Source organism: Streptomyces sp. NBC_00483 (assembly GCF_036013745.1).
Taxonomy (GTDB): domain Bacteria; phylum Actinomycetota; class Actinomycetes; order Streptomycetales; family Streptomycetaceae; genus Streptomyces.
The window spans coordinates 9692180-10153552 of sequence record NZ_CP107880.1; the positions used below are offsets into that span (position 1 = coordinate 9692180).

At 71.4% G+C, this 461373-nt stretch carries 399 protein-coding genes and 3 pseudogenes (1 of these 402 running past the window's edge); 221 read left to right on the forward strand and 181 right to left on the reverse strand.

What is annotated here, in order from left to right; all coding sequences use genetic code 11:
* Window positions 1-95 precede the first annotated feature (95 nt).
* Together OHA73_RS43330 and OHA73_RS43335 are read left to right on the forward strand one after the other, a co-directional pair.
* Entirely contained in the window at window positions 96-1451 is a 1356-nt protein-coding gene (locus OHA73_RS43330) for an MFS transporter (protein WP_327658141.1), read from the forward strand.
* A 198-nt stretch (window positions 1452-1649) separates the two neighbouring features.
* Window positions 1650-5546 (forward strand): glycoside hydrolase family 2 TIM barrel-domain containing protein, encoded by a 3897-nt coding sequence (locus OHA73_RS43335; RefSeq protein ID WP_327658142.1) that lies wholly within the window; start codon window positions 1650-1652, stop codon window positions 5544-5546.
* Here OHA73_RS43335 and OHA73_RS43340 read toward each other — a convergent pair.
* From OHA73_RS43340 to OHA73_RS43395, 12 genes are all read right to left on the reverse strand, one after another.
* The gene (locus tag OHA73_RS43340) at window positions 5491-5970 is read right to left on the reverse strand and encodes a CU044_2847 family protein (protein WP_267073375.1); all 480 of its coding nucleotides are present in this window, start codon (window positions 5968-5970) and stop codon (window positions 5491-5493) included. The two genes, OHA73_RS43335 and OHA73_RS43340, sit on opposite strands and share 56 nt — an antisense overlap.
* A 30-nt stretch (window positions 5971-6000) precedes the next feature.
* Window positions 6001-7272, reverse strand: a complete 1272-nt coding sequence (locus tag OHA73_RS43345; protein ID WP_327658143.1) for an ABC transporter substrate-binding protein — start codon at window positions 7270-7272, stop codon at window positions 6001-6003.
* Window positions 7269-8189 carry a hypothetical protein gene (locus OHA73_RS43350; RefSeq protein WP_327658144.1) on the reverse strand — a complete coding sequence of 307 codons (921 nt, stop codon included), beginning with the start codon at window positions 8187-8189 and terminating at the stop codon, window positions 7269-7271. The genes OHA73_RS43345 and OHA73_RS43350 overlap by 4 nt, the downstream gene beginning before the upstream one ends.
* Window positions 8186-9661 (reverse strand): VWA domain-containing protein, encoded by a 1476-nt coding sequence (locus OHA73_RS43355; RefSeq protein WP_327658145.1) that lies wholly within the window; start codon window positions 9659-9661, stop codon window positions 8186-8188. Before OHA73_RS43355 ends, OHA73_RS43350 begins: the two co-directional genes overlap by 4 nt.
* A gap of 96 nt (window positions 9662-9757) precedes the next feature.
* Window positions 9758-11974, reverse strand: coding sequence for a tetratricopeptide repeat protein (locus OHA73_RS43360; RefSeq protein WP_327658146.1), 2217 nt, complete (start codon window positions 11972-11974; stop codon window positions 9758-9760).
* 24 nt (window positions 11975-11998) lie between these two features.
* Window positions 11999-13756, reverse strand: coding sequence for a trypsin-like serine peptidase (locus OHA73_RS43365; protein ID WP_327658147.1), 1758 nt, complete (start codon window positions 13754-13756; stop codon window positions 11999-12001).
* Between the two features lie 112 nt (window positions 13757-13868).
* Window positions 13869-14747 carry a formyltetrahydrofolate deformylase gene (purU, locus tag OHA73_RS43370; RefSeq protein WP_327658148.1) on the reverse strand — a complete coding sequence of 293 codons (879 nt, stop codon included), beginning with the start codon at window positions 14745-14747 and terminating at the stop codon, window positions 13869-13871.
* 13 nt (window positions 14748-14760) lie between these two features.
* Window positions 14761-15366 (reverse strand): sarcosine oxidase subunit gamma, encoded by a 606-nt coding sequence (locus OHA73_RS43375; RefSeq protein WP_327658149.1) that lies wholly within the window; start codon window positions 15364-15366, stop codon window positions 14761-14763.
* Window positions 15356-18220, reverse strand: a complete 2865-nt coding sequence (locus OHA73_RS43380) for a 2Fe-2S iron-sulfur cluster-binding protein (RefSeq protein ID WP_327658150.1) — start codon at window positions 18218-18220, stop codon at window positions 15356-15358. Before OHA73_RS43380 ends, OHA73_RS43375 begins: the two co-directional genes overlap by 11 nt.
* The gene (locus OHA73_RS43385; RefSeq protein WP_266724720.1) at window positions 18217-18525 is read right to left on the reverse strand and encodes a sarcosine oxidase subunit delta; all 309 of its coding nucleotides are present in this window, start codon (window positions 18523-18525) and stop codon (window positions 18217-18219) included. Before OHA73_RS43385 ends, OHA73_RS43380 begins: the two co-directional genes overlap by 4 nt.
* 35 nt (window positions 18526-18560) lie before the next feature.
* Window positions 18561-19787, reverse strand: a complete 1227-nt coding sequence (locus tag OHA73_RS43390) for a sarcosine oxidase subunit beta family protein (RefSeq protein WP_327658151.1) — start codon at window positions 19785-19787, stop codon at window positions 18561-18563.
* Window positions 19788-19940: 153 nt separating this feature from the next.
* The gene (locus tag OHA73_RS43395) at window positions 19941-20846 is read right to left on the reverse strand and encodes a LysR family transcriptional regulator (protein WP_267073366.1); all 906 of its coding nucleotides are present in this window, start codon (window positions 20844-20846) and stop codon (window positions 19941-19943) included.
* 161 nt (window positions 20847-21007) lie between these two features.
* Here OHA73_RS43395 and OHA73_RS43400 point away from each other — a divergent pair, with 161 nt between their 5' ends.
* Window positions 21008-23320 carry an FdhF/YdeP family oxidoreductase gene (locus tag OHA73_RS43400; protein WP_443063189.1) on the forward strand — a complete coding sequence of 771 codons (2313 nt, stop codon included), beginning with the start codon at window positions 21008-21010 and terminating at the stop codon, window positions 23318-23320.
* On the opposite strand, the gene OHA73_RS43405 is transcribed toward OHA73_RS43400, so the two are convergent.
* Complete coding sequence (locus OHA73_RS43405; RefSeq protein ID WP_266724728.1) at window positions 23308-24105, reverse strand: IclR family transcriptional regulator; 798 nt, start codon at window positions 24103-24105, stop codon at window positions 23308-23310. The two genes, OHA73_RS43400 and OHA73_RS43405, sit on opposite strands and share 13 nt — an antisense overlap.
* 432 nt (window positions 24106-24537) lie before the next feature.
* Between OHA73_RS43405 and OHA73_RS43410 the strand changes: the two genes are divergently transcribed.
* The 7 genes and pseudogenes from OHA73_RS43410 (at window position 24538) to OHA73_RS43440 (ending at window position 32201) form a co-directional block, all read left to right on the forward strand.
* Complete coding sequence (locus tag OHA73_RS43410; RefSeq protein WP_267073364.1) at window positions 24538-25623, forward strand: S-(hydroxymethyl)mycothiol dehydrogenase; 1086 nt, start codon at window positions 24538-24540, stop codon at window positions 25621-25623.
* A gap of 115 nt (window positions 25624-25738) precedes the next feature.
* On the forward strand, window positions 25739-26881 hold the full coding sequence (locus OHA73_RS43415) for an aromatic ring-hydroxylating oxygenase subunit alpha (RefSeq protein WP_327658153.1): 1143 nt from the start codon (window positions 25739-25741) through the stop codon (window positions 26879-26881).
* 28 nt (window positions 26882-26909) lie between these two features.
* Complete coding sequence (locus OHA73_RS43420) at window positions 26910-27230, forward strand: bifunctional 3-phenylpropionate/cinnamic acid dioxygenase ferredoxin subunit (RefSeq protein WP_267073362.1); 321 nt, start codon at window positions 26910-26912, stop codon at window positions 27228-27230.
* Window positions 27227-28420: an NAD(P)/FAD-dependent oxidoreductase gene (locus OHA73_RS43425; RefSeq protein ID WP_327658154.1), complete on the forward strand. Its 1194-nt coding sequence runs from the start codon at window positions 27227-27229 to the stop codon at window positions 28418-28420. Before OHA73_RS43420 ends, OHA73_RS43425 begins: the two co-directional genes overlap by 4 nt.
* 112 nt (window positions 28421-28532) lie before the next feature.
* On the forward strand, window positions 28533-29207 hold the full coding sequence (locus OHA73_RS43430) for a GntR family transcriptional regulator (protein WP_266724737.1): 675 nt from the start codon (window positions 28533-28535) through the stop codon (window positions 29205-29207).
* A gap of 212 nt (window positions 29208-29419) precedes the next feature.
* A pseudogene (locus tag OHA73_RS43435) lies at window positions 29420-29581 on the forward strand (S-(hydroxymethyl)mycothiol dehydrogenase); the annotation flags it as partial.
* A gap of 160 nt (window positions 29582-29741) precedes the next feature.
* Complete coding sequence (locus tag OHA73_RS43440) at window positions 29742-32201, forward strand: GcvT family protein (RefSeq protein ID WP_327658155.1); 2460 nt, start codon at window positions 29742-29744, stop codon at window positions 32199-32201.
* A 79-nt stretch (window positions 32202-32280) separates the two neighbouring features.
* Here OHA73_RS43440 and OHA73_RS43445 read toward each other — a convergent pair whose 3' ends face one another.
* Window positions 32281-33426, reverse strand: coding sequence for a serine hydrolase domain-containing protein (locus OHA73_RS43445; RefSeq protein ID WP_327658156.1), 1146 nt, complete (start codon window positions 33424-33426; stop codon window positions 32281-32283).
* A 226-nt stretch (window positions 33427-33652) separates the two neighbouring features.
* Here OHA73_RS43445 and OHA73_RS43450 point away from each other — a divergent pair, with 226 nt between their 5' ends.
* Both OHA73_RS43450 and OHA73_RS43455 read left to right on the forward strand, forming a co-directional pair.
* Window positions 33653-34351, forward strand: a complete 699-nt coding sequence (locus OHA73_RS43450) for a hypothetical protein (RefSeq protein WP_327658157.1) — start codon at window positions 33653-33655, stop codon at window positions 34349-34351.
* A 34-nt stretch (window positions 34352-34385) separates the two neighbouring features.
* A complete protein-coding gene (locus OHA73_RS43455) occupies window positions 34386-34613 on the forward strand; it encodes a hypothetical protein (RefSeq protein WP_327658158.1) in 228 nt (75 codons plus the stop codon).
* A gap of 69 nt (window positions 34614-34682) precedes the next feature.
* Here the strand turns inward: OHA73_RS43455 and OHA73_RS43460 are convergent, their stop codons facing one another.
* The 4 genes from OHA73_RS43460 to OHA73_RS43475 all read right to left on the reverse strand — a co-directional run bounded on the left by OHA73_RS43460 (window position 34683) and on the right by OHA73_RS43475 (window position 38597).
* The gene (locus OHA73_RS43460) at window positions 34683-35546 is read right to left on the reverse strand and encodes a dioxygenase family protein (RefSeq protein ID WP_327658159.1); all 864 of its coding nucleotides are present in this window, start codon (window positions 35544-35546) and stop codon (window positions 34683-34685) included.
* 3 nt (window positions 35547-35549) lie between these two features.
* The gene (locus OHA73_RS43465; protein ID WP_327658160.1) at window positions 35550-36446 is read right to left on the reverse strand and encodes a citryl-CoA lyase; all 897 of its coding nucleotides are present in this window, start codon (window positions 36444-36446) and stop codon (window positions 35550-35552) included.
* Window positions 36439-37635 carry a CaiB/BaiF CoA transferase family protein gene (locus OHA73_RS43470; RefSeq protein ID WP_327658161.1) on the reverse strand — a complete coding sequence of 399 codons (1197 nt, stop codon included), beginning with the start codon at window positions 37633-37635 and terminating at the stop codon, window positions 36439-36441. The genes OHA73_RS43465 and OHA73_RS43470 overlap by 8 nt, the downstream gene beginning before the upstream one ends.
* A gap of 74 nt (window positions 37636-37709) precedes the next feature.
* Window positions 37710-38597 carry an IclR family transcriptional regulator domain-containing protein gene (locus OHA73_RS43475; protein WP_327658162.1) on the reverse strand — a complete coding sequence of 296 codons (888 nt, stop codon included), beginning with the start codon at window positions 38595-38597 and terminating at the stop codon, window positions 37710-37712.
* Between the two features lie 289 nt (window positions 38598-38886).
* Between OHA73_RS43475 and OHA73_RS43480 the strand changes: the two genes are divergently transcribed.
* The 3 genes from OHA73_RS43480 to OHA73_RS43490 all read left to right on the forward strand — a co-directional run bounded on the left by OHA73_RS43480 (window position 38887) and on the right by OHA73_RS43490 (window position 42544).
* A complete protein-coding gene (locus OHA73_RS43480) occupies window positions 38887-40272 on the forward strand; it encodes an amidohydrolase family protein (RefSeq protein ID WP_327658163.1) in 1386 nt (461 codons plus the stop codon).
* Window positions 40273-40529: 257 nt separating this feature from the next.
* Window positions 40530-41801 carry an MFS transporter gene (locus tag OHA73_RS43485; protein WP_327658164.1) on the forward strand — a complete coding sequence of 424 codons (1272 nt, stop codon included), beginning with the start codon at window positions 40530-40532 and terminating at the stop codon, window positions 41799-41801.
* A 92-nt stretch (window positions 41802-41893) separates the two neighbouring features.
* Window positions 41894-42544: a class I SAM-dependent methyltransferase gene (locus tag OHA73_RS43490; protein WP_327658165.1), complete on the forward strand. Its 651-nt coding sequence runs from the start codon at window positions 41894-41896 to the stop codon at window positions 42542-42544.
* Here the strand turns inward: OHA73_RS43490 and OHA73_RS43495 are convergent.
* Window positions 42507-43292, reverse strand: coding sequence for a MerR family transcriptional regulator (locus OHA73_RS43495; protein WP_327658166.1), 786 nt, complete (start codon window positions 43290-43292; stop codon window positions 42507-42509). The two genes, OHA73_RS43490 and OHA73_RS43495, sit on opposite strands and share 38 nt — an antisense overlap.
* A 76-nt stretch (window positions 43293-43368) precedes the next feature.
* Between OHA73_RS43495 and OHA73_RS43500 the strand changes: the two genes are divergently transcribed.
* The gene (locus OHA73_RS43500) at window positions 43369-43809 is read left to right on the forward strand and encodes a DUF6194 family protein (RefSeq protein ID WP_266725771.1); all 441 of its coding nucleotides are present in this window, start codon (window positions 43369-43371) and stop codon (window positions 43807-43809) included.
* On the opposite strand, the gene OHA73_RS43505 is transcribed toward OHA73_RS43500, so the two are convergent.
* Together OHA73_RS43505 and OHA73_RS43510 are read right to left on the reverse strand one after the other, a co-directional pair.
* A complete protein-coding gene (locus OHA73_RS43505; protein ID WP_327658167.1) occupies window positions 43810-44175 on the reverse strand; it encodes an iron chaperone in 366 nt (121 codons plus the stop codon). It abuts the gene before it with no gap.
* Window positions 44176-44220: 45 nt separating this feature from the next.
* Window positions 44221-45063 (reverse strand): EamA family transporter, encoded by an 843-nt coding sequence (locus tag OHA73_RS43510; RefSeq protein WP_327658168.1) that lies wholly within the window; start codon window positions 45061-45063, stop codon window positions 44221-44223.
* A gap of 159 nt (window positions 45064-45222) precedes the next feature.
* Between OHA73_RS43510 and OHA73_RS43515 the strand changes: the two genes are divergently transcribed.
* Window positions 45223-46131, forward strand: coding sequence for a LysR substrate-binding domain-containing protein (locus OHA73_RS43515; RefSeq protein WP_327658169.1), 909 nt, complete (start codon window positions 45223-45225; stop codon window positions 46129-46131).
* On the opposite strand, the gene OHA73_RS43520 is transcribed toward OHA73_RS43515, so the two are convergent.
* The 5 genes from OHA73_RS43520 to OHA73_RS43540 all read right to left on the reverse strand — a co-directional run bounded on the left by OHA73_RS43520 (window position 46125) and on the right by OHA73_RS43540 (window position 51306).
* Window positions 46125-46730: a dihydrofolate reductase family protein gene (locus OHA73_RS43520; protein ID WP_266724765.1), complete on the reverse strand. Its 606-nt coding sequence runs from the start codon at window positions 46728-46730 to the stop codon at window positions 46125-46127. The genes OHA73_RS43515 and OHA73_RS43520 overlap by 7 nt on opposite strands.
* A gap of 87 nt (window positions 46731-46817) precedes the next feature.
* Complete coding sequence (locus OHA73_RS43525; RefSeq protein WP_327658170.1) at window positions 46818-47960, reverse strand: acyl-CoA dehydrogenase family protein; 1143 nt, start codon at window positions 47958-47960, stop codon at window positions 46818-46820.
* A 51-nt stretch (window positions 47961-48011) separates the two neighbouring features.
* The gene (locus OHA73_RS43530) at window positions 48012-48677 is read right to left on the reverse strand and encodes a TetR/AcrR family transcriptional regulator (RefSeq protein ID WP_327658171.1); all 666 of its coding nucleotides are present in this window, start codon (window positions 48675-48677) and stop codon (window positions 48012-48014) included.
* 6 nt (window positions 48678-48683) lie between these two features.
* Window positions 48684-50531, reverse strand: a complete 1848-nt coding sequence (locus tag OHA73_RS43535; protein ID WP_327658172.1) for an AMP-dependent synthetase/ligase — start codon at window positions 50529-50531, stop codon at window positions 48684-48686.
* A 139-nt stretch (window positions 50532-50670) separates the two neighbouring features.
* Window positions 50671-51306 carry a TetR/AcrR family transcriptional regulator gene (locus tag OHA73_RS43540; protein WP_327658173.1) on the reverse strand — a complete coding sequence of 212 codons (636 nt, stop codon included), beginning with the start codon at window positions 51304-51306 and terminating at the stop codon, window positions 50671-50673.
* A gap of 171 nt (window positions 51307-51477) precedes the next feature.
* Between OHA73_RS43540 and OHA73_RS43545 the strand changes: the two genes are divergently transcribed.
* The 4 genes from OHA73_RS43545 to OHA73_RS43560 all read left to right on the forward strand — a co-directional run bounded on the left by OHA73_RS43545 (window position 51478) and on the right by OHA73_RS43560 (window position 56828).
* Complete coding sequence (locus OHA73_RS43545; RefSeq protein ID WP_327658174.1) at window positions 51478-52713, forward strand: oxygenase MpaB family protein; 1236 nt, start codon at window positions 51478-51480, stop codon at window positions 52711-52713.
* Between the two features lie 16 nt (window positions 52714-52729).
* Entirely contained in the window at window positions 52730-53971 is a 1242-nt protein-coding gene (locus OHA73_RS43550) for an oxygenase MpaB family protein (RefSeq protein WP_327658175.1), read from the forward strand.
* Window positions 53972-53979: 8 nt separating this feature from the next.
* A complete protein-coding gene (locus tag OHA73_RS43555; RefSeq protein WP_327658176.1) occupies window positions 53980-56289 on the forward strand; it encodes a molybdopterin cofactor-binding domain-containing protein in 2310 nt (769 codons plus the stop codon).
* Window positions 56290-56351: 62 nt separating this feature from the next.
* Window positions 56352-56828 (forward strand): (2Fe-2S)-binding protein, encoded by a 477-nt coding sequence (locus tag OHA73_RS43560; protein ID WP_267073337.1) that lies wholly within the window; start codon window positions 56352-56354, stop codon window positions 56826-56828.
* A 21-nt stretch (window positions 56829-56849) separates the two neighbouring features.
* Here the strand turns inward: OHA73_RS43560 and OHA73_RS43565 are convergent, their stop codons facing one another.
* From OHA73_RS43565 to OHA73_RS43590, 6 genes are all read right to left on the reverse strand, one after another.
* On the reverse strand, window positions 56850-57815 hold the full coding sequence (locus OHA73_RS43565) for a sugar-binding transcriptional regulator (protein ID WP_327658177.1): 966 nt from the start codon (window positions 57813-57815) through the stop codon (window positions 56850-56852).
* Between the two features lie 136 nt (window positions 57816-57951).
* Window positions 57952-59445 carry an FGGY family carbohydrate kinase gene (locus OHA73_RS43570; RefSeq protein WP_327658640.1) on the reverse strand — a complete coding sequence of 498 codons (1494 nt, stop codon included), beginning with the start codon at window positions 59443-59445 and terminating at the stop codon, window positions 57952-57954.
* Between the two features lie 5 nt (window positions 59446-59450).
* A complete protein-coding gene (locus OHA73_RS43575; RefSeq protein ID WP_327658178.1) occupies window positions 59451-60404 on the reverse strand; it encodes a transketolase family protein in 954 nt (317 codons plus the stop codon).
* Window positions 60401-61309 carry a transketolase gene (locus OHA73_RS43580; protein ID WP_327658179.1) on the reverse strand — a complete coding sequence of 303 codons (909 nt, stop codon included), beginning with the start codon at window positions 61307-61309 and terminating at the stop codon, window positions 60401-60403. Before OHA73_RS43580 ends, OHA73_RS43575 begins: the two co-directional genes overlap by 4 nt.
* Entirely contained in the window at window positions 61306-62340 is a 1035-nt protein-coding gene (locus tag OHA73_RS43585; RefSeq protein ID WP_266724786.1) for a TIM barrel protein, read from the reverse strand. The genes OHA73_RS43580 and OHA73_RS43585 overlap by 4 nt, the downstream gene beginning before the upstream one ends.
* A 123-nt stretch (window positions 62341-62463) precedes the next feature.
* Window positions 62464-62823 carry a DUF3459 domain-containing protein gene (locus tag OHA73_RS43590; protein WP_323179758.1) on the reverse strand — a complete coding sequence of 120 codons (360 nt, stop codon included), beginning with the start codon at window positions 62821-62823 and terminating at the stop codon, window positions 62464-62466.
* On the opposite strand from OHA73_RS43590, the gene OHA73_RS43595 reads away from it, so the two are divergent.
* Window positions 62796-63161: a hypothetical protein gene (locus OHA73_RS43595; protein ID WP_323179748.1), complete on the forward strand. Its 366-nt coding sequence runs from the start codon at window positions 62796-62798 to the stop codon at window positions 63159-63161. The genes OHA73_RS43590 and OHA73_RS43595 overlap by 28 nt on opposite strands.
* Window positions 63162-63163: 2 nt before the next feature.
* Here the strand turns inward: OHA73_RS43595 and OHA73_RS43600 are convergent, their stop codons facing one another.
* A complete protein-coding gene (locus tag OHA73_RS43600; protein WP_266724787.1) occupies window positions 63164-63292 on the reverse strand; it encodes a hypothetical protein in 129 nt (42 codons plus the stop codon).
* 236 nt (window positions 63293-63528) lie between these two features.
* Between OHA73_RS43600 and OHA73_RS43605 the strand changes: the two genes are divergently transcribed.
* The 5 genes from OHA73_RS43605 (at window position 63529) to OHA73_RS43625 (ending at window position 68591) form a co-directional block, all read left to right on the forward strand.
* Complete coding sequence (locus tag OHA73_RS43605) at window positions 63529-64356, forward strand: ABC transporter ATP-binding protein (RefSeq protein WP_327658180.1); 828 nt, start codon at window positions 63529-63531, stop codon at window positions 64354-64356.
* Window positions 64357-64360: 4 nt separating this feature from the next.
* Window positions 64361-65698, forward strand: a complete 1338-nt coding sequence (locus OHA73_RS43610; RefSeq protein ID WP_327658181.1) for an ABC transporter permease — start codon at window positions 64361-64363, stop codon at window positions 65696-65698.
* Between the two features lie 67 nt (window positions 65699-65765).
* Window positions 65766-67061 carry a sensor histidine kinase gene (locus tag OHA73_RS43615; RefSeq protein WP_327658182.1) on the forward strand — a complete coding sequence of 432 codons (1296 nt, stop codon included), beginning with the start codon at window positions 65766-65768 and terminating at the stop codon, window positions 67059-67061.
* A gap of 31 nt (window positions 67062-67092) precedes the next feature.
* Complete coding sequence (locus OHA73_RS43620; protein ID WP_327658183.1) at window positions 67093-67743, forward strand: response regulator transcription factor; 651 nt, start codon at window positions 67093-67095, stop codon at window positions 67741-67743.
* Window positions 67740-68591 carry an alpha/beta fold hydrolase gene (locus OHA73_RS43625; RefSeq protein ID WP_443063190.1) on the forward strand — a complete coding sequence of 284 codons (852 nt, stop codon included), beginning with the start codon at window positions 67740-67742 and terminating at the stop codon, window positions 68589-68591. Before OHA73_RS43620 ends, OHA73_RS43625 begins: the two co-directional genes overlap by 4 nt.
* A gap of 66 nt (window positions 68592-68657) precedes the next feature.
* Here OHA73_RS43625 and OHA73_RS43630 read toward each other — a convergent pair whose 3' ends face one another.
* The 4 genes from OHA73_RS43630 to OHA73_RS43645 are packed head-to-tail and all read right to left on the reverse strand — an operon-like array spanning window position 68658 to window position 74165.
* Window positions 68658-71021, reverse strand: a complete 2364-nt coding sequence (locus OHA73_RS43630) for a glycoside hydrolase family 31 protein (RefSeq protein ID WP_327658185.1) — start codon at window positions 71019-71021, stop codon at window positions 68658-68660.
* Entirely contained in the window at window positions 71018-71926 is a 909-nt protein-coding gene (locus tag OHA73_RS43635) for a carbohydrate ABC transporter permease (RefSeq protein ID WP_327658186.1), read from the reverse strand. Before OHA73_RS43635 ends, OHA73_RS43630 begins: the two co-directional genes overlap by 4 nt.
* Entirely contained in the window at window positions 71923-72843 is a 921-nt protein-coding gene (locus tag OHA73_RS43640) for a carbohydrate ABC transporter permease (RefSeq protein WP_327658187.1), read from the reverse strand. Before OHA73_RS43640 ends, OHA73_RS43635 begins: the two co-directional genes overlap by 4 nt.
* Before the next feature lie 8 nt (window positions 72844-72851).
* Window positions 72852-74165, reverse strand: a complete 1314-nt coding sequence (locus tag OHA73_RS43645; protein ID WP_327658188.1) for an ABC transporter substrate-binding protein — start codon at window positions 74163-74165, stop codon at window positions 72852-72854.
* A 221-nt stretch (window positions 74166-74386) separates the two neighbouring features.
* Here OHA73_RS43645 and OHA73_RS43650 point away from each other — a divergent pair, with 221 nt between their 5' ends.
* The 3 genes from OHA73_RS43650 to OHA73_RS43660 all read left to right on the forward strand — a co-directional run bounded on the left by OHA73_RS43650 (window position 74387) and on the right by OHA73_RS43660 (window position 77938).
* On the forward strand, window positions 74387-75403 hold the full coding sequence (locus tag OHA73_RS43650; protein ID WP_327658189.1) for a LacI family DNA-binding transcriptional regulator: 1017 nt from the start codon (window positions 74387-74389) through the stop codon (window positions 75401-75403).
* A gap of 162 nt (window positions 75404-75565) precedes the next feature.
* Complete coding sequence (locus OHA73_RS43655; RefSeq protein WP_327658190.1) at window positions 75566-77389, forward strand: glycoside hydrolase family 2 protein; 1824 nt, start codon at window positions 75566-75568, stop codon at window positions 77387-77389.
* A 159-nt stretch (window positions 77390-77548) separates the two neighbouring features.
* Window positions 77549-77938 carry a VOC family protein gene (locus OHA73_RS43660; protein WP_267073322.1) on the forward strand — a complete coding sequence of 130 codons (390 nt, stop codon included), beginning with the start codon at window positions 77549-77551 and terminating at the stop codon, window positions 77936-77938.
* Here OHA73_RS43660 and OHA73_RS43665 read toward each other — a convergent pair.
* The 5 genes from OHA73_RS43665 to OHA73_RS43685 all read right to left on the reverse strand — a co-directional run bounded on the left by OHA73_RS43665 (window position 77926) and on the right by OHA73_RS43685 (window position 83982).
* Window positions 77926-79416, reverse strand: a complete 1491-nt coding sequence (locus OHA73_RS43665) for an amino acid permease (protein ID WP_327658191.1) — start codon at window positions 79414-79416, stop codon at window positions 77926-77928. The genes OHA73_RS43660 and OHA73_RS43665 overlap by 13 nt on opposite strands.
* 42 nt (window positions 79417-79458) lie before the next feature.
* A complete protein-coding gene (locus OHA73_RS43670) occupies window positions 79459-80604 on the reverse strand; it encodes an aminotransferase class V-fold PLP-dependent enzyme (protein WP_327658192.1) in 1146 nt (381 codons plus the stop codon).
* A gap of 109 nt (window positions 80605-80713) precedes the next feature.
* Complete coding sequence (locus tag OHA73_RS43675) at window positions 80714-81250, reverse strand: helix-turn-helix domain-containing protein (protein WP_327658193.1); 537 nt, start codon at window positions 81248-81250, stop codon at window positions 80714-80716.
* A 44-nt stretch (window positions 81251-81294) separates the two neighbouring features.
* Window positions 81295-82896 carry an AMP-binding protein gene (locus tag OHA73_RS43680; protein WP_327658194.1) on the reverse strand — a complete coding sequence of 534 codons (1602 nt, stop codon included), beginning with the start codon at window positions 82894-82896 and terminating at the stop codon, window positions 81295-81297.
* A gap of 114 nt (window positions 82897-83010) precedes the next feature.
* A complete protein-coding gene (locus tag OHA73_RS43685) occupies window positions 83011-83982 on the reverse strand; it encodes a helix-turn-helix domain-containing protein (RefSeq protein ID WP_327658195.1) in 972 nt (323 codons plus the stop codon).
* Between the two features lie 70 nt (window positions 83983-84052).
* Here OHA73_RS43685 and OHA73_RS43690 point away from each other — a divergent pair, with 70 nt between their 5' ends.
* Window positions 84053-85570, forward strand: a complete 1518-nt coding sequence (locus OHA73_RS43690; protein ID WP_327658196.1) for an alpha/beta fold hydrolase — start codon at window positions 84053-84055, stop codon at window positions 85568-85570.
* Between the two features lie 21 nt (window positions 85571-85591).
* Here the strand turns inward: OHA73_RS43690 and OHA73_RS43695 are convergent, their stop codons facing one another.
* Window positions 85592-86467, reverse strand: coding sequence for a LysR family transcriptional regulator (locus OHA73_RS43695; RefSeq protein WP_327658197.1), 876 nt, complete (start codon window positions 86465-86467; stop codon window positions 85592-85594).
* Window positions 86468-86535: 68 nt separating this feature from the next.
* On the opposite strand from OHA73_RS43695, the gene OHA73_RS43700 reads away from it, so the two are divergent.
* Window positions 86536-87414 (forward strand): EamA family transporter, encoded by an 879-nt coding sequence (locus OHA73_RS43700; RefSeq protein ID WP_327658198.1) that lies wholly within the window; start codon window positions 86536-86538, stop codon window positions 87412-87414.
* A gap of 15 nt (window positions 87415-87429) precedes the next feature.
* Here OHA73_RS43700 and OHA73_RS43705 read toward each other — a convergent pair whose 3' ends face one another.
* Complete coding sequence (locus tag OHA73_RS43705) at window positions 87430-88131, reverse strand: phosphotransferase family protein (protein WP_327658199.1); 702 nt, start codon at window positions 88129-88131, stop codon at window positions 87430-87432.
* A 59-nt stretch (window positions 88132-88190) separates the two neighbouring features.
* Window positions 88191-88565 (reverse strand): annotated as a pseudogene (locus tag OHA73_RS43710) (MmyB family transcriptional regulator); the annotation flags it as partial.
* On the opposite strand from OHA73_RS43710, the pseudogene OHA73_RS43715 reads away from it, so the two are divergent.
* The 3 genes and pseudogenes from OHA73_RS43715 to OHA73_RS43725 form a co-directional block, all read left to right on the forward strand.
* Window positions 88554-89126, forward strand: a pseudogene (locus OHA73_RS43715) (SDR family oxidoreductase); the annotation flags it as partial. The pseudogenes OHA73_RS43710 and OHA73_RS43715 sit on opposite strands and share 12 nt — an antisense overlap.
* 152 nt (window positions 89127-89278) lie before the next feature.
* Window positions 89279-90163 (forward strand): Sir2 family NAD-dependent protein deacetylase, encoded by an 885-nt coding sequence (locus OHA73_RS43720; RefSeq protein WP_267073306.1) that lies wholly within the window; start codon window positions 89279-89281, stop codon window positions 90161-90163.
* A gap of 92 nt (window positions 90164-90255) precedes the next feature.
* Window positions 90256-91134: an IclR family transcriptional regulator gene (locus tag OHA73_RS43725; RefSeq protein WP_267073305.1), complete on the forward strand. Its 879-nt coding sequence runs from the start codon at window positions 90256-90258 to the stop codon at window positions 91132-91134.
* A 42-nt stretch (window positions 91135-91176) separates the two neighbouring features.
* Here OHA73_RS43725 and OHA73_RS43730 read toward each other — a convergent pair whose 3' ends face one another.
* The 7 genes from OHA73_RS43730 to OHA73_RS43760 form a co-directional block, all read right to left on the reverse strand.
* Window positions 91177-92331 (reverse strand): LLM class flavin-dependent oxidoreductase, encoded by a 1155-nt coding sequence (locus OHA73_RS43730; RefSeq protein WP_267073304.1) that lies wholly within the window; start codon window positions 92329-92331, stop codon window positions 91177-91179.
* Window positions 92332-92751: 420 nt separating this feature from the next.
* A complete protein-coding gene (locus OHA73_RS43735; RefSeq protein ID WP_327658201.1) occupies window positions 92752-93582 on the reverse strand; it encodes a phosphotransferase enzyme family protein in 831 nt (276 codons plus the stop codon).
* A gap of 43 nt (window positions 93583-93625) precedes the next feature.
* Window positions 93626-94411 carry an SDR family NAD(P)-dependent oxidoreductase gene (locus OHA73_RS43740; protein WP_327658202.1) on the reverse strand — a complete coding sequence of 262 codons (786 nt, stop codon included), beginning with the start codon at window positions 94409-94411 and terminating at the stop codon, window positions 93626-93628.
* Between the two features lie 13 nt (window positions 94412-94424).
* Window positions 94425-94640 (reverse strand): hypothetical protein, encoded by a 216-nt coding sequence (locus OHA73_RS43745; RefSeq protein WP_327658203.1) that lies wholly within the window; start codon window positions 94638-94640, stop codon window positions 94425-94427.
* Between the two features lie 84 nt (window positions 94641-94724).
* Window positions 94725-96932, reverse strand: coding sequence for a hypothetical protein (locus OHA73_RS43750; RefSeq protein WP_327658204.1), 2208 nt, complete (start codon window positions 96930-96932; stop codon window positions 94725-94727).
* A 94-nt stretch (window positions 96933-97026) separates the two neighbouring features.
* Window positions 97027-97380 (reverse strand): hypothetical protein, encoded by a 354-nt coding sequence (locus OHA73_RS43755; protein WP_267073298.1) that lies wholly within the window; start codon window positions 97378-97380, stop codon window positions 97027-97029.
* A 3-nt stretch (window positions 97381-97383) separates the two neighbouring features.
* Complete coding sequence (locus tag OHA73_RS43760; RefSeq protein ID WP_327658205.1) at window positions 97384-98340, reverse strand: hypothetical protein; 957 nt, start codon at window positions 98338-98340, stop codon at window positions 97384-97386.
* Window positions 98341-98675: 335 nt separating this feature from the next.
* On the opposite strand from OHA73_RS43760, the gene OHA73_RS43765 reads away from it, so the two are divergent.
* The 3 genes from OHA73_RS43765 (at window position 98676) to mftR (ending at window position 100232) form a co-directional block, all read left to right on the forward strand.
* Window positions 98676-99035, forward strand: coding sequence for a hypothetical protein (locus tag OHA73_RS43765; RefSeq protein ID WP_327658206.1), 360 nt, complete (start codon window positions 98676-98678; stop codon window positions 99033-99035).
* Between the two features lie 177 nt (window positions 99036-99212).
* Complete coding sequence (locus tag OHA73_RS43770) at window positions 99213-99521, forward strand: hypothetical protein (RefSeq protein WP_266724855.1); 309 nt, start codon at window positions 99213-99215, stop codon at window positions 99519-99521.
* A gap of 87 nt (window positions 99522-99608) precedes the next feature.
* Entirely contained in the window at window positions 99609-100232 is a 624-nt protein-coding gene (gene mftR, locus OHA73_RS43775; RefSeq protein WP_327658207.1) for a mycofactocin system transcriptional regulator, read from the forward strand.
* 17 nt (window positions 100233-100249) lie between these two features.
* Here mftR and mftG read toward each other — a convergent pair whose 3' ends face one another.
* Window positions 100250-101794 (reverse strand): mycofactocin dehydrogenase MftG, encoded by a 1545-nt coding sequence (gene mftG / locus OHA73_RS43780; RefSeq protein ID WP_327658208.1) that lies wholly within the window; start codon window positions 101792-101794, stop codon window positions 100250-100252.
* Between the two features lie 142 nt (window positions 101795-101936).
* Here mftG and mftA point away from each other — a divergent pair, with 142 nt between their 5' ends.
* The 6 genes from mftA to mftF all read left to right on the forward strand — a co-directional run bounded on the left by mftA (window position 101937) and on the right by mftF (window position 107108).
* A complete protein-coding gene (gene mftA / locus OHA73_RS43785) occupies window positions 101937-102080 on the forward strand; it encodes a mycofactocin precursor MftA (RefSeq protein ID WP_327658209.1) in 144 nt (47 codons plus the stop codon).
* Entirely contained in the window at window positions 102065-102400 is a 336-nt protein-coding gene (gene mftB, locus OHA73_RS43790) for a mycofactocin biosynthesis chaperone MftB (protein WP_327658210.1), read from the forward strand. The genes mftA and mftB overlap by 16 nt, the downstream gene beginning before the upstream one ends.
* Complete coding sequence (gene mftC / locus OHA73_RS43795; protein WP_327658211.1) at window positions 102397-103605, forward strand: mycofactocin radical SAM maturase; 1209 nt, start codon at window positions 102397-102399, stop codon at window positions 103603-103605. The genes mftB and mftC overlap by 4 nt, the downstream gene beginning before the upstream one ends.
* 80 nt (window positions 103606-103685) lie before the next feature.
* Window positions 103686-104870, forward strand: a complete 1185-nt coding sequence (gene mftD / locus OHA73_RS43800) for a pre-mycofactocin synthase MftD (protein ID WP_327658212.1) — start codon at window positions 103686-103688, stop codon at window positions 104868-104870.
* On the forward strand, window positions 104863-105594 hold the full coding sequence (mftE, locus tag OHA73_RS43805) for a mycofactocin biosynthesis peptidyl-dipeptidase MftE (protein ID WP_327658213.1): 732 nt from the start codon (window positions 104863-104865) through the stop codon (window positions 105592-105594). Before mftD ends, mftE begins: the two co-directional genes overlap by 8 nt.
* Complete coding sequence (gene mftF, locus OHA73_RS43810) at window positions 105591-107108, forward strand: mycofactocin biosynthesis glycosyltransferase MftF (RefSeq protein ID WP_327658214.1); 1518 nt, start codon at window positions 105591-105593, stop codon at window positions 107106-107108. The genes mftE and mftF overlap by 4 nt, the downstream gene beginning before the upstream one ends.
* Here the strand turns inward: mftF and OHA73_RS43815 are convergent.
* The 3 genes from OHA73_RS43815 to OHA73_RS43825 all read right to left on the reverse strand — a co-directional run bounded on the left by OHA73_RS43815 (window position 106990) and on the right by OHA73_RS43825 (window position 109556).
* Window positions 106990-107976 carry a hypothetical protein gene (locus OHA73_RS43815; protein WP_327658215.1) on the reverse strand — a complete coding sequence of 329 codons (987 nt, stop codon included), beginning with the start codon at window positions 107974-107976 and terminating at the stop codon, window positions 106990-106992. The two genes, mftF and OHA73_RS43815, sit on opposite strands and share 119 nt — an antisense overlap.
* Before the next feature lie 100 nt (window positions 107977-108076).
* On the reverse strand, window positions 108077-108979 hold the full coding sequence (locus tag OHA73_RS43820) for an LLM class F420-dependent oxidoreductase (protein ID WP_327658216.1): 903 nt from the start codon (window positions 108977-108979) through the stop codon (window positions 108077-108079).
* Window positions 108980-109103: 124 nt separating this feature from the next.
* Window positions 109104-109556 carry a MarR family winged helix-turn-helix transcriptional regulator gene (locus OHA73_RS43825; RefSeq protein WP_266724876.1) on the reverse strand — a complete coding sequence of 151 codons (453 nt, stop codon included), beginning with the start codon at window positions 109554-109556 and terminating at the stop codon, window positions 109104-109106.
* A 192-nt stretch (window positions 109557-109748) separates the two neighbouring features.
* Between OHA73_RS43825 and OHA73_RS43830 the strand changes: the two genes are divergently transcribed.
* Together OHA73_RS43830 and OHA73_RS43835 are read left to right on the forward strand one after the other, a co-directional pair.
* Complete coding sequence (locus OHA73_RS43830; RefSeq protein ID WP_266724878.1) at window positions 109749-111206, forward strand: MFS transporter; 1458 nt, start codon at window positions 109749-109751, stop codon at window positions 111204-111206.
* A gap of 157 nt (window positions 111207-111363) precedes the next feature.
* On the forward strand, window positions 111364-111717 hold the full coding sequence (locus tag OHA73_RS43835; RefSeq protein WP_327658217.1) for an ANTAR domain-containing protein: 354 nt from the start codon (window positions 111364-111366) through the stop codon (window positions 111715-111717).
* A 182-nt stretch (window positions 111718-111899) separates the two neighbouring features.
* Here the strand turns inward: OHA73_RS43835 and OHA73_RS43840 are convergent, their stop codons facing one another.
* Entirely contained in the window at window positions 111900-112454 is a 555-nt protein-coding gene (locus OHA73_RS43840) for a TetR/AcrR family transcriptional regulator (RefSeq protein ID WP_327658218.1), read from the reverse strand.
* 53 nt (window positions 112455-112507) lie between these two features.
* Between OHA73_RS43840 and OHA73_RS43845 the strand changes: the two genes are divergently transcribed.
* The gene (locus OHA73_RS43845) at window positions 112508-113839 is read left to right on the forward strand and encodes a carboxypeptidase regulatory-like domain-containing protein (RefSeq protein WP_327658219.1); all 1332 of its coding nucleotides are present in this window, start codon (window positions 112508-112510) and stop codon (window positions 113837-113839) included.
* On the opposite strand, the gene OHA73_RS43850 is transcribed toward OHA73_RS43845, so the two are convergent.
* Together OHA73_RS43850 and OHA73_RS43855 are read right to left on the reverse strand one after the other, a co-directional pair.
* Window positions 113829-115055: an aminotransferase class V-fold PLP-dependent enzyme gene (locus OHA73_RS43850; RefSeq protein WP_327658220.1), complete on the reverse strand. Its 1227-nt coding sequence runs from the start codon at window positions 115053-115055 to the stop codon at window positions 113829-113831. The genes OHA73_RS43845 and OHA73_RS43850 overlap by 11 nt on opposite strands.
* Before the next feature lie 52 nt (window positions 115056-115107).
* Window positions 115108-116454 carry an MFS transporter gene (locus OHA73_RS43855; protein WP_327658221.1) on the reverse strand — a complete coding sequence of 449 codons (1347 nt, stop codon included), beginning with the start codon at window positions 116452-116454 and terminating at the stop codon, window positions 115108-115110.
* 129 nt (window positions 116455-116583) lie between these two features.
* Between OHA73_RS43855 and OHA73_RS43860 the strand changes: the two genes are divergently transcribed.
* Entirely contained in the window at window positions 116584-116943 is a 360-nt protein-coding gene (locus OHA73_RS43860; RefSeq protein ID WP_327658222.1) for an ArsR/SmtB family transcription factor, read from the forward strand.
* Between the two features lie 33 nt (window positions 116944-116976).
* Here OHA73_RS43860 and OHA73_RS43865 read toward each other — a convergent pair whose 3' ends face one another.
* Both OHA73_RS43865 and OHA73_RS43870 read right to left on the reverse strand, forming a co-directional pair.
* A complete protein-coding gene (locus tag OHA73_RS43865) occupies window positions 116977-117624 on the reverse strand; it encodes a class F sortase (protein ID WP_327658223.1) in 648 nt (215 codons plus the stop codon).
* Complete coding sequence (locus OHA73_RS43870) at window positions 117624-118748, reverse strand: D-alanyl-D-alanine carboxypeptidase family protein (protein ID WP_327658224.1); 1125 nt, start codon at window positions 118746-118748, stop codon at window positions 117624-117626. The genes OHA73_RS43865 and OHA73_RS43870 overlap by 1 nt, the downstream gene beginning before the upstream one ends.
* 224 nt (window positions 118749-118972) lie before the next feature.
* Here OHA73_RS43870 and OHA73_RS43875 point away from each other — a divergent pair, with 224 nt between their 5' ends.
* Both OHA73_RS43875 and OHA73_RS43880 read left to right on the forward strand, forming a co-directional pair.
* Window positions 118973-119422: a Crp/Fnr family transcriptional regulator gene (locus OHA73_RS43875; RefSeq protein ID WP_266724893.1), complete on the forward strand. Its 450-nt coding sequence runs from the start codon at window positions 118973-118975 to the stop codon at window positions 119420-119422.
* Between the two features lie 201 nt (window positions 119423-119623).
* Window positions 119624-120193, forward strand: a complete 570-nt coding sequence (locus OHA73_RS43880) for a hypothetical protein (protein WP_327658225.1) — start codon at window positions 119624-119626, stop codon at window positions 120191-120193.
* Window positions 120194-120226: 33 nt separating this feature from the next.
* Here the strand turns inward: OHA73_RS43880 and OHA73_RS43885 are convergent, their stop codons facing one another.
* Complete coding sequence (locus tag OHA73_RS43885) at window positions 120227-121189, reverse strand: electron transfer flavoprotein subunit alpha/FixB family protein (protein WP_327658226.1); 963 nt, start codon at window positions 121187-121189, stop codon at window positions 120227-120229.
* 46 nt (window positions 121190-121235) lie between these two features.
* Window positions 121236-122033, reverse strand: coding sequence for an electron transfer flavoprotein subunit beta/FixA family protein (locus tag OHA73_RS43890; protein WP_327658227.1), 798 nt, complete (start codon window positions 122031-122033; stop codon window positions 121236-121238).
* Window positions 122034-122160: 127 nt separating this feature from the next.
* Here OHA73_RS43890 and OHA73_RS43895 point away from each other — a divergent pair, with 127 nt between their 5' ends.
* Both OHA73_RS43895 and OHA73_RS43900 read left to right on the forward strand, forming a co-directional pair.
* Window positions 122161-122880, forward strand: a complete 720-nt coding sequence (locus OHA73_RS43895) for a TetR family transcriptional regulator (protein ID WP_327658228.1) — start codon at window positions 122161-122163, stop codon at window positions 122878-122880.
* A 133-nt stretch (window positions 122881-123013) separates the two neighbouring features.
* Window positions 123014-123427 carry a Zn-ribbon domain-containing OB-fold protein gene (locus OHA73_RS43900; RefSeq protein WP_443063191.1) on the forward strand — a complete coding sequence of 138 codons (414 nt, stop codon included), beginning with the start codon at window positions 123014-123016 and terminating at the stop codon, window positions 123425-123427.
* A gap of 63 nt (window positions 123428-123490) precedes the next feature.
* On the opposite strand, the gene OHA73_RS43905 is transcribed toward OHA73_RS43900, so the two are convergent.
* The 3 genes from OHA73_RS43905 to OHA73_RS43915 form a co-directional block, all read right to left on the reverse strand.
* Window positions 123491-123967, reverse strand: a complete 477-nt coding sequence (locus OHA73_RS43905; RefSeq protein ID WP_327658229.1) for a (2Fe-2S)-binding protein — start codon at window positions 123965-123967, stop codon at window positions 123491-123493.
* Window positions 123968-124013: 46 nt separating this feature from the next.
* The gene (locus OHA73_RS43910; protein ID WP_327658230.1) at window positions 124014-126359 is read right to left on the reverse strand and encodes a molybdopterin cofactor-binding domain-containing protein; all 2346 of its coding nucleotides are present in this window, start codon (window positions 126357-126359) and stop codon (window positions 124014-124016) included.
* A gap of 176 nt (window positions 126360-126535) precedes the next feature.
* Window positions 126536-126937: a nuclear transport factor 2 family protein gene (locus tag OHA73_RS43915; protein WP_327658231.1), complete on the reverse strand. Its 402-nt coding sequence runs from the start codon at window positions 126935-126937 to the stop codon at window positions 126536-126538.
* A gap of 91 nt (window positions 126938-127028) precedes the next feature.
* On the opposite strand from OHA73_RS43915, the gene OHA73_RS43920 reads away from it, so the two are divergent.
* A complete protein-coding gene (locus OHA73_RS43920; protein ID WP_267073278.1) occupies window positions 127029-127640 on the forward strand; it encodes a PadR family transcriptional regulator in 612 nt (203 codons plus the stop codon).
* Here the strand turns inward: OHA73_RS43920 and OHA73_RS43925 are convergent.
* Both OHA73_RS43925 and OHA73_RS43930 read right to left on the reverse strand, forming a co-directional pair.
* Complete coding sequence (locus tag OHA73_RS43925; RefSeq protein WP_266724909.1) at window positions 127589-128266, reverse strand: TetR/AcrR family transcriptional regulator; 678 nt, start codon at window positions 128264-128266, stop codon at window positions 127589-127591. The two genes, OHA73_RS43920 and OHA73_RS43925, sit on opposite strands and share 52 nt — an antisense overlap.
* A gap of 80 nt (window positions 128267-128346) precedes the next feature.
* Entirely contained in the window at window positions 128347-129288 is a 942-nt protein-coding gene (locus tag OHA73_RS43930) for an alpha/beta fold hydrolase (RefSeq protein WP_327658232.1), read from the reverse strand.
* Between the two features lie 160 nt (window positions 129289-129448).
* On the opposite strand from OHA73_RS43930, the gene OHA73_RS43935 reads away from it, so the two are divergent.
* The 10 genes from OHA73_RS43935 to OHA73_RS43980 all read left to right on the forward strand — a co-directional run bounded on the left by OHA73_RS43935 (window position 129449) and on the right by OHA73_RS43980 (window position 138313).
* Window positions 129449-130843 (forward strand): MFS transporter, encoded by a 1395-nt coding sequence (locus OHA73_RS43935; protein ID WP_327658233.1) that lies wholly within the window; start codon window positions 129449-129451, stop codon window positions 130841-130843.
* Window positions 130840-131643 (forward strand): enoyl-CoA hydratase-related protein, encoded by an 804-nt coding sequence (locus OHA73_RS43940; protein WP_327658234.1) that lies wholly within the window; start codon window positions 130840-130842, stop codon window positions 131641-131643. The genes OHA73_RS43935 and OHA73_RS43940 overlap by 4 nt, the downstream gene beginning before the upstream one ends.
* Before the next feature lie 142 nt (window positions 131644-131785).
* Window positions 131786-133291, forward strand: coding sequence for a long-chain-fatty-acid--CoA ligase (locus OHA73_RS43945; protein ID WP_327658235.1), 1506 nt, complete (start codon window positions 131786-131788; stop codon window positions 133289-133291).
* 112 nt (window positions 133292-133403) lie between these two features.
* Window positions 133404-134216 (forward strand): SDR family oxidoreductase, encoded by an 813-nt coding sequence (locus OHA73_RS43950; protein ID WP_327658236.1) that lies wholly within the window; start codon window positions 133404-133406, stop codon window positions 134214-134216.
* Window positions 134213-134842 carry an HAD family hydrolase gene (locus tag OHA73_RS43955; RefSeq protein WP_327658237.1) on the forward strand — a complete coding sequence of 210 codons (630 nt, stop codon included), beginning with the start codon at window positions 134213-134215 and terminating at the stop codon, window positions 134840-134842. Before OHA73_RS43950 ends, OHA73_RS43955 begins: the two co-directional genes overlap by 4 nt.
* A gap of 32 nt (window positions 134843-134874) precedes the next feature.
* Window positions 134875-136095, forward strand: coding sequence for an acyl-CoA dehydrogenase family protein (locus OHA73_RS43960; RefSeq protein ID WP_267073272.1), 1221 nt, complete (start codon window positions 134875-134877; stop codon window positions 136093-136095).
* Window positions 136092-136853 carry an SDR family oxidoreductase gene (locus tag OHA73_RS43965; RefSeq protein ID WP_266724922.1) on the forward strand — a complete coding sequence of 254 codons (762 nt, stop codon included), beginning with the start codon at window positions 136092-136094 and terminating at the stop codon, window positions 136851-136853. The genes OHA73_RS43960 and OHA73_RS43965 overlap by 4 nt, the downstream gene beginning before the upstream one ends.
* Window positions 136854-136928: 75 nt before the next feature.
* The gene (locus tag OHA73_RS43970) at window positions 136929-137258 is read left to right on the forward strand and encodes a luciferase domain-containing protein (RefSeq protein WP_327658642.1); all 330 of its coding nucleotides are present in this window, start codon (window positions 136929-136931) and stop codon (window positions 137256-137258) included.
* A gap of 27 nt (window positions 137259-137285) precedes the next feature.
* The gene (locus OHA73_RS43975; RefSeq protein WP_266724925.1) at window positions 137286-137864 is read left to right on the forward strand and encodes a dihydrofolate reductase family protein; all 579 of its coding nucleotides are present in this window, start codon (window positions 137286-137288) and stop codon (window positions 137862-137864) included.
* Window positions 137865-137935: 71 nt separating this feature from the next.
* Complete coding sequence (locus OHA73_RS43980) at window positions 137936-138313, forward strand: helix-turn-helix domain-containing protein (RefSeq protein WP_327658238.1); 378 nt, start codon at window positions 137936-137938, stop codon at window positions 138311-138313.
* 7 nt (window positions 138314-138320) lie between these two features.
* On the opposite strand, the gene OHA73_RS43985 is transcribed toward OHA73_RS43980, so the two are convergent.
* Window positions 138321-138710 (reverse strand): DUF488 domain-containing protein, encoded by a 390-nt coding sequence (locus OHA73_RS43985; protein WP_327658239.1) that lies wholly within the window; start codon window positions 138708-138710, stop codon window positions 138321-138323.
* 126 nt (window positions 138711-138836) lie between these two features.
* Between OHA73_RS43985 and OHA73_RS43990 the strand changes: the two genes are divergently transcribed.
* Window positions 138837-139463 carry an HdeD family acid-resistance protein gene (locus OHA73_RS43990; protein ID WP_266724930.1) on the forward strand — a complete coding sequence of 209 codons (627 nt, stop codon included), beginning with the start codon at window positions 138837-138839 and terminating at the stop codon, window positions 139461-139463.
* 86 nt (window positions 139464-139549) lie between these two features.
* Here OHA73_RS43990 and OHA73_RS43995 read toward each other — a convergent pair whose 3' ends face one another.
* From OHA73_RS43995 to OHA73_RS44010, 4 genes are all read right to left on the reverse strand, one after another.
* Window positions 139550-140614 (reverse strand): hypothetical protein, encoded by a 1065-nt coding sequence (locus tag OHA73_RS43995; protein ID WP_266724932.1) that lies wholly within the window; start codon window positions 140612-140614, stop codon window positions 139550-139552.
* Window positions 140615-140743: 129 nt separating this feature from the next.
* Window positions 140744-141241 (reverse strand): response regulator, encoded by a 498-nt coding sequence (locus tag OHA73_RS44000; RefSeq protein ID WP_327658240.1) that lies wholly within the window; start codon window positions 141239-141241, stop codon window positions 140744-140746.
* Between the two features lie 66 nt (window positions 141242-141307).
* The gene (locus tag OHA73_RS44005; RefSeq protein ID WP_266724936.1) at window positions 141308-141466 is read right to left on the reverse strand and encodes a hypothetical protein; all 159 of its coding nucleotides are present in this window, start codon (window positions 141464-141466) and stop codon (window positions 141308-141310) included.
* 111 nt (window positions 141467-141577) lie between these two features.
* Entirely contained in the window at window positions 141578-141979 is a 402-nt protein-coding gene (locus OHA73_RS44010) for a VOC family protein (RefSeq protein WP_266724938.1), read from the reverse strand.
* Window positions 141980-142113: 134 nt separating this feature from the next.
* Between OHA73_RS44010 and OHA73_RS44015 the strand changes: the two genes are divergently transcribed.
* Together OHA73_RS44015 and OHA73_RS44020 are read left to right on the forward strand one after the other, a co-directional pair.
* The gene (locus OHA73_RS44015; RefSeq protein ID WP_327658241.1) at window positions 142114-143913 is read left to right on the forward strand and encodes a thiamine pyrophosphate-requiring protein; all 1800 of its coding nucleotides are present in this window, start codon (window positions 142114-142116) and stop codon (window positions 143911-143913) included.
* A gap of 56 nt (window positions 143914-143969) precedes the next feature.
* The gene (locus OHA73_RS44020) at window positions 143970-144209 is read left to right on the forward strand and encodes a hypothetical protein (RefSeq protein ID WP_327658651.1); all 240 of its coding nucleotides are present in this window, start codon (window positions 143970-143972) and stop codon (window positions 144207-144209) included.
* A 12-nt stretch (window positions 144210-144221) separates the two neighbouring features.
* Here the strand turns inward: OHA73_RS44020 and OHA73_RS44025 are convergent, their stop codons facing one another.
* A complete protein-coding gene (locus OHA73_RS44025; protein ID WP_323179750.1) occupies window positions 144222-145157 on the reverse strand; it encodes a cation diffusion facilitator family transporter in 936 nt (311 codons plus the stop codon).
* 72 nt (window positions 145158-145229) lie between these two features.
* Between OHA73_RS44025 and OHA73_RS44030 the strand changes: the two genes are divergently transcribed.
* From OHA73_RS44030 to OHA73_RS44050, 5 genes are all read left to right on the forward strand, one after another.
* Window positions 145230-145400, forward strand: coding sequence for a hydrophobic protein (locus OHA73_RS44030; protein WP_266724941.1), 171 nt, complete (start codon window positions 145230-145232; stop codon window positions 145398-145400).
* A 181-nt stretch (window positions 145401-145581) separates the two neighbouring features.
* Complete coding sequence (locus OHA73_RS44035; protein ID WP_266724943.1) at window positions 145582-146574, forward strand: LLM class F420-dependent oxidoreductase; 993 nt, start codon at window positions 145582-145584, stop codon at window positions 146572-146574.
* 19 nt (window positions 146575-146593) lie between these two features.
* Window positions 146594-147721 carry an enolase C-terminal domain-like protein gene (locus OHA73_RS44040; protein ID WP_327658242.1) on the forward strand — a complete coding sequence of 376 codons (1128 nt, stop codon included), beginning with the start codon at window positions 146594-146596 and terminating at the stop codon, window positions 147719-147721.
* A 155-nt stretch (window positions 147722-147876) separates the two neighbouring features.
* Window positions 147877-148305 (forward strand): ferredoxin, encoded by a 429-nt coding sequence (locus OHA73_RS44045; RefSeq protein ID WP_267073262.1) that lies wholly within the window; start codon window positions 147877-147879, stop codon window positions 148303-148305.
* A 120-nt stretch (window positions 148306-148425) separates the two neighbouring features.
* Window positions 148426-149604 carry an acyl-CoA dehydrogenase family protein gene (locus tag OHA73_RS44050; protein ID WP_266724949.1) on the forward strand — a complete coding sequence of 393 codons (1179 nt, stop codon included), beginning with the start codon at window positions 148426-148428 and terminating at the stop codon, window positions 149602-149604.
* Here OHA73_RS44050 and OHA73_RS44055 read toward each other — a convergent pair.
* The gene (locus OHA73_RS44055) at window positions 149561-150589 is read right to left on the reverse strand and encodes an endonuclease/exonuclease/phosphatase family protein (RefSeq protein ID WP_327658243.1); all 1029 of its coding nucleotides are present in this window, start codon (window positions 150587-150589) and stop codon (window positions 149561-149563) included. The genes OHA73_RS44050 and OHA73_RS44055 overlap by 44 nt on opposite strands.
* 115 nt (window positions 150590-150704) lie before the next feature.
* On the opposite strand from OHA73_RS44055, the gene OHA73_RS44060 reads away from it, so the two are divergent.
* The 3 genes from OHA73_RS44060 to OHA73_RS44070 are packed head-to-tail and all read left to right on the forward strand — an operon-like array spanning window position 150705 to window position 155536.
* Entirely contained in the window at window positions 150705-151586 is an 882-nt protein-coding gene (locus OHA73_RS44060; RefSeq protein ID WP_327658244.1) for an oxygenase MpaB family protein, read from the forward strand.
* A gap of 26 nt (window positions 151587-151612) precedes the next feature.
* Window positions 151613-153925 carry a serine/threonine-protein kinase gene (locus OHA73_RS44065; protein ID WP_266724954.1) on the forward strand — a complete coding sequence of 771 codons (2313 nt, stop codon included), beginning with the start codon at window positions 151613-151615 and terminating at the stop codon, window positions 153923-153925.
* A 51-nt stretch (window positions 153926-153976) separates the two neighbouring features.
* Window positions 153977-155536, forward strand: coding sequence for a phytoene desaturase family protein (locus tag OHA73_RS44070; protein ID WP_327658245.1), 1560 nt, complete (start codon window positions 153977-153979; stop codon window positions 155534-155536).
* Between the two features lie 49 nt (window positions 155537-155585).
* Here the strand turns inward: OHA73_RS44070 and OHA73_RS44075 are convergent, their stop codons facing one another.
* Entirely contained in the window at window positions 155586-157400 is a 1815-nt protein-coding gene (locus tag OHA73_RS44075; protein WP_327658246.1) for a serine hydrolase, read from the reverse strand.
* 180 nt (window positions 157401-157580) lie between these two features.
* Here OHA73_RS44075 and OHA73_RS44080 point away from each other — a divergent pair, with 180 nt between their 5' ends.
* Window positions 157581-158681, forward strand: coding sequence for an NAD(P)H-dependent flavin oxidoreductase (locus OHA73_RS44080; RefSeq protein ID WP_266724960.1), 1101 nt, complete (start codon window positions 157581-157583; stop codon window positions 158679-158681).
* Window positions 158682-158690: 9 nt separating this feature from the next.
* Window positions 158691-160256, forward strand: coding sequence for an acyl-CoA synthetase (locus OHA73_RS44085; protein ID WP_327658247.1), 1566 nt, complete (start codon window positions 158691-158693; stop codon window positions 160254-160256).
* Window positions 160257-160284: 28 nt separating this feature from the next.
* On the opposite strand, the gene OHA73_RS44090 is transcribed toward OHA73_RS44085, so the two are convergent.
* Window positions 160285-162696, reverse strand: coding sequence for a penicillin acylase family protein (locus OHA73_RS44090; protein ID WP_327658248.1), 2412 nt, complete (start codon window positions 162694-162696; stop codon window positions 160285-160287).
* A 375-nt stretch (window positions 162697-163071) separates the two neighbouring features.
* On the opposite strand from OHA73_RS44090, the gene OHA73_RS44095 reads away from it, so the two are divergent.
* Window positions 163072-164619: an acyl-CoA synthetase gene (locus OHA73_RS44095; RefSeq protein WP_327658249.1), complete on the forward strand. Its 1548-nt coding sequence runs from the start codon at window positions 163072-163074 to the stop codon at window positions 164617-164619.
* 26 nt (window positions 164620-164645) lie between these two features.
* On the opposite strand, the gene paaK is transcribed toward OHA73_RS44095, so the two are convergent.
* The gene (paaK, locus tag OHA73_RS44100; RefSeq protein ID WP_266724968.1) at window positions 164646-165947 is read right to left on the reverse strand and encodes a phenylacetate--CoA ligase PaaK; all 1302 of its coding nucleotides are present in this window, start codon (window positions 165945-165947) and stop codon (window positions 164646-164648) included.
* A gap of 108 nt (window positions 165948-166055) precedes the next feature.
* The gene (locus OHA73_RS44105; RefSeq protein ID WP_267073254.1) at window positions 166056-166844 is read right to left on the reverse strand and encodes a GNAT family N-acetyltransferase; all 789 of its coding nucleotides are present in this window, start codon (window positions 166842-166844) and stop codon (window positions 166056-166058) included.
* Between the two features lie 84 nt (window positions 166845-166928).
* On the opposite strand from OHA73_RS44105, the gene OHA73_RS44110 reads away from it, so the two are divergent.
* Complete coding sequence (locus tag OHA73_RS44110; protein ID WP_267073253.1) at window positions 166929-167318, forward strand: VOC family protein; 390 nt, start codon at window positions 166929-166931, stop codon at window positions 167316-167318.
* A gap of 19 nt (window positions 167319-167337) precedes the next feature.
* Here OHA73_RS44110 and OHA73_RS44115 read toward each other — a convergent pair whose 3' ends face one another.
* Window positions 167338-168957: an acyl-CoA synthetase gene (locus OHA73_RS44115; protein WP_267073252.1), complete on the reverse strand. Its 1620-nt coding sequence runs from the start codon at window positions 168955-168957 to the stop codon at window positions 167338-167340.
* 199 nt (window positions 168958-169156) lie between these two features.
* On the opposite strand from OHA73_RS44115, the gene OHA73_RS44120 reads away from it, so the two are divergent.
* From OHA73_RS44120 to OHA73_RS44145, 6 genes are all read left to right on the forward strand, one after another.
* Window positions 169157-169957, forward strand: coding sequence for a crotonase/enoyl-CoA hydratase family protein (locus OHA73_RS44120; RefSeq protein ID WP_266724974.1), 801 nt, complete (start codon window positions 169157-169159; stop codon window positions 169955-169957).
* Between the two features lie 277 nt (window positions 169958-170234).
* A complete protein-coding gene (locus OHA73_RS44125) occupies window positions 170235-171197 on the forward strand; it encodes a Zn-ribbon domain-containing OB-fold protein (protein WP_327658250.1) in 963 nt (320 codons plus the stop codon).
* Window positions 171197-172258: a thiolase domain-containing protein gene (locus tag OHA73_RS44130; protein WP_327658251.1), complete on the forward strand. Its 1062-nt coding sequence runs from the start codon at window positions 171197-171199 to the stop codon at window positions 172256-172258. The genes OHA73_RS44125 and OHA73_RS44130 overlap by 1 nt, the downstream gene beginning before the upstream one ends.
* A gap of 8 nt (window positions 172259-172266) precedes the next feature.
* Entirely contained in the window at window positions 172267-173433 is a 1167-nt protein-coding gene (locus OHA73_RS44135; protein ID WP_327658643.1) for a thiolase domain-containing protein, read from the forward strand.
* A 95-nt stretch (window positions 173434-173528) separates the two neighbouring features.
* Entirely contained in the window at window positions 173529-173771 is a 243-nt protein-coding gene (locus tag OHA73_RS44140) for a DUF397 domain-containing protein (RefSeq protein WP_267073249.1), read from the forward strand.
* A 144-nt stretch (window positions 173772-173915) separates the two neighbouring features.
* Entirely contained in the window at window positions 173916-174824 is a 909-nt protein-coding gene (locus tag OHA73_RS44145) for a universal stress protein (RefSeq protein WP_266724981.1), read from the forward strand.
* 71 nt (window positions 174825-174895) lie between these two features.
* On the opposite strand, the gene OHA73_RS44150 is transcribed toward OHA73_RS44145, so the two are convergent.
* On the reverse strand, window positions 174896-175618 hold the full coding sequence (locus tag OHA73_RS44150) for a leucine-rich repeat domain-containing protein (RefSeq protein ID WP_327658252.1): 723 nt from the start codon (window positions 175616-175618) through the stop codon (window positions 174896-174898).
* Between the two features lie 159 nt (window positions 175619-175777).
* On the opposite strand from OHA73_RS44150, the gene OHA73_RS44155 reads away from it, so the two are divergent.
* Together OHA73_RS44155 and OHA73_RS44160 are read left to right on the forward strand one after the other, a co-directional pair.
* Window positions 175778-178660 carry an ATP-binding protein gene (locus OHA73_RS44155; RefSeq protein ID WP_327658253.1) on the forward strand — a complete coding sequence of 961 codons (2883 nt, stop codon included), beginning with the start codon at window positions 175778-175780 and terminating at the stop codon, window positions 178658-178660.
* A 133-nt stretch (window positions 178661-178793) separates the two neighbouring features.
* A complete protein-coding gene (locus OHA73_RS44160; RefSeq protein WP_266724986.1) occupies window positions 178794-179291 on the forward strand; it encodes a hypothetical protein in 498 nt (165 codons plus the stop codon).
* Window positions 179292-179318: 27 nt separating this feature from the next.
* Here the strand turns inward: OHA73_RS44160 and OHA73_RS44165 are convergent, their stop codons facing one another.
* Entirely contained in the window at window positions 179319-181292 is a 1974-nt protein-coding gene (locus tag OHA73_RS44165; RefSeq protein WP_443063192.1) for an N-acetylmuramoyl-L-alanine amidase, read from the reverse strand.
* Window positions 181293-181504: 212 nt separating this feature from the next.
* Window positions 181505-182659, reverse strand: coding sequence for an aminoglycoside phosphotransferase family protein (locus OHA73_RS44170; protein WP_267073245.1), 1155 nt, complete (start codon window positions 182657-182659; stop codon window positions 181505-181507).
* A gap of 233 nt (window positions 182660-182892) precedes the next feature.
* Here OHA73_RS44170 and OHA73_RS44175 point away from each other — a divergent pair, with 233 nt between their 5' ends.
* Window positions 182893-184392, forward strand: coding sequence for a DNA-binding protein NsdB (locus tag OHA73_RS44175; RefSeq protein WP_267073244.1), 1500 nt, complete (start codon window positions 182893-182895; stop codon window positions 184390-184392).
* Window positions 184393-184443: 51 nt separating this feature from the next.
* Here the strand turns inward: OHA73_RS44175 and OHA73_RS44180 are convergent, their stop codons facing one another.
* The 8 genes from OHA73_RS44180 to OHA73_RS44215 form a co-directional block, all read right to left on the reverse strand.
* The gene (locus tag OHA73_RS44180) at window positions 184444-185862 is read right to left on the reverse strand and encodes a PP2C family protein-serine/threonine phosphatase (RefSeq protein ID WP_327658254.1); all 1419 of its coding nucleotides are present in this window, start codon (window positions 185860-185862) and stop codon (window positions 184444-184446) included.
* A gap of 243 nt (window positions 185863-186105) precedes the next feature.
* Window positions 186106-187695 carry a glycoside hydrolase family 13 protein gene (locus tag OHA73_RS44185; protein WP_327658255.1) on the reverse strand — a complete coding sequence of 530 codons (1590 nt, stop codon included), beginning with the start codon at window positions 187693-187695 and terminating at the stop codon, window positions 186106-186108.
* A 47-nt stretch (window positions 187696-187742) separates the two neighbouring features.
* On the reverse strand, window positions 187743-188618 hold the full coding sequence (locus OHA73_RS44190) for a carbohydrate ABC transporter permease (protein WP_327658645.1): 876 nt from the start codon (window positions 188616-188618) through the stop codon (window positions 187743-187745).
* A gap of 28 nt (window positions 188619-188646) precedes the next feature.
* A complete protein-coding gene (locus OHA73_RS44195; protein WP_327658256.1) occupies window positions 188647-189600 on the reverse strand; it encodes a carbohydrate ABC transporter permease in 954 nt (317 codons plus the stop codon).
* A 59-nt stretch (window positions 189601-189659) separates the two neighbouring features.
* Window positions 189660-191051 (reverse strand): extracellular solute-binding protein, encoded by a 1392-nt coding sequence (locus OHA73_RS44200; protein ID WP_327658257.1) that lies wholly within the window; start codon window positions 191049-191051, stop codon window positions 189660-189662.
* Window positions 191052-191236: 185 nt separating this feature from the next.
* Window positions 191237-192238, reverse strand: coding sequence for a LacI family DNA-binding transcriptional regulator (locus OHA73_RS44205; protein ID WP_327658258.1), 1002 nt, complete (start codon window positions 192236-192238; stop codon window positions 191237-191239).
* 142 nt (window positions 192239-192380) lie between these two features.
* The gene (locus OHA73_RS44210) at window positions 192381-193271 is read right to left on the reverse strand and encodes a TIGR03619 family F420-dependent LLM class oxidoreductase (RefSeq protein ID WP_327658259.1); all 891 of its coding nucleotides are present in this window, start codon (window positions 193269-193271) and stop codon (window positions 192381-192383) included.
* A 100-nt stretch (window positions 193272-193371) separates the two neighbouring features.
* Window positions 193372-194229, reverse strand: a complete 858-nt coding sequence (locus tag OHA73_RS44215) for a universal stress protein (protein ID WP_266725004.1) — start codon at window positions 194227-194229, stop codon at window positions 193372-193374.
* Window positions 194230-194474: 245 nt separating this feature from the next.
* Between OHA73_RS44215 and OHA73_RS44220 the strand changes: the two genes are divergently transcribed.
* The 3 genes from OHA73_RS44220 to OHA73_RS44230 all read left to right on the forward strand — a co-directional run bounded on the left by OHA73_RS44220 (window position 194475) and on the right by OHA73_RS44230 (window position 196640).
* On the forward strand, window positions 194475-195062 hold the full coding sequence (locus OHA73_RS44220) for an Rv1733c family protein (protein WP_266725006.1): 588 nt from the start codon (window positions 194475-194477) through the stop codon (window positions 195060-195062).
* Between the two features lie 281 nt (window positions 195063-195343).
* On the forward strand, window positions 195344-195802 hold the full coding sequence (locus OHA73_RS44225; RefSeq protein ID WP_266725008.1) for a cyclic nucleotide-binding domain-containing protein: 459 nt from the start codon (window positions 195344-195346) through the stop codon (window positions 195800-195802).
* Window positions 195803-195929: 127 nt separating this feature from the next.
* Window positions 195930-196640: a response regulator gene (locus OHA73_RS44230; protein WP_266725010.1), complete on the forward strand. Its 711-nt coding sequence runs from the start codon at window positions 195930-195932 to the stop codon at window positions 196638-196640.
* Between the two features lie 29 nt (window positions 196641-196669).
* Here the strand turns inward: OHA73_RS44230 and OHA73_RS44235 are convergent, their stop codons facing one another.
* Entirely contained in the window at window positions 196670-198409 is a 1740-nt protein-coding gene (locus tag OHA73_RS44235; RefSeq protein ID WP_267073237.1) for a sensor histidine kinase, read from the reverse strand.
* A gap of 77 nt (window positions 198410-198486) precedes the next feature.
* Complete coding sequence (locus tag OHA73_RS44240) at window positions 198487-200838, reverse strand: helix-turn-helix transcriptional regulator (protein WP_327658260.1); 2352 nt, start codon at window positions 200836-200838, stop codon at window positions 198487-198489.
* A 284-nt stretch (window positions 200839-201122) separates the two neighbouring features.
* Here OHA73_RS44240 and OHA73_RS44245 point away from each other — a divergent pair, with 284 nt between their 5' ends.
* Together OHA73_RS44245 and OHA73_RS44250 are read left to right on the forward strand one after the other, a co-directional pair.
* Window positions 201123-201851: a PP2C family protein-serine/threonine phosphatase gene (locus OHA73_RS44245; protein ID WP_267073235.1), complete on the forward strand. Its 729-nt coding sequence runs from the start codon at window positions 201123-201125 to the stop codon at window positions 201849-201851.
* Window positions 201852-201964: 113 nt separating this feature from the next.
* A complete protein-coding gene (locus OHA73_RS44250) occupies window positions 201965-202228 on the forward strand; it encodes a DUF5133 domain-containing protein (RefSeq protein WP_266725787.1) in 264 nt (87 codons plus the stop codon).
* Between the two features lie 10 nt (window positions 202229-202238).
* Here the strand turns inward: OHA73_RS44250 and OHA73_RS44255 are convergent, their stop codons facing one another.
* Together OHA73_RS44255 and OHA73_RS44260 are read right to left on the reverse strand one after the other, a co-directional pair.
* A complete protein-coding gene (locus OHA73_RS44255) occupies window positions 202239-202460 on the reverse strand; it encodes a hypothetical protein (RefSeq protein WP_266725018.1) in 222 nt (73 codons plus the stop codon).
* 148 nt (window positions 202461-202608) lie between these two features.
* Entirely contained in the window at window positions 202609-203169 is a 561-nt protein-coding gene (locus OHA73_RS44260) for a DUF4232 domain-containing protein (RefSeq protein WP_327658261.1), read from the reverse strand.
* Window positions 203170-203339: 170 nt separating this feature from the next.
* Here OHA73_RS44260 and OHA73_RS44265 point away from each other — a divergent pair, with 170 nt between their 5' ends.
* Both OHA73_RS44265 and OHA73_RS44270 read left to right on the forward strand, forming a co-directional pair.
* A complete protein-coding gene (locus OHA73_RS44265; RefSeq protein WP_266725022.1) occupies window positions 203340-203987 on the forward strand; it encodes a TetR/AcrR family transcriptional regulator in 648 nt (215 codons plus the stop codon).
* A gap of 184 nt (window positions 203988-204171) precedes the next feature.
* The gene (locus OHA73_RS44270; RefSeq protein ID WP_327658262.1) at window positions 204172-205809 is read left to right on the forward strand and encodes an MDR family MFS transporter; all 1638 of its coding nucleotides are present in this window, start codon (window positions 204172-204174) and stop codon (window positions 205807-205809) included.
* Between the two features lie 87 nt (window positions 205810-205896).
* Here the strand turns inward: OHA73_RS44270 and OHA73_RS44275 are convergent, their stop codons facing one another.
* Entirely contained in the window at window positions 205897-206364 is a 468-nt protein-coding gene (locus OHA73_RS44275) for a pyridoxamine 5'-phosphate oxidase family protein (RefSeq protein ID WP_266725026.1), read from the reverse strand.
* 70 nt (window positions 206365-206434) lie between these two features.
* Between OHA73_RS44275 and OHA73_RS44280 the strand changes: the two genes are divergently transcribed.
* Window positions 206435-207367, forward strand: coding sequence for a sigma-70 family RNA polymerase sigma factor (locus tag OHA73_RS44280; RefSeq protein ID WP_327658263.1), 933 nt, complete (start codon window positions 206435-206437; stop codon window positions 207365-207367).
* Here OHA73_RS44280 and OHA73_RS44285 read toward each other — a convergent pair.
* Window positions 207343-207786 carry a GNAT family N-acetyltransferase gene (locus OHA73_RS44285; RefSeq protein WP_327658264.1) on the reverse strand — a complete coding sequence of 148 codons (444 nt, stop codon included), beginning with the start codon at window positions 207784-207786 and terminating at the stop codon, window positions 207343-207345. The genes OHA73_RS44280 and OHA73_RS44285 overlap by 25 nt on opposite strands.
* A 179-nt stretch (window positions 207787-207965) precedes the next feature.
* Between OHA73_RS44285 and OHA73_RS44290 the strand changes: the two genes are divergently transcribed.
* From OHA73_RS44290 to OHA73_RS44310, 5 genes are all read left to right on the forward strand, one after another.
* The gene (locus OHA73_RS44290; protein WP_327658265.1) at window positions 207966-208664 is read left to right on the forward strand and encodes a maleylpyruvate isomerase N-terminal domain-containing protein; all 699 of its coding nucleotides are present in this window, start codon (window positions 207966-207968) and stop codon (window positions 208662-208664) included.
* 185 nt (window positions 208665-208849) lie between these two features.
* Window positions 208850-210166: an ABC transporter substrate-binding protein gene (locus OHA73_RS44295; RefSeq protein WP_267073227.1), complete on the forward strand. Its 1317-nt coding sequence runs from the start codon at window positions 208850-208852 to the stop codon at window positions 210164-210166.
* A gap of 11 nt (window positions 210167-210177) precedes the next feature.
* Window positions 210178-211185, forward strand: a complete 1008-nt coding sequence (locus OHA73_RS44300) for a carbohydrate ABC transporter permease (RefSeq protein WP_327658266.1) — start codon at window positions 210178-210180, stop codon at window positions 211183-211185.
* Complete coding sequence (locus tag OHA73_RS44305) at window positions 211178-212059, forward strand: carbohydrate ABC transporter permease (protein WP_327658267.1); 882 nt, start codon at window positions 211178-211180, stop codon at window positions 212057-212059. Before OHA73_RS44300 ends, OHA73_RS44305 begins: the two co-directional genes overlap by 8 nt.
* A gap of 40 nt (window positions 212060-212099) precedes the next feature.
* On the forward strand, window positions 212100-213491 hold the full coding sequence (locus tag OHA73_RS44310) for a GH1 family beta-glucosidase (protein ID WP_327658268.1): 1392 nt from the start codon (window positions 212100-212102) through the stop codon (window positions 213489-213491).
* A 10-nt stretch (window positions 213492-213501) separates the two neighbouring features.
* Here the strand turns inward: OHA73_RS44310 and OHA73_RS44315 are convergent, their stop codons facing one another.
* Window positions 213502-214413 (reverse strand): LysR family transcriptional regulator, encoded by a 912-nt coding sequence (locus tag OHA73_RS44315; RefSeq protein ID WP_327658269.1) that lies wholly within the window; start codon window positions 214411-214413, stop codon window positions 213502-213504.
* 82 nt (window positions 214414-214495) lie between these two features.
* On the opposite strand from OHA73_RS44315, the gene OHA73_RS44320 reads away from it, so the two are divergent.
* Window positions 214496-215467: a DMT family transporter gene (locus OHA73_RS44320; protein ID WP_327658270.1), complete on the forward strand. Its 972-nt coding sequence runs from the start codon at window positions 214496-214498 to the stop codon at window positions 215465-215467.
* Here OHA73_RS44320 and OHA73_RS44325 read toward each other — a convergent pair.
* Complete coding sequence (locus tag OHA73_RS44325; RefSeq protein ID WP_266725789.1) at window positions 215424-215669, reverse strand: metal-sensitive transcriptional regulator; 246 nt, start codon at window positions 215667-215669, stop codon at window positions 215424-215426. The two genes, OHA73_RS44320 and OHA73_RS44325, sit on opposite strands and share 44 nt — an antisense overlap.
* Before the next feature lie 23 nt (window positions 215670-215692).
* Window positions 215693-216259: a rhodanese-like domain-containing protein gene (locus tag OHA73_RS44330; protein ID WP_327658271.1), complete on the reverse strand. Its 567-nt coding sequence runs from the start codon at window positions 216257-216259 to the stop codon at window positions 215693-215695.
* A 260-nt stretch (window positions 216260-216519) separates the two neighbouring features.
* On the opposite strand from OHA73_RS44330, the gene OHA73_RS44335 reads away from it, so the two are divergent.
* From OHA73_RS44335 to OHA73_RS44350, 4 genes are all read left to right on the forward strand, one after another.
* The gene (locus tag OHA73_RS44335) at window positions 216520-217461 is read left to right on the forward strand and encodes an SDR family oxidoreductase (protein ID WP_267073222.1); all 942 of its coding nucleotides are present in this window, start codon (window positions 216520-216522) and stop codon (window positions 217459-217461) included.
* A 226-nt stretch (window positions 217462-217687) separates the two neighbouring features.
* Entirely contained in the window at window positions 217688-218830 is a 1143-nt protein-coding gene (locus OHA73_RS44340; RefSeq protein WP_327658272.1) for a class I SAM-dependent methyltransferase, read from the forward strand.
* 97 nt (window positions 218831-218927) lie between these two features.
* Complete coding sequence (locus tag OHA73_RS44345) at window positions 218928-220283, forward strand: LCP family protein (protein ID WP_327658273.1); 1356 nt, start codon at window positions 218928-218930, stop codon at window positions 220281-220283.
* 75 nt (window positions 220284-220358) lie between these two features.
* Window positions 220359-222506, forward strand: a complete 2148-nt coding sequence (locus tag OHA73_RS44350) for a hypothetical protein (protein WP_327658274.1) — start codon at window positions 220359-220361, stop codon at window positions 222504-222506.
* A gap of 12 nt (window positions 222507-222518) precedes the next feature.
* Here OHA73_RS44350 and OHA73_RS44355 read toward each other — a convergent pair whose 3' ends face one another.
* Both OHA73_RS44355 and OHA73_RS44360 read right to left on the reverse strand, forming a co-directional pair.
* Window positions 222519-223346, reverse strand: coding sequence for an endo alpha-1,4 polygalactosaminidase (locus OHA73_RS44355; RefSeq protein ID WP_327658275.1), 828 nt, complete (start codon window positions 223344-223346; stop codon window positions 222519-222521).
* Between the two features lie 34 nt (window positions 223347-223380).
* On the reverse strand, window positions 223381-223875 hold the full coding sequence (locus tag OHA73_RS44360; RefSeq protein WP_327658276.1) for a GNAT family N-acetyltransferase: 495 nt from the start codon (window positions 223873-223875) through the stop codon (window positions 223381-223383).
* 325 nt (window positions 223876-224200) lie between these two features.
* Here OHA73_RS44360 and OHA73_RS44365 point away from each other — a divergent pair, with 325 nt between their 5' ends.
* Both OHA73_RS44365 and OHA73_RS44370 read left to right on the forward strand, forming a co-directional pair.
* The gene (locus OHA73_RS44365; protein ID WP_327658277.1) at window positions 224201-224596 is read left to right on the forward strand and encodes a nitroreductase/quinone reductase family protein; all 396 of its coding nucleotides are present in this window, start codon (window positions 224201-224203) and stop codon (window positions 224594-224596) included.
* Between the two features lie 6 nt (window positions 224597-224602).
* Window positions 224603-225295, forward strand: coding sequence for a ribonuclease H family protein (locus OHA73_RS44370; protein WP_266725060.1), 693 nt, complete (start codon window positions 224603-224605; stop codon window positions 225293-225295).
* Between the two features lie 74 nt (window positions 225296-225369).
* Here OHA73_RS44370 and OHA73_RS44375 read toward each other — a convergent pair whose 3' ends face one another.
* Window positions 225370-226230, reverse strand: coding sequence for a glycoside hydrolase family 16 protein (locus OHA73_RS44375; protein ID WP_267073216.1), 861 nt, complete (start codon window positions 226228-226230; stop codon window positions 225370-225372).
* A 229-nt stretch (window positions 226231-226459) separates the two neighbouring features.
* Here OHA73_RS44375 and OHA73_RS44380 point away from each other — a divergent pair, with 229 nt between their 5' ends.
* On the forward strand, window positions 226460-227416 hold the full coding sequence (locus tag OHA73_RS44380; protein WP_327658278.1) for a D-2-hydroxyacid dehydrogenase family protein: 957 nt from the start codon (window positions 226460-226462) through the stop codon (window positions 227414-227416).
* A 7-nt stretch (window positions 227417-227423) separates the two neighbouring features.
* Here OHA73_RS44380 and OHA73_RS44385 read toward each other — a convergent pair whose 3' ends face one another.
* Window positions 227424-227888 carry a cupin domain-containing protein gene (locus OHA73_RS44385; RefSeq protein WP_327658279.1) on the reverse strand — a complete coding sequence of 155 codons (465 nt, stop codon included), beginning with the start codon at window positions 227886-227888 and terminating at the stop codon, window positions 227424-227426.
* A 206-nt stretch (window positions 227889-228094) separates the two neighbouring features.
* On the opposite strand from OHA73_RS44385, the gene OHA73_RS44390 reads away from it, so the two are divergent.
* Entirely contained in the window at window positions 228095-228880 is a 786-nt protein-coding gene (locus tag OHA73_RS44390) for an SAM-dependent methyltransferase (protein ID WP_327658280.1), read from the forward strand.
* A 91-nt stretch (window positions 228881-228971) separates the two neighbouring features.
* On the opposite strand, the gene OHA73_RS44395 is transcribed toward OHA73_RS44390, so the two are convergent.
* Window positions 228972-229742, reverse strand: a complete 771-nt coding sequence (locus OHA73_RS44395) for an IclR family transcriptional regulator (protein WP_327658281.1) — start codon at window positions 229740-229742, stop codon at window positions 228972-228974.
* 81 nt (window positions 229743-229823) lie between these two features.
* On the opposite strand from OHA73_RS44395, the gene asnB reads away from it, so the two are divergent.
* A complete protein-coding gene (asnB, locus tag OHA73_RS44400; protein ID WP_327658282.1) occupies window positions 229824-231374 on the forward strand; it encodes an asparagine synthase (glutamine-hydrolyzing) in 1551 nt (516 codons plus the stop codon).
* 19 nt (window positions 231375-231393) lie between these two features.
* Here the strand turns inward: asnB and OHA73_RS44405 are convergent, their stop codons facing one another.
* Window positions 231394-232245: a fructosamine kinase family protein gene (locus OHA73_RS44405; protein WP_327658283.1), complete on the reverse strand. Its 852-nt coding sequence runs from the start codon at window positions 232243-232245 to the stop codon at window positions 231394-231396.
* 116 nt (window positions 232246-232361) lie between these two features.
* Here OHA73_RS44405 and OHA73_RS44410 point away from each other — a divergent pair, with 116 nt between their 5' ends.
* Window positions 232362-233081, forward strand: a complete 720-nt coding sequence (locus tag OHA73_RS44410; RefSeq protein ID WP_327658284.1) for a type 1 glutamine amidotransferase — start codon at window positions 232362-232364, stop codon at window positions 233079-233081.
* On the opposite strand, the gene OHA73_RS44415 is transcribed toward OHA73_RS44410, so the two are convergent.
* The gene (locus OHA73_RS44415; protein WP_327658285.1) at window positions 233041-234291 is read right to left on the reverse strand and encodes a benzoate/H(+) symporter BenE family transporter; all 1251 of its coding nucleotides are present in this window, start codon (window positions 234289-234291) and stop codon (window positions 233041-233043) included. The genes OHA73_RS44410 and OHA73_RS44415 overlap by 41 nt on opposite strands.
* Before the next feature lie 171 nt (window positions 234292-234462).
* On the opposite strand from OHA73_RS44415, the gene OHA73_RS44420 reads away from it, so the two are divergent.
* On the forward strand, window positions 234463-235002 hold the full coding sequence (locus OHA73_RS44420; protein WP_267073212.1) for a helix-turn-helix domain-containing protein: 540 nt from the start codon (window positions 234463-234465) through the stop codon (window positions 235000-235002).
* Between the two features lie 13 nt (window positions 235003-235015).
* Here the strand turns inward: OHA73_RS44420 and OHA73_RS44425 are convergent, their stop codons facing one another.
* From OHA73_RS44425 to OHA73_RS44445, 5 genes are all read right to left on the reverse strand, one after another.
* Window positions 235016-235837, reverse strand: coding sequence for a hypothetical protein (locus tag OHA73_RS44425; protein WP_327658286.1), 822 nt, complete (start codon window positions 235835-235837; stop codon window positions 235016-235018).
* 140 nt (window positions 235838-235977) lie between these two features.
* A complete protein-coding gene (locus OHA73_RS44430; RefSeq protein ID WP_327658287.1) occupies window positions 235978-237516 on the reverse strand; it encodes a PstS family phosphate ABC transporter substrate-binding protein in 1539 nt (512 codons plus the stop codon).
* A gap of 86 nt (window positions 237517-237602) precedes the next feature.
* The gene (locus OHA73_RS44435) at window positions 237603-238070 is read right to left on the reverse strand and encodes a DUF2269 family protein (RefSeq protein WP_327658288.1); all 468 of its coding nucleotides are present in this window, start codon (window positions 238068-238070) and stop codon (window positions 237603-237605) included.
* 2 nt (window positions 238071-238072) lie between these two features.
* Window positions 238073-238396: a hypothetical protein gene (locus OHA73_RS44440; RefSeq protein ID WP_267073208.1), complete on the reverse strand. Its 324-nt coding sequence runs from the start codon at window positions 238394-238396 to the stop codon at window positions 238073-238075.
* Window positions 238397-238454: 58 nt separating this feature from the next.
* Window positions 238455-239126 (reverse strand): DJ-1/PfpI family protein, encoded by a 672-nt coding sequence (locus tag OHA73_RS44445; RefSeq protein WP_327658289.1) that lies wholly within the window; start codon window positions 239124-239126, stop codon window positions 238455-238457.
* A gap of 209 nt (window positions 239127-239335) precedes the next feature.
* On the opposite strand from OHA73_RS44445, the gene OHA73_RS44450 reads away from it, so the two are divergent.
* The 3 genes from OHA73_RS44450 (at window position 239336) to OHA73_RS44460 (ending at window position 243406) form a co-directional block, all read left to right on the forward strand.
* Window positions 239336-240274, forward strand: a complete 939-nt coding sequence (locus OHA73_RS44450) for a GlxA family transcriptional regulator (RefSeq protein WP_327658290.1) — start codon at window positions 239336-239338, stop codon at window positions 240272-240274.
* A gap of 121 nt (window positions 240275-240395) precedes the next feature.
* Window positions 240396-242921, forward strand: a complete 2526-nt coding sequence (locus tag OHA73_RS44455) for an ATP-dependent Clp protease ATP-binding subunit (RefSeq protein WP_327658291.1) — start codon at window positions 240396-240398, stop codon at window positions 242919-242921.
* Window positions 242922-243007: 86 nt separating this feature from the next.
* On the forward strand, window positions 243008-243406 hold the full coding sequence (locus OHA73_RS44460; RefSeq protein ID WP_327658292.1) for a hypothetical protein: 399 nt from the start codon (window positions 243008-243010) through the stop codon (window positions 243404-243406).
* Window positions 243407-243462: 56 nt separating this feature from the next.
* Here OHA73_RS44460 and OHA73_RS44465 read toward each other — a convergent pair whose 3' ends face one another.
* The 3 genes from OHA73_RS44465 to OHA73_RS44475 form a co-directional block, all read right to left on the reverse strand.
* Window positions 243463-244083, reverse strand: coding sequence for a DUF6629 family protein (locus OHA73_RS44465; RefSeq protein ID WP_327658293.1), 621 nt, complete (start codon window positions 244081-244083; stop codon window positions 243463-243465).
* A gap of 103 nt (window positions 244084-244186) precedes the next feature.
* On the reverse strand, window positions 244187-245602 hold the full coding sequence (locus OHA73_RS44470; RefSeq protein WP_327658294.1) for an FAD-binding oxidoreductase: 1416 nt from the start codon (window positions 245600-245602) through the stop codon (window positions 244187-244189).
* A gap of 100 nt (window positions 245603-245702) precedes the next feature.
* Window positions 245703-248300: an ATP-binding protein gene (locus OHA73_RS44475; protein ID WP_327658295.1), complete on the reverse strand. Its 2598-nt coding sequence runs from the start codon at window positions 248298-248300 to the stop codon at window positions 245703-245705.
* A 211-nt stretch (window positions 248301-248511) separates the two neighbouring features.
* On the opposite strand from OHA73_RS44475, the gene OHA73_RS44480 reads away from it, so the two are divergent.
* The 4 genes from OHA73_RS44480 (at window position 248512) to OHA73_RS44495 (ending at window position 253870) form a co-directional block, all read left to right on the forward strand.
* A complete protein-coding gene (locus OHA73_RS44480; protein WP_266725101.1) occupies window positions 248512-248985 on the forward strand; it encodes a MarR family winged helix-turn-helix transcriptional regulator in 474 nt (157 codons plus the stop codon).
* Complete coding sequence (locus OHA73_RS44485; RefSeq protein WP_327658296.1) at window positions 248982-251717, forward strand: FUSC family protein; 2736 nt, start codon at window positions 248982-248984, stop codon at window positions 251715-251717. The genes OHA73_RS44480 and OHA73_RS44485 overlap by 4 nt, the downstream gene beginning before the upstream one ends.
* Window positions 251718-251840: 123 nt before the next feature.
* Window positions 251841-253535, forward strand: a complete 1695-nt coding sequence (gene ctaD / locus OHA73_RS44490; protein WP_266725105.1) for an aa3-type cytochrome oxidase subunit I — start codon at window positions 251841-251843, stop codon at window positions 253533-253535.
* A complete protein-coding gene (locus OHA73_RS44495) occupies window positions 253532-253870 on the forward strand; it encodes a hypothetical protein (RefSeq protein ID WP_266725107.1) in 339 nt (112 codons plus the stop codon). Before ctaD ends, OHA73_RS44495 begins: the two co-directional genes overlap by 4 nt.
* Before the next feature lie 48 nt (window positions 253871-253918).
* Here the strand turns inward: OHA73_RS44495 and OHA73_RS44500 are convergent, their stop codons facing one another.
* Window positions 253919-254689: an AraC family transcriptional regulator gene (locus tag OHA73_RS44500; RefSeq protein WP_327658297.1), complete on the reverse strand. Its 771-nt coding sequence runs from the start codon at window positions 254687-254689 to the stop codon at window positions 253919-253921.
* A 71-nt stretch (window positions 254690-254760) separates the two neighbouring features.
* On the opposite strand from OHA73_RS44500, the gene OHA73_RS44505 reads away from it, so the two are divergent.
* Window positions 254761-255981, forward strand: a complete 1221-nt coding sequence (locus OHA73_RS44505) for an MFS transporter (RefSeq protein ID WP_327658298.1) — start codon at window positions 254761-254763, stop codon at window positions 255979-255981.
* Here the strand turns inward: OHA73_RS44505 and OHA73_RS44510 are convergent.
* The gene (locus tag OHA73_RS44510; protein WP_267073197.1) at window positions 255956-256315 is read right to left on the reverse strand and encodes a Ser-Thr-rich GPI-anchored membrane family protein; all 360 of its coding nucleotides are present in this window, start codon (window positions 256313-256315) and stop codon (window positions 255956-255958) included. The two genes, OHA73_RS44505 and OHA73_RS44510, sit on opposite strands and share 26 nt — an antisense overlap.
* Window positions 256316-256627: 312 nt before the next feature.
* On the opposite strand from OHA73_RS44510, the gene OHA73_RS44515 reads away from it, so the two are divergent.
* Complete coding sequence (locus OHA73_RS44515) at window positions 256628-257122, forward strand: DUF5709 domain-containing protein (RefSeq protein ID WP_266725113.1); 495 nt, start codon at window positions 256628-256630, stop codon at window positions 257120-257122.
* Window positions 257123-257147: 25 nt separating this feature from the next.
* Here OHA73_RS44515 and OHA73_RS44520 read toward each other — a convergent pair whose 3' ends face one another.
* Window positions 257148-257318 (reverse strand): hypothetical protein, encoded by a 171-nt coding sequence (locus tag OHA73_RS44520; RefSeq protein ID WP_266725115.1) that lies wholly within the window; start codon window positions 257316-257318, stop codon window positions 257148-257150.
* 143 nt (window positions 257319-257461) lie between these two features.
* Between OHA73_RS44520 and OHA73_RS44525 the strand changes: the two genes are divergently transcribed.
* From OHA73_RS44525 to OHA73_RS44535, 3 genes are all read left to right on the forward strand, one after another.
* The gene (locus tag OHA73_RS44525; protein ID WP_266725117.1) at window positions 257462-257794 is read left to right on the forward strand and encodes a YkvA family protein; all 333 of its coding nucleotides are present in this window, start codon (window positions 257462-257464) and stop codon (window positions 257792-257794) included.
* An 87-nt stretch (window positions 257795-257881) separates the two neighbouring features.
* Window positions 257882-259393, forward strand: a complete 1512-nt coding sequence (locus tag OHA73_RS44530) for a pectinesterase family protein (protein WP_267073196.1) — start codon at window positions 257882-257884, stop codon at window positions 259391-259393.
* A 9-nt stretch (window positions 259394-259402) separates the two neighbouring features.
* Window positions 259403-260611, forward strand: a complete 1209-nt coding sequence (locus OHA73_RS44535; protein ID WP_267073194.1) for a hypothetical protein — start codon at window positions 259403-259405, stop codon at window positions 260609-260611.
* Between the two features lie 42 nt (window positions 260612-260653).
* On the opposite strand, the gene OHA73_RS44540 is transcribed toward OHA73_RS44535, so the two are convergent.
* Entirely contained in the window at window positions 260654-261871 is a 1218-nt protein-coding gene (locus OHA73_RS44540; RefSeq protein WP_266725122.1) for an FCD domain-containing protein, read from the reverse strand.
* Between the two features lie 200 nt (window positions 261872-262071).
* Here OHA73_RS44540 and OHA73_RS44545 point away from each other — a divergent pair, with 200 nt between their 5' ends.
* The 9 genes from OHA73_RS44545 to OHA73_RS44585 all read left to right on the forward strand — a co-directional run bounded on the left by OHA73_RS44545 (window position 262072) and on the right by OHA73_RS44585 (window position 276016).
* Entirely contained in the window at window positions 262072-263376 is a 1305-nt protein-coding gene (locus OHA73_RS44545; RefSeq protein WP_327658299.1) for an ABC transporter substrate-binding protein, read from the forward strand.
* A 41-nt stretch (window positions 263377-263417) separates the two neighbouring features.
* Entirely contained in the window at window positions 263418-264347 is a 930-nt protein-coding gene (locus tag OHA73_RS44550; protein ID WP_266725126.1) for a carbohydrate ABC transporter permease, read from the forward strand.
* The gene (locus OHA73_RS44555; RefSeq protein WP_267073192.1) at window positions 264344-265255 is read left to right on the forward strand and encodes a carbohydrate ABC transporter permease; all 912 of its coding nucleotides are present in this window, start codon (window positions 264344-264346) and stop codon (window positions 265253-265255) included. The genes OHA73_RS44550 and OHA73_RS44555 overlap by 4 nt, the downstream gene beginning before the upstream one ends.
* Window positions 265256-265257: 2 nt before the next feature.
* Window positions 265258-267201, forward strand: coding sequence for a hypothetical protein (locus OHA73_RS44560; RefSeq protein ID WP_267073191.1), 1944 nt, complete (start codon window positions 265258-265260; stop codon window positions 267199-267201).
* A 38-nt stretch (window positions 267202-267239) separates the two neighbouring features.
* Window positions 267240-268007 carry a ribonuclease activity regulator RraA gene (locus OHA73_RS44565; protein ID WP_323187349.1) on the forward strand — a complete coding sequence of 256 codons (768 nt, stop codon included), beginning with the start codon at window positions 267240-267242 and terminating at the stop codon, window positions 268005-268007.
* Between the two features lie 72 nt (window positions 268008-268079).
* Window positions 268080-269990, forward strand: a complete 1911-nt coding sequence (locus OHA73_RS44570; RefSeq protein WP_267073190.1) for a right-handed parallel beta-helix repeat-containing protein — start codon at window positions 268080-268082, stop codon at window positions 269988-269990.
* Between the two features lie 85 nt (window positions 269991-270075).
* Window positions 270076-271242, forward strand: a complete 1167-nt coding sequence (locus OHA73_RS44575; protein ID WP_327658300.1) for an extracellular solute-binding protein — start codon at window positions 270076-270078, stop codon at window positions 271240-271242.
* Window positions 271239-273650, forward strand: a complete 2412-nt coding sequence (locus OHA73_RS44580) for a glycoside hydrolase family 95 protein (protein WP_267073188.1) — start codon at window positions 271239-271241, stop codon at window positions 273648-273650. The genes OHA73_RS44575 and OHA73_RS44580 overlap by 4 nt, the downstream gene beginning before the upstream one ends.
* Before the next feature lie 68 nt (window positions 273651-273718).
* On the forward strand, window positions 273719-276016 hold the full coding sequence (locus OHA73_RS44585) for an Ig-like domain-containing protein (protein ID WP_267073187.1): 2298 nt from the start codon (window positions 273719-273721) through the stop codon (window positions 276014-276016).
* A gap of 8 nt (window positions 276017-276024) precedes the next feature.
* Here the strand turns inward: OHA73_RS44585 and OHA73_RS44590 are convergent, their stop codons facing one another.
* Both OHA73_RS44590 and OHA73_RS44595 read right to left on the reverse strand, forming a co-directional pair.
* On the reverse strand, window positions 276025-277920 hold the full coding sequence (locus OHA73_RS44590) for a glycoside hydrolase family 127 protein (protein ID WP_267073186.1): 1896 nt from the start codon (window positions 277918-277920) through the stop codon (window positions 276025-276027).
* Window positions 277921-277990: 70 nt separating this feature from the next.
* A complete protein-coding gene (locus tag OHA73_RS44595; protein WP_266725140.1) occupies window positions 277991-278743 on the reverse strand; it encodes a GntR family transcriptional regulator in 753 nt (250 codons plus the stop codon).
* Between the two features lie 177 nt (window positions 278744-278920).
* Here OHA73_RS44595 and OHA73_RS44600 point away from each other — a divergent pair, with 177 nt between their 5' ends.
* Genes OHA73_RS44600 through OHA73_RS44640 form a run of 9 tightly spaced genes read left to right on the forward strand, consistent with a single transcriptional unit; the run spans window position 278921 to window position 289648 of the window.
* Window positions 278921-279886 (forward strand): dihydrodipicolinate synthase family protein, encoded by a 966-nt coding sequence (locus OHA73_RS44600; protein ID WP_267073732.1) that lies wholly within the window; start codon window positions 278921-278923, stop codon window positions 279884-279886.
* Window positions 279876-281909: an ABC transporter substrate-binding protein gene (locus tag OHA73_RS44605; protein ID WP_267073184.1), complete on the forward strand. Its 2034-nt coding sequence runs from the start codon at window positions 279876-279878 to the stop codon at window positions 281907-281909. Before OHA73_RS44600 ends, OHA73_RS44605 begins: the two co-directional genes overlap by 11 nt.
* A 21-nt stretch (window positions 281910-281930) precedes the next feature.
* The gene (locus tag OHA73_RS44610) at window positions 281931-282932 is read left to right on the forward strand and encodes an ABC transporter permease (protein ID WP_266725143.1); all 1002 of its coding nucleotides are present in this window, start codon (window positions 281931-281933) and stop codon (window positions 282930-282932) included.
* A 7-nt stretch (window positions 282933-282939) separates the two neighbouring features.
* The gene (locus tag OHA73_RS44615) at window positions 282940-284079 is read left to right on the forward strand and encodes an ABC transporter permease (protein ID WP_267073183.1); all 1140 of its coding nucleotides are present in this window, start codon (window positions 282940-282942) and stop codon (window positions 284077-284079) included.
* Between the two features lie 22 nt (window positions 284080-284101).
* Window positions 284102-285142: an ABC transporter ATP-binding protein gene (locus tag OHA73_RS44620; RefSeq protein WP_266725147.1), complete on the forward strand. Its 1041-nt coding sequence runs from the start codon at window positions 284102-284104 to the stop codon at window positions 285140-285142.
* The gene (locus OHA73_RS44625; protein ID WP_267073182.1) at window positions 285139-286176 is read left to right on the forward strand and encodes an ABC transporter ATP-binding protein; all 1038 of its coding nucleotides are present in this window, start codon (window positions 285139-285141) and stop codon (window positions 286174-286176) included. Before OHA73_RS44620 ends, OHA73_RS44625 begins: the two co-directional genes overlap by 4 nt.
* The gene (locus OHA73_RS44630) at window positions 286173-287255 is read left to right on the forward strand and encodes a sialidase family protein (protein WP_267073181.1); all 1083 of its coding nucleotides are present in this window, start codon (window positions 286173-286175) and stop codon (window positions 287253-287255) included. The genes OHA73_RS44625 and OHA73_RS44630 overlap by 4 nt, the downstream gene beginning before the upstream one ends.
* A gap of 2 nt (window positions 287256-287257) precedes the next feature.
* Window positions 287258-288661, forward strand: coding sequence for a DUF5060 domain-containing protein (locus OHA73_RS44635; RefSeq protein ID WP_267073731.1), 1404 nt, complete (start codon window positions 287258-287260; stop codon window positions 288659-288661).
* Between the two features lie 12 nt (window positions 288662-288673).
* On the forward strand, window positions 288674-289648 hold the full coding sequence (locus OHA73_RS44640; RefSeq protein WP_267073180.1) for a DUF5605 domain-containing protein: 975 nt from the start codon (window positions 288674-288676) through the stop codon (window positions 289646-289648).
* A 6-nt stretch (window positions 289649-289654) separates the two neighbouring features.
* On the opposite strand, the gene OHA73_RS44645 is transcribed toward OHA73_RS44640, so the two are convergent.
* Window positions 289655-291154, reverse strand: a complete 1500-nt coding sequence (locus OHA73_RS44645; protein ID WP_266725155.1) for an ABC transporter substrate-binding protein — start codon at window positions 291152-291154, stop codon at window positions 289655-289657.
* Between the two features lie 115 nt (window positions 291155-291269).
* On the opposite strand from OHA73_RS44645, the gene OHA73_RS44650 reads away from it, so the two are divergent.
* Complete coding sequence (locus OHA73_RS44650; RefSeq protein ID WP_267073178.1) at window positions 291270-293276, forward strand: hypothetical protein; 2007 nt, start codon at window positions 291270-291272, stop codon at window positions 293274-293276.
* 83 nt (window positions 293277-293359) lie between these two features.
* On the opposite strand, the gene OHA73_RS44655 is transcribed toward OHA73_RS44650, so the two are convergent.
* The 4 genes from OHA73_RS44655 to OHA73_RS44670 are packed head-to-tail and all read right to left on the reverse strand — an operon-like array spanning window position 293360 to window position 299400.
* On the reverse strand, window positions 293360-294994 hold the full coding sequence (locus OHA73_RS44655; protein ID WP_267073177.1) for an acyltransferase: 1635 nt from the start codon (window positions 294992-294994) through the stop codon (window positions 293360-293362).
* Entirely contained in the window at window positions 294984-296294 is a 1311-nt protein-coding gene (locus tag OHA73_RS44660; protein ID WP_267073176.1) for a glycoside hydrolase family 28 protein, read from the reverse strand. Before OHA73_RS44660 ends, OHA73_RS44655 begins: the two co-directional genes overlap by 11 nt.
* Window positions 296294-297697, reverse strand: coding sequence for a glycoside hydrolase family 28 protein (locus tag OHA73_RS44665; RefSeq protein ID WP_267073175.1), 1404 nt, complete (start codon window positions 297695-297697; stop codon window positions 296294-296296). The genes OHA73_RS44660 and OHA73_RS44665 overlap by 1 nt, the downstream gene beginning before the upstream one ends.
* Window positions 297694-299400, reverse strand: a complete 1707-nt coding sequence (locus OHA73_RS44670) for a hypothetical protein (RefSeq protein ID WP_267073174.1) — start codon at window positions 299398-299400, stop codon at window positions 297694-297696. The genes OHA73_RS44665 and OHA73_RS44670 overlap by 4 nt, the downstream gene beginning before the upstream one ends.
* A 259-nt stretch (window positions 299401-299659) precedes the next feature.
* Between OHA73_RS44670 and OHA73_RS44675 the strand changes: the two genes are divergently transcribed.
* The 6 genes from OHA73_RS44675 to OHA73_RS44700 are packed head-to-tail and all read left to right on the forward strand — an operon-like array spanning window position 299660 to window position 311168.
* Window positions 299660-302251 (forward strand): alpha-L-rhamnosidase, encoded by a 2592-nt coding sequence (locus OHA73_RS44675; RefSeq protein ID WP_267073173.1) that lies wholly within the window; start codon window positions 299660-299662, stop codon window positions 302249-302251.
* Window positions 302241-305150: a glycoside hydrolase family 2 TIM barrel-domain containing protein gene (locus tag OHA73_RS44680; protein ID WP_267073172.1), complete on the forward strand. Its 2910-nt coding sequence runs from the start codon at window positions 302241-302243 to the stop codon at window positions 305148-305150. Before OHA73_RS44675 ends, OHA73_RS44680 begins: the two co-directional genes overlap by 11 nt.
* Window positions 305147-306661 (forward strand): alpha-L-fucosidase, encoded by a 1515-nt coding sequence (locus tag OHA73_RS44685; protein ID WP_267073171.1) that lies wholly within the window; start codon window positions 305147-305149, stop codon window positions 306659-306661. Before OHA73_RS44680 ends, OHA73_RS44685 begins: the two co-directional genes overlap by 4 nt.
* A 10-nt stretch (window positions 306662-306671) precedes the next feature.
* On the forward strand, window positions 306672-309404 hold the full coding sequence (locus tag OHA73_RS44690; protein WP_267073170.1) for a glycoside hydrolase family 78 protein: 2733 nt from the start codon (window positions 306672-306674) through the stop codon (window positions 309402-309404).
* Window positions 309376-310344 (forward strand): aldo/keto reductase, encoded by a 969-nt coding sequence (locus tag OHA73_RS44695; RefSeq protein ID WP_267073169.1) that lies wholly within the window; start codon window positions 309376-309378, stop codon window positions 310342-310344. The genes OHA73_RS44690 and OHA73_RS44695 overlap by 29 nt, the downstream gene beginning before the upstream one ends.
* A complete protein-coding gene (locus tag OHA73_RS44700; protein WP_267073168.1) occupies window positions 310341-311168 on the forward strand; it encodes an amidohydrolase family protein in 828 nt (275 codons plus the stop codon). Before OHA73_RS44695 ends, OHA73_RS44700 begins: the two co-directional genes overlap by 4 nt.
* A gap of 40 nt (window positions 311169-311208) precedes the next feature.
* On the opposite strand, the gene OHA73_RS44705 is transcribed toward OHA73_RS44700, so the two are convergent.
* Both OHA73_RS44705 and OHA73_RS44710 read right to left on the reverse strand, forming a co-directional pair.
* Window positions 311209-312567 (reverse strand): MFS transporter, encoded by a 1359-nt coding sequence (locus OHA73_RS44705; RefSeq protein ID WP_267073167.1) that lies wholly within the window; start codon window positions 312565-312567, stop codon window positions 311209-311211.
* A gap of 149 nt (window positions 312568-312716) precedes the next feature.
* A complete protein-coding gene (locus tag OHA73_RS44710; protein ID WP_266725181.1) occupies window positions 312717-313382 on the reverse strand; it encodes a TetR family transcriptional regulator in 666 nt (221 codons plus the stop codon).
* Window positions 313383-313507: 125 nt separating this feature from the next.
* Between OHA73_RS44710 and OHA73_RS44715 the strand changes: the two genes are divergently transcribed.
* From OHA73_RS44715 to OHA73_RS44725, 3 genes are all read left to right on the forward strand, one after another.
* Window positions 313508-314410, forward strand: a complete 903-nt coding sequence (locus OHA73_RS44715) for a shikimate dehydrogenase (protein WP_267073166.1) — start codon at window positions 313508-313510, stop codon at window positions 314408-314410.
* A 119-nt stretch (window positions 314411-314529) separates the two neighbouring features.
* Window positions 314530-316338, forward strand: coding sequence for a sugar phosphate isomerase/epimerase and 4-hydroxyphenylpyruvate domain-containing protein (locus OHA73_RS44720; RefSeq protein WP_327658301.1), 1809 nt, complete (start codon window positions 314530-314532; stop codon window positions 316336-316338).
* Window positions 316339-316393: 55 nt separating this feature from the next.
* Window positions 316394-317323, forward strand: coding sequence for an IS5 family transposase (locus OHA73_RS44725; protein ID WP_327658302.1), 930 nt, complete (start codon window positions 316394-316396; stop codon window positions 317321-317323).
* A gap of 23 nt (window positions 317324-317346) precedes the next feature.
* On the opposite strand, the gene OHA73_RS44730 is transcribed toward OHA73_RS44725, so the two are convergent.
* Window positions 317347-317925 (reverse strand): DinB family protein, encoded by a 579-nt coding sequence (locus OHA73_RS44730; RefSeq protein WP_266725189.1) that lies wholly within the window; start codon window positions 317923-317925, stop codon window positions 317347-317349.
* Between the two features lie 83 nt (window positions 317926-318008).
* On the opposite strand from OHA73_RS44730, the gene glsA reads away from it, so the two are divergent.
* Window positions 318009-319811 carry a glutaminase A gene (gene glsA / locus OHA73_RS44735; protein WP_266725191.1) on the forward strand — a complete coding sequence of 601 codons (1803 nt, stop codon included), beginning with the start codon at window positions 318009-318011 and terminating at the stop codon, window positions 319809-319811.
* Between the two features lie 67 nt (window positions 319812-319878).
* On the opposite strand, the gene OHA73_RS44740 is transcribed toward glsA, so the two are convergent.
* Window positions 319879-320598 carry a GntR family transcriptional regulator gene (locus OHA73_RS44740; protein ID WP_327658303.1) on the reverse strand — a complete coding sequence of 240 codons (720 nt, stop codon included), beginning with the start codon at window positions 320596-320598 and terminating at the stop codon, window positions 319879-319881.
* A gap of 168 nt (window positions 320599-320766) precedes the next feature.
* On the opposite strand from OHA73_RS44740, the gene OHA73_RS44745 reads away from it, so the two are divergent.
* From OHA73_RS44745 to OHA73_RS44770, 6 genes are all read left to right on the forward strand, one after another.
* Entirely contained in the window at window positions 320767-321798 is a 1032-nt protein-coding gene (locus OHA73_RS44745) for a BMP family ABC transporter substrate-binding protein (protein WP_327658304.1), read from the forward strand.
* Window positions 321795-323357, forward strand: coding sequence for an ABC transporter ATP-binding protein (locus OHA73_RS44750; protein ID WP_327658305.1), 1563 nt, complete (start codon window positions 321795-321797; stop codon window positions 323355-323357). Before OHA73_RS44745 ends, OHA73_RS44750 begins: the two co-directional genes overlap by 4 nt.
* A 173-nt stretch (window positions 323358-323530) precedes the next feature.
* Complete coding sequence (locus OHA73_RS44755; protein ID WP_327658306.1) at window positions 323531-324673, forward strand: ABC transporter permease; 1143 nt, start codon at window positions 323531-323533, stop codon at window positions 324671-324673.
* On the forward strand, window positions 324670-325596 hold the full coding sequence (locus tag OHA73_RS44760) for an ABC transporter permease (protein WP_327658307.1): 927 nt from the start codon (window positions 324670-324672) through the stop codon (window positions 325594-325596). The genes OHA73_RS44755 and OHA73_RS44760 overlap by 4 nt, the downstream gene beginning before the upstream one ends.
* A gap of 48 nt (window positions 325597-325644) precedes the next feature.
* On the forward strand, window positions 325645-326640 hold the full coding sequence (locus OHA73_RS44765) for an ornithine cyclodeaminase family protein (RefSeq protein ID WP_327658308.1): 996 nt from the start codon (window positions 325645-325647) through the stop codon (window positions 326638-326640).
* 39 nt (window positions 326641-326679) lie between these two features.
* Entirely contained in the window at window positions 326680-327897 is a 1218-nt protein-coding gene (locus OHA73_RS44770) for a 4-hydroxybenzoate 3-monooxygenase (protein WP_327658309.1), read from the forward strand.
* Window positions 327898-327962: 65 nt separating this feature from the next.
* On the opposite strand, the gene OHA73_RS44775 is transcribed toward OHA73_RS44770, so the two are convergent.
* Window positions 327963-328697 carry a dienelactone hydrolase family protein gene (locus OHA73_RS44775; protein ID WP_327658310.1) on the reverse strand — a complete coding sequence of 245 codons (735 nt, stop codon included), beginning with the start codon at window positions 328695-328697 and terminating at the stop codon, window positions 327963-327965.
* 112 nt (window positions 328698-328809) lie between these two features.
* Window positions 328810-329325, reverse strand: a complete 516-nt coding sequence (locus tag OHA73_RS44780; protein WP_327658311.1) for a hypothetical protein — start codon at window positions 329323-329325, stop codon at window positions 328810-328812.
* A gap of 190 nt (window positions 329326-329515) precedes the next feature.
* On the opposite strand from OHA73_RS44780, the gene OHA73_RS44785 reads away from it, so the two are divergent.
* The gene (locus tag OHA73_RS44785; RefSeq protein ID WP_327658312.1) at window positions 329516-330796 is read left to right on the forward strand and encodes a low temperature requirement protein A; all 1281 of its coding nucleotides are present in this window, start codon (window positions 329516-329518) and stop codon (window positions 330794-330796) included.
* Window positions 330797-330830: 34 nt separating this feature from the next.
* Here OHA73_RS44785 and OHA73_RS44790 read toward each other — a convergent pair whose 3' ends face one another.
* From OHA73_RS44790 to OHA73_RS44825, 8 genes are all read right to left on the reverse strand, one after another.
* The gene (locus tag OHA73_RS44790; protein ID WP_327658313.1) at window positions 330831-332408 is read right to left on the reverse strand and encodes a glycoside hydrolase family 13 protein; all 1578 of its coding nucleotides are present in this window, start codon (window positions 332406-332408) and stop codon (window positions 330831-330833) included.
* The gene (locus OHA73_RS44795) at window positions 332405-333625 is read right to left on the reverse strand and encodes a Gfo/Idh/MocA family protein (protein ID WP_327658314.1); all 1221 of its coding nucleotides are present in this window, start codon (window positions 333623-333625) and stop codon (window positions 332405-332407) included. The genes OHA73_RS44790 and OHA73_RS44795 overlap by 4 nt, the downstream gene beginning before the upstream one ends.
* Window positions 333622-334707: a glycoside hydrolase family 130 protein gene (locus OHA73_RS44800; RefSeq protein ID WP_267073153.1), complete on the reverse strand. Its 1086-nt coding sequence runs from the start codon at window positions 334705-334707 to the stop codon at window positions 333622-333624. The genes OHA73_RS44795 and OHA73_RS44800 overlap by 4 nt, the downstream gene beginning before the upstream one ends.
* An 8-nt stretch (window positions 334708-334715) precedes the next feature.
* Entirely contained in the window at window positions 334716-335570 is an 855-nt protein-coding gene (locus tag OHA73_RS44805; protein WP_267073152.1) for a carbohydrate ABC transporter permease, read from the reverse strand.
* A 1-nt stretch (window position 335571) separates the two neighbouring features.
* Window positions 335572-336507, reverse strand: coding sequence for a carbohydrate ABC transporter permease (locus OHA73_RS44810; RefSeq protein ID WP_267073151.1), 936 nt, complete (start codon window positions 336505-336507; stop codon window positions 335572-335574).
* Window positions 336504-337796: an ABC transporter substrate-binding protein gene (locus OHA73_RS44815; RefSeq protein WP_267073150.1), complete on the reverse strand. Its 1293-nt coding sequence runs from the start codon at window positions 337794-337796 to the stop codon at window positions 336504-336506. Before OHA73_RS44815 ends, OHA73_RS44810 begins: the two co-directional genes overlap by 4 nt.
* Window positions 337797-337908: 112 nt before the next feature.
* Window positions 337909-338931: a LacI family DNA-binding transcriptional regulator gene (locus OHA73_RS44820; protein ID WP_267073149.1), complete on the reverse strand. Its 1023-nt coding sequence runs from the start codon at window positions 338929-338931 to the stop codon at window positions 337909-337911.
* Between the two features lie 214 nt (window positions 338932-339145).
* Window positions 339146-340408 carry an MFS transporter gene (locus tag OHA73_RS44825; protein ID WP_267073148.1) on the reverse strand — a complete coding sequence of 421 codons (1263 nt, stop codon included), beginning with the start codon at window positions 340406-340408 and terminating at the stop codon, window positions 339146-339148.
* A gap of 134 nt (window positions 340409-340542) precedes the next feature.
* Here OHA73_RS44825 and OHA73_RS44830 point away from each other — a divergent pair, with 134 nt between their 5' ends.
* On the forward strand, window positions 340543-341436 hold the full coding sequence (locus tag OHA73_RS44830) for a LysR family transcriptional regulator (RefSeq protein WP_266725226.1): 894 nt from the start codon (window positions 340543-340545) through the stop codon (window positions 341434-341436).
* Window positions 341437-341790: 354 nt separating this feature from the next.
* Here OHA73_RS44830 and OHA73_RS44835 read toward each other — a convergent pair whose 3' ends face one another.
* The 3 genes from OHA73_RS44835 to OHA73_RS44845 are packed head-to-tail and all read right to left on the reverse strand — an operon-like array spanning window position 341791 to window position 345603.
* On the reverse strand, window positions 341791-343443 hold the full coding sequence (locus OHA73_RS44835; protein ID WP_267073147.1) for a thiamine pyrophosphate-binding protein: 1653 nt from the start codon (window positions 343441-343443) through the stop codon (window positions 341791-341793).
* Window positions 343444-343445: 2 nt separating this feature from the next.
* Entirely contained in the window at window positions 343446-344264 is an 819-nt protein-coding gene (locus OHA73_RS44840; RefSeq protein ID WP_267073146.1) for a cyclase family protein, read from the reverse strand.
* 49 nt (window positions 344265-344313) lie between these two features.
* Window positions 344314-345603, reverse strand: coding sequence for a glucarate dehydratase family protein (locus OHA73_RS44845; RefSeq protein ID WP_267073145.1), 1290 nt, complete (start codon window positions 345601-345603; stop codon window positions 344314-344316).
* Window positions 345604-345865: 262 nt separating this feature from the next.
* Between OHA73_RS44845 and OHA73_RS44850 the strand changes: the two genes are divergently transcribed.
* Window positions 345866-347248, forward strand: coding sequence for an MFS transporter (locus OHA73_RS44850; RefSeq protein WP_266725233.1), 1383 nt, complete (start codon window positions 345866-345868; stop codon window positions 347246-347248).
* A 54-nt stretch (window positions 347249-347302) separates the two neighbouring features.
* Here the strand turns inward: OHA73_RS44850 and OHA73_RS44855 are convergent, their stop codons facing one another.
* From OHA73_RS44855 to OHA73_RS44885, 7 genes are all read right to left on the reverse strand, one after another.
* Window positions 347303-347848 carry a DinB family protein gene (locus OHA73_RS44855; protein ID WP_267073144.1) on the reverse strand — a complete coding sequence of 182 codons (546 nt, stop codon included), beginning with the start codon at window positions 347846-347848 and terminating at the stop codon, window positions 347303-347305.
* Between the two features lie 163 nt (window positions 347849-348011).
* Window positions 348012-349574 carry a PucR family transcriptional regulator gene (locus OHA73_RS44860; RefSeq protein ID WP_267073143.1) on the reverse strand — a complete coding sequence of 521 codons (1563 nt, stop codon included), beginning with the start codon at window positions 349572-349574 and terminating at the stop codon, window positions 348012-348014.
* A complete protein-coding gene (locus OHA73_RS44865) occupies window positions 349571-350638 on the reverse strand; it encodes a DUF917 domain-containing protein (RefSeq protein WP_267073142.1) in 1068 nt (355 codons plus the stop codon). The genes OHA73_RS44860 and OHA73_RS44865 overlap by 4 nt, the downstream gene beginning before the upstream one ends.
* A gap of 186 nt (window positions 350639-350824) precedes the next feature.
* The gene (locus tag OHA73_RS44870) at window positions 350825-351928 is read right to left on the reverse strand and encodes a DUF917 domain-containing protein (protein ID WP_267073141.1); all 1104 of its coding nucleotides are present in this window, start codon (window positions 351926-351928) and stop codon (window positions 350825-350827) included.
* A 37-nt stretch (window positions 351929-351965) separates the two neighbouring features.
* Window positions 351966-353519, reverse strand: a complete 1554-nt coding sequence (locus OHA73_RS44875; RefSeq protein WP_266725243.1) for a hydantoinase/oxoprolinase family protein — start codon at window positions 353517-353519, stop codon at window positions 351966-351968.
* Between the two features lie 12 nt (window positions 353520-353531).
* On the reverse strand, window positions 353532-354944 hold the full coding sequence (locus OHA73_RS44880) for a purine-cytosine permease family protein (RefSeq protein WP_267073140.1): 1413 nt from the start codon (window positions 354942-354944) through the stop codon (window positions 353532-353534).
* A 114-nt stretch (window positions 354945-355058) separates the two neighbouring features.
* Window positions 355059-355589 (reverse strand): TIGR03086 family metal-binding protein, encoded by a 531-nt coding sequence (locus tag OHA73_RS44885; protein ID WP_267073139.1) that lies wholly within the window; start codon window positions 355587-355589, stop codon window positions 355059-355061.
* A gap of 104 nt (window positions 355590-355693) precedes the next feature.
* Here OHA73_RS44885 and OHA73_RS44890 point away from each other — a divergent pair, with 104 nt between their 5' ends.
* Complete coding sequence (locus tag OHA73_RS44890; RefSeq protein ID WP_267073138.1) at window positions 355694-356503, forward strand: SAM-dependent methyltransferase; 810 nt, start codon at window positions 355694-355696, stop codon at window positions 356501-356503.
* A 21-nt stretch (window positions 356504-356524) separates the two neighbouring features.
* Here the strand turns inward: OHA73_RS44890 and OHA73_RS44895 are convergent, their stop codons facing one another.
* Together OHA73_RS44895 and OHA73_RS44900 are read right to left on the reverse strand one after the other, a co-directional pair.
* Window positions 356525-356809 (reverse strand): cupin domain-containing protein, encoded by a 285-nt coding sequence (locus OHA73_RS44895; protein WP_267073137.1) that lies wholly within the window; start codon window positions 356807-356809, stop codon window positions 356525-356527.
* Between the two features lie 256 nt (window positions 356810-357065).
* Entirely contained in the window at window positions 357066-357503 is a 438-nt protein-coding gene (locus OHA73_RS44900) for a VOC family protein (RefSeq protein ID WP_266725249.1), read from the reverse strand.
* Window positions 357504-357684: 181 nt separating this feature from the next.
* Between OHA73_RS44900 and OHA73_RS44905 the strand changes: the two genes are divergently transcribed.
* Window positions 357685-360264 (forward strand): beta-L-arabinofuranosidase domain-containing protein, encoded by a 2580-nt coding sequence (locus OHA73_RS44905; RefSeq protein WP_267073136.1) that lies wholly within the window; start codon window positions 357685-357687, stop codon window positions 360262-360264.
* A 52-nt stretch (window positions 360265-360316) separates the two neighbouring features.
* Here OHA73_RS44905 and OHA73_RS44910 read toward each other — a convergent pair whose 3' ends face one another.
* The 4 genes from OHA73_RS44910 to xsc all read right to left on the reverse strand — a co-directional run bounded on the left by OHA73_RS44910 (window position 360317) and on the right by xsc (window position 365646).
* Window positions 360317-361777, reverse strand: coding sequence for a sodium:solute symporter family protein (locus OHA73_RS44910; protein ID WP_267073135.1), 1461 nt, complete (start codon window positions 361775-361777; stop codon window positions 360317-360319).
* Window positions 361774-362034: a DUF3311 domain-containing protein gene (locus OHA73_RS44915; protein ID WP_267073134.1), complete on the reverse strand. Its 261-nt coding sequence runs from the start codon at window positions 362032-362034 to the stop codon at window positions 361774-361776. The genes OHA73_RS44910 and OHA73_RS44915 overlap by 4 nt, the downstream gene beginning before the upstream one ends.
* Window positions 362031-363710, reverse strand: a complete 1680-nt coding sequence (locus tag OHA73_RS44920; RefSeq protein ID WP_267073132.1) for an amidohydrolase — start codon at window positions 363708-363710, stop codon at window positions 362031-362033. The genes OHA73_RS44915 and OHA73_RS44920 overlap by 4 nt, the downstream gene beginning before the upstream one ends.
* 109 nt (window positions 363711-363819) lie before the next feature.
* Entirely contained in the window at window positions 363820-365646 is a 1827-nt protein-coding gene (xsc, locus tag OHA73_RS44925) for a sulfoacetaldehyde acetyltransferase (RefSeq protein WP_267073131.1), read from the reverse strand.
* A gap of 269 nt (window positions 365647-365915) precedes the next feature.
* Between xsc and OHA73_RS44930 the strand changes: the two genes are divergently transcribed.
* Window positions 365916-366686 carry an IclR family transcriptional regulator gene (locus OHA73_RS44930; RefSeq protein ID WP_267073130.1) on the forward strand — a complete coding sequence of 257 codons (771 nt, stop codon included), beginning with the start codon at window positions 365916-365918 and terminating at the stop codon, window positions 366684-366686.
* A gap of 3 nt (window positions 366687-366689) precedes the next feature.
* Here the strand turns inward: OHA73_RS44930 and pdxR are convergent, their stop codons facing one another.
* On the reverse strand, window positions 366690-368162 hold the full coding sequence (gene pdxR, locus OHA73_RS44935) for a MocR-like pyridoxine biosynthesis transcription factor PdxR (RefSeq protein ID WP_327658315.1): 1473 nt from the start codon (window positions 368160-368162) through the stop codon (window positions 366690-366692).
* Between the two features lie 253 nt (window positions 368163-368415).
* Between pdxR and ald the strand changes: the two genes are divergently transcribed.
* The 3 genes from ald (at window position 368416) to OHA73_RS44950 (ending at window position 372549) form a co-directional block, all read left to right on the forward strand.
* Window positions 368416-369531 carry an alanine dehydrogenase gene (gene ald / locus OHA73_RS44940; RefSeq protein ID WP_327658316.1) on the forward strand — a complete coding sequence of 372 codons (1116 nt, stop codon included), beginning with the start codon at window positions 368416-368418 and terminating at the stop codon, window positions 369529-369531.
* A 19-nt stretch (window positions 369532-369550) separates the two neighbouring features.
* Complete coding sequence (locus OHA73_RS44945; protein ID WP_327658317.1) at window positions 369551-370951, forward strand: aspartate aminotransferase family protein; 1401 nt, start codon at window positions 369551-369553, stop codon at window positions 370949-370951.
* 152 nt (window positions 370952-371103) lie between these two features.
* Window positions 371104-372549 (forward strand): amino acid permease, encoded by a 1446-nt coding sequence (locus tag OHA73_RS44950; RefSeq protein WP_327658318.1) that lies wholly within the window; start codon window positions 371104-371106, stop codon window positions 372547-372549.
* Here the strand turns inward: OHA73_RS44950 and OHA73_RS44955 are convergent.
* Window positions 372530-373186: a GntR family transcriptional regulator gene (locus OHA73_RS44955; protein ID WP_327658319.1), complete on the reverse strand. Its 657-nt coding sequence runs from the start codon at window positions 373184-373186 to the stop codon at window positions 372530-372532. The genes OHA73_RS44950 and OHA73_RS44955 overlap by 20 nt on opposite strands.
* Window positions 373187-373496: 310 nt before the next feature.
* Between OHA73_RS44955 and argH the strand changes: the two genes are divergently transcribed.
* The 11 genes from argH (at window position 373497) to OHA73_RS45010 (ending at window position 386179) form a co-directional block, all read left to right on the forward strand.
* The gene (gene argH, locus OHA73_RS44960; RefSeq protein WP_327658320.1) at window positions 373497-374933 is read left to right on the forward strand and encodes an argininosuccinate lyase; all 1437 of its coding nucleotides are present in this window, start codon (window positions 373497-373499) and stop codon (window positions 374931-374933) included.
* 53 nt (window positions 374934-374986) lie between these two features.
* On the forward strand, window positions 374987-375901 hold the full coding sequence (locus tag OHA73_RS44965) for an amino acid ABC transporter permease (protein ID WP_327658321.1): 915 nt from the start codon (window positions 374987-374989) through the stop codon (window positions 375899-375901).
* A complete protein-coding gene (locus OHA73_RS44970; RefSeq protein ID WP_327658322.1) occupies window positions 375901-376683 on the forward strand; it encodes an amino acid ABC transporter ATP-binding protein in 783 nt (260 codons plus the stop codon). Before OHA73_RS44965 ends, OHA73_RS44970 begins: the two co-directional genes overlap by 1 nt.
* Window positions 376684-376706: 23 nt before the next feature.
* Window positions 376707-377579 carry an ABC transporter substrate-binding protein gene (locus tag OHA73_RS44975; protein WP_327658323.1) on the forward strand — a complete coding sequence of 291 codons (873 nt, stop codon included), beginning with the start codon at window positions 376707-376709 and terminating at the stop codon, window positions 377577-377579.
* 3 nt (window positions 377580-377582) lie between these two features.
* Window positions 377583-378455, forward strand: a complete 873-nt coding sequence (locus tag OHA73_RS44980) for a polysaccharide deacetylase family protein (RefSeq protein ID WP_327658324.1) — start codon at window positions 377583-377585, stop codon at window positions 378453-378455.
* Entirely contained in the window at window positions 378452-379348 is an 897-nt protein-coding gene (locus tag OHA73_RS44985) for a polysaccharide deacetylase family protein (RefSeq protein ID WP_327658325.1), read from the forward strand. Before OHA73_RS44980 ends, OHA73_RS44985 begins: the two co-directional genes overlap by 4 nt.
* Entirely contained in the window at window positions 379345-380700 is a 1356-nt protein-coding gene (locus tag OHA73_RS44990) for an MmgE/PrpD family protein (protein ID WP_327658326.1), read from the forward strand. Before OHA73_RS44985 ends, OHA73_RS44990 begins: the two co-directional genes overlap by 4 nt.
* 154 nt (window positions 380701-380854) lie before the next feature.
* Window positions 380855-382306: a CehA/McbA family metallohydrolase gene (locus OHA73_RS44995; RefSeq protein ID WP_327658327.1), complete on the forward strand. Its 1452-nt coding sequence runs from the start codon at window positions 380855-380857 to the stop codon at window positions 382304-382306.
* Window positions 382303-383307, forward strand: a complete 1005-nt coding sequence (locus tag OHA73_RS45000; protein ID WP_267073124.1) for an extracellular solute-binding protein — start codon at window positions 382303-382305, stop codon at window positions 383305-383307. The genes OHA73_RS44995 and OHA73_RS45000 overlap by 4 nt, the downstream gene beginning before the upstream one ends.
* A gap of 21 nt (window positions 383308-383328) precedes the next feature.
* Entirely contained in the window at window positions 383329-385020 is a 1692-nt protein-coding gene (locus tag OHA73_RS45005) for an ABC transporter permease (RefSeq protein ID WP_267073123.1), read from the forward strand.
* A 16-nt stretch (window positions 385021-385036) separates the two neighbouring features.
* Complete coding sequence (locus OHA73_RS45010) at window positions 385037-386179, forward strand: ABC transporter ATP-binding protein (RefSeq protein WP_267073122.1); 1143 nt, start codon at window positions 385037-385039, stop codon at window positions 386177-386179.
* Here the strand turns inward: OHA73_RS45010 and OHA73_RS45015 are convergent.
* The gene (locus OHA73_RS45015; protein WP_267073121.1) at window positions 386124-386813 is read right to left on the reverse strand and encodes a FadR/GntR family transcriptional regulator; all 690 of its coding nucleotides are present in this window, start codon (window positions 386811-386813) and stop codon (window positions 386124-386126) included. The genes OHA73_RS45010 and OHA73_RS45015 overlap by 56 nt on opposite strands.
* A gap of 189 nt (window positions 386814-387002) precedes the next feature.
* Between OHA73_RS45015 and OHA73_RS45020 the strand changes: the two genes are divergently transcribed.
* Together OHA73_RS45020 and OHA73_RS45025 are read left to right on the forward strand one after the other, a co-directional pair.
* Complete coding sequence (locus tag OHA73_RS45020; RefSeq protein ID WP_267073120.1) at window positions 387003-388169, forward strand: aminotransferase class V-fold PLP-dependent enzyme; 1167 nt, start codon at window positions 387003-387005, stop codon at window positions 388167-388169.
* Window positions 388170-388199: 30 nt separating this feature from the next.
* Window positions 388200-389705, forward strand: coding sequence for an APC family permease (locus OHA73_RS45025; protein ID WP_327658328.1), 1506 nt, complete (start codon window positions 388200-388202; stop codon window positions 389703-389705).
* Here OHA73_RS45025 and OHA73_RS45030 read toward each other — a convergent pair.
* Window positions 389603-389866: a hypothetical protein gene (locus OHA73_RS45030; RefSeq protein WP_327658329.1), complete on the reverse strand. Its 264-nt coding sequence runs from the start codon at window positions 389864-389866 to the stop codon at window positions 389603-389605. The genes OHA73_RS45025 and OHA73_RS45030 overlap by 103 nt on opposite strands.
* 168 nt (window positions 389867-390034) lie before the next feature.
* On the opposite strand from OHA73_RS45030, the gene OHA73_RS45035 reads away from it, so the two are divergent.
* The 8 genes from OHA73_RS45035 to OHA73_RS45070 are packed head-to-tail and all read left to right on the forward strand — an operon-like array spanning window position 390035 to window position 401365.
* Window positions 390035-391366 (forward strand): ABC transporter substrate-binding protein, encoded by a 1332-nt coding sequence (locus OHA73_RS45035; RefSeq protein WP_267073118.1) that lies wholly within the window; start codon window positions 390035-390037, stop codon window positions 391364-391366.
* On the forward strand, window positions 391363-392343 hold the full coding sequence (locus tag OHA73_RS45040) for a carbohydrate ABC transporter permease (protein ID WP_267073117.1): 981 nt from the start codon (window positions 391363-391365) through the stop codon (window positions 392341-392343). The genes OHA73_RS45035 and OHA73_RS45040 overlap by 4 nt, the downstream gene beginning before the upstream one ends.
* Before the next feature lie 29 nt (window positions 392344-392372).
* Window positions 392373-393185 (forward strand): carbohydrate ABC transporter permease, encoded by an 813-nt coding sequence (locus OHA73_RS45045; RefSeq protein ID WP_266725288.1) that lies wholly within the window; start codon window positions 392373-392375, stop codon window positions 393183-393185.
* 51 nt (window positions 393186-393236) lie between these two features.
* Window positions 393237-396407: a glycoside hydrolase family 38 C-terminal domain-containing protein gene (locus OHA73_RS45050; RefSeq protein ID WP_267073116.1), complete on the forward strand. Its 3171-nt coding sequence runs from the start codon at window positions 393237-393239 to the stop codon at window positions 396405-396407.
* 48 nt (window positions 396408-396455) lie between these two features.
* Entirely contained in the window at window positions 396456-398126 is a 1671-nt protein-coding gene (locus OHA73_RS45055) for a hypothetical protein (protein ID WP_327658330.1), read from the forward strand.
* A complete protein-coding gene (locus OHA73_RS45060) occupies window positions 398123-399061 on the forward strand; it encodes an ROK family protein (protein ID WP_327658331.1) in 939 nt (312 codons plus the stop codon). The genes OHA73_RS45055 and OHA73_RS45060 overlap by 4 nt, the downstream gene beginning before the upstream one ends.
* Window positions 399062-399090: 29 nt before the next feature.
* Window positions 399091-400131, forward strand: coding sequence for a LacI family DNA-binding transcriptional regulator (locus tag OHA73_RS45065; protein WP_327658332.1), 1041 nt, complete (start codon window positions 399091-399093; stop codon window positions 400129-400131).
* A 58-nt stretch (window positions 400132-400189) separates the two neighbouring features.
* Entirely contained in the window at window positions 400190-401365 is a 1176-nt protein-coding gene (locus OHA73_RS45070; protein WP_327658333.1) for a damage-control phosphatase ARMT1 family protein, read from the forward strand.
* Window positions 401366-401374: 9 nt separating this feature from the next.
* On the opposite strand, the gene OHA73_RS45075 is transcribed toward OHA73_RS45070, so the two are convergent.
* On the reverse strand, window positions 401375-402757 hold the full coding sequence (locus OHA73_RS45075; RefSeq protein ID WP_327658334.1) for a sugar porter family MFS transporter: 1383 nt from the start codon (window positions 402755-402757) through the stop codon (window positions 401375-401377).
* 136 nt (window positions 402758-402893) lie between these two features.
* Here OHA73_RS45075 and OHA73_RS45080 point away from each other — a divergent pair, with 136 nt between their 5' ends.
* From OHA73_RS45080 to OHA73_RS45090, 3 genes are all read left to right on the forward strand, one after another.
* Window positions 402894-404087 carry an ROK family transcriptional regulator gene (locus OHA73_RS45080; protein WP_327658335.1) on the forward strand — a complete coding sequence of 398 codons (1194 nt, stop codon included), beginning with the start codon at window positions 402894-402896 and terminating at the stop codon, window positions 404085-404087.
* A 63-nt stretch (window positions 404088-404150) separates the two neighbouring features.
* Window positions 404151-405626, forward strand: coding sequence for a sulfatase-like hydrolase/transferase (locus OHA73_RS45085; protein WP_327658646.1), 1476 nt, complete (start codon window positions 404151-404153; stop codon window positions 405624-405626).
* Complete coding sequence (locus OHA73_RS45090; RefSeq protein ID WP_327658336.1) at window positions 405626-406558, forward strand: formylglycine-generating enzyme family protein; 933 nt, start codon at window positions 405626-405628, stop codon at window positions 406556-406558. Before OHA73_RS45085 ends, OHA73_RS45090 begins: the two co-directional genes overlap by 1 nt.
* Here OHA73_RS45090 and OHA73_RS45095 read toward each other — a convergent pair.
* Both OHA73_RS45095 and OHA73_RS45100 read right to left on the reverse strand, forming a co-directional pair.
* Window positions 406546-407247, reverse strand: a complete 702-nt coding sequence (locus tag OHA73_RS45095) for a B3/B4 domain-containing protein (protein ID WP_327658337.1) — start codon at window positions 407245-407247, stop codon at window positions 406546-406548. The genes OHA73_RS45090 and OHA73_RS45095 overlap by 13 nt on opposite strands.
* Before the next feature lie 51 nt (window positions 407248-407298).
* Window positions 407299-408135 (reverse strand): DMT family transporter, encoded by an 837-nt coding sequence (locus OHA73_RS45100; protein ID WP_327658338.1) that lies wholly within the window; start codon window positions 408133-408135, stop codon window positions 407299-407301.
* A gap of 133 nt (window positions 408136-408268) precedes the next feature.
* Here OHA73_RS45100 and OHA73_RS45105 point away from each other — a divergent pair, with 133 nt between their 5' ends.
* The 4 genes from OHA73_RS45105 (at window position 408269) to OHA73_RS45120 (ending at window position 412670) form a co-directional block, all read left to right on the forward strand.
* Window positions 408269-408850 (forward strand): helix-turn-helix domain-containing protein, encoded by a 582-nt coding sequence (locus OHA73_RS45105; RefSeq protein ID WP_267073106.1) that lies wholly within the window; start codon window positions 408269-408271, stop codon window positions 408848-408850.
* A gap of 177 nt (window positions 408851-409027) precedes the next feature.
* Window positions 409028-410416, forward strand: a complete 1389-nt coding sequence (gene dctA / locus OHA73_RS45110) for a C4-dicarboxylate transporter DctA (protein ID WP_327658339.1) — start codon at window positions 409028-409030, stop codon at window positions 410414-410416.
* Between the two features lie 90 nt (window positions 410417-410506).
* Window positions 410507-411412, forward strand: a complete 906-nt coding sequence (locus tag OHA73_RS45115; RefSeq protein ID WP_327658340.1) for a LysR family transcriptional regulator — start codon at window positions 410507-410509, stop codon at window positions 411410-411412.
* Window positions 411413-411587: 175 nt separating this feature from the next.
* The gene (locus OHA73_RS45120; protein ID WP_327658341.1) at window positions 411588-412670 is read left to right on the forward strand and encodes a tartrate dehydrogenase; all 1083 of its coding nucleotides are present in this window, start codon (window positions 411588-411590) and stop codon (window positions 412668-412670) included.
* A 161-nt stretch (window positions 412671-412831) separates the two neighbouring features.
* Here OHA73_RS45120 and OHA73_RS45125 read toward each other — a convergent pair whose 3' ends face one another.
* Window positions 412832-413854 carry an endonuclease/exonuclease/phosphatase family protein gene (locus OHA73_RS45125; protein WP_327658647.1) on the reverse strand — a complete coding sequence of 341 codons (1023 nt, stop codon included), beginning with the start codon at window positions 413852-413854 and terminating at the stop codon, window positions 412832-412834.
* Between the two features lie 20 nt (window positions 413855-413874).
* On the reverse strand, window positions 413875-414537 hold the full coding sequence (locus OHA73_RS45130) for a M15 family metallopeptidase (RefSeq protein ID WP_327658342.1): 663 nt from the start codon (window positions 414535-414537) through the stop codon (window positions 413875-413877).
* An 87-nt stretch (window positions 414538-414624) separates the two neighbouring features.
* Here OHA73_RS45130 and OHA73_RS45135 point away from each other — a divergent pair, with 87 nt between their 5' ends.
* From OHA73_RS45135 to OHA73_RS45170, 8 genes are all read left to right on the forward strand, one after another.
* Entirely contained in the window at window positions 414625-415314 is a 690-nt protein-coding gene (locus tag OHA73_RS45135) for a response regulator transcription factor (protein ID WP_266725315.1), read from the forward strand.
* A 4-nt stretch (window positions 415315-415318) separates the two neighbouring features.
* On the forward strand, window positions 415319-416395 hold the full coding sequence (locus OHA73_RS45140; protein ID WP_266725798.1) for a sensor histidine kinase: 1077 nt from the start codon (window positions 415319-415321) through the stop codon (window positions 416393-416395).
* A gap of 59 nt (window positions 416396-416454) precedes the next feature.
* Complete coding sequence (locus OHA73_RS45145; protein ID WP_266725317.1) at window positions 416455-417963, forward strand: MFS transporter; 1509 nt, start codon at window positions 416455-416457, stop codon at window positions 417961-417963.
* Entirely contained in the window at window positions 417960-418517 is a 558-nt protein-coding gene (locus tag OHA73_RS45150) for a TetR/AcrR family transcriptional regulator (RefSeq protein WP_266725318.1), read from the forward strand. Before OHA73_RS45145 ends, OHA73_RS45150 begins: the two co-directional genes overlap by 4 nt.
* Window positions 418518-418634: 117 nt before the next feature.
* Window positions 418635-419351 (forward strand): MIP family channel protein, encoded by a 717-nt coding sequence (locus tag OHA73_RS45155; protein WP_266725319.1) that lies wholly within the window; start codon window positions 418635-418637, stop codon window positions 419349-419351.
* A gap of 95 nt (window positions 419352-419446) precedes the next feature.
* The gene (ligD, locus tag OHA73_RS45160) at window positions 419447-420451 is read left to right on the forward strand and encodes a non-homologous end-joining DNA ligase (RefSeq protein WP_327658343.1); all 1005 of its coding nucleotides are present in this window, start codon (window positions 419447-419449) and stop codon (window positions 420449-420451) included.
* Between the two features lie 103 nt (window positions 420452-420554).
* Window positions 420555-421226, forward strand: a complete 672-nt coding sequence (locus OHA73_RS45165; protein ID WP_327658344.1) for a GntR family transcriptional regulator — start codon at window positions 420555-420557, stop codon at window positions 421224-421226.
* A gap of 43 nt (window positions 421227-421269) precedes the next feature.
* Window positions 421270-422547 (forward strand): MFS transporter, encoded by a 1278-nt coding sequence (locus OHA73_RS45170; protein WP_327658345.1) that lies wholly within the window; start codon window positions 421270-421272, stop codon window positions 422545-422547.
* Here the strand turns inward: OHA73_RS45170 and OHA73_RS45175 are convergent.
* From OHA73_RS45175 to OHA73_RS45195, 5 genes are all read right to left on the reverse strand, one after another.
* Window positions 422525-423508 carry an Lrp/AsnC family transcriptional regulator gene (locus OHA73_RS45175; RefSeq protein WP_266725325.1) on the reverse strand — a complete coding sequence of 328 codons (984 nt, stop codon included), beginning with the start codon at window positions 423506-423508 and terminating at the stop codon, window positions 422525-422527. The genes OHA73_RS45170 and OHA73_RS45175 overlap by 23 nt on opposite strands.
* 116 nt (window positions 423509-423624) lie before the next feature.
* Window positions 423625-425967, reverse strand: coding sequence for a DHA2 family efflux MFS transporter permease subunit (locus OHA73_RS45180; protein WP_327658346.1), 2343 nt, complete (start codon window positions 425965-425967; stop codon window positions 423625-423627).
* 266 nt (window positions 425968-426233) lie between these two features.
* Window positions 426234-426932, reverse strand: coding sequence for a GntR family transcriptional regulator (locus OHA73_RS45185; RefSeq protein WP_266725329.1), 699 nt, complete (start codon window positions 426930-426932; stop codon window positions 426234-426236).
* Between the two features lie 36 nt (window positions 426933-426968).
* Entirely contained in the window at window positions 426969-427739 is a 771-nt protein-coding gene (locus tag OHA73_RS45190) for a maleate cis-trans isomerase family protein (protein WP_266725331.1), read from the reverse strand.
* A gap of 121 nt (window positions 427740-427860) precedes the next feature.
* Complete coding sequence (locus OHA73_RS45195; RefSeq protein WP_327658347.1) at window positions 427861-428763, reverse strand: maleate cis-trans isomerase family protein; 903 nt, start codon at window positions 428761-428763, stop codon at window positions 427861-427863.
* A 371-nt stretch (window positions 428764-429134) separates the two neighbouring features.
* Between OHA73_RS45195 and OHA73_RS45200 the strand changes: the two genes are divergently transcribed.
* Window positions 429135-430142 (forward strand): D-2-hydroxyacid dehydrogenase, encoded by a 1008-nt coding sequence (locus tag OHA73_RS45200; RefSeq protein ID WP_327658348.1) that lies wholly within the window; start codon window positions 429135-429137, stop codon window positions 430140-430142.
* A complete protein-coding gene (locus OHA73_RS45205; RefSeq protein WP_327658349.1) occupies window positions 430139-431611 on the forward strand; it encodes an amidase in 1473 nt (490 codons plus the stop codon). The genes OHA73_RS45200 and OHA73_RS45205 overlap by 4 nt, the downstream gene beginning before the upstream one ends.
* Window positions 431612-431645: 34 nt before the next feature.
* Here the strand turns inward: OHA73_RS45205 and OHA73_RS45210 are convergent, their stop codons facing one another.
* Complete coding sequence (locus OHA73_RS45210; RefSeq protein ID WP_327658350.1) at window positions 431646-432620, reverse strand: alpha/beta hydrolase family protein; 975 nt, start codon at window positions 432618-432620, stop codon at window positions 431646-431648.
* Between the two features lie 72 nt (window positions 432621-432692).
* On the opposite strand from OHA73_RS45210, the gene OHA73_RS45215 reads away from it, so the two are divergent.
* Both OHA73_RS45215 and OHA73_RS45220 read left to right on the forward strand, forming a co-directional pair.
* Window positions 432693-433070: a MerR family transcriptional regulator gene (locus OHA73_RS45215; protein ID WP_327658351.1), complete on the forward strand. Its 378-nt coding sequence runs from the start codon at window positions 432693-432695 to the stop codon at window positions 433068-433070.
* Window positions 433071-433079: 9 nt separating this feature from the next.
* Complete coding sequence (locus OHA73_RS45220; protein WP_327658352.1) at window positions 433080-433595, forward strand: putative immunity protein; 516 nt, start codon at window positions 433080-433082, stop codon at window positions 433593-433595.
* A gap of 7 nt (window positions 433596-433602) precedes the next feature.
* Here the strand turns inward: OHA73_RS45220 and OHA73_RS45225 are convergent, their stop codons facing one another.
* Window positions 433603-436776 (reverse strand): amidohydrolase family protein, encoded by a 3174-nt coding sequence (locus tag OHA73_RS45225; protein WP_327658353.1) that lies wholly within the window; start codon window positions 436774-436776, stop codon window positions 433603-433605.
* Window positions 436777-436984: 208 nt separating this feature from the next.
* Between OHA73_RS45225 and OHA73_RS45230 the strand changes: the two genes are divergently transcribed.
* The 6 genes from OHA73_RS45230 (at window position 436985) to OHA73_RS45255 (ending at window position 444250) form a co-directional block, all read left to right on the forward strand.
* On the forward strand, window positions 436985-437941 hold the full coding sequence (locus tag OHA73_RS45230; protein ID WP_327658354.1) for a LysR family transcriptional regulator: 957 nt from the start codon (window positions 436985-436987) through the stop codon (window positions 437939-437941).
* A gap of 168 nt (window positions 437942-438109) precedes the next feature.
* Complete coding sequence (locus OHA73_RS45235; RefSeq protein ID WP_327658355.1) at window positions 438110-439402, forward strand: FAD-dependent oxidoreductase; 1293 nt, start codon at window positions 438110-438112, stop codon at window positions 439400-439402.
* Window positions 439403-439414: 12 nt separating this feature from the next.
* Window positions 439415-441097, forward strand: coding sequence for a dihydroxy-acid dehydratase (gene ilvD / locus OHA73_RS45240; RefSeq protein WP_327658356.1), 1683 nt, complete (start codon window positions 439415-439417; stop codon window positions 441095-441097).
* Window positions 441094-442374 (forward strand): aconitase X catalytic domain-containing protein, encoded by a 1281-nt coding sequence (locus OHA73_RS45245; RefSeq protein WP_266725352.1) that lies wholly within the window; start codon window positions 441094-441096, stop codon window positions 442372-442374. The genes ilvD and OHA73_RS45245 overlap by 4 nt, the downstream gene beginning before the upstream one ends.
* Window positions 442371-442817: an aconitase X swivel domain-containing protein gene (locus OHA73_RS45250; RefSeq protein ID WP_267073090.1), complete on the forward strand. Its 447-nt coding sequence runs from the start codon at window positions 442371-442373 to the stop codon at window positions 442815-442817. Before OHA73_RS45245 ends, OHA73_RS45250 begins: the two co-directional genes overlap by 4 nt.
* The gene (locus OHA73_RS45255) at window positions 442814-444250 is read left to right on the forward strand and encodes an MFS transporter (protein WP_327658357.1); all 1437 of its coding nucleotides are present in this window, start codon (window positions 442814-442816) and stop codon (window positions 444248-444250) included. The genes OHA73_RS45250 and OHA73_RS45255 overlap by 4 nt, the downstream gene beginning before the upstream one ends.
* A gap of 69 nt (window positions 444251-444319) precedes the next feature.
* Here OHA73_RS45255 and OHA73_RS45260 read toward each other — a convergent pair whose 3' ends face one another.
* Both OHA73_RS45260 and OHA73_RS45265 read right to left on the reverse strand, forming a co-directional pair.
* Entirely contained in the window at window positions 444320-444841 is a 522-nt protein-coding gene (locus OHA73_RS45260) for a DUF3830 family protein (protein WP_266725357.1), read from the reverse strand.
* Between the two features lie 65 nt (window positions 444842-444906).
* A complete protein-coding gene (locus OHA73_RS45265) occupies window positions 444907-446391 on the reverse strand; it encodes an NAD-dependent succinate-semialdehyde dehydrogenase (RefSeq protein WP_403722490.1) in 1485 nt (494 codons plus the stop codon).
* A gap of 165 nt (window positions 446392-446556) precedes the next feature.
* Here OHA73_RS45265 and OHA73_RS45270 point away from each other — a divergent pair, with 165 nt between their 5' ends.
* Together OHA73_RS45270 and OHA73_RS45275 are read left to right on the forward strand one after the other, a co-directional pair.
* Window positions 446557-447825 carry an aspartate aminotransferase family protein gene (locus tag OHA73_RS45270; RefSeq protein ID WP_266725359.1) on the forward strand — a complete coding sequence of 423 codons (1269 nt, stop codon included), beginning with the start codon at window positions 446557-446559 and terminating at the stop codon, window positions 447823-447825.
* A gap of 338 nt (window positions 447826-448163) precedes the next feature.
* The gene (locus OHA73_RS45275) at window positions 448164-451109 is read left to right on the forward strand and encodes an FAD-binding and (Fe-S)-binding domain-containing protein (protein WP_327658358.1); all 2946 of its coding nucleotides are present in this window, start codon (window positions 448164-448166) and stop codon (window positions 451107-451109) included.
* A 42-nt stretch (window positions 451110-451151) separates the two neighbouring features.
* Here the strand turns inward: OHA73_RS45275 and OHA73_RS45280 are convergent, their stop codons facing one another.
* Window positions 451152-451361, reverse strand: coding sequence for a hypothetical protein (locus OHA73_RS45280; protein ID WP_327658359.1), 210 nt, complete (start codon window positions 451359-451361; stop codon window positions 451152-451154).
* Window positions 451362-451516: 155 nt separating this feature from the next.
* On the opposite strand from OHA73_RS45280, the gene OHA73_RS45285 reads away from it, so the two are divergent.
* Window positions 451517-452089 (forward strand): dihydrofolate reductase family protein, encoded by a 573-nt coding sequence (locus OHA73_RS45285; protein WP_327658360.1) that lies wholly within the window; start codon window positions 451517-451519, stop codon window positions 452087-452089.
* Between the two features lie 18 nt (window positions 452090-452107).
* Here the strand turns inward: OHA73_RS45285 and OHA73_RS45290 are convergent, their stop codons facing one another.
* The gene (locus OHA73_RS45290; RefSeq protein WP_327658361.1) at window positions 452108-452941 is read right to left on the reverse strand and encodes an oxidoreductase; all 834 of its coding nucleotides are present in this window, start codon (window positions 452939-452941) and stop codon (window positions 452108-452110) included.
* A gap of 103 nt (window positions 452942-453044) precedes the next feature.
* Here OHA73_RS45290 and OHA73_RS45295 point away from each other — a divergent pair, with 103 nt between their 5' ends.
* Window positions 453045-454016 (forward strand): LysR family transcriptional regulator, encoded by a 972-nt coding sequence (locus tag OHA73_RS45295; protein ID WP_327658362.1) that lies wholly within the window; start codon window positions 453045-453047, stop codon window positions 454014-454016.
* Here the strand turns inward: OHA73_RS45295 and OHA73_RS45300 are convergent.
* Window positions 453931-455424 (reverse strand): UbiD family decarboxylase, encoded by a 1494-nt coding sequence (locus OHA73_RS45300; RefSeq protein ID WP_327658363.1) that lies wholly within the window; start codon window positions 455422-455424, stop codon window positions 453931-453933. The two genes, OHA73_RS45295 and OHA73_RS45300, sit on opposite strands and share 86 nt — an antisense overlap.
* Window positions 455425-455560: 136 nt before the next feature.
* Here OHA73_RS45300 and OHA73_RS45305 point away from each other — a divergent pair, with 136 nt between their 5' ends.
* Window positions 455561-456040 carry a MarR family winged helix-turn-helix transcriptional regulator gene (locus OHA73_RS45305; RefSeq protein WP_327658364.1) on the forward strand — a complete coding sequence of 160 codons (480 nt, stop codon included), beginning with the start codon at window positions 455561-455563 and terminating at the stop codon, window positions 456038-456040.
* A gap of 12 nt (window positions 456041-456052) precedes the next feature.
* Here the strand turns inward: OHA73_RS45305 and OHA73_RS45310 are convergent, their stop codons facing one another.
* Window positions 456053-457192 carry an LCP family protein gene (locus OHA73_RS45310; protein ID WP_327658365.1) on the reverse strand — a complete coding sequence of 380 codons (1140 nt, stop codon included), beginning with the start codon at window positions 457190-457192 and terminating at the stop codon, window positions 456053-456055.
* 275 nt (window positions 457193-457467) lie between these two features.
* Between OHA73_RS45310 and OHA73_RS45315 the strand changes: the two genes are divergently transcribed.
* Entirely contained in the window at window positions 457468-458016 is a 549-nt protein-coding gene (locus OHA73_RS45315; RefSeq protein WP_327658366.1) for a putative immunity protein, read from the forward strand.
* 72 nt (window positions 458017-458088) lie between these two features.
* Here OHA73_RS45315 and OHA73_RS45320 read toward each other — a convergent pair whose 3' ends face one another.
* Complete coding sequence (locus OHA73_RS45320; RefSeq protein WP_266725375.1) at window positions 458089-458562, reverse strand: SRPBCC domain-containing protein; 474 nt, start codon at window positions 458560-458562, stop codon at window positions 458089-458091.
* Between the two features lie 94 nt (window positions 458563-458656).
* Here OHA73_RS45320 and OHA73_RS45325 point away from each other — a divergent pair, with 94 nt between their 5' ends.
* Window positions 458657-460315 (forward strand): isocitrate lyase/phosphoenolpyruvate mutase family protein, encoded by a 1659-nt coding sequence (locus OHA73_RS45325; RefSeq protein WP_267073078.1) that lies wholly within the window; start codon window positions 458657-458659, stop codon window positions 460313-460315.
* 61 nt (window positions 460316-460376) lie between these two features.
* Here OHA73_RS45325 and OHA73_RS45330 read toward each other — a convergent pair whose 3' ends face one another.
* Window positions 460377-461168 carry a thioesterase family protein gene (locus OHA73_RS45330; RefSeq protein WP_267073077.1) on the reverse strand — a complete coding sequence of 264 codons (792 nt, stop codon included), beginning with the start codon at window positions 461166-461168 and terminating at the stop codon, window positions 460377-460379.
* A 62-nt stretch (window positions 461169-461230) separates the two neighbouring features.
* On the reverse strand, window positions 461231-461373 hold the end of the coding sequence (locus OHA73_RS45335) for a TetR/AcrR family transcriptional regulator (protein ID WP_267073076.1). The gene runs 514 nt beyond the window's last position; only the last 143 of its 657 coding nucleotides appear in the window; its start codon lies off the right edge, out of view; the stop codon is at window positions 461231-461233.

Consider the following 461373-nt stretch of genomic DNA (forward strand, 5'->3'; position numbering starts at 1 on the left):
GCGATTCCTTGACATGGACGCGACCGAAGAGCACTCTCGCGAAGGTTTCGTTCCCGGGCACCGTGGCTCGACCGATGGCAGGGCAGGGAGTCGGCGTGAACACGCAAAGCGCAGGGTCAGAGGCGGGGCGGTACGACGTGCGCGGGCACCGCAATCGCGCCGTCGTCGCCAGTACCGTGGGTACCGCCATCGAGTGGTACGACTTTTTTCTGTATGGCACGGCTGCCGCGCTCGTCTTCCCGCATCTGTTCTTCCCGGGGCAGTCCGAGTACGCGGGCGTGCTCGCCTCCTTCGGTACGCAGTTCGTCGGGTTCGCCGCCCGGCCGCTCGGTGCCGCGATCTTCGGGCACTTCGGCGACCGGGTCGGCCGGAAGTCCACGCTCGTCATCACCCTGCTGCTGATGGGCGTGAGCACCGTTCTGATCGGCTGTCTGCCCACCTACTCGTCGATCGGGCTCGCCGCGCCGATCCTGCTCGTAGTACTTCGCGTCTTCCAGGGCATCGGGGTGGGCGGCGAGTGGGGTGGCTCGGTGCTGCTGTCCATGGAGTGGGGCTCGAAGAAACGCCGTGGGCTGATGGCCAGTTGGCCGCAGATGGGGGTGCCGCTCGGGCTGCTGATCTCCACCGGCATGGTCAAGTGGCTGAGCTCCGCCTCCGGCGACGGCTTCGAGAGCTGGGGGTGGCGGATTCCTTTCCTTGCGAGCGGCGTTCTCGTCGTCATCGGCCTCTACGTACGCCTCAAGGTCATGGAGAGTCCGGACTTCACCGCCGTCAAGCGTGAAGAGGCCGTCGTCCGGATGCCGTTGTGGGACGTGCTGCGGCACCAGTGGCGCGAGGTGATCGCCGCCGCGTTCGTCCGGCTCTCCGAGCAGGCGCCGTTCTATCTCTTCATCACCTTTGTTTTGACATACGGGACCTCTCATCTCGGTCTCGCCCGCGATGACTTGCTCAATGACACGCTCGTCGCCGCGGCCATCGGGCTGCTCACCATCCCCCTCTTCGGGCACCTCTCCGACCGCTACGGGCGCCGCCTGGTGTACGGCGTCGGGATTGTGTGCGTGGGTGCGTTCGCGTTCCCGTACTTCGCCCTGCTCAACACCAGGACGCCGGGGCTCGTGCTGCTCGCCATCGTGCTGTCCCTGGTCTTCCACGGCATGCAGTACGGGCCCCAGGCCGCGCTCATCGCCGAGGGCTTCGGCGCCAACGTCCGCTACAGCGGCGCCGGACTCGGCTATCAGCTGGCCTCGGTCATCGCCGGCGGCCCCGCCCCGCTGATCGCCGCCGCCATCCTGGAGGACACCGGGTCGAGCACCGGCATCAGCCTCTACATCGTGGGCTGTTGCGTGTTGTCCATGGGGGCGTTGTTTCTCATTCCGAAGCGGGGGGAGGGCGGGGTCGAGGCGGGTGAGAGGCGCGTGACCGTTCCTCCGAGTTCCACCAAATCCACCTGAGGGGGCTTCCCCGGGCACGGGATCAGGAGGCCGTACCGTCGTGGCGTCGGCGGTGCGGCCTCTCTTTCTGCTCAGAAATCAACAAAGTCCTACGGCGTCATTGTGTCGGTTGTGTTGTCTTCTTAGGGTGGTGCCGGCTCAACAGGCACTCCGCGCCCCACCAGTTGCACGTGTCCACACCCGCAGAAGGGCACAGCCATGCCGCAACCGCACCGCCCCCACACCGTGCCGCTCAGCCGTCGCCGCCTGCTCCAGGCGGGCGCCGTCGTCGCCGGCGCGCTCGCCCTGCCCGTGGGCCTCCCCGCGACGCGGGCCGGCGCGGCCGACGGTGACGAGTGGAACGGCCGCATCGACCAGTTCCGGCTCGGCACCGAGCCCCCGCACACCACACTCATGCCGTACGAGGGTGTGGCGCAGGCCCTCGCCGCCGACCGGACCCGCTCCCCGTACCGACAAAGCCTCGACGGGGACTGGAAGTTCGCGTACGTCGACCGGCCCTCGGAGCGTGACGAGGACTTCCACAGGACCGACCTCGACGACGGGGACTGGGACACCATCCCCGTGCCCGCGGTCTGGCAGTTGCACGGGCACGACCGCCCGATCTACACCAACATCACGTACCCGTGGTGGGGCGCCAACGGCCTCGGCGAGGACGCCCAGCCGCCCGCGTCGCCGACCCGCTACAACCCCGTCGGTCAGTACCGGCGCACCTTCACCGTGCCGAAGGGCTGGCGGGGCAGACGCGTCTTCCTGCACTTCGAGGGCGTCAAGTCGGCCCACTACGTGTGGGTGAACGGCAAGCTCGTCGGCTACCACGAGGACTCCTTCACCCCGGCCGAGTACGACATCACCCCGCACCTCACCGAAGGCACCAACCAGCTCGCCGTGGAGGTCTACCGCTTCTCCGACGGCGACTGGCTCGAGGACCAGGACATGATCCGGCTGAGCGGCATCTTCCGCTCGGTGTACCTGTACTCGACGCCAGGCGTGCACCTGCGTGACTTCAAGCTCGACACCCCGCTCGGCGACGGACACACCACCGCCGAGCTGTCGGTCACCGCCACCGTGCACGACTACGCCGGTGACCCGGGCGCGTACACCGTCGAGACCCAGCTCTACGATGCCGCGGGCCATGCCGTCTGGCCCCGTCCGCTCACCCAGAAGGCCACCGTCACCGGCTCCGACGACGACTCGGAAGTGACCGTGCGGGCCGCCAAGTCCGTTCCCTCGCCGCGCCTTTGGTCCGCCGAGAGCCCGTACCTCTACACCGCCGTGCTCCGCCTGCGCGACCCTGCGGGCAAGGTGACCGAGACGCTCTCGCACCGCGTCGGCCTGCGCGAGTTCGCCCTCAAGGACGGGCTGATGCGGATCAACGGAAAGCCGGTGTCGTTCCGCGGCACCAACCGGCACGAGATGCACCCCGACCGCGGCACCGCGCTCACCCGCGCCGACCTGGTCAAGGACATCGAAATCATCAAGCGGATGAACATCAACACCGTCCGCACCTCGCACTACCCCAACAACCCGATCTGGTACGAACTCGCCGACGAGTACGGCCTGTACCTCGTCGACGAGACCAACCTCGAGACCCACGGCGTCCGCGACGACTATCCCGCCAGCCGCCCCGACTGGACGAAGGCGTGCGTCGCCCGCGCCCAGAACATGGTCCACCGCGACAAGAATCACGCCTCCGTCGTCATCTGGTCGCTCGGCAACGAGGCGGGCGAAGGCTCCACCTTCACCGCCATGCACGACTGGATCCGCTCCTACGACACCACCCGCGTCATCCAGTACGAGGGCGACGACAGCCCCGGCGTGAGCGACATCCGCTCCGAGATGTACCCGTCGACGAGCCACGTCGAGTCGAAGGCCAAGGACACCGCCGACACCCGCCCGTACGTGATGATCGAGTACTGCCACGCGATGGGGAACTCGAACGGCAACTTCAAGGAGTACTGGGACCTCGTCCGCCGCTACGACGTGCTGCAGGGCGGCTGGATCTGGGACTTCGTCGACCAGTCGCTGAGCTGGCCGACACCGCCGCGGACGCTGCTGACCGAGACGGGACCCGTCGGCCTCAAGGGTGAACTCCTCAACCCCGCGGGCTCGTTCAACCGGGACAAGGGTCTGAGCGGCGCCACCGTCTTCGCCCGCGACGACCGCCTCGACCTGACCGGGTCACTCACCCTCGAAGCCTGGGTGACCCCGCATGTCACCGGCTACCACCAGCCGATCGTGGCGAAGGGCGACACCCAGTACGCGCTCAAGCAGAGCGACAAGAACCTGGAGTTCTACATCTACTCCGGCAGCCAGTGGATCACGGCCTCCTGGGCCACCCCCGCCGATGGCTGGACGGGCAGTGAGCACCACGTCGCCGGTGTCTTCGACGCGAGCGCGGGCACGCTCACGCTGTACGTCGACGGCGCGGCGAAGGCCACGAAGAAGACGACCGCCAAACCGAGCAGCAACACCGCGCCGCTCGCCCTCGGCGTGGACGTCGACAACATGGTCCGCGAGTTCAGCGGCACCATCCGCCGCGCCCGCGTGTACTCCCGCGCGCTGAAAGCCGCCGAACTCGCCGACGACGGACGCGGCCCGGACGGCGAAGGCGTGCGCTTCTGGTTCGACGCCAAAACGGTCGGCGTCACGGAGAAGCAGGCGCGCGACAAGACCTTCTTCGCGTACGGCGGCGACTGGGGCGACAACCCCAACGACGGCAACTTCGTCGCCGACGGCATCATCACCGCGGACCGTGGTCACACCGGCAAGGCCGCCGAGGTCAAGCGGATCTACCAGGCGATCCAGGTGGCACCGAAGGAGGGCGGCGGGGGAGCGGGGGACGTCACCCTCGCCAACGAGTTCCTCTTCACCAACCTCCGTGAATACGACGGCCGTTGGGAACTGGCCCGGGACGGCGAGGTGATCCAGCGCGGCAGCCTGAGCCGCACCCAGCTCGACGTCGCCCCGCTCGCCCGCAAGAACATCACCGTCCCGCTGAAGCTGCCGAGCAACCCCGCACCCGGCGCCGAGTTCTTCCTGCACCTGTCCTTCCGGCTGAAGGACGACACGGTGTGGGCCGACGCGGGCTTCGAGGTGGCGCGGGCGCAGCTCCCGATCGACGCGGGCAGCCCGAAGGTGACACTCGTACCGCTGAAGAGCGTGCCGACACTGCGCTACGAGGACGGGGACAAGGCCGTCTCCGTGACCGGGAAGGGCTTCAGCCTCACCCTCGACAAGGCGACCGGCGTCATCACCTCCTACGAAGCCGGCGGCGTCCGGCTCGTCGACGCGGGCCCCGTCCCGAACTTCTGGCGCGCCCCGACCGACAACGACCACGGCAACGGCCAGCACACCCGCAACCAGACCTGGCGGGACGCGGGCGCGCGCCGCAAGGTGACCGGGGTGAGCGCCCGCGACCTCGACGGCCGTGCCGTGCGCATCGAGGTCAAGGGCACCCTGCCGACCACCACCGAGTCCACCTACGCCACCACGTACACGGTCTTCGGCGACGGCGCCGTCAAGGTCGACAACGCCCTGCACCCCGGCGCCGCCAGCCTCCCGTACCTCCCCGAGGTCGGCTCGATCCTCCGGCTTCCCGCGGCCCTTGAACGGCTGCACTACTACGGCCGCGGCCCGGAGGAGAACCACTGGGACCGCAACGACGGTACGGACGTGGGGCGTTGGGACTCGACCGTGGCCGAGCAGTGGACCTCGTACATCCGCCCCCAGGAGAACGGCAACAAGACGGACGTGCGCTGGGCGGCTCTCACCGACGGGCGTGGCCGCGGCCTCCTCGTCGCCGCGGACCCGACCGCGGAGCACCCGCTGCTGGAACTCACCGCCTCGCACCTCACCCCGGAGGACCTGTCCGTCGGCACCCGCCACGACTACCAGCTCGACCCGCGCGACGAGGTCGTCCTGCGGGTCAACCACCGCCAGATGGGCGTCGGCGGCGACGACAGCTGGGGCGCCCAGACCCACGCCCCGTACAAACTGCTCGCCGACCGGGACTACGCGTACACGTACTGGCTGCGGCCGATCACGGACGTGAAGGAGGCGATGGCGCTGGCACGGAGGCCGGTGGCGGGGGAGTAGCGGCGGAGGGGTGGTCGGGGGACTCGGTGTCCTCCGGCCGCCTGTTCTCCGGCTGTCCGCCCTCCTGCTGACTGCCCTCCTGTTGACTGCCTTCCTGTTGACTGCCCTCCCGCTGCCCGCCGCTCCAGCGCAGCCGGACAGCGAGGTGCGTGCTCGCCTTGGCGCTGCTGATGATCGCGCCGAGCTGCGCGTCGAGGGTGACGCCGAACTCCACCTCGATCTCCTCCGGATGCAGGGCGCCGGCCCGGAACTCGGCGATCACCTCCGAGGCGGCGCGGGTGACCGGGGCGAGCGACGCGCGCAGGGTGCTCGTCGCGTTGGACACATGCGTGCCGAGGCCCACCTGTTGGACGCCGTTCCGGGCCGGTGGGGAGACGAGGACCGTGGTCTCGTCGGAGAGCTTGAACTGGACTGCTTCGGGCATGGGATTCCCCGTTCGGTTGGTCGGTGGCGGTCACGTCGGGATGGCGCAGATGCTCTGCCGCGGCACCCCGGTCCCGCCCAACTTCTCCTGGACCTGCTGCAGGTTGCCGAGCAGAGTGCCCGGGTCCTCGCTCCCGTCCGCGTAGTCGAGGACGGTGGAAAAGAACGCGGCAGCGACGTCGGGGCTCATCGCGTCGGCCGCGCTGAAGCACAAGGTGTGCTCCCGTGACCGCAGCATCCCGGCGATCCGCTGCCGCACCGGATGGGCGTAATCGGTCACCTTCCGGTGCGCGGAGAAGGCGGCGGAGCCGGCCGCGTTCACCCAGGCCTGCTGGGCCTTCGCGCCCGCCAGGTAGCTCACGAACCGGCGGGCGCCGGGGTTGTGCGCGCTGAACATCCCGACGAAGTCGCCCGACACCTCGATGGGCCGGCCGGCATCGGGCGCGGCGAACGTGAACCGGGAGTCCTTCTGGAGGGCCGGGGCGAGGCCCGAGCGGGCGCCGTGGGCCAGGCGGCACGTCGGCGAACTCTCGGCCAGCTCTCCGGTCGCCGCGACGAAGCCCCGTCGGCCCGCGCCCTTCAGTACCTTCCGGCCCACGGCCTCGGCCCAGTCCGACCAGGCCCGCCGCACCGGCTTGGACGTCCAGGGCAGCTCGCCGGAGACCCACTGTTCGTAGGTGTCCGCTCCCGCGCCCGAGAGCAGCAGGTCCGCTATCCAGTCGGCCCCCGGCCACCCGGACGTCGGACCCGATTCGAGGCCGAGGCACCAGGTGAGGTCGGTCTGCCCGGTGACGGAGCGCCATGTCGCGTCGTCGCCCGGTGCGCCCGATGCCTGCTCGTCGTACCAGACGAGGCTCTTGACGTCGACCTTGACCGGAACCGCGTAGGTGACGCCGTGCACCTGGGCCAGACCGCGGAACGGCTGCTGATAGTCCGCGATGTCGACCGTCTTGTCCAGGGACCGCAACCGGCCGCCGTTGGCCGTGGTCGTGTCCGCGTACCGGATCACGGCGGCCGCGCTCGGCAGCACCGCCAGGTCCGGCGGGACACCGGCCTGCACCGAGGCGTCGAGTTGCTGGGTGAGGTCCCGAGTGACCTGGACGTCGACGGGGATGCCGGTGGAGCGCTCGAAGTCCTTGACGAGGCCGTAGAAGGCCTGGAACTCGTGCGGCTGGGTCCACGGAACCATGATCGTCACGCCCTCGCGGGGGCCGGGACCGCCGCAGCCCGCCAGCGCGATGACGAGGCCCATGACCGCGAACAGGCAGGCCAGGCGCGGGTGTCGGAAGGTCGATGTCGTCATGAGTGGGGGAACCTGTACTCGGCGAGGCGTGGCCGGTAGGCGAAGTAGATCAGGACGCCGGCCCCGGTGAGGGCCAGCAGGGCGAGGGCCATGACGAGCGGAGCCCCGGCGGTCGGACGGGCCGCCAGGCGCTGCTCGTCCCAGCCGGTGAGGAGGGCGGCGAAGAGCGTGACGGCGGCGGTGACGGCGAGCGAGGCGGGCAGCAACGGGCCGATGTGGCGGTGGAAGTGCCGGAACAGGATCACCGTGGTGATCAGGGTGAGGGCCAGCATCACGAGCAGCGGGGCACAGGCGAGCATCCACAGCTGCACGGGGTCGAGCCACCCCTCGCCGCGTTGCCGGTCGAGGCCGGACGTCTGCAGCTGTTCCAGGTCGTCCAGGGAGGCGAGCACGCCACCGGTGCCGGGGATCGGTTTCCCGGTGTCGGGGTCGCGCATCGATGATGCGGTCAGGGTCCCCTGCGCGGCGTCCACCGCGTGTTCACCGCTGCGCGGGTAGTCGCGGACCGCCGCGGCCGCCATTTTCAGGCAGGTCGTCAACTGGCCCTGGACAAACTGGAATTGGGAGCGCCCCGCGGTGCCTGCCGCATTGCCCTCGGCCGCGGACGTCAGCAGCGTGTTGATGCGCGCGGTCGCGTTGGCGAACTCCGATCCTGTGCCGATGAGTTGCAGCTGCCCGGTGCGCGCGGCCGTGGCGAGCGCCTTGTCGGCGGACTGTGCGGCGGTGCGCGCCGACCGGATGTCGTGCACGGCCGCGTCGACGCGGCGGGCGGAGGTGATCTGCTGCGTTCCGTCGGTGGCCACCAGGATGTAGACGATCGCGACCGCGCACACCATGGCGAGCATGCCCACACGGATCCACCGCAGGACCACCACCGGGTGGAGCGTGCGCAGGACGGCGCGTGCCGCGGTCCTCAACCTGCCCCCTCGGGACCGATCCTGGCGCCGCACGGTTCGCAGAACTTCGCGTCGGGCGCGACGAGCGGTCCCTGACAGTTCGGGCAGACGCCGGTGTCGCGGCGGGGTCCGGTGTCGGCGTCGACGGGGTCGTCGGGCACGGGGCCGGTATGCGTCGCGTCCAGGCCGATCCGCTGAATCTGCCCGTTCGAGACACCGGTCCGCACGACGGGCTTCCCGTCGGGACCGTCCTGCGCCATGGCGTGAAGGAGGCGCAACCGGCGGGTGTCGCCGAGCTGTTCGGCGAGAGCGAGCGCCTGCCGCAACTTCGCGTCGGCGAGCGCGCTGTCCCCTCGCTCGTGCGCGTCGGCGCAGTCCTGCATCGCGAAGCGGAGTTCGCGTTCGGCCTCCACGCGGGTGAGGTTGGCGGAGACCGGGATCGCGAACGCCTTGTTCGACCGGCGTTTCACGACCAGAACGCGCTCGTCGGTGCACGTGGGCCGGTCGGCCTGCCCCGCCGCGGGTTCGGTCCGCAGAGTCATGGTGGCGGCCTGCACCCGATGGTTCAAGGGGAGGCTCTCGGGCTCGAAGTGCACGGACACGTGGTACTGGTGTGCCCCCGCGGCCCAGGCGCCGAGCGGGATGTGGATCTCGGCCCCGCGCTCCTGGCGCTGGTCCGTCAGGTCGACCTGGACGGGGCGGGTCTGGCGCACGAAACCCAGGTCGAACCGGTCGGTGAGGCTCAGGGCGAGGTACATCCTCGGTATGACCAGCTGCTGGGCATCCTGCATGAGACGGACGAAGTCCTCGGTGAGGTCGGGGATGTCGAGCACCGCGGCCGCGCTTCCGTGCAGGCCCTCGGTGACCGTGCGGATCGCGGTGCGGTGCCAGTGCTCGCCGAGGCCGCGGGCGTCGCAGGTGAATCGGTCGGCGCAGCCGCGCACCGCGTTCGCGAGCTGCTCCGGGGTCTCGTGCTCGTTCTTGCCGTCCGTGTAGAGGACGGCGTGGCAGACGGTGTCCGAGCCCGTCGACGTGTCGAAGAGGTCCCGGGTGAGGGTGAGCCAGCGGCCGATCCGCGTACCGCCCTGGGCGACTTGGGCGGCGACCTGGTGTTTCGCGTGCTGTCGCACGTGCTGGTCGACCGGTGCGAGGGGGCGACCGGGAGGCGGGTAGATCACCGTGGCTTCGTGGTCGCCCGCGACGATTCCGAGCAGGGTGCCGTCCCGCAGGGTGTCGATCGCGGCCGACACGGCCTTCTTGGCCTCGTCCAGCTTGCCGCTCGCGGCCATCGACTGGGAGCGGTCCATGATGAGGACCTCGGCGTGCCGCGGACCGTGCCCCGCCTTCTCGTCCCCCGGGCCGTCCCGGGCCTCGCCGGCGGGGCGGGCGCGTACGGTGAGCAGCGCGTCGGCGCGGGCCGCGTCGACGGCCAGGTCTTCCGGCGCGTCCACCTCCACCGTGAAGGTCAACCGGCCACGCGATGTATTCCCCATCGCTCTCCCCCCGACTGCATGGCACACAGCGTCCGTGCGGTGGGCCTCCCTGCCCCGGATGCCCGGCACGAACCAGCGTGAGCCTAGCGTCTGCCGTCACTGTCCGGAACTGCTGAGGCGCAGGGAGTTATCGCCCTGGGGTCCGGGCTCGATCGCTCGCGTGCGACGGCGCGGGCTCCACGGCCATCGGGGCGGCGGTCGGAGGTGATTGGCCAAGTCGACCAGGGTTCTGGCCTGTTGGTCGCCGATGGCGTGCCGCGCCAGGGTGCGTATCTCCCTGGACAGGGCCAACCGGGCGCCTTCACGGACGAATTGGGCGTGGGCCAGTTCCGCGCCGAGGCTCGCGTGGTCCGCTTCGTCCACGTCCAGGGCCGTGAACTGCTCGCGCAGTCGCGCACCGCTGTCGAGTCCCGCTTCGTAACGGGCGACGCCGAGCCGGAACTGTGCGATCCGGGCCTCCTGTTCGGAGGGAAGCTCATGCGTCAGTGTCTCGACGACCCGGGCGGCGGCTTCCGTCTCCCCGGTCCTGTGCAGGACGCGGGCCAGGCCGAAGCCGGCGGCGCCGAGCGCCGGAGCGGTGTCGAACGCGGTGGCGTAACGCGCCCTCGCCGAAGAAGGGTTGCGGGCGAGCTCGAAGCACAGGCCGAGTGCCAGGTGGGGGACGAGTTCGCCAGGGAGTGCGGCACGTACGTCCTTGAAGCGGGCGATCGCCTCCTTCACCTGATCGTGCGTCAGGGCGAGCAGTGCCGCGTACCAGGCTCGCATCCAGTGCCCAGCGGGGAGCGGTACGTTCTTCAGTGCCTGCGCGCACTCCTCGACCTCGCCCGCACCCAACATGCTTCTGCACAGCGCCAGTTGGTGTTGTACGTCCTCGGTGACCAGTCGGTCGTCGGGGTCCCGTACGGGCTTCGGCAGCGCAGCCGCGATCGCCGCCGCCCCCGGTGTCGAGAACGGTGGCGGCAGCGGCAGCAGCAGGGCGCGTAACTCGTGCGGTGTGGGCGGCGGGTCCGTCGGCTCGGGCCGCGCGGGCACCCTGTCGGTCCAATGGGGCAGTGGTACGGCGCCGGTCCAATGGGCGAGCGGCCGGGCCGCTCCGAGGCCCCCGTACAGCGTCGGGGCGACCGGTCCGAACAGTGCGGACGCCCGCTGGACGGGGCGGGGTGCCGAGGACGCCGCGGCGACCTGGCGCAGCACACCGCTGAGTTGCTCGCCGAACTGGCGGGCCGAGGTGAACCGCCGGTCGGGCCCGCCGTCGTGGGTGGCCCTCTGGAGCAGCAGCGTGAGCGCCTGCACGCCAGGGGCCGAAGGGGTGGCCAGATGGGCCCGGCACAGTTCCCGAAGTGACTCGCCCAACCCGTACAGATCGAATCCGGGGGTCGGGCCGATCGTGTACTCCGCGTCGTCCGGCCCGGGTGCGTACGTGGGCGTGTATTCGACGAACGGTGAGGTGTCGTCCGTGGTGCGCACGGCCCCGAAGTCGATGAGCCGCACCCGGTCACGGGCGAGGTCCGGGGCGTTCTTCTGGACGCGTGCCGTGGTCGTCTCCTGGAAGCGGATGATGTTCAGCGGCTTCACGTCGCAGTGCAGCAGCCCGCGGTGGTGCAGATAGTCGAGGGCCTGCAGGATGCGCAGGCCGTGCGCGAGCAGGTCCGCGAGCTCGTCCCCCGGACGTGCCGAGAGCGCGGAACCGGGAACGTACTCGAGGACGAGATAGCTGCGGCGGTGCTCGCCCTCGCCCTCCTCCTCGTGGCCGAGGATGCGGACGATGGCGTCGTGCCGGAGGTCGACCAGGACGTCGCGCTCCCACTTCGACTTGGACGTACGCAACTGCTTGACGACGACCTGGATCCCGAGCCTGCGGTCGTAGGCGAGGTAGGCGGCGCCGTAGGAGCCCTGTCCGAGCAGCTGCCTGACCTCGTAGCGGTCCGCGATCACGAGACCTTCGATCTGCGTGAAGTCGAAGCGCGTCCCGCAGTACGCGCAGAAGCCCGCGGTGAGCCCGGCCTGTCCGTCCCGGCCGCGTCCGACGGGCTTCCCGCAGCCGGGGTTCGCGCAGAACCGGTGCGACTCGTTGAGCGTCCCCGCGTCGGTCGGCCGCGTGGTCGTGGCCCCCCGGTGCAGCTGGGGGTCGTCGACCAGGGCGAGGCCGTACCACGGGTCGGGGCGCACCCGGCGCACACCGACGCGCGGTGGTGGCGCCACGGCGGGCGGGCCCATGCGCTCGCGCGGGAGCGGCTCCAGGGCGCACACCGTGCAGAACCCGTGCTCATTGATGGTGCCTTCACCGCATTCGGGACGGTTGCACTCCCTCATGGCCTCACCCCTCCTGACGTATCCCTACTGCGCCGCATCGCCCTCGATGCGCCGGTCGATCGCCGCGACGTACCGGGGAACGCGACGCCTGGCCGCCGCGAGATCGACGGGAACGCCGTGCAGGGCACGCGCGGCGGCCGCGTACAGCTCCACGAGCTCCAGGTCCCCCTCCTCCCGGTGCTCCTCGCCGATCAGCCGGGCGGCGCGACCCCGGTACAGATCGAGGGTGACGCCGAGCTCCGTGCGCTCGCTCTGCATCGTCCGCAACTCGTCGGTGTAGTGCGCCAGCGCCTCCTGGGCCGCCCGCGCGTGCCGCGCCACGGCGGCCAGTTCACCGCCAGGGTCGGCGGTGCCGGCCACCGCGAGCCGGACGGCCAGGCGCGGGGCCTGGGCCACCGGCAGGCGCGGCGGCTCCAGGAACCTGTTCGCGGGCGTCTGCTTCGCCCGCACCGCACGCTCCTCGACCCGGGCGAGCCGGTCGACGGCCTCAAGGGCCTTTTCCGGAGTCACCCTCTCCTCCGATCCGTCGCCGGACAGCGGGGTCGGATCGAGCGACGTGTCGTGCGGGAGGTCGCGCGGCGGTGGCTCCTCGAAGCCCAGGACGAGCCGCATCCCGCGGGCGCGGGCCCGCCGCGCCAGCGGAGCCAGCACGTCGGAGATCAACCGCTGGGGATCGGTGGCCTGGTCGACGCCGTCCACGATCACGCAGGCGGGCGGCCGCCGATGCGTCAGGACGTGCACCAACTCCGGGGCGGAATCCGTGTGGTGGGCGATCCCGAAACGCCGGACGAGATACTTGATCACCTCGTCCGTCGACCGGCCCCGTGCGTCGTACGCGGCGTCCACGGCGCCGAATCCGAGCGAGGTGTCGCCCGTGGTGCGGGAGCGAACGCCCCGGTCGTCGGCTGGCGGGGCCGCCGCGTCCGAGGTCCGGGCGAGACGCACCAACCACGACGAGCCGGGTCCTGTGGCCCGTCCCGTCACCAGGACGACGGCGCCCGACCAGGAGCCGCCGCTCAGCATCCCGGCCAGCTCCTTCGTCAGCGCGCGCTGCAGCGGATCCTCGAGCAGTGCGTCGCCCGTCCCGTTGCCGTTGTCGGGAGCGCCGAGCAGGGCGATGCCGGGCTCGCCGTCGCAGAACTCCCTGATCCGGTCCACGTAATACAAGATCGTCTCGGTGGGCAGTATCCAGGCCGCCCTGGCGTTCTCGTCCCGGTACTCGGCGACGACGATGCCGATCACCTTGTCCTCGAAGTCCCCGTCCAGGGCCATCACCCCGGCGCCCGAATACCCCGGAACGATCCACGGGCCGTCCGGGTCCAGCTTCTTGAGCTGACCCCACTCGCCCTCCGCGCCGCCCGACCCGGCCAGCTCCGCGTCGGCGCTGAGACCGTTCGGTACGTTCGCCGGGAATCCGTAGGCACGGACCCTGCCCCCGGAGATCGGCGCCCTCCACAGCGTGGTGCGCTGCCCGCACCCCGGCTCCTCGGCCAGTTCGAGGAGCGCGACGTCACCGCGCTGCGTGCCCTTGTACACCCAGGTGCCGTCGACGACTTGGGCGTCGAGCGTCCACTCCGGCACACAGGCCACGCTGCGTACGCGCACCCGCGCCGCGGGCCGGGGCGCCTCGCTCGTGTCGGATGTGCCGCCGGCGTACTTCACCACGTGCGCACACGTCAGCACGTACCGGTCGTCGAGCAGGACCCCCGCGCCGTGCCACTGCCCGTTCACGTCGTCGATCCGCACCCGCCACGGCTCGTCGTGGTGCTGATGCTGTGTCATCCCGTCCACGTTACCCACCGGACGGGTGGTGCAGGAGGCTTCGTCCGCAGTTCCTGCTTTCTGGTAATTCCCCTTCCCCCGTACTGACTTGAGTCCTGACGCGTGGTTGGTCTCAGTTGAAGACGACCGTCCGGTTTCCGTGCAGCAGGACGCGGTTCTGGCAGTGCCAGTTCACCGCGCGGGCCAGCGCGACCCGCTCGGCGTCCCGGCCGACGAGGACGAGTTCCCGGGCGCTCTGGCGGTGGTCCACGCGGATCACCTCCTGCTCGATGATGGGCCCCTCGTCCAGGTCCCCGGTGACGTAGTGGGCGGTCGCGCCGACGAGCTTGACGCCCCGCGCGTGGGCCTGGTGGTAGGGCTTGGCGCCGGCGAAGCTCGGCAGGAACGAGTGGTGGATGTTGATGGCCCGCCCCTCCAGCGCCTTGCACAGGTCGTCGGAGAGGATCTGCATGTACCGGGCGAGCACCACCAGGTCGATGGCGTGCTCGTCCACGAGCCGCAACAGCTGCTCCTCGGCCCCCGCCTTGGTGTCACGGGTGACCGGCACGTGCAGGAACTCCACGCCCGCCTGCTCCGCCTGTTCGCGCAGATCGGGATGGTTGGAGACGACGAGGGCGATGTCCCCGTCGAGGGTGCCGCTGCGCCACCGGTACAGCAGGTCGGCAAGGCAGTGGTCGAACTTCGACACCATGACGAGCACCCGGGGTGTGGCCGCCGCGTCGCGCAGCCGCCAGTCCATCGCGTACGTCTCGGCCGTGGCGGCGAAGCGCTCCTCCAGGTGGGCCGGTCCTGTCCCGGCGGGCGCGTTGAAACTCGTCCGCAGGAAGACGGTGTCGTTGTCGGTGTCGTCGAACTGCTGGTGCTCGGTGATGTCGCAGCCCTCGCCGACCAGGAACGCGGTGACGGCGTGCACGATGCCGGGGCGGGCCGGGCAGTTGAGGGTCAGGATGTACTGATCGCTGTCGGTGCGTGCGCTGCGTGTGGTGGTCACGGCAGGTGTCTCCTCAGCATTCGACGGCGTACTCGGTGCAGGCGTCGGCCAGCCACGCCGCGAGGTACCCGGCGAAGGACGACCGGACGAGCAGCCAGACCGCCCGCGGGCCCGCTTCGCGCACCACGAGCGTGACACCGGCCTGCGCGAGCAGCGTGGTGTGGCAGGCGCCCGCGTCGGCCTTGCCCGGCGCGAGATCCAGGGCGCAGCCCTGCGACAGGACCTCCGGCAGCAAGGGGCCCGCGAGGGCGAGGACGGTGCGCTGCGCGGAGGTGTCGGTGACGGTGGCGAACTCCTCGCCGATCGCCGACCGCAGCCCGGCTGTCAGCTCCTCGGCGCGACCTGCGGGTGCGACCAGGAGCCATTCGTCGGGGCCGAGCCAGAGCGCCTTGACCTCGGTGTCCAGTTGGGCGCGGCAGGCGTCGGGCAGCGTGTACCCGAGGTACCTCTCGATGATGGTGGCCGCCGCGCTGCCCGGTGTCACCCGGAGCGTCAGTTGGGTCAGGTACGGGAGTTCGCGGGCGGTCAGGCCGGAGGGGAGCCGCGGGGCCCAGTCGGCGAGCGGGCTGATGCGTGCGGGGGTGTGCGCGGGCGTGGGGGCGGGGGCGTCAGCCGTCACGGCGGGCTCCTTCCTTGTCGAAGAGGACGGGTTCGGCGACGGTCACCGGCACGGTGGCGCCGTCGAGCGGGACGTAGAGGGTCTCGCCGACGAGGGCGGCGCCGGAGCGCACGAGCGCCAGGGCGAAGGTGCGTTGCAGGGCGTCGCTGCGGTAGCTGGAGGTGACATGGCCGAGCATCGGGACCGGCGGTGCGGGGACCGCCTCGGTGGCGATGATCTGCGCGCCTTCCGGCAGCAGGGTGCGCTCGTCGGTGGGCAGCAGCGCGACCAGCCGCTTGCGGTCGGGGCGCTGGTTCTCGGGCCGGGCGAAGGAGCGCTTGCCGACGAAGTCCGGCTTCTTCTTGGAGATCACCCAGTTCATGCCGAGGTCCTGCGGGGTGACCGTGCCGTCGGTGTCCTGCCCGATGATCGGGTACGCCTTCTCGGCGCGCAGCACGTGCATGGTCTCGGTGCCGTACGGGGTGAGGCCCAGCGGCTGCCCGGCGTCGTACAGCGCCTGCCAGACCGTGGTGGCGTACCAGGCCGGCACATTGACCTCGTACGCGAGCTCGCCGGAGAAGCTGATGCGGCACAGTCGGGCGTCGACGCCCGCGATCACCGTGTCCCGCCAACTCATGAACGGGAACGCCTCGTTGGAGACGTCCAGGCCGTCGCCGACGACCGCGGCGAGCACCTCCCGGGAGCGCGGGCCCACGAGCGGGACCGTCGCCCAGTGCTCGGTCACGGACGTGAGGTGGACGCGCAGGTCGGGCCACTCCGTCTGGAGCCACTCCTCCATCCACTCAAGGACCTTGGCGGCGTTGCCCGTTGTGGTCGTGACGAGGAACTCGTTCTCCGAGACGCGGATGACCGTGCCGTCGTCGATGGTCATCCCGTCGACGCCGCACATGACCCCGTAGCGGATCCGGCCGGGCTTCAGTGTGGCCATCATGTTCGTGTAGAGCCGGTTGAGCAGCTCGCCCGCGTCCGGGCCCTGCACGCTGATCTTGCCGAGCGTCGAACCGTCCATCATGGCAACGCCGTTGCGCGCCGCGTGGCACTCGCGCTGCACCGCGTCGTCCATCGTCTCGCCGGGCAGCGGGTAGTAGCAGGGCCGCTTCCACTGGCCGACGTCCTCGAACAGCGCGCCGTGCCGCTCGTGCCAGGCGTGCAGCGCGGTCACCCGCACCGGGTCGAACAGCTCGCCCCGGTTGCGGCCCGCGAAGGCGGCGAACGCGATGGGCTGCACGGGCGGCCGGAAGCTGGTGGTGCCGAGATCCGCCACCTCCTCGCCGAGCGCCTCGGCGACGATGCCCGAGGTGAGGATCCCGGACGTACGCCCCTGGTCGTGGGCGGTGCCGATGGTGGTGTAGCGCTTCACGTGCTCGACGGAGCGGAGCCCGGCGCGGGTGGCCCGGAACACGTCGCTGGCGAGCGCGTCGCGTTGCAGATCGACGAACTGCGCCGTACCCTCCGCGCCGTCCTGCGGGCTGGGCACGCGCCACAACACCGCGCTGGCGGATGGCTGTTCCGTGGCCGCCGCCGGAACGCCGAACGGCGCGACCGCGACGCCGAGCGCCTCCAGCGCCGTGGCCGTCGCGGCGATGCCGCTGCCGAGACACTCCCCGAGCGTGCGCAGACCGTCCGCGGCGCCCGCCGTCCGTACGGTCGGGAGCGCCTCGGTGGGCACGAACGTGGCGAGCTCCGCGTCGTAGCGCAGCTTCCCGCGCGCCTGGCTGAACAGGGCCACGGCCGGGTTCCAGCCGCCGGAGACGAGCAGCACGTCGCAGTCGACGCCGTGCCGCCGGGCGTCGTCCGCCGAACGCTGGGCGATGTGCACACGGGAGAGACGCTCGCCGCCGCTGGTCCCGGTGACGACATGGTCGCGGTGCAGCGGGATGCCACGCTCGGCCAGCGCCCCGGCGAGCCGCGCGGGGACGGTCGGCCGCGGGTCGACCACGGCGGCGAACTCCACTCCCGCGTCGGCGAGTTCGAGCACCGCGTCGTACGCGGAGTCGTTCGTCGTGAAGACGGCGGCCCGGCGGCCGACGAGGACGCCGTACCGGCCCAGGTACGTACGGGCCGCGGAAGCGAACATGATGCCGGGGCGGTCGTTGTCGTCGAAGACGATCGGCCGCTCGGTGGCGCCGGTCGCGTGCACAACCTGCTCGGCACGGATGCGCCACACCCGCTGCCGGGACACGTGGCTCGGGGCGGCGGCGCCGAGGTGGTCGGTGCGCTTCTCCAGGGCGAGGACGAGGTTGTCGTCGTAGTGGCCGAAGGCGGTGGTGCGGGTCAGGACGGTCACGTTCCCGGACGCCGCGAGCCGCCGCGTCACCGAGTCCACCCACTCCTGCGCGGGCCGGCCGTCGACGGTCTCCCGCGTGCCGAGCAGGCTGCCTCCCAACTCCGGTGCGCTGTCGACGAGGACGACCCGGACCCCTGCGTCGGACGCGGCGAGCGCGGCCGCGAGACCGGCAGGGCCCGCGCCGACGATCAGCAGCTCGGCGTGCAGGTGCTGCGCGTCGTAGCGGGCGGGATCGGGTTCGCCGGCGAGCCGCCCCTGGCCGCCGAGGCCGCGCGCCACCAGACCGTCGTAGAGCTCGACCGTGGTGGCGGTGAGCATCGGCTCGGGGAACGGCGCCTCGATCTGCACGAGCGCGTTGGGCTCCTCGACACCGGCGGCCAGGATGCCGCGCGGGCGGCCGTACTTGATGCTCGTCGCCACCCGGTGCACGCCGTTCGCCAGCAGCGCGGAGGCGAGGGTGTCACCGGGGTGCCCCGTGTACGGCGTCCCGTCGAAGACGAAGTCCAGCGTGGTGGAGCGGTCGATGCGCCCGTACGCGGCGGAGGAGGTACGGAAGGGAGTGCTCATGCGGTCGCCTCCTGGCGCTCTCGCGTGCCGGTGCCGAGCGGGTTCGGGGGCCCCACGGGGTACACGGTCAGGAACTCGTAACTCACGGTGTCGCGCACGGCGTTGAACCAGCGGCGACAGCCCGCCGTGTGCGCCCACCGCTCGGCGAAGGGGCCCTTGGGGTTGTCGCGGAAGAAGACGTACTGGGCCCACTGCTCGTCGTCGAGCGCATGCGGGTCCGCGGGGTGCTCGACGTGCGCCTGGCCGCCGTAGTGGAACTCGGTCTCCTCGCGCGGCCCGCACCAGGGGCAGGGAATCAACTGCATCTCACGGTCTCCTCAGAAGGTCCCTAGGCGGGTGTTCAGTGCGCGACGGCGGCGGCGCCGTGCTCGTCGACGAGGGCGCCGGTCGTGAACCGGTCGAGGGTGAACGGCGCGTTGGTGTCATGGGGTTCACCGGTCGCGATGGTGTGCGCGTACGCCCAGCCGACACCCGGCGTCGCCTTGAAACCGCCGGTTCCCCAGCCGCAGTTGAGGTACAGGTCCTCGACCGGGGTGAGCCCGACGATGGGGGAGGCGTCCGGGGTGGTGTCGACGATGCCGCCCCAGGTACGCAGCATGTGGGCGCGCGCGAACACCGGGAACAGCTCCAGGGCGGCGGCCATCTGCCGCTCGATGATGTGGAAGGCGCCGCGCTGCCCGTACCCGTTGTAGCTGTCGATGCCCGCGCCCATGACGAGTTCGCCCTTGTGCGCCTGGGACACGTACACATGCACCGCGTTGGACATCACGACGGTCGGGTGCACGGGCTCCAACAGCTCCGACACCAGCGCCTGCAGTGGGTGGCTCTGCAACGGCAGCCGCAGGCCGACCATCTGCGCGAGGACGGAGGTGTGCCCGGCCGCCGCGAGCGCGACCTTCCCCGCGGCGATCCGCCCCCGGGTGGTCCGCACCCCGGTGACCCGGCCCCCGCTCACATCGATGCCGGTGACCTCGCAGTTCTGGATGAGGTCGATGCCGTAGGCGTCGCAGCGGCGGGCGAATCCCCACGCCACGTAGTCGTGCTTGGCGATGCCGGCGCGCGGCTGGTACGTGGCGCCGTGCACCGGATAGCGCACGTCCGGGCTGGTGTTGACGATCGGACACACCTTGGCGACCTCGTCCGGCTCCAGCCACTCGGCGTCGATGCCGTTGAGCTGGTTCGCGTACACCCGGCGCTTGCTGTCGCGGACGTCCTGGAGGTTGTGCGCGAGGTTGAGGACGCCGCGCTGGCTGAACAGGATCGGGTAGTCGAGGTCCTGCTCCAGCGTCTCCCACAGCTTGAGCGAGCTCTCGTAGATGCCCGAGCTCTCGTCCCACAGATAGTTGGAGCGGATGATGGTGGTGTTGCGGGCCATGTTGCCGCCGGCCAGCCACCCCTTCTCCAGGACGGCGATGTTCGTGATGCCGTGGTTCTTGGCGAGGTAGTACGCCGTCGCCAGGCCGTGTCCGCCGCCGCCCACGATCACGACGTCGTAGGACTTCTTCGGGTCGGCGTTGCGCCACAGGAAGTCGGGGTGGTCGGGGAGGTCGTGTGCGTCGGGGGTCATGAGGACTCCTTGAAAACCGACTGTTGACGCTCTGATATATCAGTGGCGGGTCGTCGTCACCGTAGCCAGCGCCTCAGGGGCGCGTCAATGGTGTCCGAAGGAGGAAAACAAGCCCGTAACCGCCGCGCCGAAGCGGCGAGTTGCGGCGGGAACTCAGCCCGGCAGCACGTCCAGAACGGTGTGCATCCGCGAGGCGCGGGCCAGGTCCGCGAGCGCCTGCTCCATCACCGACAGCGGATCGCGCGGCGGCAGCAGCAGGCCGATCCGCGCGCTGCGCCGCGGACCGTGCAGCGGCACGGCCTCCATCCCGGCGGGGATCCCGAAGACGTGCAGCCACGTGTGCGGGATGATGCTCGACCACTGGCCGGTGCGCACATGCGCGATCAGCGAGGCGATGGAGTCCGTCTCCACGCGCGGCGCCACCGACAGGGACAGCTCCGCGAACACGTCGTCCAGGACCCGGCGCCCCAGCATCCGCGGATGCAGCAGACACAGCGGCAGCGCGGCCGCCTGGGCCCAGCTGATCTCCTGCGCCGAGCGGTCCGGGTCCTCCTGGGTGAGCACGACATAGCGCTCCCGGTACAGCGGCACGAACGGCAGATCCAGGTTCCTGCTGTGGTACGAGACCGCGCCGTGCAGCTCGAAGGCGCGCAGCCGGCGCACGATGTCGTCACCCTGGAGGTCGGCCTGGACGTTCACCGTGGTGTGCGGGTTGGCCGCGCAGAACGGCTGCGTGAGCAGGGCGACCGCGCCGACCGCCGTGGGCACGGCGCCGAGCCGCAGCTCACCGCTCAGCCCTTCGCGCAGCGCCGCGAGCCCCGACTCCATGGCGTCCCGGTCCGCGAGCATCCGGCGGGCCCACAGCACGACCTGCTCGCCCTCCGCCGTCAGACCCTCGAAGCGTCGGCCGCGCCGCACCAGCGGCACCCCGAGTTCCGTCTCCAGCTTGCGGATGCCCTCGGACAGCGTCGGCTGCGACACGAAGCACTGCTCGGCGGCCTTGGCGAAGTGGCCGGTGCCGGTGAGCGCGACGAGGTATTCGAGCTGGCGCAGGAGCACCGTCCCACCCCCTTCCCGGCCGACTTCGGTGGTTTACGTCCGCCCGTGATCGTAGCTGCCTATCAACGATCGGACTTTCCGCTTTGACCGTGGGCCGAGCGCGGACGAATGCTGGGCGGCGGGGGCGTGCCGTCTCCCGGTGAGTCGGAAACGTAGAGGTGATGGGCGTGCGCGCGATCGAAGAGCCTGAAGAGGATCTTTCCCTGAGCAAGCCCAAGACCTGGGCCACCGGGGCGCCCGCCGTGGCCCACGCGCTCCAGTACGCGCTGAGCCAGACCTCGCCCAAGCGCACCGCCCTGACCCTGCTCAACATCAACCAGGACGGCGGCATCGACTGCCCCGGCTGTGCCTGGCCCGAGGGCGCACCGGACAAGCGGCACCGCAACGAGTACTGCGAGAACGGCGCCAAGCACATCGCCGACGAGGCCACCACCCGCCGCGTCACCCGCGAGTTCTTCGCCGAGCACCCGGTCAGCGAGCTGGCGAAGAGCTCCGACTACTGGCTCAACCAGCAGGGCCGGCTGACCGAGCCCATGGTCAAGTACCCGGACAGCGACCACTACGAGCCGATCGGCTGGGACGGCGCGCTCGGCCTGCTCGCCGACGAGCTCAATGACCTGGACAGCCCCGACGAGGCGCTGTTCTACACCTCGGGCCGGCTTGCCAACGAGCCCGCGTTCCTGCTCCAGCTGTTCGCGCGGGCCTTCGGCACCAACAACCTGCCCGACTGCTCCAACCTGTGCCACGAGTCCAGCGGCTCGGCCCTCAACGAGACGCTGGGCATCGGGAAGGGCAGCGTCAGCCTCGACGACCTGCACAACAGCGACCTGGTCTTCGTCGTCGGCCAGAACCCGGGCACCAACCATCCCCGGATGCTCACCGCTCTCGAGGAGACCAAGCGGCGCGGCGGGAAGATCGTCGCGGTCAACCCGCTGCCCGAGGCGGGGCTGCTGCGCTTCAAGCACCCGCAGAAGGCGCGGGGTGTCATCGGCCGGGGCACCGAGATCGCCGACCAGTTCCTGCAGATCCGGCCCGGCGGCGACCTCGCCCTGTTCCAGGCGCTGAACCTGCTGCTCCTGGAGACCGAGGACAAGGCACCCGGCACGGTCCTCGACCGCGAGTTCATCGACGCCCACACCTCGGGCTACGAAGTCTTCACCGACAACATCCGCGGACTCGACTGGGCGGAGGTCCTCAAGGCCACGGGACTCACGCGCGAGGAGATCGAAGAGGTCCACCAGCGGGTGCTCGGCGCCAAGAACGTCATCGTGTGCTGGGCCATGGGGCTGACCCAGCACAAGCACGGCGTCCCCACCATCCGCGAAGTCGTCAATTTCCTTCTGCTGCGCGGAAACATCGGCAGGCCTGGCGCCGGCGTCTGCCCGGTGCGCGGCCACAGCAATGTGCAGGGCGACCGCACCATGGGCGTGTGGGAGCGCATGCCGCAGTCGTTCCTCGACGCCCTGGAGAAGGAATTCGACTTCGCCCCGCCCACCCGGCACGGCGCCGACGCGGTCGACGCGATCCGGGCCATGCGCGACGGGCGGGCCCAGGTGTTCGTGGGGGTGGCGGGCAATTTCGTCCGCGCCACGCCCGACAGCGACGTGACCGAACGCGCCCTGCGCAATTGCCGGTTGACGGCCCACATCTCGACCAAACTGAATCGCTCGCACGCCGTGTGCGGCCGCACCGCGCTGATTCTTCCCACGCTGGGGCGCAGCGACCGCGACATTCAGTCGGGCGGTGAGCAGTTCATGACGGTCGAGGACTCGATGAGCGATGTGCACGCCACCCGCGGCCGGCTCGCGCCCGCCTCACCCGCGCTGCTCAGTGAGGTGTCCATCATCAGCAGGCTCGCCCGCAGGACCCTCGGCGAGCGGCACGGGATCACCTGGCAGGAATTCGAGAACGACTACGACACCGTTCGCGAGCACATCGCGAACGTGGTGCCGGGATTCGACGACTTCAACCGGCGCGTGCGGGAACCGGGCGGCTTCAACCTGCCCAACCCCGTCAACAAGCGCGTCTTCCAGACGGCGAGCGGCACCGCCGTCTTCACCGCGAACACCTTCACCGGGCTCACCGCACCGCCCGGCCACCTGATCCTGCAGACGCTGCGCTCGCACGACCAGTGGAACACCATCCCGTACGCGATGGACGACCGGTACCGCGGCGTCAAGGGCGCGCGGCGCGTCGTCCTGGCCAATGCGGAGGACCTCGCCGAACTCGGCATCGCGGAGGGGACTTTGGTCGACCTGATCAGCGTGTGGACCGATGGCAGCGAGCGTACGGCGCCCGCTTTCCGCGTCGTCGGCTACCCGACGCCCCGGGGCTCCGCTGCCGCCTACTACCCGGAGACCAACGTCCTCGTCCCGCTGGACAGTGTCGCCGAGAAGAGCAACACCCCCACGTCCAAGGCCGTGATCATCCGGATGGAACCGGTCGAGGGGGACGGCCCCGGTCAGTCGAGGTAGCCCATCTTGCGGCTGATGTCCTGCGCGCTGCGCAGCAGCGTGGGGGAGAGCTCGTGCATCCGCTCCTCGGAGAACCGGTAGGCGGGACCCGAGGCACTGATCGCGGCGATGACCTCGCCCTGGGCATTTCTGATGGGTGCGGCCATTCCGTGCAGCCCTAGCTCCAATTCCTCGAGCGTCACCGCATATCCGCGCTCAAGCGTCTGCGCGAGATCCCTCTCGAGCTTTCCCTTGGCGGTCAGGGTGTGCGGTGTCATCTTTTTCATATGGGACGCCGCGAGCATTTCCGCGCGCTCCCGCTCCGGTACATGAGCGAGCAATATTTTTCCACTGGATGTGGCATGCATCGGGGTGAGCTGGCCGACCCAATTGTGCGTGCTGACCGCCATCGGGCCGCGCACCTGGAGGACGTTCACCGCGTAATGTTCCTGCAGAATGGCGATGTTGACCGCCTCGCCGAATTCCTCCGCGAGCTGCTCGCAGAACGGGCGGGCCTGCTGCGTCACATCGAAATTGTCGGTGACCGAGCTGGCCAGGCGTACGATGCCGAAACCGATCCGGTACTTTCCCCGGTCGCCCGACTGCTCGACCAAGTCGCGCGCCTCCAGCGCGCCCAGCAGACGGAAGGCCGTCGACTTGTGCACGTCGATTTCCGCGGCGATCTCACTGACGCCTGCTTCCCCGCGCCGCGCGAGAATCTCCAGAACGCTCACGGCACGGTCGACGGACTGCACTCCTGTGCCCGGCGAGCCCGATGTCTCACTGTCTGCGTCATGCTTTCTCATGGCGCGACTATAGGCGCTGTCCGCGGGCGGGCGGCAGGGCGATGCGGAAGCGGATCTTCGGCCCCATCTTCACGCTCGTCTCCTATAAGTGGTGCCTCCTGAATTAGGGCATACAAAGCCCGTCTAGCCAGTGCGGCTACCCGGGACGGCGGAAGTCATGCGCCGCGCATGGCGCCTCGACGTCCGCGCTGCGCACCGGGGTCGACTCGCACGCGGCCGCGCCAACTGGCGCCCCGACGTGCGGATTTGAGGTGTCGCGCGACAGATCTCAGATGCCCCTTGACACACGCCGTCGACGGAGACGACAGTTTGGGCGTTGCGTAGAACGCGTCAAGGTTCTTCATGCGCAACAGAGTTCGGCTCTCCTGAACAGCTCCTCCACAGCCCCTACGGCTCATCTGCCTCCCTCGACAGACCCCAAGGAGCTCAACCGTGACTCACGAGGTACGCGCAGTGGTCGCCCGCAAGCAGGGCGCCCCCGTCTCCGTGGAAACGATCCTGGTCCCGGAGCCCGGGCCGGGGGAGGCGCTGGTGCAGGTGCGGGCCTGCGGCGTCTGCCACACCGATCTGCACTACCGGGAGGGCGGGATCGGCGACGAGTTCCCGTTCCTGCTCGGTCACGAGGCCGCAGGCGTCGTCGAGTCCGTCGGCGACGGGGTCACCGACGTGGCGCCCGGCGACTTCGTGATCCTCAACTGGCGTGCCGTGTGCGGCAGTTGCCGGGCCTGTCGACGCGGCCGGCCCTGGTACTGCTTCGCCACGCGCAATGCCACGCAGCCCATGACCCTCCTCGACGGCACGGCGCTCTCGCCGGCCCTCGGCATCGGCGCGTTCGCCGAGAAGACGCTCGTCGCCGCCGGGCAGTGCACCAAGGTCGACCGGGCCGCACCGGCCGCCGCGGCGGGCCTGCTCGGCTGCGGCGTCATGGCGGGCTTCGGGGCCGCGGTCAACACCGGAGGCGTCGGCAGGGGCGACTCGGTGGCCGTCATCGGCTGTGGGGGCGTCGGCATCGCGGCGATCGCCGGGGCGAAGGTCGCAGGGGCCGCCCGCATCATCGCCGTGGACATCGACGAGCGAAAGCTGGCGAAGGCCGAGCGGTTCGGCGCCACCGACACCGTCGACTCCTCCAGGACCGACCCCGTCGAGGCGGTGCGCTCCCTCACCGGCGGCTTCGGCGCGGACGTCGTCGTGGAGGCGGTGGGCCGCCCCGAGACCTACCAACAGGCCTTCTACGCACGCGACTTGGCGGGCACCGTGGTCCTTGTGGGCGTCCCTACCCCCGAGATGAAGCTGGAACTGCCGCTCGCCGACGTCTTCGGCCGCGGCGGCGCCCTCAAGTCCTCCTGGTACGGGGACTGCCTGCCCTCCCGCGACTTCCCCGCCCTCATCGACCTCTACCTCCAGGGCCGCTTCGACCTCGGCGCGTTCGTCAGCGAGGAGATCGGCCTCGACGAGGTGGAGTCCGCGTTCGACGCCATGCGCCGCGGAGACGTACTGCGCTCAGTGGTGACGCTGTGAGCGCGGGAGCCCTCTGAGCGCCGGGCCCTCTGGGCCCACACCACACACCACACACGACTCGCTTCGCTTCGGCACCTGCCGCATGTCCGTACGACATCTACCGAGGTGACATCTGATGAGCATCACGAGCCTGCCCCCGAGCCTGATCTCCACGCTTCCCGGCGACTACTACACCGACCCGCAGATCTTCGCGCAGGAGCAGGAGCACATCTTCGAGTCCATGTGGTTCTGTGTGAGCCGGGCCTCCGACCTCACCAAGCCGGGAAGCTTCCGCACCTACCAAGTGGGCCGGGAGAGCGTCCTCGTCTCACGCTCCCGCGACGGCTCCGTCCGCGCGTTCCTCAACATCTGCCGGCACCGCGGCGCCAAGCTGTGCACCGAGGAGTCCGGTGAGGTCAGGCGGAACTTCCAGTGCCCGTACCATGCCTGGACCTACGGCCTCGACGGCAAGCTGATCGCCGCACCCAACCTGACGTCGATGCCGGACATCGACCGCACCGCATACGGCCTGGTCACCGTGCACGTCAGGGAGTGGCTCGGATACGTGTGGGTGTGCCTGGCCGAGCAGCCGCCCTCCTTCGAGGACGAGGTGATCGGCGCGGTCAGCTCACGCCTCGGCGGCGCCGACGCCATCGAGAACTACGCGATCGAGGACCTCGACCTCGGCAAGCGCATCACGTACGACGTCCGGGCCAACTGGAAACTCATCATCGAGAACTTCATGGAGTGCTACCACTGCGCCACCATTCATCCCGAACTCACCGAGGTGCTCCCGGAGTTCAAGGACGGACTGGCGGCCCAGTACTTCGTCGGCCACGGCGCCGAGTTCGCCGACGAGGCCAGGGGCTTCACCGTCGACGGATCCGAGGGACTCGACCGCATCCCCTCGGTCGCCGACGAGCAGGACCGGCGCTACTACGCGATCACCGTCCGGCCCCAGGTGTTCATCAACCTGGTCCCGGACCACGTGATCATCCACCGGATGTACCCGATCTCCCACGACCGCACGATCGTCGAGTGCGACTGGCTCTATCTGCCGCACGTCGTGGACAGCGGCGGGGACAGTAAGGACATAGCGCGCTCCGTCGAACTGTTCCACCGCGTCAACCAGCAGGACTTCGACGCCTGCGAGCGCACCCAGCCCGCGATGAGCTCGCGCGCCTACGTCAAGGGCGGCGTCCTCGTCCCCAGCGAACACCACATCGGCGAGTTCCACGCCTGGCTCCAGGCCCGGCTCGGCACGCAGCGCGCCCATTGACCGTCCATTTGTTTCCTGGAGGTTCCCCATGATCCCGGTGTGCCGCATCGAAGATCTGCCCCCTGGTGAGTCCATCCGCGTGACCGAGGGAGTGCCGGCCCCCGTCGCCGTCTTCAACGCGGACGGCACGGTGTACGCCATCGACGACACCTGCACCCACCAGGACGCCTCGCTCGCCGACGGCTTCCTGGAGGGCTGCTTCGTCGAATGCCCCCTGCACGAGGCGTCGTTCGACCTGCGCGACGGCCGCCCGACCTGCCCGCCCGCGAAGACGCCCGTCCGCACCCACCACGTCACCGTCCAGGACGGTCAGGTCCTGCTTCACGTCACCGTTGGGGAGCCCGCATGAAGCACATCACTGTCGTCGGAGCCTCGCTCGCCGGCCTCGGCGCCGTCCGGTCGCTGCGCTCCGAGGGATACGACGGAGAGATCACCGTCGTAGGAGAGGAACAGCACCGCCCCTACGACCGCCCGCCGCTGTCCAAGGCCTACCTCAAGGGCGATGTCACGGCCGGCGCCCTCGAACTCGGTGACGCCGAGGAGTACGAACAGCTGGGCATCCACTGGGAGTTGGGCGAACGCGCCGTTCATCTGGACTGCTCCGCCACATCGGTCATCCTCGCCAACGGGCGCAGGATCGACACCGACGGCGTTGTGGTCGCCACCGGCTCGACCGCCCGCCGCCTCCCCGGTACGGACGGCCTCGCCGGTGTCCACACCCTGCGCACGCTGGATGACGCCCGGAGTCTGCGCGCCGAACTGTTGGGCGGGGCGCCCCGGATGGTGGTCATCGGCGCCGGGTTCATCGGGGCCGAAGTCGCCGCCACCGCCCACTACTTGGGCCTCGACGTCACTGTGGTCGAGGCGCTCGACACCCCGCTGGAACGCCAGTTGGGTGCCGAGATGGGCCGCGTCTGCGCCTCCCTCCATACCGACCACGGCGTACGCCTGCTGTGCGGCACCGGAGTGGCGGAACTGGAGAGCGGCGGCGGCCGGGTCACCGGGGTGCGGCTCACGGACGGGCGGCTGCTGCCCGCGGACATCGTGCTCGTCGGGGTGGGCGCCCGGCCGGTCGACGACTGGCTCGCCGACTCCGGTGTGTGGGTGGACAACGGCGTGGTGTGCGACGCGGGCGGTGCCTCCAGCGTCCCCAACGTCGTCGCCGTCGGGGATGTGGCCCGTCGCCCGCACCCCTTCACCGGTCGGCACGCCCGCATCGAGCACTGGTCGAACGCCGCGGAGTCGGCCGCCACCGCGGCCCGCACGCTGCTCACCGGCGAGTCCGCGACCCCGCGGGCCACCCCGCCGTCCTTCTGGTCCGACCAGTACGACGTCCGCATCCAGCTCGCGGGCTGCGTCGGTCCCGGCGCCGTGGTCGAACTCGTGGAGGGCTCCTACGAGAGCCGGTCCTTCGCGGCCCTCTATAAGGAGGACGGGGCGCCCACCGCGGTCCTCGCCATGAACCGCTCCAAGATCTTCAACCGCCTGCGCCGCACCCTGATCCCCGCCACGGTAAGGGTCGCGCCCGCCGTCGTCTGAACGGGCCCGCCACCATGCCTTCGCCTCTCCCGCCGCTCCGCACCCCTGATATATCAATGCAGGGATGCGGTACGGTGAGGTCTCATCGCGGACACGTCAGGGGAGGGGCGAGATGGCATCTGTGCCTGCCGCCGGGGGCCAGTCGCACGGCGCGACACTGGCCGACCAGGCGTACCAGGAGATCACGGACCGGCTCGTCACCCTGCAGATCCGTCCCGGCGAACCCGTCCACGACGCGCGTCTCGCCGCAGACCTCGGCCTCGGCCGCACCCCGGTACGCGAGGCCCTCAAGCGCCTGGAGATCGAGCGGCTCATCGTCGCCTTCCCCCGGCGCGGCACCTTCGCCACCGAAGTACAGATCGCGGACCTCGGCCACATCTCCGAAGTGCGCCAGGAGCTCGAACCCCTCGCCGCCGCGCGCGCCAGCAAGCGGGCCACCGCGGCGGACCGGGAGCGGCTGCGCGAGCTGCTCATCCGCGTGGAGGAGGAGTCGCAGGGAGCGCCGGAACACGGCGAGATCGGCCTGCTCCGCCTCGACATGGCGGTGCATCGCGCCGTCTACGCGGTCACGTACAACCCGTATCTCGAAGCCACGCTGGTCAACTACGACAACCTCGCCACCCGGATCTGGTGCCTGTTCATCGACCGCCTGGCCGGACTCGAGCAACACGTCCACGAACACGGGCAGTTGCTGCGAGCCGTCATCGACGGCGACGAGGCCAAGGCTTCGACCGTGGCCGCCGAGCACGTGGAGAACTTCGAGCGCGCGATCCGCTCGATCATCTGACGCTGTCGGCTGCCCCTCAACTCCGGGGAACGCGGGGCCCATTGACGCCCGCCACGCAGCGGTTCTAGTGTGCCGATCGCTGGTATATCAATCACGCTCAACTGTCGTGTCAATTCCACGTGAACGCGCGGCCGTTACCGCCGAAGCGGGCGGCCGACACTTCTCCCGAACGCCACAAGCCCCAACGACGGGCCGCTGCTCGGAGGATCCCCATGCCCCATCAGGTCAAGGCCGTCGTCGCCCGAGCCCCCGGCGCACCGGCGACCCTGGAGACCGTGACCGTGCCCGATCCGGGCCCCGATGTGACGGACGTCGCCGAGGGAGACTTCGTCATCCTCAACTGGCGGGCGGTGTGCGGCAGTTGTCTGGCCTGTCGATTCGTGAGCGAGACGATTGACCTCACCGATGTGCAGGGCGCCTTCGACCGGATGAGCCGCGGCGAGGTGCTGCGCTCGGTCGTCCGCCTCTGACGACACCACCCCCGCCGCCTCCCACAGCACCCTCGCGCACCCTTGAACTCCCGGAGGACCCACCATGAACTCGCAGTCTTCGCAGCCCAAGGTGGTCATCATCGGAGCCGGCATCGTCGGCTGCTCCCTCAGCGACGAACTCACCGCACTCGGCTGGACGGACGTCACCGTCCTCGAACAGGGCCCCCTCTTCGCGACCGGCGGTTCCAGCTCGCACGCCCCCGGCCTGGTCTTCCAGACCAGCCCCTCCAAGACCATGACCGAGTTCGCCCGCTACACCGTCGAGAAGGCGAGCGCCCTCGACCTCGACGGCGACTGGTGCTACCGGCAGGTCGGCGGCCTGGAGATCGCCACAACTCCGGAGCGCCTGGCGGAACTTGAGCGCCGCCACGGCTGGCTCACCTCCTGGGGCGTCGAGAGCCACCTCCTCGACCCGGACGAGTCCGCCAAACTCCACCCGCTGCTCGACCCCGGCGCCATCCTCGGCGGCTACCACATCCCCAGCGACGGCCTCGCCAAGGCGTTGCGGATCGGTGAGGCTCAGGCCCGCCGCGCCCTCGCCCGCGGTGCCACCTTCCTCGGCCACCACACCGTCACCGACATCGAGACATCCGGCGGAGCCGTCAATGCCGTCGTCACCGACCGAGGCACCTTCCCCGCGGACATCGTCGTCTCCTGCGCGGGGTTCTGGGGCCCACGCATCGGCCGCATGGTGGGCCAGGACGTGCCGCTCGTCCCCATGGGGCACCAGTACGCCACCACCACACCGGTCACCGAACTCAAGGGCCGCAACAGCCAGTTGGACGAGGCGAACCTGCCCATCCTGCGCAACCAGGACGCCGGCCTCTACTACCGCGAACTCGTCGACCGGATCGGTATCGGCTCCTACGCCCATCGCCCCATGCCCCTGTCGCCCGACGACGTCGCCCATCCCGCGGACAGCCCGGACCAGCCCTCGAAGCTGGCTTTCACGAAGGCCGACTTCGAGGGCGCCTGGGCCGACACCCGCAGGTTGCTGCCCGCGCTGAACGACGCGGACATCGCCGACGGCTTCAACGGCCTGTTCTCGTTCACCGTCGACGGCATGCCCCTGATCGGCGAGTCCCCGACGGTGTCCGGCTTCTGGCTGGCCGAAGCGGTGTGGGTGACCCACTCGGCGGGCGTCGCCAGGGCTGTCGCGAAGTGGATGGTCGAGGGCCGCCCCGGCATCGACGTCCACGGCTGCGACATCAACCGCTTCGAGGACCTGCAGCTCGCCCCCGACTATGTACACGAGCGCAGCTGCCAGAGCTTCTCCGAGGTCTACGACATCGTCCACCCGCTCCAGCCGCCGAACCGCCCCCGCCCGCTGCGCGTGAGCCCCTTCCACATACGCCAGCAGGAGCTCGGCGCCGTGTTCCTTGAGGGCGCGGGCTGGGAGCGCCCGCACTGGTACGAGGCCAACGCCGATCTCCCCGAGGTGTCCCATATCAGCGAGCGGAACGAGTGGGCCTCCCGCTTCTGGTCGCCCGTCGCGGGCGCCGAGGCACTGGCCACCCGCGAGCGGGTCGCGATGTACGACATGACCCCGCTCAAGCGCCTCGAGGTCACGGGCCCGGGCGCCCTGACGTTCCTGCAAGGCCTCTCAACGAACCAGCTGGACAAGGCAGTCGGCGCGGTGACGTACACCCTGCTCCTCGACGAGGCGGGCGGCGTACTGAGCGACCTCACCGTCGCCCGGCTCGCCGATGACCGCTTCCAGGTCGGCGCCAACAGCAACCTCGACCTCGCCTGGCTGCGCCGCCACCTGCCCGCCGACGGCACCGTGCAGGTCCGTGACATCACGGCCGGTACCTGCTGCATCGGGGTATGGGGCCCGCGCGCCCGCGACCTCGTGCAGCCCCTCACCGACGCCGACTTCTCGCACGAGAACTTCGGCTACTTCAAGGCGAAGCAGGCCTTCATCGGGGACGTCCCGGTGACCGCGATGCGCCTGTCCTACGTCGGTGAACTGGGCTGGGAGCTGTACACCACCGCCGATCTGGGCCTGCGCCTGTGGGACACGCTCTGGCGGGCCGGACAGGAGCACGGCGTGATCGCGGCGGGCCGCAGCGCCTTCAACTCCCTGCGCCTGGAGAAGGGTTACCGCGCCTGGGGCCACGACATGACCAGCGAGCACAACCCCTACGAGGCCGGCGTGGGCTTCGCCGTCCGCAAAAAGAAGGGCGACTACGTGGGCCGCGACGCGATCGTCGACGTCACCAAGGACACGGTGGACCGCCGCCTCACGGCCCTCCTGATCGAGGACGACCGCTCGGTGGTCATGGGCCACGAACCGGTCCACGTGAACGGCCACCCCTGCGGCTACGTCACCAGCGCCGCGTACGGCTACACCCTCGGCCGCCCGATCGCCTACGCCTGGCTCCCGGCCGAGCACGCGGAACCCGGAACACGGGTGGAGATCGGCTACTTCGGCGACCGAGTGGCGGCGACGACGGCGGCGGAGCCGCTGTTCGACCCGGAGATGACGCGAATCCGCCGGTGAGCCGGGTCGCGACGTCGGCGTAGCCGTCGGTGGCAGACGTGTGCGCCTGCCACCTGGTCGGCGACCGAGCGGCGCCGGATCACCCCAACAGGTCCCCGATCGTCCGAGCCACCTCGACCGCCCGCGGATCCGCGCCGCCCGGCCACGGGCCCCGAGCGATCGTGTAGCCGAAGGCCACACCCGTGTCCGGGTCGACGCAGCCCAGCGAGCCGCACGCGCCGTCGTGGCCGATGCTGCGCGGGCCGCCCCACGCCAGCTGCTTGCTCGGCTTCTGGAAGATGATGGCGTGTGCGCGGTCGTGCTGGTCGAGTACCTCGTCGTAGCCGCGTACCTGCTGTTGGCCGACCGTGGCGACGGTGTCGGGGCTCAGCAGCGGCGCGGATCCCTCGACACCCGTGACCGCGGCCGCGAGCAGCGTGGCGATGCCGAGGGCGTCGGCCGTCGCCGAGCCCGCGGGGTGGCCGAAGCGCCAGGACTGCTCGTCGTTGGCGAGATGGACGGGCGCGCCGGGCCGGGGCCCGAAGGTCAGCCGCTGCATCGCGTGCGGCGGGCCCTGCGGCTTCGGGTGTTCGCCGAGCGGCGGGATCATCGGCAGAACGTCCACGCGCCGCTCCTCGAGCCCCTGCCCCTCGGGGAGACCGAGGTAGAACGCGGCACCGAGCGGGCGGCGGATCTCCTCCTCGTAGAAGTCGTGGAGCGTGCGCCCGGTGATCCGGAAGACCAGTTCGGCGGCCAAGTTGCCGATCGTCAGGCCGTGGTAGCCGAAGGCCGACCCCGGATGCCACAGCGGCCGTGTCGCGGCCAGTCGCTCGGCACCCTTGTGATGGTCGAGCAACTCGTCCCAGGCCAGCCCGGGTTGAGCCTCCGGCAGCCCGGCCTGGTGCGAGAGCAGCTGCCGTACGGTGACCCGATCCTTCCCGGCCTGTCCGAACTCGGGCCAGTACGAGGCCACCGTCGCGTCGAGGTCCAGCAGCCCGCGCTCGACCAGGAGCCCGACCGAGACACCGATGATGTTCTTCGACGTCGAGTACGGCACGATCAGCGAGTCACGTCCCAGATGCGGCCCGCCGTATGCGTCGAGCGCGAGCTGCCCGTCCACGTACGCCGCGACCTGGATCGAGAGGTCGGGATCGGCGGACAGCAGCCGGTCCAGCCGGTCGACGACTTCCTCGAGACCGGCATCGGCCCGTCCGGACAACGGCCCTTGCAGCTCCGACAGCTTCATCGCTCTCCCTCGATCCGCGCGTGCGCCCAACCGATCACCGGCGCTTGCACGTGTCAAGAGTCTGCGTGGGGTTCCACCGGAACCCTGCGAGGTTCGCCCGAATCACCATGTGTTCCCATATCCGGGCCGAGGGAGTGGGATGTCGCGCGGACCGCCGCGCGGGTCGGCGTAGCGAAGGGCGGGTGGCGGGGTGGCAGGCGCAGGGGACAGAGGCGCGCGGACAGTCATGTGGTTGCTGTGCGCGGTGCTGATGCTCGCCGTCGGGGCGGCGATGATCCCCGAGTTCCGCGCGGCGCAGGAACGGGAGCGGGAGTTCCGGGCGGCGCCGGTGTGCGCCTCGGCCCCGGTCGAGGTGTCGGACTGCCGGTGGAAGCAGAAGTTCACCGTACGCAGCGTGGACCTGCACCGCGGATCGAGGCACAAGTCGCCGGAGGCCGACCTGCTGCTGCCCTCCGGCAAGCCATGGCATGTGAACTTCCGGAACTACAACCCCGTCGCATCGGGCCTCGAACCGCGCGACAAGGTGGTCGGACTGATCTGGCGCGGCGACGTCGTCGACCTGCGCGACACCGAGGGTGAGCACCAGGAGACCACCGAGGGCCCGCTGGACTGGCCGACGGACCGCCTCGGCGGCGCCCTCGCGTTCCTGTCTTTCGGAGCGGCCGCCCTGGTCGGCGCGCTGTGGTCGGCGTTCGCCCGCGGCAACCGGCGCCACGAAGCGGCCGGGAGAATGGTGCGCCTGCACGGCATCCCCCTCGGCGTCACCGCCATCCTGATCCTGTGGCTGCAATCGGCCAACGACTGGCCCGCGCGGTCGCTTCCGATCATCTGGGGGATCGTCGCGGCGCTGATCCTCGCCAACATGGTGGGCTTCGTCGTGGCGGCGCTGCGCGGGCAGATCGGGCGCGCGAGCGGCGAAGCGTGACGGCGGCTCAGCCCACCAGTGCCCCGCTGAGCAGATGGCCGCGCCGATGGTCGTGACCGCCGTGCAGACCCACAAGATCGCCCTGCGCGCGCTCCTCACCGAACTGGCGGAGGACGCCGGCGTGCGCAACTCGGTCGCGGTGGGCGCCCAGTTGGCCGTGCTGTTCGACGGGGCGATGGCCCTCGCGACGTTCGCGGGGGACACGGACGCCGCGCTGCACGCACGCAAGGCGGCGCAGGCGGTGCTGGCCGCGGAACTGTGACGTGTGGCTACGAGATATTCGTAGTCACACGTCACAGTCCCGAGCGAGCGGCGGGTGCTGGATTGTGCGCTACTCCGGCTCCAATACGAAGGTGTACTCGGCCTGAAGGTACGGCTCCGTGAGCTTGCTGCCGTCGGGCGGCGGGGCGGAGGCTGGGTCGCGTTCAGCGAAGGGGACGATGAGGGGGTCCTTCGTGCCGAACACGACGTCGCTGTCCAGGTATTGGCTGCCCTCCCGGAACAGATGGGTGATCAGTTTGCGGTGGCCGGGGTGGTCGATGAGGAAGTGCACGTGGGCCGGGCGGAAGTGGCTGATCCGGGTCCTGTGGATGAGCTCGCCCACCGGGCCGTCCATGGGGATGGCGTAGCCGAGGGGCGCGACGGTGCGGATGCAGTACGTGCCGTCCTCGCGGGTGGTGTACTTCGCGCGCAGCCGGGCCTCGTCGACCTCGGGGACCTGGGACTCGTACGCGCCGTCGGTGTCGGCCTGCCATACGTCGAGGACGACGTGGGGGAGTGGCCTGCCCGCGGTGTCGGTGACCGTACCGGTGAGGAAGAGCGGGGTGCCGGGGAGGCCGTCCGACATGTCGTGGGCGTGGGGTACGTCGGGGGAGCCGTCGATGTGGAACGGGCCGAGGACCGTGGCGGGCGTGGCACGCTCGGAGAAGCGGTGGCCGAGCTCCACGGTGAGCATGCTCAGTCCCAACACGTCGGAGGCCAGCACGAGTTCCTGGCGTTTGTCGTCGCTGAGCCGGCCGGCCTCCGTGAGCCAGGTGATCGCGGCCGCCCACTCGTCCTCCGTCAGGTTCACCTCGCGGGCGTACGCGTGGAGGTGGCGGACGAGGGAGGTCAGCAGCTCGGCCAGGCGCGGGGAATCGGCGGTGGACCAGCGGCCGACGGCCAGTTGGGTGAGGTCGTGCTCGTCGATGGACACGGGCTACTCCTGCGGGGAGGCGGAGGGCAAGGGAGTTGGTGGGATCGGAGTGCTGTGCTGTTCCACTGAGGCGAAGATGTCCCGGGCGACCGGCGTGCGGATCTCCTCCGCCAGCTGCCCGATCAGGCCCGCGGTGCGGGCGAGCAGGGCGAAGCCGCGCAGGAGGGGGAGTGGGAGGCCCAGATCGGCGAGGGCGGCTCCGCACACCCCGGCGCCGTTGAGGGGGAGCGTGCGGCCGAGGACGCCCGGGTGGGTGCGGCCGATGGCCTCGAAGAGGGTGAGGTGCGGGCCGAAGAGGCCCTCCTCGCGGGCGATGTCCATGAGGCGCTGGGTGCGCGGGTCGCCCTCCTTGTGGAGGTGGTGGCCCAGGCCCGGGATCAACTCGTGTGCGGAGTGGGTGTGTTGGATCGTGCGGCGCGCCAACGAGTCCCAGGCTGTCTGGTCGTCGGGGGCCGGGTGCTCGGTGCCGAGTGAGGTCACCACTGCGGCGAGGTAATGGCCCGTGTCCTCGGTGACGCCGAGGAAGCGGGAGCCGCCGCCCAGCAGTCCGGCGGCGAGGGCGCCCTGGACCGAGTCCGGGGCGGAGAGGTACGTGAGGCGGGAGACGATCGCGGTCGGGGTGAAGCCGTGGTCGGCGAGCGCGGCCAGGACCGCCTCGAAGACGCGGGTCTCGCCGGGGCTCGGGCGGCGCTGCGTGGCCAGCCAGAACGCCAGCTCACCGAAGCCGACGGAGCCCATGATGTCCTCGGCCAGGTCCTGGCCGAGGAGCGTGATCCGCTTCGGGTCCGATGCGCCCAGGGCTGTGGGGTAGGAGGGGGGTGTGGTGGATGTGGGGTGGGTGGGCTGGTTGGGCTGCTTCGGTTGGTTGGGGTGTTTCGGGTGCTTCGGCTGGTCAGGCATGTGGGGGCTCCGTGGGGGTGGGCTTGGTCAGCCATGTGCGCAACTCCTCGCCGTGTTCGTCCAGTTCGGGCGGTGGGAGGCGGTACGTGGCAGGGGTCGCGGAGAAGCGGATCGGGTGGCGGGTCGTGGGCAGGGTGCGGTCGCCCTCGCCGACGGTGACGACCGGGTCGAGGCCGAACTCCTCGGCCATCGTGAAGCCGCCGTCGATCGTGTTGATCGGGCCGCTCGGGACTCCGGCCTTCACCAGCAGCGTGAACCATTCGTGCGCGCCGCGCGTGGCCAGGCGCTCGACCAGGATCGGGCGCAGTTCGTCGCGGTGGGACGTGCGATCGGCGTTGCGGGCGAAACGCGGGTCGTCGGCGGTATTCGGGATGCCCAACACGGAGCACAGCGTGCGGAATTGGCCGTCGTTGGCGGCGGCGACGATCAGGTCGTGGTCGGCCGTCGGCAGCGGTTCGTACGGGAAGACGCTGGGGTGGGCGTTGCCCATGCGGTAGGGGACCGTGCCCCCGGCGACGTACGCGGAGCTGTGGTTGACGAGGCCGGTGAGCGCCGAGGAAAGGAGGTTCACCTCGACGTGCTGGCCCTCGCCGGTGGCATCGCGGTGGCGCAGCGCCGCGAGGATACCGATGGCGGCGTGGTTGCCCGCCATGACGTCGAAGACGGAGATGCCGGCCCGGAAGGGCGGGCCCTCCGGGTCCCCGGTCAGGCTCATCAGGCCGGACATGGCCTGCACCATCAGGTCGTAGCCGGGGACGTCACGGCCCGCGCCGGTGCCGAATCCGGTGATGGACGTGTAGACGAGGCGGGGGTTCGCGGCGTGGATCGTCTCGAAGTCGAGGCCGTAGCGGTCCAGGCCGCCGGGGCGGAAGTTCTCTATCAACACGTCGGCGCGGTGGGCGAGTTCGGCCGCGAGCGCGGCATCGGACTCGTCCCGGAGGTCCAAGGAGAGGGAGCGCTTGCCGCGGTTGATGCCCAGGTAGTACGTCGAGACGCCGTCGTGGACCGGGGGCATCCACGTGCGGGTGTCGTCGCCGCGCGGGCCCTCGACCTTGATGACGTCGGCGCCGAGGTCCGCGAGCAGCATCGTCGCGTACGGGCCCGCGAGGATGCGGGAGAAGTCGGCGACGAGGATGCCGGACAGCGGTCCTTTGGTGGGCGGTTGATCGGGTGCGGTGCTTGGTGGCATGGAGTCGGCCTCTCCGTGTCCGAGGGCCGGACACTTGCCCGTGTGGGGGATGCGGGAGCTCGGCGGGTGTGGCGTCACGGAGTGGTGGGTGCGCTCTCGGGGCTCCGCCACGGGCCCCGCTGCTCAAGCGCCGCAGGGGCTTGAATTGGGCCAGTCGGCTTCTGTGCCAGCGTCACATGTGGGACCGACTCCATCCGCGCGAAGTCGAGGCTGATCTCTCCCGCCGCGTGCAGCAGGCGCGGCAGGTGGGCGTGCACCAGGACGTCGACCGGGGTCTCGGCCGCGTGCGCGTTGACGTTGAGGCTCGCGATCACGCGGCCCGTGCCGTCCCGCAGGGGCGCCGCCACCGAACGGATGCCGCGGGCCAGCTGCTCGTCCGTGAGGGCCCAGCCGCGGGCCCGTACGTCGCACAACTCCGCCTCCCACTCGGCGCGTTCGGGGCGCCAGAGCGGAGTGAGGCCCGAGCGGCTCGGCTCGGCGAGAACCCGTGCCGCCTCGTCCGGGGCGAGCGCGGCGAGCAGTACCTTGCCGAGGGAGGTCTGGAGCGCGGGGAAGCGGGTGCCGATCTGCACGGACAGCGTGACGATCTTCGGGCGGGCCACCCGGGCGACGTAGACGATGTCCGAACCGTCGAGCTGCGCGATCGAGCAGGACTCGTCGGTCTGCTCGACGAGGCGTTCCAGATGGGGGCGCGCCACGTCCCACAGGCCCATCGAGCGGACGTAGGCGACCCCGAGGTCGAGCACGCGCGGCGTGAGCGCGAAGCCGGCGGCGCACTGGCGGACGTAGCCGAGTTCGGTCAGCGTCAGCAGGATGCGGCGCGCGGTCGGGCGGGCGAGGCCCGTATCGGTCGCGACCTCGGCGAGCGACATCACCGGGCGGCCCGACCGGAACGCGGTGATCACGTCCAGACCGCGGGCCAACGCCTCGATGAAGTCCGGGCCGGTTCCTTCGCGTGGCATGGCGGCTCCTCCGTGCCATGGGCCAATCGATCCAACTCCCCACTGTTCCATGGGGATTGACAGCAGGGTGCGCCTTCATCAGCATCGGTGGCAATGGTCGACCGGCATACGGACGCTCGTCCGACAGGGGGCGATGCGGGTCCGGACCGATCCAGAGAGGTCCGGAGTGCCGGAGAGGAGACCGATGATGCATCGCTCAGCTCCCTCGGAACCACCGAACCCGCCGAACCCGCCGGAATCGTTCCCGCCCGGACGGCCCGTCGTCCTGCGCGGCGGCACCGTCCTGCCCATGGACCGCGCCCGTCGGGTCCTCCCCGGCACCGATGTGCTGGTCATCGGTGATCGCATCGCCGCCGTCGGGCCTCAACTCGCGGTAGCCGACGGCACGTTGGAGATCGACGCCACCGACGGCATCGTCATGCCCGGCATGATCGACACGCATCGGCACATGTGGCAGACCGCCATGCGCGGCTACGGCGCCGACTGGACGCTCACCCAGTATTTCGTCTGGTACTACCTCGAACACGGCACCGCCTTTCGCCCGCAGGACATCCACGCGGGCAACCTGCTCGCCGCCGTCGAGGCGCTCGACGCGGGCGTCACGACGGTCGTCGACTGGTCGCACGGGCTGCAGAGCACCGCGCACGCCGAGGCCGCCGTGGACGCGCTGCGCTCCGTTCCCGGCCGGTACGTCCTCGCCTACGGGAACATCCAGCAGGCGCCCGCCGAATGGGCCACGGCCCCGGACTTCCGGGCCTTCGCGCGTCGGCACATCGCCGATGCCGACGACATGCTCGGCTTCCAGCTCGCCTTTGACGTCACGGGCGACCCGGCCTTCCCCGAGAAGCCCGCCTTCGAGGCCGCCCGCGAACTCGGCGTACCCGTCACCACGCACGCAGGGGTGTGGGGCGCCACCAATGACGACGGCATCCGCCTCATGCACGAGCACGGCTTCATGACACCCGAGACGGTGTACGTGCACGCGGCGACGCTGTCACCGGACTCGTACCAGCGCATCGCGGCGACCGGCGGCTCGGTGTCCGTGTCCACGGAGAGCGAGCAGAGCGCGGGCCAGGGCTATCCGACGACCTGGGCGTTGCGCGCCCACGGCATCCCCGTGTCCCTGTCGATGGATACGAGCGTGTGGTGGAGCGGCGATCTGTTCTCCGCGATGCGTACGACGCTGGGCGCCGACCGGGCCCGCGAGCACTTGGAGGCGCACGCGCTGGGGGAGACCGTCACGCACTGCGCGCTGCGGGCGGAGCAGGTCGTGGAGTGGGCGACCGCGGGCGGCGCGCGGGCGCTCGGCCGTGACCGTGACCTCGGCAGCGTGGAGGAGGGCAAGAAGGCCGATCTCGTCCTCGTAAAGAACGACCACTCACCTGTTTCCTTCCCGCTTCTCAATCCCTACGGACACATCGCCTTCCAGGCTCAGCGCGGTGATGTGCACACCGTCCTTGTCGACGGGCGGGTCGTGAAGCACGAGCACCGCCTCGTCGACATCGACCTCGCCGCCGTGCGACGCGAGGCCGAGGGCACCGTCGAGCACCTGCGGTCGACGCTGGGCGAGGAGGCGTGGCGGGCCGGAATGAACCCCGACGTTCCCGAGGCGAAGATCCTCGACAACCCGTACACGTACACCGACTTCCGGTCCGGAACGACCCACGGCCGGTGAGGTCCCCGATCGGCCGGACGGAGGCCGCGTCGAGGGCATCGAGTGCGGTGTGAAAGACTTTCACCCTGCCGGTGCGAGCACGGTCCCCATGGAGACCGTCGACGCCACCATCTCTTCTTTCGTCCTCCGGATGCCACGACCGTTTTTCTCCCCGGTCGCGCCGTGTCCGGACGTCGGCATGAGCGGGTGGGGCAGGCCGCCCGCCCCGGCGCCTGCCCCAGTCCACCTCGCGCGACGGAACGACGGAACCAAGCCACATGACACAACTGGATGAGACGGCCGCGACCCCGAGCGCCGCAGGCCCGGTGGACAGTGCGGACGGCGGTGACAAGCCCAGCCGTTACGCGAAGAAGGCGGTGTTCGCCTCCTCCCTCGGCTACGCGATGGACGGCTTCGACCTGCTGATCCTGAGCTTCGCCCTCTCCGCCATCTCCGCCGACCTCGGCCTGGACAAGGCGCAGGGCGGCTCGCTCGCCACCATCACGCTCATCGGCGCCGTCGTCGGCGGACTCGGCTTCGGGATGCTCGCCGACCGGATCGGGCGGGTGAAGGTCCTCACCTACTCGGTGATCTTCTTCGCCGTCTTCACCGGCCTCTCGGCGCTGGCGACGTCGTACGGGGAGCTGTCCGCGTTCCGGTTCCTGGCCGGCGTCGGGATCGGCGGCGAGTTCGGCATCGGTATGACGCTCGCCGCCGAGGCGTGGCCGAGCAAGAAGCGGGCGCGCGCCACGTCGCTGGTCGCGCTCGGCTTCCAGGCCGGCGTGCTGGCCGCGGCGCTCATCTCGGCGCCGGTGCTCGCCGCATGGGGCTGGCAGGGACTGTTCCTGATCGGCGCGGTGCCCGCGGTGGTCGCCATCGCGCTGCGCTCCCGGCTGCACGAGCCCGAGCACTTCACGCGCAGCCGCAGCGAGGGCGCGCGCCTGTCGACGCTCGCCTCACTGAAGCTGCTGGTGAAGGACGGGCCCACGGCCCGCGCCAGCTTCGGCGTCCTCGTCCTGACCTCGGTCCAGAACTTCGGCTACTACGGCATCATGACGTGGCTGCCGACCTACCTGAGCGAACGGTTCGGCTACAGCCTCACCAAGTCCTCCGGCTGGACCGCCGTCACCGTCGTCGGCATGGCGCTCGGGATTCTTCTTTTCGGTGAACTCGCCGATCGGCTCGGCAGGCGCAGGACGTTCTGGTTCTTCCAGGTCGGCGCGGCCGTCTCCGTCCTCGCGTACAGCCAGCTCGTCTCGCCCTGGGCGCTGTTCGTCGGCGGCGCCGTGATGGGCCTCTTCGCCAACGGCATGACCGGCGGCTACGGCGCGCTGATGGCCGAGCTGTACCCGACGCAGGTGCGGGCCACCGCGCAGAACACCCTGTTCAACATCGGCCGTGCGGTGGGCGGTTTCGCGCCCGTCGTCGTGGCCCTGTGCGCGGACCGGTGGGGCTTCGCCGTCGCCATCGGCCTGCTGTCCGCGATCTACGTCGCCGACATCCTCGCCATGTTCGTCATCCCGGAGCGCAAGGGTTCGCGGCTCGCCTGAGGGCCCCTGACGGCACCCGCGCAGGGTGCTCGCCTTCGGCGCGGACGGGCCGCATGCTGGGACCGGACGTCCGCGCCGAAGGGGAGGCAGCCGTGACTGCTCGCGATCAGGATCTGCGTACCCAGAAGATCTGGGCCCGCGACGCGCCCCACTACGACGGCTGGATGCGCCGCATCGACCGACACCTGCTGCGCGGGGGACGCGCCCGGTTGTGCGAGCGGGCCCACGGCCGGGTTCTGGAGGTCGCCGTCGGTACCGGCCTCAACCTGCCGTACTATCCCAAGGGCACCGACCTGACCGGGATCGACCTCTCCCCGGACATGCTGGCCCGCGCCCGGGTACGCGCCGCGGACCTCGGTGTCGACGCCATCCTCAGCGAGGCGTCCGCGACCCGGCTCCCGTTCCCCGACGGCTCCTTCGACACGGTCGTCTGCGCGCTGGCCCTGTGCTGCATCCCCGACGACCGCTCGGCCGTCGCCGAGATGCACCGCGTTCTCGCGCCGGGCGGCACGCTCCTCCTGATCGACCATGTCATCAGCCACCGCTTCGCCGTCCGCACGCTCCAGCGGGCGATCGAACCCGTGATGATGAAGCTCGCCGACGACCACCAACTGCGCCGCCCGCTGCACCTCGTACGGGAGGCGGGATTCAAAGTCGTCGAGCGTGAGCGCTACAGCTTCGGCGTGATCGAACGGCTCGTCGCGGTCAAGCCGGAGCTGGAGCCGGATCCCGAGCCGGAGTGAGGGAGTCCAGGACGGCGGCGAGGTCCGCGCCCGCGCGCAGGAGTTCCACGGAGCGCGCGCCGATCCGGTCGAGGCGTTCCACGAGGATGTGCCGGACCCGCTCAGGACCGCCGCCCTCCTGGAGTGAGTGCAGCGAGTCGATGATGTCCCGCACCGCGGGGATGCCGTATCCGCTGCCGCGCAGCGCCGCGACGATCCTGGCCGCGCCGATCGCCGGGGCGTCGTAGCGGCGCGCCCGCAGCGAGGTCACGCGCTCGGGCGTGACGAGCCCCTCCCGCTCCCAGAAGCGCAGCGTCGAGGTGCGGACGCCGAGCGCGGCGGCGAGTTCGGTGATGGTCATGGTGTCGGCGCCCTCGGCCGCGCTGTGGTGGGCCGCTTCGGTTTCGACCGCGCCGTGGTGAGCCGCCTCGGACTCGATCGCCCACAGCGCCTGCTGGGCGCGCAGCACCTCGTCGCCTTCGCGCGCGAGGCCGACGTGCACGGCGTTGATCGAGGCAGCCGCCTCCGTGACCGTCCGCGTCCACAGGTCGGCCATCAGCTGCCGGGCGGCGACGGGCCCGACGGCCCCGGCGAGCCCCCGGTAGGCACGCAGCGCCTGTACGTGGACGGGCGCGTAGGCCCGATAGCCATTGCCCGACCGCACGGCCGCCGGGATGACCCCGAGCCGCTCCAGATCGCGCACCTGTTGCACGGAGTACGCCGACTCCCTGGCGACATCGACGGTCCTGAGCGCGCTCTCGTCGGGCATCGGTCCCCTCTCGCCTCCCCGCAACCCCACACAAGCACTTCAAGCCGATGCTTGAACCATGACCAGCAACACGAGTATGGAACAGATCATCACGACCGTGCGCGGCTTCGACGGCGCGCTCGTCCTCGCTCCCGAGCCCGGCGGTGATTTCCCCGAGATCGCGTGGGGCGACGCGTTCTTCTACTACGCGCCGGACGGCGAGGTCCCGCAGGCCGTCCAGCCGTACGGGACGATCGTCACCAAGAACTATCCGGGTGACGTGCTGTCGGCACTGGACGCACCCGGCCGCCTGCGCGTGAACATCCAGCTCGACCGGGCCACGTTCCAACAGCTCACTGGAGAGTCCCCGGTGGACCACGCGGCCGTCGACACCGTGCTGCCCCATCCCGTGTACGGCGCCCAGAACTGGATCTGCGTCGTCAATCCCGGTGAGGGGACGTACGACACGGTCCTGTGGCTGCTGCGCGCCGCGCACGACGCCGCACGGGCCCGCTTCGAGCGCCGTCGGCAGACGTGATCAGCAGACCGTGCCCGGCCGGGCCGCCGTCGCCCGCAGCAACTCCCGCACCAGCTCGAAGTCGACGGCGGCCGCCTTCCGGAACCGTAGGCACCCCTTGCCCATGTCCTGCCCCGCGAGCCGCTCGGTGAAGGCCTCACGCACATCGCTGCGCATCAGATAGAAGGAGATGTACTGCTTCTGGCCCGCGAACGCGATCTCGGCGACACCGTCCCGCTCGTAGGCGGGCATGCCGTACGCCATGACCTCCGCGAAGCCGGCCAGCTCGGCGCGGCACAGCCGCCGGAGTTCGCCGAGCGCGGCCCTGCGCTCGTCGGGCACCTCGTCGAGGTAGTCGTCCACGGTCCGGGCGGAGCTTTGCACCATGGCGGGATCGTACGTCGCCGCTCGCACTGCCGTCGGCGTGCTCGCTCACGCCTCACTCGGCGCCGGGGCAGGAGACAGGACGTCGGGTGCCGGCGTCGCCCGGCGGGCGCCCGCGCGGGTGGCGCCGACGCCGGCGGCGACCACGAAGGCGATACCGGCGGCGGGTGCCAGGCCGGGTGTCTGGCCGAGGACGAGGAGGCCGACCAGCATGGCGATGGCGGGTTCGAGGCTCATCAGGGTCCCGAAGGCCGACGTGGTCAGGCGTCGCAGGGCGAGGAATTCGAGGGCGAAGGGCAGTACGGGACTCAGGGCGGCCAGGGCGAGCATGATCCACAGAGTCGGCCAGGTGACGTGGGCCGTGACGGCGGGCGCGGCGACGATCATGCCGAGCACGCCGGCGACGGGCATGGAGACCGCGAGCCCCTTCAGGCCCGTGACCCGGTCGCCGACGCGCTGGGTCAGCAGGATGTAGGCGGCCCAGCAGGCCGCCGCTGCCAGTGCGTACACCGCACCGAGCGCGTCGAGGCCGCCGTGCCAGGGCTCGGTCAGCAGGACGACACCGATCGCGGCCGCCGCGGTCCATATCCTGCGGCCGTGACCGGGCCCGACCAGGGAGACGGCCAGCGGGCCCAGGAACTCCAGCGCGCTCGCCGTGCCCAGGGGCAGACGGGAGAGGGCCAGCATGAAGAAGACCATCATGCCCGCGGTCGCGGCGCCGAGCACCGTGCAGGCCAGTAGATCGGATCCAGTGAAGTCACGGCGACGGGGACGGACGAGGACGAGCAGCAGCACGCCGGCCCAGCCCAGGCGGAGCCCCGCCGTGCCCAGCGCGCTGAGCTGGCCGAAGAGCGGCACGGTCAGGGCGGAGCCGAGCTGGACGGTGGACATGGAGGCGACCGCCATCGCGAATCCGGCTTGCGCGCCACTCGGACGGGATCGGGGTGAGGGCTGGGGCGAACTCATGGGCGACAGTCAATGCCCCCTGCACCGTTCGCGTCCACGTGCCGATCCTGGACGTTCTGTTCGATGATCCTGGACAATGGGAAGATGGAGACACGGCGCCTGCGGCTACTGGTGGAACTGTCCCGGCTGGGTTCGATGCGCGCGGTCGCGGACACGGTGGGCACCACGACCTCGACGGTCTCGCAGCAACTCGCTGCCCTCGCACGGGAGATGGGCACCGATCTGATCGAGCCGGAGGGACGGCGGGTGCGGCTCACCCCGGCCGGTCGACGGCTGGCCGAGCACGCCGCGGTGATCCTCGCCGCCGTCGAGGCCGCGCGCCTCGACCTCGCTCCCGGAGCGGAGCCCAACGGGACGCTGCGGGTCGCCGGGTTCGCCACCGCCATCCGCGTCCACCTGCTGCCCCTCGTCACCGAGCTGGCGGACAGCCACCCCCGGCTGAACATCCTCGTCCGCGAGCACGAACCCGCCGAGGCCCTGGAGCTGCTCGCCGCGGACGAGACCGATCTCGCGCTCACCTACGACTACAACCTGGCCCCCGCCGACGCGGACCCCGCACTGCACACCACCGCCCTGTGGACCGCATCCTGGGGGCTTGGTGTCCCCGCCGACGCCGAGGTGCCCGAAGGGGCCGACACTCTCGACGTCTTCGCCCGGTTCCGCGCGCAGGACTGGATCGTCAACTCCCGCGGCACCTCCGACGCGACAGTCATCCACACCCTGGCCGCCATGGCAGGGTTCACGCCCCGCGTCACCCACCAGGCCGACAGCCTCGACCTGGTCCAGGGCATGATCACCGCCGGGCTCGGAGTGGGACTGCTCCCCATCGGCACCCCCACCGTCCCCGGGGTCCGGCTGCAGCCGCTCACCGGCCCCGAGGTGGTGCTGCGCGCCCACGTCGTCGCGCGGCACGGCCGCCTGGGCTGGCCGCCGCTCGCACTGGTCACCGACCTCCTCGCCCGGCGGACCGCGTCCCGGCCGACCGCTCAGTAACTGTCGTAGCTGGGCTCGCCGTTCGGCCGGTAGACGCCGACGACGGTGCCGCCCTTCGTCGTCGAGACGCTGACCGGCTCGAGCGCGGTGGGGATCGCCCCGTCGGCGAACAGCCGCTTGCCGGTGCCGATGATCACCGGGTGGATGGTCAGCCGGTACTCGTCGACGAGGTTGTTCCGCATCAGCGTCTGGGCGAGGTCGCCGCTGCCGACGACGTTGATGTCGCCGCCGTCGGACGACTGCAACGTGCGGACGGCGTCGACGACGTCGCCCTCCAGGAGCGTGGAGTTCCGCCACTCGACGGACTTCAGGGTCCGGGACGCCACGTACTTGCGCATGCTGTTCATGCGCTCGGTGAACGGGCTGCCGGGATCGGCGTTCGGCCAGTACGACGCGAAGAGGTCGTACGTCTTGCGGCCGAGCAGCATCCCCTCGGAGCGCTCGTACCAGCCGGCGATGGCCGCGCCGACCTCCTCGTCGTCCGTCGGCTTCTGCCAGCCGCCGTGCTGGAAGCCGTCCTCCACGTCCTCGTCCGAACCACCGGGCGCCTGCATGACGCCGTCCAGGGTCAGGAACGTGCAAACGATGATCTTGCTCATGGTGTGCTCCCTTCGTCGACAGGTAGACCGGGCAAGCGCCGGGAACTCATCGACGGGACCCTCCGGGAGCACACCGCGCGGCCCCGCCTACAACCCGTACGTCTTGCCGATGATGTCCCGCTGGATCTCGCTCGTCCCGCCGTACACCGTCGACACGACCGTCGCACGCAGCAGGGCCTCCATGCCGTACTCCGTGGCGTAGCCGTAGCCGCCCATCATCTGCATCCCCTCGAGAGTGATGTGCTTCGCCAGCTCCGTGCACTTGAGCTTCGCCATCGAGGCCTCGCGGGGGAACACCTTGCCCGGCTCAGCGTCGATCGTCGCGGCGACGTCGTCCAGGAGGAGCTGCGCGCACTCCAGTTCCGTCGCCATGTCCGCGATGCGGTGCTTGAGCGCCTGGAAGGAGCCGATGGGACGGCCGAACTGCTCGCGCTGGCGGACATACGCCAAGGTGTCGTCGAAGGCCCGGCGCGCCACCCCCAGCATCATCGCGGCGAGGATCATCCGCTCCAGGTTCAGACCCGCCATCAACTGCGTCCAGGCCTTCCCCGGCGTGCCGACCACCGCCGAGTCCGGGACGAAACAGTCGGTGAAGTAGAGGTCGTTGACCTCCTTGCCTCCCATCGTGTCGATGCCACGGATGGTCAGGCCCTCGGCGTCCGTCGGCACCATGAACTGAGTGAGGCCCTCGTGCTTCGCCGAACCCGGTTCCGTACGGGCGATGAGCAGGATGTGGTCGGCGAAGTGGGCGTTGGAGCACCACGTCTTCTGCCCGTTGACCAGATAGCCGCCCGCGGTGCGCTCCGCACGGCAGGTCAGCGCGCCCACGTCGGAACCGGCCCCCGGCTCCGACATCGAGACCGACTCGACCCGGCCGTTCACCACGCCTTCGAGGATGGTGCGCTTCTGCTCCTCCGTGCCGAACTTCTCGTACGCCGCCGCGGTGATGATCGTCGTGCCGAAACCGCTGATGGGGGCGCGGCCGTAGGAGGTCTCCTGGAGGAAGAGGGAGAGGTCCACCATGCCGAGGCCCGCGCCGCCGTACTCCTCGGGGACGGCGATGCCGAGCCAGCCGAGCTTCGCCATCTTCTCGTACAGCTGCTGATTGTGGTGTTCCACGCCGTTGGACGTCAGCTTGTCGCGCTGTTCCTTCGTGCCGCACTCGCGACCGCAGAAGTCCGTGATGGCCTTGACCAGATCGCCGCGCTCGTCGGACAGGACTCGGGGCATGGTGTGTCTCCTGAGGAAGAGGAAAGGTGTGTACGTGACGGGTGGGCACGGTCAGCTGTTGCTGTTGCTGTTGCTGTTGCTGTTGCTGTTGCTGTTGCGGACCGCGGGGAAGACCGTGTGCAGCAGGTGGAGCACCGAGCGGGTGAGAAGCACGTGCAGGTCGTCGCGGGTGAGCGTGCCGCGCTCCAGCCACTCGTGGGACGCGGACTTGAGCATGGCGCTGTGGGCGCGGATCATCGCCCGGAGCTTCTCCCGGCCCGCGTCCTCGGCGACGTCCGTCATCATGGCGGCCTCGAGGATCCGGTCGGTGGCGATCTCGTCGGCCTCCAGCATGATCCGGTCGACCTCCGGGTCGCCGAGTGACTCCATGCCGATGGCCGCGAGCCACATCTCCCGGTTCCGGTCGACGACTTCGAGCCAGCGGTCGACGCAGACGGCCAGGCGCTCCTCGGCCGTGGTCGGCGGCAGCCGCTGTGACACGGAGGCCGGGATGACCATCATCTGCCGCACCACTTCCAGGTACAGCTGCCGCTTGTCACCGAAATAGTGGTTGACCAGGGCCCGGGCCACGCCGGCGTCGGCCGCGATGTCCGAGATCGACACCGAGGCGTAGCCGGCGGAACCGAACCGCCGGCGGGCGACGGCGAGGATCTCGGCGCGGCGCACGTCCGGTTCCATCCGACGCCGCCTGGTGGCCTGGGTGGCCTTGCCTCCCATGGGCGGCTACTCCTTGTCCCTGTCCACTGGTTCGTCGGACTCGTACATCGACTCGATCGTCGCCGCGTGCAGGTCGTCGATGGCCTTGCGGCGCAGGCTCAGCTTGGGCGTCAGCTCGCCGGTCTCCGCCGTCCACGGCCCGGCGACGACCCGGTACCGCTTGACCTGTTCCACCCGCGAGAGCACCGCGTTGGCCTCCTCGACCGCGCCGTCGAGTGCCGTCAACACCTCGGGATGCACAGCGAGTTCGTCGAGCGCTGTTGTGGTGAGTCCATTGGCGCGCGCCCAGGACGGGGCCGCTTCCTCGTCGAGGACGAGCAGCGCCGTGAGATAGCGGCGCCGGTCGCCGATCGCGACGGCCTGGCCGATCAACGGGTGTGCGCGCAGCAGGGATTCGATCCTCGTCGGGGCGATGTTCTTGCCGCCGGCGGTGATGATGAGTTCCTTCTTGCGGTCCGTGACGGTGACGATGCCCCGGGAGTCGACGGTGCCGACGTCACCGGTCGGCAGCCAGCCGTCGGCGTCCGTGCCGGGCGCGATAGCACCGTCCGCTTGGAGGTACCCGGAGAAGACGACGGGGCCGCGGACGAACAGCTCACCGTCCTTGGCCTCCGTGACCTCGATACCGGGCCCGGGACGGCCGACCGAGCCGAGGGCGAACACGTCGGGCGTGCTGACCGTGGCCGCGCCCGTGGTCTCGCTCAGGCCCCACACCTCGTACACCGGCAGGCCCACGCTCGCGAGGAACTCCAGGACGGCGGTGGGTATCGGGGCGGCGCCGCTGAACGCCCGCAGGCAGTCGTCGAAGCCGATGGCGGCGCGCAGCGGCCGCAGTGCGAGTTCGTCCAACTGCTCTAGCTGCTCCGTCAGTTCGGTCGGGACACTCTTGCCCGCGGAGCGCAGTCGGAAGACTTCGAGTGCCGCCTTCTGGGCCTGCGCCAGGGCCGTCGCCTGCTGCTCGGGGAGCGCCGCGAGCTGGGCGCGCAGCCCGGTGGTGAGCTTCTCCCACACCCGCGGCACACCGAAGAAGCCGTGCGGGCGGACCTTCTGGAGCGCGGGCAGCAGCTGGTCGGGGGAGGGGCAGATGGTGACATGGCCGGCGCTGCAGATCGGCATGTAGATCCCGAGGACCCGCTCCGCGATGTGCGCCATCGGCAGGTACGCGACCGAGCGCGGATGCGGCGGCAGCGGCACCAACTGCTCCTGCATCACGGACTCGTGGATCACGTTGCGGTGCGAGAGCACCACGCCCTTGGGGTCGCCGGTGGTGCCCGAGGTGTAGACGAGGGCCAGCGGCTGGTCCGTGGTCACGGCGTCCGTGAGCGACTCGAAGGCCGCGTCGTCGGGCGGCAGGGCGTTGCGCACCGCCGCGTAGCTGACGAACCGCGGATCGTCGGCGGGAGCGGCCGACCAGTCGAGGACGACCACGGCGCGCAGCTGCGGCAGATCGTTCAGGACGGGCGCCCAGCGCCGCACCTGCTCCGCGCCCTCAAGCACAAGCACGGTGGCCGCGCTGTGCCGGGCGATGACACCGATCTGTTCGCCGCTCAGGGTGTCGTACGTGCTGCAGGGCAGCGCGCCGATGTGGGCGGCGGCCAGATCGGTGACCCAGTGCTCGGCGCGCTTGGACATCGCGATGAGCAGGCGATCGCCCCGGCCCAGGCCGAGTTGGGCGAGGCCACGGGTGAGCGCGGCGGCCTCGGCGCGCAGTTGGGACCAGGTAAGCGTGCCCGCGTCCGGCCCGATGCCGGTGGTGAGGGCGGGCCGGTCGCCGAATTCCTCGGCGTTGCGGCGCAATAGTTTGGTGATCGTCAGCCCGTCAACGGACTGACGGAGCGGCTCTGTTGGCGTCACGGCGGCTCCCGGAAACGTACGACGTGGAACGTGCGGGGTTGGGCTGGCTGTGCGTGAGCGGTGCCCACCGTGGACCGTTATTGGCGCCGTGTCAATAACTCGCGTCGTCGTCACCGGGGGTCACATTCGACGACAGGGACTATGCCGGCGGCCCCAGCATCGGCACCAGGAACTGCCGGGCCACCTCCCGCATCCGCTCGTCGTCGTCCAGGTCGATGACGTGGCTGGGCACGACCAGGAACGACGTGCAGACACGCACCATCATTTCGGCCACCACATCCACGTCCACCCCGTCGGCCACCTGTCCCGCCCGCTGTTCCTCGCGCAGCCGCGCGGCGACGAACTGCTGCACCACGTACTGGGTGCGGCCCCCGTCGGTGGTAATCGACGGCACCACGGAGTCCGGTTCGACCGCCATGAGGCCGCCGATGAGACGGTTGTGGCGGATGGCGCGCAGCGAGCTCACGAAGCCGAGGACGACCCGGTCGGCGACCGTGTCCGCGCCCCGGATCTCGGTCGCGAACTGCTCGAAGTAGCGCCGGAACTCTCGTCGTACGACGTGCTCGACCAGTGCTTCCTTGGTGTCGAACCGGCGGTAGACGGTGATCCGGGAGACACCCGCGATCCGTGCCACGTCGGCCATCGTGGAGCGCTTGATGCCCATGCGGCAGAACTGCTCGTAGGCGGCGTCGAGCAGTCGGACGGTCACGTCGTCCGTGTCGTCGGCCTCGACGGTGGATTCGCTGAAGGCCAGCTCGAGCACGTTCGGTTCCACAGGTGCCTCCCTGATTGCGTGAAGCCTCTGGCGTTCATGCCTCGTCTGTGCTCCCCTGTGGTACTGATACAGAGATGCTCAACGTGTTTCATCGTACCAAGGCAACTGCCGTTCAGGCAGGGCCTGTTGTCGGTCGAGCGAGTCACGGAACTCAAGGAGGAGTTCGGAGCAATGGATGGCTTGAGCAGGCGGAACATATTGCTCGCGGGCGGTGCCCTCGGGGCGCTCGGAGCGCTGGGTGCGGCGTCCCCCGCGAGTGCCCGGTCGCTGTGGACGTGGTCGCCCGGTGACTCGATCGCGGGGGCGGGCGCGGGTGTCGACCCCGAGTGGGTCTGGGACGACGAGGTGGACCGGCTCATCGCCTCGGTCATCGACCGCGGCGACGTGCCGAAGGTGAACGAGCAGCTGCGCACATGGACCCGCAACGACCAGGCCGCGCCGTCCGGACTCCCGCAGGACGTACGGGAGTTCATCGACAAGGCGCGCCAACTGCCCGACTGGGCCGACCGGGACCAACTGGAGACGGCGGCCAGGTTCAACGAGACGCGTGGCTTCTACCTCAATGTGCTCAACGGGATCGGCGGCGGCATGCTCAGCACCGCCATCCCCCGGGAGGCGCGCGCCGTGTACTACTCCAAGGGCGGCGCCGACATGGAGGACCGCGTCGCCAAGACGAGCACGCTCGGCTTCGCCGTCGGTGACCTCAACGCGTACCGCGCCGACGGCGACTGCATCGTGCAGGCCGTCAAGACCCGCATGGTGCACGCGGCGGTGCGTCATCTGCTGCCCAGGTCGCCGGGCTGGTCCCAGGTCGGCGGTGGCCAGAAGATCCCGATCAGTCAGGCCGACATCCTCGTCACGTGGCACAGCCTCGCCACGTACGCGATGGGCAAGCTGCTGGAGTGGAAGGTGCCGGTGAGTTCGGCCGAGTCCGGGGCCTATCTGCATCTGTGGCAGGTCACCGTGCACCTGCTCGGCGTCCAGGACCAGTACATCCCGAAGACGTGGGATGCCGCGAACGCCCAGTCGAAGCAGGTGCTCGACCCGATCCTCACCTCCACGAAGGAGGGCGTCGAGCTCACCGACATCCTGCTGGGACAGCTCGCGGAGCAGACCAGCCCCGGCGGGGTCGACCGGCCGCTGTGCAACGCGCTGGCCCGCTATCTCGTCGGTGACGGGGTCGCCGACATGGACCGCATCCCGCGGGAGCCGTTCTGGGAGAGGGCGATCGCGACGGTCTGGCCGAAGCTCGTCGCCTTCCGCGAGGGGCTCCTGCCGCTGCCGTTGGTGCCGCCGCTCGCCTGGACGGTCGACGAGGCGGCACGCCAGTACATCCTCGCCTTCCTCACCAAGGGCAAGGGCACCGTGATCGAGATCCCCGACACCAACCGGCCCAGCGGCCGTTGAGAAGGCGAGTCCAGCGATGAACGGAAGCGACGGACAGCACGGGCTCAGCAGGCGGAACATGCTCCTCGCGGGCGGGGCGTTAGGCACGTTCGGCGCCATCGGCTTCGCGTCACCGGCGAGCGCCCGGTCCCTGTGGACCTGGTCACCGACGTCCTCCGTCGCCGGTTCCGGCGCCGGCGTCGACCCCGAGTGGGTGTGGGACGAGCAGGCCGACCCGGTGATCGCGGGAGTCATCAACCGCGGCGAAGTGGCCAAGGTCAACGACCTCCTCGCGCAGTGGAAGCGCAACGACCAACCACTGCCCGACGGACTCCCCGCGGACCTACGGGAGTTCATGGAGGACGCCCGCAAGCTGCCCTCCTGGGCGGACACGGCCAAGCTCGACCGCGGCTCCAAGTTCAGCAGGACCAAGGGCATCTACGTCGGGGCACTGTACGGCCTCGGCAGCGGCCTGATGAGCACCGCCATACCCCGCGAGTCACGCGCCGTGTACTACTCCAAGGGCGGCGCGGACATGAAGGACCGCATCGCCAAGACCGCCAGACTCGGCTACGACATCGGGGACGTGAACGCCTACAAGCCCGAGGGCTCGATGGTCGTGACCGCGGTCAAGACGCGGATGGTGCACGCGGCGGTGCGGCATCTGCTGCCGCAGTCCCCGGCGTGGACGCAGGTCAGCGGCGGACAGAAGATCCCGATCAGTCAGGCCGACATCCTCGTCACGTGGCACAGCCTCGCCACCTTCGTCATGCGCAAGTTGAAGGACTGGGGTGTGCGGGTCGGCGCCGCCGACGCGGACGCGTATCTGCATGTGTGGCAGGTGAGCGCGGCCATGCTCGGCGTCCAGGAGGAGTACATCCCGAAGACGTGGGACGCCGCGAACTCGCAGTCGAAGCAGGTGCTCGACCCGATCCTCGCGCACACCAAGGAGGGCGAGGCGCTGGCCGATGTCCTCCTCGGCATCGTGGCCGAACTGGACCTGGGGCTGACCCGCCCCCTGATCAGCGCGTTCTCCCGGTATACGCTGGGCGACCGGGTCGGCGACATGATCGGCCTGTCCAAGGAACCGATCCTGGAACCGCTCGTCGCGGGTGCCTGGCCGCTGCTCGTGGCCTTCCGCGAGGGGCTCATCCCCCTGCCGGGGGTGCCGTCGGTCATGTGGACGTTGGAAGAGGCGATCAGACGGTTCGTGCTCCTGTTCCTGGCCGAGGGGCAGCCGATCGCCATCAATCTTCCGGACATGAACCGGCCGGAGTGAGAGGGAGCATGCGCAGACGACAGTTGCTCGGCTACGTACTGGCGGCACCTACGCTGGTGGCCGCGGCCGAACTCGCACCGGCAAAGGAAGCGGCGGCCATGGGGGCCGCGGCGAAGGATGTGGCGGCGAATGATGTGGCGGGAGCCGGCGGCCTGCCGTCCCTCGACATCACGGAAGTCGTCGACCTCAACGACGCCCTGTCCCTGGCGGCCGCGCCGACCTCCGCGCTCATCACGGTCCAGGTGAACAAGGACGGCACGGTGTCCTTCGCGCTGCCGCGCGCCGAAGTGGGCCAGGGCATCACGACATCCACGGCGATGTTGATCGCGGAGGAGATGGACGTGCCCCTCGACCGGGTGCACGTCACGCTCGCCGACGCCCGCCCCGAACTCCTCTTCAACCAGCTCACCGGCGCCTCCAACACGACGATCGCCACCTACACCCCGGTGCGGGTGGCGGCCGCCATCGCGCGCGGCCGGCTCCTCGACGCGGCCGCGCTCGAACTGGGCGCGCTCGTCGAGGAGTTGAAGGTGAAGGCGGGCGTCGTCCTCGGCCCGGCGGGCAAGAGCATCGGCATCGGGGAGCTGGCGGAGAAGGCCGCCGCGGCCACGACGCAGAAGGCCACGGCGCGCCTCAAGAACGCCGACGAGTTCACCGTCATCGGCACGCCCCAGGGTCGCGTCGACGCCCGCGCCGCGGTCACCGGCGCCAAGAAGTTCGCCATGGACCTCGCCGTGCCGGACGCGCTGCCCACCATGGTGTGCCGCGCTCCCACCATCAACGGCAAGGTCGGCTCGGTGGCCAACCTCGACGCGGTGCGGGCCATGCCCGGTGTCACCGACGCCGTGGTCGTCTCCACCGGCGTCGCCGTGCGCGCCCGCACCTTCGGCCAGTGCATCGACGCCGTACGCGCCCTGGACGTGTCGTGGCGGGGCGGCACGGCGGAGGGCAAGTCCGACGACACGGTCCTCGCCGAACTGAAGAAGGCCGAACCCTCCATGGGGCTCCCGTCGTTGAGCCGCACAGTGGAGGAGAGGTTCACCTTCCACTTCCGCGGGAACAGCGCGCTTGAGCCCAACTGTGCGATCGCCGACGTCCGTTCCGGCAAGGCGGAGATCTGGGGTGGCCTCAAGTCGCCCATCGTCGCGAAGCAGACCATCGCGGCCCGCCTCGGCCTGCCGGTCGGCGCCGTCACCGTCCATGTCACCGAGAGCGGCGGCTCCTTCGGCCGCAAGCTGTTCTTCGACGCGGCCCTCGAAGCCGCCGAGATCTCCCAGAAGTTGGGCAAGCCCGTCCGGCTCATGTGGCACCGCGCCGACGACGCACGCCAGGGCCGCGCCCACCCGATGGCCACCTCGCGGGTACGCGCCGCGTACTCGGGCGACAAGGTACTCAGCTTCAAGCAGCGGCACACCAGCGTCTCCACCGACCTCACCATGGGCTTCGGCGAGGCCCTCACCTCCGTGGCCGCGAAGCTGCCGGTCGTCGACCTCGCCTTCTCCGAGACGTTCTTCCAGCTGTCGCAGTCGATGCCGTACGAGTTCGGGGCCTACAGCCGGCTCCTCAACGAGACGGACAAGGGCTTCAACACCGGGAGCATGCGCAACGTCTACTCGCCCGACGTGACCTGCGCCCGTGAACTCATCGTCGACCGGCTCGCCGCGAAGATGGGCAAGGACCCGCTCGCGTTCCGCCGGGACTTTCTGCACGACGAGCGGGCCCGCGCGGTCCTCGACAAGGTCGCCGAGGTCGGACAGTGGGGGCGGAGCCTCCCGGACGGTGTGGCACAAGGTGTGGCCGTGCACACGGAGTACCACGCCGTCAACGCGGTCCTCGTGGAGATCGACTGCCGACCGGAGACGGTCGACCGGCCGATCCGCGACGGTGTCACGGGACCCCGTGTCACCAAGGCGGTGTGCGCGGTTGACGTGGGCCTCGCCGTGAACCCCCGCGGCCTGGAGGCCCAGATGATGGGCTGCCTCATGGACGGCATCGCGCAGACCCTGACGTCGAGCCTGCACCTGAAGGACGGCCACTTCCTCGAAGCGAGCTGGGACAACTACCTCTACACACGGCAGTGGAACACTCCGCCCGAACTCGACATCATCGTCATGCCGAACACGAGCGAAAAGCCGGGCGGCGCGGGGGAGTTGGGCGTCGCGGCATCCATGGCCGCCGTGGCGTGCGCGTACGCGAGGGCGACCGGCACGATGCCGACGACGTTCCCCATCAACCACGACACGCTCTCCTTCACCCCCAAGCCGACCGTCCCGCCGGTCCCGCAGTCGCCGACCGACGGTCGCGACCACGCCATCTGACCCACCGCCACCTGGCCCACCGCCATCCGACCCACCGACGAATCAGGGAGACTGGAACCCCCGTGCCCAAGCACACTTTTCGCGTCAACGGCGAGCAGGTTACGGTCGACGTAGAGGACGACGTACGCCTGCTGTGGGTGCTGCGCGACATCCTGGGCGTCACAGGCCCGAAGTACGGCTGCGGCATCAACGTCTGCAAGGCCTGCACCAGCCACCTCAACGGCAAGGCCGTCAACCCCTGCTCGATCCCCGTCAAGGAACTGGCATCCGACGACGAGGTGACGACCATCGAGGGTCTCGCCGACACCGTGGACACCGACCTGCACCCGATGCAGCAGGCCTGGCTCGACCAGGACGTCGCCCAGTGCGGCTACTGCCAGCCCGGCCAGATCATGGCCGCGGTGGCGGTGGTCCGCCGGGCGAAGGAGGAGGGCCGCGCGATCACCGACGCCGACCTGGACGGCATCCGGAACGTGTGCCGTTGCGGCACGTACTTCCGGATCCGGGAGGCGATCCGGGAGGGCGCGAAGGGGATGTGAGGGGCGAGAGCGGCGGCGTACTCACTGCGCGAGCAGTTCGCGCGCCGCCTCGACGTCGGTGATCAGGATGTTGATCCACTCGCCGCGCAGCGCCCCGCGGATGGCCGCCACCTTGTCCAGGCCGCCCGCGACACCGACCCGGCGCTCCACCGCGAGCAGTTGGTCCCGGTCGATGCCGAGGACGCGGTTGTTGAACGGGGCGTCGACCGGTTCGCCCGCGCTGTCGAAGTAGCGGGCGCAGACGTCGCCGACCGCGCCGAGCTTCTTGAGGGCCCGCTGGTCCTCGGGCGGGATCGCGTTGCCGGAGCGGCGCAGCAGCGGGGACGGTTCGAGGGTGCCGATGCCGAGGAGTGCCAGGGTGAGGCGCGACCAGGCCTTGATGGCCTCGGCCATGGCGGGTTCCCGCACCAGGAGGTCCCGCAGCTCGCTGCTGCCGACCAGGGCCGCGGACGGCATGAACACCGGCCTGGCGCCGGTGAGTTCGGCGAGCCGGCTGGTGAGGCGCGTGGCGTGCAGCTGTACTTCCGGGCTGCCGGTGCCACCGAGGAGCTGGACCACCTCCTGGGCCACGGACGGCGTCTTGGCGCGCATCACATTGACCGCCTCCAGGAGCGTGGCGCTCCAGGACGAGATGCCGATGACATCACCGCCGGTGAGGGTGGCGTCGAGGTACGTGGCCGTGGCCGAGGCGAGCGCGGGCAGCACCTCGGGGCCCGCACCCTCGACCTCCACCACGAGCGCGTCGCGCAGCCCGTACCGCTCGACCAGCGCGTCCTCCAGTTCCGCGTGCACACCCTCCGGGGACATCACGACCGTGCGCACCACGCCACGGTCCACCGCCTCCTTCAGGAGCCGCGAGACGCGGGGCTGCGACAGGTTGAGGCGGGCGGCGATCTCGGGCTGCCGCACGCCGCGTTCGTGATACAGCCGGGCCACCTTGACCAGTAGCCGGACATGGTCCGGGCTCGGCGTCGTCGCTCCCGCCACCGCGCGGCCTCCTTCTCGTTCCGTGTCCCGACCGGGGTCCGTCATGCTATCGCCGCAGATGGGCGGCGCGGGCCGCGTCCGTCGGCTCCTCTCCTGGGCGATGGGGTGTCCGGGTGCCATGGAGGGTCCTCTACTTTTACTTTCCGCGTGTCCCGAGGTCGCGGGCGGCTGCGAGGTGCCGGTGCCAGCGCGTGACGGCGTCGCGGCGTCGCGTGTCGTCCCAGGCGGGGGAGAAGACCGTCAGGTCGTCGTCCGCCCGTTGTTCGAGTGCCTCGGCCGTCCACAGGCCGAGGCCGAGGCCGGCGAGGTGTGCGGCTCCGACGGCGGACAGCTCGTGGTGCCGCGTGCGGGCCACCGCGACATCCGACAGGTCCGCCTGCAACTGCATGACGGTGTCGCTGCGGCTCAGTCCGCCGTCGGCGACCACGCGGCGCACGGGCGGCAGCGCGGCCAGGACATCGGCCACCTGATGGGCCACCGACCGCACGGCTGCGCGGGCGAGTTGGGCCCGGCCGGTGCCGAGGTCGAAGCCCGTGAGCAGGGGTACGGCCACCGGATCCCACCAGGGGGCGCCGAGGCCGCCGAAGGCCGGGACGAGCGTCACGCCGTCCGCGGCTTCGTCGGTGCTGCCCGCCAGCTCGATGAGCTGCTCCGCGGTGGTGCCGAGGAGGTCGGCCAGCCAGGTCAGGGTGCGGCCCGAGGAGCGGATGTTCGCCTCGTGCGCGTACGTCGGCTTCCCGGCGGCCCGCGTCGACCACGCGATGGTGGTGCACACGTCGCCCGCTTCGTCCGGTGTCCCGGCCACGGTCATGACCGAGGAGCCGGTGCCGTACGTGGCCTTGACGATGCCGGGCCGCCAGCCCGCGTGGGCGAACAGCGCGGCGTGCGAGTCGCCGAGGACGGCCAGGACGGGCGTCCCGTCGAGACCCGCCACCCCCTCGACCTCGCCGAACGGCCCGTCGGACGGGACGACGCGGCCGAGCGCCGCCCGCGGTATGTCGAAGAGCGCGAGCAGTTCCTCGTCCCAGTCGCCGGTGGTGAGGTCCAGCAGCTGGGTGCGCGAGGCGTTGCCGATCTCCGTGACCGGCCGCCCGGTGAGGTGGTGCAGCAGGAACGCGTCGACCGTGCCGAGCCGGAGCCGGCCCGCCTTGCTGAGCGAGCGCGCCGGATCGTGTGCGTCGAGGAGTGCGGCCATCTTCAGGGCGGAGAACATCGGATCGAGCGGGAGACCGGTGCGCCGCCGCACCTCCCCGCTCATGCCCGCCCGCTCGATGCGGGCCGCCCGTTCGATGCCGCGGCGGTCCTGCCAGCCGACCAGCGGGGCGGCGGGCAGCCTGGTGTCGGCGTCCCACAGCACGGCCGACTCGCGCTGGGTGCTGAGCGCGAGGCCGGCCACGGTGCCCGGCGCCACTTCCGTCATGCAGGTGGCGACCGCCGTACGGACACTGTCGAGGATCGCCGACGCGTCCTGCTCCACCAGGCCGGGGCCCGGATGGGTCTGGGTGAGGGGCACGCCCGCCCGGGCCACCACGGCTCCGGCCGCGTCGAGCAGCAGTGCCTTGGTGGAGCTCGTGCCTTGGTCGACGGCGAGTATGTGTCCGGCCCCGGCCCCGGCCCCGGCCCCGGCCATCGTGCTCACGCCCGACCCAGGGTCCGGCGCGCGGCGGCGGCGATGCCCTGCGCGGTCAGCCCGAAGTGCTCCAGCAGGAACGCGGTGCTGCCCGTCGGCGCGAACGCCGGCACGCCGAGCATACGGAAGGGGACGGGGCACTGCTCGGCGACGACGCGCGCCACCGCGGCGCCGAGACCACCGGACAGCAGTCCTTCCTCGGCGGTGACGATGCCACCGGTCTCCTGGGCCGCGGCCACCACGGCCTCGGTGTCCAACGGCTCAACGGACGCCATGTTGAGCACCCGAGCCGAAATCCCCTCATCGGCAAGGAGCTTGGCCGCCTCCATCGCGCGCGAGACCATCGTGCCCACCGCGATGACGGTGACGTCGGTTCCGTCCGTGAGGCACGTGGCCCGGCCGATGGTGAACGCCGTGTCGGACGGGGTGACGGCGGGCACCTTGAACCGCGGGATCCGCAGGTACGTGGGTGTGCCGGACGCGGCTGCCCAGCGCACGGCGGCGCGGGTCTCGGCGGGGTCGGCCGGAACGACGATGCCCAGGCCCGGCACCGCGCGCAGCCACGACAGATCCTCGATGGAGTGGTGCGTGGGGCCCAGCTCCCCGTAGGCCATGCCAGGACTCTGCCCGCACAGCACCACGTGCCGGTGGGTGTAGGCGATGTCGGCCTTGATCTGCTCCAGGGCGCGGCCGGTCAGGAAGGGCGCCGCGGCGGACACGAAGGGGATGAACCCGGCGTTGGCCAGGCCGGCCGCGACGCCGACCATGTCCTGCTCGGCGATGCCGACGTTGACGAGCCGGTCGGGGAACTCCTCGCGGAACGCCATGAGATTGCTGGAGCCGACCGAGTCGTTGCAGACGGCGACGATGCGCTCGTCGGCGCGGGCCAGGGCGGCGAGCTCGTCCGCGAAGTCCGCGCGGCAGTCGTACGTCGGCGCCTGCTCGGCCACGGCCGTCACCGGCCCAACTCCCGGAGCGCGAGCGCCACTTGTTCGTCGGTCGGCACCTTGTGGTGCCACTCGACGCGGTCCTCCATGAACGACACGCCCTTCCCCTTCACGGTGTTGGCGATCACCGCGACCGGGCGTCCCGTGGTGGACGGTGCGTATGCCTGCTTGATGGCCCGGTGGTCGTGGCCGTCGATCACGCGCACCTCCCAGCCGAAGCTCGCCCACTTCTCGTTCAGCGGCTCGAGGGTCTTGGTGTCCTCGGTGCGGGCGCCCTGCTGCAGCCGGTTGCGGTCGACGACGGCCGTCAGGTTGGACAGGCCGTAGTGGGCGGCGGTCATCGCGGCCTCCCAGTTGCTGCCCTCCTGCATCTCGCCGTCGCCCAGGACGACGAGCGTGCGCCAGTCCTCGCCACGGATCCGGGCGCCGAGCGCACAGCCGGTGGCGACCGGGAAACCGTGCCCCAGCGGGCCGGTGTTGGTCTCGACGCCCGGCACCTTGAGGCGTGCCGGATGGCCGTTGAGCGGTGACAGCGGCGCCATGAAGCCGGTCAGGCGTTCCCGCGGGAAGAAGCCGCAGGAGGCGAGCGTGGAGTACAGGGCGGCGGCGCAGTGCCCCTTGCTGAGGACGAACCGGTCCCGCAGCGGTGCGCCCGGATCGGCCGGTTCGACCCGCAGCGCCCCCCATAACGCGGTCACCAGCAGATCCGTCACCGACAGGTCGCCGCCCACGTGCCCCATGCCGGCGGCCTGAATGGTGGTGAGGATGTCGCGGCGTACAGCGGTGGAGATCTGGGCGAGTTCCGCGGCGGCCTCGTCCGGGGACGCGGCCCGCAGCCGCGCGTTGCGCCGCCGGTACGCGTCGGCCGCCGGCCCGTCGGCCCGCAGCGGCGCGGCGGCCTCCAGGGTGGCCGTCACTGCGCCTCGCTCTCCGCCAGCGCCCGGAACAGGGCGCGTTTCGCGACGCGTTGGGCGCCGAGCGCGTCCTGCGCGGCCTGGCGCGCGGCGAGTTCCTCCCGGTCCAGGTAGCCAAGCGCCCGGTGGAAGGCGCGCATCGTGCGGATCCCGGTGCGTGCCGCCTCGACGGGGTCCTCACGGAACGGGAACTGGTCCAGCTGCCACACGCCTTCCCAGCCCGCGTCGTGCAGCGCGTAGAAGAACTCGAACGTCTCCAGGAGGTGTACGGAGCCGACGACCATGTCGTCGTCCCAGCCCCGGAAGTTGTCGTTGACGTCGATGGCGAAGAGCTTGTCGCGGGCGATCGCCAGGCGCGCGGCCTCCGCCGGGGTCTCGCCCCCGTACAGCGAGTGCCCGAAGTCGAGCAGTACGCCGACATTGTCGACGCCCATGTCCTCGATGGCCAGCAGGGTCCGTGCGACGGAGGAGAACACCATGCGGTTGCGCGGCTCGCGCGGTTTGTACTCGATGGCGAAGTTCAAGTCGGGGTAGGCCCGGGCGAGTTCACGGATGGCGCCCACGGACTTGTCCCACAGGTCGGTGTAGTCGGCCTGGAACGGATAGTCGTAGCCGTCCTGTCCCGGCCACAACTTGACGTACTCCACGCCGAGTTCGCGCCCCACCTCGGCCGATTCGGCCACCAGCTCGATCGCCTGGCGGCGCACGGCGGGGTCCGGGTTGGTGAAGCCGCCCTTGGCGAACTTGCCGGTGTAGAACTCCGGGGTCACGGCGATGGCCCGCAGATTCTGCTCGGCGAGCGCGCCCTTGACCTCCTTCGTGCTGATGTCGCCGGGCGGGAAAGGCCAGTTGAGGTCGAGCACCGACAGGTCGCCGACGGCGCCGGCCAGCTTGATGGCGTCGAGAACGGTGCGGGGCTCGCCGTAGCCGTCCGTGGCGTAGCGGTCGACATAGGTGGCGAAGTGCCAGACGCCCGCGCCGTACACCGGATCGGACGCATCGTTGTGAATGTCTATGCGCTCACGATTGGACATGTAGCGGACCGTACGGAGGGGCGTGGAGCGGTGTCAAGGTATGTGTACTGGTGGGTCGTCGGCACCGTGCGCCGATGGCACCGGACGGGCGGCCGCCCGAGTGTGCGGCCGCCCACCGATCCGTCAGCCCTCGTCCCCGGTGGCCGACTCGCTGCCTCCCGTACGCAGCCACACCGCCGTGTCCGCCGGCAGCAGCCCGTCCTCCGTCAGCGGGCCGCTCGCCAACAGCACCTCGCCAGGCGGGAGATGGGCCGGCGGGCCGTCGACGTTCACCACGCACTCCCAGCCGCCGGAGCGGGTGAAGTGCAGCAGTTGCTCGGCCTCTGCCATCCCCGCCTCGCCCAGTACCTCGCTGCCGGGCGCCCCCGGTCGCAGCAGCTCGCGGCGCAGGCGCAGTGCCGCCCGGTAGAAGGCGAGCTGCGAGTCGGGGTCCCGGTCCTGGGCCGCGACCGACAGTGCGCCGAAGCCCTCCGGCTGCGGCAGCCAGGCCGGCGCGTCACCGAAACCGTACGACGGGCCAGGGCACCCTCGACGTCCTGCTCCCTACCGGCCAGGGCTCCGACGTCTACGCCGACATGGTGCGGAAGTCCGGCCGGGGCGCCCTGCTGTGCTACTACCGCATCGAGGACGGAACCCACGTCGACTCCCTCGTCGACACCTTCCCCGGCAAGCTCCGTCCGATCGTGCCGTGCCACCGTGCCGCCTTCGAGGCCATGGAGGAGTGGGTCGCCGGAAAGGGCCGGCCCCCGGCCGGTCACACCGTCCGGCGCCCGGCCGACGCGGACACCGAGACGCTGCTCACCAGTTGCCCGTTGGAGTAGCGTCAGCGCTTCAGGTCGCGCAGACACTTGCCGAACTTCTCCAGGCCGTCGATGTTGCGCGGTCCACCACCGGCCCGGCCCCGCTCGGCCTCGCCCTCATCGCGCCCGCCATCGCCACCTTCGGGACCCAACCGGTGCTGCTCACCTGTGCGTTGATCTGCTTCCTGGCCCCGGCGGCCGCCGCCCTCGCCCCCACGGCGCGACACTTCACGCGAGCGCCGGGCGCCCAGGTAAACCCCCGCCGCCAGGTGTAGGAAACTCCACCCCACCGACGGGCACTGCGCCCCATGTGCCCGCCCCCGTCGCTCCATAGCGTCGTCACCGGGGCACAAGCGGTGCCCCACGTGAAGACGTGGAGGTGCCGACGATGTTCGGACGTACGAGTCGTGCGCGAAGGAAGGCCCGGCCGGCACGCGGCCGGGAGGCACTGCGGCTCGACCGGGTGCGCAAGGTGTACGGGACGGACGAGGCCGCGGTGACCGCGCTGGACGGGGTGTCGCTGAGTCTGCCCACCGGGAGTTTCACCGCGGTCATGGGGCCCTCCGGCTCCGGCAAGTCGACGTTGCTGCAGTGCGCGGCCGGGCTCGATCGGCCGGACGGCGGGACCGTCACCGTCGACGGGGAAGAGCTGACCGGAGGCAACGAAGCGGCGCTCACCAAGTTCCGGCGCACCCGGATCGGGTTCGTGTTCCAGCAGTACAACCTCCTCGACACCCTCACCGTGGAGCAGAACACCAGCCTGCCGCTGCGACTCGCAGGGAGGCGTGTCGACCGGGCGCGGGTGCGCGAGACACTGCGGCAGGTGGGGCTCGCGGAGCGCCTCGGGCATCGGCCCGCCGAACTGTCCGGCGGGCAGCGCCAACGCGTCGCGATCGCCCGCGCGTTGGTCGCCGAACCCGCCGTGGTCTTCGCCGACGAGCCGACCGGCGCGCTCGACACCCGCAGCGCGCGGGAGGTCCTCACCCTGCTCCGGGAGGCGGCGCGGCTGCACGGCCGCACCGTCGTGATGGTCACGCACGACCCGGTGGCCGCCTCGTACGCCGACACGGTGCTGTTCCTCGCGGACGGACGGCTCGCCGGGCGCCTCGACGCGCCGAGCGTGGACGCCGTCGCCGAACGGCTCGCGCACCTCGGGGACCGTCCGACGGCGACCACCACGGCAAACGCCGCGACGCACACCGAGATGGAGGTGTGAGCGCATGTTCTCCCTGGCCCTGCGGTCCGTGCGGCACCGCCCCGGACGATTCGCCGCGACGCTGCTGTCCGCGTTCCTCGGCGCGGTGATCGTCATGTCCTTCGACTCGCTCTACGACACCGCCGCCCAGGCCGGTGTCGACGACACCAGCGCCACGACCCTGACCACGTCCGCGAGCGTGGTCGGCGGGTACGGCACGCTCCTGGTGTTCTTCGCGATCGCCTCCACACTGACCGTGAACGTACGCCAGCGCGCCGTGGAACTGTCCCTGCTCCGCAGCTGCGGCGCGACGCCCGCACAGATCAAGCGCATGGTCGTCGGCGAGGCGGCCGTGATCGGGGCCGTCGCGTCCCTGCTCGCCATCGGACCCGCCGTGCTCGGCGGGCGCGCGCTGGTGGGTGCCTTCCAGGACACCGGGCAGGTCGCGCACGCCGTCGACCCGGTGTTCGGGCCGGTCGCGGCGGGCAGCGGCGCCGCGGTGACGGTGCTGGCCGCGACCGGTGCCGCGTTCCTCGCGGTGCGCCGCGCCACCCGGCAACTGGCCGGCGAGCGACGGCCGCGCGGACGCCTGCGGACCGTCGGCGGGACCGCGGCGCTCGTGCTCGGCGTCTGCTCGGCGAGCGCCACCTTCGCGTTCGACGCGACCGATCCGGCGCTGATGGCGCTCCCTGCCTACGGCGCGATTCTGCTCTCCATCGGCTTCGCCGCGTTCGCCCCCGCGCTGCTGCGCGCCGCGCTCGCGGTGCTCACCTGGCCGCTCACCGCGCTGACCGGCGCGAGCGGGTACTTGACGGTCCACAACCTGCGACAGCGCGCCGGGGACCTCTCCGCCGTGCTGATGCCGCTGATCCTTTTCATCGGCGTCGCGACGGCGACGCTCTCCATGCAGGCCGTGGAGAACGACGCGGTCGCGTCCTCCGGCCTCGCGCGCAGCGTCGACGACAAGAACCTCGCGACGCTCAACCTGATCGTCGTCGGCATCATCGTCGTCTTCGCCTGCATCATGCTGATCAACAGCCTGTACGCGGCGACCGTCCACCGGCGCCACGAGTTCGGCGGCCAGCGGCTCGCGGGAGCGACCCCGGGCCAGGTCCTCACGATGGTCGGCGCGGAGAGCGCGGTCCTGACGGTCACCGGCGTGGTGGCGGGGACGATCGCGGCGCTCGCCGGGCTCGTGCCGTTCACCGCGGTGCGTGCCGACGGAGTGCTGCCCGGGCAGGGGCCGTGGATCTGGGCGGCCACGGTCGCCGTCGCCGTCGCGGCGACGTTCGGCACCGGACTCGCCACGACACGGCGGGTGTTGCGCGCCCCGGCGGTGGAGGCGGTGGCCGTTGCCGCCTGAGGCGCCGGAGCCGGCCCGGCATAATCGGAGCGGAACAGGCCTACGGGGCGGCGGACGGATCACCGACATGCACGTCACACGGATCGAACGGATCGAGCGGATCAAGGGGGCGGCGCTGGCCGGGGCTCGCGGCCTCGCGCTGTCCCTGCTGTCGCTCGCCGGATCCCTCGTCCTGTTCGTGACGTCCGTCGTCTCGATCGTCTGCATCGTCGTCGGCGTCGGCCTGTTCACCACCCCGCCGCTGCTGCGACTCGTCCGCTCCCACGCCGACGTACGGCGCACGCTGGCGGCGCGCTGGTGCGGCGTGACGATCCCGCGGGCCGCGTACCGGACCCGGCCGGGCGACCGGCTGCCCGGTCCGCTCGGGCAGCCGGACGCGTGTCTGCGGATGCTGCGCGACCCGGCGACCTGGCGAAACCTGCGCTGGCTCGTGGCCGACATGACTGCCGGTTTCGGTACCGCGCTGCTGCCCGCCGCGCTCGTCGCGTACCCGGTCGAGGGCTACGCGCTCGCGGCGGGACTCTGGCGCGTTTTCGACGGGGGAGTGTGGTGGTACGGCTTCATCCCGGTCAGCGGCCAGGCCACCGCACTGGCCGCCGCCGTACTCGCCACCCTCATCGCCGTCGTCGCCTATTACGCGGCAGAACCGATGCTCCGTGTCCACTTCACGCTCACCCGCCGGCTGCTCGCCCCGCACGGCGCCGAGCTGCGGCACCGTGTCGAGGAACTCGCCCGGACCCGGCACGACGCCGTCGACGCCTCCGCCGCCGAACTGCGCCGCATCGAACGCGACCTGCACGACGGCGCGCAGGCCCGGCTCGTCGCGATGGGCATGAACCTCGGCACCGTCGACGCACTCATGGAGAGCGACCCGGCGACCGCCCGAACGCTGCTCGCCCGGGCCCGCGCCGACTCCGTCCGGGCGCTGGAGGAACTGCGCGAGCTCGTCCGCGGCATCTACCCGCCCGTCCTCGCCGAACGCGGCCTCTCCGACGCCGTCCGCGCGCTGGCCCTGCGGATGCCCGTGCCCGTGGAGCCCCGGACCGAGCTGCCCGGCCGCCCCGAGGCCGCCGTCGAATCCGCCGCCTACTTCGCGACGAGCGAGGCGCTGACGAACGCCGCCAAGCACGCCGCCGCCACCCACGTCCGACTCCAACTCACCCACCAGTACGGCGTCCTGCGCATCGACGTCACCGACGACGGCCGCGGCGGCGCCGACCCCGAAGGCTCCGGCCTGCGCGGCGTCGCCCGCCGACTCGACGCCTTCGACGGCACCCTCACCGTGAACAGCCCCGACGGCGGACCCACCAGCATCACGATGGAGATCCCGTGCAGCCTGCTCCCGCCCGGTAGCGTGGCGTGAGCCGATTGCCGAGAGCCTCACGGGAGCCAGTGTGCGCGTAGTGATCGCCGAGGACCTCTTCCTGCTGCGCGACGGACTCGTACGCATGCTGGAGGCGTTCGGCTTCGAGGTGCTCGCCGCGGTGGACAACGGACCCGCCCTCGCCCGCGCGCTCGAGGAACCGAGCCTCGAGGTCGCCGTCGTCGACGTCCGGCTCCCGCCGACCCAGACCGACGAGGGCCTGCGGTGCGCCCTCGCCGCCCGCCGCGCCCGTCCCGGCCTGCCGATCCTGGTCCTCTCCCAGCACGTCGAGCAGTTGTACGCGCGTGAACTCCTGGCCGACGGCAAGGGCGGCATCGGCTATCTGCTCAAGGACCGTGTGTTCGACGCCGCGCAGTTCGTCGACGCCGTGCGCCGCGTCGCCGCGGGCGGCACCGCGATGGACCCCGAGGTCATCTCGCAGCTCCTGGCCCGCAGTTCCACCCGCGACCGCGCCGTGAACCGCCTCACGCCCCGGGAGACCGAGGTGCTCGAACTGATGGCCCAGGGCCGCTCCAACGCCGCCATCGCCGAGAAGCTCGTCGTCACGGAACGCGCGGTGTCCAAGCACACCGCCAACATCTTCCAGAGGCTGGAGCTCACCGTGTCGGACGACGACAACCGGCGGGTACTCGCGGTGCTGGCGTATCTGGACCGAGGATGAGCCGAGCGAGAGGAAGACCCGTGTCCCTGTCCGCCTTCGACCGTGCCTATGACGAACTCCTGGCCCGCTGGCCCGAGTTCACGAAGGAGCGCGACGTCGTCACGCCGTACGGGCGCACCCGGGTCCATGTGCACGGACCGGCGGACGGCAGACCGCTCGTGCTGTTGCCCGGCGGCTCGGCGACCGGTCTGGTCTGGTTCGCCAACGCACCGGCCCTGGGCAAGAGATATCGGATCTACGCGGTCGATCTGCTGGGCGACGCAGGGCGTACCGAACGCCGTGGCGTACCGCTGCGGAACGCCGACGACCTGATGGTCTGGATGGACGCGCTGCTTGACGGGCTCGGCCTCACTCGCACGCATCTGTGCGGCCACTCGTACGGCGCCTGGATAGCTGTCCGGTACGCGCTGCACGCGCCGGGGCGGATCGACAGGCTCGCCCTCGTCGACCCCACGCAGGTCTTCGCCGGATTCCGCCCCGGCTATCTGCTGCGCGCGCTGCCCACCCTCGTCCGCCCGAGCGAGGCCCGTGCCCGCGCCTTTCTGGCCTGGGAGACGCGGGACGCCCACCCGGACGAGGACTGGCAACGTCTCTACACGCTGGCCGGCATGGTTCCCGGTCGTAAGCTCATCGCCGGTGGCCGCCCGCGGGTCGCCGGCCTCCGGATGCCGGTGCTGACGCTGCTCGCGGAGCACAGCCGCGCCCACCACGCAGGCAAGGTCGCCGACACGGCCCGCCGGACGCTCCCGCAGGGTGAGGTGGCCGTGCTCCGCGGAGCCACGCACCACTCCCTGCCGCTCACCGCACCGGCGGAGTTGAACGCCCCGCTGATGGGATTCCTGGGGTGACGGGGCGACTCCGGATCAGTGGCGGTCCTTGATCAGCGACGGCTCCGGACCAGTGGCGACTCCGGATCACCGCTCCCGGGCCGTCAACTGTTCCATCACCGCGCTCAACAATTGCGCCGGAACCCGCAGTGCATGCAGCGCCGAGATCTTCGACGTCAGCGGGCCCGACGAGCTCACGATGCGCCACATCTCCAGCTTCGTGGGGTTGTCGAACTGGGCCGCGGCGAGGATGCCCTGAATGGTGTCCCGCGTGCGGTCCGGGTGGAGCGGCGAGCCGAGCTTCACCTCGACCGTCGTGGCGGAGGCAGTGGCCGCGGCCCCGACCGTGACGCTGAACCGGCCCGGCCCGCCGGTGACTTCGCAGGGGTTGCCGTCGACGAGGGCCGGGCCCGTGGGCAGATCCGCCAGGAACGTGACCGTCCAGGTGCGGGCGGCGGGAACGATGCCCTCGGGGCCGTCCGCCGGGCCGATGCGCAGGGTGCCGGAACCGGCGTCCCACTCCAGACGCGTGGTGACCGTGCGCAGGTTCGTGCCGTCGCCCTGGCCGTCGTCCTCGATCAGGGTGAACGTGCCGCTCTCCGAGGGCGCGACGAGCAGTTCCAGGTGTTCGGGGTTGCGAGTGGCGTCCAGGTCGTCGGGCCCGGCCAACGGCAGGATGCCACCGCCGCGCAGCAGGGCCGGCATCCCGTCGAGGCTGCGGTGCAGCTCGATGTGGCGGTCGCCGTCGTACACCGTGCCGGTGAAGATGTCGGTCCAGGTGCCGGGCGGCAGCCAGGCCGGTGTGGAGGACAGCAGCGTCACCTCGTCCCGGCGGGTGGTGACGGGCGCCACGATCAGCTCGCTGCCGAAGGTGAACTGGTTGGGCACGTCGTACGCCTCGGGGCGCTCCGGCTCGACGTGGTACATCGGGCGCACCAGCGGTGTGCCCGTCGCCGCGACGTGGTTCATGGTGTGCAGGTACGGCACGAGCCGGTGCCTGAACCGGAGCGCCTCGCCCATCGCCTGCCGGGGCTCGGACGGGAACTGCCACGGCTCCTTGCGGATGAACGGGTTGCTCGCCGAGTGCAGGCGCAGGATGGGGGAGAAGACACCCAACTGGAGCCAACGCGTCACCAGTTCGTCGTCGCGGACACCGCGCGTGTGCCCGCCGATGTCGTGACTCCACCAGCCGTAGCCGATGTTGGCCGAAGACGCGGTGAACTCGGGCTGGAAGGCAAGGGATTCCCAGGACACCACAGCGTCGCCGGAGAAGCCGACACCGTAGCGCTGGCTGCCGGGACCGGCGTAGCGGGAGAACGCCATCGGTCGGCGGCCCTCGCGCCCGGAGTCGAGGAAGTGGAAGTGGTTCAGGAGCCACAGCGGGTCCACGTCGGGGATCCGTGACGTGCTGCCCTGCTGCCAGTCGACCCACCAGAAGTCGACACCCTGGTCCTCCAGCGGGTGGTGCAGGAGACGGAAGTAGGCGTCGAGGAACGCGCGGTCGGTGAGGTCGAAGGGGATCGTCGCGTCGGAGGCGGGATCGACCCCGACCGCCCGAGCCACCTCCGGGTACGCGTCCTCGAACGGGCGGACCCCGTCGGCGGGGTGCAGGTTCAGTGTGGTCCGCAGGCCGCGGCGGTGCAGCTCGCCGAGGAAGGCCTCCGGGTCGGGGATGAGCTTCCGCTCCCACGAGTAGCCGGTCCAGCCGGTGCCGTACTTCGCGGGCACCGAGTCGACGCGGTGCCAGTCCATGTCGATGACGGCCACGGAGAACGGCAGCTTCTCCGCGTCGAAGCGGTCGAACAGTTCCAGGTACGAGTCGGTGGTGTACGCGTGGTAGCGGCTCCACCAGTTGCCCAGCGCCCAGCGCGGCAGCACGGGCGGGCGCCCCGACAGCGCGTACAGCGCCCGCACCGCCTCGCCGTAGTCGTGGCCGTACGCGAAGACGTACAGGTCGAGCCGGCCGGGCTCGCGCGATGCCACCCAGCCCTCGGCGTCGAAGAGGAACGACGTCGAGTCGTCGATGACGGAGATCCCGTCGCGGGCGGCGACACCGTCCTCCAGCGGGATACGCCCGTCCGCGTCGTCGAGGGTGCGGGCCGTGCCGCCCAGGTTGTCGGGGCGCCGCTCCCCGAAGCGCCAGCGGCCACCGGCCGGGGACGTGACGACCAGGCCGTTCGCGCTGAACTCCCGCCGGTCGTAGAGGAGATGGAGGCGGCTCGTGGACACCTCAAGGGCCTCGTCCCTCTCCCGGACCGTGAACTCGGGCGTGGGCCGGTCGCGGTGGAGCGCGAAGCTCGACGCGCGGTCCTCGAACCCGCCGTCCTCGGACCACTCCAGACGCAGCAGCCCCTCGGTGAGCACGGTGACACGCCAGTGGTCGCCGCGCAGGACCGACGCGTCCTGGGCACGGGGGTGGGCCGGGATCCTGCTGAGTGCTGTCGTTGTCATTGCTTGACGGCCCCTTGGGTCAGTCCGCTGATCACCCAGCGCTGGGAGAACAGGTAGACGAGTACGGTCGGTGCCATCGCCATGAGGTACGAGGCGAAGGCGACGTTGTAGTTGGTGTCGAACTTGTTCTGGAAGATGTTCTGGAGGACCGGCAGCGTCTGCAGCCCCGGATCGGATGTGATCAGCGAGGGCAGCATGAAGTCGTTCCACGAGGCGAGGAACGCGAAGATGCCGACCGTCGCGTTCATCGGCCCGAGCAGCGGCAGGATGATGCGCCGGAAGATCTGCCACGTCGTGGCCCCGTCCATGCGCGCGCTCTCCTCCAGCTCCATCGGGATCGAGCGCAGATACGCCGTGTACAGCAGCACGCTGAACGACAGTTGGAAGACGATGTGCAGCAGGATGACGCCCACCGGGCTGTCGATGTCGAGCAGCGCGGTGAGCTTGATCTGCGGCAGCGCCACCACCGGGAACGGCAGGAACATCGCGCCCAGCAGATAGAAGAACGACCAGCGGAAGATCCGCCGGTCCCAGTTGCGGGCGATGGCGTACGCGGCGAGCGAGCTGAGCGCCAGCGTGCCGAGGACCGAGGCCGCGGCCACCGCCACGGAGATCGAGAACGAGACGGGGAAGCGCGTGATGCGCCAGGCATCGGCGAAGTTGCCCAGGTCGATGGGCCACGGCAGCGCGAAGGCATCGCCGTCGGCCGCCTGCGAGGACGTCTTCAGGGACATCGCGACGGCGACGTACAGCGGTATCAGGACCGCGAGCGAGGCGACCACGAGCAGGAGGGTGGCCGGCCGGTTGGTGGCGTCCTTGCCGCGGTGGCGGGCGCGGGCGGTGGCCTGCCGCAGCGGTGGTGTGTGCCGTGTGGTGCGCTCGGACGGCGGGAGAGTGGTGGTCATGACAGCCGAAGCCCCCTTCCGCGGGTGGCCAGGAGTTGCAGCAGGGACACCGCGACCGTGAGCACGAAGAAGATCGTGGCGTTGGACATCTGGTAGGCGTAGTCGCCGTCCGTGTAGCCGGTGAAGATCTTCATGGCGACGCTGTGCGTCGCGGTGCCGGGCCCGCCGTCGGTGAGGCCCTTGATGACGTCGTAGGCGTTCAGATAGCCCTTGACGCCCAGGATCGTGTTGATGGTGACGTACCCGGACACCAGGGGCAGCGTGATGGACCGGAACCGGCGCCAGGCGGAGGCTCCGTCGATGGCGGCCGCCTCGTACAGCTCACCGGGGATCGCCAGGAGACCGGCGATGTAGATGAGCAGCGCCCCCGGCAATGTCTGCCACGCGGAGACGATCATGATGGCGACCCAGGCGAGGCTGGGATTGCCCAGGATGCTCTCCTCCAGCGGCCCGATCCCCAGCGAAGTGGCCATCGAAGGAAGGGTGTTGGCGAAGAGGTAGCTGAAGACGTACGCGGCGACGATCCCGGAGATCATCATCGGGATGACGAAGACGCCCCGCAGCGCCGTCAGGAACCGGACCCGGCTCGTCAGCCCGATCGCCAGCGCCAGCGCGACACTCTGCGCGAGGACCACGGTCACCAGGGCGAAGCCGAGGGTGAACTTGTACGACTCCCAGATGGCGGGGTCGGAGAAGAGCGCCACATAGTTCGTCAGGCCGGTGAACCGCCACTCGCCGAAGCCGACGTAGTCGGTGAAGCTGTAGAAGATGCCGACCAGGGCGGGTCCCAGGACAAGTCCCGTGAACAGTACGAGAGTCGGCAGCAGGAACCAGTAGTAGATGGGTTCGACCCGGCGCCGCCGTCGGGCGGACGGCGTGACGGACGCACCTCTTGGGAGGGGTGGAGGGACAGCCATGAGGTCTCCTACTTAGTGGAGGAGCGGATCGCCATCCGCCGCCAGTCGGCGTCGAGTTGCCGCAGCACCGCGTCGAAGTTCCCGGTCGCGATCGCGGTCTGGAGGTAGTTGCCCACGGGGATCGACGCCGGGATGAAGGTGCCCGCACCGAGGTAGAAGGCGGCCGAGTCGACGTAGGGCTGCAGCCCGGACAGCCGCGGATCCTTCGCGGCCGGCGCGTCCTTGGTGACTCCGTACGCGAGGTTGTCCCGGTTGTAGGCGTCGATGATCTCGGGCCGCATCAGGAAGTCGACCAACTCCTTCGCCTCGTCGGGGTGTTCGGCCCCGGTCGGTATCCACAGCGCGAGGTCGATGTTCACGCGCGCCTTGCGGTCGGCGGCCCGCTCCGTGACGGGCAGCGGGAAGGTGCCGATGTCCAGGTGCGGATCGACCGCGGCGATCTGCGTCAGCGCCCAGGGGCCCTGCAAATACATGGCCGCGCGGCCCTTGCCGAAGGCGAGGTTCCCGTCCGGGTACGAGCGGGTGGCGGCGTCCCGGTTGTAGAACTTCGCGACGGTACGGGCCCGGTCCATGGCTTCGGCGAAGTCCTTCTGGAACGAGACGGGCGAGGACGGGCCGATGTCCGTGCCCTGCTCCTGGAGCTTGTGGAAGAAGGACGCGGTGTCGACGAGCCCGCCGGCGCAGTAGTCGAACAGGCCCTGCCAGACCGTCCATTCCTCCTTGCTCGTCGCGTAGATCGGTGTGACTTTCGCGGCCCGCAACTCCTTGCACACGTCGACGAATTCGGACCACGTCGTCGGCACCGGAAGGCGGTACTTCGCGAAGATCTTCTTGTTGTAGATGACTCCGGCGGCGGCCAGCGAGTACGGCAGCACGCTGGTCCGCCCCGGATACGTCGCGTACTGCTTGGCGAGCTGGGCGACGCTGCCGGTGATGCGGCGGGCCGCGGGCCGGTCCGACACGTCGGAGAGCACGCCGCGCTCGATGTACCGGGCCAGCTCCAGGTTGTTGTTGAAGCAGCCCACATCGGCGGGCTGGGCGCGGACGAACTGCGGCGCGATGGCGTCCGTCGTGTCGTGCACCACGCGCACCCCGGGCCGGCTCCGCTCGAACTTCCCCAGGACTTTGTCGAAGTAGGCGAGAACCTCCCGCTTCTGCAGATAGAAGCGCATGGTGGTCCGCGACTGCCCGGCCGCGTCGCCGCCGCAGCCGGTGAGCCCGAGGGCGCCGAGCGCGGCTCCGGCCCCGGCCGCGGCGACGAAGCCGCGCCGGCTCGGACCGCGGGCACCCCGGATCGCGGCTCGCTCTGGTCCGATCGTCACCTCGTCGCCTCCTGAGAGTGGTGTCACACACCTGGGGACGTGCGGGCCCCGAGGCGTGTGAGTTGAGTTACGAGCAGAGCGCGGCGAACTTACAGCGCTGTAAATTTGGGTGTCAACAGGTAGTGTTCGGCGCGCAGTCGGCGGAGCGTCCCACCAGGCGCGGAACCCGCGTCAGTCCACTTCCACGCGGCGGACACCGCGTCGGCCCACCAGGAGGCGAAGTGCCCAACGTCCGCCTGAGCGATGTCGCCCAGCACGCCGGCGTCTCGACGAAGACGGTCTCGAACGTCGTCCACGGCTATGTGCACGTACGAGAGAGCACGCGCGCCAAGGTCCAGCGCGCCATCGACGAGCTGGGCTACCGGCCCAACCTGCGCGGCCGCAACCTCGCCACAGGCCGCACCGGAATGATCGCGCTCGCCTTCCCCGACCTGCGCATCCCGTACTTCGCCGAACTCGCCCACGTCCTGTCGCGGGCGGCGGGGGAGCGCGGATACCGGCTGCTGCTGGAGGAGTCGGGCGACGCCCCGGACGTCGAGCGCGCCATACTGTCCGCGCAGGAGGCGGGCGTCGTCGACGGTGTGCTCCTGCAGCCGTCCTGGCTGAACTCGACGGAGATCGCCCAGCACCGGAGAGGGGTCCCGGTCGTCCTCCTGGGCGAGAGTGCCGCGCCGCTCAGCCTCGACCACGTGCGGATCGACAACATCGGCGCGGCGGCGCAGGTCGTCGAGCATCTCGCCGCACTCGGGCGCCGCCGCATCGCCTACCTGTGCGCCGAGGAGTCGGCGCCGAGCGAGACATCGCGCCAGCGCCTCATCGGCTACCAACAGGGCCTGGAAGCCTGCGGACTTCCGGTCGACCCGTCCCTGATCGTCACCGGGCGGGTGGCCGACGCGCACTCCGCCGCACGGACCCTCGGCGCCGCGCTCGACGACGGGATGGCGCCGGACGCCGTCTTCTGCCGCGACGACCTGGTCGCGCTCGGCGCGCTGCGGGCTCTCGGGGAGCGGGGGCTGCGGGTGCCTGAGGACGTCGCCGTCACGGGCTGGGACGACAGCAGGCTCGCGTCGGCGGTGCGGCCGAGCCTGACCTGCGTACGGGCCGACGAGGCCGAACTGGCCCGGCGCGCGCTCGACTTGCTGATCGAGCGCATCGAGGGCTTCGACGGGCTCGGGCGGCACGAGTTCGTGGCGCACTCGCTGGTGGTCCGGGAGAGCGCGCCGGAGCCGACTGTCTGAACGGAGCGCGGGCCGAGGGCGGCCCGGCAGTTCTCCTGTTCTCATTTACAGCGATGTAAATCGATGCTGAGATGAGTGTCGAGAGCAGCCGGTTCGGCGGCGCGTGGACCGCGCCGCACGGTGCTCCTCGAACGCTGCCGTCACGACGACCCAGGAGAGTGCATGGCCCAGGACCTGCCCCGCCCGGAGTATCCGCGCCCCGGCTTCGTCCGGACGGACTGGCTCAACCTCAACGGCCCGTGGCAGTTCGCCCGGGACCCCGGCGACAGCGGCCTCGAACGAGGCCTGGCCGACGCCGAGTTGCCCGAGCGGATCACCGTCCCGTTCTGTCCGGAGTCGGAGCTGTCCGGCATCGGTGACACCGACTTCCACGCCGCCGTCTGGTATCGGCGCACCGTACGGGTGCCCGCCGAGTGGGCCGGGCGCAGGGCCGTGCTGCACTTCGGAGCCGTGGACCACGACGCGACGGTCTGGGTGAACGGACGGGAAGTGGCCCGGCACAGCGGCGGGTTCACCTCGTTCAGCGCCGACCTGGGCGACGCGGTGCGGCCCGGCGAGGACGCCACGATCGTGGTCCGGGCCAGGGACGAGTCCAAGGGCCCGCAGGCACGCGGCAAGCAGTCCGACCGCTACGCCAACTACAGCTGCCTCTACACCCGTACGACGGGCATCTGGCAGACGGTGTGGATGGAGCCGGTCGCCGACACCCACCTCGGCCGCCCTCGCATCACCCCCGACCTGGCCGCGGGCTGCTTCCACCTGGAACTGCCGCTGTCCGGGAGCCGCGCGGGCCACCGCGTCCGCGCCCGCCTCACCGACGCGCAGGGCACCGTGGCCGAGGCCTCGGTCGCCGCCCACCTCGACCTCGCGCCGCGCCTGGTGCTGGTCATCCCCGAGGACCGGCGCAGGAGTTGGTCGCCCGAGGACCCGCACCTGTACGAGATCCACCTCGACGTCGCGGACGCGTCCGGCGCGGTCGTCGACTCGGCGGTGTGCACGGCGGGCCTGCGCTCGGTCACCGTCGACGGCAAGCGGGTGCTTCTCAACGGCGAACCGGTCTTCCAACGCCTCGTCCTCGACCAGGGCTACTACCCCGACGGCCTGATGACGGCCCCCGACGACGCGGCGCTCGTCCGCGACATCGAACTCTCCCTCGCCGCCGGCTTCAACGGGGCCCGTCTGCACCAGAAGGTCTTCGAGGAGCGCTTCCTGCACCACGCCGACCGCCTCGGCTACCTGGTGTGGGGCGAGTTCGGCGACTGGGGCGCGAGCACGGGCCCCGTGAGCGAGGACAACCAGCAGCCCACCAGCGGCTTCGTGGCGCAGTGGCTGGAGGCCGTCGAGCGCGACTACAACCACCCGTCGATCATCGGCTGGTGCCCGCTCAACGAGACACGCCAGCGGCTCTCCGACCGCCGATCCGTCCTCGACGAGGTCACCCGCGCCATGTTCCTCGCCACCAAGGCCGCCGACACCACCCGCCCCGTCCTCGACGCCTCCGGCTACGCACACCGCGTACCGGAGACGGACATCTACGACTCCCACTGCTACGAGCAGAACCCGGAGGTCTTCGGGAAGCTGATGAGTGGCCTCGCCAAGGACGAGCCGTTCATCAACCCGCAGGACGAGGCGCCGGACGCCACCTGGTCCGTCCCGTACCGCGGACAGCCGTACTTCTGCAGTGAGTTCGGCGGCATCTGGTGGAACCCGGACGAGGCGGAGGCCGCGGGCGAGGACCGCGACGTCTCATGGGGCTACGGCCAACGCCCGGGCGACGAGGAGGAGTTCCAGCACCGCTTCGCCGGACTCACCGGCGTACTCCTGGACGACCCGGACATGTTCGGCTACTGCTACACGCAGCTCACCGACGTCTTCCAGGAGCAGAACGGCGTCTACCGTTTCGACCGCTCCGAGAAGCTGGACGTGGCGCGCGTGCGCGCGGCGCAGGTGCGGCCCGCCGCCATCGAGGGGGACGGGACGAACTGAGGTCGAAGGCGGGCCCCGTACGCACGGGTGCGCGGGGCCCGCGATGCTCACGGGTGGCTTCACCCGCCGCGCGACAGCGCCGGTGGCCTGGTCCGACGAAGCCGCCGCCTCGGCTGCCACCATGACCCAGGACGGACACACACGCCTGGAGGTCACCGCATGCCGGCAAAACCCATGCAGATCGCGGCCCTTGTCGTCGACGCCGAGGACCCCGAGCGGCTGGCCGCCTTCTGGTCCGAGCTGCTCGGGCGGCCGATCGAGACGCGTACGGGCCCGTACATCTGGCTGCGCCGGGAGGGCGGCCTGGTGTTCGGGTTCCAGCGGAATCCGCGGCCCACGCCCGGCAAGGACCGTATGCACGTCGACCTCACCTCGCCGGACCTCGCCGCCGAGCAGCAGCGGGTCGAGGCGCTCGGTGGGCGGCGGCTCGAGGAGTACGACGAGGGCGGGTTCCTGGTGATGGCGGACCCGGAGGGCAACGAGTTCTGCATCCTGCCCGAAGGGTCCGTGGACATGGACGACGACGGGCGCGCCCACTACCTGGAGTGATCCGGCTCGCTGGAGTGGTCGACCGGCTCGCGGGCGGCCGGGACCGTCCCCTCCGGCGCCGTACTGTCCGGCAGCGCCGCCGCCGTCTCGTACCGCCGGGCCCCGAACCGGTACACGACCACCAGCACCAAAAAGAACGGCAGGCCCGCCTTCCAGGAGTCGTCCAGGCCCTCGATGAACAGGGTGGAGACCAGGATCGCCGCGAGGGCGAGGGCCGCCGCGACGGTGGTGAAGGGGGCGCCGCGCAGCCGGGCCGGTGAGGCGGGCAGGCCGTGCCGGGTGCGGTGGCGGCGGAAGGCCAGGTGCGTGGCCAGGATGAGGATCCACACCACCAGCGCGCCGAACACCGAGATGCCGAAGAGCATGATGTACGCCGTGTCCTCGGAGTGCACCGAGAGGAGCGCGGCCGCGCCCAGGCCGATGCCGGATACGGCGAGCGCCCGGTGCGGGACGCCCCGCGTACCGACCCGCGCGAACAGTCGCGGCGCGTGCCGGTCCACCGCCAGGGAGTGGATCATGCGCGTTGCCAGGTACGTGTTGGCGTTGGCGCTGGAGAGGGCCGCGGTGAGGACGACGAAGTTCATGATGCCGGCCGCCGCCGGGATGCCCGCGACGTCGAAGAGCTGCACGAAGGGGCTCGCCGTGACGTCGCCGCCCTTCGCGGTGCGCGTCCACGGCACGACGGTGACGACGATCGCCATGGCCAGGACGTAGAACAGCGCGAGGCGGACGACCATCCGCCGGGCGGCACGGGGGATGTCCCGCACCGGGTTCTCGGACTCGGCCGCGGTCACCGCAATGATTTCGGTGCCGATATAGCTGAAGATCACGAAGACGAAGGCGGTGGCGAGGCCGCTCATACCGTGTGGCAGCAGTCCGCCGTGTCCGGAGAGGTTCGAGGTACCGACCGCCGGGTGGCCCGGCAGGCCGAGGAATACGTACGCGCAGCCCAGCAGCACGAACACACCGATCGCGGTGATCTTGATGGTGGAGAACCAGTACTCCAGGCGGCCGAACACCCCGACGCTCAGCGCGTTCGCCGCGAGGAGCAGCAGCGAGAACGCCACCACCGGGAGCCAGAGCGGGAGTTCGGGCCACCAGAAGCGCACGTAGATGCCGGCCGCGATCACCTCGCCACCGATCGCGATCACCTGGATCGTCCAGTACGTCCAGCGGATCACGAACCCCGCGAGCGGGCCCAGATAGTGCCGCGCGATGCTGCCGAAGGAACCGGCCGCCGGATGCACGGACGTCATCTCGGCGAGCGCCCAGCCGATCACCAGGGCGATCAGCGCGCAGACCACATAGGCGATCACCGTGGCCGGGCCCGCGGCCGAGATGGCGAGACTCGAACCGAGGAACAGGCCGGTGCCGATGGCGCCGCCGAGCCCCATCATGCTGAGCTGACGCCCGGTCAGGGACCGCTTCAGGCCGTGGTCTTGCGGTGGTACCGGGTCGGTGCGCGGGTCGTCGGGCATGTCACTCGCTCCGTGGTGGGTGCGGTGTTCCTGGACGTGCGCCTACTTGGCGCGTATCTCGCCGAGCGCGGCGATCAGCGCGTCGACGTCGGAGAGGGTGTTGTAGTAGTGGAACGAGACGCGGAGCAGGGTGCCGCGCGGACTGGTGACGATGCGGCGCTCGGCGAGCGCGCCGGCCAGCGCGTCCGGATCCGGGTCGGCGAACGCCACCTGTGGCCCGCGCAGTTCGGGGTCGGCGGGCGAGGCCAGTGTCTCGCCGGTCTCGGTGAGGCGCTGGTGGGCGTACGCGGTGAGTTCGCGGATGTGCGCCTCGACGTCCTTGCCGTCGAGCTCCGCCAGCGTGCGCAGGCCGGCCGCGGCGGCGTACGCGGAAGGGATCGACGGTGTGCCGGTCTCGAAGCGTCGCGCGGTGTCGGGGAAGTCGAGCGCACGGGGATCGAAACCGAAGGGATCGACCCGCCCGAACCACCCGGTGAGCTGCGGCGCCACCTCGTCCCGCACACCGCCCCGCACATACAGAAAGGCGATGCCGGGAACGCCCAGCAGATACTTCAGCGCGCCGCACACCAGGTAGTCGCAGTCCAACTCCCGTACGCCGACGGGGAGTACGCCGAGCCCCTGGTACGCGTCGATGAACACGCGCGCGCCCGCGGCCCGCGCCGCCCGGATGGTGTCGGTGACCGGCAGCCGGACGCCGTTGCGGTACGACACCAGGGGGATGGAGACGAGATGGGTGGAGTCGTCGATGGCGTCCGCGTACCCGGCGGCGGGGACGATCCCGTCCTCGTCCGGCACGTGCCGCACCTGCGCGCCCCGCCCGCCCTGCGCGAGCCACACATGCGCGATGGACGGAAACTCCATGTCCGTCGTGACCAGGCCCGGACGGTGTGACCAGTCCAGCGTCGAAGCCACCTGGTACGCCCCCTCGGAGGCGCAGCTCACCACCGCGATCTCGTCCGTGGTGGCACCGATGTGCGCGGCGAACGCGGCGCGCGCGGCGTCGACCTGCACCATCCACTCGCCCCACGGCGCGCCGTGACTGCGCATGGACCACTGGAAGTCCTGGAGCGCCGCCAGTACGTGCTCGGACGCCGCTCCCTGGCTGCAACTGGCCAGGTGGACCGTGTCCTTGAGGGAGGGGAACCGGGCGCGGAAGCGTTCGGGTGTGTCCAGGGTGTCGATCGGCACGGGGCGACTCGCATTCAATCCCGGTGAACTTGTTCAGTGCGGGTGATCGAATCAGCCCGGTGCGTGCCGCGTCAATGGGTCTGCGGGTACCGGTACTTGGGCACCGGGGTCATCGGCTCGGCGGTGTCACACTCACCAGAAACCGCGCGGTCTCCCCACCCTCGTTGACGTACCGGTGCGGGACACGGGAGTCGAACGTGCAGCTGTCGCCGGGACCCAACTCGTAGCGCCCGTCGCCCGCTTCGACGACCAGGCTGCCGCTCACCAGCAGCACGCACTCCTCGGACGGATGGCTGTAGCGGGCGTCGGAGGACGCCCCGCCCGGCTCCAGCGTGCCCTCCAGGACCTCGAGCCGCGCCGACCCGGCCGACACCCGCGTGTACTCGATCCCGCCCTGTGGCGACCGCACCTGAATCCGCCGCTCGCGGCGCACCAGCGCGACCTCCTCCGCCTCGTCCTGCCGGAACAGGTCGAAGAGCGGGAGCCCGAGAGCGGCGGAGAGCCGGCGCAGCGTTTCGAGGCTGGGGTCGGTGAGCCCGCGCTCGACCTGACTGACGAGCCCGGTCGACACCCCGGCCGCCGCCGCCAGCTCCCGCACGGTCATCTTGTGGGCCTTGCGCAGCTCGCGTATCCGATTGCCGATCACGGGGCGAGGCTAGACCACCGCGGCCCGTCCTCCGAGGGGGCCGGTCAATTGATGCGCCGCGCGGCACCCGCCCACGCCTTGTCCCGCAGTACGTACTTCTGGATCTTCCCGGTCGACGTCTTGGGCAGCTCGCCGAAGGTCACCGACTTCGGGGCCTTGAAGCGGGCGAGGCGGGTGCGGACGTGGTCGATGATCTCCGCTGCGGTCGCCGAGGCGCCGTCCCGGAGGGTGACGTACGCGGCCGGGACCTCGCCCCAGCGTTCGTCGGGGACCGCGATCACCGCCGCTTCAAGCACCGCGGAGTGGTCCATGATGGCCTGTTCGACCTCGACCGACGCGATGTTCTCGCCGCCCGAGACGATGACGTCCTTGGAGCGGTCCCGCAGCTCAACGTAGCCGTCGGCGTGCACGACACCGATGTCGCCGGTGCGGAACCAGCCGTCCGGGGCGGCGGCCGCCGTCGCCTCCGGGTCGTCCAAGTAGCCGAGCATGACGTTGTTGCCGCGCAGCGCTATCTGGCCGGTGGTCGTGCCGTCCGCCGGGACGTCGGTGCCGTCGTCGGCGATCACACGGGCCGTGCACGAGATCATGTTGCCCACGCCCTGGCGGGCCTTGAGACGGGCCTGCGCCGCGCCGTCCAGGGAGTCCCACTCGGGGCGCCAGTCGCACAGCATCGCGGGTCCGTACGTCTCCGTGAGCCCGTACAGATGCGTGACGTCGAAGCCCAACTCGCCCATCCGGCGCAGGATCGCGGGGGACGGCGGGGCGCCGCCCGTCGCCATGCGGATGGTGCGGTTCTTCGGCAGCGGGGCCGCCTCCTGGGCGTAGGCGATCATCGAGAGAACCGTGGGCGCGCCGTTGAGGTGTGTCACGCCCTCCTCGCGGATCAGCCGCCACACCTCGGTGGGATCGAGCTTCGGCAGGCACACGTGCGTGGCGGCCGCCGCGGTCACCGCCCAGGGGAAGCACCAGCCGTTGCAGTGGAACATCGGCAGCGTCCACAGGTGCACGGCGGAGGGCGTGAGTCCCGTGTGGCCGACCATTGCCACCGCTTGCAGGTACGCGCCTCTGTGGTGGTACATCACGCCCTTGGGGCGGCCCGTCGTACCCGATGTGTAGTTGACGGCGAGGAGGGAGCGCTCGTCAGTCGGGGTGCGGTGGAGCGGCTCGGCCCCGGCCAGCAGGGACTCGTACTCCGCGCCCGCCCTGATCCGGCGCGGCGGAGCGTCCAGGTGGGCCAGCGCGTCGTCGACCAGGACGTCGAACGACGGGTCGTGGATCAGCACGGACGCCTTCGAATGGCTGAGGATGTACGCCACTTCGGCCGCCGCGAGCCGCGTGTTCACCGCCACGAGCGGCACACCTGCCCACGGAACGCCGTAGTGCGCCTCCAGGAGCACGTGCGTGTTCGGCGCGAGCACCGCCACCGGGCGCCCGCCGGCCAGCGGCGCCAGGCCGCCCGCCAGGCGGGTGCACCGATCGTGCAACTCCGCGTAGGTCCACCGCCGTTCACCGTCGACGACACCGATCCTGTCGCCGTGCGCCGCGGCGGCACGGTCCAGATACGCGGTGGGGGTCAGCGGCTCGTACGACAGCGCGTCGAGAGACGGGGCGACGAGAGACGGGGCGGCGGCGGGATCCGGCATGGCGTCCTCCTTGACGGAGCATGGCGTCCTCCCCGGCGGGAGTCGGAGCTTGCCTACCCCGTCCGATGCCCGCCAAGCCGTGGGAACAGCGCACGCCGGGCCTCGCCCGCGAGGTCAGGCGTCGGCGAGCTGCGTGTCCAGCGCCGCGAGGAGCCAGTCGTGGGCCGTGCCCGGAGTCGGTTCCGGGTGGGCGCCGTCCGGGGTGGTCAGCTCCGCCACCAGGTCCCAGTAGCGGTCGAGGCGCGGATCGGAAGCGAGCTGCCGGGAGAGGCCGCGGCGGAAGGCCGACGTGTCGCGGGACCCGGTGACACTCGCGTACGTCGTGACGAAGCAGTCGAGCGCCTCGCCCGGCGCGGGGGCATCGCCCGCCCGCATCGGCTTGGCCGCCAGGTCGTAGGCCTCGGCCAACCCGGCGTACAGCACGGCGGATTCGCGCGCGCCCGCCGTGCGGTGCGCGGCGGGCTGGGTGGGCTCCATGTCCGGCGAGCACGGGCGTGACACCAGCGCGCACAGCCGGGCGAAGGCGAGTACCTGGCCCGGGGACGGTGCGTCGGGAGGCGCCGGAACGGTGGCCTCCAGAAAGGCCGTTCGCGAGGATGCCGGCATCCGTGGCGGCAGCCAGCCCCGCCAGAACCTGGCCAGTGGCGCAGTGCTCGGCGGTGTATCCAGGGAGCCGACGAGTTGCAGCCGGTCCGCCCGCTCCTGCGGCGGGCACTCCTGAACGAGGCGCAGCGCCGCCTCCTGCCAGCGCAACGCGCTGAGCCGGGAGCCGATCGTGCGCAGCTGCCCCGCGACCGCGTCCTCCAGTGCCCCGTCCGCCCCCGCCCGCTCGTCGACGATGCGCCGCACCTCTGGGACGGGCAGGCCCAGACCGCGCAGCGAGCGGATCGTCCGGAGCCGGTCCAGCGCGTCGGCGCCGTACCGGCGGTGCCCGCCCGCGCTGCGGGTGCGCTCCGGGAGCAGTCCGTTGTCGGAGTAGAAGCGGACGGTCTTGACGGTCGTGCCCGCGTGCTCGGCGAGCTCACCGATGCTCCACAGTCCGTCGGACGAGCCGGATTCCGCGGGCGAGTCGATCGACAGGTGCACTTGAACCTCCCTCAGGGGGAGTTCCTAACGTACCTGCCATCGCTGACAGCCACTGAGGGAGGACGCGGAGATGACGGAGTTCGTGGTGGTACCGGGCCTGTTCACGGGCCCGGACGCGTGGCGGGACACGGCCGGGAAACTGGCGGCAGAGGGCGCGAAGGTCCAGGTGGTGGATCTCGGTCCGGTCAGGGACCTGGAAGCGCACATCGCAAGGGTCGTGGCGGCCATCGACACCATCGCGGTCGGGGAGGGACAGGACGTCGTCCTCGTCGGGCACGACTACGGTGCGTACCCGGCGGTGGGGGCGGCGGACCGGCGGGCCCACCGCGTCGCGCGGATCGTGTACCTGGACACGGGGCCGGTGCAGGACGGCGCCGTGCCCCTCGCCGCGGTGCCCGACCAGGAGCTGCGTGAGGTTCTGGCAGAGGACGGGGACATCAAGGGGGAGCTGCCGGTTCCTCCCCGGGAGGAGTGGCGGCGCTGGGGGAGCACCGCCGGGGTGTCCGACGAGGCCCTGGACCGACTGACCGCACACGCCACGCCTCAACCGCTCGGCACCTTGCTGCAACCGCTGCGGCTGACCGCCGCGGGGAAGGGCCTCCCGACCACGGGAGTGCTCTGCGCGGAGAGCGGCGCGACCATCGACACCGTCCGCATGCTGCTCCGCTTCGGCGACCCGACGATCAAGGCGCTCGTCCGCCCGGACGTGACCTTCTTCGAACTGCCCACCGGGCACTGGCCGATGCTCTCCTGCCCGGACGAACTCGCCGACGTACTCCTGCGAGCGGCGGCCGACGAAGGCACGCGTCTTGAAGCCGCGGGCGAGGAGGAAGCGACGCAGCCCGGATACCTCCGGCCGTTCCTCCTGGACGTACCGGAGATCCCGCGCGAACGGCGCGGCGCCATCGACCTGTACGTCCCCGAAGGCGTCCACGTCCCCGAGGGCGCGGAAACCGGGGAGCCGCGCCCCGCGATCGTGTTCGTGCACGGCGGACCCGTGGCGGAGGACGCACGACCGACGCCGCGCGACTGGCCGACCCTGATCGGCTACGCCCGCTTCGCGGCGTCACAAGGCGCGATCGGCGTCACCCTCGACCACCGGCTGCATGCGGTCACCGCGTATCCGACGGCGGCCGAGGACGTGGCCGCCGCGGTGGCCGAGGTGCGCGCGGATCCGCGGGTCGACGCGGACCGGATCGCGCTGTGGTTCTTCTCCGGCGGCGGCCCTCTGACGGCGCCGTGGCTGGCCGAGGCCCCGCCGTGGCTGCGCTGCCTGGCGGCGAGCTATCCGATCATGGCGCCACTGCCCAACTGGGGCGTGAACGACCCCCGGTTCCGGCCCGCGGACGTGGTGGCGCACGGGGCGACGCCGCCCTTCGTCCTCATCCGGGTCGGCCGCGAGGCCCCGGCCGTTGCGACGACGGTGGCCGAGTTCGTCGGGGCGGCCGAGGCGGGCGGCGCCCCGGTCGAGGTGATCGACGTACCGGAGGCGCCGCACGCCTTCGAGGGCCTCGACCACAGTGACTCCGCGCGGGAGGCGGTGAGGGAGGCGATGGGCCGGGTGCTGGGACGGTTGGGACTGAAGTGAGACGCCCGGCCGCGTGGGCCCTCAGCCGCCGTACAACTCGCTGAGCAACGCGATGGCCGCGTGCGTACTGGGATGGGGATCCCGCTCGTTCCAGATCACCCGCACCGGCACCGGATCCGCGCCCGACACCGGGCGGAAGACGACACCCTCGCGCCGGTACTGGGCGACGGTGGCCTGCGGGGTGACGCCGACGCAGCGGCCGGTGGCGATGGCGGCGAGCCAGTCGTCGACGTCGGCCGTGTACTCGACGTCGCCGTGCGGGTCGCCGGGCCACAGGTCGGCGGTGGTCGTGCCGGTGCGCCGGTCCACGACGACGGTGCGCTCGCGGATGTCCGCGAGGGGGACGCGTCGGCGCCCGGCCCAGGGGTCGTCGGTGGCCATGACGACGTAGCGGGGTTCGTGGCCGACGACGGCGGATGCGTAGCGGCGGCGCAGATCGGTCCGGTGGCGTACGACGGCCAGATCGCCGGCCTCCTCGGCGAGTCCGCCGGTGGGGCTGTTGTGCCGCACCAGGAGCAACTCGACGTCCGGGTACCGCTGGTGCCAGCGGCGCTGGAACTCGGTGGTGTGCCGCCCGAACGCTCCCCAGGCATGCCCGATCCGCAGCCGCGTGTGGCCCGTGGTGGCCTCGCGCACGAGGTTCTCGGCCTCGGTGAGCAGCTGCCGGGCGCGGTGGACGACCCGGACGCCGGTGGTGGTGGGTGTGACGGCGCGGCTCGTGCGGTGCAGGAGGCGCACGCCGAGCACGGTCTCCAGCGCGTGCAGGGTGCGGGACACCGAGGCCTGGGAGACGCCGAGTTGGATCGCGGCGTCGGTGAAGCTGCCCGTGTCGACGATGGCGAGCAGGCAGCGCAGATGCCGCAGCTCGAGCCCGGCGAGGCCGCTTCCTTCATCCATACGCTCAGCGTATCCGAGCGCCACGCCATGCATTTTGCGTATGCCCCGCACGGGTCGAACCTCACACCATGGCGACCACACCCCACCCCTCCACTGCGGCTACCGAACCCTCACCCCACGCCGCTGGCGTCGCGCTGATGCTCGGCAGCGGCCTGTCGAACCAGGTCGGAGCGTCCCTGGGCGCGCTGGCCTTCCCCGTGCTCGGCCCCGCGGGAGTCGTGGCCGTACGTCAATGGGTCGCCGCCGTCGTGCTGTTGACGGCGGGCCGCCCACGCATACGGTGCTTCACCGCCGCCCAATGGCGCCTCGTCCTCGCCCTGGCCGCGGTCTTCGCCACGATGAACCTGACGCTGTACCTGGCCATCGACCGGATCGGCCTGGGCCTCGCGGTCACCCTCGAATTCCTCGGCCCGCTCACCGTCGCCCTCGCGGGAACGCGCCGCCGCCTCGACCTGCTCTGCGCACTGGCGGCGGCATCGGCAGTCGTCGTACTCACCCGCCCGCGGCCGAGCACGGACTACCTCGGCATCACGCTCGCTCTGGTCGCCGCGGTGTGCTGGGGCTGCTACATCCTGCTCAACCGGGCCGTCGGCCACCGCCTGCCCGGCCTCCAGGGCTCGGCCGCGGCGGCCGGCGTCTCCGGCCTGCTCTATCTGCCGATCGGCGTCACGGTCCTGTACCTGCACCCGCCGACCGTCACCGCACTCCTCTGCGCACTGGCGGCGGGCATCCTGTCCTCGGCGGTACCGTTCCTGTCCGACCTCCTGGCACTTCGCCGCGTCCCCGCCCGCTTCTTCGGCGTCTTCATGAGCGTCAACCCGGTCTTCGCGGCCCTCGTCGGCCTCCTCGTCCTCGACCAACACCTCGACCACCTCGCGTGGTTGGCGATCGCCGTCATCGTGGGGGCGAATGTGGTGGCAGTGGGGACTTCCACCACCCGTGCGTAGGTTCCTCGGTGGTCGTCAGGTGACAGGAGGAGGCCAAGTGCCGGACAGCTCCTCCCACCCGGCCGTCGCGGCAGCCCGCTCCCGCCACTGCCGCGCACCCCGGCCGCCCGCCTCCGCCCGTTCGCAGAACCGGCGCAGTTCCTCGCACCTGGCCAGCATGGCCGCCCGGCGCACCGGCCAGGGCGGTGCCTCGTTGCCGTAGGAGCGGAAGAAGTGGGAGAGCGCGTCGCGGTGCGCGGGGTGGTGCGTTCGGACGATCCACTCGCACCAGGCCAGGTCCTCCACCGGAGCCCCGAAGTGGGCGAACTCCCAGTCGACCACGGCCGTGACCTCGAAGGTGTCGGGGTCGAGGAGCAGGTTGTTGGGGCCGAAGTCGCCGTGTACGAAGACCTCGTCCGCTCTGCGTGCGCCCAAAGCGGGTACGGGTGGCGTGAGTTCGTGGATCCGGCGCAGCAGCTTCCCGCAGCTCGCCAGGACCTTCGCGGCGTGCCCGGCGTCCAGCAGTTCCTGGCCCGGCACACCGGCCAGGAATCCGAGCTTCAGGGTGGTCGCGGTCGCGCCGAGTACCGGTGGCACGGGCAACTGGTCCCGGAGGTGGGGGAGAAGTGTGCGTTCGCGACGCAGTCTCAGTTCGGCGTCGGGGCCGTCGTAGGTCTTCTCCACGGTCGTGTCGTTGGTGAGAGTGCGGTTGGTGTAGCCGTGCTTCAGCGGACGCATGTGCCGATCATCGGCCATGGCGTGGTGAGGGGTGAGTGGTTGGTTTGGCCGCCGCCGTCTCAGTGCAGCGCCTGCGCTCCTATGACGGACAGCAGCTTCAGCTTCTCGTGGCTCTCGCTGCCGGGGACGGCCGTGTAGACGAGGAGCAGATGCGACTGGCCGGGGTCGACGAGCGTCTGGCACGTCAGCTCCAGCGCGCCGACCTCGGGGTGGACGAAGTGCTTCACCTCGTGGGGGCGGATGCCGACCTCGTGGTCGTCCCACACCCGACAGAACTCCTCGCTCTGCGCGAGCAGCAGGTCGGCGTAGTGGGCCGCGCGGGAACCCGGCCCCCGGAGCGTCGCCACGCCCCGCAGGCCCGAGACGAACATGCGGGTGAGGAAGGCGTGGTCCTCGGGGGCGTAGAGCCGGCGCGTGGCGGGGTCGGTGAACCAGCCCTGGTCGCCCACCTGCTGCCGCTGCTGCGCGCCGGCCGCGCACGGGTGACGTCACAGGTCAGCGTCGCGGCCAACCAGGGCGCCATCAACTGGGACGACCTCAACTGGGAACGCTCCTACGACGGTATGAAGGCCTACAGCCAGTCGAAGATCGCGTTCGGTCTCTTCGGCCTCGAACTCGACCGGCGCAGCCGGGCCCATGGCTGGGGCATCACCAGCAACCTCTCCCACCCCGGCATCGCCCCGACGAACCTGCTCGCCGCGCGCCCCGAGGTCGGCCGCGCCAAGGACACCATGGGCGTACGCCTGATCCGGGCGCTGTCCGCCCGCGGCATCGTCGTCGGGACGGTCCACAGCGCGCAGCTCCCGGCCCTGTACGCCGCCACGTCCCCCGGCGCCGAACGCGGTCGGTTCTACGGGCCGCGCGGAATCGGGCACCTGGGCGGCCCGCCCGCGGAGCAGAAGCTCTACTCGCGCCTTGGCGGAACGGAGGAGGCGGAGCGCGTGTGGCAGGTCTCCGAAGAGCTCACGAAGGTGACCTTTCCCCACGGGGAGTAGACCCTGCCCTACGGGGAGTGGACCCTGCCCTACGGGGAGTGCCCCTTTGCTGCGGTGAGTAGGGGAGGCCTGCTCAAGTCCGGGGCCGCCGGCGCCGTGCGAGCCACGGGATTGGGCGGCGTGCCGGCGGGCGCGTACGTAAGCTGGCCCGCATGCGTACCCGACCGACTCTGACCTGGGAACCGTCCGGCGACCTGCCGCCCGCCACCACCGACCTGGCACCCGTCGTCGAGGCCGTGCGCGCGGGTGGGGTCGTCGTGCTGAGCGGGGCCGGGCTCTCCACCGAGTCGGGTATCCCGGACTACCGCGGGGAGCACGGTTCGCTGCGGCAGCACACCCCCATGACGTACCAGGAATTCACCGGCAGCGAGCAGGCCCGGCAGCGGTACTGGGCGCGCAGTCAGCTGGGCTGGCGGGCCATGATCCGGGCCCGGCCCAACGCCGGACACCTCGCCGTGGCCGAGCTGGCCGAGGCGGGCCTGGTCACCGGCGTGATCACGCAGAACGTCGACGGACTGCAGCAGGCCGCCGGCGCTCCCGACGTCATCGAACTGCACGGCAGCCTGAGCCGGGTGCTCTGCCTGCACTGCCGCGCCTTCACCACCCGCGCGGAAGTCGACCGGCGACTGCGCGAGGCCAATCCGGACTTCGAGGCCGAGGCCGAGCGGCACCGGTCCGCGCGGGTCAACCCGGACGGCGACGTGGACCTCCCCGACGAGGCCGTGCGCGACTTCCGGGTGGTGCCGTGCGCGGCCTGTGGCGTCGGGGTGCTCAAGCCGGACGTCGTCTTCTTCGGCGAGAACGTTCCGCCAGGGCGGGTCACCGCCTGCCGGGAGCTCGTCGCCGGGTCTACCTCGCTCCTCGTCCTGGGCTCCTCGCTGACCGTCATGTCCGGCCTCCGCTTCGTACGCCAGGCCGCGGACGCCGGAACACCGGTCCTGATCGTCAACAACCAGCCCACCCGCGGCGACCGCTGGGGTGTGCGGGTGGAGCTGCCGTTGGGGCAGGCGCTGCGGGACGTGGTGGCGGGGGTCTGAGCCACCCCGTGAAACATTCTTCGGCAGGACGAAATCCCTTACAGGTGAGGTACGTTGACGGCTGCCCGCACTGATCTCCGAAGGAGGACGTGATGGCGCGACCGGCACCCGCCGCCGCGAAGGCGCTGAAGATCATCGACCTGTTGGTGTCGCACCGCGGCGAACAGTTCACGATCTCCGACATCGCCCGGCGCACCGGGAGCAGCCTCGGCTCCGCCCACGCGGTCCTCGCCGTTCTGGAGGAGAGCGGCTATCTGACCCGGCATCCGGCCCGGCGGACCTACGGCCTTGGCCCCGCCCTGGTGAGCGCGGGAATGGCGGCACTTGAGCAGCATCCCGCGATCCGGGCCGCCACCGAGCGCATCGGACCGCTCGCCGCCGAGCTCGAAGCCGACGTGGTGGTGAGCGCGGGCACACCCACCGAGATCGTGTCGGTCGCCGTGGGCGGTACGGGTTCGCGGTACGGGCCCGGGTTCCGGGAGGGGGAGCGGGTGCCGCTCGTGCCGCCGCTCGGCCTCGTGTTCATGGCGTGGGCGCCTTCTCCCGAGGTGGAGTCGTGGCTGGCGCGCGCCCCGGAGGCGGTGGATCGCGACCGGGTCGAGCTCGCGCTCTCGGCGGTACGGGGCCGGGGGTACGCGCTCGGCCTCGCGCCGTCGGTGGCCGGTGCGTCGGTGCCCGGCGGGGCGCGGGCCGATCGGGGGCGGCAGCGGGACCGGGACCGGGACACCTGGACGTGGACGGCGTCGTTCGACAACGACTACGACCTGCCAGTGGTCGACCCCGAGCGGGAGTACGACCTCGGCATGGCGTCGGCTCCGGTCTTCGACGCCGACGGACGGGTGATCATCGCGATCACGGCCTCCGGTTTCTCGCCCGGTCTCGGCGGCACGGAGGTCGTCCGCGTCGCCGAAGCCGTCAAGGCGTGCGCCACCGTCGTCACCAAGCAGACGCGTGGCCGTTTCCCCGCCTGAACGCGGCGGCCGGCCACGTTCCCCGCCCGACGCGACAGGCGGTCACGCACTGCCGAAGAGGGCCTCGTAGTCGACCCGGTGGCCCCGCCGCTCCAGCTCCGGGATGACCCGGGTGCCAAGGAGTTCGAGGCTGCGCATCACCTTCTCGTGCGGCAGCGTGCCGAACTGCGTGTAGCACAACAGCTGGTCGACACCGGCCTGTTCGTACCTCAGGATCTTCTCCAGGCACTGCTCCGGCGTCCCTACGATGATCATGTCCTGCTCCGTGTACTTCGCGAGGTCGATGTCACCCCGCATGGTGGGTTGCAGCAGCGGGAACGCCTGCTCCTTCTCCTCCTCGGGCAGGTGCGCCAGCTCCCATTCGAGGGTGAACTCGGCGAGATTCTGGTACCACCACTTCACCGACTCCCACAGCCCGTAGCGTGCGGCCTCCTCGGGGTCGTCCGTGCAGTGCACCAGGGTGTAGGCGCCGACCCGGTCGTTGGTGGCCCGGGGCAGTGGCTCGACGCACTCGGCCTGGCCCGCGCGGTACACGGCGATCTGCTCGGCCATCTTCTCCACCGGCTGCATCAGCGCGAACGACAGCAGTCCGAGGCCCAACTTCCCTGCGTTGTGGGCGGACTGGGAGCTGGCGGCGGCGAGCCACGCCGGCGGATGCGGGTCCTGGAAGGGGCGCGGGGTGATGAAGCGTTCGGGGAAGTCGATCGTCTCGGACTTCCACTTCAGCTTCTCGTTCGTCCACGCGGCGATGACGAACTCGAAGGCCTCCCGCCACATGGCGCGGGAGCGGTCGTCGGCCGGGACGTTGAACGCGAGCTGCTCGTTGGGTGTCGAGCGGCCGGAGCCCCACTCCACCCGGCCGCCGCTGAGCACGTCGACGGTGGCGACCTTCTCGGCGACGCGCACCGGATGCTGGAACCCGGAGGGGAGCAGGACCACGCCGAAGCCGAGCCGGATGTTCTCGGTGGCCTGGGACAGCGCACCGAGGATGGTCTCGTTGGACGGGGACGCGGACCGGCCCTTGCGGAAGTGGTGCTCGACCACCCACGCGGTCTGGAAGCCGAGCCGGTCGGCGAACTTGATCTCTTCGATCGCCTCGGCGTACGTCTGCTGCTCGGCCCGCTTCTGCCCGAGCGGGAACGGCTCGGCCGAGGGGCCGATCTTCGGCTGGAACTCGTAGAGCAGATCGAGCTTCATCGAATCACTCCCGGTGCCACCTGCGGAGTTTCGCTATAACGAAACTGTCTTCGCGGACGCCACGAGTGTCAGACCGTACGCGCCAACTGTCAATAAGCGACGACCTGTTGGCTCCGAGAGGCCAGTGAGCGTGTCAGTCCAACGCCCGCTCCAATACGGTCCGTCGCTCACGGACCCACTCGTACGCCCCGCGCACCAGCCGGGCCAGCGCGACCAGGCTCTCGTCGGAGGAGACGGCCGCCGGCTGTCGTGGCTCCCACGCGGCGCCCCAGCATGCCCGCACCGCACCGCACGGGAAGGGGGCAGTCGTACGACCTGTCTACGGTGGGGGAGCGGGCGACGGTGGACGGTGCCCCGCGTGTGGTGGAGAGGGGTCGGGTCGCCGTGGACGGCACGCACGTCGCTGCTCCGCGCCCGTGATCAGCCGAGCGCCGCGCGGATCCGGCCGAGCCACTCCAGACCCATTGCGCGTCCGCCCGGATACTGGTCGTACCGATCCCAACGCCAGGTCGTGACGACAGCCAGAACAAGCAGCCGGCACGCCCGCAGCAACTCCTCATCCACACCCGGGTAGTGCACGGCGACATCCTCGGGCGCATGGGCGAGATCGAGCTCGACGGGCCCCCGGCAACAGGTCTCCAGGTCGATGAAGACCGGCCCGTGCAGGGTGGCGAGCACGTTGCCGGGATGCGGCTCCCCGTGCAGCAGCTGCTCGCCACCACCACACTCACCGATCGCCCGCACCGCGCTTCGCAACGCGTCGCGCAGCAACTCCCGGTCCGCGTCACCCAGCTCCGGCGTACGTTCCCGGTCCGCCAGCAGCCGCTCCGCGTGCGCGACGCGATCCGTGAAGTGCGGAGTCCCGGCATCGACCTTGCGCATGCCGGCATGCAGCCGCGCGAGCGCGTGGGCATAGTCGACGGGCGCCACGTCGCGCGGTGCCGCGGACTCGTAATAGGTCCACAACGTGACGACGAACCCGTCCCGCTCGTACGTACGCGGCTCCACCCGTGGGTCGAGCGCGGCAACAGGACACCCGGCTTCGGCAAGCTTCTGCGCCAGCTCGACCTCGAACTCCGCGATCTGATCGTCGACCGGCGCGACCCGGGCCAGCACGTCACACGGCAGCAGCCGCAGGGTGAGCTTGTTCGAGTCGTGCAGTACCGTCACGTCGTCGTCGACGTCCAGCGCCAGCGACAACGCGACGGCCCTGGCCGCGCCCACCGCGCGGGAGGCCTCAGAAGATCGCATGCGGAGAGTATGCGGTCGGTGCGTGGGGTGGCGCATCCGGGTTTCAGACCGTGTAGCCGCCGTCCACCGCCAGGTGCTGGCCCGTGATGAATCCGGCCCGGTCCGAGGCCAGGAAGGTCACCGCCTCCGCGATGTCCTGCGCGGTGCCAAAGCGGCGCAGGGGGATGTTGCGGCGGGTCACCTGGAGGGCGGCGTCGTCGAGTTCGCCGTTCTCGATGAGGCGGGCGGCGATGCCGTCCGTGAGCATGCCGGGGCCCACGCAGTTGAAGCGCACCCCGTAGCGGCCCTCCTCGGCCGCGAGGGCGCGGACCACCGCCTCGACCGCGCCCTTCGTGCCCGAGGACAGGCCGTCGCGGACGGGGTAGCGGTGGGTGGCCGCGGTGGTGACCGCGACGACGCTGCCGGCGGACGCGCGGAGGGCGTCGAGTGCCGGGTGGATCAGGTTGTAGAAGGCCAGGGTGTCGGCGTGGAGCTGGTGGCGGTACTGGGACGGTGGGACCTTGCTCAGGTGCACCATCGGGACGTGCGGGCCCGCCGCGTAGACGAGCGTGTGCAGCGCGCCGAACCGGTCCACCGCCGAGCGGATCGCCGAAGCGGCCTCGTCCTCGTCCGTCAGGTCCGCCCGGACGGACTCCACCTGGGCGCCCTCCGCGCGGAGTTCGGCGGTGAGGGCCTCGGCGGACGTCTCGTTCGAGCGGTACGTGAACAGCACCGCGCTGCCGCGCCGGGCCAGCATGCGCACGGTGGCCGCGCCGATGCCGCCGGTGCCGCCCGCGACGAGTGCGGCGCCCTTGCGGCCACCGAAGTCCTGGTTGTCGTCGTCCGTCAACTCGTCAACTCCCTCACAGGTGCAGCGACTTCGCGATGATCACCTTCATGACCTCGCTGGTACTCGCGTATATAGCCGTAACCGCCGAAGAGTTGAAGGGCCCGGACCACGCGCAGCCCGCTCCAGTCGTGGGGTCGAAGGATTCACCCGGCGCAAGTCGCCGTAGATCCTGCGACCGCAGCGGCCCGACGAGCGGATCCCCGGGCCCGTACAGCACGAGATCGAGCACGACGGGTTCCTTCTGTTCTGTCCCACAGCGGTGCGCGGGCCGCTCACGGGTGGACGACAACCGTGAGCGGCCCGCGCTGGTGGCTCAGGAAGGACCGAAGTCCGAGATCAGCTTGGCCTTGGTGGAGTCGGCCTGCGCGCGAACCGCCTCCACGACATGCGGGTTGAACGCCGAGGTGTCGAAGTGCCGCACCATGCGGTCGAGGATCGTGCCGGCCTCCTCCACATCGCCCTGGCGGGCATACGCGCGCGCCAGCCTGCGGGTCGCCAGGTTCAGGGTGAGGTTGTCTACGCCCTTGCCCTGCTGGGAGGCCTTCACGACCGGAGTGAGTTGCTCGATCGCGGACTTGGTGTCCGGAGCACGTACCGTGAGGCCGGTCTTGTCGGCCTTCAGGCTCTTGAACTCGTGCTCCGCGTTGAGTCCCTTCGCAAGCCGCGCGTACACCGCGAAGGGGTGGTTGGCGTGCCGCTCGATGACCTCTTGGAGCGCCTCGTTGCCGGTGCGCAGCGACGGTGAGTCGGAGCCGCGCAGCACGAGCAGTTTGCCCTGCTCCTCGCCCATCATCAGCTCGGCGAGCTCGGAGTCGGCGGCGGTGACCGGGTGGCGTACGACGAGGCGCAGCACCGGCGAGACGATTCGTGAGCCGTCGGAGGCCTGGTAGGAGGCGCGCAACTGGTAGGTGCCCGGCTGCTGGAAGTAGTGCCCGTCGCCGCCGTAGCCGATGTAGGCGCTGGAGTAGATCGCCGGGCGGTTGGTGTCCAGGCGCACGGTCTCGTCCTGGTCGACGCACCGCAGCCGCAGCGGTCGGTACAGGACGGTGCGGCCGGAGGGCGGCCGGATGGCGATGTTGACGAGCTCGTCGTCCGGGTGGAGGTGACCGTGGGTGGAGCGGCCGCGCAGGTCGGTCGTCTCCAACTTCAGCTCCACGACGACCGGTTCACCGAACGCGAAGCCACTCTTGGCGCCCCGCAGACCGAGACGGAGACCCGATTCGTCGGCGAGCGGCTCGTCGAAGAGTTCGGGCTCGATGTCGGCGGCACCGGTCGCGAACGCGTTGGCGCCCATGATGACGTTGCGGTAGTAGCCGTGCCGCAGATGGATCAGCTCGTTGTCGGTGAACTGGAACGGGAAGTCGCTCCAGTACGCGGCGGTCCCGGTCGGGCCGGACGAGGACTGGTAGTTCTGCGGATAGTTCATCCACGACAGATCGCCGAAGCCGCCCTTGGGGCCGAGCGGGGCCGGCGGCCGGGCCAGGTTCTTCTGCCAGGAGTGCAGCAGGTTGAAGGAGTGCCCGAGCTCGTGCACGTACGTACGGAGCTGGGCGCGCTGCGTCTCGGGGTCGGCGCCCTTGATCAGGTCGTAGAAGACCGCGCAGCCCTGCCGCTGGAAGGAGTCGGCGGCGTCGAACATGATGCCGCGCACGCCCGTCAGGCCCTCGTAGGCGCCGGCCACGAAGAGCCATGCCTTCCACTGTGGGACGTTCCGCCACTGGCTGAAGTTGGTCTGCATGGCGCCGTGCAGCTCGGAGTCGCTCCAGCCCGAGGGGCTGTCGGCGACGACATTCGCGGCGCCCGACACCAGGAGCTGGATACCGGCCTCGGCGTACGCCCCGGGAACGCTCAGCGAGCGGGCGGGACTGCCCGGTGGCCGCGGCAGCGAACCGGTGTTGTAGGCGAGGAACGGTATCTTGCCGGTCACCGAGTCCTGTTCCCACGTGAGGGCGCGGAAGTACGGGGAGATGTACGGGCAGAGGTAGCTCGCGCCTGCTTGGCCGGCCACCGTGAAGAACTGCACGGTGGCGGCGGCAGGCGGCTGCCCGACCAGGCGCCGCGGGATCGTGACCCGCACGACCGGGGCTCCGGCCTGCCAGGTGTAGCTGCCGAGCCCCTTGATCACGACCTGCGTCGCCGACCACGTGACGGTCGGACCGTGCACGGTGAACGACCCGAAGTACGCGGTCGTCCCACCGGTCGTGGTGAAGAAGTCGCCGCTGACCCTGCGCAGGACCTTGGACCCGCTGCGCGTGCTGTCGACGTCGACGCGCAGTTCGAGCTGGAAGCCGCCGCCGCTGCTGCGGTACCGGCCACTTGCCGGGCGGTACCGGGCGACGGCGGCCGTCGCGCCCTCCTGTGTTTCCGAGGTGTCGTGCTGTGCCGACGCCGGCAGTTCTTCGGAGCCGCTGGTCATGGTGGGTTCCGTGACGGCCTGTTCCGCGGCTTCTTCCTGCTCCTGGCCGCTCGATTCGAAGAAGTCGGCCGATCCGGTTGTCGGGTCCCCGCTCTGTGATGACATGACGTCAAGTCCTTCGTTCTGCCTGGGAAATGCTGGAAATGCAGTGGGGCCGGTGGGCGTGGTCCGGGTTGTGGTCCGGGCGCCGCGGCGCCGGTCAGCCGTTCAACTCCCGGCGCAGCAGCACCATGTCGTCCGGATGCACACGGGGGGCGGCGAGGTCGGCCAGCGAGCGTTCCACCGAGCGCCCCTCATCGTGGAGCTGCCGCTCCGTGCCGCCGCGGTCCCGGACGACGACCACACCACCGGACACCACGATCTCGGTGAACTCGGCCGCCGGGCCGCCGCCACTGATGCGAAACCCTCGGTAACCGAGGTCCTGAAGCGGCGCGGCCCCGGGAGGAGCCGGTGGCAGGGCGGCGATCCGGGCCACCAGGGCGTCCCCGGTGTCCGGCGCGAGGCCGAACACCGGATTGCGCCGCCCGCTGTAGAGATCGATCTCGACGTCCACCCGCTACCTGATCCTTTGGCGTTGCGAATTACAGCCGTAGAAGTAGCCGCAAAATACCGTGTACGGACCTCGGTTCGCGGTCTCCGGGTTGAATATGACGTTGTTGCTGTTGTCCGTGTTCCGGGCGGCCGTGCCGCCGGGCTTGTGGCCCCAGAACCCTTCCTTCTGCTTGCGGTACCAGTGGAAGTCGATTCCGGGTGCGATGACCAACGCGACCAAGTAGCGCGGCTTTTCGGTGTCCGGGAAGCAGTTGAACCGGTGGTGCATTCCGTCGCACAGGGACGCACGCGTCATTTCGGCAGTGCTGATGGCTTTGTACATGCTGCCGCAACCACGGCCCGGCTGGGCGAACGTATTGGTCCGCCAGTTGCTCGCGTAGTTGTAGCAATTGTTGTTGAGCCGGACGGTGGAGTCGTTGTTCCAGAATCCCGGGTTGAACGCTCCGAGCTCAATGGTGCAGGTGGCTGCCGGAGTGGTCTCTTCAGGACCGGGCTCCGCCTCCGTCGTCGTGGCCGCGTCCATGACGCTGAGCCGGGTGGCGGACGACAGCTGCGGGATCAGGTACTCGCGCAGGGTCGAGTCCAGCGGCTGTGCGGGTTCACGGGACGCGGCGGCCTGCCCGCGCTCCATCAACGTCACGAGCCGCTCGCCGATCTCGGCCGCACGGCCACCGCGTGCCTGCGGCCCGACGGGCAGGTACAGCCTCGGTTCGGCGCCGAAATCGCTTCCGATCTCGTCGTTGAGCGGTTCGATCGAGAATCCTCGTACTCCGAGCTCGCCCGTGGCGGGCGGGTCGCTGATGAACAGGTTCCTGATGCCGTCCACCTCGCGGAGCAGCGCCTGTACTTCGCTCTCGTCGGTGACGTCGGCCACCGGATTGGGTCGGCCAGAGAATATGTCGGCCGTGATGCGCAGCATGTTTCCGTCCCCCGTTTTTTCGCGACACTGGTTGCAGGGCAATGACACCTGTTTGTGTCGAGTTCCCGCCGGGCTCCCTGGCTCGGTGGGAAGCCGATCATCGTGCTGTTCGGGTGGGAATGACTAGGGGTATATCTCGCGTCGCAGCAAGCGTCAACGCCGACCAAAGGACTGCCGGGGTCATTCGGCCAACAGCTACGGCACTTGCAGCGGATCAATACGCCATGTTCCCTATCGCGACCGGATATCCGGAAGAAGAGCATTCCACTGGACCGGGTGGCGGGCCGCCGGCATGCGCCTGCGCACCCGCTGGACCGTGATCGGGGCCCGTCCGGTGCGGGTGGTATTTCGGGAACGCGCACAGTAGAACTGGGCCCATGTCCGATCAGTGGCCGTCTCATCACCCGGCACCGGTGCCCGGCCCGCCCAGCGGGTACGGGCCTCCCCAAGTCCCGCAGCTCGGCGTCGGTTACCGGCGGTGGGCCGGTGTCCTTCTCTGGCTGGCGATCGTCCTGGCGGGCCTCATGGTGGTGGCGTTCGTGGTCAGCCTCGTGTTCCTGACCAAGGCGGATGCGGACGGGGACAACGCTTCCTACGGCTATCTCGCCCTCTTCCTCTGGTTCGGGATCGCCGCCGCGATCCCGGTCCTGCTGGCCCTCGGCATCCCGGGTCTGGTCATGACGCGGCGTGTGCGAAGGCAGCGGCACCATCGCCCGCCGCAGCGACCAACTGGGTAGCGGCAGCGAACTCGTCGCCCGCGCGATCCACGTGCTGTGAGACCCGGGGACCGCACCCGGCCGGCTTGGCGTCGTAGCGTGGAACAGGCCCCGAAATCGCACCATGGAGGACACCATGGGGAGCAGGACCTGCCCGCCAGCGGTGGGTGACCGCAAGCACCCCACGGAGGATTCGACATGCTGCTCGCCGCAGAGAAGGGCGACATCACCACGATCATCGGGGGCATCGCCCCCGACTGGGGCCCGTTCGGCGCCCTGGGCAGCGAGGCGAAGACGATGATCCAGGTCGTCATGGCCGTCGCGATCCTGCTCTGCCTCGGCGTCGCGATCTGGGGCGCCGCGAAGCAGCGGATCGGTGCGACCGCGCTGCGCGACACGTTCAGCGCCGAACAAGGTAAAGGCCTGATCATCGCCGGGCTCACCGGAGTGTTCATCATCGGCTCGCTCGGCACCGTCTTCACCATCGTGTACGGCATGGCGGTCTGACGGCCGTCGGGGCAGTGGCGGTGGTTCAGTTGCACGCGTCCACGGCTTCCTCGCACGCGGGCCGGGACCCTATACGAAGGAGTGGATGTGGAGTCGCCGACGAGCAGCACGGTCGAACCGGTCGTCCGTGCGCCCAAGGGCGGCCGACCGCGTGCCACGACCCGGCCCGACCTCGAACGGATCGGCTTCGAACTCTTCGCCCGGCAGGGCTTCGACGCGACGACCGTCGATGACATCGCGGCCGCGGCGGGCATCGCGCGGCGGACCTTCTTCCGCTACTTCGCGTCGAAGAACGACCTGGTGTGGGGCGACTTCGAACAGCAACTCGTCGGGTTCCGCGATCTGTTGAACGCCACCGGTCCGAGTGTTCCGATCATGACGGCGCTGCGCGTGGCCGTCGTAGACTTCAACCGGTTCGACGCCACCGTCGTGCCCTGGCACCGGCAGCGCATGCAGCTGATCCTGACCGTGCCCACCCTCCAGGCCGACGCCACTCTGCGGTACAGGTCATGGCGCGCGATCGTGACGGACTTCGCGGCCCGGCGCCTCGGCCTCGCCGCGTCCGACGCGGTTCCTCGGCTCTTCGGTCACACGCTCCTGGCCGCGGCGGTCACGGCGTACGAGCACTGGCTCGCGGTGCCGGACGCGGAGTTGAGCGAGCTGCTCGACACGGCGATCCGGCGCCTCGAGGACGGGCTCGGCGGGGCTTGAGCCGCGTGGTCGGCGCCTCAGGGCAGCTCGCGCCGCATCGCGTCGGCGATCAGCTCACCGATCAGCACGGCGGTCGCGGCCGGGCCACGGTGCGGTGTGTCCGGCAGTATGGACGTGTCCGCGACCCGCAGCCCGCGTATCCCGTGCACACGCCCGTACTGGTCGACGGCGGGGCCCATCGGGACGGTTCCACAGGTGTGTTGGGCCGTGCCGAGGTGGTCGCGGATCCATGCATCTAGCGCGCGGTCTTCGCGGAGCGCTTCGTAGCCGGGAGCGAGCAGACCGCCGTCGGAGACCTCGGTGAAGGGCGTGGTGTCCAGGAGCTCGGCCGTGACGCGGACAGCCGCGCGCAGGCGGCGCAGGACTTCGCCGTCGCGCAGATAGTCGTAGTCGATGGCGGGCGGGACCTCCGGATCGGCGGAGAGCAGCCGGAGCCGGCCGGTGGGGCGCGGCGTCTGGACGGAGGCGAGGAACGAGTGCGGAGCACCAGGCACCCGGGCGGTCCCGCCGACGAGCCCGGCCATCGGGACCAGTGACTGGAGGATCTCGATGTCGCCCGGGCAACCCGGTGGCCCGCCGGGGGAGTTGAGGTGCAGACAGTCGCCGAGCCAGCCGGTGGCGGGCGGGCCGAGGTCGTCGCGCGGCTGCCAGTCCAGGAGCAGTTGCGGATGGTCGGAGAGGCGGGCGCCGACCGCGGGCGCGTCGCGGACGACGGGAACCCCGGCCCGTTCGAGATCAGCGCGCGGGCCGATCCCGGAGAGCAGAAGTAGGTGGGGCGTGACGAGCGCGCCCGCGCACAGCACCACGCAACCGGCGTCGAGTGTCTCCCGCGCCCCGTCGCGCTCGACCTCGACCCCCGTGGCGCGCCCGCGCTCGACCACCACCCGCCGTACCGAACAATCGCCCAGCACGGTGAGGTTGGGCCGGTCCTGCACCGGCGTCGGCAGGTAGGCGAGCCCGGTGTTCCAGCGCACGCCGTCGACGGAGTTCGACGGCACGGGCCCGAAGCCGGGCGGGCCCTGGTCGTTCTTGTCGGGCTCGGAGGCGAAACCCAGTCCCCGGGCGGCCTCGCGGAAGGCCACGGCGGCGGGGCGGGTCGGCTGTCCGCGCGTGACGGGTATCGGCCCACCGACCCCGTGCACCTCGCCGCGGCCGAAGTCGAGATCGTCCTCCAGGGCGCGCAGCAATGGCAGCACCCGTTCGTACGCCCAGGCGGGATTCCCGGCCCCGGCCCACCGGGTGAAGTCCTCGCGCCGGGCCCGGACGAAGTACCCGCCGTTGACCGTGGTGGAGCCGCCCAGCACCCGTCCGCGCGGCACCGACCACGGCCGCTGCGGAGTGAGCCGTACGGCATGGGAGCGGGTGGCGGGATGGTCGGGCCGGGCGCCCGGTACGAGGCGTGCGTCCAGCAAATCCGGATCGAATGCCGCAGGCACCGGACCGGCCTCCACCAGCAGCACGTTCCGGCCGACGTCCTCGCTCAGTCGCGCCGCCAGCACGGCACCCGCGCCGCCGGCACCGACGACCAGCACATCGGGGCGAGCGGACGCGATCGGACCCATGGGACCGGATCCAATCCCGCCGCGACGCCGGCGCGCAAGACCCTCGGCGGTACCCGCACCCTTTCTTTTGGCATCGCATGCCAATACTCTCGAACCCGTTCGCGCACACCCTCAACCACCCATCGGTATCAGGGAGTTCCGCATGAACGAGCAGCTCGAAGCCACCGCTGCCCCCGAGGCGCCCGCCGCCTCCACCGCCTCCGCCTCTTCGACCGACGAACCCCTCATCGAGGCCGACGACCTGGTCGAAGAGGTGTCGATCGACGGCATGTGCGGCGTGTACTGATCGTGCCCGCCGCCCCCGTCCCGGCCGCCTCCCCCGCCTCCTCCACGTTCGACCTGGACCGCGCCTGGGACGTGCACCCCCAGGTGTCGGTCAGGCCCGAACCCTTCGGCGCGCTGCTGTACCACTTCGGCACGCGCAAACTGTCCTTCCTCAAGGACCGGGGACTGCTCGCCGTCGTCCAGGCGCTGTCGACGTCCGCCACCGCACGCGCCGCCTGCGCGAGCGCCGGCGCCGGTGACGCGGACACGGCCCGGTACGCACGCGCCCTCGCCGTCCTGGCCCGCTCGTCGATGCTGGTCGAAAGGAGCCCGACACCGTGACCTCAACTCCCGTGGCCGCCAAGCCCGGTGAACGCCTGGTGGACCTGTTCGAGTACGGTCTCGACGCGCCGATCTGCCTCACCTGGGAACTCACCTACGCCTGCAATCTGTCCTGCACCCACTGCCTGTCCAGCTCCGGCCGCCGCGACCCTCGCGAGCTGTCCACCGCCGAGGCCAAGGCCGTCATCGACGAGCTGGAGGCCATGCAGGTCTTCTACGTCAACATCGGCGGCGGCGAGCCGACCGTGCGCCCCGACTTCTTCGAGCTGCTCGACTACGCCACCGCCCACCACGTCGGCGTCAAGTTCTCCACGAACGGCGTGCGCATCACGCCGGAGGTCGCCCGGCGCCTCGCCGCCAACGACTACATCGACGTACAGATCTCCCTCGACGGAGCCACGCCCGACGTCAACGACGCAGTGCGCGGGGCGAGTTCGTACGACACGGCCCTGCGCGCGATGCGCAATCTGTCCGACGCTGGCATGAAGAACTTCAAGCTCTCCGTCGTCTGCACCCGCCACAACATCCCGCAGATGGACGACTTCAAGGCGCTCGCCGACGAGTACGGCGCCCAACTCCGCCTCACCCGCCTTCGCCCCTCCGGGCGCGGCGCCGACGTGTGGGACGAGCTGCACCCGCTGCCCGCCCAGCAACGCCAGCTCTACGACTGGCTGGTGGCGCACGCCGGCGAGGTCCTCACCGGCGACTCGTTCTTCCACCTGTCCGCCTACGGAGAGGCGCTGTCGGGCCTGAACCTGTGCGGAGCGGGCCGCGTCGTCTGTCTCATCGACCCCGTAGGGGACGTGTACGCCTGCCCGTTCGCCATCCACGACGAGTTCCTCGCGGGGAGTGTGCGCGAGGCGGGCGGCTTCGCCGGTGTGTGGCGGGAGTCGGACCTCTTCCTCCGGCTGCGCGAGCCGCAGCAGGGCGGGGCCTGCGCGTCCTGCACGTTCTACGACACCTGCAAGGGCGGCTGCATGGCCGCGAAGTTCTTCACCGGCCTGCCGCTGGACGGCCCCGACCCGGAGTGCGTCCAGGGGTACGGGGAGCAACTCCTCGCGGAGCGCGCCCGGGACGGTGCCACGATCCCGAAGCCGTCCGGAGACCACTCCCACCGCACCGGCCCCGTCGTCGTGCCGCTCACACGGCGGCCGCCCGTGTCGGACTGCGACGAGAACCCAGTAGCAGGACTGAGAACCCAGTAGCAGGACTCAGAACCCTGTAGCAGTACTCAGCCCGGCCGCCACCTGACGACGCGGTCACCCGACGAGGAGCAATCCGCCCCATGGCAAGAAACCCATGGTTCGAAACGGTCGCCGAGGCCCAGCGGCGCGCCAAGAAGTACCTGCCGAGCAGTGTTTACGGCGCCCTGGTCGCCGGCTCGGAACGCGGCCGCACCATCGGTGACAACATCGGCGCGTTCGCCGAACTCGGCTTCGCCCCAAGGGTGGTGGGCCACCACGCCGAACGGAACCTGACGACCACCGTCCTCGGCGTCGAGTCCGCGTTCCCCGTGCTGATCTCGCCGACCGGTGTGCAGGCCGTCCACCCCGACGGCGAGGTGGCCGTGGCCTGCGCCGCCGCCAACCGAGGCGTGATCATGGGGCTCAGCTCGTTCGCGAGCCGGTCCGTGGAAGAGGTCGCCGAGGCCAACCCGAACACCTTCTACCAGATGTACTGGATGGGCAGCCGCGACTCCATGACGCAGCGCATGGAGCGCGCCAGGGCGGCCGGCGCCAAGGCGCTCATCGCCACCCTGGACTGGTCGTTCTCCAACGGCCGGGACTGGGGCAGCCCGCCGATCCCGGAGCGCATCGACCTGCGTACGGCCGTGAAGTTCGCCCCCGACGTGCTGCCGCACCCGCGCTGGCTCCTCGCGTTCGCCAGGTCCCGCCGCATCCCCGACCTGACCACCCCCAACCTCCGGGCCCCCGGCGGGCAGGCCCCGACCTTCTTCGGCGCCTACGGCGAGTGGATGCAGACCGCCCCGCCCACCTGGGACGACGTGGAGTGGATGCGCAAGGAGTGGGGCGGCCCGTTCCTGCTCAAGGGCGTCAGCAGGGTCGACGACGCCAAGCGGGCCGTCGACGCCGGAGTCACCGCCATCTCGGTCTCCAACCACGGCGGCAACAACCTCGACACCACACCCGCCACCATCCGCCTCCTGCCGTCCATCGCCGAGGCGGTCGGCGACGACATCGAGGTACTCCTCGACGGTGGCGTGCGGCGCGGCGGCGACGTCGCCAAGGCCCTCGCGCTCGGCGCCCGAGCCGTCCTCATCGGCCGCGCCTACCTGTGGGGCCTCGCCGCCAACGGGCAGGCGGGCGTGGAGAACGTCCTGGACATCCTGCGCGGCGGCCTCGACTCCGCGGTCCTCGGCCTCGGACACGCCTCCGTCGACGAACTGGGCCCGGACGACCTGGCCATCCCGGACGGCTTCACCCGCACCATCGGGGTCCCGCGTGCCTGAACCGGTGGAGCTGGCGCGCGCGACCTGGCCCACGGTGCCGGAGCGCGCACTGGTCCTGGTCCCCGTCGGCTCCACCGAACAGCACGGCCCGCACCTGCCGTTCCACACGGACAGCACGATCGCCGAAGCAGTGGCGCGCCGCGTGGCGCGCCAACTCCCGTACCAGGGTGTGGTCTTGGCGCCCACCTTCGCGTACGGCGCGAGCGGTGAACACGCCGGTTTTCCCGGCACTCTCTCCATCGGCCACGAGGCGCTGCACGCGGTCCTCGTCGAGACAGTGCGGTCCCTGTCCCTGTGGGCGGGCCGCGTCGTCCTCCTCAACGGCCACGGCGGCAACGTCACCACCCTCGACGCGGCCTGCGCCCAACTCCGTTACGAAGGCCACGACGTGGCCTGGCTCGGCTGCGCTCCGCCCGGCGGCGACGCCCACGCCGGCCGCACCGAGACCTCCGTCATGCTGCACCTCGCCCCGGGCGACGTACGGCTCTCGGAGGCGGCTCCCGGCGACACCCGCCCACTGACCGAACTCCTGCCCCACCTCATGACCCACGGGGTATGCGGCGTGTCCCCGAACGGCGTCCTGGGCGATCCGACCGGCGCCACCGCCGAGGAGGGGCGGGCGCTGGTCGAGGCGATGGTGTCTCACGCCGTCCGCCTCGTCACCGCGGGCCGCGCCGACCCACGAGGCCGGCTCGTGACCGCCGTACCGCAAGGAGCCGCATGAGCGGCATGCCCCTCCCGCACGGATACGTCATCGGGCTCGACCGGCACACCCGCGTCCTCGACGGAGGGCGCGCGCTGCTCGGCGGCCACCCGACACGGCTGCTGCGGCTGACACCACGCGCCCGTGCACTCCTGACCGGGCGCACCCTGCGTGTACGCGACCGGGCGGGCGCAGTCCTCGCTGACCGGCTGCTCGCCACCGGCCTCGCCCACCCGGTGGTCAGCGAACTACCACCGAGCGAGCCGAGCGACCCGAACGGCACGGTCACGTACGTCATCCCCATACGCGACCGCCCCGACCAGCTCGACCGCGCGCTCGCGAGTATCCGTGCCACCACGACCGACGCCCCGGTGACCGTCGTCGACGACGCCTCCCACGAACCGGCCCCCGTCGCCGCAGTAGCCGGGCGCCACCACGCGCGCGTGCTCCCGCTCGCCGACAACCTCGGTCCGGCCGGCGCCCGCAACGCGGGACTGCGCGAAGTCACCACGCCGTACGTGGTGTTCGTCGACTCGGACATCGTCCTCGCCAAAGACACAGTCGACGTCCTGCTGCGCCACTTCGCCGACCCGGCCGTCGTGCTCGCCGTGCCCCGGATCACCGCACTGCCGGGCCCCGGCGCGGAGCGCTGGCTGGGCCGCTACGAGAGCACCCGCTCCTCCCTCGATCTGGGCCGCCACCCGGCCGCCGTGCGCACCGGCACCCCCGTCTCCTGGGTCCCCAGCGCCTGCATGCTCGCCCGCACCGACGCGCTCACCAAGGCCGACGGCTTCGACGCCGGGATGCGCGTGGGGGAGGACGTCGACCTGTGCTGGCGGCTGGCAGCGGACGGCGGACGCATCCGCTACGAGCCCGCCGTGCAGGCCGCGCACGAACACCGGGTGGAACTCGCCGACTGGTTCCACCGCAAGGCCGTCTACGGCACCGGCGCGCACCCCTTGGCCCGCCGCCACCCGGACAACATCGCCCCGGCGATCCTCGCGCCGTGGAGCGCCGCCATGCTCGTCGCCCTGCTCGCGCAGCGCCGCTGGTCGCTGCCGGTGGCGGGCGGACTCGCGGCCGTCGCCACCGTCCGCAACGCCCAGAAGTTGAAGGGCATCGAACACCCCCTGTCGCACGCGGCCCGTCTCACGGCCCTCGGCTCGCTCGCGTCGCTCACCCAGGGCACGGCGCTGCTCACCCGCCACTGGTGGCCGCTGACCGTCGTGGGCTGCCTGGTCTCGCGCCGCCTGCGCCGGGCCACGGCCGTCGCGGCGGTCACGGACGTCGCCCTGGAAACCCTCGGACGCGGCCCCGAGCCCACCCGCCTCGACCCCGTCCGCTACGCCGTCGCGCGTCGCCTCGACGATGTCGCGTACGGCTCCGGGGTGTGGCTGTCGGCGCTCAAGGGCCGCTCTACGGCTGCGTTGCGCCCTCGGATCGTGCGGGCAGCCGCCCGTCCCCGCTCCCCGCTTCCTCCCGAGCGCGCATGTCCCCGTGGAGACGCGCGACTCCGGCGCACACCAGCGGCATGACCAGCGGCGGCAGCAGGAGCAGGGCCACCGCGGTGGGGAAGATGATCATCAGTACGCCGGTCATCCACACGTTGTCGTCGTTGAGCCACAGCATGCCGAGCCCGGCGTAGTGGTTCAGGGGACCGGCCGCGTACACGACCACTACGTAGGCGAGCACGGCCGCCGCACACGACAGCAGGCCCAGGCCGAACGTGCGCCGACGGGCGCGACGGGTCAGCACCCAGGAGCGGTACACCGCCGCGAACGGGTTGCGGCGCTCCAGCACCGTCTCGGCCGTGGCACCGGACAGCCGGAACCAGACCAGCGGGCCGAGGGACCAGATGACGATCGGCAGCACCCAACCCACCAGGGTGTACTGCCAGGACGCGGTCTCACCTATGGGCGTGGGTTCGACGCCGGGCACCTCGTGTGCGTCGACCAGGGTGAACAGGAACAGGCCCGCCCACACCACGACGGCCACGAAGATGCCGGTCAGGAAGTTGGCCACGACGGCAGCGAACAGGCGTGGACGCGTGCGCCGCCACAACTCGCCGACGGACAGCGGCCCGCCGTCGCGCCGGGCATGGGAACTGCCGACCGCGTACGCGCTGTGGAGCACGGAGACGACGACCAGCGCCAGCAGGAGGAACACCGGCGCCGCCACGGCGCCGACGGCCTGCATGGGGTCCAGGTTCTCGTCCGCGTACGCGTAGTAGGAGTCCTCGTTGGCTATATTGCGGTCCGCGTACTCCCGGACGTGTTCGAAGCCGTCCCACGCCGCCGCGAACGCGCCGGCGAGGATCGCGAACCCGAGTACGGCGGTGGCCAGTGACACCCAGAGGGTGAAGCGGTACAGCGTGCCCCGGTAGGGCCTGACGTCGTTTTCCATGGTCGGGCCCTACCTCCGTGCGGTACCGCGGTCGCGTGGTTCTGTGGATACGGGGATCAGGACGCCTCGTGGGACGTGTGAGGTTCCCGATGCCCGGACATCAACCCGCGTACGTCGTCCCGAACGCCTCCAGGAACTCCAGCGTCGCCGCTGCCGACCGGTTGGGGCATGAGACGGCCGTCCACGTCACCCCGGCCTTCTCCAGAGCGGCGAACAACTCCCGGTGCCGGTCCGCGTCCAGAGTCGGATCGGTGAGGGCGTCATCGCGGTACGAGTGCAGTACGTCGACGTCGGCACCGCGCCCGGCCGTGGCCGTGGCGTCGCGCACCTCCGCTATCGCGCCCGCCAGTTCGGGCAGTGGGCCCAGCGTCGGGGTGCGGGCGGTGGTGCTCAGTTCGGGGCCGCCGGACATCGGCATCCAGCCCTGCGCCCGCTCCGCGACCCGGCGCCGGGTCAGCCGTGAGTTGCCGCCGATCCACAGGGGTATGGGCCGCTGCGCAGGCCGGGGCAGGGCCTGCACGTCGCGGACATTGAAGTGCCGACCCGCGTAGCTGAACGGCTCGCCGCTCCAGTGCAGCGGCAGCACGTCGAGCACCTCGTCGAACAGCGTGTTGCGCTCCTCGAAGTCGACGCCCAGGGCGTGGAACTCGCCCTTCAGGTACCCGGCGCCGAGACCCAGGATCAGCCGCCCGCCGGAGAGCCGGTCGAGCGTGGCCGCCTGCTTGGCCAGCAGCAGTGGATTGCGGTACGGGGCGACGGCCAGATAAGTGAGGAGCCGCAGTCGGCTGGTGACCGCTGACGCGTGGGAGAGTGCCACAAAGGGGTCGAGCGTCTGGTGCCCGCCGTGGTTCAGCCACCGCGCGCCGGGGGCAGGGTGCTCGCTGAAGGAGAGCCCGGAGAAGCCGAACTGCTCGGCAGCGCGGGCCACTTCGGTCAGAGGGCCGGCGTCCAGCATGTCGGCATCCGGCCCGTGCGCCTCCGGGTAGTGAAACAGGAATCGCATGTCACGCATCCTCCGGTTCTGTGCGGAACTGCCGCCCGTACGGCCCCCGTTGGCGGGGCCTGTCCAGGGGCGTACCGATGCGCGCCGAAAAACGCAAGAGCCTTGGTGACTGTCCTGTGGTGGTTCAGGAGCGCGGCCAGGGCTGACCGCTGAGCCGTTCGATGCTGGTGTTGAAGCGCTGCAGGTAGTGGGCGAAGGTCTCCACGTCGTCGGCCGGCCAGTCCTCGAAGACCTTGTCCAGTTCCTGGATGTGGGTCGCGCGCTCGTGGTCGAGCCGCCGCTCGCCCTCTTCGGTGAGCCGGAACTTGCGTGCCATGCCGCCGTCGGGATCGGGGATCCGCTCCAGGAGGCCGGCTCGCATCGCGCTCGCCGTCTGCCGGTTGAGCGTGGATGCGTCGAGCAGCAGCGCCTCGCTGAGCTGCCCGATCGACATCGGGCCCTGGACCCGGATCCGGCTCAGCAGGATGTAGGCGCTGCGCTCCATGCGTTCGGCCTCGCGGCGCCGCTTCTCGCTGCCGAGTTGATGCCGGCCGAGCACCATGTGCTCGAACTCGACCAGGTGCGATGGCTTGTCCATGTACGTGCTTCCTCCCAGGTCGACCGTATCGCAGGGCGTCGCAGGACATGCGCGCCGTCCGGACTCCTTTCCCGCTTGTGTGCCGCGCCGTCAGGTATGTGTGTCATGCATGGAGTATGTGCGATGCATATCGTGTGTACGATGCACATCGTTGCACATGCTGAAGAGTTTGAAGAGATTGAGGAGTCCTTCATGGATGCGCCCCAGTCGGGCAGCCGGGCGGGCGCCGTCGTCGCCACCCTCGCGCTCGCCGGAACCGTCGCCGCGATCATGCAGACGCTGGTGACCCCGCTCATCGCCGAACTGCCCCGGATCCTGGACACGTCCGCCTCGAACGCGGCGTGGGTGATCACGGTCACCCTGCTCGTCTCGGGTGTGTGCGTGCCCGTTTCCGGCCGCCTCGGTGACCTGATCGGCAAGCGCCGCATGATGCTCGTCTGCGCCGTGCCGCTGTTCATCGGCTCGGTGGTGTGCGCCCTCTCGTCGTCCGTCGTGCCGATGATCGTCGGGCGCGGGCTGCAGGGGATGGGTATGGGCATGGTGCCGCTCGGTATCGCCCTGCTGCGGGATGTCGTGCCCACCGAGAAGCTCAGCGGTTCCATCGCCCTGGTCAGTGCCTCCATGGGAATCGGCGGCGCGATAGGCCTGCCGATCGCCGCCGCGGTCGCGCAGTACGCGAACTGGCGCGTGCTGTTCTGGGGTGCCGCCGGGCTCGCCGCGATCATCGGCGTCATGATCTTCCTGATCGTGCCGGACGTTCCGGCGGCCGCCAAGGGGCAGCGCTTCGACGCTCCCGGCGCGATCGGCCTGGCCATCGGTCTTGTCTCGCTGCTGCTCGCGATCTCCAAGGGCGCCGACTGGGGCTGGTCCTCGGGCGCCACGTTGGGGCTCTTCGGTGTCGCCGCCGTGGCGCTTCTCGTATGGGGCTTCTACGAGTTGCGCACGCGTGACCCGCTGGTCGACCTGCGGACCACCGCCCGCCCGCGCGTGCTGTTCACCAACGCCGCCTCCATCCTCATCGGCGTCGGCATGTACTCGTTCATGCTGATCGCGCCGCAGGTCCTGCAGTTCCCCGAGGCCACCGGGTACGGCCTGGGCCAGTCGATGCTGGCCGCCGGCCTGTGGATGGCGCCCGGCGGCGTCATGATGATGCTCATCTCGCCGCTCGGCGGAAAGCTGATCAACGCGCGCGGTCCGAAGACCGCGCTCATCAGCGGCGCACTCGTGATCGCCGTCGGATACGGGGTCGCGCTGCCGCTCATGGGGACGGCCTGGGGCATCATGGTCGCCGGAGTCGTGATCAACAGTGGTGTCGCCCTTGCCTACGGCGCGATGCCCGCGCTTATCATGGGCTCGGTGCCGCTCTCCGAGACGGCCGCGGCCAACGGCTTCAACACCCTGATGCGCTCGCTCGGTACGACCATCGGTTCTGCCGTGATCGGTGTGGTCCTCGCGCAGATGACCATGTCCATGGGCGGCTACACGCTCGCCTCCGAGGGCGGATTCCGTACCGGGTTGATGATCGGCTGTGGTGTCGCCCTGGTCTCCGCCGCTGTCGCGACGCTCATCCCGGCGCTGCGCAAGGAGGGTGCGGACCAGTCCGTCGCAGCGCAGCCGACCGAGGGCGACCAGGCCCCGGCCCGCACCTGAGGCCGTCCGCGAGTGAGGGGCGGCCCGCGCAGAGGGCCGTCCCGGCATCTGCCCCACGCATACGCGACGGGACGGTTGTCGTGCGAGGGGCCGGGCAGGAGTGGTACAAGGACACTCGAATTCCCTTGCCAGGCACGGCACTTGGAGGTGCACCGTGATGCTCCCGGCTCGCCGACGCGCAGCGGACGCTGCCTGCGAGAGGGCAGAGCGGTCCGCATCCGCCGAACTCGAGGAGCAGGTCGAGCAGTTGAAGGAGGCCGTGACCTCGCACGCCGTGATCGACCAGGCCATCGGGGTCGTGATCGCGGTGGGCGGGATCCGGCCCGCGGAGGCGTGGGACGTGCTGCGCGAGATCTCCATGCGTACCAACACGGGGCTCCGCCTGGTCGCCCGCCGGCTGATCGCCTGGCCGCGCACCCAGGAGCTCGACCCGGTGATCCGCGCCGAGCTGGAGCGGCAACTCGCTCAGCGCCGGGAGGCAGCGGATCCGGTGGCGACGGAACCGGGCTGAAAGCCCCGCTCCCCGGCCCGGGCCGACAGGCTCCTGCCGAGAAGCGGGTGCGGGCTCACTGCCGAACCCGCCACGGCCACGAATGACCGCTCTGCCCCTCGGAGTAACACGCAGGAACGCTCACTAACGCAAACGTGCCCGGAATCTTCACGCGGGCTGGACCGGTCGGTCACCGGGATCCGTCACGCGGGTGACAGGGCCGCCTCGATGAGGCGTCGGGCCGCCGCGTCCGTGCGGGCCGCATCACCCGTCACCAGCCGGTCCTGGCACAGCCCGCGCAGCCCGGACACGAGCAGCGTCGCGCGCTCGCTCGCCGCCGGCTCCGGGTGGCCGAGGCGGGCGTACGCGTCCGCGATCGGGTCGACCATGAAGGCGACGGTCTCGCGGGCGAGCTCGCCGTACTGCTCCGGATCGGTCGCGGCGAGGCTCAGCAGCTGGAGCAGTATCCGGATCGGACCGGCCTGCTCGCCCACCGTGATCGCCTGCCACAGGGCGCGGGCCGAGCCGCGCAGCGCGTCGACGTCCTCGACCGGGTCGAACAGCGCGTGGGCGTCGGGCCGGCTCGCGGCGAGGGCGCGCGCGATGAGGTGCTCGCGGCTGCCGAAGTAGTAGAGCAGCATCCGCTTCGTCGTGCCGATCTCCACGGCGAGCGGGGCGAGCGACAGGTGCGCGAGTCCGTGCCGCTGCACGTACTCCACCACCTGGCCGAGCAGTTCGGCGCGTTTCTCGGTGTTCACGGTTCGGGGCACCCGTTGAACGTACCGGAAGGTACATGTATCGTCCATTCATCATGGATTCCTGTTCCGATCGGTACAAGTACGAGCGGCCGCGGGCCGTCGCGATCAAGGCCTTCGCCGAGGCGGCCTGGTTCCCCGCCGTCCTCTTCCTCGGCATCCTCTGCTTCTTCGCCCCGGCCCTGCACGCCCCGAAGCCGCACCACGTCGAGGTGGTGGTGGCGGGTTCGGCGGACCGGGTCGAGGACGAGCTGCGCGCGCGATACCCCGACGGCTTCGACGTGACCCCCGTGGACACCGCCCGCGAGGCCCGCCAGGCGGTCCTCGACCGGGACGCCTACGCCGGATACGTCACCGGGGACCGCCCCGTCCTCTACGTCGCCAAGGGCAACGGCGCCTCCCTGGAACAGACGCTCACCGGCGCGTTCAGCGGGCTCAAGGGCGGCGCCCCCACGGTCCGCGACGTCGCGCCCACCGCGCAGAAGGATCTGCTCGGCTCGACGGTGCTGTACTTCGCCATCGCCTGGAACATCCCCGCGTACATCCTCGCCACGACCCTGCTGCGCGCCGTCGCCCTCGACCGGCGCCGCAAGCTCCTGGCCATCGCCGCCGTCGCCGCCGTGTTCAGCCTCGTCGGATACGGGGCGGGCGTCGGGCTCGGCTACTTCGACGCCCACCCGGCGGTCCTCGGCGTCGCCTTCCTCCTCAGCACGGCGGTCGCCACGGTCGCCTCCGGACTCGCGCCGTTCACCCGGCAGTTCCTGCCCGCGGTCGGCATGACGCTGTTCATCGTGATGTCGATCCCGACCAGCGGGGGAGCGGTGGCCGCCCCACTGCTGCCGGAGTTCTTCCAGGGCGTGCACGCCGTGATGCCGCTCGCCAACGCCGTCGACGCGCTGCGCGGAGTGCTGTACTTCGACGGGGCCGGGGTCTTGAAGCCGCTGCTCGTCCTGTGCGGCTGGATCGTGGCGGGCCTGGCCCTGCTCGCCCTCGACCATGCGCGGCACCGGCGCGCGGCAGGGGACGAGGTCGCCCCGGTCGACGATCCCGCAGCCGAGACCCCCGTGCCCACCGCGCTGCCCGCCCAGCGCCACCACTTCGGCGAACCGGTCCCCACGCTGACCGGCGTGGTCGTCGATGCCGCTCATGAGCCGCTGCGGGGCGCCGCCGTCGTCGTACTCGACGGCCGCGGACGTCAGCTGGTCTCCACGTTCACCGACGCCCGGGGCCGGTACGCGGTGGCGGACCTGCCCGAGGACCACCTCAGCCTGGTGGCGTCGGCCCCCGGCAGACACCCCGAGGCGCAGCGCATCCTCGTACGTCAAGGGGCCCCGGCCACCGCGGACTTCACGCTGCGGGCGCGGGAGGGCGCTCTGGTCAGCCGCTGAGGCTAACCGCTCCGGCTCCTCCGGCTCCTCCGGCTCCTCCGGCAACGATCTCGGTGAGAGTGCTCAGCACCACGTCGACCTCCTCGTCCGACAGCGGTACGAGTTCCAGGGCCAGCTCACCCTCGTCCTGGCGGTCCGTGTAGAGCCAGATCTGCGGGTCCCCGGCCTTGAGCGCGTCCGCGAGGGCCGGCGCGTCGGGCCCGGCCCGTGTCGCGTCGACCCGCAGCGCCGCGCGCGGGAACGGCAGGCCGGTCGGGTCGGGGACGGGGTGGGCGGTGAGGCCCGGCAGCGTGCCCGCGCGGGCGGCGAAGCGTGCGACCTTGTCCTCCTGGCGCCGCTGCCACGCGGACACGTCCAGCTCCTGCCGTGCCTCCAGCGCGGCGAGCGTGCCGACGATCGCCTCCTTGCTCGCCTTCATGGCCCGGCCGATTCCCTTGCCCTGCGCCCGCACCGCCCGGACGGCCGCGGCGCGGCCGAGCACCAGACCGGCGGTCGGGCCGCCCAGGTACTTCTGACCGCTGACGAGGACGAGATCGGCCCCGGTGTCCAGGAGTTCACCGATCCGGAAGTCCTGCGCGGCCCCGTCGATGATCGCGGGGACCCCGCGCCGGTGCGCCGCCGCGACGGCTTCGGCGAGAGGAATGCGCGCCCCGCGCGTGAGCCGCGACGACACCAGTACGAGACATGCGGTGCCGGGATGGGCGAGGTCCTTCTCCAACTCCTCCAGCGTGCAGGCGGAATCGGAACCAGACAGGACCGGTGTCCCGCCCGCGAGGCGGATGTCCTGAACCAGCGGATGCCCGTAGTCGACCGCGTGCCCCGCGGGCAGCACCACGCGTGCGGGCAGCCCGCCCGTGTCCGGCAGCGCGGCGATCCGCTCCGCCGATTCGCCCGTCATCGCGGCCGCGACCGACAGCGTGATCGCCGACGACGTGCAGTGCACGACTGTTCCGGCCTCCGCCCCCGTGGCGCGTGCGAGGGTGCGGTCGGCGAGATCGTGCAACTCGTCCATGACGAAGAAGCCGGACAGCGCGTCCGCGACCGCGCGCCCGACCCGCTCGTCACTGCGCGAGACACCGGCCGGGGTGAACGGCCCCCGGGCGTTGATCAACCGCGTCAGCCCGTAACGCTCGTGAAGCCCTTGCTGCTCACGAAGCTCTCGCTGTTCGTGAAGCCCCTGCTGTTCGTGAAGCCCCTGGTGTTCGTGAAGTCCCATGAGCAGCATGGTGCCTGGTCGATGCCGCGTGCCCGGCGACCGGCTCGGCGGCTCAGCGGGTCGCGTGCAGCGCGTCGCCGAACCGCCGATGGCTGTGCCGCCAACCGCCCGAGACCCGTACGGCGTCGTGCACATGCGGATGGTCCGCGGCGAGCCCCACGTGCTCGTGCTCCACCTCCGGGACCGAGCCGTCCACGCCCACAGGCCACAACCGCGCCGCCGCGACCCCCGCGCCCACCGCCACCACCGCGAGCCCGACCACGGCCGCACCGAGCCCGGCCCGCGCGCCCAACCACCCCGCCAGCGGATACGTGAGCAGCCAGCACGCATGCGACAGGGAGAACTGCGCGGCGAACGCCGCCGTACGTTCCCGCTCCGGCGCGGCCCGCCGGACCAGCCGGCCCGTCGGCGTGAGCACCATGGAGCACGCGCCACCGAACGCTGCCCAGGCGGCGAGCAGCGCGGGCACCCGCCAACTCCCGGAGTGCGCTGCCGTGATGACACCTACGGAGGCGAACACGCCACCCAGCGCCAGTGCCCCGCGCACCATCACCGCCCGCTCGCCGACCCGCTCCAGCAGCCGCGGCACCACGAGCGCCACCGCCATCGACCCGGCCCCGTACGCCCCGAGCGCCACCGGCACCGCGCCCGACGACAGACCCAGGAAGTCCCTTACGTAGACGACTGAGTTGACGGTCACCATCGCGCTTGCCGCCGCCACGGCCAGGTTCAGCGCCAGCAGCCCCCGCAGCTGGGGGAGCGCGAGGAAGAGGCGAGTGCCGGCCGTCGCCTTGGCGAACACGCCACTCGCGCGCGCAGGCGCGGGTGCGCGAGCGGGCAGCGCCGTCGAGACCACGAGCGCGGCCGAGACGAGGAAGCCCACGACCGTTCCCATGAACAGGCGGTGGTACGAGAGGACGGACAGCAGCGCCGCGGCGAGCGCCGGACTGAACAGGCTCTCCATGTCGTACGCGAGCCGGGCGAGCGACAACGCGCGCGTGTAGTCGTGTTCGTCGGGCAGCACGTCCGGGATCAGCGCCTGGAAGGTGGGCGTGAAGACGGCCGAGGCGGACTGCAGCACGAACACCAGGACGTAGACTTGCCACACCTGGTCCACGAACGGCAGCATCAGGGCCACGGCCGCCCGCAGCAGGTCGGAGCCCACCATCACCGCGCGCCGCGGCAGGCGCTCCGCGAACGCCCCCACCAGCGGGGCCACCAGCACGTACGCCGTCATCTTGATCGCCAGCGCGGTGCCGAGCACGGCGCCCGCGTCCGCCCCCGCGATGTCGTACGCCAGGAGCCCGAGGGCCACGGTGGCGAGACCGGTGCCGACGAGTGCGACGACCTGGGCGCCGAACAGACGGCGGTACGTGCGGTGGCGAAGAACCGTGAGCATGCGGGCCCCTCCCGAAGGCTGCGTCGACAGACCACTCGTCATGTGCGCACCTGCGCACATGACGAGTATGTTGCCGTTCGGTGTGCGGTTCGCACAAGGGCTTCATGGCCTGGCATCTAGGCTGGGGCCATGCCCGCAAGCGATCCGACCCCCACCGCGGCCGTCGCGCACCCGCGCGAGCCCGACGCCGCCCGACTCGCCGAGGCGACGCGGGTGTTCGCCCTGCTGTCGGACGCGACCCGGCTGCACGTGCTGTGGCTGCTCGCCCTGGAGGAGTCGGACGTGGGATCGCTCGCCGACCGCGTCGCGGCCTCGCGCACGGCCGTCAGCCAGCACCTGGCGAAGCTGCGCCTCGCGGGCCTCGTCGAAGCGCGCCGTGAAGGCCGGCACATGTACTACCGCCTCGCCGACGGGCACCTGCGGCGCCTGGTGACGGAGGCGCTGAGCCACGCGGACCACCGGGTGACCGGAGAGGCCCCGCACGACTAGCGGGTGCCACTAGTACGGCGCCGTGTCACTGCGTCACGTACGGTCGCGGACCGAGGTGAGCAGGCCGTAGAGGACGACGTTCCCCGCGTACCCGTTGTTCTTGCTGTACGTGCCGCCGCAGGTGATGACGCGGAGTTCGGGCAGGCCCGTGCCGCCGTAGACCCGGCGGGACGGGAAGTGCTTCTTGTCGACGACGTCGATGCCGTGGATCTCGAAGACGGCCGTCTTCCCGTCGGCGCGGTCGATCTCGATGTGCTCGCCCTTCTTGAGCGCGCCGAGCCCGTAGAAGACGGCGCGGCCCTCGGCGTTGTCGACGTGCCCGTCGATCACCGCCGTACCGCGCTCGCCGGGCGTGACCGCTCCCGGGAACCAGCCCGCCAGGTTCGCCTTGTCCGGCGGCGGCGCGTCCAACCATCCCTCCGGATCCCGGCCGACGCGCGTCAGCGGCGCGTTCACACCGATCTCGGGGATGCGGATGCGCTGCGGAGCCGCGGCGGGCAGCGGGTCGGCGGGCGGCGTGTCGGTGCCGAGCTTCGCGGCGCCCGGTTCGGGCTGCGGCGGCCCGTCGCCGGATATCCCGTGGTGCACGAGCAGGACTCCGGCGAGCAGCGTCGCCGCGAGGAAGGACCACGTGGGGCGGCGACGCTGCACAGCGGGCGCGGACTCGGCTATCGCCGGCATCAGCGGCCCCCGGCCGCGTGCCGTCGCCGGCGCAGCCGCCTGCCGATGAGCACGGGCAGGCACGCCAGGGCGAGCAACCCGGCCGCCGCGCCGAGGTGTCGGCCGAGCCCGCCCGAGGTGTCGTCGGGCTGCTCGGCCCCCGTGGCGGGCGCGGGCGCCGGGGCGGCGACGGCCAACTGCTGCGTTGCCGAGGGGCGCCGGGTCGCCGCCGCCTGCCGTGCGTGCAGGGGCGCCGCCTCCGCGCCCCAGTCGAGCAGCGCGCGGCTCTCCTCGTAGACCGCGTTGAAGTCGCCGTCCTGCGGGTTCATGACGGTCACCAGAACCGTGCGTCCCTGGTGGGTCGCGGCGGTGACCAGGGTGCAGCCGGCCTTGGTCGTGTAGCCGTTCTTGACGCCGATCAGGCCCGGATAGGGCTCCACCCCGTGCGAGCCCACGAGGAGCCGGTTGGTGTTCTCGATGCCGAACGCCTTCGGGCCGCCGGCCGCTGGGAAGCGTGCCGACTTCGTGGCCATGTAGCGCCGGAAGTCGTGGTTCTTGAGGCCTTCCTTGGCGATCAGCGCCAGATCGTGCGCGGAGGAGAACTGGCCGTGGGTGTCGTAGCCGTCGGGGGAGCGGACCTGGGTGTCGCGGGCGCCGATCCGGCGGGCGGTCGCCTGCATCTGCGCGACGGTGCGGGAGACGCCGCCGTTCATGTGGGCGAGCGTGTGCACGGCGTCGTTGCCGGAGCTGAGGAACACGCCGCGCCACAGGTCGGCGACCGTGTACCGGTTTCCTTCGTCGACCCCGACGAGGCTGCTGCCCTCGGAGACATCGGAGAGATCCCTGTACGTGGCCCGGTGCACCTCGTCCTGGCGCAGCTTCGGCAGCACGGTCAGGGCGAACAGGGTCTTGAGCGTGCTCGCGGGCGGCAGCCTGCGGTGCGGCGCCTTCGAGGCGAGGACGTCGCCGGTGCGCGCGTCCATGACCTCCCACGACAGCGCGGAGACGGACGGTGGCGCGGGCGGGTCCGGCACCGGCGGATCGGCACCGGCGGGTCCTGCCGTGCCCGCGGACACCGCCGCGCACACGCCACACGAAACAGCGGCCCTGCCGAAGGCAGGGCGAAAGCGGAGGAAAGACGCCATGCCGGAAACGTAGAACCGGGATCTCCCGCCCGCGCTCCACGTACGCCATACGGCCTCCGCACACGGGGGACGCCCGCTCGAGGTGCGCTTGATATCACCCGGAAATAGGCTGTTCGGGTGACGGCCGCTCCGATCGGGGCGCCCGTGATCCTCCCCGCCGAGCCGGGCGGGCCACGAACGTGACGTACGTACGCTGGAATGACACGACGGTGGAGGTGGCCGCCATGACGGCCCAGACACGACTCCTGAACCGGCTCTCGCACGCGGACCGGGACCGGTTGATGCCCCTGGCCAAAGAGGTCTCGTTCGCGCAGGACACCCGGATCTTCGAGGAGGGGGACCGGGCGGACCGGTTCTGGATCATCCGGACCGGGATGGTCACCCTCGACGTCCGCGTCTCCGACCGCGCCCTGCTGCCCATCGACCCGCTCGGCCCCGGTGATCTGCTGGGCTGGTCCTGGCTCTTCGAGCCGTACGCGTGGGACTTCGGCGCGGAGGCGTTCAGTCCGGTGCGGGCCTACGAGTTCGACGGCGCGTCCGTACGCACGCTGTGCGAGCAGGAACCGAGGCTCGGCGTGGCGGTGCTGCACGGGGTGGCCGAGGTGATGGCGCACCGGCTGGAGGCGGCGCGGGTCAAGCTGGTCGAGGCGCATCGGATGCACGGGCACATCTAGGCGTATCGAGACGTACGCAGACGTATCCGGTGCAGCCGGGTGCGTACGGGTGGGTCAGGTGCGTCCGGTGGGTTCGAATGAGGCGTCTGTGTCACCCGACTCGACGTCTCGACAGGCGGTGGGCGCGTCCACGCGGTGGGATCGGTCGCGGAGTACCCGCACATCCGTGGTCCGTCCGCCGGGCCCGCCGAGAGGATCCGCATGGGCCGCATCGCGTCCTGGCCGACCGCCGCCGTCGCCGCGGCCACATTCGCCTTCGGGGCCCTGATGTGCCCCGCGGCCTGGGCCGATGACAGCGATCCGGCGTGGGACACGGACACGTCATGGACCGAGAGCCCGCCGGTGGCCGACACGTCGGGAACGTTGGAGCTCGTGCCTGCCGACCCGGGGCCGGGAGCGAGCGTCACGGCGAGTACGAGCGCCTGCGGCGAGGACCTGACCGCGACGGGGGACGCCGACAGTCTCGGGGCCGGTGAGTTCCCCTTGCAGACGGCGACCCAGGAGGGCTCGGTCACGGGCCAGTTCAAGGTGCCGACGGGCGCCAGGTCCGGCACCTTCCCCATCACCGTCATTTGCGAGAGCGGCACCGAGGTGCGGCAGACGCTCACCGTGTCGGGGCGCGGCGGCGCCGAACTGGGCGGGGTCAAGGCCGGTGACGGCGGCTCGCTTGGCACGCTGAGCGTCGCGCAACTCGCCCTGGGCGGTGTCCTCATCACCGGCGCGCTGGTCGCGGCCGGGCACTACGCACGCCGCCGCGCCCAGGAGGCCTGAAGGTCCCGGGCGCGGCGGCGGTCTCGAACTTCCTTAACCCTTGCGGGTCTTGACGTCTTCGGTGAGGGCGGGGACGACGTCGAAGAGGTCGCCGACGACGCCGTAGTCGACGAGGTCGAAGATCGGGGCCTCGGCGTCCTTGTTGATCGCGATGATCGTCTTCGAGGTCTGCATGCCCGCGCGGTGCTGGATCGCGCCGGAGATGCCGGAGGCGATGTACAGCTGCGGCGAGACACTCTTGCCGGTCTGGCCGACCTGGTTGGAGTGCGGGTACCAGCCCGCGTCCACCGCGGCGCGCGAGGCACCGACGGCCGCGCCGAGGGAGTCGGCGAGCGCCTCGATGACCGAGAAGTTCTCGGCACCGTTGACACCACGGCCACCGGAGACCACGATCGCGGCCTCCGTCAGGTCCGGACGCCCGGTCGACTCACGCGCGGTGCGCGAGGTCACCTTCGTGCCCGTGGCCTGCTCCGAGAACGACACGGTCAGGGCCTCGACGGCGCCGGCGGCCGCGGCCGGCTCGACGGCGGCGGAGTTGGGCTTGACGGTGATGACCGGCGTGCCCTTCGAGATGGTCGACTTGGTGGTGTACGAGGCGGCGAACACCGACTGCGTGGCCACCGGACCGCCGTCGCCGGCCTCCAGGTCGACGGCGTCGGTGATGATGCCGGACCCGATACGCAGCGCCAGGCGCGCGGCGATCTCCTTGCCCTCCGCGGAGGACGGCACCAGCACCGCGGCCGGGGAGACCGTCTCGTAGGCGGCCTGCAGCGCGTCCACCTTCGGCACGACGAGGTAGTCGGCGTACTCGGCGGCCTCGTGGGTGAGGACCTTGACCGCGCCGTGCTCGGCGAGCGCGGCGGCGGTGTCGGCGGCACCGTTGCCGAGGGCGACGGCGACCGGGTCGCCGATGCGGCGGGCCAGCGTCAGCAGCTCCAGAGTGGGCTTGCGGACGGCACCGTCCACGTGGTCGACAAAGACCAGAACTTCAGCCATGACTGTTCTTCTCCAACTTCCGCTGTCTCAGGTGAACGTCTGGTGCTCAGATGAACTTCTGGCCCGCGAGGAACTCGGCGAGCTGCTTGCCGCCCTCGCCCTCGTCCTTGACGATCGTGCCCGCGGTGCGCGCCGGACGCTCATCGGCGGACGCGACCTTCGTCCAGGCACCCTCCAGGCCGACTTCCTCGGCCTCGATGTCCAGGTCGGACAGGTCCCACGCCTCGACCGGCTTCTTCTTCGCCGCCATGATCCCCTTGAACGACGGGTAACGCGCCTCACCGGACTGGTCCGTCACCGACACCACGGCCGGAAGGGACGCCTCCAGCTGCTCGGAGGCGGTGTCACCGTCACGGCGGCCCGACACCTTGCCGTCGGCCACGGCGACCTCGGACAGGAGCGTCACCTGCGGCACACCGAGACGCTCGGCGACCAGCGCCGGCACGATGCCCGCGGTGCCGTCCGTGGAGGCCATGCCGGAGACGACCAGGTCGTAGCCGGCCTTCTCGATCGCCTTCGCCAGCACCAGCGAGGTGCCGATCGCGTCCGTGCCGTGCAGGTCGTCGTCCTCGACGTGGATCGCCTTGTCCGCGCCCATCGACAGCGCCTTGCGCAGCGCGTCCTTGGCGTCCTCGGGACCCACGGTCAGGACGGTGATCTCCACGTCGTCGGCGTCGCCCTCGTAGTTTTCCGAGATCTGCAGCGCCTGCTCCACCGCGTACTCGTCGAGTTCCGACAGCAGACCGTCGACATCGTCACGATCCAAGGTCAGGTCATCGGCGAAACCCCGGTCGCCCGTGGCGTCCGGCACGTACTTCACGGTGACAACGATCCTCAAGCTCACGCCGACTCCTTCACAGCCCTGCAGTTCTCCTGCAAGCGTCCAACTACTCCCGTCAACGTATGGCACTCAGTTCCCTCTGTAAAGGTACCTAGTGCCAAGGGTGACCTTCCGGTGTTACGTTCCCGGCATGAGCGAGGCGCGCGAGGTCAACGGGTCACAGAAGAAGGCACCCATGCGGGAGGTGCTGGCCGAAGCGGCGTTCCAGCTGTTTCTGGAGCGCGGGTTCGAGCGGACGACCGTGGACGACATCGTGGCGCGGGCCGGTGTGGGGCGGCGGTCGTTCTTCCGCTACTTCCCGTCGAAGGAGGACGTGGTCTTCCCGGACCACGAGAGCTGCCTCGCCGACATGACGGCCTTCCTGGAGGCCGCGAGCGACGAGAGCGATGCCGTGGACGTGGTGTCCGACGCCGCGCGCCTGGTGCTGCGCGTCTACGCCACGAACCCCGAATTCTCCGTGCAGCGCTACAAGTTGACCCGCGAGGTGCCGGGCCTTCGGACGTACGAACTGTCCGTCGTGCGGCGCTACGAGCGCATGCTCGCCGGGTATCTGCGGCGGCGCTGGGCCGACGCGGAGGACGGCGCGCTGCGCGCGGAGGTGGTGGCGGCGTCCGTCGTTGCCGCGCACAACAACGGCCTTCGCTCCTGGCTGCGTTCGGGCGGCGAGGGCGACGCCGAGGTCGCGGTGGATCGCGCGCTGCTGCTCGTACGGCGGACTTGGGGGGAGGGTGGCGACGGTGCGGCCGCGCCCGAGCCCCCGCAGGAGGACGTCGTCGTGATGGTGGCGACGAAGGGGGCCCCGATGTGGCGGGTCATCCAGCGGGTGGAATCGGCGCTGCGGGACGAATGAAACGGAGCCCGAAGCAACTTGATGGTACTCAGTGTCTTTACCGGCTGGCACTGAGTGTCATACGCTGAGAGTGCGTCGAGGCACCGCCGCCCGGCGCGCGCCGGCGAGTGCGGGAGGCCGAAGGATGTCAGTGATGTCAGGGACGTTCACGAGTGGCATCGGTGTCATGGCGCCGAATGGTGTCGAGGGCACCTCGGAAGCGGAGTCCGGATTCCCTTATCAGCGCTGCCGTTGGTGCCGCACCCCGTCCTTCCGGCGGATGCTGTGTCCGGTCTGCGCGTCGAGCGAGCTGACGACCGAGCACAGTGCGGGGCCCGGCGTCGTGGTCCAGTCCCGCGTCGTCAACCGCGGCACCGGAGTCGCGCGCAACGAGGCGCTGGTCCGCTTCCCCGAGGACTTCATCGTGCCCTGCCGCATCGTGGGCACCGCACCGCACATGGTGTGGCTGGGCGCCACCGTGCGCCCCGTGGCCAACGCGGCCGCCGATTCCGGTGAGGTCTTCTTCGAGCTCGAGGACGACTTCCACGTCGACTACGACCTGCGCTGACATCCGACTACGGCCTGCGCCGACCGTCGAACACGACCTGCGCTGACCGCGAGTGCGCGGGCGTCACATGGCCCGCGCCCCCGACTTGATCGCCTCACGGATCCGGTTGTACGTGCCGCAGCGGCACACATTGCGGATCGCGTCGAGGTCCGCCTCGGTGATCTCACGGCCCTCGTCCCGCACTTTGCGTACCGTGGCGACGGCGGCCATGATCTGGCCCGGCTGGCAGTAGCCGCACTGTGCCACGTCGCGTTCCAGCCAGGCCTCCTGCATCGGGTGCAGCTCGCGGCCGACGGTGGCGGGCAGTCCCTCGATCGTCGTCACCTCGTCGTCCTCGCCGATCTGTGACACCGGCACCGAACACGGGTTGAACGCCTTGCCGTTGATGTGCGACGTACAGGCCTGGCAGACGCCGATTCCGCACCCGTACTTGGGTCCTGTGACGCCGAGCAGATCGCGCAGCACCCACAGCAGCCGCACGTCGTCCTCGGCCTCGACGGTGATCCGCTCGCCGTTCAGCGTGAAAGTGTGGCGCGGCATCGGGGTATCAGGTCTCCTCGGTAGTCGGGGGAAAGCGGGACCCTGCTCAGTACGCCCGATCGAGCCCGTCCGTCGGTGACTGCGGTGTCGACGGCTCGCGCGGCAGCGGCTCGAACGCGAGCTCCGCGTGGTCGATGGGGAAGCGCGTCGGCAGCGTGCCGGTCGCCCGCGCGTAGGCGCACGCGACGGCGGCGAAGGCGGGCGCAACCCCCAACTCCCCGGCGCCCGAAGGCTTTTCGCCGGTGTTCGGCATCACGATCACCCGGAGCTCGGGCGGGGTGTTCCACTGCCGCGTATAGAAGTAGTTGTCCCAACTGCCCTCCAGCGGAAGGCCGTCCTCGATGTGCAGGCTGGAGGTGAGTGCCATGGCGAGGCCGTCATTGAAGCAGCCCATCATCTGCGCGCCCAGGCCCCGCGGGTTGATCGCGAACCCGGCGTCCACCACGATCAGCGCCTTCGTGACCCGCGGTCCCGTCACCCCGTCCTTGACCTTGCGGCCGACGGTCTCCGGCCGGCAGTCGATCTCCGCGAGGATCGCGACGGCGCCCCGGTACTCGGTGTGCAGGGCGATCCCTTGCGCCACCCCGTCGGGCAGCGGCCGGCCCCACTCGCCCTCCTCGGCCGCCTTGTCGAGGACGGCGCGCAGCCGGTCGTCCTTGAGGAACGAGCGCCGGAACTCCACCGGGTCCCGGTCCATCTTCCGCGCCAGCTCGTCGACCATCAGCTCCCGCGCGCACGCCACGTTCGGCGAGTAGATGTTGCGCATGCTGCCGGTCGCGAACTTGAGTGGTACCTCGCTGAGCAGTTGCGTGGTGACACCGAAGTCGTACGGGGTGGTCTGCGTGAGCGTGAAGATGGTCTCGGCGAAGGTGAGGTTGCCGGCCACGGGCAGCTTCGCGGCCGTCGACGTGATCATCTCGCCGAGCCCGTGCCCGAAGTCGGTCTCCGAACTGGCGTGCCGCTGCTCGTAGCTGAGGACTTCCTTGCCGGTGTACGTGGCGCGCACGCGCGAGACGGACATCGGGTGGGCGCGGCCGTGTCGGAAGCTGTCGGTGCGCGACCAGGACAGCTTGACCGGCTTGCCGATCTTCTGCGAGATCTCCGCCGCCTCGGCCGCGACGTCGTGGAAGAGGTGCCGGCCGAACGAGCCGCCGCCCTCCACCACATGCACCGTCACGGCGTGCTGAGGCAGGCCGAGCCTCGTCGCGATGTCGCGCTGGGCGACGATCGGGACCTTCAGGCTCGACCAGATCTCGGCACGTCCTTCGCGCACGTCGGCGATGGCGTTGTCCGGTTCCAGCGGGCTGTTGCTGGCGAACGCGAAGGTGAACTCGGCGTCGAGTTTCTTCGTCAGGACCGGCGGCACGATCATCGGGGGAGTGGCCGCCTTGAGTTTCCGCTCCACCGAGTCGTCGGACTCGCCGTCGACGTCGCCCGGACCCCAGTCGACGTCCAACTCCCGTAGTGCGTCGATGCATTGGCCGAACGTCTCGCCGCGCACCGCGACGCCGTGCTTCAGCGTCGCCACGTCCGTGATGCCGGGCATCCGCCGCACGGCGTCCGCGTTGCGTACCGTCCGCACGGTCCCGCCGAGCGTCGGCGGCCTGCGCACCATGGCGGGCTTGGCGTCGGGAACCTCGTAGTCCATGCCGAACTTCTTGCGCCCGGTGACGGCCTCCAGCGCGTCGACGCGGTTCTGCGGGGTGCCGAGCACCTTGAACTCGGACCGCTCCTTCAACGGCGCCGCCGCCACCCGCAGCGACTGCCCGCTCGCCGCCGCCTTCGCGAGGGAGCCGTACGCGGCGCGCTTCGCCGAGGAACCGGAGCCGTACGAGACGACGCCTTCCTGGGCGGTCAGTTCCGAGGTCGCGACGCCCCACTGCCGCGCCGCCGTGGCGATCAGCTGCTGCCGGGCGAGGGCGGCCGCGGTGCGCACGGGTAGGTAGATGCTGCGCATCGAGTTGGAGCCGCCGGTGAGCTGGTTCATCAGCAACTCGGGGCGGGCGTCGGCCAGGGAGACCCGTACGGCGTCGAGCGGCAGGTCCAACTCCTCCGCGATCATCATCGCCACCGCGGTGGTCATGCCCTGCCCGACCTCGGCGCGCGGCACCGCGAACGAGGCGGTGCCGTCCTCGTGCACGCGTACGGTGATCAGGCCCGCCGTCGGGGCCGCCGCGAGATTCTGCATGTCACCGAGGTCGAAGAGCTCCTCGGGCTGCGGCGGCGAGGGCACCGCAGCCTCGGCCTCGGCGGGGTCCGCGGCGTCCAGGGCGAACCGGGCGCCCACGGCGAGCGTCGGCGCGGCCAGCAGATAGGCGAGCACTCTGCGGCGTCCCGGTGCGGCGGACGTCGACGGTTCGTCGTGCTGAGGTGAGCGACTCTGCTCGGCCATACGGCGGTCCTCCGGAACGCGGGCGGGTGCTGGGCCCTGTCGTTTGGATCAGGTTCTCGGGCGGGATCGGCCCGGCATCACCGCGGAGCCTGACACGCCGCCCGCGCGCCCGACATGGACACGGCACGTTCCTCGCCGCTGGTCCACAGGACCGTCACACTTGCCGCGCGTACGCCTCAGGAGCCGTCGGGCCGTGCCGCCTCCTCGGCGATCCGGTCGAACTGGGCGCCCATCGCCTCGGCCAGCGCCTGCGCGGCGGAGAGCGGGCGCACCATCACCATGAAGTCGTCGATCAGGCCGTCCTCGTCGAAGTGCAGGAAGTCGGCGCCGGTGATCTTCCGCTCGCCGACCCGCGCCTCGAAGACGAGCACGTGATCCCGCCCGTCGGGGTCGCCGATCTCCCGCACGTAGTGGAAGTCCTCGAAGACGCGGGTGACGCCGCGCAGGATCGCCGCGGTGATCGCCTTGCCCGGGTAGGGCTTGAACACGACCGGGCTGGTGAAGACCACGTCCTCGGCCAGCATGGCCTCGACCGCGTCGAGATCGTCCTTCTCCACGGCTGCACGGAAGGGATGCACGGGTGCCACCTCGGTTCCTCGCCCACTGGGTCATAGGCAACAAGTTGAATAGGTGCGGGTGACAGTAATCGCATCGCTGTATGGTGTCCACATGTCGCTCAAGTACGCCGTCCTGTCCGCCCTGCTGGAGGGCGAGGCCTCCGGGTACGACCTGGCGAAGATCTTCGACGTCTCGGTGTCGAACTTCTGGGCGGCGACGCCGCAGCAGCTCTACCGGGAGCTGGACCGGCTGACCGCCGACGGGCTGATCGACGCGCGGGTGGTGCCGCAGGAACGCAGGCCGAACAAGCGGATGTTCACGCTGTCCGGGGCCGGCCGCGCCGACCTGGCCGCGTTCACGCAGCGGCAGCCCAAGCCGCTCGCGCTGCGCGACGAACTCATGGTGAAGGTGCAGGCCGTCGACGTCGGCGAGCTCGATGCCGTCCGCGCGCACATCGAGGAGCGCATGGACTGGGCGCGCGGGAAGCTCGCCCGCTACGAGCGGGTGCGGCGGCATCTGCTCGGCGAGCTGGGCGAGGACGACTTCCTCGCCGACGGGGAGCGCGTCGGACCGTATCTGACGCTGCTGCGCGGCATCTCCTTCGAGGAGGAGAACCTGCGCTGGGGGCGGCGCGTCCTGGAGATCCTGGAGCGCCGCACCGCCCGCGCGGCTCAGGCCTCGGGCGCCCCGGGTTCCTTGAGGGAGTCGGGCTCCCTGAGCTGAAGCCCGTTCTCCCAGATCTTGTTGAGCGTCGTCACCAGCTTCTCGTACGGGATGCGCTGGCCGAGGACGAACACCATGTACGCCATGCGGCTCACCATGACGGACAGGGCGTGCGCCGTCACCAGCGGGTCGAGGGCCGGGTCGGCGGCGCCGGAGTCCTGCAGGGAGCGGATCAGCTTGGCGTTGCGGCGCGCGAACGCGTTGCCCCGCTCGATGCGCAGCTGCTTGAACGTCTCGTCGACCTGGGCGACCTGCTCGAAGAGCGCCATGAGGCGGGCGTTCTTCTTATAGGCGCGCAGGTACTCGCGATTCGACGCGTCGATCATCTCGCGCGGATCGGTGATGCCCGTGCGCTCGCGCAGATGCGGGTGGAGCATCTCCTCCTGCACCTGCGCGACGAGTGCCTGGAAGATCTCTTCCTTGCTGTTGAAGTACGTGTAGAACGAGCCGGACGCGACATGCGCGGCCTTGGAGATGTCCGTGATCCGGGCGTCGAGATACCCGTCGCGCTCGAACACCTCACGGGCGGCGACGACCAGCGCGTTGCGCGTGCGGACGCCTCGGGCGCTGCGTGGTGTGATGGGTTGCTTCTGTCCGCCGTCTGCGGCCGGGGCGTGGGCAGCCAACGCGGGTCCCTTCGTTCGTGTTTCCACTGGTGGACGAGCATCCGTCAGGGGTGTGCACCCACCGGTGGCTGCGGATCGTATCAGCAGGCAGCCGCGAGAAACTCCAGGAGAGCGGCGCTGACCGCGCCGGCCCGCTCCTGCTGGATCCAGTGCCCCGCCCCGTCGAGCACGACGCGCCCGCGCAGATCGGTCAGCACCTCTTCAAGACGGTCGGCGGGCATGAACTGGCCCACCGGGTCCGCGGATCCGGTGACGAACAGCGAGGGGCAGTCGATGGTGCGTCCGTCGAGGTGCTCCGTCAGCTCCCAGGTGTGGTCCATGTTCCGGTAGTAGTTGAGGCCGCCGGTGAACCCGGTGCGCTCGAACTCCGTTACGTAGTGGTCGAGTTCCTCCTCGCTCAGCCACGCAGGCGGTGGGAACTTCTCGTCCGGGCGCTCGGCCCACTCGGCCGACCAGATCTCTCGTGTCACCAGCGTCCTGCGCACGTTCTGCGCGAGGGCACGGTCGGCGACACCCGGCTCCTGGAACCACACGATGTAGAAGGCGTCACCGAGCCGTCGGTGCATGACGGGCACGGGCGCCACGGGGGAGCGCGGAGTCGCCGGCACACTCATCCCCACGACGCCCCGCACCCGCTCCGGGTGCGCCAGGGCCATCTGCCACACCACCATCGCACCCCAGTCGTGCCCCACGAACACCGCGTCGTCCGCGCCCACGGCGTCGAGCAGCCCGACGAGGTCAGCGCAGATGGTGAGTGTGTCGTACGCGTCGACATCCGCGGGACGCGAACTCCCGCCGAACCCGCGCATGTCCGGGGCGAGCACCCGGTACCCCGCCGCGCCGAGCGCGAGCACCTGGTGGCGCCACGAGAAGGCCAGTTCCGGGAAGCCGTGACAGAGCACCACCAGCGGCTTGTCCGTATCGGCCGGGCCGTGCTCGAAGACGCGCAGCGAGATCCCGTTCACATCGACCTGTCGCGCGCTCACGCCCTTCCACTCGGTCAGGGCTGTGGGGGCACTCATAGGGGCATCTCCTCGATCTCGGCACCGGGTGACAACTTGAACAGTGCCTGTTCAAGGGCGTGTTCAAGGTATTGAAGTTGACGTTGGGTTCAAATATACAGGGGGCGGCCGCAGGGCCGCAGCGGTCGTGACATGTTTGGACGACGGAGGAGCCCCGCACGTGAATCCGCCCACCGCACAGCCCAGAAAAGGCGCCGAGCAGGCAGCCGCCGAGACAGCTCCGGCGCGCGCCTCGGGCAAGCTACTTGCCGCGGGACTCATCGGCAGTTCCATCGAGTGGTACGACTTCTTCCTCTACGGGACGGCCGCCGCGCTGGTCTTCCCGCAGGTCTTCTTCCCCGACTCGTCGGCGCTGACCGGCACCCTGCTGTCGTTCAGCACCTTCTGGGCGGGCTTCGTCGCCCGGCCGATCGGCGGTGTCGTCGCGGGACACCTCGGCGACCGGCACGGCCGCAAGGCCATGGTCGTCCTCTCCATGGCGCTCATGGGCGCCTGTACCTTCCTGATCGGCTGCCTGCCGGGAGCCGGGGTCCTCGGCGGCGCCGCACCGCTGCTCCTGGTGCTGCTCCGCTTCGTGCAGGGCCTCGCCTGCGGCGCCCAGTGGGGCGGCATCGCGCTGCTGCTCACCGAGTCCGCGTCACCCAAACGCAAGGGGTACGCGGGCACCTTCGGGCAGATGGGCGTCTCGCTCGGTGTGTTCCTCGGCAATGGGGTCTTCCTGCTGGCCAGTACGGTCACCTCGGACGAGGCGTTCATGAGCTGGGGCTGGCGCATTCCCTTCCTGGTCAGCGCCGTGCTGCTGCCCGTCGTGATGTACGTGCAGAACAAGGTGGAGGACTCGCCGGAGTTCCGGCGGCTCTCCGAGGAGGCCGCAGCCAAGAGTTCCAAGGCGAAGGTGGCACGGGCGCCCGTCGTCGAGGTGCTCCGCACCAAGTGGCGCACCGTGCTGCTCGCGGCCGGACTCCTCGCCGGCACCAACTGCCTCTTCTACATCAGCATCGCGGGCGTCATCAGCTACGCCGCCGAGCACCTCGGCCTCGACAAGGACTCCATCCTCCTGGTCGCGATGCCGGTCACCGCGGTCGGCGCCCTGTTCGTGCTGTGGGCGGGATGGCTGTCCGACCGGGTCGGGCGGCGGCCCACAGTGCTCGTCGGGGCCGCCATCATCGTGCTGTGGGCGTTCCCCTACTTCTGGCTGGTCAACACCGCTTCGCTGCTGTGGCTCGGCGTCGCCGTGCTGATCGGCGGCTTCGGTCAGTCCCTGACGTACGGGCCGCTCGCCGCGTACATCGGTGAACTCTTCGAGCCGCGGGTGCGCTACTCCGGCGCCTCGCTCGCCTACCAGATCGCCGCCCTGACCATCAGCGGCGGCACCCCGCTCATCATGACCGCGATCATCGGCGGCACCGGCGGCACCACCTGGGTGTCCGTGTTCATCGCGGTGATGGGCCTGCTCACCTTCGGCTGCGCCTGGGTGCTGCGCGAGACCAACCCGCGCGAGGTGCGCGAGGACCCGACAGCGGTGCCGGGCGCCGCGGAAGGAGCGCGATCGTGACGACGAGCGAGAAGGACCTGGCGTACGCCGAGCGGCGCGGCGCCGTGACCGTGGTGACACTCAACCGCCCCGACCGGCTCAACGCCTGGACCAACGAGCTGGAGGACCGCTACTTCGCGCTCCTCGACGAGGCGGAGGCCGACCCCGAGGTGCGCGCGGTCGTCGTGACCGGGGCGGGCCGCGGGTTCTGCGCGGGCGCCGATATGGCCGAGCTGGAGCGGATCGGCTCCGCCGACGCGGCGAGCGAGGAACGACCGAAGAGGGAGCGGCCCCGCTGGTTCCCGCTGAGCCTGCGCAAGCCGCTGATCGGCGCGATCAACGGGGCGGCGGCGGGGCTCGGCCTCGTCGAGGCCCTGTACTGCGACATCCGGTTCAGTACACCGGACGCCAAGTTCACCACGTCGTTCGCGCGCCGCGGGCTGATCGCCGAGTACGGGATCGCGTGGCTGCTGCCCCGCATCGTCGGGCCGGCGCGCGCGGCGGACCTGCTGTTCTCGGGGCGGGTCGTGCGCGGCACGGAGGCGTACGAGATGGGGCTCGTCAACCGGGTCGTCGAGCGGGACGCGCTCCTCGACGAGGCGGTCGGCTACGCCACGGAGCTGGCGACCTGGTCGTCGCCGACGTCGATGAGTGTGATGAAGCAGCAGCTCAGCGAGGCGTTCGACACGGACTTCGAGGGGGCGGCGAAGCGGGCCGAGGCGCTCATGGAGGAGTCGTTCGGGCGGGCCGATGCGGCGGAGGGTGTGCGGAGTTATTTGGAGGGGCGGGAGCCGGCGTTCAGGCCACTGGGGCCGGTCTGAGTGCTGTTGCGGTCACCCCGGCGCGGGGTCGCGGGGCTCTGCCCCGGGCCCCGCGCCTCAATCGCCGGCGGGGCTTGATATGCCCGCTTGATGTGCCGACGATCCGGTCCCGAAGTTTTGAACTACATACGGAAGGTTCCGCATGCCCAACGCCTCCGCACCCGTCTGGGCCCACGCGGCCGTCGCCCCGGACCGGATCGCGTTGCGCGGTTCGACGGTGGCTACTTGGACGTACGGTCAACTGCGTGAACGTGCCGCTGCCGTAAGGGAGTTGCTGGACGCGCACCACGTCGGGCCCGGTGACCGGGTGCTGCTCGTCGCGCCGTCCGTGCCCGAGTTCGCCATGGCGTACTACGGGATCCTCGGCGCGGGCGCCATCGCGGTCACCGCCAACACCATGGCCACCGAGCGCGAGTTGACGTACATGGCGCGGGATGCGGACGTGCGGCTCGTCCTGGCGTGGACCGCGCTCGCCCCGGCTGCCCGGCGCACGGCCGATGAACTCGGGGTGCCGTTCCGGGAGATGGGCGAAGGGCTCGCAGGCATCGCGCATGCCTCCGCCACGCCCGAGCCGCACCCCGTCGACGTCCATGACACCGCCGCCCTCCTCTACACCTCCGGCACCACGGGCAAGCCCAAGGGGGCCCAGCTCACCCACGGCAATCTCGCATCGTGCGCCGCCATCTTCTGCGACATTCACGCCATCGGCGCCGACGACCGCGCCGTCACGGGGCTTCCGCTCTTCCATGTGTTCGGGCAGGCCTGCGTGATGGGGACGACGATGCGTGCGGGTGGCTCGCTCACCCTGCTCGAGCGGTTCGATGCCGGTTCGATGATGGCGCTCATCCGGCGGGACCGGCCCACCTTCATCGCGGGCGTGCCGACCATGTGGAACGCCCTGCTGCGGGCCACCGACGAGGCGGGAGCCGACTTCGCGGGCCTGCGTCTCGCCTCCTCCGGCGGGGCCTCCCTGCCCGTCGAGGTCATGCGGGCCTTCGAGAAGCGGTTCGGGTGCACCATCGTCGAGGGGTACGGCCTCACCGAGACCACGGGCGCCGCCACCTGCCATCTCGCGGGAGAACCGGCCAGGCCTGGGACCGTGGGGCGCGCGCTGCCGGGCTGCGCGGTCGCCGTCCGCGACGACGAGGGAGCCGAGCTGCCGCAGGGGGAGGTGGGCGAGGTGCACATCAAGGGGCCCGTCGTGATGAAGGGGTACTGGAACCGGCCCGACGCGACCGGGGAGGCCCTCGACGCCGACGGCTGGCTGCGCACCGGCGACCTCGGCTCCCTCGACGCCGAAGGCGATCTGCGCATCGTCGACCGCAAGAAGGACCTCGTCATCCGCGGCGGCTACAACGTGTACCCGCGCGAGGTCGAGGAGGTGCTGTACGAGCACCCCGACATCGTCGAGGCCGCCGTCATCGGCGTGCCCGACCCGCACTACGGCGAGGAGGTCGCGGCCGTCGTCGCCCTGCGCCCAGGCGCCGCGCTCGACATACAGACGTTGCGGGCCTGGGCCAAGGAGCGGCTGTCCGCCTACAAGGTTCCCCATCTGCTCGCCGTGGTCGACGAGTTGCCGAAGGGCGCCACCGGCAAAATTCTCAAGCGTGCCATTGACCCGGCTGTCATCACCGGGGGCCGGGTGTGACATCGCCGACCTCCTCGGCACTCCAGGAATCTCTAGAACTTGACGTCGGATTCAAGTACGGTGAGTGCCACGCACCGGGTGGGACGAAGGAAGCGAAGGAGCGGACAGCGGGATGTTGATCAACGACAAGGTCGCGATCGTGACGGGAGCCGCCGGAGGCATCGGTGCCGCCGTCGCCCAGCGCCTCCTGGAGGCCGGCGTCCGAGGTGTGCTGCTCACCGACCTCGACGCGGCCCGCCTGGACGAGACCGTGCGGCGGCTCGCCGAGAGCCATGGGGAGCGCGTCGCGGGCCGGGCGGGGGACGCCGGTGACACCGAGCACCTGCGCGGCCTCATCGCGGCGGCGGAGGAGGGCTTCGGACCCGTCGACCTGTACTTCGCCAATGCCGGGATCAGTGGCGCGGCGGGCCTCGAGGCGAGCGAGGACGAGTGGAGCCGCGCACTCGACATCAACGTGATGGCGCACGTGCGCGCCGCGAAGCTGCTCGTGCCGGGCTGGGTGGAGCGCGGCGAGGGCTACTTCTTCAGCACCGCGTCGGCGGCGGGCCTGCTCACGCAGATCGGCTCGGCGACGTACGCGGTCAGCAAGCACGCCGCGGTTGCCTTCTCCGAGTGGCTCTCGGTCACGTACGGGGACGAGGGGGTGCGCGTGAGCTGCCTGTGCCCGCAGGGCGTCGAGACCGAGCTGCTCATGGCGGGCACCCGCTCCTCCGACCCCACCGAGCAGGCCGCGGCCCGCGCCGTGCTGGACGCCGGGAACCTGCTCAAGCCGCTCGACGTGGCCGACGAGGTGGTGGCGGCCGTCGGTGACGAGCGCTTCCTCGTGCTGCCGCACCAGCAGGTGCTCGACTTCTACCGCCACAAGGGCAGCGATTACGACCGGTGGCTGCGCGGAATGCGCCGCTACCAGAAGTCCGTGCGATGACCGCACGCAGCGCCGTCCTCTTCGACTTCGGCGGCGTCCTCACCACGAGCCTCGCCGAGGGCTTCGAGGAGCTGGGGCGCGAACTCACCGGTGATCCCGGCCTGTTGCGCCGACTCCTGACGCAGGACAAGGAGAGCAGCGCGCTGCTCGTGGCGCACGAGAAGGGGCTCATCGGGCAGCGGGAGTTCGAGGACGGCCTCGCGGCGCGGCTGCGGACCCAGGGCGCCGTCATCGAGGGGCCCGGACTTGTGGACCGCATGATGGGCGGGTTGAAACCCGACGAGGAGATGGTCGCGCTCGTCGCGAAGGTGCGCGCGCACGGACTCCGCGTCGGCCTGCTCTCCAACTCCCTCGGCGACAACTGCTACGCGGGCTTCGACCTGCCCGCGCTGTTCGACGCCGTCACCATCTCCGGCGAGATCGGCGTCCGCAAACCCTCGCGGCGCGCCTACGCCATCGCCTGCGAACGCCTCGGCGTCGCACCCGAACAGACCGTCATGGTCGACGACCTGGAACAGAACATCACCGGCGCCGCACGCATCGGCATCGCAGGCATCGTGCACCGCGACGCCGCGACCACGAGCGCCGAGCTGGGCCGCCTGCTGGGGCCTTCGGGCCGCATGTGACACCGTAAGAAAAGACTTGGGAGGAACCACTCGTGTACGAACAGTCCGCCAGGGGCCAGGAGTACCAGGACAAGCTGCTCGCCTTCATGGACGAGCACATCTACCCCGCGGAGGCGGTCTACGCCGCGCAGATGGCCGAGTCCGGCGACCCGCACTTCCACCCGCCGGTCATCGAGGAGCTGAAGACCGAGGCGAAGAAGCGCGGCCTGTGGAACCTCTTCCACCCGCACCCCGAGTGGGGCCCCGGACTCACCAACCTCGAGTACGCGCCGCTCGCCGAGATCATGGGCCGCAGCGCGGGCCTGGCACCCGAGGCCACCAACTGCAACGCGCCGGACACCGGCAACATGGAGGTCCTCACCCTCTTCGGCACCGAGGAGCACAAGGAGAAGTGGCTCAAGCCGCTGCTCAACGGTGAGATCGCCTCCGCGTTCGCCATGACCGAGCCCGCGGTGGCCAGTTCGGACGCCAGCAACATCCAGATGCGGATGGAGCGCGACGGCGACGACTACGTGCTCAACGGCCGCAAGTGGTGGACGTCCAACGCCCTGCACCCCCACTGCAAGGTCCTCATCGTCATGGGCAAGACGGATCCCGACGGGCCCGCCTTCCGTCAGCAGTCGATGATGGTCGTGCCGATCGACACCCCCGGTGTCACCATCGTGCGCGGACTGCCCGTCTTCGGCTACCAGGACCGCGAGGGCCACGCCGAGGTCCTCTTCGAGAACGTACGCGTTCCGGCCACCGCCCTGCTCTCCGGTGAGGGCGACGGGTTCCTGATCAGCCAGGCCCGACTCGGCCCCGGCCGCATCCACCACTGCATGCGCTCCATCGGCATGGCCGAGCGCGCCCTCGACCTGATGATCGACCGCGCCCAGTCCCGGACGACCTTCGGCTCCCCGGTCGCCGACCGCGGCAACATCCAGGACTGGATCGCCGAGGCCCGCATCGAGATCGACATGGCGCGACTGCTCACGCTCAAGGCCGCGTACCTGATGGACACCGTCGGCAACAAGGAAGCGCGCACCGAGATCGCCGCGATCAAGGTCGCCGCGCCGAACGTCGCGCTCAAGGTCGTCGACCGCGCCATCCAGGTGCACGGCGGCGGCGGCGTCTCCGACGACTTCCCGCTCGCCAGCATGTACGCGCACCTGCGCACCCTGCGCCTGGCCGACGGCCCCGACGAGGTGCACAAGCGGACGATCGCCCGGCGCGAGCTGCGCCGTCGGCAGAAGGAACGGGGTGAGAAGTGACCTCTCCGGAGGCCTCTTTGCACGGACGGGTCGCGCTCGTCACCGGCGCGTCGCGAGGCATCGGCCTCGCGGCGGCCGGCGCCCTGCGCGACCGCGGCGCCCGCGTCGTGGTGACCTCGCGCGACGAGGAGCGTGCCAAGGACGCGGCCCGTCAACTCGGCGACAATGTCGAGGGGTTCGGGGCGCACGCCACCGACGAGGACGCCGCGCGCGCCTGTGTCGAGCACGTCGTGGAGACGTACGGCCGCCTCGACATCCTCGTCAACAACGCCGGTACGAACCCGGCGTACGGTCCGATCGTCGACCAGGACCACGCGCGCTTCGCCAAGACCATGGACGTCAATCTGTGGGCGCCGATCCTGTGGACGTCGCTCGCGGTGAAGGCGTGGATGGGCGAACACGGCGGCGCCGTCGTCAACACGGCCTCGATCGGGGGACTTTCGGTCGCCAAGGACGTCGGGATCTACCACGTCTCGAAGGCCGCCCTGATCCACCTCACCAAGCACCTCGCCCTCGAACTCGGCCCCAAGGTACGGGTGAACGCCATCGCCCCCGGCATCGTGCGCACCCGCCTCGCCGAGGCGCTCTGGCAGGACAACGAGGAGGCCGTCGCGGGCGCGACACCGCTCGGCCGGATCGGCGAACCCGAGGACATCGGCGAGGCCGTCGCCTTCCTCGCCGGTGAGGGCGCCCGCTGGATCACCGGCGAGACCCTCGTTGTCGACGGCGGCCAACTGGTCGGATCCGGCCCGCTGTAAAGGCGTGATGGATGGGGGTGGTCCTCCAGGTGAAGCGTGCGCGAGGATGGAGGCATGACCGCGGCCCAGCGCGCCATGACCGAGCTCGGGACATGGCCCACCCTGGTAAGTGGCCCGCCCCGGTGCTCGGTTGGGCACGCGTTTCGAGCGGCGGGCCACGACCTTGTGCACTTCCACGCCGACGACTGCGCCGATCTGTACCTGACGTCGCCGGTCGTGCAGCGACTGCTGCCCCAACTGCGACACAACAGTGCGATCAGGGTGCAACCGGGAGCCTCCTGGATTACCGTGCTTCTCGAATGCGACACGGATGTGCAGCTGTTGCTGAGCCTGGTGAGCGTCGCTCTGAAGGAACACGATGCGCACGCCTGCCCCTCACCTCCGTGTGACTGGGAGCGCGGTTAGCGGCTGACAGCGAGAGGCGAGCACTCGATGCGCAAAATCGTTTTCATGATGGGCGTGTCCCTCGACGGCTACATGGAGGGCCCCGACCGCGAGATCGGCTGGCACCGGGTCGACGAGGAACTGCACCAGCACATGAACGACGTGTGCCGCACCTTCGGCGGCATCCTCAGCGGACGCGTCACGCACGAGCTGATGGCCGAGTACTGGCCCACGGCGGACAAGGACCCCGAGGCCTCGCCGGCCACCGTCGACTTCGCGGGTGTCTGGCGCGAGGTGCCGAAGATCGTGTTCTCCCGGACGCTGAAGCCCGGGCCCGCGGAGTGGCACACCACCGTCATGCCGGAAGTGGTGCCCGAGGCGATCCGCGCCCTCAAGGAACAGCCCGGTGGCGACCTGGTCATCGACGGGGCGAACCTGGCGACGACGTTCCTGGAGCACGACCTGGTGGACGAGTTCCGGGTCTACGTCCATCCGGTCCTGGTCGGCGCGGGCACCCCGATGTTCCACCCCGGCAAGACCCTCACCGAGCGCCCGCTGCGCCTCGCGGAGACGCACACGTTCGGGAACGGTGTCGTCCTGCTGCGGCACGAGCGCGACCGGGACTGAGAGCCTCTGAGCGATATCGCCGTGGGCGAAGTGCCGGGCGAGGCCGTCACGGGCGCTCGTACGGTGGGCCGATGAGCATCCAGGAGAGCCGCCGCCCCCGTCCCGCTCCGGCCCAGGAATCCGCCCCGGCCCAGGAGCCGCTGTGGCGCCATGTCGTCGGCGGGGTGCTGCGGCGGCGCAGGCGGGCGCAGGGGCGGACGCTGCAGGACGTGGCGGACGTCGCCGGGATCTCGATGCCCTACCTGTCGGAGATCGAGCGTGGCCGCAAGGAGGCCTCGTCGGAGATGCTGGCAGCCGTGGCAGGTGCGCTCGGGCTCGGGCTCGTCGACGTACTCGTCCTCGCGCAGGGGGAGTTGGCGCAGGCGGTGCGGCCGGTCCGGCTGGTCTCCACGACCGGTGTGACCACATCAGGCCAGGGCTCGCGGGGCACCGTCTGCCTCGCCGCCTGAGCCGGGATCAGCCCTCTTCGAGGCCCTCTTCGAGGTGGCGCCGCAGCACAGGGACGTGGCTGTGCTCGATGTCCTTCACCGACGTCACGAGCGTCACCCGCCCGTGCCCGGCCAGCTCGCGCACGCGGTCCACGAGTTCGGCGCGCTCCGGTTCGGCGAGCTCCGCCGCGTAGCGCTCGGCGAACGTGTCGTACCGGTCCGCCTTGTCCTCGTGGTACCAGGAGCGCAGCTCCCTCGACGGCGCGATGCCCTTCAGCCACTTGTCGACATCGGCGCGCTCCTTCGAGATACCGCGCGGCCAGAGCCGGTCGACCAGCAGGCGGGTGCCGTCGGCCGGGGCGGGCGGGTCGTAGACCCGGCGGACGGCGAAGGGGCCGGAGCCATGATGCTCGGTCATGGACCCATTGTGCTGCTTTCCTCCGCTTTGCGTCATGGGTGCGTTGGTGCGACGGAGCGCGCCCGGTGTCAGCCGTTCGGCTCACGCGCGATGGCGGAGCCCGGCGTTCCGTAGCGACAGTCGAGCATGACCCAAGCACCGTACGACCCGCAGACTCCCCACCGGACGCCCGGCGGTGACGCCCCGCAGGGGCAGGGCCCGCTCGGCAGACTCGCCCAATCCGCCTGGCAGGCCGTGCTGCTCATGGGTGTCGCCTCGGTGATCCTCGGGGTGCTCGTCCTGGTCTGGCCGGGCGTCTCGCTGCGCGTGGCGGGTGTCCTGTTCGGCGTGTATCTGCTGGTGAGCGGCATCTTCCAGCTCGTCGCCGCGTTCGGTACGCACGCGACGGCCGGGATGCGCGTCATCGGCTTCATCAGCGGCGCCCTGTCGGTGCTGCTGGGCCTGTTCTGTTTCCGCGATGCGATGGAGTCGACGCTGCTGCTCGCTCTGTGGATCGGCATCGGCTGGCTGTTCCGCGGCATCACGCAGACCGTCGCCGCGGCCTCCGACCCCGCGATGCCCACCCGCGGCTGGCAGATCTTCCTCGGCGTCATCACCGCGCTCGCCGGTGTCGTCCTGATCGTGTCGCCGTTCGAGACGCTCGCCGTCCTCACGCTGGTCACCGGCATCTGGCTGCTCGTGGTCGGCGTCGTGGAGATCGGCACGTCGTTCGCGGTGCGCAAGCGGGCGAAGGACATCCCGGCCGGGGTGTGACCGGAACCGCAGCCACGTAACGCATACGGCGAGGGCCCCGCTGCTTCAGCGGGGCCCTCGCCGTATGTGGGGTGGGGGAGTGCGCCTCAGACGCCCACGGCCTCCTCCAGCTCCTCTTCCTGTTCCTGGTCGCGCGCGGCCTCCCGCTTGTGCTTGTGCGCGGGGGCCGGCTCGACGGCCGCCGGAGTGTGGCGTCGGCGCTCGGCGAGGCCCGCCACCGTGATCATGGCCGCGCCCACGAGCAGCCAGGCCACGAGCGTCCAGATGTTGCGGGCCAGATCGTGCTGGCCGAAGTAGAGGAGGCTGCGGGCGCCCTCGACGTACCCCGCGCCGTTCCAGAAGCTGTGCAGGCTCCCGAAGAAGCCGTTCTGCAGCTCGGGCCGGAAGATCCCGCCGGAGCTGGTGAAGTTCAGCATCACGAACAGCACCATCACGCCGAGCGTCGTCCACTTCTTCAGGAACGTGTGCAGTCCTACGCCGATCAGCAGGACGCCCGCGGAGTACAGCCACGTCATGCCCCACAGGCCCCACAGGTGGGTGTGCGCCAGGTGGAAGACGGGTCCCGCGAACGCCGCGCCGATCAGGCTGACCACGCCGGACGCGCCGACGACGAGCAGGGCACGGGTGCGCATCCGCAGCACGCCGCCCGCGCCGCCGATCACCGCGACCGAGGCGTACGAGCCGATACTGACCGCCACGAGCAGGAAGAACAGGCCCTGCCCCGTCGGGTCGTCGTCCACCGAGGGCACCACGTCGGTCACCTTCAGGGGCGCGCCCTGCTCGGCGGCGACCGGCGTGAAGATCTTCTGGACGACGGAGACGGTGGTGTCGGACCCGGCCGAGGCCACGACGAGTTCGGGCTTGTCGCCGAGTACGTAGGCGCCGTCGATGTCCCGGGTCTCGAGCTGGTCGACCGCGGTGGAACGGGAGGTGAGCGTGCGCACGTCGAGCGCGTCGCCCGCCTTGTCCTTCACTGTCTGCGCGAAGACCTTCGCTTCCGGGCCCGAGCCGACGACGGCGATCGGCAGATGGTGCGGCTCGGGCGAGGCGAAGGCGCCGAGATAGGCGAGGCCCATGCCGACGCACATCAGGAGCGGGGTGAGCAGATGCGTCAGAACGTGGCGCAGCGCAGGTTCGCGCGTGCCGCTCATGAGCAGGACCTCCACGGTCGAATCGGTTGGCTTTTACAACTCTGGGAGCAGTTGTACTCTACAACCATAGAGAGGGTCGGAAGTCCCTGAGCGGGTGTGACCATGGACACCCGGAAGTGAAGCGGCAGGTCAGGCGGGGCGTGACAGGGGACGGCTCGCGGCGGCGTGCGCCGGTGGCGCGGACTCTTTGGCGTCGCCGTTCTCATACGTCCGAAGGCGCTCGCGCAGCGCGTTCATGCGCAGGCTCGTCTCGTACAGATAGCGGACCTTCGTCCGCATCATCCACGGCTCGATCGGCTTCACCACGTAGTCGGCGACGCCGAGCTCGAAGGCCCTGGCGGCGAGCTTGGTGTCCTGGCCCGCGCCGGTGATCAGCATGATCGGTATGTCCTGCGTCTGTTCGAGGCGCGTCATGTAGTGCGCGACCTCGAAGCCGCCGACGTCGGGCATCAGCACGTCGAGCAGGACCAGGCCGATGCCGCCGCGCAGGACGGTCTTGAGTGCGTCGTCCCCGGTCTGGGCCCGGACGATCGGATAGCCGAGTGGAGCCAGCGCGCTCTCCATCGCGAAGAGGGTGTCGTCCCGGTCGTCGACGACGAGGATCCTCGGCCGTGCAGCGGTGGGCATCGCGGGGCGCCTCCCCTCGTCGGCACCGACAGCATATGCCCGAATCAACGGGAGGGAAGGGCTCGCTCAGTCCTCTCCGCGCACCAGATTCCAGTCCGTGTCACGGTCGTTGGCGTCACCAGAGGGCTCGCGTCCGTCGCGCCGCGCGGCCCTGCAGGTGCGGATCCTGCCCTTGACCTCGCGCTTGGTCTCTGCGGGGTACGGAGCGCGCTCCTTTGTGTTCATGATCGGATCCCTCTCCGACCGATATCCGATGGATTTCGGTCGAGTTCGGCTGTAGACGGTTCTGTAGACGCCACGCTCGGGGCTGCTCTGCGCGCCTTCTCGGCGGCCGGCTCAGTCGGTCTTCGGCGCCGGACGCGCGGCGCAGTGCGTCGCGAACGGATGCCCGGCCGGGTCGGAGTACAGGCGCATCTCGTTCGGGCCGCGCGCACCACGGGTCTCCAGCGGGCGGGCGCCCAGGCCGATGAGATGGCGCTCCACCTCGTCGAGGTTCTCCTGGTCCACCACGAAGTCGAGATGGGCCTGCTGCGAGTCGTCGGGGCGCGGCCAGCTGGGCGGGGCGGCGTTCAGATCGCGGCGGAAGGCCATGCGCATGCCCTGCTCGCCGACGATGTCGATGCGGTTGCTGCCGGGCAGTGTCTCGATCTCGCCGCCCAGCAACGTTTGGTAGAACTCGGCCAGTTCCTCGGGTTCCGCACAGTCCAGAACCAGCACTCCAGCCCGCACCAAACTCATGTCTCCTCCTCCGTCGCACCCCCGTGGCGCGTCGGTGCGCCGAGTACCCCGCGAGGGCGGTGCCAACCGGGTTTCCCCGGTGCCCGACTGGTCACCCGGCCTCCGGCAGTTTCCTCGAAGCGAAAGGTCCCGGCATGAGCACCAAGGTCGCCGATCACGTCCTCGACCGCCTGCGCGCCTGGGGTGTGGAACAGGTCTTCGGGTATCCGGGCGACGGCATCAACGGCCTGCTCGCCGCCTGGGGCAGGGCCGACAACCGGCCCGAGTTCGTGCAGGCGCGGCACGAGGAGATGGCCGCCTTCGAAGCGGTCGGCTACGCGAAGTTCAGCGGCCGCGTCGGCGTCTGCGTCGCCACGTCAGGACCCGGCGCGATCCACCTCCTGAACGGCCTGTACGACGCCAAGCTCGACCACGTACCGGTCGTCGCCATCGTCGGGCAGACCGCGCGCAGCGCCATGGGCGGCTCGTACCAGCAGGAGGTCGACCTGCACACGCTGTACAAGGACGTCGCCTCCGACTTCGTGGAGACCGTCAACGTCCCCGAGCAGCTGCCCAACGTCCTCGACCGGGCCGTCCGCACCGCATACGCGCGCCGCGCCCCCACCGCCGTGATCATCCCGGCGGACGTGCAGGAACTCGACCACACCCCGCCCCCGCACGCGTTCAAGATGGTGCCCTCCAGCCTCGACCGCAGCTCGTGGACCGCCGAGCCCGCGCAGGAAGCGGTGGAACGGGCCGCCGAGGTGCTCAACGCGGGCGACAAGGTGGCCATCCTCGTCGGCCAGGGCGCGGCCGGTGCGAAGGACGAGGTGTGCGAGGTCGCCGAACTCCTCGGCGCCGGAGTCGCCAAGGCCCTGCTCGGCAAGGACGTCCTCTCCGATGAACTCCCGTACGTGACCGGGGCGTCGGGCCTGCTCGGCACCCGCCCCTCCTACGAGCTGATGCGGGACTGCGACACCCTCCTCACCATCGGCTCCAGCTTCCCGTACGCGCAGTTCCTGCCCGAGTACGGCAAGGCGCGCGGCGTGCAGATCGACATCGACCCGCACATGATCGGCATGCGCTACCCGTACGAGGTGAACCTCGTCGGCGACGCCCGCGCGACGCTCAAGCGCCTGCTGCCGCTGCTGCGCCGCAACGAGGCCCGCGACTGGTTCGACGAGACCTGCGCCGGCGTCCGGCGCTGGCACGAAGCCATGGACCGTCGCGCCGGGTTGAGCGCCGACCCGATCAACCCGGAACACGTCGCCCGCGCCCTCGACCCGCTGCTCCCGGACAACGCGATCCTCACCTCGGACTCCGGCTCCGCCGCCAACTGGTACGCCCGCCACATCACCATGCGGGGCACGATGCGCGGCTCCCTGTCCGGCACCCTCGCCACGATGGGCTGCGGCGTCCCGTACGCGATCGGGGCCAAGTACGCCCATCCCGACCGGCCCGTCGTCGCGCTCGTCGGTGACGGTGCGATGCAGATGAACGGGCTCGCCGAACTCATCACCGCCGCCAAGTACCGGCACCGCTGGACCGATCAACGCCTCGTCGTCGGTGTGTTCAACAACCGGGACCTCAACCAGGTGACCTGGGAGCTGCGCGCCATGGGCGGCGCGCCGTCCTTCGAGCCCTCGCAGGAGCTCCCCGACGTCGACTACGCCGCGTTCGCCCGACAGTTGGGCCTTACCGGCATCCGCGTCGAGAAGCCCGCCGACGTCACCGAGGCCTGGAGCGCGGCGCTCGCCGCGGACGGGCCCGCCGTCGTCGATTTCCGCACCGACCCGTCCGTGCCGCCGATCCCGCCGCACGCGACGTGGGAGCAGATGGAGTCCACGGCCGAGGCGATCCTCAAGGGCGACCCGCAGAGCACGCACGTGGTCAAGCAGGGCTTCAAGGCGAAGATGCAGGAGTTCATGCCGGGCGTCGGCAAGCGCGGCCACTGACGTAGTTCGCGGTCCGACCTGAGACCGGTGGGGCCTTGCGGGCAGGGGGAGCGGCAGTGGACGCGCGGGACGCGCTGGGGGAGCGGGACGGCACGGCCGGGCAGGACGACGCGGCCGGTCCGAGCTGGCCCGCGACGGCCAAGCACCGTCTGGGATTCCGTGTATTCGGCGTGGCCGTCGGCGGGCCGTGCGCCGCAGAGAGCGATTCCGTCCTCGACGCGCTGTGCGACAACCTCCGCTCAGTGGAGGACTTCACCGACGTGCATGCGGCCGCCGACCTGTTCCGCGTGATCTGACCCGCGCCTCGCTCAGCGCTCATGTACCGGCTTCGGCGCGTCCACCACGTCCAGGAACACCTGATCGGCCTCGGGCCAGCGATCTCGCACCGCCCGCTTGACGCGCTCGAAGACCAGCTCCAGGCGCTCGCTCTCGATGCCGGGCGCGAGATCGACCCGCGCCGCGACCAGCGTCGAGTCCGTTCCCAGCTGCATCGTGTGCAGCGCCGCCACATTGTCGATCTCGGGCTGCTCGGCGAGGAGTTCGCGGATGCCGCGGTGCATCTCGGGGTCGCCGGCCTCGCCGATCAACTGGTCGCGGGCGCTCCTGCCGAGCCGGTACGCCACGTACACGAGCAGCACCCCGATGGAGAACGAGGCGGCCGCCTCCCACTCGATCCGCCCCGTCACCATGTGCAGCGTCATCCCACCCGCCGCGAGGAGCACGCCGATCACCGCCGTGCCGTCCTCGGCGAGGACCGTACGGAGCGCGGGGTCCGAGCCGATGCCCTCGCCCGGCTGGGTGCGCACCTGGTGCACGGCGCGGATCAGCGAGCTGCCCTCCGCGAGCAGTGCCACACCGAGGACCGCGAGCCCGGCGACGTACCCGCTGTGGGACTCCTCCTGACCGCCCGACGTCAGCGCTTCGAACCCCTGGAAGAACGAGAAGCAGCCGCCCATCACGAAGATGCCGACGGCGGCGATCAGCGACCAGAAGAACCGCTCCTTGCCGTACCCGAACGGATGCCTGTGGTCGGCGGGCCGGCGGCTGCGCCGCAGTGCGGCCAGCAGGAACACCTCGTTGAGGCTGTCGGCCACCGAGTGCGCCGCCTCCGAGAGCAGCGCGGGTGACGCGGCGAACAGACCGCCGACGGCCTTGGCCACGGCGATCAGCAGATTGGCGGCGAGCGCCACCAGAACGGTGATCCGGGTCCGCCGGTCGTCTTCCTTGGAATTCTTCGCGGTCACGTCAACTCGCAGAGGGTGAGTGGAGTACAGGGGGAATTCTCGGGAACTCGGCGCCCCGAGGAGGTATTTACCGTGATTCCTGTTCTGCTGGTTCTGTTGCTCGCACTGTTGCTTTTCGGCGCGGGATTCGCCGTGAAACTGCTGTGGTGGGTGGCCATTGCCGTGCTGGTGGTGTGGCTGCTCGGATTCGTGATGCGCAGTACGACGGCGGGTGGATCGAGGTCACGATGGTACCGGTGGTGAGTAACCGAACCAGGTATCGATAAACCCCGGGACGAAACCTTTGAAGTGCCGTCCGGGCCGGTGGGAATGATCCGCGAAATACCGGCCCGGACGGCACTTGTGTGGTGTCACGGCGGGTTTCCCTGCGGGGGCCTGGGTTACCCGGAAGGCCTGGCACAAACCACACCCCCGGGAGGGCGTCATGCCCGAGTACGGCTACTTTCTGGCATCGGAGGAATTCGGGCCGCGCGAGCTCGTCGAACAGGCCCGGATGGCGGAACAGGCGGGCTTCGACTGCCTGTGGATCTCCGACCACTACCACCCGTGGAACGACGCCCAGGGCCAGAGCCCCTTCGTGTGGAACGTGATCGGCGCCCTCGCGGAGGCCGTGTCGCTGCCCGTGGAGACCGCGGTCACCTGCCCCACTGTCCGTATCCACCCCGCCGTCCTCGCCCAGGCCGTCGCCACCAGCGCGGTGCAGTTGGAGGGCCGTTTCCGGTTCGGTGTCGGCACCGGGGAGGCGCTCAACGAGCACATCCTGGGCGGGCCCTGGCCCTCCGCGCACGTGCGCATGGAGATGCTCGAAGAGGCCATCTCGGTCATCCGAAGGCTCCTCGACGGCGGCGAGGTCACCCATCGTGGCGAGCACTACACCGTGGAGAACGCCCGCATCTACACGCTGCCCGAAGGCCCCGTGCCCATCGACATCTCCGGCTTCGGCCCGCAGGCCACCGCGCTCGCCGCCCGCGTAGGCGACGGCTACATCACCATGAGCCCCGACGAGGAGCTGGTCACCCAGTTCCGTAAGGGCGGAGGCGGTGCGAAGCCCGTCGCCGGTGGCCTCAAGGTCTGCTACGGGATCGACCGGGCGGAGGCCGTGCGCCGCGTGCACGGGCTGTGGGCGAACCAGCTACTGCCTGGCGAACTTGGCCAAGTGCTGCCCACGCCCCGCCACTTCGAGCAGGCGGAGAGCCTCGTCACCGAGCAGATGGTCGACGGCGCGCTGCCCTGCGGCCCCGACGTCGACGAGCACGTGGGCGCCCTCGACGCCTTCGCCCGGGCCGGCTTCGACCGTGTCTACGTCAACCAGATCGGCCCGGACCAGCAGGAGTTCTTCGACTTCTACCGGACGAAGGTGCTGCCGCAGCTCAAGAACGACACACCCATCGGTGCGACCAGCGGCTCGGCAGGGTGAGGCACGGCAGACGACGATGATGACCGACACCCCGAAGTCCCCGAGCACCTGCCTGCCCGTCGAACGCCTCGACGTCAGCGCCTACACGGTGCCCACCGACGCCCCCGAAGCCGATGCCACCCTCGCCTGGGACACCACGACGATCGTCTTCGTCGAGGCCAGGGCCGGCGGTCTCACCGGCATCGGCTGGACCTATGCGCCACCGGCCGCCGCCGATGTCGTCCGCGACCAACTCGCCGGGCTCGTCGAGGGACGCGACGCCTTCGACATCCCCGCCGCCCACGTGGCGCAGTGCCAGGGCGTCCGCAACGCGGGCAGGCCCGGCATCGCGTCCTGCGCGATCTCCGCCGTCGACCTCGCCCTGTGGGACCTCAAGGCCCGCCTCATGGACCTCCCGCTCGTCCGCCTCCTCGGCGCGGCACGGGACACCGTCCCCGTCTACGGCAGCGGCGGCTTCACCACGTACCACGACAGCCACCTGGCCGCCCAACTCAGCGGCTGGGTGCACGGCCAGCACATCCCCCAGGTCAAGATAAAGATCGGCGAGGCCTGCGGCCGGTCGGTGCCCCGCGACCTCCAAAGGGTCCGCAGTGCCCGCAAAGTCATCGGCGGGGACGCCGAGTTGTACGTCGACGCGGCCGGCGGCTACAACCGCAAGCAGGCGATCCGCGTCGGCGAGGCGCTCGTCCCCCACGGCGTCGGCTGGTTCGAGGAACCCGTCTCCTCCGACGACCTCACAGGACTCCGCCTCGTCCGCGACGCCCTCGTCTGCGACGTCACCGCCGGCGAATACGGCTACGACCTCCCGTACTTCGCCCGCATGATCGCCGCGGGCGCCGTCGACTGCCTCCAGGTCGACGTGACCCGCTGCGGAGGCATCACCGAATTCCTCCGCGCCGCCTCCCTCGCCCACGCCCACGGCCTGGAGATCTCGGCCCACTGCGCCCCGCACGCCCACGCGGACGTGGCGGCAGCGGTCCCGAACCTCCGCCACGTCGAGTGGTTCCACGACCACGTCCGGATCGAGTCGATGTTCTTCGCGGGCGTCCTGGACCCCTCGGGCGGAACGGTCCGCCCAGGCCAGAACGGCCCGGGCAACGGCCTGATCCTGCGAAGCGAGGAGGTGGAGGAGTACCGGGTCGCGTGAGCACTTCAAGCCCCAGGTGACCGGTTTGACGCTCCCCGATCCGGCTACCCGCCCCCAAGCCGTACGTCCCCTGGAAAGGAGCCGGGCCGGTGACCTCCCTGGCGAAGCATCCACACTCATACGCCGAGGACTCCCCGGGCGCCGACCGTGCCCTGATGACCGAACCACCCAAGGACGACCTCGTCCGCTTCCTCGAGGACCGCTTCGCCTGCGCGCAGTCGTGCACGGAGTGCGCCCGCGCCTGCGCCCTGCTGGTCAGCTCCACCGACCTGGGCCCCGCCGCCCCGCACGTGCACGGCCCCGTGCGCCCGGTCCCGGACGAGGGCCAGGAAAAGGCCGACGCACCGCACGGCCTGCGGCGCGCGCTGCTCCTCAGCGTCGAGGTGTGCGACGCGACCTGCCGACTGCTGTCGGAGGAGGCACACCAGGACGAGTACGGGATCCGGCTCCAGGTCGAGTGGTGCCGAGCAGTAGCCCTGGAGTGCGCGCACGTCTGCGACCGCACGCGCGACGCGGCCGACTGCGCCGAACAGTGCCGGGCCTGCGCGCGGGCATGCACGGACTTCCTCGCGACCCTCGGCTGACGTTCCATCAGTTCCCGCGGTCCACGGCATTCCCTATTTCTGGAACGCGTTCTACTGTGTGCGCCGTCAGGCTGGCGCAAGCCGGCTCCCGGACCACGCAGTCGAACGCCAGGAGGGGCCGTGCACCTCGAATACACGCCTGAGCAGCAGCAGTTGCGCACCGAGCTGCGTGCCTACTTCGCCGAGCTCGTACCCGAGAACGCGTACGCGCGCTACGAGGACCCGGCCGCGCAGAAGCGGTTCTACCGGGAGACGGTGCGCAGGCTCGGCAGTGACGGGTGGCTCGGCGTGGGCTGGCCGAAGGAGTACGGGGGCCGTGGCCTGTCCCCGATGGAACAGTTCATCTTCTTCGACGAGGCGGCGCAGGCGGGCGTGCCGCTGCCGCTGATGGCGCTGAACACCGTCGGTCCGACGATCATGCAGTTCGGGACCGACGAGCAGAAGGATTTCTTCCTGCCGAAGATCCTCTCCGGCGAGCTCGACTTCGCGATCGGCTACAGCGAGCCCGACGCGGGCACCGACCTCGCGGCGCTCAAGACCCGTGCGGTCAGGGACGGTGATGACTATGTCGTCAACGGCCAGAAGATCTGGACGACCAACGGGGACACGGCCGACTGGGTCTGGCTCGCCGTCCGCACCGACCCGGACGCGCCCTCGCACAAGGGCATCACCATGCTCCTCGTCCCGACGAGCGACCCCGGCTACTCCTGCACCGTCATCAACACCCTCGCCTCGCACGACACCACGGCCAGCTACTACGAGAACATCCGCGTCCCGGTCTCCCGCCGGGTGGGCGAGGAGAACAAGGGCTGGCGGCTGATCACCAACCAGCTCAACCACGAACGCGTCACGCTGGCCGCCCACGGCACCATGGCGATCCGCGCCCTGCACGACGTGCAGCGCTGGGCCATGGAGACGAAACTCGCCGACGGCCGCCGCGTCATCGACCTCGGCTGGGTCAGGAAGCGCCTCGCCCAGACCCACACCAAGCTCGACGCGATGAAGCTCCTCAACTGGCAGATGGTGAACGCCGTTCAGCAGGGCACCCTCCTCCCGCAGGACGCCTCCGCCGTCAAGGTCTACGGCTCCGAGGCCCGCAGGGACGCGTACGCCTGGCTGATGGAGGTGGTGGGCGCGGCGGGCGCGCTCAAGGAGGGCAGCGCGGGCACCGTCCTGCACGGGGAGCTGGAACGCGGCTACCGGTCGGCGGTCATCTTCACGTTCGGCGGCGGGAACAACGAGATCCAGCGGGAGATCATCTCGTGGATCGGTCTCGGGATGCCGAGGGTGCGGCGCTGACCGGATCGTCCAGGGCGATCCGGGCGAGAACGGGAAGGTGGTCACTGCCGGTCGCGGGCAGGGTGCGGATGGGGCCGACGTTCGCCGAGCGGGCCATGATCTGGTCGATCCGGGCGACGGGGAACGCGGCGGGGTAGCTGAAGGTGAACCCACGATCCGGTACGTCCAGTTGTGAGGTCAGCGGGGCGAGGCCGCGGTCGTCCACCGTTCCGTTGAAGTCGCCGACGACGAGGACCGTGTCGGTCTTCTCGGCGGCGACCTCCGCGCCGAGCCGGCGGGCGCTCTCGTCCCGCCACGCCGACTTCAGGCCACTGACGCCGAGCCGTACCGAGGGCAGATGGGCGACGTACACGGCGATGTCGCGCTGCGGGGCCTCGACGACCGCGCGCAGGCCGCGATTCCACGGCTCCGTGATCCCGGCGGGCTTGATGTCCGCGGCCCGGACGCCGGTGAGCGGGTACCTCGACCAGAGGCCGACGGTGCCGACCACCGCGTGGTGCGGATGGCTCGCGGCGAGACCGCGCTCGTACACCGCGCGGGCCTTGGGCAGCAGCTCTTCCAGGGCGATGAGGTCGGGGGACGGCCCGGACAGCTCGTGCGCCATGCCCTGCGGGTCGGTGTTCTCGTCACTGACGTTGTGCTGCACGACGACAAGGTCGTGCCCGTCGGACCGGGGCTCGGGCAGCAGTACGCCGCATTGGTGGGCCCAGACCGCCGTCGCCGGCAGCACAGCCAGCATCGCGAGCGGCGCTCGGCGCAGCAGCCCCAGGCCGAAGAGGACGACCAGGACCACCCAGGACCACGGCAGGAACGACTCCACCAGGCTCCCCAGCCGCCCCGGCGTGTTCGGAACCTGCCGGTGGAAGAGCAGCACGAGCGCGGTCACGACGGCGAACGCCGCGAGCACCCGGCCGCGACGCCACCGCGGGCGTCTGTCGCCCGCACCGTCCGTGGATGCCGCCGTCCCGTCGCCCCGCTCGCTCATGTCTCCCCGCCCGCTCGCCCGTTGCCCGTTCCCTGATCGTCAGGACGAGTCCGCCGTTGATCGGGTTCCGGTCCGTCCCATGTGCGTACGCTGCGAACAGGAGGTGCTGTGCGACATGAGCGAAGCGGACCCCGGGCTCTTCGGCCCCGACTCGGTGACCTGGCAGCTGCACGCCGACCCGATGATGTGGGTCGCGGGCGTGCGCGCCCTGTACTTCCAGGCGCTGCACCCGCGCGCCGTGCGCGGCGTCATGCAGAACTCCGACTTCCGGCGCGACGCCTGGGGACGGCTGATGCGGACCGCGGGCTTCGTCGGCACGACGACGTACGGGACGAGCGAGGCCGCCGAGAAGGCCGGCGCGCGCGTGCGGCGGATCCACAGCCACCTGGGGGTGACCGACCCGGACACGGGGGAGCGCTACGGCGTCGACGAACCCGAGTTGCTGCTGTGGGTGCACTGCGCCGAGATCGACTCCTATCTGCACGTCGCGCGCCGCTCCGGCTTCCGCCTCACCGAGGCGCAGGCCGACCGGTACGTAGCCGAGCACCGGACCAGCGCCCGGCTCGTCGGCCTCGCCCCGGAGAAGGTTCCGGGCAGCCAGGCGGAGTTGGCGGCGTACTTCGAGTCCGTACGCCCTGAGCTGGCCGCCGGGCCCGAGGCGCGCGACGTCGACGCCTTTCTGCAGCGGCCGCCCACCCACCTGTTGCTGATCCCCGCGCGCGAAGTCCTCTGGCGGCGCGTGGCCGGCCTCGCGTACGCCTCCCTGCCGCCGTACGCCCATGAGTTGTACGGCAGACAAGCCCCCGAACCGGGCGCCGTCACGCGCCGAATGCGCGCCACGGGCACCGCGCTGCGCCTGATTCCCGCCCGTGTGCGATGGCAACTGCCGCCGAAACACATCCTGCGGGCCATGGGGAGACTCGGTGTGGACGCCCGCCCTGCCCCGTACAAAGTCGACAGAGGGGAAGCCATACTGGACGGGCCGGGGAGGGCGTAGCGACGCGACGGGGGCGACGGCGGGAGATGCCAGGGGTGGGGGAGACGCGGGACGTCAGGCTGATCCACGGGCGGTATCAGCTGCTCGACCTGATCGGCAGAGGCGGCATGGGCGAGGTCTGGCGGGCGCGCGACGAGGCGCTCGGCCGGCACGTCGCCGTGAAGTGCCTCAAGCCGCTCGGACCCGAGCGCGACCAGAGCTTCACCCGCATCCTGCGGGAGCGCTTCCGCAGGGAGGCGCGGGTCGCCGCCGCGCTCCAGCACCGGGGCATCACGGTCGTGCACGACTTCGGCGAGTACGAGGGCATTCTCTATCTCGTCATGGAGCTGCTCGACGGGAAGAACTTGAGCCAGCTCCTCGACGACAATCGGCACCTCCCCCTGCCCGTGGGCGAGATCGTCGACATGGCCGAACAGGTCGCCTCCGCCCTCGCCTACACCCATGAACAGGGCGTCGTGCACCGCGATCTGAAGCCCGCGAACATCATGCGGCTCGGTGACGGCACCGCAAAGATCTGCGACTTCGGCATCGCCCGGCTCGGCCACGACATCGGGTTCACCGCACGCCTCACCGGCACCGGCGTCGCCATGGGGACCCCGCACTACATGTCGCCCGAACAGATCGGCGGCGACCAGGTCGACGAGCGCAGCGACCTGTACTCGCTGGGATGCGTGCTCTACGAAGTGGCCACGGGCGCCCCGCCGTTCGACCTCGAGGACGCGTGGTCCGTGCTCGTCGGGCACCGCGACACCGAACCAGCGGCGCCGCGCGGGCACCGGCCCGAGCTGCCCGGCTATCTCGACCGGATCATCCTGGACCTGCTCGCCAAGGACCCCGAGGAACGGCCGCGTGACGCCCGGGAGTTGGAGCGCCGGATCACGCAAGGCGCGCGGCCGGGACCCGGGACGTACGTGCCGACGGTGCGGGCGCCACAGATCGAGCCGCGCACGGACCCGCCCGTACGCGAACAGCCGCAACTGCCGCAACAGCCCGTACGGGAGCAGCCCGGGCAGCCCCGCGAGCCCCGGCTGCCCTCCTGGACCCGCGGCATGACCACAGGACACAAGGCCACCGCGGGCCCCGGCCCGCGCGTCACACCCCCGGACACCGCGGCCGGGCTCTCCGGAGAGTGGATCCCGCGCGACGGCGACCACACGCCCGCCGCGCCGGAGGTGGTCCAACGCCCCACTCCCGCCCCGGAACTGCTCGCCACCCTCGCCTCCCGGCACAACGCGGGGCTCAGCCTCGGCCGGCTCGAGCGCTGGGCCGAGGCGGGCGAGGTGCACCGCTCGGTCGCCGCCGAGCGGGAGCACGCCCTCGGGCCCGATCACCCCGACACCCTCGCCAGCCGCTACGAGGTCGCCTTCACCCTCAGCCGCACCGGGCGGGCCGCCGACGCGCTGCGCGAGTACCGGGGCGTCGTCGAGGGACGCGAGCGGGTGCTGGGACCCGAGCACCCCGACACGCTCGGGGCGCGCCAGGAAGTCGCGTACGTCCTGGGAAAGTTGGGGCGACACTTCGAGGCGCACCAGGTGTACAGCACCGTCCTCGGCGCCCGTGAGCGGGCCATGGGGCCCGAGCACCCGGACACGCTGCGCTGCCGCCACAACCTCGCCTTCAACCTCAGCAGGCTCGGCCGCCTCGAGGACTCGTACCGGATGGCGGAGGAGGTGGCGGACGCGCGTGGCCGCGTGCTCGGCGCCGACCACCCCGACACGCTCGTCACACGCTGCGAGGTCGGCTACGCGCTGGGGCAGTTGGGGCGGTGGAGCGAGGCCCTCGGGACGTATCAGGAGGTCGCCCGGGCCAGGGCGCGGGCCCTCGGCGACGACCACGCGGACACCCTCTCCGTCCGCTACGAAGTGGGCATCAGCCTCGGCCGGCTCGGCCGCAGCGCCGAGGCCCTGACGCTCTACCGCGACCTGATCGACGACCGTACGCGGGTCAGCGGGCCGCAGCACCCCGAGACGCTGCGCGCCCGGCACGGGCTCGGGGTGAACCTCGGGCGGCTGGCCCGCTGGGAGGAGGCCCTGTCGGAGGCCCGCGACGTGTGCGCGATCCGCGGGCGCGTGCTCGGCGCCGACCATCCGGACACGCTCGTCAGCCGCCGCGAGGTCGCCGTCGGCCTGGGCTGGCTCGGACGCTGGCAGGACGCCCTCGGGGAGTACCGCGCGGTGTCCACCGCTCGTGAGCGCGTCCTCGGCGAGGCCCACGCCAGCACCCTCGCCAGCCGCAACGACGAGGCCCACTGCCTGGAGCAGCTCGGCCGCACGGCGGACGCGGTCGCCCTGTACCGAAGGGTCGCGGTGCTGCGCCAAGAAGGTGCGCCGCGCGCGTGACCGTGGGCCCGCCCTCTGGTCCACCGCGCGCGGCCCGTGTTACCAAGGGCCATGCCCGCACATGATCTCCGCGCCCGCTACGACACGGTCGTCGTCGGCGGCGGCCACAACGGTCTGGTGGCCGCCGCCTATCTGGCCCGCGCAGGACAGTCCGTCGCCGTCGTCGAACGCCTCGGCACTACCGGCGGGGCCGCCGTCTCCACCCGCCCGTTCCCCGGCGTCGACGCCCGCCTCTCCCGCTACTCGTACCTCGTCAGCCTGCTGCCCAAGAAGATCGTGGCCGACCTGGGGCTGCGCTTCGCGACCGCGACCCGCGACGTCTCCTCGTACACCCCGACCGTCCGCGACGGGCGGCCGACGGGGCTGCTCGTCGGTGGCGGGGAGCAGCGGACGCGCGGCGCGTTCCGTGAACTCACGGGCAGCGACCAGGAGTACGAGGCGTGGAACCGCTTCTACGAGACGACCCGGCGCGTCGCAGAACGGGTCTTCCCGACGCTGACCGAGCCGCTGCCGTCAAGGGACGCGCTGCGCGAGCGGGTCGGCGACGAGGATGCCTGGCGGCTGCTGTTCGAGGACCCGATCGGCGTCGGCATCGAGGAGCACTTCACCGACGACCTGGTGCGCGGCGTCGTCCTCACCGACGCCCTGATCGGCACCTTCGCCGACGCCCACGACGCGTCCCTCGCCCAGAACCGCTGCTTCCTCTACCACGTGATCGGCAACGGCACGGGCGACTGGGACGTCCCCGTCGGCGGCATGGGCGCCCTCACGGACGCACTCGCCGCCGCGGCCCGCTCGGCCGGCGCCGACCTGGTCACCGGGCACGAGGTGACCCGGATCGAGACGGACGGCGCCGAGGCCGAGGTCACGTACAGGACGGCCGACTCCGAGGGCACCGTCGCCGCCCGCAACGTCCTCGTCAACGCCTCACCGCAGGACCTCGCCCGGCTCACCGGCAGCGCCCCACCGGCCCCTGCAGAGGGCGCCCAGCTCAAGGTCAACATGCTGCTGAAGCGGCTGCCGCGCCTCAAGGACACCTCCGTCGACCCGCGCGAGGCGTTCGCCGGAACCTTCCATGTCGCGGAGGGGTACGGCCAGTTGGCCACGGCGCACGCCGAGGCCGCCGCGGGCGCCCTGCCCGGCGCGCCGCCCTCCGAGATCTACTGCCACTCGCTGACCGACCCGACGATCCTCGCCCCGGACCTGGTCGAACGCGGCTACCAGACGCTCACCCTGTTCGGCCTGCACACCCCGGCCCGGCTCTTCGCCGCCGACAACGACACGGCCCGCGCGGACCTCCTGAAGGCCACGCTCGCCCAGCTCGACACCCACCTCGCCGAACCGGTCGAGGACTGTCTGGCCGAGGACGCGGACGGCCGGCCGTGCATCGAGGCGAAGACACCGCTCGACCTGGAGCGGGACCTGCGGCTGCCCGGCGGCAACATCTTCCACCGGGAGCTCTCGTTCCCGTACTCCTCGGAAGACACCGGCCGTTGGGGTGTGGAGACCGGCCACGCGAACGTCCTGCTGTGCGGCGCGGGCGCCGTGCGCGGCGGCGGGGTCAGCGGGATTCCGGGGCACAACGCCGCGATGGCGGTGCTCGGCCACTGACCCCGGCCGCACGCGCGTAGACGCTAGGGCCTGTCGTTTGGATCAGGACCTAGTCCTGAGACGCCGTCCATCCCTTCGCCTCGATGCGGGACGCGTCCGCCGGGCGCGCGTCGTCGAACGCCACCGCGTCCCCGTCGAGGACGCGGATGCCGTCGACGTACGCGCCACGGCCGACGTACAACTGGTCCGTCGCGTAGCGCCAACGGAGCCGGAGCGGCGCCGCGACGAAGGGGCCCAGGTCGGCGGTGAGACGGTGCCAGGTGCGGTCGGCGTAACCGTCGACCGCACCGGACGGGTGGGCGTCGGAGCGGCCCGAGGTGAACGGCAGCGGCTTCCAGTTCTTGCCGCCGTCCGTCGACGTCTCCAGGAACAGGAAGTCGGAGTGCGGCTCCGTGTCCCACCACAGCTCGCAGCCGAGCCGCGCCCTGTCCGAGGCGAGACGCAGATCCGGCAGTGTCAGCGTCGCCGACGTGGCGCTCGCCATGCCGGAGAACCAGGCGGTGCGGCCGTGCTGGGGACGGACGGCGACCGCGCGCGCCATGTTGTCGCCCGCGGCGACCCGGGGAGCGGAACCGGATCGCCAGCTGCGCACGGGGTGCACGGAGTTGCCGAGCACGATGAGGAACGAGTCGGTCGTCGGGTCGAGCACGAGCGAGGTGCCGGTGAACCCGGTGTGGCCCGCCGTGCGCGGCGTCGCCATCGCGCCCATGTACCAGTGCTGGTAGAGCTCGAAGCCGAGGCCGTGCTCGTCGCCGGGGAAGTCCGTGTTGAAGTTGGTGAACATCAGGTCCACGGACTTCTGGGACAGGATCCTGGCCTTGCCGTAGATCCCGCCGTTGAGCAGCGCCCGGCCGAGCACCGCCATGTCCCAGGCGCAGGAGAAGACGCCCGCGTGGCCCGCGACGCCGCCGAACGCGTACGCGTTCTCGTCGTGCACCTCGCCCCACACCAGGCCCCGGTCCAGGCCCGACCAGGGCGCGCGGGCGTCCTCGGTGGCCGCGACCTTGGGCTTCCAGGAGGCGGGCGGGTTGTAGCGGGTGCGGGTCATGCCGAGCGGCCCCGTGATCCGCTCGGGGAGCAGCACGTCCAAGGGCTTGCCGGTGAGCTTCTCGACGACGAGCTGCAGCGTGATGAGGTTGAGGTCCGAATACAGGTACGTCGTGCCCGCCGGGTTGAGCAGCGCCTCCTTCCACAGGAGGGCGAGCTGCGCATCGTGCTCGGACTCCTTGTAGAAGGCGATGTCGGGCCGGAACCCGGAGGTGTGGGTGAGTAGTTGGCGGATCGTGACGTCCTGTTTGCCGCCGCCGGTGAACTCGGGCAAGTACGTGACGACCTTCGCCTCGAGTTCCAGCGCGCCGCGCTCCAACTCCTGCACCGCGAGGATGGAGGTGAACAGCTTGGAGATCGAGGCGAGGTCGAAAACGGTGTCGTCGGCCATGTCGATCTGCTGGTCCGCGGGGAACTCGATCCCCGTGTCCGTCTTGTCGTCGTAGTGGGAGTAGCGCACCGCCTTGCCGATCGGCTGGTGCAGCGCGACCGTGCCGCCGCGGCCCGCGAGCAGCACCGCGCCCGCGTACCAGGGGTGCTTGGGGCCGCCGGGGAAGGTGCCGAGGAACTTCTCGGCGTCGGCGACGAGTTGGCGCAGATGGCCCGCGAGCAGACCCGCGCGCTCGGGCGAGCCGCGCCGCAGGGTCGGTCGGCCCGCCGAGGCCTCGGCGGCGGCCGCGGCGGGGCCCGCGGGGAACGGGGTGAGGGCCAGGGCGCCGCCCAGCGCGAGGCCGGCCGCGCCGAACTGGCGCCGGGTCGGGCCGGAGCCCGTGGCGCCTCTGTGTGGTCTGTCCGCTGCTTCGGGTGCTCCGCTCATGAACGAGGCCCTTCTGAAAAATACTTTCGGGATCTTCCGAGTCGGATGAAATTTCTCTGTCAGTGCTGCCTCGTGTCAACACCCTTGCGCCACCCGCGCGTCATGACCGGCCGGTGAAGAATCTGACGCCGCATCAGAAAACCCCTTCCGTCGTCCGCCGCGCTGCGGCATCCTGCGCGCATGCAGACGGAGCTGAGCAAGAAACTGGGGATCGAGCACGCCGTCTTCGGCTTCACGCCGTTCCCTGCGGTGGCCGCGGCCATCAGCAGGGCCGGAGGCTTCGGCGTGCTCGGTGCGGTCCGCTACGCGGCACCCGACGAACTCAAACGCGATCTCGACTGGCTCGACGAGCATGTGGACGGCCGGCCCTACGGCCTCGACGTCGTCATGCCCGCCAAGAAGGTCGAAGGCGTCACCGAGGCCGACATCGAGGCGATGATCCCGCCGGAGCACCGGCAGTTCGTCCAGGAGACCCTCGCCAAGTACGGCGTCCCGGAACTCGCCGAGGGCGAGGCGTCCGGCTGGCGCATCACGGGCTGGATGGAGCAGGTCGCCCGCAGCCAACTCGACGTCGCCTTCGACTACCCGATCAAACTCCTCGCCAACGCACTCGGATCGCCGCCCGCCGACGTCATCGCCCGCGCGCACGAGCACGACGTCCTCGTCGCCGCGCTCGCCGGCAGCGCTCGCCACGCCCGCAAGCACGCGGACGCGGGCATCGACGTCGTCGTCGCGCAGGGCTACGAGGCCGGCGGCCACACCGGTGAGATCGCCTCCATGGTGCTCACCCCGGAGGCCGTGGAGGCCGTCGACCCGCTGCCGGTCCTGGCGGCGGGCGGCATCGGCAGCGGACAGCAGGTCGCGGCCGCGCTCGCGCTCGGCGCGCAGGGGGTGTGGCTGGGCTCGGTGTGGCTGACGACGACGGAGGCCGACATGCACTCGCCCGCGGTCACCCGCAAGCTGCTCGCCGCGGGCTCCGGCGACACGGTGCGCTCGCGTGCGCTGACCGGGAAGCCCGCGCGCCAGCTGCGCACCGAGTGGACGGACGCGTGGGACGACCCTCAGGGCCCCGGCACCCTGCCGATGCCCCTCCAGGGCCTGCTCGTCGCCGAGGCCGTGTCCCGGATCCAGAAGTACGAGGTGGAGCCGCTGCTCGGCACGCCCGTGGGGCAGATCGTGGGGCGGATGAACGAGGAGCGCAGCGTCCAGGCGGTCTTCGACGACCTGACGCGCGGCTTCGAGAAGGCGATCGACCGCATCAACAAGATCGCAGGACGGTGAGTGACCAGCATGAGCACACCCCCCAACAGCACACCGGCCAACGGCTTCTGGGCGCAGGCCGCCGCCGATCCCGACCGCACGATCCTGATCGCCCCTGACGGTGAACCGTGGACGGCGGGACGCCTGCATGCCGCGTCCAACAAGATGGTCCACGGCCTGCGCGCGGCGGGCCTGGAGCGGGGCGACGCGTTCGCCGTCGTGCTCCCCAACAGCGTCGAATTCTTCATCGCGTACCTCGCCGCCTCACAGGCCGGCTTCTATCTCGTGCCGGTCAACCACCACCTCGTGGGGCCGGAGATCGCCTGGATCGTCTCCGACTCGGGCGCCAAGGTGCTGATCGCGCACGAGCGGTTCGCCGACGCGGCGAGGTCCGCCGCCGACGAGGCGGGCCTGCCCGACAGCCACCGGTACGCGGTCGGGGACGTCGCGAGCTTCCGCCCGTACGCCGAACTCCTCGACGGGCAGAGCGAGTCGGCGCCCGAGGAGCGCACGCTCGGCTGGGTCATGAACTACACGTCCGGGACGACGGGCCGCCCCCGCGGCATCCGCCGCCCGCTGTCCGGGAAACTCCCCGAGGAGTCGTACCTCGGCGGGTTCCTCGGCATCTTCGGCGTCAAGCCGTACGACGACAATGTCCACCTGGTCTGCTCGCCGCTCTACCACACGGCGGTCCTCCAGTTCGCGGGAGCGTCCCTGCACATCGGGCACACGCTCGTCCTGATGGACAAGTGGACGCCCGAGGAGATGCTCCGCCTCATCGACACCCACAAGTGCACGCACACGCACATGGTGCCGACCCAGTTCCACCGGCTGCTCGCGCTCCCGCAGGAGGTCAAGGACCGCTACGACGTCACGTCCATGCGGCACGCGATCCACGGCGCCGCGCCGTGCCCCGACCACGTCAAACGCGCCATGATCGACTGGTGGGGGATGTGCGTCGAGGAGTATTACGCGGCGAGTGAGGGCGGCGGTGCGTTCGCGACGGCCGAGGACTGGCTGAAGAAGCCGGGAACCGTCGGAAAGCCCTGGCCCATCAGCGAGTTGGCGATCTACGACGACGACGGCAACAAGCTGCCGGCCGGTGAACTCGGCACCGTCTACCTCAAGATGAACACCGGCGGATTCTCGTATCACAAGGACGAGGGCAAGACGAAGAAGAACCGCATCGGCGACTTCTTCACCGTCGGTGACCTCGGGGTGATCGACGAGGACGGCTATCTCTTCCTGCGGGACCGCAAGATCGACATGATCATCTCGGGCGGGGTCAACATCTACCCCGCCGAGATCGAGTCCGCGCTCCTGACACACCCCGCCGTCGCCGACGCGGCTGCCTTCGGCATCCCGCACGACGACTGGGGCGAGGAGGTCAAGGCGGTCGTCGAGGTCGCGGAGGGCCGAACCGCCGGTGACGCGCTCGCGGCCGAGATCCTCGCCCACTGCGAGACCCAACTCGCGGGCTACAAGCGGCCCAAGAGCGTCGACTTCATCGAGACGATGCCCCGCGACCCCAACGGCAAGCTCTACAAGCGTCGCCTGCGGGACCCGTACTGGGAGGGACGGACCAGGGCGGTCTGAGACCGCCCTGGTCCTGGGGGGGCGTCCGTCAGTCGCGCACCCGCACCACCTTCAGTGCGGGCGACCTGAGGATGTCCTTCTCGCAGAAGCGCTCCGTGACCCACTTCTTCTTTGAGAAGAGGTGGGTCTGGTCGCTGTAGTGCGGCGAGTTCGGGTTCGACGACTCGGAGTACGTGAGGAGGGTGCGCGCCACCGGGCAGCGCCCGCCGTCCCAGCCGACCGCCTGGATGTAGCTCGACCCGGTCGTGACGTCGGTGTAGCCGCCGCCCGCGGCGTTCCACACCGGCTCGACCTTGTTCCACACGCCGAGCGACTCCGTGCCGCCGTGCACCGGGATGCGCTCGCCGCCGCGTGTCACGAACTGGTGGTCGCCGAGCTTGGCGTCCAACGGGATGCTCGTGGCCTTGAGTTCGGCCACCGCGTCGGCGAGCGCCGTGGCGAAGCCGGGCGCCTGCGTGTTCAGTGTGTTCGGCGTACGCACCGGATCCGCCGCGGAGAACGGCACCTTCCACAGCTGGGCCGCGGGTACCGCCGCCGTCAGCTTCCGCCAGAACCGGTCGAAGAGCAGGGCGCCCCGGCTGTCGGTGTTCATGGTGCGGTCCCACGCGCCGATCACGTCACAGGCCTGAGAGACGTCAACCGGCTTGCCGTCGCTGCCCGTTGCCGAGCCGCCGGGCAGGGCCGCGCACGCCTTCGCGGTGTCGGCGGCCGTCAGATCGGCGGCGGGCACCCGGTCGGCGAACTGCTGCCGCTGCAGATCCGCGACCGTCAGACCGCCCTTGTCCGCCATCCCCGCGACGTCCTCGACGGCGCCGCGCGTACGCATCGAACGCTGCGTTCCGACGTTCCCGAAGACCCGCTCGTAGCCGGTGATCGGGTGGTCCGCATTGGCGAGCCAGGCGCTGTCGTTGGAGTTCTCCGCGTACGGGGCGTCCTTGAGGACCGGCATCTTCGACGGGCCGAAGATGCCCGGCTGCACGGCGTCCTTGTCCCTGCCCAGCCCACAGTCACTCTTCGAACCATCGAGGATGGCAACACCCGAGGCCGGATACGTCGACTTGCCGAGCGGCGTCGAACAGCGGCCCGCCAGCTCGTCGGTGATCCTCGGCAGCACCTGCGACTGCGTGAACAGTGAGTGGCCCGAGGAGTCCGCGGCGATCGTGTTCACCCACGGCAGGCCCTGTGTGCGGCGCAGCGACGTGAGGATGTCGGCGGTCGAGCGGGCCTTGCTGAAGCCGAGCGCGGTGTCGGAGGCGCGCAGGTTGACCGCGTTCGGGTCGTTCAGGGCGTAGGCCGTCGTCGCGGTCCAGGGGAGCGGGAGCTGGGCGCCGAGGTTCGTGACGACGGGGCCGTAGCGGGTCCACCACTGGGTGCGGGTCACGTCGTCGCCGCCCTTGACGGGTACGCTCACGGACCGCTTCGTCATCCTCTCCTTCTTGCCGTCGACCACGTACGTCGTCGGGTCTGAGGGGTCGAGGGTGAGCTGGTGGAGGTTGAGCGTGACGCCCGTCGCGACCGTGTGGCTCCACGCGATGTTCGCGTTGTGCCCGATGGAGATCCCGGTCGTGCCGAGCAACGAGCCGCCCATGACGTTGAGTTCGCCCGGGATCGTCTGCTGCGACTGCCAGAAGCGGCGGCCGCCCTGCCACGGGTAGTGCGGGTTGCCGAGCAGCAGGCCCCGCTTGTTCGCCGTCGTCGCGCCGCTGAACGCCACCGCGTTCGAGCCCATGTCGGAGTCGTCCTGCGCGAACAACTCGCGGGCGGCGCGGGCGGTATCGGCCTTGTCCGGCCCGGTCCGCGCGGCGCCGGAGGTCGGCGGCTGCGCGGCCGTGATGCCCTCGATCGCGCGCCCCTGCCCGCCGAGCACCGCGATCGCGAAGCCGCGCGTCGCCACGTCGAGCGAGGTCACCGGCTTCACCCAGTCCGCGCCCTTGCACGCCGGGTCGGTGATCCGGTTCTTCTTCAGCCACGCGTTGTACCCGGCGGCCCAGCCGCGCATCGCGTCCTTCGCGTCGCGGCTCGGTCCCGCGGGCGCGGGGACATCGAGCAGCTTCTCCACGGTGTGTGTCTCGCGAACACCTCGGAAATACTGGTCACTTGAGAGGTTCTTGGTCGCCGACGACAGCGAGCCGTCGGGCGCCGCGTCGGGCCCGAAGACGCGCGAACGCTCGCCGCGCAGCGTCACGAACCCGTCGGCGAGTGTGCACACCTGGTCGGCGGCCTGCGCCCACCCCGTGCCGAAACCGAGGTTCGCGTAGTCCTTGGCGGCGATGTGCGGGATCCCGTACTCGGTGTAGCGGATGGTGGCGGACAGGCCACCGCCGTGCGGATGTGTGTCACGGTCGGCCGCGGCGGACGACACCGAGGCGGTGCCGCTGAGCGCGGTCAACAGGGCGACCCCGAGGGCCGCGAGGCGTCTGTGTCCCGGACGAGTGCGCATCGTGCTCCCAACTGCAGTGCGGGCTGAGGTGGTTGAGCTGCGTGAGAGCGCTGAGCGTACCAACGGGTATGTCCGGTGCGGAGAGGTCGGCGGGAGCGGAGCCCGCACGGGAAGTTCGCCCTGAGCCGAGACCGGGCATGTCCGGTACCGGCAGGCTGGCCATGACCGGTACCGGCAGGCCGGCGATGAGGGCCGCTGACACCGAGGCGAGCAGGCACCCGGGGTCAGCGGCGAAGGGGATCAGCGGGCGAGGTGGAACCCGCTGCCTCACTCCTCCCTTCGCCCCGAACGGCCGGATCGGATGCACCGCCCCGGTCGTCGACCCGCGGCATCCGCCGCCTTGACCCCGCGCCCGTCACCACACAGGATCACGCCATGACGAGGTCACCTTTCCCCAAGCTCTCGGCTCCGCTCGAGCAGGGGAGGCCCCATTCCGAGGCCGCCAGCAGCACCGTCGACGGAGTCCTGCGCCGCAGCGCGCGCCGCACCCCGGAGCGCGTCGCCCTGCGCTACGGGCCGCGCTCATGGACGTACGGGGAGCTGGACGACGCCGTGTCCCGCGCGGCCGGGGTCCTGCGCGGCGAGGGCCTCGCGCCGGGCGACCGGGTCGGCGCCTACGGGCACAACTCGGACGCGTACCTGATCGGCTTTCTGGCCTGCGCCCGCGCCGGGCTCGTGCACGTCCCGGTCAACCAGAACCTGACCGGCGACGACCTCGCGTACATCGTGCGGCAGTCCGGCGCCTCGCTCGTCCTCGCCGACCCCGGCATCGCGGACCGGCTCCCCGGCGACGTACCGGTGCTGCCGCTGCGCGACGCGGACGAGGCACTGCTCACGCGGCTCGCGGCGAGCGCACCGTACGACGGAGAGTCTCCGGGCGCCGACGACCTGGCGCAGCTCCTCTACACGTCCGGGACCACCGCACTGCCCAAGGGCGCCCGGATGACGCACCGCGCGCTCGTCCACGAGTACGTGAGCGCCATCCACGCGCTCGACCTCAAGGAGACGGACCGGCCGGTGCACGCGCTGCCGCTGTACCACTCGGCGCAGATGCACGTGTTCCTGCTGCCGTACCTGGCGGTGGGCGCCACCAACACGATCCTCGACGCGCCGGCCGCCGACCCGGTCTTCGACCTCGTGGAGGCGGGGGACGCGGACAGCCTGTTCGCGCCGCCGACGGTGTGGATCGGACTCTCCCAGCACCCCGAGTTCGCCGCCCGCGACCTGACCGGGCTGCGCAAGGCGTACTACGGAGCCTCGATCATGCCGGTCCCGGTGCTCGAACGGCTGCGGGCCCGGCTGCCGGGACTCGCCTTCTACAACTGCTTCGGGCAGAGCGAGATCGGTCCGCTCGCCACCGTCCTCGGGCCCGACGAGCACGAGGGGCGGATGGACTCGTGCGGGCGTCCGGTGCTGTTCGTCGAGGCGAAGGTCGTCGACGACGAGGGCAAGGACGTGCCCGACGGCACGCCCGGCGAGGTCGTCTACCGCTCCCCGCAACTGTGCGACGGCTACTGGGACAAGCCGGAGGAGACCGAACAGGCCTTCCGGGACGGCTGGTTCAGGTCCGGAGACCTCGCGGTGCGCGACGGCGAGGGCTACTTCACCGTCGTCGACCGGGTGAAGGACGTCATCAACTCCGGCGGCGTGCTCGTCGCCTCACGCCAGGTCGAGGACGCCCTCTACACCCACCCGGCCGTCGCAGAGACCGCCGTCGTCGGACTGCCCGACGAACGCTGGATCGAGGCGGTCACGGCGGTCGTGGTGCGGTCCGCGGACGTCACGGAGGAGGACCTGATCGCCCACGCGCGCGAGCAGCTCGCCCACTTCAAGGCACCCAAGAGGATCGTCTTCGTGGACGAACTCCCACGGAACGCCTCCGGCAAGATCCTCAAGCGGGAGCTGCGGGACCGGTTCGCGTGACCTGACGGGGGAGTGGCGCAGGCCGCTCAGGACTTCCGCTCGTCCACGATCCGCCTGATCTTCCCCACCGACCGCTCGAGCGACTCCGGCTCCACGATCTCCACGGCCACCGACACCCCCACCCCGTCCTTCATCCCGGCCGCGATGGCGCGCGCCGCAGCCTCCCGCTCCTGAGACGTCGCGTCGGGCCGGGCCTCGGCGCGCACGGTGAGCGCGTCCATGCGGCCCTCGCGAGTGAGGCGGAGCTGGAAGTGCGGGGCGACGCCGGGTGTGCGCAGCACGATCTCCTCGACCTGCGTGGGAAACAGGTTCACGCCCCGCAGGATCACCATGTCGTCACTGCGCCCGGTGATCTTCTCCATGCGCCGGAACGCCGGCCGCGCCGTCCCCGGCAGCAGCCGCGTCAGGTCCCGCGTCCGGTACCGGACCACCGGCATCGCCTGCTTGGTCAGCGAGGTGAAGACCAGTTCGCCGTGCTCGCCCTCCGGCAGCACCTCACCCGTGATCGGGTCGACGATCTCCGGGTAGAACTGGTCCTCCCAGATGTGCAGCCCGTCCTTGGTCTCCACGGCTTCTTGAGCCACGCCAGGGCCCATGACCTCCGACAGACCGTAGATGTCGACCGCGTCGATCCCCGCCCGCTCCTCGATCTCGCGCCGCATCTCCTCGGTCCACGGCTCCGCGCCGAAGATCCCGATCTTCAGAGAGCTGGTGCGCGGATCGACGCCCTGGCGCTCGAACTCGTCGAGGAGCGTGAGCATGTACGAGGGCGTCACCATGATGATCTCGGGCTTCAGGTCCAGGATCAGCCGCACCTGGCGCGACGTCATGCCACCGGACGCCGGAATCACCGTGCACCCGAGCCGCTCCGCCCCGTAGTGCGCGCCGAGCCCGCCGGTGAACAGGCCGTATCCGTACGCCACATGGACCTTGTGCCCCGGCCTGCCGCCCGCCGCGCGGATCGCCCGCGCCACCATGTCCGACCACATCGACAGATCGGCCTCGGTGTACCCGACGACCGTGGGCAGCCCCGTCGTGCCGCTCGACGCGTGCAGCCGCCGCACCTCGCTCTGCTCCACGGCGAACATCCCGAAGGGATAGTTGTCCCGCAGGTCCGCCTTGGTCGTGAACGGGAAGCGCCCCAGGTCCGCCAACGTGCGGCAGTCCTCGGGCCGCACCCCCGCCTTGTCGAACGCCTCCCGGTAGAACGGCACCCGCTCGTACACCCGGTGCAGCGTCGAGCGCAGCCGCTCCAGCTGCAGCGCGCGCAGCTCGTCCGCGCCGAGCCGCTCGCCCTCGTCCCGCCAGTCCGTCGCCATCGACGCCATCGCACGCTCTCCCGAAACTCCCGACCGATCATTCGGTTGCCCTGCTGTCGATCAGTAATTCAAGGAGTGACCGCAGTCGTCAAGACATGCGACGCTCCGGTTCGGGTGTCAGCGGGTGGCCGGGGGCTCCCAGACGTACGGCGTGGTGGTCCCGAGCGCCACGAACCCCAGGCGCTCCAGGATCGGCCGGCTGTACGGCGTCGCGTCCACCTGGACGTACGCGAATCCGCGCTCGGCGGCGATGCGGACGCGGAACGCGACGAGCGAGCGGTAGATCCCGCGACCACGCCACTCGGGCACCGTGCCGCCGCCCCACAGGCTCGCGAAGGCCGTCCCCGGATGCAGCTCCATGCGGGCGGCGCTCACCGGCTCGTCGCCGTGCAGCGCCACGACCGCGGGGACCGTGTCCGGGTCCTGGGCCAGTTGGGTCCGAAGCTGGTGGCCGATGACCGAGCGGCCGGAGTCGAAGGCCTGCTCGTGCACCCGCTCCACCAGCTCGACCTGCTCCTCATCGGTGACCGGGAGCAGCCGGATCCCTTCGGGCGGCGCGGTGTCGACAGGCAGCGCGGCCGTCTCCGCGACGAGCAGCGTCTCCGGCTCCTCCGGTACGAACCCGGCGGCCTTGAGCCGGTCGGGAAGGTCGGAGGGGCGGTCGTGCGCGTACGTCTTCCACTCGAAACTCCGGCCCAACTCGCCGAAGAAGTCGACCTGTTCGGCGATCGCCGCGTCGGCGGAATCCTCGTCGAGGCTCGACCACAGCACCCCGTTCCACCCCGCCGCCGGGCCGACATGGCGCACGACGGCGCCGACGCGCTCGACCCGCGCCCCGGGCTCGTCGGGCCCCGCCTCGCGCCGCATCTGCTGATCGAACAGGTCTCTGACCGTTGCGTGATTCATGCGCGAACTTCAGCACCGGGGCGACGGCCGGGCAACCGAGATAAATCCGACCGTGCCATGGAACGCCCTTGCTATGGTGCGCCGATGACATCGATCAAGAAGGTCCAGATCACCTTCGACTGCGCGGAGCCCGTGCGGGTCGCCCGTTTCTGGTGCGAGGTACTCGGATACGTCATGCCGCCCGGGGCCGACGAGGACGAGGCGTGGTCCGCCTGCGCCGACCCCCAGGGCGAGGGGCCCCGCTTCTTCTTCCAGCGCGTTCCGGAGGGGAAGGTCGTCAAGAACCGGGTGCACGTCGACGTGCGGGCCGGGGCCGGCCTCGTCGGCGACGAGCGGCTCGCGGTGCTCGAAGCCGAGGCCGAGCGCCTGTACAAGCTCGGCGCGACGCACGTCCTGACGCAGCGCGCCGACGAGGAGAACGAGTCCTGCATCACGCTGCAGGACATCGAGGGCAACGAGTTCTGCCTCGACTGAGCCCCCTTGCGGAGGGGGCCTACGCGTTCCCCTCCGCCGCCACCGACCGCGCCCACCGGTAGTCCGCCTTGCCGCTCGGCGAGCGCTGGATGGTGTCCGTCACCACCAGCTGGCGGGGGATCTTGTAACCGGCGAGGTGGCTGCGGCAGTGCGTCTGGACGGTGTCCAGGGTCAGCGGGTCCGCCCCGGCCATGAGTTGGACGACGGCCGCCACATGGTTGCCCCACTTCTCGTCCGGCACGCCGGCCACCAGCGCGTCGTAGATGTCCGGGTGGGACTTGAGTGCCTGCTCGACCTCCTCCGGGTACACCTTCTCGCCGCCCGTGTTGATGCACTGCGAGCCGCGCCCGAGGACCGTGACGATGCCCTGCTCGTCGACCGTCGCCATGTCACCGAGCAGTACCCAGCGCTCGTCGCCCTTCTGGAAGAACGTCTCGGCGGTCTTCGCGGGGTCGTTGTAGTAGCCGAGCGGTACGTGCCCGCGCTGCGCGATCCGCCCCACCTCGCCGACCGCGACCGGCTCGTACGTGATCGGGTCCACCACCTGCGTACGGGAGTTGACCTGGACGTGGAAGCCGGCGCCCGCGCCCGATCCGGCCGTCGCCGTGCCGTTGAAGCCGGACTCGGACGAGCCGAAGTTGTTGAGCAGCATGGTGTTCGGCACCAGCTCCTGGAACTGGGCGCGCACCGTGTCCGACATGATCGCGCCCGAGGACGAGACACTGAACATCGACGAACAGTCCGTGCCCTTCAGCGGCCCCTTCAGCGCGTCGATGAGCGGGCGCAGCATCGCGTCGCCCACCAGGGACACGCTCGTCACCTTCTCCTTCTCGATGGTGCGCAGCACCTCCTCAGGGGCGAACTTGCGGTGGATGACGACGCGTTGACCGAAGTTGAAGCCGATGAAGGCCGTGAGGGTGGACGTGCCGTGCATCAGCGGGGGAGTGGGGAAGAAGGTGATGCCGTCGCCGCCCGCCGCCACGCGCTCGGCCAGCTCCTCGGGTCGTGACACCGGTTCGCCCGTGGGTGCCCCGCCGCCGAGGCCCGCGAAGAACAGGTCCTCCTGGCGCCACATCACACCCTTCGGCATGCCCGTGGTGCCGCCGGTGTAGATGATGAACTGGTCGTCGGGGGAGCGCGGCGCGAAGCCGCGTTCGGGGGAGGACTGCGCGGTCGCCTCCTCGAAGTCCACCGCCTTCAGCGGCGGCGCGTCCGCCTCGGGGGCGCCCACCCGCACCAGGTGGCGCAGCTTCTCGGCGCGCGGCAGCGCCGCCGCCACACGCGGTGTGAACTCCGTGTCGAAGACGAGGGCCACGAGATCCGCGTCCTGGTAGAGGTAGGCCAACTCCTCCTCCACGTACCGGTAGTTCACGTTCACCGGGACGGCCCGCGCCTTGACGCAGCCGAGCGCCGTCTGCAGGTACTCGATGCCGTTGTAGAGGTGCAGGCCCACGTGCTCGCCGGGGCGTATCCCGGCCGCGATCAGGTGGTGTGCGACCCGGTTGGCCGCCGCGTCCAGCTGGGCGTACGTGAGCCGGCGCTCCGCACCCGTACCGGGATGATCCACGTAGACGAGCGCCTCGCGGTCGGGGACCACGTCGACGACCGACTCGAACAGGTCGGCAAGGTTGTACTCCACCGCGCTCCTCCTGATCCAGATGATCCAGGGCCGGATGTCTCCCGGGCGCCTTCTGGCCGTCATCAGAACAGAACCGGGAGTAAGGGGGAAGGGGCCCCGCGCAAGAAAACTGACTGAGTGTCAGAAAACTCTTGAACTGGCACGTGCCCTACTGCAACCTGTTCCAGGTCCGAGGCTGCGGCTGACTGGAGGACCCCTCATGGGTGGGACCGAACATCTCGACGTCCGGCGCGAGGGCGCCACGCTCGTACTCACGCTCAACAGGCCGGAGGCCAAGAACGCGCTGTCCCTGCCGATGCTCGTCGGCCTCTACGACGGGTGGCTGGAGGCCGACGCGGACGACTCGATCCGCTCCATCGTGCTCACCGGGGCGGGCGGTGCGTTCTGCGCCGGCATGGACCTCAAGGCCCTCGCGGGCAAGGGGATGGAGGGCGAGCACTACCGGGACCGGCTCAAGGCCGACCCCGACCTGCACTGGAAGGCGATGCTGCGCCACCACCGGCCGCGCAAACCCGTCATCGCGGCCGTCGAGGGGCACTGCGTCGCGGGCGGCACCGAGATCCTCCAAGGCACGGACATCCGGGTGGCGGGGGAGTCGGCGACGTTCGGGCTCTTCGAGGTCAAGCGCGGCCTGTTCCCCATCGGTGGCTCGACGGTGCGGCTGCCGCGCCAGGTTCCCCGTACCCACGCCCTGGAGATGCTGCTGACCGGGCGGCCCTACCCGGCGCCGGAGGCCGCGGCGATCGGGCTCGTCGGGCGTGTGGTGCCCGACGGCACCGCGCTGGACGTGGCGCTGGAGATCGCCGAACAGATCAACGCGTGCGGCCCGTTGGCCGTCGAGGCGGTCAAGGCGTCCGTCTACGAAACCGCCGAGATGACCGAAACGGACGGTCTCGCCTCGGAGTTGAAGCGCGGCTGGCCCATCTTCGACACCGCCGACGCGAAGGAAGGCGCCCGCGCGTTCGCGGAGAAGCGGCCCGCCGAGTTCCGGCGCGAGTGAGGCCCCTAGGGCCCTTCTGGCGGATCTTGCCGGAGTCGCGTGCCCTGGCACGCACATCTGCGGCGTTGTCGTCGGTTGCCAACGCTCCGCGTTGTCGCCCTCCTCCGCCTTGCAGCTGCACGCTTCCCCAAGCTCTCGGCTTCGCTCGAGCAGGGGAGGCCCCATTACCCCGCTCACCGGCACCGAACATTCACGGCCGCCCGCATCCAGCCTGATCCGTCAGAAGGACCCTAGCCGTGCCATTCCGTCCCGTACGCCCATACGTCAAGGAGGCCTCATGACATCCACCGCCCAACCGGAGGTGCTGCGCGCGCCGTTGGTCGTGGAGTTCCCGTTCACCCGCTCCCTCGGCCCCGTCCAGTCCGCCTTCCTCAGCGGTCTGCGCGACCGCACCGTCCTCGGCGTGCGGACCGGCGACGGGAAGGTACTGGTGCCGCCGGTCGAGTACGACCCCGTGACCGCGGAGGAGATCCGCGACCTCGTCGAGGTCGGCGCCACCGGCACCGTCACCACCTGGGCCTGGAACCCCGAGCCGCGGCGCGGCCAGCCCCTCGACACCCCCTTCGCCTGGGTCCTCGTCACGCTGGACGGCGCCGACACCGCCCTGCTGCACGCCCTCGACGCCCCGGGTCCCGACGCCGTGCACTCCGGCATGCGTGTGCGCGTCCGCTGGGCCGAGGAACGCGAGGGCGCCATCACGGACATCGCGTGCTTCGAGCCGTACGAGGGTGACGACGCGCCCTCCCAACCGGTGCCGCACAGCGGCGAGTTCGAGGACGCCGTCACCGGCATCGTCGCCCCCGCCCGCCTCGACTACACCTACAGCCCGGGCGGCGCCCAGACCCGCTACATCAACGCCCTGGCCGAGCGCCGCACCGTCGGTGAACGCTGCCCCTCCTGCCGCAAGGTCTACATCCCGCCGCGCGGCGCCTGCCCCACCTGCGGCGTCGCCACCGAGGAAGCGGTCGAGGTCGGGCCCGCGGGCACCGTCACCACGTACTGCATCGTGAACATCAAGGCGAAGAACCTCGACATCGAAGTCCCGTACGTCTACGCCCACATCGCCCTCGACGGCGCCGACCTCGCCCTGCACGGCCGCATCGGGGGCATCCCGTACGACCAGGTGCGCATGGGCCTGCGCGTCGAGCCCGTGTGGACGGAGGGCGGGCGCTACCCGGACCACTACCGGCCCACCGGTGAACCCGACGCCGATTACGAGACGTACAAGGAGATGATCTGATGCGGCCGCCGATCCGGGACATCGCCGTCGTCGCCTTCGGGCAGACCGACCACACACGTACCTCCGACGAACAGTCGGAAGTCGAGATGCTGATGCCCGTCCTGCACCAGGTCCTCGACGCCACGGGCCTGAAGACCAGCGACATCGGGTTCACCTGCTCGGGATCGAGCGACTACCTCGCCGGGCGCGCCTTCTCGTTCACCATGGCGCTCGACGGCGTCGGCGCCTGGCCGCCGATCTCCGAGTCCCACGTCGAGATGGACGGCGCGTGGGCCCTGTACGAGGCGTGGACCAAGCTGCTGACCGGCGAGGCCGACACCGCGCTCGTCTACGCGTACGGGAAGTCCTCACCGGGCTCCGTACGTGACGTCCTGACGCGTCAGCTCGACCCGTACTACGTCGCCCCGCTGTGGCCCGACTCCGTCGCGCTCGCCGCCCTTCAGGCGCAGGCGCTGATCGACGGAGGACACACCGACGAGCCCGCGCTCGCCGGGGTCGCCGCCCGCAGCCGGGAGTCCGCCACGGGCAATCCGCACGCCCAACTGCGAGGGAGCGTGCCGCACGGCGATTACGTCGTAAATCCGCTGCGGACCGGGGACTGCCCGCCGATCGGGGACGGCGCCGCGGCCGTGATCCTCGCCGCGGGCGACCGCGCCAGGGAACTGTGCGAGCGCCCCGCCTGGATCCGCGGCATCGACCACCGCATCGAGGCACACAGCCTCGGGGTGCGCGACCTCACCGACTCGCCCTCCACGCGGCTCGCCGCCGAGAACGCCGGGGCCTTCGAACGGCCCGTGGACACCGCCGAGTTGCACGCCCCGTTCACCTCACAGGAAGTCGTCCTGCGCCGCGCCCTGAGCCTCGGCGACGACGTCGACATCAACCCGTCCGGCGGCCCGCTCGCCGCCAACCCGGTGATGGCCGCCGGGCTCATCCGCATCGGCGAGGCCGCCGCCCGCATCCACGGCGGGAACTCCCGGCGCGCCCTCGCCCACGCCACCTCCGGGCCCTGCCTCCAGCAGAACCTGGTCGCCGTACTCGAAGGGGAGGACCAGCGATGAGCAAGGCCGTGTCCAAGGAGCCGGTAGCGGTCGTCGGGATCGGGCAGACCAAGCACGTCGCCGCCCGCCGGGACGTGTCGATCGCCGGACTCGTCCGCGAAGCCGCCCAACGAGCCCTGGAAGACGCCGAGTTGACCTGGTCCGACATCGACGCCGTCGTCATCGGCAAGGCGCCCGACTTCTTCGAGGGCGTCATGATGCCGGAGCTGTACCTCGCGGACGCGCTCGGTGCCGTCGGCAAGCCGATGCTCCGCGTGCACACAGCGGGATCCGTGGGCGGGTCCACCGCGCTCGTCGCCGCGAACCTCGTCGCGGCCCGCGTCCACGGCACCGTACTCACCCTCGCCTTCGAAAAGCAGTCGGAATCCAACGCGATGTGGGGGCTCTCGCTGCCCATCCCGTTCCAGCAGCCGCTGCTCGCGGGAGCCGGCGGCTTCTTCGCTCCGCACGTGCGCGCCTACATGCGACGCACCGGGGCTCCCGACACCGTGGGCTCCGTCGTCGCCTACAAGGACCGCCGCAACGCGCTGAAGAACCCGTACGCCCACCTCCACGAGCACGACATCACCCTGGAGAAGGTCCAGGCCTCGCCGATGCTCTGGGACCCCATCCGCTACTCCGAGACCTGCCCCTCGTCCGACGGCGCCTGCGCGATGGTCCTCACCGACCGCGCGGGGGCGGCCCGCTCGTCGAAGCCGCCCGCCTGGATGCACGGCGGCGCCATGCGCAGCGAGCCGACCCTCCACGCGGGCAAGGACTTCGTCTCCCCGCAGGCCGGCAAGGACTGCGCCGCCGACGTGTACCGACAGGCCGGGATCGTCGACCCGCGCCGCGAGATCGACGCCGTCGAGATGTACGTGCCGTTCTCCTGGTACGAGCCGATGTGGCTGGAGAACCTCGGGTTCGCGGACGAGGGCGAGGGCTGGAAACTCACCGAAGCCGGTGTCACAGAGCTCGACGGGGACCTCCCCGTCAACATGTCGGGCGGCGTCCTGTCGACCAACCCCATCGGCGCCTCCGGGATGATCCGCTTCGCCGAAGCGGCGCTCCAGGTACGCGGACAGGCCGGAGAACACCAGGTCGACGGCGCGCGGAAGGTCCTCGGGCACGCCTACGGAGGCGGCTCCCAGTTCTTCTCCATGTGGCTCGTCGGCGCCGAACCACCCACCCGATGAACGCGCGTTGACCAACACCGCCCTTCGCGGCCTGTGCGCGGCACGGACCGATCGCTAGGCTGGCGCACGGACGACGAACCGGGAGGAGCACGGACGTGGCCGAAAGCACCATCGACCAGCACCCGCTCATGGGGTGGGAGAAGCCGGACCTGGACCTCAGCAAAGCGGATTGGCGGTCCAGCAGTGGGGGGCAGGGCGATGTCCAGATCGCCTTTGTCGAGGGCTTCATCGCGATGCGCAACGGCGGACACCCACAGAGCCCGTCCCTGATCTTCACGCCGGCCGAGTGGGGGGCGTTCGTGAGTGGTGCCCGAGAGGGCGAGTTCGACCTCACGTAGTCGCTTTCGCGGCTCTTTGCTCACGCGGTTCCGACACGGGACCAACGGCCCTGTCCTGTGGCCCCGGCATTTGCGAGCCTGGCCACAGGAACAGCCGGTCAATGAGGGCGCGGCGACGCGCCCGGTGTCGGAGGCGAAGAGATCATGGCAACACCGCACCACCTGCCCGTCCTCGCCGCGGTGGACGGTTCCGACGACAGCCGCCGCGCCCTGGAATGGGCGCTCGCCGAGGCGGTCCGACGCGGCGCCGAGCTGCGCGTCGTACATGTGCAGCAGTACGCGCCGTTCCTCCAGGCCGAGGTGCTCGTGGCGGACTTCGACGAGGAGCCCGAGAACGACACGGTGCTCGCGGAGCTGCGCAAGGACCTGGAGGGGCGCGAGGGGCTGCCGCCGCTCGAGTTCATCAGCCGGATCGGTCTGCCGGCCGTGGTGCTGTCCGAGATGAGCGCCGAGGCCCAGCTCCTTGTCGTCGGCTCGCGCGGGCGCGGCGGCTTCGCGGGCCTCGTGCTCGGCTCGAACAGCGTGTCGACGGCGCGTGACGCGACCTGCCCGGTCGTCGTGGTGCCGCCGCCGGGGCGCGAGGTGCACGGCGACGCGGAGGTGACGGCTGGGCCGCGCGTCGTGGTCGGGCTCAAGGCGGACGCGCCTGACCATGCGGCGCTGACCTTCGCGTTCGCGCACGCGGCCCGTACGGGCGCCCGGCTCCAGGTCGTCGTCGCGTATCCGTGGCCGGTCCTGGCCTGGACGGCGTACGGGGACTTCACCCCCACGGCCGTCGACCAGGAGGCGACCGAGCGCGACACGCTTCGAGTGGCCGATGAGACTCTCACGGAACTACGGGACTCTCACCCTAAAGTTGAGGTTGAGACTTTGGTGGTGCCGGGCGACGCGGCGGGTCATCTCGTCGAGAACTCGCGCGACGCGGAACTGGTCGTCGTCGGTCGCCACCGCCGCCGCCTCACCCGCCCCGCCCCGATGCTCGGATCGGTCACGCACGCGGCCCTGCTGCACGCGGCCGGCCCTGTCGCGGTGGTCCCGCCCGAGGACGACTGAGCTCTGACGGCCGCGGCCCGCTCGGCGCGGCACGACACAACCGCGCTCAGCGCAGTAGGACACATCCGCGCTCAGCGCAGTACGACACATCCGCGCCCGGTCAGCTCGTCGAGCAGGCCGGGCGCGAGCCGCACATCGTTCCAGCGCAGATCGAGCTTCTCCAGGCAGGGCAGCTCCGCGACCCACCCCGGCACCTCACGCAGCCAATTGCTGCGCAGATCGAGCCGGCGCAGCCGAGGAAGAGCGCGCAGCGCTTCGGGCACAACGGCGAACACGTTGTCCCGCAGCTCCACCTCCCGCAGCTCCGCCAGATCCCCTACGGACGCGGGAAGCACGGAGAGCCGATTGCCGCGCAGCCACAACTCCCGGAGTGCGGTGAGCCCGCCGATGCCGTCCGGCAGCGCATCGAGCCGGTTGTGCTGGGCGCGCAGCTCCACGAGACCGGTCATCGCGCCGAGCGTGGAGTGCAGCGCCGTCAGCCGGTTCTCGCCGACATTCAGATACGCGAGCCGGTCCAGGGCGCCGAGCGATTCCGGCAGTTCGGTGAGCCGGTTGTCGTGCAGATACAGGAAACGGCTCAGGCCGGTGAGGCCGCCGAGTTCCGCCGGGACCGAGGTGAGCAGGTTGTGCCCGAGGTCGAGGGTGTGCAGACGCGTCAGCGTGCCGATGCGTTCGGAAAGGTGTGCGAGCCGATTGTCGGCCAGCAGCAGCACCTCAAGGGCGGGATGCCGCCACACCTCCTCGGGTACGACGTCCAGGCCGCCCCGCCAGTGGTCGAGCACCGTCCCGCTCATGAACCCGCACCCTAACCGCACCGGAACCGCAAACCGCACCGGAACCGCACCGATTTTCGTACCGAGAATGCCGCATCACGCTCCGGCGGGGGCGCCCCGGCGTACGCTGAGGTGCCTGGAAACCGTGGTGCGCGACCGTGCCGCGGGTGGGGGTGCGCCATGGTGCGGAGCGCTGGCCGGGGCAGGCGGAAGCTGTTCGAGCGGGACAGTGAACTCGCCGTCGTGGACGCGGTGTTGAACGAGCTGACCGGACTCCCGCAGGGCGGCGGGGAGCCCCCGGACCGGCCGCACGGCGCGCTGCTCGCCGTCGCCGCGACCGCCGGACTCGGCAAGACCAGCCTCCTCGCCGAAGTGCGCCGCAAGGCCTCCGCCAAGGGCTGCACCGTCCTGTACGCACGCGGCGGCGACCAGGAGCAGGGCGTCGCCTTCCACGTCGCCCGCCAGCTCCTCCAGCCACGCCTCGCGGGCGCCTCAGCCGCCGATCTCCGTGCCACGCTGGGCAGTTGGTACACGATCGTGGGCCCCGCCCTCGGCCTCTGCGCCCCCACCGAAGGCGCGCCGCCCGACCCGCAGGGCCTGCGCGACGGCCTCGACTGGGTGCTCACCCACCTCGCCGTGCAGCAGGCCCCCATGGTCCTCGTCCTCGACGACGCCCACTGGGCCGACCCGGAGTCCCTGAGCTGGCTCGCCTCGTTCGCTCCACGCGCCGAGGAACTGCCGCTCCTGCTCGTCGTCGCCTACCGACCGGAAGAACTCCCGGACCACGCCGAGGCCCTGCGCGGACTGCCGGGCCGCTCGGGCCGGCGCGCCCTCGGACTCGAACCGCTCAGCGCCTCCGCCATCGCCGGACTCGTCCGCGAATCCCTCGGCGGCCACGCCGACGACGCGTTCTGCCGCGAATGCTGGGCCGTCACCGCCGGCAACCCCTTCGAAGCGGTCGAGCTGACCGCGAAGGTGCGCGACCGCGGCCTCGTCCCCACCGAGACCGGCGCCCACCTGCTGCGCGACCTCGCCGCCGCGGCCAAGGGCAGCGGCCTCGTCGCCCGCATCGAACGCCTCGGCACCTCCACCGTCCGCTACGCCTGGGCCTGCGCCGTGCTCGGCACCGAGATCGCGCCCGAACTCGCGGCGAACGTCGCCGGGTTGGGCCCGGAAGAGGCCGCCGACGCCACCGACCGGCTCAGGGCGGCGCGCGTACTCAAGGGCGTGGAGTCGCTCGAATTCGTCCACCCGCTGATCGCCACCGCCGTCTCCCGCGCCATCCCCGGCGGCATCCGCGTCGCCCTGCACGGACAGGCCGCCTGGACCGTCCTCGACGCGGGCCTCGGCCCCTGCGCCGCCGCCCGGCACCTCCTTGAGACCCACCCCGAAGGCGACACGTGGGTCGTGCGGCAGCTGCGCGCCGCAGCCGCCGAGACCGTCCGCGCGGGAGCCCCCGACGCCGCCCGCCGCTACCTCGCCCGCGCCCTGCGCGAACCCCCGGCCTTCGACGACCGCGCCGCCGTCCTCTACGAACTCGGCAGCGCCTCCCTGCTCACCGAGCCCGCCACCACCGTCAACCACCTGCGCGCCGCCCTCGAGGAGCCCATCACCGACCCGGCCCTGCGCCACGGCATCGTCTACCGCCTCTCCCAAGTCCTCGCCCACACCGACCGGCTGGCCGAGGCCTCCGAGACCCTCGCCCGCGAGATCCGCGTCACCGACGACCCGCGCGTACGCCTGCGCATGCAAGCCGAACAGTTCATGTGGGACGCCTTCCGCGCCGACGAACCCGACTCCCCGGCCCGCTCCCGACGCCTCGCCAAACTCGCCGACCGGCTCACCGGCCGCGACCTCACAGAGCGCTACCTCATCGGCCTGCGCACCTGGGACGCCACCCTGCGCGGTGAGCCCGTCGACACGGTGATCCAGCACGCCGAGCGGGCCCTGGCCGGCGGACTGCGCTGGGCCGCCGACGAGGACCGAGGCTTCGAGGTCCCCGTCCTCGTCGCCATGGCCTTCCTCTACGCCGACCGGCCTGGCTGCACCGAGGAACTCTTCGTCGAGGGCATCGCAGACTTCGAGCAGGCGGGCTGGCGCGGCGCCCACCTCTCCTTCGCATACACGCTCCTCGGCTACATCCGCTACCGGCGCGGGCGGCTCGCGGAGGCCGAGGACTTCGTGCGCGCGGGCCTGCGCCTCGCCCGACGCGTCGGGCCGGGCACCCCCGCCCACTGGTACGCCGTCGGCACCCTCGTCGAGGTGCTGCTCGCGCGCGGCCGGGCCCCCGAGGCCAAGGAGGTGGCGGACGAGCACGCCTTCGGCCCACCGTTCCCCGCCGCCGTCGTCTTCCCCGACGCACAGACCGTGTACGGAGAGCTCCTCCTCGCGCTCGGCCGCACCGAGGACGCCGTCGAGGAGCTCGCCGCGGCGGGCCGCCGCCTCGACCCGCGCGGCATGCGCAACCCCGCATGGTGCCCCTGGCAGCTGCACCTCGCCCGCGCCGAGGCGCCCGACGCGCCCGAGCGGGCCCGGGCGCTCGCCGAGGACGCCGTCGAGCGGGCCCGGCACTACGGGGCGCCGTCCGCCGTGGGCCAGGCCCTGCGCATCGTGGCCGAGGTCTCCACCGGTACCGAGCGCGCCAAGCTCCTGGAGGAGTCCGTCGCCCACCTGGAGCGCTCACCCGCGGGCTACGAGCTGGCCTGCTCCCTCGTCGCCCTCGGCGCGGAACAACGCCGCAAGGGCCGCTCCAAAGAGGCGGCGGACCACCTCTACCGGGGGCTCGACGCGGCGATCGGCTGCGGCGCCGACGGCCTGGCGCAGCACGCCAGGGACGAGCTGGCCGCGGCAGGACTGCGGCCGAGGCCCCTGCACGGCGCGGTCACGGACACGCTCACCGCGCGTGAGCGGGCGGCGGCGTCCGGCGCGGCGCGCGGCTCGTGCCCCTCGGAGATCGCGCGGGACCTCCACGTGGACGAGTCCACGGTCGTCCGCCTGCTGTCGTCCGTCTACCGCAAGCTGGGCACGGATGTGAAGGGGCTGGCGGCGGCACTGGGAGAGTAGGCCACTGCTGTGCCCGCCGTTCCGTACGGCGGAACCGGCGGGCACAGCCCTCGGCGCAGCGAAACGAGAACGGCCGCGTCAACCAGGACGACCCGAGCCCGATCCATGCGGAGCGTGGACGTACCATTGCGGCATGTCCTTCCTCCGCCGCCGCGCTGCGACCCCCGCGGGTCCCGACTTCGACGTCCTGGCCATGGATCCGGGCGACTGGCCGGGCAACCTGGGCGCCGGTCTGCTGCCCGCCCCCGACGGAACCTGCCAGGGTGTCTTCCTGCGCTACGACCTGTTCGGCGGCCGCGGCCCCGCGATGGTCATCGGCAATCTGCCCGAGGGCTCCCCGGCCCGAGAGGTGGACGACGGCGAGATCCCCTTCGAGGTGGCCCAGCTCCTCGTGGCCCTCGAGAACGACGAGGAAGTCACCGTCACCGACGTGGAGGACGTCCCGGTGATGCAGGGCGACAACCTCCTCGTGGTGCGCCGCCTGAAGCTCTCCGAGACGCGGATCTCCTGCGTCCAGTTCGACCGCAGTGACAACGTGCTCGTGACCATCGCGTCCTGGGACCGCCCGATCACGGACGACCTGTACGCGCTGCTCAAGCCGCTGCCGGCAGAGCTGTTCCAGCAGGGCTGAGCAGCACGACGGGTCAGTACCCGCGTCCTACGAGACCTTCGACGGCAGCACCTGCACATCCGCCGCCCGCACATACGCGACGCGGTGCCCGAACTGGATCTCGTAGTACACGTCCTTGCCCTTGACCACCTTGTGCGACGAGGTGTCGAACGTGGGGGAGTAGAAGTACTCGCCCCTGGTCGCCCCGCCCGTCGCGTAGCGCTGGCCCGACAGCAGCTTGTACGGCAACGGCGAGATCGCCTGCGGCGTGATGCCCGACGGGTAGGCCTCCTTCTCCGGGTAGGCCCGCCCGTACACCGGGACCTCGCTCGCGCCCGGCTTCGGCGTGACCACAAGTCCCTTGGCCGGTACGGCGGTCGGCTGCGCGGACGGGTTCTTGAACCAGGCCTTCTGGCCCAGGTACCAGATGGCCGTCCAGTGGCCCTCGCGGCCCGCGACCGCGTACTGCTGGCCCGCGGAGGCCCGCGACGCCATGTCGTTGACGTCGATCGTCGAGGGTTCGCCGCCCGGACGCAGCCCGATGTCCTTGATCAGCGGGGCGTCCTCGCTGGGCTCCGAGTAGAGACGCACGGCGCTCGAACCGTGCGGTGCGCAGGCCGCGCCCGCCTTCTCGCAGCCGGTGAACTCCGGCTGGTTCTCGTCGAATTCGGGGGCGACGGTCACCAGGCCGCCGTTCGGCCCCGCCGTCTGGTGGAACGGCTTGCCCATCAGGGCGAAGTAGTGCGACCAGTCCCAGTACGGGCCCGGGTCCGTGTGCATCGACTTGATGGTGGACGCCGTCGTGCCCGGCACCGTGTCATGACCCAGGATGTGCTGCCGGTCCAGCGGGATGCCGTACTTCTTCGACAGGTACTTCACCAGGCGCGACGAGGACCGGTACATCTCCTCCGTGTACCAGGAGTCCGGCTGCGCGAGGAAACCCTCGTGCTCCAGGCCGATCGACTTCGCGTTGACGTACCAGTTGCCCGCGTGCCAGCCGACGTCCTTGTTCTTGATGGACTGCACGATGTGCCCGTCCGTCGAGCGCAGCGAGTAGTGCCACGCCAGATACGTCTTGTCCTGGACCAGCTTGAGCGTCTGCTCCCACGTCGCCTCCGTGTCATGGATGACGATGTAGTCGATGCTCTGGTCCTTCGGACGGTCCGCGAGATCGTGGTTGCCGTAGTCGCCGTCGCCGAACTCCTCGTACGGCGCCGGAATCCACTCGCACGACACGGTCTTCGGGCACTCGGTCCCGCCCGCGTCCGCCTTGCGCAGGCCCATCTTCTCGATCTGCGCGGCCTGCGGTTCGGCGTCCGGCCGGGCGCGGAGGGTGACCTCCTGGCCGGCGTCCGTGGTGCGCCGCTCGCCGTCGCGGATCACCGCGAAGACATCGTTCGCGTATGTGCCGGCCGTCGCGGCGTCGTCCGCGCCGGAGAACGCCGCGACCGCCCCGTACCAGTCGGCGGGCCGGTCGCTGAGCGGCTTGCCGAGCTTCTTCTGGGCGGCCGCGAGGAGGGCGGCGCCACCCCGCACATTCGCCGCCGAGTCGTCGCGCAGCTGCTCCGCGGACAGGCCGGTGAGCTGCGCCGCACGCGGCAACGTCCTTAGCCGCGCCGGGAGTTGGGAGTTCTTCGGGACGGCATCCGAGGCCCTGAGCGGGGCCCGTGAGTCGTCGCCGCGCGGGTCGCCCGCCGCCTCGCTGTGCCGTGTCGCGTCCGCGAGCGCGGTGCGCGCGTCCGTCAGGTGCATGGGGCCGTAGCCGCCGGTGACGCTCGGCGCCCCGTCGTGCGCGTCCCACCGCGACTGCAGATACGACACACCGAGGAGCACGCTCTGCGGCACCTGGTACTCGGCCGCCGCCGAAGCGAACGCGTCCTGCAGCCGGGCCGACGGGGCCTCGGCCGAAACGCCGGGCGGCGCCGCGCCGAGCAACGGCAGCAGCAGCGCCGCCACTCCGAGGGTGCCACCCGCCACCCGCACACCCGCACGGGAACGTCTTTCGCTCAAGAATCGGGACAAGGATGCCTCCTGGGAACGCCGGGTTCGGGATGCTGCGCGGTGCCTGCGGGGCCGATGATGGCTCAGTGCTATCGGCCCGCCGACGATCCGTCAATCATGCGGTGCACAGCGGAGTTTCCCCCGGATTTCCGGCCCATGCCCATGGCTGCGGACATACGAAGATCCGCGGTGCGCCCTGTTCCTTCCGGGCGCACCGCGGATCTTCGTCCCCGTCAGCGAGTGCCGACTGCCGCTCGCACCGCCTTGCGGGCCATATTGCAGTCGTCGTGCAGGCGGCGCAGCAACAGCCGCTGCTCCTCACCGGACGGCGCAGCACCGGCGTGGGCCTGAACCGACGGTGCCGCCGGGGTCTGCTCGTGCAGGGAACGCTGCACGGCCGTCTCGTACGTACGGATCTCCCGTGTCAGTACGAGCATCAGGTTGACCAGGAACGCGTCGCGCGCCACGGGCCCGCCGGACTGCGCGAGCTGACTGATCTGACGCCGCGCCACCGGAGCGTCGCCGAGCACGGACCAGAGCGTCGCCAGGTCGTAGCCCGGCAGGTACCAGCCCGCGTGCTCCCAGTCCACGAGCACCGGGCCGGTGGGCGCCAGCAGCACGTTCGACAACAGGGCGTCGCCGTGGCAGAACTGGCCCATGCCGCCGCGGCCCGCGGTGTGTGCGATCCCGTGCAGCAGCTTCTGCAGGTCACCCATGTCCCGGTCCGTGAGCAGGCCCAGGTTATGGAAGCGGTTGATCCGCGCCGCGTAGTCCAGCGGTGCGTCGAAGGTGCCCGCCGGCGGCCGCCACTGGTTGACCCGGCAGATCGCGCCGAGCGCGGCACGCACATCCGCCCGGGGCGGTGCCTCGACCGGGTGGCGCTGCAGGGCCGCCACCCGACCGGGCATCCGCTCGATCACCAGCGTGCCGTTGTCGGGGTCCGCGGCGATGAGCCGGGGCACCCGCACCGGGGGCCGGTGTCGGACGAACGAGCGGTATGCGGCTATCTCGTGCCGGATCCGCGCCGCGTAGGCGGGAGCAGGGTCGAGTAGACACTTCGCGACGGCGGTGCTGCGCCCTGTCGTACCGACGAGGAGCACGGAGCGCGAGGAACGGCGCAACACCTGCACCGGATGGAACTCCGGGCAGATCCGGTGCACCGACGCGATCGCCGTGCGCAGCTGGGCGCCCTGAGGGCCGGACAAGTCGAGTCTCCCGCTGAGCGGTTGCGTGCCGAGCCCCGGGGCGCGACGCGGCCGGGCGATGCCGTTCAGCGTCGGAGCCGCGGGCCGCGCGGGGTCGAGGTACGGGCCGCTTCCGCCGACCGCCGGACGGGCGGGGCGCAGCGGCCGGGGCGGGGCGGACACGGAGGACGATGCTGCGTACATGGGCGAAACAGATCCCTTCGTGTGCCAGTGAGTGCCTGCGCCGTCCCGGCCCGGCCGATTCGGTACACCCTGGGGAATGCCCTGTGGCGACCGGGTCGGGGTGGCGCACTCCTACCTGACACCAGGCGCCCAAGAGCACAACAGCTGGCGCACCCTGGCGAACCCTGGCGAATAGTCGCCCTGCAACTGACAGAGGGCTACTGTCAATTTCAGCCGAGAACCTGGGGGCTTACGTGAACGGACAACCCAACACCCGTCTGAACGACCTGTTCGGCCTGGCCGGCTGGTCCAAGGGCGAGCTCGCGAGGATGGTCAACCGGCAGGCGGCGGCCATGGGCCACGCACAGCTGGCGACCGACACCTCGCGGGTGCGGCGGTGGATCGACACGGGAGAGATCCCGCGCGATCCGGTGCCGAGGGTGCTGGCGGCGCTGTTCACCGAGCGACTCGGCCGTGTCGTGACCATCGAGGACCTCGGTCTCGTCCGACACGGGCGCGTAGGGAAACGGCAAGGCGGCGGCTTGGAAGAACAAGGCCCCGACGGAGTGCCGTGGGCGCCCGAGCGGACAGCGGCGGTCCTCACCGAATTCACGGGAATGGACCTCATGCTCAACCGACGCGGCTTGGTGGGCGCGGGTGCCGCGCTCGCCGCAGGCTCCGCACTCAGCAGCGCCATGCACGACTGGCTGCACACCGACCCGGCCCTCGTGGCCGATGCCCCCAGGGCCAACGATCCGCTGTCCCCTCCGGCAGGCGCCGACGCTGCCGGGTCCGACCGCTACGAAGCGGCCCCCATCGGGTCCCAGGAGATCGAGGAACTCGAGCGCTCGGTCGAGGTGTTCCGCGCCTGGGACGCCTCGCGTGGCGGCGGGTTGCAGCGCAAGGCGGTCGTGGGCCAGCTCAACGAAGTCGGCGGAATGCTCTCCTACCGCCACCCCGACCATCTGCAGCGGCGCCTGTGGGGCGTCGCCGCCAATCTCGCCGTCCTCGCGGGCTGGATGTCCCACGACGTCGGCCTGGAACCCACGGCCCAGAAGTACTTCGTCATCGCCGCGCACGCCGCGCGCGAGGGCGGGGACCGGCCGCGGGCCGGCGAGGCCCTGTCGCGGGCCGCCCGCCAGAAGATCCACCTCGGGGCGCCCGGCGAGGCGCTCGACCTGATGAAGCTCGCCAAGTCCGGCTCCGGTGACCAGGTGTTGCCGCGCACGAAGGCGATGCTCTACACCATCGAGGCCTGGGCACAGGCGTCCATGGGCAAGGGCCAGGCGATGCGCCGCACCCTCGGTCAGGCGGAGGAGCTCTTCGTCTCCGACAAGGGTGATGTGCCGCCGCCGAGTTGGATGCAGATGTTCGACGAGGCGGACCTGCACGGTATGCAGGCCCTCGCGTACCGCACCCTCGCCGAGCACGATCCGTCCGCCGCCGTCATCGCGCAGCAGCATGCCCACGAGGCCCTGGCGCTGCGTGGCGGAGGCCGGGACCGCTCGAACATCTTCGACCACCTGTCGATGGCCTCGGCCTGCTTCATCGCCGACGACCCCGAACAGGCGGACAGGTACGCGCGGTTGGCGCTCAACTCGATGGGCTCCAACTCCTCGCACCGCACCTGGGACCGGCTGCGCGAGATGTACCGGCTCACCGGAACCTACGCGGACTACCCGAAGATCGACGACCTTCGTCAGGAGATCAAGCTGGCGCTGCCGAGGTCGACGGGCAAGCGGATCCAGGCGTAACCCCGCCGGGCATCGCCGGAGACACCGGCTAGAAGAGCAATGCGTACGCCGTCAGGAACCGATCCTGGCGACGAGAACACAGGCGTCGTCCTCGCGCTCGCCCTGACCGAACTCCTCCCGGAGCACGTGCACGCAGTCCTGTGCGTCACGGGCCGCGGTCAGCGGCTCCGCCAGCGCGAGCAGCCGGCCCACGGACGCGGTCGAGCCACGCTGTGGCACGAGTCCGTCCGTGTGCAGGAGCAGCAGGTCTCCGGCGCGCAGCGGCTCTTCGGCCTGCTCGTAGCCGGCGCCGGACGTGGTGCCGAGGAGGACGCCTTCGGGTGGTGTGAGCGCACGCCCCGTCCCGTCGCGGAACAGCAGGGGGGCAGGGTGTCCCGCCTGTGCCCACGTCAGTGCCCGGGTCGTGGGGTCGTAGCGGCAGCACAGGGCGCTGCCGAGCGCGGGCTGCACGGACGAGTCGAGGAGGTGGTTGAGGGAGCCGAGCAGCTCGCCGGGCGGGGTGTCGCACATCGCCATGCCGCGGACCGCGCCGAGCAGCATCGCCATGCCTGAGGTGGCGGCGACGCCGTGCCCGGTGAGATCGCCGACGGTCAGCAGGGTGCGGCCGCCCGGCAGTTCGAGCGCGTCGTACCAGTCGCCGCCGACGAGGTTGCCGACGGAGGAGGGGAAGTAGTGGGCGGCCAGATCGAGGCCGCCGGGACCGCTGCGCGGGAGCCGCAGGGAGCCACGCCACGGCGGTAGCACGGCTTCCTGCAGCTCAACCGCGAGCCGGTGCTCGGTCTGCGCGATGTGCCGCTGGCGCTGGAGCGAGTCACGGGTCTCGCTCACCGCTCGTTGGCTGCGGCGCAGTTCACTGACGTCGCGTACGACCGCCCACATCGAGGCGGTCGCGCCGTCGGCGTCGAGCACGGGCTCGCCCATCATGTGCACCGTGCGCACGGATCCGTCCGGGCGTACGACGCGGAACTCCCCGTCCATCGGCTTGCCGTCGATCAGGCAGTCGGTGACCATCGCGGTCAGTCTCGGCTGGTCGTCGGCGTGCACGAGGGCGGGCAGTTCGTCGAGCGTGAGCGCGGGGGCGGCGGGGTCCCTGCCGAGGATCTGGTAGAGCTCGCCCGACCAGGTCGCCTCGTCGGTCAGCAGGTTCCACTCGGCGCTGCCCACCCGGCTCAGCAGGGAGCCGGGCGGCGGCGTCGCGGTGACCCGCTGGGCCGGCAGGCCCGCCTGGGGGGCGGGGCCCTCCCGCAGCTGTGCCAAGTGCCGGTCGAGGTCGCTGAGTTGGTGCACCGCCAGCTCGTACAGGGCGCGCTGCCAGCGGGACTCGGGATCGGCCTCGTCCGTCATCACCGACTCGCGGCGCACCGCGTCGACGTCGCCGAGCAGGCGGCGCGTCTGCGAGATCAGCGCGTCGACGGCGCCACGCTCCGGCGGTTGGCCGGCGGGGCGGTCCGCGAAGGTATGGGGCGGCATGAGGAAACTCCGATGCGGGGCACGAGTGGCCGGGGCTGACGGAAGGACCGCTAAAGACTCTGGCACAGGCCGCGTTGCCCCGTAAGGGATTTGGCCATACACGATGCGGTGGTGCTTATGGCATATGCCCTTGTCCTTCTGGTGGACTCTTTCGTGGGTCGCCTTCGAACGCGCGGCCGGGGATGGCGTATGCCGCGTTCATACGTGCGGTGATGCGTGCCCCACCGATCGGCGTAGCCAAACCTACGTACGCAGCCAGGCCGCCGTATCGCCCGGCAGTCGCCCGTCGCCGTCCAGCGCGTCGCTGGTCAGCAACACCTCTTGGTGGGCCGGAAGCAGGGCGGGCTCCGTGCCGAGGTTCACGACGCACACGAGGCCGAGTCCGCGCGCGAACGCGAGCACCCCTTCGGGCGCGCCGAGCCACGTCAACTCGTCGCCACGAAAACCCGGTTGGCATGCCCGCAGGCGCAGTGCGCTCCGGTACAGGGAGAGCATCGAGCGCGGATCGTCCTCCTGGCTCTCGGCGGCGTACGTCCCCCAGTCGGGCGGCTGCGGCAGCCATGCCTCGCGGGAGTCCGGGTCCCCGAAGCCGTACGTCGCTCCGTGCTCGGTCCACGGCAGCGGCACGCGGCAGCCGTCACGGCCGGGGTCGACGCCGTCCGACCGGGCGTGCATCGGATCCTGGATGTGCGCCCGGTCCACCTCCACCTCCGGCAGGCCCAACTCCTCGCCCTGGTACAGGTATACGGAGCCGGGCAGGGCGAGCGAGAGGAGTGCCGCCGCGCGCGCCCGGCGCAGACCGAGGCCGAGGTCGGCCGGGGTGCCGAACCGTTTGGTGGCGAAGTCGAAGCGGGTGTCGGCGCGGCCGTAGCGGGTGACCGTGCGGGTCACGTCGTGGTTGCACAGCACCCAGGTCGCGGGCGCGCCCACCGGGGCGTGGAAGGCGAGCGTGGCGTCGATGGACGCGCGGAGTTCGGCGGCGTCCCAGGGGCGGGCGAGGAAGTCGAAGTTGAAGGCGGTGTGCAGCTCGTCGGGGCGCAGATAGCGGGCGAAGCGCTCGGGGTCCGGGACCCACAACTCACCGATGAGGACGCCGTCGTAGGAGTCGGCGACGGCGCGCCAGGAGCGGTAGACGGCGTGGAGTTCGTCCCGGTCGACGTAGCCGCTCGTGTCGTCGCCGCTCGCGTCGGCGAGCGCCGGGTCCTTGGCGAGGAGGGCCGCGGAGTCCACGCGCACGCCCGCCGCGCCCCGCTCGAACCAGAAGCGCAGCACGTCCTCGTGCTCCTGACGTACCGCCGGGTGCGCCCAGTTGAGGTCCGGCTGCTCCGGCGTGAACAGGTGCAGGTACCACTCGCCGTCCGGCACCCGGGTCCAGGTGGCACCCGCGAACTGGGAGGGCCAGTTGTTCGGCGGCAGCTCGCCGTGTGCGCCGCGCCCCGGCCTGAAGTGGAACAGCTCGCGCTCCGGGCTGCCGGGTCCTGCGGCCAACGCGGCTCGGAACCAGGGGTGTTGGTCGGAGACATGGTTCGGCACGATGTCCACGATCACGCGGATTCCGAGATCCCGCGCCTCCGCGATCAGCTTCTCGGCCTCCGCGAGGGTGCCGAACGCCGGGTCGATCGCCCGGTAGTCCGCCACGTCGTAGCCGCCGTCCGCGAGCGGGGAGCGGTACCAGGGCGTGAACCAGATGGCGTCCACGCCGAGCCCGGCCAGATACGGCAGGCGGGAGCGGACGCCGGCGAGGTCGCCGGTGCCGTCCCCGTCGCCGTCGGCGAAGCTGCGGACGTACACCTGGTAAATGGCAGCACTGCGCCACCAGTCGTCGACCACCACGAAGGGTCCTTTCGGGCAAGGGTGTTGGATGTGCGGAGCGGAGCGGGTCAGCCCTTGAGGCCGCCGGCGGTCAGACCGCTCATGATGTTCCGCTGGAAGAGCAGGAAGAGGATCAGCGTCGGCACGGACGCGATGGTGAGCGCGGCGATCAGCTGGTTCTGCGGGACGCCGTTGGACAGCGAGTAGATGCCGACGTTCAGTGTCTGCTTCGCCGGGTCGGGGAGCGTCAGCATCGGCCAGAGGAAGTCCTTCCACACGCCGACCACCGCGAAGATGGAGACGACGCCGAGGATCGGCCGGGAGATCGGCAGCACCACCGAGCGCAGGGTGCGCAGCGCCGAGGCGCCGTCGATGGACGCCGCGTCGAGCAGCTCCCGCGGGATCGAGTCGAAGAACCGCTTGAGCAGGAAGATGTTGAAGGCGTTGGTGACGGACGGCAGCCAGATCGCCCACGGGCTGTTCAGCAGATTGCGCTCGAAGATCGGCACGTCGAGGACCGTCAGATACTGCGGGACGACGAGCACGGTCGCCGGGATCATCAGCGTCGCCAGCATCATGCCGAGGATGACGTTGCCGAACAGCGGGCGGAGCTTGGAGAGCGAGTACGCGGCGGCCACATCGAGGACGAGCTGGAAGGCGAGCGCGCCGAACGCGTAGTAGAGCGTGTTGAACAGCAGCTTGGCCAGGTCCATCACGTTCCAGGCGTCCTGGTAGTTCTTCGGGTGCACGCTGTCGGGCACCAGGGTCGGCGGGGACTGGACGATCTCCGCCGTGGTCTTGAGGCCGCCGGTCACCATCCAGTACAGCGGGCCGAGGAAGACCAGCGTGAACAGGGTCATGGTGACGCCGAAGACCGTCCAGTAGAGGATCTTCCCGCGCCGTCGGCCGAGCTGGGCGGGGGAGATCAGGGTGCGGGCGCGCATCGTGTCGGTTGCCATGGGTGTCGTCTCCTCAGTCGTCCGATGCGCGGCTCAGCCGTACGTACACAGCGGAGAACGCCGCGAGCAGGACGAGCAGGACGAGGCCCAGGGCCGCCGCGCCGCCGTAGTTGTTGAAGTTGAAGGCGTACTGGTAGATCAGATAGACGACCGTGGTCGTGGAGCCCTCCGGGCCCGCGCCGTTCGTCAGCAGGAACGGCTCGGTGAAGACCTGCATCGTCGCGATGATCTGCATCAGGAACATCAGCGAGAGGATCAGCCGTGTCTGCGGGATCGTCACGTGCCAGATCTTGCGCCACAGGCCCGCGCCGTCCAGCTCCGCGGCCTCGTACAGCTCGCCAGGGACGCCCTGGAGCGACGCCAGATAGATGAGCGTCGCGCCACCCATGTTCATCCACGTCGCCGCGATGACCACGGACAGCATCGCGGTGTCGGTGGACTGCAGCCACTGTTGCTCCGGTATCCCGAAGACTCCGAGGATCCGGTTGAACAGGCCGTAGCCGGGGTCGTAGAAGTACTTGAAGAGGAGCACGGAGGCGACCGGCGGCAGCATCACCGGGAGGTAGACCAGCATCCTCAAGTAGCCCTGGCCGTGCCGGAATTCATTGAGCAGGACCGCGATGAGGAACGGCACTGCGAAGCCCAGGAGCAGGGCCAGGGCGGTGAACAGGAGCGTGTTGCGCCAGGCCTGCCAGAAGGCCGGGTCGTTGAAGACGTACGTGAGATTGGACCAGCCGGCCCAGGTGGTGCGGCCGTCCTTCGTCTTCTGGAAGGCCAGCAGGAACTCCCTGACCATCGGATACCAGGAGAAGAAGGAGAAGCAGAGCACCGCGCCGATCAGGAAGCCGTGGGCGGAGAGATGGCGCTTCACCGTGCGCGTCAACGAGCCGTCGCGCGGGGTGAGTTGGTGCTTTCGTGCGGGCGGTGCGGACTGCCGTGGCTTCGCTGGCAGCGTCGGGGCCGACATGGGCACTCCTCGGATCAAGGACCAGGTACCGGTGGGACGTCCTGCGTGCGGTGGGCGTCCTACTGGTTGGCCAGTACCTGGTTGACCTGCTGCTCGGCACTGGACAGGAGCTTGTCGACATCGGCGTTCTTGTTGGTGAGGACGCCCGACATGACGTTGTCGAGGACCTTGTAGACCTCCTGCGCCTTCGGCGGCTCCGCCTTGCCGCGCACCGGGTTCGCCATGAACGGCTCGAAGTTGCGTACGGGCATGGTGGCGTTGTCCGTCCGTGACTGGAGGTCGTCGGTCTTCACGGTGCCGGTGAAGAAGTTGGGCTGCGGTAGACCGACCGGGAGCTTGTCCTCCTTGGTCCTGGGCCAGTCGAACTGGCCCTTGGCGGGGGTGAGCGTCTTGAAGTTCAGCCAGGCGATCGCGGCCTTGATCTTGTCGGGCGAGGAGCCCTTCTTGATCATGTAGTCGTTGCCGCCGAAGAGCGTGGCCTTGCCGCCGGGGATCGGGCCCATCCCGAAGTTGGCGTAGTCGGCGCCCAGTTGCTGCACCATGTACGTCACGTCGTCGGGCGCGGCGAGGAACATGCCGAGCTTGTCCGACGCGATCTGCTTCTGCAGGTCGCCCCACTTCAACAGCTGCGTCTTGCCCATGCTGTTGTCCTTCCAGCGCATGTCGTGCAGCTGCTTGGCGACCTGCTTGCCGGTGGCGTCGTTGAACGCGGCCTTCTTGCCGTCGGGGGTGACGACATCGCCGCCGAGCCCGTACATCGTCGCCGTGAAGTGCCAGCCGCCGGTGTTCTCCGCGCTGTACTCGCCGTACCCGGAGATCCCGTTGCCGAGCCCGGCGATCTTCTTCGCGGCCGTGCGCACCTCGGCCCAGGTCGTCGGCGGCTTGTCCGGGTCGAGGCCCGCCTGCTTGAACAGCTTGCGGTTGATGAGCAGGCCCATCGTGTAGTTGCTGGTGGGCAGGCCGTAGAGCTTGCTGTCCTTCTTCAGCGCGGCGAGCACGTTCGGATCGATCGAGTCGAGCGCGGGGACGGTCTTCTTGGTGACGTACGGGGTGATGTCCTCGGCGCAGTTGTTGTCGAGCACCTGCTGGAGATCGGTGAAGTACGTGTAGAAGACGTCCGGTTGGGACTTCGCCTTGAGCGCGGCGGTGAACCGGGCCGGCTCCTCGCACTGGCCCGCGGTCGACTTCCCGTCGATCGTGACATTCGGATACTTCTTGTTGAACGCCTTGACGTCCTCGTTCCACTGCCGCCGCTCGGCCGCCTTCGCCTTCGGCGGCATGCAGTCGATGGTCAGCGAGACCTTGGTCTTCGGGTCGAGCGGGGCGCTGATGTCGGCCTTCGAGCCGGCGCCCGTCCCGCCGCCGTCGTCGTCGGAGCTGCTGGTGCCGCAGGCCGCGAGCGAGGCCAGTGCGAACGCGGTGACGACGACCTTCACGGAAGTGCTTCTCATCGGTGGGTCCCCTCAGGGCCTGAGCCTGTGCAGGCAGGAACGTGGAGGCCCGCGGCGCCGAGGTGGGTGAGACCGGGGCGCCGGAGCGAGCCACACTCAAGCACCGCCGACCGATGGGCGCAAGATGTCGCGCGTATTCCGCAAAAAATGAACAGGCGGGTTTGTGGGGGAAGTTGGGGCGCGCCTTACGACACGGGAGCCGGCGGCGCCGTCGAACCGCGCACCACCAGTTCGGGCTCGAACAGCAGCTCACCGGGCGGCACCGAGCCGCCCTGGATCTGTGCGACGAGCAACTCGACGGCGGCCCGGCCCATCGACTCGATCGGCTGGCGCACCGTGGTGAGCGGAGGCTCGGTGCAGTTCATGAACGCCGAGTCGTCGTAGCCGACCACCGAGACGTCGCGTGGTACGGAGAGCCCCGCCCGGCGGGCGGCCCGCACCGCGCCGAGCGCCAGGGGGTCGCTGGCGCAGATGATGCCCGTGATGCCTCGGGAGATGAGCCGGGTCGCCGCGGCGTGCCCACCCTCCAGGGAGAACATGGCCCGCTCGACCGCCGCACCCGGGAGCTTCCCCTCCATGGCGCGGGCCGCGGCGAGTTTGCGCTGCGAAGGCATGTGGTCGTCGGGGCCCAGTACCAGGCCGATGCGCTCGTGGCCGAGCGAGGACAGATGCCGCCACGCCTGCTCCACGGCGACCGCGTCGTCGCACGCCACGCACGGGAAACCGAGCCGCTCGATGGCGGCGTTGACGAGCACCACCGGCACCTGGCGCTCGGCCAGCCGCTGGTAGTGGCCGTGCTCGGCATCTCCTTGCGCGAACAGGCCACCCGCGAACACCACGCCGGAGACCTGCTGTTGGAGCAGCAGCTCCACGTAGTCCGCCTCCGAGACGCCCCCCTTGGTCTGCGTGCACAGCACCGGAGTGAGGCCCTGCTGGGCGAGCGCGCCACCGATCACTTCCGCGAACGCGGGGAAGATCGGGTTCTGCAGTTCGGGGAGGACCAGGCCGACCAGGCGTGCCCGTTCGCCGCGCAGTTGGGTCGGCCGCTCGTAGCCGAGGACGTCGAGTGCGGTGAGCACCGACTGGCGTGTCGCCTCCGACACTCCGGGCTTGTTGTTGAGCACCCGGCTGACCGTGGCCTCGCTGACCCCGACCTTCTTCGCCACTTGAGCAAGTCTGCGCGTCATGGAGCGCAAGATTAGCGCAAGAACTTGCGTCTCGTTTGCGTGATGGGGACATTCGCCGAGGCCACGGTTGCCCAGGAGGTGCGGACGCCCAGGGGTCACGGTTGCCCAGGGAGCGCGGACGCCCCCTGGCCGCGAACAGGCCTCAGCCGAGCACCTTCTCCTTCACCAGCTGGAGGATCCGGCGGTCCTCGTCCGGACCGAGCCAGGCCTCCGGCGATCCCGGGTAGGTGTCGAACAGGATGTGCGTCGCCCCGAACTCCTCGAGCGTCGCCACGTCCTGCTTGATCTGCTCGATGCTGCCGTGACCGAGCGGGCGGTCCTCCGTGTCCGGCACGTCGCCGATCATCAGCTGGATGCGCGGCGCGAACTCCGGGACGGGCCGGCCCGCCTTCTCCGCCTCCTCGGCCAGACGCGGCAGCTGTGCACGCAGCTTGGCGACCGTCGGCATGAACGGGTGCCAGGCCTCACCGAGCCTGCCGGCCCTGCGCAGCGCCGCCGGTGAGTCGCCGCCGACCCACACCGGAAGCCCCGGGGCGGACGAGGGCGCGGGCCCGGTCCTCACACCTTCGAACTCCACGTACTTGCCCTTGAAGGTGAACGGATCCTGCGTCCACGAGCCGCGGATCGCCGCGAGGTACTCGTCGGTGATGGCGCCGCGCTCCTCGAACGGGACGCCGAGCACGCGGTACTCCTCCGCGGACCAGCCGACGCCCGCGCCGAGGATGAAGCCGCCGTCGTTCAACTGGTCGACGTTGGCGGCGAGGCGCGCCGTGTGCAGCGGGTGCCGGTAGGGGATGACGGTGATCGTCGTGCCGAGCGTGAGACCGGGCACGCGGCCGGCGAGGTGCGCGGCCAGGGTGAACTGGTCGTAGAACGGGGCCGGATACACCGAGTGCACATCCGGGGTGACCACGATGTGGTCGGAGATCATCGCGAAGGTGAAGCCGAGGTCCCGGGCATCCGTGGCCTGGCGTACCAGGTGCTCGGGGGTCATGCCGTCGCCGAAGTTGAGAAGATTTACGCCATATCGCATACGGCGAGTCTCGACGATCTTGAGGCCTCGCGTCGAATCGCCTTCGGGGATCCCGCGATTTCGGCCCCGGCACGGCGGTGTGCGGGCGGGGCCCGCGCGTTCAGCCGTGCGGAACGATCGCGACCGGGCTGGTCACATGGTGCACCACCGAGTGCGCGGTGCAGCCCAGACGGGACGCGTCGGTCTGCCGGCCCACCACCGTGAGGCTCGCCCCCGTGGCGGCCTTGAGGAGATGGTGGCCCGCCTGCCCGTACAGGAGCCGCTCCTCGACCGGCACCTCAGGATATTTCGTGCGCCAGGTCCGCACCGCCTCCATGAGGGACCGGCGCAGCCGCTCCTCCTGGCGCGCGGCGTCGCCCGGCCTCGCCCCGCCCGGCCGGTCGCCGCGCATCGGCGGCAGCGTCCAGGCGTGCAGCGCCTGCAGCGGGGCGCGGCGCAGGGCCGCGGCCTCGAAGGCGTACGAGAGGAGTTCGTCGGCGGGCGCCGTCACATCGAGCCCCACGACCACGGGACGGAAGTCGGGGCCCTCCCACTCGTCCTCCGGCAGCCCGCCGGCCCGCACCAGGACCACCGGACGCGTGGCGCGCGCCGTGACCGCGAGGGCGACCGAGCCGACGAGGAACCCCGAGTAGCCCGTGAAACCCCGCGAGCCGAGCACCAGGGTCTCCGACTCCGCGGCCGCCTCCAGCAGAGCGGCCACCGGCTGCTCGGGCCGGCGCCGGGCGATGATCTCGAGGGCGGGGTGGGCGTACGAGAGCCGGAGCGCGACCACGTCGAGCACGCCGCGGTCGGGCAGATCGACGTCCGGGAGCCGGGGAGCGGGCCGCTCCGTGCCCGCCGCCTGCACGAGCCGCAGCGGAAGGCGGCGGCGCAGTGCCTCGCGGGCCGCCCAGTCCGCGGCGTGCACGCTCTCGCGTGAAGCGTCCGTCCCGACGCTCAGTACGCGGCTACTGGTCATGACGGGAACCTCTCCGTGGCGGTGACGCGGACGGTGTGCCTCCGGTGCGGGTTCCACACCTGGCGTTGATCACTCGTGTGGAGCACGGACGGATCGGCTCCTCACGGGCTGTGGTGTCCGGGACCTTGTCACCGGTCCGACCTGCGCAGGGAGAGGCGAACCGGCCCTCGACGAGGGGCCGTTCGGCCCCTGTGCCGGGCGGCCCGGGAGCGCGAGCGTGGCTTTACGCTGGCAGGGAGGTGACGATGACGACCTGCAAGAAGTTCAGGCAAGCCAAGGGGAACCCCCTGCGGCGCAGGTCGGACGCGGTCGAGGGGTGGGCGGCGCTGTTGCTCGGACTGCTCGCTCTCCTGATGGCGCCCGCCGCCGGTGCCGTGGCCGGCTGGGCGACCCATGCCGACGCCGCCGGGGAGGCCCGCGTCCAGGTGACTCAGCGGCACATGGTGCGGGCCAAACTGGTCGAGGACGCCCCGGACGACGTGCCGTCCCAGAGCGGCGTACAGAACACGGTCACGTACCCGGTCAAGGTCCGCTGGACCGATGACGTACGAGGCAGCGTCGTGGCGAAGGCGCCCGTCCCCGCCGGGCTCGAACGGGGCGACCGCACCGCCGTCTGGCTCGACAGGGGCGGCCGGGTCACCACCGAGCCCTGGGGCACCGAGGCCATCTGGGCCCGCACACTCACCGCCGCCTTCCTGGTCACCATCATCACCGCCACCCTCGCCCTCCTCGCCCGCTTCTTCCTGCGCCGCGCCCTCGATCACCGCAGGATCGCGGCATGGGAGCGGGACTGGAGCCGCGTGGGGCCCGAGTGGAGCCGGCGGCACGCGTAGGGCCGGGCCGCTACTGCGCCGGACGGGAGGTCGACGGCGACACGGAGCGCCTGCTCAGGGGCCCGAAAGGGCCCACTGGCAGAGCCGACAGGGCCCGGCGACGGAGCCGTTCGGCCCCTGCCCCCGCGGGCGGGGAGCGGGCATCGTCGTGGTATCGCAAGGACGCCGTCCGGAAGACGCGATGACGCCGCCGAAGCCCTGCTCCGCCGACAGCCGGGCCCCGGCGGCGTCCCCGAAGGAAGCGCTCCGGTCGTCGCCCGAGCCCCGGAAGGAGTCCGCCCATGACCACCACGGCACCACGGATGAGTCAGACCCTGCCCGAGGAGTACCGCGGCCGGCTGATGCGTTTCGCCCGTGACATGAGCTTCCCGGAAGGCGCCCGGCTCTTCGCCGAGGGCTCCCGCGCCGACCGCTTCTGGATCCTGCGCACCGGCACCGTCGCCCTCGACATGCGGGTGCCGGGCCGGCACGCCCCCGTCGTCGAATACCTCGGCCACGGCGAACTCATCGGCTGGTCATGGCTGTTCCCGCCGTATGTGTGGCAGCTCGGCGCGCGGGCCGAAACCCGGGTCAGGGCCCACGAGTTCGACGCCGTCACGGTCCGCCTCCTGTGCGCCTCCGACCCCGGCCTCGGCTCCTTCGTGGCCCAGTGGGTGGGCGGAGTGCTCGCCCACCGGCTCAGCGTCACCCGCACCCGACTCCTCGACCTGTACGCCCCTTACGGATCGGGGGCCGCATAGCACGACGACGGGCCGCCAGGGCCAGGTGAACGGTACCGTTCGGCCCTGGCGGATCAGTCCGTCCGGCCCCAGGATCTAGACGGGTTCGCATCCAGACGTGCGGGAACACCACATCCGAGGGGGCCGTATGCCACAATCACGTACTTTCTCAGCGGATCGGCCCATTCGCATCCTGCTGCTCGACGATCACGAAGTGGTGCGGCGCGGCCTGCGTGACCTCCTCGGAGCGGAACCCGACATGACCGTCGTCGGCGAGGCCGCCACCGCCGCTCAGGCGCTCGCGCGTGGACCCGCGCTCCGTCCCGACGTGGCCGTGCTCGACGTGCGCCTCCCGGACGGCGACGGCATCACGATCTGCCGCGAACTGCGTGTGCTCATCCCGGATGTGAGCTGTCTGATGCTCACCTCGTTCGACGACGACGACGCGTTGCTCGACGCCATCATGGCCGGCGCGGGCGGCTACGTACTGAAGCAGATCAAGGGCTCCGACCTGGTCTCCGCGGTACGCACCGTCGCCGCGGGCGAGTCCATGCTCGACCCGGCGACGACGGCCCGCCTGATGCGCAGCCTGCGCGGCCCGGAGCAGGGCAGGTCGGGCGCGACGGACGCCGCGGGAGCGCCGGTGGCCGAGGGCGTCGAGCTGACCGACCGTGAGCGGGACATTCTCGCGCTGGTGGGGGAGGGGCTCACCAACCGGCAGATCGGGCGGCGGCTCTTCCTGTCGGAGAAGACGGTGAAGAACAACATCTCCCGGCTGCTCGCCAAGTTGGGCGTGGAGCGCAGGATCCAGGCCGCCGTGATCGCTACGAGGCTGCCGCAGGACAGGCACCGACCGTGACAGTCAACGGTTCACGGACAGCCAACGGCTCACGCGTCCTGCGGCGGTGAGGCCAGCGGCACCGTCCACTCCAGGAGGGTGCCGCCGCTGTCCCGTGCCGTGGCCGTCAGCGCTCCGCCGCGCCGCCCCGCGCGGGCCGCGAGATTGGCGAGCCCGCTGCGATGACTGTCGGGCTCCGTGGCGATCCCCACGCCGTTGTCCTCCACGGTCAGCGTCAGCGCACCGCCGCGTACGACGAGCGCGACATCGGCGGAGGAGGCGCGCGCGTGCCGGGCCACGTTCGTGAGCGCCTCGCCGAGCACGGCGAGCGCGTCGTCGGCGAGGGGCCCCGGCACATCCGCGTCGATCAGGCCCTCCATGCGCAACGACGGGGTGAAGCCCAGGACTTGGGCCGCGTCCTCCACCGCCCGTACGACCCGCACCCGCAGGCCGGATCCGGTCGGCGGGGCGTCGCGCTCGCGCAGGCCGAAGATCGTGGAGCGGATGATCTTGATGGTGGTGTCGAGGTCGTCCACGGCCCGCAGCAGACGCTCCGACGCCTCCGGGTGCTGCACGAACCGCTGCGCGCTCTGCAGCGTCATACCGGTCGCGAACAGCCGCTGGATCGCCAGGTCGTGGAGGTCGCGGGCGATCCGGTCGCGGTCCTCCAGAAGGCTCATCTGCTCCGCGTCCCGCCGCCGGTCCGCGAGCTCCAGGGCGAGGGCCGCCTGGCCCGCGAAGCCGCCCAGCGGTATCAACTCGGCCGCGGAGAACGGCGGGTGATCGGCGCGGCGGGCCAGCATGAGCACGCCGCGCACGCCCTCCGACGTGCCGATCGGCACCGCCACGGCGGGCCCGAGGCCGTCCCAACGGTCCGGCTGGTAGGTGATCCGCGGGTCCTTGCGGATGTCGTCCGACGTGACCAACTTGCCCGCGGCGAGCGCCGCTCCGGCGAAGGTGCCCTCGCGCGGCAGGGTCACGTCGCTGTGCGCACGGGAGCGTTCGCCGAGCGCCAGTGTCTCGTGCAGCAGATGATCGCCGGGGACGAGGAGGGCCACCACCCCGAGGTCAGCGGCGGTGATCTCCCGCGCCCGGTCCACCATGAGACGCAGCACCTCGGCCTCGTCGGCGCCCGACAGCAGACTCCCGGTGAAGTCGGCGCTCAACTGAAGCCAGCGCTCCCGGAGCCGAACCTCCTCGAACAGGCGGGCGTTCTCGATCGCCACGCCCGCGGCGGCACTCAGCGTCTGCAGCACCGCCACGTCCTCGTCGTCGAAGTCGCCGCCGCCACGCTTCTGCGTCAGATACAGGTTCCCGAACACGTCGTCGCGGACCCGGATCGGCGTGCCCACGAACGTGTGCATCGGCGGATGGCGCGGCGGGAAGCCCGCGGAGGCGGGGTGCCCGGCGAGCTCGGACAGGCGCAGCGGCTCCGGATGCCGGATCAGCTCGCCCAACAGACCGTGCCCCGACGGCAGGTCACCGATCTCCGCGCGCAGGTCGTCGCTGATCCCGACCGGCAGGAACTGCGACAGCTTGCGCCGGTCCTCGCCGATCACCCCGAGCGCCCCGTACTCGGCGTCCACCAGCACCACGGCCGCCTCCACGATGCGCCGCAGCACCTGGGAGAGATCCAGCTCCTGGCCCACCGACAGGACCGCCTCGAGCAGTCCCTGCAGGCGGTCGCGGGTACGCCGGACCGTGCCGATGCGTACCTGGAGTTCTTCGAGCAGTTCGTCGAGCCGCAACCTCGGCAGCGGGCCCGGCCCCCGTGCACCGTCCTCGGCCATCCGGCCTCCGTGGACCTCGGTGAGGTGTCGTTCCGTACTCAAGGTAGCGGCTGTTCGCGCCCTGACGACCTGCTTCGTCACACCTCGGACGGTGGAACGGCGGAGTCCGCGGACGATGCGGCGTGCAGAGCGGCGATCTGGGAACGGGAGGTGAAGCCGAGCTTGGTGAGGATGTGCTCCACATGGGAGTCGATCGTCCGCTTCGACACCACGAGCTTCGCCGCGATCTCCTTGTTGGTGCAGCCGTCGCCGACCAGGGCGGCCACCTGACGCTCGCGGGGCGTGAGCCCGTCGGTGGGGCCCGAGCGCTGCGGGGGGACGTCGGGGGACGGCGCCGACGCGTCGTCGAGCGCCAGGTCCACCACGGCGTCGAGCGGGAGCGCCGCGCCCTCCTCGAACGAGTGGTGGTAGCCGTCGGCACCGAGCACCTTGCGGGCCGGGTCCGCGGCCCGCGTGTGCAGTTCGTGCAGCACGGGGAGCCCGAACCTGGCCTCCTTCGCGGCCCGGCGCCACAGCGCGTCGGCCGCGCCCTGCAGTGCCGCGACCCGCTCGAAGCGCCGCAGCTGCGCCGCGTGCCAGGCCAGGCCCTCCAGGAAGTGGGCGAGCCCCATCAGGTCGTCCAGCGCCGCCTTGCTGCGGATGCCCTCGCGGGTGCACTCCACGGACGCCTCGTGCTCGCCCTTCAGCCACAGGCCCACGCTCTTGACCCACAGGGCCCAGCTGCGCGCCCACTGCTCGCCCGGATGCGCGGCGCCGCGCGCGAGCGAGTCGTCGCACCAGGCGATGCCCTTGTCGTGGTCGCCGGTGAGGATCAGCATGAACCCGGCGTAGAAGCCCAGCATGAGCAGGCCGGTGTCGTCGCCGAGCGCCGTCATCCGGGCCCGGACCTCGTCGAAGTCGTCGGCGCAGCCCTCCATCCGGCCGAGGAAGTACCGACGGTGCGCCTGGAAGGAGAACGTCCACGTGGCGCCGACCTGGTCGCCGATCCGCGCGGCGATCTGCTCGGCCTCCTTCAACAGCGCCTCGTTCTTGCCCCGTTCCCCCTGGATGTCCATGTACCAGCTGATCAGCCACAGCGCCTTGACGCGCTGCGGTGACTCGTCGCGGCAGCCGTCCAGGGTGCGGCGCAGCCAGTAACGGCCCTCGGTGAGCAGTCCGGTCGCGTGCCAGTAGCCCCACAGCGCCGTCGCCATCTCCAGTCCGTCGCAGTGCAGTCGGGGCGTCGCGACGCAGTACTCAAGGGCGATCCGGACGTTGGCCTGGTCCCGCACGAGCGCCCGCAGCAGGGGGATCTGCGCGTCCCCCGTCCACTCCTGGTCGAAGGCGCGCGCCGCGTCGAGGAAGTACTCCAGGTGGCGGCGCCGGGCCCGATCCTCGCCGCCGAGCGCGGCGAGCTGCTCCAGGCCGTACTCGCGGATGGTGTCGAGCATCCGGTACCGCGTGCCCTCGGGGGTCTCGACCCGCACCACGACCGACTTCTCGACGAGGCCGATGAGCGAGGTCAGCACGTCCTCGACCGGCAGGACCTCGTCGTCGGCGCACACCACCTCGGCCGCCTGGAGGCTCAACTCGCCCGCGAACACGGACAGTCGGGCCCACAGCAGCCGCTCCGCCGCGGTCGACAGGTCGTGGCTCCAGCCGATCGCCGTACGCAGCGTCTGATGGCGCGGCACCGACGTGCGGCGACCGCCGGTGAGCAGCCGGAACCGGTCGTCGAGCCGGGCCAGCATCTCGTCGAGCGACAGCACGCGCAGCCGGGAGACCGCGAGTTCGATGGCGAGTGGGATCCCGTCGAGCCGGCGGCACAGCGCCAGTACGTCCGCCCGGTTGTCCTCGCTCACCGTGAACCCCTGCACCGCCGCGGACGCCCGGTCGGCGAACAGCGCCAGCGCGTCGCACTCCCGCCCCGCGCCGTCCGCGGGCTCCGGCATGCTCAGCGGGCCGATCGCGAGGACGTGCTCCCCGGGCACGTCGAGCGGCTGCCGGCTGGTGGCGACGATCCTCAACCGGGGTGCGGAGCGCAGCAGTTCGTCGCAGAGCACCGCGCACGCGTCGACCAGGTGCTCGCAGGTGTCGAGCAGCAACAGCAGCTCGCGCCCCTCCAGATGGTCGGCGATCACCTCGATGGCGGGCCGCGCCGCCTGCTCCGGCAGGTCGAGCGCCGCCGCGACCGCGTTCGCGAGCAGCGCCGGGTCGTGCAGCGCGGAGAGCTCCACGAGCCGCACCCCGTCGGCATACGTCTCCCGCGACTCGCGTGCCGCGCGCACCGCGGTCCGGGTCTTGCCGACACCGCCCGGCCCGGTCAGCGTGACGAGCCTGGCCCGCGTCAGCACGTCCGCGACCTGGCCCAGCTCCCGGCGCCGCCCGACGAAACTGGTGGTCTCGGCGGGCAGGTCTCCCGGCGTACGCCGGGTGGGACTGGGGTTCATGAGGGGCTCACCTCGTGCGGTGCGGAGGGCGGCGACTGCCGCCGCCAGGCTAGGCGGAACGGGGCGCGAACGAACCCCCTTCACCGCACGACCACTCGAACGGGAAAGGGAACATGGGTAGTTGGCACGTCCCCCGCGATTTCCGCACGCACTTCGGGGAAACCGTCACACGGAGCGCCCGGCTGACTACACTTCCCGGAACGCCACGGCTGTCCCGCCGATCGAGCCGCGCCCCACCGGCACCACCGGAGCCGAGACGTCCGGCCCCCTCTCGAAAGGCCCTCATGACCACCCGTCCGTCATCGACCACCTCCCTGCCCGAGACGTTCGGCACGCTCGGCGTCAGCGCCCGGCGGCTGGCGGCCGGCGCGGGGCCGGACGGCGGCGAGGGCGGTGATCTGCACGGCGTCGTGGACACGCCGTACGGGACCCGGCTGCTCATCGGGGACGTGATGGGCAAGGGGACCGAGCTGTCCCGCACCGCCGACGCGGTCCTGCGGACCTGGCGCCGGCTCGCGTGCGTGCAGCGGACGTTGGAGGTGCTCGCGGTGCGGCTGCACTCGCTGGTCGCGCACTCCGAGGACCCCGACAGATTCGTCACCGCCACGCTGGTGACGGTCGCCCCCGACGGCTCCGCCGAAGTGGTCTGCTGCGGGCATCCGCCGCCCCTGCTGATCCGTGACGGGTCCGCGGTACCGGCCGCCGTGCCCACCCCGGCGCCGCCGCTCGGGCTGCTCGACCTCGCGCACGGCTGGTGCGGCGCCGAGCAGATATCCGCGGCCGCCTGGGACCGGATGCTGCTGCACACCGACGGCGCCACCGAGGCCCGCGACGCGGACAGCGAGTTCTACCCCCTCGCCGAGCGCGCCACCGAGCTGAGCGCACTGCCGCTCGCCCCGTTCACCGCCGCGCTCTCGGCCGACCTGCTGCACCACGCCGGAGGCCGCCTCCAGGACGACGCCACGCTGCTGGCACTGGAGCCGTTGAACTCCGCGCCGCCCGCCCCGCGCTGATGCACACAGGGGCGTGCTGAAATCCCGTCCCCTGGATGTGTTTTCGTCTCCTGTGACAGGGGAGTCGGAGGGCGGACCGTGTGACAGCAGACGACGAAAGGGAGTGGCGGAACATGCTCCTCGCCCATCCCGCCCTGTTGACCGACCTCATCCGCGAGTACGAGATGCTCAGCGCGCTCGACGCCGACGACGGGGGACCTGCCGCGCAGCGCCGGCTCGACGACATCGGATACAGCCTGTGCATGGCCACCGGCACGAGCGACGTGGACGCGGCACTCGTCGCCGCCCGACACCGGCTGCCCGGGGCGCGCGTGCACGACGACTCGGCACTCACCGCGCGTCGACGCAGGACACCACGGGTGCCGCGCCACCGGTGAGAGTGGGGCGTCAGTTCGCCTCGGCGCGGTCGGCGGTGCCGATCGTCACGCCCGAGGTCGGCTGCCCCGCCTTGCTGTCCGCCTTCGTGGTGTCGGCGCCGCCACACGCCGTGATCACACCGATGGCAACGGCGACCGCGGCGACACTGCCGCCGAGCGTGAGTCGGGAGCGCGTCGAACGCCGCCTGTGCCGCGAAGTGCGGGGACCACTCGGGTAGGGGAGATGCGCCATCGTGGTGCCTCGGTCTCTTGCGGACTCGTGCGGACTCGATACGGGGGAGTAACCCAAGGCTAGGCGCGGCGCACGGGGCAGCGGGCGAGGACCAAGGTCCCCGGTGCGGGGGCATTGGTCCCGACCCGACCGGGGGTTCGACGGGGCGTCAGACCGCCAGCGTGCCGCGGCCCGTGGTCTCCTCCTCCAGCACCTGCTGGGCCCCCGAGGCGGAGGACTGCCACAGCGTCGTCACGGGCTCCCACACCCGTACGCCGGTCGGTGAACCGAGGGTCAGCGCCTGGAAGCTGCGGCCCTGAAGGTCGGGGATCGCGGCGACCGTCACGTACATGACGGCGGGTGCCTCGTCCTTGGCGTCCTCCGGGTCGGAGACCGACAGGACCGCCGCGTACGCCGTGTCGTGCGCGGCCAGCGCCCGCCCGGCGTGCGGCACCGTCGGCAGCGGCAGCGCCGCCCCGTCCAGCTCTCCGTACGTGACCGTCGGTACGCGGTCGACGAGGCAGGCCTTCGAGGAATCGTTGCGCACGCTCAGCTTCAGGATGTCGGCGTTGTCGTCCGAGGGCTCGGCCCGCACGGTCACATCGTTCTCGCCGCAGCGCGCGAGTGCGGCGGAGTCGGCCGCTCCCGCGGTGGGCACGGTGAGTGCCGTCAGGGCGAGGGCGGCGGTGACGGCCGCCGTGGCATGACGTGTGACGTGACGAGCGCGCATCGGAAGTCCCCAGTCCGTGGTTGGTCCGTCGTGGTCGTTTCGTGCCGCCAAAGGAATGAAAAGCGGCGAATGCAGGCATACGACCCTAACGCGAATGTGTGACGCGGGGCACGTCGCGAGGCGGGGGTGCAGTGCGCGCAAGGTTTGCACAGTGTGCAAGAATCACGCCCGTGACCGTCTCCGACCAGCAACCGAGCGCCCCCGCCGAGGGACTGCGCGCTCGCAGGCGTCGCCAGACGCGCAGCGAGCTGCACGCGGCCACGGTCCGGCTGGCCCGGGAGCACGGCTTCGCGCAGGTCACGGTCGAGATGATCAGCAAGGAGGCCGGCGTCTCACCGCGGACCTTCTTCAACTACTTCCCCAGCAAGGAAGCCGCCCTCTTCGCTCTGCCCGGCACCGTGCCGCCCGCTCTCGCGGACCGGTTCGCCGCGGGGGAGGGGAGCGGGACCGACGCCGTGCTGCGCGACCTCGGCGACATTCTCGCCGACCACCTCCAGGAAGCGGCTCCCGAGCCGCAGGAACTGGAGGACTCGCTGCGCATCGCGGAGGGCGTGCCCTCGGTCCTGGCCACGTTCCTCGCCCAGTGCGAGGCGGTCGAACGGGACCTCGCCGGACTCATCGCCCGGCGCACCGGCACATCCGCGGAGGGGGAGACGGCCGAACTGCTCGCGGGCGTCGCCATGGCGACCGTACGCAGCGGGATCAAGCGGTGGCACCAGTCGGGCACGCACGCCGACGAAGGCTCAGGGCCCGCCGAGCGCGTACGCGAATCCTTCGATGCGCTGCGCTCGCTGATGGGGCCGGCCGCCGTGAAGTAGGCGCGCCACCCGTGTGACCACCTCCCCCTCGCGGTCACCCACGGATCTCCCCTCTCCCCGCTTCCCCCGAACCGCTTCTCCCCGAATCGGCACCACCGAAGTACCCCGTACGCGGCAACCGCTCTCCCGCCGCCGGGTCAGCCCTGTTCCACTCCACTCGCACACCACATCGGAGAACACCGTAATGACGCACGCCCCCGCTTCCGAGGGCATCGACTCCGGCAGCCCCGACCCGGCGGCCGACGGGATCGAAGAGAGCACGGTCAAGCCGCACAACTTCGGCCTGATCTTCGCCGCGCTGATGCTGACCATGCTGCTCGGCGCGCTCGACCAGACCATCGTCTCGACCGCCCTGCCGACCATCGTCGGCGAGCTCAACGGCATCGAGCACATGGCCTGGATCACCACCGCGTACATCCTCGCCGCCACCATCGGCATGCCGGTCTACGGCAAGCTCGGCGACCTCATGGGCCGCAAGAACATCTTTCTCGCGGGCATAGCCCTGTTCCTGGTGGGCTCGGTGGTCTGTGGACTCGCCCAGAACATGGGCACGTTGATCGCCGGTCGCGCCCTCCAGGGCCTCGGCGGCGGTGGCCTCATGATCACCTCGCAGGCGATCATCGCCGACCTGGTGCCGCCGCGTGAGCGCGCCAAGTACATGGCCCCGATGGGCGCCGTGTTCGGTCTGTCCTCCGTCGTCGGGCCGCTGCTCGGCGGCTGGTTCACCGATGAGCACTCCTGGCGCTGGGCGTTCTGGATCAACCTGCCGCTCGGCGTTCTCGCGTTCTTCGTCGCCGCCGTCGCGATCAAGCTGCCGCGCAAGGCCGTCAAGGTCACGCTCGACTACCTCGGCACGGCGCTGATGGCCGCGGCCGTCACCTGCACGGTGCTCTTCGCGAGCTGGGGCGGCACGCAGTACGAGTGGTCCGACCCGCTGGTCATCGGCCTCGGCATCGGAGCGGTCGTCGCCTGGGTGCTGTTCTTCTTCGCGGAGAAGCGTGCCGAGGAGCCGGTCATTCCGCTGCACCTGTTCCGCAGCCCGATCTTCAACGTCGCCACTCTGCTCGGCATGATCGTCATCGGTCTCGGCATGTTCGCGATCGTCGGCTACATGCCCACCTACCTGCAGATGGTGTACGGCAAGTCGGCCACCGAGTCCGGACTGCTGCTGATCCCCATGGTCGTCGGCATCATGGGCACCGCCCTGCCGTCCGGCGCGATCATGTCCAAGACCGGCAAGTACAAGGTCTATCCGATCGCCGGTACCGCGATCATCATGCTCACCGCGTACCTGATGTCGACGCTCGACGTGTCCGACCCGGTCTGGCTGGTGTGCGTGTACGTCGGTCTCGCGGGCGCGGGCGTCGGCCTGATGATGCAGACCCTCGTACTGGCCGTGCAGAACGACTTCCCGGGCTCGGAGGTCGGCACCGCCACCTCCGCGAACAACTTCTTCCGGGAGATCGGCGCGACCCTCGGTACCGCCGTGGTCGGCGCCGTGTTCGCCAGCCGCCTCACCGACCAGCTGGCCTCGCGCATCCCTGCCGAGGCGGCGGCCAAGGTCGGCGACAGCGACTCGCTGACCCCGGCGCTGGTCCGCGCCCTGCCGGCCGACCTGCGCGACACGGTCGTCAACTCGTACCAGGAAGCGCTCGTCCCGATCTTCCTGTACCTGCTGCCCGTCTTCGCGGTCGGCCTGGTCCTCGCCTTCGTCCTGAAGGAGAAGCCGCTCGCCGACAACGCCGACTGGCACGCGGAGAACGCGGGACCGGCCGGCGAGGCGGGACCCACGCTGGAGAAGGAGCCCGAGCCGGTCGCCTGACCCCTGCTCAGTAGGCAAAGAGCTGTTCAACAGGCAAAGGCTGTGCCCCCGTCGCGCTTGCGGAAGCGCGACGGGGGCACAGTCGCGTCAGTCCTCGTCCAGCCACACCCCGTCCCGCATCAGGTCACGACCCGCCAGCTCGTTCGCCTCGCGCCAGGCCTGGATGCGCACGGGCCGGATGCGGAAGTACACGTACGGGCCGTCGGCCGCACGCGGATCGAACCCGGCGCTCGCGGCGAACGTGTCCGCGAATTCGTCGGTGACCTCGTCGGCGGAGAGTGCCTCGCAGCGCCCCGTGATGTGCACGACGTCCCGCGTCGGCCCGATGCCGAGGTGCACCCGCCCGCTCGCCACGAGGTTGCGCGCCACCGGATTGGTGGCCCGCGTCGACACGTACAGACACTCGTCCCGCCACAGGAACGACAGCGGCATCATGTACGGCGCGCCGCCCTCGGGCCCGGCCGTCGCGACCCACGCGTCGACCTCCCGTTCCAGGCGGTCGAGGGTGTCCTGCTTGCGCTGCTTCGCCGAACGGGCGGGCGCGGCCTGTGACATGCGATTCTCCTTTACGGCCAATATGGGGTGGCGCACTGCCATGACACGACATCACGAAGGAATGTGACAGATGGCCGATGCCGAAGTCCTGGCCGCCCGTTTCGAGGAGCACCGCCCGCGGCTGCGCGCTGTCGCCCACCGGATGCTCGGTTCGTCCGCGGAGGCCGACGACGTGGTGCAGGAGGCGTGGCTCCGGCTCAGTCGCACGGACGATGCCGACACCATCGACAACCTCGCCGCCTGGCTGACCACGGTCGTCTCCCGTATCTGCCTCAACGCGCTGCGCGCCCGCGCCACCCGCCGCGAGGACCCGCTCGAGGTCCAGGAGCACGAGAGGGGCGAAGGCCCCGTGGACCCGGCGGACGAGGCGGTCACGTCCGACTCCCTGGGCCTCGCGCTCATGGTCGTCCTCGACCGACTGGCCCCCGCGGAGCGCCTGGCCTTCGTGCTGCACGACCTGTTCACCGTGCCGTTCGACGAGATCGCGCCCATCGTCGAGCGCACCCCCGCCGCCACCCGCCAGCTGGCCAGCCGCGCGCGGCGCCGGGTGCGCGAGGCCGACCCGCGCGCCACGGAGGCGGCGGACCGCGAGCGTCGCCGCGAGGTCGTCGAGGCCTTCCTGGCGGCGACGCAGGGCGGTGACTTCGAGGCGCTGCTCACCGTGCTCGACCCGGAGGTCGTGGTCCGCTCGGACGCCGCGGCGATCGCCATGGGCTCGGAGCCGGAGGTGATCGGCGCGCGTGCGGTGGCCTCCCTGTACGCGGGCCGTGCCAAGGCTGCCCGGCTCGCCCTGGTCGACGGCACGGCCGGCGTCGTGTGGACGCACGCGGGCACCCTCAAGGTGGCCTTCGCCGTCGAGGTCGACCTCACGACGGACCCGCCCCGCATCACCGGCATCGAACTCGTGGCGGACGAGAAGAGGTTGGCGTCGATGGACGTGGTGCCCCTGCGCCGCCGCAGGCGCCCGGCCTCCGGCGGTCAGTCCCCGGACGGCGCCGAATAGCACCTGACGTCCACCAACTCGCCCGGCCCCCACTCCTGTTGGCCCTGCGCGAGGAACCGCCACCCGAGCCGTTCGTACAGCGCGATCGCGGCGGAGTCGGTGGTGACGACGTCGAGCACGGCCAGGGAGCCGTGCCGACGGGCCTCGCGCGCGGCCCGGCCCAGGAGCGCCGCGCCCAGCCGGTGGCCGCGCGCGGACGGCGCCACGAACAGCCGCCCCACCACGGCGACCGAAGTGCCCGCCGGGACGAGGGTGGGTGCCACGTCGCCCGAGGCGGGCCGGGCCAGCAGGACGTGCCCGACGACGCGCTCGTCGTGGCATCCGACCCACGCGCCCACGACATCGCCGTCACTCAGCCAACCCGCGGGATCCCTCGGCCAATTGGTCGGATAACCGTCCGCGTGATGCACGGCGCGCATCGCTTCTACGCAAGCGTCCAGATCACTGCTCTGCCGCGCCCTGACGCACGTATCCCCACTCACACCCGTCTCGCCGCTCACACCCACACGCCCGTCTCGCCACTGGTCCCGTCGAGGGCATCGAACCACACATGCCGAATGCGCTTGTCCCGCGTCCCCGGCCCGAATAGCGTGCCGCCGTGGATCACTTCTCGCGTTCGGCGGACCTCTCCTCGCGTTCGACGGAACTCTTCTCGCGCTCATGGGCCGCGTTGCGCGCCGCGGTCGCCGACCTCCCCGAGCCGGCCTTCGAGCAGCCCTCCGGCTGCACCGGCTGGCTGGTGCGGGACCTGGTGTGTCACCTGGTCATCGACGCGCAGGACGTGCTGATCACCCTCGCCACCCCCGCGTCGACGGAGCCGACCGTCGACGCCGTGACGTACTGGCACGTGGGCGACGAGCCGCCGACCGGTGAGGACCCGCTCGACGCGCTGACCGTCCGCCTCGCCGCCGCCTATCAGGACCCGGCGCTGCTCACGTTCCACCTCGACGACGTCGGAGCGGCTGCGGGGCGTGCCGCCGGGCTCGCCGACCCGGACGCGCGCGTGAGCACGCAGGAGCAGGTCCTCACGGTGGGCGACTACCTCACCGCGTACGTCCTGGAGTGGACGCTGCACCACCTCGACCTGATCGCCCATCTCCCGGACGTGCCGGGGCCGCCGGCCGAGGGTCTGGCACGGGCGCGGGCGCTCCTGGAGGGGACCGCCGGCACCGCGTTCCCGGAGCCGTGGCGCGACATGGACGTGCTGCTCGTCGGAACGGGGCGCCGACCTGCGACGGAGCGGGAGAAGAAGGAACTCGGCGCGCTGGCGGGGAAGTTGCCCCTCGTGATCGGCTGACCGGCCGGCGCGGCACGCCACCGGGTCCGAGTCTTGAACTCGCTGGGACCATTCCGGCCCGGACCTTGTCGAAGTCCTTGACGCCTCAGCCCCTCGACGCTTAACTCACGTCCTAAATTAAGTCCTGACAGCGTTCAGTTCCTGAACGCGTAGGGCCACCCTCCGGACAAGGGACGCCTGGAGCCATGAGCAGAATCCGCGCCGCCTGTGCCTGTGCCGTCACCCTCTCGCTCGCCCTCGCGGCCACCGCCTGCGGCGGCGGTTCGCCGACCAGCGGTGGATCCGACGACTCCCCGAAGACCCTCACGTACTGGGCCTCGAACCAGGGGGCCAGCATCGAGGTCGACAAGAAGGTCCTCCAGCCGGAACTCGACAAGTTCGAGAAGCAGTCCGGCATCAAGGTGAAGCTGGAGGTCGTTCCCTGGTCCAGCCTCCTCGACCGGATCCTCACCGCGACCACCTCGGGCCAGGGCCCGGACGTCCTCAACATCGGCAACACCTGGAGCGCCTCGCTGCAGGCGAGCGGCGCGCTGCTGCCCTGGGACGCCAAGAACTTCGACAAGATCGGCGGGAAGGACCGGTTCGTCGCCTCCGCGCTGGGCTCCGCGGGGGTGCAGGGCAAGGACCCGGCCGCGGTGCCGCTGTACTCCATGGCGTACGCGCTGTACTACAACAAGCAGATGTTCAAGGACGCGGGAATAGCGAAGCCCCCGGCGACCTGGGACGAGGTCGTAGCCGCCGGCAAGAAGATCTCCAAGGGCGGCAAGTGGGGCATCGGAGCCGAGGGTTCGAACCTGTCCAACAACATCCACCAGGTCTTCGTCCTCGCCAAGCAGCACGGCGCCGACTGGTTCACCGCGGACGGCAAGCCCGACTTCACCTCGGCCGGCGCGGTCGCGGGCGTGAAGCAGTACGTCGACCTGATGGCCAAGGACAAGATCGTCGCGCCGGGCAACGCCGAGTACGCGCAGAACCAGTCCCTGAGCGACTTCTCCAAGGACAAGACGGCGATGGTGCTGTGGCAGACCGCCTCCGCGACCTTCAAGACGCAGGGCATGAAGGAGGACGAGTGGGGCGTGGTGCCCGCGCCCGTGCAGTCCGGCGCGCCGGGCCAGGGCCGCAGCACCAACTCCATGGTCGCCGGCATCAACATGGCCGTCTTCAAGGACACCGACAACCTCGGCGGCGCCACCAAGTTCGTGAAGTTCATGACCAGTGACCCCGAGCAGAAGATCCTCAACAAGGCGTACGGGTCCATCCCGCCGGTCAAGTCTGCGCAGAACGACGCCGCGTTCAACGTCCCGGCCGTCGCGACGCTCAAGGAGACCATCTCCACGAGCGCGGCGCCGCTGCCCCAGGTCGCCGACGAGTCGCAGTTCGAGACCGCCGTCGGTACGGCCGTGAAGGAACTCTTCGCGGACGCCGCCGCGGGCCGGCCCGTCACCACCGCCACCGTCAAGGCCAAGCTCGCCAAGGCGCAGCAGCAGATGCCGACCAAGTGAGCGGAACCCCGATGACGACCACACCCACCACGACGGTCGAACGGTCGGCCGAGCCGGCCGTCGGCCCCAAGTCCCCCAAGGCGGCGGGCGGTCGGGCCCGCCGCCCCGGACGGATCCGCCGGTTCGGCCTGCCCTACCTCCTGCTCCTGCCCGCCCTGGTGCTTGAACTCCTCGTCCACCTGGTGCCCATGGCCATGGGCATCCTGATGAGCTTCAAGCAGCTCACCCGGCTCTTCCTGCGCGACTGGACCACCGCCCCCTGGAGCGGCCTCGACAACTTCAAGGTCGCCGTCGACTTCGACGGCGCCATCGGCGAGGCGCTCCTCAAGTCCTTCGTCACCACCTGCCTGTTCACCGTGTCCTCGGTCGCCCTGTGCTGGGTGATCGGCACGGCGGCGGCGGTCTTCATGCAGGAGTCCTTCAAGGGGCGCGGCCTGCTGCGCGCCCTGTTCCTCGTCCCGTACGCGCTGCCCGTGTACGCCGCCGTCATCACCTGGGTGTTCCTGTTCCAGCACGACAACGGCCTGGTGAACCACGTGCTGCACGACCAGCTCGGCATCACCGACAAACCGTCGTTCTGGCTGATCGGGGACAACAGCTTCATCGCGCTGCTCACCGTCTCCGTGTGGAAGGGCTGGCCGTTCGCCTTCCTCATCGTGATGGCGGGACTGCAGAACATCTCGAAAGACCTGTACGAGGCCGCGGCCCTCGACGGCGCGGGCATGTGGCAGCAGCTGCGCCGCATCACGCTGCCGTCGCTGCGGCCCGTCAACCAGGTCCTCGTCCTCGTCCTGTTCCTCTGGACGTTCAACGACTTCAACACCCCGTACGTGATGTTCGGCAAGGCGGCGCCCGGGGCCGCGGACCTGATCTCGGTCCACATCTATCAAGCGTCCTTCGTGACATGGGACTTCGGCACAGGGTCCGCGATGTCCGTCCTGTTGCTGCTGTTCCTGCTCGTCGTGACGGGCGTGTACCTGGTGCTCACGTCCAGGGGGAGGAAGACCGCCGATGTCTGACACACAGCTGGCGCCTGCGCGGTTCAGGTCGCCGTCGGCGCCGCCGCGCTCCTTCCTCTGGTCCCGCCGGATCTTCCTCACCCTGCTCGCCGGCTTCGTCCTGCTGCCCGTCTACGTGATGGTGTCCAGCTCGCTCAAGCCGCTCCAGGACGTCCAGGGCGCGTTCCGCTGGATCCCCAGCAGCCTGACGATCCGCCCCTACATCGACATCTGGTCGACTGTCCCGCTGGCCCGCTACTTCATGAACTCGCTGGTCGTGGCGGGTGTGGCGACAGTCTGCTCGGTGGTCGTCGCGGTCTTCGCCGCGTACGCGGTCAGCCGCTACCGCTTCCGCGGCAAGCGCGTCTTCACGGTGACGGTGCTGTCGACGCAGATGCTCCCCGGCATCCTCTTCCTGCTGCCGCTGTTCCTGATCTACGTCAACATCGGCAACGCCACCGGCATCGCCCTGTTCGGCTCGCGCGGCGGGCTGATCCTCACGTACATGACGTTCACGCTGCCGTTCTCGATCTGGATGCTCATCGGGTACTTCGAGTCGGTGCCGCGCGATCTCGACGAGGCGGCTCTCGTCGACGGATGCGGGCCGATCGGGGCCCTCTTCCGGATCATCGTTCCGGCGGCGATCCCCGGCATCGTGGCCGTCGCCGTCTACGCGTTCATGACCGCGTGGGGCGAGGTCCTCTTCGCCTCCGTCATGACCAACGACACCACCCGCACGCTCTCCGTCGGCCTCGGCGCCTACGCCAACCTCAACGACGTGTACTGGAACCAGATCATGGCCGCCTCGCTCGTCGTGAGCGTGCCCGTCGTGGCCGGCTTCCTGCTGCTCCAGCGCTACCTCGTGACCGGCCTGACCGCCGGAGCCGTCAAGTGACCGCCGGAGCCGTCAAGTGACCGCTCCCGGTCAAGTGACCATGACTGAAGGGAACTTCGTGTCCGACCCCCACTCCGCTCTCGATGTCTCCGCCTTCCCGCACGACTTTCTGTGGGGCACGGCCACATCGGCGTACCAGATCGAAGGAGCCGTCGCCGAGGACGGCCGCGCGCCTTCCATCTGGGACACCTTCGCGCACACCCCGGGGAAGATCGACGGCGGCGACGACGGTGACATCGCCTGCGACCACTACCACCGGTGGCGCGAGGACATCGGTCTGATGCGGCAACTGGGCACCAACGCCTACCGGTTGTCCGTCGCCTGGCCGCGCGTCGTCCCCGGCGGCGACGGGCCGGTGAACGCCAAGGGCCTCGCCTTCTACGACGAGTTGATCGACGCTCTGCTCGCCGAGGGCGTCACCCCGTCGGTCACGCTCTACCACTGGGACCTGCCGCAGGCGCTCCAGGACCGTGGCGGCTGGCCGGTGCGGGAGATCGCCGAGCACTTCGCCGCGTACGCCGCCGTGGTCGCGGAGCGCCTCGGGGACCGGGTGAAGCACTGGACGCCGCTGAACGAACCGCTGTGTTCGGCGTGGATCGGCCACCTGGAAGGCCGGATGGCACCAGGACTCACCGACCTGACCGCCGCCGTCCGCGCCTCCTACCACCTGCTCCTCGGCCACGGCCTCGCCACACAGGCGATCCGTGCCGCCGTGCCGGACGCCGAGGTCGGCATCGTCAACAACCTCGCCCACGTCGAACCCGCCACCGACCGCCCCGAGGACCTCGCCGCCGCCCACCGCATGGACGGCCACGCCAACCGCTGGTGGCTCGACCCGGTGCACGGCCGCGGCTTCCCGGCGGACATGCTGGAGGTGTACGGAGTCCAACTCCCGGAGAAGGCGGGGGACATGGCCGCCATCGCCTCGCCCCTCGACTGGCTCGGCCTGAACTACTACTTCTCCTCGGCCATCGCCGACGACCCCTCGGGCCCGGCCCCGTTCGCCGACGCCGTGCCCCGCCCCGGCCTCCCGCGCACCGGCATGGACTGGGAGATCGACGCCCACGGCATCGAGGCCCTGCTGCTCCGCCTCACCCACGACTACGGCGCCCGCAAGCTGTACGTCACTGAGAACGGCTCCGCGTACCCCGACGTCGTACGTCCCGACGGCACCGTCGACGACCCCGAGCGCGAGGCGTACCTGGTGCGGCACCTCGCGGCCTGCGCCCGCGCGATCGGCCAAGGCGTCCCGCTCGCCGGGTACTTCGCCTGGTCACTGCTCGACAACTTCGAGTGGGCGTACGGCTACGACAAGAGGTTCGGCCTCGTCCACGTCGACTACGCGACGCAGAAACGCACCATCAAGGGCAGCGGGCACCGGTACGCGGACCTCGTGCGCCGCCACGGCGCGCTGGCGCGGCGGGCCGCCTGAGGTCACCGGTTCAGCGAGGTCGACCGGAAGCGGCCTCGCTGAGCCGGTCCAGCACATACGCGACATCGGGGTGCCCGGCCGTGCCCGCCCGATATACGGCCCGCACGGTGCGCCGCACGGGGGAGTGCAGCGGGTGCAGGGACACCCCGTCCAGGTCGGCGGGCAGGGCGAGTTGGGGCACGAGGGTCACGCCCGCGTCCCGTGCCACCAGGGCCGTCAGGACCCCGAAGTCGCTCGCCCGCGCCACCGCGCGCGGCACGAAACCGGCGGCCCCGCAGGCCCGTTGGGTCATCTCGTGGCAGGCGGTGTCGGCGCCGGGCACCAGCCACGCCTCCTGCGCGAACGCGGCGAGGTCCGCCTTGTCGCCCGGCGCGAGACCGTGCCGGGCCGCCGTATCGGGATGCAGCGCCAACTCCACCGGTTCGTCGAAGAGATGACGCTGCTCGCAGCCCGGCGGCAGCGGCCGGGGCAGCAGGCTGTACGCGTGCGTGACCGCGACGTCGACGGTCCGCTGCCGCAGCGCCTCGTCGGCGGAGTCCGGCTCGTGCTCGACGAGGTGCAGCCGCGGCGCGTCCGCACCGGGCTCCGGCCACACCAGAGGGAGCAGCACCCGCGCCGCCGACGGGAACGCGGCGACGCGCACCGCGCCCGGCCGTCCCTGCCGCAGCGCCGCCACATCGGCCTGGGCCGCGGCCAGGTCGGCGAGTACCACCTGGGCGTGCTCCACGAGGAGCCGCCCCGCGCCGGTGAGCCGCAGCGCCCGGCCGTGCTTCTCCAGGAGCGTCAGCCCCGTCTCCTTCTCCAGCGCCGCCAGCTGCTGCGAGACCGCGGGCCCCGTCAGATGCAGGGCCTCGGCGGTCGCCGCCACCGTGCCGTGCGTGGCGAATTCCGCCAGCAGCCGCAGCCTTCGCACCTCCAACACCAAAGCTCACCTTCTCGATAGAGGAAGAAAGAGTAACTGGACCTTTCTTATTCTACGGAGCAGGGTCGGGAGGGTGAAGTCCGTGACGTTCGACAAGACCTCCCTCGCCCTCGCGGCCACCGTGCTGCTGTGGGCCTCCGCGTTCCCGGCCATCCGCGTCGCCCTCGACGGGTACGGGCCCGCCGCGCTCTCCTTCGTGCGGCTCGCCTCCGCGTCGCTCGCGCTGCTCGCCGTGGCGCCGTTCCTGGGCGTACGAAGGCCGCGCCGGGCCGATCTGCCGCGCATCCTCGTGGTCGGGGCCTGCGGCATGAGCGCGTACCAACTCCTGCTGAACTGGGGCGAGACGAGGGTGCCGGCCGGAACCGCGAGCCTGATCGTCGCGTCGGTGCCCGCCATCAGCGCGCTGCTCGCCGTCGCGTTCCTCGGGGAGCGGCCGTCCTGGCGCACGATCGCGGGATCCGGCACGGCGCTCGCCGGCTGCGCGCTGATCGCCCTTGCGGGCGGGGAGGCCGGCTATACGAGCGCCGCCTGGGCCGTCATGGGCGCGGCCGTCGTACAGGCCGTCTACCACTTCGCCATCAAGCCGCTGCTGCGGCACTGCACCGGTCTCGAGGTCGCCTGCTATGCCATGTGGGCGGGCACGGCGCTGCTGCTCCCGCTGGCGCCGGGTGCGCTCGATGAGCTGGTGCGGGCCCCGGCCGATGCCACCCTCGCCGCGCTCTATCTGGGACTGCTGCCGTCCGCCGCCGGGTTCGTGGTGTGGGGCTACGCGGTGGCCCGGCTGACCGTGACGGCTGCGACCGCCGCGCTGTACCTGGTGCCGGGCGTGGCCCTCGCGGTCGCGTACCTGTGGCTGGGGGAGGCGCCGGCGTCGGTGGAGGCGGTCGGCGGGGTCGTGACGCTCGCGGGCGTCGTGCTGCTGGGGCGCGCCGGACCCAAGGGGCGCGCCGCACGGAAGAGGCGCGGCGCGCCGGGGGAGCCGCAGCAGCGTGTCGAGCCCGAGGGGACCGTCACGCCAGCGACAGGAACAGCTTCTCCAGCTCCTCCTCGCTGAGCGGCGGCTGCTCGCCGTCCGCCGCGTTCATGCAGTCCCGCATGCCGGAGGCGATGATTTTGAAGCCGGCGCGGTCCAACGCGCGGGAAACGGCGGCCAGTTGGGTGACCACGTCCTTGCAGTCGCGGCCCGCCTCGATCATCGCGATGACGCCGGCCAGCTGCCCCTGGGCGCGGCGCAGTCGCTTCAGGACGGCGTCCATCGCCTCCGGATTGCCTGTGCCGCTCACGAGCGCAGGGCCGCGCGGGCGGTGTCGAGAGCGCCCGGCGCGGGCTGGTTGAACGGAAGCTTGCCGAGCACCGCCGCCATGCCGCACGTGTTGCTGACGCCGGAGTAGACGAGGCCGGAGGCGACGCCCGCGGCGAGCAGCCGGCCCTTCGGGGCGCGGCGGCCGAGCGCGAGGCCGAGCAGCACCAGGGAACCGGCGGCGAACCGGACCTGGCGGTCCATCGCCCAGACGGCGCGCTCGGGGCGGGCCGCGGTGTCGACCGGCAGCCCCTCGGCGGACCACGCCTGCGTGCCGCCGTCGAGCCCGACGGCGTCGACGCCCGCCTCGGCGAGCTTCGCGCAGGCCGTGGCGGAGCGGTGCCCGGCCGCGCACACGACGACGAGCCGGCGGCGCTTGGCCGCGTCCCGCAGGTCGGGCAGCAGCTCGTCGATGAGCTCAGCGGGCACATTGAGGGCGCCGGGTACGTGCCCCGACGCGTACTCGGCGGGCGGGCGCACATCGAGGACGAGGGTGTCGTCTGCGGCGCTGCCGTGCAGCTCGGCGGGGGCGAGGGTGGTGCTCATGTCTCTCTCCTGTCTCACTGGTATACCCCCGAGGGTATCAACGGGTGCCCTCGTGGATACGCCGCGGGTACGCGGCCTGATCGGCCGGGCAAAGTCCCACCGAAAGCAGGACAAGGGTTGTCGGGATTCCGGGACATGCTCGTAAGAGCGAGCCACACGGCACCAACGCGAGACATCTGGCAACAACGCGAGCCGCACGGCAGCAATGCGTGCCACACGGCACCAACGCGAGACACCTGGCAACAACGGGAGACGACCTCATGCCTGACAACGCCCACCCGGCGACGGACGAACAACCCCTGCGCGGCAAGGTCGCCCTGGTCGCGGGCGCCACCCGAGGCGCGGGCCGCGGCATCGCCGTGGAGCTCGGCGCGGCCGGCGCCACGGTCTACGTCACCGGCCGCACCACCCGCGCCCACCGCTCCGAGTACGACCGCGCCGAGACCATCGAGGACACCGCGGACCTCGTCACGGAGGCAGGCGGCCACGGCATCGCCGTCCCCACCGACCACCTCGAGAAGGACCAGGTGCGCGCCCTCGTCGAGCGCATCGACCGCGAACAGAGCCGCCTCGACATCCTCGTCAACGACATCTGGGGCGGCGAGAACCTCTTCGAATGGGACACCCCCGTCTGGGAGCACGACCTCGACAACGGGCTCAGGCTGCACCGCCTCGCCGTCGAGACACACGCCGTCACCAGCCACTACGCGCTGCCGCTCCTGCTGCGTAACCCCGGTGGCCTGGTCGTCGAGGTCACCGACGGCACGGCCGAGTACAACAGCACGAACTACCGCGTGTCGTTCTTCTACGACCTGGCCAAGAACTCCGTCCTGCGCATGGCGTTCGCCCTCGGCCACGAACTCGGCTCGCGCGGCGCCACCGCCGTCGCCCTCACGCCCGGCTGGATGCGCTCGGAGATCATGCTGGGGCACTACGACGTCACGGAGGAGAACTGGCAGGACGCGGTGCGGGTCCAGCCGCACTTCGCCATCTCCGAGACACCCCGCTACACCGGCCGCGCCGTCGCCGCGCTCGCCGCGGACCCGGACGTCGCCCGGTTCAACGGCACATCCCAGTCCAGCGGCGGCCTCGCCAAGGTCTACGGCTTCACCGACCTGGACGGCAGCAGGCCCGACTCCTGGCGCTACCTCGTCGAGGTCCAGGACGCGGGCAAGCCGGCCGACGTCACGGGGTACCGCTGACAACTGAAGGCTTCTGATCTGCCCGTACGGTCTGCGAGAATCAGCGTCATGACATCCGGCATCGTCCCAGGTCTCGTCCTCGGCGACCCGCTCCCGCGCACCGCGACGCGGGAGCCGAGCCGCCCCTGACCCATGTGCTCGCCCGGTGACCGTCACCGGGCCGCCTCCCGCTCCTCGCCGAAGTGCGCTTCGTGCCCCGCACGTTCCACTACGAGGAGTTCCCACGGTGACCGTCCTGTCCTGGACCGAACCCGATACCGACACCACCCGCACCGCGCCCTGGCGCGCGCTCGGCGGCGGACGGCCGCCCCGGCGCGTCGTCGTCGCCGACGACCGGACCAGCGCGCGGGAGGCCTACCGCCACGCCTGCGAAGGCACCGCGCTGCTGTGGCGCGGCGACCACCATGGCGCCCGGCAACTGCTGAGCGCCCTCGGCCGCCGCGTCGACCGGGCGCTGCCGCCCGCCGACGGCTTCCACGAGCACCGCAGGAACCGCGCCCACCGCGCCCGCATCCTCGGCATGCTCCTGGTCGTCCTCGACGCCGACTACGGGCTCGACCTGCGCCGCGCCCCCGACGTGCGCCGCGCGTGCACCGAGGCTTATGGGCCCGCCCCCGGAACCCCCGGCGTCGTACCGCTGCGCGAGCTGCTGGGCGTGCTCGGCGCGCACGAGTGGCGCCGCACCGGTGTGCCCGTGGCCGCGCTCGACGGCGCCCGCATCCACCCGCACTACGGAGTGTTCGCCCCGGTCAGGGGCGAGTACGTCGACCTCGTCCGGGATACGGAGCTGCCCCGCGGCGCGGTCGGCGGCGTCGCCTTCGACCTCGGCACCGGCACGGGCGTGCTCGCCGCCGTCCTCGCCCGGCGCGGCGTCGGCCGGGTCGTCGCCACGGACGCGGGCCCGCGCGCCCTCGCCTGCGCCCGCGACAACGTCGACCGGCTCGGGCTCGCGGACCGGATCGAGGTGAGCGACGCGGGGCTCTGGCCGGCGGGCGGGCGCGCCGCGCTCGTCGTCTGCAACCCGCCGTGGCTGCCCGCACGCCCCACCTCACCCCTCGAAGAAGGCGTGTACGACCCCGACTCGCGCATGCTGCACGGCTTCCTCGGCGGACTCGCGGGCCGCCTCGAACCCGGCGGCGAAGGCTGGCTGATCCTCTCCGACCTGGCCGAACTCCTCGGGCTCCGCGACCGCGACCTGCTCACGGACGCATTCGCCGCCGCGGGCCTGCGCGTCGCCGACCGGCTCGACATCCGGCCGTGCCACCCGCGCTCCCGCGACCGCACCGATCCGCTGCACGCCGCACGCGCGGCGGAGACGACGTCGTTGTGGCGATTGGTTCCGATGGGGGAGGCCCCCATGCGTACATGACGGTGAATCAGGCGCGGCAGGGTGGGACGAGAGGGGCAATTCGGGGTAAAGGGGTCAGGTCGCATCCGCCCCGACATCCGCTCGACGGAGGTACTCCATGGCCCCTCAGCACCGTCTTCGCCGCCGCCACGCGGTGGCCGCGGCCGCCCTGCTGATCACTACGCTCGCGGGCGCGGCGCCCGCGGGGGCCGGAGCGGCGGAGGGCAGATCCGCCCCCGCCGCCGGCCACGGGTCCGGTCAGGGCGTGGGGAAGGGGAGGGGCACCAACCTGCTCGTCGCGGGGCTCGACCGCCGCAGCGGGATGTCCCGCGAGGAGATCCAGCGGCTGCACGTCGGCGGCCAGGAGTGCGGCTGCACCGACGTGCTGATGGTCGTGCACATCGCCGCCGACGGCCGTCGGCTCAGCGTCGTCTCCCTGCCCCGGGACTCCTTCGTCCGCTTCGCCAAGCACGACCACCCCGCGCACAGCGGAAAGATCAACGGGGCGTACGCCCACGGGGGCCGGGACCTGACCGTGCGCACGGTCGAGCGCGCCACCGGCCTGCGCATCGACCACTACATGGAGGCCGACTTCCGCGGGTTCGTGGCGGCGGTCGACGGCCTGGGCGGCGCCGAGGTGTGCAGCGACAGGCCGCTGCGGGACGAGAACTCGGGGCTCGACCTCGCCGCGGGAACCCACGACATCGACGGCACGCACGCCCTGCGCTACGTCCGCGCCCGGCACCTCAACCCGCCCGGCGACCTCGGACGGGTCCGCCGCCAACAGAAGCTGCTGCTCGGCATGTTGGCACGGCTCTCCGACGCGAAGGTCTTCAAGGACCCGATGGCGACCGCCCGTACGGCCCGCGCGCTGATGTCACATGTACGCACCGACGGTCACACGGACATCCGTACGCTGACGTCCCTGGCGTGGAAGCTGCGCGACCTCACGCCGCGGCAGACGGAGTTCGCCACCGTGCCCATCTCGAACTTCGACTACCGGGACCCCACGTGGGGCTCGTCGCTGCTGTGGGACGACAAGCGGGCGAAGCGGATGTTCGGTGCACTGCGCGCGGACCGGCCGTTGGCGACCACGCGGAAGTCCGGCGGTCCTGTCCCGGTCGGCATGCCGCCCCAGGAGACCAAGGTGACGGTCGACGACCCGCGCATCGCCGACGGACTGCGCGAGAGCGGCTTCGACGTGACCGAGGTGCCCGCGCCGAGCAGCCGTCCGAGCGGACCCACCGTCGTCACGTACGACCCCGAACGCGCCCGCTTCGCGCCCTCCCTGGCGGCCGCGCTCCCCGGTGCGAAGCTGCGGTCCGTGGCCGGATTCGGACCCGCCTTCCGCGTCGTCGTCGGCGGTGGCGATCGTGGTGTGACGCAAGTGACGTACGACCGCAGCATGGTGGAAGGGGCACCGGTTACCGGAGACCGGCTGCGCTGCGGGCACCCTTCGGGCAAAAAGGGCTGAAAACCGACCACTGCGGGGCCACTTGGGGTTCCGTGACGGGAGCGCGACGCTCTGTGTTGCGGTTACGGTTCTGCTGTGGTGATCAACGCGCAAGGCAACAACGAGGCACATTCCACCGAGCCGGGCACGGCGCTGCTCCTCGCGACCGCGCCCGTCGGCAAGGCGGGCCTCATCGACGCGGTCTCCGTGCTGCCCACGCTCGCGGCGGTGCCGCCGAGCGTGCTCACCGGCACGGCGGCGGCGTCCGTCGTCGAACTCGCGGACCCGCTCGACCCGCAGGCCGTCCTCACCCGCCTGCGGACGGTGGCCGCGCAGCCCGGACCGCTCCATTTGTTCATCGCGGGCCAGCTCCACCTCGACCACCGTCAGCGCCTGTTGCACCTGGCCCTCGCCCGCACCACCCCGTCGACGCTGCGTTACACGGCGCTGCCCTGGCACTGGCTCACCGGTGAACTCACCCTGCGCCGCCCGCACACCACGACCGTCGTGCTCGACCTCGTCGCCGACGCGGAGGCGTGGAAGCACGTCGGTGTGGGCGGTCTCGGCCTCGGCCACGGCACCAGCGTCTTCGGCCGGGTGCTGCCGCCCCCGCCCCGCCGCACCACCCTCACCCCCACGTACCTCCGCGCCTGCGCGGACATCTGGCGCACAGGAGCCCGCCCCACTCCACCCGACCTCCACGAAACGGCGGCGTCCCACGCGGGCCCGAAGGACGCGCTCTTCGTGGCGCTGGGGTCGGGTTACGTGCCGAAGGGGACGCCCGGCGGCGGGCACGCGCGGGAGACCACGCCTGTGGCGGGCAACGGCCGCGCGCCCGATACCGGGGTGCCGAGTGAGCCCGCTCCCTCGGTGCGGCCCACTGCGCCGGAGGCCGCAGGAACACCTGCCGCCACGGCACCGCCGTCGACATCGGTTCCGGCCCCGCCTTCGACTCCGGCCACTGGTCGGCCCGCGGCTGCTCCGCTTCCGCCTGCCGGTCCTGCTGCGGGTCCGGCCTCTGGTTCCGTACCCGGACAGGGCTCGTCGGCGGCGCCGGCAGGGGACTCGGTGACGGCCCCGGATTCGGCTCCGGTTCCGGTTCCGGTTCCGGAGTCGGTCCAGGACCGGCCCTCGAACTCGGGCGCGGGTGCGCCACCAGTTGTCGCTCCGGGCACCGGCCCCGCGCCGGCACCACCGTCGCCTCCGATATCGGTCGCACAACCGGCCCCCGGACCGGAGCCGGTCCAGGTCCCGGCTTCGGATTCAGGTTCGACCCCTGCGGCAGTGCCGGCTCCGAGCCCGGTCCCGACACCCGCTTCGGGTGCGGCACCTGCTCCGGACCGGGCATGGACTTCAGGGCCGGCCCCAGCCTCGACTTCGGCTCCGGCCTCGGCTCCGGCGGCTGCCGTAGCAGCTGCCTCGGGTTCGCTACCGAACTCGGCCACCGCCCGAACTTCGGCACCCGCCGATGCCTCGGCTCCGGGCTCCGTTCCCGGGGCGGACACGGTTTCGGCTCCGGCCGCGAGTCACGCCCAGGCCCCCGCCCACACTTCGGCACCCGCTCCCGCACCGGCCGTGCGGCTCGCCAAGGCGCCGGCGCCTAGCCAGGTCACCCCGCCCCCGGTTGCCGCTCCTGTCAGCGCACGGCCCTTGCCCGTGGCCGTACCGCCGAGCCCCGCGGCTGCGCCGGCGCCGGCAGCGTCCGCGCCCGTACCGCCCAGCCCGGCGGCCACGCCCGCCCTCGCACCGGCAGCGCCCGCCATCCCGCCGATGCCCGCCACCGCGCCCGCGGCCCCCGTCCAGCCCGCCGACCCCGACCCGCACGCCCTGTTGCTCGCCGCCGTGCAGGCGGGGCGGCATGGGGAGGCCGCGTCCATTGCTGCCGCGTGGGAGGGGGAGGCGTTGCGGGTGCATGGGATGCGGTCCTCGCAGGTCGTGCACTGGATGGAGGTGCGCGCCGACCTCGCGCGGCTGGCCGACGAACCGGGGCGCAGCTGCGAGCTGTGGATCGCCGTGGCGCACGCCCGGATCGCGCGTGGCGAGGCGTCCTCCGACGAGGACGTGGAGGCGGCCGTCGACCGCGCCCACCACCAGTGGGAACAGGTCCGCGACCCGGACCGGGCCCGCGGACACGCCGCCGGCCTGACCGCCCTGCGGGAACAGGTGCCGGGCCGGCGCCCCGGCGCCCTCGACGCGATCAAGCGCCGCCTCGACGCGCTGAGCGACCCGACCAGGAAGGCCTGACCCCGCCGCCGCTCAACAGGCCCGCCGCACATACCCCTTCGTGCCCGCGGGCCGCACGTCCATGTCGCGCAGCACGATCGAGAGCCGGTCGCCCCACGCGCGGCACGCCCGCTTGAAGTCGGCCTTGCGGTACTCCACGGCGAAGACCCGGTCGTCGTACGCCGTCGCGTACCCCCGGCACTCGTCGTAGGCCTGGCACTCCTCCGTCACCGCGAAGTCGAACCCGATGTCGCGGCGCTTCGGCAGGAGTTCCGCGGTGTTCTTCTGCCCCACCGCGAGCCCGGACCCGTGCGCCCGGTCCGCGATGAGCTTGGCGAACGCGACCGCGTCGGAGGCGCCGAGCAGTCCGTCGGAGCGTTCGTAGGAGTCGAGGTTGTCCGGTTCGACGGCCTGGAACCCGTCGTCGGCGCAGCCCCGGATCCAGCCGCCCACGATGTTCGCAAGACGCGCCCGCTTCGTCTTCGTGGAGATGTCGAACAGCGGCTCGTGCCAGTCCTCGTCGATCACCAACTTCCCGTCGCCGTCCCGCAGCAGCAGGTCGTCGTGGTGGGCCCGCCACCACTTCACGGCGTCGGGCTGGGCCTGGAAGGCGTTGACGTAGCAGACGTTGTAGAGCCCACGGGCGGGGGCGTCCCCGCGGTCCCGCGACACGGCCCGCACCCCCGCGGGCGGCTTGTACGCGCCGCCGATCTGGTAGTCGAACTGCGCGTCCGGCGTCGGTTGTTGGACACGCGGGGAGCGGTCCCCGGACTCCGGTGACGAGCAGGCCGACAACGCGAACGAGGCAGTCAGGGCGAGGCACAAAGCCGACAGACGTCGGGAAGCCGGGCGGAAGATCATTCTCGCAGCCTAGAACGAGAAACCCGGCCACCCTTCACAACGGGCGCCGGAAGCACACCCGATGCTGCCCGGGACCGTCGTAGTCCTCGCGCACCGCGACCCCGCCCACCTCCCGGTCACCCGGCTCCACCACGAACCCCAGCTTCCGGTGGAAGGCGATGGACCCGGTGTTCCCAGGCGAGGTGATCGCCCGCACGTCCTTGCGGCCGGCCCGCTCCGCCCGCCGGAAGAACTCCTCGTACAGCCCCCGCCCGACACCCGAGCCGCGCAGCGCCGGGTCGACCCCCACGAAGTGGATGTACGCGGAGGTGTCGTCATCGGCGGCGTACAGGCCCACCAGGAACGCCCGCACACCCGAAGCGTCCTGCGCCACCAGGCTGGTGCCCGCGAAGAACTGGAGGAACAGGCGGGGGAGCAGCAGCGACAACTCGCGCGCCTCCTGCGGCGTGCGCGAGTCGCCCCACCACTCCTGGACACGTCGGACGAGCGCGGGATGGTCGTCCTCGTGGGCCGCGCGCAGGTCGGGCATCAACGATTCCTTCGTCAGGGTTCGCGGTGGGCGGGTCGAACGGTCACCGAGCGGTACCGGTCGTGACTCACTTCACGCCGCCTCCCGGCACCGCCGGGAACAACCCTGCCGCCCGGTCCGTTGACTCAGATGTGGACACGGATGGAACAGTGTCCCCGGGCCCAACCTATCGCCCGCAGGGAAGATCGTTCGGCTGAAGCCCTGCGGAGCCCTCCGCCGAGAGGCGACCGCCATCCGTGTCCCGCCTCAAGCCGCCCCGGCCGTGGTCCCCCGTCACGGCCGGGGCTTCCTCATGCGCCGCCGGCCGCCGGTCTACAGTTCGCCCATGACGCGCTTCCATGAGACCAAGCACCGGCTCGTCACCACCTTCCAGCGCCACATCGCCAACCCCGTGACCCGGCGCCTGCCGACCCAGGTCCTCCTGGAGACGACCGGCCGCACGTCGGGGCTCGCGCGCCGTACGCCGGTCGGAGGGCGGCGCGTCGGCGGGGCCTTCTGGCTGGTCTCGGAGTTCGGGTTCAAGTCCCAGTACGTGCGCAACATCCAGGCCGACCCCTGCGTCCGCGTCCGCCTGCGGTCCCACTGGCACAGTGGGACCGCGCACCTGCTGCCCGACGACGACGCCCGCGCCCGCCTGGGGGCCCTGCCGCGCCTCAACAGCGCCGCCGTCCGCGGCCTCGGCGTCGACCTCTTGACCGTACGTGTCGATCTCCATGACTGACCTGGCATGATCGGGGGCATGGCAGAACGTGTGATCGCCGCGTGTGACGGCGCGTCCAAAGGAAATCCCGGACCCGCGGCTTGGGCCTGGGTCGTCGCCGACGGTGACGAGAAGCCCGTGCAGTGGGAGGCCGGCGCGCTCGGCACCGCGACGAACAACGTCGCCGAACTCACCGCCCTGGAGCGGCTGTTGAGTACGGTCGCCGCGGATGTGCCGCTCGAGGTGCGGATGGATTCGCAGTACGCGATGAAGGCGGTCACCACGTGGCTGCCCGGCTGGAAGCGCAAGGGATGGAAGACGGCGGCCGGCAAGCCCGTCGCCAACCAGGAGCTGGTGCAGCGGATCGACGCGCTGCTCGACGGCCGCGAGGTCGAGTTCAAGTACGTGCCCGCGCACCAGGTCGACGGCGACCCGCTGAACGATTTCGCGGACCGCGCCGCCAGTCAGGCAGCCGTCGCCCAGGAGGACGCGGGCAGCGCGCTCGGCTCTCCCGAGCCGCCGCCGTCCAGCCCGTCCTCCGCGAAGCCTCCGCGCGCGAAGGCGGCGTCCGCCAAGCGCACCTCCTCCGGCTCCTCCTCGCGCACCCTCAAGGCGAAGTTCCCCGGCCGCTGCCGCTGCGGCCGCTCGTACGCCGCGGGGGAGGACATCGCCAAGAACCCCGACGGCTGGGGTCACCCGGAGTGCCGCACGTCTGCCTGACCGAAGACGACATGGAGGGGCCCGGCGCGCAACACGGCGCCGGGCCCCTCTCCGTTCCCTACGTACTCACTTACTCACGTGCTCACCCGCACGTAATCCACCACCAGCTGCTGCGGGAACTGCGTACTGGAGTCCGGGTCGCCCGGCCAGTACCCGCCCACGGCGAGGTTGAGGATCAGGAAGAATGGTTTCTCGAAGACCCACTGGTTGCCGCCGACGTCGGCGGGCGTCCGGGTCTGGTAGACCGTTCCGTCCACCGACCAGGTGATCTTGTTGGGCGTCCAGTCCACCGCGAACGTGTGGAAGGCGTCCGCGAAGGCCTGGCCGTTCGGCAGCGAGTACCCCGCGCCGATTCCGCCCGAGCCGGAGTAGCCGGGGCCGTGGATCGTGCCGTGCACCGTCGACGGCTCGAAGCCGACGTTCTCCATGATGTCGAGCTCGCCGGAGTTGGGCCAGCCGACCGAACCGATGTCGCTGCCCAGCATCCAGAACGCGGGCCAAATGCCCTGCCCGCGCGGGATCTTCATCCGGGCCTCGACGTGGCCGTGCGTCGTCTCGAACTTCCCCGACGTGTTGAGGCGCGACGAGGTGTACTCACATGTCCCGTACCAGCACTGGTAGTTGGAGGGGTTCTCCTTGCGGGCGGTGATGACCAGGTTGCCCTGACCGTCGAGCTTGGCGTTGTTGTTGCCCGCCGTGTAGTACTGCCGCTCGTGGTTGTCGACGTTGTCGCCGGTCTCGGTCTGCCACTTCGAACCGTCGACCGCCGAGCCCGCGGGCCCGTCGAAGTCGTCGGAGAAGGTGACCGCCGCGGTGTGCGCGTCGCCGTCGGTCTCGGCGGCGTTCGCCGAGGGCACGAACGCCGCGGCGACACACAGCAGGGCCGCGGCGCCCAGCGGGAGTCTGCGGCTCAGCGGGCGGAGGGAACTGCGCATGGGGCATCACATCACTTCGGGTAGGGGGTCGTGCCGTCCCGCGGCACGCCAGAAAGTGAAGGCAAGAAAGCTGCGCTTGACGTGTTCTGTTCAAGGCTTGATTTAAGGGGCGGGGCGAAGGGGCGTCAAGGGACTGCGCGAAAGTCCGTACCAGTGTTCCCGGTTAAGGTTTGCCGACGATCTTCGAGACGAGCTTCGAGGCGACCTTCGAACCAGGAGTGATGTGAGCATGCTGCGGTGCGCTGTACTCGACGACTACCAGGGCGTCGCCCGTGAACTTGCCGACTGGGACCGCCTGTCGGGCCGCCTCGACGTCACGTACCTGAATCGCTATATCGATACGCACGATGAACTCGTCGCGCTGCTCGGCGACTGCGAGATCGTCGTCGTGATGCGCGAACGCACCCCGTTTCCCGCCGAGTTGATCGCGCGTCTGCCGAAGCTGCGGCTCCTCGTCACGTCGGGCATGCGCAACGCGTCCATCGATCTCGACGCCGCCGCCGCGCACGGCGTCACGGTCTGCGGCACCGCGAGCAACCCCGAACCGCCCGTCGAGCTGACCTGGGCCCTGATCCTGGGCCTCGCCCGCGGTGTCCTCACCGAGGGCGCCAACCTGCGCGACGGCGGCTCCTGGCAGTCCACCCTCGGCGCCGACCTGCACGGCCGCCGGCTCGGCCTGCTCGGGCTCGGCAAGATCGGCGCACGGGTCGCGCGCGTCGGCGCCGCCTTCGGCATGGACGTCGTGGCGTGGAGCCAGAACCTCACCGCCGAGCGGGCCGCCGAAGCCGGTGCCACCCTCGCCGCCTCGAAGGAAGAACTCCTCGACACCAGCGACTTCGTCTCGGTCCACCTCGTCCTGGGCGACCGCACCCGCGGCCTGCTGGGCGCCGACGAACTGCGCCGCATGCGCCGCACCGCCTACCTCGTCAACACCTCGCGCGCCGCGATCGTCGACCAGGAAGCGCTGGTGCGGGCGCTGCGCGAGGGCTGGATCGCCGGCGCGGGCAGCGACGTCTTCGACACCGAGCCCCTCCCGGCCGGCCACCCCCTGCGCACCGCCCCGAACTTCCTCGGCCTGCCCCACCTCGGTTACGTGACGCGCCGCAACTACGAGGGCTTCTTCCAGGGCGCCGTCGAGGACATCGAGGCGTATCTGGCGGGGAGCCCCGTGCGCACCCTCGGCTGACCTGGGATCAGTCGCGTACGAACTCCCGCAGCTCCTCCGCGAGGTCCGGATATTCGTCGAGTACGGCGCGTGTCGCGAACTCGTGGTCCATGTAGTCGAAGCCCGGGGTGACGACCTCCGCCACCAGGCCGTGGCGGGAGTCGCCGAGCAGGTGCGAGGCCTTCCAGTGGCCGCCGGGCACCAGCAGGAAGCGCTCGTCGTCCGGGCCGAGGACGGTGCGCTGGAGGGTGCCGTCGGGAGCGACGGTCACGTACTCCAGGGGACCGCCGTCGATCAGGAAGTGCAGGATGTCGCTGCGGTTGCGGTGCAGCAGGCCGCTGGGCTGCCGCTCGTCGAGCAGGTAGTAGATCGATGTCGCCGAGGGGCGGGGGCCGTGCGGCGTCGAAAGCTCGTGCGGGCTCGTGTACACGCGGCGGAAGTAGCCGCCCTCGCCGTGCGGCTCCAGGTTCAACTCGCATCGCCAGTCGCGCACCGTGGCTCCTCAGGGTGGATCATGGGTGGGTGGTCAAGCGTAGAGGGCGCGGGGCAGGGCCGCGGGAGGCTCGCGAGTACCGTGCGCTGTCGCCCGCGCACCCGCCGTGACCTGCAACTCCGTGGTGAATGACGGGAGTTGGCATGAAAGACTGCGGGCAGGTCACACGCATTGCCCCGCCCGCTCAGCGACGTTGGAGAGTCCTCATGGCAGCACCCGCTCCCCGGCCCCGTATCGACACCAGCCAGGCGCACCCCGCGCGGGTCTACGACTGGCTGCTCGGCGGGAAGGACAACTACCCCGTCGACGAGGCCGTCGGCGAGAAGCTGCCGCCCGAGGCGCGGGACGCGGCGCGGCAGAACCGGGAGTTCATGCACCGGGCCGCCGCCTGGCTCGCCGGGCAGGGCGTCGACCAGTACCTGGACATCGGCACCGGCATCCCGACCGCGCCGAATCTGCACCAGATCGTGCAGCGGATCGTTCCTTCGGCCAAGGTCGTCTACACCGACAACGACCCCATCGTGCTGCGGCACGCGCAGGCGCTGCTCGTCAGCAGCCCCGAGGGAGCCACCGACTACATCGAGGGCGATGTCCGCGAACCGGACGCCATCCTCGAACACGCCCGCACCGTCCTGGACTTCGACCGGCCGATCGCCCTGTCGCTGATCGCGCTGATGCACTTCGTGCCGGACGACGAGGAGGCGTACGGCATCGTCTCCCGGCTGGTGTCCGAGCTGCCGCCCGGCAGTCACCTGGTGCTGTCCAACGCCTCCAGCGACATCTTCCCCGAGCTGGTCGAGAAGGTCGTGGCCCAGTACACGAAGGCCGGGATCCAGCTGGGCTTCCGCACCCGCGACGGGGTGGCGCGGTTCTTCAAGGGGCTCGACCTCGTGGAGCCGGGTCTGGTGACCGCCACGGAGTGGTTCCGCGACGAGCCCGCCCCCGCGCCCGAGCCGAGCGGCATCTACTCGGGCGTCGCCCGGATCTCCTGAGCCCGGATCTCCTGAGCCCGGATCTCCTGAGCCCGGATCTCCTGAACACGGATCTACTGCATACGGATTTCCGGCTTACGGATTTCCTGAGTCACGCGGACGGCGGCGCGCCATTGAGTCGGGCCGACAGCTGGTGCGCCGCCGCGATCACCGCCTCCGCGACCGCGGGCAGCGCCTCCGGCGGCAGTCGGAACACGGGCGCCGACACATTGACGGCCGCCACCACGTCGCCCCGGTGGTCGTGCACCGGCACGGCGACCGCGGTCAGGCCCGGCTCCATCTCCTCCGCGGCCACCGAGAAGCCGCGCGCCCGCTCCGCCCGCAGCCGCTCCAGGACGGCCGGTACGTCGCGGGGTGCCGCGTCCGTGCCGGGCAGCGGCGCCCCGTTCTCGGTCGTCAGAAGCGCCGCCACCTGGTCGTCGGGCAGCCCGAACAGCAGGGCGCGGCCCGTGGACGTGCAGTTCAGGGGCGAGGTGCGGCCGATCCACTCGTGCGCCTGCAGGCCGCGGGAGGTGCGCTCGGTGAGCACCGTCACCACGCCGTGCCCGGACAGCACCGTCAGATACGCCGGCTCCCCGACGCGGTGCACCAGATCCCGCAGTACCGGCGGCGCTTCCCCGTACAGTCGCTCCTCGCCCGCCGAGGAGGCCAGCGCGAGCAGCTGCCAGCCGACGCGATAGCGCAGCGTGCGCGGGTCCCGCTCCAGGAATCCCTCCTGCGCCAGGACCTTCAGGGTCCGTGACACCTGCGTCTTCTCCCGGCCCACCGCCTGGGCCACTTCCTGTACGCCCATCGGGCCCTGCGCGAGAGCGCGCAGCACGTCCAGCGCGCGGTGCACGCTGCTCAGGTTTTCCGCTGCCATGACGCAAGCGTGCCACAGCGGCGTGCGTATAGAGCAACTCGCATTGTTCCATTCGCACGGACCGCCCTATGGTCGATCCACATGTGCGGAATCGCAAGCCTTCACAGTCATCACGGAAGTCTCGACAGTCTCGACACCGAGTGCGCCGACGAGGCGGCACAGGGAATGCTCGACCGGCTCGCCCACCGCGGGCCCGACGACAGCGGGAGCCGAACGGTCGGCGGCCACACCTGGCTCGGCCACCGCCGCCTCTCCATCGTCGACCTCGACGGCGGACACCAGCCCCTCGGCGGCACAGACGGCGACGACGACTGGTCGCTCGTGTGCAACGGCGAGATCTACAACCACCAGGAACTGCGCGAGGAGCTGCCCACCGAGGCCTTCGGCTCCTCCTCCGACTCGGCGGCGGCGCTCGCCGTGCTGCGCACGGACGGGCCCGAGGGCCTGCTCCGGCTGCGCGGCATGTGGGCGCTGTGCGCGGCCACGCCCGGCGGCCGCTTCGTCGCCGCCCGCGACGCCATCGGCATCAAGCCCCTGTACTGGGCGCGCACCGACACCGCCGTGCACTTCGCCTCCGAACTGCGCGCGTTCCACCCCGACGTCCAGCCGAACGCGGAGATCTTCCCGCCCGGCTGCTGGTGGACGCCCGAGGACGGCCTGCGCCGCTTCGCGGAGCCGGTTCCCGACGTGGCCGCTGCCTGGGGCGGGGTGTCCGAGCAGGTCGTCGAGAAGGCCACCTTCGAGGCCGTCGCCGACTCCATCCGCCGGCATCTGATGGCGGACGTCGAGGTCGGCGTGTTCCTCTCCGGCGGGCTCGACTCCAGCCTCGTCGCCGCGGTCGCCGCCGACGAGTACGCCCGCCAGGGCCGCCGCCTCAAGACCTTCGCCGTCGGCACGGAGGACTCCCCGGACCTGCTCGCCGCGCGGGACGCCGCCGCGTTCCTGGGCACCGAGCACCACGAGGCGGTGCTCGACGCCGAGGCCGCGGCGCGGGTGCTCGACGAGGTGGTCGGGTGCGTGGAGTCCTTCGACGCCAGCCTCATCCGCAGCGCCGTCCCGAACTGGTTCCTGTCCGAACTCGCCTCCCAACACGTCAAGGCCGTGCTCACCGGTGAGGGCGCCGACGAACTCTTCGCCGGATACGGCTACTACCACGAGCGGCACGCCGCCCCCGACGAGCTGGACGCCGAACTGCGCCGCACCATAGGCGCGTTGCACGGCCTCAATCTCCAGCGCTGCGACCGCGTCACCATGGCACACGGTCTGGAGGCGCGGGTGCCGTTCCTCGACCGGGACGTCATCGCGCACGCCATGTCACTGCCCGCGCCCGTCAAGGGACTTGAGGACGACGGCATGGAGAAGGGGCACCTGCGCCGCGCCTTCGCGGGCTGGCTCCCGGAGCACCTGCTGTGGCGGCGCAAGGAGCAGTTCGGCACGGGCAGCGGCGCGGAGGGCGTCCTGAGCCCGCTGTGGGACAGCCGCATCACGGACGCGGAGTTCGCGGCGGCGACCGCCGAGGACGGGGCGCCCGAGCTGCGCAGCAAGGAGGAGCTCGGCTACTACCGGACGTTCCGGGCCGCGCTGCCCGGCGTGCGCCCGGAGGCGGTGCTCACGCGGTTCGCGACGGCGTAGGTCCTGTCTGACCCCGCGGCTACCGAGGTTGGGAGCGGGCCGCGGCCACCGCCTGCTCGGCGTAGCCGCGGCCGAACAGCACCGTGTGCACCAGGAGCGGGAAGAGTTGGTGCAGCGGGACGCGGTCGCGCCAGCCGTCGGCGAGCGGCGCGGCCTGCTGGTAGCCGTCGAGGATCCGGTCCAGGTGCGGCGCGCCGAACAGGTGCAGCATCGCCAGATCGGTCTCGCGGTGCCCGCCGTGCGCGGCCGGGTCGATGAGCCTGGCCGCGCCGTCGGCGCCCCACAACAGGTTCCCGTTCCACAGGTCGCCGTGCAGCCGGGCGGGCGGCTCGGTGGGGCCCGCGAGTTCGGGCAGCCGCTCGCAGACCCGCTCGATCGGCTTCGCCTCGGCGGGGGAGACGGTTCCGGCGTCGACGGCTTCGCGCAGGTAGGGGAGCACCCGGTGGGCGGCGTACCAGCGCGGCCAGTCGTCGCCCGGCACATTGCGCATGGGGGCGAGCCCGATGTACGCCTCCGTCGGCCCTTCGGGCGGCGCCGCGCCGAACGCCGTGGCTCCGGCTCCGTGCAGCCGCGCCAGGTCCGCACCGAACCGCACTGCCGCGCCCGCGCTCGGCCGCCCCTGCGTGACCCGGTCGACGACGAGGCACCGCTCGTCGTAGCCGTGCACCGTGGGCACCGCCACCGCGCCGGCCGCCGCGAGCCATCGGAGCCCGGCCGCCTCCGCGCGCGTTGCCGCCGGGTCGTCGGCCTGCTTCACCATCACCACGCGCCCGTCGTCGAGGGTGACCTCGGCGAGGTGGGACGAGAGGCGGCGCTGGGCGGTGGCCGGACGGCCGGTGAAGCGGGTCGCGGCGGCTTCGAGTGCAGACATGACCCTCAGCGTAGGACGACCGCGGGGCCGTTGACGTGGTACGCCGCGCGCTGGTCTGCTGCGGTGATCAACGCGGGGCTCGACCCCCGTCAACGTATGGAACGAGGCGAACACGGATGAGTACCAAGGCAGTTGATCCCGTCCTGGTCGTGCAGAACACCAAGAGCGGCGGCCCCGGGCGGGTCGGCGACTGGCTGTGCGAGGCGGGCCTCGCGCTCGAGGTGCTGCGCCCGTACGAGGGTGCGGAGATGCCCGGGACGCTCGACGGCAGGCCCCTGCTGGTGCTGGGCGGCGGATTCCTGCCGGACGACGACGAACGCGCGCCCTGGCTGCCCGCCACCCGCCGCCTCGTCGCGGAGGGCCTCGACCGTGGCACGCCCGTCCTCGGGATCTGCCTCGGCGGCCAGCTGCTCGCACACGTCGCGGGCGGCCGTGTGCGGGGGAATCACGGGCGGCCCGAGTACGGAAGCACCCGGATACGGATGCGACCCGAGGCCGCGGATGACCCGCTGCTGCACGGGCTCGGCGCGACGGTTCCGGCGATCGAGCGGCACGTCGACCAGATCACTGAACTGCCGCCGGGCGCCGCCTGGCTGGCGTCCACCGAGGACTGCCCGCACCAGGCGTTCCGGGTGGGGGAGCGGGCCTGGGGCGTCCAGTTCCACCCGGAGGCCGAGGCCGCGCGGATCGCGGTGTGGGACCCGGTTCCGCCGGCCCGGCAGGGCTTCGACCGGGACCGGCTGCACGCCGCGGCGGTGGCAGACGAGGGTGTGGCCGTCGCGGCGTGGTCGGAGGTCACACGGAGGTTCGCTCGGGTGTGCGCGACGATGCCGTGACCGGCTCGGCGGCGGGCGCCGACGGGGTGGGGCGGCGCCGTGCCACCGACGCGACGACCGTGGTGAGCACGCCCGCGAGCAGGCCCCAGAACGCGGACCCGATGCCCAGCAGTGTCACGCCGGAGGCCGTCGCGAGGAAGGTGACGACGGCCGCTTCCCTGGACCGGGGATCCGACAGCGCACCGGCCAGGGCGGACTCGATCGTGGCGAGCATGCCCACCCCGGCGACCGCCAGGACCAGCGCGTGCGGCATCGCGCCGAGCAGCGAGGCCACGGTCGCGCCGAGCAGGCCGACGCACAGGTAGAAGACACCCGCCCACACGGCCGCGAGGTAACGCCGCTTCCGGTCGGGGTGCGCCTCATCCCCGGTGCAGATAGCGGCGGTCAGCGCCGCGAGGTTGAGGCCGAAGGCGCCGAACGGGGCGAGCACCGCCTGCGCGACACCGGTCCAGGTCAGGACGGGCGAGATCGGCACCTCGTACCCGGACGTGCGCAGTACGGCGACACCCGGCAGATTCTGCGAGGCCATCGTGACCACGAACAGCGGCACACCGACGCTGACGAGCACCTTCCAGTCGAACTCGGGAGCCGTGAACACCGGCTGCGCGAGCGACAGTTGAACCCGTTCCAGGTGCCAGCCACCGGCGATCACGGAGGCCACGACGCCACCGGCGAGCGCGACCACCACGGCGTAGCGCGGCAGCAGCCGACGGGCGAGCAGATACAGCGCGAACACCGGGAACGCGATCCCGAAGTGCCCGCCCATCTGCGAGAAGAGCCCCGTCCCGAAGTTCAGGAGCACCCCCGCGAGCAGCGCGGAGGCGAGCGGCACCGGTATCCGGTCCATGAGCCGCGCGAACCACCCCGTCAGACCGCTCACCACGGTCAGTACGGCACTGAACACGAACGCGCCCACAGCCTTCTCCATGGACACCCCGCTCAGGCTCGTGGCGAGGAGCGCGGCCCCCGGCGTCGACCAGGAGGTGAGCACGGGCGCCTTGCTGCGCAGCGACAGGCCCACGGTGGTCACGGCGATGCCCACGCCGAGCGCCAGCATCCACGAGGACACCTCCCGCGCGTCCGCCCCCGCGGTCCGCGCCGCGGTGAACACGATGGCGGCCGCGCTGGTGACACCGACGGTGGTCGCGATGAGCCCCGCCACCACGGCCGAGGGTGGTGCGAGGGCGCGGATGCGGGCGAGCGAGGACATGCGGGTGTCACTTCCGTGGGCAGGGGAGGGCAGGATGGTGGGAGCGCGCTTGGCGTTCCATGAAGCGTTCCATGAAGCGTTCCATGAACGGAACGTTCTGTTTGTGGAACACTAAGGACGCGGATGGCGACACGTCAACACGCGCCGACTGGCGCGGGAGGGGGCCGGGCGATGGGGCTTGGTGACGAAGTGGGGCGCAGGCTGAAGCAACTGCGCGTGGACAGCGGCCTGTCGCTGTCCGAACTCGCGCGCCGCTCGGGCGTCGGCAAGGGCACGCTCTCCGAGCTCGAGGCCGGTCGCCGCAACCCCACCCTCGAAACCCTCTATGCCCTGACCACCGTGCTCGGCCGCCCGCTCAGCGCCGTCCTCGACGACCCGCCGCGAAGCGTGGGCGCGGGCGCCGCCGGTGTCTCCGGGAGCGCGGTCACCGCGGTGCTGATCGAACGGTACGAGGACGAGGACGCGGCCACCGATGTCTTCCGTGTCACCATCGCCGAGGGTGCGACCCAGGAGTCCGCGGCGCATGTCCCGCGCACCACGGAGAGCCTGATGGTGCTCTCGGGGACGGCCGTCGTCGGCCCGCCGGACGCACCCACGACGGCAGGGCCCGGCGGCCACGCCCACTGGGCGGCGGACGCCCCGCACATCTACGGCGCGCCGGACGGCGACGTCCAGGGGATCCTCTTCGTCCGCTACCCGAAGGGGACTTGACGGCTACGGGGGTTCAGGCGGCGTGCGGCGCCTGTGACGGCTCGGTGTTGCGCAGGTCCGAGACATCGATCGAGTCGTCCGCGGACGGTGTCTTCTTCGGGACCGCCTTGCCGTAGTCGGTCAGTGTCATCGACAAGGACTCGTCGGAACCCTTCTCGGTGGCGCGCACCAGCCGGTGCGGCTCGTCGGCGGTGACGTAGAGGGTGATGTGCTCCTTGCTGTCACCGCTGTTACTGGAGGTCAGCGGCACGACCTCGGTGCCCGCGACCTTCTTCTGGTCGCCCTTCGTGAGCTCGTCCTTGGTGGCACGGTCCGAGCCGTCCTTGAGGCGCTCGCGGAACGAGTCGAGGTCGCAGGTGCCGGACAGTCCGTCGAGCATCGGGTCGTCGGTGGTGCCGTGCACATAGCGGTCGCCGATCAGGTCGGCGGCCAACTCGCCGCTTCTTCCTGGGAGTTGGGTCTTCCAGAACGTGGCGTCCGGCTTGATCCACACCTCGTCGCCGCGCTTCACGAGGTCGACGCTGCCGCCCTTGGCCCCGCCGGTGCCCATGTGCAGCTCGCCCGTGCAGTTTCCGTCCTCGTCGAGACGCAGATCGATGAGTGCCGGGGTGCGGGCGTCGCGGTCGTCCGCGCTGTTCCGCATCGTCAGATGCAGGGACTTCGCGTCCAGGAGTTCCTTCTTCGCCGCGTCCGCGAGCTCCTGCGCGCTCTTGTCCTTGGCGTCGCTGTCGTCGGCGAGGGCGGGTCCCGCGGAGAACAGGCTCGCGCACACGAACGCCGCGGCGACGGGCGCCCGCGCGGCCCGGTGCAGCCGGGTCGGGGTCGGTCCGGCCATCACGTCACCTCGCATCCCCGGACGCACGGCACGTCCGAAATACGCATAAATTGTACGTTCTGCGGGGTGTCGGTGTCGTCCGCGAGGCGTCGCCCGTGAGGCGTCCTTCGCGAGGTGTCGTCCGCGAGGTGTCGTACGGGTCAGTCGTCCTTGCCACACACCCGCAGTCCCACCGGCGTCCCGCACGGAAGGTGACCGTGCGTCGCGACGACTCCCTTGCCCGTGCCGTTGTCGACGGCGTACGAGAGGAAACTGGAGGCCAGCGAGTCGGCCGGCGGGCGACCGTAGGTGTACGCGTACTCGATCTCGCGGTACGGATAGCCGCCCGCGTCGAGCCGGTCCGGGTCCGGGGTGTGGCCGTCGAGGGTGAGTCGGTGCAGGCCCTTCGGCGCGTCCGGCGGCGACGCGGCGCGCAGCTCGCTGTAGCCGAGGGCGCCGGGCGTATGGGCCACGGTGTCGAGGACCTGCTCCGTGGAGTCCAGCTCGCAGCGCAGCACGCGGGCGCCGGTACGGGACGTGCGGTTGACGCAGTCGTCCGAGGAGGCGGGCGGCTCGTCCGCGCCCGCGAGCACCCGCGCCGTGAGCGCGGACCGGGTGCCCGAGCCGGAGGTGCGGCTGACCAGGACGACCGGCAGATCGGGGCCGCCCAGCCGGGACCAGTTGCGGATCTCGCCCCGGTAGACGCGCCGGGCATCGGCCACGGACAGGTTCGTCAGGCGGACGCCGTCGTGCGCGACGAGCGTGAACAGGGACACCGCGATACGGCTCTCGCTGAGCCGGGTGTAACTGGCAGGGCGGGGCCCGTCGGAGAACGCTATGCGGCCCGCCGTGCTGCCCGACTCCTCGCCGGACAGGGCGAGTTCGCGCACTCCGGTGCGGCTGCCGCGCGCGGCGACCGTGATCCGCGGCTCGCCCCCGCAATGGTCGCGGTACTTCTGTGCCAGCTCCCGCATCACCGGGGCGAACGCCGTGGACCCGGTCAGCCGGAGCCTGCCCGACTCGCAGTCGTCCGGCAGTGGTGACGGTGTGAGCAGCGGCAGGGTCGCCGCCGCGATCAGGGCGACGCCGAGCGTGACCGTGGTCCAGCGGGCCCGGCTGCTGAACACCGGTGGCTTCTCGTCCGGCGTGAGGCTGTGGTTCTCGTGCAGCTTGCCGTCCTTGATGTCACCGGTGACGGTGACCTTGTCCCCTTCGCTGCCGCCCGTGAGCAGCACCAGGATCTTGTAGTACGCGCCCGGCTTCAGCGGGACCTTGGGGATGCGCAGCGTGCCGGGCGCCGCGACGACCAGGCCCGGCTCGTCCTCGAAGTGGCTCCACAGGCTGGCGTGTTCATCGGTCAGCGTGACATCGAGCGCCTGGATGCTGCGGCCGGGGAACTCGGCGGTGAGCCCGTGGTTCGCATCGATGTAGTCGGACGCCTCGACGTGCCGCGAGCCGTCGTTCTCGATACGCAGCAGCACCAGTGTCGCGTCGCGCATCCCGGGCAGGTCGTTGAAGAGCCCGAAGCGCGGATCGCCCTCGCCGGCCGGTCCGTTGTGCCCTATCGCGATGTCCATCTGCTTGCGGAACCCGACCCGCTTGCTGCGCCGCGCCCTGCGGTCGGCCGCGAACGGCGTGGCCACGGAGACCACGCCGATCAGCAGCCCAGCGGTGGTGAGGGCGATCTCGAGCCATCCCATGCGGGGACGGTACGGTCCCGCCGACCCGGGCGGCGGGCTCCGGCGCCGAGCTTCGCCCACTGTTCGTCGTCCGTTCAACGTCCCCGTCAGGAACTGGTCGTGGAACCCGGCCGGACGATCATCAGCACGGTCACCGTGGCCCACAGTAGATTGAACACGCCTGTCAGCATGGCCAGTTGGCCGGCCGTCCGGGGGAGCGCGGGAGGCTCCGGCTCCCGCACCGCGTCGAGCGCCGCCTCCTGCGCGGGCAGGATGAACACGGCCAGGACCGCGGCGGCCGCCGTCGTCAGCACGATCGAGACGATGAGCCATGGGCTGCCGAGCACCCCGAGGCTGCTCGCGGTCGCGAACCCGAAGAGCGGCACGGCGATGCCGATGCCCGCGTAGGCACGGCAGATGCGATGCAGGGTGCGCAGTGTCGCGAGCGCCTCGGCGCCCCCCGGTGAACCGAGCGCACCGCGCAGCGAGTTGGGGAACATGCTCGCGGCGACGGTGACCGGCCCTACGGTCAGCACGGCGGCGAGGACGTGCAGGATGAGCAGGAATTTCGTCATGGTCAGCGGCCCGCGCCCGCCCGCTCGGGGCGCCGACTGCCGGTCACCTTCGACGCCGGGAGCCGCCCGGCACGCGACGTACCGCTCAGGGTGTCGCCGTCGACGGCGACGGCGAAGCTCAGGTTCAGGCGCATCGGCCTGGTGACCGACTGCTTCCACGTGAGCCGGTCGTCGCCGGACAACTCCAGCTCACGCAGCGGGACGTCCTCGCCCGCGCCGTGCGCGGTGCCGGTGAGCGCCCCGTCCGCCCTGCGGAGTTCGACGACGGCGGCGATCGTGCCGATGGGGGTCGAGATGGACAGGTCCCAGGTGCCTTCGACGGTCATGCGGTGCTGCTTCCTCTCTTCATGTTTCCAAGGGTCTTCCCGTTTCCAAGGGGGCGGTTCAGAAGACCGCGGGCGCAGGGCCTTGCGCCCGCCAGACCGTGCCGCGACGCTCGTACGCGAACAACTCCTCGACGGCGTGCGCGATTTGCGGCCCCACCTCCCGCTCCAGCAGATGCAGGCCGAGATCGAGCCCGGAGGTGACCCCGGCGCCCGTGACGAGATCGCCGTCGTCCACGACGCGGGCCCGCACCGGGCGGGCGCCAGTGGCTTCGAGGAGGTCGAGTCCCAGGTGGTGGCTGGTGGCGGGGCGTCCCTCGATGAGCCCGGCAAGGGCCAGGACGAGCGAGCCGCCGCAGACGGTCGCGACCGTCGTCGTGGGGTCGGCCATGGCCGCGCCGAGCAGGGCGGGCAGCTCCGTGGCGAGCGTGCGGCCGAGCAGCACCGGGATCGTCGCCTCCGCCGCGCCCTCGTCCGGCGTCCCGCCGGGGTCCCCGACAGGACCGGACGCGCCGGGCACCACCACGATGTCCGCCCGCGCGGGATCGAGCGCGGCGGTGGCGCGCAGCGCGAGCCCGCCGGTCCCGCCGACCACCTCGCGCGGCCCTTCGGCGGAGACCAGCTCCACGTCGAAGGCGCCGCCGGACGCGGCGGCGCCGGCGTGCAGCACCTCGAAGGGGGCGACGACATCGAGTGGGTCGAAGCCGTCGAAGAGGACGATCTGGATGTGCATGGGGGAGGGGTCCTTCGCAGGTCACGCGCCCGGTCCGGCCGGGATCTCCGTCGACGCTATTCCGGTGCGGACCGGTCTCCCAGTGGCAATAGTGACGACTGTCAACGGGATACCGCCACGACCTATGACGTGGCTACCAATGGCCATCAAGCGTCCAGCCACCTGTTGGATACGGTGGCGAGATCTCGGGGCTCAGCTATATTCCCGCCATGCACACCATCGCCGTCCTCGCCCCCGACCAGGTGATCCCCTTCGACCTGGCCACGCCCATCGAGGTCTTCGGCCGCACCCGGCTGCCCGACGGCCGTCCCGGCTACCAGGTGCGGGTGTGCGCGGAGCGGGAAGAGGTCGACGCCGGTACGTTCACGATCCGCGCGCCCCGCGGTCTCGACGGGCTCAAGGGTGCGGACACGGTCATCGTGCCCGGCACCGCCGACCCCACCGCTCCGCTCGCCCCCGCCGTCCGCGACGCGCTGCGGGCGGCCGCCGCCGACGGCACCCGGATCGCCTCGATCTGCTCGGGCACCTTCCCCCTGGCCGCGACGGGCCTCCTCGACGGACTGCGCGCCACCACCCACTGGATCGGCGCCGACCTGCTCGCCGCGAGCCACCCGGAGATCGACGTCGACCCCGACGTCCTCTACGTCGACAACGGCCAGATCCTCACCTCGGCCGGCGCGGCCGCCGGGCTCGACCTGTGCCTGCACATGATCCGCCGCGACTACGGCTCCGCGGTCGCCGCCGACGCGGCACGGCTCTCCGTCATGCCGCTCGAACGCGAGGGCGGCCAGGCCCAGTTCATCGTGCACGACCACGCCCCGACGCCACAGGGCTCGACCTTCGAGCCGCTTCTCACCTGGCTTCAGGAGAACCTGGAGCGCGACCTCGGCCTCGCCGACATCGCCGCGCACGCGGGTGTCAGCACCCGCACCCTCATGCGCCGCTTCCGCGAACAGACCGGCAGCACGCCGTTGCAGTGGCTGCACCGCGCCCGGATCCGCCAGGCCCAGCATCTGCTGGAGACGACACCGCACCCCGTGGAGCGGATCGCCGCGCAGGTCGGCTTCGGCTCGCCCACCGCGTTCCGCGACCGCTTCAAGCGCACCACCGGCGTCAGCCCCCAGACGTACCGCCGCAGCTTCGCCTGACGCCGACGTCCCGTACGGCTCACCACGTTTATCCACGCCGCAGCGGGCAACGCGCACCCCGGACGGACGTCGACGAGGCAGCGCTGTCGCACGCGGACGGCGCGCGCCGGGACGGATGGGCATGAGCAGCGGATTCACCGGGTCCGACGGCTACGGACAGGACCCCTTCGGCGACTTCTTCTCGCGGTTCCTCGGCGGTGGCCGACGGCAGATCGACATCGGCAGGCTGATGAGCGGCCCCGCCCGCCACCTCGTTGCCACGGCCGCGAACTACGCCACCGAGCACGGCCGGGGCGACCTCGACACCGGGCACCTGCTGTGGGCGGCGCTCTCCCTCGAACCCACCCGCGGCCTCGTGACGCGGGCCGGCGCCGACTCCGACCGGCTGGCGGAGGAGATCGACCGGCACGCGGGCGGCGGTGAGCCGAGCCGCACGCCGCAGTCCCTCTCCGTGACCCCCGCGGTCAAGCGGGCCCTGCTCGACGCACATGTGATCGCGCGGGAGTCGGGCGTCGCCTACATCGGCCCCGACCACATCGTGTTCGCGCTCGCCGCCAACCCCGACTCGGCGGCAGGACACCTTCTCAACCAGGCCCGCTTCACCCCGGACCCAGCGCCGCAGACCCCGCCTCCCGGATCCGCCGAAACCCGGTCCGGCGGCCAGCAGGCGTGGAGCACGGCGCCCACCCCCCACCTGGACCGGTTCGGCGAGGACCTCACCGACCGGGCCCGCCAGGGCCGCCTCGACCCGGTCATCGGCCGTGACGAGGAGATCGAGCAGACCGTCGAGGTGCTCTCCCGCAGGGGCAAGAACAACCCCGTACTCATCGGTGACGCGGGCGTCGGCAAGACCGCGATCGTCGAAGGCCTCGCCCAGCGCATCGCCGACGGCGACGTACCGGAGACGCTCTGCGGGCGCCGCCTCGTCTCGCTCGACCTGTCCGGCGTCGTCGCGGGCACCCGCTACCGCGGCGACTTCGAGGAACGCCTGAACGGCATCATCGACGAGGTGCGTGCCCACCCGGACGAACTCATCGTGTTCATCGACGAGTTGCACACCGTCGTCGGTGCGGGCGCGAGCGGCGGATCCGAAGGTGGTTCGATGGACGCGGGCAACATGCTCAAACCCGCCCTGGCGCGCGGCGAGTTGCATGTCATCGGCGCCACCACCCTGGAGGAGTACCGGCGGCATATCGAGAAGGACGCCGCGCTCGCCCGCCGCTTCCAGCCGATCCTGGTGCCCGAACCGTCGACGGCGGACGCCGTGGAGATCCTGCGCGGACTGCGCGACCGCTACGAGGCGCACCATCAAGTCCGGTACTCCGACGAGGCGTTGCTCGCCGCCGTCGACCTCTCCGGCCGCTACCTCACCGACCGCTTCCTGCCGGACAAGGCCATCGACCTGATGGACCAGGCGGGCGCCCGCGTGCGGCTGCGCGACCGCACCAAGCCCACCGATGTACGCGCCCTGGAACGCCAGGTCGACGACCTCAGCCGCGACAAGGACGAGGCAGTGGCCGCCGAACAGTACGAGCGGGCCACCGAACTGCGCGACCGCATCGGCGAGTTGACCACTCGGATCGAAGGAGCCCGCGATCCCGACCCCGGCGACGGGCACATCGTCGAGGTGTCCGCGGAGGACATCGCCGAGATCGTGTCCCGGCAGACCGGCATCCCCGTCAGCAGCCTCACCAAGGAGGAGAAGGAACGCCTCCTCGGCCTCGAACAGCATCTGCACGAGCGGGTCATCGGCCAGGACGAGGCCGTCACCGCCGTCTCCGAAGCCGTCCTGCGGTCCCGCGCCGGGCTCGCCAGCCCCGACCGGCCCATCGGCAGCTTCCTCTTCCTCGGCCCCACCGGCGTCGGCAAGACCGAACTGGCCCGCGCCCTCGCCGAGGCACTCTTCGGCAGCCAGGAACGCATGGTCCGGCTCGACATGAGCGAGTTCCAGGAGCGCCACACCGTCTCCCGCCTGGTGGGCGCGCCGCCCGGATACGTCGGCCACGAGGAGGCCGGGCAGCTCACCGAGGCCGTGCGCCGGCACCCGTACTCGCTGATCCTGCTCGACGAAGTGGAGAAGGCACACCCCGACGTCTTCAACACGCTGCTCCAGGTCCTCGACGACGGCCGCCTCACCGACGCGCAGGGCCGCACGGTGAACTTCACCAACACGGTCATCGTGATGACCAGCAACCTCGGCTCGGAGGCCATCGCCGGACGCGGCGCCGCCCTGGGCTTCCGCGTCGACGGCTCCGAAGCCGACGAGACCGCACGCCGCGACCAGGTCCTGCGCCCGCTGCGGGAGCACTTCCGCCCGGAGTTCCTGAACCGCGTCGACGAGATCGTGATCTTCCGGCGGCTCAGCACCGAACAGCTGGCCCGCATCACCGACCTCCTCCTCGACGAGACCCGGCGCCGCCTGCACGCCCAGGACATCACCATCGAGTTCGCCCCCGAAGCCGTCGAGTGGCTGGCCCGGCGCGGCCACCAACCCGAGTACGGGGCCCGCCCGCTGCGCCGCACCATCCAGCGCGAGGTCGACAACCGGCTCTCCCGGATGCTGCTCGACGGCGAGATCGCGGCGGGCGGCCGGATCCGGGTCGAGGCGGGCGACGGGGCACTCACCGTCCGGCCGCAGGAGACGTAACCCCTGGTCGCGTACGACGTTGATGTGCGCGAAGCGCGGGCGCAGGGCTCCGCGCACCACGTCGTACGAGACACAGGGAGTCACCCATGCGGGACATCATGCGGGCCGCCTTCAAGAAGACCTTCGCCTCGGTCGCCGCGGCCGTCGCCGCGCTCGGCTGCGTCATCGCCGCCGGGCAGCCGGCCGCCGCGGACGGCAAGTGGTGCAACAACGCGGTGTGCATCGAGACCTACGACAGTGGGACGTACCTGGGCCGCGTCGAGGTGTCGGTCGTGAACACCAACCAGCCGCACCGCATCTCCGCCCGTGTGTGGACCACGAACGGCTGGAGCGCCAACACGAAGGTCGAGGACGTCGACGCCTTCCGCACCTACCGCGACCAGGCCTACCCGCAGCGGCACTTCCCGGCCGGCACCCGGCTGTGTGCCGAGGGCTTCCGAGGCGACGAGAGTGTCGGCCTGCCCTGTGTGACGATCACCGACTGACGACGGCGCCACACCGCCCGCGGGGGCTGGACCGAAACCCAGCCCCTCCGGCATGGTCAAGGCCGTGCCGCAGGGCGTAGCCACCGGTAGAGCACCACCGAACAGAGCGCGGCGCCTGCGCACCACGTGGACATGAACTCCCAGCGCCACAGCGCCGCGCACACGGCCGCGGCGACCGCCGCCAGCACACCGAGCTGGACCAGACCCCGCTCGCCCGACAGCAGCAGCGAGCCGATCGTCGCCAGCAGATAGCCCGCCAGCAGCCACCCGGAACCCGGCAGGCCGACCGCATAGCCCATGGTGTGGCCGCGGACCTCGGCGGTCACCGTGCTCGTCGCCAGGACGTACACGAGCACTCCCGCCGTCACGACGCCCGCCGCGAGCGGCACGAGCAGCCGTCGGCGGGCGCCCGGCGCCACCACGCACCACACGCCCGCCGGCACCCACAGCGGCAGCAGCGGCAGCGCGATCACCGCCCACGCGAGGACGGCGGGGCCGCTGCCACCGCCGTCGTTCCAGATCACCGCCTCGATGATCTGGTGCGCCCCGAGCAGCAGCGGCAGCGCCGCGAGCGGCAGGGCCCGCGGCCGGGTGCGCGCCGCTCGCGACACGCACCCCACGCCCACCGCGGCGATCGCGCCACCCGCCACCAGATCGGCCGTCGCACTCCAGCACATGCGACCACGCTACGTTTCCGCAGGCCGGGCGGCGCGTCGTGAGGGTCCCAGGGCCTGTCGTTCGGATCAGGCCGGGCTCGCGGGGTCCGGCCTGATCCAGACCTTAGGGTCGGACGTTGTCCTGCGCGGCCGGGTCCGGCTGGATGTTCTGGTTGCCCCGGAACACGTTGTCCGGGTCGAGGGCCGCCTTGACGCGGGCCAGTCGGGCGTAGTTGCCGCGGTAGCTCGCCCGCACCCGCTCCTGCCCCTCGTCCATCATCATGTTCACGTAGGCGCCGCCCGCCGAGTACGGGTGGAGGGCCTCGAAGTAGTCGACCGTCCAGCGACGCAGCAGATCCGCGTTGGCCGGGTCCGGGTCGACGCCCGCGAACACGCTCGCCCAGCGCGCGTCCCGGTAGCTGAACGCGGTGTCGGACGGTCCGACGTCGTGCGCGGCACCGTCGATCGGATACAGGTGCATCGTCGACTGCATGGACGGCGTGTCGGGCCCGAACTTCGCGTGCAGCTCCACGGCCTCGTCGGGGATCTCGCGGACGAAGTCGGCGCGCCAGTACCACTGGTCGCCCGGCGGGTACAGGCCGTCGAACATCGACTGCATCGTGGGGTGCGGCATCGGCGCGACCGCGTGCAGCAGCGGCGCGGGCAGTTCGCCGAGGAGCGGTGCCATGGCGCGGTCGGCCGCCTCCGGGTCCCCGGACGTGTGACACCACACGACCCCGCACACCTTCCGCATGTGCAGCTCCTCGGGGAACGGCGGCGCCGGCGGCACCGACCCGAACAGGAAGAAGCCGTTGACGTCGCGGGGTGCGGAGGGCAGGAACTCCCGGTAGGCAGCGAGGACTTCGGCGCTCTGCTCGGCCGGCCAGAACGTCGGCCCTGCCACCACCGTGCCCACCTCGTGCAGTCGGAACGTGAAGGACGTGACGACGCCGAAGTTGCCGCCGCCGCCCCGGATCGCCCAGAACAGGTCCGTGTTGGTGTCGGCGTCCGCGCGCACCGGAGTGCCGTCGGCGAGGACGACCTCCGCCGCCACGATGTTGTCGACGGTCAGTCCGTAGCCCCGGGTGAGGTGGCCGAGGCCGCCGCCGAGCGTGAGGCCGCCTACGCCGGTGGTGGAGATGATGCCGCTGGGCGTGGCCAGGCCGTGCTCGTGCGTCACCGTGTCGACCTGGCCCCAGGTGGCGCCGCCGCCGACCGTCACGGTGCGGGCGGCCGCGTCGACCTCGACGGAGTTGATGGGCGCCAGGTCGGCGACCACGCCGGCCTCGCAGGTGCCGAGTCCGGCGCCGTGGTGGCCGCCGCCGCGCACCGCGAGCGGAAGTTCGTGGCGGCGGGCGAAGGCGATCACCTTCGCCACATCGGCCGCGCTTGCGCAGCGCGCGACGAGCGCGGGACGTCGTTCGATCATCGCGTTGTAGACGGCGCGGGCCTCCTCGTACCCGGAGTCCTCGGGTCCGGTCAACGTCCCCCGGAATCCGGTCAGTTCGCGGCGCGCGGCCTGTGCGGGTGTGCTGGTCATGCGATCCCCCGTGTCGAGTGGGTGTCGTCCGCTCCGTTCTACGGGCGTTGCGCTCGGTCGGGCATGCGTGGACGACACCCACCTCGGGCCGGGTGGGTACCTACATTTCGCCGGCCGCCGTGAGCCCGATCTCCACAGCCCGCTGGGCGGCCCGGCGCCGGGTGGGCGCGTCGAGCTTCTCCAGGATCGCGCGGACATGGTTGTCGACCGTGCGGACCGAGAGGACGAGGCGCCCGGCGATCTCCGCGTTGGTCAGTCCCGCCATCAGGAGCCGCACCACCTGGAGTTGACGGTCGGTCAGGCCCGCCGGATTGCCGCGCGCCGCCGCGTACGGGCCGCGGGGGACACGGCGTACACCGAGTTCGCGGAGCTCGGCGCGGACCAGACGGGCGAGCGGCGCCGCGCCCAGCGCGTCCAGAGTGGCGAGCGTGCTCACCTTGACGGCCGGGTCGGGGCTCTGGGCGAGCGCGGCCGCCTCCTCGTACGGGCAGCCCGCCGTGTGCCACAGCTCGGCGGCCTTGTCCCACTGGCCCGCGGCCTGGAGCGCGTACGGATGGCTCGCCCCGTCGGCCGGTGCGGGCCTGCCCGCCCGCGCCAGCCAGTAGCCGAGCTCGTAGCGTTGCGGTGCGGCCAGCCGACTGGCCCGCTCGTGCACCCACTCGGCGGCGGCGAGCACGCCCGCCCGGTCGCCGCGCAGCCACGCGGCCTCCGCGCGGGCCGCCGCGACCGGGCCGAGGCGCTGCAGCTCGTCGGTGCCGACCGCGATCCGCCAGGCCTGGTCGAGCAGTTCACCGCCCCCGGGCTCGCCGCGCCGCACGCGGACGCGGGCGAGGACCGTGAGGGCGGGGCAGCGGGCGGGCGGGAAGACGTCCGCGCCGAGCCGCGCGTACCGCTCGGTCTCCGCCCAGTCGCCTGCGGCGAACTTCCGTAGTGCCAGCTCGACATGAAGGTAGGTCAGGAAACCGAGGTGCTCGGCCCGGTCGGCGAGATCGATGGCGGGGGAGAGGAGTCGGTCCGCCTCGGTGAAGCGCAGCTCGTCGAGCAGCGACCAGACGATGTTGGCGTAGGCACGGCACGCGTGCTCCACCTCGCCCGAATCGAGCGCCACCGCGAGGCTCTCCTCCAACTGCCGCTGCCCCAGCGGATCCCCGTCCCGCCAGCGCGCCGAGCCGACGTTGTTCAGCGCGTGCGCGAGAATCGCCGGGTCGCCCGCCCTGCGCGCCAGCGTGATGGCCCGCTCCCCGTACTCCACGGCCTGGGCGTACGCGTCCGACAGCATCCGCAACTGCGCCGTATTGCTGAGGGCCAGCGCCAACAACCGGTCGTCACCGGCCGGTTCGAGCACCGCAAGGGCCTCCCGTGCGGCCGTCTCCGCCGCCGTCGCGTCGCCCGCCCACCAGTGGATCCGCGACAGCCAGCGCAGATCCGCGCCGAGCGCCCGCGGCTCACCGAGCTCGCGACGCAGCTCCACCGCCTCCCGCTGCGCGGCGACGGCGGCGACCGAATCGCCGATGGTGTAGCTCTCGACCGCGTACTGCTCCAGCAGCCCTGCCAGCTCGGCGGGCCCGTAGCGCCCGCGCTGCCGCAGGACGAGGCGCAGATGCGCGGCGGCCTCCCGGTGCGCGCCCGCCCGCGCCGCGTCACGGGCGGCCCGGGGCCCATACCGCGCGACCGCGTCGAGGTCGCCTGCCGCCGCCGCGTGGTGCACGATCCGGGAGCGGTCGGCGTCCGGCGCGGCCACCAGCGCGGCCAGCACCGCGCGGTCGAGCGCGATGTGCCGGGCCGCGGGCAGCGAGTCGGCCACCGCGCGGCGGATGATCTCGTGCCGGAACGACACCCGGTCGGGCGCCACCACGAGCAGCCCGCCCTGCTCGGCCGCCGCGAGGGCGCCGTCGCCCTCCGGGACCAGCGCGTCGACCATGGCGCGGTCCACGGCCGACGGCACCACGGCCAGCTGCTCGAGCGCGTCCCGTGTGCGGTCGTCCAGTCTGCGGAGCCGGGCCAGGACCGCGTCCACCACCGTCGGCGGCACCACGCCGGTGCCGCCCGCCGCCACGACTTCGGCGACGAAGAACGGATTGCCCGACGTCACCGCGTACACCTGCGCCGCATCGAGCCCCGCCGCCGCACACAGGCTGCCGACGGCCCGGCGCGAGAGCGGAGCGAGGGGCAGGCGGTGCACGCGGGCCGCGCCCGACACCTGGCCGAGCAACTGACGCAGCGGGTGTCCGCGCCCCAGCTCGTCGTCCCGGTAGGTGAGCACGAGCACGGCGGGCAGCCGTTCGATGCGGCGCACCAGATACCGCAGCGCGTCCAGCGAGGCCTCGTCCGCCCAGTGCACGTCCTCCACGACGAGCACCGCGGGATGCGGGGCGCCGGCCAGCTCGGCGTGCAGCGCCTCGTAGATCCGGTGCCGGTCACCGGCGTCGCGCACGGCGCGGGCCAGATCGGCGCCCACGCTGCCGACGAGGTCGCGCAGCGGGCCGAGCGGGCGGCCGGTGGCCAGGTCGTCGCAGTGGCCCACGAGGAGGCGGGCGGTGGGTGGCAGCACGGTGGGCAGGGCCCGGACCAGGGACGATTTTCCGATGCCGGCCTCGCCGAGGACGAGTGTGATCGAACCGGCGCCGTTCGCGGCGTGCCTTGCGGCGTCGGCCAGTCGCCCCAGTTCGAGATCCCGCTCGAGGATCCCCCCGTCCATAGGGGGATCCTCGCACCGGGTGGGCTCCGGCGGGAGCGGGTGGCGGGGCGGATACGTCTATCGCCGGATGCGGTGCGTGCGGTCACGCGGGGTTGCGGTCGCGGGGCTCTGCCCCGGGCCCCGCGGGCTCTCGTCGGAAGAGCGGGGCTTGATTTGCCCACCCAGCCCCCGCCCATCGGTCCCGTGTAAGCCCCATGTATATTCTTTCTATATGCATCTATCCCCGGAGTCCCTCGACGCCACCGAGGCCCAGCGCATCGAAGGCGCCGCCCGAGGGCTTCTGCGGGGGATCGCCCAGCTCGGTCAGTCCCTCTTCAGGGAGGGCGAGTTCGGGCTCACGCGGAGCCAGGTTGCGCTGCTCGACGCGCTGGAGGGCGGGCCGTGCCGGGTGACCGGGCTCGCCGCCCGTACCGGCATGGCGCAGCCGCGCGTCACCGTGCTCCTCCAGAAGCTGGGGGAGGCCGGGCTCGTCGAGCGGCGGCGCTGCGAGGACGACCGGCGCGCCGTCGAGACCTCGCTGACGCCGGCGGGACGCGCCCTGCTCGAAACGGGGCGGCAGCGGATGGCCGCCGCCCTGCTGACCGCACTCGAGGGCGGCGCCGTCGACGAACCGGAGCGCGCGGTGTCCACCGCGCGGGATGCCCTGAACACCCTGTTGAACGCCATGGAAGCGGAGGCCAGTTGACCACCCCGGGCACCCTGCCGGACCAGCACACAGCCGCGAGCGACGCCCCACCAGGGGCCGACCTCGCACCCCACCGCGTGGCAGGGCCCCGCAGATGGTGGGACTGGGTCCTCGCGGCCGACCCCGGACTCGGTCAGCTGCAGACCGGCTGGCGCACCCTCGTCGCCATGGTGACCGCGCTCACCGTCGGCTACGCGATGGCCGAGGCGCTCGGTATCCCCGACATGATCGGCATGATGGTCGCCGGGATGATGGGCCTGATGAGCGCCTTCGCGGTCGCCGAGAACACCTGGGACCGCCTCGCCCGCGCCATCCTGTGGATGCCGTTCCCGTACACCGCCGCGCTGTGGCTGTGCGCGACCATGAACGGCGAGCGCGTACCGCAGATGGTGCTGATGATCGCGGCCCTCGCCGTGACCTTCCTGCTCGCCAGGTTCGGTGCGATTCCGCTGGTCACCGGCATGATGCTGTTCAACGGCATGATGGTCGGCATGCTCGCGGGCATCCCCGTCGCGCTCGTCGGCAAGGCGTTCGCGGTCGCGCTGGTGTCCGCCGCCGCCGTCCTCGTGACGCGCCTGGTGCTGTGTTACCCGATGCCCCGCGAGGACCTGCTGCGCACCCAGCGCGCCTTCGTGGTCGAGGCGCGTCGCGTCGCCGACGCCGCCGTGGACGCCGTCGACCCCGACGCCGACCAGGAGCGGGCCGTGCGCCGCATGGACCGTTCCCTGCGCCGCCTGAACATCACCACCGTGACGATCGACGGCCGCCTCGCCCAGCCCGAGGTCGCCGCCGACCCGGCCGCCGCCGAACTCCTGCACCGGCATCTCTTCGACGCCGAGCTCGCGCTGCGCGGCATCGGCCAGGCCGTCCAGGAGCTGACCCGGCTGCCCGTCCCCGAGCAGCTGCGCGAGGCTCTCGCCGTGGGCCTCGTGCTCGCCCGCGACACCCCGATACGCGAGGCCGAGGGCCTCCAGCCGGCCGCCGCCCACATCCAGGAGCGCGCCGAGGCGGTCCTGGCCGATCCTGCCGCCTCCGCCGAGGACGTGGAGGCCGCGGTGCTCGCGCGCCGTGTCGGCCATCTCCTCGACTCCCTCGCCCGCGCCCTGCACAACTGGCTCACGCTCGGCGCGAGCGCCGTCGCGGGCAAGGCCGAGGTGCCGTTCAAGCCGACCGTCGCCCTGGAGAACAACCGGCTGCCCGGCTCCGCGGGCCCCACCCGCCGCGTGCTCGCCGGGACCACCGAGTCCGGCTGGCGCCGCGCCATCCCGTACATCCGGGTCCCCGCGCACGCCGCCGTGGCCGCCGCGATCGTCGTCCCGATCTCCGACGCCATCGACCCCGGCCGCTTCTACTGGGGCCTGGTCGGCGTGATGATCACGCTGTTCGGCACCAACACCACCCATGAGCGGCTGCGGAAGTTCGGCCACCGCATGGTCGGCACCGTCATCGGCGCCGTCCTCGGCATCCTCCTCGTCCACCTCGTCGGCCGTGACCACGTCTACTGGACGCTCGCGATCATCGTCGCCGGACTCACCTTCGGCGCCTGGGGCATGGCCCGCGCCTACGCCTGCTGGGTCGTCGGCCTCGTCGTCGCCCTGTGCCAGCTGTACGCGATGACCACGCCCGAGAGCGGCATGGACCACCTGCTGGGCGAGCGGCTCCTGGACAACGGCATCGGCGTCCTCGTCGCCACCGCCTGCGCCGCGCTGATCTTCCCGCTGGCCCGCCGCACCGTCGTCCAGGAGGCCGAGCGCGGCTACGTCGACGTACTCGCCCAGGTCGTCGCGCAGGTCGAGCAGCGCTGGACGCAGCCCGACACCCCGGTGCGGCTGCGCGGCGCCGCCCGCGCCGTGGACGCCGCGCTGCTCCAGGTGCAGTCCGTCGCCAAGCCGCTCGTGCGCATGCCGGTCGGCGTCAGCGGCCCGGCGGCCGAGCACCGCGTCGCCCTGCTGACCTCGGCCACCGGCCACGCCCGCGCCCTGGCCTCGGCCGCCGACATAGACGTGGACCTGCCGCCGCGGCTCGTCGAGCGTGCCCGCCTCGTCACCGCCACGGTCACCGCGTCCCTCAAGGAACTCGACCGGTTCTTCGCGACCGGCGAGCCCGAGGGCACGTACCGCAGGGTCAGCCCGCTCCTTCGGGAGCTGCGCTCCGAGCTGGCCCCGGCCAGGTCCGGACAGCGCGCCCTGCGCCTGCACACCGCGCTGCGCGAACTCGACGCCCTGGACGAGACGTTGGCCGCGTACGCCGAGCAGTCGGGCCTGCCCGTCGCCACCGGTAACGGCACCGCACAGCGGCCCGCGTCGCCGATGCAGCGCCGCACCCGCGCGGTGATGGCGGCCTGGGGCGAACCGCGTCCGGTGCCGCAGCCGCAGCCGCAGCCGCAGCCGCAGGCGCAGCCCCGGCCGGTGCCCACGCCCAAGCCGGTCCCGGAGGCACAGGCTCCGCAGCAGCGTAGTGAAGCGGCCCCGGTGAGCCGGGCCCGCGTCACCGGCCGGGTGGAGTGCGTCGAGCACCCCGCGGGCTGCCCCGCCTGGATCACCGTGATCAGCGCCCGCGGCAAGCGGCTCGCCAAGGCCGCGGTGAACCAGGGGAGTTACACGGTGGAGGGGCTGCCCGCGGGCACCCACACCCTCGTGATCTCCGCGTCGCAGCACACACCGCGTGCCGAACTGGTCAGCGTGGAGGACACGTTGGGCGTCGTACAGCACGACATCCGACTGTCGCACTGACGGCCCGCTGCTGCATTCGAGGGAACCGGGGACGCGCGGTCGCGCGTGTCCCCGCTTCCCGCCCCGACGTCCGTTAGTCGTGGTCGTGTCCTGTCTGACAACGGCCAAGGAAGCGACTACCTGATGACGTCCCTGGAGAGCGCCGCGAGCGCCGAGGCACCGGATTCGGAGGCCGCCCACGCGCGGCAGCCCGGTGCCGTGGTGATCAAGTGGCTCACCACCACTGACCACAAGACGATCGGCTCGCTGTATCTGATCACGTCGTTCGTGTTCTTCTGCGTCGGTGGCATCATGGCGCTCTTCATGCGCGCCGAACTGGCCCGCCCCGGCCTGCAGATCCTGTCGAACGAACAGTTCAACCAGGCCTTCACGATGCACGGCCTGATCATGCTGCTGATGTTCGCGACGCCGCTGTTCTCCGGCTTCGCGAACTGGATCATGCCCCTGCAGATCGGTGCCCCCGACGTCGCGTTCCCGCGGCTGAACATGTTCGCCTACTGGCTGTACCTGTTCGGCTCGCTGATGGCGGCCGCGGCGCTGCTCACCCCGCAGGGCGCCCCCGACTTCGGCTGGTTCATGTACGCGCCGCTGTCGGACGCGATCCACACCACGAGCATCGGTGCCGACATGGGCATCATGGGGCTCGCCTTCTCGGGCTTCGGCACCATTCTCGGCTCGGTCAACTTCATCACCACCATCATCTGCATGCGGATGCCCGGCATGACGATGTTCCGCATGCCGATCTTCACGTGGAACGTGCTGCTGACCGGTGTGCTGGTCCTGCTGGCCTTCCCGGTGCTGGCCGCCGCGCTGTTCGCCCTGGAGGCGGACCGCAAGTTCGGTGCCCATGTGTTCGACGCGGCCAATGGTGGCGCGCTGCTGTGGCAGCACCTCTTCTGGTTCTTCGGCCACCCGGAGGTGTACATCATCGCCCTGCCGTTCTTCGGCATCGTCTCCGAAGTGATCCCGGTCTTCTCGCGCAAGCCGATCTTCGGCTACTCGGGCCTTGTCGGCGCCACGATCGCGATCGCCGGTCTCTCCGTGACGGTGTGGGCGCACCACATGTACGTCACCGGTGGTGTGCTGCTGCCGTTCTTCTCCTTCATGACGTTCCTGATCGCCGTGCCAACGGGCGTGAAGTTCTTCAACTGGATCGGAACGATGTGGAAGGGCTCGCTGTCCTTCGAGACACCGATGCTGTGGTCGGTCGGCTTCCTCGTGACCTTCCTGTTCGGCGGTCTGACCGGTGTCATCCTGGCCGCGCCGCCGCTGGACTTCCACATCTCGGACTCGTACTTCGTGGTGGCGCACTTCCACTACGTGGTCTTCGGCACTGTGGTCTTCGCGATGTTCGCGGGCTTCCATTTCTGGTGGCCGAAGATGACCGGCAAGATGCTCGACGAGCGCCTCGGCAAGATCACCTTCTGGACGCTGTTCGTCGGCTTCCACGGCACGTTCCTGGTGCAGCACTGGCTGGGTGTCGAGGGCATGCCGCGCCGGTACGCGGACTATCTGGCGTCGGACGGCTTCACCGCTCTGAACACGATCTCGTCGATCTCGGCGTTCCTGCTGGGCCTGTCGATGCTGCCGTTCTTCTACAACGTCTGGAAGACCGCCAAGTACGGCAAGAAGATCGAGGTCGACGACCCGTGGGGCTACGGCCGTTCGCTGGAGTGGGCGACGTCCTGCCCGCCGCCGCGGCACAACTTCACCACCCTGCCCCGCGTCCGCTCCGAGTCCCCGGCCTTCGATCTGCACCACCCCGGCGTCGCCGCCCTCGACCACGCCGAGAACCGGCACGAGGACGCGTCCGCATGAGCAGCACCGAGCACGACGTGAACGCGGGAATCCAGCAGATGGAGGGCTATCTGCTGTGGAACTCGAAGGTCACCGAGGCCCATGCGCAGGCCGAGGCGTTCACCGACCGGCTCGAATGGCTCACCGGAGCACAGCGCGAGGAGGTGCGGCGCGTCTTCGTCGAGGAGCGCCTCGTCTTCCACAGGGCCGCGCTCGGCCAGATCGTGGCGCGGGCCGCGGAGCTGCGCACCGAGTACGAGAGGCGGTACGAGCGCCTGAAGGCGCGCTGCGTCGGCCTCTGTGGCGGCGTCCTCGTCGGCCTGATGGGCCTGGCCTCGCTGGTCGCCCTCAAGTGACGTACGCGCGCGTGCTCTGTCGCCTTCAAGTGACGTACGCACACGTGCTCAGGTGAAGTACGCGGTCGGCGGCGTGCCCAGCGCCCGGCGGAACATCGCCGTGAACGCGCTGGGCGTCGCGTAGCCGACCGCGCCGGAGATCGTGGTGACGGGCACGCCCCTGGCGAGCAGCGTCACCGCGTGGATGAGCCTGGCCTGCTGGACCCAGCGGGCCAGGCTCATTCCCGTCGCGGCCGCGAACCGGCGCTGCAGACTGCGCGCGCTGAGATGCGCGTGCGCGGCCGCCTGCCCTGTCGTCCAGCGTTCGTCCGGCCGCTCCCGGATCGCCGCGCACAAAGCGTCGAGGTGCGGGTCGTTCGGCGTCGGCAGGTGCAGCGCGGGCACCGGGTGCGGAGCGAGCTCGTGCAGCAGCAGGTTCATCAGGACGCCGTCGCGGCCCTCGTGGTCGTACTCCACCGGGATCCGGGTCGCCTCGTCGATCAGCTCGCGGAGCAGCGGGGAGACCGAGACGACGGTGGGCGCGGCGGGCAGGCTCACGGCTGTGTCGGTGGCGATGTACAGGGTGCGCATGGCCACGGCCCCCGCGCAGGTCATCGCGTGGGTGAGACCGCCCGGGATCCAGGCGCCGCGGGTGGCGGGGACGACCCAGGTGCCGTGACCGGTGGTGACGGTGATGGCGCCCGTGGTGCCGTAGATCAGCTGCGCGCGGCGGTGGTGGTGCGGCGGGATGTGATGCCCGTCGACCAGGTCACGGGCCATCGCGGCCAGGGGCCGCGGCACGTCCTGGTAGTCGTCCCGATTCTCGCTCTTGCCGTACATGGCGCACTCTCGACAGATATTGGCCCGACCACGAAAGTGTGCCATCCATCGGCGCCCTAACGTCGCGGTATGTGAACGCCGCACCTCCCAGAACCCAAGCCCTGACGGTCCTCCTCGCGGTCACCTGCGCCGTGACCGCCGCGAACGTCTACCTGTGCCAGCCGATCCTCGGCTCGGTCGCCGCCTCCCTCGGCACGTCCCCCGACGCGCTGGGCGCGGTGCCGACCGCCACCCAGCTCGGCTACGCGCTCGGCATCCTGCTGGTCGTCCCGGCCGGCGACAGCCACGACAGGCGCCGGATCATCCTCGCCCTCGGCACGGCCTCCTCCGTCGCCCTCGCCGCCTGCGCCCTCGCACCCTCGGTGACCTTCCTTGCCGTGGCCGGCTTCGTCGTCGGGCTGTGCTCGCCGGTGCCGCAGCTGATCACCCCGCTCGCCGTCGCCCTGGCCGACGAAAGCGGGGCCGGGCCGGGCCGCGGGCGCACCGTCGGAGCGGTGCAGGGTGGCCTGCTCGTCGGAGTGCTCGCCTCGCGCGCGTACGCGGGCGCCCTCGCCGAGATCGCCGGATGGCGCACCGTGTACGTCGCGTCCTGCCTGCTCACGCTGGCGCTCATGGGCGTACTCGCCCGCCGGCTGCCCAGGTCGCAGGGGCGCGCCACCGCCTCGTACAAGACGGCACTGGCCTCGCTGCCCGGCCTCGCCCGGCAGCCGCTCGTGGCGCGGGTCGTGGTGTCCGGGGCGCTGGTCGGCATCGCGTTCGGCGCGTTCTGGACCACCCTGACGTTCCTGGTCACGGACACCTACGGGCTCGGGTCGACCGCCGCCGGGATGTTCGGCCTGGTCGCCGCCGTGAGCGCGCTCGCCTCGCCGTACGCGGGCCGGAGCGCGGAACGGCTCGGCAGACGCGGGGCGATCGCCCTGCTGACCGCGCTCGTGCTGGTCGGCTGGCTGGTCATGCTGCCGGCCGGGGGCGGCTCGCTCGTGGCGCTCGTCGTGGGCGTGATCGTGCTCGACGTCGGCGTGTGGGGCGGTCAGGCCGTCTGCCAGACCGTCCTGTTCACCCTCGACCCGGCCGTGCACAGCCGCCTCAACACCGTGTACTTCACGCTGCGCTTCCTGGGGATCGCGCTGGGCTCGCTGGTCGGCACCGTGGCGTGGGGCGCGGGCGGCTGGCCGGGCGTCGTGGTCACCGGCATGGTCGCGGCCGCCGCCGGGCTCGTCGTCGGGGTGCTGCCGCTGCCGGCGCGGGCGAGGGCGCCGCAGGAGGTCAGCCCACCGAGAACGAGGGGCTGAGGCCGCGCTCGCCGCCGTCGCGGCTGACGAGCTCGATCGCGTAGCCGTTGCCGTTCGGCACGTTCGGCAGGACGGTGGACGTCTCACTGCGTGGCGCCGCGGTCAGCCGCGACGCGAGCTGCACGACGCGGTGGGCGTCGCCCCGGACGAGCCACATGTCCAGCTTCTGGCCGGTGGGGTTGTTCCAGGTGACGAACATGCTGGCGCCCGAGCTGTGCACGGAGCCCGCGGCGGGCTCCGTGACGGTCAGGGCCTGGGCCTGGGCCGGCTCGGCCATGGGCGCGAAGGCCAGGAGCGGGGCGGCGGCGAAAGAGAGGAATCCGGTGCGGCGCATGCGACGACCTCGTTCCGTCGTATCGAAGGGACAGATTGCGAACAGATGCGGATGGTGAACGTGAGTCGACTGAGAGTTACGGAAGTGGACAGAGGGTTCCTTCCCGCAATCGCGGCCGGACTCAAGCATTCGGCCGCAGGCCCCACCCCACGAGGGACGGTTCTGTCCCCGAACCGGTGGTGTCGGCGCGACGGATCGGGGCCCCCGGGTGCATCCTCGCGCACGCGCGCGAGGGCCCCCGAAGCGGCCGGGCGGCGCGTACTGGTGCACGCTGGATATGTGACACGGAGCATGGAGACGAGGTGACGCGGCATGACCGAGCGCAGCGACTCGGCCATGGGCGACGAGGTGTATCAGCCCTCGGGCCCTGACGTGCGGGACGACGAGGGCATCCTCGAGATCGAGGACACCCTGAACGACCGTGGCGTCGATCCGTACGACGAGGGATGGTCGCCGCCCGAGCGCCCGCTGGCCGTCGAGCACAGCGGCAACACGGCGGCAGAGCGGCAGGCGGGCGAGACGCTCGACGAGCGCCTCGCGGAGGAGCGGCCCGACCCCGTCATCGACGCGTACGAGGCGCTGGAGTCCGGCGAGGAGGACGGCGACGACGTGGGCGATCTGCGTGACGGCGACGGCGAACCACTGGACTCAGAGGTGGGCACCGAGCGCGCCGGCCGCCTGATCGCACCGGACGAGGGCGCCCATGAGGACGCCGAGAAGGACATGTTGGCCCAGGACGCCGGCTACGGCGGGGGCGCGGCATCGGCGGAGGAGGCCGCCATGCACGTGGTCGACGACGAGACCTGAGATCCGTACGGGGCAGGGCCCCGGGTCAGTGACCGAGGGCCGTCGCCGTCAGCATCAGCGCGGCGGCGGCGAACGCCGTCACGAGTGCCAGGATGGGCGGGCCGAGGGCGACATCACCCGTCACCATCCGCCGCGCCGTGATGCCTATGCAGACCACGCCGATCCCACCAAGGATCATGGCCACGAAGATCAGCACTGTCGGCCCCTCCTCCTCACGACCCCCGCTTGTGTGTTCGGCTCACATCCTCGCCCGGCGAGCCGTGCGTCGCACGTGGGGGAGTGCCCGCCCCACACCGTCTAGCCTGGGACGTCTCGCCCGCACGCCCCAGGGGGACCGGCATGGACAGCACGACGTGGATCGTTCTCGGCACGCTCGCGGCACTCGCGATGCTGGTGGTTGTCGTGGTGCTCCTGGTCCGGGTGTTCAAAGCGCGCAAACTGCTCGTCGACGCCGGCATCCCGCTGCACAACAAGGCGCTGTTCTGGGCCGCGGTCGCCTACACGATCTCTCCGGTCGACCTGATGCCCGACCCGATCTACCTCGACGACATCGGCGTCCTGCTGCTCGCCCTGAAGATGCTGCACGCCGCCGCGCACCGCTCGGGCCTGCGCGGCGACGGGCCCGACCTGTCCGGACCGGTCTCCAACCAGGGCCGCACAAAGGAAAGTTGACCGCCGCAGCAGGGCTTCTCAGGCGGTGGCCCATGTGCTTCCATCTCTGGCATGCCACAGGCATGCCAGAGATGAGGGGCAGGTTCCATGCGATCGATGTTCCGTCAGCTCGTGTCCACGATCCGCCCGCAACTGCGGGCGGGACCCCTGATAGCCGTCCTCCTGATACCTCTCGGCGTGGCGTCGCCGGCGACCGCCGCCTCGGTCGAATCCGGGCGCGCCGTGTCCCTCGCGCCCACCGGTACGGACGCCGGGGTGTGCGCCGACACCTCGCTGCGTCTCGCCTTCGACTCGACCGTCCACCTCGGCAAGGAGGGCCGGCTGACCGTGCACCGGGCGGACGGCAGCGCCGCGGACGTCATCGACCTCGCCGACCCGGCGACCGACCAGCGGACCGTCGGCGACGCCCGGTCCGCGTACGGTGAACCGCACCGCTGGACGTACGAGCCCGTGGTCGTGGACGGGCGCGGGGCCACCGTCGTGCCGCACCACCCGCTCGATCCGGGCCAGGAGTACTACGTCACCGTCGACGCGGGCTTCTTCGTCGGGTTCGCGGGGATCACCTCACCCGACGCCTGGCGCTTCAGGACCGCGCGCGGGCCCCGCCCCGGTACGACGAAGCTGAGCGTCGACGCGCGTGGCGGCGGCGACTTCTGCACCGTGCAGGGCGCCGTCGACTTCGTGCCGCACGGCAACACCCGCAAGGTCACCGTCGATGTCGCACCCGGCACGTACCGGGAGATCGTGTACGTCGGCGAGGACCGGCGGCACCTGCGCGTGCGTGGCGCGGGAGCGGGCCGCACCGTCATCGGCTACCCCAACAACAACCTGCTCAACGGGGACAGCGCGATGGGCGACGTGCCGCCCGAGCAGAGCTACTGCCCGCGCCGTGTGCTGCCGGAGCCCGACCGGTTCAACTGCTGGCGCGCCGCGTTCGGCGTCGACGCCGACGACTTCCGCCTCAGCGACGCCACCGTGCACAACATGACGCCCGAGGGCGGGTCGCAGGCCGAGGCGTTCCGCGGCAACGGCGACCGGATCGTCCTCGACCACGTCCGTGTCGTCAGCTTCCAGGACAGCCTGCGCCTGCAGGGCCGCGCGTTCGTCACCGACAGCTATGTCGAGGGCGACGTGGACTTCGTATGGGGCACCGGCGGCGTCTTCGTCCAGAACTCCGAGCTGAAGGCGCTCGACATCGGGTACATCAGCCAGATCCGCAACGCCGCCGACGGGCCGGGCAACGTCTTCGTCAACACCCGCCTCACGCGGGCGGATTCGGTGGCCGACGGCAGTGTGCTGCTGAGCCGGATCGACAGCCGCTTCCCGGCCAGCCAGGCCGTCTTCATCGACACGGCCATGGACCGGCACATCGCGCCCGTCGGCTGGGGGCTTACCGGCTTCGACTGCGGCAGTGCGCAGGGGCTCAGGTTCTGGGAGTACGGCAGCAAGGACCTCACCGGGGCGCCCGTCGACACCAGTGCGCGCCTCGCCTGCTCACGGCAGCTCACCGCCGCCGAGGCCCGCGAGTGGCGCGACCCGGCCCGGCTCCTCGACGGCTGGGACCCGCGCACCGACTCCACACGTACTGACGGGAAGTGAGGCAGCGTCATGACAGAGACCACGCGAAGAGGTCTGCTCGCGGCGGTGGGTGCCACGGGTGCCGGTGTGCTGGTCGGGGCCGCGGCCCCCGCCGTGTCCGCCCAGGAGACGGCCGCGGCGGGGGTGGCGCGGTCACGGCCGGTGGCCCCGGTCGACCGGGAGATCGCGCGGGCCCACAGCATCGACTACAAGGCGCTGCCCGAGCAGGTCGTGGGCGTCGATGTGGAAGAGCTGATGACCGTGCACGGCGAGGACGACGTCGCGCCGCTTCGGCAGCGTCTGGTCGCCGAGGTGTGGAAGTCCGCGGACGGGAAGCTGCCCGACGCGCTGCCGAAGGTCCAACAGGGCGTCGCCGCGCCGGAGTTGCCCGCCTTCACGGGGTTGCGTCGTATCGATCGGCTCACCGCGGAGCTGCCCTACGGGCTGCTCACCCACATGTATCTGCTGCTGCCGCGCAGGGCCGCCGCGCACGGCCGGTTCGCCCTCTATCACAACGGACACGGCGAGCCGCTCGACACGATGCAGCGCACCGCCCAGGCGCTCATCGACGCCGGATACGGCGTGCTGCTGTGCGCCATGCCGCTGTACCACTGGAACCCCAAGGAGATGCGCAGCGCCACCGACCCCGACACCGTCGTCACCGTAGGGAACCACAACGAGTTCGAGCCGTGGGAGACGCCCGAGTTCTCCACCCTGCGGCTGTTCCTCGAACCGCTCGCCCTGGGGGTCAACCACCTGCGCCACACCTACGACCCGCCGTCCCTGCAGATGATCGGGCTCTCCGGCGGCGGCTGGGCGACCACCGTGTACCCGGCGCTCGACCCCCGCGTCACCCGTAGTTACCCGACTGCCGGATCCCTGCCGTTCTTCCTGCGCTCCGCCCCGCCCAAGCCGAGCCCCACCACCGGCGACTGGGAGCAGCGGCTCGACCGGCACCCGGCGTTCTACGGCATCTGCGACTGGCCGGACCTGTACGCGCTCGCCGCGGTCGGCCGGAACCGGCGGCAGCTGCAGATCCTCAACCGGTTCGACGCCTGCTGCTTCAACGGCGTCGGTCACCGCAGCTACGAGCCCGTCGTCCGCCAGCGCGTCCAGGTCATCGGCAACGGGCACTGGGAACTGCTCGAGGACGCCACGCACGAGGAGCACACCATCAGCCCCTACGCGCTCGACGTGATCCGGTGGGACCTCGACACCAACTGCGCCGGACAGCCGTGACAGCCTCGGGGCCGGGACCACGTGTTCCGGTCCCGCCGCCTGTCACGGCACGGGGTGCTCACGCCGATACCGTGACGCCTCACCCGCCGCATGCGCCGCGAACAGGTCCGCCGTCGCCGCCGGCTCGCCGTCCCGCAGCGCCTCCAGCAACTCGACGTGCAGTTCGGCCATCGCCCGCCAGTCGCCGCCGTAGCGCGGGTTGCTGACCACGTGCAGGCCCCACATGTTCGGCTCGATGATGCGCCACAGGCGCAGCAGGATGCCGTTCCCGCACGCGGCGCAGACCGTGCGGTGGAAGGCCATGTCGGCGTCCCGGAAGTCCCCGATGCTGCCGTCGTCGGCGGCGCACCGCATCGCCTCCACGCTCTGCTCCAGCCGGTGCGCGAACTCCTGGGTGAGCCGCCCCGCGGTGCGCCGTGCCGCGTACATCTCCAGGAGCACCCGGATCTCGCGCACGTCGCGGGCCTGCTCGTCGGAGACCTCGGTGACATAAGTCCCGCGATGTGGCTGGGAGTTGACCAGGCCCTCGTGCGCCAGGCGCTTGACCGCCTCACGGGCGGGGGCCTGGCTGGTGCCCACTCTGCGGGCGATGTCGGACTCCACGATCCGCTGCCCCGGCGCGAGTTCACCGCTCACGATGAGGTCGCGCAGCAACGCGTAGACATGGTCCGAGAGCAGCCGTCGGGGGAGCGTCGTTTGGCGGGGCGCCACGGGGGCGACCGGAGCCGGGACGGCCGCGGATCCGGAACCCTCGGCGCGCGCCGAGGCCGTTCCCGTCGCGGGTGCGCCATCCTTCGCCGGCGCCACAAGGAGTTCGGCGTCGGCCCGCCCCTCCTGGCCCGGAATGCGCGAACGCAACGCTGACTGTTCCTGCCAGATCCGCGCCACCGTCGACTGCGAGAGCCCCAGTTGCTCCGCCAGGACACGGGTCGAGGGAACCGGTTCGCCGCGCGCCTCCCGCTCGATCGCCGCGCCCACCAGACGTTCCGCGTCGGCCCGCACCGAGCTGCGCGGACGGCCCGAGCGCGGCGCGTCCGCCAGGCCGTCGAGCCCCCGCTCCGCGTACCGCCGCGCCCACTTGGTGACTGTCACCGCGCTCACCCCGAGATCCTGGGCGACCTCCTGCACGGAGAGGCCGTCGGCGCGTGCGAGGACGATGCGACTGCGCAGCCGCAACGTTCTCGACGGGTCCCGGGTCCACGTGCTGAGCACGGTGCGATCCGTCTCGCTCGGGGGCGTGAACTCCTGCTGCTCCCTCATGCGCTGCTCTCCTCGCAGAACGCGGACTTCTGACTCGTTCGGGCGTCGGCGCCCCGTGAGGCATCGTCAACTTTTGGGTGTGCGCACCGTCTTGACGCTGTTTCGCAAGGCACTTATGAAGTAATCGTTGCTCGATTATTGACCCAATAAACCATGCTGGTCCAGTGCGCTCCGGCGCCCCGAGCCGACCTGGAGAACCCATGCGGAACCGGCGAACGGCAACAAGTGCAAGAACCGGCACCCTGGCCCGGACGGGCCTGGCGGCGGCGCTGCTCCTGACGGTGGGCGCCTGCGGCGGCGGTGGCTTCTCGGGCGGCGGTGACGACGGCAAGGGCGGCGAGGGTGACGGCGACCGCACCGTCCGCGTCCTGGTCAACATCACCCCGAACCTGACCAAGAAGTTCTGGAACGACCTCGTCGCACCATTCGAGAAGGCCCATCCCGGCGTCGACGTCAAGATCGAGGCGCCGACCGGCAAGGGCGTCGCGGACACCCTGCAGCAGCAACTCGCCGCGGGAGACGCCCCGGACGTGGTGGAGACGCTGCTTCCGGACAAGACCCTCGCTCCCCAGATGCTCGACCTCACCGACGAGGCGTGGACCAAGAACACCCCGCTGGTGAAGGAGGCGTCCCTCGACGGCCGGGTCCACGCCGTCGGCGTCGGTGAACAGGCCCAGTCGCTCGTCTTCTACAACAAGGACGCCTTCACCAAGGCCGGAATCCGTGAACTCCCCGAGAATCTCGACGAGTTCACGGCCGCCATGGGCAAGCTGAAGAAGGCCGGATACCTGCCGCTGCAGACCTCCGGCGACTTCGCCACCGGCCTCCAGCTGCTCCAGTTCACCGACCCGGCGCTCGCCGGACGCCACCCCGACTGGTACGGGAAGGTCAACTCCGGCGATCTGACGGTCGGTTCGTCGATGCGCCCGTACCTGAAGCTCTACAAGTCGTGGATCGACCGCGGCTACATCGACAAGAACGCCCTGGGCGTCAAGTACGCGAACGGCGAGACCAACTTCCTCACCGGCAAGTCCGCCATGTACGTGATGGGCAGCTGGTTCACCGCCACCGAGGCCGCCGCGAAGAAGGACTTCGAGGTCGGTGTGTTCGCCGCGCCCGTCGAGAAGGGCCAGAGCTACCCGGGCCCGCAAGGCGCCACCCTCGCCGCCCCGTACATGATCCTCAAGAACACCGGGAGCAAGGAACTCGCCCGCGACCTCGTCGAGTTCCTCGTCACCGACAAGAAGGCGGTCACCGCCCAGCTGAAGCAGGACGGCAACTTCCGCTCCGGCGCCGAGCGGGCGCTGAGCCCGCTCGAACAGGACGTGCAGAACATCCTCGACGACGCGCCCGACAAGGTCGCGCAGGGCGAGGGATACGGCGACGACACCCTGCCCAAGGGCTTCAACACCGCCTGGAACACCGAGGTGCAGGGCCTGTACGCCGGCCGCTCGCCCGAGGACGTGGCCAAGGCCGTCGACCGCTGGGTCAAGGACCACTCCTGACCCCGGACACCCGGCCCGACCACCGTCACCGAAGGGATGCCATGCACACCGTCACCGAAGCCGGCCGGCCTCCGCGCCGCGGGCGGCGCACCGCCCGAGACCGCCGGGCGGGCCTGGCCACCGCCGTCATGGTGCTGCCCGCGACCGTGCTGTACACGGCGCTGCTCGCGGTCCCGGTGGGCCTGGCCGCCTACCTCAGCCTTACCGACTGGGACGGCTTCAGCGCGAGCCCCGCGTTCGTCGGCGGCGCCAACTACGCGGCGCTCGCGGACGATCCGGACCTGGGCCGGGCCGCCTGGGTCACCCTGCTCCTGGGCGGACTCGGCACCGTCGGCCTGAACGTCCTCGGCCTCGGCTTCGCACTCCTGCTGAACGGGAAGTCGCGCGTCAACACCTTCTTCCGCATGGTGCTGTTCTACCCGCACGTGCTGTCCGCCCTGGTCGTCGGCTTCCTCTGGAGCGCGATCCTCGGCACGACCGGCGCCGTCAACGGCCTGATCACCTCGCGCGGCGGCGACGTGCTGCCGTTCCTCGCCGACCCGCAGTGGGCGCTCGCCGTCCTCGTGTGCGTCGTCGTGTGGGCGGCGTTCGGCGTGAACGTGGTGCTGTACCTGGCCGGGCTGCAGGCGGTGCCGCGGTCGCTGACCGAGGCTGCCCGGATCGACGGGGCGAGCAGGTGGCAGATCCTGCGCCATGTCACGCTTCCGGCGCTCGGCCCGTCGATCACGATCAACATCGTGCTGTCCCTGGTGACCCTCCTGAAGACGTACGACCTGGTGGTCTCGCTCACCGGCGGCGGCCCGGCAGGGCAGACGCAGACACTCGCCTACCTCATTCTCTGGAACTCCTTCCACGACGGCCGCCTCGGCCTCGGCTCCGCCCAGTCCGTGGTGCTCATGGTGGTGACGGCCGCACTCGCCCTGGCCGTGGCCCAGTTGCGCCGCCGCGGGGAAAGCGCGGTGTACTCATGAGCCTCGACAGCCTCCCCAAGCGGCCCGCGACCGCCCCGCCGAAGCCGCCCGCCCCCGCGAAGGCGGACACACCCCGTCGGCGAGGCCCCGGCCGCACCGCACGCCTGACGTTCCTGACGGTCGTCGCGCTGTTCATGCTCGTGCCGCTGTACGTCCTCGTCGTCAACGCCTTCAAGGCGCAGCCGCAGATCCTCTCCGACCCCTTCGGCCTCCCGACCGACGGCACTCTGAAGCCCCTCCAAAAGGCCCTGCGCGGCGAGGAGTTCGACCTCGTAAGGGGCTACGCCGTCACCATCCTCTTCGTCGTCTGCGTGAACGTCCTGTCCATCGCGCTCGCCGGGCCGGTCGCCTACGTCATCGCCCGCAGCGCGCGCCGCCGCTACCGCGCCTTGATGCTGTTCTTCCTCGCCGGGACCTTCATCCCGAGCCAGGTCCTCGTCATCCCGGTCGTCTACGTCCTCAAGACGCTCGGCCTGATGGGCACGGTGCGCGGCTTCGTCCTCTTCGAGACCGTGCTCACCCTGCCGTTCTCCGTCTTCCTCTACGCCGGGTACATCACGACGATTCCGCGCGAGGTCGACGAGGCGGCGGCCCTCGACGGCTGCGGCCCGATCCGCACGTTCTGGCGGATCGTGTTCCCGCTGATGCGGCCCGTCGTCGCCACCATGGTCATTCTCAACACCTTCTCGGTGTGGAACGACTTCGTGAACCCGCAGATCATCCTCGGCCCCGGCAGCGGCCTCTACACGGTGACGACCGGCGTGTACGCGGCCGTCAGCCAGTACCAGACCGACTACACGGTCGTCTTCCCCACGCTGCTGCTCGCCGTGGCCCCACTGATCGTCTTCTTCGTCTTCATGCAACGCCACATCATCAGCGGCCTGACGGCCGGCGCGACGAGAGGCTGACCGTGACCGATCCCGACAGACCGCCCACCGTGCTGACCGCCACCGTCCCCGTCGGCACCCCGCCCGCCTGGGCGATCCTGCAGCGTCGCCTGTTCGACGTCCTCGACGACGCCTGGCGCGCCTTCGCCGCCCGCTACTGCGCACCCGACGGCAGCCTGCGCTACGCCGGTCCCGTCGCCGACCGCGACGGCGGCGACGACTTCTACGAGGCGTTCTTCAACTGGCCCGTCCTCTACCGACTCGGCGGCTCCGACGAGCTGCTCGACGCCGCGAAGCACCACTGGCGGGGCGTCACCGCCCAGCTCGCCGAACTCGGCCTGGTCGTCGACGAGTTCGAGCGCGGCTACGACTGGTTCCACCTCGGCGAGTCCATGCTGCTGTTCTACGGGATCTGCGCCGCCGACCCGGCCGACCCGGAATTCCGCGCCCGCGCCCACAAGTTCGCCGACCTGTACCTGCCCGGCTCCCCGGCCGGGAACTACGACCCCGCCGCCCGCATCATCCGCGCCCCGCACAACGGCGGTGCGGGCCCCCGCCCCGGACTGCAGAAGGAATGGGCCACGTACGGGGCGGACCTCACGGTCATGCGGCCCTTCGGCCTCCCGCTGCGCGACCTCGACGCCATCAGCGCCTGGGACGACCTCGCCGACCCGGACAACGCCCGGCGGATGGGCGAGGCCATGAACGCCCGGATCGGTCACGGCGACACCGCCGTCGACCTCGCCGCCACCAGCCTCGCCGTCAACGCCTGGCTGTACGACCACGACGACCGCTACCGCGACTGGGCCCTCGACTACCTCGGCGCTTGGCACGAACGGGCCGCGGCGCGCGGCGGCGTGCTCCCCGACAACGTCGGCCCGAGCGGGACCGTCGGTGAACTGCACGGCGGGCGCTGGTACGGCGGCCTGTACGGCTGGAGCTGGCCGCACGGCCTGTACAGCGTCGGCAACGCCGCCGCGGTCGCCTCCCTCAACGCCGCGCTGCTCGGCGGCGCCGACGAGCTGCTCGACCTCGGCCGCGCCCCGCTCGACGAGGTCCTCGCCCACGCCGTCGAGGCACCCGTCACCGGCACCGACATGAGCATCAGCGACCGCTGGCACGCCGAACTCGGCGAGGACGCCGACCGGCCCACCCTCCTCGTGCCCAACCGGTACGCGGACGACGGCTGGTTCGACCACCAGCCACCCCAACTCGCCCTGCCGCTGTGGCTCTGGCACGCCTCCGGCGCCGACGCCGACCGCGATCGCCTCGCCCGTATCCGCAAGGCCTCCGGCTACGACTGGCGCACCGTGCGCGCCTTCCGCAACAAGGAGGAGGGCGGTCACGAGGCGCCCTGGCTCGCCTACCTCGCCGGCGACAACCCCGACTACCCGGCCGAGATCCTGCGCGTCGCCCTCGGGCAGGCCGCCCGCCGCATGGAACTCATCGCCACCGACCCCACGGACCCTGCCGACCTCCACATCCACCACTGGCAGCGGGTCAACCCCGTCCTGACCGAGGCGCTCCTCCAGCTCACCACCGGCACGCCCCAAGTCCTCTACAACGGCGGCCTGTTGCCCACCCGGATCGCCTACTGGGACGAGCGGCGGGGCCGCCCCGGACTGCCGCCCGACGTCGCCGCCCTGGTCGACACCGTCACCCTCGACCGAGTGCGCCTGGAGCTCGTCCACACCGGACACACCCACCCGCGCACCGTCGTCGTACAGGCCGGAGCCTTCGGCGAGGACCGCATCGACACGGTACGCACCGAGACCGCCGAACCCGGACACCCGGGCGACCCCCGCTCCTACACCGCGCCCGACGTCACCACCCGCACCGCCGAACTCCCGGTCGACGCGGGCCACGTGACCGTCGAGCTGCCACCCGGCCGCCGCATCCGCCTCGACCTCCGCCTCACACCGCGCCACCGGCGGCCCGCACACCAGGCCGCCGTCCCCACCCGCTGACCCCCGCTTCCGCCCCACCCCCCTCAAAAGGAGACTTCGTGGCCGACGAGCCCATCTGGGACCTGCCCGAACGCGGCCCCATGCCCGCCCCCGCCGACAGCGACATGGTCAAGGCCCTGGCCACCGTGTCCTCCGCCACCGCCTGCGCCAAACTCCACGCGCAGGGCATCCGCCGCACCTTCGTCAGCGGGCCGCGCCCGCTGCGCCCCGGACAGAAGATCGCGGGCAGGGTGCGCACCCTGCAGTTCATGCCGCAGCGCGAGGACATCGCCTCGGGCCTGGGCCAGGAGTACGTCGAGCGGTACACCGCCCTGTGGGCCGTACTGGAGACCATCGAGCCCGGCGACGTCCTCGTCGTGCAGGCCTACGGCTCGCAGAGCACCGGCTGCTTCGGCGACATGCTGGTGCGCTACTTCCAGCAGAAGGGAGGCGCGGGCCTCGTCATCGACGGCTGCTTCCGTGACGCGCCACGCGTCCGGGAGACCGGCGTGCCGATCTGGTCCACGGGCGTCACCCCGCACTACGCCTCCCAGGCCGAACTCTTCCCCTGGGCCTACGACGTGCCCGTGGCCTGCGGCGGCGTCCTCGCCCTGCCCGGCGACCTGCTCGTCGCCGACGACGACGGCCCCGTCGTCGTGCCCCGGCGCACCGCCCCCGACGTCATCGCCGCCGCCCGCGACCACGAGCAGTGGGAGCGCTTCAGCCGCGCCCGCATCGAGGAGGGCGGCGCCCTGACCGACTACTACCCGCTCACCCCCGACACCCGCGCCGAGTACGAGCGCTGGCGCGCCGCCGGGAGGGGGTGAGCGACGCACCCGAGCACCGACCACGCGCGCAGACACGGACCCGTACGACCGTCCACGTGGCAAGGAGACCCCGTGACCCGCACATCCGTCACCGCCGCAGCACGTCTCAGAATCACCCGGCTCCCCAGACTCGGCCTGCTCGGCGCCGCCGGGCTGTTGCTCGCCGCGGGAGTCACACTGCCCGGCACCCTGTCGGCCGACGCCGCCGGCGACTGCAGCCCCACCAAGCTGTTCGTCGCGACCGACGGCAACGACAAGGCGAAGGGCACCGAGCAGAGCCCCTTCAAGACCGTGACCCGGGCCCGCGACGAGATCCGCGACAAGGGCCTCAACCGCCCCGGCCGCATGAAGTGCGACATCGAGGTCAACCTGCGGGCCGGCGACTACCCGGTGGACAAGACGGTCGCCCTCGACGAGCGCGACTCAGGCGCCGGCGGCCACAAGGTCGTCTACCGGAGCGCGGACGGACCGGGCAAGGCCCGGCTGACCGGCTCCGTCCCGGTGACCGACTGGGAGGCGTACAAGGACGGCGTCTACCGCGCCAAGGTCCCGGTCGACCAGCCCTTCTACACGCTGTACGACGACGGTCAGCGGGCCACCAACGCCCGCTACCCCAACCGGAAGTCGGCCGACGAGTGGGCGCCGTACTTGAAGTCCTACCTGCCCGAGCCGACCTACGAGGCGGTGCACACCTGGCTGTGGGCCAACCCCGGTGACTGGAACCCGGACTGGGACATGAGCCAGGGACGGGTGACCGTCTGGTCGGGCGGCAGCTGGTCGTGGTTCACCGACACGGTCGACATCCGCGACTACAACATGAAGAAGAGCCAGCTCACCTTCAAGTACCCGACCCGCTTCGCGCTCCACAACAGCGGCGGCGGCTCCAGGTACTTCCTGGAGAACTCGATCGACTTCCTCGACCAGGCCGGCGAGTGGTATGCCGACCGTAAGGGCGGCTACCTCTACTACAAGCCGCAGGGCGGCGACATCGCGAAGGCGGAGGTGCGCAGGCCCGTCGTGAAGACCGTGCTTGACCTGGCGGGTTCGTCACAGAGCAAGCGGCTGCACGACGTGTCCTTCGACGGGCTCGGTGTCACGCAGACCGACTTCCCCGACTGGTACCGGTACGGCTGGAACGAGTCCGGCGACTCCGGCGTGGTGCACGAGTACCCCACGTACGACCGGCAGATCGAGATGCCCCGCAATCGCTTCGGCGCGATCCGGCTCACCAACACCACCGGCATCGACCTGACCCGCATGCACATCACCGACACCGGGTTCACCGCGATCTACCTGCTCACCGCGAACGATCACGTACGCGTCGCGGACAGCCTGCTGGAACGGCTCGGCGCCGACGGCATCCGCGTCGAGGGCCCCTATCCGGGTGAGGGCGACGTCGCGCACGAGAACACCTTCACCAACCTCTTCATCGACCACGTCGGCGAGTTGGTGCCCGGCGACGCCTCCGGCATCGAACTGCAGGACACCGGACGCAACACGGTCAGTCATGTCGTCGTCAACCACAGCGCCCGCTACGGCATCAGCCTGCGCAGCCGCCCCGAGGTCGCCACCAACGGCCAGACCTACACCGACGGCAACAAGATCAGTTACGTCCGCCTGGAGAACACCGGCCTGGACAGTGGCGACATGGGCGCCTTCTACACGTACGGCCTGCAGAACGATCCAGAGGACCACCCGATCGTCAACTCCCTGAACCAGGTCGTGATCGGTGATGTCATCCCGGACGCCTCCATGCCGGACTCCGGCACCCGCGGCGTGCACATGGACGCGGGCGGCTGCGGCTGGGCCATCTCGAACGTGCAGGTCGGCAAGGTGACCGACCAGAAGTACCAGGCCTACCAGTGCAACAAGGTCACCAACGGTGACTGGGAGGACGGCTTCGACGCCTCCCGCATGGAGTACGACAAGATCGGCGTCAAGGACTCGTTCCCGTACCCGAAGCCCGGTACGGCACAGGACTGACGCGCGCGACCGGCGGGCGGGCCCGACGGCTCTCGGGGCCCGCCCGTCACCCCAGTCAACGCACCGCTCTTGTGCAGGAGTCCGTATGAATCCCACGTCGAGCAGCCCCATCGAGGCGCCGCCCACCACGACCGACGCGCTGCGCGGTGTCAGCCGGGACAAGGCGGGGACCCCGTCGCCGCTCACCGAACTCTCCCGGATCGACGCGGGACTGCCGCCGGGCTGTGAGACCGTCGGCCTGCCCGTGGTGTGGGACGCCTGGACGGCGGGCGGGCCCCCGGTCGAGCAACTCGCCGCGAACTACGACCTGTTGACGGTCGACCACGCCGACCTCGGGGACGCCGTCGCCGCCGGGTGTCTGGTGCCGGTGGACGAGCTGGTCGGCGCCGCCGCGCTGGAGCGGTGGCGGGCGGGCGCGATCGGGCCCGCGTTCGCCGCCTACCAGCGCGACAGCCGGGCGTGGGCCGTGCCCTACCACGTGAGCGCGCAGATGTCCGCCGTGCGCGCGGACCTGACGACCGCCGCGCCGCTCCCCACCACCTGGGACGACGTGGCCACGTCCGCCGTGCCGCTCACCGTGTGCCTGGGCGGAGAACACGCTCTTCTCACCTTGAGCGCCCTGTGCCTGAGTGAGGGTGAACGCCTGGGCGAGGGAGCGGAGTTCGTCTCCCGCGAGGGCGGGGTGCGCGCCCTGGAACGGCTCGCCGAGCTGGTCGCCCGCAGCGACCCGCGCCTGTGGCACCGCGGTCCGCGTACCGTTCTGGAGGCGCTGGCGCAGGGCGACGGGCCCGTGTACTGCCCGCTCGTCCCGGGGTGCGCCACCGCCACCCGCAGCGGCCGCCACCCGCTCGCCTTCGGTGCGCCGCCCGCGGCCCGCGGTGTCCTCGCCGGCACCGGGCTCGCGGTGTCTCGGCGCCGCGCACACGACCCGCTGATCCGGGAGGCGCTGCGCGACCATCTCGTGCGGCTGCTCGCCGACCCCGTCCAGTGCGGCCTCTTCCCGGTCACCGGCGCCCAGCCGGCCGCCCGCGCCGCCTGGGCCGACGCCCGCGCGGGCCGCCGCTGGGGCGGCTTCTACCGCGCCACCCTCGACACCGTGGAGACGGCGTGGATCCTCCCGAACCACCCCGGCTTCCCGGCCTTCCAGCACACCGCGTCCGAGCTGCTGCGCGCCGCACTCGTCGAACACCGCGCGCCGGCAGCCGTCGTGAACGACCTCAACAGACTTTACCGACAGGGGAGTTGCACATGAGAGACGTCAGCAGACGCGGCGTGCTCGCGGTGGCGGGCGGCACGGCCGCCGCCACCGCCCTGCCCCGCGCAGCCGCCGCGGCCACCACCACCGCTTCCGCTCCGCCGGACCCCGACAACCCGTTACGGCTGTGGTATCGCGCCCCCGCCGAGGAGTGGCTCGAGGCCCTGCCCGTCGGCAACGGCCGGATCGGCGCCATGGTGTACGGCGGCACCGACACCGAACACCTCCAGCTCAACGAGGACAGCCTGTGGGCGGGCAGCCCCCACGACTACAACCGCCCCGACGCCGTCGACCACCTCGCCGAGATTCGCCGCCTGATCCTCGCCGAGAAGTGGCACCAGGCCCAACAGCTCGTCGACGCGCACTTCATGGGCAGCCCGAGCGAACAGGCCGCCTACCAGGTCCTCGGCACCCTCGACCTCGCCCTCGCCGGAAGCGGCGACGTCACCGACTACGAGCGCGAACTCGACCTGACCTCCGCGCTGGCCCGCGTCCGCTACACCCGTGGCGGCGTGCGCCACACCCGCGAGGTCCTCGCCAGCGCCCCCGACCAGGTCATCCTCGTACGCCTCACTGCCGACACACCAGGAGTCGTCAGCTTCACGGCGTCGTTCAACACCCCGCAAGCGGCCGGGAGTTCGGCCGTCGACGCCCGGACCATCGCCCTGGACGGCGTCAGCGGACCGTGGCAAGGGCGCGACGGCACCGTCCGGTTCCGTGCCACCGTACGCGCGGTGGCCGACGGTGGCAGCGTCCGCACCGACCCGTCCGGAACCCTCACGGTGACCGGCGCCGACGCGGTCACCCTCGTCGTCTCCCTGGCCACCAGCTACCGCAACTACCTGGACGTCGACGCCGATCCGGCCGAGCGCGCCCGCCGCCACCTCGACCCGGCGGCCGGCACCCCGTACGGGAAACTGCGCGAACGTCATGTGGCCGACTACCGGCGGATGTTCGGCCGGGTCGCCCTCGACCTCGGCACATCCGAGCGGACCCTGCTGCCCACGGACGAGCGGATCGGGCAGTTCGGTGACGGCAAGGACCCGCAGTTCGCCGCGCTCTACTTCCAGTACGGCCGCTATCTGCTGATCTCCTGCTCGCGCGCGCCGGGCCAGGCCGCCAACCTGCAAGGCCTGTGGAACGACAGCATGGCCCCGGCCTGGGAGTCCAAGTACACCGTCAACATCAACTTCGAGATGAACTACTGGCCGGCCGGCCCCGCCAACCTCGCCGAGTGCTGGGAACCGGCCACCACGATGATCCACGAACTGGCCGAGAACGGCGCCCGCACCGCGAAACTGCACTACGGCGCGGGCGGCTGGGTCACCCACCACAACACCGACGCCTGGCGCGGCACCGCCCCCGTGGACTTCGCCCAGTACGGCATGTGGCCCACCGGCGGCGCGTGGCTGTCCCTGATGTTGTGGGAGCGCTACCGGTTCACCGGCGACGAGGCGGCGCTGCGCGCCGACTACCCGGTCCTCAAGGGCGCGGTGGAGTTCTTCCTCGACACCCTCACCCAGGAGTCCGAGCACGGCTGGCTGATCACCAACCCCTCGCAGTCGCCCGAGGTCACCCACCACCAGGACGAGGGCGAGTCCGTCAGCATCTGCGCCGGACCCACCATGGACATGCAGCTGCTGCGCGACCTCTTCGACGCCTACCGGCAGGCGGCCCGCGTCCTCGACACGGACTCCGGCCTGCGGGAACGGGTGGCCGAGGCGCGCGAGCGGCTCGCGCCCACCCGCATCGGGTACCTCGGCCAGATCCAGGAGTGGCTCGTCGACTGGGAGGAGGCTGCGACGGTCCGCAGCCGCCATGTCTCCCACCTGTACGGCCTGTTCCCCAGCGCGCAGATCACCCCGCGCACCACGCCCGACCTTGCCGCGGCGGCCGTCAAGAGCCTGGAGCTGCGCGGCACCGCCGGACAGGGCTGGTCCCTCGCCTGGAAGATCAACATGTGGGCGCGGCTGCTCGACCGCGAGCGTGCCTACAAGCACCTCGCCGACCTGCTCACCCCGGCGCGCACCGCGCCCAACCTGTTCGACCTGCACCCGCCGTTCCAGATCGACGGAAACTTCGGCGGTGTCTCCGGCATCACCGAGATGCTGCTGCAGAGCCACGCCGACGAGGTGGAGCTGCTGCCCACGCTGCCGAGCGCGTGGCCGACGGGCTCCTTCCGCGGGCTGCGGGCGCGCGGCGGCTTCGAGCTCGACGCGCACTGGGCGGACGGCGCCCTCACCGCCGCGAGCGTCCGCTCGCTCCAGGGCCGTGAACTGCGACTGCGCACCGACCGGCCGGTCGAGGTGGCAGGCGCCGACCGGGTCGAACGCCCTGAGGCGAACGTCGTCGTCTGTGCGACGCGCAAAAACGGCGTGTACCGGATCGTGCCGCGCAAGGCGTAGCCCCGCCGCGTACGGCGTAGCCACTCCCGTAACACCCTTCCCCCTTATCCGACTTGAGGAGTTCTGGCATGCCTGAAATGAACGGGCGCGAGGCCACCGACAGCGTGCAACGCCTCGCCACCCCCATGGGCCGCCGCGCCTTCGTCGTCGGCGCGAGTGCCCTGCTCGGCGCCGCCGCACTCAACCTGCCCTCCTCCGCCCGCGCGGCCGAGAAGCTCGCCGTGGCGGCCGAGGCCGCGGACAACGTGCTCGCCTTTCCCGGCGCCGAGGGCGGCGGCCGCTGGGCCACCGGCGGCCGAGGCAAGCCCGTCTACGAGGTCACCACGCTCGCCGACTCGGGGCCCGGCTCCCTGCGCGAGGCCGTCTCCGCCTCCGACCGCACCGTCGTCTTCCGCGTCGCGGGCAATATCGAGCTCAAGGGTGGCCTCGACATCCTCGGCTCGAACCTGACGATCGCCGGACAGACCGCGCCGGGCGACGGCATCTGCGTCGTCGGCAACGAGACGAAGATCAACGACCAGTCGAACATCATCCTGCGCCACCTGCGGTTCCGCGGCACCGACAGCCTCGGCACCCCCATCGACACCTTCGGTGTGGAGGGCTGCAAGAACGTCATCATCGACCACTGTTCCTTCAGCTGGGCGGTCGACGAGTGCTGCTCCGTGTACGGGAACGAGAACGTCACCCTGCAGTGGTGCATCGTCTCCGAGGGCCTCGCCCAGTCCGTGCATCCGAAGGGGCTGCACGGCTACGGCGGCCTGTGGGGCGGCGACAACGTCACGTACCACCACAACCTCCTGGTCCACCAAGGCGGCCGCAACCCGCGCTTCAGCTTCGTCGAGGACATCCCGAGCAATGTGGACCACCGCAACAACGTGATCTACAACTACGGCTACACGTCCTGCTACGGCGGCGAGTGGGTGGCCGGGGTCAACATGATCGGCAACTACTACAAGCCCGGTCCCGACACCCTCGCCGACATCGCCCCCGTCATCGTCTCGCCCGACCGCGGCGGCGTCTGGCACGTCAGCGGCAACACCATCGAGGGCCACGACGACATCACCGACGACAACGTGAAGGGCGTGAAGTTCCCGGTCGGCGGCGTCACCCTGCGCGAGAAGCCCCTGGAGTTCCCCGACGCGATCGACGCGCAGTCCGCCAAGGACGCCTACGACGCCGTGCTGAAGGGCGTGGGCGCGACACTGCCGCGCCGTGACGCCGTCGACGCGCGCGTCGTCCACGACGCCCGCCACGGCACCGGACGCATGATCAACTCGCAGAAGGAGGTCGGTGGCCTCGTTCCGCTCGCCGCCGCCGAGGCACCCAAGGACAGCGACCACGACGGCATCCCCGACGCGTGGGAGAAGGCCCACGGGCTCAACCCGAAGGACGCCGCGGACGGCGCCGCGATCGACTTGGCCACGGGGTACAGCAACCTGGAGCTGTACCTCCACTCCATCAGCAGAACCGGCGCGCCCAACCCCGAGGTCGCCCTCGCAGGACCCGACATCGACACCGTGTACGCGAACGCCACAGGAACCGCCGACGTCGCCCTGCGTGCCTCGGCCACCGCGCAGGGGAGCGCCTCCATCAAGACCGTCGCCTTCTACGCCGACGACGAGAAGATCGGCGAAGCCACCACCGCCCCGTACGAACTCACCTGGAAGGGCGCCACCGCCGGCACCCACCACCTCACGGCCCGCGCCACGGACTCCACCGGCACCGCCACCACGTCATCCCCCGTCCCGGTGCACGTCAACAAGAAGACGGACCTGGGGAGTTGGACGTCCGCCGACCTCGGCGACGTGCCCATCAAGGGCGCCGCCGCCCTGGACTCCGGGAAGTTCACGCTGCGCGGCTCCGGCAGGATCAAGGGCCGCAAGGACAGCTGCCACTTCGTCTACCAGAAGATCGACAGCCCCGGCGACGAGGTCGTCGAGCTGATCGCCCGCGTGGACACGCTCAGCCGCGTCTACTCGGAGGTCATCGCCGGCATCATGATCCGCGACAACCTGACGCCGGACTCGCCGTTCAACCTCATCGGCGTCTGCGTCGTCGACGGCGGCCTGAAATGCGCCGTCAAGCGCATCCACTCGCACGGCCCCGAGATGAGCGACGGCCGGTACCCGTACGAGGAGGACGAGCTGCTCGACATCAAGCCGCAGTGGCTGCGCATCACGCTGCGCGGCGACGAGTTCACCTCCGAGATCTCCCCGGACTCCCTGCAATGGACGCGCGCGGGCTACGAGCGGATCCCGATGGGCGACCAGGTGTACGCGGGCCTGTTCGTCGACGGCGACAAGCAGGACAACGACATCGCGCACTATGTGACGGCGACGTTCAGCCAGGTGAAAATCAACAAGTAGGGCCCTGGCTAAGGGTGTTGGTCCAGCGGCACCCACACCCGCATCGCGCCGTCGCCGCGGTTGTCCCACTGGAAATAGGGCACTGCGGCGGCGGACGCCGGGCGGCGGGTGCGGGGGGCGCCCGGACTGAGGTAGGGCAGGCCGTCCTGGTGCGGGGCGGCGACCGTGACCGCGTCCGTCTCGATGCGGACCGTGCGGCCGACGCCCGGCAGGTCGGCGACGTCGCGCACGCGCAGGTCCGCGTCCGCCGCGAGCGCCAGCTCGTCGACGTAGGGCTGGTCGGCCTGCTCGAAGCAGTACACGAGCGGGCCGCGTTCGAGCGCCACGCTTCCGCGCAGGGCGTCGATGCGCGGGTGGGCGGCAGTGAGGCGCGGCGTCATGTCGAGGCCCAGGACGACCGACTCGCCCGCGCGCCAGCGCCGGCGCAGCAGCACCCGGCCTTGCGCGTCGGGCGTGACGGGGGCGCCGTCGAGGAGCGTGCGGCCGCTCCACGGCGGCACGCGCAGCGCCAGCGTCCACTCGGCGTCCGGCGCCTCCTCCACGGTGACGCGCACCGCGCCCCGCCACGGGTACTCCGTCTCCACGCGCACCGCGATCCGTCCCGCCGCCCCCAGGTCGCAAGCCAGCCTCATCGGCGCGTACAGATGCAGGAACAGGGCGTCGTCCGTGGTCGTCGCCGCGTAGTGGGGGAGTGAGGCCATCAGGCGGGCCACGGAGGGCGGGCAGCACGCCGACCAGAACCACTCGTCGCGGCAGCGCGGATCGCCCACCGCGTCGGCGTGGTCGGGGCGGCGCTGCAGCGGGTTGCCCTTGTAGTACGTGCGCCCGTCCGCGGAGCGGGCCGCTGCGAACGCGTTGTACAGCGTGCGCTCCAGCAGGTCCGCGTACCGTCCCTCACCGGTGGCGAGCAGCAGCCGCCACGCCCACTGCATGCTCGCGGCCGACGCGCACGTCTCGTTGTACGCGAGGTCCGGCGGGAGTTCGTAGCGCTCGCCGAAGACCTCCCCGACCTGCCGGGACCCCAGGCCGCCGGTGATCGCGGTCCGCGCGGCCACCATGTCGGTCCAGCGCGCGGCGCTCGCGGCGAGGAGTTCCTTGTCGCCGGTCTCCACGGCCACGTCCACCGCGCCGGCCTCCAGGTACAGGGCACGTACGACGTGACCGGTGACGGCGGGGGCCTCGCGGACGGGAAGGTGGTCGAGGCGGTGGCGGGCGCCGTGCTTGTGCGGGCCCACGAGCCCGTGGCCCCGGCGTTCGACCATGCGGGCGGCGAGGGTGAGGTAGCGCTCGACGCCCGTGGCCCGGTACAGCTCCACCAGGGCCGTCTCGACCTGGGGGTGTCCGTCGAGTCCCGGGCCCTCGTCGTCGAGGAAGACCGTGCACAGGTGGTCGGCCAGGCGGCCCGCGGCCGCCAGTAACTCCTTGTCCCCTGTGGCGCGTTGGGCGGCCACCGCCGCCTGGAAGAGGTGTCCCGCGCAGTAGTGCTCGTGGCTGTCGACGAGTCGGGTGTAGCGGTCCGCCGGGTTCGTGAGCTGATAGTGGGTGTCGAGATAGCCGTCGGGTTGCTGGGCGCGGGCCAGCAGGCGGGCCGTCTCGGTGAGGAACGCGGTGAGCGCCGGGTCGGGGGAGTGCTGGAGCTGCCACGCCGCGCTCTCCAGCATCTTGTACACGTCGGAGTCGGCGTAGGCCGGTCCCCGGAAGGCGCCCGATGCGAGGCCGGCGGCCGTCCTGAGGTTGGCGAGGGCGCCGGAGTCCTCCAGGTGGTGCAGGGCGAGGGGGATGCTCGCGGTGCGGTTGACGTCCAGCCACTGGCCGAGCAGGCCTCCGGTGACCGTCAGCCGGAGGTTGCGGGGCGGGCGGTGCGGGGAGAGCGCGGCGGGGGTGGGGCGTACGGGGCCTTCCATCGGTCCTCCAGTGCCTTCCAACGGTCCTCCGGTCTCGGCTGGGGTGGTGGCAGTGGTTCCGCGGTTCCGCCTAGAGATTCGGCCGCGCCAGGAACGCGATCGTCTGATCGCGGACGCGGAGGATGTGCGCCTCCAATGCGTCCCGTGCCCGAAGCCGTTCGCCGGACTCCAACGCCTCCACGATCGCCCGGTGTTCGTCCACCGCGATGTTCAGGCGGGACGGGGTGATTGGCGCCTTCAAGCCCGCGCGGGTCACGTGGATGCTGAGGTTCAGGTCGTCGTGCAGATCGAGCAGCATCGGCAGCCCGCCCAGCTTGACGAGCTCCCGATGGAACCGGGCGTCGTTGTCCCGGAAGTCGGGGTACCGAGCCGCGTCCCGCACCGCCTCGCCCGCCAACTCCTCGCCCTGAACGACCAGTTCACGCAGCAGCGCGGGCGGCTCCCGGTCCGCGCGGTCCGCGAAAAGGCGCAGCGCATGCGACTCCAGCATCAGCCGCAGCTCGAAGAGCTCGTACACGCTGGACAGGGACGGTATCGCCACCGTGAAGCCCACCGAGGACTCGTAGGCGAGCAGTCCCCGCTCGTAGAGGCGGCCCACCGCGCTGCGCACCGGAGTGCGGCTCATGTCGAGCCGACGGGCGAACTCCCGGACCGGCACGGCCTGCCCGGGTGTCGGGTGCTCCGTCGTCAGCCACTCCACGATCGCCCGCGAGGCGCGTGCCTCCAGGCTCTCCTCGGGGGCCGCGACCTTCTTGCCCTCCGCGTCGTCCACGCCCGTGCCCTCCTCCGCGCGGGCCCGCTGTGCCGCTCGCGCTCGGATCATTGCGCCTCCCAGTGCCGCCGGTTCAACTGCGCCTCATGGTATGCCGCAGGTGAGCCGCGTGTCTCGGGGGTGGGCAAGCCGAACTATTGGGTCTGTCGCGGGGGTTGACGCTCCCGGCCCCGCTCAACAAACTCATGGCATACCACCGACATCCCTCTGAGCCTCGCCGAGGTGACCATGGCGCGACACGCGCTGCAAGGGATCATCGCTCCGACCGTGCTGCCCATGACGTCCAGCGGGCTGCTCGACCGGCCGTCCCTGGAATGCCACCTGAACGCACTGATCGACGCGGGTGTCCATGGCCTGTGGATCAACGGAACCACGGGAGAGTTCCACGCCCTGGACGAGGACACGCGGGGCTCCGCCGTGGACGTCGCGGCCAAGACCGCGGCCGGCCGGGTGCCCGTCATCGCGCACGTGGGCGACGCCGCGACCCCGCTGAGCATCCGACAGGCGCGCGCCGCCGTGGACGCGGGGGCCGACGAACTCGCCGTCATCGCCCCGTACTTCACGCCGTACGGGCGCGAGGAACTGCGCGACCACTACCGCGCCGTCGCCGACGCCGTGGGCTTCCCCGTCCTCGCCTACCACTTCCCGCAGCTGACCCCGTCGGCCCTCACCGTCGACTGCGTCCTGCAACTCGCCGAAGAGGGCGTGCTGCGCGGCCTCAAGGACAGCAGCGGCGACCTGACCTGGCTGCGCCGGGTGCTGCGCTCGGCCGCCCGCCGCGACCTCGACCTCGCCTGTTTCGCCGGAGCGAGCGGCCTGAGCGACATCGCCCTGTACGCGGGCGCCGCCGGGGCCACCAGCTCCCTCGCCAACGTCACCCCCCGCACCCTGGTCGCCCTCTACGAGGCGGCCCGCGCGGGCGACTTCACGTACGCCCGCGCGTTGCAGGAGCGCCTGGAGGACCTGCTCGAAGCGATGGCGGCAGCCCGCCACGAGCACACCCTGTCCACCACGGTCAGCACCGGCAAGTACGTCCTCGCGGCCCTCGGCCGTATCGAATCCGCTCATGCCGCACCCCCGCTGGCCCGCCTGGACGCCGAGGAGGAACGCCGCCTCGACGCCACCGTGGTGCCTCTCGTCCGCGAGCTGGAGGCGGCGGCCCTCGACGCAAAGGAGCGTGGAGATGACTCCTGACCGCACCCCTGTGCCACCCGGCCCCCGGAGCGTGGAGCGCCGCATGCTGCTGCGGGCCGGCGGCGGGGTCCTCGCCGCCGCCTCGCTCTCCGGCACGCTGACCGGCTGCGGCTTCTTCTCGACCGACGCGGAGAACGGCGATTCGGCCGGCGGCGGATCCAAGGGCAAGGAGGCGCCGTCCCTGAAGAAGCAGGCCGACGCCGGCAAGATCCCGAAGGTCGCCGAGCGCCTACCGGCCAAGCCCCTGGTGGTCGAACCCCTCCAGGAGACCGGGGCGTACGGCGGCACCTGGCACTCCGCGATGATCACGCAGGAGGACCTCGGCTGGCTGCGCTTCAGCGTGGGCTACGAGCCGCTGGTGCGCTGGGCCGCCACCTGGCAGGGCGTCACCAAGACCAAGATCCTCCCCAATGTCTGCGAGAAGTACGAGATCAACGGCGGGGGCGAGGAGTTCGTCTTCCATCTGCGCAAGGGCATGCGCTGGTCCGACGGGAAGCCGCTGACCGCCGAGGACTTCGAGTTCGCGTTCAACGACTACAACGCCGACCCCAAGGTGCACCCGGCGGGCCTCTACGCACTGTGGCTGAACAAGAACGGCAAGCCGGCCCGGTGCGAAGCCGTCGACGACCACACCGTCAAGTACGTCTTCGACGAACCGAAGGCGGGCTTCCTGGAGGAGGTCGCGGGCACCACGGGCGTCTTCATGTTCCTGCCGAAGCACTTCATGAAGAAGTACCTCCCGAAGTACAACAAGGACGCCAACAAGGACGCGAAGGCCGCGGGGGCCTCGGACTGGCTGACCCGCCTGGAGACGGTGCAGGAGGTATGGCAGAACCCGGAACTGCCCACCGTCAACGCCTGGCTGCCCAGGAACCCGGTCACCAAGGGCAGCAGCGTCGTCTGCGAGCGCAACCCGTACTACTGGAAGGTCGACCCCGACGGCAGCCAACTGCCGTACATCGACAAGGTCGTTGTCGACGTCCTGCAAGAGGTCGAGGTCGAGGTCCTCAAGATCTCCAACGGCGATCTGGACATGCAGATGTACCAGTTCGGCACGGTGCGCAACAAGCCGGTGATCTCCCGCAACCGCTCCAAGGGCGGCTACCGCATCGCCGAGGTCGAGCCGGACTCCGCCAACACAATGATCATCGGCTTCAACCAGACACACCCCGACAAGAAGAAGCGCGCCCTCTTCGCCGACAAGGACTTCCGTGTCGGACTGTCCTACGCGATCAACCGGAAGAAGATCATCGAGACGGTCTTCGCGGGCCAGGGCCGCCCCTGGCAGGCGGCCCCCGGTCCCGACAACGAGCTCCACAACGAGGAACTCGGCACGCAGTACACCGCGTACTCCGTCGCCAAGGCCAACGAGTACCTCGACAAGGCGGGCTTCACCAAGCGCAACGGCGACGGCATCCGCCTCACCAAGGACGGTGACCCGGTCGCCTTCACCGTGCTCGTCGTCTCCGACATGGCCGACCAGGTCGACGCGATGGACATGATCCGCAGCGACTGGCGCAAGGTCGGCGTCGACGCCACCGTCTCCCGCATGGCCGAGACCCTGTACTGGGAGCGCGTCGAGGCGGGCAAGTCGGAGGCCGCCACCTGGGACTGCAACAACTTCGACGTACGCACCGGTGAGGGCGGCAACCACTACTACGCGCCCACCAACCCGCGCGGCTCCTCCCGCTTCGGCGGCGAATGGGCCAAGTGGTATCTGCGCAAGGACAAGGGCACCGGCGGAGACGGCGAGGAACCGCCCGCGCGCATCAAACACCAGCTGGAGCTCTTCGACGAGATGCGGGACACCTTCGACATCGCACGCGCGACCCGCCTCGCCAAGCAGATCCTGGAGATCACGAAGGAGGAGTTCTACTACATCGGCATCTCCACGCCGCCCAAGGACTACGCCGTCATCAAGAACACCCTGCGCAACGTCCCGAAGGCATTCAGCGCGGCCGGCCTGTTCCAGGCGCCGGGCCCCACCAACCCCAGCACGTACTACTTCAAGGCCAAGGCCTGAGGGCGGACCGGGAGTTCAGGCATGCTGTCGTTCCTCGTCCGCCGCACGGGCTGGATGTTCGTCACCCTGTGGGCCATCTCGCTGGCGACCTTCTTCATCATCAGCCTCCCGCCCGGCGACTACGTCGACACGCTCCAGGCCAACGCCGAGGAGCGCGGCGAGTTCATGGGCCCGGCGGAGGTGGCCGAACTGCGCTCCCGCTACGGGCTCGGCCAGTCGTTCCTCGCCCAGTACTGGAAGTGGATCAGCAACATCGTCTTCCACGGGGACTTCGGCCAGGCCTTCGCCTGGAACATGCGCCCGGTCAGCGATCTGATCTGGGACCGTGTCGCGCTGTCCTTCTTCCTCTCCGTGGCCACCCTGCTCATCATCTGGGCGATCTCCTGGCCCATCGGCATCTACTCGGCCGTGCGCCAGTACTCGTCCGGGGACTACATCGCCACGCTCTTCGGGTTCGTGGGCATGGCGGTGCCCGAGTTCATGCTCGCCCTCGTCCTGATGTGGGTCGGCATGCGCTACTTCGGCCAGAGTCCGGGCGGACTGTTCTCGCCCGAGTACCAGGACGCCGCGTGGAACCTCGGCAAGGTCCTGGACGCGGCAAGCCATCTGTGGCTGCCGATCCTGATCATCGCCGTCGCCGGCACCGCGGGCGGCATCCGCATCATCCGGGCCAACCTCCTGGACGAGCTGTACAAGCCGTACGTGGTGGCCGCCCGCGCCAAGGGACTGCCCGAATGGAAACTGCTGCTCAAATACCCCGTCCGCACCTCCATGAGTCCGTTCATCTCCACCGTCGGATGGCTGCTGCCCGGCCTGATCAGCGGCGAGACGATCATCTCGATCGTGATGAACCTGCCGACCACAGGACCGCTGATGCTCGGCGGCGTCCTCAACCAGGACATGTACCTGGTCGGCAGCTTCATCCTGATCCTCTCCACCCTGACCGTGGTCGGCACCCTCCTCAGCGACCTCGCGCTCGCCTGGTGGGACCCGCGCATCCGGCACAGCTACGAGGGAGGGTGAGCGGACCGTGCTGACCCGAACACCGCAGCCCGAAGGGGCGTCGGACGTCGTCGACGACACACCCGTCACCGGCGGGCAGGCATCGCCGTGGCGGCTGATCTGGCGGCGCTTTCGCAAACACCGGCTCGCCCTCGTCGGCGCCGTCATCGTGCTGCTCGCCTACTTCGTCGTCGTCTTCGCCGAGATCCTGGCGCCGGCCTCACCCAGCAGCGTCGACGAGAAGCACACCTATGCCCCGCCGCAGATCGTCAAGGTCGACCTCAGCTGGGACGACGGCCTGCGCTTCTACGCCAACGGCTACACGACCAAGCGCGACCCGGAGACCTTCGAGCAGATCCACACGGTCGACCCCGACAAGCGGATTCCGCTCAAGTTCCTTGCCAAGGGCGACAGTTACCATCTGTGGGGACTCATCCCCGGCGACCGTCATCTGTTCGGGGCGGTGCACGCGGACCAGAAGGTGTACTTCCTCGGATCCGACCGCTCGGGCCGCGACATGCTGTCCCGCATCATCCACGGCGCACGTGTGTCCCTGTCCATCGGCCTGGTCGGGGTCGCCGTCAGCTTCCTGCTCGGGCTGTTCTTCGGCGGCATCTCCGGCTACTTCGGCGGCAAACCGGACCTCACCATCCAACGCATCATCGAGTTCCTGATGTCGATCCCGACACTGCCGCTGTGGCTGTCGCTGTCGGCGGCCGTGCCCGACGAATGGGGGCCGCTGGCACGGTACTTCGCCATCACCACCATCCTGTCCGTGATCGGCTGGACGGGTCTCGCGCGGGTGGTGCGCGGGCGGTTCTTCTCGCTGCGCGAGGAGGACTTCGTCACCGCCGCCCGGCTCGACGGCTGCAGCCGCCCCCGGATCATCTTCCGGCACATGGTCCCGTCGATGTCGAGCCATGTCATCGCCTCCCTGACGATGGCGGTGCCCGGCATGATCCTCGGCGAGACCGCGATGAGCTTCCTGGGCCTGGGGCTCCAGTCACCCGCCGTCAGCTGGGGTGTGCTGCTGCAGGAGGCGCAGAACATCCGCACCGTGGAGAGCGCTCCATGGCTGCTGCTCCCCGGCGTCGCGGTGTTCGTCACCGTGCTCGCCATGAACTTCGTCGGCGACGGACTGCGCGACTCCGCCGACCCGTACAAGTAGCCCGTACACGTAGGGAGAGGCGATGAAGCAGCCGGACACGCTGCTCGAGATCGAGGATCTGCACACCGGATTCGAACTCGACGACGGAATCGTACGGGCGGTGGACGGCGTCGACCTCACCATCGGCCGCGGCGAAGTCCTCGCAGTGGTGGGCGAGTCGGGGTGCGGCAAGAGCGTCATGGCCCGCTCCGTGCTGCGCCTGATCGACAAGCCGGGCCGGATCACGGGAGGACACATCCGGGTGCACGGCGACGACGGTGTCGTCGACATGGTGGACGCGCCGGGCCCGGAACTGCGCGCGGTGCGCGGCCGGAAGGTGGCCATGGTGTTCCAGGAACCCATCGCCTCCATGAGCCCCATGCACACCCTCGGCAACCAGATCGGCGAGGCGCTGATCCTGCACGGCGAGGCCACCAAGGCCGAGGCCCGCACCCGCGTCGTCGAGCTGCTGCGCCGGGTCGGGATCGCCGCACCCGAGCGCCGCGTCGACGAGTACCCGTTCCAGATGAGCGGCGGCATGCTGCAGCGCGCCATGATCGCCATGGCGCTGTCCTGCGGCCCGGACCTGCTCATCGCCGACGAACCCACCACCGCCCTCGATGTCACCACCCAGGCGCAGATCCTCGACCTGCTCCGCGAACTGCAACGGGACACCGGCATGGCGATCATGCTGATCACCCATGACCTCGGCGTCGCCGCCCAGGTCGCCGACCGCATCGCCGTCATGTACCTCGGCTCGGTCGTGGAGTCCGGCACCACGGACACCGTGCTGCGCAGCCCCCGACACCCCTACACCCGCGCCCTGCTGCGCTCGGTCCCGAAGCTGGGATCGGGCTCCCGCGAACGACTGCGCCCTGTGCGGGGCATGGTGCCGGGGCCGTACGCACGGCCGACGGGCTGTCCGTTCCACCCGCGCTGCGACGAGTTCATGGCAGGGCGCTGCGACGTGACCGTGCCCCACGCGGTCGCGGCCCCACTGCCCGACCCGGCCATCGGCAGCGACGGCACGGTCAGCTGCCTGCTGTACGACGACACCGCCGAGGAGGGGGAGCCGGCCGCATGACCGTCACCGATACCCGCACCAGGGCCGCGCTCCTGGAGACACGGGGCCTGACCAAGCACTTCCCCATCCGCCGCGGCCTGTTCGGCCGCACCGTCGGAGCGGTACGTGCCGTGGACGGCGTCGACCTGAAGGTGCCCGCCGGACGCACCCTCGCCCTCGTCGGCGAGTCCGGCTGCGGCAAGAGCACCCTCGGCCGCTGTCTGCTGCGCGTCCACGAACCGACCTCCGGAGAGATGGTCTACCGGCGCACCGACGGCGCCACCGTCGACCTCGCCGCCCTCGACGAGAAGGCCCTCAAGCCGTACCGCAGCGAGATCCGCCTCGTCTTCCAGGACCCGTTCGCCTCCCTCAACCCGCGCATGACGCTGCTCCAGATCGTCGGCGAACCGCTCCGCGTCAACCTCGGCCTGAACGCCAAGGACACCGAGGAACGCGTCGCGGAGCTGCTGCGCCGGGTGGGACTGCGCCCCGAATATCTGCGCCGCTACCCGAACGCGTTCAGCGGGGGACAGCGCCAACGCGTCGGCATCGCACGGGCGTTGGCGCTGGCGCCCCGCCTCGTCGTGGCCGACGAGGCGGTCAGCGCCCTCGACGTGTCGGTGCGCGCCCAGATCCTCAACCTGCTCAAGGACCTCCAGGACGACTCGGACCTCACGTACGTGTTCATCTCGCACGACCTGGGCGTCGTCGAGTACATGGCCGACGAGGTCGCCGTCATGTACGTGGGCCGTGTCGTCGAGACCGGTGCCACCGACGCCCTGTACGGACAGCCCCTGCACCCCTATACCGAGGCACTCCTGTCGGCCGTCCCCGACCCCGACCCGGCCGCCCGACGCCGCGAGCGCATCGTGCTGCGCGGCGAGGTCGCCGACGCCTCCGCCGTACCGCCCGGCTGCCCGTTCCATCCACGCTGCGCCTACGCACAGGACGTGTGCCGCACCGAGGTGCCCGAGCTGCGCCCCGTCGCGCCCGGCCGCGCCTCGGCCTGCCACTTCGCGGGGCAGCTCGACCTGAGGGGAGTCGACGTCTCATGAACGGCGACCCGCGCTTCGACGGGGTGCTGCGCCCGCGCCCGGACGACCCGGACGTGCGCGAGGCCCTGCTGCCCACACTGCACCCCGGCGACAGTCACGCCGCGTGCCTGCTCGAACTCGACGGGGGCGACGTGCTGTGCGCCTGGTTCAACGGCCCCGACGAGGGCGACCGCGACACGAACGTGGTCCTCGCCCGTCTCCCGGCCGCCGGCGGACACTGGACCACACCCGTCGCCCTGTCCGCCGACCCCGACCGCGCGGAGCAGAACCCGGTGCTCGCGACCGGCCCGGACGGCGCCGTGCACCTGTTCCACCCCTCCAACGAACCGCACGACCAGAAGACCGCCCACCTCGTCACCCGCGTCTCGCACGACGGCGGCCGCACCTGGGACGCCCCGCACATCGCCCACGACGGACCCGGCCTGTTCGTGCGCACCCCGGCCCTCGACCCCGGCGACGGCTCGTGGCTCCTTCCCGCCTACCGCTGCCGCCCCGAAGGCGAACACTCCACGGTCCTGATCAGCGAGGACGCCGGCGGCACCTGGAAGGAGTACGACGTCCCCGACAGCGACCACCTCGTCCAGCTGAGCGTCGTGCCCCGCTCCGACGGCTCACTGCTCGGCCTGCTGCGCAGCCGCGCCGCCGACCGCATCCACGCCACCGACTCCGTCGACGCCGGCCGTACCTGGACGACCCCTGTCCGCACGGAACTCCCCAACAACAACTCGGCAGTTCAGGCGATCAGACTGCGCAGCGGCACCTTCGCCCTGGTCTACAACCACGCGAGCCTGGAACGCGGCGAGTACCGCTGGGTCGGCAAGGGCGCGGGCCGCAGGAAGAAGGCCCTGCGCACCCCGCTCACCCTCGCCCTCTCCGACGACGAGGGCCGCACCTGGCCCCGGCGCCGCGACCTGCAAGTGGCCGACGACGAGTACCGGGACACCGAACTCGGCTACTCCTACCCCTGCCTGCTGCAGACCCGCGACGACCGCATCCACGTCGCGTACTCCTACCTGCGCAAGACCATCAAGCACGCCGTGGTGACGGAGACCTGGATCAGGGAGGGCGGTCGTTCGTGAAGATGACCGAACGCTGGGACGTCTTCGAACTGACCCTGACCGGACCCGCCACCGAAAACCCCTACCGGGACGTCGAGTTCGCCGCCGACTTCCGGCACGGCCACCGCGTCGTCCCCGTGACCGGCTTCTACGACGGGGACGGCACGTACACCGTCCGGTTCATGCCGGACCGGCAAGGACCGTGGACGTACACCACCCGCTCGACCGCCAGCGAACTGGACGGCGTGCGCGGGGAGTTCGTGTGCGTGCCGCCCGACCGCGGCAACCACGGGCCGGTACGGGTCGCGGGGCCGCGCACCTTCGCGTACGCCGACGGCACCCCGTCCCACCCCTTCGGAACCACCTGCTACCACTGGACCCACTACGAGGACGAGGAGCTGGAGGAGCGCACACTGGGCACCTTGGCACAGTCCCCGTTCAACAAGGTCCGGATGTGTCTGCTGCCCACACGTGCGATGACCCCGCCCCGACTTCCGTACCCGGGCATCGGAGAACGCCCGCCCGCACCAAGGGAGTTGGACACCACCCGCTTCGACCCGGAGTTCTTCCGCCGCTTCGAGCGCCGCGTCCGCGACCTGCGCGACCTCGGCATAGAGGCGGACATCATCCTCTTCCACCCCTACGACGAGGGGCACTGGGGCGTCGACGACATGAGCCGCGAGGACGACCTCGCCCTCGTCCGGTACGCGGTCGCCCGGCTCGCATCGCTGCGCAATGTCTGGTGGTCGATCGCCAACGAGTACGACTTCAACAAGGCCAAGACCGTCGACGACTGGAACCACATCGGCCGCCAGGTCCAACGCGCCGACCCTTACCAGCACTTGAGGTCCATCCACAACGGCACCCGCATGTACGAGTACGAGCGCATCTACGACTTCCGGACGCCGTGGACCACCCACCAGTCCATCCAGCACTGGGACGCCGCACTCGCCCCCGAGTGGCTCGACCGCGTACCGAAGCCGGTCGTCATCGACGAGATCGGCTACGAGGGGATCCTCGGCCGCCGCTGGGGCAACCTCACCGGGCAGGCACTGCTGCGCCAGTTCTGGCACGGCATGGCCGCCGGCGCGTACGTCGGGCACGGTGAGTGCTATCCGGAGCGGGATCCCGAGGGCACGGCATGGGTCTCCCGCGGTGGCCGGCTGCACGGCGAGGTGACACCGCGGCTCGCGTTCCTGCGCACGCTGTGGGAGCAGAGCCCCGACGCGGTGTTCAGCTACTTCGGCGACCGCCGCCACCGGCACCGGGAGGTGACGCTCCCGGAGGCGGGCGGCCCCTGGCGCCTCGACCTGATCGACACATGGAACATGACCGTCACGCCCTTGCCGGGCCCACCGCGCACGGGCCGGGTCCGGATTCCGCTGGACCACCGGCCGGACATGGCGCTGCGGATACGGAAGGCCTGACAGGGGAGTCCCATGCACACGAGACCGCGCAACCACACCCCGGTGCACGCCGACGGCACCCGCTTCCGGCACGCCGACGGCACGCCCTACCACCCGCTCACCACCACCGTCCCCCAGGCCGACGACGCCACCGTCCGCGCGCTGGGGCTCTCCCCGTTCAACCGGGTCCGCCTCACGGGATCCCGCACGCTTCCCCTCGGCGCACTCGACCGTCAGGTCGCCGCCCTCGCCTCCGTCGGCATCCAGGCGGAGGTCGACCTCACCGGCCGCGACATCCCGGAGACCGTGGACCGCCTGGCCCCCCACCCCAACGTGTGGTGGTGCGCCCCGCCGGACCACGAGGCCCAGACCGACATCCTGGAACACGACCACGGCCACCACCCGCTCACCGTGCACGGCCCGCCCGACACCGACTTCGGTGCCCCCTGGATCACCCACGCCTCCGTGCGCGACCCGCAGACCCGCACCGTCTCCCGCCTCGTCCACGAACTCGGCAAACCGGTCCTGCTCGACACGTGCGGCGCCGAGGGCGACGCGCCCGAAGACGCCGAACAGGCGTTGCCCGGCCAGGAGTTGATGTGCCGCGTCTGGGAGGCGGTGTGCCGCGGCGGCTACGCGGCCCACGCCGAGACATGGGGGCCCACCCCGTGGAGCCGGTGCGGCGGGAGCCCGGCCGGGACGGCGGTGGCGCGGTTCGCGTTCCTGCGCGACGTCCTCGACGCCGCGCCCTCGGGCCTGGCCCACGCCCCGGAGACGTACGACGCGTCGACGCTGGAGGCGCCGGGGGAGTATCTGCTCCAGTACCTGGGCCCGCACCGCTACCCGCGCCGCCCCTTCACCCTCGCCGAGGGCGCCTGGTCCGTCGAGGTCGTCGACACCTGGAACATGACGGTGCAGCCGCGGCCCGAGGTGTCCGGCGGCGCCCCGGTCGAGGTGTCGCTGCCCGCGCAGCCGTACCTCGCGATACGGCTGCGCAGGCGGGGTTGACGCGACTCACCAGTCCTTGCCGGAGGCCGCCTGCGCCTTGATGTACGCCGGGATGTCCACGGTCTCCGCGACCTTCAGCGCCGAGGACACCCGCAGGCCGTCCTTGAGGACGTGCTGGCGGAACACCATGTACATCGGGATGTCCCAGTACTCGGTGTTCTTGTAGTCCTTGACGACGGCGTTGTCGCCCCAGAACACCCCAGAGGTGTCGATCCCGGCCAGCTCGGGGATCGCCTTGCCGAACGCCGCCTCCACCGCGCCCGACCGCAGCGTCGGCTTCATGGCGTACCGGGACAGCTCCACCTGTGCCTCCTGCGACACCAGCCACTTCAGCACCTGCAGTGCCTCGGCCTTCTTCGTCGACTGCGGCGGCAGGAAGGCGGCCATGGTGTTGGGCTGGTAGACGGCCTTGTCGCCGCTGCCCAGCACCGGCACCGAGGTGACACCCAGCTCGATGTTCTTGGCGAGCTCACGCCACTCGGCCGCGTCGTCGGGCTCCAGGTAGAGGTCGTTGAGGGCGTACCCGCCGAGCTTGCGCAGATTGTCGACGGCCATGGCGACATGCCCGGTCAGCAGGTAGTCGTCGACCGTGGTGAAGATGTTGTGCGGCAGGAGCAGGAACCGCTCCAGGTTGGCGCCGAGCCGCTGCCAGCCCGCCGACGTGATGTCGATCTTCACGTCCTCGGGCTTCGGGTTCTCGCTCGCGCCCGGCGCGAACGGGTACAGGCCCAGCTGATTGCCCTCCAGGTACTGGTCCGGGTGCTGCAGATAGCCCTTGTACGCGACGAGGTCCTGCTCGAACGTGAGCTTCTTGGCGAGCCGGAACGCCTCGTCGTACGTCGTGCCGTTCGTCGGCGGCCGCACCCCCTTCATGTCGAAGATCTTCTTGTTGTAGTAGAGGACGTACTCGTCGATGAACAGCGGCACACCGTACACGCCGCCGTCCGACCGGGATCTGACGATCTCGACCGCGGCCGGGTTGAGGGCGCCCAGGTCGATGCCGGTCGAGCGCAGGTCGTCGGTGAGGTCGCGGACCCAGCCGCGCGGCTCCAGGTCGCGGTCGATGCGGCGGCGCGGGTCCTCCAGGACGATGTCCGGCACGACGCCGGCCTTGTCGAGGTCCTCGTAGCGGATCGGGTAGTCCCAGGCCGCCCACTTGAACTTCATGCCGGGGAACGCGGCGCGCAGCTTGTCGCCGATGACCTTCTCGAAGAAGCCCGCGTACTCGAAGGGCTTGTAGTTGGCCATGAAGATGAAGATCTCGTCGTCGCAGACCTCGAACGGCTCGTCGTACTTGTTCGGGATCGTCGTGCAGGTGGCGCCGGTGGACGACGTGCGTACGGACGTCCGGGCGGTGCTCTTGACCGCGGTGGCCTGCGCCGGAGTCGACGCGGCGAGCGTGACGCCGGTGAGCGCCGCCGCGCCCATCGTCGCTCCGGTGGTCACGACCTTGCGCCGGCTCGGGCCTGAAGGCTGCTGTTCTGGGGCGTTCGGTGTTGCGCTCATAGAGATTCTCCTGTCGATGACGCTCGGGAACTCCACTGGTATGCCACCTGGATGCCACAATGGTTCCGTCGTCCGTGGCGAGGGTCAACACCCGTGCGGGAACGGAGAGTTGAGAATGGTGCTCATAGGTGAGAAAGGCCGATTTCTGCGCCTCGACGAGGAGGGTGAGGGCCGGCTGCGCCTCACCCTCGGCACGGAGGGCGAACCGGACGCGGTCTGCGCCGCCATGGCGCTCGACGACCTGTTCGTGGTGTCCCTGGGCAGGCCGTGGACCCCGTCCAGGCCCGGGCTCGTGGCGCCGGACGTCAAGGGGGACGGCGAGGCCATCCGGGTGCGCGGCACCGTCGCGGACCACCCCGCGCTCGCTGTCGACCTGCGGCTCTGGTTCGAGAACGGCTTCCTGTACGTGGATGTGGAGTTCCGCAACGAAGGTGAATCCCCGCTGCGGGAAGCGGTGTTGGGGGTCGCCGTGCCGCTGCCCGCACGCCGCCCCGAGGCGGTGACCCTGCCCCAGGTGTACTACCGCGGCAACCCCTCGTCCGACCCGACCCGCACCGTGCCCCGCATGACCGGCGCCGACGGCTCGGGCCTGGTCGTCGAGGACCACCGGCTGCCCGTGCCCTGCGCCCACGCGGAATGGGGAGCCGGCGCGACAGCCTGGTATGCCACCCTGTATGCGGTGCGGCCGGGCGACGGCTCACTCGGGGCGCTGCCCGCCGGCCGGCGAGTGGCACTCGTCGGCGCCAGCGGCGCCACCCTGTTCGCGGGCCGCCCCGACACGGCGTACGTCCACAAGAACCGCACCGCCCCCTATGGCGGCGGCTACCTCGACCTGCCGCCCGGCGCCGCCCACCGCACCCGCCACGCCCTCGACTGGGGCCGCCCGGCACGCCGTGGGCACGGCTTCCGCGCCGCAGTCCACCGCGGCCTGGACCTCTACCGGCCGCGCGGCGCCCGCCCGTTGGACCTCGACGCGATCGTGCGGCACAAAGAGCGGGCCCTGGACCGGCGCTGGTATGACGCCGAAGGGGCGGCCGGTTACCTGAAGTTCATCAGCCCCGGCCACACGCCGGGCTTCATGTACGGCTGGACCGGCCAGGCCCTCAAGCTCGCCTGGTGCGACGCGCGCCTCGGCGTCGACCACGCGGAGCGGTGGCGCATCCAACGGGCCCGCAGCGCCGTGGACTTCTACCTCGACGGCAGCGCCGCCCCCGACGCCCCCGGCCTGCGCCTGAGCTTCTACGCCACCGAGGAACGCGCCTGGTCGGGCTTCACGCGCGACGACATCGGGCCGTTCGTCTCGGCCCGCGCCTACGGCGACACCCTGTGCGACCTCGCCGACGTGATCGAGCTGTTCCGCGCGCACGGACACGCCGTACCGCACCGCTGGGTGGCCGCGCTGCTCGACGGAGTGAACGCGACGTGCGGCGAGGGCGAGACGCCACCCCCGTACGGCTGGCGGCCCGACGGAAGCCCGCTGCCCGGCGACGGCTCGGCGGCCGGACTGCCCTGTGTCCTCGCCCTGTTGAAAGCGCACCGCGTCACCGGGGACCGCGACCTGCTGCGCCGCGCGGAGCGCCTCACGGACCTCTACCGGCGCCGCAACGCCACCGACTTCACCACCCCGTTCGCCCACGCCACCCTCGACGCCGCCTGCGAGGACAAGGAGGGCGGCATCGGCTACTTCCTGTGCGCCCTCGAACTCCTGCGGCTCACCGGCAAGAAGCGCTGGGCCACGGCCGCCCGGACAGCGGCCGACTGGCTGCTCACCTGGGTCTACCAGTGGGACCCGCCCTTCGAGAACGGATTCCGCACGACCGGCTGGCCCGGCGTCAGCGTCCAGAACCACCACGTCGACGTGTTCTTCCCCGCGTACGAACTCGCCCTCCTGGGCGACACGTTGAACGAGCCGATCTACCGCCGACTCGGCGAGACGACGCTGCACGCCTTCGGGCAGGGCATCTGCACCAGGCCGGGGGAGTGGGGTTTCCAGGGAGTGGGCGAACAGGCCGAGGGCTTCTTCCCCACCAACTGGCAGGACCGCGGCACGAGCAACACCTGGAACCCGTCGTGGGTGACGGCCCAGGTGCTGTCGCAGGCGTTGCGGATGCGGAATCGGTGAAGGTCGACCGCGGGTGAGGTGGTGCGGCGATGGGCCGGACCCGGCGCCTGTGCGGGACTGAGGGACCGGGCCTGACCGGCGCCTCAGCCCCGCACAGGCGGCAGCGGACGGTGCACACCACGCGGCCGGTACCCCAGTGCCTCCGACACACCAAGGTGCTCCGCCAGCAGCCACGTCACCGCCAGCCACATCTCCGTGCCCTGCAACCCGGGGCGGTGCGCGGGGCGTTCGCCCGGTTCCAGGGCGAACGAGAAGCCCGCGCCGTCGTGCCAGCGGTCGTCCAGGATGCGGTCCAGTTGGCTCCGCGCCCAGTCGCGGCCCTCGCCGAGCCGGTGGGTGGTCTGGCGTGCGCACAGCCACAGAGGATGGATCACGTCCAGGACGTCGCAGGCCGTGCCGCGGTCCGGGCCGAACCAGGCCGGGTCCTTGCTGTGGGTCAGGACCGTGTCGACGGTGCGCTCGGGGTACGGCAGGGGCAGGCCGAACTGTGCGTACGTGCCACGCGTCGCCCGGTAGAAGCCGTTCACCGGCTGCCGCAGGCCGTCCTCCGAGCGCCGGGCGCCCCACATGCCCTGCACCGGGTCGGCCCGGGTCAGCAGCCAGCCGAACAGCGTGTCCGTCAGCGGCGAAGGGCCCGCGGCGAAGTGCAGCGCCGTGCCCACCCCGTCCACCCAGTGCCCACTGCGCCATGCCTCGGTGCGCCAGGGCAGCGCGTCCAGGCGGCGCACCAGTTCCTCGGGCGACAGCTCCGTGACGGCGCGTACCGGGTGCGGGAAACGGGAGCCGAGCAGATCGAGGGCGTAGCCGACGGAGAGGATGTGGTACATCGCGTCGGAGTCGGACCAGGACGGCGCCGCGCGGCCGATCTCCGGGACCAGGCCCGTGGTCGGGTCCTGCAACTCCGCCAGCCGTGCGGTGAGTTGAGGGCCGCCCTCGCCCGGTGGCGGACCGTCCAGGAGCAGCGCCGCGATCTCCACCGCGTCGCACACCGCCCGCACCGTCGGCGCGGCGCCGGGGCGGTCCGTCCACGTCCCCGCGCTGTCGCGGCAGCGTTCGAGGAGCGCCGGTGCCTGCTCCCGCGCCCGCTCGGCGAATTGTTCGAGGCGGGCGTCAAGACTGCTTGACCTGCGCGGCGTCGTACCCGTGTCCCGGCGGTCGCGCAGCCGCCGCGCCGGGTTCCCCGCCGCGACCGACCAGGCGGGCAGGTCCTTGGTGACGACGGCGCCCGCCCCGATCACGCAGTGGTCGCCGATGGTGACGCCGTCCACGACGACCACGTGCGAGCCGATCCACACGTCGTCGCCGACCGTGATGCCCTGCGAGGTCAACGGCTGACGGTGCACGGGTGTGTCCGGCGCGAATCCGTGGTTGAAGCCGAGCAGCGACGTGTGCGCGCCCACCCGCACCCCGTCCCCGAACGTCACCCGGCCGCGGACCGTCGCGTACGGGTTGACGGTGCAGTCGCGGCCCGTGCGCACCTCGTCCGTGACGACGGCGTGCCCGCCGATGTACGAGCGGTCGCCCAGGTGCAGCGTGTCGGCATGGACCGCCGCCCACGGAGACACGAACACTCGCTCCCCGAACGAGGTATCCGCGATGCGCCCCAAAAGCTCCTTCTGGTGGGCGAGTTGGCGTGCCTGCTGCGTCGCGTCGCTGCGGCTCCAGAACTCCCAGGGGCAGTGGTCGAACCGTTCCGGCCGGGTCGTTTCAGTGTCCACCGGTCACCTCTTCCCGTACGAGGCCCTCCACATGCTCGACCCGATCGGCTTCGGTGAGGAAACCGAACTTGACGCCGGAAAGCCGTAGTTCACGGATCGGCGCATGGGCGTAGCCGCGGGCCAGGACGGCCCGCCGGGCACGGTCGACCGTGGTGTTGCTGACGCTGACGTCCCGCACCCGCGGCGGATAGCCACCCGTATCGCCCTCGCCGCGGTGGAAGTCGCACGTCACGAACTCCTTGGTGAGATTCGTGACCGTGAGACCGGTCAGGTGGATGTTCTCCGCGAAGCCTCCGCGCACCGAGTTCGTCTTGATGTAGAGACCGAAGTACAGGCCGGGTCCGCCGATGCGGCAGCGCCGCACGTACACGTTGCGGATGCCGCCGGTCATGTCGCTGCCCAGCGTGACGGCGCCGTAGCGATGCCGCAGCACACAGTCCTCGATCACGATGTTCTCGCTGGGCCGGTCCACCCGCCGCCCGTCCGCCTCCCGGCCCGACTTGATGGCGATGCAGTCGTCGCCGGCGGTGATGTCGCAGCGGCGGATCACCACGTCGCGGCAGGACTCGGGGTCGATGCCGTCGTTGTTGGGGCCGATGCTGTCGATGGTGACGTCCTGGATCAGGACGTTCTCGCTCAGCACCGGGTGGATCTCCCACATGGGGGAGCGGACGATCGTGACGCCCTCGACGAGCACTCCGTGGCAGCTCTGGAACTCGAGGAAGTTGGGCCGGAAGCGGTAACCGTCGGCGTAGACCCGGGACTCGACCGGGTCGCCGTCCTCCGCCTGCTGCCACAGCGCCGGCCAGTCCTCCTCCTGATGGCGTGTCCCGGGCAGCCAGCCGAACTCGGCCTGGCCCGACCACGGCCACCAGTGCGCGTCGTCGGCCTGCCCGTCGAGGACGCCCCGCCCGGTGACGGCGACGTTCCGCTCGTCGCGCGCGTACACCAGCGGCGAGTAGCCGTAGCACTCCACGCCCTGGAAGCGGGTGAGCACGGGAGGCAGATACGCGGCCGGGTCCCGGTGGAAGCGCAGGGTGGCGCCCTCCGCCAGATGCAGCTCCACATGGCTGCGCAGCCGGACGGGACCGGTGAGATAGCTGCCCGGCGGCACGGTCACCCTGCCGCCGCCCGCGGTGTGGCAAGCGGCGATCGCCCGGCGCAGCGCCGTGGAGCAGTCGGTGGCGCCGTCGCCCACCGCCCCGTACCGCGTGACGGGGAAATCCTGGTCGGGGAAGCGGGGACGGGCCACCCGCGCCACGACCGCGTCGGCCTCCCGCCACGGCGCGTCGGTGTCCATCAGACCGTCGCCTCCTCGCCGTTGATGGTGACTCGTTCGAGGACAAGGCCCTCGACATTGCGCAGTTCATTGGGGCCGGTCATGCCGTCGAAGGCGCAGTCGACGAGGCGTACGTCGCGGATCGGGTTGGCGGCGTTGCCGAACAGGGTCCAGGCGCGCGGTCCGCTCGCGGCCGTCAGGCGCCGCACCTCGATGCCGCGCACATCGGGGTAGTACGCCCCGGTGTCGATGTTCTCGTAGTTCAGCGCCACCTCGACGACGACGTCGCCGACCTGCCCCACCTCGATGTCGGTGCACAGCACGTCGCGTACGTAACCGCCGCGCACAGGATTGGACTTGATGCGGATCGCCCGGTCCAGGTCCGGACTGGACATGCGGCAGTCGCGGGCCACGATGTCGCCGACACCGCCGGTCGTCTCGCTGCCGACGGTGACACCGCCGTGTCCGTCGCGCATCTGGCAGCCCTCCACCAGGGCGTGCTCCATGGGGACGTTCACGCGCCGTCCGTCGGCGTTCTTTCCGGCCTTGAACGCGACGCAGTCGTCACCGGTGTCGAAGACGCAGTCCTTGATGTGGACGTAGGAGCAGGACTCGGGGTCGATGCCGTCGTTGTTGGGTCCGTTCGGACTGTCGACGGTGACGCCGCGCACCGTGACGCTCGTGCACAGCACCGGATGGATGTTCCACATCGGCGAGTTGCGGACCGTGACGCCCTCGATGAGCACGTCGCGGCAGCGGTAGAACTGCAGCAGATTGGGCCGCAGACGGTGGCCCTCGCCGAACACCCGCTGCTCGACCGGCACTCCGGCCTCCGCCCACGCGAGCAGCTGCTGCTTCTCCGGTGACTCGGGCGAGGGCCCGCCGTCGACGCCCTTCGTCCAGTCCCACCAGTGCGTGGCGTCGGCCTGTCCCTCCAGGATCCCGGCGCCCGTCACGGCGATGGTCCGGCAGCCGTACGCGTACACGAACGGCGAGTAGTTCATGCACTCGGTGCCCTCGTAGCGTGTGTACACGGCGGGCAGATACGCGGCCGGGTCCTGGCGGAAGCGCAGGGTGGCGCCCTTCTCCAGGTGCAGGTCGATGCGGTCGCGCAGATGCACCGCTCCGGTCAGCCAGTCGCCGGGCGGGACGACGACGCGCCCGCCGCCGGCCGCGGCGCAGGCCCTGATGGCGTCGCGGATCGCGGCGGTGCAGTCGTGTACGCCGTCGCCGACCGCGCCGTGGTCGGTGATGGACACGGTGCGGCGCGGGAACCGGGGGACGCGGATGCCCGCGAGGATGCGCCGCGCGCGCCGGTCCGCCTCTGCTCCCGAGGACGCGGCCCGTGCGACGGTGGGGGAGACCAGCAGCGCGGCGCCGGCGCCCGCGGCGGCGAGGAAGGCTCTGCGGCCGGGGGCGCTCACCAGGACCACTCCTGGTCCGGGACGTGCAGCGTGTGCTCGCGCAGCTTCGCCTGCGGCTCGATCGTGCGGGCGGTGTACATGGGGCGGGTCCTGCCTTCCGGTTCGATGCCGATGACGTCGTCGCCGCGCCAGCGCACTTCGTACGTGCGCCCGGCCGCGGTCTCCTCGGTGACCCGCTCCGGCAGCGGGAACGTGACGGTGATGAGCTCGCCCGCCCGCGGCGCCGCAAGACGCAGCATGCCGTCCGGCGCCCACAGGCCCGGCTCGGAGCCGTGCGCGGTGTGCCCGGCGCGCTCGACCCGCAGCCGTGCGTACCCGGCCCACTCGGGCACCCGCATCCGCACCTCGCCGCAGTCGGCGCGTACGTGAAGGTCCACGCGACCTTCGTGCGGCAGATGACTGTGTACGTCGACGTGGGCGCTGCCCCGGTTGAGCAGCAGGTTCACCCGGACCAGGCGCGCGTCGCCGGTGACGGCCGCCGCCCAGCCGGTGAACAGGCCGCGCACCCCGGAGCCGATGCAGCACGCCTGCACGTCGGCGGTGTGGCCGCGGCCGAGCACGGCGTCGTTGACGTAGTCGTTGGGTGCGCCGTATCCGGCGAACGCTCCGCGCACCCGCTCGCCCACCCGGTGCCGGGTGATCCAGCCGGGCTCGTCGAGCGACCGGTCGGGCGCCGAGCGCACCCAGGACACGTCGGTGAGCTGGGATGCCGTCAGATGGTTGCGCAGGAACCGCTCGACGACCGGCCAGTACGCGTGGTGTCCGGCCCGGGCCAGTGTCGTGCCGATGCCGATGAGGTCCACGAGCGAGCACGTCTCGTGCTCGAAGCGCTGCCCGGCGAGATCGCCCGGCGTCCAGCCGAACGCCGTGCACCGGCCGAGCGCCCAGTCGAACGCCCGCCGTACGAACGCGGTCAGGGCGTGGTCCCCGGTGAACAGCGCGTACTTGGCGATGCCGTCGAGGGTGCCGAGCCGGGTGTGGAAGTGGCCGCTGCGGTAGGCGAGCGCCGCGTTGAACGAGCCGTCCTCGCCGAACACCCCGCTGTGATGGGTGATCAGTCGCGTGAACCAGCCGCACAGCTCCAACGCCTGAGCATTTCCGGTGAGTTGGTGCCAGCGCAGCAGCGGCATGATGAGGCGTCCGCAGAACGACGCGGGATCGGGCGCCAGGTGCAGCTGCACCGCGTGCGCCGACGGCCAGCCGTCGCGGGTGTACTCCGAGGCCGGGTAGTACCAGACGTCGCGCTCCTTGACCGCGATCCGGTGCAGCGCCGCGACCTGCCGGTCGGCCGCCTCGGCGACGACCGGGTCCCCGTCCTCCTGGTACCAGGTGGTGAGCGCGAGCAGCGTGGCGCGCTGGTCGATCAGCCCTGCCGTCGCCTCCCAGTGGCCGCGCGGATGGGTGCGCCGCCAGGTCAGGCCGTCCGGGCCGAGCAGGTCGAGGAGTGTCTTCTTGTACGCCTTCTCGGTTGCTGCCCACCAGTCGGCGCCGGTCATCCGGCGGGCCAGTACGCAGGCGTCCGTGAGCCGGCCGTGACTGGAGCCGTAGTCCCAGTCGCCGTGCCGCAGTTCGGCCGGTTCGGCGAGCAGATCGGCCATGAAGAAGGGGATGCCGTCGAGATCCGGGTCGGCCAGCTGAACGACGGCGTTCATGGCGAGCTCGGCGCGTTCTTCCAGAAGCAGGGTTGCTGGTATGCCAGTCATCTGTGTCTCGCCGTCTCGAAGTCCGAAGGAGCGGTGCTGAGGGCGAACGCCAAGAACGCTAGGCGGGCCGGTCAGGAGCGTCAAGAGGCCGGAAAGCGCAGGACAGGGCCAAGTCGACGGCTTTGAAGGGGTGTTGACGCCGCGTGGGGGCGCGCTTACGGTTCGGGATGTCCGTCGAGGGAAGGTGGCATGCCACCTGGCACGGCGGTGCGGGTCGCGGGCCCGCGCCACCCCGCCCCGCCACGAGGGAGGCCCGACCATGACCCGGCAACCGCCGCCCCACACTCTGCGTACCGCCCACCTCACCGACCCCCTGGGCGTCGACGACCAACACCCGGACCTCGCCTGGCAGTTGGCGCGCGGTCGGCAGGCCGCCTATCAGGTGCAGGCCGCTACCACGGCCGCCCTGCTCGCCGACGGCACCTGCGACCTGTGGGACAGTGGCCGCGTTCCCGGCACGGTCCATACCGGCGTCCACTACGACGGCAAGGCGCCCGGCGCGCGGCAGCGCGTGTGGTGGCGGGTACGCGTGTGGGAGTCGCGCGCACCGGACCACGAGGAGGACGGTCCGACCGCCTGGAGCGCACCCGCGACCTGGGAGACCGGACTACCTACCGCCGCCGACTGGGCGGACGCCGAGTGGATCACCGCACCGGACCTGCGCCCCGGCGACCCCCTGCCCCTCCTCGTCCGCGACCTCGCCCTCCCCGCCACCCCCGTCCGCGCCCGCCTGTACGCCACCGCACTCGGCGTCTACGAGGCCTTCGTCAATGGCGCACACGCCGGCGACGCCCGCCTCGAACCCGGCTGCACCGCCTTCGACAAACGCCTGCTCTACGCCACGTACGACGTCACCGACACGCTGCGGGCCGGAGCCAACACGATCGGCATCGCCCTCGGCAACGGCATCGCGCGCGTCCTCGAATCCGACGGCCGCTACACCAAACTGCGCGCCGACCACGGCAGCCCCCGCGCCCTCGCGCTCCTGTACGCCGAGTACGCGGACGGCACCACGACCACCGTGGTCACCGACCCGAGCTGGCGCACGCATCCCGGCCCGGTCACCCTGTCGGCCTGGTTCGGCGGTGAGGAGTACGACGCCCGCCTCGAACCCGACGACTGGCACCGCCCCGGCGCCGACCGCGGCGGCTGGCGGCCCGCCGTCCCCGCGCCGCTGCCCACCGCCGTCGCCCTGACGGCGCGCGCCCATCCGCCGGTCGAGGTCGTCGACACCCTCACGCCCGTCTCCGTCAGCGAGCCGCGGCCCGGCGTGCACGTCTTCGACCTCGGCACGAACATCGCGGGACGGCCGTGCCTCGACGTGACCGGGCCCGCCGGCACCTCCGTGGTGATCCGGCCGGCCGAGCTCCTGGCGCCGGACGGCACCGTCAACCAGCGGTTCACCGGCACGCCCTGCTTCGACCGCTACACCCTGCGCGGCGACCCCGACGGCGAACGCTGGCGACCCGCCACCGTCTACCACGGCTTCCGCTGGCTCCAGGTCGAAGGGCTGCCCGCACCGCCCGCGCCGGACACCCTGCGTGGCGAGGTGATGCGGGTCGCCAACACCCCAGCGGGCGGCTTCCGTTGCTCGTCCGAGCTGCTCAACGGGGTCCACCGGCTGATCGACCGCGCCGTCCAGAGCAACATGTACAGCCTGCTCACCGACTGCCCGCACCGCGAGAAGCTCGGCTGGCTCGAACAGGTGCACCTCGTCTTCCCCGCCGTCGCCCACGGCTACGACGTCGCCGCGCACTACCGCAAGCTGGTGCGCGACATGGCCGACGCGCAGACCGCCTCCGGCCTCGTACCGGACATCGCCCCCGAGTACACCGTCTTCGAGGACAAGTTCCGCGACGACGCCAACTGGGGCGGCGCGCTGGTCCTCGCGCCGTGGTGGCTGCACCGCACCTACGGCGACACCGCCACGCTGCGCGCCCACTACCCGCGCATGCTCCGCTACCTCGACCATCTGCACTCCCGCTCGCCCGACGGGCTGATCCTCGAGCACGGGCTCGGCGACTGGATGGCCTTCGACACCTCCACCCCCAAGGCCGTCACCGCGACCTTCGCCCACCAGCGGATCGTCACCGCGCTCGGTGACATCGCCGAGGCGATCGGCGCGCACGGCGACGCCGCCGCCCACCGCCGCCTGGCGAGCGACATCGCCGACGCCTTCCACCGGCGGTTCCACGACGCGGACCGGCACACCTACGGCAGCGGCAGCCAGGCCTGCGACGCGCTCGCCCTCGCGGCGGGCGCCGTCCCTCCCGAAGAGACGCGAGCCGTCCTCGACCACCTCGTCGCGGGCATCCGCGCCGCGGGCGACCACGTGACCGTCGGCGAGATCGCCCTGCCGTCACTGCTGCGCGCCCTGTCCGACCACGGCCGCGACGACGTCGTATGGGACCTGCTCAGCCGCACCGACAACCCCAGCTACGGCTATCAACTCGCCCACGGTGCGACGGCGTTGACGGAACGCTGGGACGGCCCGACCCGAGGTTCCTCGCAGAACCACTACATGCTCGGCGCGGCCTCCGAGTGGCTGGTCGGCTCACTGGCCGGTCTGCGTCAGGCCCCGGACTCGGTCGCGTACGAGCACATCGTGGTACGTCCTGCCCCTGTCGGCGACCTGACCTGGGCGAGCGCCTGGTACGACACCCCGCGCGGCCGGGCCTCCGTGGCCTGGCACCGGGACGCGGACGTCTTCCGTCTGACGGTCACGCTGCCGCCCGGCGCCGACACCCGGGTGGAGCTGCCGCTGCCCAACGGCGACCGTGACGTACGCCAAGTGCCGCCAGGCAGCCATGAGTTCACGGTGCCCGGAGACTGGAGCCCCGATGTCGCCTGACGACCGGCAGGCGCACCGCATGCCCTACTGGGCCGACTTCACGCCCGGCACAGGCCTGCGCCGCCCACCCCGCATCGCCCCGCTCCCGTCCGGCGCCGCCCGCCTCGACCTGGGCGGGGCCTGGTCGTTCCGGCTCTCGCCGACCGCCCGCGCGCCACTCGACTTCCTGACCGGGCCGCCGGCCCACGGCGCGGACGCCTGGTCGCCGCTGCCCGTCCCTTCGCACTGGGTGCTGCACGGCCACGGCGTCCCCCGCTACACCAACACCGCCTACCCGTTCCCCATCGACCCGCCCCACGTCCCCGACGCCAACCCCACCGGCGATCACCACCGCACCTTCGACCTGCCCGACGGCTGGCGCATCGGCGGCAGCGTCCTGCGGTTCGACGGCGTCGACTCGGCTTGCAAAGTCTGGCTCAACGGGCAGGAGTTGGGCACGTCGAAGGGGAGCCGGCTGCCCGTCGAGTTCGACGCGGCCCACGCCCTGCGCCCAGGCCGCAACGACCTCGCCGTTCGCGTCCATCGCTGGTCGTCCGGCAGCTACCTGGAGGACCAGGACATGTGGTGGCTGCCCGGGATCTTCCGCGACGTCACCCTCCTGGAGCGCCCTCCGGGAGGCATCGACGACTGCTTCGTGCACGCGGACTACGACCATGTGCGCCGCGAAGGACGACTGGGCGTCGACACCTCGGCACCGGACGCCCGCCTCACCGTCCCCGAACTCGGCATCCATGAGCATCCCGCCGGCCGGAGCCTCACCCTGCCGGGCGTGGAACCCTGGAGCGCCGAACAACCCCGTCTCTACGACGCCGAGTTGTGTACCGACACCGAACGCGTACGGCTGCGCATCGGCTTCCGTACCGTCGCGATCGTCGACGGCCGCTTCACCGTCAACGGCGCCCCCGTACTGCTGCGCGGCGTCAACCGGCACGAGCACGACCCCGACCGGGGCCGCGCCCTCGACCTCCCCACGATGCGTCGCGACGTCGAGCTGATGAAGGCGCACAACATCAACGCCGTGCGCACCGCCCACTACCCGCCGCACCCCGCCTTCCTCGACCTCTGTGACGAACTGGGCCTGTGGGTGATCGACGAGTGCGACATCGAGACCCATGGATTCATCCACGCCGACTGGGCGGGCAATCCGATAGACGACCCGCGCTGGCGCCCGATGCTCCTGGACCGGATGCAGCGCATGGTCGAACGGGACAAGAACCACCCCAGCGTCGTCATCTGGTCCCTGGGCAACGAGAGCCACGCAGGAACCAACCTCGCCGACCTCGCGACCTGGACCCGCGACCGCGACCCCTCCCGTCCCCTGCACTACGAACGCGACCGTACCTACCGCCACTCCGACTTCTACAGCCTCATGTACGCGCCGGTGGACGACGTCGACGGCATCGGCCGCCGTGCCGAGCCGGTGCCGCCCGAGAACGCGGACCATCCCGAACTGGAGGAGCGGAGGCGCCAGTTGCCCTTCCTGCTGTGCGAGTACGCACACGCCATGGGCAACGGGCCGGGATCCCTGGAGGAGTACCAGCGCACCCTGGAGCAACACCCGCGCTGCGCCGGGGCGTTCGTGTGGGAGTGGATCGAGCACGGCTTCCGGCGCACCACCGAAGACGGCCGGGAGTTCTTCGCGTACGGAGGCGACTTCGGCGACCGGCCGCACGGCGGCACATTCTGCGTCGACGGCCTCGTCCACCCCGACCGCACTCCGTCTCCGGGCCTCGCCGCGTACAAGAAGGCCATTGAACCCGTCGGCATCACTATCGAGTCGGCTGATCCGGGGCGGATCACCGTGCGCAACCGCCACGACGTCCGCGACCTGTCGCACCTGCGCTTCACCTGGACAGCCGGGCGCGAGGGACTGCCGTGTGCCCAGGGCGAGTTGAAGGTTCCCGCCGTGGCCGCCCGTCAGTGCGTGGACGTGCCGCTGCCCACCGTGGACACCACGGGCGACGGGGAGGTGTGGCTGACCGTACGTGCCGTACTCGCCGCGGACGCACCTTGGGCACCCGCCGGGCACGAGGTCGCCTGGGCGCAGGCCCGCCTGGCCGGTCCACGCCACCGTGCGACGGCCGCGCCTTCCGTACCCGCGACGACGGCCGCCCCGCTCCTCGACGGCCCCCACCTCGACATCTGGCGCGCCCCCACCGACAACGACCGCGGCATGGGCGACAACTCCGTGCTGCGCGAGTGGCGTTCGGCCGGCCTCGACCGGCTCGTGCCCCGCACCCTGGCCGAGGGGCCCCATGGCGCCGAGGTCCGGCTCGCGCCCGAGGGGTTCCCGCACGGCCTGCGCATGCGGCACGAGTGGACCGAGGACGGCGACGCGTGGCGCCTCGCCGTCGAGATCACCCCCGAGGGGCCCTGGGGCGAGCGCACCCTCCCCAAGGCCGGCGTCCGCTTCACCCTGCCCGACCGCTTCGACCGGATCCGCTGGTACGGCAAGGGCCCGGGGGAGGCGTACCCGGACAGTGAACACGCCGCCCGTGTCGGCCTGTTCACCTCCACCGTGGCCGCCCTGCAGACCCCGTACGTCGTGCCCCAGGAGAACGGGCGGCGGGCCGACGTCCGCTGGGCCGAGCTCACCGACCCGGCCACCGGCGAAGGCCTGCGCGTCGAGGCCGCCGACCCCGACCGCCCCTTCGGCCTCACCGTCCGCCCCTGGAGCACCGAGGCCCTGGACGCCGCCGCCCACCCCTGCGACCTCACCCCCGACGGCCGCCTCCACCTGCACATCGACATCGCCCAGCACGGACTCGGCAGCGCCTCCTGCGGCCCCGGCCCGCTGCCGCAGCACCAACTGCACCCGCAGCACTGGCGGTTCGCCCTGCTGCTGCGCCGCCCGGAAGCGCCCGCACCGGGGCCGACATCAGGAGAGGCAACCGTATGAGCAGCGTCGAAGAGCTCCGCCCCGCGGAGACCGGACGTGCGCCCTTCACCCCCGACTGGGCGTCCCTGCGCCGGCACCGCGTCCCGGACTGGTTCCGCGACGCCAAGCTGGGCATCTGGTCGCACTGGGGCCCGCAGTGCGCGGCACGCCGCGGCGACTGGTACGCCCGCCACCTCTACGGCCCCTACTCCGGCACCGAGGACTTCGAGGTCGAGCGCACCGCCCGCCAGACCGCTCACCACCGCGCCCACTACGGGCACCCCTCCCGTTTCGGCCACAAGGACCTGTGCCACCAGTGGCGCGCCGAACGCTTCGACCCCGAAGCGCTGATGGACCGGTTCCGGCGCGCGGGCGCCCGCTACTTCGTCTCCCTCGCCGCCCACTGCGACAACTTCGACCTGTGGGACTCCGCGCACCAGCCGTGGAACTCCGTCAACGTCGGCCCGCGCACCGACATCGTCGCCCGCTGGGCCGTCGCTGCCCGCACCGCCGGCCTGCGCTTCGGCATCTCCATGCACGCCGGCTCCTGGACCTGGCGTTGGCTCGACGCCGCGTACGGAGCGGACGCCGAAGGCCCGTACGACGGTCACCTCACCGCCGCCGACGGGCGCGGCACCTGGTGGGAGGGGCTCGACCCGCGCGCCCTGTACGGGCCGCCGCGGAAGCCCGGCGACGTACCCACGGCCGCGTTCGTCGACGACTTCTACGCCCGGCTGCGCGACGTCACCGAACGCCACGACGCCGACCTCGTCTACCTCGACGACTCCCGGATGCCCTTCGACGAGGGCAGCGTGTGCGTCGCCGACGGGCCGAGCCGCCGCCGCGGCCCGGAGTTCCTCGCCGACTACTACAACCGCACACCGGACGGGGCCGTCAGCATCAAGACCATCGCCGACGAGGACCGCGGCGCCGTCCTCCTCGACGTCGAACGCCACCAGCTCAGCGGCATCGACCCGCACCCGTGGCAGTACGACACCAGCATCGGCGACTGGTTCTACCGCGACGGCGAGCAGTACAAGAGCGCACAGGAGCTCGTACACCTGCTCGTCGACACCGTCAGCAAGAACGGCTGCCTGCTCCTCAACGTGCCCCAGCTGCCCGACGGCACCCTCGACGACGAGGTCAGCAGCGTCCTCGACTCCCTCGGCGCCTGGATGCGGGTCTGCGGCCCGGCGCTGTACGGCACCCGTCCCTGGACCGTGTACGGCGAGGGCCCCACGAACGTGAGCGGCTCCAAGGCCCGCGAGAGCCGGCTCACCTACACCTCGCGCGACCTCCGCTTCACCCGCGCCCCCGACGAGGAGGTCGTGTACGCGTTCGTCATGTCCTGGCCCGACGACCGCAGGATCCGCATCCACAGCCTCGCCGGCGCCACCCCGCCCCGCGAGGTCACGCTGCTGGGCGCGCCGGAACAGCCCACGTGGACGGCGGGGCCCGAAGGACTCGACGTACGGCTGCCCGACCGGCCGCCCACCCCGTACGTCCAGGTCCTCCGCCTCGACTGGACCTGAGGGGGTGCGCATGGGCCGGGTCACCGCCCCCGTCTTCGAGCACCACCGCGAAGCCCTCGGTATCGGCGAGGCGGCTCCCCGCCTGAGCTGGCGGACCGAGACCGACGAACCCGACTGGACCCAACTCGCCTACCAGATAACGGTGATCGGGGACGACGGTGACCTCGTCGCCGACACCGGCCGGGTGGACAGTCCGGACTCCGTCCTCGTGGACTGGCCCGGCCCCGCGCTCACGTCCCGGCAGCGCGCCACCGCCCGGGTCCGGGTCTGGGGCGGGTCCGACGGCGCCGGCACCGACTGGTCCCCGCCCGCCACCGTCGAGGCCGGACTCCTGACCCGCGCGGACTGGCACGCCCGGCCCGTCACCCCGGACCGCGAACCGCCGGACGGGCCGCTGCCCGTCGCCCTGCTGCGCCGCGCCTTCACCGTCGACGGGCCGGTCCGCTCGGCCCGCCTCTACACCACCGCGTACGGCGTGTACGAGACCGAGATCAACGGCACCCGCGTCGGCGACGACGTCCTCGCACCCGGCTGGACCTCCTACCGCCACCGCCTGCGCTACCGCACCCACGACGTGACCGGCCTGCTGCGCCGCGGCGAGAACGCGCTCGGGGCGCTGCTCGGCGAGGGCTGGTACACCGGCCGCCTCGGCTGGGACGGCGGACGCCGCGCCCGCTACGGGCCGCACCGTGCCCTGCTCGCCCAGCTGGAGATCCGCTACGCCGACGGCCGCACGCACACCGTCGCCACCGACCCCGACTGGCACTGGACCACCGGGCCACTGCTGCGCTCCGAGCTGTACGACGGCGAGGAGTACGACGCGAGGCGCGAACGCGACGGCTGGTCGGGCCCGGGCCACGGCGACCGCGACTGGCAGCCCGTGCAGGAACTGCCCTTTCCTGCGGCCGAGTTGGTGGCGCCCAACGGGCCGCCCGTACGCCGCGTGCGCACCGTCCCCGTCCGTGCCGTGCACACCACCCCGTCGGGGCGCACCGTCGTCGACTTCGGTGAGAACGTCGTCGGCCGGCTGCGCATCCGTGTGACCGGACCCGCCGGACACACCGTCACCCTGCGGCACGCCGAGGTCCTCGACGGCGGTGAACTCGCCCGACGCCCCCTGCGCGACGCCGCCGCCACCGACACCTACGTCCTGCGCGGCACGGTCAGCCCGGAGACGTACGAACCCCGCTTCACCTGTCACGGCTTCCGGTACGCCGAGATCGACGGCTGGCCGGGGGAGTTCGACCCGGCGTGCGTGGCGGCCGTCGTCATCCGCACCGACCTGCGCCGCACCGGCTGGTTCCGCTGCAGCGACCCGCTGATCGACCGACTCCACGACAACGTCCTCGCTTCCCTGCACGGCAACTTCCTCGACCTGCCGACCGACTGCCCCCAGCGCGACGAACGCCTCGGCTGGACCGGCGACATCGCCGTCTTCGCGCCCACCGCCGCCTTCCTGTACGACTGCACCGGCATGCTCGGCGGCTGGCTGCGCGACCTCGCCGCCGAGCAGTTCGCCCGACCCGACCGATCCGTGCCGCTCGTCGTCCCCGACATCCTCGACCCGCCCATGGCGGACGGCGTGCACGCCCTGTGGGGCGACGCGGCGGTCCTGGTGCCGTGGGCGCTGTACCGGGCGAGCGGCGATATCGAGGTGCTGCGGGCCCAATACCCCTCGATGGCCGCCTGGTTGGCGCTCGGCGCCGCGCGCGCCGATGCGGGCGGCGGGGTGTGGCGCGACCCCGGACAGCTCGGCGACTGGCTCGACCCTGCCGCGCCGCCCGACGATCCGGCCGCCGCCCGCACCGACGCCGACCTCGTCGCCTGCGCCTACCTCGTGCACTCCGCGGACCTCGTCGCCGAGGCCGCCGAACTGCTCGACGAGAAGGACGACGCACACCGCCACCGCGAACTCGCGGCGCGACTGCGCACCGCCTTCGCCGCCGAGTTCGTGACGCCCGCGGGCCGCCTGTCCTCCGACTCGCAGACCGCCTACACGCTCGCCCTGAGCTTCGGTCTGCTCCCCTCCGCGGACCAGCGGCACACCGCGGCCCGCCGCCTCGCCCACCTCGTGCGCCGCTCCGGCTTCCGCATCGCCACCGGCTTCGCGGGCACCCCGCTGATCTGCGACGCGCTCTGCTCCGTCGGCGAGCACCGACTCGCCCACCGCATGCTGGCGGAGCGGCACTGCCCGTCCTGGCTGTACCCGGTGACCATGGGCGCCACAACCATTTGGGAGCGCTGGGACTCACTGCTGCCCGACGGCACGGTCAACCCCGGCCAGATGACCTCCTTCAACCACTACGCCCTCGGCTCCGTCGCCGACTGGCTGCACCGCACCGTCGCGGGTCTCGCCCCCGCCGAACCGGGCTGGCGCCGCATCCGCGTCGCGCCCAGGCCCGGCGGCACCCTCACCCACGCGTGGGCCGCGCACCTCACCCCGTACGGGAGGGCGGAGTCCGGGTGGCGGCTCGACGGCGGCACCCTCACCGTCGACGTCCGCGTGCCGCCGGGCGTCCGAGCCGAGATCGCCCTGCCGGGGGGTGACACCACGCTCGAACGCGGCGCTGGACGACATGGGTTCACGATTCCGTACGACGTCCCGCCCCGGCCGGTCACCGAGATCGGCCACCCGCTCGTGCCGCGCGAGCCCTGCGACTGCGGCACCGCCGCCCCGATGCCACCGACGCCCGCGACGACAGGGAGACCTCCTGGTGAGCCACAGCCCCACCACGCTTCGTAGCCGCACCCTCGGCCGCAGTGGCGTGCCGATCACGGAGCTGGTCCTCGGCACCGCCGCCCTCGGCCACCTCTACACCCCGGTCGAGGACGACCAGGCCCACGCCGCCGTGGACACCGCCTGGGACGTCGGCGTACGCGCCTTCGACACGGCGCCGCACTACGGGCTCGGGCTGGCCGAACGCCGCCTCGGCGCCGCGCTCGCCGACCGGCCCCGCGACACGTACGTCGTCTCGACCAAGGTCGGCCGCCTCCTCATACCCGGCGACGGAGGGCAAGAGCCGCGCCGGGTCTGGGACTTCAGCGCCGACGGTGTCCGTCGCAGCCTGGAGGAGAGCCTCACCCGGCTCGGCCTCGACCGCGTCGACATCGCCTACCTCCACGACCCCGACGGACACGAGGAGCAGGCGCTCGCCGAGGCCTACCCGGCACTGGAGAAACTGCGCGCCGAGGGCGTCGTCCGGGCCATCGGCGCCGGGATGAACCAGACCGCGATGCTCACCCGCTTCGTGCGCGACACCGACGTCGACGTCGTGCTGTGCGCGGGCCGCCACACCCTCCTCGACCCCGGTGCCCGCGCGGACCTGCTGCCCGCCGCCCAGCGGCACGGCGTCGCCGTCCTCGTCGGCGGCGTCTACAACTCGGGCCTGCTCGCGGACCCCCGCCCCGGCGCGACCTACGACTACACCGAGGCGCCCCGCGCCCTCGTCGGCCGCGCGCTGCGACTCAAGGAGGCCGCGGAACGCCACGGCACGACCCTGCGCGCCGCCGCCCTCGCCTTCGCGGCGGCCCCGGACGCCGTGACCGCCCTCGTGATGGGCGCCCGTTCGGCAGCCGAAGTGCACGATTTCGTACGGCAGTTCCGGGCGGCTCGCGACGTTCCCCCGTCACTCTGGAGCGAATTGGTCGAACGTGGACTGCTGGCCGAGACGGACGACCGGTGAGCGATCCCCGGCCGTCCCTGATCGACGCGCACCATCACCTCTGGCAACTCGACGTACGCGACCAGCCCTGGATCAAGGGGCCCCAACTCGCGTCGCTGCGGCGCGACTTCACGCTCGACGACCTGCGGCGGCAGACGATGCCGGCGCGCGTGGACGGCACGGTCGTCGTGCAGACCGTGCCCGACCCGGCGGAGACCCGTGAACTGCTCGCCCTCGCCGCGAGCGACGCGCTCGTCAGGGGCGTCGTGGGGTGGATCGACCTCACGCGCCCCGACGTCTCCGACGCACTCGCCGGGCTGCGCGAGGAACCGGGCGGTGACCGTCTGGTCGGCGTCCGCCATGCCGTGCAGGCCGAACCCGACCCGGAGTGGCTGCTCCGCGCGGACGTGCGGCGCGGACTGGGCGCGCTCGCCGACGCGGGACTCGGCTACGACGTCCTCGCCCGTCCGGCCCAACTGCCCGCCTGCACACGGGCCGCCGCCCGCCACCCCGACCTGACCTTCGTCCTCGACCACGCCGGAAACCCGCCGGACGAGGCCGGCGGGCGCGAGGTATGGGAGCGGGCGGTCCGGGCGTTCGCCGCCCTGCCGAACACGGCGTGCAAGCTGTCCGGCGCGGCCCTCGCCTGCGCCGACGCCCCAGCGACGAGCCTCGACGCGTTCGGCCCGACGCGCGTGATGTTCGGCTCGGACTGGCCCGTGAGCACCCTCACCGCCTCGTACGCCGAGGTCACGGGCCGCGTCGAGGAAGTGACCAAGGGGCTCGCCGCGGGGGAGCGGGAGGCGGTGCTGCGGGGTACGGCTCGGCGCGTCTACCGGTTCTGAACGGACCGGCGCCCGACCGCGGGGCCGGGCGCCGGTGTTCTCAGATGGCCGCCTTGCTGGCGTCGCCGAGGGGAGCGGGCACCGCGTCCCGCTCGCCCAGCTGCGCGGTCAGCACCTTCACCGTCTCGCGAGCCGTGAGACCCGCCACCACCGGCAGCACACACAGCGCCGCCGTGAACAGGGCCACCGCGCCCCAGTTGTCGCCGCCCGGGCCCGCGATCTGCGCCGCGAACGTCACGGCGAATCCGGAGATGGCGAAGCCGATCTGGGTGCCGATCGCCATACCCGAGAGTCGTACGCGGGTCGGGAACATCTCGCCGTAGAAGGCCGGCCACACGGCGTTGGCCGCGCTGTAGACGACGCCGAAGGCCAGGATGCCGAGCACGAACGTCAGCGCGTACGAGCCCGTGGAGATCGCCCACAGGTAGCCGAACATCAGCAGCGCGCTGCCCGCGGCGCCCGTGACGAAGACCGGCCGGCGGCCGATGCGGTCGGCGAGCTTCGCCCACAGCGGGATCGCGGCGAGCGCCACGAGGTTGGCGAGCGCGCCGACCCACAGCATGGCGGAGCGGTCCATGCCGACCGCGTCGCTCGTCGCGTACGACAGGGCCCACACCGTGAAGATCGTGCTCACGGAGGCGACCAGCGCGCCCCCGATCACGCGCAGGACGTCCACCCAGTGGTCGCGGAAGAGCACCGCGAGCGGCAGCTTGGCGACCTCGCCGGACTCGGCCTTGCGGGCGAACTCGGGCGTCTCGTCGAGCGAGCGCCGGATGACGTAGCCGGCGATGGCGACGCCGAGGCTCAGCCAGAACGGGATGCGCCAGCCCCAGGACAGGAGCTGGTCCTCGGGCAGCGCCGCGATCGGCAGGAAGACAATGGTGGCGAGGAGCTGCCCGGCCTGGGTCCCGTTGAGCGTGAAACTCGTGAAATACGCGCGACGATCCTCCGGCGCGTGTTCCAAGGTCATCGAACCCGCACTGGACTGCTCGCCCGCGGCCGAGATGCCCTGCATGATGCGGCAGAGCACGAGCAGCAACGGCGCGAATCCGCCGACCTGGTCACGGGTGGGCAGACAGCCGATCAGGAACGTCGACAGGCCCATCAGGACCACGGTGAACACCATGATCTTGCGGCGGCCCAGTCGGTCGCCGATATGACCGAGGAAGAACGCGCCGACGGGCCGCGCGGCGTACGCGACGCCGAACGTGGCGAGCGAGAGCAGGGTGGCGTCGGCCGGGTCGGACTCGTCGAAGAACACCTTCGGGAAGACGAGCGCGGCGGCGCTGCCGTAGATGAAGAAGTCGTAGTACTCGAGGGCACTGCCGCTCCAGGCGGCGAATGCCGCCTTGCGGGGCTGGCCCTGTGGTGCGCGCGGTGATTCTGCGGGGACGGACACGCGGGCTCCTTGAGGGCTGGGTGGATCAACCCGGTGGCCCTGAGCCGCCGGGTTAATTAACCCACTGGATAGTTAACAGCTGATGGCCAGCGATGTTGCGCCCGTGTTTCCCGCCTGTCAAGAGGTTGCGACGAGGGCGTACGAGCCGGTCAGCGCTTGTCGCCGCCCGCCGTCAGGTACGCGATCACCATGTCGCCCAGCATCGTGCGGTAGTGCTCGCGGCGGTCCTGCGCCGTCAGATCGCGGCCGAACAGGGCGCCGAACGTATGCCGGTTGGAGACCCGGAAGAAGCAGAACGAGCTGATCATCGCGTGCAGATCCACCGCGTCCACGTCCGCCGTGAAGACGCCCTCGGCCCGGCCCGACTCCAGGATCCGGCCGATCACGTCGATCGCGGGCGAGTTGAGCGAGCCGATCGTCTCGGACGCCGTGATGTGCTCGGCGTCGTGGATGTTCTCGATGCTCACGAGACGGATGAAGTCCGGGTGCTGCTCGTGGTGGTCGAAGGTCAGCTCGGCGAGCCGCCGGATCGCGGCGACCGGGTCGAGATCCTCCACGTCGGCGTCCTGCTCGGCCTCGCGGATCACCGCGTAGCTGCGCTCAAGGACGGCCGTGAACAGCTGCTCTTTTCCGCCGAAGTAGTAGTAGATCATCCGCTTCGTGGTGCGGGTGCGGGCCGCGATCTCGTCGACGCGGGCGCCCGTGTACCCGGCGCGGGCGAACTCCTCCGTGGCGACCTTGAGGATCTCGGCCTTGGTGCGGGCCGCGTCGCGGATGCGTCCCGCGCGGCGCGCCGGCTCTTCGACAGTGGTCATCCGGCGATTGTAGGAGCCGTGCCCGGGGGTGGTTCCGGTCAGTCCCTTCCCAGAAGGGCATCGGGCTTGATATGAGTAACGAACCAGTTCGTACATTAAGTGTGACGCTCGGCCAGGAGGACCCCGTGCCCCAGGACTCTTATCTCGTCGGTCTGATCGGCGAAGGGATCGGCCCCTCGCTCAGCCCCGCCCTGCACGAGCGGGAGGCCGACCGGCAGGGCCTGCGCTATCTGTACCGGCGGCTCGACATCGGTGAGATCGGTGTACGGCCCGAGGATGTGGGGGAGTTGCTGCGGGCCGCCCGCACCGTCGGTTTCGACGGCCTGAACATCACGCACCCCTGCAAGCAGCTCGCCATCGAGCACCTCGACGAGCTGTCGCCGGGGGCCGCGGCGCTCGGCGCGGTCAACACCGTGGTCTTCGACGGCGGCCGCGCCATCGGCCACAACACCGACGTGACCGGGTTCGCCGCCTCCTTCGCCCGCGGGCTGCCCGAGGCCCGCATGGAGCGCGTCGTCCAGCTCGGCGCCGGGGGAGCGGGCGCCGCCGTCGCCCACGCGGTGCTCACCCTGGGCGCCGGCCGCATCGTGCTCGTCGACGCGCTGCCGGAGCGGGCCGCCGCCCTCGCCGACTCCCTGAACCGGCACTTCGGCGAGGGCCGCGCGGTGCCCGCGGGAATGGACGAGCTCGCCGCGCACATCGCCGGGGCCGACGGCATCGTGCACGCCACCCCCACCGGCATGGCCGCCCACCCCGGCCTCCCGTTCCCCGCCGAGCTGCTGCACCCCGGCCTGTGGGTCGCCGAGGTCGTCTACCGGCCGCTGGAGACCGAACTCGTGCGCACCGCACGCAACCTGGGCTGCGCCGTCCTCGACGGCGGCGGCATGGCCGTCTTCCAGGCCGCCGATGCGTTCCGCCTCTTCACCGGGCGCGAGCCGGACGCCGCCCGGATGCTCACCCACTTCGCCGAACTGGCGGGCACGGAGGCGGCGCTGCGAGCAGCCACATCAAGCCCCGGCACCGATTGAGCAGCCGTATTGAGCCCCGCCTTTGGACGAGAGCCAGCGGGGTACGGGGCAGAGCCCCGATCTTTTCAACCCCCGCCGCCGCCCCACCCCGCAGACCCGCCCCCTCCGGAAGGAGCCCCGTGCGCACCTCCATCGCCACCGTCTCGCTCAGCGGATCGCTCACCGAGAAGCTCACCGCGGCCGCCCGCGCGGGCTTCGACGGCGTCGAGATCTTCGAGAACGACCTGCTCGCCAGCCCCCTCACCCCCGAGGAGATCCGCGACCGCTGCGCCGACCTCGGCCTGAGCATCGACCTGTACCAGCCGATGCGCGACATGGAGGCCGTGCCCGCCGACGTGTTCGCCCAGAACCTGCGGCGCGCCGAGCACAAGTTCCGGATCATGCAACGCCTCGGCACCGACACCGTCCTTGTCTGCTCCAGCGTCTCGCCGCTCTCCATCGGCGACGACGCACTCGCTGCTGGCCAGCTGCGCCAACTCGCCGAGCGGGCGAGCGACTTCGGGGTCCGTGTCGCCTACGAGGCGCTCGCGTGGGGCCGGCACGTCAACACGTACGACCATGCCTGGCGCATCGTCGAGGCCGCCGACCACCCGGCGCTCGGCACCTGTCTCGACAGCTTCCACATCCTCGCCCGCGGCACCGAGGGCAAGGACCTCGAAGGCATCGAGGACATCCCCGGCGACAAGATCTTCTTCCTGCAGCTCGCCGACGCGCCGCTGCTCGACATGGACGTCCTGAAGTGGAGCCGCCACTACCGCTGCTTCCCCGGACAGGGCGACCTCGACGTCGCGGGCCTGCTGCGGCACGTGCTGCGCGCCGGGTACCAGGGGCCGCTGTCGCTGGAGATCTTCAACGATGTGTTCCGGCAGGCCGAAGCCGGGCCCGCCGCCGTGGACGCGCTGCGCTCGCTGCTCGCCCTCCAGGAGGCGGTGGGTGTTCAGGACGTCGTGGGTCAGGGCGAATTGCCCCCGCCCGTGGTGCCGACCGGTGTCGCCTTCACGGAACTCGTCACCCCCGACGTCGCCCCGGCCGCCGACCTCCTCGCCGCCCTCGGCTTCACCCGCACGGGCCGCCACCGCGGCAAGCCGGTCGACTTGTGGGAGCAGGGCGAGGTCCGCGTGCTGCTCAACACCGGGCCCGCCGCCCGCCGCGACGGCACCGTCCTCGCCGCCGTCGGCCTGGAGTCCCCGGACCCGGCCGCCGCCGCCCGCCGCGCGGAGGCACTGCTCGCCCCGGTCCTGCCGCGCCGCCGAGGAACCGGCGACGTACTCCTCGACGCCGTCGCCGCGCCCGACGGCACGGAACTCTTCTTCTGCGCCACCGACCGTGCCGAACTCCCCAGCTGGATCCGGGACTTCGAGCCGACAGGGGAGCGGCCCGCCGAGACCGACGTCACCGGCGTCGACCACCTCCAGCTCACCCAGCCCTGGCACCAGTTCGACGAGGCCGCCCTGTTCCACCGCAGCGTGCTCGGCCTCGAACCCCGGGCGAGCGTCGACGTCGCCGATCCGTACGGACTGCTGCGCAGCCGCGCCGTCGCCACCGCCGACGGCGCCGTCCGCATCGCGCTCGGCGCGGGCCCCGGCCCGGGTGAGGACCAGGACCGCGCCCAGCACATCGCCCTCGCCACCAGCGACGTCGTCGCGGCCGCCCGCCGCTTCCGCGCGGCGGGCGGGGAACTGCTGCCGATGCCGGGCAACTACTACGACGACCTGGCGGCGCGCTTCGAGTTCGCGCCCGGCGAGCTGGAGACGTACCAGGAACTCGGCATCCTCTACGACCGCGACGCCCACGGCACCTTCCGCCACTGCTACACCCGCACCGTGGGGCGCGTCTTCTTCGAACTGGCCCAGCGCGAGGACGGCTACCAGGGATACGGGGCGCAGAACGCACCGGTGCGGCTCGCGGCGCAGCACGCGGCGAACTAGGGGCTGTTTCTCGGATCTCCTTACGTGAGTGGGGAGTTGGGGCCAGTCTGGGTGGATGGGGCGTGGGGATCTGACGAATGCGGAGTGGGACCGGCTTGAGTCGTTGCTGCCTCGTGGTGGTGCGCGCGGAGGCCGGTGGAGTGATCACCGGCGGGTGATCAACGGAGTGCTGTACCGGGTGCGGACGGGGGTGCAGTGGCGGGACCTGCCCGAGCGGTTCGGTCCGTGGGAGACCGTCTACAAGCGGCATCGGCGCTGGTCGGCGGACGGGACGTGGGTGATGCTGCTGTCTCGCGTCCAGGCCGCCGCTGATGCCGAGGGCCGCATCGACTGGGACGTCTCGGTGGACTCCACCGCAGTACGCGCTCACCAGCACGCCGCGGGCGCGAGGAAACAGTCTCCACCCGCCACGCCTCAAAGGGGCGGCAGCGGGGACGAACCGGGTCGATCCGGTGCTGCGGAAATTGGTCGTCCGGCTGGAGGAGGTGGTCAGATCGGCGAATGCCTGGGACGCTCCCGCGGCGGCTTCACCACCAAAATCCACCTCGCCGCCGACGGACGATGCCGGCCCCTCACCCTCGTCCTGACACCCGGACACTACGGTGACGGCCCTCAGCTCGAGCGGGTACTGGAGCTGATTTCGGTGCCCCGCCAAGGGGTTGGACGGCCCCGCAGCCGACCCGACAGCGTGCTGGCAGACAAGGCCTACACGTCCCGGAACAACCGCCGCTACCTGCGCCGACGCGGAATCCGACACACCATCCCCGAACGCGTCGACCAGCGAAGGCACCGGAAGAATCGCGGGTCGGGCGGCGGCCGGCCCACCGGATTCGACAGCGAGCACTACAAGAAGCGCAACACCGTCGAGCGAGCCATCAACCGCCTCAAGGGGTTCCGTGCCGTCGCCACCCGCTACGAGAAACGCGCCTACATCTACCTCGGCACCGTCACACTCGCAACCCTCATCATCTGGCTCCGCACCTGATCCGAGAAACAGTGCCTAGGGGACTAACCCTTGAAGCGTGCCGCGATCTCCTCCAGCCGGGCATGGTGCTGCTGCCACTCCAGTGGCGGCAGCCCGTCATTGCCCGGCTGGTAGCCGATCAGGCCGTCGAGGCCCTCACGGAGGATGTCGGCCTGGCCCACGTGGCGCTGCGTGTCGGAGATGACCCGGACCAGCACATGGTGGAGCGTGACCTGGTTGCGCTCCTTCGGCCACCACGAGACCGTGCCGATGGTGTCCAGGGGCAGCTCCCTGACCGAGGCGTCCGTGTGCGTCCAGGCGCGCCGGTAGCGCTCGATGATCTCCTCGCGGGACTCGTCGGCGGTCGCGAACATGTCCGCGTTCTCTTCGGCGGCCTCCTCGAGGGCGGGCAGCGGCTCGCCGTGCGCCCGACCGAAGGTGTCGCAGAGGTAGCCGAGCTCCACCCCGGCCAGATGCTTGAGCAGGCCCAGCAGGTTCGTGCCCGTCGGCGTCAGCGGGCGCCGCACGTCGTACTCGGAGAGCCCGTCGAGCTTCCACAGCAGGGCGTCGCGGGCCTCCTGGAGGTAGTGCAGGAGATCGTTCTTGCGGTCGGTTTCGGTCATGCGGACACTCTGCTGCCTCGGACGGGCGTGGGACAGGGGTTTTCGGGAGGCAGCGGCGCACCTCATGCGATTCGATGGACGAGATGGGACACAAGCCGGAAAAGCCCGCTCACGATCCGCTGACCGCACTCCTCGACGGCGTGCGGCTGCGGCTGCGTGATCTGAACGACGGCGAGCCCGCTTCGTACATCCCGGAACTCGGCCGCGTCGACCCGCGCCTGTTCGGGCTCAGCCTTTGCACCCTCGACGGGCAGGTCTACGGGAGCGGGGACACAGCCGTCCACTTCACCGCGCAGTCCGTGTCGAAGCCCTTCGTGTTCGCGCTCGCGCTCGCCGACCACGGCCTGGAGAACGTCCTGGCGCGGGTCGGCGCCGAGCCGAGCGGCGAGGCGTTCAACTCCATCCGCCTCGAGCCCGGCACGGGGCGGCCGCCGAACCCGATGGTCAACGCCGGGGCCATCGTGACCAGTTCGCTCGTCGCGGGCGACACCCCGAAGGCCCGCTTCGACCGCATCCTGGACGGGCTCGGCGCCTTCGCGGGGCGGCCCCTCACCGTCGACGAGGCGGTGTACGCCTCCGAGTGCGCCACCGGTGACCGCAACCGCGCCCTCGCCTACCTCATGCACAACGCGGGCTCGCTCACCGGCGACGTCGAGGCGGAGCTCGCGGTCTACTTCCGCCAGTGCTCCGTCCTCGTCACCTGCGACGACCTCGCCGTGATGCACGCGACGCTCGCGGGCGGCGGCATCAACCCGGTCACCGGCGAACGCGTCGTCGCCAGCCGGCACGCCCAGCACGTCCTCGCCGTCATGGCCACCTGCGGCATGTACGACGCGTCGGGGCAGTGGATGCTCCGCGTTGGGATGCCGGCCAAGAGCGGGGTGTCCGGTGGGATCGGGGTCGCGCTGCCGAGCCAGTTCGGGATCGGTGTCTTCAGCCCGCCGCTTGAGGAGAAGGGGAACAGCGTGCGCGGCATCGCCGCCTGCCACCTGATCACCGACCAGTTCGGCCTTCACCTGATGCGGGCCACGTCCCACGAGCGCCGGCCGCTGCCGCCCCGCTCCCTGCACGCCACCCCGCTGCGCTCCCTGCGGCACCGCACCCGCGCCCAGCGGGCCGCACTCGACACCCGCGCGGAGCGGATCCGCGTCCACGTGCTCCAGGGCGACCTCGACTTCGCCACCGCCGAGCAGACCGTGCGCGCCGCCCTCGACCTCCCGGACGCCGTCGGCTGGTTCGTCCTCGACCTCACCCGTGTCGGCCGCATCGAACCGGTCGCCGCCGACCTGCTGCGCGGACTCGCCGAGGAGCTGCGCTCGCGCGAACTGCGCATGGTGCTCGCCGACCCGGACGAGCGGCAGGCCCTGGCCCGCACCACGGACGAGTTCCCCGACCTCGGCCGGGCCCTGGAGGCCTGCGAGGACGAGCTGCTCACGGGGATCGGGCTCGACCCGGACATCCCCGTGCCGCTCGCCGACTGCGACCTGTTCGGCGCGGCCGACACCGGCCTGCGCGCCGCCCTCGCCGAGGCCTTCGACACCCTGGACCTCGCGGCGGGCGAGTCCGTCGCGCCGCCGCAGACGGCGCCGCTCGACCGGATCGTCCTCTGGTACGTCGAGTCGGGCCGGCTCGCCGTGTGCGCGGACGCCGCCGACACGGTGACGACGAGCCGCACCTGGTCGGCGGGCCCCGGCGCGGCCCTGACACCCGCCGACTTCCCACCCGGCCGCACCCGCAAGGTCCTCGCCGAACGCGACACACGCTGCCGCACCCTCACCGCCGCCGGTTTCCGGCGCCTGCGGGAGCGGGAGCCCGACGCGGTGGCGTTCCTGGAGCGGGCGCCGCTGGAGGGCGCGGAGACGGTGGACCGCGCCGACGTCACCTGACGCGAGGCACCTCGCGTCGCGTGGGAGTGTCGTGGCCTTCCGCCTCTCCGCACCGGGGCGCCGCGGTTCACGAACCGCGGCGCCGCCGCCGTGCGGCGACCGCCTGGGGGTCGATCTCCGGGTGGGACCAACGCTCGGCGAGCGCCAGGGACTCGGCCCGGCCGTCGGCGACGTGTTCGAGGGCCAGGTCGGCGGCCCGGTCCGCGTCCCCGGCCGCGATCGCCGCGTACAGCCCCTCGTGCTCCGCGCACTGCCGGGCCGGATCCCGCTGCGCGGTGAGCCGGAACAGCCAGTGCGTACGCGCGGCCAAGGGGCGCATCATGCTCGTCAGGAGCGGGTTCGCGGCCAACTCCACGATGTCCGTGTGGAATCCCGCGTTCGCGGCGGCGATCGAGGCGCGGTCCCGGTCGTGGGTCGCGGCGCGTGCGGCGTGCAAACGGGCCTCCAGGCGGGCGAGCCCCTCCCCGTCCGACCGCTCGGCCGCGAGCCGCGCCGCCAACGACTCGAGGGATTCCCGTACGTCGAACAGATCGCGGACGTCGGCCGGCGTGAACGGCGAGACCAGCGCGCCCCGGTGAGGCACCAGCAGCACAAGACCGTCCGCCTCAAGCCGGCGCAGCGCCTCGCGCAGGGGGATGCGGGAGACGTCGAGTTCCGCCGCGAGGTCACGCTCCACGAGCCGTTCGCCCGGCTGGAGTTCGGCCTCCAGGATGCGCCGCCGCAGTGCGTCGTACGCACGGTCGCGCAGCGATCCGCGTCCCGGCCCCGCCGGCTCTGCCGCTGTCACCAAGGGTTTCCTCCGCTCAGATACCGCTCTCACAGTAAGCGGGCCGGCGGCGGGGGAGCGTACTGCTAACCATCCGCTAACACGTGGGCAACACAAGGCTCCCAGACTGAGGGCGCGTAACGGTATACCACTATCGGGCTCGCGGGCCCCTCCCCTGGAGGCATCTCAGTGGCACACACCCATCCACGTCGCGCGGGCGCCGTCGCGGCCGGACTCGGTCTCGTCCTGCTCGCCGGGTGCGGCGGCGCCTCGTCCGCGCAGAGCGGCGACGGCGACGGCGGTTCCGGTTCGGGCTCAGGCTCGGGCGATCTCAAGGTCGGCGTCCTGTTCCCGGGTTCGCTCTCCGACGACGGGTTCATGGAGTCGGCGTACCGCGGCTATCGTCGCGCGGCCGAGGAGCACAAGGGCAAGGTCGCGTTCAGCAAGGTCGAGCAGGTCCAGGCCGCCGACTACGAGCAGGCCCTCGTCCGCTTCGCCACCACCTCCGACCTCGTCATCTCGCTCGGCGGCCAGACCGACGCCGACGTGCGCAAGGTCGCCGCCCGCTTCCCCAAGGTGAAGTTCGCCGAGATCGGCGGCCCGGCCGACGGCAAGCCCACGGCGAACCTCGCCCTGTACGACCCGCAGCAGGCCCAGGCGGCATTCCTGTCCGGCGCGGCGGCCGCACTGCTGACGAAGAAGGGCACGGTCGGTTTCGTCGGCGGTGCCGAACTGCCTGCCATCGTCAACGCGGCCGAGGAGTTCGAGAACGGCGCCAAGGCCGCCGAGCCGAAGGTGAAGGTCCTCACGCCGCAGTACGTGGGCGACTTCAACGACGCCGCGAAGGCCAAGCAGTCCGCCCTCGCCGACTACGGCGCGGGCGCCGACGTCCTCGGCCAGGTCCTCAACCTCGGCCACAAGGGCGTCGCCCAAGCCGCGAAGGGGCGCGGCGGCACCCTCATCGGCGGCCCCGTCGCCCACGAGTGCGGCACCGACAAGGCGTACGCCGGATACGTCGAGACCGACATCGGCGCCGAGCTCGAGTACGCCACCGACCAGCTGGTGAGGGGGAGTTGGAAGGCGGAGTCCGTGCACTTCGGGCTCACCTTCGACGAGCCGCACAACGACATCGTGCTGTGCGGGGACGCCGACCCGGCCGTGACCAAGAAGCTCGACGACCTGAAGGCGAAGATCACATCCGGGAAGATCACCACCCGATGACGGCGGCCCCCGCACTGGCGATCACCGGACTCACCAAGTCCTACGGCGGAGTACGGGCGTTGGACGACATCGACCTCGTCGTCGACGCCGGGACCGTCCACTGTGTCCTCGGCGAGAACGGCGCTGGAAAATCCACCCTGTGTCACGCCGTCGGCGGCTCGCTCACCCCGGACAGCGGCAGTCTGCGTCTGTACGGGGCGCAGTACGCGCCGCGCCGTCCCGCCGACGCGCTCGCCGCCGGGGTCGCGATGGTGCACCAGCACTTCAGCCTCGTATCGACCCTCACCGTCGGCGAGAACCTGCGCCTGCTGCGCCTGCCCGATCTGGACCGCCGTATCGCCCGGGTCCGTGACGAGTACGGACTCGACCTCGAACTCGACGACGTGGTGGGCGAGTTGCCGGTCGGCATACGTCAGCGCGTCGAGATCGTGAAGGCGCTGCTGCGCGAGCCGCGGCTCCTCGTCCTCGACGAACCGACCGGCGTCCTCGGCCCCGCCGAGACCGACGCGCTGCTCGACACGTGCCGCCGCATCGCCGACGCCGGGCACGCCGTCGTCCTCGTCACGCACAAGCTCGGCGAAGCGGCGCGGGCGGGCGACGCGGCGACCGTGCTGCGCGGCGGCCGGGTCGCGGGCGGCGGCCGCCTCGCAGAGCTGCCCGCCGAACGCCTTGTCCCGATGATGATCGGCCGCGCCGCCGGCACCCTCGACGCCTCGCTGGCCGGTGCGGTCGGGCTCGGCGCCCCGGCGCCCGCCACCCCGGACGAGCGCGCCGCACCGGCCGGCTCCGCCCTGCGCCTGCACGACATCACCGTGCGCCGCCCCGACGGCACGTACGCGCTCGAGGGCGTCTCGCTTGACATCGGGCACGGCGAGATCGTCGGTGTGGCCGGCGTCGAGGGCAACGGGCAGAGCGAGCTGATGGCCGTCCTCGGCGGCTCCCGGGCGCCGGGGCGCGGCCGGGTGGAGATCGGCGGCCGGGATCTCACTGGGGCCGGGCCCGCGGTCCGCACCCGCGCGGGTCTCGGAGTGGTGCCCGAGGACCGGCACCACGAGGGCTGCGTCCCGCAGCTGTCCGTCGCGGAGAACCTGCACCTCGGGCGCCTCGGCCGGTTCCGCAGGCTGGGCTTCCTCCTGGACCGGGGCGCCCTCGCGCGCGCCACGGCCGAGGTCCTGTCCGACCATGCCGTCCGCGCCGCCGGGCCTGACGCGCCGATGGCGTCGCTGTCCGGCGGGAACCAGCAGAAGGTCGTCCTGGCCAGGGAGTTGGCGCTCGATCCGCTGGTCTGCCTGGCCGCGGCGCAGCCCACGCGCGGCCTCGACATCGGCGCGGTGGACGCCGTGCACACCCGCATCCGCGAAGCCGCCGGACGCGGCGCGGGCGTGCTCGTCGTCTCCGCCGAACTCGACGAGTTGCTGGCGCTGTGCGACCGCGTCCTCATCGCCTACCGAGGCCGCCTCCTGGGCCCCGTCGACCCACGCGACCCCGCCGCGCGGGAGCGGATCGGGGAGCTGATGGTGGGCGCCGACGTGGGCGCGGGTACTCGGGCGGGAGTCTGACGCCACGGTCCGCGCGGCGAGGGGGCCGGTCGATTTCCGCAGCTCAGTGGATCGACGCACGGCCGCCTCGGGTCCCGCACACCGCTGACCGTCCCCCCTTCGCGCACGCGCCCCCACTTCGCCACCGCCACCGCCACCGGCCCATCCGGACCCCGACCCGCTCAAGGACCGCCATGCCCCTGCCCGTCACCGCCACGCCACCGCCCCCGGCGGCCCCGCCGCCCTCCGCCGCCCGCACCGGGCCCGGCCGTGACGCCGTCCGGCTGCGTGGCCTGGCCCGGCATCCCGTGTCCGTCGCCGCGTACGCCGGACTCTTCGCCGTCGGAGTGGGCCTCGTGCTCGTCGTGGGCGCGGGCGCCGACCCGGCCGTCGCCTGGGCCGCGCTCAACGAGGGCATGTTCGGTTCGGCGTACGCCGTCGGCAGCTCCCTCAACTCCGCCGCCGTGCTCGCCCTCATTGCCACCGGGTTCACCGTCGCCCACCGCGCAGGGCTCGTGAACGTCGGCGGGGAGGGCCAGTTGTGCGCGGGCGGCGTCGCGGCCGCCGCCACCGGGCTCGCCCTTCCCGCAGGCACACCGGGCGTCCTCGGAGTGCCGTTGATCCTCGCGGCCGGGTTCCTCGCCGGGGCCGGATGGGCGGGTATCGCCGCATGGTTCAAGGTGCGGCGCGGCACCAGCGAGGTGATCACCACGCTGCTGCTCAACTTCGTGGGCATCGGCATGGTCGCCGTCGCCGTGCACGAAGAGGCGCTGCTGCGACAGCCCGTCACCTCCTCCGAGACGCTGCCGCAGTCGGCTCCGCTGCCGGCCGGCGCCCAACTGCCCCTGATCGGCGGCGTCGAGTCACCCGCGACGGCCGTCGTCGTGATCGCCGCCGTCCTCGCCGTGGGCACGGGCCTCGTGCTGCGGCACACCGCCGTCGGACTGCGCCTGACCGCCGTCGGGCACTCGCCATCCGCGTCGGCCCGGCTCGGGCTGCCCGTGGGCCGGCTCGAAGGCGGCGGCCTCGCCTTCGCGGGCGGCCTCGCGGGCGTCGCGGGCGCCTCCCTCGTCGCCACCGCCCCGTACGTCCTCGCCGAACACTTCTCCTCCGGCTACGGCTTCTCGGGCCTCGTCGTCGGGCTGCTGGCCCGCGGCTCCTTCACCGCCGTCGCCGCCGCGAGTCTCCTCTTCGGCTTCCTCACCAGCGGCGGCATCAACCTGCAACTCGCCGCCCAGGTACCCGCGTCGACCGTACAGATCGTGCAGAGCGTGCTCGTCCTGTGCGTCGCCGCAGCCATGCTGATCACCCACCGCCGCCCCGGGAGCCCGTCATGAGCGCCGTCGTCGACGAACTCGCCTCCGGTGGCGTCCGGATGGCGCTGCCGCTGCTGCTCGCCTCCTCCGGCGAACTCCTCAGCGAACGCGCCGGAGTACTGAACCTCTCCGTCGAAGGCATGATGCTCACCGGCGCCTTCGCAGGCGCCGCCGGAGCGTACGCCTCAGGCAGCGCGGGCATCGGCGTGCTGACCGCGCTCGGCGCGGGACTCCTCTTCGCCGCGCTCCAGGCACTGCTCAGCGTCACCCTGCGCGCCGATCAGATCGTCACCGGCATCACCGCCAACGCCCTCGCGCTCGGCGCCACGACGTACGGATCCCGGCTGCTGTTCGGCGACGACGCGCGGCAGAACGCGCTGCCCGGCTTCGATCCGCTGCCCGTCCCCGGCCTGCACCGCATCCCCGTACTCGGCCCGGCCCTGTTCGAGCAGACCCTGCTCGGATACGCGGCGCTCGCCGTCACCGCCGCGCTGGCCCTCGCGTTGAGCCGTCGTACGTCATGGGGGCTCATCGTCGACGCGGTGGGCGAGGACGCCGACACCGCCGACCGCTGCGGACTTCCCGTCCGTACGGTCCGGTACGCGACCGTGCTCCTCACCGGCGTCACCGCCGCCCTCGCCGGTGCCCAGCTCGCCCTGGCCGATGTGCACGCCTTCAGCGACAACATCACCGGCGGCATCGGCTACCTCGCGGTCGTCGCCGTGATCGCGGGCCGCTGGCGCGCCTGGCCGACCCTGCTCGCCTGCCTCGTCTTCGGGCTCGCCCAGTCCCTCCAGTTCGCGGCGCCCGCGCTCGGCCTGCACCTGTCGGCGCCGCTCCTGACCACCCTGCCGTACGTGTTCGCCCTCCTCGCCGTGAGCGGACTCGTGGGCCGCAGCCGCGCCCCGTCCGGGCTCACCACCCCCTTTGTACGCGGCAGTTGACCCGCACACCCCGCCCGCACCCGTACCTCGTCGAGGAGACCCCGCACGATGACCCTGATCCTCACCCGCTCCACCATCCGCGCCCTGCTGGCCGACCGGGCCGAGGAGGTGGAGGCGGCCGTGGCGCGCGCCCACCGCGACCTCGCGCGGGGCCGGGCCGTGCTGCCTGCGCCGCCCGCCATGCGCCTCCCGGACGGCGACGGCGCGTTCGTCGCGATGGCGGCCGCCTCGGCCACCGACCGGCTCGCCACCGTGAAGCTCCTCGCCGACCTCCCCGGCAACCGTGCGGCGGGACTGCCCGTGCAGCGGTCCACCGTGCTCGCGATGGACGCCGACACCGGCGCCTGCGCGGCGCTTCTGGACGGCGCCGAACTCACCCGCGTACGCACCGCGGCCGCCACCGCCGTCGCCACCCGCGCCCTCGCCCGCATCGACGCGACGACCCTCGGCCTCATCGGCACCGGACCCCTGGCCCGTGCGCACGTTCGCGCCCTGCTCCCCGGCCGCCCCTACGAGCAGGTCGTCCTGTGGGGCCGCACCCCGGAGAGCGCCCACGCCCTCGCGGCCTGGATCACCGCCGAACTCGGGCTCCCCGCCAAGGCGTTGGACGAGCCGCGCGCCGTGACCGAGGCGGCCGACGTGCTGTGCACCCTCACCCCGTCCCGCGAACCGGTGGTCCGCGGCGCCTGGCTTCGCCCGGGGCAGCACATCAACGCGGTCGGTGCCCCGCCCAGGCCCGACCACCGCGAACTCGACACCGAGGCCGTCGTGCGCTGCCGCGTCGTCGTCGACGCCTACGACACGGCACGGGCCAAGTCCGGTGAGGTCCTCGTCCCGCTCGCCGAAGGAGCCCTGAGCGAGGACGACTTCCGCGTCGAACTCGGCGACGTCCTCACCGGCCGGGCCCCGGGCCGCACCACCGACACGGAGCTGACGCTGTTCAACTCGGTGGGCGTGGGCCTCCAGGACCTGGCCGTCGCACGGATGCTGATAGACCTGGCGGGGGAGCGGGGGACGGGTATCCCGGTCGACCTGGGATCGTGACCGGCAGTCCAGGTCACCCGCCGGGCAATAATGAGCCACATGACGGACATCACGCGCCCCAACATGCCTGCTCCGGAGCGGAGTTCGGTGGTGATCGTCGGTGCGGGCCCCGCCGGGCTCACCGTCGGGAACCTCCTGCGGGCCGCAGGCGTCGACTGCGTGGTCCTGGAGTGCGAGAGCCGTACGTTCATCGAGCGGCGGCCGCGGGCCGGCGTCATCGAGGAGTGGGCGGTGCGCGCCCTCAACCGGCGTGGCCTCGCGGCGCAGTTGCTCAAGGGCGCGGAGCGGCACACGGAGTGCGAGTTCCGCTTCGCGGGTGAGCGGCACCGCTTCGGCTACACCGAACTGACCGGGCAGCACCACTTCGTCTACCCCCAGCCGCTGCTCGTGACCGACCTGGTGCGCGAGTACGCCGACGTGCGCGGCGGCGACATCCGCTTCGGTGTCCGCGACGTACGCCTCCACGACCTGGAGGGCGAGCGCCCCTCGGTCTCGTACACCTGCGGCTACACCGGTCAACGGCGGGTGCTGCACTGCGAGTTCGTCGCCGGGTGCGACGGGGCCCGAGGAGCGACGCGCGAGGCGTTGCCCGCCGGCCGGGTCCGCGTCGCGCGGCACGACTACGGCATCGGCTGGCTGGCGCTGCTCGCTCAGGCGCCGCCGTCGACGGACCGCGTGCTGTTCGGCATGCACGAGGAGGGCTTCGCCGGGCAGATGCCGCGCAGCCCCGATCTCACCCGCTACTACCTGCAGTGCGCGCCCGGCGACGACCCGGAGAGCTGGTCGCACGAGCGGGTATGGACGCAGTTGCGCAAGCGACTCGCCGCAGAGGGCGCCGCGCCGCTCACCGAGGGCGAGTTGATCGAGAAACGCGTCCTCGACATGCACGACTACGTCACCGAACCCATGACGTACGGGCGCCTCTTCCTGGCCGGGGACGCCGCCCACCTGGTCGCCCCCATCGCGGCCAAGGGCCTCAACCTCGCCCTGCACGACGCGTTCCTCCTCGCGGACGCGATCGTGGCGCACGCGGCGGGCGACAGCAGTGGCCTCGACGGGTACGGCGAGGCCTGTCTGCGGCGCGTATGGGACTACCAGGAGTTCTCGCAGTGGCTGTCGGAGGTCTACCACGGCGCGTCGTTCGGCGACCCGTTCCGCACGGGCACGACGCTGGCCCGGCTGCGCCGCCTGTTCACGTCGCGGGCGGCGGCGACGGCGTTCGCGGAGCAGTATCTGGGGTCGGCGGAGAGGTACTGACAGGGCGCGGCGGCACCGACGACGTCTGCACGACGCGGCCTCCGCGCCCGTATGGCGCGTAGCTCTCAGCCGGCCCGCAGGGCGCGGTCGAGGAGCGGCAGCAGCCGGTCCCAGTGGCGCTTCAGCGCCTCCGCGGAGAAGGCGGAGGTGTCGGCCATCGTGAAGCCGTGGACGCTGCCGGGGTAGAGCTCGATGGAGTGCTCGACCCCGGCGGCCTCGAAGGAGCTGTTGAGCTCGGCGACGGCCTCGGGCTTCAGATCGCCCTCGGCGAGCCCCAGGTGCACACGGGCGGTGACCTTGCCGACAGCGAGGTGCGGACTGTCGGGGGCGTCGGTGACGAGCATGCCGGGGTGGAATCCGGCGACGGCGCCCACCCGGTCGGGACGGGCCGCCGCGGTGCGCAGCGCCAGGGCGGCGCCCATGCAGTAGCCGGTCGTGCCGATCGGGCCCTCGGCGACCTCGGGCTGGGCGCAGAGGTAGTCGACGAAGGCCTCGGCGTCGCTCAGGGCGCGCTCGGCGGTGTGCTCCTGGAGCAGCGGCATCAGCCGGCCGATGACCTCCGGCCGGTTCTCCTCACTGATGTGCTCGGGAATCTCGACGACGGGCGAGGCCCCGCGCCGGTAGTAGACGTTGGGCACGAGCACGTAGTAGCCGTGCCCGGCCAGCTCGCGGGCCAGCTCCTCGATCACGGGCCGCACACCGAAGGCGTCCATGTAGAGCAGTACGCCCGGGTGCCGCGCGCCGTCGTCGGGGAAGGCGACGAAGGCGTCGGCCCGGCCGTCCGCGGTGGGTATCTGCACTGTCTTGCTGGTGGCGATGGCGGATCATCCTCCCTGGAACAACTGATACCCGTGCACAGTACAGTTGTCCGCCGCGGCGGATCTTCGCGCGGGTGCCCAGGGGGCGTGGTGCTCAGTGGCTGTGCCGCTTGCTCGCCCAGAAGACGGCGCGGGCCGCCCTTATCCGCTCGGCCTGCCGGCCGGGGTCGAGGGCCGACTTGAGGGCGGTGCGCAGGAGCTCGGGGTCGACCAGCTTGCCGCTGCCGTCCGGCGGGGTGCGCCACAGGAACGAGTGGTGGCGCACGCCCGTGATGCCGTCGGCGTCCGGGGACGGCATGCAGAGGTCCTCACCCGCGGTGAGCAACCGCACGTCCTCCGTCTCCGGCCAGGCGACCGAGGCGCCCGTCGGGTCGGGGCGCGTGAGGATGTAGAACACCGGGCGCGGCTTGGCGTGCTCCTCGAGCACCGGCACGGCGTCCGCCTCCTCGCCCAGCTCCCACAACACCGTCAGACCGAGCGGCTGCTGCACGCGTAACGCGTCCCAGTCGCGGCCCGCCGGGAGCTTCGCCAGAAACGGCGACTGCTCCCATGCGGCATATGCCTCGCTCGGCTTTCGGTGACAGGAGGCCAACCACTGCGCTCCGTCCATTGGGTGACCATACGTCAACTGCCCTGTCTGGTCAGCGGATTCATCAATCCTTTGGCCTCGCTCCGTGAAGGTTTGGCCATGACTGGCGTGCCGGGGGCGGACTTCGCAGTTGGCACATGCCGGAACGCGTGTGAGGTTGCTGCGCGCGGGGATCCACGTCGAGCGCGCCCCTTGTGTGGATAATTCCGCTATGCCGGATTCTCTCGACGCAGTGGACGAACCCGTCCCCGAACGCCACGCCTCTTGGCTGGAACTGTTCTTCGATCTGATCGTCGTCGCGGGGGTGGGGCAGCTGTCCCATCTGCTGCACACCGGGCCGACCTGGGCGGCGCTGGGCGAGTACGGCCTGCTGTTCCTGGCGTTCTGGCTCACTTGGGTGATGTTCACGATGTACGGGAACGTGGCCCAGGACCGGGCGCGCACGCTCGTCGTCATCGTCGCCATGTTCGGGATGGCCGTGATGGCCGCGGCCGTGCCGGGGGTGCGGGAGTCGGACGAGAAGGCGTTCGCGTTCGCCCTCGCCTACGTGGTGGTGCGCGTCATCGCCTCCCGCGCGGCGAACCGGCCGGGACGGGTGATCGTCGATCTGCCGATCCTCCAGCTCAGCGGCGGGCTCGTGCCGTGGATCGTGTCGCTGTGGGTGGGCGGGGACGCGCGGCTCTGGCTGTGGGCGCTGGGGCTCGCCATCGACGTGTTCGTCATGGTGAGGGTCTCGCGCGACGCGATGCAGGATGCGGTCGACGAACGCTGGGACACGGCCAAGCAACGGGTGCAACGGCGCCTTGAACAGGAGGAGCGCAGGAGTGGTGCCGGGCACCCCGCCCACGACATCGGCGAGCGCGGCCGCCGCGCCCTGACGAAACCCGAACTGGTGACCGCGGACGTCACGCATCTCTCCGAGCGCCTCGGACTGTTCGTGCTGATCGTCCTTGGTGAAGGGCTCGTGCAGTCCGTTGATGCCGCAGGTGAGGCGGAGTGGAACGGCTCGGTGCGGATCGTAGCCGTCGGCGCCTTCGCCATCCTCGTCCTCGTGTGGGTGCTGGCGCTGCTCGGTGGCGCGCACGGGCTGCCGCTGCTGGTCCCGGAGGCGCTCCCCGTGCACCTGGTGCTGCCGCTGCACTGCCTGTTCGCGGGGGCCGTGGCGGCGCTCGCGGCCGTGCTCGGCAGGGCGGTGGCCGACGCGGGCGGCGCCCTGCCGGGGCCCGCGCGGATGCTGCTCGGCGCCGTCGTCGCGCTGATCCTGCTCACCGCGGCGGTGTGCGCGGCGGTCTCCGGCCGAGGGGGGCGGTGGACGGCGGGAGCCGTGCTGCCGGCCCTCGTGGTGGCCGGTCTGCTGACCGTGGGCCAGGGCCCGTCGGTGTCCGAGGGCCTCGGAACCGGGCAGGCGGTCGTGCTCGCGGTCGTCGCGGTCGCCTGGCCGGTGGTGTGGCGGGCGCGACGGGGAGCGGCCGAGCCCGCCACGGCCGGCTGAACCCGCCGCCCCATCACGCCGTCGCCGTCCACGCTCAGGCCGGTGACACCAGCCACACGGCCGTGTCCTTCGGCAGTGCGCCCGCCGTGAGGGGACCGCTGGTGAGGAGCGGAGCGCCGGTGAGGCCGAGGGCGGCGAGGGGGAGCGGGTGCTCGGCCAGGTTCACCACGCACACCAAGTTCCCGCGGCGGAAGGCGAGATGGGGTGCGCCGGGCGCGGAGAGCCACTGCGGGGGCGCCGCGGGATCCGGTGCCGGGTGGGTGCGGCGCAACCGCAGCGCCCGCCGGTACAGGGCGAGCGTCGAGCCCGGGTCCGCCTGCTGCGCGGCCACCGTGAGCGGCGCCCAGTCGTCGGGCTGGGGCAGCCAGGTCGCCGCGGGCGCCGCGGTGCTGAAGCCGTACGGCGCCGCAGTGCCGTACCAGGGCAGCGGGACGCGCGCGCCGTCACGGCCCCGCTCGGTGCGCCCGGAACGTTCCCACAGCGGGTCGAGGATGCGGGCGTCGGGCACGAACGCCTGCGGAAGACCCAGCTCCTCGCCCTGGTAGAGGTACGCGGACCCGGGCAGCGCCAGCATCAACAGCGCGGCCGCACGGGCGCGCGCCAGGGAGCCATGCCGGGTGACGGGTCGCGGCGCGTCATGGCTGGAGAGCAGCCAGGTCACCTTGGAACCGGGCACCGCGAACGAACCGTCGATCACCTCGCGCAGCTCCGCCGCGTCCCAAGAGGCCTCCAGGAAGGCGAAGTTGAAGGCCTGGTGCATCTCGTCGGGGCGGATGTAGCGCCCGAGCCGGGCGGGGTCGAAGACCGCCGACTCCGCGACCATCACCCGGTCCTCGGGCGCCACCGCACCCGGCGGCGCGGGGTGCGTGTCCAGCAGGGTCCGCCACTCGCGGTAGAGCGGATGCAGCTCCTCCTGGTCGTAATAGGGCATGAGGTGGTTGCGCAGCGGGTCGGTGTGCTGTCCCGGGCCCGCGTCGGGCAGGCCCTCCGCCTTGAACAGGGCGTGCGCCACGTCCACCCGGAACCCGTCCACACCCCGGTCGAGCCAGTGCCGCAGCACGTCGGCGAAGGCGTCGCGCACCTTCGGATTGCGCCAGTTGAGGTCCGGTTGCTCGGCCGCGTGCAGATGGCAGTACCACTCGCCGTCCGCGACCCGCGTCCAGGCGGGCCCGCCGAACGCCGACTGCCAGTCGTTGGGTGGCAGTTCACCGCCCGCGCCCCGGCCCGGCCGGAACAGATACCTCTTCCGCTCCGCCGAACCGGGCCCGGCGGCCAGCGCCTCCAGGAACCAGGGGTGCCGGTCGGAGGTGTGGTTCGGGACGAGGTCGACGATGAACTTCAGGTCCAAGGCGTGGGCCCGGGCGGTGAGTTCGTCGACGTCGGCCGTCGTCCCCAGGTCCGGGGCCACGCCCGTGTAGTCGGCGATGTCGTAGCCGCCGTCGGCCAGCGGCGACGGATAGAACGGCGTGCACCACACCGCGTCGGCGCCCAGGTCCTTGATGTGTTCGAGGCGCTGGGTCAGCCCGCGCAGGTCCCCGACACCGTCGCCGTCGGAGTCGGCGAAGGCCCGCGGATACACCTCGTAGCAGACCATGTCCTGCCACCAGCTCATGCGACGACACCTTCCGAAGCCCATGGGAACGAGGGGAGGACCGACTGTTCGCGGCCCGTCGCGGCGGCGACCGTGGCCGCCTCGGCGACCGCCACCGCGCCGAAGCCGCTGCGGGCGTCCGCCGCCGGCGGGGTGCCTTCGCGCACCGCCCGTACGAGGTCGGCCATCGCGGCGCGCACGCTCTGCGCGTACACATACGGCTTGCGGGCCTCGCCGCCGAGGTCGATGACCGCGTGGACGTGGTGCGGCGCGGTGCGCCGCTCACCGCGTCCACGGGCGGGAGTGGCCGGTCCCGCGTCGCGTTCGACGTGGACGGTGAGCTGTTCGTCGCCGTGCGGCCGGAACCCCTCGACCGTCAGCAACGGGCCGAGCTGGAGCGGCAGTTGCTCCCAGCGGCGGGCGCCCGCCTCGTCGGTCCACGCCGAGATCTCCGCGTAGGCGGGGATCCAGCCGGTGATCCGCGTCTCCTCGAACCCGTGGTCCAGGCGCATGAGTTGACGCTCGGCGCGGTGGGCGTGGGTGAAGGAGTGCAGGTGGGAGGCGAGGACGCCGCCGGGGTGCACGACATCCGCGCTCACCATGTCGACCGGCCCGTCCGGCCGCGCCACCGCCGTCGCTCGCACGCTCACCGGGTCCGTGCCGAGCAGCGCCCGCGCCGCGTCGAAGAAGTGCACGCCGTGCTCGACGAAGATGCCACCGGAGTGCGCCGGGTCCCAGAACCAGTGGTCGGGGCCCAGGTCCTCGTCGGCGGCGTCGTTCTCGAACAGGAACCGGCGGACGGGCGCGAGCAGCTTCCGCTCCGTCAGCCGCTGGACCGCCCGCAGCAGCGGGTTGTAGCGCAGCACATGGTCCACGACCAGGACACGCCCTGCGCGGCGCGCCTCGTCGGCGACGGATGCCGCGTCCTCCGTCGTGGTGGCGAGCGGCTTCTCGCAGAAGACATGGCGTCCCGCACGCAGCGCCTGGGTGGCCATCGCGGCATGGGTGGCGGGCGGCGTGGCGATCAACACCGCCGCCACGTCGTCCCGTTCGAGCAGTTCGTCGAGCGAGTCGAGTGCAGGGACACCGTGCCGCGCGGCGAGCCGTGAAGCCCGCTCGCGCGACGGGTCGGCGACCGCCACCAGGCGCAGGCCCGGCAGTCCGGCGACGGCGTCCAGGACGAACTCGGCGAAGCCGCCGCAGCCGACCAGGCCTATGCCCAGGGGAGGGGGTGTCATGCGGTGCGCTCCAGGAGGGCCACGCCGATGTGCGCGTCGGCCATGCCGTAGAAGACGTACAGCTCGCCGTCGATCTCCTCGATCGCCGTCGGGAAGACGACGTTCGGGACGGTGCCGGACATCTCCTCCTCGGTCTCCGGCGCCATCAGCGGCTGGTCGGAGCGGGCGAGGATCTTCGACGGGTCGGCCGGGTCGAGGATCATGGCACCCGCCGCGTACGACACCTTCTGGTTCTGCGCCCAGGGGTCCTCGATGGTGCCGGAGACGCCGTGGTGGATGAGCAGCCAGCCCTCGGGCACGCGGATCGGGGCCGGGCCGCCGCCGATCTTCAGGGACTCCCACTCGTACTCGGAGAGCGCGACGAGCGTGTGCTGTCGCGGGCGGACGAGGGCGCGGACGTCGGCCTCGACCTCCTTGACCGGCACGTACGAGATCCAGATGCCGGGCCGCTCGTCGGTGACACCGGCGGGCAGGTGCACGCCCTCGCCCTCGCGGAACCAGCCGAGGTCCCACATCGGGCGGTGCAGCATCGCGTACGACAGCTCGCCGTCGGGGGCCGGGACCGGCTCCGGGAAGTGGACGACGTCCTTGTTCGGGAAGAGGTTGAGGTCGGTGTCGAGGTCGGCCTGGTACGCGAACTGGATCGGGCCGAGGCGCGTCCAGTCGGTGAGGTTCTCGGAGACGGCGAGCGCGGGCTTCGGGCCGAGCGGGCCGTAGGCGACGTACGACATGACGTGCTTGCCGAGCGAGGGGACCCAGGTGATGCGGGGGTCCTCGACGCCCGCGTTGTTCTTGCCGCGCTCCCAGCCCTCGTCGGGGGCGAGGACGACGCCGCGGCGCTCGACACCGTTCGGCACGCCCTGCTCGTCGAAGGTGACCTCGGCGAGGCCGACGCGGGAGACGTTGCCCTCGGAGACGAGGCGGGGGAGGAGGTGCAGTGTGCCGTCGGGGGTGCGTCCTGCGGCCGGGTTGAGGACGCCCTCGACCTCGTTCGCCTCACCGGCGAGGGGCGACATGACCACGCCCTTGCGGACCATGCGGTAGGGGATCGTGGTGGCAGTGTCGTCGGTGGGATTGCTCATGTGCGGATTCAGCCCTTGGTAGCGGAGTCGATGTCGGTGGAGGTGAAGTGGCGCTGGAACACGAGGAACAGGACCACCGCGGGGAGAGCCAGCACGCACGCGCCGGCCAGCAGGGCGCCGGCCGGGTTGGCGACCGTGCCCTGAAGATTTGACAGGAAGCTCGCGAGGGAGACCGCGAGGGGCTGCATGTCGGCGTTCTTGGTGACGAGGAACGGCCACAGGAACTCGTTCCACGGCCCGATGAACGTCAGGAGCAGCGCGGTCAGGATGGCCGGCTTGGCCATCGGCAGCGCGATCTTCCAGAGGATCCGCAGCTCGCTCGCGCCGTCGATGCGCGCCGCTTCGAAGAGGGACTGCGGCATCTGCGAGAAGAACTGCCGGAACAGGAAGACGGCCGTGGAGTTGATCGCGAACGGCAGGATCATGCCGAAGTAGTTGTCGCCGAGCCCGTAGTCGCGGACCACGAGGACGTACAGCGGCAGCGTCAGGAGCTGGAACGGGACCATCTGCACGAGGAGCAGCGCCCCGAACACCGCGCCCTTGCCGCGGAACTTCAGCACGGCGAGCGCGTATCCGGCGAGCACACCGAAGACCAGGGTGCAGATGAGGACGCCGATCGTCATGATCCCGGAGTTGAGCAGTGAACGGCCCAGCGAGATCGTGCTGTTGATCGCCGCGTAGTTGGCGCCGGTCAGGCCGGAGGGGACGGCCGCCGACAGATCGCCGGCCGTGACCTTCCGCAGCGAGCCGACGACCATGTAGTAGAAGGGGAACAGGAAGACGACCGCGCCGAGCGACAGCAGCACGTAGCGCAGGGCCTTCCCGCCGACGCGGCGGCCGGGCGCGGGAGTGGTGGCACTCATGTCAGTTGCCCCTCTCGGTGAGCTTGCGGGCGGCGAGCGAGACGACCATGACGAAGGCGATGAGGACGACGCCGAGCGCGGCCGCGACATCGGGGTGCCCCTGCTCGATGCCCTTCTGGTACATGAGCAGCACCGGCGACGTGGACGCGTGGTCCGGGCCACCGCCCCCGGTCAGCAGGTAGGGCTCGCTGAACATGTTGGCGCCGGTGATGATCGCGTAGATGACGACCAGCGTCGTCGCGGGACGCACGCCCGGCACGGTCACCGAGAAGAACTGCCGCACCTTGCCGGCGCCGTCCATGGCGGACGCCTCGTACAGTTCCTTGCCGACGTTCTGAAGTGCGGCCAGGTACAGCATCACGAAGAAGCCGAGCTGCTTCCAGGTCACGAAGACGGCGATCATCGGCATCGCGAGATGCGTGTTGACCAGCCACGACGGGTCCGGTGCGTGCGAGCCGAGCAGATGGTTGACGAAGCCGTCCTGGCCGAAGAGGAACTGCCACACCGCGACGAGCGCGACGCTCGCGGTCACGTACGGGAGGTAGAACGCGGCGCGGAAGAACGCCCGCCCTCGCATCTTCGCGTTCAGCGCGGCGGCCAGGACCAGCGAGAGGCCCACGGTCAGCGGCACGTTGATGACCAGGAAGATCAGGATGTTGAGGAACGCCTGGCCGACCACCGGGTCGGTGAACACGTCCTTGTAGTTGGACAGGCCCACCCACGGCGCGTCCACGTCCGTGCCGGGAGCCGTGAAGTAGAAGCGGTGGAAGGACATCCACACCGTGTAGACCAGCGGGATCGCGAAGACGACGAGCAGGAACAGCACGTACGGGGAGACGAACAGGGCGCCGACGCGTGAGCGGAAGCGGTTCCTGCGCGCGGGCGACTGCTCCGTGGAGGAGGGCGCGGCGGGGCGCGACTGGAGAGTCAGGCTCATGACTGGCCTCCGTACTCGTTCAGCAGGTCGGTGATCTCGGACGAGGCGTTGCTCAGGCCCGCGCGCGTGGACTCGCGGCCGAAGACGACCGACTTCGTCCACTCGTCGCGGAAGGCCTGCCAGATGTCGACCGAACCCGGCACGTTCGGCACCTCGACGACGCGCTCCGCCTGGTCGGCGAAGGCCCTGTACGTGGGGTGCTCGGCGAAGTAGTCGGCGTAGCGCTTCGTCAGGTCCTCGCGCATCGGCATCTGGCCGGTCGTCTCGAGGAACCTGCCGTCCTGTGCACTCGACGTGGCGAACTTCAGCAGGTCCCAGGCCGTGCCCCGGTTCTTGCACGCGCTGAACATCGCCACCGACTTCTCGTCGCTGAACGAGTGCTTGCCGCTGCCGCCGTCGGAGGTGGGGACCGGCGCGACACCGATGTCCACGGCGTTCTTGTACGCGGAGACGGCCCACGGGCCGACGGTGGCCATCGCGGCCTTCCCGTCGTTGAGGGCGTCGCCCGGATACGCCTCCTGCGGCGCCAGCTTCTCCGCGTACAACTCGCGCCAGAAGGACGCTGCTTGGCGCCCTGCCGCGGAGTCGAACTGCGGTTTGCCGTCCTCGATCAGCTGCTTTCCGCCGCTCTGCGCGGCGAACGCGGGATAGAAGTCGTACCAGGGCTGGAAGAAGTCACTGGACGGCGAGGGCCAGATCGCCGCCTTCGCGGCGCCGCTGTGCACCAGCGTGCGGGAGGTCTTCAGGAACTCCTTGTACGTGGCGAGCTTCGGGTGCTCCGGATCGAGACCGGCCTTCTTGAACAGCTTCTTGTTGTAGAGGATCATCACCGGGTTGCTCTTCCAGGGCAGCTGGTAGAACTTGCCGTCCGGCGACTTGTACTGGTCGGCGAGGCCGCCGCTGCGCCCGGTGACGTACGACGTGCCGCCGGGGAAGTCGTCCAGCGGGACGAGCCCGTTCTGCTTCTGGAAGGTCGGTACCGCCGCGGGCGAGGTGTTGAAGGCCAGGCAGGCCGACGTGCCCGCGATGATCGAGGCGCTGATGGCCTCCTCGGACGTCTTGCCCGCAGGGATCTGCTGGGCGGTGACGTGCTGATCGGGATGGCGCTTGTTCCACGCGGCCACCATCTGCTTGCCCCACTGCACCTCTTGGGCGTTGTTGGACAGCCAGACCGTGATCGGCCCGCGCGCGTCGGCGGCGACGTTCGCGTCGGGGGCGGCCCGGCCGCAGGCTGTCGCCGTTCCCGCGAGCGCGAGCACGAGCAGCGAGGACGCCGTTCTCCTCAGCATGATGATCTCCGAACTGTTCACGCGCGGCCTCGTCGCCGTGCGCAATTCCCGGTCCGCGCACGGCGCGGCCGAAGTCTGTTGCTCCATCGCTTTGTCGCTCTGTCGTGCGGACTCAGTCGCGCGGGGCGGGACCGATCGACGCACGGGGAATGAACTCGGCGGGCGGCAGCGCCACGTGCGCCGCGCCCTCGTCCCCGGCGAGCACCGCGTCCAGGGCGCGGGCCGCGGCCTCGCCCCAACCACGGGCGTCCGCGCGGGCGGAGGAGAGCGGCGGATAGCTGTAGCGGGTCAGGGGCGCGTCGTCGTAGCCGACGACCGAGAGCCGCTCGGGCACCGGGACACCCAGCTCCTGGGCGACCGAGAGCCCGGCCATCGCGGCCAGGTCGTTGCCGTAGACGATCGCGGTCGGCGGAGTGTCGAGCGCGAGCAGCTCACGGGTGGCCCGCGCACCGCCCTCGGCGCTGAACCCGCCGGGCAGCACCGGGCCCTCGGGCAGGCCCAGGTCGCGCAGCGCCTGCTCCCAGGCGAGGCGGCGCCGGTGTGCGTGCCGGAACTCGTGGGGCCCCTCGACGTGCGCGATGTGCCGGTGGCCGAGGTCGGCGAGGCGGCGGACCGCGGCGGAGTAGGCGGGCTCGTCGTCCAGGCTGACCGTGGGCAGGCCGCCGCCCCACTCGGGCTGGCCCACCACCACGGCGGGCAGGCCGAGCCGGCGCATCAGCGGAGGGCGCGGGTCGTCGTGCCGGAGGTCCGTGAGGAGTACGCCGTCGACCTGGCGCTCGGCCGCGAGGCGCTCGTACACGCCCTGCTCCTTCTCCGGCGTGGTCACGTGCACCATCAGGCCGTCGCCGCGCTGCCCGATGACGGCCTCGACGCCCGCGATGAACGCCGGGAAGAAGAGGTCTGCCCCGATCTGTTCCGGTTCGCGGGTCAGGACGAGGCCGAACGCCCCTGCCTTGCCGAGCGAGAGGGCGCGGGCCTGGCGGCTCGGCGTCCATCCGAGGTCGGCGGCCGCCGCGAGCACGCGGGCCTTGGTGTCCTCCGCGATGCCGGGGCGGTCGTTGAGGGCGAAGGAGACGGTGGCGCGGGAGACCCCGGCGTGGCGTGCGACGTCCGCGATGGTGGGCTTGCGGGCCATGCGTGCGCAACTCCTTGAGGGCGGCCTCCGGATGGACGTTCAAACCGGTTTGAACGGCCGAACGACGTTGACTAAACCGGTTTGAACGTGGAGGCGTCAAGAGGTTGGCCGATGTGATCTGCGTCGCTGCGCGGTGGGTGGCGCCGGTGGTGTCGTGGCGTCGCGCAACGCCTGCCGTTCGAGCGACGGTCAAGGCCTGTCGTGCGTGCGACGGTCAACGATCGCCGTGCGAGCGGCGGTTGAGCACGGCGACCGTCGCCAGGAGGGCGAAGAGGGCCACGGCGAACCAGGTCATCGCCGAGGTCGCCGTGAGCGAGAGCGTGGCGACGCCGAGGGCGACGGCCGGGCCGCTCAACCCCAAGTAGGCGACGAGGAACAGGCCCGCGAGCGCCTCGCCGCGCCGCGCGGGAGCCGCCATCGCGACCACGGTCCCGACCGCCGCCTTGAACAGCAGCCCCGCCCCGACGCCCGCGACCGCACCACCCACCAGGAACGTGGCGAGGTCGGCGGTGTGCATCCCGACGACGAGCGTGACGAAGCCCGCGCCCTCCGCGAGCAGCCCCAGCGTCGACTTCGCCCGCGGCGCGAGGCGGTTGGTGAGGATCTGGGCGAGGGCCGCGCCCCCGAACACCAGGAACGAGATCGCCCCGGCCAGCAGGTGCGACGGGTGGTGCAGAGTGTGTGCGACGAACCCGGCGGCGATCGACGAGAACAGGCCGAACACCGCGAAGGACGCGAACGCGCCCGCCGCCGCGGCCACATACCCGGCCCGGTCGCCATGGTCGGCGCTCACCCGCTGCGGCCGGTAGCGCGGCCTGACCGGCAGCTCGCGCACGGTCTCCGGAGTGCGGGACAGGGCCACCGCCACGGCCGCGAGGAGCACGGCGAACACGAGATACGGCAGCCGCAGCGGAGCCGTCACGTACTGCGCGAGGAATCCGGAGACCAGCGGACCGAGGCCGAGTCCGCCGATGTTGGCGGCCGTCGACACCGTCTCGAACCGCCCCGGCGATGCGGCGGGACGGTGCGCGCCGTGCAGTTCGGCCAGGTGGGCGGTGGCCGTCGCGCTGAGCATGCCGATGCCGAGACCGCTCACGAACCGGGCGACGAGCAGCACCGGAAGCTCCGGACTCGACAGGAACAGCAGGGCGGCGACGAACTCGAGGCCGAGCGCCGGCAGCAGGATCTTCTTGCGCCCCACCCAGTCCGACACGTGCCCGGCCAGTAGCAGGCTGACGACGACGCCCACCGCGTACACCGCGAAGACGACGGTGACCATGAAGGTCGAGAAGCCGTCCCGCTCCTCGTACAGCGGATACAGCGGGGTGGGCACCGTCGAGAACGCCATGGACGTGAGGAAGGCGAGCGCCACGATCCAGAAGCCGATGCCGTGCCGGCGCGAACCGGTGGCGGGGCGTGCGGTGGGCCGGGCGGTGGGGGAGTGGGACGGGGTGCGGACGCGCGTCGGCGTGGCCATGCGGCAGGAGTCCGTTCGGCTGGAGGAGGTGCGGGCGGGCACGGTCCACTCTCCGTGCGCGCAGCCATCACGTCCAACGAATCTTCGCGCTGGTGACGATCGCGAAGACAGATGGTTGCTGCGATAGTCGACGAGTGGAACTACGTCATCTCGAGTACTTCGTCGCCGTGGCGGAGGAGCAGAACTTCACGCGCGCGGCGGCCCGTCTGCACATCGTGCAGTCCGCGGTCTCTGCCGCAGTCAAAACGCTGGAGCGGGAACTGGACGCGCGGCTGCTGGACCGCAACTCCAAACGGGTGCTGCTGACCGACGAAGGGCGGGCGCTGCTGCCACGTGCCCGGATCGTCCTGGAGGCCGCGCGCGACGCCGCGGACGCCGTGGCCGAGGTGCGGGGCGCGCTGCGCGGCACCCTGCGCCTGGGCACCCTCACGTCGATCCGGCTCATCGACCTGCCGGGTCTGCTGGGCGAGTTTCACCGTCGTCATCCGGGGATCCAGGTGCAGATCACCGTCGCGCCGACCGGGTCCCAGGGGCATCTCACGGCACTTGCGGAACGCCGTCTCGACCTTGCCCTCGTGTCCCTGCCGGGGGCAAGTCCTGCGGAGGTCGAGCTGACGCCGCTGGCCGGCTCGACCCTCGACCTCGTAGTGCCGGCCGACCACCCGCTCGCCGGGCGTGAAAGTGTGGCGATCCGCGAGCTGGCCGGGCTGCGGTTCATCGACTGTCCCGTGGGCTACGGGAACCGCTCCGTCGCCGACCGCGCCTTCGCCACGGCGGGCGTCCCGCGCCACGTCACCATCGAGATCACGGACCTCGCGACCAGCGCCGATTACGTCAGGGCGGGCCTGGGTGTGGCCCTGGTGCCGCGCTTCCTCGCCGACACCGCGCACGGCCTGGCCGTCCTGCCGGTGACGGACGCGGACCTCGGCTGGTCGCTCTATCTCGCGACCCCGGCGGACCGCCCGCCGAGCGCGGCTGCCCGCGCGCTCACGGACCTGCTGCGGAATTCGGCCGACACCATCGCATGACGGCGCGAACGAGGGCTTGAGGCGCCTCTGGCATGTGCCATACGTTTGGATGCGCCGAAGAGGGTTACCCTCTTCAACGCCCCTGGACCCTGGGCAGCTTGGCTGAAGACGCCACAGTCGCATCGCCGACAACGCGACTGTGGTCCTCCGTCCGAGACGCGCCTGCTGGGGCTTCCTCCCGCGGTCCCGCGGCGTCACTGGACGGAACAGGCGAGGAAGCGCGTGAAGGGGAGCCGTGCTTTCTCGTGGGTGGCCCCCGCCGATGTTCGGAAGCGATTTCCGGCGGGGGTCGCTGCTGCCTTCCCGGGCGGCCGGGCGGACGTCAGTGGCCGACCTGTGAGGCCGGGTGAATGGTCAGTGGCCGAACGCCTCCTGCAGCCACCAAGAGCCCTCGTCCCGCGTCGTCTTGGCGTCGATCACCATCGGCCGGTCCGGGGCGGCGAGCCACTCGGCAAGCGGCGACAGGTCCTCCGGCGCCGTCACCGTCAGGGCCGCGCAGCCGTGGCCGCGGGCGAGCGCCGCGATGTCGGTGTCGGGAAACGTGACCGTGGACAGGTCCGCCGCCTCGGTGGGGTGGCCGAAGTGGTGGACCTCGGCCCCGTACATGGCGTCGTTGTAGACCACCACCAGGAGCGGCAGGCCGAGGCGCACGGCTGTCTCCAACTCCGAGACGCCCATCAGGAATCCGCCGTCGCCGCAGGCCGCCACCGGGAGCCGCTCGGGCCGGGCGAGCGCCGCGCCGATCGCCGTCGACAGGCCGAGGCCGATCGACTGGAACGCCTGCGTGAAGCACAGCCCGTACTGGTCGGGCACGTCGAGGTACATGCTCGGGTAGCCCATGAAGTTGCCCGAGTCGACGGCGACCGTGCGCTCGGCCGGGAGCATGTCGTTGAGCGTGAGTGTGAGCGCCCGAGGGTCGATGCGGCCGTCACCCGTGCCGTCCTCGAACGGGACCTGGGGCCAACGGCCCTCGGCGGCAAGCCGCTTGGCGACGTCCGGCGTGCGGTATCGGCTCGCCGCGGGATCGTCCGCCAGGAGCGCGGCGACCTCGCGCGCCGTCTCCGTGACACCGCCCCACATGCCCAGGTCGATGTCGCGGGTGCGGCCGAGGGCGTCGCGGTCGACGTCCACCTGGACGACCTTGGCCGTGTCCGAGATGAGGCGCCCGTGCCGCATGGTCCACATGTTCAGGGCGCAGCCCCAGCCCACGATCAGGTCGGCGCCCGAGATGAGTTCGGCGGCCAGCGGTGTGGAGAAGCCGCCGGCCACGTCCAGACACCACTCCTCGCCCTGCCGCCCGTTGAACAGCCCGCGCGCCACCGCCGACGTGGCGAGCAGCGCTCCCGTCCGCGAGGCGAGCGCCGCGATCGCCTCGCCGGCCTCGCCGGAACGGGCGCCGCGACCGGCCACGAACACCGGGCGTTCGGCGCGGCGCAGCAGCTCGGCGAAGTCCTCGGCGTCGGCGGCGGCCGGGCGCGGCAGACCGGGGGCCGGTCGGCGCCGAGGAGCCACCGCGTCCTCGGGCAGCGCCTCGTCCTGTACGTCGATGGGGACGTTGAGGACCACCGTGCGGCGCTCCTCGGCGCACAGCCGGAACGCGCGGGTGACGTCGTCCAGCGCCGTGCGCGCGGAGCGGACCCGCGCCGACACCGCCCCGACGCCCTCGGCGATGGCCGGCTGATCGACGTAGAAGTTCGAGGTCCGCTCGGTCGCCTCCGCCGTCACGACCAGCAGCGGAGTGCGGCTCTTCGCGGCCTCGGCCACACCAGTAAGGGAGTTGGTGTAGCCGCAGCCCTGGTGCACGGAGAGGACGGTGACCTCGCCGCTGGTGCGGGCGTGCGCGTCCGCCATGACCGCCGCGCCACCCTCGTGCCGCGCCGCGACGAAGCGCGCGCCCGCGGCCACGAGCGCGCCCGTCACATGAAAGTTGCCGCTGCCCACCACGCCGAACGCGGTGCGCACACCGAGCCGGTGGAGCTCGCGGCCGATGGCTTCCCGTACGAGCATGCTCACTTGCCTTCCGAGGCGGGCGTCAGCGCCAGGACGCGCGCGGGGCTGCCGGAGCCGCCGACGATGCGCAGCGGCGCGACCACGAGCACCGCGCCGACCGGCGGAAGCTCCCCGACGCCCCGCAGCTGCGTCACGCCGTACTTCCCGTTGCCGAGCATGAAGTGGTGGACGGGGAAGGGCGGTTCGAAGCGGAACGCCTGACCCGCGTCCGTGCCCACGGTCTCCACGCCGATCCCCACGATGCCGGTCTCCTCGGCCAGGTAGCGGGCGCACTCCGGGGTGAGGCCCGGGGTGTGCGGGCCGTTGTCGTCGGCGTTGAGGAACGCGGCCTGGTCGTCGGAGCGGGTGTCCCAGCCGGTCCGGTACACCAGCCAGCCGCCCTCGGGCAGCGTGCCGTGCTCACGCTCCCACGCCTTCAACTCGTCGAGGCCGAGCAGATGGTCGGGGTCCTTGGCACACTCGGCCGACTTGTCCACGACCGCGGCGGGCCCCACGAGCCGCGTCGCCGGCACACTGCCCACGTCCTCCAGGTGGCGCCCGGACGACCAGTGCACCGGGGCGTCGAAGTGGGTGCCCACGTGCTCGCCGGTGTGGATGTGGTTCTGGAAGGAGATCTCACCGGGATCGTCCCAGTCGTTGAGCCGCTCCAGCTCGAAGTGGGGTATCGGGTGCATAGGTTCGGGCAGCGGAAGGATCGGCGTCCCGGAGGAGAGGGGCGCCGTGAGGTCGACGACGCGGACGGAGCCGGTGGCGAGCGCGGCCGCCAGATCGAGTGTCGACGCGTTCCCCACGCCGGGTGTGTTCGGTGCTGAAGTCATGGTCATCATCATCGACGCTTCCGCCGCCCGAGCCAATGGCCGGGTGAGGTCACCAACGGGGCAGCCCCGGCCGGAAGTCCGGTTGGACACGGCGCATGTAGCCGCTGTCGTCGCGATCCCGGATGCCGGACTCCAGATAGACGCGGTGCATCCGTTCCAGTGCGTCACGGTCGAGGGTGACACCGAGACCGGGCCCTGTGGGCACGCGAACCGCCCCGTTCTCCAGCTTCAGCGCGCCCGGCTCCACGATGTCGCTGTCGGCGTTCCACGGGTAATGGGTGTCGCAGGAGTGGTCCAGGCGAGGCAGTGAAGCGGCGACGTGGGTCATCGCGGCGAGGCTGATACCGAGGTGGGAATTGGAGTGCATGGAAAGGCCGAGCCCGAACGCCTCGCAAACGGCGGCGAGTTCACGGGTGCGGCGCAGTCCGCCCCAGTAGTGGTGGTCGGTGAGCAGGACCTGGACGGCGTTCTCCCGCACCGCCGGGCGCAGATGCTCCCAGGCGATCACACACATGTTGGTCGCCAGCGGCATGGGGGACCTGCGGGCCAGCTCGGCCATGCCCGCGATGGTCCTGGTCGGATCCTCCAGGTACTCGAGGGTGCCGGCGAGGCGCCGGGCCACATGGGCCGAAGTCTCCACGGTCCAGGCCGTGTTCGGGTCCAGGCGCAGCGGCGCGTCCGGGAAGGCGTCGCGCAGCGCCTCGACGGCGGCGATCTCCTCGTCGGGCGTGAAGACGCCGCCCTTGAGCTTGAAGGACTCGAAGCCGTACAGCTCCCGCATGCGCCGCGCCTGCGCGACGATGCCGTCCGGAGTGAGCGCTTCCCCCCACTCGTCCGCGATCGCCGGGCGTCCGTCGAGGGCGGGGTGCTGGGCCCATTTGTAGAAGAGATATCCGGCGAAGGGCACGCTGTCGCGCACCGCGCCGCCCAGGAGGTCGCTGACCGGACGGCCGGTGAGCTTGCCCTGCGCGTCGAGGCAGGCCACCTCGATCGCCGAGGTGGTCCAGCCGCGCTCGTGCGCGCTCGGTACGTCGGCCCTCAGTGCGTCGTCGACGGCGGAGCACAGGGCCGTGGTGTCGAAGACGTCCCGGCCCGGCAATATCTTCGCGGCCCGCTCCAGGCGGGCGAGCCGCGCGCTGCCGCCGGGTGATTCGCCCAACCCGACGGTGCCGTCCTCCAGGACGAGTTGGAGGACGCAGCGCAGCGCGAGGGGCTCGTGCACCCCGTCGGCGTTGAGCAGGGGAGGGTCCGCGAAGGCGATGGGCGTGACGATGAGTTCACGGATGCGGCTGCTGGCGTCCGGGGGAGCGGTATCCGGGTGAGCGGTGGACGACTTCATGCCTCGGGCCCTTCTGTCCGGTGGTCTGTTCGCGGGAGCGACGGACATTCAGATAAGAGCACATGATTCGTATGCATGAACAGTCCGAGCGGTCCCCGTGGGCCTGCCAGGTGGCGTGACAGGGCCTTTCACGTGCGTGAATCGCTGGTTCTGTGTGATCCATTGACGCTGTGACGGTCGGTCCGTAGGGTGCCCACGATCTTGATCAGCATTCAGAAACGCGAACCACCGTCCCCACGAGGCACCAGACTTGGGAGCCCGCATGGCCGCGCAACCGTTCAAGTGGAAGACCCGGGCCGAAAGGGCCGCGGCGGCGGCCGAACGCACCGCTGAGCAGCGTGCGATCAGGAAATTCCTGACCAGAATGCTGCCCGTGCTCGTCCTGATGCTGGTGATCAACCAGATGGACCGGACGAACGTGGGCTTCGTCCAGGACGACCTCCGTGCGGACGTCGGCGTCAGCGCCACCGCGTACGGCCTGGGTGCCGGCCTCTTCTTCATCGGCTACGCCCTGTTCGAGGTGCCCAGCAACATGCTGCTCGAGCGGCTCGGCGCACGTGTCTGGCTCACCCGGATCATGATCACGTGGGGCGCCGTGATCCTCGGGATGTGCTTCATCCACGACGTGTGGGCCTTCTACGGGCTGCGCTTCCTGCTCGGCGTCGCCGAGGCGGGATTCTTCCCCGGCGTCATGCTGTACTTCACCCAGTGGCTGCCGAACTCCCACCGGGGCAAGGCCAGCGCGATCTTCCTGGGCGGTTCGGCCACCGCGTACATCGTGACCGGGCCGATCACCGGGGCCCTCCTGGAGATGCACGGCATCGGCGGCATCGCCGGATGGCGCTGGATGTTCGCGCTCGAAGGCGGCTTCTCGATCGTGTTCGGCATCTTCGCCGGCTTCTTCCTCGTCTCTCGCATCCGTGACGCCCGCTGGCTGTCCGACGAGGAGAAGGAGGCGCTGAGTTCGGCGGTCGAGAGCGACCGGAAGGAGCGCACCCGGGCCCCCGGCACCAGCGGCATCAAGCTCCTCTTCCAGGGGCAGGTCGCCGCGCTGACGTGCGTGTTCTTCGCCATGGCACTGACCGGCTACGCCATCACCTTCTGGCTGCCGAGCCTCGTCGAAGAGATCGGCGGACTGTCTCCCTTCCAGGTCGGGCTCATCTCCGCGATCCCGTGGATCTTCGCCGTCATCGCGATGTACACCACCAACCACTTCACCGACCGGCTCCCCGACCGGCGCCCCTACTTGGCCGCGGCGCTGGTCCTGTCGGCTCTCGGCACCTTCCTGGCAACCCTCGGATCGCCCTGGTTCGGGCTGGTCGCGATCACTCTGGCCGCGGTCGGTGGCAAGGTGGCCGCGGGTGTGTTCTGGCCGATGGCCCAGCACGGCCTGGACGTGAAGATCGCCGCTCCGGGCCTGGCCCTCGTCAACTCGCTGGGCAATCTGGGCGGCTTCGTCTCACCGACCCTCTTCGGCTACCTCAAGGACACCACGGGAAGCACCAACGGCGGCCTCTACACCCTGTCCGCGGCCTCCCTTCTCGCCCTCATCGGCGTGGCCCTCATCCGCAACCACGGCCGCGGCCCCTCCGACCCGGTCCCCGCGAACGCCCCGAAGGACCGACTCGCCGCGGGAGATGCGTGAGGCCTCACGGCGCGCCCACGCGAGCGCGCCGTGAGGCTGGGGCCCGGCAGGGTGCTAGCCCATGCTCTTCGAGCCGTCCAGGGACTCGCGGATGATGTCGGCGTGGCCCGCGTGCTGCGCGGTCTCGGCGACGATGTGCATCAGGACCCGGCGGACGGACCACTGGGCGCCCGGCTCGTTCCAAGGGGCCTTCGGCAGCGGCCACTTGCGGTCCAGGTCGGGCACGGTCGCCACCAGTTCGTCGGTCGTGGCCGCGGCCTTCTCGTAGTCGGCCAGCACGCCGGCCAGCGTCTCGTCGGGCAGCAGCCGGAAGTCGTCCGCCCGGGCGGCGAAGTCCTCGTCGGTCATCGCCGAGAAGTCCGGCATGGCGGACGGGCCTTCGAGGATGAAGCCCACCCAGCCGCGCTCCACCCCGGTGACGTGCTTGATCAGACCGCCGAGACACAGCTCGCTCGCCGTGGTCCGCTGCCGGGCCTGGTCGTCCGTCAGATCCCGCGTGGTGAAGGCCAGGAAGTGCCGCTGCTTGGCCAACGACTCAAGGATGTCGGCGCGTTCGCCGGTGACGGTGGGGCCCTGGGTGGTCGGCTCGCTGGTGGTCATGGTGTCAGCCTCTCGCGTGGAATCCCGCTTGGTGTTCGGTTCCGTCACAGTAGCCAGCAAGTAGGTCTGATCGTGTCCTAGTTCGCTTCCTGCTCCGTTTGATTCTTCTCCGCTTGAATCGTCTCGGCTTGATCCATCTCCGTTTGATCCATGGCTGTTTGATTCAACCGTCCATGGCCGTGCGGCACGCCAGGTGCAGGGCCAGGCGCTCGTCCGGATCCGCGAGGTCCACGCTCAGAAGCTGCTGTACGCGGGCGATGCGCGCCGCGACCGTGTTGCGGTGCACGCCGAGGACCGCGGCGGTCTCGGCCGTGGAGGACTCCGCGTCGAGGTACGCGGTGAGGGTGTGCACCAGGTCGCCGGGCTCGCCGGACAGCGGTTCCAGCAGGGAGCGGGCCGCGGGCTGGAAGGTGTCCGTGCGGGTCCAGGCGAGGAGGAGCTGGGCGAGGCCGAGGCGGTCGACGTGGAAGAAGCGGCCGCTCGCCTCCCGGCCCTGCGCGAGCCGTGCGGCGTCGGCCGCCTCGCCGAGGCTGCGGGCGATGCCGGTGGGTCCCGGATGGGCGCGGCCCACCCCCACGTACGCGTGCAGCACCTCGGGCAGGCGGCGCTGTACGCGGCGCACGGCGGCGGCGTGCCGCTCGATGTCGCGGGTCGACGGCTCCTGGTCGGTGCTGGTCCAGGCGGACCAGCCGTCGCCCTGCTCGACGACCTGGGCGCCGAGCCGCTCCGCCGCGAACGCGTCGGTGACCTCGGCGCGCAGGCCCGCCACGTCCACATCGGGTCCGGTGCCGATGCGGATGCCCGTGTGCCAGCCGTCCAGGCGCCAGCCGAACTCGACCGCGTGCCGGCGCACCGCGTCCGGGATCTCGCCGCCCGCCGGGCGCAGCAACTCGCCGAGCAGGGAGGTGCGGTGGCGGGCGCTGCGTTCCAGGTCGAGGCGGCGCAGCGCGAGGCGTTCCCGTACGGCGCCCGACGCCACCTCCAGGGCGGCCGCCACCGCGTCGGCCTCGGGGGCGAGTCGGGCGGGCAGGCGCACGACGAGGCGGGGCGGGACGCGTTCGGTGCCGACGGGGTGGGTGAGGAGGCGGGCGCCGCTGGGGAGGTCGAGCGGGCGGGGGAGCGGCGGCCCTGTCAACTGCCGTGCCACCGTGTCCTGTTCGGCGGGCGCCACGGTCGCCGGGTCGCCCGCCAGGTGCCGGGCGTCGGCGGTGAGCAGGGCGACCGGGCGGTGCAGCAGCGCGCCCAGGTCGGTGAGGAGCGCGTCCACGGTCTCGTCCGCGCGGGCACACACCTGCGCGGTGCGCAGGGTCGACTCGGCGCGCAGCAGCCCCGGTTCGGCGGTCATCCGCTCCAGGGCGAGGTACGCGGCCAGCGGGTCGGGGGAGCCGAGGACGGGCAGCCGCAGCCGCTCGGCGAGCAGCGTCGAGGACATGCGGAGCGCCGTCACCCCCGGGACCAGCAGCGCCGCGACACCCGCGCCGTGCGCACGGCGCAGCAGCGCGTCGAGCCGCCAGTCGCCGCGGTCCGCGCCGCCGAGCAGGACGAGGAGCCTGCCGGTGGGTTCCTCGGGGAGCGGGTGTGCCAAGTCCTGTGCCGCCACGGGGTGTTGGATGCTCCGGGTGTCCTCGGGGCCCGCGAGGAGGGTGACGTCGTGCCACGTGGGGTGGGCGAGCATGGCGGAGAGGGGGATGCCGGCGGAGGAACCACTTCGGGCCGTGCTGGTCATGTCGTGGCCGCCTCGAATCCGACGACCCCCGCGTCCAGGCCGAACGCCCGGGGCGAGACGTACGGCTCCGTGTCAGGACGCCGCCAGAATTCGGGCCCTGGCAGGGTCACCGCGATGACCTCCTGGCCGGGGCGCACCCGGTCGATGGCCACGGGGAGCGCCGTGCGACGGTCCAGGAGACAGATGACGTCGGGGACGGTCGCCGCGAGCTCGCCGTCGCGCAGGGCGAGCAGGATCTCGTTCTCCGTCTCCAGGCGGACGACGGCGGCGGAGGCGGCGTCCGTGACCGTGACGCTGCCGCGCCCGAATCCGGGGCCCCCGCTGCGCGCGACCTCCCGGATCCGGCCCGCCGCGAGCACCCTGCAGCCGAGCGCGGCCTCCACGGCGTCCCTGTCCGGGCGGTGCGGGAGTTCGGTGTGCGCGCGGCCGAGGGCCAGGGCGCGGGTGAGGGAGCCGTGGACGCAGGCGTCGCGCACCGCGCTCAGCCGTACCGGGGCGAGCGCGAGTGCGGCCCAGCCGCCCGCCGCCGTGAGGAATCCGCGCACCGTGCGTTCCAGGCCGCGCGCGTCCGTTCGGTCCACCACCAGGATCTGGCCGCCCGGTTCGGCCAGCGCGCACGGGGTGACCGGGAGGCCGCGCACCGCCCAGCTGAGCTGGTCGAGGCGAGGGAGGGCGCGGCCCATCAGGTCGACGTCGACGACGGGGAGGCCGAGGTCCAGTGCGGCCAGCAGCACGGTGAGGGCGTTGGGGCCGCCCGCCTCCACGGCCATCAGGGCGTCGGGGGCGGGGCTGCCGGTCCAGCGGGTCACCGCGGCGATCGCCTCGCGGAACTCCTGGCCGTTCGGGAGCTTCTCGCTCAGTACGTTCACCGCGCCCACGACGCCGACCGGGACGATGACGGGGTCGTGGGCGCCGGCCTCGTGCCAGGTGACCGTGCCGGTCTCGCCCAGTGAGTGGCGCAGCATCGACGCGAAGGCTGCCGCGTCCCCGCCTCCGCCGCAGCCGAGTACGTTCACGCCTGTGACCAGGGCGGGGACGTCTTCGGCGGTGATGGTGTGGGGCACGCCCCTGATTCTCGCAGCGGGCACCCGTTCCTGCGTCGCGGGGCTCTGCCCCGGACCCCGCTGCTCAATCGCCGCAGGGGCTAGAAATGGGCACCCGCCGCCGAAGCTCGAAGTTTCGAACCCGCCGCAGGGGCTTGATTTGCGCACCCGCCGCTGGGGCGCGATGTCAGGCTCCGGGGCGCAGGCTCAAGAAAGCTCCAGCGTCTCCTCCACCGGACGGAATTCGTACGGGAGGCCGAAGCAGGACGGGCCGAAGACGGACAGGGCCTCCGGGGTGCGCATGATGGCCGGTGCCGCGATGCCGATCACCGTGACCCGCTGGCCGTAGCGGAGCGCCTCCGTGGTGATGGGTTCGCCCGTGTCCGCCTCCAGGACGCACACCAGGTCCGGGACCACGCAGATCGGCTCGCCGTCGCGGAGTGCCGCCAAGTGCTCGTTCTGGAAACGGAGTTCGAGATCCGAGTCGCCCTCGAACGCCGCGAACGTGGCACGGCCGCGCGCGAAGCCGCCCTCCGTGCGCCGCTCCACGTCGGTCACCTTGCCGCGGAACAGCACCCGCAGGTGACCGTAGATCGTGCCGCCCACCGCTTCGCCGAGCGCCTCCACCGGGTCCCGGTGTGCCTCGCGCGCCTCGCGGACCGCCCGGCCGAGGGACAGTGCGAGGGTCAGTGTGCGCGGCACCGCGGTGCGCTTGAGCTGTTCCCCGGTCATCGAGTACTCGGCTATCGAGGCGCCGCCACCGAGCCCGACCGTGACCCGGCGGGCCAGGTCCTCCAGGCGCTTGGTGTCCTTGCCGGTGTCGAACACGCAGGTCTCGCCGTGTTCGCCGGCCATCGCGAGCGGCGAGGCCGGGATCCCGTAGACGTGGAAGGTCTCCATCTGGAGTTCGGGGAAGGCGCGCCCCATGCCGTCCGCGTCGACGACAGGGAGGCCCGTGCGGGCCGCGACGATCAGCGGGATCAGCGAGTTGCTGCCGCCGCACTCGATGGGCATCGTCGCGTCGGCCTTGCGTCCCGTGAACGTCTCCAGGGCGCGCAGCGCGGCCACCGGCTCGTCGGCGCCGGGCAGCTTCTCGACCATCACGGTCGGCGCGCCCATGTTCGCGACCGGGATGACGAACGCGTCGTCGGCGACCTCGTCGGGGTCGAGGACGGTCACCGGGCCGTACTCGCGCATCGCCTCGCGGACGAGGAGGCGGCCGATGGTCGGGTCGCCGCCGCCTCCGGTGCCGAGGATCGCGGCGCCGCGCGCCAGGTCGTCCAGCTGCTCGAGGCCCAGGGTCCAGCTCATGTGCTCGTGCTCTCCTTACGTGGGTGGGGCGCGGGGCTCAGTCGACCTGTTGCAGGTCGCCCACGGCCTTGCAGCGGATGCGGGTGGCGTTGCCCGGCAGGTAGGGGACGGGGACCTCGTCGAACTCGACGATGCGTACCCCGGACGGGTTCGCGCCCGCGGCGACGGCTCGGTCGACCGCCTCCTGCCGCGCCTCGTCGAGCACGGTCTCGCGGCGCCCCGCGTCGATCGCGTAGACCCGGTCGACCTCGCCGCCGACCTGCGCGATGGCCGCGCCGATCGCGTTCGCGACCGCGAAGTGGTCGGGCCGGTGGACCGTTCCGGAGCCCGGCAGGGTGTCCGGGAGGAGGACGGAGCCGCCGCCGACCGCGACCACCGGCAGCGGCTCGGGCGAGGTCCGCATCGACTCCACCGCGCGGGCGATGTCGGCGGCGATCGTGTCGAGCGCCTCCTTCACCAGGCGCGCGTCGAGGTGGGCGACGGCGGAGCGGTCACCGATGTCGGTGAGCCCCGCCGCGACCGCGACATCGGTGGCGGTCAGTGTGGAACCGCCGAACACGAGCGCCTCGTCGGTGAGCCGGTAGCCGACCGAACGCGGGCCGACCGTGACCCGGCCGCCGTCCTCGACGACCAGCGAACCGCCACCGATCCCGATGCTGTGCACATCCGGCATACGGAAGTTGGTGCGCACCCCCGCCACGTCCACGGCCGTCCCCGCCTCGCGCGGGAAGCCCTGCGCCAGAACACCGACGTCGCTGGTGGTGCCGCCGACGTCGACGACCGCGCAGGTGTCGAGACCGGACAGCACCGCGGCGCCGCGCATCGAGTTGGTCGGGCCCGAGGCGAAGGTGGCGACCGGGTAGCGGCGCGCGTACTCCAGGTCCATCAGCGTGCCGTCGTTCTGGCTCAGATACAGCGGCGCGGTGATGCCGAACCCGGCGACCGCACCGGCCAGACCGTCGACGATCCCGGCGGCCAGCTCACGCAGCGCAGCGTTCACCGCCGTCGCGTTCTCCCGCTCCAGGAGGCCGATGCGGCCGATCTCGTGGGACAGCGAGAGGGCCACGTCCGGGCCCAGCTCGGCGCGCAGGATCTCCGCCGCGCGCACCTCGAACTCGTCGCTGACCGGCGAGAACACCGAGGAGATCGCCACCGACCTGATGCCGTGGGCGGCCATGTCGGCGGCGTGCCGGCGCAGCTCGTCCTCGTCCAGGTCGGCGATCTTCCGCCCGTCGAACTCGTGCCCGCCGTGCGCCAGGTACGGCCGTCCGGCGACGGCCCGCGTCAGGCGCTCCGGCCAGTCCACGAACGGGGGCAGCGCGGACGTCGCGGGCAGGCCGAGGCGGAGCGCCGCCGTCGGGGCGAGGCCGCGGGCCTCGACGAGCGCGTTGAGGAAGTGGGTGGTGCCGATCATCACGGCGCCGACCGCCGCCGGGTCGAAGGCGTGCTGCGCGCGCAGCGCCTCGAGCGCGGACACGATGCCGGACGTGACGTCCTGGCTGGTCGCGGCCTTGGTGGTGGCGAGCACCCGCGATCCTTCGAGCAGGACGGCGTCGGTGTTGGTGCCGCCGACATCGATTCCGATACGCACGGAACTCTCTCCTTAGCGGGAGGCGCCGCTGGAGGCGGCGGGGACGTGAGGGGTGGGGGAGTCGGGGGAGTCGCCGCTCGCGACGCCCGGGGTCTCATCGGACACCGGAGCACCGGCTCCCATGTCGCGGGACACACCGACGCCGCGCACGAGGCCGAGCTTGCCCAGCACGATGTAGGCGACGAACGCGAAGACGACCGAGTTGATGCTGGGCAGGCCCCAGTCGAGGAATTCACCGACGCAGAAGGCGAGCACCCACACGACGAGCGTCGCCGGGACCCAGGTCGGCGCGGTCGCGGGCAGCGTGCCCGAGGACCGCGAGGCCTCCAGGTCGCCGCGCCACCGCTTGACCACGAAGTACTCGGCGATCATCACAGCGGCGATGGGCGGGAAGGCGACGCCGAGCAGCGTCAGGAAGTCGGCGAACCGGTCGAGGATGCCGGCCGCCGCGAGCAGGCTGCCGATGACACCGAGCAGGACGGTGACGGTGGCGCGGTTGACCTTGCGGCCGAAGACCGACTCGATGAAGTTCACGACGCCGAGGCCGGAGCTGTACAGATTCCAGTCGTTGATCTTCAGCGCGCCCATGATGACGACGAGCGTGCCGACCCAGCCCACCGAGGACACGGCGATCGCGGTCACGTCGGCGGACCGGGTGGCGTGCGCGAGGAGCACTCCGGCGAGCCCGACCACGTACTCACCGAGCGAGATGCCCACCACGGTCTGCTTGACGACATCGGCGGTGGACCGGTTGAAGCGGGTCATGTCCGGCGTGATGATCGCGCCCGCGATCGCGCCACCCGCCACGAGCGTCGTGCCCTGGACGAGGGACAGCTGCGGCCCCGGCGGCGCGGAGGCGACGAGGTGCCCGATGTCGAAGCGGGCCAGCTCGTGCACCGTGGACCAGCCCACCAGCAGCAGGAACGCGGGCACCGTGACGTACGCGGCCCAGTTCATGGAGCCGAAGCCCCACAGCACGACGGCCGTCACACCGAGCCCGAACAGGACCGACCACACGGGCGCGGGGAACACCCCGACGAGCCCGGCGAGCGCGTCGGCCGATATCGCCGACTGGATGCCGAACCAGCCGATGAGGCTCAGCGCGATCGCGAGCCCGATCAGCGAGGACCCGACGCGCCCGAACCCGGTCCAGCGCGCGAGCACGGACGTCGGAAGGCCTTCCCGTACGCCGATGATCCCCACGAAGATCGAGAGCACCTCGACGATCACCGAGCCGAGGGTGAGCGCCCAGAACGCCGTCCAGAAGTCCATCCCGAAGCCCAGCGTCGCGCCGAGCACGAACTGGCTGAGCCCGGAGATCTGCCCGAACCGCTGCAGGGCTACGGACCACCAGCTGTAACGGGCGGTGGTGGGCACTCTGGTCAGGGCGTGGTCGTCCACCCCGACGGCGCGTGCGGCGGCCATCGAACCTCCAAGCGACTGCGGTTGCCCGCACGCTACGGCGGCCGCCGGAGGGGTGGGGTGGGCGCAGTGCCCGGTGGGACGGAGGTGGCTGTGCAGAGTGCACGGGGAGCAGGGTCAGGGGCGGCGCCCCGTGAAGCCCACGATGCGGTCCATCAGCGGTGCGTCGGTGGGTGTCTCGACCGGCGGCCCCCACAGCTCCGGCAGTGGCGCCGCCGTCACGAAGCCGCTGACGTGGTCGTGGCAGGCGCGCAGGGTCTCCTCGGGCAGGTCGAAGGGCTGTCCTGTGGCCTTGGCGAGGTCCCAGCCGTGCACCACCATCTCGGTGAGCGCGACCTTCCCCCACGTCTCGTTCGGCAGCGTGAACCCCGGCCCGTCCGAATCGCCCTGCCAGGCCTCGGGGTCGTCCCAGGCGTCGCCGAGCGCCCGCACGCTCTTCGCCGTGCTCTCCCGCCGGTCGCCCGGCTCCTCGGGCAGGGGCGTTTCCTTGCGGGCGAAGCCGGTGAAGGCCCGCGCCGCCTCGTCGACGTGGGCGATGAGCTCGCGCACGGAGTACTCGGAGCAGGGGGTGGGCAGGGACAGCTGCTCCTCGCTCAGGCCGGTCAGTACATCGGTCATCCGGCCGCAGGCCGGCTTCAGGTCGATCACGGTAAGTCCTCCTCGGATGGCATGCCGTGGTGATACTGGTGCAGACCGCTCCCAGGCCCCGAACTCATCGGTGCGCCCGGCGTGTTGTGTGTGAAGCTGAGGACATGGATCACACGCATGGCGAACTCCGCGACAGGCTGCAGACCGACCGCCCGCACTCCGCCCGGGTGTGGAACTACCTTCTGGGCGGCAAGGACAACTACCCCGTCGACAGCGAGGTGGGCGAGGCCATCCTCGCCACGTTCCCCGAGTTCGCCACCGTCGCGCGGCTCCAGCGGCAGTTCCTCGTGCGCGCGGTGCGGTACCTGGCGGGCGAGGCGGGCATCCGGCAGTTCCTCGACGTCGGCACCGGCCTCCCCACGGCCGACAACACGCACGAGGTGGCCCAGCGCATCGCCCCGGACAGCCGGATCGTGTACGTGGACAACGACCCGCTGGTCCTGACCCACGCGCGGGCCCTGCTCACCAGCACCCCCGAGGGGGCCTGCGCCTATCTGGACGCCGATGTGCGGGACCCGGAGCGGATCCTGGCCCAGGCGCGCGAGACCCTGGACTTCGACCGGCCGATCGGGCTGACCCTGCTCAGCATCATGGGGCAGCTGTCCGACGAGGACCGCCCCGCGGAGGTGGTGGCCACGCTGCTGGACGCGCTGCCGCCCGGCAGCTACTTGGCCCTGACCGACGGCACGAACAACAATGACGCGCTGAACACGGCGGTCGCCGGCTACAACCAGCAGTCGGTGCACACCTATCACCTGCGGTCACCGGAGCGGATCGCCGCGTTCTTCGACGGCCTCGACCTCGTCGAACCGGGAGTCGTCAACACATCGGCCTGGCGCCCGGACCCCGGCGTCCCGCGGCCCGAGGCGTCGGCGGTCGAGGCGGCGGTGTGCGGGGTCGGGCGCAAGGCGTGAGGACGCCGTGGAGGCGGGGCGCTACTTGCGCTCCACCTCCACGAAGGCCAGCGGAGCCCGGCCCGCGTTGACGACCTCGTGCTCGCTGCCCGCCGAACGCGCGTAGGAGCGGCCCGAGAACAGCTCGTTGCGCGTGACCGTGCCGTCCGGGGTGATGACATCGGTGTGGCCGTCCGTCACCGGGACCACGACGTAGTCGTACTCGTGCACGTGGCGGCCGGTGCTCTGCCCCGGCTCGAAGTCCCAGCGGGTGACCCGCGTGCGCTCGTCCTCGTGCTGCACGGTGGCGCGGGCGGTGGTGCTCATGTTCACGGCTCTTTCGTCGGGGTGGAACGGTGGCGACGAGGGATCGCCGCAGGTGGCAGGCCAGGGCCCTTCTGACGGATCTTGCTGGAGTCGCGGGGTCTGGCACGCACATCTGCGGCGTTGTCGTCGGTTGCCAACGCTCCGCGTTGACGCCCTCCTCCGCCTTGCAGCTGCACGCACCAGACCCCGCTTGTCGGCGCCGGACATTCACGGCCGCCCGCATCCAGCCTGATCCGTCAGAAGGACCCTAACCGGATCAGACCGCGAAGAGCTGCTCGAGGTCGGCGAAGGCCTTGAACTCCAGGGCGTTGCCCGCCGGGTCGAGGAAGAACATCGTCCACTGCTCGCCCGGTTCGCCCTGGAAACGCACATAGGGCTCGATCACGAAGTCCGTGCCGGCGGCGGTGAGGCGTTCGGCGAGGCGCCGGAACTCCGGCACCGGGAGCACCAGGCCGAAGTGCGGCACCGGCACCTCGTGCCCGTCGACCGGGTTGGTGCCCGCGACGGCCTCGTCCCCGCCGCGCGGTGTCCCGTCGCCGACCTGATGGGTGACCACTTGGTGGCCCCCGAAGTTCCAGTCGATCCACCGGGTGTCCGAGCGTCCCTCGGCGAAGCCGAGCACCTTGCCGTAGAAGTCGCGGGCGGCCGCGAGGTCGTCGACCGGGATGGCGAGATGGAAGGGTGCGAGCGGCATCGGAAACTCCTTGTGCGGGAGGTGGGTCGGGGCCGGGTGATCCCTGTCCCGGTGGGCGGGCCGGTATGCGTGGGAGCGGTGCGCGGGGTGTTGACCATGGGGTGGGGCGAGCCTATCTTCGCGTCCGGAGTTCCGTTCACCGTCCGAAATCGCGAACAAATAGCCGCGCGAGGAGCACGACGTGAGCCGCACCGAGAGATCCAACGGATCGTCTTCTTCGCAAGTCACCCCTGGCAGAAGGCAGTTCATCGCTGTCGCCGCCACCGGGGTCGCAGTCGCCGCGCTGCCCACCGCCCTGGGCACGGCGGCGTATGCGAGCCCGGCCTCCGGTACCGATGCCGCACCCCGAGCCGCGACGGGCGCCGTCAAGCCCTTCCCCCTCGACGCCGTCGCCCTGCTGCCCGGCGTCTTCCGCGACAACCAGGCGCGCAACACCGCCTATCTGCACTTCGTCGACATCGACCGGCTGCTGCACACCTTCAGGAAGAACGTCGGCCTGCCGTCCGACGCCGAGCCGTGCGGCGGCTGGGAGGGGCCCGACGTAGAGCTGCGCGGCCACAGCACCGGACATCTGCTGTCCGGGCTCGCGTTGACGTACGCCAACACCGGCGACACCGGCGCCCGTGACAAGGGGCGCAAGCTGGTCGCCGCGCTCGCGGAGTGTCAGGAGGCCTCGCCGAAGGCGGGCTTCGGCAAGGGGTACCTGTCCGCGTTCCCGGAGAGCTTCTTCGACCGGCTCGAAGCCGGGTCCGGGGTCTGGGCGCCGTACTACACCATCCACAAGATCATGGCGGGGCTCGTCGACCAGCACCGTCTCGCCGGGAGCGAGCAGGCCCTCGACGTGGTGCTGCGGCAGGCCGCCTGGGTGGACAAGCGGACCGGGGCGCTGAGCCACGACCAGATGCAGCGGGTGCTCCAGACCGAGTTCGGCGGCATGAACGACGTGTTCGCCGATCTGCACGAGATCACCGGTGACACCAACTGGCTGAAGGTCGCCGAACGGTTCACCCACGACGTCGTCTTCGACCCGCTCGCCAAGAACGAGGACAAGCTCGCCGGGCTGCACGCCAACACGCAGATACCCAAGATGGTGGGCGCGCTGCGGCTGTGGGAGGAGGGCCTCGACGACCGCTACCGCACCATCGCCGAGAACTTCTGGCAGATCGTCACCGACCATCACACGTACGTCATCGGCGGCAACAGCAACGGCGAGGCCTTCCACGAGCCGGACGCCATCGCCGCCCAACTCTCCAACGGCTGCTGCGAGAACTGCAACAGCTACAACATGCTGAAGCTGACCCGCCTGATGCACTTCCACGCGCCGCACCGTGTCGACCTGCTCGACTACTACGAGCGCACCCTGTTCAACCAGATGCTCGGCGAGCAGGACCCCGACTCCGCACACGGCTTCAACATCTACTACACCGGCCTCGCTCCGGGCTCGTACAAACAGCAGCCCTCCTTCATGGGCGAGGACCCCAAGGCCTACTCCACCGACTACGACAACTTCTCCTGCGACCACGGCAGCGGGATGGAGACGCACGCGAAGTTCGCCGAGACCGTCTTCTCGCACGACGACGAGCGGCTCCTGGTGAACCTGTTCGTACCGGCGGAGGTGAAGTGGAAGGCGAAGGGGGTGAGTTGGCGGCAGACGACCGGCTTCCCCGACAAGGCGTCGACCACGCTCACCGTCACGGCAGGCACCGCCGAGCACGAACTGCGGGTGCGGATCCCGTCCTGGACGAAGGGGGCGCGCGTCACGCTCAACGGCCGGGCCCTCGGCGACCGTCCCAAGGCGGGCAGCTGGTTCGCGCTGCGCCGCCGCTGGAAGGCCGGTGACCGGATCGAGGTCACCCTCCCCATGCGGCTCGCCATCGAACCGACACCCGACGACCCGGACGTACAGGCCGTGTTGTACGGGCCGGTGGTGCTCGCCGGGCAGTACGGCGACCGGGGCGCGATGCGGATGCCCCGGCTCGACCCGAAGTCGGTGAAGCAGACGGCCGCCGCGCCGATGAGATTCACGGCGCGGGCCGACGATGAGAACGTCACCCTCCTGCCCATCGCCCGCACCCACCACGTGTACTACACGGCCTACTGGTTGACAGGCGAACCGCCGCCTCCGCCACCGGAGTTCGCCGCCTGGCACCGCTTCGACGAGACCTCCGGGACGACCGCCGCCGACGCGACGGGCAACGGCAAGACCGCCCAGTTGGTGGCCGGCGCGACCTGGACGACCGGCGGGAAGACCGGCGGCGCCGTCGCCCTCGACGGTTCGGACGGGTACGTGAAGCTCGCCGACGACGTGCTGGCCGGCGCGACCGCGTACTCGGTGGCGACCTGGGTGAAGCTCGACGGGACGCCCGATGCGTGGACCCGCATCTTCGACATCGGCAGCGGGGCCTCCGCCAACCTGTTCCTGACACCACGCTCCGACGCCGACACCCTGCGGTTCGCGATCACCGCCGGCGGCGCAGGGGCGGAGGAGCGCATCGACGTCGACCAACTCCCCACCGACACCTGGGTGCACGTGGCGCTGACGTACGGGAACGGCACGGCCGTGCTGTACGTCGACGGCGAGGAGAAGGGCCGCAACGAACATGTCACCGCGCAGCCGGACATGTTCGGCAACCACATCCGCGCCGGATACCTCGGCAAGTCCCAGTACGCCGACCCGTATCTGAAGGGCGCGCTCGACGACCTCCGGGTGTACGGGAAGACGCTGACGGCCGCGGAGGTGGCCGAACTGGCCGGGGCCTGAGGACCGCGGGGCGGGTGGGGGCACGCCGATCCCCACCCGCCCCGCTCCACCGTCAGCGCAGCGCGGCCGCCTCCTCGTCCGGGGTGTCCGCGGCTCCCGGCCGGGGCGCGGGCACCGACACCAGCGGCGGCTCCGTGGCACACGGCCGGGACCGGGCGAGCGCGCTCAGGCCGAAGGTGAGCAGGGCGTTCAACACCACTGTGACGAGGCCCGCGTTGACACCTCCGAGGTCGGGCTCTACCACGTACAGCACCAGGGAGGCGGCGACACCCGCGATCATGCCGGTCGCCACCGCCCACGCCCGCACCCGGCGGAAGAACAGCAGGGCGAACCAGCCCGGGATCAGCTGGCCCAGCAGGTAGTACGTCAGGTTGAGCACGGTCAGCATCAGCGACGACGCCGTCAGTGTCAGCACGGCGGCCGCCACCAGGAACACCGCGACGGCCAGCGTCGTCCACCGCCGCTGGGCCTCCGGGCGCAGGTTCGGCGCGAGGTTGCGGGAGACGATGCCACCGATCGACAGCGCCGTCACCGCGAGGACCAGCACCCCGGAGAGGCCCGCGCCGCCCGCGACCACACCCACCAGCCAGTTCGGCAGCACATCACGCACGACCTCCATGAACACCGTGTTGGGATCGGCGACATGCTTGCCGGCCGTGTACGCGAAGTAGGCCGTGGCCACCAGGAACGGGTACATCAGCATGTACGACGGCATCCACACCGTCGAGGACTTGATGGCCCGCTCGGAGCGTGCGGTGAAGATGTAGCCCGCGGAGAAGCCCAGATAGAAGGTGACCGCCTGGAAGACGATGGTGGTCAGCGCGAACACCATCGGGCTGCCCGACATGGTGACCTGCGCGCGCGGCACGGCCGCCGGATCCGTGACCGCCTCGATGCCACCGCCCGCGACGAGCGCGGCGACACCCGCGGCCACCACACCCAGCACCATGAGCCCGTCCTTGAGGATGGACACGAACGCCGGGGACCGCACCCCGGACACGGCGACGTACAGGAACGCCATCACGCCCGCGAGGATCACCGCCTGCACCGGCGTGATCGGCAGCCCGAGCGCCGTCAGCACCACCTGCATGCCGATGAACTGGTACTGGCCCCACGGCACCAGGGCCACCAACAGGGCCAGCGCCGTGATGAGTTCGAGGCCGCGGCTGCGGAAGTGGCGGCCGAACACGTCCGGGATGGTCATCGCGTCGTAGCGCACCCCGGCCCTCCAGATCAGCGGAGCCACGTAATAGCCGAGCGGATAGGCCAGCAGGATGTAGCCGAGGAACCAGACGCCGTAGCTGGCGCCCTTGGCGTAGATCCCGGCCGGGAAACCGATCATCGTGCCGATGCTGTACACCTCGCCGACCGCGAGGAAGTACAGCAGCCACGGCGGGAACGAACGGCCGCCGACCAAGTACTCGCTGATGGACACCTTGCGGATGCCGCGCCGGGCGCTGAACGCCACGAGGACCGACAGCACCATGATGACGAAGAAGACCGTGGCGATCATCGGGACACCTCCTCCGAGGAATTCGGTGTGTCCTCGGGGTAGTGCTTCCGGTCCATCCGCCACGCCAGCTTCAGACACAGGGTGGTCAGCGGGAAGCAGGCGAACACCCACAGGAACAGCAGCGGGATGCCCGCCACGTACACGTCCGTGTTCGCCAGCAGCGGCATGACCACGAGGAGCGCGAACGCGGGGACCCCGAGGCCCAGCCACAGGCTGCGGGGGAGACGGCGTGAGGGCTCCGTCGGTGGTGAACTCATCGCTTGCCTCCGGGAGTTCGTTCCCAGACGACGTCGCCGCCGATGACCGTCGCCTCGACCGTCAGATCGCGCAGGCTGCGCTCGCCGCCGGCGGTCGGGTCATCGGACAGGACCGTGACATCGGCCAGCTTGCCCGGCTCCAGGGTTCCCTTGCGGTCCTCCTCGAAGGCCAGCTTGGCCGCCTCGCTCGTGTAGGCGCGCAGCGCGGTCTCCGCGTCGACCCGCTGCTCCGGCCCCAGTTGGTGGCCGTCGCGGGTCATCCGGTCGACCGCACACCACATGCCCTCGAGCGGCGGCACCGGGACCACGGGTGTGTCCGAGTGCAGGCCGAAGGTGACGCCGTGACGGCGGGCCGAGGCCAACGGGTCGATGCGGGCCGCCCGTTCGGGGCCGAGGAAGCGGTCGCGGTGCCGGTCGCCCCAGTAGTAGACGTGCTTGACGAAGAACGAGGCGTGCACACCGGCCCTAGCCATGTCCGCGAGCTGCCGCTCACCCGCCATCTGGCAGTGCTCGATGCGGTGGCGCCGGTCCGCGGACTCCGGGTCCAGGCCCAGCTTCTGGTACGCGTCGAGGATGGCCTGGATCGCGCCGTCGCCGTTGCCGTGCACGGCGACCTGCCAGCCCGCCTCGTGCAGCGTCGCGATCCGCCGGGACAGGTCGTCCGGCGGGAAGATCAGCAGCCCGTGCTTGTCCGGGGCGCACGCGTAGCCGTCCGAGACACACCCGGTCAGGCCCTGGATCGAGCCGTCCGCCCACATCTTGACGCCGGCCACTCGGAACTCGTCGTCCCCGAGCCCCGCGACGGCCGACTCCACTGGGCTGAGGCGCCCCTGTGCCAGCTCAGGGAACAGGTCCTGCACCAGGTACGCCTGGATCCGGTTGCGCAGCCGACCGGTGAGCCGGGCCCTGCGGTAGGCGTCGAGTTCGCCGGGGCCGCCTTGGAGGCCGAGTCCCGTGTCGTGAACCGTGGTGACACCCGCCGCCAGATACGCGTCACCGGCCCGCCCGATCGCGTCGGCCAGGTCGTCCACGCCGGGCTTCGGCATGCCCGCGTACGCGGCGAACGCGGCGGTCTCCGCGAGCACACCGGTCGGCTCGCCCTTCGCGTCGCGGACGATGACACCCCCGACCGGGTCGGGGGTGTCCCGGTTGATGCCCAGGCGCCCGAGGGCCGCCGAGTTGAGCACGCAGAAGTGGCCCGAGATGTGCTGCAGACACACCGGATGGTGCGGCGAGACCGGGTCCAGATCGGCGCGCGTGGGGTGCCGGTCGTCGGCCAGGAGCGTGTCGTCGTAGCGGTAGCCGCGGATCCACTCGCCCCGCTCGGTGTGCCCGGCGGCCTGCTCGACGAGGGCCACGATGTCCGCGATCCGGTCGTTCGGCGGACTGCCCGCGTCGACCTCCGCGGCGAGGGTCAGGCCGAAGAACGTGGGGTGGTTGTGGGTCTCGATGAACCCCGGCACGGCGCACCGGCCGCTCAGATCGCGCAGCGTGGTGGCGGGACCGGCGAGGGTGAGGATGTCGGCGTCCGAACCGACGGCGAGCACCTTGCCGTCGCGGGCGGCCAGCGCCGTGCCGGTGTGCCCGGCGCGGTCCAGGGTGCGCACGGTGCCGCCGTACAGGATCGTGTCGGCGGCGTGCAGGGGATCGGCGGGGCGGGGGAGCGGACTCGGCACGGATGATCACCACCAGGGGAGAGGGATAGGGGCAGGGACGGAGGGCGGGGCGCCCGCACCGACCGCGGGCGCCCCGGACGTGCTCGTACAGCGATCGGACGTACAGCGATCAGACGTAGTCCTGGTACTTGGCGAGGTGCCTGACCGGCTTCGACAGGGCGTCGCGGCGGAACGGGTCGCCCAGCTCACGGGTCGTCATGACCTCGATGACCGTGGTGCGCCCCTCGTCCATCTGCGCCGCGACCGCCTTGCTCAGCGCCGGGCCGACGTCCTCGAGCCGGTCCACGATCACGCCGTCGGCGCCCATCGCGCGGGCGATCCCGGCGAACGACTCGCTCTCCAACTCGCCCGCGACGAACCGGCGGTCGTAGAAATCGACCTGGTTCTTCTTCTCGGCGCCCCACTGCCGGTTGTGGAAGACCACCGCGGTCACCGGGATGTCGTGCCGCACCGCTGTCATGATCTCGCCCATGCTCATGCCCCAGGCGCCGTCGCCCGCGTAGGCGACCGCCGGGCGCTCGGGCGCGGCCAGCTTGGCGCCGATGATCGTCGGCAGCGCGTAGCCGCAGTTGCCGAAGGACATCGGGGCGAAGAAGGACCGCGGCTCCTCGAAACGGAGATAGCTGTGCGCGATCGAGTTGATGTTGCCGATGTCGGTGGAGACCATCACCCGCTCCGGCAGCGCCTTCTCCAGCTCGCGCAGCACCTGACGCGGGTGCAGCCAGGAGCCGTCCTCGCCGTCCTGCTCGGCGATCATGTCGAGGCTGTACGCGTCCGTCTCGTGGATCCAGCCGTCCAGCTCCTTCTCCCAGGCGTCCTTCTCCGCGCGGATGGTCGCCGAACGCCGGGCGCGGGTCCCCTCGCAGACGAGGTCACGGCCGTCGAGCCGGTGCACGAGGGACTGCGCCGCGGCGCCCGCGTCCCCGCAGATCCCGACCTCGATCTTCTTGACGAGGCCCAGCATGCGATGGTCCGCGTCGATCTGGATGATCTTGGCGTTCTTGGGCCAGTACTCCATGCCGTACTGCGGCAGCGTGCCGAACGGGCCGAGCCGGGTGCCGAGCGCGACCACCACATCGGCCTGCGCGAGCAGCTTCATGCCCGCCTTGGAGCCCTGATAGCCGAGCGGTCCGCACCACAGCGGGTGACTCGCGGGGAACGAGTCGTTGTGCTGGTACGAGTTGACGACCGGCGCGCCGAGCCGCTCGGCCAGCGCCTTCGCCTGCTCGACCGCGTCGCCCATGACGACACCGCCACCGGAGATGATCACCGGGAACTCGGCCTCGGCGAGCAGCCGCGCCGCCTCCTCCAGGCTGCGCTCACCGCCAGGGCCCCGGTCGAGGCGGGACGGGCGCGGGATCTCGGCCTCGATGTCGCCGTAGAAGTGGTCGCGCGGGATGTTGAGCTGCGTCGGACCCATCTCGCTCATCGACCGGTCGAAGGCGCGGCCCGTCAGCTCCGCCATCCGGCGCGGATTGTTCACGTGCGCCTGGTACTTGGTGAACTCCTCGAACATCGGGAGCTGATTGGTCTCCTGGAAGCCACCGAGCCCCATGCCCATCGTGCCCGCCTCGGGCGTGACGACGACAACGGGGGAGTGTGCCCAGTAGGCCGCCGCGATCGCGGTGACGCAGTTGGAGATCCCCGGACCGTTCTGGCCGATCACCACGCCGTGCCGGCCACTGGCCCGCGCGTAGCCGTCCGCCATGTGGCCCGCGCCCTGCTCGTGCACGACCGGGATCAGCTGGATGCCGGCCGGCGCGAAGATGTCCATCGCGTCCATGAAGGCCGAGCCCATGATGCCGAAGATGTCCTTGACGCCGTGCGAGACCAGGGTCTCCACGAACGACTCGGAAGGGGTCATCCGTTGCACGCCGGCGGCCACCTGACGGCCGTCCTCGGTCGTGAACTGGGGTTGGGGCGCACTGCTGGTCATGGAGTTTCCACCCTTCGACGTGCTGTCGGTGCTGGTGCGGGGTGGCGCATGTTCAGTGGGGGCGAGCAGGTTCCGGGATCCGGTACGCGGTGTTCCCAAAAGCGGGACACGTCGAGGACCGTAGAGCGGGCGTCTCGGCAGCGTCAACCGTGCGTACCGAAATCCGGGACGTGCTGCTACGTTCGGGGGCCTGTTCAGGGGTCTGTTCAGTGGCCTGTTCGGAGAGTCGCCAACTGGCTTTCGGTGAGGGAGAGTTGAGGATGGTGCACATGGAGGACGGAACCCCGGCCCTGCGCCTGTTCGCCCTGCTGGAACACATCGCCCGCACCGACCGCCTGGTCACCCTGACCGAGCTGGTCGCCGAGACCGGCCTGCCCAAGCCCACCGTGCACCGGATGCTGCAGCAGCTGGAGGGCGCGGGGCTCCTCGACCGACAGGGCGACGGCCGCCGCTACGGTGCGGGCGGCCGGCTGCGCACCTTCGCGGAGGACCTGCTCAGCCACGGCGCCCACCACGCGGCCCGGCATGCCGTCCTTCGCCACCTCGTCGACGAGATCGGCGAGACCTGCAACCTGACCGCGCCGGCCGGGCCGGAGGTCGTCTACCTCGACCGCGTCGAGACCCCCGAGCCGCTGCGTTTCGCCCTGCGGCCCGGCTCCCGGGTCCCGGTGCACTGCAGTGCCAGCGGAAAGCTGATCCTCGCGTTCCTGCCCGCCGCCCAGCGCCGCAAGATTCTCACCGCGGCCCCGCTGAAGGCGTTCACCGCGCGCACCCGCACCGACCCCGACGCCCTGGAGGCCGAGCTCGACCAGGTGCGCAGGGACGGATTCGCCCTGGACGACGAGGAGTTCCTGCCCGGCCTCGTGTGCGCCGCCGTGCCCGTGCCCCGCGAGCCGGACGGTGACCCGGCCGGATCGCGGGTGCGTCAGTGCGTCGCCCTCCAGGCGCCCGCCGTACGGGTCAGTGTGGAGCGGGCCGTCGAACTGGTGCCGGTGCTGCGGCAGGCGGCCGAACGGATCGCCCGGGTCGAGGCGGACTGAAGGTCACTGCGCCGGCAGCAACTCCCGTACGACGTCGCCGAGGATCGCGATCCCGGGCTCGATGACGTCGGCCCGTGGCGCCGCGAAGCCGACCCGGAAGTGCCGCAGCGCATCGAGGTCCGGGCCCGCCAGGAAGAAGATGTCACCCCGCTCGATCAGCACGCCGCGCTCGCGTGCCCGCCGCACCAGCTCCCGGCAGTCGAGCCCCTCCGGCCCCGACATCCACAGGCTGACCCCGCCCGGTGCCGGTGAACTCGCCCACGGCAGCGACGCGTTCGCCGCGTCCCGCATGAGCCGCCACTTCGTTCCGAGGCGCGCCCGGCTGCGCCGTACGGCCAACTGGTAGTCACCCGACTCGATCAGCAGGCCCAGTGCCCGTTGCAGATGGCCGGAGGGGTGGCGTACCGAGTAGCGACGCAACTCCCGCAGATGTGCGACCAGTTCGGCCGACCCGACGAGATAGCCAAGCCTCAGGCCCGGCGCGAGGAACTTGGAGAACGTGCCCAGGTACACCACCTGCCCCGTGGCGTCCTGCGACTTGAGCGCGGGCGTGGGACTGCCCTCGTAGCGGAACTCGCTGTCGTAGTCGTCCTCCACGACGACCGTGCCCGCCTCCCTGGCCGCCGCGAGGAGCGCCTGCCGTCGCCCCGGCCCCAACGTCACATTGGTCGGGTGATGGTGACTGGGTGTCACATGCAGCAGGTCGACGCCGCGCAGGGTGCCCGGGGGTCGCAGTCCGTCCGCGTCGACGGGGAGGGGGTGCAGCCGGGCCCCGGCCCGCAGGAAGATGTGCCGTGCGTCCAGGTACCCGGGGTCCTCCACGGCAGCCACGGACCCGGGCCCGAGCAGCGCCCGCCCCAGCAGGTCAAGGCCCTGCTGCGAGCCGATGGTGATCAGCACCTCGGACGCCTCCACCGCCATGCCGCGTGCGGGCAGCAGGTGGGAGCGGACCATCTCCACCAGCAGCGGATCGTCGTCGGCCACGCAGTCCTGCAACGACCAGGCGGCGTGCGGCCGGTCAAGTGCCCGGTTCAGCGCGCGCACCCAGGCCCGCGCCGGGAAGGCCCGCGGATCGACCTGCCCGGCGGGGAACGGGTACGGGTAGCGCGCCCAGTCGTGATGCTTCTCGATGTGCGGAAGCCGGTCCCCTTCGCGGCCGCGCAGCCGCCCCGACCAGTCGAAGGCGTGCTCCTGCGGAGGCGCCGGCTCCGGCTCGGTACGGGGCGGCATCCGCGGATTGACGAACAGGCCCGAACGGGCCCTGCTCTCCACGAAGCCTTCCGCCACCAGCTCCTGATAGGCCGCGGTGACCGTGTTCCGTGACACGCCCAACTCCTGGGCGAGGAGCCGCGAGGACGGCAGCCGGCCGCCCGCGTCGAGCCGCCCCGACGCGATCCCGTGCTCGATGGCCTGCCGCACCTGCCGGTACAGCGGCTCCCCGCGGCCCCGCTCGATCTCGATCAACGTACGCGGCACGTACCGCCTCCGTCTCGCCGTCGGCCTGGCACCATCAGCGTGCACGCAACTGGACCTGTTGCGGTCGCCGTCTCGTTCGGCACGGTAGCCGTGGTGGCCCCGGCGCACGAGAGTGCACGGCCGACGCCTCCTTCCACGCAGGCTCTGTCCCGACGTCGCAGCCTCCACCCCAACTCGTGTCGAGCGCGCCAACCCACGCCTGTCGCACCGCGTCCGCGCCGCATTCCGGGCCGGGCCAGAGGGGAGTCGAACCGTGAGGATCGGTATTCCGCGGGAAGTGAAGAACAACGAGTTCCGCGTCGCCCTGACCCCCGCAGGGGTCCACGAACTGACCGCACACGGCCACACCGTCGCCGTCGAGTCCGGCGCGGGAACCGGCTCCGCGCTGCCCGACGCCGACTACGCAGCGGCCGGTGCCCGGGTCCTGCCGGGCGCCGACGACGTGTGGGCCGGGGCCGACCTGGTCCTGAAGGTGAAGGAGCCGGTGGCAGAGGAGTACCACCGGCTCCGCCCCGACCAGGTGCTGTTCACCTACCTCCACCTCGCCGCGTCCCGTGCCTGCACGCAAGCGCTGCTCGACGCTGGAACCACCGGTGTCGCCTACGAGACGGTACAGGCGGCGGACGGCTCGCTGCCGCTGCTCTTCCCGATGTCCGAGGTCGCGGGCCGCCTCGCGCCGCAGGTCGGGGCGTACCACCTGATGCGCGGCGGGGGCGGACGCGGCGTGCTGACCGGCGGTGTGTCCGGCACCCGCCCGGCCCGCGTCGTCGTCATCGGCGCCGGAGTGGCGGGCATGAACGCGGTCGCCGTGGCCACCGGCATGTGGGCGGACGTCGTGCTGCTCGACACCGACGTGAACAAGCTGCGCGCCGCCGACCGGATGTACCAGGGCCGCATCACCACACTCGCCTCGAACCGGCTCGCCCTCGAACAGGCCGTGCTCGAAGCCGACCTGGTGATCGGCGCGGTCCTCGTTCCCGGCGCCAAGGCACCCCGCCTCGTGAGCAACGACCTCGTCGCGCGCATGAAGCCCGGCGCCGTCCTCGTCGACATCTCCGTCGACCAGGGCGGCTGCTTCGAGGACACCCGGCCCACCACCCACGCCGACCCCGTGTACCCGGTCCACGACACCCTCTTCTACTGCGTCGCCAACATGCCCGGCGCCGTCCCGCACACCTCGACCCACGCCCTCACCAACGTGACGCTGCCCTACGTCCAGGCCATCGCCGACCACGGTCTGCGCGCGGCCGTCGCGGCGGATCCGGCGCTGAAGCGGGGGATCAACACGCTCGGCGGGCGGCTCACCTACCGACCGGTGGCCGAGGCCCACGACATGAAGCACGTGGACGTGGACCAAGCCCTGCTGTGAACACGAACGCGAACGTGACATGAACGTGAACGTGACCGCGAAGGAGCGCACCGTGCCCCAGGACCCCACCCTGCGTGCCAAGGCCCAGCGTCACCTCGGCCCGCACTTCACCCGCAAGGACAGCTGGTACGACACCCCGCCGCCGGTCTACGTCCGCGGCGACGGCTGCCACCTCTACGACGACGAGGGCAGGCGCCACCTCGACGGCCTCTCCGGGCTGTTCTGCGTGAACATCGGCCACGGCCGCGCCGATGTGGTGGCCGCGGGCGCCAAGCAGATGGAGACCCTCGCGTACTCCACCAACTGGGGCGCGGCCCACCCGCCCGCCATCGAGGCGGCGAGCCTGGTCGCCGAACTCGCGCCGGGCGACCTGGACGTGACGTACTTCGTCAACTCCGGTTCGGAGGCGGTCGAGACGGCGATCAAGTTTGCACGCCAGTACCACCGTTCGCAGGGACAGCCTGAACGTACGAAGATCATCAGCCGGTCGATGGCCTACCACGGTGTCACCCTGGGCGCCCTGTCCGTCACCGGCCTCCCCAAGATCAGGGAACCCTTCGGGCCGCTGCTCCCGGGCATCCGTCACGTCCCCAACACCCTTGGATTCACCGGCGATTGCGGACCGGCAGCGGAACTCGACTGCGTCCGCGCGATAGAGCGGGCCATCGCCGAGGAGGGCCCGGAGACGGTCGCCGCGGTCTTCGCCGAACCCGTGCAGAACGGCCGCGGCGCCCTCGTCCCACCGGACGGCTACTGGCGCGAACTGCGCCGCATCTGCGACGAGCACGGCATCCTGCTCGTCGCAGACGAGGTCATCTGCTCCTTCGGCCGGCTCGGCCACTGGTTCGGCAGCGCGGCCGAGGGTGTCGTCCCCGACCTGATCACCTTCGCCAAGGGAGCCACCTCGGGCTACGCCCCGCTCGGCGGCGCCATCGTCCGCGAGCCCCTGGTGCGCGGACTGTACGACTCACCGCTCGGCGGCACCTTCACGCACGGCGCCACCTGGGGCGGACACCCGGTGTCCACGGCCGTCGCCGTCGCCAACATCGGCGCCATGCGCGACGAGAACATCCCCGGCAACGTGCGGGACCTCGGCCCGGTCCTGCGGGCCGGACTCGACGAGATCGCGGCACGCCACCCGGTCGTCGCCGACGTCCGCGGCACCGGCTTCTTCTACGCGGTCGAATTCACGGCCGACCGGGAAAGCGGCCGGGATCTGACCGAGGAGCAGTCGACGCGAGTCCTGCGCGAGGTGCTGCCGGACGCGATGCGCCGCACCGGCGTGATCCTGCGGCCCGACGACCGCGGCGCGACGATGCTGATGGTGGCTCCGCCGCTGGTCGCGGACCGGGCGGTGCTCGGCGAACTGCTGGAAGGCGTCGACGAGATGGTGGCTTCGGTCGCCCGCGCCGTGGCCTGAGACGTCGTTCGTTTCGACCGTGTGAACGGTTCGTTGAACGCGCCCGGCGGCCCCTGGGGGGTGCCGAAACTGTCCGACGGCGCCGCCACATGATCATCATGTGCCGGCGCCGCCGGACAGGCCCACGCCAGACCGACGGAGAAGAGGCGGACGTGACGGACACCAGCGACAGATCCCTGCGGGACGACGGCACGACCGAGCCCTCCGGCGGCCCAGGTCTGCGCAGCGCCCTCAAACAGCGCCACATGACCCTGATCGCGATCGGCGGTGTCATCGGCGCCGGGCTCTTCGTCGGCAGCCGCGTCGTCATCCAGGACACCGGACCCGCCGCCGTGATCTCCTTCGCGCTCGCCGGCGGCCTGGTCATCCTCGTGATGCGGATGCTCGGCGAAATGGCGGTGGCACGCCCGGCCGTCGGCTCCTTCCACGCCTACGCCCGCCTGGCCCTCGGCCCGCTGGGCAGCTTCACGATCGGCTGGCTGTACTGGTACTTCTGGGTCAACGTGGTGGCCCTCGAAGCGGTCGCCGGCGCCGAACTCGTCCGAGCCTGGCTCCCCGGCCTCCCGCTCTGGACGATCAGCCTCGCCCTGATGCTGATCCTGACGGCGGTCAACATGCTGTCGGTGAAGACCTTCGGCGAGTTCGAGTACTGGTTCTCGTCGATCAAGGTCGCCGCGATCACGGTGTTCCTCGTCGTCGGCCTCGTCTTCGTGGTCGGCCTGTGGCCGGGAGCCCACGACGCGGGCGGCGTCGACAACCTCACCGCACACGGCGGCTTCCTTCCGATGGGCCTGGGCCCGGTCCTCACATCCATCATCCCGGCGGTCGGCTTCTTCACCGGCGCGGAGATCGCCGCGCTCGCGGCCGCCGAATCCGCCGAACCGGGCCGCAACGTCGCGCGGGCGACCCGCTCTGTCGTCCTGCGCGTCCTGCTCTTCTACGTGGGCTCAATCTTCCTGGTCGTCGCGATCGTCCCGTGGAGCTCGGACAAGCTGAACGGCGGCCCGTACATCGCGGCACTCCAGGAGATCGGCATCCCCGGCGCCGACACCATGATGCGCATCCTGATCCTGATCGCGGTCCTCTCCTCCCTCAACGCGGGCCTGTACTCGGCGTCCCGGATCGTCTTCGCCCTGACGCGGGAGGGCGAGGCACCACGCGGCCTCACAAAACTCAGCCGCAGCGGAGTCCCACGCCGAGCCATCCTCCTCGCCACGGTCCTCGGCTACGTGGCCGTGGTCTTCGCCTACGTGTCCCCGGACACGGTCTTCTCCTTCATCGTGCACTCCTACGGAGCCGTCGCCCTCTTCGTCTACCTCCTGGTCGCCCTCTCCCAACTCCGCCTGCGCAAGCGTCTGGAACGCGAGGACCCCGACTCCCTGACCCTCAAGATGTGGGGCTACCCGTACCTGAGCTGGTTCACGATCGGCGCGATGGTCGTGGTCATCGCCGCGATGGCGATCCTCCCGGCAACCCGCGCGGACTTCGCCGCAAGCCTGCTCACGGTCGTGGTTGTCCTGACCTCCTACGCCGCCCTCCGCAGACGCCGCCGTGCGCAGGAGCAGCGTGACAACGGGGTCAACCGGTCGTCGGCATGAAGGCCTTGGCGTGTGCGAGGTGTGCCTCCAGTAGGCCGGCCGCTTCCTCGCCCTTCGCCTGACGCAGCAGCGACACGATCTCCCGGTGCTCCTCGACCTGCGCCGGGAGATCGTCGCTCGTGCGGTCCGTGGTGGCCACCGCGAGCTTGATCTCCGACATGAGGTCGCGGGCGGTCGTCGTCAGACGCGGGCTGCCCAACAGCCCCACGATGGCCACGTGCACGGACAGATGGGCCTCCGTGACGACACTGGCGGTGGCCGACGAGGCGACCGCCTCCTCGAAGTCGCGCTGGGCCGCGGTGAGGGCCACGAGGTCGGCGCGGGTGGCCTGCACCACCGAGCGGGCCGCCGCCGTCTCGAGGACGCGCCGCGCCTTGAAGATGTCCTCGATCTCCTCCTCGGTGAGCCGCCGCACCTCGACCCCGCGGTTCGGCCGCCGCACCAACAGGCCCTCGGCGGTGAGGATCTGGAGCGCCTCGCGCACGGTGCTGCGGGAGACGCCGAGGCTCTCCGCGACATTGCTCTCACGCAGGGATGTGCCGCCCTCGATGGCGCCCCGGTACATCTCTTCGCGCAGCGCGTGGGCCACCCGGTCCACCGTGCTGGAGCGATCGATCTCTATGGGTCCCAGCGCCATCGCGTTCTCCCTCAAGGCGTACGTCGGATTGCCGGACGATTCTTGCCGACACCTTACTGGCAGCCGTTTACCGGGCTCAGGTGGGGAGTTGGGTACCGGAATTGATCTCTCCGACTCTTGACGGTAACCCAGCGTTGCTGAGATTGTCCGACACGCAGTCAATCCGGCGAGACCCGTCGACGGCTGCCCTGTTCTGCCCCGACTCGCCCTGCCCTGCCTCGCCCAGCTCTGCCTGCGGGCGGTCCTTCGGGCGCCCCCACCCTGCCGACCGCTGCTGTCGAGCTGCCCCTTTCCCCCAGGGAGACCGTTCATGACCGGTACCGCCGCTGCCACCACACGCCTTTGGGGCGGACGCTTCCGCAACGCCCCGGACGAAGCACTGACCACGCTGTCGCGTTCCGAGCCGAGCTACTTCGACATGGCGCCCTACGACCTCGCGGGTTCCCGCTCCCACGCCCGCGAACTGCACCGGGCAGGACTGCTCGACGACGCCGAACTGGCGACGCTGATCGAGGCCATCGACGTACTCGACGGCGAGTACGCGCGCGGGGAGGTGCGGCCGATCCCCGAGGACGAGGACGTCCACACGTTCCTGGAGCGGGTACTCAGCGAGCGGCTCGGCGCGGTCGGCGGAAAGCTGCGCGCCGGACGCTCCCGCAACGACCAGGCCGCCAACGACCTGCGGCTCTACCTCCGTGACCAGGTGCGCCACCTCGCCGACGCCGCCGCCGACCTGGAGGACGCCCTGCTCGCCCAGGCCCGGCGGCACCGCGCCACCCCGGCCCCCGGCTTCACCCACCTGCAGCCCGCCCAGCCGATCACCTTCGGCCACCAACTCCTCGCGCACACCCACGCGATCAGCCGCGACATCGACCGGCTGCGCGACTGGGACCGCCGCAGCGCACGCTCCCCGCTGGGCGCCGCGGCCCTCGCCGGATCGGCCATCGCGCTCACCCCCGAGCACGCCGCACGCGAGCTCGGATACGAGCGCACCTGCGCCAACTCCATTGACGCGGTGGCCAGTCGGGACCACGTCGCCGAGTTCCTCTTCGTCGGCTCGATGCTCGCCGTCGACGTGTCCCGGCTCGCCGAGGAGATCTGCCTCTGGGCCAGCCGCCAGTTCCGCTGGATCGCGCTCGACGACCGCTTCGCCACCGGCTCGTCGATCATGCCGCAGAAGAAGAACCCGGACATCGCCGAACTGGCCCGCGGCAAGGCCGGCCGCCTCGCCGGGAACCTGATGGGTGTCATCGGCGCGCTCAAGGGCCTCCCGCTCGCCTACAACCGGGACCTCGCGGAGGACAAGCGCGCCGCCTTCGACACCGTCGAGACCCTGCTGATGGTGCTGCCCGCGATGTCCGGGCTCGTGCGTACCTTCGTCGTCGACGAGGCCGAGCTGCGCGCGCAGGCCACCGGCGGATTCACCCTCGCCACCGAGATCGCGGACTGGCTCGCCCGCAGCGGCGTCCCGTTCAGCGAGGCCCACGAGATCACCGGCGCTGTCGTGCAGCTCTGCGAGGAGCGCGGCGTCGACCTGGAGGAGCTGAGCGACGCCGACTACGCGGGCGTCGACCCCCGCCTCACCCCCGAGGTGCGCTCCGTCCTCACCGTCGAGGCCGCGCTCGCCGCCCGCAGCGGACAGGGCGGCACCGCGCCCGCCCAGGTCGACGTGCAGATAGAGGAGTTGGAGGCGCTCATCGCCGAACAGCGCACATGGGCCGCCGCCTACCAGGGGCCCCGCGCATGAGCACGCCACCACCCCCGACCGGCACCACCGCACCCGGAGAAGAGAGTTACGTCATGTCCGAAGCAGTAGCGGAGACCTCCGCGCCCGCGGACACCGGCGACCTCGTCGCGGTGCCACGCACCCACTACGGACGCTGGATCGGCGCGCTCGTGGTCGTCGCCTTCCTGGGGTGGCTGGGCTACGCCTTCGCCCACGCGGCCATCGACTGGGGCGTCGTCAAGGAGTACCTGACGATGGGGGTGCTCCTTAAGGGGCTGCTCATCACCCTCGTCCTCACGGTCGTCGGCATGGTCCTCGGCATCGTCCTCGGTGTCCTGGTCGCCGTGATGCGCCTGTCCCGCAACCCGGTCACCTCGGGCGTCGGCTGGCTGTACGTGTGGGTGTTCCGCGGCACCCCGGTCTATCTGCAGCTGCTCGCCTGGTTCAACATCGGGCTGCTCTTCCCGTACGTGTCGCTGCCCGGCCTGGGCGGCGCCCGCACCGTCGACCTCGTCACCCCGTTCGTCGCCGCCGCGATCGGCCTCGGCCTCAACCAGGGCGCGTACACCTCCGAAGTGGTGCGCGCCGGCATCCTCTCCATCGACGAGGGACAGACCGAGGCGGCCCAGGCACTCGGCATGTCCCGTGTGCGCACCATGGGCCAGATCGTGCTGCCGCAGGCGATGCGGGTGATCCTGCCGCCGATCGGCAACGAGACCATCGGCATGCTCAAGACGACCTCGCTCGCCTCCGCCATCGGCGTCAGCGAGATCCTCTCCGAGGCGCAGCACATCTACTTCGTCAACAACCGGATCATGGAACTGCTGATCGTGTGTGCCATCTGGTACCTCGCCGCGGTCTCCGTCCTCTCGGTCGTCCAGTACTACCTGGAACGGCACTTCGCCAGGGGCAGCAGCAGCCGCGCGCTGCCCGCGACGCCCCTGCAGCGGCTGCGCAAGACCCTCCAGCAGAAGAAGGCGGTCTCCTGATGAGCGTCACCACGAGCACCGAACGCGCGCTGGTGCGGGCCGAGTCGGTGCACAAGAGCTACGGCGACCTGCAGGTCCTCAGGGGCATCGACCTGGATGTGCGGCGCGGCGAGGTGGTGTGTCTGCTCGGCCCGTCCGGATCCGGCAAGAGCACCTTCCTGCGCTGCATCAACCACCTGGAGCAGGTCAACTCGGGCCGCATCTGGGTGGGCGACGAGGTGATCGGCTACCGGCAGCAGGGCAACAAGCTGCACGAGCTGAACGAGCGCGCCATCGCCCGGCAGCGGCAGCGCATCGGCATGGTCTTCCAGCGGTTCAATCTGTTCCCGCACATGACGGCGCTGGAGAACGTGGTCGCGGCGCCCGTCGGGGTCAAGCGCGTGGCGCGCGCCGCGGCCCGTGAGCGCGCCGCCGAACTGCTGGCCCGCGTGGGCCTCAAGGACAAGGCGGACGCCTACCCGCGCCAGCTGTCCGGCGGTCAGCAGCAGCGCGTCGCCATCGCCCGCGCCCTCGCCATGGAACCCGACCTGATGCTCTTCGACGAGCCGACCTCCGCGCTCGACCCCGAGCTGGTCGGTGAGGTCCTCGAAGTGATGAAGGACCTGGCGAGCAGCGGTCTGACGATGATGGTCGTCACGCACGAGATCTCCTTCGCGCGCGAGGTCGCCGACCGCGTGGCATTCATGGACGGCGGCGAGATCCTCGAGGTCGGCCCGCCGAACGAGGTGCTCGTCGACCCGCGACACCCGCGCACGCAGTCGTTCCTGGCCCGCGTCCTGTGAGCCCCGAGTCCGCAGGAGAAGCCATGTCCCGTTCGCTCCGGGCACTCACGGCGGTCGCGGCCTGCCTCGCCGCGACGGCCGCGCTCACCGGCTGTGTCAGCACCAGCATGCCCGCGTCGGCGGCCGGCAAGGGCGGCCTGCCGCCCTCCATCACCGAGGACAAGGAGCTCAAGGTCGGCCTGTCGCCCGACTTCCCGCCGATGGAGTACCGCGACGAGAAGACCAACCGCGTGGTGGGCGTCGACGTCGACCTCGCGCGGGCGCTCGGCGCCGCGCTCGGCCTCAAGGTCACGTTCCAGGAGCAGAAGTTCGACCAGCTCATGAACTCCGTGACCACCTCCCGCGTCGACATGGTGATGTCAGGGATCTCCGACACCGTCGACCGCCAGGAGACCGTGGACTTCGTCGACTACTTCGACACCGTCGGCCGCTTCTACACACTGCCGGGCCGCGCCGACGACTTCCGTGACGGCGACGACGTGTGCGGCCGCAAGCTCGCCGTCAGCAAGACGACCGACTACTACGGCCAGGCACTCGACTACAACAAGAGGTACTGCACAGGAAAGGGCAAGCCCGCCATCCGCGTCCTGCCCACCGACTCCGGCGCCGCGGCCCGACTGCAACTGGAGCAGAAGCGCGCGGACGTCGCCATCCAGGGCGGCGAGAACCTGGCCTTCTTCGACCGCACCGAACCCGGACGGTTCAAGGCGGTCCTCGACCCGATCCCGGCGAAGCCGTTCGCCGCCGTGGTGAAGAAGGACGACAAGCCCATGGCACGGCTCGTACTCAAGGGCTTCCGGCAGATCCGGGCCGACGGCACCTACCAGCGGATCCTGAAGAAGGCCGGCATGTCCTACGGGGCAACCGCGCCCACGTTCAACCGAGTTGAGGACTGACTCATGCACACCCCTGTCGACCCGCGCCCGCCGCGCTGGCCGCACGGGCACCGCGCCGCGGTCGCCCTCGCCTTCGACCTCGACGGCCCCACCGGCGGCGCCATGCTCGACGGCTCCCTGTGGGACCGGCCCGGCTACTTCGCCCTCGGCGGCTACGGACCCCACCGGGCACTGCCCCGGCTGCTCGACCTCCTCGACGACGCCGGGGTCCCCGCCACCTTCTTCGCCCCGGCCTGGGTGGTGGAGCACTGGCCCGAGGCCTGCCGCCGCATCGTCGAGCGCGGCCACGAGGTCGCCCACCACGGCTACCGGCACGAGTGCTATTACGACCTGACCGTCGACGAACAGCACGCCGTGATCACCCGCAGCCAGCGGGTGTTCCGCGACGTCCTCGGCGTCGAGGCCACCGGCTTCCGCTCCCCGTCTGGCGACTGGCACCCCGAGACCCCGCGCGTCCTGCGCGAGCACGGCTTCCGCTACTCGAGCTCGATGCGCGGCGACGACCGCCCGTACCGGCACACCCTCGACGGCGCCACGACCGACCTCGTGGAGATACCGGCCCGCTGGGACATGGACGACTACGCCTTCCTCGCCTACCACCGCAACCCGGACTACCCCAGCGGCCAGGACCGGATCGCGAGCTACGCCCTGACCCTCGACAACTGGAAGCGCGAGTTCGACGGCTACCGGGCCGAAGGGCTCTGCCTGACGACCCTCTTCCACCCGAAGGTCTCCGGGCGGCCCGGCCGCCTGCTGATCCTGGAGGAACTCATCGCCCACATGCGCGCACACGACGACGTCTGGTTCGCGAACTGCAACGACGTGGCCGACTGGTGGATCGAGAGCGGGCAGGGAACGGAGGCGGTCGCCGCATGAACGACACCCACGGCCGGTGGCCGAACGGCGCCCGCGCCGCCGTCATGATCACCATCGACCACGATGCCGACCTCGCCCTCCTGAGCGGCTCGCCCGCCATCGCGGACCGCGGCAAGACCCTGTCCGTCGGCCGCTACGGAACCGACCGGGGCATCGACCGGCTCCTCGGACTCTTCGCCGAACTCGACGTCCCCACCACGTGGTTCGTGCCAGGACGCAACGCGGAACAGCACTCCGACGCGGTGCGCCGCATCGCGGCCGCCGGACACGAGTTGGCCTCCCACGGTGACGCGCACGAGGACTTCCAGCCCTTGACGCTCGACGAGCAGATACGCGCCGTCCACGACGGAGCCGACCGGCTGTGCCAGGTCACCGGTGCGCCCGTGCGCGGCTTCCGTACCCCTGCCGGGGAGTGGAAGCCGGGACTCGGTGCCCACTTCGCCGCATCGGGCCTCGACTGGTCCTCCTCGTCACCCGGCGACGACCTGCCCTACCTCCACCCCGGCACGGGCGGTGTCGTCGAGATCCCGGTCCAGTACGAACTGGAGGACCACCAGTACTTCTTCTTCAACCTCGAACCACCCTTCCCGACGGGCCAGTCGCGCATCGCGTCGTACGCGCACGTCCTCGGCAACTGGACGCAGGAATTCGCGGCACACCACCGCTACGGGCTGTGCTACGTGCTGCGGCTGCACCCCGAGGTGACGGGGACACCGGGCAGGATCGGGCTCGTCCGGGACCTGATCACCCACATCAAGGCCCACCCCGACGTGTGGATCACGACCGGTTCGCCGGTCGCCGACTGGTGGCGGACGAACCACCCGGACAACGACCCCGGCCACCCGGCGGACCTGTTCGCCCGGCTCCGGGCGGAACGGGAGGCCGCCGTATGACACCGAGCCCCCTTACGCGGCTCGCCAGCCTGATCACCGACACCATGTACGAGCACCTGCCGGAAGCCGCCACGCGCAAGGCGACGCTCCACCTCCTGGACACCCTCGGAGCCGGCCTCGCGGGCGCACACAGCGAGGAGACCGGGATCGCCCTCTCGGTGCTCGGCGAGGAGCGTGGCGAAGCCCCGGTGTGGGGGACGCGCGAGCGACTGACACCACGGGCGGCGGCCCTGGTGAACGGTGTCTCCAGCCACGCCTACGAGGTCGACGACACCGGTGGCTGCGACCACTCGGGCGCGGTCGTCGTGCCTGCCGCGCTGGCGGCCGCCGCCGTCGGGGCCACCCCGGTGAGCGGCGCCCGACTGCTCACCGCGATCGTCCTCGGGTACGACGTGGGCCGCCGGATGCTCGAAGCGCTCGGCGGCTATGAGGCGCACAACGGAGCCGGTTGGCACTCCACCGGAACCTGCGGCCCCTTCGGTGCGGCGGCCGCGGCAGCCCACGTCCTCGGCCTCACCGCCCGCCAGACGGAGGCGGCCCTCGGCCTGGCGTCCAGCGGCAGCGCGGGCCTTTGGGCGTTCGTCCACGACGGAGCCATGACCAAGCGGCTGCACGCGGGCCGCGCGGCAGAGAGCGGCCTGCTCGCGGCGCGGATGGCGGCGGCCGGGATGACGGGTCCTTCGGCGGTCTTCGACGACACCTGGGGCGGCGTGCTTGCCACGTACGCGGGCAAGGAGGGCGAACCGGGAGCGCTGACCGAGGAGTTGGGGCGGAACTGGAAGATCATGCGCAGTTCCCTCAAGCCGTACGCCTCGTGCCGGGGCACCCATTCATCGGTCGACGCCCTGCTCGCCATCATGGCCGACGGGAACCTGGCCGCGGACGACATCGCCACCGTCCACGTGAGCCTGAGCCCGTTCCTGCACGGCATGTGCGGTGGGCGCGAGATCGCGACGACGGCAGCGGCGCAGCTCAGCCTCCCCTGTGCGCTGGCCGCCGTCATCGCCCATGGTCATGCGGGACTTGAGGCCTACGTCGGCGACACCGTCGACCGGGCTTCATTGCTCGCCGCCATGGAGCGCGTCGAGCTCGAGGTGGACGAAGCGATGCGGGCGGAGGAGGAGCCGGTCGTCACCGTGACCAGCACCGACGGGCGACGCTGGTCGCTCCGGGTCGACGAACCCAGTGGCTCACCGGGGAACCCGCTCTCCGAAGCGGCCGTCCGGGAGAAGTTCCGTGGGCTCGCCGGCCGAGTGCTCCCTGCGGCTCGGGTCCGGGCGCTGGAGGAGGTCGTGCTCGGCCTGGCGGCGGAAGGGGATGCGCGGGCGCTGGGGGCGAACCTCGCTCCGTAGCGATCCCGCCGAACAATTCTGCGCACTCGCTGGCGCGCTGCGAAGAAGCGTGCTCAACTATGCGCACGTTCTTGCAAGTTGGTGAGCGAGTCTGCGCAGCCCGGGTGATCGCCGGGGGCCGGCGGCGCTCATGGTGGCACTTCAAGGAGGCCGGGTGAGCAGCCGCCGTGTTCTGCGGGAGACCCGCACCATCGACCCCGCGTCGATCACGGAGCAGTATCTGGACCGTGTCCTCGCCCTCCCGGAGGGCGCCGGCACGCTCCGCGTCGAGTTGGACTTCGAGAAGGTCACCGACTGCTTCCAGCTCTACGCGGCCGCCCTCGACCCCGACGGGTTCCTGCGCGGCCACGTGCAGTGCCCCGGTGATCCCGGGCCCCGCCGACTGGCCTTCGAGGTGCGGGAGGAGCGCGCCGACCTCGGGTGCCATGCAGGGCCGCTGCCCGCCGGGGAGTGGACCATCCGCATCGATCTCGACCGGTTCACGCAGGGCGGGAGCTACGAGCTGCGGGTGTATGTGGACGATGCGGATGCCGGCGCCGTCACCCCTGTAAGGCGTACGCGAGGTGAGCGGGCGGCACCGGCATCGGCTCCGCAGGCGCCCGCCACTTGGCTGCGCGGCGAGCTCCACTCGCACTCCCTGCACAGCGACGGCTCCGCCGACCCCCACGCCCTGCTGGACGCCGCCCGCGCCGCCGGGCTCGACTTCCTCGCCGTCAGCGACCACTTCACGTCCAGTCACTGGGCGGAACTCGCGCGTCTGGAGGAGCAGGGGGCCGCCGACGGGCTCGTACTCCTGCGGTCCATCGAGCTGACCTCGCACTTCGGCCACGCCAATCTGCACGGCCTGTCCCGGTGGCCCGGCACCTACGTCGACGCCGAGGGCTGGGACTTCGCCGACGCCGCCCGCGAGGTGCACGCCCAGGACGGGCTCGTGGGTGTCAACCATCCCTTCAGCGGCCGCCAGGCGTGGCGCAGGGACGACCACACCTGGGACGACGTCGACCTCCTGGAGATCGACAACTTCGGTCAGGGCGCCAACAACGACGCGGCCGTCGGGCTGTGGGACCGGCTGCTCGGCGCCGGGCACCGCATCACCGGCGTCGCCGGCACCGACTGCCACCACCCCCAGAAGCCCGAACACCGGCTCGGCCAAGTCACCACCGTCGTACGGGCGGAGCGCAGCCGCGAGGGCATCCTCGGCGCGCTGCGGGCGGGCGAGGCGTACGTGTCCCGCGGGGCCGGGCTGCGGTTGTCCGCCCGTAGCGACTCCGGCGAGTGCACGATGGGTGGGACCGTGGCCGTGTCACCGGGCGGGGCCGTCCATCTCGACGTAGAGGTCGACACGTCGCGGCCCGCCGTCCTGTTCATCCTGCGGGGCGGGCTGCTCTGGCACATGGAACCAGTGGAGGCCGGAGGGCCCGCGCGCATCCGTGTGAGCGACCCGCGCCCGCTCCCCGGCCACTACCGCGCCGAGCTGCACGCCTCCAGCGACGACCCCTACTTCTGGGCCTCGTGCAATCGCTCGCACGCCTCCTCTCTCGCCGTCTCCAACCCCGTGTGGGTCGCCGCCACGACCCGGCGGGAAGCAGAAAGGCACTCCGCATGAGATCTGTACGTGTCTGTGTCCTCGCCGTCACCGCGCTCGCCCTCACCGCATGCAGTTCCGTCGTTGGCGGGCAGAAGTCCGGTGACAGCAAGGGACTTGTCGTCTACACCTCCTCCGGGCCCGAGGTGACGGCCCCCATCGTGAAGGCCTTCGAGAAGGCCCACCCGGACATCAAGGTGACGCTCACCGCGATCTCCGGTACCGGCCCCCTGATGAGCCGTATCCAGGGCGAGAAGGCCAACCCCCTCGGTGACGTCGCGTGGGGTGGATCCATCGAGAACTACAAGGCCGTCGCGGGCAAGGGGATCTGGGCACCGGCCGAACTCGGCCAGGACAAGCACATGGTGGCCACCGACCCCAAGCACCAGTGGCACGCCACCGATCTGCTCTACCAGGCCATCGCGGTCAACACCGACCGCGTCAAGAACCCGGCCGACTACCCGAAGACGATGAAGGACCTCGCCGACCCGAAGTGGAAGAAGGAGGGCGGCATCGGCTTCGCCAACCCCCGTTCCTCCGGGACCGGTTACTCGGTTCTCGCTGCCATGGTGAGCAAGTACGGCTGGGACTACGTCGACAGGTTCCTCCCCAACGCCAAGGTCACCGACAGCAGTGACGCCATGTTCAAGGGCGTACGCAATGGCGAGTTCCCGGTGGCCTTCATCAATGAGGACCTGGGAAATGCCTGGGTGAAGGCCAAGGCGCCGCTCAAGCTGGTCTATCCGACCGACGTGGTCTCCAACCAGATCGGCGCCGCGGCCGTCATCAAGGACGCGCCCCACACCGCGAACGCGAAGACCTTCGTCGACTACCTCATGTCCGCCAAGGGACAGCAGGTCATGAGTGACGCCGTCGGGCGCCGCTCGGCCCGCACCGACCTGCCCGCCCCGTCCGGACTCGCCGAGGGCAAGAGCCTCCATCTGGCCAAGTCGCCCGAGGAGTTCGTGAGCGAACAGCCGAAGGTACTCGACACGTTCGACGCCGCGTCGGGCGCCAAGTAGCGGCGGGCCCCGGAACGTCACATGACCACGACCGACACCCCGCCCGAGGCGAAGACGGGAACCGCTGCCCGGCGGCCCCGCAGACGGCCCGGCATCTGGGTCCTCATCGCCGTCCTGCTCACCTTGCTGCTGCTCGCCATCGTCGTGCTGCCCCAACTGCGCATCGTCACAGCGGCGTTCAGTGACGGCCACGGCGGGGCGACCCTCGCGCACTTCGCGGAGTTCTTCACCACCGCCCGCTTCACCGAGGCCCTGTGGCACTCGGTGCTGGTGTCCCTCGTCGCCGGACTGCTGTCGTGCCTGGTGGGGATCCCGGCGGCGTATCTGCTCGCCCAGTACGACCTGCCGCGGCGCAGCCTCTTCCTCACCCTCGCGACGATGGCGACCGTCTCGCCACCGTTCCTCGGCGCCTACGCCTGGGTCATGCTGCTGGGGCGCGGCGGCATCCTCACCGATGTCGTCCCGCTGCCGTTCGACACCATCATCGGGCCGGGCGGCATCATCTGGGTGACCATCTGGGCCACCCAGTCGATGACGTTCCTGATCGCCTACGACACCTTCCGGTCCATCGACCCGAGCCTCGACGAGGCCGCCGCGAGCGTGGGCAGCAACCCGTGGCGCACCCGGCTGCGCATCGTCCTGCCGCTCTCCGTTCCGGCCCTCGTCACCGGCTTCTACACGGCCGCGATGAAGATCTTCGCGGACTTCGGCACCCCGCTCATCATCGGCGGCGGCTACCGCATGCTCCCGGTGCAGGTCTACAACGAGTTCCTGAGCGAGGTCAGCACCAACCCCGCCCTCGCCTCCTCCGCGAGCCTCGTCATGCTCACGGTCGCCGGAGCCACCCTCGCCGTGCAGCAGTGGGCACTGCGGCGCAGGACCTACGCGTCGGTGGGCGTGCGGACCCGGCCGCTGCAGCCGGTCGGCCGGGCCCAGAAGTACCTCATGACCGGCTGGCTCTGCCTGATCTTCTTCGTCTCCTTCGTGCCCCACCTCGTCGTCATCGGGACCAGCTTCCTGACCTGGCAGACCGGCATCCTGACCTGGACGCCCACCCTCGCCAACTACCGGCAGCTGTTCGCCGAGGACCTGGGCACCATCCTCACCAGCTTCGTCCTCGCCGGCATCGGATGCGTGCTGTGCATCCTCGTCGGCGTCCTCACCGCCTACATCACGGTGCGCCGCCGCTACCGGGTCCTCGCCCCGGCGCTCAACATCATGGTGATGATCCCGTACATCCTGCCGGGCACCGTCCTCGCCATCGGCCTCATCCTCAGCTTCAACAGCGCGCCGCTCATCCTCACCGGGACGGCGACCATCATCGTGCTCGCCTATCTGACCCGACGCCTGCCGTACTTCATGAAGTCCGTCGAGGCCGCCATGACCCAGGTGCACCCGGCCCTCGAAGAAGCCGCGATCAGTGTCGGCGCCAAGCCCCTGCGGGCGTTCCGGCAGGCGACGCTCCCCGCGATCCGGCCGGCCGTGGTCTCCGGCGGCACCGTCGCCTTCCTCCAGATGATCACCGAACTGAGCGCCACGATCATGGTCTACGCGGTCCCCTTCGTCACGATGACCGTCGTGATCTTCAACAACGCGGTGCAGCCCGGCAGCCCGTTCGGTGTCGCCTCCGCGATGACCGTCGTCCTGATGGTCAGCGTCTACGTGCCCCTGTACTTCGTCCGGCGCCGCTTCTCCGACCTCAGAACCTCGTGACGGGACTCCACCCAACATGGCCACAGACCTGCCCGCTTCCGTCGCCTCCGTGGGCGTCACCATCTCCGGTGTCCGCAAGCAGTTCCCCAAGCACCTGGCGCTGGACGGCATCGACCTGTCCGTCCCCGCCGGGTCCTTCACCACCCTGCTCGGGCCCTCCGGCTGCGGGAAGACCACGCTGCTGCGCATCCTCGCCGGGTTCGAGACGGCGACCAGCGGTACGGTGAGCTTCGGGGACCGCGACGTGGCGACCGTCCCGCCCTGGAAGCGAGACGTCGGATTCGTGTTCCAGAACTACGCGCTGTGGCCGCAGATGAGAGTGAGCGAGAATGTCGCGTACGGCCTGAAGCTCCGCAAGCTGGCCAAGGCCGAGATCGCCCGCCGCGTGCACGCGACCCTCGACCAGGTCGGCCTCGCCCAGCGCGCCGACGCCTTCCCCGGCCAGCTCTCCGGCGGCCAGCAGCAACGCGTGGCGATGGCACGGGCGTTGGCGCTGCGCCCGACCGTCCTGCTGCTCGACGAGCCGCTGTCCAACCTCGACGCGAAGATGCGCGTCGACATGCGCCACGAACTGCTCACCCTGCAACGCGAGGCCGGGATCACCGCCGTCTACGTCACCCATGACCAGGAGGAGGCGCTGGAGATGTCCGACGTCGTCGCGGTCATGAACAACGGCCGCATCGAACAGGTCGGTTCGCCCTCCGACATCTACGAGCGTCCCGCGACCTCCTTCGTGGCGTCCTTCGTCGGCCAGGTCACGCTGATCGCGGGACGGCGCACACCGACGGGCTTCGTACCCGACCTGCCGTCCGCCCGGCCGCTCGCCGAGATCGCGGAGCGCGCAGGCGGTCTCGATGACGCGCCCTGCCAACTGGCCCTGCGCCCGGAGGACCTGACCGTGGTCGAGCCCGGGCACGCCGAGTGCCACTGGGAGGGCACCCTCGAGCGCACCACGTACCACGGCAGGGGCCGCACCAGCTCGGTCCGTCTCGCCGACGGCACCCGCTGCCTGGTCGCCCATCGCGCGCCGCTGACGGCCCGCCCCGGGGACACGGTCGGAATCCGCGCGCTCGGGGGCTGCCTCGTCCCGCTCGACCGCCCCGTCAGCCCGGTTCCGGCGCAGGGCGCAGCTGCCGCAGCCACCTCTCCGTCCGGGTGAGGTGCGCGCCCGCCGCCGCTGCCGCCGCGGTGGGGTCGTGGGCGGCGAGCGCGTCGATGAGCGCCTCGTGGCCCTGGTCGCTCGCGGCACGGACCGCCGTGCCCTGCGCGGAGCCGTACACGTTGTAGTGGCGGCCCCGGGAGCGCAGGACGCCGGCGAGCGCGGCCAGGGTCTCGTTGCCGGAGGCCGCGCAGATCGTGGTGTGGAACTCGTGGTCCAGGTCGTGGAGTTCCTGCTCGTCCTCGGTCGCGCTCAGGCGCTCCTGCAGCTCCCGCAGCCGCGCGACCACCTTCCCGTCGGCGCGGGCCGCCGCCAGCGCGGCCGCCTGGCACTCCACGGCGCGCCGGGTGTCGAAGAGTTCCAGGATGCCGTCGAGGGGGAGCACGTCGACCATCGCGGCGAAGCCCGCCAGCATGTGCGCCGGACGCAGCGCGGAGACGAACGTGCCCGCGCCGTGCCGGGGTTCGAGCATCCCGAGCGCCGCGAGCGAGCGTACGGCCTCGCGCAGCGAGCCGCGTGACACCCCGAGCCGGGCGCACAGGTCGGGCTCCGGCGGCAGCTGCGCGCCCGCAGCCAGCTCACCGCTCGCGATCATCGCCCGCAGTCCCGCTGCCGCCGTGTCGGTGGCCGTCATCGTCCTGCCCCCTTTGTCCTCGCGTCTTGTCCTCGTGTCGTCCGAGGAGTCATCCGATGAATCTGGCAGGTGGTTGTGAGGAAGATTTTCAGGATTCCCAACCACCCCTGTTCAGCGGGCAATTTACCGCCTACGGTCCTGCGAGTACGACCCGACCGGACACAGTCATCGGATGACTCGCGGAGTGACATGTCTTCCCACCCCCTCGACGCCTGGGCGCTCGACCCCGACGTACGCCACCTCAACCACGGCTCCTTCGGCGCCGTGCCCCGCGTCACCCTCGACGAGCTGCGAGCACTGCGCACGGAGATGGAGACCAACCCGTGCCGCTGGTTCCGCGGACTCCCGGAGCGCGTGGCGCGGGCCCGCACCGACATCGCCCGGTATCTGCGCGTCGCCCCGGACACCCTCGCGCTCGTGCCCAACGCCAGCGCCGGGATCAGTACGGTCTTGAGCTCGCTCGAACTGCCGCCCGGCAGTGAGGTGTTGCTCACGGACCACTCCTACGGCGCCGTCACCATGGGAGTGACACGGGCCGCCGAGCGCGCGGGCGCGCGCGTACGGACCCTGCACATCCCACTCGACGCGACACCCGCGCAGATCGCCGCGCTCTTCGCCGATGCCCTCGGTGACACCGGCGCGCCGACCTCCCTCGTGGTCGTCGACCAGATCACCTCGGCCACCGCCCGCCTCTTCCCTGTCGCCGACATCGTCGCGCACGCCCACGCGGCAGGAGCCCTCGTGCTCGTCGACGGGGCGCACGCGCCGGGCATGCTCGCCGACCCCCTCGCCGACGCGGGCGAGGCCGACTTCTGGGTGGGCAACCTGCACAAGTGGCCCTGCGCGCCCCGCGGCACGGCCGCCCTCGTGTCGCGCGGCGACCGGGCGCAGCGCCTGCACCCGTTGACCGACTCCTGGGGCGCCCCCTACCCGTTCCCCGAGCGCTTCGACCAGCAGGGCACGGTGGACCTCACCCCCTGGCTCGCGGCGCCGCGCTCCCTGGACTTCATCGAGGAGCGGTTCGGCTGGGACGCCGCGCGCCGGGACATGGCCGAACTGGCGGGGGAGGCCCAGCAGTTGCTCGCGGACGCCCTGGGCGTGGACACCGGCCCGGTCGGCGGCAGCCCCGCCCCGGCCATGCGCCTCGTTCCGCTGCCCGACGGTGCGGCGTCGGACCAGGACGCCGCGCACGCGCTGGGACGCCACCTCGCCGACACGATCGGCTGCGAGACGGCCGTCACGACCTGGAACGGCCGCGGCTTCCTCCGCCTGTCCGCACACCTCTACAACGACCGCAAGGACTACGCGTACCTGGCCGACCAGCTGCCGACGGCACTGGCCGCGACCGCCTCGTAACCCACGTCCGTACCCGAAGGGCCAGTCAGCGTGCGCACCAAATCCATCGAGGCGACCCTGCGGGACGCCGAACGTCCCACGACCCGGCTCACCCGCACCCTGGGGCCGCTCCAGCTCACCATGATGGGCATCGGGGTCACGATCGGCGCGGGCATCTTCGTGCTCACCGGCACCGCGGCCGCCAACTACGCGGGTCCCGCCATCGCCCTGTCCTATCTGCTCGGCGCGCTCGCCTCCGCCCTGGTGGCGCTCTGCTACATGGAGTTCGCCTCCACCGTGCCGGTCGCGGGCAGCGCGTACACCTTCGCGTATGTCTCGCTCGGTGAGCTGGTGGCGTGGCTGATCGGCTGGGACCTGATCCTCGACATGACGATGGGTGCGGGGGCGGTGGCCAGTGGGTGGGCGCAGTACGTCGCCGACTTCCTCGCCACGTTCGGTGTGCACCTTCCGTCGTCGATCGTCGGGCCCGACGCGGTGGTCAACGTGCCGGCCGTCCTGATCATCCTCGTCCTCACCGCGATCCTGGCCTCCGGCGTCCGCACGACCGCCCGCGTGAACACGGTCATGACGCTGGTCAAACTTGTCGCGATCGTCGTGTTCCTGTGTGTCGGCGTGTTCCACATCGATGTCGCCAACTGGTCGCCCTTCATCCCCGATTCGCGCCCGCCGGGCGGTGACGGCGACTTCTGGGAGCAGCCGCTGCTGGGCTGGGCCGGCATCAGCACCAACGCCACGTTCGGCTTCGCGGGCATCCTCACCGGCGGGGCGATCGTCTTCGGCGCGTATTCCGGTTTCGACATCATGGCCAGCAACGCGGAGGAGGCCAAGCGGCCCCAACGCACGCTCCCCATCGCGCTGATGGCGACCGTGGCGGTGTGCGCCACCCTGTATGTCGCGGTGGCCCTCGTCATCACCGGCATGCGCGCGTACCCGCACCTGAACACGGGCGCCCCGGTGACGGCCGCTCTCGCCTCCGTCGGCGCGGACTGGGCGGTGCGGGTCGTCGGCATCGGCGCCATCTGCGGGCTCACCACCGTCGTCATGATCATGCTGCTCGGGCAGAGCCGGGTCTTCCTCGCGATGAGCCGCGACCGACTGCTGCCCGAGTGGTTCTCCCACGTCCACCCGGCCACGCGCAGCCCGCGCCGCATCACGTGGACGCTGGGCCTGATGGTCGCCTTCATGACGGCGGTCCTGCCCATCCAGGACCTCGCTGAACTCGGCAACATCGGCATGCTGACGTCGTTCGTGGTCGTCTGCGTCGGCGTGATGTACCTGCGCCGCACCCGCCCCGACCTGCCGCGCGGCTTCCGTACGCCGTGGGTCCCGGTCGTCCCCGTCGTGGCACTGCTCCTGTGCGTGGTCCTCGTCGGCAGCCTGCCGCTGATCACCTGGGTGCGGTTCCTGGTGTGGATGGTGGTGGGCCTGGTGATCTACGGGGTGTGGGGGCGCCGCAACAGCCGTGTCGCCTCGGGGGAGTTGTCGGACGAGGCGGTGGCGCGGTCCCCGGAGCCCGAGGAGACCCTGCGCACGTAGCCGTAGCTGTAGCTGTAGCTGTAGCCGTAGCCGTAGCTGTAGCAGCCGTCCGCCACCAGAGCCGGACATGCCGCCCGTTCCTCGCGCGCCATGTCCGGCTCTGGTGTGTCGCCGCGCGCCACCGCCGCCGACACCTCGTCACTTTGCGTGGGAACACTCACGCCATAGTTGCTGACACCCCGTCACTTTCCGCGGGAACACCACGTCACACCCCCACCCAAAGATTCGCCCTGACGCGCCCATTGACGCCCCGCTCGTGCACACGCCATGCTCCCGGCATCGCGTGTTATCGATAACACGATCTTGAGTCCGCCTGAGGGAGCCGCCCCATGACAGGCCGTCAGCCGTCCATCGGTCCAGCTCTTCCGGCCGCAAGGCCCGGCAGACGCGCCCTGCTGCGGGCGGCTGCCGCCGGTGCCGTGGCCACCGCGTCGGCGCCGCTCCTCTCGGCGTGCGGCACCGCCGCCGGGCAGCCTCCCGGCGAGGTGGCCCTGCACGGGGACAACCAGACGTGGGCGCCGCCGATCAAGGCGGCGGGGGAGGCGATGCGCAAGGTCGACGGCATCGGGCTCGTGCCCGAGGTCATCCCGTCCCTGGAGTCCTTCGAGCAGGTCGTCAAGTCCTCGCTGCGCACCAACAAGACACCGGACATGCTCAAGTACTGGTCCGGCTACCGGCTCCAGGACCTCGCCCGCACCGGCGGCATCGAGGACCTGTCGGACCACTGGGCGGGCGCCGTCCGCAAGGGCTGGGCCGACCCGGCGCTGCGGTCCGCGCTCAGTTACCGCGGCCGCGTCTACGGACTGCCGATGAACCTCGCCTACTACGTCTTCTTCTACAACCCGGAGGTCTTCCGGGCCAACGGCCTGAAGAAGCCGGAGACCTGGGACGACTTCCTGCACACCGCCGACCGCCTCAAGCGCGCGGGCATCACGCCGCTGCACGCGACGACGGCCGGCCGGTGGCCCGCGTTCATCTGGTTCCAGGAGATCCTCACCCGGCAGAACCCGCAGTTCTACGACGACCTGATGAACGGCCGCGCCCGCTACACCGACGGGCCCGCCCAACAGGCCATGCGCACCATCGCCTCCTTCGCCGACAAGGACTGGTTCACGTCACTGGACATGGACCACTCCATGGCCGCCGCGCGTGTGGTGCACGGCAAGGTCGGCATGGTGGCCTGCGGGTCCTGGCTCGGCGGGACCTTCGCCGGGGTCGGCGGCAAGCCCGGCAAGAACGTCGACGCGTTCGTGCTGCCGATGCAGAACACCCGCGTCCGCCCCGCCGTGGTCTTCGAGACCAGCGCCCTGGTGTGCACGGTCCGCGGACCCGACCGCGCGGAGGCGTTGCGGGCGGCGGGCGCGTGGACACACCCCCGGGTCATGAAGGCCTTCTCGCATGCCCTGCAGGACGGCTGCCCCAACCCGGCCGTCCCGCCCGCGAACGTGATGATCGACGGTGTCACCCGGACCGTACGCGAGACGAAGGCCCGCAAGATCAACCGCTTCTGGGAGCTGGGCCCGCCCGAACTCGTCGAGTCGACCGTCGACGACCTCGCCGCCGCCCTGATCGACCCGTCCTCGTACCGGTCGGTGCTGCGCACGATGCAGGGCCGCGCCGACGAGGCATGGCCGGTGTGGCGGGAGGCGGAGAAGGCATGACCGAGACCGTGCGTACGACCGCACCCGTCGAAGCCGCCAAGGTGACACCGCCCCGGCGCCGGATCCCCACCCGCACACCCCACCAGGCGGGTGGCGGACGGAAGGGCACGGGCCGGCTCGGTGGCCCGCTCGCCGGGGTCCCGTGGGCGCTGCCCGCCCTGCTGTTCGTGGGTGTGCTCCTCGTGTACCCGTTCCTGCGCAGCATCTACGGCAGCTTCTTCGAGGACAACGGCTTCACCAGCCACTACACCGGACTCGACAACTTCACGCGGCTCGCCGACGACCCCATCTTCGGCCGCTCGCTGCTCAACACCCTGATGTGGGTGGTGGGCACCCTGCTGCTCCCGGTCCTGGCGGGACTCGCCATCGCCGTGGCCACACACCGGATGCGCTTCGGGCTGATCGCGCAGTCCGTCATCGTGCTGCCGTACGCGGTCTCGGGCGCCGCGACCGCCGTGCTGTGGAAGTTCATCCTCACCTCGGAGGGCTCCCTCAACCAGGTCCTCGACGCCATCGGCCTCGGCTCCCTCGCCCAGCCATGGCTCCTGGAGTGGCCGCAGAACACCCTCTCCATGATCGTGGCCAGCACCTGGCAGGCCACTGGGCTCAACGTGGTCCTCTTCGCCATCGGCCTGCGCGCCATCCCGCGCGAGACCATCGAGGCGGCCGAGCTGGACGGGGCGCGGGGCTGGCGGATGTTCCGGCACATCACACTGCCCCAACTGCGGTCCGTGACCGTGGTGGTGGTCGGCATGGCCATCGTCAACAGCCTCAAGGCCTTCGACATGATCTGGGTCCTCACCCAGGGCGGCCCGGCCCGCTCCTCCGAGACCCTCGCACTGACCATGTACCGCGAGGCGTTCCGGCTCTTCCACATCGGCTACGGCTCCGCGATCGCCCTCGTCCTGTCCGTCATCGTCGTCGCCTCCTCGTGGCTGTATCTGCGCAGGCAGCTGCCCGAGACGTCCCCGCGCTGACCCGAGCCGTTCGACAAGGAGTGACACCCGTGGGAAAGACCTTCCGCAATCTCTTCGTCGCCGGCTGCGTGGTGCTCTGGCTGGTCCCTCTGTACCTGCTGGTCGTGAACGCGCTGACACCCGTCGGCTCGTACAGCGGGAACGCGGACTGGGCGCCGAACGGCTTCGCGCTGTGGGACAACCTCGTGACCGCCTGGAACGAGGCGGGCATCGGCGAGAGCTTCCTCGGCTCCCTGATGTACGCGGTGGTGTGCGGCGCGGCCGCCGTGCTCGTCGCCGCCATGGCCGCGTTCGCCGTGGTGGTGCTGCCCATTCCGAGGCCCGCGTTCTGGTTCTGGCTCATCTACTCGGGGACCCTCTTCCCCCTGCAGATGTTCCTCGCCCCGCTGTTCGGCATGTACGCCGACGGCAACCTCTACGACACCCGGCTCGGCCTCATGCTCATCTACGTGGCGTGGTCGATCCCCTTCGCCTTCTTCCTCATCCGCAACCAGATGACCACGATGCCGCCCGAGATCACCGAGGCCGCGATGATCGACGGTGCCTCGTTCCGGCGGATCTTCTGGCGCATCCATGTGCCGCTGATGGGCTCCAGCCTCGCGGCGGCGTTCATCTTCCAGTTCACCGCCGTCTGGAACGACCTGCTGTTCGGCATCACGCTCAGCCGCAGCCCCGACGTCCAGCCGGTGATGGCCGCCCTCACCAGCCTCAACAACGCCTACGCCTCGTCAGGCCCGCCCGTCATCCTGGCCGGCGCGCTGATCGTCTCCCTGCCCACCCTCGTCGTCTTCCTGACGTTCCGCGGCCTGTTCCTGCGCGGTGTCACCGCCGCCACCCGCTGAGCCGTCCGCCCCTCGATCTCCGTCCCCACCGCCAGAGTTGGAGAAGTCCGCATGACCACACGGGCCCTCGTCCGCACCACCGACTGGGACAACGACCGCATCCGGGAGAGCCTGCGAGGCTCCGTCGTGAGCGCCGAAGGCAGCCTGTCCGGCAGCCCGTTGCGGCTCACCGTCGAACCACTGATGCGCCGCGCGGAGGACGGCGGACTGCTGCAGTCGCTGCGCGTGCAGGTCGTGAACGGGGGTGCCGTCCCCGCCGAACTCACCGTGCGCACCGAGTCCGGGGCGCCGCTGCCCGCCGAGCGCATCGCCGGGCCGAACGGCTCCGTGCGCCTCCTGCTGCCCGCCGTCGACACCGCGCAGCGCGTCACGGTGGCCGGGGCGGGCGGAGACGGCATCGACGTCACCCTCACTCCGCAGCGCGAGTGGACCATCCACCTCGTCCACCACTCGCACCTCGACATCGGCTACACCGACCCGCAGGGCCGCGTCCTCGCCGAACACCTCTCGTTCCTCGACTCCTGCCTGGAGCTGACGCAGGCCACCGACGACTGGGAGCCCGAGTCCCAGTTCCGTTGGTGTGTCGAGTCGTTGCTCTCGTTCCAACAGTGGGCCGACGCCCGCCCGGCCGAGCAGGTCAAGGAGTTCGTACGCCGCGTCCAGGAGGGCCGCATCGAACTCACCGCGCTGCCGTTCAACCTGCACAGCGAGACCTGCTCCACCGACGAGCTGCACGAACTGCTGCGCCTCGCCCACCAGGTGCGGGACGAGCACGGCGTCGACTTCACCTCGGCGATGCAGACCGACGTACCCGGCCATGTCGTCGGCATGGTCGACGCGCTGAGTGCCGCAGGAGTCAAGTACCTCTCGGTGGCGCACAATTGGGCCGGACGCTCCGTGCCCCACCTGGTCGGCGGCGAGAAGCTGCCGCGCCTGTTCCGCTGGCAGGCGCCCAGCGGCAACAGCGTGCTCGTCTGGATGACCGACACCCCGCACGGCCTCGCGTACATGGAGGGGCCGCTGCTCGGCTTCGACACCGACTACTCCTCCGTCGACGACCTGCTGCCCGCCTACCTGACCTCCCTCGCCAGCAACCCCTACCCGTACCGCGGTGGCGTCTTCGGCTGGGCCATGGACGAGCGGGAGATCAAGCGCGAGCCGTACCCATGGGACGTCCTGCACCTGCGCGTCCAGGGCAAGTTCGGCGACAACGCGCCGCCGCGCCGCATCATCGCCGACACCGTGCGCCGCTGGAACGAGACCTGGGCCTACCCGCAGCTGCGCCTGTCCCGCAACGAGGACTTCTTCACCGACGCCGAGAACCGGCTCGGCGACAAGATCCAGACCTTCGAGGGCGACTGGACGGACTGGTGGGTCGACGGCGTCGGCTCCGGCGCCCACCCGCTGTCGATGGCCCGCACCGCCCAGTCCGTCGTCGCCGACGCGCAGACCCTCGGTACGTTCGCGGGCGTGCTCGGCGCGGAAGGGGCGGCCGACGACACACGTGACTCGGCGGGTGTGTACGAAGCGGTGTCCCTCTTCGACGAACACACCTGGGGCGCGGGCGACCCCTGGACCCACGGCCACGACCACAGTCACTCCGGCGAGCAGCAGTGGCACTGGAAGTACGGCCAGGCCGTGCGCGCCCGCGACGACGGTCAGTCCCTCCTCAACCGTGCGAACGCCCGCCTCGGCCAGCGCCTCGCCCGGCCCGCCGACACCCCGGCCGCGTACCACGTGGTGAACACCTGCTCCTGGCCGCGCACCGAGGTCGCCGAGCTCTTCCTGCCGGAATCCAGCGTCCCGCTCGAACAGGCCGTGACCGTCCACGACGCCCGCACCGGCGCCGAGTTGACCCACGAGGAGCGGCCGCAGGTCAACGAGGAGCACCGCGACGCGGGCCGCTTCCTCCTCGTCCGCGTCGACGACGTACCGGCCGCCGGCTCCGTCCGCGTCGACATCCGCGCCGCCGACACCGCGGGCGGCGCCGCGCAGGAGACGACCGCCGTCAAGACCGCCACCGGCTGGAACCCCACCGGTGGCAGCGAGCGCGAGAACCCGGCCGACACCGCCGCCGCGGCCCACGCCCACACCGACCCGCTGCTCCTGAAGAACGAGCACCTCACCGTCCGCGTCGACCTGGCCCGCGCCTGCATCGCCTCCGTCGTCGACAGGGCGACCGGCCGCGAGCTCGTCCGAGCCGACGCCATCACCGGCTTCAACGCCTACATCCACGACAGCTACACCACGTCCGGAGGCTTCAACCACAACTCCAGCCGCACCACCGCCTCGGACCGCCTGGAACACCTCGGCAAGCGCTCCGTCGCGCCGCCCGCCGCGCTCATCGCCCGCCGCTCCACGGCCACCGCCGAGACCCTCACGTACGAGACCCGCCCGCCGGGCGCCAACCGCGTACGCACCACGCTCACCCTGCCGCACGGCATCGGCCGCCTCGACATCGAGAACCAGGTCGACAAGGACGCCACCCTCGGCAAGGAGAGCGCCTACTTCGCGTTCCCCTTCGCCTTCGAGACACCCACCGTGCGGATGGAGGCCTCGGGCGGCGCGACCGGCACCGACCTCCCCGTGGTTCCCGGCTCCGCCCTGCACATGCGGGCCGTGCGCCGCTGGATCACGCTCCAGGAAGACGGCCTCGCCGTCGGCTGGGCGACGCAGGACGCGCCGCTCGTCCAGTTCGGCAACATCGCGCTGCCGTACGCACCGTTCCCGAAGACGATGAACCACGACGAGCCCGCCACCGTCTACTCGTGGATCCACAACAACCTGTGGGACACCAACTTCCCCAGCGAGCAGGCCTTCGAGTTCACCTTCCGGTACTCGCTCTCCTGCGCCACCGGCGCCGACGTCGCGGGACTCGGCCCGCGCACCGCCGCCGGCACCTCGCGTCCGCTGCACGCGGTGCGGGCCCGCGGGGCCGTCAGCGCGGACGCAGCCGACCGGTTGGCCTTCGCGAGCGTCGGCGACCCGCGCGTACGACTCGTCGGCGCCACCACACCGGACGCCGAAGGAGCCGTGCTGCTGCGCCTCCAGTCCTTCGCCGAGGAACCCGTGGCCTGCCCGGTGCGCGCGCTCTTCCCCGTCGCGTCGGCGCGGATCGCGGACTATCACGGCCGGGCAGGAGACGAACTCTCCCTGGAGGACGGCGAGGTCACCGTTGACGTCCCCGCCTTCGGCACCATCGCGGTGCTCTTCCGACGTTGACGGCGTTGGTGACGCCGACACGGCGCACCTCTGCGTAAAGGAGACTCTGTGTACCGGCACGACCCGCGTTACGCCCCCGCTCCCGACGCCGTCCTCGCCGCCGGCTGGGAGCAGGTGGTGGCTCAACTCCCGTCAACACCGGCGGTATTGGCGATCGACGGGCCGCCGTCCGTCGACTGGGACGCGCTCGCCGCACACCTGTCGGGCGCGACACTGCTCGACGTACGGGACCACTACGCGCCACCCGCCGAGATCCGCGCCCGCGTCGGCCACCCGGAGGGCGCGGACGACCCCTACTTCCGCAACCTCGCCGAGAACCCGCTCGACGACCTCTTCGACACGGTGCCCACACCCGAGGCCCCCGCCGAGGGACTCCTCGTCGTGTACGGGCCGGGCGCCGCCCTCGTCGCACACGACCTGCTCTGGTACGCCGACGTACCCAAGCGGCACGCGGAAGCGGCCACGGTCGCGGGCACCCCGGGCACGAACCTCGGCCTCCCGGGCGAGAAGCCGGACCCGCGGCGGCTGTTCTACACCGACTGGCCCATGCTCGACCGGCACCGCGACACCCTCGCCCCCCGCATCGACGGCTGGCTCGACCTCCAGGACCCCGGCAACCCGACCTGGCTCGACGGCCCCGGCCTGCGCGCCACCTGCGCCGCCCTGGCCCGCCAACCGGTGCGCACCCGCCCCTTTTTCAACTCGACGCCCTGGGGCGGGCATTGGGCGCAGAACGAACTCGGTTTCAACCCCGGATCCCGCAACACGGCGCTCGGCTACGAACTCATCGCACCCGAGGCGGGCATCCTCGTCGGAACCGGCCCCGAGGCGCAGGTCGAGGTGCCGTTCCAGCTGATGTGCGCACTGGAGCCGGACAGCGTCCTCGGCGAGGAGCCACACGCCCGCTTCGGCACCTCGTTCCCCATCCGCTTCGACTACCTCGACACCGTCGGGGGCGGCAACCTCTCGCTGCACTGCCACCCCCAAGAGACGTACATGCGCGAGAAGTTCGGCTGGTCCTACACCCAGCACGAGACGTACTACATGTCCATCGGCAGCCCCGACACCAAGGTCTTCCTCGGCCTGCGCGAGGACGCCGACGTCGTCGCCTTCCGCAAGCAGGTCGAGGCGGCAGCGGCCCAGGGCACACCCATGGAGGTCGAGGACCACGTCCACGCCTTCCCCGCCGAACAGGGGCAGCTGTTCCTCATCCCGGCCGGCACCCCGCACGCCAGCGGCGCCGGCAATCTGGTCCTGGAGATCAGCGCCACCCCGTACCTGTACAGCCTGCGCTTCTACGACTGGCTCAGGCCCGACGCCGACGGCAACCCCCGCCCCCTGCCGTACGAGCACGGCTTCGCCAACCTGGACACCACACGGCGCGGCGAGGCCGTCGCCCGCGACCTCGTACAGCGACCGCGCACCCTGCGCGAGGGGGACGGCTGGCGCGAGGAGGTCATCGGCGCGCTCGACGAGATGTTCTACGAGGTGAGGAGGTACGCGCTCGACGCGGGCGCCGAGGCCCAGGACGACACCGCAGGGCGCTTCCACGTACTGAACGTGGTGGACGGCGACGGTGTCACCCTGCACACCGAAGCAGGTGACACCCACGCCTTGTCCTACGCGGAGACACTCACCGTGCCCGCGGCCGTCGGCCGGTACCGGCTGCGCGCGGCCGACGGAGGTCCTGTGCGGGTCGTGAAGGCGCTCGTCCGGTGATCCCGGTCATCGAGGTCGGCGGCACCCATGTCACCGCGGGCCTCGTCGACCCGGCCGACGGCAGGGTCGAGCGGCGCACCCACCGGCCGCTCGACCCGGGCGCCCGCGCCGAGGACATCCTCGGCGCGGTGTGCCGTTGCGCCGACGCGCTGGACACCCCCGCGGGAACCACCTGGGGCGTGGCCCTGCCCGGCCCCTTCGACTACGCGCGCGGCATCGGACTCTTCGCGGACGTCGGCAAGTTCGAGGCGCTCTACGGGGTGGACGTACGGGCCGCGCTGCTCGACGGCATGGCCAAGCGGCCGGGCGGAATGGTCTTCCTCAACGACGCGCACGCGTTCCTGCTGGGGGAGTGCGCGGTGGGAGCCGCCACCGGACACGCCCGCGTCGTGGGCATCACCCTCGGCACGGGGGTCGGCTCCGCCTTTCTCGGCGACGGCCGCATCCTCGACCGGGGCCCCGGAGTTCCGCCCGAGGGCCGCATGGACCTGACGACCGTCGACGGCAGACCACTGGAGGAGTCCGTGTCCCGCCGCGCCCTGGTGGCCCGGTACGGCGAACAGGGCGTCGACGTGCGCGACATCGCCGAACGGGCCCGCGCCGGGGAGCGACTTGCCCGCCGCGTCCTGGACGAGGCGTTCGGGATACTCGGCGCCGCCCTCGGCCCGCGCCTCGCCGCGTTCGAGGCGACCGCACTCGTCGTCGGAGGGTCGATGGCACGCTCCTGGGACCTGGTCGCACCGGCGCTGCACACGGGCCTGGCCAAGGGCGGCTGGCCACCCGAGGCGGCCGACGTGAGCGGGCCGCCTGCCACGCGGCATACTCGTGCGATGCGCCCCGCCGCCCCCGCCGCCCTCGCCGGCGACGCGGCGCTGCTGGGCGCGGCGCGCGCGGTCGCCGCCCGGAACACGAACCGCACAGGGCCGGGTCGGTAGCGGCCACCAGGACCGGCAAGGGGGAGACATTGGGCACGTCCGGCGCCGGCGCCGCCAAGGACCCGCATCCGACGGTGCGGGACGTCGCGCAGCGGGCGCGGGTCAGCGCCATGACGGTCTCGCGCGTGCTGCGCGACGACCCCAAGGTGCTGCCCGCCACCGCGGAGCGGGTCCGCGCCGCGGCAGCCGAACTCGGCTACCGGCGCAACGAGATGGCGCGCAGCCTGCGCCTGGGCAGCGGCACCGGGCTCGTCGGACTCGTCGTCACCAACCTCGCCAATCCCTTCTACTCCCGGCTCGCCCTCGGCGTCGACGCCGTCGTCGGCGGGCACGGCCTGAAGACCGTCATCGGCAACACGGGACACGACCTCGACAGCGAACGCGGCCTCGTCGAGGACCTGGTCGCCCGCCGCGTCGACGGCATCATCGTCGTGCCCGCCGACGACGACCAGCGCCACCTCGCCGCCGCCGCGGCCGGTGGCGTGCCCGTCGTCGTCGCGAGCCGCCCCCCGAACGGCTTCGACGCAGACTGCGTCCTCGTCGACGACCACGGCGGAGCCCGGTCCGTCACCCGCAAACTCCTCGACGCCGGGCACCGCCGCATCGGCTTCCTCGGCTCGCCACCCGCCGTCTACACGGGAACGGAACGCCTGCGCGGCTTCACTGATGCCCTCGCCGAGGCGGGCATCGAGCGGGAGCCGGACCACGTACGCCTCGGGCAGCAGCAGACGGCCGAGGCGACACGTGCCGCCGCCGAGCTGCTGGCCCTTCCCGAGCCACCGACCGCGCTGTTCTGCTCCAACAACCGCAACACCATCGGCGCCTTCCGCGCCATCAGGGCCGCCGGAGCCCCCACCGCGCTCGCGGGTTTCGACGACTTCGAACTCGCCGACGTCCTCGGCCTGCCGCTGACCATCGCCGCGTACGACAGCGACGAACTCGGCAAGGAGGCGGGCCGGTTGCTCGTCTCGCGGCTCGGCGAGCGCGCGGCGGCGGGCGGCGGACAGGGCGCCACCCCGGCCGCCGCACGGCGCGCCGTGGTGCCCACGACCCTCGTCCACTACGGCTAGGGTCGGAAGGCCCGCAGGGGCTAAAAAGCCCGTCCCACCTCGGAGGAGCCCGCCACCGATGCCCGACACCCCGACCGCTCCCGTCATCCACGGCAACGTCCCCGGCTCCTTCGCCCGGGGCGTCCTCGTCGAGCGGCACCCCGCGCTCATCGAGAAGGTGCGTGCCGCGTTCCCGTACGGACCCGAGCAGCACCGTGCCCTCGACGCCCTCCTGCGGAACACGGCGGACGGTGTGATCGAGCCGCTGGGTGACGGGGCGCCCGACCGGGAGCGCTGGGACGCGTGGGGGAGCGAATGGTTCGGGGCGTCGTGGTTCGACGCGCCGTTCCTGTGGGCGGAGAGCTATTTTTACCGTCAACTCCTCGGCGCCGTCGGATACTTCGCGCAAGGGCCCTGGCAGGGCGTCGATCCGTTCCGGCCGTTCAAGCAGGCCGAGCTCGACACCCCCGAGACCGACGCCGAACTGGGCGCGGTCGACCGTCTGGCCGAGGTGTCCGTGGCGGAGCGGGAGCGCGGACTGCTGCTTGGGGCACTCTGGGGAAACCGCGCCGACCTCGGCTTCCGCGTCACCGCCGACGGCGACGAACCGGGCGCGGACACGCAACTCGTCGCCGACGACTCCGACGCGTTCTGGGCCGCACTGCCGCAGGGCGGTGGCGCCACGGTGAGCCTGGTGGCGGACAATGCCGGGCGCGAACTCCTCGCCGACCTGCTGCTCGTCGACCACCTGCTGCACAGCGGGCGCGCCGCACGCGTGATCGTGCAGGTCAAGCCGTACCCGTACTACGTGTCCGACGCGATGACCGCCGACGTCGTCGACTGCGTGCGGCGGCTTACCCGGGCGGGCGGCGCGGCGGCCGAGGCCGGCGGGCGGATCTGGGAGGCGATGGGGGACGGGCGGCTCGTGGTCCGCGCCCACCCCTTCTCCTGCGCGCCGCTGCCGTACGCCGACATGCCCGACGACCTGCGCGCCGAGTTCGCGGCGACGACGCTCACCGTGCTCAAGGGAGACCTCAACTACCGGCGCCTGGTGGGGGACCGACTGTGGGAGCCCACGGCGTCGTTCGCCGAACGCGTCGCGTACTGGCCCACCCCCGTCGTCGCGCTCCGCACGCTCAAGTGCGACGTGATCGTCGGCCTGGAGGCGTCCGTCCGGGGCGCACTGGACGCCGCCGAACCGCACCAGAAGTGGCGGGTCAGCGGCGCCCACGCGCTCGTACAGGCGCGCATGTGACGTGACGGGTCAGGCCGCCGCGCGCTCCAGCGTCTCCAGGGACCGGCCCGCCGTCTCCCGGACGAACACCGCCGTGAACGCGAACGCGAGGACGCAGATCCCCGCGAAGAGCGCGAAGGCGATGCCCGCCCCGGCCGTCAGCAGCACCGGGAAGACCAGCGAGACGGCGAAGTTGGCGGCCCAGTTCGTGCCCGAGCCGACACTCACGCCGACGCTGCGCACCCGCAGCGGGAACAGCTCCGGCAGCATCACCCACAGCAGCGGCGCCCAGCTCAACGAGTACGCCACCTTGAAGACGGCGAGGCTCGCGACGGCCGCGACCTGGCCGAGCGTCTGGTGCAGCAGACCGAGCGAGAACACCGCGCACAGCGTGCTCATGCTGACGACCATCAGGACGAGCCCGGTGAGCAGCAACGGCTTGCGGCCGACCCGGTCCACCAGGCGTCCGGTCACGAATGTCGTGACGATCGAGAGGACGCCGAGCCCGACGCTGTTGAGCAGCGCCGCGGAGTCCCCGAAACCGGCCGCCTTCAGGATCGTCGGCGCGTAGAAGACGATCGTGTTGGAGCCGATGATCTGCTGGATCACCGCCATCGCGACGGCGATGCACAGACCGCGCCGCACCCGGCGGTCGGCGAACAACTCCCGCAGGCGGCCCCGGCGTTCGTGCCCGCCGTGCGCGGCGGCGCGGATGTCCGCGAGCTCGGCGTCGGCCTCCTCCTCGGTGTGCAGGCGCAGCAGTACCGTGCGGGCCTCGTCCTCGCGGCCGTGCGCGACGAGCCAGCGCGGGGTCTCCGGCTGCGTCCACATCCCCGCGAACAGCACGGCGGCGGGGACGAGCGCGAGCCCGAGCATCCAGCGCCAGGCGCCCGCGTCGGACAGCAGGTAGGAGATGAGGTACGACACGAAGATGCCGACCGCGATCATCATCTGGTTGAGCGTCGACACCCGGCCGCGGATGGCGGTCGGGGCCAGCTCGGAGAGATAGCTGGGGATCACGGACGAGGACAGGCCGACGGCCACACCCGTGATGACCCGGAACGCGATGAGTGACCAGGGCCCCGTGGCCACCGCCATGCCGAGCGCACCCGCGCCGAAGACGACGGCCGTGCAGAGCATGACCGGGCGGCGCCCCCAGCGGTCGGTGGCGGGCCCCGCCGCGAAGCAGCCGGCGATGGCGCCGATCATCAGCGAGCTGACGAACGCGCCCTGCATCCAGGCGCTCAGGCCCAGGTCGCGGGTGAGGAACAGCTGGGCGCCCGCCACGATCCCCATGTCGTACCCGGACAGCAGACCGCCGAAGGCGCCGCAGAGATAGAGCAGAAGCGTGCGGCGTGAACGGACGTCCGCGCTCGGTGCGTCGGACACCGAGGTCCTGGTGACGGCAGGCATGACGAGCTCCCTTGCTGGTCGGCTCCGCATCATTAGCGTCAACACTCCGACGAAAATCAAGGGGGTTCGGACCAGCAGTTTTGATTTCTGTCGGGAGTCTTGACGTAAATGCGGGACGCGGGGGAGTATCCGACCCATGGCAGTGGTCAAACACCCCACCGGGAACCCCACCGTGCTGCGCCAGTTGCGGTACGGGAACGTGGAGCGGGTCCTCCAGGTGCTGCGCAGGCAGGGCCCCAGCAGCAGGGCCGATGTGGCCACCGCCACGGGCCTTTCACGCACCACGCTCTCCGGCATCGTCGGGCAGCTGCTCGCCGACGGTGTCGTGACCGAGGAGCCCGCGGGCCCGCCCTCCGGCCGCGGCCGCCCGGTGCACCGGCTCACGCTCAATCCGCGCTCCGCCCAGGCGGTGGGCATCGAGGTGGGCCGCGAGCGCATCACGGTCGCGATCGCCAACGCGGCGCACGAGGTCACCGCCTTCGCCGGCACCCATCACGCGCAGCGCTCCGGAGCCCGTGAACAGGCGGGCGCCGCACTGGAGTTGCTGCGCGACCTCGCCGCCCGCGAAGGCATCGACCTCGCCGGACTCGGCGGTGTCGGCATCGGCACACCGGGCCCCGGAGACACCACGGACCGGCGGCAGGCCGTCGCCGACGCCGTCTCCGAAGCGCTCGATGTGCCGGTGCTCGCCGACAACAACACACGGCTCGCGGCGCTCGGCGAGGCCATCTGGGGCGCGGCCCGCGGCGCGGGCGACGCCCTGCACCTCACGCTCTCGTACGGCATCGGCGGCGGGCTCGTCGCCGGTGGCCTGCTGTTCCGTGGCGCGCAGGGCGCGGCGGGCGAACTCGGACACATCAGCGTCGACGTCGAAGGGCCGCGCTGCTGGTGCGGCGGGCACGGCTGCCTGGAGCAGGTCGCCGCCGTGCCCGCGCTGCTGCGGGCGGCCGGGCGGCGCAGCTGGGAACGCTTCACGGAGGCGTTCGCGGCCGGAGCCGACACCGAGCGCGCGGTCGTCGATCGTGCGGCGCTCGCCGTCGGACGTGCGCTCGCCGCCGCGTCCAGCACCGCCAACCCCCGCCGCATCGTGCTCGGCGGCGAGGTCGCCGAGCTCGGCCCGGTCTTCCTCGGACGCGTCGAAGAAGCCTTCCGCCGGTACACCGCCACCCGCGTCCACCGCAGCGTGGAACTCGTCCCGGCCGCGCTCGGCGAGCGATCCGGAGCGCTCGGCGCGCTCGCCCTCGTCTTCCACGAGTCACCACTGCTCGCGGGGTACGCGACGGCGGAGGCGGTGGCACCCCGGGTGGACACCGCCACCCACGCCTCGTAGCACCTGTCCTGAACCGAACCACCCCCCTCGTACGATCCGAAAGGCACCGCCGTGCGCCACAACATGCTCTTCCTGATGACCGACCAGCACCGGGTCGACACCCTCGGTGCCTACGGCAACCCGCACGTGCGCACCCCGAACCTCGACCGGATCGCCGCCGAGGGCACCCGTTTCGACAGCTGCTACACACCCACCGCGATCTGCACCCCGGCCCGCGCCAGCCTGCTCACCGGTGCCGCCCCCTTCCGGCACAAGCTGCTCGCCAACTACGAGCGAAACGTCGGGTACTTGGAGGACCTCGCCGACGGCCAGTTCACCTTCGCCGAGCAGCTCAAGGGCGACGGCTACAACCTGGGCCTGATGGGCAAGTGGCACGGCGGCGTCAAGCGCACCGCCGCCGACTACGGCTTCGAGGGCCCGAACCTCGAGGGCTGGCACAACCCCGTCGACCACCCCGACTACCTCGACTACCTCAAGGAGCGGGGCCTGCCCGAGTACGCGATCAGCGACCGGATGCGCGGCACCACCCCCAACGGCAGCCCCGGCAACCTCCTCGCCGCCCGCCTCCACCAACCAGTCGAAGCCACCTTCGAGTACTACCTCGCCACCCGCACCATCGAGATGCTCGAACGGTTCGCGCAGGACGAGAACGGCGGCGAGGGCAACCCGTTCTTCCTCGCCACCCACTTCTTCGGCCCCCACCTGCCGTACATCCTGCCGAACGAGTACTTCGACATGTACGACCCGGAACTCGTCGAACTGCCCGCCTCCATGGCCGAGACGTTCGCGAACAAGCCGCCGGTGCAGAGCAACTACAGCCAGCTGTGGGCCTTCGACACCATGCCGCTGGAGGACAGCCGCAAGCTCATATCCGCCTACTGGGGCTACGTGACACTCATCGACGAGCAGATCGGCCGCATCATGCAGGCCGTGCGCGACCTCGGCCTCGACGAGCGCACCGCCGTCTGCTTCACCGCCGACCACGGCGAGTTCACCGGCGCCCACCGGCTGCACGACAAGGGCCCCGCCATGTACGAGGACATCTACCGGATCCCCGGACTGCTCCGCGTCCCCGGCGGCGAGTCGGGCCAGGTCCGTGACGAGTTCGTCTCCCTGACCGACTACACGGCGACGATTTTGGAGCTCGCGGGCGCCGATGCCTCGCCCGCCGTCGACAGCCGCAGCCTGCTGCCTCTGGCTCACGGCGAGCACCCCGAGTGGGACGAACACCACCTCGCCGAGTACCACGGCCACCACTTCCCGTACCCTCAGCGCATGCTGCGCACCCGCCGCTACAAGCTCGTCGTGAACCCCGAGTCCCACAACGAGCTGTACGACCTCGAAGCCGACCCTGACGAGCTGCAGAACCGCTACGGGCACCCCGAACTGCGCGAGGTGCGCACGCAGTTGATGCACCGCCTGTACCACCTGCTGCGCGACCGCGGCGACAACTTCTACCACTGGATGACACCGATGTACGACGTGCCGACCGACTACGACACGACGCTGTCCGCGTTCGAGTCGGAGGGTGTGGCGTAATGAGCGGCTGCACTCCCGACCCGGCCCCCTCCTGCTGCGCGCCCTCCCGCGAGGGCGGCCCGGAGGTCACCGGCACGGGACCGGTCACCCTCACGCTCACGCCCCGCGACGAACCGGCCTACGACACCCGCGTCGACCTGCCCGGCGGCACCTTCCGCATGGGCAGCGAGGACTCCGACGCGAACCCCGGGGATGCGGAAGGCCCGGTGCGCGAGGTACATGTGAAGGCCTTCGCGATCGACGCGTACGCCGTCACCACCGCCCGATTCGCCGCGTTCGTCGAGGCGACCGGGCACCGCACCGAGGCCGAACGCTTCGGCTGGAGCTACGTGTTCGCGAAGTTCCTGCCCGGCCACCTGCGCAAGATCTCGCCGCGCCCCGACGCCACCCCGTGGTGGTGCGGGGTGGAGGGCGCGACCTGGCGCACCCCGGAAGGCCCCGGCAGCGACCTCGAAGGCCTCTGGGACCACCCCGTCACCCACGTCGGCTGGTCCGACGCCGCCGCCTACGCGAAGTGGGCGGGTGGCCGGCTGCCCACCGAGGCCGAGTGGGAGTACGCGGCGCGCGGCGGCCTCGACCAGGCCCGCTATGCCTGGGGCGACGAGCTGACCCCGGGCGGCGAGCACATGTGCAACATCTGGCAGGGCACCTTCCCCACCAAGAACACGGAGGAGGACGGCTACGCGGGCACGGCCCCCGTCCACGCCTTCCAGCCCAACGGCTACGGCCTCCACAACGTCGCCGGCAACGTGTGGGAGTGGAACGCCGACCTGTGGGAGCAGGGCGGAGACCCGAACACCCGCGTCATGCGCGGCGGCTCGTACCTCTGCCACCACTCGTACTGCAACCGCTACCGCGTGGCCGCCCGCACCTCCAACACGGCGGACAGCACATCGGGCAACACCGGTTTCCGGGTGGCCTACTCGGCCTGAGCCCCGGCGACGTACTCCACCGTGACCTGCTCGGCGTGCGCGGCGAGCAGGTCACGCAGTTCCTCTGACGCGCCCTTCAGCAGATGTCCGTCCCGGTCCGCCCGGACGGTCTCCATGAGGAACGCGACGCGGGTCGAGTCCTCGGTGACACAGGTGCGGTGCGCGTCGCGGTGGTTCCAGTGCCGGGTCAGTACGCCGGTGGAGTCGGCGTAGATGATCTCGCCGGGCTTGGGGTTCTCGACGGTGTCGGGTTCGCCGAGCGGAGTGAACTCCTCGGTTCCGTCCGCGTAGCGGATCTCCACCACGTCACCGGTGACGTGGTCCAGGTCGAAGGCTCCGGCGGGCAGGCCGTGCCGTACGGAGACGGCGTTGTAGGTGTCGACCGCCGGGTTGATGCGCGGCAGCGCGCCCTTCTTCGCCATGCGGCGGCCGAGCGCGTCGACGCTGGGCCGGATGCGGCGCGGGTTGGTGCCGAAGGAGCGGTACGCGGTGTGCCACGCCTCGATGCGGGGGTCGGACTCGTCGGCGGGCTGCCAGGAGCCGTCGGCGAGCTCGCGCTCCAGGTCGCCGAGCGCGGTGACGGTCTCCGGCCAGGGCTCGCGCCCGCGCAGACCGGTGGCCGTGACGACGGCGATCAGGGTGTCGGGGAAGGCGTCGGCGACGGCGGGGGTGAGGTGGAAGGCGGGCATCGGAGGCTCCGTATCTGGGGGAGTGCGAGGGGTGCGACGGGTTCGGAGGGGTCAGGTGAGGGCGAGGAGGCTGACGGCGACGGCGGCCGTGCCCAGGCCGACCAGCTGCCCCCGGTGGATCCGCTCAGCCAGCACACCGCGCGCGAGCAGCACCGTACCGGCCGGGTAGAGGGCGGTGATCACGGCGACGACCGTGAGGTCCCCGCTGCGCGCGGCCAGCAGGAACAGCAGGTTGGCTATCGAGTCGAGCACACCCGCGGCCGCCGAGATTCCGTACGCGGGCTTCTCCGCGCCGAGCCGTCGGTGCAGCACCGCGGCCGCGCCGAGCGTGACGGCCGACGACACCGCCCTGCCGACGATCAGCGGCGCCACGCCACTGTCCGACGGCGCCTGGTGCAGACAGACCAGCTGCAGCGCGATGGTCGCGCCCGCACCGAAGGCGAGCAGCAGCGCCGTGCGCGAGGGACGGGACGAGCCCGCGCCGCTCCCGGCACTGACCAGGACCACGGCGACGAGCGCGAGCGGCAGCCCGACGAGCCCCGCCGCGGCGAGGTGCTCGCCCTGCAGCAGACCCACGGTGACCGGCAACGCGGCGGACACCAGTGCCGTCACAGGGGACAGCACGTTCATGGGCCCGATGGCGAGGGTCTTGTAGAGCATCGCGAACGCGGCGGCCGACGCGACACCGGAGGCCACGCCCCACCCCACGGTGGCGGAACTGAACGAGGCGCCGAGGAACGGCCACAGCAGCAGCTCGACCGCGAGGCTGGCGGGCGCCGCGACCATCACGGTGCGCAGCACATGGGCCTTCCGGGCGCCGAGACCACCGAGGAAGTCGGCGCATCCATAGGCGAGAGAGCTGCCCAGGGCCAGCAGCAGAGCGATCACGAACCTCATCCTTGCCATCTTCGTGCTTCAGCGGAACGACCAAACCGTACAATGAACCGACCGTGATGTGTCAACCGAACGACCGCGCGGTACATTCCACTGGCCAGTCGGTGGTGAAGCGGAAGGTGGTCTGGTGACCGAGACAGAGGCAGCCCTGCGCACGCTCGCGCACAACGTCAGGACGGCCCGCACCCGCGCGGGCCTCTCCCTGGACGAGCTCGGCCGCCGCGCCAAGGTCAGCAAGGGTGCCCTGGTCGGCCTGGAGAAGGCGCAGGGCAATCCGAACTTCGCCACCCTGGTCCGGCTCGCCGACACCCTCGGTGTCTCGGTGTCGGCCCTGATGGAGGGCCCGACCGAAGGGCGCGTGCGCGTCGTGTCCTCGGACCAGGTCATGCCGCTGTGGGCGGGGGAGCGGGGTGGGGAGGCCCGGCTGATGCTGACGACCACGGGCCCGGCCCCCGTCGAGGTGTGGCGCTGGCGCCTCGAACCGGGCGAGGAGTATCCCAGCCACCCCCACCAGGCCGGCGTCATCGAGACGGTGAGTGTCACCAGCGGCCGTATGACTCTCGTCGTCGACGGCACCGAACACCCCGTGGCGGCCGGCCAGACCGCCACCTTCGACGGGGACGCCGCACACACCTACCGGGGCGCGGGCGAGGAAACCTGCCGGCTGATCATGACGGTGCAGCTGCCGCCGGGGCAGGCAACGGGCTGACCTGTCGCCGAGGCAGTCAACAGGCCGCCGCCGGGGTCATAGGCGCCACCTATCCGGGGCATCGATTTTTGGTCGTGGACCTCCGCGCACGCAAACCGCTTCACTGACGCGGTAGTTGGGGCGGCGCCGGACGGGCCCGGTGCCGCAGTTCCCAGCCGTGCCCGGATGGAGGTTGCAATGACGCACGCCCCGGACGCCGCCGCAGGCGCCACCCCCGAGGTGAAGGCCAAACCGTGGTACCGGCAGCTGTATGTGCAGGTGTTGGTGGCGATCGTCGTCGGCATCGTGCTCGGCTGGCGGTGGCCCGACCTGGGCACGGCGATGGAACCGGTCGGCACCACCTTCGTCACGGCGATGAAGATGCTGATCGGCCCGATCGTCTTCCTGACCATCATCGGCGGCATCGCGGGCGTGGCCGACCTCAAGAAGGTGGGTCGCACGGGCGTCAAGGCGCTTGTCTACTTCCAGGTCGGCACGATTGTGGCGCTCGGCTTCGGGCTCCTCGCCATCAACCTGTTCCCCCTCGGCGACGGCGTGCACGCGGACGTCGGCGGCCTGCACACCTCGGGCGAGGCGAGCCAGTACGTCGAGCAGGGCGAGGCCCAGCACTGGTGGGAGTTCCTCACCCACCTCGTCCCGGACAGCTTCTTCGGCGCGTTCGTCGAAGGTGACATCCTCCAGGTCATCTTCCTCGCCGTGATCTTCGGGATCGCCCTGAAGATGGTCGGCCCGGTCGGCGAACCGATCATCGCGTCCGTCAACCGCCTCACCGAGGTGGTCTTCAAGGTCCTGTCGTTCGTGATGAAGGCGGCCCCGGTGGGCGCCTTCGGTGCGATGGCCTTCGCGATCGGCAAGTTCGGCCTGTCCACACTGGCCAGCCTCGGCTCGCTGATCCTGCTGTTCTACGTCACGTCCATCGTGTTCGTCGTCGTGGTCCTCGGCGCCGTCCTGTCCCTGTACGTGAAGCTGAACCTCTTCCAACTCCTGCGCCACTTCAAGGAAGAGCTGCTGCTCGTCCTCGGCACCTCGACGGCCGAGCCCGCGCTGCCGGGGCTGATGCGCAAGCTGCAGTTCATGGGCGTCGACCGGTCGACGGTCGGCCTGGTGGTGCCGACCGGCTACAGCTTCAACCTCGACGGCGCCGCGATCTATCTGTCCCTCGCCACGCTGTACATCGCCCAGGCCACCGACACCACGCTCTCCCTCGGCCAGCAACTCGGCCTGCTGGCCGTCATGTTGCTGACCTCGAAGGGTGCGGCCGGGGTCGCGGGCGGCGGATTCATCGCACTGACCGCGACGTTGTCGACCGTGGGACATGTGCCCGTCGCGGGCATCATGCTGATCTTCGGCATCGACAAGTTCATGTCCGAGTGCCGGGCCCTGGTCAACTTCTGCGGAAACGCCGTGGCCACCCTCGTCGTCGCCCGTTGGGAGGACGCGCTGGACCTGGAGCGGGCGCGGCGGGTCCTGACGGGCGAGGAGGTCGAGGCGCTGCCCGCGGCGCCGGCCGCGATCGCGACGGTGCCCCCGCAGAAGGCCGTCCCGGCGCCCGTCCCACCGGCCTGAGCCGCGGCCGCCCGTCCCGCCCCTCCCCGCGCAAGCGCCATGTCGACCTGTCGATAGGTTGCCCTTATGGCAGCAGGTGGAGGAGGCAGGATGGACGCGCGGCAACTGCAGTACTTTCTCGCCATCGTGGAGCACGGCGGCTTCAGCAAGGCCGCCGCCGCGCTCCACGTGGCGCAGCCGTCGTTGTCGCAGGCGATGGCCAACCTGGAGGCTGACCTCGGCGTCTCGCTCTTCCACCGGATGGGCCGCGGCGTCGTCCTGAGCGAGGCTGGCGCCGAACTCCTGGAGCCGAGCCGCCGCGTCCTGCGCGACCTCGCCGCCGTACGCGAACGGGCCGCCGCCCTGACCGGACTCGGCAGCGGCACCGTGGAAGTGGCCACCATGCCCTCACCCGGCATCGAGCCCATGGCCACGCTGATCCACCGGTTCGCCCAACTGCACCCGGACGTCACGATCAGCACCCGCGCCGCCTTCACCCCCGAGGAGACCGTCGAACTGGTCCGCAGCGGCGCCTGCGAACTGGGGCTGCTCGGCGCCGACAAGCCGGTGACCGCGCCCGGCATCGACATGCTGCCGGTGGAGGAGCAGCCGTTCGTCGTCGTGGGCGCGGCCGACGGACCCTTCGTCGACGGCGCCGTGCTGCACCCCCAGGACCTGGCCGGGCACAAGCTGATCGCTTCCCGGACCGGCAGCCTGATGCGCAGCATCGTCGACGACATCACCGCCCGCGGCGGGGACACCGAGATCGTCGCCGTCGTCGACCACCGCACGTCCATACTCCCGCTGGTGCTCACCGGCGTGGGTGTCGCCGTGCTGCCCGCGGCCTGGACCCGGCTCGCCCGCCGCTGCGGCCTCGCGGTCGCCTCACTCGTACCGACCGCGCATCTGCACGTCGCGATGATCAGCCTGCCCGCGCACCTGACACCCGGGGCGCGCGCCTTCCTGGAGCTGACCCGCTCGCTGGCGGAACGCCGCGCGCGGACCCCGTCGACGTAACACCCCCGGACCGAACACGGCACCTATCAGCCGCGCCTATGTGTCGCATCGGAAGCATGTCTTGGACGCCCCGCGAACCGGCCTGTTGACTCGGGAACACACCAACCGCCGCCCGGCCAGGCGCTCTTGAGCACTCCCTTGAGCACGGGCGTTTCCCGTACCGCTGGAGGCCCTCGTGTCCGAACTCCGCACCTTCCGCATCGCCGCCATTCCCGCCGACGGCGTCGGCACCGAGGTCGTCGCGGCGGGGCGCGCCGTCCTCGACGCCCTCGCCGCCGGCTCCGAGGAGGCCTTCGCCTTCGACTGGCAGGAGTTCGACTGGGGCTGCGAGTACTACGCCCGTACGGGCAAGATGATGGCCGACGACGGCCTCGACCGGCTCAAGGACTTCGACGCCATCTACTTCGGTGCGGTCGGCTGGCCCAGCGTCCCCGACGACGTCAGCCTGTGGGGCCTGCGCCTGAAGATCTGCCAGAACTTCGACCAGTGGGCCAACGTCCGGCCCGTGCACTTCCTGCCCGGCGTGGTCAGCCCACTGCGCAAGGCCGACGACACCGAACTCGACTGGGTCGTCGTCCGCGAGAACAGCGAGGGCGAGTACGCGGGTCTCGGCGGCCGCAACCTCTCCGGGCGCGGCCCCGGCGGCGAAGTGGCCGTCCAGTCCTCCCTGTTCACGGAGGTGGGCTGCGAGCGCATCATCCGCTTTGCCTTCGACCTGGCCCGCACCCGCAGTCGCCGCAAGGTCTCCTCGGTCACCAAGTCCAATGCCCAGCAGTACGGGATGGTGCTGTGGGACGACGTCTTCAAGCGGGTGGCCGCCGAGTACCCGGACGTGGAGACGGAGAGCGTGCTGGTCGATGCCATGTCGGCGAAGTTCGTGCTCAAGCCCGAGGACCTGTCCGTCGTCGTCGCCTCGAACCTCAACGCCGACATCCTCTCCGACCTCGGCAGCGCGCTCGCCGGCAGCCTCGGCCTCGCGGCCAGCGCCAACCTCAACCCCGAGCGGCGCTTCCCGAGCATGTTCGAGCCGGTGCACGGCTCGGCCCCCGACATCGCGGGGCAGGGCCTGGCCAACCCGATCGGCGCGGTGGGCAGCGCGGCGCTGATGCTGGAGCACTTCGGCCTGCCCGACCAGGCGGCGCGCCTGAACAAGGCGATCGAGACGGTCACCGGAGCGGGGATCCTCACCCGCGATGTCGGCGGCACGGCCTCCACCGAGGACGTCACCAAGGCGCTGATCGACGCACTGGGCAACTGACCCCCGCACGGCGTCACGATCCGTCCCCGCCGGTCCCCGCGCGGCGACGCCATCCGTCCCGGCCGGTCCTCGGGTCGCGCCGACAGGCCGGGACGGCCGCTCCGAAGCGGCCACCCATGTGCCGGGCCCCGCTCGTTGTGGGGCCCGGCACGCGCCGTTGTCTACCAGCTGACCCCGGCCGCCACCGGCCGGTGGTCGCTGCCGGTCGCGGGCAGCACCCAGGAGCTGTCCGCCGTGACGCCCCGCACCAGGATCTGGTCGATACGTACCACCGGGAAGTCCGCCGGATAGCTGAACCCGAAGCCGTCGCCCGCCTCCTCCTGGGCCGACCGCAACTGCGAGGTGAGGCCGTCGAACGCGCGGTCGTCCGTGCTGCCGTTGAGGTCACCGAGCAGCACCACCCGCTGGCTGTCCTCGGCCGCGATGGCCTTGGCGAGGGCCTGTGCATTGCGGTCCCGGCTCTCCGTCCAGAAGCCGCCGCGGGGCATGACGCGTACGGAGCCCAGGTGGGCCACGTACACCGCCACCGGACCGCGGTCCGTGGTGACCGTGGCGCGCAGCGCCCGGTTCGAGGGCAGCTTCTCGGCGGCCGACTTGGTGGCGCCCAGAGGTCCGACGTCCATCGCGGTGTCGACCGGCTCGACGTCCGACAACGGCAGCTTGCTCCACAGCCCGACCGTCCCCTGCACCGTGTGGTGCGGATACGCCTCGGCCAGCTCCTTCTCGTACGTGGTGCGGCCCTGCGCCGTGATCTCCTCGAGCGCGAGCACATCGGCGCCGGAGGCCACCAGGTCGTGGGCCGTCCCCGCCGGATCGCGGTTGTCGGCGCGGACGTTGTGGCTGACGACGGTGAGGTCACTGTCGTTCGCGTGCGCCTTGTCGCCGAGTGCGCCGCCGAAGAGGCCCGTCCACACCATGGCCGGCAGCAGCACCGCCACCACGGCGGTGGCGGAGCGCCGACACAGCGCCCCGGCCAGCAGCACCGGCACGAAGAGACCGAACCACGGCAGGAACGTGTCCACCAGACTGCCGAGGCCCCCGCGGTCCGTGACCTGCGCGTGCAGCAGCAGAAGCAGCCCGAGCAGCAACGCGAGGACCGCGATGACCCGGCCGCGCCTCCAGGGACCCGGCCGGGAGAGAGCACGGAGAAGAGCACGGGAGAGGGCCGGGATCGACCGGGTCATCCGTGCACGCTTGCTGTCGGTCACTGCTGCATCCTCGGGTCCTCGGTGGGGTCGGCGTACTGGGCCGGGCAGCCGCGATCCACGGCCTCGGTACGCAGTTCGTAGTGCCAGGGCTCGTTGCCGTAGATCTGGCAGAGCCCGTACGCGGCGCCGTGCTCGGACAGCCACGCCGTCGCCCCGGAGCGCCCGAGGTCGACCGCGTCGCCGGACACGTGCGGTGAGGTGTCGGCGGTGGCCACCCATTGGGCGGCCTCGGCCTCGGAGCCGTACTTGTCGACCGCCTCCCTGAACAGCCGGTTCTGGTACTCGGGGGAGCGCCAGCCGCTGTTCACGGAGAACGTGACGCCGTCGCCGGAGGCGTCCGTCGCCGCCTGACGGAGAGCCTTGAGCAGGTCCGGGTCGAGCCTGCCGACGGCCGGGGTCGTGTCGTCGAAGACCGTCACGCCGTCGGGGACCACGCCGTCGGCCTCGCCCACCGCGTTCTGCCCGCCGCGCTCCCGCGATTCCATGGGGGAGGGCGCCGAGGTGGACGAGGGCGTTACCCAGGCCTTCGTCGGTGGCGAGGCCGACGAGGACCTTGGCGACCGGAGGCCGAGGACCGTGGCGACCACCGCCGCGCTCACGACGAGGCCGATGACGAGGAGCAGCGGACGCGGCCGGTGGGCCGATTGGTTTCGAGTCATGCCGCCAGTCAAGGCAGCGCGATGTTGCCCAGGCGTCTGCGCTTTTCGATACGCCGACGATACGCGCCGACTCGTAACGTGAAGGGCATGCGTGTGCTGATTGTCGAGGACGAGCGGTATCTGGCGGAGGCCGTGCGCGACGGGCTGCGCCTGGAGGCGATCGCCGCCGACATCGCGGGGGACGGGGACACCGCCTGGGACCTGCTGAGCGTCAACACGTACGACATCGCCGTCCTCGACCGCGACATCCCCGGGCCCTCCGGTGACGAGATCGCGGGACGCATCGTCGCCTCCGGCAGCGGCATGCCGATCCTCATGCTGACCGCGGCCGACCGCATCGACGACAAGGCCTCCGGGTTCGAACTCGGTGCCGACGACTACCTCACCAAGCCGTTCGAGCTCCAGGAACTCGTGCTCAGGCTCCGGGCGCTCGATCGCAGGCGCGCCCACAACAGGCCGCCCGTTCGGGAGATCGCGGGTGTGCGCCTCGACCCGTTCCGCAGGGAGGTCTACCGGGACGGCCGCTTCGTCGCGCTGACCAGGAAGCAGTTCGCCGTGCTCGAAGTCCTCGTGGCCGCCGACGGCGGAGTCGTCAGCGCCGAGGAACTCCTGGAACGCGCGTGGGACGCGCACGCCGACCCGTTCACCAACGCCGTCCGCATCACCGTCTCCGCGCTGCGCAAGCGGCTCGGCGAACCCTGGATCATCGCCACGGTGCCGGGCGTCGGCTACCGCATCGAGGCGCAGCCGGAGACCGGGGGAGAGGCTCGTGGATAGCGCCGTGGACAGGGAGCGCGGGCTCAGCGTCCGGCTCAAACTCACCCTGAGCTACGCCGGGTTCCTCATGCTCGCCGGTGTCCTGATGCTCGCATCGGTGTGGTTCTTTCTGCTGAGGGACCTGCCCGACGTCAAAGCCGGCATCGGCGGACTCCAGGTCCGCAGGGAGCTCGCGCTCAACTTCGCGTCGGGGGCGGCCGTCGTCATGGCGTGCCTGCTGGTGTTCGGCCTCCTGGGAGGCTGGCTGCTCGCCGGCCGGGTGCTCGCCCCGCTGTCCCACCTCACCGACGCCACACACCGGGCCGCGAAGGGGACGCTCTCCCACCGGATCCGGCTACGGGGACGCAAGGACGAGTTCCGCGACCTCGCCGACGCCTTCGACTCGATGCTCGGTCAGCTCGAGGCGCACGTCGCCGAACAGCGCCGCTTCGCGGCCAACGCCTCCCACGAGCTGCGCACCCCGCTCGCCGTCTCCAAGTCGCTCCTCGACGTGGCCCGCGCCGATCCGCACCGCGACACCGGCGAACTCATCGACCGGCTCAGCGCCGTCAACACCCGCGCGATCGACCTCACCGAGGCGCTGCTCCTGCTCAGCCGCGCCGAACAGCGCACCTTCACCAGCGAGGACGTCGACCTCTCCCTCGTGGCGGAGGAAGCCGCCGAAACGCTCCTCCCGCTCGCGGAGAAGAGCGGCGTCACCCTCGAAACCCGCGGCGACATCACCCACGCGCCGGGATCGCAGCCGCTGCTGCTGCAACTCGCCACGAACCTCGTGCACAACGCGATCGTCCACAACCTGCCCGAGCAGGGCACCGTGTGGATCAGCACCGGCACCCGCCCCGGCTCGGCGGTGCTCACCGTCGAGAACACCGGCGAGATCCTGGCCCCGGAGCTCGTCGCCACCCTCACCGAACCCTTCCAGCGCGGCACCGAACGCATCCGCGGCGACCACGCCGGTGTCGGGCTCGGGCTCGCCATCGCGCAGTCCATCACCCGCGCCCACGACGGCACGCTCACCCTCACCCCCCGCCCCTCCGGCGGCCTCCGCGTCACCGTGGAACTTCCCGCGGCCGACATGTGACGTAGACCACCGAAGCGGCTTCGAAGGGCGGAAACCCCAGGTCACCGTGTCATCATGCGATGACATCGCTTGATGACATGAACGGGATGAACGTGCAGCCCTCCATACCGACGCCCGCCCCGACCCCTGCCCCGCTCCGCCACCCCCGCGCCCTCGTACCGGTGCTGGTCAGCCTCGGGATGCTGGTCGCCGTCGTCAGCAGCCTCGGCGCGCCGCTGATCCCCACCATCGCCGCCGAGGACCACGTCGCCGTCTCCACCGCGCAGTGGGCGCTCACGGTCACCATGCTGGTCGGCGCCATCGCGACGCCCGTCATGGGACGGCTCGGCGACGGGCCGCACCGCAAGCGCGTCATCCTCGGCGGGCTCGCCGCCGTCTTCGTCGGCAGCCTGCTCGCGGCGCTGCCGGTCGGATTCGCCTGCCTCCTGGCGGGCCGGGCGCTGCAGGGCGTCGGCATGGGCCTCGTCCCGCTGGCCATCGCCACCGCGCGCGACGCGCTGCCGCCCGAGAAGGCGCGCGGCGCCGTGACGACGCTGTCGCTGACCACCGCGGCGGGCATCGGCCTCGGCTACCCGATCACCGGGCTCTTCGCGGAGTACCTCGGCATGTACGCCGGATTCTGGTTCGCGCTCGCCACGGCGGCCGCCGCGTTCCTCGCCGCCCTCCTCGTCGTGCCCAAGCCGCCGCACCGGCCCAGCACCCCCATGGACGTGCCCGGAGCGCTGCTGCTCGCGGGAGGCATGGCGGCGCTGCTCCTCGCGCTCGCCGAGGGGGAGCGGTGGGGCTGGCTCTCCGCTCGCCTGTTGGCCCTCGCGGTCGCGGCGGTGGTCCTCCTCGGCGGATGGATCGCCCACTCGATGCGCTCCACGCACCCCCTCGTACGCGTCCGCCTCGTCAAGGACCGCGGCGTCCTCGTCGCCAACCTGACCACCATGGTCGGCGGCGTCGGCACGTACCTGCTGATCTCCCTGGTGACCCGGTACGTGCAGACCCCCGAGTCCGGCGGCTACGGCTTCGGCGCGTCGATCGTCGTCACCGGACTGCTGCTCGTGCCGTTCTCCGCCGCCAGCCTCGTCACCGGGCGCCTGGTGCGGGCGATGGGCCGGGCCGCGACGCCCGGTCGCATGCTGCCGCTCGGCTGCCTGCTCTCGTTCGGCTCGCTCGTCTGCTTCCTGCTCGCCCGCTCCAGCCTGTGGGGCATCGGTGCGATGATGGCGCTCGCCGGCCTTGGCGTGGGCGTCACCTTCGCCGTCACGCCCGGCCTCATCGTGGGCGGCGTGCCCGCGGCGGAGACCGGCAGCGCGATGAGTTTCAATCAGGTCGTGAAGTACATCGGTTACTCGACGGGCAGCGCGCTGAGCGCCGTCGTCCTGCAGGCATCCACGCCTCTCGGCGCCGTGCTCCCGACCGACGACGGCTACCGCAACGCCGGCCTCGTCGGCTGCGCCGCCTTCCTCGCCACGGGTGTCATCGCCGTCGCGCTCACCCGCGCAGGCGCCCGCCCGCGCCCCTCCGTCGTCGCGGCGGGCGCGGTCGCCGAGGCCCGCACCGAACCGAGCCGCACATGACCGGCGAGGCCCCCGACCGGCGCCGCAGCAGCGCCCGCAGCCGCGAGGCGCTGCTGCGGGCGGCGACCGAACTGTTCTCCGAGCGCGGCTACGACCGCACGACCATCCGCGAGATCGGCGAACGGGCCGGCGTCGACGCGGCCCTCATCTCCCGCTACTTCGGCAGCAAGGCGCTGCTGTACGTGGAGGTGCTGCGCGCCGAACACGGCGACACCGCCCCGGACGACCTCCTCACCGAGCCCCGCCTGCGCGAGGTCGCCGAACGCGCGGAGCGCCGCGGCCCGGTGCCGCTGCTGCGCGTCGCCGTCCAGTCCTCGAGCGACCAGGCCGCGCAGGACGCCGCCCGCGCCGCCCTCCAGGCCCGGCTCGTCGAGCCGCTGCGCGCCCGCTTCACCCGCGAGGGCCGCGACCAACCAGGACTGCGCGCCGACGTCCTGGTCGCCTCGGTCGCCGGAGTGCTCCTCGCCCGCCACTCCGGCGCCTTCGACGACCTGGCGGACGCCGACCTCGACGCGATCGTCGACGTACTCCTGGAGGCGTGGGGAGGCGCCTGACCCGGCACCTTTCACCCGAGTGGCGGTATTCAAACCGCCTCGCCCTGCGCCGAGCGCCCAGGCGCGTGAGCCTCGCAAGTAACTGACCGTACTTTCGAGGTGGTGGAGATGCAGGAGATGCAGACGAGAGCTCTCGTTTCAGAATTTCTCGGCACGTTGCTGCTGGTGTTCTTCGCCGTCGGATCAGCGGTCCTGGGAGCCCAGTTCATCGGCACCCTCGGCATCGCCCTCGCCTTCGGCTTCACCCTGCTCGCCCTGGCCTACGCCCTCGGCCCGATCTCCGGCTGCCACGTCAACCCGGCCGTGACGCTGGGCATGCTCTGTGCCCGCCGCATCGACGTCGCGACCGCCGTCCGCTACTGGATCGCCCAGTTCGTCGGCGGCATCGTCGGCGCGGCCCTGCTGTTCCTGCTCGCCAAGCAGGTGCCCGGCCTCAAGACCGACGGGGCCTTCGGCTCCAACGGCTACGGAGACCGCTCCGACGTGCACATCAACATGGGCGGCGCGTTCCTCGCCGAGGTCGTCCTGACGTTCCTCCTCGTGTTCGTGGTGCTCGCCGTGACCCACCGCGTGGCCGTGGTCGGCTTCGACGGACTGCCCATCGGTATCGCCCTCGCGGTGATCCACCTGGTCGGCATCCCGCTCACGGGTACGTCCGTCAACCCGGCGCGCAGCCTCGGCCCGGCGATCTTCGCCGGTGGCGACGCGCTCTCCCAGCTCTGGCTGTTCATCGTGGCGCCCCTGGTCGGCGGCGTGATCGCGGCCCTGGTCCACCAGCTCACCCACCCCACGGGCGAGGAGCGCACCATCGCCGACGAGGCGTCCGCGGCCTGAGCGGATGACGGGCGGCCGGGGAAGCGGGAGCAGGAGCGGCGACCCCGGCCGAAGGGAGCGATCGTGAGCGAGAAGGACCGGCTGCGAGACGACACATGACCGGCCTCCTCGACACGCTCCCGCCCGAACTGGAGAAGCGCGTCCGCGACGCGGCTCCCGGCGTGGAACTCGCGGCCTCGCCGATGCTCGCGACGCTCAGCGACCGCCGCGAGTTCGCGAAGGGCTGGATCTTCGAACGGAAGCTGGACGGAATCCGCGTCCTCGCCGTCCGGGAGAACGGCCGCACCACGATCCGCTCTCGCTCGGGCCGCCGCCTCGACGTCACGTACCCCGAGATCGTCGAGGCCCTCGACGCGCAGGACGCCGCGGACTTCACCGTCGACGGCGAGATCGTCGCGTACGAGCACGGCCGCACCGACTTCTCCCGCCTCCAGCAACGCATGGGGCTGACCAGACCCCGGGACGTCGCGGCGAGCAACGTGGCGGTGAAGTACTACGTCTTCGACCTGCTGCGGATCGACGGCGCGGACGTACGCCGCCTTCCGCTGCGCACCCGCAAGTCCCTGCTGCGCCAGGCACTCACCTTCACCGACCCCCTCCGCTTCAGCACCCACCGCAACGAGGGCGGCGCCGAACTCCTCGCCGACGCCTGCGAGCGCGGCTGGGAGGGACTCATCGCCAAGCGGGCCGACAGCACGTACCAGCCGAGCCGCTCCGGCGACTGGCTGAAACTGAAGTGCGCCCACGGGCAGGAGTTCGTGGTCGGCGGCTTCACCGAACCCACCGGCAGCAGGGAGGGCATCGGCGCGCTGCTGATCGGCTACTACGAGGGCGACCGGCTGCGCTACGCGGGCAAGGTCGGCACCGGCTTCGACCGGCGCACCCTCCGCGCCCTGCGCGCGCAACTCGACGAACTCCAGCAGCCCCGATCGCCGTTCACCGACCGCGTCGCCGAGCGCACCGCGCACTGGGCGCGGCCACGGCTCGTCGCGCAGATCGAGTTCTCCGAATGGACCCGCGACGGCATGCTGCGCCACCCCCGCTACCAGGGACTGCGGGACGACAAGGCCCCGACCGACGTCGTCAGGGAGCACACGTAACCAGGGTCGACGACAAGAAGGTGCTGTGCCTGCGGCGGGCCGTCCGAAGGCAGGGGCGGGGGCATAGATACAAGCTTGTATCTATGCCTGTTAGGGTCCAGGCATGCCCCGGACACAGCCCCAGCAGTCCCCGCCCCAGCACGCGAAACCCGCCTCGGCGGCCACCACGGTCTACGCGGTCACCAAGGAGCTGATCCTCACCGGCGAGCTCCCCGGCGGCAGCCTCATCAGCGAGGGGGAGATCGCCGAGCGCGTGCAGGTGAGCCGGACTCCCGTACGGGAGGCGTTCCTGCGCCTCGAGTCCGAGGAACTGCTGAGGCTGCATCCCAAGCGCGGCGCCGTCGTCGTGCCCGTCCCGCCGGGGGAAGCGGCGGACGTCCTGGAGATGCGGCAGGCCGTCGAGCAGTCCGCCGCCGAACGCATCGCGCGCGTCGGCCTCACCCCCGAGCACGAACAGCGACTGCGTGAACTCATCGCCCGCCAGCGGGAGTTGGCGGCAGAGGGCGACGTACGTGCCTTCGCCGTCGCCGACGAGGCCTTCCACCGCGGTGTCGTGGAGGCCTCGGGGAACGGGATCGCCGCCCGCTTCTACGAGACCCTCGGCGACCGGCAACGCCGCATGAGCGTCTCCGCGCTCGGCCACAGGCCCGAGCGGCTGCCCGGCCTCGCCGACGAGCACGAGGCGCTGCTCGACCACCTCGGCGCCCGGGACGGCGCCGCGTTCGCCGAGGCCCTGCGCGCCCACCTGGCCGCCACGCACGGCCACCAGCACTGAACAAACCCGCACCACCCACCCCTGAAAGAGCCCTGCCCTCACCATGCTCGACACGCACACCACCCAGCAGCCGGCCGAACCAGCGGCTGCTCCCGTCCGGTCCGGCCAGTGGATGACCGTCGCCGCGGCGATGTTCGTCTGCGGCTGGGGCGGCAACCAGTTCACGCCGCTCCTGCTCATGTACCGCGAACTGGGCGGCTATTCGACACTCAGCGTCGACGCCTTCCTCGGCGCCTACGTCGTCGGACTCGTCCCCGGCCTGCTGCTCGCCGGGCCGATATCCGACCGACGCGGACGACGCCCGGTGATGATCGCCGGAACCCTCGCCTCCATCCTCGCGAGCCTCGTCCTGTGCTTCGGCGAACACAGCGCCTGGCCCATCTACGTAGGCCGTCTGATGACCGGCGTCGCCGTCGGCATCGCCATGGCCGTCGGCAGCAGCTGGGTCAAGGAACTGTCGACCGGGGCGGACACCGGGGCCGCCGCGCGCCGCGCCTCCCTGTGCCAGACGGCCGGCTTCGCCCTCGGCGCGGGCGTCGCCGGCGCTCTGGCCCAGTGGGGCCCCTGGCCGATGGTGACGCCGTACGTCGTCCACATCGTGCTCACCGCCGCGGTCCCGGTGCTCCTGCTGCGCATCCCGGAGACGCGGACCGCGGTGCGCGGCGCGGCGGGCTCGCTCCGCGCGCTGCTCGGTGACCTCGCCGCCGACCTGCGCATCCCCGCCCCCGCCCGCCGCCGCTTCCGCTGGGTGGTGCTCCCGATGGCGCCGTGGGTGTTCGGCGCGGCGGGACTGGCGTACGCCGTCATGCCGCAGCTCGTCGACAACCGGGTCGGGCACTGGGGCCTCGCCTACGCGACCGCGCTCACGGTCCTGACCCTGGGCACCGGCGCCGCCGTGCAGCCACTGGCCAAGAAGCTCGACAGCCAAAAGGGCCCGCGCGGCGGACGGGCGCCGGTCGCGGCCATGTCCGTCATGCTGCTCGGCACCGTGCTGTGCGCCGTCAACTCCGCCGTGCTGTCACCGTGGCTGGCGGCGGCCGCAGCCGTCGCGCTCGGCGCCGGATACGGCATCGCCGTCGTCTCCGGGCTCCTGGAGATCCAGCGGATGGCGGGACCCGACGACCTCGCGGGCCTGACCGGCATCTACTACACGCTCGCCTACTCCGGGTTCCTGCTCCCCACCGTCCTCGCGACGCTGTCGGCGTGGCTGCCCTACTCGGTGATGCTCGGCGCGATCGCCGTCGTCGCCCTCGCCTGTCTCGTGCTGGTCACCGTCGGCGGGCGTGCCACCCGGGAGGTCACCGGCCCGGCTCGTACGTGAGCTGCTTGACCTGTCGCACGAAGAGGGCGCTCTCCACGGACTGCACGCCGGAGAGCGCCCCGATGCCCTCGCTCACGTACGTGTACAGCTCGCGGGTGTCGCGGTGCACGGTCGCGGCGAACACCCCGGCCACCCCGGTCACCGCCGCGGCGAACCGGACCTCCGGGTGCGCCGCGAGGGACTCGCCCACGGAGGCCAGCGCGGACGGGGCGACGGTCAGCCACAGCGCCGCCATCACTGAGCGGCCGAGCAGTTCGTGGGTGTGCTGTACGTCGAAGTAGAGGACGCCGCTCGACCGCAGCCGGTCCAGGCGGCGCTTGACGACCGACTCCGACTGGCCGGTGGCCGCCTGGAGTTCGGTCAGCGCCACCCGGCCGTCCCGGCGGAGCAGGGCCAGGAGGGTCTCGTCGACCTCGTCGGGCACCGGGGTCGGAGCGGACGGTTCTGCGGACGGCGCCCGCAGCGCCGCCTCCTGCTCCGCGTCGAGCGCGTTGATCTTGTTGAGCCAGCCGACCGGGCCGCCGTAGAAGGGATGCAGAACGCACTGCGCGGTCGCCGACGTGACGAGCGGCGTGCGCTGGAGACGGGCCAGGAGCAGCTCGTCCTCCTGCCCGCCGCGCGGCCTGATCGAGCACAGCACTTCCGTGCCCCCGGAGAGCAGACCCACGTACGACGTGTCGGGCCGCCGCGCAAGGGCGCCCGCCAACTGCTCCGCCCCGTCCGGCGCACAGCGCAGCCGGACCAGCCAGCTGCTGCGCCCGAGCAGCGCCTCGTCGGTGACGCCGAGGACCCGCAGGCCCACGCTCCCGCGCAGCCGCCGGAACCGGCGGGCGACGGTCTGGTCCGAGACACCGAGGACGGCCGCGATCCGGCTGAACGGGGCCCGCCCGTCGAGCTGCAGGGCCTGCAGCAACTGCAGGTCGAGTGCGTCGAGCACGTGCGGCTCCGGGGGCGTGGTCATGACTGATGGGCGTACGCGTGATCGTAAAGGAGCCGGAAGGACGGCGGGCCGCGGCACCCTCGGAAACGGACGAGCCCGGGACCGCGTGACGCGGTCCCGGGCTCGTTTGCTTCCCCTCAGCCGTGCGGGTGCGCCAGGTCCAGGTCGAGTGCCTCCACCGCGCGGCCGTTCACGGACACCGCCCGGGTCGAGGCCGGGTACCCGCTGGCGACCAGCGAGTACTCACCCGCGTCCAGATCGCCGAAGGCGTACGCGCCGTCGGAGCCGGTGGTCGAGGTGCCCACCACGTTCCCGGCCGCGTCCAGCAGCGTCACGCGTGCGTCCGACAGCGGGCGGAGCTCCGCCTTCGTACGGATCCGACCCTCCAGGCGGACGCCCGGCCGGAGCGCGATGTCCGGCTGGACGGTGGCGGACTTGGCGGCCAGCGCTGCGACGGCGGTCGGCCGGAACCCTTCGGCGGTCACGGAGATCGTGATCTCGCCCTCGGCGATGTCCCCGAAGACGTAGCCTCCCGAGGCGTCGGTGATGCCGGTCGCCAGGACGTCGCCGCGGGCGTCCGTCACGGTGACGACGGCCTGGGCGAGGGGGAGCTCGTCGTCCGCGCCGACGACCTTTCCGGTCATGCTGCCCGCGCCGGACAGCAGGATGTCGTGCTCCGTCGGACGGTCGGCGAGGACGAGGTTCGTCGCGTGCGGGTGGTGGCCGTCCGCCGTCGTGATCAGCACATGGGCGCCGGGCCCGGGAACCGGCAGGCGGTAGTGCCCGTCGGCCCCGGCGACGGCGCGCGCGAGCTGCCGGCCCGTGGGCGAGATGAGGGTGAGCACGGCACCCGCCAGGCCCGCGCCCGCCGCGTCGCGCACGGTGCCGGACAGAGCGGGCTCGGTGGCGTCCACCGCTTCGACCGGCTCAGGTGCAGGTGCGGTCCGAGGCGCCGACTTGGGCCGTCGCAGCAGCACCGCACCGACCAGCGCCGCGAGCACGGCCAGCGAACCGGCCACGATCAGGCACAGCTGCATCCCGTCGAGGAACGACTCGGACAGCGCGCCGAGCGCCCGCCCCCGGTCCGCCCCGAGGTCCAGCTGGGCGACCGCACCGAGCCCCTGCGCCTCGGCCGCACCGACGACCCGCTCCGCCACGGACCCGGTGACCCCGGCATCGGCCAGGTGCTCACCCAGCGAACCCGTGGACTTCGACGTGAGCAGCGCGCCGAGGATCGCCGGACCCAGCGCGCCGCCCACCTGCCGCAGCGCGTTGTTGCCCGCAGCGGCCATGCCCGCCAGGTGATGCGGCACGGAGGACACGGCGGTCGCCGTCATGGGCGTGACGACGAGACCCATCCCGAGCCCGAGCAGGGCAAGACGCCAGGCCATCGGGCCGAACGAGGTGTCGGCGGTCAGCGATGTCAGGGAGAACAGCGCGCCAGCCGCGCACAGCAGACCGACGCTGATCAGCACGCGCGGCGAGATCCGGTGCATCACACGCCCGGCCACCGGGCCGACGAAGAAGCACACCCCGGTCACCATCAGCAGCCGGTACCCGGCGTCGAGGGTGTCGAGCTGCTGCACCATCCCGAAGTAGAGGCTGAGCACGAAGAAGAACCCGATGAGCCCCATGAAGGTGATCATCGCGATCAGGCTCGTCGCGCTGAATCCCGCGCTGCGGAAGAGCCCCAGGTCGAGCATCGGACTGGCGCTGCGCAACTCGAAGACGACGAAAGCGATCAGGCCGACCACGGCGAGCCCCAGCGCCACCAGCACGCGGGTGTCCGTGAAGGAGCCGGCGCCACCCTCGATCACCCCGTACACGAGCGCCGTGATGGCGACGGTGGCGGTGATCTGCCCCGGCCAGTCGAGCGCCCGGGCATGCGGGGCGCGGGACTCCGTCACAAGCCGGGCGGCGACCGCCATGGCGATCAGCGCCACGGGTATGGACGGCAGATAGATCCAGCGCCACTCCTGGTGGGCCAGGATCACGCCCGAGATGAGCGGGCCGACGGCCAGCGCCGCCATCAGGGACGACGCCCACAAACCGACGAACTTGCCGCGCTCACGCGGATCGGGCACGGCCTGGCTGATCATCGCCAGCGTCGTCGGCAGCAGCGCCGCCGCGCCGATCCCGGCCAGCGCCTGACCGACCCACACCACCTCGACCGACTGCGCGCACAGCGCCGTCGCGGCGCCGATGGCGGTGAACGCCAGGCCCGCCTGGAACACCTTCTTGCGCCCGTGCACATCGCCGAACACGCCCGCCGTCAGGATGAGCGCCGCCATCGGCAGGACGAACGCGTCCGACACCCACGACAGCTCCGAGGTGGACGCGCCCAGCGCGCGCTGGATCGCCGGGAGACTCACCGACACGGAGGTCACCGGCAGATAGGCGACGAACACCCCGACACAGGCCATGACGAGGGTGACGGCCCGCCGCTCCTGTGTTCCGTTCGCCGTTGTCGCCACGTTCACGAAGCCCCTCTCCTGCGGCGCAGTGCGCCGCGCTCGACTTTCCGACCTGGTGAACCCTCCGTCCTCGGGCGGCATCGGGGCCAGCCAGGGTCGCCGAACCCCGGAAAACCGATGCCGGGGTGCCCGGATCCACGGATTTCCGACAAGCCGCAGGCCATGCGTGCGCACCTCTTCTGGACACACGAACTTCACGCGAACCTTCGGACACACGAAAGGCCCCCGGCGACAGGTCGCCAGGGGCCGTGGACGTTCTTGCGCGGTGCGGGTCAGCCCGCCACCGCGTCCGGTTCGGCCGCCACCTGCGCGGCCTCGCCCGTGAGCCGGGTGACCGCGTCCTGCATGTGCGCGTCGAGGAGCATGAGGAGGCGGTCCTCGTCCTCGTCGCGCATCGCCTCGATCAGCTCCGCGTGCTCCTCGACCAGCGCGTCCGGATCGGGGTGGTCGTCGGTGAGGACCGACAGGCACATCCGCGTCTCCACGAACAGGGTCTGCGCGATGCGCTGCAGGCGCGGGCTGCCGGACTCCTCGACGAGCACCTGGTGGAAGTCCATGTCGGCGGCGCTCAGCGCCGCCTCGTTGCCGCGCCGCGCCGCCGACTCCATCCTGCGGTGCACCTTCTCCAGGTGGTTCGCGGTGGTCTGCGGGTCCTGCTGCAGCACGAGACGGCAGGCCGCGGACTCCATGGCGGTGCGCGCCAGATAGATGTCGCGCACGTCGTCCTCGTCGAGGCGGGTCACGAAGACGCCGCGGTGCGGTGCACTGACGGCGATGCCCTGCTGCACGAGGCGTTGCAGTGCCTCGCGCAGCGGACCCCGGCTCACGCCGAGCTGGCCCGCCAGCTCGGCCTCGCCGAGCTGGGTGCCCGGCGCCAGGGTGCCGTCCATGATCGCTTCGGTGAGCCGGGCGGCGATGACGGTCGCCGCGGGTTCACGCTTGACCGGTCGCAGCGTTTTCGCAGTGGCCATATTAAGTTCGGTCCTCTGATCAGCGCGGCCGCCGCCTCAGGCGGTCGCGGGGGTCGGGGAATGGGGTGTGCGGGAGAGCCGGAACAGCGAGCCGAGGCCCTCGCGCGGCGTCTCGTCGCCCGCGAGTCGCAGGCCTTCCCAGGCGGTGACCTGGTTGGCCGTCAGGACGGGCTTGCCGACGGCCTCCTCGAGGTCGTCGAGCCAGGCGGCGCTGTGCAGCGCCGTGTCCGGCAGCAGGATCGCCTCGGCGTCCGGGTGGTCGTTGTCCCGCGCCAGTTCGATGACCTGCTCGCGGCCCAGCGTGCCGACCTCGGCGGCGGTGATGATGCCCTGCCCCGACACCGAGACGACCTCGGAGCCGTGGTGCTCAAGGAACCGGACGAAGTAGCCCGCCACGTCGTCCGGGTACGTCGCGGCGATCGCCAGGCGGCGCACCCCGAGCGCCTGGACGGCGTGCGCGAACGCGAAGGACGTGGAGGAGGCCCGCTCGACCGGAAGGCCCGCCGCCTCGGCGAGTTCGGCGACCTGCTTGCGGGCGCCCTCGGGGCCGAAGATGAAGCTGGCGCTGGTGCACGACCAGATCACCACGTCCTGCGGCTGGGCGAGCAGCTCACCGAGTGCCGCCTTGAGACGGTGCGTGGAACCCATCTCCAGGAGGTCGTCCACCCGGTGCGCGTCCACGCCGATGTCCGTGTGGACGAGCGTGAGCCGGGCTCCGCCGCCGATCATCCGCTCGAGGCGCGGGTAGTCGTCCTCTGCGGAGAATCCGGGGTACAGGAACCCGACTCGGGTGGTCTTCTCGCTCATGCTTTCGACGTCCTTTCGTGCAGGCAGTGTACCGGGAATCCGGTCAAATGTAGATTGTTGACAGTACGAAGAGCAGCAGCGCCACGGGTGTGGCGCTGCTCAGGGGCCGGGGCCCAGGGGGTCAGCCGAGGTCGAGGTCCGCGATCGGCTCGTCCGGGGGAGCGGCCGCGGTCGGCTCGGGCGCGGCGATCTGCTCCCAGTCGGCGGCCTCCCGCACGACGGCCGCCGCGGCGGCGGGCGGCGGGGGAGCGATGCCCCGACCGAGGTAGGGCGCGAGCGCCGCACGGGCCGCCGGGTCGATCAGCGACTGGTAGTCACCCGCCGCGTCGGCGCCCGCGTGCCGCAACGCGGACCACATCGTGACCTGGTTCGCGGAGATCACCGGGATCCTGAGCTCCGCCTCCAGCTGCGGGATCACGTCGTACGTGGACAGGTTGGTGCAGCTGATGAAGAGGCAGTCGGCGTTGGTCAGGTCCGCGGAGCGGGCCAGCTCGACCACGTTGCGGTAACCGACCTTCCAGATCTCCCCGGTCAGGCCCATGTACTGGCGGCCGACCACGTCCACGTCCGCCTCGCCCAAGAAGTCGGCGAGCGAGTCCGTCAGCGACGCGGTGTACGGCGTGATGACGCTGACGCGGCGCGCTCCCAGCTCGCCGAGGGCCTCGAGGAGCGCCCCGGATGTGGTGACGGAGGGGGCGCCGCCGGCCGCGCCGCTCATGGACACGCACATCGCACGTTCGTGCGCGGTGCCGCCGACGAAGCTGCCGGATGTGCAGGCGTACGCGTAGGACGCGGGCCGTACCGCGTCGAGCGCCATGACGGCGTTGTGCAGGGTCTCGTGCTCGCTGATCAAGCGAGCCATGTCCACGCTGACCTCCACGGGAACGTACGGGGTGCGGGTCAGGTGGAGGGAGATCTCCTCGGGGGTCCAGCGCCACAGCTCGCGATCGAGCGCGAAGTCGAACGGGGCGACTACGCCGATGCCGAGCTGCGGGACGGGTCCGCCGAAGGTCGTGATGTCCAATGCAGTGCCCCTTCGTGGCTGCACGCGTACGAGAAGCGGTCCGTACGCCTGAGGTGGACGTGTAATGGCAGGTGGTGCGAGGGGGAGAGGTGTTTTGCCGGACGGTCCACGGGTAGCAGAGTGGGCCCGCGGTTCGCCTGTAGATTGTTGACAACGTAAAGATCGGCTGCTTAGCGTGTCAATCCCCTACGCGGGGCGGCTCGTTCGTCGTGGTGAAAGCCTCGGTAAAGAGCCGGGGAATTCAGCCCAGGGGATGGCCCTTCCCCAGCCCTTACGGGGCTTCGTCCCTCCATGGTCAACCCTCGTACCGCACCTCGCATACCGTCCGCTCCAATCGTCGCCGCATTCGTCGGGCGACCAGAAGGACCGCCGTGCCGAAGACCGAGAAATCCCGCGTTCTGGTGCTTGCCGACCACCGGCCGAACGGCCTGGAGGAGGTGGCCGACCATGCCGAGCTCGTCTGCATCCCCGAGGACCGTCTCGCCGCGGAACTCCCGCACGCCGACGCGCTGTTGGTGTGGGAGTTCGGCACCGAGGCGCTGCCCGGCGCCTGGCCCGAACACGGCGGACCGCGCTGGGTGCACACCGCGAGCGCCGGCGTCGACCGGCTGATGTTCCCCGCCCTGCGGGACTCGGACGCGATCCTGACGAATTCGCGCGGCGTCTTCGAACAGCCCATCGCCGAGTACGTCGCGGGCCAGATCATCGCCCTCGCGAAGGACTTCGCCGGCACCTACGAGCGGCAGCGCGACCACGTCTGGCGGCACCGGGTCACCCAGCGGGTCTGGGGGACGCGCGCCGTCGTGCTCGGCGGCGGGCCCATCGGCCGCGCCGTCGTGCGCACCCTGCGCGCGCTCGGCATCGAGACCGACCTGGTCGGACGCACCCGCAGGGAGGGCGACCCCGAGGTCGGCACGGTGCACGCCTTCGACGAGCTCGACGCGCTGCTCACGCGCGCCGACTGGGTGGTCTGCGCGGCGCCGCTTACCGAGCAGACCCAGGACCTGTTCGACGCGGCCACCTTCGCCCGAATGAAGCGCGGCGCCCGCTTCGTCAACGTGGGGCGCGGCCCGATGGTCGTCGAGAAGGATCTGCTCTCCGCCCTGGAAGAGGGCCAACTGGGTGGCGCGGCGCTCGACGTGTTCCGGGAGGAGCCGCTGCCCGCGGACAACCCGCTGTGGGACGCACCCAACCTGCTGGTCTCCCCGCACATGTCGGCCGACACCGACACCTGGCTCGACGACCTCGCCGAGGTCTTCGCGGACAACTTCACGCGCTGGCGCGCGGGCCGCCCGCTGCGCAATGTCGTGGACAAGGAACTGGGCTACGTACCGGTCGCGGACGCCCCGCAGGCCGCAGCAGAGGAGGGCTCCCGATGACGAGCACGACCGACGCCACCCCCGCGACCGCCACCAGCACCCCCGCTCCCCAGGAGCCGTACGCGCTGACCGCCACCGAACTGCTCGCCGCCTACGAGAGCGGCGACCTGTCCCCGGTCGAGGCCACCGTCTCCGTGCTCGACCGCATCGAGTCCGTCGACCCCAAGCTCAACGCGTTCTGTCTGGTCGACCGCGACGAGGCGCTCGCGCAGGCGAGGGCGAGCGAGGAGCGCCGCCGGCGTGGGGAGGCCCTCGGCCTCCTCGACGGCGTGCCGACGTCCATCAAGGACCTGATGCTCACCAAGGGCCACCCCACGCTGCGCGGCTCGCTGTCCATCGCGGCCGACCGCGAGTGGGACGAGGACGCGCCGTGCGTCGCCCGGATGCGGGAACAGGGCGCCGTGTTCGTCGGCAAGACGACGACGCCGGAGTTCGGCTGGAAGGGTGTCACCGACAACCCGTTGACCGGCGTCACCCGCAATCCGTGGGACCCGTCGACCACGGCCGGCGGCTCGTCGGGCGGCAGCGCGTCGGCTGTCGCCGCGGGCATGGCCCCGCTGTCCATCGGCACGGACGGCGGCGGCTCGGTGCGGATCCCGGCGGCCTTCTGCGGCATCTTCGGCATGAAGCCCACGTACGGGCGGATCCCGCTCTACCCGGCGAGCCCGTTCGGCACCCTTGCGCACGCCGGGCCCATGAGCCGCACCGTCGAGGACGCCGCCCTCCTGATGGACGCCATCACGGGCTTCGACAGCCGCGACTGGTCGGCCCTCGACGCCCCGCACGGCAGCTACCGGGCCGCCGTCACCGAGGCCCTCACCGACGGCTCCCTGCGCGGACTGCGCATCGCCTACGCCCCGACCCTCGCGGGCGCCCCCGTGGACCCGCAGATCGCCGAGCGTGTCGCCGCCGTGGCCCGGCTCCTGGCCGACCTCGGGGCGGATGTCGAAGAGGCCGACCCGGGCTTCTCCGACCCCGTGGAGGCGTACCACACGCTGTGGTTCGCCGGCGCGGCCAAGGTCGTCGAGCACCTGGGCGCCGAGCAGTTCGCCCAACTGGACGCCGGGCTCCAGGAGGCGTGCCGCGAGGGCGCCGCGAAGAGCGCGCTCGACTACCTGGGCGCCGTCGACACGCGCATGGCGCTCGGCGTGCGCATGGGGCGCTTCCACGAGACGTACGACCTGTTGCTCACGCCCGCGGTGCCGATCCCGGCGTTCGAGGCGGGCGTCGAGGTGCCGGCCGGCAGCGGGCACAAGCGGTGGACGGGCTGGACCCCGTTCACGTACCCCTTCAACCTCACGCAGCAGCCGGCCTCCACGGTGCCCTGCGGCGTGACCGACGCGGGCCTGCCGGTGGGCGCGCAGCTGGTCGCCGCGCGCCATGGCGACGAGCTGGTGCTGCGCGCGTCGGCGGTGCTGCACGCGGCGCTGCGCGGGTCCGGGGTGGTGGACACGGCGCCGGTCGGCTGAACATCAAGCCCCCGGCGAGACCCGACACGCGCCGTCAGGACGGGGTTCCGGGCGCGCCCTTGGATTCCAGGTGGCCCAACGGGTGGGCGCCCGCGGTGAGTTCGGTCCGGGCCGCCGCCCAGTCGGCGTCGCCGAGGTCGAGCGCATGGCGCAGGTAGGCCGTCGTGACGCGCCGGACCAGGGCGACGTGCGCGGGGTTCTCGTCGGTCGTCTCCGCGGCCTCGTATCCCGAGATGCCGCCGAGGAAGTGCTCGGCCCCGAACAGGGTCAACAGGCTCTTGTCACCGGGGCCGAGCGTGTACGGGTCCGTCGTCCAGTCCGCGCCCCGGACGGTCATCGGCAGCTCGTCCTTGTCTCCCGCGACGACCAGCGCGGGAGCGCTCATCCGCGTGAAGTCGGGGTGCCGCAGCCAGGGAAGGTGCTCGGCGGCGTAGGGCGTCAGGGAGTCGCCGCCGCTCCCGGCCGTGGCAAGGAGCACGCCTGCACGCACGCGTGGATCGGACAGATCCTCCGCCACCCCGGTCACCGGATCCCCGACCCGCAGCCCGAGCAGCATGCCGGCCGTCTGCCCGCCGAAGGAATGCCCGGCCACAGCGATACGCCTCTGATCCAAGCGGCCCCGCAGACCGGGAACGGCCGCTTCGAGCACGTCCAAGTGATCGAGCACGATCCTCATGTCCTCGACGCGATACCGCCAGGTCCGGGGCCCACGCGAGTCGTCCGCCGCGAGGCCGAGCGTCCTGGAGTCGAGATGCGTGGGCTGGACGACGACGAAGCCGTGCGCGGCCCAGTGGTCGGCCAGCGGCCCGTAGCCCTCCAACGACGAGCCGAAGCCGTGCGCGAGGAGAACGACCGGCAGGCCCCGCCCGGCCACCGGCGCGGTGACGCGCACGCGCAGGCCTCCGTCGTGGTGCGGCGCAGGAAGCACCACCGGCTTGACCGAGACGATGGGCGTGGGTGCGGGTGCGGGTGCGTTGTCCCGGGATTCCGGGAGGTCCAAGGTGTCCATGCGCGTACGCTAAAACCTGACGTCTACGTCAGAGGCAAGGCCTGGCGTCGGGCCGGCCAGGGAGGCGCACGGGTGCCTATCGGAGAGCTCGCCGCCAGGACCGGCGTCAGCGTCCGGGCGCTGCGCTACTACGAAGAGCACGACCTGCTCGCCGCGGAGCGCAGCCCCAGCGGGCAACGGCTGTACGCGCAGGACGCGGTCGACCGGGTCCTGCTCATCCAGCAGCTCTACGCCGCCGGCCTGTCGAGCCGCACCATCGTCGAGCTCCTGCCGTGCGTCGTCGACGGCAACGCCACGCCCGAACTGCTCGACCGCCTGTCGACCGAGCGGGACCAGATCGACCAGAAGATCGCCGAGTTGGCCGCCACCCGCAGCCGCCTCGACTCCGTCCTCGCCGGCGCCACGAAGAACCTCCGCACCGGCCGGTCCTGCCGCGGATCGGCGCCGTAATGTGAGCCCGTGATCCTTCCCCAGATCCGCGACCCCCGCTTCATCACGCTGCGCCGCGGAGGGACGCTCACGGACGACGACCATCACCTCCTGGCCCTGTGGGCTGCCGACTGTGCCGAGCATGTACTGCCGCTGTTCGAGGCCGTGGAGCCGGCCGACCCACGGCCTCGCCAGGCCGTCGAACAGGTCCGTGCGTGGACGCGCGGCGAGATCAGGATGTCGGACTCCCGGTCGGCGGGCGGCCACGCGATGGCCGCCGCCCGGGTGCTGAGCGGGCCGGCCCGCCACGCGGCGTTCGCCGCGGGACAGGCCGCCGTGGTCGCGCACGTCGCCGCGCATGAGCTGGGCGCGGCTGCCTACGCCATCAAGGCCGTTCGCGCGGCGGCGCCCAAGGACGAGGCCGAGAAGGCGGGCCGGGACGAGTGCCGATGGCAGCGCGACCGGCTCCCGGACGCCATCCGCGCACTCGTCCTGGACGACCAACGCCTGCGCAACGACATCTGCTGGTCGGTCTTCGACTGCTGACGCCGCGTCAACAGCAGCTGTGCACCGCGTGCTCGGGCCGGTGCCACCAGTACCGTTCGAGGACGGGGCCCTGCGGCACGTCCTCGGCGGAGGCGCTGCGCAGCACCGACGACGAGGTGGCCGCACCGTCCGAATCCTCCGTGCTCTTCGCACTCTTCGCACTCTTCGCCGAGGCAGGCGCCCCGTCCGCGACCAGGTCGGACACGTCGTGCACCACGCCCCCGGCGACCACCGTGCGGACCGCCGCCGCGGCGGTGACGTCCTTCAGCGGATCGCCCTCCACCAGCACCAGGTCGGCCAACTTGCCCGGCTCGATCGTGCCCAGATGCGCCGTCGCCCCCAGAGTGCGGGCGCCCTCCGCGGTCGCCGAGCGCAGGGCGTCGGCGGGGGAGACCCCGTAGCGGACCATGGCCTGCACATTGAGGTGGTAGTAGACCGCCGGAGGCACCAAGGGGCTGTCCGTGCCGACATGGACGTGCGCCCCGCCCTCGATCAGGCGCCGTACGGTCGCCCCGTGCCGGGACACGAAACCCAGTTCGGCCGTGGGCTCCTCGGCCTGCGCGGCCCGCACGCCGTCGCGGAACTCGTCGTACGACTCCGTGGGCAGCAGCGCCTTCAGACGCGCGTCGTCCAAGGCCCACCCGGCGTACCGGTACAGCGCCGCCCGCACCGACGACAGGCCGAGTCCGGAAAGGCCGAGCGTCGGGGTGAAGGCCATGCCGGACGCGATGAGTGGAGCCGTGACGTCGTCGTAGGAGTGCCCGAGGTGGGTCTCCTTCTGGCGGCGGCCGTAGCGGCTGGTGCCGCCCACGTGTTCGGCGCCGTCGGCCCCGAGAGCCAGCGGCCCGAACAGGTAGTGCGAGGTGGCGGGCAGGCCGAGCCGGTGGGCGCCGGCGATGGCCTCCGCCTGCATGTCGTACGGCAGCCTGACGTACGTCTTCACCAGGTCGTGCCCGAGCGCCTCGTGCTTGTCCAGCTCGCGCCGCAGCTGCTCGCGGTCGGTCACGGGGCGCGCGGAGGAGTAGTACACCCGGGAGCCGTCGATCAGCTCGCCGGCCGTGAAGACCCGGGGCCCGACCCGCCGCCCGGACTCCACGGCCTCCTTCGCCTCCACCAGGTGGTAGTGGCCGCTGCCGGGCGAGCGCACCGAGGTGATGCCGAACGCCAGCCACAGCCGGGACGTCGCGTCCAGCTCCCACGGACCGTGCTCGTGCGCGGCGATCATGCCGGGTATCGCGGTCAGTTCACCCGCCTTCACCACCTTGTCCCCGGAACGGACGGCCGTCGTGCCGGCCTCTTGGACCGCGGCGATACGGTCGCCGTCGAGGACGATCTCGACGTCGCGGCGAAGCCGGGACCCGGTGCCGTCCCACAGCGCGCCGACGCGCACCACCGTGCGCCCGGTCGGCTTCGCCGGACGCCACGTCAGGTCCAGGGGGACCGCGGCGCCGTGTCCGCCGCGCGCGTCCGCGATCCGCAGCCGGCCCGCCGACAGGTACAGGAGTGAGCGTGCGTCGCCGCTGAAGGAGGGGAAGTCGGCGCTCTCGCTGTTGACGGTGCGGGCCTTGCCCGCGGGCAGCCCGGCCGCGTCCACCGGCACCACGCGCAGGGTGCCGTCCACGACGCAGGCCAGGTGCTTGCCGTCGGGGGAGTACACCGGGCCCGCGTACTCCCGATTGCCCAGCGAGGAACCAGGAACGGGATCGCTGTAACGCGCCTCGCCGGTGGCGAGTTCGACGGTGAGGACGCGGTTGTGGCCCTCCCTGAAGCGCGGGGTGACGGGCGCGAGCGCCGCCAGCGAGACGCGGCTGCCGTCGGCGGTGAAGGAGGGGCGGCCGGGCGCGTTGAGCGGTCCGACGACCTTGCGGACGGCGCCGCTCTCCACATCCAGGGTGTGCACGCTGGAGTCGGCGACGAAGGCGACGGCCGACCCGTCGTGGCTGAACGTGGGCAGCGTCGCGCCGCCCACGTCGGTCAGGCGCCGGGTCCCGCCGTCGGCAAGGGTGCACCGCCACAGTTCCTGTGTGCCGGAGCGGTCACTGACGTACACGAGGGAGTCCCCGTCGGGGGACCAGGTCGGCGACGTGTTGTGGTGTCCGTCGGAGACCACCGCCCGGGGCCGGCCGCCGCGGCGCATCACCCAGATGTCACCGAGCGCGGCGAACGCCACGCGCTTGCCGTCCGGGGCGAGTTCGGGTCCGACGATGCCGCGCACGGGCCGGGCGGCGGTGGAGTCGAAGTCCCTGGCCGTGGGGCGCTCCTCGACGGTGGGCACCTGCACGTCGGCCGTGAACGGAATGTCCTTCACCGCCTGCGTGCCGAGCGAGCGGCGCCGGATCTTCCCGTCCGCCGTGTACAGCAGCTCGTCCGCGCCGACCCAACGCACCGGCAACGGGAAGACGTCCTCGTCCGCGCCGGAGACCGCGTCGCCGTCCACGACGACGGAGGTTCCGGCGCTGGTCAGGTGCACGTAGGCGAGCCGCCCGCCGTCGGGGGAGAGGGAAGGGCCCGCGACGAAGCCGGAGTCCACCTTCGCGAGGACCTTGCGGCTGCCGTCGGCCTCGACCCGCTCGATCGTCTGCGGCGCGCTGTCCTTGCCGGAGGTGAACACGATGGACTTGCCGTCGGGGGCCCAGGCGGGCTGCGCCTCCTGTGCGCTGCCATCGGTCCAGACCCGGCGCTCGCCGCCTTCGGCGGACAGTACGTGGACGGCATAGCGGCTGCCGGTCTCGACGGCGCAGGCGATGCGCGTGCCGTCGGGGGACCAGCAGGGCTCGCGGTGATCGTCGCCACCGTCGGTGAGTTGACGCAGTCCGTGCCCATCGGCACCGACGACCCACAGATGGAAGCCACCGTCGGTGTAGGCGGAGAACACGATGTGCCGGCCGTCGGGCGAGTAGTCCGGCTCGACGGCCTCCAGCGCGCCGCCGGTCAGCCGCTCGGCGTCGCCGCCCTCGGCCGGCACCGTCCACAACGTATTGAGCAGGTCGAACACGACGGTGCCGCCGTCGGGCGACAGCGCGGCCGAGCCGTTGGTCATCCCGGTCACCGTGACCGCCGCGCGTCTCCCGGCGGCCGCCGCACCCGACGCGGACGCCACCGCGCCGCCCGACCCGACCAGCGCGGTCCCGGCGGCGACGAGGCCGCTCCGCTTGACGAAAGCACGGCGTGTGAAAGCCACAGTCGTCCAACCTCCCGAAGATCAGCAACAGTTGACGGGAGGCTATGCACACCGCGCGTCACAGCGTCCGCACGCGCGGTAGATGTGACGTGAAAGTAATGCGCTGCCGCCGCGGCTCCACGTAGCGGCGAACCCGGCCCCGAAAAGCCTTCCGTCGGGCGGAAGCCCTGGTGACCCGGCGGGATCGCTACGGCACAATACGGCGCCCATGAGCCACCGTCAGCCGGTCCCCGCGCACCTCGCCAACCTCGACCTCAACCTGTTGGTGACCCTCCGTGCGCTGCTGCGCGAGCGCAACGTCACCCGCGCCGCCCGGCAGCTGGGCGTCACCCAGCCCGCCGTCAGCGCCACGCTGTCCCGGCTGCGCCGGCACTTCGGGGACGAACTGCTCGTGCGGGTCCAGGGCTCCTACGTGCTGACGCCGCTCGCCGCGCAGTTGGCCGGGCAGGCCGAGGCGGTGTGCGCGGCGGCCGAGCGGCTCTTCGCGACCGGCCGAGCCTTCGATCCGGCCACCACGGAACGGGAGTTCACGCTCCTCATGGCCGACTACCCGGCGAGCGTCCTGGGCCCCGCGCTGTCCCGCCTTTTCGACCGGGAGGCGCCGCACGCGGCGCTGCATCTGCAACTCGTCAGGGAGACCATCGGCAGCGGCGCAGGAGAGACCATCCGGCTCGTCGACGGCATGGTCTCGCCGCCCCTCGGCCACTTCCGCACTCCGGGCGTGGCCTCCGTCCCGCTCTTCACCGACCGCTGGGTCTGCCTGGTCTCCGCGGGCAACCCGCTGTGCGAGGCCGGGGCGTTCGGCATCGAGGACCTGGCGCGGCAGCCGTGGGTCGTGCCGTACCACCGCGACGACGGCTATCCGTCGGCCGCCCCGGCGACCCGGCAGCTGACCGCCCTCGGTATCCGGCCGCGGATCGCCGTCCGCGTGGAGAGCTACCGCGCCGTGCCCGACTTCGTCGCGGGGACCCGCAGGGTGGCCCTCGTGCCCGAGCGCCTCGCCGCGCCGCTGACCTCCGTGCACGGCCTGCGCACACTGAACTGCCCGGTCCCGCTCGACCCGTTGGACGAACACCTGTGGTGGGACGCGAGCCACGACGAGGACCCCGCACACAGCTGGCTGCGCGACCTCGTGGTCCGGGCGGCAGCCGGCATCGCACCATAAACGCCGTTGATGGTGGCCAGTCGAACGCTCTATTGACCTGGGCATTCCCCCCGGCGACGGGTGCTCCCTACGGTGCGCAGGAGCGGTGGGAACCACACACACCCGCACCACACACCTGCATCGCACACCAGGCCGCACACCCGCACCCCCTCGCACCGGGAGACCTCCATGCCCCATGCCCTGACCGAGCTGAAGGTCCGCACCGTGACCAGGCCCGCGGGCGCCGCCCGACACGACCTCGACGCCGATGTCTGCGTGGTCGGGGCGGGTGTCGCCGGCGTCTCGGCCGCCGTGGAGAGCGCCAGGCTCGGCCGCGACGTCGTCCTCGTCGACAGCCTGCCCGTGCTCGGCGGGCAGATGGTCAACTCGCTGATCGGCCTGTTCTGCGGCGTGTACGGCAACGGCCCGGACTACCGGCAGCTCACCCACGGCATCTTCGACGGGATCTTCGCCGACCTGGGAGCCTCCGGCGATCTGCACCACAACCGCAGCCACACCATGACCGTCAGCTACGACGAGGTGGCCCTCGGCCGGTGGGTGGAGCGGCGCATCCGCGAACTCGGCATCCGCGTCGTGCTCGGAGCCTCGCTCACCGGCGTCGAACGCGAAGGCCGGCGCATCAACGCCGCTTCCTTCGCGACCCGTTACGGCCCCGTACGCGTCGCCGCCCCCGGCTTCGTCGACGCCAGCGGCGACGCCGCCCTCGCCTGGGAGGCCGGACTGCCCTGCCGGGTTCCGGAGCGCACGATCTACGGCTCGCAGCAGATCGTCCTGGAGCACCTCGACGAGGAACACAAGCCGGGCCGCGAGGAACTCGCCGAGCGCGTCCACGGCCAGGCCGCCGACTGGGGCCTGATCCGCCGCGACGGCCTCGCGTTCTTCTTCCCCGGCCGAGGCACCGCCGTACTGAACATGACCCACGTCCCCGCCCCGCTCGACCCGGTCGAGGCGTCGTCCGCCCAACTCGACGGGCGCGAACAGGCCGACCGCGTGGTGGAGTTCCTGCGCGCCGAGTTCCCCAAGGCGTTCGGCAGGGCGAAGGTCCGCTCGTACGGCTTCCCCGGGCGGCGCCAGACCCGCTGGATCAAGGGCGTCCACCAGCTGTCCCTCGACGAGGTCCGCGCCGGCACCCGCTTCGACGACGCCGTCGCCCGCACCGCCTGGCCCGTCGAACTGCACGACCGCGCCGACGGATACGTCTGGGAGACCTTCGGACCCGACCACGTCCACTACGTGCCGCTGCGCTCCCTGCTCTCGCCCGACTGCGACAACCTCGCCGCCGCGGGGCGCTGCGCCGACGGCGACGCCGCCGCGCTGTCCAGCGTCCGCGTCATGGGCCCCTGCGCGGCGATGGGCGCGGGCGCCGCGCACGCCCTGGACCTCGCCGGGCCCGACGGCAGCGTGCACGCCATCGACCTCTCCGCCCTGCGCACCCGCCTTGCCGCCAACGTCGACGACTGAGGGAGCCCGCTCATGACCGACCTCCGCAGCAACTACACCCCGGGAACGTCCCCGTGGGCCGTCCGCAGGGCCCAGTGGCGGGCCCTCGGCCTCACCGACGAGGACATGGCCAAGCCGAAGATCGCCATCGTCAACTCCTCGTCCCAACTCGCCACTTGCTACAGCCACCTCGACGCCGTCGCCGCTGCCGCCAAGGAGGCGATCGACGCGGCGGGCGGCATCGGCTTCGAGATCCGCACCGTCGCCCCCAGCGACTTCATCCACAGCGCGGGCGGCCGCGGCGGCTACATCCTCTTCGCCCGCGACCTGATCAGCCACGACATCGAGGCGGCCGTCGAGGGCGCCCAGCTCGACGGCATGCTCACCCTCGCCTCCTGCGACAAGACCGCCCCCGGCCAACTGATGGCGGCGGCCAGGCTCGACCTGCCGACCGTCGTCGTCGGCTGCGGCTACCAGCCCTGCGGCACCTTCGCCGGACGCCACTGCGACATCGAGGACGTCTTCCTCGGCGCGGGCCACCACGCCCAGGGCCGCATCACCCTCGACGAGCTGACCGGCATGAGCGAGAACGCCGTCGCCGGGCCCGGTGTCTGCGCCGGCATGGGCACCGCCAACTCCATGCACATCGCCTGCGAGGCCCTCGGCATGGCACTGCCGGGCTCCACTCCCGTGCTCGCCAACAGCCCGAAGATGTGGGACGACGTGCGGGCCGCGGGCAGCCGGATCGTCGACCTCGTACGGCAGGACCTGCGTCCGCGCGCCCTGCTGACCCGCGAGGCCTTCGAGAACGCGGTCACCGCCATGCTCTCCGTCAGCGCCTCCATCAACTCCGTCAAACATCTGCAGGCGGTCGCCGAGGAGGCGGGAAACGGCGTTGATGTCTACGGACTGTACGAACGCCTCGCGGACCGGGTGCCGCTCCTCGCCGCCGTGCGGCCCAACGGACCCGTATCCATCGAGGAGTTCGAGGCGGCGGGCGGCGCGGCCGGGCTGCTGTGGCAACTGCGCGACCTGCTGCACACCGACGCCCGCACCGTCACCGGACGCACCCTCGGCGAGGACCTCGACGGCCGCGGGCCCGCCGACCCCGAGGTGATCCGCCCGCTCACCCGGCCGCACGGCCGCCGCCCCACGATCGTCCTGGTCCGCGGCTCGCTCGCACCCGCCAGCGGCATCGTCAAACTCGCCGTCGACGAGGAGCGCCCGCCGTCGTTCACCGGCCCCGCCAAGGTGTACGACACCCCGCAGGACGCCCTCGACGGGCTCAAGGCCGGCGACGTGCGGCCCGGACAGGTACTGGTGCTGCGCGGCCTCGGCCCCACCGGCACACCCGGCATGGGCATGGCCTCCCGGCCCGTCTTCGCACTCGACGGCGCCGGACTCACCGGCAAGGTCGCCGTCGTCACCGACGGGCAGCTCTCCGGCCTCGTCAACAAGGGCATCGTCGTCGGCGAGGTGTCCCCGGAGGCCGCCGCGGGCGGTCCTTTGGCCCTGGTGTGCGACGGCGACACGATCTCCGTCGACCTCACCACCCGCCGCGCCGACCTGCTCGTACCGGACGAGGAACTGGCCGCCCGCACCCCCGTCACCGCGTACGCGGACGGCGGACGCGGCTGGCTGGCCGTCTACCGCCGCACGGTCCGCCCCCTGCAACAGGGCGCGGTCACGCTGGAGGAAGGAAGCACGTCCCCGTGAAGCTCAGCGACACCGACAAGGCCCTGCTCGACGGCGCCGAGGGCCCCGCCGCCGCGGCCGCCATGGACCTCCTGGTCCGCTACGGCCGCGCCCTGGACGCCGAGGAACTGTGCGACGTGCGCAACGTCGCCGGCACCATGACGCAGCCCTCGCCCGCCAAGGCCCGCCTCGTCAAGGAAGGCGGCTGGAACAAGGCGTACGCCGTCCTCAACCTCGACAGCGACGACGACTTCGCCGTCCCCGACATGAAGGTGCCGACCTGCCAGCTCCAGCAGAGCTTCGGCCCCGACGCGCAGGGCACCGCTCCCTACCCGAAGGAACTCGTCGAACTGCAGACGGACGCCGAGGCCTTCTACAGCAGCAAGGGCGTCAGCATCCTCGCCACCTGCACGCCGTACCAGGTCGGCAACATCCCCGTACGCGGCGAGCACGTGGCCTGGATGGAATCCTCCGCGGTCGTCTACGCCAACTCCGTGCTCGGCGCCCGAACCAACTGCGAGGGCGCCGCCTCCACCGGAGCCGCCTCGCTCACCGGCCGCATCCCGTGCTGGGGCAACCACCGCGCCGAGAACCGCCACGGCACCCACCACATCGATGCCCGCACGCCGATCTCCGGGGCGCTCGACTGGGGCATGCTCGGCTACTTCGCGGGCGGCCTCGTCCAGGAGGAACGACCGGTCGTCACAGGCGAGTTGGCCCACCCTGACCTGCTCGACCTCAAGCACTTCGGAGCGGCCGCCGCCTCTTCCGGCGGCGTCGAGATCTACCACCTCCCGGGCATCACCCCGGAGGCGCCCGACCTGCGGACGGCCTTCGGCGGGCGCGCCGTGCCCGAGGCCGTGCCGTACGGGGAGCGCGAGCGCCGAGCCGTCTACGAGGACCTCAACTCCCAGGGCGACAGCACCGACGTCGACTTCGTGCTCCTCGGCTGCCCGCACGCCTCCCTGGACCAGGTCCGCGACACCGCCCGGCTCCTCGAAGGGCGGCGGCTGCACTCCTCGACCCAGCTGTGGCTGATGGTGCCGCGCGCCCTGCGGACCGTCGCCGACCGCAACGGCTGGACGGCGACCATCGAGCGCGCGGGCGCCCGCGTCCTCACCGACTCCTGCCCGGCGATGTCCCGTTCGGCGCCGCCCGGCACCCGCGTCTTCGCCACCGACTCGGCGAAACAGGCCCACTACCTGCCCGCGATCCTCGGCATCGAGGCCTGGTTCGGCACCCTCGCCGACTGCGTCGACGCGGCCGTCACCGGCACCTGGAAGGGAGAGCTGCGATGAGCGCCCCGAGCGTCGTCCTGCACGGCAGGACCGTCGTCCCCGGCGTCGTGGAGGGCGAGGCACTGGTGTCGCCCGAGACGATCTCCGGCTGGGGCGGCATCGACCCGGCCCGCGGCGTCGTGATCGAACGCCGGCACGCCCTGTACGGCGTGTCGTTCGCGGGGAAGATCCTGGTCTTCCCCGGCGCCAAGGGTTCCTCCGGCTGGTCCGGCTTCTTCCAGGCCACACGGCTCGCCGGCACCGCGCCCCTCGGCATGATCTACACGACGACGACCAGCAAGGCCGCGCTCGGCGCCGTCGTCACGCGCGTCCCCACCGTGACCGATCTGGACCGCGATCCCCTCCTCGCCATCCGCACCGGCGACCGCGTCCGCATCGACGCCGAGCACGGCACCGTCACGGTCCACCCCGCCGCGCCACCGTCCCCCGAGGAGACCCCGTGAGAGCCTCATCACCCGTCGTGGAGCTGGCCCCGGTCATCGAGCGCCAGCACGCGAGCCGCCGCTGGCTGCTGATGTACGCCGTCTGCTTCGTGATCACGTTCCTCGACGGATTCGACTTCCAGATCCTGTCGTTCGCCGCCACCTATATCCGCAAGGACTTCGACCTCACCGGCACCCAACTGGGCACCCTGGGCACGGTCGGTCTCTTCGGCACCATGATCGGCGCGCTGATCATGGGCTACCTGGCGGACCGGATGGGACGGCGCCCCACCATCACCATCTCCGTCGCGGGCTTCGGCATCTTCATGATCGCCTTCGCCCTGGCGGACACGTACGGGCATCTGTTCGTGCTGCGCTTCGTCTCCGGACTTTTCCTCGGTGGCGTGCTCCCGCTGACCTGGGCGCTGGCGGCCGAGTTCGCGCCGAAGCGGTTCCGGGTGACGTCCGTCGCGATCATCATGGTCGGCTACACGCTCGGCGGGGCGGCCGGCGGCCCGGTCTCCAACTGGCTGATACCGGAACACGGTTGGCGCACGGTGTTCGTCGTCGGTGGCGTGTGCTCGCTGCTGACCCTCGCCGGGGTGCTGACGCTGGTGCCCGAGTCGGTGCGGTTCCTGGCGCTGAAGTCCCGCCCCGGCAGCGACGAGCGCATCGCACGCATCCTCGTCCGCTTCCAGCCGGGCCTGTCCTTCGAGCCCGGGACCCGCTTCACCGCCGAGACCCCGGGGCAGGCGTTCGCGGGGAAGCGGTTCACCCCCGCACAGCTCTTCCGCGGCCACCTCGCCGCCATCACGCCCCTGTTGTGGCTGGTCTACCTGCTGTCGTCCGCGCTGATCTACTTCCTGGTCTTCTGGACGCCGATGATCAACGAGCAGATGGGCTTCAGCGTCAGCGCCGCCGCCACCATCGCCGCCCTGGCCAGCGTCGCGGGCGCCGTCGGGCAGCTGTTCATCAGCCGTTTCGTCGACAAGAAGGGCGCGGGCACGATTCTGTGGATGCCGCTGGCCGCCGTCGTCTGCATGCTCGTGCTCGGCAGCGGCGTGCTCGCACCCGCCGTGTACGTCGGCTTCGTCATCGGCGCGAAGATGTTCGTCAACGGCGGGCACGGCGGTATCACCAGCATCGCGGGCACGTTCTACCCGACGGAGATCCGCGCCAACGGCGCAGGCTGGGCGTCCTCGGTCGCCAAGGCCGGCGCCATGCTGGGGCCCTGGCTCGGCGGCGTCATCCTCGATGCCGGCCTCGGGGCACAGGGCGCGTTCAGCATCTTCGCGATCTGCCCCGCCGTGATGGTCCTGGTGCTGTTCGTACTGGGCCGGGTGCAGCGCAGGATGCCGGCCGACGCCGAGGGTGCGTTGAGCGCTGCGGCGGTGGAGGCGGCGCCCGTCGCACCGGTCACCCCGTCGTCGCGGGCAGACTCGTCCCCGGCCTGAGTGCGGAGGAACGGCGAAAGGGGCGGGCCGGAGACACCGGCCCGCCCCTCATCTTCCTTGCCTAGGCACTCACTCCGCACGCTTGAACTGCAGCGACTCCCCGACAGCGCCCGTCCGCCACAGGTCCTGACACGCCTCGGCGAGCCGGTCCAGGCCCTCGACGACCGTGCCCCAGACGATGCCGGGAACCCAGCCCTGGTCACCGTTGATGAGGAGGTTGTTGCGCTCGTAGAACAGGGCGAGGTCGACGACGATGTCGCGCTCCGCGTGCGCGGCCTGGTTGCCCTGCTGCTCGGCGGCGGCCTCGTAGCCGTAGGAGGCCGTGCTCATCTGGGTGTTGGAGAACGTGAAGTAGCACAGGTCGCCGGGGATCGGCGTGATCGTCGGGTTCTCCAGCGGGGGCTCCTGCGGGGCGAACGCCGGCACCAGGGTGTAGATCTCGTTGCGCGCGTACTTCGCGTGGTAGACGTCGCTGCCCAGCGGCAGGGCGTTCCAGATCGCCTCGCAGGTGATCGGGGCGCGGTCGTCGAGCAGCTTGGCGGTGGCGGTGACGCCGCGCTTGGGCAGGGAGACCTCGATGAAACGGTCCATGGGTGTCGTCGCTCCGGTCTGATCGGTGATCAACGTAGGGGGAAGGTAAGCCGGTTGGGGCCCGCTCAGCCGAGCGGCATCGCCAGGTAGCGCGTCTCCAGGAACTCGTCGATGCCGACCCGGCCGCCCTCACGGCCGAGGCCCGAGGCCTTGACGCCGCCGAACGGGGCCGCGGGGTTGGAGACGACGCCCTTGTTGAGGCCGACCATGCCGGTCTCCAGACGCTCGGAGAGCCGGAAGGCGCGCTCCAGGTTCTCCGTGAACAGGTAGGAGACCAGGCCGTACTCGGTGTCGTTGGCCGCGGCGACGACCTCGTCCTCGTCGGTGAAGGTGAGGATCGGGGCCACGGGGCCGAAGATCTCCTGGCTCATCAGGGCGGAGTCGGGGGAGACGCCGGTGAGGACGGTCGGCGTGTAGAAGTAGCCCTCGCCCTCGGCGCGTTCGCCGCCGGTCAGGACCTTCGCGCCGCGCTCGACGGCGTCGGCGACCAGTTCCTCGACCTTGCCGCGGCCGTCCTCGTCGATCAGCGGACCGACCGTGACGCCGTCGTCGGTGCCGCGGCCGACCGCGAGCGAGGCCATCCGGGCGGAGAGCTTCTCGGCGAACTCGGCGGCGACGGACTCGTGCACGTACAGGCGGTTCGCGGCCGTGCACGCCTCGCCGATGTTGCGCATCTTGGCGGCCATCGCACCCTCTACGGCCTTGTCCAGGTCGGCGTCCTCGCACACGATGAACGGCGCGTTGCCGCCCAGCTCCAACGACACCCGCAGCACGTGCTCGGCGCTCTGCTCGATCAGGAGCCGGCCGACGGCCGTGGAGCCCGTGAAGGACAGCTTGCGGATCGTGCCGCCGCGCAGCAGCGGCTCGACGACCTCGCCGGGGCGCGACGTGGTGAGCACGTTCAGAACGCCTGCGGGCACGCCCGCGTCGGTCATGATCTCGGCGAGCTTCAGCATCGTCAGCGGCGTCTGCTCGGCCGGCTTCACGATCATCGTGCAGCCCGCCGCGATCGCCGGGCCGATCTTCCGGGTGCCCATGGCGAGCGGGAAGTTCCACGGCGTGATCAGCAGCACCGGGCCGACCGGGCGCTTCATCACGACGAAGCGGTCCTTGCCGTCGGGGGAGGCCTGGTAGCCGCCCTCGATCCGGACGGCCTCCTCGGCGAACCAGCGGAAGAACTCGGCGGCGTACGCCACCTCGCCGCGCGCCTCGGCCAGGGGCTTGCCCATTTCGAGTGTCATCAGGAGGGCGAGCTCGTCCTGGCGCTGCATGAGGAGCTCGTAGCCGCGGCGCAGGATCTCGCTGCGCTCGCGCGGCGCCGTGGCCGCCCAGGACTCCTGCGCGGCGGCCGCTGCCTCGGCGGCGGCGCGCGCGTCCTCGGCGCCCGCGTCGGCGACGGTGCGCAGCTCACGGGCGAGAGAGGGGTCCTCGACGCCGAAGGTCGCGCCGGAGGCCGCCGGGCGCCAGCTGCCGCCGATGAACAGTCCGTCGGGCACGGAGGCGACGACGGTCCGCTCGCGCTCTGTCTGCTGTTCGGTCACTGCACTCACTTCGACTCCCGTGGTTTTGAAACTCCCGGCCCGGCTCACTCGTGGACAGCCGCCGAATTGCATGCTTGCATGAGTGTAGGTTGTTGACAATCCTACGACGCGGCCTGATGTTGATCTCCGTAGAAGATCCGTGAATCACCGCGGTCACCGAGCGAGGAGCCGTCCATGAGTGCCTTGTCCCCCGTCCTCAAGCAGGCCACCCCCGTCCTGGCCGAACGCGGCGAGGGCGTCCGTCTCTACGACGAGTCGGGCCGCGCCCACCTGGACTTCACCGCCGGCATCGGCGTCACGTCCACCGGGCACTGCCACCCGAAGGTGGTGGCCGCCGCCCAGGAGCAGGTCGGCAAGCTCATCCACGGCCAGTACACGACCGTCATGCACAAGCCGCTGCAGACCCTCAGCGCGCGCCTGGGCGAGGTACTGCCGAACGGACTCGACTCGCTCTTCTTCGTCAACTCTGGTTCGGAGGCCGTCGAGGCCGCGATGCGCCTCGCCAAGCAGGCCACCGGTCGGCCCAACATCGTCGCCTTCCAGGGTGGCTTCCACGGCCGTACGCTCGCCGCCGCGTCGATGACCACGTCGGCCACCAAGTTCCGCTCCGGGTACGGGCCGCTGATGTCGGGCGTCGCGCTCGCGCCGTTCCCCAACACCTTCTACTACGGCTGGGACGAGGAGACCGCGACCAAGTTCGCGCTGCGCGAGCTGGACCAGTTGCTCGCCACCGTCACCACGCCCGCCGACACCGCCGCGTTCATCGTGGAGCCGGTCCTCGGCGAGGGCGGCTACGTTCCCGCGAACACGGCCTTCCTGCGCGGCCTGCGCGAGCGCGCCGACCGGCACGGCATCCTGCTGATCATCGACGAGGTGCAGACCGGCTTCGGGCGCACGGGCAAGTTCTGGGGCCACGACCACTTCGACGGCAAGCCCGACATCATCGTCACCGCCAAGGGTCTGGCCAGCGGCTTCCCGCTGTCCGCGATCGCCGCGTCCAAGGAGCTGATGGCGCGGGCATGGCCCGGCTCGCAGGGCGGCACGTACGGCGGCAACGCGGTGGCGTGCGCCGCCGCCATCGCCACGCTCGACGTGATCCAGGAGGAGAAGCTCGTCGAGAACGCGGCCGAGCGCGGCCAGCAGCTCTTCGCCGGACTGCGCGAGGTCGCGGAGGCCTACCCGGTCGGCGGCCAGGGCGGCATCGGCGACGTCCGCGGCCTCGGCCTCATGGCCGGCACCGAGTTCGTCACCGCCGACGGCGAGCCGGACGGCGCCACCGCCGCCCGTGTGCACGCCGCCGCGTCCGAGCGCGGTCTGCTGCTGCTCACCTGCGGGACGCAGGGCCAGGTCGTCCGGATGATCCCGCCGCTGGTCGTGAACGGCGAGGAGATCGACGAGGGCCTGGGGCTGTGGCGCGAGTCGGTCGCGGCGGTCCTCGGCTGACACCTCCGGCAGGAACCGGGGGCGGCGTCGCCCTTGAGGACCACTGTCGCCCCGGCCGGCCGCCGCCGCGCCGGGGCGACAGTGCGTTGCGCCGCCATCCCTGTGGGCTTCGGACCGCCGCCCCTGTGGGCAATCGGGCCGCCCCTGAGGGGCGGTACGGGTGGGCACAGGGGCGGCCCCCGTGCGGGCAGCACCTCGCCTCCCGGCCCCACCCCGACTCCGCCCACCCGGAACCCCCGCAATGCCCAGTTCCGCCACATCGGCGCAACGATCTTGAGACCCTCAACCCACCACCCCGCCCGCCCGCGCAGCCCACCGTCCCGCCCGAAGGAGCCACCATGTCCGCCCCCGTAGCCACGACCGGATCCGCCGCGTCCCGCCCGGACGCGCCCGACCCGGCGACGCTGCAGAAGCTGGAGCGCGCACTGCGGGAAGCCGTGCCGCACGGCGAGGTCGCTTTCGGGAAGCGGCGGCGCGCCGAGTACGCGCAGGACGCCTCCGTGTACCGGCAGGTGCCCGCGGCCGTCGTGCTGCCCGCCGACACCGACGAGTTGGCCGCGGCGCTCGCCGCCTGCCACGCCCTCGACGTCGCCGTCACCCTGCGCGGTGCGGGCACCTCCATCGCGGGGCAGGCCGTCGGCGACGGCGTCGTCATCGACACGTCGCGCAGCCTGAACCGCATCGTCGAGATCGACGCCGAGGCGCACACCGCCCGCGTCGAACCCGGTGTCGTCCTCGACCGCCTCCAGGACGCCTGCAAGCCGCACGGCCTGCGCTTCGGCCCCGACCCCTCCACGCACGCCCGCTGCACCATCGGCGGCATGATCGGCAACAACGCCTGCGGCACCCACTCGGTGGCCTGGGGACGCACCGCCGACAACGTCGTCGAACTCGAGGTCCTCACCTACGACGGCGAGCGCATTCGGCTGCGCTCCCTCGACGCCGACGAACTGCAGCACGTCATAGACGAGGGCGGCCGCACCGGTGAGATCCACGCCCGCCTGCGTGATCTGCGCGACCGGCATCTGGCCATGCTGCGCACGGAGTTCGGCCGCTTCCGCCGCCAGGTCTCCGGCTACAGCCTCGAACACCTGCTGCCGGAGAGGGGCTTCGACCTCGCGGCAGCACTGGTCGGCACCGAAGGCACCTGCGCGGTCGTCGTCTCGGCCACCGTCAAGCTCGTCGACCTCCCGGCCCGCCGCACCCTCGTGGCCCTCGGCTTCGCCGACCTCCCGGCCGCCGGCGACGCGGCACGGCACGTGCTGCGCCACGAACCCATCGCCTGTGAGGGACTGGGCGGTGACCAGGTCGCGGCGCTGCGCCGCAACGTCCCCGATGCCCGCCCCGAGGAGATGCTGCCCGAGGGTGCGGGCTGGCTGCTGTGCGAGTTCGGCCACGCGGACGCGACGCCCGACCCCGAGGCCGAACAGGCCCGCGCCGACGCCCTGTTGAAGGACACCGGCGCCGTCGACGTACGCCTCGTACAGAGCCCGGCCGAACAGGCCGCCCTGTGGCGCATCCGCGAGGACAGCTCGGGCCTCGCCACCCGCGCCCCCGACGGTTCCGAGGCGTGGCCCGGCTGGGAGGACTCCGCCGTCCCCGTCGAGCACCTCGGCGACTACCTGCGCGACCTGGCCGCGCTCCTGGAATCGCACGGCCTCCAGGGCACCCCGTACGGCCACTTCGGCGAGGGCTGCGTGCACATCCGCATCGACTTCGACCACGCGACGGCCGAAGGCGTGCGGATCTTCCGTACGTTCATGAAGGACGCCGCCGAACTCGTCGCCCGGCACGGCGGCACGCTCTCCGGCGAGCACGGAGACGGCCAGGCCCGCGCCGAATTCCTGCCGCTCGTCTACAGCGAGGAGGCGATGGAGGCGTTCGGAGAGTTCAAGGCGGTCTGGGACCCGGAGAACCGGCTCAACCCCGGCATCCTCGTCCACCCCCGCGCCGCCGACGAACGCCTGCGCATCACCGCGGGCCACCGCCCCACCCTCTCGCTCACCACCACGCTCGCCCTCGCCGAGGACGACGGCGACCTCACGAAGGCGCTGCGCCGCTGCGTCGGCATCGCCAAGTGCCGCACCGCGTCCGGCGGCGTGATGTGCCCCAGCTACCGCGCCACCGGGGACGAGAAGGACTCCACGCGCGGGCGCGCACGCGTGCTGTACGAAATGGTGCAGGGCGACGTCATCACCGACGGCTGGCAGTCGGAGGAGGCCGCCGAGGCACTCGACCTGTGCCTGTCCTGCAAGGGCTGCAAGAGCGACTGCCCCGTGGGCGTGGACATGGCCTCCTACAAGGCGGAGTTCCTGCACCACCACTACAAGGGCAAGCGCCGCCCCGCCTCCCACTACGCACTCGGCTGGCTTCCCCTGTGGTCCCACCTCGCGGGCCTCGCGCCGAGCCTCGTCAACGCGGTGACGCGCAACAAGAAGGCCGCCACACTTCTTAAGAAGGCGGGCGGCATCGCCCCGGAGCGCCCCGTCCCGCCCTTCGCCGGGCGCCGCTTCCGTACGAGCTTCAAGAAGCGCCGCAACGCGCCGGCACCCGGCAGCCGGGGCAAGGTCCTCCTCTGGCCCGACACCTTCACCGAGTTCATGTCGCCCGAGGTCGGCCGCGCCGCGGTCCTCGTCCTCGAACACGCCGGCTTCGAGGTGGTCCTGCCGCCCGACCGCCTGTGCTGCGGCCTGACCTGGCACACGACGGGCCAACTCGACATGGCCAAGAAGGTGTTGGACCGCACCCTCAAGGCGGTCGACCCCTACCTCCAGGAGGGGATGCCGCTGATCGGCCTGGAGCCCAGCTGCACGTCCTTGTTCCGCACGGACGCCACGGAGCTGTTCCCCGACGACCCCCGCGCCAAGCGCCTGGCGGAGCAGACCATGACGCTCGCCGAACTCCTCGACCAGCGCGCCCCCGACGTCGACTTCGGCCGCCTCGACGACGTCACCGCCCTGACCCAGACCCACTGCCACCAGCACGCCACGCTCGGCAGCAAGGCGGACGACCGGGTGCTCGCCCGCGTCGGCGTGGACAGCGGCCGCCTCGACTCCGGCTGCTGCGGCCTGGCCGGCAACTTCGGTTTCGAGGACGGCCATTACGACGTGTCGGTCGCGGTCGGCGAACAGGCCCTGCTGCCGGCCCTGCGCGAGGCGGCCGACGACACGGTGGTCCTCGCGGACGGCTACAGCTGCCGCACCCAGATCACCCAACTCTCCGACCGCCGCCCACGCCACCTCGCGGAACTCCTCAGGGACGCGCTGCGGGCAGCGTCGAGGTGACCGAGGAGGTGCGCGCAATGTTCGGCGAGGCCCGCAGGGACGTCAGTTGACCTGCTCTCCCTGCGGCTCGCCGAGCTCGGCCGTCGGCACCCGGAACGTCTCCCGCAGCCCCCACGCGCACAGCGCCAGGACGAGCGCGGCCGCCGCGGAGTAGAGCCCGACGCCGATGGGGTTCCCGTCGAAGGCGAGCAAGAGCACGGTCGCCGTATCGCCTGTACGGAACCGGCCGCTCCGCGCATCACGCAGGCGCATTTGAGGGAGCGGGAGTCGACGCGGCGATGAGCCGGGTGACCGATTCGCGTCCGCGACCCGCCGTATACCGATGAGTTCTGCCGCGCACGCCGGTCCATGAGTGTTGGTTGGTGCAGAGCCGACTGATGACGAGTGAAGAATCAGGGAGATCCGACATGCGCACGCTGATCAGCACGGCCTTCGTGTCCCTCGACGGAGTCATGGAGGCACCGGGCGGCGAGCCCGGGTACCGCAACTCCGGGTGGACCTTCAAGGGTGTCGACTTCGTGCCCGAGGCGTTCGAGATCAAGGGCCGGGAGCAGACCGAGGCGAGCGCGATGCTCTTCGGTCGGGTCAGCTACGAGGCGTTCAGCCCGGTGTGGCCGGGCATGGAGGAGTTCGCCGAGTACAAGCCGATGCCGAAGTACGTCGTGTCCACCACCCTCAAGTCCGGTGACCTGGTGCCCGGTTGGGGCGAGACGTCGATCCTGCGCTCGCTCGACGAGGTCGCCGCACTGAAGGAGACCGAGGGTGGCCCGATCATCATGCACGGCAGCGCCACCCTCAATCAGAACCTGTCGGACGCGGGCCTCATCGACCGCTACCACCTGCTGGTCTTCCCGCTGCTGCTCGGAGCGGGCAAGCGACTTTTCAGTGCGACGGACAAGGACACGCAAGCCCTGAAGCTCGTCGAGCACGAGGCGTACGCGAACGGGCTGCAGAAGAACGTCTTCGACGTCGTGCGCTGAGGTCCTCGCGGCGTTCCGTCACGCGTCGAAGTCGGTGGAGCGCGCGAGCTTCTCCCAGTTGGTCAACTCGGCTCGGGTTCCGTCGAGTTGGGCGGTGATCGCGTCGACCGCGTCGTTGCCGAGCGGCAGGCGCAGCGGCGGCTCGTCGGCGTCCACGGCGGTCAGGATGGCGGCAGCGGCCTTGACCGGGTCGCCGGGCTCCTGGCCGCTGCCGCCCGGCAGCCCGGAGACGACCGGGCCCACGGTGTCCTGGTAGGCGTCCATGACCGGGGCCGGGGCCACCGCCTCGGTGCCGGCGAAGCCCGTGCGGAACGCGCCGGGCTCGACGATCAGCACCTTGATGCCGAGCGGCGCGACCTCGGCGGCCAGCGCCTCGGAGAGCCCTTCCAGGGCGAACTTGGTGGCGCAGTAGGCGCCGACCCCCGCGAACGCGAACCGCCCGCCCATGCTGGTCAGTTGGACGATGGTGCCCGAGCCCCGGCGGCGCATGTGCGGCAGCACGGCCCGGGTGAGCGCGGCCGGGCCGAAGAAGTGCAGGTCCATCAGGTCCCGCAGCTCCGCGTCCGTGGCCTCCTCGACCGCCCCGACCATGCCGCGCCCGGCGTTGTTGACCAGAACGTCGATCCGGCCGTGCCGTGCGGCCACTCCGTCGACCGCGGCCTGCACGTCGCCGATGGCGGTCACGTCCAGCGCCAGCGTCTCGACCTGGTCCGGGTGGGCGGCGACCAGATCGTCGAGCGGCGCGGTGCGGCGGGCGGCGGCCACCACGACGTCCCCCGCGGCCACCGCCGCCTCGGTGATCGCCCGGCCGAACCCGCTGCTCGCTCCCGTGACCAGCCAAACCCTGTTCATGCTGTTCTCCTCGAACCGGGGGAGCCGCCGCTGTCGGTGGCCCCGCTGTGAACTACCTTGCGGTACAGACCAGTTGCCCGTCCAAGATCTGACGTGATAGCCGATGGTTATGGACGTTCATGGGCGGGACCTCAGGTACTTCACCGCGGTGGCCGAGGAGTTGCACTTCACGCGTGCGGCCGAGCGGCTGTACGTCTCGCAGCCCGCGCTGAGCAAGCAGATCAGGATGCTGGAGAAGCAGGTGGGGGCCCCGCTGTTCGAGCGTGACCGGCGCGAAGTGCGGCTGACCGAGGCGGGGGCGGCGCTGTTGCCGCACGCCCAGCGGATGGTCGCCGAGTGGGAGGCTGCGCGGGAGTCGGTCGCCAAGGTGGTGGCCGAGCGGGCGTCGGCCCTCGTGGTGGGCATGAGCACCAGTCCGGGGCGCGGGGGCGTGCTGCCGGCGATCCGCTCCCGCTTCACCGCCGAGCATCCCGACACCCGGCTCAGGGTCCGCCAGGTGTCCTGGGACGACTCGACGGCGGGGCTCGCCGACGGCACGAGCGACGTGGCGTTCGTCTGGCTGCCGCTGCCGGAACAGGAGCGCTACCGGTGGTCGCCGATAGCCGAGGAGCCCCGCCTGGTCGCCATGGCCGAGACGCATCCGCTGGCCGACCGCGAGACCGTCGACTTCGCGGAGCTCCTGAACGAGCCGTTCCTCGCGCTGCCCTACAGCGCGGGCCCGCTGCGGGACTACTGGCTCGCCACCGACGCCCGCGGCGGGAAACCCGCGGTCATCGGCGCCGAGGTGGCCAGCGCCGAGGAGACGTACGAGGCGCTCGCCGCGGAACTCGGCGTCGTCCTGCTCGCGCTCGGCAACGCGCCGCTGGTCACCCTCGGCGGCGTCGTCACCCGCCCCGTCCACGGCATCTCACCCAGCCGCTTCGTGCTGGCGTGGCGCGCCGACGACCGCCGCCCGCTGGTGGAGGCGTACGCGCGCGCCGCCGCGGCCCTCAGTGACGGAACCCGTACTCCGACCACTTCTCGACCACACGCCGCCGGACGTCCTCGGGGAACGAATTCCGGAACGAAGCGGTGATCCCCGGTGTGTCACCGGCCAGTTGAGCGGGGAGCAGGCAGCTGATGACGGCCTTGCCGCCGCGGCCCGAGCGCACCTCCTCCGCAGTGAGGTAGGGAACCATCGGGATACCGGGCGCCTCCGGGTACACGTACTCGCCGGTGCCGGGGTGGTAGCGCGTCGCCATCGCCCACACCAACTGGTCGATGTCGGTGACGTCGATGTCGTCGGCGACCAGGATCACCTTCGGGACGAGCCACCCGGTGTGCGAGCCGAACAGCACCTCGGCGACGGCGTCGGCCAGTTGGCGCTCGCTCATCCGCATCCCGGCCAGCCGCCCGATGTCGACGGAGACGGCGATCCAGCACGTCGCGGCCTCGTAGGAGCACCAGGCCATGGAGACGGGCAGCCCGCTGGAGCGCAGCAGGTCCAGGCTGGTCGCCGAGATCATCGTGCCCCAGATGGTGTGGTTCTCCTCAGGTGGCAGCCCCGCCACGCACACCGGCAGGATCGGCGCGTCCCGATGGGTGACGGTCTCCACGTGGAAGACGGGCTGCGGCTTGCTCTCGGCGAACGAATACCCGTGGTACTCGCCCATCGGCCCCTCGGGGGCGGTCTCGTCCGGGCTGATCCAACCCTCCAGCACGATCTCGGAGTTGGCGGGCACATGCAGGTCGTGCAGCTCGGTCCTGACGACGTCGACGGGGCTGCCGGCGAGGGCGCCCACGTACCCGTCCTCGTTCACCTCGGCGGGCAGTGGCATGCCGGCGGCCGCCAGCGCGGCGGGCGGCGCGCCGATGACCATCGCCCAGGGCGTGGGCTCGCCGCGCTCCCGCCACATCTGGTGGATCATGCCGAGGTGCTGCTGCGGCATGGCGGGCCCGACGAGGGTGCGCGGCCCGTGCAGCATCGTGCGGCTGACGGACCAGCTCGTCCACCGGCCGTCGGGCGTGCGCACCACATGGAAGCCGTACGTCCCGAAGTAGCGGCCGCCGTCCTCGGCGTGCAGCAGCGGGACGGGGAAGCGGGTGAGGTCGACGTCCTCGCCCGTCAGGACGTTCTCCTTGCAGGGGCCTCCGTCCACGACGCGCGGAGCGAGGGGCTCGGCGTGCATCGCCGAAATGAGACGTTCGAGGAGTTCGCGCGGCGTGGTCTCGCGGGGGAGCCCGAAGTGCGCGGCGAGCCGCCCGTACGCGCCGTCGGCGCGGCCGGTGAGGCCGGCCGGCGCGCCGAGAATGCGATGCCCGGGCGCACCCTCGGTGAGGTTGCTGAACAGGGGAGCGGGACCGCGCGTCTCGTACACACGCCGCGTGATCGCGCCGACCTCGAGGGTGGGGCTGACCGGTTGACGGATGTCGACCGCGTCGCCGGCCTCGATCAACTCCGCGACGAAGTCACGGAAGTTGAGCGCGCTGCCGCGTTGCGTCATTGCAGACCCTTTCTGCGGGCGAGGGCCGGTGGAATCGGCTCTCCCCGAAGGCATCACACACAGTTATTACGTACACGTCCTTATTTCTTCACGGTAAAGTACGTGTACGTCCTAATCAAGCGAGGGGTCCCATCCGATGTCCGGTTCGACGTCCCGTCCGCAGTCCCGAAAGGGCGCGCACGCCGAGGCCCTGGAAGCGGCGCTCGACGGGGTCGGGCCGCTCGCGCGCCAGCTGAACCAGCTGCACACACGGCTCTGGTACGAGCAGGTCCACCAGGACCTCACCGGCCCGCAGTTCACCGTCCTGAGCCTGCTCGACCTGCACGGCGACATGGACCAGGGCACGCTCGGCACCCTGGCGCATCTCGACAAGTCGACGGCAGCACCGCTCCTCGAGCGACTGCGCCGCCGGGGCCTGCTGGACCTCGAGAAGGACGAACGCGACCGTCGCCGCAAGCTGGTCCGCATCACGGAGAGCGGCCGTCACCTGGTGACCCGCCTGGCGCCCGGCGTGACGGACGTGAGCGACCAGCTGCTGGACGTGCTCTCGGCGGAGGAGCGGGAGGAGTTCCTGCGGATGCTGCGGCGAGTGACGTTGCGTCAGCAGGGCTCGTGAACCCTCACGTTGTCACTTCGAGTTCGACGAGTTCGATGAGTTCGACGAGTTCGCCGGGTTCTCCCGCTGGTCGTGCACGATCGACGACGGGATGGACGCGTCGTTCTTGAGCGCGTTCCAGACCTGGTCCGCGTCCGGGGTCTTGGGGGCGACGCGGTTGGGGTCGCTGGGGGCGGTCTCGGTCGGGAGCGTCACCTGGGTGACGTCGTCCGCGCCGATGCCGGTCAGGCTCTTGCCGAGGCCGAGGAGGGAGCTCACCGAGTCCAGGCCGGTGTCCGTGGTCAGGGACTTCGTCAGGTCGGACGCGAGGTCGTAGGCCTTCTTGGGGTGGGTGACCAGGTCGAGGTCCTTCACCTGGTCGATGACGGCGGTGGCCATCTGCTGCTCCAGGGTGATGCGGTCCAGGTCCGAGCCGTCGCCGACACCGTGCCGGGTGCGGACGAAGGCGAGGGCCTCGTCGCCGTCGAGGTGGTGGGTGCCGGCCGGCTCGTCGAAGCCGCTGTCGGGGTCGTCGATGTCCTCGGTCGTGGTGATGGTGACACCGCCGATGTCGTCGATGAAGTCCACGAAGCCGGAGAAGTCGAGCTCTACGTAGTGGTTCAGCTCGAGACCCGACATCTGCTCCACGGTCTTCACCGTGCACTCCGGGCCGCCCTCGCTGTACGCCGAGTTGAACATGGCGTCCTGCTGCGCGGGGACCGTGTCGCCGTCGCTGTCGGTGCACGCGGGGATGTCGACGAGGGTGTCCCGCGGGATCCACACGGTCTCGGCCTTGGTGTGGTCCTCGTTGATGTGCACGACGGCCGTGGTGTCCGAGCGAGAGGTGCCGCCGGTGTCGCCCCCGGCGAGGTCGCCGTTGTCACCGGACCGGGAGTCCGAGCCCATCACGAGGATGTTCATCGCGCCGGAGTCGTCGGTGTCGGTCAGCACCTTGGACAGGTCGATGCCGGACACGTTGTGGTCCAGACGCCAGTACGCGCAGCCGGCCGTGCCGAGGCAGACGACGAGGAGGAGTGCGACGACCCAGATGACCCGGCGGACGATGCGCTGCTTGCGCGTGCGTTCGTCCTTGCGCGTGCGCTCGGCCTTGCGGCTCTGCTTGTCCGGGTTCCGCTTGGGCAGGGGGAACCGTCGTCCTTCGCGCGTGGCCATCGGTGGGGAACCTTTCATGGAGGGGCCGGCCCGGACCGGCGGTGGTGCGCACAGCGGCCTGCCGGGGCTCTCGTCGTCGGTGCGGGGAGAGGCGCTCAGCCGGGCGTGACGTCGCCGGGCGGCCTTGGGTGGGCGGTCGTGCGCTGCGGTGCACACGGACACTCCACTTCCGTCCCTATTACGGTCGCCCAGGCGGCGGGGTGCAGCACAGAGGCGAAGGGCCCGACCGGCCCGGGGCTTCCGGACCCGTGTGGCCCCGGTGAGAGGATCGGGACATGGCGACGAGCACCGTGACCGGAGACTTCGACCTGACCATGGACGAGCTGCGCGCGGTCGCGCGGTTCGTCGTGGAGAGCGCCCAGCCGGTCCTCCCCGTGTTCGAGGCCGCGGCGCCGGACGACCCGCGGCCCCGCGCGGCCGTCGACGCCGCGTGGGAGTTCGTCAACGGGGCGAACCGGTCCCGGCTGCAGCGCGTCACCTCGCTCGACGCGCACCGGGCCGCCGCGGCGGCGGACACCGAAGCCGTACGGCTCGCCGCGCGCGCCGCGGGCGACGCCGCATCCGCCGCGTATCTGCACCCCATCGCGAAGGCCACGCAGGTCGGCCACATCCTGCGCGCCGCCGCGTGCGCGGCCCGTGTGGCGGAGCTGGCCGCGGGCGGTGACCCGGAGGCGGGGGAGCGGGACATCGAGCGGGCCCGGCGGCGCGCCACTCCCGTCCTCGTCGACGTGCTGAGCCGGTACCCTGCGGCGCCTCAGGGGAAGGGGCGCGTGGCGCACCTGATGAGCGCGCTCGACGCGTCGTTGCGTGGTCCGCGCCAGTAACGCGGAGGCGGCACCTTCCGGTGCTGGTGCTGGTGCTGGTGCTGGTGCTGATGTCGGTGCGGGTGCCTGGAGTCAGCCGCCGAAGCGCGGGTCCGTTTCCACGAGCCGGGCGAGGTTCTCCAGTGCCATCCGTGTGCCCGTCTCGTTCTGGTCGGCGGGCACGACGTCGGGGATCCCCTCGTGCAGCATCCGCACCTCGGTGCCGCCGCCCGCGTCGGTGAGCGTGGTGGTCATCGTCATCGTGTCGCGCAGCGCGGGATCGGCGGACTCGAAGGCGAGCACCTCGACCACCTGCTCGTCCGGCACGAGCCTGGCGAAGTGTCCGTGGTACGTGTCGGTGTGCGAGGCCGACTTTCCGTTCCCGGTCGGCGCGTCGTAGGTGAGCGAGACGCGGAACTTTCCGCCCTCGCGGGCGTCGAACTCGTGCACACGACTGGTCATGCCGTCGGGCACCCGCCAGTGCGCGATCGCGTCCGCGTCGATGAGCGCCCGGTAGACGGCGGCACGTGGGGCGTTCACGTGCTGGGTGAGCTCGGTCGAGTACATCGGCCGAGCGTAGCGTTCGGCCCTTGGGCCGACCCGGGAAGACGCGAGGACGCTTCGGCCGGTCCCGAAGCGTTGCGCGCCTAGCGTCGGTGGCATGAACCGAACCGTGCATGAGATCCCCCGTTACGAGGACGCGCGTGCGGCGCTGGCCAACCCGGACCTGGTGCCGGAGATGCCGGAGGCGCCTGAGGCGCAGCCCGCCGCCAAGGGGAAGGAGGGCGCGTCGATGGCCTGGTTGCGTGCCTCGGTGCCCCGGTTCAGTTCCGGCGAGACGCATGCGCGGCGCAGGGCGCTGGTGGAGGCCGAGCTGGCCCGCCTCGACGTGGCGCGGCTACGGAAGGCGGCCACCCGGTGGCCCGAGGCCGAGGACGCGGCCCCGTACGTGGTGAGCACCCTCGCCGAGGCCCTGGGATACCGGGAACCCCACGCCGTGGCGGGGGCGATCGGGACCGTGTCCCGTGTCTACTTCGGCGGCGAGGACCCGGAGGCCGACGCGGCGGTGGCGCGCCTGGTGGAGCTGCTGTCCCCGCCGGGGGAGCTGGTGGGCGAGAGCCTCCGGCAACCGGGCCCCGATGGCCCCCGACACCCGGACCACACCGAGCTCGCCGCCGCCCGCATCTGCCTCCTCGTGCAGGCCCGTGACGCGACCGCGGCCCTGGTGCGCCATGCCGACGCCGCTCCCGCGGCCCCCGCCGACACCACCCTCGCCCCCGGCGACGCCGCTTCCGCCGACACCCGCCCCATCGAGCAGCTCCTCCACGAAACCCTGCGCGACGACCCGCCCGTCCGTGTCCTGCGCCGCGTCGCCGCCCGCGACACCCGCGTCGTCGGCCGGGACATCGCCGCCGGGGATCTCGTCCTCCTGGATGCCACGGCGGCCGCCCCCACGGACGCCGACGCGCCGCTCGCCTTCGGGGCTCCGCCGCGCGTCTGCCCCGGCCGGGAACACGCCATGGCTTTGGCCGCGGGGGCCCTCGCGCACCGGCGGCCCTCGGTCACCCCCTTCGCCCGCCTGCACCGCAAGGACGCGCCGCTGCTGCTGCCGAACGCCTGGGACTGCGCCTCGGCCGCCGCCCTGGCCGGCGCCGGGTTCGAGGCCGTCGGCACCACCAGCCTCGGTGTGGCCGCCGCGGCCGGGCTCCCGGACGGCGCGGGTGTCACCGCTGACGCCACCCTCGACCTGGCCCGCCGACTCGGGCGCACCCCGCTGCTGTTCACTGTCGACATGGAGGGCGGATTCAGCGACGACCCGGAGGAAGTCGCCGACCTCGCCCGCCAGTTGAGCGCCGCGGGCGCCGCCGGGATCAACCTCGAGGACGGTCGCGCCGACGGCAGCATCACCCCAGTCGACCAGCACGCCGCGAAGATCGCAGCGGTCAAGGCGGCCGTCCCCGAACTGTTCGTCAACGCCCGCACGGACACGTACTGGCTGGGCCGTGACCGTGCGGACACCGAGGAGCGCCTCGCCGCGTACCAACAAGCGGGCGCCGACGGGTTGTTCGTGCCGGGCCTCGCCGAGCCCGACCGGATCCGCGACATCGCAGCCCGCTTCGAGCTCCCGCTCAACATCCTCTACTCGCCCACCGGGCCGACCCTCGACGAGCTCGCCGCGCTGGGCGTCCGCCGCGTCAGCCTCGGCTCGCTGCTCTACCGCACGGCGCTCGGCGAGGCCGTGGCCGCCGCGCGGGCCGTCCGCGAAGGACGACGGCCCACCGGCGACACCCTCTCGTACGGGGAAGTACAGGGCCTGTAGCAGGCCCATGCCCATGCCCAAGCCCAAGCCCAAGCCCAGGAACGGTCCCTGTAGCAGGCGGTCAGCGCTCCGGTGCGCGATTCGCGAGTGCCGTCGTCGTGCAGTAGCCGATCGGGCCCGCCGCGTCGTACAGCGTGCAGTGCCCGACGGCGATGCCGTCCTCGGCCGTGTGCCCCGTCGCCTCCAGGCCGATCTCGTCGCTGAGCGGGAGTCGGCTCAGGGACAGGGTGTAGTCGGCGTTGATGTAGCGCAGGCCGTGGTCGCTCGCGTGGGCGAGGGGGCTCGCGGTGTCGGCGGCCAGCGCGGCGCGAACGAGCGGGGACAGGGCCTCCCCGCCCACCAGCGGCCGGGCGTCGCGCATCCAGGACCGCCGCCGCTGATCGCCGCTCCACTCGCGCACGGGCCGGAGCTCATCGTCGAACCGCAGGAACTGGGTGCGCCCGTGCGGGGCCAGCAGCTCCTGCGCCGGCGGCGCGTCCCACGGACCGGTCGCGGGAATGTGTCCGGGTGGCGGTGTGCCGGTGCGCAGCAGTACGGCACTGGCCCGCGCCAGCGGCTTCCCGTCGCTGCCGCGCACGACCGCGTCGGCCACGCGGATCCGCCGCCCGTCGCGGACCCGCTCCGTGGTGACACCGACGGGGGCGAACGGCGCGGTGCGGAACAGATCGACGGTGAGCCGCGCGAAGTGCAGCCCCTCCTCGGCGTGTTCGCGCTCCAGCGCCCGCGCGGCGAGCCCGCCCAGGAGCCGGCCGTGCACCGTGTCGGGCGCCCACCAGCCGCGCGCGTGCGACTCGGGCACGAACGTGTCCGCGCTCCTGGTGAAGTAGGGCGCCGCGTCCTCGGTCTGTGCCACGTGTGTTCCTTTCAAGTGCCTGTTGCCTGGTGCCTGGTTGAGCGCGTGCGTCGGTGCGCGCGTCAGTGCGTACGGGGGTGAGCCGTCCGGAGCGGATCGATGTGCAGCGGATCCAGCCTGCGGATGAGCGCGAGCGTGGCGTGACAGATCGCGTCGGCGTCCCGCTTGCGCGCACACGTGCCGATCTCCCGGCCCGCCTCGCCGA

Excerpts from the sequence above, each read along its gene's own strand:
- OHA73_RS43335 (WP_327658142.1), top strand. The coding sequence starts at position 1,650 with ATGCCGCAACCGCACCGCCCCCACACCGTGCCGCTCAGCCGTCGCCGC.
- OHA73_RS43340 (WP_267073375.1), bottom strand. The coding sequence starts at position 5,970 with ATGCCCGAAGCAGTCCAGTTCAAGCTCTCCGACGAGACCACGGTCCTC.
- OHA73_RS43345 (WP_327658143.1), bottom strand. The coding sequence starts at position 7,272 with ATGACGACATCGACCTTCCGACACCCGCGCCTGGCCTGCCTGTTCGCG.
- OHA73_RS43355 (WP_327658145.1), bottom strand. The coding sequence starts at position 9,661 with ATGGGGAATACATCGCGTGGCCGGTTGACCTTCACGGTGGAGGTGGAC.
- OHA73_RS43360 (WP_327658146.1), bottom strand. The coding sequence starts at position 11,974 with ATGAGGGAGTGCAACCGTCCCGAATGCGGTGAAGGCACCATCAATGAG.
- OHA73_RS43365 (WP_327658147.1), bottom strand. The coding sequence starts at position 13,756 with ATGACACAGCATCAGCACCACGACGAGCCGTGGCGGGTGCGGATCGAC.
- OHA73_RS43380 (WP_327658150.1), bottom strand. The coding sequence starts at position 18,220 with ATGAGCACTCCCTTCCGTACCTCCTCCGCCGCGTACGGGCGCATCGAC.
- OHA73_RS43385 (WP_266724720.1), bottom strand. The coding sequence starts at position 18,525 with ATGCAGTTGATTCCCTGCCCCTGGTGCGGGCCGCGCGAGGAGACCGAG.
- OHA73_RS43390 (WP_327658151.1), bottom strand. The coding sequence starts at position 19,787 with ATGACCCCCGACGCACACGACCTCCCCGACCACCCCGACTTCCTGTGG.
- OHA73_RS43400 (WP_443063189.1), top strand. The coding sequence starts at position 21,008 with ATGGGCGTGCGCGCGATCGAAGAGCCTGAAGAGGATCTTTCCCTGAGC.
- OHA73_RS43405 (WP_266724728.1), bottom strand. The coding sequence starts at position 24,105 with ATGAGAAAGCATGACGCAGACAGTGAGACATCGGGCTCGCCGGGCACA.
- OHA73_RS43415 (WP_327658153.1), top strand. The coding sequence starts at position 25,739 with ATGAGCATCACGAGCCTGCCCCCGAGCCTGATCTCCACGCTTCCCGGC.
- OHA73_RS43420 (WP_267073362.1), top strand. The coding sequence starts at position 26,910 with ATGATCCCGGTGTGCCGCATCGAAGATCTGCCCCCTGGTGAGTCCATC.
- OHA73_RS43425 (WP_327658154.1), top strand. The coding sequence starts at position 27,227 with ATGAAGCACATCACTGTCGTCGGAGCCTCGCTCGCCGGCCTCGGCGCC.
- OHA73_RS43430 (WP_266724737.1), top strand. The coding sequence starts at position 28,533 with ATGGCATCTGTGCCTGCCGCCGGGGGCCAGTCGCACGGCGCGACACTG.
- OHA73_RS43440 (WP_327658155.1), top strand. The coding sequence starts at position 29,742 with ATGAACTCGCAGTCTTCGCAGCCCAAGGTGGTCATCATCGGAGCCGGC.
- OHA73_RS43445 (WP_327658156.1), bottom strand. The coding sequence starts at position 33,426 with ATGAAGCTGTCGGAGCTGCAAGGGCCGTTGTCCGGACGGGCCGATGCC.
- OHA73_RS43450 (WP_327658157.1), top strand. The coding sequence starts at position 33,653 with ATGTGGTTGCTGTGCGCGGTGCTGATGCTCGCCGTCGGGGCGGCGATG.
- OHA73_RS43455 (WP_327658158.1), top strand. The coding sequence starts at position 34,386 with ATGGCCGCGCCGATGGTCGTGACCGCCGTGCAGACCCACAAGATCGCC.
- OHA73_RS43465 (WP_327658160.1), bottom strand. The coding sequence starts at position 36,446 with ATGCCTGACCAGCCGAAGCACCCGAAACACCCCAACCAACCGAAGCAG.
- OHA73_RS43470 (WP_327658161.1), bottom strand. The coding sequence starts at position 37,635 with ATGCCACCAAGCACCGCACCCGATCAACCGCCCACCAAAGGACCGCTG.
- OHA73_RS43475 (WP_327658162.1), bottom strand. The coding sequence starts at position 38,597 with ATGCCACGCGAAGGAACCGGCCCGGACTTCATCGAGGCGTTGGCCCGC.
- OHA73_RS43480 (WP_327658163.1), top strand. The coding sequence starts at position 38,887 with ATGGACCGCGCCCGTCGGGTCCTCCCCGGCACCGATGTGCTGGTCATC.
- OHA73_RS43485 (WP_327658164.1), top strand. The coding sequence starts at position 40,530 with ATGACACAACTGGATGAGACGGCCGCGACCCCGAGCGCCGCAGGCCCG.
- OHA73_RS43495 (WP_327658166.1), bottom strand. The coding sequence starts at position 43,292 with ATGCCCGACGAGAGCGCGCTCAGGACCGTCGATGTCGCCAGGGAGTCG.
- OHA73_RS43500 (WP_266725771.1), top strand. The coding sequence starts at position 43,369 with ATGGAACAGATCATCACGACCGTGCGCGGCTTCGACGGCGCGCTCGTC.
- OHA73_RS43505 (WP_327658167.1), bottom strand. The coding sequence starts at position 44,175 with ATGGTGCAAAGCTCCGCCCGGACCGTGGACGACTACCTCGACGAGGTG.
- OHA73_RS43510 (WP_327658168.1), bottom strand. The coding sequence starts at position 45,063 with ATGTCCACCGTCCAGCTCGGCTCCGCCCTGACCGTGCCGCTCTTCGGC.
- OHA73_RS43515 (WP_327658169.1), top strand. The coding sequence starts at position 45,223 with ATGGAGACACGGCGCCTGCGGCTACTGGTGGAACTGTCCCGGCTGGGT.
- OHA73_RS43520 (WP_266724765.1), bottom strand. The coding sequence starts at position 46,730 with ATGAGCAAGATCATCGTTTGCACGTTCCTGACCCTGGACGGCGTCATG.
- OHA73_RS43525 (WP_327658170.1), bottom strand. The coding sequence starts at position 47,960 with ATGCCCCGAGTCCTGTCCGACGAGCGCGGCGATCTGGTCAAGGCCATC.
- OHA73_RS43530 (WP_327658171.1), bottom strand. The coding sequence starts at position 48,677 with ATGGGAGGCAAGGCCACCCAGGCCACCAGGCGGCGTCGGATGGAACCG.
- OHA73_RS43545 (WP_327658174.1), top strand. The coding sequence starts at position 51,478 with ATGGATGGCTTGAGCAGGCGGAACATATTGCTCGCGGGCGGTGCCCTC.
- OHA73_RS43550 (WP_327658175.1), top strand. The coding sequence starts at position 52,730 with ATGAACGGAAGCGACGGACAGCACGGGCTCAGCAGGCGGAACATGCTC.
- OHA73_RS43555 (WP_327658176.1), top strand. The coding sequence starts at position 53,980 with ATGCGCAGACGACAGTTGCTCGGCTACGTACTGGCGGCACCTACGCTG.
- OHA73_RS43570 (WP_327658640.1), bottom strand. The coding sequence starts at position 59,445 with ATGGCCGGGGCCGGGGCCGGGGCCGGGGCCGGACACATACTCGCCGTC.
- OHA73_RS43585 (WP_266724786.1), bottom strand. The coding sequence starts at position 62,340 with ATGTCCAATCGTGAGCGCATAGACATTCACAACGATGCGTCCGATCCG.
- OHA73_RS43605 (WP_327658180.1), top strand. The coding sequence starts at position 63,529 with ATGTTCGGACGTACGAGTCGTGCGCGAAGGAAGGCCCGGCCGGCACGC.
- OHA73_RS43610 (WP_327658181.1), top strand. The coding sequence starts at position 64,361 with ATGTTCTCCCTGGCCCTGCGGTCCGTGCGGCACCGCCCCGGACGATTC.
- OHA73_RS43615 (WP_327658182.1), top strand. The coding sequence starts at position 65,766 with ATGCACGTCACACGGATCGAACGGATCGAGCGGATCAAGGGGGCGGCG.
- OHA73_RS43625 (WP_443063190.1), top strand. The coding sequence starts at position 67,740 with ATGAGCCGAGCGAGAGGAAGACCCGTGTCCCTGTCCGCCTTCGACCGT.
- OHA73_RS43630 (WP_327658185.1), bottom strand. The coding sequence starts at position 71,021 with ATGACAACGACAGCACTCAGCAGGATCCCGGCCCACCCCCGTGCCCAG.
- OHA73_RS43635 (WP_327658186.1), bottom strand. The coding sequence starts at position 71,926 with ATGACCACCACTCTCCCGCCGTCCGAGCGCACCACACGGCACACACCA.
- OHA73_RS43640 (WP_327658187.1), bottom strand. The coding sequence starts at position 72,843 with ATGGCTGTCCCTCCACCCCTCCCAAGAGGTGCGTCCGTCACGCCGTCC.
- OHA73_RS43655 (WP_327658190.1), top strand. The coding sequence starts at position 75,566 with ATGGCCCAGGACCTGCCCCGCCCGGAGTATCCGCGCCCCGGCTTCGTC.
- OHA73_RS43660 (WP_267073322.1), top strand. The coding sequence starts at position 77,549 with ATGCCGGCAAAACCCATGCAGATCGCGGCCCTTGTCGTCGACGCCGAG.
- OHA73_RS43665 (WP_327658191.1), bottom strand. The coding sequence starts at position 79,416 with ATGCCCGACGACCCGCGCACCGACCCGGTACCACCGCAAGACCACGGC.
- OHA73_RS43680 (WP_327658194.1), bottom strand. The coding sequence starts at position 82,896 with ATGCCGGATCCCGCCGCCGCCCCGTCTCTCGTCGCCCCGTCTCTCGAC.
- OHA73_RS43690 (WP_327658196.1), top strand. The coding sequence starts at position 84,053 with ATGACGGAGTTCGTGGTGGTACCGGGCCTGTTCACGGGCCCGGACGCG.
- OHA73_RS43695 (WP_327658197.1), bottom strand. The coding sequence starts at position 86,467 with ATGGATGAAGGAAGCGGCCTCGCCGGGCTCGAGCTGCGGCATCTGCGC.
- OHA73_RS43700 (WP_327658198.1), top strand. The coding sequence starts at position 86,536 with ATGGCGACCACACCCCACCCCTCCACTGCGGCTACCGAACCCTCACCC.
- OHA73_RS43705 (WP_327658199.1), bottom strand. The coding sequence starts at position 88,131 with ATGCGTCCGCTGAAGCACGGCTACACCAACCGCACTCTCACCAACGAC.
- OHA73_RS43720 (WP_267073306.1), top strand. The coding sequence starts at position 89,279 with ATGCGTACCCGACCGACTCTGACCTGGGAACCGTCCGGCGACCTGCCG.
- OHA73_RS43725 (WP_267073305.1), top strand. The coding sequence starts at position 90,256 with ATGGCGCGACCGGCACCCGCCGCCGCGAAGGCGCTGAAGATCATCGAC.
- OHA73_RS43730 (WP_267073304.1), bottom strand. The coding sequence starts at position 92,331 with ATGAAGCTCGATCTGCTCTACGAGTTCCAGCCGAAGATCGGCCCCTCG.
- OHA73_RS43735 (WP_327658201.1), bottom strand. The coding sequence starts at position 93,582 with ATGCGATCTTCTGAGGCCTCCCGCGCGGTGGGCGCGGCCAGGGCCGTC.
- OHA73_RS43750 (WP_327658204.1), bottom strand. The coding sequence starts at position 96,932 with ATGTCATCACAGAGCGGGGACCCGACAACCGGATCGGCCGACTTCTTC.
- OHA73_RS43765 (WP_327658206.1), top strand. The coding sequence starts at position 98,676 with ATGTCCGATCAGTGGCCGTCTCATCACCCGGCACCGGTGCCCGGCCCG.
- OHA73_RS43770 (WP_266724855.1), top strand. The coding sequence starts at position 99,213 with ATGCTGCTCGCCGCAGAGAAGGGCGACATCACCACGATCATCGGGGGC.
- mftG (WP_327658208.1), bottom strand. The coding sequence starts at position 101,794 with ATGGGTCCGATCGCGTCCGCTCGCCCCGATGTGCTGGTCGTCGGTGCC.
- mftA (WP_327658209.1), top strand. The coding sequence starts at position 101,937 with ATGAACGAGCAGCTCGAAGCCACCGCTGCCCCCGAGGCGCCCGCCGCC.
- mftD (WP_327658212.1), top strand. The coding sequence starts at position 103,686 with ATGGCAAGAAACCCATGGTTCGAAACGGTCGCCGAGGCCCAGCGGCGC.
- mftF (WP_327658214.1), top strand. The coding sequence starts at position 105,591 with ATGAGCGGCATGCCCCTCCCGCACGGATACGTCATCGGGCTCGACCGG.
- OHA73_RS43815 (WP_327658215.1), bottom strand. The coding sequence starts at position 107,976 with ATGGAAAACGACGTCAGGCCCTACCGGGGCACGCTGTACCGCTTCACC.
- OHA73_RS43820 (WP_327658216.1), bottom strand. The coding sequence starts at position 108,979 with ATGCGATTCCTGTTTCACTACCCGGAGGCGCACGGGCCGGATGCCGAC.
- OHA73_RS43825 (WP_266724876.1), bottom strand. The coding sequence starts at position 109,556 with ATGGACAAGCCATCGCACCTGGTCGAGTTCGAGCACATGGTGCTCGGC.
- OHA73_RS43830 (WP_266724878.1), top strand. The coding sequence starts at position 109,749 with ATGGATGCGCCCCAGTCGGGCAGCCGGGCGGGCGCCGTCGTCGCCACC.
- OHA73_RS43835 (WP_327658217.1), top strand. The coding sequence starts at position 111,364 with ATGCTCCCGGCTCGCCGACGCGCAGCGGACGCTGCCTGCGAGAGGGCA.
- OHA73_RS43845 (WP_327658219.1), top strand. The coding sequence starts at position 112,508 with ATGGATTCCTGTTCCGATCGGTACAAGTACGAGCGGCCGCGGGCCGTC.
- OHA73_RS43850 (WP_327658220.1), bottom strand. The coding sequence starts at position 115,055 with ATGGGACTTCACGAACACCAGGGGCTTCACGAACAGCAGGGGCTTCAC.
- OHA73_RS43855 (WP_327658221.1), bottom strand. The coding sequence starts at position 116,454 with ATGCTCACGGTTCTTCGCCACCGCACGTACCGCCGTCTGTTCGGCGCC.
- OHA73_RS43860 (WP_327658222.1), top strand. The coding sequence starts at position 116,584 with ATGCCCGCAAGCGATCCGACCCCCACCGCGGCCGTCGCGCACCCGCGC.
- OHA73_RS43865 (WP_327658223.1), bottom strand. The coding sequence starts at position 117,624 with ATGCCGGCGATAGCCGAGTCCGCGCCCGCTGTGCAGCGTCGCCGCCCC.
- OHA73_RS43870 (WP_327658224.1), bottom strand. The coding sequence starts at position 118,748 with ATGGCGTCTTTCCTCCGCTTTCGCCCTGCCTTCGGCAGGGCCGCTGTT.
- OHA73_RS43875 (WP_266724893.1), top strand. The coding sequence starts at position 118,973 with ATGACGGCCCAGACACGACTCCTGAACCGGCTCTCGCACGCGGACCGG.
- OHA73_RS43880 (WP_327658225.1), top strand. The coding sequence starts at position 119,624 with ATGGGCCGCATCGCGTCCTGGCCGACCGCCGCCGTCGCCGCGGCCACA.
- OHA73_RS43885 (WP_327658226.1), bottom strand. The coding sequence starts at position 121,189 with ATGGCTGAAGTTCTGGTCTTTGTCGACCACGTGGACGGTGCCGTCCGC.
- OHA73_RS43895 (WP_327658228.1), top strand. The coding sequence starts at position 122,161 with ATGAGCGAGGCGCGCGAGGTCAACGGGTCACAGAAGAAGGCACCCATG.
- OHA73_RS43900 (WP_443063191.1), top strand. The coding sequence starts at position 123,014 with ATGTCAGGGACGTTCACGAGTGGCATCGGTGTCATGGCGCCGAATGGT.
- OHA73_RS43905 (WP_327658229.1), bottom strand. The coding sequence starts at position 123,967 with ATGCCGCGCCACACTTTCACGCTGAACGGCGAGCGGATCACCGTCGAG.
- OHA73_RS43910 (WP_327658230.1), bottom strand. The coding sequence starts at position 126,359 with ATGGCCGAGCAGAGTCGCTCACCTCAGCACGACGAACCGTCGACGTCC.
- OHA73_RS43920 (WP_267073278.1), top strand. The coding sequence starts at position 127,029 with ATGTCGCTCAAGTACGCCGTCCTGTCCGCCCTGCTGGAGGGCGAGGCC.
- OHA73_RS43930 (WP_327658232.1), bottom strand. The coding sequence starts at position 129,288 with ATGAGTGCCCCCACAGCCCTGACCGAGTGGAAGGGCGTGAGCGCGCGA.
- OHA73_RS43945 (WP_327658235.1), top strand. The coding sequence starts at position 131,786 with ATGCCCAACGCCTCCGCACCCGTCTGGGCCCACGCGGCCGTCGCCCCG.
- OHA73_RS43950 (WP_327658236.1), top strand. The coding sequence starts at position 133,404 with ATGTTGATCAACGACAAGGTCGCGATCGTGACGGGAGCCGCCGGAGGC.
- OHA73_RS43955 (WP_327658237.1), top strand. The coding sequence starts at position 134,213 with ATGACCGCACGCAGCGCCGTCCTCTTCGACTTCGGCGGCGTCCTCACC.
- OHA73_RS43970 (WP_327658642.1), top strand. The coding sequence starts at position 136,929 with ATGACCGAGCTCGGGACATGGCCCACCCTGGTAAGTGGCCCGCCCCGG.
- OHA73_RS43975 (WP_266724925.1), top strand. The coding sequence starts at position 137,286 with ATGCGCAAAATCGTTTTCATGATGGGCGTGTCCCTCGACGGCTACATG.
- OHA73_RS43980 (WP_327658238.1), top strand. The coding sequence starts at position 137,936 with ATGAGCATCCAGGAGAGCCGCCGCCCCCGTCCCGCTCCGGCCCAGGAA.
- OHA73_RS43985 (WP_327658239.1), bottom strand. The coding sequence starts at position 138,710 with ATGACCGAGCATCATGGCTCCGGCCCCTTCGCCGTCCGCCGGGTCTAC.
- OHA73_RS43990 (WP_266724930.1), top strand. The coding sequence starts at position 138,837 with ATGACCCAAGCACCGTACGACCCGCAGACTCCCCACCGGACGCCCGGC.
- OHA73_RS43995 (WP_266724932.1), bottom strand. The coding sequence starts at position 140,614 with ATGAGCGGCACGCGCGAACCTGCGCTGCGCCACGTTCTGACGCATCTG.
- OHA73_RS44000 (WP_327658240.1), bottom strand. The coding sequence starts at position 141,241 with ATGCCCACCGCTGCACGGCCGAGGATCCTCGTCGTCGACGACCGGGAC.
- OHA73_RS44005 (WP_266724936.1), bottom strand. The coding sequence starts at position 141,466 with ATGAACACAAAGGAGCGCGCTCCGTACCCCGCAGAGACCAAGCGCGAG.
- OHA73_RS44010 (WP_266724938.1), bottom strand. The coding sequence starts at position 141,979 with ATGAGTTTGGTGCGGGCTGGAGTGCTGGTTCTGGACTGTGCGGAACCC.
- OHA73_RS44015 (WP_327658241.1), top strand. The coding sequence starts at position 142,114 with ATGAGCACCAAGGTCGCCGATCACGTCCTCGACCGCCTGCGCGCCTGG.
- OHA73_RS44035 (WP_266724943.1), top strand. The coding sequence starts at position 145,582 with ATGCCCGAGTACGGCTACTTTCTGGCATCGGAGGAATTCGGGCCGCGC.
- OHA73_RS44040 (WP_327658242.1), top strand. The coding sequence starts at position 146,594 with ATGACCGACACCCCGAAGTCCCCGAGCACCTGCCTGCCCGTCGAACGC.
- OHA73_RS44045 (WP_267073262.1), top strand. The coding sequence starts at position 147,877 with ATGACCGAACCACCCAAGGACGACCTCGTCCGCTTCCTCGAGGACCGC.
- OHA73_RS44055 (WP_327658243.1), bottom strand. The coding sequence starts at position 150,589 with ATGAGCGAGCGGGGCGACGGGACGGCGGCATCCACGGACGGTGCGGGC.
- OHA73_RS44060 (WP_327658244.1), top strand. The coding sequence starts at position 150,705 with ATGAGCGAAGCGGACCCCGGGCTCTTCGGCCCCGACTCGGTGACCTGG.
- OHA73_RS44065 (WP_266724954.1), top strand. The coding sequence starts at position 151,613 with ATGCCAGGGGTGGGGGAGACGCGGGACGTCAGGCTGATCCACGGGCGG.
- OHA73_RS44070 (WP_327658245.1), top strand. The coding sequence starts at position 153,977 with ATGCCCGCACATGATCTCCGCGCCCGCTACGACACGGTCGTCGTCGGC.
- OHA73_RS44075 (WP_327658246.1), bottom strand. The coding sequence starts at position 157,400 with ATGAGCGGAGCACCCGAAGCAGCGGACAGACCACACAGAGGCGCCACG.
- OHA73_RS44080 (WP_266724960.1), top strand. The coding sequence starts at position 157,581 with ATGCAGACGGAGCTGAGCAAGAAACTGGGGATCGAGCACGCCGTCTTC.
- OHA73_RS44085 (WP_327658247.1), top strand. The coding sequence starts at position 158,691 with ATGAGCACACCCCCCAACAGCACACCGGCCAACGGCTTCTGGGCGCAG.
- OHA73_RS44090 (WP_327658248.1), bottom strand. The coding sequence starts at position 162,696 with ATGCGCACTCGTCCGGGACACAGACGCCTCGCGGCCCTCGGGGTCGCC.
- OHA73_RS44095 (WP_327658249.1), top strand. The coding sequence starts at position 163,072 with ATGACGAGGTCACCTTTCCCCAAGCTCTCGGCTCCGCTCGAGCAGGGG.
- paaK (WP_266724968.1), bottom strand. The coding sequence starts at position 165,947 with ATGGCGTCGATGGCGACGGACTGGCGGGACGAGGGCGAGCGGCTCGGC.
- OHA73_RS44105 (WP_267073254.1), bottom strand. The coding sequence starts at position 166,844 with ATGAATCACGCAACGGTCAGAGACCTGTTCGATCAGCAGATGCGGCGC.
- OHA73_RS44110 (WP_267073253.1), top strand. The coding sequence starts at position 166,929 with ATGACATCGATCAAGAAGGTCCAGATCACCTTCGACTGCGCGGAGCCC.
- OHA73_RS44120 (WP_266724974.1), top strand. The coding sequence starts at position 169,157 with ATGGGTGGGACCGAACATCTCGACGTCCGGCGCGAGGGCGCCACGCTC.
- OHA73_RS44125 (WP_327658250.1), top strand. The coding sequence starts at position 170,235 with ATGACATCCACCGCCCAACCGGAGGTGCTGCGCGCGCCGTTGGTCGTG.
- OHA73_RS44130 (WP_327658251.1), top strand. The coding sequence starts at position 171,197 with ATGCGGCCGCCGATCCGGGACATCGCCGTCGTCGCCTTCGGGCAGACC.
- OHA73_RS44145 (WP_266724981.1), top strand. The coding sequence starts at position 173,916 with ATGGCAACACCGCACCACCTGCCCGTCCTCGCCGCGGTGGACGGTTCC.
- OHA73_RS44150 (WP_327658252.1), bottom strand. The coding sequence starts at position 175,618 with ATGAGCGGGACGGTGCTCGACCACTGGCGGGGCGGCCTGGACGTCGTA.
- OHA73_RS44155 (WP_327658253.1), top strand. The coding sequence starts at position 175,778 with ATGGTGCGGAGCGCTGGCCGGGGCAGGCGGAAGCTGTTCGAGCGGGAC.
- OHA73_RS44160 (WP_266724986.1), top strand. The coding sequence starts at position 178,794 with ATGTCCTTCCTCCGCCGCCGCGCTGCGACCCCCGCGGGTCCCGACTTC.
- OHA73_RS44170 (WP_267073245.1), bottom strand. The coding sequence starts at position 182,659 with ATGTACGCAGCATCGTCCTCCGTGTCCGCCCCGCCCCGGCCGCTGCGC.
- OHA73_RS44180 (WP_327658254.1), bottom strand. The coding sequence starts at position 185,862 with ATGCCGCCCCATACCTTCGCGGACCGCCCCGCCGGCCAACCGCCGGAG.
- OHA73_RS44190 (WP_327658645.1), bottom strand. The coding sequence starts at position 188,618 with ATGCGCGCCCGCACCCTGATCTCCCCCGCCCAGCTCGGCCGACGGCGC.
- OHA73_RS44195 (WP_327658256.1), bottom strand. The coding sequence starts at position 189,600 with ATGTCGGCCCCGACGCTGCCAGCGAAGCCACGGCAGTCCGCACCGCCC.
- OHA73_RS44200 (WP_327658257.1), bottom strand. The coding sequence starts at position 191,051 with ATGAGAAGCACTTCCGTGAAGGTCGTCGTCACCGCGTTCGCACTGGCC.
- OHA73_RS44205 (WP_327658258.1), bottom strand. The coding sequence starts at position 192,238 with ATGACGCGCAGACTTGCTCAAGTGGCGAAGAAGGTCGGGGTCAGCGAG.
- OHA73_RS44210 (WP_327658259.1), bottom strand. The coding sequence starts at position 193,271 with ATGCGATATGGCGTAAATCTTCTCAACTTCGGCGACGGCATGACCCCC.
- OHA73_RS44215 (WP_266725004.1), bottom strand. The coding sequence starts at position 194,229 with ATGACCAGTAGCCGCGTACTGAGCGTCGGGACGGACGCTTCACGCGAG.
- OHA73_RS44220 (WP_266725006.1), top strand. The coding sequence starts at position 194,475 with ATGACGACCTGCAAGAAGTTCAGGCAAGCCAAGGGGAACCCCCTGCGG.
- OHA73_RS44225 (WP_266725008.1), top strand. The coding sequence starts at position 195,344 with ATGACCACCACGGCACCACGGATGAGTCAGACCCTGCCCGAGGAGTAC.
- OHA73_RS44230 (WP_266725010.1), top strand. The coding sequence starts at position 195,930 with ATGCCACAATCACGTACTTTCTCAGCGGATCGGCCCATTCGCATCCTG.
- OHA73_RS44235 (WP_267073237.1), bottom strand. The coding sequence starts at position 198,409 with ATGGCCGAGGACGGTGCACGGGGGCCGGGCCCGCTGCCGAGGTTGCGG.
- OHA73_RS44240 (WP_327658260.1), bottom strand. The coding sequence starts at position 200,838 with ATGAACCCCAGTCCCACCCGGCGTACGCCGGGAGACCTGCCCGCCGAG.
- OHA73_RS44245 (WP_267073235.1), top strand. The coding sequence starts at position 201,123 with ATGACCACCCGTCCGTCATCGACCACCTCCCTGCCCGAGACGTTCGGC.
- OHA73_RS44250 (WP_266725787.1), top strand. The coding sequence starts at position 201,965 with ATGCTCCTCGCCCATCCCGCCCTGTTGACCGACCTCATCCGCGAGTAC.
- OHA73_RS44255 (WP_266725018.1), bottom strand. The coding sequence starts at position 202,460 with ATGGCGCATCTCCCCTACCCGAGTGGTCCCCGCACTTCGCGGCACAGG.
- OHA73_RS44260 (WP_327658261.1), bottom strand. The coding sequence starts at position 203,169 with ATGCGCGCTCGTCACGTCACACGTCATGCCACGGCGGCCGTCACCGCC.
- OHA73_RS44270 (WP_327658262.1), top strand. The coding sequence starts at position 204,172 with ATGACGCACGCCCCCGCTTCCGAGGGCATCGACTCCGGCAGCCCCGAC.
- OHA73_RS44275 (WP_266725026.1), bottom strand. The coding sequence starts at position 206,364 with ATGTCACAGGCCGCGCCCGCCCGTTCGGCGAAGCAGCGCAAGCAGGAC.
- OHA73_RS44280 (WP_327658263.1), top strand. The coding sequence starts at position 206,435 with ATGGCCGATGCCGAAGTCCTGGCCGCCCGTTTCGAGGAGCACCGCCCG.
- OHA73_RS44285 (WP_327658264.1), bottom strand. The coding sequence starts at position 207,786 with ATGCGCGCCGTGCATCACGCGGACGGTTATCCGACCAATTGGCCGAGG.
- OHA73_RS44295 (WP_267073227.1), top strand. The coding sequence starts at position 208,850 with ATGAGCAGAATCCGCGCCGCCTGTGCCTGTGCCGTCACCCTCTCGCTC.
- OHA73_RS44300 (WP_327658266.1), top strand. The coding sequence starts at position 210,178 with ATGACGACCACACCCACCACGACGGTCGAACGGTCGGCCGAGCCGGCC.
- OHA73_RS44305 (WP_327658267.1), top strand. The coding sequence starts at position 211,178 with ATGTCTGACACACAGCTGGCGCCTGCGCGGTTCAGGTCGCCGTCGGCG.
- OHA73_RS44310 (WP_327658268.1), top strand. The coding sequence starts at position 212,100 with ATGACTGAAGGGAACTTCGTGTCCGACCCCCACTCCGCTCTCGATGTC.
- OHA73_RS44325 (WP_266725789.1), bottom strand. The coding sequence starts at position 215,669 with ATGGACGCCGTCCTGAAGCGACTGCGCCGCGCCCAGGGGCAGCTGGCC.
- OHA73_RS44330 (WP_327658271.1), bottom strand. The coding sequence starts at position 216,259 with ATGAGCACCACCCTCGCCCCCGCCGAGCTGCACGGCAGCGCCGCAGAC.
- OHA73_RS44335 (WP_267073222.1), top strand. The coding sequence starts at position 216,520 with ATGCCTGACAACGCCCACCCGGCGACGGACGAACAACCCCTGCGCGGC.
- OHA73_RS44345 (WP_327658273.1), top strand. The coding sequence starts at position 218,928 with ATGGCCCCTCAGCACCGTCTTCGCCGCCGCCACGCGGTGGCCGCGGCC.
- OHA73_RS44355 (WP_327658275.1), bottom strand. The coding sequence starts at position 223,346 with ATGATCTTCCGCCCGGCTTCCCGACGTCTGTCGGCTTTGTGCCTCGCC.
- OHA73_RS44360 (WP_327658276.1), bottom strand. The coding sequence starts at position 223,875 with ATGCCCGACCTGCGCGCGGCCCACGAGGACGACCATCCCGCGCTCGTC.
- OHA73_RS44365 (WP_327658277.1), top strand. The coding sequence starts at position 224,201 with ATGACGCGCTTCCATGAGACCAAGCACCGGCTCGTCACCACCTTCCAG.
- OHA73_RS44370 (WP_266725060.1), top strand. The coding sequence starts at position 224,603 with ATGATCGGGGGCATGGCAGAACGTGTGATCGCCGCGTGTGACGGCGCG.
- OHA73_RS44375 (WP_267073216.1), bottom strand. The coding sequence starts at position 226,230 with ATGCGCAGTTCCCTCCGCCCGCTGAGCCGCAGACTCCCGCTGGGCGCC.
- OHA73_RS44380 (WP_327658278.1), top strand. The coding sequence starts at position 226,460 with ATGCTGCGGTGCGCTGTACTCGACGACTACCAGGGCGTCGCCCGTGAA.
- OHA73_RS44390 (WP_327658280.1), top strand. The coding sequence starts at position 228,095 with ATGGCAGCACCCGCTCCCCGGCCCCGTATCGACACCAGCCAGGCGCAC.
- OHA73_RS44395 (WP_327658281.1), bottom strand. The coding sequence starts at position 229,742 with ATGGCAGCGGAAAACCTGAGCAGCGTGCACCGCGCGCTGGACGTGCTG.
- asnB (WP_327658282.1), top strand. The coding sequence starts at position 229,824 with ATGTGCGGAATCGCAAGCCTTCACAGTCATCACGGAAGTCTCGACAGT.
- OHA73_RS44405 (WP_327658283.1), bottom strand. The coding sequence starts at position 232,245 with ATGTCTGCACTCGAAGCCGCCGCGACCCGCTTCACCGGCCGTCCGGCC.
- OHA73_RS44410 (WP_327658284.1), top strand. The coding sequence starts at position 232,362 with ATGAGTACCAAGGCAGTTGATCCCGTCCTGGTCGTGCAGAACACCAAG.
- OHA73_RS44415 (WP_327658285.1), bottom strand. The coding sequence starts at position 234,291 with ATGTCCTCGCTCGCCCGCATCCGCGCCCTCGCACCACCCTCGGCCGTG.
- OHA73_RS44420 (WP_267073212.1), top strand. The coding sequence starts at position 234,463 with ATGGGGCTTGGTGACGAAGTGGGGCGCAGGCTGAAGCAACTGCGCGTG.
- OHA73_RS44425 (WP_327658286.1), bottom strand. The coding sequence starts at position 235,837 with ATGGCCGGACCGACCCCGACCCGGCTGCACCGGGCCGCGCGGGCGCCC.
- OHA73_RS44430 (WP_327658287.1), bottom strand. The coding sequence starts at position 237,516 with ATGGGATGGCTCGAGATCGCCCTCACCACCGCTGGGCTGCTGATCGGC.
- OHA73_RS44435 (WP_327658288.1), bottom strand. The coding sequence starts at position 238,070 with ATGACGAAATTCCTGCTCATCCTGCACGTCCTCGCCGCCGTGCTGACC.
- OHA73_RS44440 (WP_267073208.1), bottom strand. The coding sequence starts at position 238,396 with ATGACCGTCGAAGGCACCTGGGACCTGTCCATCTCGACCCCCATCGGC.
- OHA73_RS44445 (WP_327658289.1), bottom strand. The coding sequence starts at position 239,126 with ATGCACATCCAGATCGTCCTCTTCGACGGCTTCGACCCACTCGATGTC.
- OHA73_RS44450 (WP_327658290.1), top strand. The coding sequence starts at position 239,336 with ATGCACACCATCGCCGTCCTCGCCCCCGACCAGGTGATCCCCTTCGAC.
- OHA73_RS44455 (WP_327658291.1), top strand. The coding sequence starts at position 240,396 with ATGAGCAGCGGATTCACCGGGTCCGACGGCTACGGACAGGACCCCTTC.
- OHA73_RS44460 (WP_327658292.1), top strand. The coding sequence starts at position 243,008 with ATGCGGGACATCATGCGGGCCGCCTTCAAGAAGACCTTCGCCTCGGTC.
- OHA73_RS44465 (WP_327658293.1), bottom strand. The coding sequence starts at position 244,083 with ATGTGCTGGAGTGCGACGGCCGATCTGGTGGCGGGTGGCGCGATCGCC.
- OHA73_RS44470 (WP_327658294.1), bottom strand. The coding sequence starts at position 245,602 with ATGACCAGCACACCCGCACAGGCCGCGCGCCGCGAACTGACCGGATTC.
- OHA73_RS44475 (WP_327658295.1), bottom strand. The coding sequence starts at position 248,300 with ATGGACGGGGGGATCCTCGAGCGGGATCTCGAACTGGGGCGACTGGCC.
- OHA73_RS44480 (WP_266725101.1), top strand. The coding sequence starts at position 248,512 with ATGCATCTATCCCCGGAGTCCCTCGACGCCACCGAGGCCCAGCGCATC.
- ctaD (WP_266725105.1), top strand. The coding sequence starts at position 251,841 with ATGACGTCCCTGGAGAGCGCCGCGAGCGCCGAGGCACCGGATTCGGAG.
- OHA73_RS44495 (WP_266725107.1), top strand. The coding sequence starts at position 253,532 with ATGAGCAGCACCGAGCACGACGTGAACGCGGGAATCCAGCAGATGGAG.
- OHA73_RS44500 (WP_327658297.1), bottom strand. The coding sequence starts at position 254,689 with ATGTACGGCAAGAGCGAGAATCGGGACGACTACCAGGACGTGCCGCGG.
- OHA73_RS44510 (WP_267073197.1), bottom strand. The coding sequence starts at position 256,315 with ATGCGCCGCACCGGATTCCTCTCTTTCGCCGCCGCCCCGCTCCTGGCC.
- OHA73_RS44515 (WP_266725113.1), top strand. The coding sequence starts at position 256,628 with ATGACCGAGCGCAGCGACTCGGCCATGGGCGACGAGGTGTATCAGCCC.
- OHA73_RS44525 (WP_266725117.1), top strand. The coding sequence starts at position 257,462 with ATGGACAGCACGACGTGGATCGTTCTCGGCACGCTCGCGGCACTCGCG.
- OHA73_RS44530 (WP_267073196.1), top strand. The coding sequence starts at position 257,882 with ATGCGATCGATGTTCCGTCAGCTCGTGTCCACGATCCGCCCGCAACTG.
- OHA73_RS44535 (WP_267073194.1), top strand. The coding sequence starts at position 259,403 with ATGACAGAGACCACGCGAAGAGGTCTGCTCGCGGCGGTGGGTGCCACG.
- OHA73_RS44540 (WP_266725122.1), bottom strand. The coding sequence starts at position 261,871 with ATGAGGGAGCAGCAGGAGTTCACGCCCCCGAGCGAGACGGATCGCACC.
- OHA73_RS44545 (WP_327658299.1), top strand. The coding sequence starts at position 262,072 with ATGCGGAACCGGCGAACGGCAACAAGTGCAAGAACCGGCACCCTGGCC.
- OHA73_RS44550 (WP_266725126.1), top strand. The coding sequence starts at position 263,418 with ATGCACACCGTCACCGAAGCCGGCCGGCCTCCGCGCCGCGGGCGGCGC.
- OHA73_RS44555 (WP_267073192.1), top strand. The coding sequence starts at position 264,344 with ATGAGCCTCGACAGCCTCCCCAAGCGGCCCGCGACCGCCCCGCCGAAG.
- OHA73_RS44575 (WP_327658300.1), top strand. The coding sequence starts at position 270,076 with ATGAATCCCACGTCGAGCAGCCCCATCGAGGCGCCGCCCACCACGACC.
- OHA73_RS44580 (WP_267073188.1), top strand. The coding sequence starts at position 271,239 with ATGAGAGACGTCAGCAGACGCGGCGTGCTCGCGGTGGCGGGCGGCACG.
- OHA73_RS44585 (WP_267073187.1), top strand. The coding sequence starts at position 273,719 with ATGCCTGAAATGAACGGGCGCGAGGCCACCGACAGCGTGCAACGCCTC.
- OHA73_RS44590 (WP_267073186.1), bottom strand. The coding sequence starts at position 277,920 with ATGGAAGGCCCCGTACGCCCCACCCCCGCCGCGCTCTCCCCGCACCGC.
- OHA73_RS44595 (WP_266725140.1), bottom strand. The coding sequence starts at position 278,743 with ATGATCCGAGCGCGAGCGGCACAGCGGGCCCGCGCGGAGGAGGGCACG.
- OHA73_RS44600 (WP_267073732.1), top strand. The coding sequence starts at position 278,921 with ATGGCGCGACACGCGCTGCAAGGGATCATCGCTCCGACCGTGCTGCCC.
- OHA73_RS44605 (WP_267073184.1), top strand. The coding sequence starts at position 279,876 with ATGACTCCTGACCGCACCCCTGTGCCACCCGGCCCCCGGAGCGTGGAG.
- OHA73_RS44610 (WP_266725143.1), top strand. The coding sequence starts at position 281,931 with ATGCTGTCGTTCCTCGTCCGCCGCACGGGCTGGATGTTCGTCACCCTG.
- OHA73_RS44620 (WP_266725147.1), top strand. The coding sequence starts at position 284,102 with ATGAAGCAGCCGGACACGCTGCTCGAGATCGAGGATCTGCACACCGGA.
- OHA73_RS44625 (WP_267073182.1), top strand. The coding sequence starts at position 285,139 with ATGACCGTCACCGATACCCGCACCAGGGCCGCGCTCCTGGAGACACGG.
- OHA73_RS44630 (WP_267073181.1), top strand. The coding sequence starts at position 286,173 with ATGAACGGCGACCCGCGCTTCGACGGGGTGCTGCGCCCGCGCCCGGAC.
- OHA73_RS44635 (WP_267073731.1), top strand. The coding sequence starts at position 287,258 with ATGACCGAACGCTGGGACGTCTTCGAACTGACCCTGACCGGACCCGCC.
- OHA73_RS44640 (WP_267073180.1), top strand. The coding sequence starts at position 288,674 with ATGCACACGAGACCGCGCAACCACACCCCGGTGCACGCCGACGGCACC.
- OHA73_RS44645 (WP_266725155.1), bottom strand. The coding sequence starts at position 291,154 with ATGAGCGCAACACCGAACGCCCCAGAACAGCAGCCTTCAGGCCCGAGC.
- OHA73_RS44650 (WP_267073178.1), top strand. The coding sequence starts at position 291,270 with ATGGTGCTCATAGGTGAGAAAGGCCGATTTCTGCGCCTCGACGAGGAG.
- OHA73_RS44660 (WP_267073176.1), bottom strand. The coding sequence starts at position 296,294 with ATGGACACCGACGCGCCGTGGCGGGAGGCCGACGCGGTCGTGGCGCGG.
- OHA73_RS44670 (WP_267073174.1), bottom strand. The coding sequence starts at position 299,400 with ATGACTGGCATACCAGCAACCCTGCTTCTGGAAGAACGCGCCGAGCTC.
- OHA73_RS44675 (WP_267073173.1), top strand. The coding sequence starts at position 299,660 with ATGACCCGGCAACCGCCGCCCCACACTCTGCGTACCGCCCACCTCACC.
- OHA73_RS44680 (WP_267073172.1), top strand. The coding sequence starts at position 302,241 with ATGTCGCCTGACGACCGGCAGGCGCACCGCATGCCCTACTGGGCCGAC.
- OHA73_RS44685 (WP_267073171.1), top strand. The coding sequence starts at position 305,147 with ATGAGCAGCGTCGAAGAGCTCCGCCCCGCGGAGACCGGACGTGCGCCC.
- OHA73_RS44690 (WP_267073170.1), top strand. The coding sequence starts at position 306,672 with ATGGGCCGGGTCACCGCCCCCGTCTTCGAGCACCACCGCGAAGCCCTC.
- OHA73_RS44710 (WP_266725181.1), bottom strand. The coding sequence starts at position 313,382 with ATGACCACTGTCGAAGAGCCGGCGCGCCGCGCGGGACGCATCCGCGAC.
- OHA73_RS44725 (WP_327658302.1), top strand. The coding sequence starts at position 316,394 with ATGGGGCGTGGGGATCTGACGAATGCGGAGTGGGACCGGCTTGAGTCG.
- OHA73_RS44730 (WP_266725189.1), bottom strand. The coding sequence starts at position 317,925 with ATGACCGAAACCGACCGCAAGAACGATCTCCTGCACTACCTCCAGGAG.
- glsA (WP_266725191.1), top strand. The coding sequence starts at position 318,009 with ATGGGACACAAGCCGGAAAAGCCCGCTCACGATCCGCTGACCGCACTC.
- OHA73_RS44750 (WP_327658305.1), top strand. The coding sequence starts at position 321,795 with ATGACGGCGGCCCCCGCACTGGCGATCACCGGACTCACCAAGTCCTAC.
- OHA73_RS44755 (WP_327658306.1), top strand. The coding sequence starts at position 323,531 with ATGCCCCTGCCCGTCACCGCCACGCCACCGCCCCCGGCGGCCCCGCCG.
- OHA73_RS44760 (WP_327658307.1), top strand. The coding sequence starts at position 324,670 with ATGAGCGCCGTCGTCGACGAACTCGCCTCCGGTGGCGTCCGGATGGCG.
- OHA73_RS44765 (WP_327658308.1), top strand. The coding sequence starts at position 325,645 with ATGACCCTGATCCTCACCCGCTCCACCATCCGCGCCCTGCTGGCCGAC.
- OHA73_RS44770 (WP_327658309.1), top strand. The coding sequence starts at position 326,680 with ATGACGGACATCACGCGCCCCAACATGCCTGCTCCGGAGCGGAGTTCG.
- OHA73_RS44780 (WP_327658311.1), bottom strand. The coding sequence starts at position 329,325 with ATGGACGGAGCGCAGTGGTTGGCCTCCTGTCACCGAAAGCCGAGCGAG.
- OHA73_RS44785 (WP_327658312.1), top strand. The coding sequence starts at position 329,516 with ATGCCGGATTCTCTCGACGCAGTGGACGAACCCGTCCCCGAACGCCAC.
- OHA73_RS44790 (WP_327658313.1), bottom strand. The coding sequence starts at position 332,408 with ATGAGCTGGTGGCAGGACATGGTCTGCTACGAGGTGTATCCGCGGGCC.
- OHA73_RS44795 (WP_327658314.1), bottom strand. The coding sequence starts at position 333,625 with ATGACACCCCCTCCCCTGGGCATAGGCCTGGTCGGCTGCGGCGGCTTC.
- OHA73_RS44800 (WP_267073153.1), bottom strand. The coding sequence starts at position 334,707 with ATGAGCAATCCCACCGACGACACTGCCACCACGATCCCCTACCGCATG.
- OHA73_RS44805 (WP_267073152.1), bottom strand. The coding sequence starts at position 335,570 with ATGAGTGCCACCACTCCCGCGCCCGGCCGCCGCGTCGGCGGGAAGGCC.
- OHA73_RS44810 (WP_267073151.1), bottom strand. The coding sequence starts at position 336,507 with ATGAGCCTGACTCTCCAGTCGCGCCCCGCCGCGCCCTCCTCCACGGAG.
- OHA73_RS44815 (WP_267073150.1), bottom strand. The coding sequence starts at position 337,796 with ATGCTGAGGAGAACGGCGTCCTCGCTGCTCGTGCTCGCGCTCGCGGGA.
- OHA73_RS44820 (WP_267073149.1), bottom strand. The coding sequence starts at position 338,931 with ATGGCCCGCAAGCCCACCATCGCGGACGTCGCACGCCACGCCGGGGTC.
- OHA73_RS44825 (WP_267073148.1), bottom strand. The coding sequence starts at position 340,408 with ATGGCCACGCCGACGCGCGTCCGCACCCCGTCCCACTCCCCCACCGCC.
- OHA73_RS44835 (WP_267073147.1), bottom strand. The coding sequence starts at position 343,443 with ATGCTCGTACGGGAAGCCATCGGCCGCGAGCTCCACCGGCTCGGTGTG.
- OHA73_RS44840 (WP_267073146.1), bottom strand. The coding sequence starts at position 344,264 with ATGACTTCAGCACCGAACACACCCGGCGTGGGGAACGCGTCGACACTC.
- OHA73_RS44845 (WP_267073145.1), bottom strand. The coding sequence starts at position 345,603 with ATGAAGTCGTCCACCGCTCACCCGGATACCGCTCCCCCGGACGCCAGC.
- OHA73_RS44850 (WP_266725233.1), top strand. The coding sequence starts at position 345,866 with ATGGCCGCGCAACCGTTCAAGTGGAAGACCCGGGCCGAAAGGGCCGCG.
- OHA73_RS44855 (WP_267073144.1), bottom strand. The coding sequence starts at position 347,848 with ATGACCACCAGCGAGCCGACCACCCAGGGCCCCACCGTCACCGGCGAA.
- OHA73_RS44860 (WP_267073143.1), bottom strand. The coding sequence starts at position 349,574 with ATGACCAGCACGGCCCGAAGTGGTTCCTCCGCCGGCATCCCCCTCTCC.
- OHA73_RS44870 (WP_267073141.1), bottom strand. The coding sequence starts at position 351,928 with ATGAGCTGGACCCTGGGCCTCGAGCAGCTGGACGACCTGGCGCGCGGC.
- OHA73_RS44880 (WP_267073140.1), bottom strand. The coding sequence starts at position 354,944 with ATGGCCGCCGCACGCGCCGTCGGGGTGGACGACCACGCCCTGACCAGA.
- OHA73_RS44890 (WP_267073138.1), top strand. The coding sequence starts at position 355,694 with ATGGATCACACGCATGGCGAACTCCGCGACAGGCTGCAGACCGACCGC.
- OHA73_RS44895 (WP_267073137.1), bottom strand. The coding sequence starts at position 356,809 with ATGAGCACCACCGCCCGCGCCACCGTGCAGCACGAGGACGAGCGCACG.
- OHA73_RS44900 (WP_266725249.1), bottom strand. The coding sequence starts at position 357,503 with ATGCCGCTCGCACCCTTCCATCTCGCCATCCCGGTCGACGACCTCGCG.
- OHA73_RS44910 (WP_267073135.1), bottom strand. The coding sequence starts at position 361,777 with ATGATCGCCACGGTCTTCTTCGTCATCATGGTGCTGTCGGTCCTCGTG.
- OHA73_RS44915 (WP_267073134.1), bottom strand. The coding sequence starts at position 362,034 with ATGAGTTCACCACCGACGGAGCCCTCACGCCGTCTCCCCCGCAGCCTG.
- xsc (WP_267073131.1), bottom strand. The coding sequence starts at position 365,646 with ATGACCAGCAGTGCGCCCCAACCCCAGTTCACGACCGAGGACGGCCGT.
- OHA73_RS44930 (WP_267073130.1), top strand. The coding sequence starts at position 365,916 with ATGGAGGACGGAACCCCGGCCCTGCGCCTGTTCGCCCTGCTGGAACAC.
- OHA73_RS44945 (WP_327658317.1), top strand. The coding sequence starts at position 369,551 with ATGAACGTGAACGTGACCGCGAAGGAGCGCACCGTGCCCCAGGACCCC.
- OHA73_RS44955 (WP_327658319.1), bottom strand. The coding sequence starts at position 373,186 with ATGGCGCTGGGACCCATAGAGATCGATCGCTCCAGCACGGTGGACCGG.
- argH (WP_327658320.1), top strand. The coding sequence starts at position 373,497 with ATGACCGGTACCGCCGCTGCCACCACACGCCTTTGGGGCGGACGCTTC.
- OHA73_RS44965 (WP_327658321.1), top strand. The coding sequence starts at position 374,987 with ATGTCCGAAGCAGTAGCGGAGACCTCCGCGCCCGCGGACACCGGCGAC.
- OHA73_RS44970 (WP_327658322.1), top strand. The coding sequence starts at position 375,901 with ATGAGCGTCACCACGAGCACCGAACGCGCGCTGGTGCGGGCCGAGTCG.
- OHA73_RS44975 (WP_327658323.1), top strand. The coding sequence starts at position 376,707 with ATGTCCCGTTCGCTCCGGGCACTCACGGCGGTCGCGGCCTGCCTCGCC.
- OHA73_RS44980 (WP_327658324.1), top strand. The coding sequence starts at position 377,583 with ATGCACACCCCTGTCGACCCGCGCCCGCCGCGCTGGCCGCACGGGCAC.
- OHA73_RS44985 (WP_327658325.1), top strand. The coding sequence starts at position 378,452 with ATGAACGACACCCACGGCCGGTGGCCGAACGGCGCCCGCGCCGCCGTC.
- OHA73_RS44990 (WP_327658326.1), top strand. The coding sequence starts at position 379,345 with ATGACACCGAGCCCCCTTACGCGGCTCGCCAGCCTGATCACCGACACC.
- OHA73_RS45000 (WP_267073124.1), top strand. The coding sequence starts at position 382,303 with ATGAGATCTGTACGTGTCTGTGTCCTCGCCGTCACCGCGCTCGCCCTC.
- OHA73_RS45005 (WP_267073123.1), top strand. The coding sequence starts at position 383,329 with ATGACCACGACCGACACCCCGCCCGAGGCGAAGACGGGAACCGCTGCC.
- OHA73_RS45010 (WP_267073122.1), top strand. The coding sequence starts at position 385,037 with ATGGCCACAGACCTGCCCGCTTCCGTCGCCTCCGTGGGCGTCACCATC.
- OHA73_RS45015 (WP_267073121.1), bottom strand. The coding sequence starts at position 386,813 with ATGACGGCCACCGACACGGCGGCAGCGGGACTGCGGGCGATGATCGCG.
- OHA73_RS45020 (WP_267073120.1), top strand. The coding sequence starts at position 387,003 with ATGTCTTCCCACCCCCTCGACGCCTGGGCGCTCGACCCCGACGTACGC.
- OHA73_RS45035 (WP_267073118.1), top strand. The coding sequence starts at position 390,035 with ATGACAGGCCGTCAGCCGTCCATCGGTCCAGCTCTTCCGGCCGCAAGG.
- OHA73_RS45040 (WP_267073117.1), top strand. The coding sequence starts at position 391,363 with ATGACCGAGACCGTGCGTACGACCGCACCCGTCGAAGCCGCCAAGGTG.
- OHA73_RS45050 (WP_267073116.1), top strand. The coding sequence starts at position 393,237 with ATGACCACACGGGCCCTCGTCCGCACCACCGACTGGGACAACGACCGC.
- OHA73_RS45070 (WP_327658333.1), top strand. The coding sequence starts at position 400,190 with ATGCCCGACACCCCGACCGCTCCCGTCATCCACGGCAACGTCCCCGGC.
- OHA73_RS45075 (WP_327658334.1), bottom strand. The coding sequence starts at position 402,757 with ATGCCTGCCGTCACCAGGACCTCGGTGTCCGACGCACCGAGCGCGGAC.
- OHA73_RS45080 (WP_327658335.1), top strand. The coding sequence starts at position 402,894 with ATGGCAGTGGTCAAACACCCCACCGGGAACCCCACCGTGCTGCGCCAG.
- OHA73_RS45085 (WP_327658646.1), top strand. The coding sequence starts at position 404,151 with ATGCTCTTCCTGATGACCGACCAGCACCGGGTCGACACCCTCGGTGCC.
- OHA73_RS45090 (WP_327658336.1), top strand. The coding sequence starts at position 405,626 with ATGAGCGGCTGCACTCCCGACCCGGCCCCCTCCTGCTGCGCGCCCTCC.
- OHA73_RS45095 (WP_327658337.1), bottom strand. The coding sequence starts at position 407,247 with ATGCCCGCCTTCCACCTCACCCCCGCCGTCGCCGACGCCTTCCCCGAC.
- dctA (WP_327658339.1), top strand. The coding sequence starts at position 409,028 with ATGACGCACGCCCCGGACGCCGCCGCAGGCGCCACCCCCGAGGTGAAG.
- OHA73_RS45115 (WP_327658340.1), top strand. The coding sequence starts at position 410,507 with ATGGACGCGCGGCAACTGCAGTACTTTCTCGCCATCGTGGAGCACGGC.
- OHA73_RS45125 (WP_327658647.1), bottom strand. The coding sequence starts at position 413,854 with ATGACCCGGTCGATCCCGGCCCTCTCCCGTGCTCTTCTCCGTGCTCTC.
- OHA73_RS45130 (WP_327658342.1), bottom strand. The coding sequence starts at position 414,537 with ATGACTCGAAACCAATCGGCCCACCGGCCGCGTCCGCTGCTCCTCGTC.
- OHA73_RS45135 (WP_266725315.1), top strand. The coding sequence starts at position 414,625 with ATGCGTGTGCTGATTGTCGAGGACGAGCGGTATCTGGCGGAGGCCGTG.
- OHA73_RS45145 (WP_266725317.1), top strand. The coding sequence starts at position 416,455 with ATGACATCGCTTGATGACATGAACGGGATGAACGTGCAGCCCTCCATA.
- OHA73_RS45150 (WP_266725318.1), top strand. The coding sequence starts at position 417,960 with ATGACCGGCGAGGCCCCCGACCGGCGCCGCAGCAGCGCCCGCAGCCGC.
- OHA73_RS45155 (WP_266725319.1), top strand. The coding sequence starts at position 418,635 with ATGCAGACGAGAGCTCTCGTTTCAGAATTTCTCGGCACGTTGCTGCTG.
- ligD (WP_327658343.1), top strand. The coding sequence starts at position 419,447 with ATGACCGGCCTCCTCGACACGCTCCCGCCCGAACTGGAGAAGCGCGTC.
- OHA73_RS45165 (WP_327658344.1), top strand. The coding sequence starts at position 420,555 with ATGCCCCGGACACAGCCCCAGCAGTCCCCGCCCCAGCACGCGAAACCC.
- OHA73_RS45170 (WP_327658345.1), top strand. The coding sequence starts at position 421,270 with ATGCTCGACACGCACACCACCCAGCAGCCGGCCGAACCAGCGGCTGCT.
- OHA73_RS45175 (WP_266725325.1), bottom strand. The coding sequence starts at position 423,508 with ATGACCACGCCCCCGGAGCCGCACGTGCTCGACGCACTCGACCTGCAG.
- OHA73_RS45185 (WP_266725329.1), bottom strand. The coding sequence starts at position 426,932 with ATGGCCACTGCGAAAACGCTGCGACCGGTCAAGCGTGAACCCGCGGCG.
- OHA73_RS45190 (WP_266725331.1), bottom strand. The coding sequence starts at position 427,739 with ATGAGCGAGAAGACCACCCGAGTCGGGTTCCTGTACCCCGGATTCTCC.
- OHA73_RS45205 (WP_327658349.1), top strand. The coding sequence starts at position 430,139 with ATGACGAGCACGACCGACGCCACCCCCGCGACCGCCACCAGCACCCCC.
- OHA73_RS45210 (WP_327658350.1), bottom strand. The coding sequence starts at position 432,620 with ATGGACACCTTGGACCTCCCGGAATCCCGGGACAACGCACCCGCACCC.
- OHA73_RS45230 (WP_327658354.1), top strand. The coding sequence starts at position 436,985 with ATGAGCCACCGTCAGCCGGTCCCCGCGCACCTCGCCAACCTCGACCTC.
- OHA73_RS45235 (WP_327658355.1), top strand. The coding sequence starts at position 438,110 with ATGCCCCATGCCCTGACCGAGCTGAAGGTCCGCACCGTGACCAGGCCC.
- ilvD (WP_327658356.1), top strand. The coding sequence starts at position 439,415 with ATGACCGACCTCCGCAGCAACTACACCCCGGGAACGTCCCCGTGGGCC.
- OHA73_RS45250 (WP_267073090.1), top strand. The coding sequence starts at position 442,371 with ATGAGCGCCCCGAGCGTCGTCCTGCACGGCAGGACCGTCGTCCCCGGC.
- OHA73_RS45260 (WP_266725357.1), bottom strand. The coding sequence starts at position 444,841 with ATGGACCGTTTCATCGAGGTCTCCCTGCCCAAGCGCGGCGTCACCGCC.
- OHA73_RS45270 (WP_266725359.1), top strand. The coding sequence starts at position 446,557 with ATGAGTGCCTTGTCCCCCGTCCTCAAGCAGGCCACCCCCGTCCTGGCC.
- OHA73_RS45275 (WP_327658358.1), top strand. The coding sequence starts at position 448,164 with ATGTCCGCCCCCGTAGCCACGACCGGATCCGCCGCGTCCCGCCCGGAC.
- OHA73_RS45280 (WP_327658359.1), bottom strand. The coding sequence starts at position 451,361 with ATGCGCCTGCGTGATGCGCGGAGCGGCCGGTTCCGTACAGGCGATACG.
- OHA73_RS45285 (WP_327658360.1), top strand. The coding sequence starts at position 451,517 with ATGCGCACGCTGATCAGCACGGCCTTCGTGTCCCTCGACGGAGTCATG.
- OHA73_RS45290 (WP_327658361.1), bottom strand. The coding sequence starts at position 452,941 with ATGAACAGGGTTTGGCTGGTCACGGGAGCGAGCAGCGGGTTCGGCCGG.
- OHA73_RS45295 (WP_327658362.1), top strand. The coding sequence starts at position 453,045 with ATGGTTATGGACGTTCATGGGCGGGACCTCAGGTACTTCACCGCGGTG.
- OHA73_RS45300 (WP_327658363.1), bottom strand. The coding sequence starts at position 455,424 with ATGACGCAACGCGGCAGCGCGCTCAACTTCCGTGACTTCGTCGCGGAG.
- OHA73_RS45305 (WP_327658364.1), top strand. The coding sequence starts at position 455,561 with ATGTCCGGTTCGACGTCCCGTCCGCAGTCCCGAAAGGGCGCGCACGCC.
- OHA73_RS45310 (WP_327658365.1), bottom strand. The coding sequence starts at position 457,192 with ATGGCCACGCGCGAAGGACGACGGTTCCCCCTGCCCAAGCGGAACCCG.
- OHA73_RS45315 (WP_327658366.1), top strand. The coding sequence starts at position 457,468 with ATGGCGACGAGCACCGTGACCGGAGACTTCGACCTGACCATGGACGAG.
- OHA73_RS45320 (WP_266725375.1), bottom strand. The coding sequence starts at position 458,562 with ATGTACTCGACCGAGCTCACCCAGCACGTGAACGCCCCACGTGCCGCC.
- OHA73_RS45325 (WP_267073078.1), top strand. The coding sequence starts at position 458,657 with ATGAACCGAACCGTGCATGAGATCCCCCGTTACGAGGACGCGCGTGCG.